The sequence below is a fragment of the Turneriella parva DSM 21527 genome, from assembly GCF_000266885.1.
Classification (GTDB): domain Bacteria; phylum Spirochaetota; class Leptospiria; order Turneriellales; family Turneriellaceae; genus Turneriella; species Turneriella parva.
In genome coordinates this window covers 1,143,922-1,599,113 of the sequence record NC_018020.1, presented here as the reverse complement: position 1 = coordinate 1,599,113, position 455,192 = coordinate 1,143,922, and the positions used below count along the sequence as shown (strand labels likewise).

Genomic DNA, 455,192 nt, shown 5'->3' with positions numbered 1-455,192 from the left:
CGTCACATTTCACCTTGAACCTTACGACGACATGGTCAAACTAACTGTGACGCATGACGACCTTGAGGCCGGCAGCGGTATGGATAAGGGCATCAGGCAGGGCTGGCCAATCGTGCTCGCAAGCCTCAAATCTCTGATGGAAACCGGTAAAGGCATCGACGTCTTCGCCAAACCAAAGCCAGTTTCAACAGGCAGCCAAGCATGACACAACCCTACACTGGCGGCTGCGCATGCGGTGCGCTGCGATACACAACTCAACACGCACCCGTATTTCAGAACCACTGCCAGTGCCGCGATTGCCAACTACGCAGCGGCACCGGGCATGGCTCTTACCTGACGTTTGCCTCGCGTGCCGAAATGTTAATCACCGGAGAAGCGACGCACTGGCAGATAGCTGGCGACAGCGGCAACATAAAGACTCACGCGTTTTGCCCGACCTGCGGCACACCGGTTTACCTTACGTTCGCGGCAATGCCCGATCTGATAGCGGTACACGCGGCAAGCCTCGACGAACCAAATCGCTTCAAACCGCAGGTGCTTACTTATGCTGAGCGCGCGCTAGCGTGGGACAAAGTCGATTCAAATCTTCAGGCGTACGCCCGTATGCCCGTGGGTTAGACCGCGATAGAAGGCTTCGGGCCAGTTGAATCAAGGCGACCTAATTCACGCACTCCCAGGGTGCTGGTTGCCATTTGCGCTCGCCGGCGTTTTTCCATCTGCCGCGCAGGTTTGTGGGGCGGTTGGTCTTGCGTTCGATTGAGGTTTTGAAGTCGAACGCGCCTCGGGCTGTGCCGCCCGCTTCGCTCCAGGTGCCGGTGAAGCGGCTGTTCTTGAGAATGCCGACAATCTTTCCGTCTTCGCCGTAAGTCCCGGTAACCTTGTCACCTTTCTGCTTCAACACAACCGTGCCGAAATCGCCGCAATCCCATGTGCCGGCGATATCAGACAGAAAACCACCTTCAGGCATGGCGACGACATCGGGCGGTACGGTTAGATTTTTTTCAGGTATGTCTTCACGCGAACCGCCTTTCACCTGAGCAGACAGTGCCGGCAGAAAAGCAGTGATGCTTATTATCGCTGCTATTGCTGTGAGCTTTGCTTTCATAGTTACTGCCACCAAATTTACTGTACGCTTACCAGCGGTTTTTCAGAATCAAACGTACATAGACGTTCAGCTTCTTTTTTTCGCGCCCGTTCGCGGGAACATTGACGTGCAGCCTGACATTGTCGAGGTCGATGCGTTCGGCTTTAACATCCGCAGAATACGATCGCTCTTTGATGTCATCGCGCTCCCCGCTCTCTTCTTTCACGTCGATGCCGTCGATCACCCATTCGCCGCCGGGGTGCTCGACCATGGTAAGCGGCACCTCGCTGTCTTTGAAATTTTCAATCTGGTAGCGTATTGTCTGGTGGTGGTTTTTGATCGGCAGCCTTACGACCTCTTCTTTGCGCTTGACTATAGAGCGCTTGACCTTCACCTCTTTCGCCTGCCCGAGCTTCAGCTCGAGCTTTTGCCCCGCGCCGGTTTCTTGTGTCCAGTCTTCACCCAAAAAGGCCTCAGAGCCCTGTGAGTCTTCTTGATAGACCCGCGCCTTGCCGTTCGGCAGCATGACTTCGGGTAATCCGGCAGATTTCTCATTGCGCACTTCATAGATCAGCGATACCTGGTCTGACACCGAATGGTCGAAGAAGAACTTCTTGGTGAACTTGACATCGGCGGCCGAAAACGCCTGAATTTTTTTCGACTCACCCTGTTGCAGACCGCCCGAATAGGGTTTACCGATCACGCTCAGAATTTCTGCCGAAGCGAAATGTTCACCTGACGCATTCTGTACCATCGTCTGCGCCTTGAGGTTCAGCGACTTTTCGTCTTTCGCGACCACAGCTTCGTATGCGGTACTTCGCTGCAGGTTAGAAATCAGGTATGAAATACGAAATACCCCCGGGCCGGCTTTATCTGAATAGACCTCCCAAAAGAGGGCGCTTTCACCTGGGGGGTAATTCACATTGATGACGCGCACCGTACCGGGGGTCTTGATCGGGCGAAACTGTATACTGTTGATATCGACCGAGACCCCTGAGAACGCATATTCAACCTGGTTCGTGCCCTGCTGCAGGTTGACCGTGCGCTCTTCTTCGACGATGGTCTGCGTGGGGTTCTTGAGGTCGATGCGCGTGTACTCGCGCTGTGGCATGGTGACCAGCTTTGTCCGGGCAGCTACACTGCCCGAACAAAGCGAAAATGCTGTGATGATTAATATTCCGTTTTTCATGATTTACTCCTTGTGCTCGATGCGAATCGAATATGCGATCTTCTTTTTTTCACGGCCGTCGACTTCGGGAAAGAACTTAATCGTGGCCGAATCGACCTTTTCGTATTTGAATGAAATTTTGCCCGGTTCGAAATTACCGGGAAAAGTGCGTTCGATCTCGACGCTGACGGCGCGGCCGAGCGTGTTTTCCAGTTCGTGTTCATAGAAGTACTCGTCGACCCACTCTTTCACATAGTGCGATTTGTCGTACCGGGTCTCGGTGACAAATGAGCCGCGTTTAAAATCACGCGTGAAGGTGCGCAGAACCACCTCGCGGGTTTGGCCGGCATCGAGTTTCACCTTATCGCCTGTGGCGGCGTATTTCATATAGATACCACCCTGGTAAGAAAGATTGTTCTTTGCATCTTCAGAGAAGATATGTACGGTACCGTCGGGTAGAGGCGAAACGCCGAGGCTGATCTTGGGGTCTGCACCCTTTTCTTTGGTGTTACGAAATTCGTAGAACTTGTGTACCGAGCCGCCCGTCAGTCGGTCTGACGCGCGGTAGATGACTTTAACATCCACATCTTTGGCGCTGAAAGCCTTCAGGCGCTTCTGCCAGCCGTTCGGTATTTTTTCTTTGCCCTCGACTGTGAAGAGAAAATATTCTGAAAGGCCCTCTTTGACGATCTCTTTCGGCTGGCTGTAACCAGAAGCGGGCGCCGCAGGTGAAGGCATTATGTCTTCTGCCTCCATCATGGCTTTGGCCGCTTCGGCTTTCTTCATTTTGCGTTTGAAACCATTGCGCACCCGGTCGCGCTTGTCTTCGTCGAGGTCTGCGTATCGCCATTTGCCCTGCGCCAAACCGGCGATGTCTTCGACGAGGTTCACCGTGCCAACAACGAGCCTCACCTCGGCATTCGGATAGTCTTCACCCGAGTTATTGATGACGCGAATGAACCCATCGATATTCATCGCATTTTCTTTCGCATTGGTTATGGCGGTGTAATCGGCGTTCCAGGTGATGCCCGACGTGAAATAATTGATCTCGACGCGCGCCGAACCTGAGAGCTCGCTGTCGATATTCCACTGCAGCGCGTCGTTACGCCCGGGGGGAAACGAAGTGTCCCTCAGCGTCAACTTGCCCTTATTGTCAAGAAACGTGAGGCGTAGCGAAGTGGGGTCAATCAGCGTGCCAGCCCATGAGAACTGAATGGTATTCAGCCCTGGTTTAAAGGTCAGCTCGCGCGACTCTTTCACCATCGTGATATCGGCGCTATTGTAAATCGTGAGCTGCACCGCCTGGCTTTTGGGTACGGTGACCAGTTCGATCGTTGCCCCCAGGTCGCGTACGGGTAGGTTTAAAGCGACCCCTATGAAAAGTAATAAAAAGACAGATTTCACACGGTTACTCATATATGATTTTGACGCTGCGGCTGGCATAAGGTTCGATAAATAATTGAAGTGGCAAGGCAAGCGTCTTTCTTCTGTACAGCGCTATTCAAACCGCAACGCTGTCTTGAAATATGCTCGGGCGACTATATCTGCTTGCGGCTTGGCTGATCGCGCTGGTAATGGGCTGCACTTCTATTCAGACGCGCCAGGCCGACGCCGAATTTCGCTCCCTGGTGAACCGGCTTCAGTACCTGCACAACAATGCGATTGAAGACCAGGTGATGTACGATTCGGTCAGCGCGCGCCTGAAGCTCGTGCTCGACGATTCTGCGGTCGTTTCAAATTATGAGAATCAACTGCTCGCCGCAAACTATGTCAGGCAGCTGATGAGCAGCAGGTGCTCGGCTGAAGTCGTGCAACCTGAAACACAGCAGAAAGGCCTTTATCGTTACGCAATCCGCATGTATTGCCCGAATCTCAGCAGCCCCGCTCTTTTGACGCTGCAGGCAGAGGGGCTGCAGTTTTTTTCGGGCGACGCCATCATCGTGACAAAAATCACCCCGATCGGCGAGTTATGGTTCAGGGGCGATTTTGTGGTACGCGAATTTGAATCGCCGAAGCCACAGGTGGTTATCGCTGCTCGGTACCGGGCGGCCGAGTCGCTCGCGGTCTTAAAGCAGGCCTTTGGGTTAAGGCATAACTCGACGATTCGTATGGCACCCGGTAATCTTGCGATTCCGCCGCGCGGGGGGGCGACAAAGCGCGCCGCCACCGAAGCCGGCACCTGGGAAGTATTCTTTGCGCAGTCTTCATCTGCTCTTTCAGCCCAGATGAAGGCGTCGCTTGATTCAATCAAAATACCCAGCGGCTCACGCGTTCAGGTTATCGGCCACGCGGCAAAAACAGAGCGGGCTGCGGATGATCTTTCGCGAGACCGGGCCCTTGCCATTTTGCAATACCTGAAGTCACGGTATCCGCAGGCGCGGTATCGCTATCGGTCATTCGGCTCGCGTAAACCCGGTTATCCGCACAATTCGCCAGACGCGGCGAAGCTCAACCGGCGAGTCGTGGTTCGTTTAGTGCAGAAATAGAGCGAAAGCATGCTTAAAAGATTTCGCAAAACAGTCATTGTCGTAGGTTCGCTCGTAATCCTCAATTTTTCGGCTACCATTTACCTCAACGTGCGGTTTCCCAACCCCGAATGGGACTGGGAGACCATCGATACCTCGAAGATTGAGTTTCCGAAGAAATTTCTGTGGGGCGCCGCGACCTCTGCGTACCAAATCGAAGGCGATCTCACGAACAATAACTGGTTCGTGTGGGAGCGCACCAAACAGGCCAATGGGCGCGACCGAATCATGCGCGGTGAGGTAGCCGGCAAAGCGGCGAACCACTACAAGCTTTATAAAGAAGATGTGAAACTCATCGCCGACTTTGGTCTCAATGCGTACCGGTTTTCGATAGAGTGGAGCCGCATTGAACCCGAAGAAGGTAAGTTTGACCTGAAGGCAATCGAGCACTACCGCAGCCTCATTCGTGAACTGAAGCGGCGTGGCGTCGAGCCGATGATTACCTTGCACCATTTCACTGACCCGCTGTGGTTCACGGCAAAAGGCGGCTTTGAGAAAGAAGAGAATCTGAAATACTGGCTGCGCTATGCGAACCGCATGTTCAGCGAATACCAGAGCGAGGTGCAATACTGGAGCACGTTCAACGAATTCAATCTGTATCCGCTGAGCGGGTACCTCGAGGGGGGATTTCCCCCCGGGAAAACTGACTTTTTACTCAGCTGCGAAGTCACGCGCAATATGCTGCTGGGCCATATTCGCACCTATGAAAGCTTTAAGAAAGCCTCATACACCCAGAAGCACCAGGTGGGCGCGATTATCGCCGTGCTCGAAGCAAGGCCCTTCAATCGCTGGTTCATCATGGACTGGATTGCAGCGTACCACGAAGAGCGCTTCTGGATGGGTGCTATGCTCGAGTTTTTTCAGTCCGGCCGGTACAACATCAGCCTGCCGTTCAAAGGTTCGTATTCATTCAACGACACCGACGGCGTGCGCGCGATGGATTTTTTCGGAATCAACTATTATACGAGAACCGCGGCGATATTTAATCCTTTCAAGACACCCATGTTCAGCCGTCTGCAGATGTCTGGGTTTCCCAAGAGTGATATGGGCTGGGCAATTTACCCCGAAGGCCTTTATTATGCCGTGAAACGCATCGCGCATATCGGGGTGCCGATGATCATAACCGAAAATGGGCTGGCCGATGCGAATGACACGCAGAGAGTTCTTTTCATTCGCCAGCATCTCTATGCGCTGTCAGAGGTGATGAAAGAAGGCTACGATGTGCGCGGCTATTATTTCTGGTCGCTGCTCGATAACTTCGAATGGCTCGAAGGCTATGACAAGCGCTTCGGGCTTTATGCAGTGGATTACAAGACGTTCAAACGCACTCTGCGCGAGGGTTCGAAAGAATACCAAAAGGTCATCAAACGATTTCCTGGCCGCGGAGGTAGTTAATGCGCACTCTACCGATCTACCTGGTGTTTCTCGTCATGGGCTTCGGCGACCTGATCGGGCCGCTGGTTTCGTTAGTTAAGGAAAACCTGCAGATAACTCAATTCGAGGCATCTTTCATTGCGTTCGCGGGCTTCATCATGTTCGGCTTGCTGTCGATTCCGGTCGGGGTGCTGCAGGCCAATCTAGGCAAAAAGCCAGTCGCCTTCGGCGGATTGATTCTTGTGCTCGCCGGCGTCACCACACCGCTCATGGGACTCACAAGTTATTCAGGCTACCTAACCGCAGTGTTGTTACTCGGCGCCGGTGTCACGGTGCTGCAGGTTGCGGGCGGCCCGCTGCTGCAAGAAGCGTCGCCGGCGGGCAAATTTGCGCAGAACGTGACCTTTGGCCAGTTCGTGAAAGGTATCGGCACGCTCAGCGCTCCTCTGATTCCGATTCTGGCCTACCGCTATTTCGACAACCGCTGGCAGCTCGTGTTTCCGATTTTCGGCGCGGGTACGCTGGTGGCGATGCTGGCTCTGTTTTTCCATAGCAGCAAGGGTGAGACCAAAAATGCCGCAACGGTCGCCGCCTGTGTGGCGCTGCTCGCCCACCGGCGTGTTGCTCTGTTGGTGCTCGCTATTTTTCTGTACGTCGGTGCCGAGATCTGTATCAGCTCGATGCTGCCGACGATACTCGAAAAAATATATGGCTTTCGCCTCGCCGATTTTGGCATGGCAGGTACGGGTCTCTTTTTTCTCTCTCTGATGACTGGTCGCTTTGCGGGTACGCTGGTGCTGAATAGAATTCGGCCGGCAGCATTTCTGCTGGTTTGCTGCGCTCTGGCGCTCGCAGGCCTGGTGCTGCTCGCAACCGCAACGGGGTATTTCGGCTTCGCTGCGGCGATGCTGATCGGCTTCGGCTTTGCCAATATTTTTCCGCTGGTCTACGCCATCGGCATGGACGCTTTTCCCACACGCGCGAATGAACTTTCGGGCCTCATGATCAGCGCGATCGCGGGGGGAGCTATTCTGCCACCGGTGATGGGCTATATCAGCGAACGGGGTTCGATAGTGCTGGCGCTCGTCGTGCCCGCAGCCTGCATCGTCTACATCACACTGCTCGCGCTGAACGAAAGAAGGCACCATGCCGCATAGGATGCATATCGCCCCTCCGTTTGAGAGAGATGAGCGCGTCGTGCTGACGCTCGATGCCGGCGGAACCAAGTTCGCTTTTTCAGCCATGGCCAGCGGCAAACCGATCACCGAGCCGCTTGAGTTTCCTTCGCACGGCGACGATCTGAGCAAATGCCTCAAGACCCTTTTTGCCGGTTTCACTGAGATCAGCCAGCGTGTGAAACAGAAGCCTGCAGCGATCAGCTTTGCGTTTCCCGGCCCTGCATGGTATAAAGAGGGAATCATCGGCGACCTCGGCAACCTGCCCGCGTTCAGAGGGGGAGTTCCCCTCGGACCGATGCTGGCCAGGCAGTTCGGTGTGCCCGTCTTCATCAACAACGACGGCGACCTGTTCACATACGGCGAAGCACTGGGGGGATTTCTGCCTGAAATGAACCGGCACCTCGTGCACGCCGACAGCACGCGGCAGTACAAGAACCTGATCGGTTTCACCCTCGGCACGGGCTTCGGCGGCGGCATTGCCCGCGGCGGCGAGTTACATACCGGTGATAACTCCGCCGCAGGCGAAGTGTGGCTGATGCGCAACCCACTCTACCCGCAAAGTTTCATCGAAGAGAGCATCAGCATTCGCGCGCTGCGCCGCGTGTACAAAGAACACTGCAAGATCGGCTACCGCGATGACCTGAAAGCAAAAGAAATTTTCCAAATTGCGAAGGGCGAAATCGCCGGCGACACCGACGCCGCAGCGATAGCTTTTGCCGATCTTGGCAGCGCCCTCGGCGATGCGATAGCCACTGCGGTGACCATGATCGACGGCCTCGTGGTTATCGGCGGTGGCCTCTCGAACGCGTGGGAGCTTTTTGCGCCCGCGATGCTGGCCTCTGTACGCAGCCGGCTTCAGTCGGTCTGCGCAGAGCGCAGCGTGCCGCGGCTTGAGGTCGAAGCTTTCGACGTCGAAGACAAGGCGGGCTACGACGCTTTTCTCAAGGGCCACTTCAAGACCTTGGCTGTACCCGGTAGCGACGAGAAGATCAGCTTCGACGCGATGAAGGCGACGGCTATCGGCCGCTCACGCCTCGGCACCAGCGCAGCCGTTTCGCTGGGCGCGTATATGTACGCGATGCGGCAGTTGTCAGGTTAGTCGACCGCCAGCTAAACAAGACCCCGATGGCGCATGGGCGAGAGCAAGACCATGGCCGCCCAGCACGCCGCGAAGGCGTAAAGCGGGCTGTTTGGGCCGCTTTAACTGCGTGAGGGCTTTTTACTTTTTCGAGAGTTTTTCCCGAGCCTGCTAGGCAGTCACTGTAGCCGGGATACCGATATCAGAGACGCTGGCCCAAAACTTTCCGTTCGGTACGCGGCAGTCGGGGTCGCGCGAGTATTCGGACTTTAGACCTATGACGAAATACATATCGATTTCACCTTTGTTCTTGGCGCTGACTCTGCCGCGATACTCGCAGTCAAAATATTCCTTAATAAGATCATAGGTCGCACCGCTGATGTTAATTTTGTCCGGATTGCCGCTGGATTCCATTCGGCTCGCGGTGTTGACCGTATCACCCCAAACATCGTAAGCGAATTTTTTTTCTCCAATGACGCCTGCGACGAGTGGCCCCGAATGGATGCCGATACGCAACTGCCAATATGGTTCGCCAAGTGACTTTTTGATCTCCTGCATCTGCATCATGAAACTGCGAATTTCCATAGCCGCAAGCACACAATCGATTGCATGCGTTGGGCCAGGTCTCGGAACGCCTCCCGCGCACATGTAACTGTCGCCTATGGTCTTCAACTTTTCAAGCCTGTGGCGCTCGATAACTTTGTCAAACTGCCCGAAACAGGCGTCGAGTTCTTTGACAAGTTCATTGGGTGACATATGTTCAGCGATTCTCGTAAAACCCTCAAAATCTGTGAAGAGGACGCTCACGGCCTCAAACTGGACCGGTTCGGCGTAACCCTTTTCTTTGAGCTCGACCGCGACATCTTGAGGCAGAATATTGAGCAGCAATTTTTCGGATTTCTCGCGTTCTGCCCGAACTTCTTCAAATAGACGCGAACTGTGAATCACACCGGCAATTTGCTCGGTTATGATGGAGAGGCGCGTGATTTCGTTGCGGGACAGTACGATTTTTCGCCGACTGGAGAAATTCAGCAATCCGACGGATTCATTTCTTAATACTAACGGCAGCAGTACCGTCGATTGCAGGCCGTAGGTTTCGGCATTTGCAATTTCTTCAGGTGCGCTGGCTTTGATGATACGGGGTGATTTTAGATTAGGCACATATAGCGGTTTTTTCGTGCGAATCGCATGCGCGTGACCGCCAATTCCTCTGTCTATGGGGATTTTAACTCTTGCCGTCTTTTGCCGCGTGGCCTCTGAGACCGAGTCGTCAGCGTGCATCAAAAGCATCTGTAGACTGCGCTTATCTGGTGACACTCCATATAGTATATACCAATCGAGTCCAAATGCTTCGGCTACGTACCGATGCACTTTGGCCATGACGACATTGAGGTTCATATCTTCGTTCAGGCTGCGCAAAAGACCATTAAGTATTTCAGTATCGTCTTTTAGTTGTTCGCTTGCGCGTTGCGAGGCGAGAGCCTTGTCTTTTTCGGCCTGGAGACTTTTCTCGGTGCTACGCAAGACGATTTGCGAAAATGCCGAAAAGCTGACGATAACCGCAACGAAAGTGGATATGCCCGTTATTCGAAACAGTTCATAAAATTCCTTGGGCAGAATAAGCATCGGCTCCCAGGATGGGGCTGAAAATTCTATGAAGAAAAAGGCAGACAGCGATACGACACAAACTGTGATTATCGTCTTCATCCAGCGCGCCGGATACGCTATCGCGGCCGCAAGCAATACGGAAAGATGTATGAAGTGGACATTACCTTCGCGGCCGAGCAGAACGGCAGTTGTGGCCATTGTGACTGTGGCGATCGCATGCATACTCAATGTGGCAGCCCGCAGAAAGCCATAAAAATTGAAGACAAAAGTAAGGCTCATGCCAACCAGAGAGATTAAACAAATTACGAGTAGCGGCCCGCTCTCTGGCAGAAAGGGAATGAAGAGTGGCAGTTGTAGCAAAAGCCCCACAATGGAGTAGGCGCAAATCCCGTTGGTTATCTGGACAAACTTTTGCTCGCTCTGCAATGCGGCATAGTTCACGCCGACATTGACAAGTACCTGCCAGAAATGGAAGAGATGTTGCCGCATACGGACGGGCTGCGTGTTGCTTGTTACAGAGACGAACAAAAAAAATCACATTCACCCCCCTGAACAGGGGCTATTTCGTATGAGCCTTCTTGGTCAACGGCGAGAGCGTATATGCCCATGATGGCGGCCGCAACACTTAATCACTGCTAGTTGGCTTAACTTCCGCGAGCAAGATTCTTGCGTCACGATCCACCAGAAACCGTCGATCGTGACTGTTTCTCTGATCATCTTTTATGTCGCACCATCGTCGCAAAAGAACTTCGCTGCGGAAATCAGGGTTGCCCCGCTCAAGGCGTCGAGTTAGCCGGCGGCAACTCTGCTGAACAAAAGCTCATACGGCGCGTATCGATCTGTGTCGCGAATGGACCTGTAAATCGCAACGCCTATGCTTTGCTGTCCACGCTGATATTCAGGCATTCACTGTCTTGCTTGCCGTTCAAAATCAAGAATATCCTTTCGCCCATTCTCTCTGAGGCGTCTTTCAAACAGATCGCGGCATTCGGTTTGCATGACGGGTCCTTCGACTTCAGGCACCAAGTGCACATACTTGTGCTCGCGAATCCACCTGAACGAGGTTGCGCCGTAGACGACACGACGAATGCCCACTTCGACAATGGTCTTCTCGCACATGGGGCACGGGAAAAGCGTCGTGTAAAGTGTGCAATCACTCACACTTCTGAGCTTTTTATACCCCTCGCGAATCACGAGCACTTCTGCGTGCGCCGTCGGGTCTACATCAGCCACACAGCGATTACCAGCTTTTGCAATGATCTCACCATCGCGCAGCAAAACTGCTCCAACGGGATATTCGCCTCGACTGAAAGCCTCTTGAGCTTCGGCAAATGCGATGGTCATGATTTCAACGTCAGTCACGAGGCACCGATTGTACTTTAAAGAACGCGCACATTCACACCACTGGCGGTAATTTTGCCGATCACATGGCAGCGCCCGGCGATGCCGGCTTCTTGAAACAGCGCTCTGACGGCGCCCAAAGCCTCAGGCGCCAAAGCGATGAGCAATCCGCCAGAGGTTTGCGGGTCGCAGACAAGCGCGCGGCGAAAAGCATCATCAACGCCTGCGAGTCGATCGCCAAAACTGTTGAAGTTTCGTGTTGTGCCACCCGGTATCACGCCCGCACTAAAATAACCTTCGAGTCCGGGCAGCTGCGGCAGCGCGGCGAACTCGATCTCGGCAGCAAGATTTCGCGGCGCCACCATTTCAAGCAGATGGCCGGCAAGGCCAAACCCCGTGACATCTGTCAGCGCGTGCACCGCGGGTAATTCTGCAAGTTGGCGACCGATCGAATTCAGCGTCAGCATCTCTTTGATCGCAAGACCCTGGTGTTCAGCATTCAAGACGCCGCGCTTCATCGCAGTCGTGTGCATGCCTATGCCGAGCGGTTTCGTCAACACCAAGAGATCGCCTTGCTCGACGGTAGAGTTACGTTTCAAATTCTTGGCCGCGACGAGACCATTGACCGAAAGACCGAAAATCGGTTCGGGTGCATCGATGCTGTGACCACCGGCAATCGTCATGCCGCATTGCGAAGCAACCTCGCGCGCGCCCACGATGACCTGGTTGGCCACCTCTGCAGAAAGTTTATCGATTGGCCAGCCCAGAATCGCCAGCGCCATAATTGGCCGGCCACCCATGGCGTAGATGTCAGAAATAGCATTGGCGGCGGCGATGCGCCCAAAGTCTTTCGCGTCGTCGACAATCGGCATGAAAAAATCCGTGGTCGACAGAAGCACCTGCCCTTCGCCCAACAAATAGGCCGCCGCGTCATCCCGATCTGAATTGCCGACGATCAGATTCGCCGAAGGCTCAGCCATGTTGTTTTTGAGGATAACCCCCAGTACTGATGGTGAAATTTTACAGCCGCAACCGGCGCCGTGGCTGTACTGGGTGAGGCGTATGCTCATGGGTTGACTTCTTCACCCATGACCGCACGCAAATGATTATTCACATCATCAGCTGAAACATACTGAACGGTCGCAGGGTCGCGCTTACTCAGACCAAAACCATAAGCGCGGTCATAATAATCGAGCACGAGCAAACAGACATCATCAAAACGCTCTTCGGCGAGCGCGGTAAGGGCGCGCTGGTAACGATCGTCACCTAGCCGCTTTCGTATAGAAGTAAGGCCCTTGCGAAATCTCTCTGGATCAATCTGGTAGGTTTGCAACAGGTACTGCACCCGCTTTTCGAGAGGCCACTCGAGCACCATGACTCGGGCGGCGCGCATCTGCAGCCAAAACGGCTGGGGAATGTGCAACCTGCCGATCAGCATACTTTCGTCTTCGACGATAATCTTCTGGCCGGTATGGCACCGCAAGATCGCATAACCGAGTTGATTCTCAAAATGCTCTTGCGTCGGCTGTTCGACGGTTTCAAAAGAGCCGAAAGCTGACCCCCTGTGGTTCGCCATGCCTTCGAGGTCGATCGCATTTGCGCCCTGGGCGATCAATTCTTGCAGAATCTGTGTCTTGCGTGTGCCTGTTTTTCCACCCAGAATGAGAATGTCATGCGGAGTGCTAAAGAGCTCAAGACAGAGCCTGCGGAATGCTTTATAGCCGCCGACTACCGTATCAACCTGCAATCCCACTTTCTCGAATAGCCAGGCGACCGAGGCGGAGCGCATACCGCCGCGCCAGCACTGCACTGCAATGCGGCCGTCACGCGCGTGCGCAAGGCCTGATTCGGCGAGCTGCTGCATCTTGGGACCGACGATACCGAGGCCGCGTAGAATCGCCGGCTGTTGTCCCTGCTGTTTATAGAGAGTGCCGATCTCGGCGCGTTCAGCGTTGTTGAAGAGCGGCAACGAAATCGCACCGGGAATATGTCCCTGCGCAAACTCACCTTCAGACCTGACATCGATCAGCGGAGCGTGCTGCTGGTTTTGCAATGCCTCACGAATGCTGATCTGCCGCGCCATTTTTTTTCAGCGCTTTTCCATGGCTTTGTCGAAGCAATCGGATGCTGCAGTATCGGGAGCCTTCTTGTCTTTGAATAAATCTGCGGCGAGTTTCTCTGACGGTGATGCAGCACCGGTGAATATGGCGTTGAGAACGCCCGCGAGACGAATACCGCCGCGGTAGAGCTGGCGTTCGAGAAGTGGGCGTTGCTTTTCGACATAGGCATATTCGAGTTTTGCGACTAAATCAGAATCGCCGCTGAAGCCCGTGGCGTTATCGCGGCATTTTTGATTTTGGTTTTTGCAGCAGCCATCTTTGCCGTGGCAGGTATATATATCGGCGCGGACAACAGGCGCTTCATCGGCCCAGTCGGCATAACTGCCGTTCTGCAGCGAAGTCACATGTTCAGCCGTACCTTTGTCTAGAAAATCGGCAAATTCAGTGTAGCTCAGCTCTTGGTCGTTGATCATTTCTGAATCCCACACTTTATGCAGGTTGGTTTTTTTGCCGAACCATACAACTTCGGTTGAATTGCCACCGCGATCACCGCTACGGCCCACGTGCAGGGGCTGGTGAAGGTCGCCAATGAGGTGCACGAGCCACTTGAGGGCCATTTGTTTTTTGGCCTGCGAACTGTCTTTGCTGCGCAGAATTTTTTCGAAATAGATCAGCGCGCGCACAATGTCGCCCTTGGGGCTTTTCACCGAACTCTTATAGGTCTCACCATCGTCGACGCTCGCATAGTGAAACGCAGCTGCACACTGAAAGTGCGAATCTGAGCGCAGGTGGTCTGCCTCGTTTGCCACGCGCGCGAGGCTTTCACCGCCGAGCAGCGAGGCAACCGCCGCGCGCGCTTTGTCGTTCAGGTGCTTCTCTGCAATGTGCGCGGTGACCCGGTGGCCGCGCAGACCCCATGGATAAATAACACCGGCCGTCAGAAATACGATGAAGAGAATCAACCGCATGCGCCACGTAGAGACGCCCATCTTGGGCGTCTCCAAAAATCCGATTCTAAATTATTGACATCACAACAGACCGTATCATTATCATACCATGGCGAACGAACCGCAGAACCCACAAGACCCGAATGACAAAAGCTGGAAACCCGCTTTCGACAATATACCCGATAATCCAGGCCAACCGGCGGGCAGCCCCCCACCGGGATACGACCGTGTCGAAGAAGCCGGTACGTTTCAAATGCTGTGGGACTGCAAGTACTGCAGCACCAAAAAACTGCTGGGGGTTACGCACAAGTTCTGCCCCAGCTGCGGCGCCGCGCAAGACGCGAATGCGCGTTATTTTCCCTCTGACGAAGAGGCAATTGCCGTCGAAGACCACGAATACACGGGCGCCGACAAGAAGTGCGGTAACTGCGGTACCGCAAACGCCGCAAAAGCTGAGTTCTGTACTCAGTGCGGCTCGCCCATGAAAGATGCCAAGACGGTGTCGCTCCGTAGCGAACAGGCGACTGCTGAAGGTTCGGCCTTCGCGACAGATTCTCGGGCGAACGCGAAACAAGATTTCGAAGCCCAGAAGGCAGGCCTCAGCGGCGCAGCACCCGAACCTGAGGCACCGAAATCGAAGAAATGGTATTATATCGGCGGAGCCGTGGGCGTTGGCTTAGTGGCGCTGATTTCGAGCTTTTTTATCTCGCGTTCAGTCGAGGTGAAAGTTGACAGCCACAACTGGGAGCGTGTGGTCAAAGTTGAGTCGTACAAAGGCCGGTCTGAGTCGGCCTGGTGCAGTTCAATGCCTTTCGATGCCTACATGGTAATTCGCAAGCGCGAAGTCAGCTCAACCAACCAGGTTGCCGATGGCGAGACCTGCGACATGGTGCGCGTCGACAAGGGCAACGGCACATTCAAGAAAGAACGCCGATGCAAAACCAAGTATAAGAGCGTACCGGTCTACAGCGACAAGTGCTACTACCGCGTGAACCGCTGGGGCCATGAGCGCGACATCACAGCGAAAGGCGGCCTCAACGACCAGGTCGCATGGCCTGCGGTCAACATTCGCTCGGGCAGCTGCGTCGGCTGCGAGCGCGAGGGTGGTCGCAGCGAAGCGTATAATCTTTTTCTCAGTGAAATCAAAAAGCCCGATAAGAAATACACGTGTGCTTTTCCCGAAGCACAGTGGCGCGCAATACCCGACGGGGCCGTGAAAAAAATCAAGGTGCGGCTCGTCGGCGGGGCGAAATGCGATACGCTGAACTGATTTCACTTTGGCGCTTTACGCCAAAGTGAAATGAAAAAATCACAACCGTGGATATACTCGCCGTTTGCCGACGGCGTGTTTATTCTCGCAGTGCCCTTTATCGTCGTCGCGATCACGCTGGTCTTTCAAGATTTCTTCTCTGAGCCAGACTCCATGACGGTCGTAAGCTGGGCGTTGCTCGTCATGGGGGTCGACGTCTCGCATGTCTACAGCAGTCTCTACCGCACGTACCTCGACGCCGAAACACGCGAGCGGCACGGCACGTTCTTGTTCTTGCTGCCTTTCGCCGTACTCGTCGGTTGCATTCTGCTCTATTCGGCAGGCGCCATGGTCTTCTGGCGCGTCATGGCATATTTGGCGGTCTTTCATTTCGCGAGACAGCAATATGGCTTCATGCGTGTCTACTCGCGTGACGAAAATCCACCCGCATGGCAACGCCGCATCGACGCGCTGGCGATCTATACCGCGACGTTTTATCCGGTGGCTGACTGGCACCTTGCCGGTGAGAAGAATTTCAACTGGTTCATGAAAGGTGATTTTTATTATCTAGCAGATGCTGGATTTCGGGGTGTGCTGTTTATTATCTATGTATTGATCATTGGCGCCTACCTTGCAAAAGAGACTTCCCTGCTATGGAAATCCATAGCTATGCGGCGACGACCGGGCAACGGACAGCTCGGGAATTCCATAGCAACAACCCGCATGCCAACGCGGCTGCTCAACCTGCCGCGCAACCTGCTGATTCTGGGCACGTTTCTTTCATGGTACGTCGGCATCGTGCACTTCAATTCAGATATTGCGTTTACGGCGATTAACGCAGTCTCACATGGCATACCGTATATGGCGCTCGTCTGGTTTTGGGGTAACAAAAAATCTGCTTCTGCGCCAACGGCCCGCAGGCAGATCTTTCAGGTTCGTTATGTCACATTATTCGTTACCTTTCTCTTGTTTCTCGCTTACATAGAAGAAGGTTTCTGGAATGTTTGGGTCTGGCATGAAAGGGATCACTCCGCATTATTTGCTTTGTTTCACAGAAGCCTGCCCGAATTGGCAGTTGCGTCGCCCTGGCTGACACTCATCGTTCCGCTGCTCTCAGTGCCGCAGATTACGCACTACGTTATCGACGGCTTTATCTGGAAAATGCGCAAAGACAACTTCGCGTGGAGAGACATAACTCTGGGCTCAGGGCAACAGGCTGTCGTCGGGCAAACGAAAGCGTTTAAGTAGTACATCCTACTTACCGATATTACAAACAGTAAATTAGGCTTTTCAGGCCAAATGCGCCGGCGGGAAATACAAATAACCTTCGGCAAGGCTGAGAGCAACAGAGATATATGGGGGAACTTATGACAGGCAGTGGTAAGAAAGTACTGCTCGTTACGGCGGTGGCCGTAACATTTATCGGAGCAACGCTGATCGCGCAAGACGCGTCGAACACAAAAGCGAGCAAAAAGGCAGACGTGCAAGACGTATTGCTGAACGATTTCGAATCGGCAGAAGATTGGCGCGCATTTTCGACGACTCCCCTGGGTATTACTAAGGTGAGAAAGACGATTCAGCTCGGGCCCATTGAAGATGTCTTCAACCCGAAAGAGTTGTCTGAAGAAGAAAAGACACGCTTCAAAGACGGCCTCAAAGACCCCAAGACGGCGAACAACGTTCTGGGCGTGAAGACCTTCTTTAAAGAGCGTGGCTTCGACCGCGTCGAGATCAAACCCCCTCACGAATATCTGATCAAGGGTCTCGGCCGCCAGTTCTCTGTTTGGGTTCTTGGCCGCAACTTTCGCCACACCCTGTTCGTGAAGCTGCGCGACTACCGCGGCAACCTGCACAAACTGAAACTCGGTAAGCTCGACTACTTCGGCTGGCGCAAGCATACTGTCACAGTGCCAGGCTGGCTGCCGCAGAGCACACGCCACGCGCTGCTCGACAAGAACCTGCACTTTGTTTCACTTTATGTGGAATGCGACCCACACGAATCATGGGGCGACTTCTATTTCTACGTCGATGATCTGCGCGTGAAAACCGATATGAGCGATAGCGAATATCCCGGCAGCAAGATTAAAGACAACTGGTAAGATCAGGGAGGATCAAAATGCGTACTGTAATCAAATACTCTGTACTCGCGGCATTGCCGCTCTTGTACTCGTTTGTCGCCATCAACGGCGGCGCGGCTATCAAGAGCAGCAGCGCTCTTAAAACACTCAACGGTGATGACACCGACGGCATGGAACTGCGCTCGGTTCAGGTCGAGGGTTTCGAAGCTGAACAATGGACTGCTACGGTGAGCCCTGGTGACCCTGAGGCGATTCCCGCGGTGGTCGAGGCCGATGGCCAGCCACCAAAGGGTGAAAAATGGAACTCACCTGAAGTGGCCATTAAAGGCGAAGGTAATAACCCTTGCCGACCACAAAACCTCGCGCACGACGAGACCAACAAAAAATGCCTCGGTGTGCGCTTTAAGTTTATCTACCCCGGCAATAACGTGGTGGCACTGACTCCACCGGCTTCGAAGAAAATTTACCGTGTCATCGACGAGCTCGACGACAACAACAAGCCAAAAGTTCAGGAGATTCCTGGTCTGAAGCTACCCGGCAAAGTTAAAGCGCTCTCGGTCTGGGTGCTCGGTCGCGGCAGTGACTACACCCTCGAAGCGTGGGTACAGGACTGGAAAGGTTCAACGCATGTGTTGAAAATGGGTTCGGTCAACTTCGTTGGCTGGAGGCCATTGTCAGCAAAGGTGCCCGCGAACGTGCCACAAGACATCGACACCTACCCACAAACCAAAAATCTGGTGCTGACGAAACTGGTTCTGCGCTCAAAGCCCACAGCGAACACAGAGAAAGTTGTCATTTTCTTTGATGCAGTGAAAGTTTTGACCGACATGTACGACGTACACTTCGACGGAGCTGACGTTGACTTCGACGAAATGGACAAGAAAGAAAAACACGAAGCGCGTGAATACGCGAAAAGCCTGAAGAAATACTCCGAAGGCGGAAAATAGCATAATTTCGTAGCCGCGCTGTGCGCGGCTACGGATTTTGAACTCCATGGCAATCGCCGACCTTCGCAATCTCGACACCGAAGATCTCAAACGCCGCGCGCAGCATTTTCGTGAACTGGCTCTTGGCCTGGCGTCGCGCGTTCGCTATAGCCGCACGTGGTGGTACGCCGGGGCAGCCGTCATTCTTGGTCTTTCTCTCGCCCGCATCGGCCACTCGGTAGCTCTCTATGCAGTCAGCAAGGCGACGCCATTGCCGCCGGCGAGACAGGCGACTGCAGAGAATACGCAGTCAGAGCAGATGTTTTCAGACCCAACGATCACAGTCGGCGGGGCACTGTTTCAACGCGCCGGTGAGGCCGGTACAGCTGCGGCTGCAGCCGTTGTAGACCAACCTGCAAAACCCTTTAAACTGACGGCCACGCTCGAAGGCAACGCCGAATTTGCCCGGGCACTGATCGAAGTGCAGGGTGAAGGTATTCGTGAATATTGCATGGCCTCGTCATTCTGTAAGCGTAAAGAATGTGAGTGCAATGTGCAATCTGCTTCTGTGGTCTCGATCGCCCAGGAATATATCTGGATTCGCATGGGCCAGGGTCGGTACAAACTAAAGATCGGCCAGTCGACAACCGATTTGGCACAGCAACCGGCAGCAGCAGACCCGAATGCCGCCGCGCCGGCCGCGGTGGCAGGTGGCGGGCAGGTTATCTCGAAAGTCATCTCGCGCGAAGAAGTGAACAAGAATATTTTGGGTAACCCAGCGAAAATCTACGAAGGTGCACAGTTTGGCCCACATCTCGTGAATGGCAAGATTGAAGGTTACAAGATTGCTCGGGTAAATGACGACCACGTCTTTGCCAAGCTCGGCGCAAAAAGCGGTGACATTATCAAGAAGGTCAACGGCTACGGTCTCAACGACACCGAGCGCATGCTCGACCTGTGGAAGGCGATCAAAACTGCGCCTGCTGTAAAGATCGAACTCGAACGCGACGGTAAGCAGATTACCTACGACTTTCAGATACGCAACTAATCGGCGCGCGTAGCGCGCAGATTAGTTGCGTAAGTACCAGAAATGATTCACCGGGCCGTGACCATGGCCCAAAGGCTGAGCGTTTTGCAGCGCTTGGGTTAAGTATGCCTTGGCTTTTCTGCACGCTTCGGAAATTTTCTCGCCCTGCGCGAGATAGGCAGCGATCGAAGCTGAGAGCGTGCAGCCGGTGCCATGCGTTGAATTCGTCTCGACCCGCGGGGCTGAGATTTCCATGAAGGTTTTGCCGTCGTAAAGTATGTCGATTGCGTCGGGCGTGTCGAGGTGGCCACCCTTCATTAAGATGTTACGGGCCCCAAGTGCGAAAAGTTTCTGCGCGGCTGCGCGCATTTCAATTGTGTTCGTGATCTTGATTCCGGTCAGCACCTCTGCTTCGGGCAGGTTGGGAGTGATCAGCGTGGCAAACGGCAACAGCACTTCGCGCATCGCGGCTTCTGCTTCTGGGGCAAGCAATCGATGCCCGCTTTTTGAAACCATAACGGTGTCGATCACCAGATTCGGCAGCTGAAAATCTTTGGTGGCCCGTGCGACAGTCTGAATTATTTCTGAATTCGCCAGCATACCGGTTTTGACGGCAGAGACGTGCAGATCGCCCGAGACGCTCCTGATCTGCGCATAGACAATTTCGGGAGAAAGTATTTCGACTGCATCGACGCCGAGCGTATTCTGCGCCGTGATCGCCGTGATCGCCGTCGTACCATAAACCCCGCAGGCGGCAAAGGCCTTGAGATCTGCCTGTATACCTGCGCCCGCGCTCGAGTCGCTGCCGGCAATACTCAACGCAACGGGTATCATTTCTGGCCTACCTGTGCGGTCGGCACGAGTTGGTAGATCTTGCCTGTTTGCAGCTCGGCGATGACGAGTTCATTGTCTCTCAGGCGGCCGAAGCTCGAAAATAACCCCGGTGCTTGAATCAGCGTTTCTGCACGTGGGTCGGTGACCTGGTAGTCGATTGCGAAGATACGGCCCGATACCGAATCGGCAAAAATGTATTTCTGTTTTAATGTGGCGAGCGCATTGCCCGTATAGACATAACCACCGAGAATTGACTGCCCCACCCCATGGTCGTATTCGTAAAACGGCAACTTCAGATTCTTCTGCATGCAGTTCTTTGCCGGCTTAAAGCAGTGAAAACCTTCCATAAGGTTCCAACCCATATTTTCGCCGCGCCCGACAAAGCTTAATTCTTCATATTCGTTCTGGCCAACGTCGGCGACAATGAGGCGCGCATCGGGAGTGAAGCTGAACCGCCACGGGTTTCTGAGCCCCCATGCGAATATTTCGCGCTTCTCACTGTAGGCGTCGCCGCTTGATTTGAAAAACGGGTTAGAGACAGGAATCTTATACCCGGTTTTTGTGCGGGGGTCGATCCTCAGGATTTTGCCGAGGTGCGAACTGAGGTTTTGCGCATAACCACGGGGGTCACCGCCTGAGCCACCGTCGCCGACACCGATGTAAAGGTAGCCATCGGGCCCGAACTCGAGCATACCCCCGTTGTGGTTGCTATAAGGCTGGCGTACCGAGAGCAATTCTTCAATGTCTGTATTCGCTTTGCTTGAGCCCTCAGCGACATGCACGCGGGCAAGTATCGTGCGCCTGGGTTTGCTGGCCGAATAATAGATGTAGAACGCGCGTGATGTTTTAAAATCGGGCGCGAAGGCCAGCCCGAGCAGTCCCTCTTCGAGCGAACCGTCGTGCACCCTGTCACGAATATCGAGCAACACCTGACCACAGGCGCGTTTGAGGCTCTCTAGGCGAATGATGCCGGGTTTTTCGACAACCGCGTAGGGTTCGATGCAATCGCTCGCAGCGACGGGGTACGCCCCGACATAGACAGGCTGCGTGAATTTGCGGTGAAAGACCGGGCGCAGCTCTATCTTTGAAGTCTTACTGAAAGGCGCGGCGGCAGAGAGTACGCCAACAGCCAGAAAAATTGTGAGCAAGAGATACCGCACCATCGCAGCAATGTATGCAAAAGGCACGCCGGCGGCAAACGCATGAGAGATGTTGGAATCTTCTGAACGGCCATTACGTTGCAAACGCAATACTGCTTGACGCTTTTGTGCGGCGCACAAAAGATGTCCTCACACTTTTTCTGGAGGAACTCATGGAACAACAAATTCAACAAATTGTTAATTTCGCAATCGGTACTGTAAAAGGTCTCGGTGACGCGGCAAAGAGCACGCTGACAACGCTCGAAGCAGAAGTTAAAACCCTGGTCGACAAAGGCGCAGCGGCAAGCGACGAAAACGCACAGAAAATTCGCGCGAACGCAAACGAACTCGTGAGCCGCGTGACAACTATCGTCAACGACGCGGTGAACAACCTGAATGAAGTCACTGCACAGGCGCAGAAACTCGTTCAAGACACAATCGCCAAAGTAAAACCTGCTGATAAATAATAAGAATCAGAGACGCGCGTTCAGCGCGTCTCTGATCTGATTTAGCCTCTTTTCTCTGCCGGCACAAACGGTCTGACCGTACTGCCGTTGTAGATTTGCCGCGGTCGGCCAATTTTCGCCGACGGATTTTCGATCATCTCTTTCCACTGCGCTATCCAGCCGGGCATACGACCCAGGGCAAACATGACCGTGAACATCTCAGTCGGTATGCCGATGGCACGATAGATTATTCCACTGTAGAAATCTACATTTGGGTAGAGCTTACGCTCGACGAAATACTCGTCTTTCAGCGCGGCCTCTTCAAGCTGCATCGCGATTTCGAGCAGCGAATCTTTAACGCCCAGCTTTTGCAGAACTTCGTTGCACGTCTTCTTGATAATTTTCGCGCGCGGGTCGAAGTTCTTATAAACGCGGTGGCCAAAACCCATGAGGCGAAACGACGAGTTCTTGTCTTTCGCCATCTCGACGAATTTTTTGATGTTGCCGCCTTCAGACTGAATGTGCTGCAGCATTTCGATAACCGCCTGGTTCGCGCCGCCATGCAGCGGCCCCCAGAGCGCATTGACGCCGCTCGAAATTGCCGCGAAGACATTCGCGCGCGACGAGCCGACAAGCCGCACGGTGGATGTAGAGCAGTTCTGCTCATGGTCGGCATGCAGAATCAGCAACAGATCGAGGGCACGCTCGACGACGGGGTCAACTTCGTAACGTTCTGCAGGCACCGAAAACATCATCTGTATGAAGTTAGCCACATAGCTGAGCGAGTTATTCGGGTACATAAACGGATGCCCGATCGACTTCTTGTGCGAGAATGCCGCAATCGTCGGCGACTTTGCGAGCAGGCGGTGAATCGAAAGCTCGCGACCGACCGGGTCGAGCGGGTCACTCGCTTCTTTAGTATAAAACCCTGAGAGTGTGTTGATCATCGAGCCGAGTGTCGCCATCGGATGCGAATCTTTGGGGAAACCATCGTAAAGACGCTTGAGGTCTTCATGGATCATCGTGTGGCGCGTAATCGACTCGCGAAATGCGTCGAACTCGGGTTTACGCGGCAGATCGCCATAGATGAGAAGATATGCAACTTCGAGAAACGTTGACTTTTCTGCGAGCTCGGCGATGTCATAACCACGGTAGCGCAGAATACCTTCTTCGCCGTCTAGAAATGTGATACCGCTCAGAGTTGAGCCGGTGTTGACAAAGCCGTCGTCGAGGGTCACTAACCCCGATAGCGCGCGCAATTTTGAAATGTCGATCGCGAGTTCGTTTTCGGTACCCTTAACGACGGGCAGTTCGTACTCTTTGCCTTCGAAGATCAGTTTAGCAGTCTGTCCCATGCAGTCACTACGCAAAGCAAGCCGAGGTTTTCAAGGAAATGTTATACTTTGCATGAACAGGTACGACCGTATGCTGCGCAAACATCATGGACTCCCTACCCCAACGAAAATGTCGAAACGCGTGATTTTGGGGTTTACGCCATTTCTTGAAGTTGAACAAGTGTTCAACATGAGAAAACTCAAAACAACCCTGACTCTTTTTGCATGCCTGCTGCTGGCGGCGCAAAATATGGTCTTCGCACAAAAGAATGCCGCGAAAGATGCGGGCACTATTGCGGCGTCTTCGGCGCCAGCGAGCCTGCCGCCTCGCGGTGAAAATCCTCAACTCGATGCAACTGCGTTTGGCTTCGGCGCCGGCACGTATGGGCAATATGGCTTTCTCGGCGGCCACCTGCAGATCGGTGTTGCCGATTGGTTGCGCCTGCACGGCGGCATCACGGGCTCTCTTCCCGGCGACCAGCCGAGCGGCAGCTTTGCGACATCGAACTATGCATTTTTCTGGATGTTCACCGGCGGCCTCATGTTCACCGGCAGCTATTACAAGAACATCGCCCGCCCGTACACGATGCTCGATCTGACTTACCAATACGACGCGCGCCTGAAAGCCAGCGGCCTCAACGGCGGCATTCGCTTTGGTGTCGACCTCTACATGACACAAGACTGGGCCGTGTATATTGAGGCCGGCGTGAACCTCGCGATGATGCGCGAAGCGCTTGCCCCATACAATGTGGGCGGTGTCGTCGGCGTCGGCGTGCGCACGTTCTTCTGACCCTTTAATTTTCTGCACACGGGGTAATGTCTAAAAGGGCGAGTTTACGCCTGAGCGGCGACTTTTTAGACATCCCCACACTCTATGAAATTTCCAGATACAGATGACCTCGCCGCGCTGTGGCAAAATACCAAAATAGGATTTATCGTTTTACTGGTAGCTTTTCCCCCTTATGTGATCGTCAACCACCTGTTCTACGACCGGCCCGCTGTTAACCTGGCAATCGCCGCCGACTACTGGCTGCCCTTCAACCACACCTGGATTCTCGTCTACGCGATGGTCTATGTCTTTTTATTTCTACCCGTATTCATCGTGCGCGACAAGTTTAGCTTTTATTACGTCGCGAAGGGTTACCTCATGGTGAATTTCATTTCGGTCGCCATCTTTATTGTGATGCCGGCGCGCTACCCAAGACCTGAAATTCTCACACAATCTGAATTCTTGTGGTGGGGCACGGCGCTCAACTACCTGCTCGACAAACCCGTGAATTGTTTTCCGAGCCTGCACGTGGCGAACGCCTTCTTTGCCTCGATGATCGCATACCATTACCGGCCGCGGGTCGGCATCATCGCATGGTTCATGGCGGCGCTCGTTTCTATTTCAACGCTTTACATGAAGCAACATTTTATTGCCGATATCGTCATGGGCTTCGGGCTCTCGTTTGCGATCTACCGCCTCTACTTCAAGCGACGGGCATACCTGCACGGCAACCAGAAGCCGTTACCCGAATATCTGAGTCTCGGCGTCTTGGTGATCTATCTCGGCTTTGTCGTATCGATGTATGTGCTGTTTAAGGCAGGCGTGCAATTGCCGCTAGATAAGATAGTACTGTAAAATTACCGAATTAATGAAACGGGCTCTTTTTCAGAAAATTGTGAGAGCTCATTGCACGTAACAATACGCTGCCTTTTCGGTGTCGCAATCGTCTTCATCACCACAATCGCTACATCTGGCCTCAGCAGCTGAAATACAGGCGCATCATCGGGCATCTTGAGAGCAAGGGGTTCGACAGCAAACTCGACGCTGTGCTCATGTCAACCGATGCTGCCCAGGCCGCGCCGTCTGCGGCGCCAGATTATCCACTCTGCAATTACGATATTGATAAGCCACCCCAGCGCCATCATCGCGTCGCGGCTGTGGCCTGTGGGTGTTGCAACAAGCAGCATGTAGCCAATGTGAGTAAAAACCTGCGTGCCCGCCCCCTGCCCCAATGCATAGGCGCGCAGCATAAATGCGCCATGGCTCTGCAGATTTTTCTTCATGACCGCATAAACACCCGCAAGCAGGCACACCACCATTGCGGGCGCTATGATCAAGCGGTTATAGAACAGCGCGGGGCCGTCGTTCGCCGCCGCGGAATATGTGAGCGTCATGACGAGCCCCGTGATTGCCGAAACAAGGCCCGCTGCGGCGATGAATCTGCCGCTCTGCCTATGCCAGTTGCCGTGTTTCGCGCGAAAGCCCGGCGCAAACTGAAAAGCCCCCGCCAGACAATAGAACAGCGAGGCCGCGATATGCAAAATAACCGGCAGCGGCGCTGCGTGAAACCGCTCATTGTCGGCATTGATTGTTTCGCCACCGGCAAGCGACACCACACGAACAATACCAGCCAGAGACGGCACAAGGCTCAAGATGATAAGCCCCACAATTATATACCTGTCGCGCAGGCCTGGTTGTTTCGTCGCTGAATACATTGCATCTCCCGGGTTGTTTCATGAACCCTTGTTTATATACTACACCGTGTAGTTTACATTGTCAACAATTATTCGCAGACTCCGAAAAAACTGCCGAAGTCACGTGGGCCCATCGCAGGGCGAAAGAAGCCGGCGACAGCATTTGTACTGCCCTGTGCAGTGTGCAATCGGCTGTACGGCGCATTCTGTTGCTCACAAAGGGAAAGCATGCAGGCAGCGGCCCGTGACCTGAAGCGCGACTCTATCCTCATTGCTGCTATCGAAGTTTTCATCGAAGAGGGTTATGACCTCGCCAGCATGGACCGCATCGCCGAACGCGCCGATGCTTCGAAGCGCACGGTATATAACTACTTTGCCAGTAAAGAGCTGCTGCTACAGGCAGTGCTGCAAAAGGTAAACGCCGACTGCAAGGCAACGCCGCGCATCACCTACAACCCGAAGGCGAGCCTTGAGTCACAGCTTGCGGCTTTCGTTGAACAAAAACTCATGAACCTGGCAAACCCGCAATGGGTTGGCATGATGCGCGTGCTGTTCGGAATTCTCGGCCGCAATGACAAGCTGACGCAACAGGTAATTGGCAGCGTGCATGACCCTGACGGCAGCGTGATACCTTTCTTAAAGGCCGCATGCAAAGACAAGCGGCTCAAGATCGACAACTTCGAGCTCGCCTCGGCAGTCTTCGGCTCTCTAATCGGTGGCGGCGTTTGGTGGCCACAGGTATTCTTTGGCGCGCCGAGCTTTGCCCCCGAAGCTGCGTTCAGAAAAGAAATCGTGCGCACATTTCTGGCCCGATACGGTACTGCCTCGGCAAAATAAACGGCGCGGGTGATATTCTGATTTCTGCCCCCCTGTTCAGGGGGTGTCTGGCCTCAAATTGTGGGTAGCCCACGAGGCGCATCAAGAGAATCTGTCGTGTGGAAATTTCCGTTTTTCGCAAACTCAGTGAAGACGACCTGGTCGCTCTGGCGCGTGAACTCTACGAATTGTTGGGGGGCGTAAAGCTCGAACATACCGCGCGCAGTGAAACCTGGCGTCGCGACGAGAATGCCGGCGCTTCGGCCGTCTACCAGATCACCCATGGCTACCATATCGCCGAGAACGGCCAGGGCATCGCGATCATCGTGACGGAAAACTGGGCCGAAACGCACGCAGACGACAGACTCATCGCGAGCGCCTACACCGTGAAAGCCTGCGATGCGGTTGATCTCGTCGTGCAATACAAGAACGGGCAGCTGATCTGCCGCTTTTCGGGCGATGCTGAGGCCGAAACCGAATGCAGCAAACGCGTTCGCCTGAACACTTAACCGGGTGTTACTGCGTCTCCGCCACAGATTTTTTCCACATGCCGTGCAGGTTACACTTTGCAATCACCGTCGCGCCCGGTATTTTAGAAGAGCAAGATGACATGCTATTACAGCAGAAAGTATGCAATTGCGACCTGGTTGGTTTGTGAGTGACCTCACCCCCGCCCCGCTCGGCGCAACCTTCAGTTATCGCCTTACACCCGATGTTTCGGTGGTCGCGGGCGCCATTGCCAAAGGAAGATTTTTCCAGAACAGCCAGGGATTTAGCACCTACTTTTTGCTCGGCGCGGGGTATGACTTCTAACCCCCCAAACAGGGGGATATACAAATTCAATAACTATTGACCGCTGAGAGAAACCCGGCACCAAACCTTATGCATATTGGCATCGTCGAAAACGACTCTGAATTCAGAGACAACCTGCTCTTTACCCTGAAAAAACTTCTGCCAGCGGCAAAGATCGACTGGTGGCAAAGCGCCGAGGGGCTGCTTAAAGAAGACAGCGATAAACTGCCCGAGATTCTGCTGCTCGACGTGATGCTGCCGGGCATGACCGGCATCGACCTCACACGCGAGCTCACGCGCGGCGGCTATGCCGGCAAGATTGTGATTCTGACCAACATGAATTCTGACAGCCTCATTCTCGAAGCGATTGAAAACGGCGCAGTGGGCTATGTGCTCAAATCAGACAGGCGCGAGCTCAAGTCGATCATCGAAACCGTTTTAGCAGGGGGAGCTATACTCACCCCAACGATTGCGCTGAGGGTCATGACGGCGCTCAAATCGCAACGGCATGAATCGCCCGATTTCGGGCTTTCTGAAAGATTGCAACAGGTGCTCGACCTGATGGTCGCCGGCAAAACTATACCGCAGGTCGCGAAGGCACTGCGGCTCAGCGCCACGACGGTGCACGGTTACGTGAAAGACATTTACAAAAAGCTCAATGTGCATAACCGCGCCGAGCTGGTCGGCCGCGTTCACAATAGGGGTTGATCGATTCGCTGCCTGTGCAGATTCGACATGTGTCGTTTTCTGCCAGGCATCTTTTCTCACGTTTATTTTTGAGAAAGCTGATTTTTCTTCTGTTCGGCCTGTTGTTTTCTGCATCGGCAATCGCGGCTTCGGCAACAGAACTGCCGACGATTGACCTGAATGCGGGTGATGCAATCAGGCTGCATGACTATCCGTGGCAGTTTTACTGGAAAAAATTGCTGTCGCCCAAAGATTTCGAAAGCGGCGCGGCAAAACCCGACCTCATCATGCAGCCCGTCACCATCTGGAACCACCAGATTATCGCCGCCGAAGAGTTGGGCTCTTATGGTTACGCCACCTACCGCCTGCGGTGCAGACTCAATGCACACGGCAAACGGGTGGCGCTCAGAATTCCCGCACCGCTCACGAGCTACCGGGTATATGTAAACGGCGAACTCCTGGCAGAAGCGGGCAAGGTCGGTGAAAGCGCCGAAGATTACAAGCCAATGCGGCGTTCGGCGTTGATATTTTTTCGCGCGGCAGACGACAGGCTCGATCTTGTCATTCAAGTCGCAAACTTTCTCGTCTACAAGGGCGGGTTACGGGCGGGTATCGAGATCGGCTACGCATCAGCGATGCAGGCATATGGTATGCGCTACCTCGCGATCGATCTCTTCTGCATCGGGCTCATCTTTGCGATTATGCTCTACCACTTGCTTCTTTTTGTGCTGACGCGAAAAGATTGGGCGATATTTGTATTTGCGCTGCTGGCTCTCAACTATTTCTTGCTTGCCTTCTTGTTCGGTGAGCAGTCGATTAGTCTGTTTTTGCCCGAAGTTGAACTCTCGCTGCATTCACGCATAGCCTCGATCATTGCATACCTCTTGCCACCGCTCGTCATGGAATTTACCGGGCGGCTTTATGCGGGCACTATCGGCGCGCGTCTGCGACTGATTTTCTGGGCGAACGCGGCGATATTCGTGGTGCTTGCAGTATTTTTATCCCCGGTATATTTTATGCGCTATAACGTATTTTATTACGGCGGCGTCGGCGGTCTGACCGCGATCATCTGTATGCGCAGCGCGATCATCGCCATACGCGCGCGTCGACCCGGTTCGAGATTACTCGGCACGGGGTTGCTCTTTCTCTTTGCGCTCACTATCTATGCGGTTTATCTCTTTGCGACGCATACGGTAGCCGGCAGTTTTCTCTCTATGGGATTCGCGCTCTTTGCGCTCTTTCAGTCGGGCTCGCTGGCTCACGCGCACGCCGCTCTCGAAAGCCACAACAGCGACATGCACGAACGGCTCGAGAGCAGCCGCAAAGCACTCGAGAGCCAACGAAAACAAATTGAGGCCAATCTTCACGACAGCCTCGGCGGCAACCTGACGGACATCAAGCTGGGGCTTGAGGCGCTGGTGAAAGATATGCGCGCGCGGGGGATTAAAAAAGACATTCAGCGGCTCGACCACCGCGTGGCGGGTACCATTGCTTCGCTGCGCACCGAACTCTTGTTTCTCGAAGACCTTCAGCTGGCTATGGACGACTTTATTTCAGGCATCAACCTGATATTGCTGCGCCGTTACCAGATGGCGAAACGACCGGTCGATATTCGTATCTCGAACAAGACCCGCGAAGAAGGGGCGAATATAGAGCGCAGGGCACTACTCACTAATGAAGTGAAGCTCGAACTTTGTATGATGCTGCAAGAGCTCTGCAACAATAACCTTAAATATGGCGCCGGCAGCGCTGTCTGGCAAATTGAGATGAATGCCGCCGGTCTCGAAATCTCGCTCACCGGAAAATCAAAAGCCCGCAAGAACCACAGCGGCAAAGGCGCTGAAACACTTCGCAGACGTGCTGAAAAAACCGGCGCCACATTCGAAGAGACTTCGGTCTCGAATAGCTACAAAGCGGCGATACGGGTAAAATTTTAAGAAACGCCGGCTTTCGCAGCTTCCATGACGCCGCCAACTTTGAAGAGGGCATACTTTTCTTCGCCCAGAAGCTGGCTGACGTCTTTTAACAGTGCCTTATCATACTTCACGCAAAAACTCGAGTGCGCCTTGATCGATTGCAACGGGCCTCCCTCGACCTCGCGCCAGTATAGATAAACCGGATTATTGCCGGAATATTTGCGCAGTGTTGTTTTCACCTTGCCAATCATGGCTTCGAGATCGGCGGCGGTTTTGACATTTAGGTAGAGATGCAATGACTTATCGACCCGCTCGCTGAACTTCGTCTCGGGCACCACGCCCGCGAGCGAATAATTCATGGTCGTCACTTCTTCTTCACGAAAAGCCTGCACGCGAATGTCGAAGATGGCACAACTGTTTTCATTGATGAACGGTTTGACCTGCTCAAACATATTCTGAAAAATACGCACTTCAATCTGGCCCGTCTTGTCGGTAATTTTCAGCAGATAAAATGCACCGCGTTTAGAGGTGACAGTTCGCAGCGAATCGACCACACCCAAAACCGAAACCCGGCGATCTTTAGACGAGCCGTCGTCGAGGTCGGCGATTTTGGTGAGGCGCATATGCGATGCCATCTCATCAAACCGGTCGAGCGGATGCGAGGTAAGGTAGAGGCCCAGAGTTTGCTTTTCTTTAAGCAGCTTTTCTTCATCAGAGAACTCGGCGGTATTTTGTATCTGCAGCCGCGCGGCCTCTTCTTCTGTGCCGCCAAAAAGCGATACCTGCCCTGATGATTTATCGAGCTGCGCCGATGACGCGAACTTCAGAATTTCATCGGCCGAAAGCACGATCGCAGCGCGGTTATAGCCCAGCGAATCGGTTGCACCCGAGAAGGCCAGCGCGTCGAGCAGGCGGCGATTGAGCGTTTTGGTGTCGAGCGATTCGGCAAAGTCGGCGAGGGTCTTGAACCTGCCGCCCAGGGCTGCGCGCGCTTCGACGATCGCCTTCGCCGGAGCTTCGCCGAGACCCTTGATTCCCAAGAGACCAAAACGAAGTCGCTTATCGTCGAGAATCGTGAAATACACGTCTGACTCATTGACATCGGGGGGCAGAACCTCGATGCCGAGTTCTTTTGCGTGGTTGATGTAGCCGATAATCTTGTCGGTGTCGCCGATGTCGGCATCCATCGAAGCCTTTAAGAATTCAATTGTGTAGTTCGTCTTGAGGTATGCAGTCTGGTAGGTGATTAATCCGTAGGCGGCCGAGTGAGACTTGTTAAAGCCGTATTTCGCAAATTCGGCCATGTTGTCGAAAAGTTCTGTCGACCACTTCTCTTGAAAAGATTTCTCTTTCGCACCGGTAACAAACTTTGCCTTCATCTTCGCCATTTCTTCGGCGTTCTTCTTGCCCATCGCTTTTCTGAGCGTATCGGCTTCGGCGAGAGTGAAGCCGCCGATAATCTGCGACGCAAGCATAATCTGCTCTTGATAGACAAACGTGCCATACGTGTCGCGCAGAATCGGTTCAAGCGAAATATGCGGATACTCGAGTTTCATCTCGCCGTTCTTGCGCTTAACGTAACTTTCGGTCATGCCCGACTCAAGCGGGCCTGGGCGGTAGAGCGCGATAATCGCCACGATATCTTCGAATGCCTTGGGCTTTGCCTGCATCAAGAGCTTCGTGATACCCGTGCTTTCAACCTGAAAGATGCCCCGGGTTTTGCCCTGCGTCAGCAGCTGGTAGGTTTTGGTGTCGTCGAGCGGTAGCCGCGACATGTCGAGAACGACGCCGTGCCGGCGCTCAATCTCTTTGACGCAAGTTTGAATTACTGTGAGGTTTTTCAAACCGAGAAAGTCCATCTTGACAAGGCCGACTTTCGGCAAGAGCGTCATGTCGTACTGGGTAACGATTGAATCGGTCTTCGAATCTTTTGCGAGCGGCACGATCTCATCGAGCGGTTGCGGCGCGATCACGACGCCGGCTGCGTGCTTACCCGAGTTGCGTGGCATGCCCTCGAGCGTTTGCGCGATGGCATAGAGCTGCCGTTCTTTGTCGCCTTGGTCGAAGTATTTCTTGATCTCGGGCGTGGCTGCAACTGCGTCTTTGAGCGAAATGCCCGGTGTATCGGGCAGGTTTTTTGAGAGCGCATTGATAATCTGGTAGTCGATGCCGAGCACCCGCGCGACGTCTTTGATCACGGCCTTGGCCGAGAGGGTACCGAAGGTAATAATCTGCGAAACATGGTCTTCGCCATATTTATCGACCACGTAGCGTATCACCTCTTCGCGGCGGTCACGGCAGAAGTCGACATCGATATCGGGCATCTCTTTGCGCGACGGATTCAGAAAGCGCTCGAACAGCAGGTCGTACTTTAGGGGGTCGAGATCGGTGATGCCGAGCGAGTAGGCCACCAGCGAGCCGACGGCAGAACCACGGCCCGGGCCAACCGGAATACCGTTACGCTTTGCGTAGTTTATGAAATCCGCGACGATCAGAAAATAACCCTCAAAGCCCATGTTCTTGATGACATCGAGCTCGTACTGCAGTCGTTCGCGGTGTTTCGCCGAGACGTTGCCGTCGAAGCGGCGCGAAAGCCCTGCAATCGTTTCAGCCACAAGAAAATCGCCGAGCGACATACCGGGGGGAATCTTAAAATCTGGCAGAAGCGGTGCCCCGAACTCGAAATCAAAATTGCACATCTCGGCGATTTCGAGCGTGTTGGTGAACGCCTGCGGCAGCTCGGGGTAAAGCAGCGCCATTTCAGCCGGAGATTTGACATAAAACTCGTCGTTGAAACCAAATTCGAGTGGGTCGGTAATCTTCTTGTTCATCTGAATGCGCAGCATTACCTCTTGCGCCTTCTGGTCATTGCGCGTGAGAAAGTGCGAGTCATTCGTGAGCACGAGCGGTATGTTCAATGCCCGCGATATATCTGCTGCACCCCTGGCAACCTCGATCTGCTCGGGTATACCGTGGTTCTGAATCTCGAGAAAGAAGTTACCCTGCCCAAAGATTTCATTGAGGCGGCCCGAAAGCTCTTTCGCCTTATCCATCTGCTGGCGGTAGATGAGGCGATTGACTTCGCCGGCAAGGCAGGCAGTTAACCCGACCAGACCTTCTGAATGCTGCGCGAGCAATTCATAGTCGATGCGGGGTTTGTAATAGAGGCCTTCGGTGTACGCTTTCGATGCAAGCTTCGTGAGGTTTTTATATCCTGCTTTGTTTTTCGCGAGCAGAATCAAGTGGTATGCGCGGCCGTCGACGAGGTCTTCTTGGTTGCGCTTTTCAAAGCGGCTACCCGGTGCAACGTATGCCTCGTAGCCGATAATCGGTTTCACACCCTCTTTTTTGGCGGCTTCGTAAAATTCGATCGCACCAAACATATTGCCGTGGTCAGTAACGGCAACCGACTTCATACCGAGCTCTTTGACCTTTTTGACTAAATCGGTTGGGCGAATCGCGCCATCGAGCAACGAATACGTTGAATGCAAATGCAAATGCGCGAAGTCGTTTTCAGCCATAACAATTTGGAAAGCGCGGTGCAGCGGGCACCGCGATACACCGTTCAGCGATGGGACATAACGTCAGTTAAAAAATGGAATTCGAGCTGAGCGAACGGTTGCCCCGCTCTTTTTTGGGTTCAGTTCAGTTGAAAACGGCGGTCTTTGCCGTCAAACGGGGGATAAAAATTGACACTCAAGATCGAATAGCCCCGGCCGGTATTTTGGGCCCAGTGCAGCGTGCCCTTTTCTACGCGCACCCTGTGATCGGGTACAAGATTTACGGTCTGGCCAGATACGTTCAGCCGATTTTCACCCTTCACCAGAGTTACCTCAAAACTATGGCGATCGTGAAAATGCGGCTTCTCGGCGCCGTTCATGAGAATGATATGCGAGCTCTTTTCGTTGTCGCGGTAGACTTCTTTGATGACCAGTTCAGCCTTTTTCTCTTCTTCAGAGAAAAAGCGCTCGGGCGAGGGTTTTTCACAATAGCTATGGAAAAACACAGCGAATGCAAATGCCATGAATTTGCGCATGGCCGATTATACTGGTGCGAATCGGCGCGTCAAGTGACGACGCGCCTGTAGAGCCTTAAACCGGCTTTTTGCCGTCGGTATCGAGGCTTGCCTTGCCGCGAAAGATGGTGAAGAACACGTAATCCCACAGCGGTGAGCTGAGGCCAAAGTTGTACTTGTTCGTCAGAAAGTGGTGGCGCATGTGGTTTTCTTTGATTTTGCGAAACCATGCGGATTTAAAGTTGAAAAAGTGGGTGGCGAAGTGAATGAAATCGTACGCCATATACGCGGTGATAAAACCCGCAAAGATGGGCAGATAATAGGTGCCCCCAACGGCTTCGAAAAGAAAGTAGAATAAGATCGCCAGCGGAATACTCGCGCTCGGCGGCATCACGAGGCGGGTGGCATCGTTGGGAGCGTCATGGTGAATACCATGAGAATAGAAGTAGATTGCCTTGAAGACGCGGTTCGTCTGTGGAATGTGAAAGAAAAAGCGGTGTAAAAGATATTCGGTGAGAGTCCAGATGAAGATGCCGAGGCCGAAATAGGCCAGAATCATCAGGGGTTCGAGATTACCTTGCATGAAGGCGTAGTACATGGCAACGACAACAACGGGTATGTAGACGACGAACGGGGTCGCAGGGTGCACATGCGAGAGGCGCTCCATCCAGTCCCATTTGAACATGCGAATCGTTTCGCTGGTTGCCATGGCTTCTTTAATCGATTTTTTCGCGGTTGTCTGCATTCTGCCTCTTCGCCTTCTTTAAGGCGGATCAACGGCAGAAAACTGACTTTTGCACACCGCGTCAATCAGTTATGACCGGGCGGTCAGACAGTGCGAAGCCGGCCGGCCAGAGATAGGTTCTATATCCTCATCGACGCACCGCCTCAGATTTGCAGGGGTGGCCTGACCATGAAAGCCCTGCCGCTCTGCCTTTTATGCCTCGTCGCTCTGGTGAAATGCATCAGCTTTGCCCGCAGCGACCGGTCGCCCGAGCAGATCGCTGCCGAACGCGCGCTGATGACGAAAAAAACGGCGCTGCTCGAACGCGAGAACCAGGTGCTGCGTGACGAGAACCTCGAGCTCACGCGACTCAACGATCTGAGCAGAGCCGAAAAGGTGAAGATGCAGGCCGAGCAGATCGCCGAACTCGAGCGGCGGGCCGCGCAGCTGAAACAGGCCGAAACGAGCATCGCCAACCTCACTGAAAAAATCGGCATTCTTGAATCCGAGAGCGGTGGTCGTATAAAACAGCTCACCTCGCTGAACGAACAGCTCGCGAGAAAGTCTGCCGAAGACGCCCGCAAGCTGCAAGAAGAACTGACGAAGTTACAACTCGAATCGGCGCAAGAAAAAGAGCGTCTCGGCAAAGAAGCCGCCGAGAAGGAGTTCAACTTTTCCAAAGAGCTGCAAGAAATGCGCAGTCGGCTTGCCGAAAAGACAAAAGAGGCTGACGAGCTGCGGCGGCAGGTGGCCGAACTTCGAGCCAATGAAGCCAGGCAGCAACAGAAACCTGCGACACCATCACCCGCGACAAAATGAAGCGCTTCTTGCTCTGCGTTTTTTGCCTGAACTCTCTGCAGGCAGCCCCGGCCGAAGTCACGGTGTACCTCACCGCGAATCTGGGTGGGCGGTTTCCGCTCGACCAGAAATATGACGAAAACGAAATGCTGCTCACCGCCGCCTATCTGCGAAAGGCACGCGACGCTAAAAAAGACTCGTTTCATTTCGATTTGGGTAATGCGTTCTTTCCCGGTCGCCTCTCACGCTTCAGCTTCGGCTCGCTGACTGCTGACTACCTGCAAATGCTGCGGCTGGATGCGGGCCTCGTGTCGGCCGGCGACCTCAACATCGGCGCCGAGAGTCTCGATTACATCAGGCGCGCGCGTGGTATTCGCCTTCTTTCAGCGAACATCTACAGAGAGAACAATCATTTCTTCGACAGTTTTACTGTAATCGAGCGCGGCGGCCTGCGCATTGCGGCTGTGGGGCTCACCTCGACGCGCTCGCTCGTCAACTACGCCGAGGCGAAATATCTCGACCTGCATCTTGAACCGCCGTTGACAACGGGTACGCAGGCAATTGCCGCAGCTGCAGCCGCTAAACCTGATCTGCTCATCGTGCTAAGCGGTTTGCCCATACGCGACGCGGTCGCATTCTTGAGCAAGAACCCGCAGGTCGACATGATTCTCTGCGGCGGTGATGCCGATACGCGGCTCGGGCAAGAGGCGATTCGCATGATCGAACTGCCCGACGGCCGGCGCGCCGTCGCGATGCCCAACGGCACTTCGCTCATGCGGCTTGAGCTGGCAAAACGCGGCAAAGTCTGGACTCTGAGCGACCGCGAGATCGTCGATGTTTATGCAGGCGATGAGAAGCTGAATTTGCCTCCGACTTTCGAACGCCGACTTGCACGCTGGCAAAAGGGGTATGGTTTAGCCGAAGACTCAGAGGCCAAGAAGCTCGTCTTTACCCCGTTCAAACTGACGCCCCAGTTTGCTGCAGCGACGCTCAGAGATGGCTTCGGCTGCGACGTGGCATTTGTCGAGAACGACGATGTGGATATAGAAACCACACCGCTCATCTCGCGGGCGCGCGACATTCGCTACGCGGTACAAAACGATTATGACATCTTCACGTTTCGCATGCGGGGCTCAGATCTAAAAGCCTTCTATCTGAAGCAGCGTAGCCTGGTTTTTTCAGGCATGACAGATAAAAGTGTAACGGGTTATCCGCTGCGCGACGACGTGCATTACCGGGTCTGCGCGACACAGCGCGGCTTTGAAATTGCTATACCGGCGGGCAATGCACGGCTAAAGCACAAGAACCAATGGCTGGGCCTCAGCGACAGCATCACGCGCACGGTCGAAGAAGGAGTAACCGACCCCGACGCAAAAGCGGACAGCAGGTTTCGCTTTCTCACAACTTTTAACCTCTCGAACATCTACGAAACCGGTGCAGTTGCAAACACGAGCCGCATCGACACACCCCCCGGGCAGCCGATCGACTCGTATTTTAAGTGGGGCCTGGAGAACGACGTGAATTTTACCGTCTACAACCGCCGCCATTCTTTCTCTTTTAATCCTTATATTTTCTATGTCAGGCAGGTAGACCAGATTGTGCGCAACCTGTTACGCGGCGACATTACATACACCTACAATACAGAATGGTATATCAGACCTTACCAGAAAAACCGAATCGACACGGTCGTCGTGCCGGTAAACGGCCTGAGGCCGAGTTTCTTGCGAGAAACAGTGGGCGCCGAATTTACATGGAAGTTTTTTACCGGCAGGCTGGGTGGTGGTCTTGAAAAAGAAATTCTCGACCCGGTGAATGACCCTAACTGGGGTATTGAATCGAACATCGGAGCGCTGTGGCAGTTCTACCCCGGTATGCAGTATAAACTCGCATTCGACTCGTTCTCTTCGCGCACCTATGCGGGCTTCTGGCGACACCGCATTGAAATCGCGAATTCACTCATTTTCACGATTGCCGCGCCGCTGACGTTCACTGTCAGCCACCGCTGGTATTACTTCTATCTGGGCTCGGTGAGTGACTTTTATAACGCGTCGATCGTGCTGCTCTCACTCGACCTGCGCACAACCTGGAAGGAGCCGTAATTCAAGTTTTGCTGCGCAAAACTTGAATTACTTGGTCTCTGCGATAATCTGACCCGACTTGGCGCGGTAATACTGAATCTGGTCGGCAAGGCGCTTACGGCTTTTGATCGTAATGCCATCTTCTTCGACGATCAGGTTGTCGTTTGCCCGAAACGAAGCTTCGGTCGTGTCTTTGAGGCGCATAATGCCGCAGAGAGTTTTGAGCTCGTTCAGCGTAATTGCAAATTTATATGATTTGTCCTGTGCGCTGTTGTCGCGCGTGCGCAGGTTCTGGTTGCGCACCAGGTTATAGAGGTACGCATACATGCGCACGAGCGGGTCGCCGATTTTGAAGATGATGAGGCGCTGGTGCGAGAACCAGATGCGCCGTGCCATGTTCTCAAAGATCTTCTGCAACACACCTTCGGCCACACTCGAAACGAGCTGCTGCGGTGAAATGCGAATGAGCTGCGAATCTTGCGTCGTGACGGCAGTACCCATGCGGGGAGCGTCTTCGATAAAGGCCATTTCGCCGAAAAGCTCGCCCGGGCCGAGCACATCGATGATGAATTCTTCACCGCGGACAATCCTCATGAGTTTTACGGAGCCTGACAGAACGACGAAGATCTCTTTGCCCATTTCACCTTCAGAAAACAGCATCGTGTCTTGTTCGACGGCGGTTGTTTTGCCGGTAAAGTCGATTTCTTTGTAGTGGTCTTTCACCTCTTCAAAGCGTGTGCGCGCCAGATCGAGGTAGACGCCTTCATTTTGTTCGGCCCAGTCGATGTATGCCTTGAGCGCCCGGGCTGCGTAATGGGGTTTATCCCACTCGATATATTTGCCCGCCAGATTGTAGAGAATATCGGGAGTAATATTTCGGTCTTCAGGTGCGTCGAGTTTCGAAAGGTGCAGCTGAATGGTTCTCAGTTCGCGCGAATAGAGACGCAGCATCTTCACCGCAAGGTCTGACTGCGACTTGAGGTACGCGCCGATCATCGAAACGGGAATCTCGGCCACCTGCGCATCGGTTGTCGCATAGATGGTCACGAGAAATCGGTGCCCTGTGAGCGCCGAAACGAGACCAAAACTGTCGCCCGCCTCGAAGCGCGAGAGCACCTTGTCGTTCAAGCGGTGCTCGGTATCGATCGCGAGCACACCTTTGCGCACCAGGTAGAAAATTCCGGGGTTGGGGGCGTTCTGTATGATGACGGTGTTGCCGGCTTTATAGTCTTTGATCTTGATTTCAGGCATTGGTCTAAGGTAATTATCGGCAACGTCGATATCCGCTGCAAGTGGAAAAGCCGCACGGCGTTGAGCGGTGTGAATTATTTATGGGACATAACTTTTCCGGGACGGCCGTGATATCTGAGAATTGGTTTATGTTCTGATCGACGCTCCAGGGAGAAAGGGGCAGACACGTCGATGCACGCCACACGACGCATTGCTATACTAGCAGCCGTAACACTCATAAATTTTGCCCCTACCGCCTGTAGTTCATCAGGTTCTGGCGATTCTGCGACTTCGGGCTCTTCCGCTAGCGCCACCACCTTTACGGTTGGTGGCACCGCATCTGGCCTTACGGGCACGGTCGTGCTGCAGAACAATGGAGCTGATGACTTGACGCTCACAGCCAACGGTAGCTTCAGCTTCGCGACGAGTCTTGCAAGTGGCAGCGCTTATCAGGTTAGCATCAAGTCAAATCCCAACAGCCAAATTTGCTTTTTTCAGAATGCGAGCGATGCGGGCAACGTCGCAAGTGCAAATATCACGAGCGTTGCACTGAATTGCGCTAGTTCGACAAGCACTACGCCCGCTTGGGTGCAAGATGCATACCTAAAGGCGTCAAACCCGGGGGCGAATGATAACTTCGGCCTTGCTGTTGCGGTGTCTGGCTCGACGGTCGTCGTGGGTGTGCGCAACGAGGATTCCAACCAGACCACGATTACTAATACCGACAGCACCGCAACTGCCGACGACAGTGCTGGCAATTCGGGTGCTGCCTATGTCTTCCAGAGAGATACATCCGGCATCTGGGTCCAAGATGCATACCTCAAAGCGTCTAACGCAGAGGCCGGTGATTGGTTTGGTACTGCCGTCGCTATCTCAGGATCGACCGTAGTTGTCGGCGCAATAGAGGACGATTCGAATCAGACCACTATCACCAATACGGACGGTACGGCATCTGCTGACAATAGTGCGTCGAACGCGGGTGCTGTTTATATTTTCAAGCGCGAAACTTCTGGCAACTGGGTGCAGGATGCATATCTAAAGGCATCGAACGCAGAGGCGGGCGACTACTTTGGTTTTTCCGTCGCAATCTCTGGCTCGACTGTGGTTGTAGGCGCGCGTGACGAGGACTCCAACCAGACAACGATCACGAATACAGACGGCAGTGCGTCGGGTGTCAACGGCACATCAGGCTCCGGCGCGGTATATGTGTTCAAGCGCGATACCTCGGGCGACTGGGTGCAAGATGCGTACCTAAAGGCATCCAACGCTGGGATAGGCAGCTCATTTGGCTGGGCTGTTGCTATCTCTGGCGCAACTGTGGTTGTTACTGCGCCTAGTGAGCGTTCAAACCAGACGACCATTACGAATGCCGACGGGGCAGCTTCTGCGGACATAAGCGCTTCTGCTTCCGGGGCTGCCTATATCTTTAAGCGTGAGGCCTCGGGCGATTGGGTGCAAGATGCGTACCTCAAGGCGTCGAACGCAGAGGCGGGTGACGGTTTAGGTGAATCCGCTGCTATTTCGGGCTCGACTGTAGTTGTGGGAGCACGCAATGAAGATGCAAATCAAACGACGATCGACAATAATGACGGTGCGGCATCCGCAAACAACAGCACTACCGGCTCGGGAGCTGTTTATGTCTTCAAACGCGAGGCGTCGGGCGACTGGGTGCAAGATGCATTTCTAAAGGCGTCCAACGCTGAAGCATCTGATTCCCTTGGCTACTCGGTTGCGGCATCTGGTTCAACCGTGGTCGTGGGTGCGCATCAGGAAGCTTCAAACCAGACAACGATCACAAATACAGATGGCAGCGCGTCGGGTGTTAACGGTGCCGCCAGCGCCGGTGCGGTATATATCTTCAAGCTGCAATGATCGAAGCTACGGCAACCCGACAGCATTGCATATTTGAGGGATCTCGGTGGTGAAATGCGCGATTACCGCTCATATCGCTGCGGGCAAGGCGTTCTGCTCTCATTACCTGCCGCGTCGGGATTTTGGTTAGGCGTGACAAGTGACGCGATCCTTGCAATGGAAATCCATCTGCAAGACATGGCAACTCCCAACTAAGGAAATGCACCACTATGAAAGTTGAACAGAATACGACCCTGCTTTATGCGGCTGCGGCTCTAGCCGTCGCGGTTGCTGCCTTTCTCTTCTTCGAAAACCGCCGGCAAAACGCACAGATCGTTGAATTGTTACAGCGCGCGCAGACAAGCGGGACCGCCGACAAGAAGCAAGCTGACCCATACCTCGCCGGCCCGGTCAAGAATCGCGTGCTCAAGGGCTATCCCGAAGTTCAGGCATGCTACAAGACCTATTTGGCTGCGAATCCCGCGAAACAAACGGGGAAGCTACGTGTAGATTGGCAAATTTCGACTTCGGGGCGGACAATTGCTCCCGAGATTGTACTTTCAGATTTTGCTGCTCAACAATTCGAGAGCTGTGTGGTTACCAAAATTGCCGAATGGCGTTTTCCTGAGCCGCCAGTCACAAAGTACGTCGAGCATACTTTCCGATTTGAAGATAAAGCGAAGCGAGAGAAGTAGTAGTTCCGAAATTCCAAAGCTGATAGACAGACCCCCGCAGACCTGTACGCGCGCACAAAGTTGTTCCGATTATCTGGACAAGGCCATGACCTCGGCCACTTTCAGCCCTAAAAAAGCCGTACACCTCAATTGGATTGGGTAAGTATGAGAAATAGCCCTTGATCGAGGTGGATTGGGCACTATGTCTCCGAAGCTGGCGCCCAGATTTCTATGCTGTCAGGTTCGTGGTCATTACAAAGCCCACAGAACTCGGTTGCACATAATTCATAAATCAGCCGTCCTTCTGTTTGAGGCATCGGGCAGGCTGCGATGTTATGGAACGAGACTCATATGCAAAAAGAGCGGAGTGGAATCGCTCGCTATCAGTCAAGTAGGCTAAACGCGGCCGTTTGCCCTAAACCAAGGCGTAACCTTAACTCCCTCCTTTATTCAGGCGACATAATATGTCGAGACCGCAGAGTGGCCTGAATTACTATGGCAAAAGCGAAGAAACCTGAGAAGAAACCGGCCAAGACAGTCGCGGCAACCCCAGCCAAGAAGCCGGTCACAGCAACTGAAGAACCGATGCACGGGCATGTCTCTGAAGAGTACAACGCCTCGAAGATTCAGGTTCTTGAAGGCCTCGAGGCTGTGCGCAAGCGGCCCGGCATGTACATCGGCTCGACCGACCTGCCGGGTCTGCACCACATGGTTTATGAGGTTGTCGACAACTGCATCGACGAAGCGATGGCGGGCCATTGCGATACAATTGAAGTCGAAATCAGCAAGGGCAACATTATCAGTGTGTCTGACAACGGGCGCGGCATCCCTGTGGATATTCACCCCAAAGTGGGAGTTTCAACGGTTGAGGTTGTCTTAACCAAATTGCATGCGGGCGGCAAGTTCGGCGACGGGGCCTATAAAGTCTCGGGCGGCCTGCACGGTGTCGGTGTGTCGGTGGTCAACGCCCTGTCTGAATGGGTTGAAGTCGATGTACACCGCGACGGCAAACAGCACCACATTGCGTTCAATCGCGGCAAGACAAGAGCTCCTCTCAAGGCGAAAGGGCCGAGCAAAAAGCGAGGCACGACGGTCACGTTTCTGGCTGACAGCCAGATATTCGACACGCTCGAATACCGTTACGACACTCTTTCCTCACGGCTACGAGAACTTGCCTTTCTCAACAAGAATGTAAAGATCACGATACGCGACACGCGCGAGAAAGAAGTCAAAGAACACGTATTTCAATACAAGGGCGGCATTGTCGAATTCGTCAAGATGCTTACCGAAAAAAAGAACCCGCTGCAAAAGAAGCCAATTTATGCGATTCAGCAGAAAGACGGCATTCAGGTCGAGCTGGCGATCGAATACTGCGACACCTATTCAGAGCAAATTTTCACGTTTGCGAATGCGATACACACGCGCGAAGGCGGCACGCACCTCGAGGGCTTTCGCACTGCGCTGACACGGGCACTCAACGAATACAAGAAGAAGCTCGGCTATGACAAGAAGGTTGAAGAACCACTGACAGGCGACGACGTGCGCGAAGGCCTCGTTCTGGTACTTTCGATTCTGATACCGAACCCGCAATTTGAGGGCCAGACAAAGATGAAGCTCGGTAACGGCGAAGTGAAAGGCATCGTCACTTCGGTCGTATACGAGAAGCTCTGCGAGTACTTTGAAGAAAACCCGCAAGACGCCAAGCGTGTCATCGAAAAGTGTATGCAGGCTGCGCTCGCGCGCATCGCCGCGCGCAAAGCTAAAGAACTCGTGCGCCGCAAGAGCGCACTCGAAGGCGCCGGGCTTCCCGGTAAACTCGCGGACTGCAGTGCGCGCGAGCCGAAAGACTGTGAACTCTTTATCGTCGAGGGTGACTCGGCGGGTGGGTCTGCGAAGCAAGGCCGCAACCGCCATTTTCAGGCGATTCTGCCGCTCAAGGGCAAGATTACGAACGTCGAGAAGACCAAGCTCGACAAGATTCTGGGCGACGGCGAAGTCGCGGCGCTGATTTCAGCGATCGGCTGCGGCATCGGCGCCGAATTCAACATCGACAAGTTGCGCTACCATAAGATCGTCATCATGACCGATGCGGATGTAGACGGTGCGCATATCCAGACGCTGCTTTTGACCTTCTTCTTTCGCCACATGCCGCTCTTGATCGAAAAGGGCGGGCTCTATATCGCGCGTCCACCACTCTACCTTGTATCGCATGGCAAAGAGAAGTTCTACGCCTATTCTGACCAGGAAAAGGATAAAATCATTAAGGGCTTTAAGGCAGAGTCGAAATACGTGATACAGCGTTACAAGGGTCTTGGTGAAATGAACCCCGAACAACTCTGGGAAACCACAATGGATCCAGCACGCCGGGTGCTGATGCAGGTATCAGTCGACGATGCAGTCATTGCCGACGAGACTTTTATCATTCTCATGGGCGACGAGGTAGAACCGCGCCGCCGCTTTATCGAAGATAACGCCAAAAAAGTCGAAGAACTCGATTTGTAAGACCGCGCGGCCCTTCGAGCACCTCAGGTGCCGCGCGCTGTGACGAAGCGCAGCTGAGTCTCCGCTTTGGAGGCGCTCGAAGCGCGCCTTACTTTAACCCTGCCCTTACGTAATTGCGCAGGTGCGCACCGACACCGCCCATGTGGGTAGTGATGACCTTGTCGAGTTCGGCGAGCGATTTCTGGTTCGCTTCAGGCAGCAGGTTACCTTCTGAAAAACCCTTGAGCAAATTCGATTCGTCGATCAGCGTGTCGACGCTGTCCGAGACCTCGTAACTTTCATCTGTCAGTTTCTTGATAATGTAGTTTGCATCAAATGGTCCATACGTCTGGTCTTTGTCGATCGCCGTGACCGCCTTCAACATGGGGTGTTCCAGGTTCTTCGTGCGGTAGGCTTCTGCCAGCACACTGTAGTGGTATTCTTCAATCTGCGTGTGGCGGGCGGTAATGCGGTCGATCGCGTCATTCTTTGCGCCGTCAAAGCCAATCATCGCCTTGGTGTTGATCCACAGCATGCCCATGGTGCCATAGTTGGGCAGCACGCGCGCGTGGTAGGGTTGCGTCAGGTCACCGACGTAGTGCAGGCCCCAGCCGAGAAAGCGGTAACCCCAATAGGGGTGGCCGGTTTTGAAAGCGTGCCGTGCAAGGTTCAAAAATTGATGCACCCTGTACTGAGGATACGTACGCTTTAGAAATCCGGCTGCGAGAAAAATGATTCCCGATTCGTGGTAATAACCGATGTGAAATGGCGCCTGGGTGCCATAATAGAGCTTTGGGTTGCCAAACGATTGCTTGCCGAAACCGTATTGTTTGCCAAATTCAGAATCGTTGTCTTCGAAGAGGTTGATGTCGAGGCCAAAATCGGGTTCATCGCCCGCTGTTGCGACGACCTCGACCGGCGAAACGGCCTGCCCAATCTTGACGTCGTAGAAGTTGTACTTGCGCTTTAGGTCTTTTTCGCCGAAAATGCTTACCGTATTCGGGTCTGATTTTTTGCCGGCGAGAGGTTGGCCCGGAACCTGCTGCAGAAAATACCCCAGGGGTGTGCCGGGGTTCACACGAATGGCCCGCAAGAAATTGGCGCGAATGTTTGAGGCATCGCCGCCCCGGAACGCTAGCGCATTGGGTCGCGGTGCAGCCTTCGGAAAAGCCTCTTTCGCTTCTGCCTCGATCTGGTCGAGCGCAGCAGCAAGGCTTGCCTGTTCTTTCAGCAGAAAATCTTCGAGGCGTTCGACCTTAACTTTTGGTGCTGACGCCAGCTCGGGCAGCGCCTCAAGCGCCGCACGGTTAAACAGGTAGTGGTTCGACCATGCAAAGGTCGATTGCGTTATCATGAGAAAAGCGGCAACCAGGGCCGCGAGCGCTGAAAATTGCTTCATCGCTCACCAATTGCCGGGCGCGGTCGGCAGTCAAGAATAACACCCAGAATAGGCATGGCGAGGCGAACGATATTCTGGCACTCAAAGCAAACCCTTTTCACGCAGATAATCGGGAAACTTCACCAGATTCTCGAGCGGCGAGAACCAGCCATGTTCGGCCGCTTCATTAAAACGAAAACCGTAAACCGTCGTGCCGAGCGAGCCCTGCGCAAAACGTACCGCCGCTTCGGGAGTCATGGTGATGAAGAGCGCCTTGCCGTCAGGGTCGAGGTTCTGGTTGCGCGTCGCATATGCCTGCAACTTTTCGGTGTCGGTAAACACAAGATACCAGACCTTGCCGTCGATCATTTGCGCCGAGGGGGATTTATTGACGAAACTGGTCATCGTCATCAGAAAGTTCCATTCGGGCAGTTTAAACAAAGCCGACCAGAGCTTGTCGCCATTCTCGATGTTTACGGTACCATCTTCGTTAAAGGTATCTCTGGCAAGAACTATGAAATCTGGCTGATCCATGGATAATTGTCGACATCCGTTGCCCCCGAATTAATTCGGGGGCAACGGATGTCGATACTTTAGCATGACATCACCGCTGGCCGCACAGGGAGAGTATTTCGAAAGCCGCCAGTTTGCAGAAGAGAGCCACCCTCTCAGAAACGAGTTTCAGCGCGACCGTGACCGGGTCGTGCACTCGAAATACTTTCGCCGCCTTGAGTACAAAACTCAGGTCTTTGTGAACCACCTCGGCGACAACTTTCGCACGCGCCTCACACACTCGATCGAAGTCTCTCAGATTGCGCGTACGGTAGCGCGTGTGCTGGGCCTGAACGAAGACCTGACCGAAACAGTCGCTCTCGCACATGACCTGGGTCACCCGCCGTTCGGCCATGCCGGCGAACGCGCACTGCATGAGAAGATGCGCGAACTCGGCGGCTTTGACCATAACGAACAGACGCTGCGCATCGTCACCACTCTCGAAGAGCGTTACCCGAACTTCACGGGCTTGAACCTGACCCGGGGCACGCTCGCCAGTTTGCAGAAACACAGCAGTCTGCCCAAAGATGCGGCGGGCAAAGTTTCGCATGGTCACTGCCTGGAGGCAATCATTGTCGATATGTGCGATGAGATCGCGTACAATAACCATGACATCGACGACGGCCTCGAGAGCGGGCACCTCACACTGCAACAGCTGAGCGAGGTGAAGCTCTGGCATGAGAACTACAAGATCGTCGGCGAGCGTTATCCGGGCATTAAGCCGAAGATTCAGATTCGGGCCACCATACGCGAGATCATTAACGGCATGGTCTCGAATCTCATTGAAGCATCGAGGCAAAATATCGCCGCGGCGAACCTCGATACGTTTGAAGACGTATTGCGCTATAATGCCGACGAGCGCGCTAAACCACTGATCGCTTTCTCAGATAAAATGGATGCGCAGGTCAAAGACCTGAAGAAATTTCTGTTTCGCAACCTTTACCGGCACGCCGATGTGGTGCGCATGAACGAGCGCGCGAATCATATTATTTCGCGCATCTTTGATTTTGTGATTCGTGACCCGAAGATGCTGCCGGCGGACTACCATGAGCGCATAGAGACTATGGGGGTCGAGCGCGTCGTCGCCGACTTTATCGCAGGCATGACCGATCGCTACGCGCTGCATTGGAACACCGAAATTCTCGGTGCGCACGCCCGCTAGTCAAATAAGGTACGCAATTTTCACCGCAGTTGCGGCCAGAAAAATCAGGAAAAGAAACAGCATAATTTTGCCCGCGTCGAATGCCGAAGAGACCAAGAAGGCGACTGCGAGCATGGCAAATGCGAGCGCGGGCAGCGCGATCTGCAGGGTAGATGCAAACTCTTTTGCAATTGTCTTGTACTCACCACCACTCACTGTCTTGTACGCAATCATCAGCTCAGCTGAATAGAAATATGCAAGACCGCAAAGCGTCAGCCAACCGAGAATCTTGCGGCTGAGCGGCAGCCCTGTACGAAATGTCAGCAGAATGAGCGCGAGTGCGCCGAGAGCTAATGAGGTTGCGATGCCTGTTGCCATGTTAATGCGTGATCAAATGCAAACCGCAAACTCGCGAGCACCCCTGTGATGTCTACCTGTTTTGCAGCCGTCTGCGAAAATGCTGTGCCGTGGTCGGGCGAAACACGAAGCCGCGGCAGGCCGAGTGTCGTGTTTACGCCCGCCATACCGGCAAGCGCCTTAAACGGTATCAGGCCCTGGTCATGGTAGTTCGCCAACACAAGGGAATATTGCGAGATCACATGTTTCGTAAAAACCGCGTCGGCAGACACCGGTCCCTCAACCACGACGCCTTGCCTGGCGAGTGTATCGATTGAACGCACGACAAACTCTTCTTCGTTGCCGATGCGACCATTTTCACCACAATGAGGATTCACCCCACACCAGGCCGTTTTGCCGGCCGGTTTGAATATCGCCCTGAATTGGCGAAGCGCCGAAGCGAGCTCTGTAATATTCACTTCATAGAGCTTACGCGGCACCAATGCCAGCGGAATATGCTCCGTGAGGGGTATCACCGAGAACTTCTTGTGGTACATACACATGAACACGCGCGTGCCGAATGCCGTTGCGAGTTCACCCGTATGGCCATTAAAATCCACACCAGCTTTCATGATGAGCTCTTTCGAAACCGGTAACGTGACGAAGGCTGCCGATGGGTGCGCGTGAAATATCTTCAGCGCCTTTTGAAAGGCATGCCATGACCGTAGCGCAACCAGCGAGTTGCCTTTGCCAGGTTCGATCGCCTTACCGGCTGCGACGTTTAGAAAAAGCGGTTTTTTGATTTTTCTGTCAGCCAGAACAGTGTCGATCGCATCGATTTTCGCGGTATACGGTATTGTGTGAAAGTATTTCTCGATGAAAGCCCGGTCACTCTCAAAAGTATCGCCGACGACGACGAGACGCCGGGGGCTATAACGGGCCTGCGATTGCGGCCCTAGTGCTTTGCTATAGCCGGCGATTATTTCTTTAAACGCGTGCCAACCGGCACCCGCGGCGTCACCCTGCGAAACGATTACCGGGGGCTGTGGTACAGAAGAAGCGATGAGAGAGAAACCCTAAGAAAGTCAGCGGGCGTCGGCTTTGTCTTTTTCGGTGCGAGCACTTTTGGGGAAAAGCATATTCTCATTGAGATTGTCTTTGAGGTATTCTGCTTCGATAACATCTTTGGCCGAAGCTTTGAGGTCGTTTGCAATCACGCAGCGGCCTTCGAGAATAACACCATTCTGGATAATCAGCTCAGGTGTTTTGATATCGCCGAATATTTTCGCTGTGGGCAGAAGCATCACGCGGCTCTTTGCTGCGATGTTGCCGATGATGACGCCTTCAACGAAAACCGAGTTTGCCGCGACGCTGGTTTTCACCTTGCCAGTGGTGCCGATATAGAGCTGGTCTGCCTGTAGCGCACGGCCTTCGAACTTGCCGTCGATCTTGAGGCTGCCGTTGATATAGAATCGACCTGTAAAATACGAGTTCGCCCCGATCGTCGAGTTGGTAATTTCTTGTGAGCTTTTAACGAGAGCCATGGGCTACGGTATATTTTTGACGTGCGCCGTCATTTGAAATTCACTGCCAGCCTGGCGGCTGGCAAATGGGCTGCACATTCCACAGGGCGCAAGGCGCCCTGTGGAATGTGCAGCGTACTTTTAGGCTAACTCTACTAATTGACCAAGGTCGGGCACCATCGCGTGCCAGCCGAATTTGTCGATCAGGCGGCGCCGCAGGTCATCTGCTGCTACGGGTTCGCCGTGCGTCACGAAAACCCGCCTTGGGCCGATATTGCAGCTTTCGAGCCAGCTGATAATCTCGCCATAGTCGGCGTGAGCCGAGATATTCTCCAGTTCACGCACCTGAGCTCGTATAGTGACATAATCACCGTGTATCTTAATCTGTTCGGCCCCGCGCTGCAAGGCCTCGCCGCGCGTACCAGCTGCCTGGTAACCCGTGAGCAGAATCACGTTTCGCTCATCGCCGGCGAACGCCTTGATATGGTGCAGCACCCTGCCACCGGTGAGCATGCCGCTGGCTGAAATAATGAGCATGGGGCCCTTCTGGTCGTTCAGCCAGCGTGAGTGCTCGGGAGTGTGAATATATTTCACGATGTTGCATGTGGCCTCGCAATCCTCAACGCTGAGGCGGTGCAGATCGCGAAACTTCATCAGCAGGTCGCTCGCGCTCTCTGCCATGGGGCTGTTCAGATACATGGGAAACTCAGGTATACGACCAGCTTTGCGCAGCTCTGAAAGGTGGTACATTAAGACCTGCGCACGACCAACTGCAAACGCCGGAATTATAATCACACCACCGCGCGCATGCGTTTCAAGAATAATCTCTTCGAGTTTGTCGGCAAGATTAGTCTCTTTATGCAAGCGATTACCATAGGTCGATTCGACCACCAGATAGTCTGCACCCGGCAGCCTCGCGGGCGGGTAGAGCAACGCGTCTTGCATGCGGCCGATATCGCCGGTGAAAGCGATCTTGCGTTCGCCACATTGCAAAATAATCTGCGCAGCGCCCAGTATGTGGCCTGCGTATGCGAGCTCGAACGAGACTTCTTTACCGAGGTCGACGCGTGAATTAAAGGGCACCGGAGTAAAATAGCGCAAGGCATCTTCGGCCTCTGCCTGGGTAAAGAGCGGCAAAGCGGGGGAGTGCTTAGTCTTCTTTCTCTTGTTCAGGTACGCGGCCTCTTCTTCCATGAGGTAGCCTGAATCGGGCAGCAGAATTTTGCACAGCTCAAAGGTCGCCTCTGAAGCGTAGATTTTGCCGCGAAAGCCATCTTTGATGAGTCGGGGTATATAGCCCGAATGATCGACGTGCGCATGCGTCAGAACCACGGCATCGATTTCTGCAATGTTGATCGGCAGCGGGTTCCAGTTGCGCACGCGCAATGTCTTGAGACCCTGAAACAATCCACAGTCGACGAGAATATTCTGGCCGTTATGCCGAACCAGATACTTTGAACCGGTGACGGTGCCTGCGCCGCCCAGAAACTGAATGCTCGTCTTCATCTGCCGGCTTGTTTACGATACCTGCCTGCACAGCAAAGAGATTAAGCAGGCTCCGGAAAAACTCCCGAAAATGCGAAAGGCCTCGTCGTTTGCATGCGCAAACGACTGCTAAAGCGGCCGAAACGGCCTGCTTTTCGCTTTTTCGGTTCCGGAAGCCTGCTTTCAGTTTCCTTTTCAGGAAACTGTTAGAAGATCGCCGCGAGCCAATGTCTACAGGCGAGTGCGCAGTGCACAATTTTGAGATCCACAATTTCTTGCCAAAATGTCTGCCACGGCCATATATTCACAAGACCTATGAAATCGCAACCCGTGCACGCCGACCTCGACCTTCGCGAGCGCAGCGAATATTTTCGCGGTCTTTTGCTCATCATGGCAGCTGACGGCGATTTGCACGAAATGGAAGAGCGGTTAGTGCGTGAAGCGGTTCAACCATTCGGCTTCAGCGAAGAATACATCGATGAAAGTATTCACGGTATTCTGAAAAATTCTCATGTCAGTCAAGAACCCCCGCGGTTCAACAGCCAGACGAACGCCGAGATATTTCTGACGCACGCTCTCGACATCGCGTTTGCCGATAACGAACTGCACGAGAATGAAGAACACTGGCTCAGAGCCGCTGCGACTGCCAACGGCATCGACCTGCACTGGCTGCGCGAAGAAATAGCCCGGCGTGAGCGCTGAAAAAGCCAACTTCTACGCATTGACACGGGCGCTCACGGCTATTGCGTGAGCCATGAACGCGTTCGATCATATCAAGATAAACCCACCGTTCGCCACGATTGCTGAGCTTTGGGACGCCAGAACCCAACAACACGGCACCAAAACCTATCTGTACTTTCAAGACCGCGCTTTCGATTACACCGAGATGCGGGCAAAGATTGCGCAGGCTGCGGGTATGCTCAGGGCATTGGGAGCGCAAAAGGGCGACCATATTGCGTTGCTGATACCGAACTCGCCCGATTTTCTGTTTTTGTGGTTTGGAGCAATGACTGCGGGGTACACTGCCGTAACAATCAATACGCTGCTCAAAGCAGAAGAGTTGGATTTCATCATCAACGACTGCGATGCGCGCATTTTGGTGACAACTCCCCAGTTTCGCAAGGCGCTCGAACCTGTCTGGGTTCGCCTGGCAAAAATTCAGCACGTCGTGCTCACGACTCCCGATGCGGATTTTCCGCAGGCACGAGATCTGGCCACAGAATTAACCGGCGCGGCAAAATTCACAGCAGAAGATTTGGCCGGCGGCGACAAGGCTTCGATGATTTATACATCCGGCACAACGGGACACCCCAAAGGCGTGCTGCTGTCGCATGCAAATATTCTCTACAACAGCTATGTCACCCACCAGATGATCGACCTTGAGCCAGTGGACACAGCGCTCTGCATTATGCCGCTCTTTCACGTGAATGCGCAGATTGCGTCGATGATGTCGACGCTTTGGGCAGGGGCGACGGTCGTGCTCGAAGACGGCTTTAAACCCCGTTCGTTTATTGACACTCTTAAAAAATACCGCTGCACCACCTTCAGCGGCGTACCCACGATTTACAATTTTCTCAACGAGCTCAACGGTTCGACGTCGCTCACCGACCAAGAAGCAAGTCCTGATCTGTCATTTTTGAAAGCCTGTATCTGCGGCGCAGCGCCCATGCCAGTCGAAGTCTTTAACCGCTTCGAAGAAAAATTCAAAGGCAAGATTATTGAGGGTTATGGGCTTTCAGAAGGCACCTGCGTCTCGTCGCTGAATCCACTGAGGGGCAAACGCAAGATCGGGTCGATTGGTATCTCGATTGCGGGGCAAGAAATGGCGGTAGCAAACGCCAATATTGAGGGCAGAAATGAGTTTCTGACCGACGGCGAAGTCGGCGAGCTCGTCGTGCGGGGCCCTAACGTCATGCAGGGGTATTATAAGCGTGACGAAGCGAATAGAGCGACGCTCATTGATGGCTGGTTACACACAGGCGATCTCGGTTACCGCGATGCAGAAGGTTATTTCTATATTTCGGGACGAAAAAAAGAAATGATTATTCAGGGCGGCGAAAATATCTACCCGAAAGAAATCGAAGAAGTGCTCTATAAACATGAGGCGGTCTCTGAATGCGCCATCGTGGGCATTCCCGACAAGAAATATGGAGAAGTAGTAGGCGCATTCATTATCGCCAAAGAAGGCGCCTCGCTCAGCGCCGCAGATGTACGCAACTACCTGCGGGAAAAAATAGCGAATTACAAGATGCCGAAAGTCATCGAATTCGTCACGGGTTTTCCCAAAACAGCGACGGGCAAGATTCAGAAGAACAAAATTGCCGAAGCGTATAATCAAAAGAAGGTTGGCACATGAGAATCCTTCTGCTTTTTTTCTGCGGCACGGTGCTCGCGCAAAATCTTTTCGCCGCCGAACCACCGGCTCAAACCAAACCGGTCGACCAGCATATGCTGCGGGCGATGCGCGAATATTTTCATGAAGAGAAGTCGGCTGCGAAAATGGCCATCTTCGGTGCGGCGCTTGCAGGTGGTGCCGGTGCTTATTTGACATCACAGTCTGATCTCGGCCGGGGCGCTGGTTATGCACTGATAGGCCTCGCTCCGGTTGCGCTGATTGTCGGGGGCACTGTCTACTTTCGAACCAACAGCCAGCTGCGTCGCCTCGAAGATCAGCTCGAGACAGCCCCGCGCGACTACCGCCGCGAAGAAAATATTCGTATGCAAAAGGTGAACAGGCAATTTCAAATCTTGCGCATTGCGGAGTATTCACTCTTTGGTTTTGGCGCGCTTGCCACAACAATTGGCGCTGCACGTGGGGCAGACCTGACGACAGGTGTGGGCATCGGCATCATGGTTGATGCGGCGCTGATGCTGCTCTTCGATCATTTTGCCGAAGTGCGGGCGCAGATATATACCGAGCGGCTCGCAGAATTTGGTGCAGCTGCCCGCACGCTGGATATAATACAGGGTTTTAGACTCAGTTATGCTTTCTGAGCACTAATGCCCGTATGGGTAGATTTCAGTCTACCCATACGGGCCAATGATTAAATTGAATATTCAGAATTCTTTATAGCTTTTTTGCCATCAAATGCACCGGTCTTGAGTTTGCGCGCGGCTGAGTCGAATTCGTAAACCGCTCGCAGCATCTGCCCGTTGATGTTACTGCTTTTGACCAACGTCACGTTTGCCCCATCGTTCACCATCTGGTACGACACGCTGCGCACATCGCCGCCCACCGCGACCATTTTCGTGAAACTGACCTGGCTGTAGACCTGTCCGGGCGCTGCGCTCGCAGAAACGTTGCGAAGGAAATTCTCAACTTGCCTGTCGTTTGTGAACGAGACGTCGCAGAAGAATGCCGGCAGCGCAGCATTGCCATTAGCCATACCCGCAAAAACAGCCTGCATCTCGCTTTGGTGCATCGCGAGCAGACGTTGCAGGTCGTTTACCGGTCGGTTTCGCGGGCCCGCAAAGATGGCAGCGGCAGTTAAGCCGAAAAGAATCAGGGATTGAATCATTTTCATGAAATAGCCTCCTGTAAGTAGCATAAAGAATATCGAATGAAAAACTCACCGGCAAAAATTTTTTAAAAGCCTAGTTGGCGCAGGGCACAAATCGCCAGAAGGCCAATAAATCCTCATGCGTTTTAGCTTTCAGCCGAAGATTAAAATATGAAAACCCAGATTATGTCTGATGTGCACGGAGGCACGCAGTCGGCGACCGGCACGATGCCGTCTATGTCGCCGACCGAGGTGCAGGGACGCACAAGACCTGCGCCTGCCATGGATGGCATCGTAGGTGCAGGTGATGCGCATGGAGGCGTGGGGTCTGACGGTGCCCCATCGACAGCCCCCCATCTACCCGTGGGCGAACTGGTTGAAGTTCTGCGCGACCAGCTGGCAGCGCACCACAGGTTGCTGCAGCTCGAAATGGCAAAGCGCGAGGCTATCATCGCACGCGACGGCGAGCTGCTGAAAAAGTCGGCGACTGAGCAGGCAAATGAGCTGCACCGCCTCGACCTGCTCGACAGCAGGCGCAACAAACTCGTCGGCAGAATCATGCCGGGCCAGGCCGACGCCGCGCTCGCTGAAATTATGGAATCGGGAGCCGTAACCGCGCCCGAGAAGCAAGAACTGGGCCGGTATCTTTCGGCGCTGCGCGGCGCACTCTTTGAGCTGAAGAAACTCAGCGATGTGAACACGCGCATGCTGATCGATAGCCGCGATCTGTTTAAGACAATGATGCTGAACCTCGCGGGGCGGGGTCAGGGTAACGAACATAAAGTTGCGCGCCCGGTGCTGGTCGACGCGAACTGCTAGGTCAAAAGGCTGCTGAGTTAAGGAGAATATATGCCATCTACATTCATGGGAATCGAAATCGCCAAGCGCGGTATCTCCGTTCACCAGCAGGCGCTGACGACGACGGGCCACAATATATCGAACGCCGATAACAAGAATTACGCAAGGCAGCGCGTCGACATGGAGACGATGCACCCACTCTACGAACCGTCGCTTTCCCGGGCTTCGGGCGCAGGCCAGCTCGGCCAGGGTCCAAAGGCCGGCGCGGTTGAGCGCATGCGCGACGAGTTCGTCGATGGCCGCATTCACAATGCCGAACAGACCAAGTCGCAGTGGGAAACCCGCGAGAAATACTTGCACCAGATCGAAGTTGTCTACAACGAACCCTCTGACGATTCGCTGCGCGCACAACTCGACCGCTTCTGGCAGTCGTGGCATGAACTGTCGCAGTTTCCCGAAGAAATGAGCCACCGCGAACTGGTGCGCACGCGTGGGCGCGAAGTCACGTTTCGCATGCGCGACACTTTTCAGAAACTCTCTGATTTGCGCCGTCAGGCGGATTTCGAATTTGAAGTGACTATTGGCCGCATCAACGACATGGGCACGCAGATTCGCGACCTCAATGACCGCATCATGAAATCTCAGGCCGTGGGCGATCGGCCCAACGACCTGCTCGACAAGCGCGACGCACTCGTGCAAGAACTCTCTAAACTCGCTGACATCACCCTGGAAAAACAAGATCCCGACGAGTTCATTGTCTACCTTGGCGGTGAAATGCTCGTGCAGGGTCGGGTGCAGCATAAGATTTTGCTGCAGGGCGATGCTGCGAATGAAGGTATGAAAAAAGCCGTGTGGGAGCACAATGGACAGAAGACGATGTTCCGCGCGGGCGCTGCGCAGGGCCTCATTGAAATGCGCGACATCACGATTCGGGAAAACATCGAAAAGATGGATTCGCTCGCGATCAACCTCACCGATACGGTGAACGAAGTTCACCGTGACGGCTTTGGTCTTACGAAAGAGACGAACATCAACTTCTTTAAGATTGACCCGCTTTCACGCAACATTCGCGGAAATTATGACCTTTCGGGCGATGGTATCGATGACACGAGTGCAATATTCAAGATTGCGGGCAAGAACGCGCTCACGGCAGACCGGCCCATCGGCGTGGCAGGCACTATGTCGTTCGTCAAGAACGACGCGGCACACACGCCGGTTTATGTGACCTATCGGCCAGATATGTCGCTGAACGATGTGATTCAGGCGATCAATCGGTCTGACGCGGGTGTTGTCGCGTACCTCAACCACAATAATAACCTGGTTCTGAAAGGCCGTGAGGCTTCAGACAACTACCTGACGAATTTCATGATTCGCCACGTAGAAGACTCGGGCGAGTTCTTGACCGGCTTTTCGGGCTTGCTGCAGAATTCGGGCGCCGCGGGGGCCTTTGACTACCGCCGCACAGACGAAATTAACAAGTTACAGTCAACGCTCGACCGAATCACGCTGACATCGATTATACACCCCGCAGGTGCGATGCACCTGTCAAATGAAGTCGAAGGTAACACCGCGCTCATTGCAGCCGGACTTGGCAAAGACGTCGGCGGTACCGGCGATGCCAACATGGCTTATGGCGCGAAAGATGGCGGTAACGCGACCCGAATCGCGCAGGCGATGCGGCATAAGCAAACGATGGTCGGTGAATACCGCAACAGCGACGAATTCTACAATGCGCTGATTGCCAAAGCGGGTATCGAGTCGAAAACGGCGAAAGAGCAGGTCGACAACCAAAAGCTCATTATCACCAATCTCGAGAACCTGCGCCAGTCGGTGATGGGCGTCAACCTCGATGAAGAGATGGCGGCGATGGTGCAGTTTCAGCACGGTTATAATGCAGCAGCCCGCATCATGCAGACAATGAACGAGATGCTCGATAAGTTGATTAACCATCTGTAATAACATTCCCCACCCCCGGCCCCTCCCCGCTTGCGGAGAGGGGTGATAGAATCACCTCCCCCGCACGCGGGGGAGGACGGGAGGGGAAAAAGAGGAAAAATGATAAGAGTAACTAACATAATGCAGAACAATACGATGCTGTCGACGCTCAACCGGCATCAGGTAGCGCTCGAAAAGACAGAGCGTGAGCTTGCGACTGGCTCTCGCATTCAGCTGCCGTCGAGCGACCCGGTCGGTGCTGCCAACCAAATGCTCTATCGCACGCGGCTCACCGAACTCGACCAGTACGACCGCAATATAGCCGAAGCGAAAGACCGGCTCAATCTCATGGACGGGCAGATCGACCGTGTCGGTGAAATCTTTCAACGCATGCGCTACCTCACCGTGCAGGCCGCTAACGGAACGAATAGCGGGTTCGAACTCAAAGAAGCTGTGGCAAAAGAGATTAACCAACATCTTTTGGCGCTCATCGATATTGCCAATTCAAAAGACGCCACCGGCAGAACCCTGTTCGGCGGCAGCGTTATCGAGCGAGACCCGTTCTTGCCCGTGTATTCGCACTTACAGACGGCGGGCATCGACCAGGGCAATGCGGTCACCGGCGTGCAATACCAGGGCGATATTCAGGTTCAGAACCGTGAAATCGAACGCAACGAACAGATGGATATCACCCTGCCAGGCAACCGCGTTTTCTGGGGAACAAACACCTCAATCGCGTCGAATAAAGACTCCGCCGCGTATGTCGCGCAGGGCGACCAGATGATCGCATTGAACGGTGTGAAGATTCAGATCTCAGCAGGTGACACGATCAACGACATCATCGACAAGATTAATACGGCCCCTGTCGAGGTACGTGCCAGCAAAGGTTCTCAGGACGATATCATTCTCACGAGCAAATCGCCGCACCAGATTTGGCTCGAAGACCTCGAAGGCGGTACTGTGCTGCAAGACCTCGGCCTTATCGACGGCACAAACCCTGAACCGCCGAACAACTTCGCCACAACTGCGACAGTGTCGGGTCTCTCAATCTTTGAAGTCGTTATTATGCTGCGCGACGACCTTATAAAGGGCGACGTGAAGCTCATCGGCGGCCGCGACCTTGAAGCACTCGATAGCGCGCTCGAAAATGTTCTGCGCTACCGTTCAGAAGTCGGCGCGCGGGTGAACCGCCTCGAGCAGCACGAAAAGCGCGTCGCCTGGGATAACACGTATACCAAAGAACTGCTCGCAAAAAACGAGAGTGTCGACGTGACACAGGCAATCGTTGACCTCAAATGGCTCGAAGCCGTGCACTCCTACGCGCTGCGCGTCGGCGCAGGTATCATCAAGCAGACACTGATGGATTTTTTGAGATGATGAGGATTTTTTCTGAGGCCGGCGATGCAGTTTGAAACCCGGGCGTTAGGCACGATTGAAATCGATGCCGCAGACCAGCTTTTTTTTCCCGAAGGACTTTTTGCCTTCGAAAATTTCAGGCATTTTGGGCTGTTGCCGACGAAATCGGGCAGCACTTTTCACTGGCTGCAATCGCTCGAAGAAGCCCGCCTGGCATTTCTGGTTACCCTGATTTCAGGCATCACCACCAGTTATTCGCCGCGAATCGACGAGCAGTTTCTCAGCATCATCGAAGCCGCGAACCTCAGCCATACCGAAGTCTGGGGAATCATCACTGTGCCGACGGGTAAACCCGAAGCCATGACGCTCAACCTGCAAGGCCCGATTCTCATTAATCGCCCGAAAAAACTGGGTGGCCAGTTTGTGTCAGACGACCCCAACCATCTCGTTCGCACTCCCCTGCTTGATCTAGTCGACAAAGGTCAGGGTAACGGCTAATGCTCGTTCTCGCGCGCAGGGTGAACGACTCAATCGTGATCGGCGATAATGTCGAGATCGTCGTCGTCGAAATCAAGGGTGACCAGGTGAAGCTGGGTATCAAAGCCCCGAAAGATGTGAAGGTCTTTCGTGGCGAAATACACGCGGAGATTCAGAGAGAGAATAGGGCGGCTTCTGAATCACAGCTGCCGCCTGATCTTGACCAGCTATTCAAGAAGAAATAGAGCTCCGAATACTTGCATATTTCTGCGTTCACGGTCGGCGCACAATGAAAACCGCTTGCCCGCCCTGATTTGAGCAGCAAACTCTCTAATGATTTTCTCGTTACGGGGTATTCCGGTTCGCGTAGAGCCATTCTTTGTTGTAATTGACTGCGCTGGGGTCGGTTATGGTGCGAAGATTCCAGGGAACGTTTACCAGGCCATCGTCAGTGGCGGCTTTGACACAGCGAGAAAGGAGTTCACACTCACGACGCGTAGCGTCTATTCTGAAGACAACGCGCAACTATTCGGATTTCTCAACGAAGGTGAGGCTGCACTCTTCGATTTTATTCGCTCATTGCATGGTTTTGGTCCGCAGGCTGCGATGAATATCATTTCTACAATTGGAGCGGCAGACCTTGTCGACGCTCTGAAAAAGGGAGATGTCAAAACACTGACGAGTGTCCCGGGCGTCGGCAAGACCAAAGCTGAGAAGCTATGTTTTGAAGCGCAGTCAAAGAAAGGCAAACTCGATAAACTGGCAGCGCCAGCAGATGCTCGCGGCGCGGCGCCCACAGCAGAATCATCGCATGACCTCGTGGTGCAGGCTCTGCTTTCCCTCGGCTACGCGCTGAAAGAAATTGAGTCGGCCGGTGAAAAGGTACGCAGAAGTGGTGCCGCGCCTGCCGATGTAACGCGCGAGAATCTGCAAGACCACATTCGCCTTTACCTGCGCAATATCTGACATGCGCCTGTTCTCAGCAGCCCTAGAGCAGCTTTTTCCTGAAAGCTGCCTGCACTGCCGGCGGCAAGTGGCTGTGCGTGGGCTGCTGTGCGAGGCATGCGCCAAGACGCTGCGCCGATATGACGCTGCTTCAGCAAGCCATGGTGGTTTTTCAAGACACCACGCTCTCTATTATGAGGGGGCTGCCAAAGACCTTTTTGCAGCGGCTAAGTTTTCGAACAGGCGTCGCGCATTGCATGAACTGGTGCCATGGGCCGCCACAGGCCTGCAGAACCTGATCGCACCTGAATCCTGCTTTGTTGAAATGCCTTCAAGCAGGCCATTCTTGCATAGGCTGGTTTCGCGGCTGCTACCGAACACAAGCACAGTACGGAGTGTATTCGCTTTCGAAAGATCGAAAACCCCAGGGCAAAACAAACTGCTAAAAGAAGCAGAGAGGTTCAGACGAATAGCCGAAACCCTGAAACTGAACGTTAAACTCGTGCCACCGGCGAAGGTCTACATCTTATGCGACGACGTGTTCACAACGGGCGCAACCTTGGGACACGCAGCCTGGTTATTACAGACCGCCCTGTCACTGCAACCCGAACAGATTCATTTGTGGACACTCATGTACCGCGAGAGGCTTTTTGAAGACTCTACAGATTGAAAACTGCGCGCCATTTGAAGGCGGCGGCCTATTTGCGAATACCGCGCCAGTAATCGCCTTTGCGCGGCTTGAAATTTTCTTGCACCGTATCGAGCATGGAGACATAATACCGATAGCGAAATTCGGGAATTTCGTTCTGCTCAACGGCGGCTTTAACTGCGCAGCCCGGCTCGTTCAGATGCAGACAGTTCTCAAAGCGGCACTGGTAGCGCAGAAAATCAGGGTAAGCTTGTCGAATCTCATGCGCATCACGGTGGTGCATGCCGAATTCGCGCAGGCCAGGCACGTCGATCAGCACGAGTCTTGAATTCCCGGGGTCGCAGTAGAGCGCGGGGTTGGTTGTCGTATGCCGACCTTTGTTGATGAGGCTCACCTCACCCACAGCCTGTAAAGACTGACCGAACAACTGGTTCAGCAAAGTGCTTTTGCCGGTGCCCGACTGGCCCAGCAAGAGCCAGGTGCCTGCGGCGAAGCGTTCTCGCAACGAAGGCGACAGGCCTCCTTTTAAAGTTTCGCGCTGTACGCTGATCGAGATGGATTCATACCAGCGCAAGACTTTCTCTGTCTCTTCGTCGGGTTCGGTGATCAGGTCATACTTGTTGACGATCAGCAAAACTTCAACTCCCGATATTTGCACTTCTGCGAGGCAGCGTTCGACAAACCCGAGATTAAACTCGGGTGACCTCACGCTCGCCATGATCACAACGCCGTCGATATTGGCGGCTAGACATTGCTGGCGCCCAAAAGACGCGCGGTGCACTGCGTTACGCCGCTCTTCAACGGATTCGATAATCCACGTGTCGGGATTTTTTTTATCTTCTGAAATTTCGACCATGTCGCCGACAGCAAGCAGAGACTCGCGCAGCTTTTTGTAGCCTTCGTTGCGCTCGCGGTATTCGATGCGCAGCTTGCCGCGCGCCTTGGCCTTAAACCGCTCGGCGCGGCTGACTAACGGGTAAGGCAGAACATGGTGGTAAGCGCCGAAGACACCTGCAACGAGCGCCCGCGACATTTCAGGCCGAGACGAGCGAAAAGATCTTTTCGAAGAATGCCGTGCCGTAACGGGCGGCAGATACCGCAGCGTCAGGTTGGGGCTTCAGCGCGCGTTCGGGATGCGGCATCAGCCCTATGACCCGCTTATTCTTCGAAGCAAGGCCGGCAATGTCATACGTCGAGCCATTGGGGTTCTGCGTGTAGCGAAGCAACGCCTGCCCGTTGTCTTTGATCGATTTCAATTCATCGTCAGAGCAGATGTAGTTACCTTCACCGTGCGAGATCGGCAGCGCATAACCTGGCGGATACCCCCCCTGCCAGTCACCGTCGCCCTTAAGGCCAACCCATTCACAGATGTGCTGCAGATTCTCGTTGCGTATCAAAGCCCCCGGCAAGAGCTTTGCTTCGCACAATATCTGAAAACCATTGCAGATGCCGACGATCGGCTTACCTTTTGCCGCTGCATCACGCAGAGAAGCCAGTGAACGGCTCTGCGCCGCAAGAGCCCCGGTGCGAAGGTAGTCACCGTATGAAAAACCACCGGGCACAAAGTAGATGTCATGCGTTACATCGAAGGCGCTGGTGTGCCACAATAGATCAGCCGCGATGTTATATTCATCTTTGAGTGCGGCGACCAGATCTTGATCGCAGTTGCTGCCGGGAAATGTGAGAATTGCCGCTTTCACCCCTCGGCTCCGCTCGGGGCGAGTCCCTTTCTTTCAGAAACGTGAATTTCGCAGGTTTCCATCACGTCGTTATAGAGCATGTCACCGGCGATCTTTTCCATTTTTTGTTTTGCTTCGTCAACTGAGGGCGCTTCAAGCTCAACTTCGATGTATTTTCCGACACGCACGAGCGTAAACTCATGCGAGCCTTTCTCTGCGAGTGAGAGCTGAATTGCCTTACCCTGCGGCTCGAGTACCGATTTCTTGAATCTGACCGTCGCTGTGGCGTAGAATTTTTTCATTGAGAAATCCTCATTTTCTTGAGATAGCCTCAGGCTTAATGGAAAGTATTATTTCTTGCATCTTTCGGTACTGGGCAACGGTCTTCTGAATCACATCTGCCGGTAGTTTCGGCGCGGGGGGCTGCTTGTTCCAGCCAATACTCTCGACATAATCGCGAACTATCTGTTTATCCATCGTCGGTATTTCAGTGCCTGCTGCGATTGCCTTGTTATACGCATCGATCTCGACAAAGCGCGAAGAATCAGGAGTGAAAATTTCGTCGATAAGCAAGAGCTCATTGTTCAAAAGGCCGAATTCAAACTTTGTATCGAGCAGGTAGATGCCGCGCTCTTTGAGGGCAGCAAATGCAAACGCGAAAAGGCCAAGACTCTTCGCTTTAAGTTCATCCGCATAGGTCGGCAGCCGAGCCCTCATCTCGGCGAATGGAATGTTTTCATCATGGCCAGAATCGTTCTTCACTGCAGGAGTAAAACGTGGTTCGGGAAGAACCGCACCGCGGGCAAGCCCTGCGGGCAGCTGTTCGCCAGCAAGTGTCTGCTTTGCCTGGTATTCTTTGTAGCCTGAACCCATGAGAAAACCGCGGACAACACATTCAAAATCAATGCGCTGCGTTTTCTTAACGAGGGCTGCTCGGCCCTCAAATTGCGGGCTGCGAAAGGCCGGGGGTAATGCGACGGTCTGTGCCGAAATGAAGTGGTGCTGAATGTCGCCAAGCAGTGAGAACCAATGCGCTGAAATGCTGTTCAGAATTTTTCCCTTGTCGGGTATGGTATCGCCGAAAACGACATCGAAGGCTGAGAGCCTGTCAGAAGAAACGAGTAGCATCCGTTCGCCGAGATCATAGACGTCGCGAACCTTGCCGCGGTAGGTTACTGGGGGTAAAGAGTGACTGTCAGCGCCGACTTTTGAACTTCCGTGTTCCATAGTCGGCGCACCGATGGCGTCCTTGCCAGCGCCGACTTTTGAACTTCCGTGTTCCATCATCAATCTACGTTGCGGCGCTTGTACAAGAGATCTTCGATCAGGTAGTCTTCACCGATGCCCTTCACGGGAAAATCTTTACGCAGCGGGTGGCCACGATAGTTTTCGGGCAGTACGATACGCCGCAGGTTCGGGTGGCCAGAAAAGCGGATACCCATAAGGTCAAATACTTCGCGCTCAGGCCAGTTGGCACCCGGCCAAACGCTCGTCAGTGTGGGCACTTCTTCGCCGTCGTTCACCGGCACCGTGATGCGCAGCGTTGCGCTGCGGCGTTCAGACAGCATCGAGCGCAGCAGATACACCACCTGAAAGCGACAGCCGATATTGTCGACCGCATCTTGCGCGCGCGGCGAACCCAAGAGATCAACGGCTGTGAGATCGAGCAAGTAATCGTATGAGAGCACCGGGGCCGTGCGCACAAACTCGACGACGGCAAGAAGGTTTTCTTTTGCGACGACGAGAGTCGGCATATCGATAGCAACAGGATTTATACCGTCTTTGAATATGGGCGCCTGCGTCAAACCAGCAGGCGCAGAAGCCTCAGGCCAGGCAGCGCGCAGAATTTTGCTCGCTACCGTGCTCGTTTCAATTGCTGTTTTTTGCTGAGCGTAGAGCGCGGCGTTTTTCCCTGCAGTCGCCGCTGCAGCCGTCACGGCGCCAAATTTTGTATCACTCATAGAAATTGGTGACCTGAGATGGGGCCGGGCAGGTTTCGTTTCAACAGCCGCCGCGCCGATGCAACGCGCGACGCAACTTCGGACATTTCCCGCCGCATGTCAGGTATATATCCAACCACTATGCAAGACTCACCCGGCAAATAAAAAAGCCCCTTGCGGGGCTTGTTTTTTTGGTTCATTGTGTGAGCTTCGCTCACACAATGAGAATACCATTAAAGGCCGAAAGCGTACGAGAAACCGATGTTGAATCGGAGAATCGTGCCGTAGCCCGTTGGTGCGTTGAGAGGAATCAGAGCGCGAAATTCGGGTTCAAAGTTTACAACATTGAAACCATTGCCCATCGCGATTTTAAGACCCGTACCGACCTGTGCGTAGAGAACGCCGCCACCAGCATTGATGTCGACCCAGCGAGCATAACCTGCCTGCTGCGTTGCATCTGTTGGGTTGGTTGCTGAGGCTGCCGCCGCCGCTGCTGTTGCAGAGTCGTACCACTTCAGCTGGCCACCGAGCAGAGCTGCGTAGTTCGCACCGGCGCCAATCCACCAGAAACGCGCGAACCACCAGTAATATTTACCGATCAGGTCGAATGTGACATAGCCACGATCGCCGGTACCGTTAAACGTTGTACCGAGCTGGCTCGTGTATGTTGTTACCGGAGTCCAAAGGTAACCAACACCAGCCTGGATACCCCAGCTTGTGTTGTAGAGTTCGCCATAGAGCCAAAGGGAGCTCAGTGAACCCTCTTTGGGTGTCAGGTGATAGTCGATCGAACTTCTCAGACCGATGCTCAGCCATGTCAGAAGGCCTTCACGAACAAGCACCTTTTCGGGAGCCGTTACTGTCGTGACGGTTTCGGGTACGGTAGTTGTGGTAGCGTAACCTTTTTTAGTTGTGATAGTGCGGACGACTGGAGTCGACTTAGGACCCGTATCTTCGCTCTCTACGACAATTGGTTGTGATTCTTTCGGTTCGGTGCCTGCTGCCTGTGCGATTAGGGAGAAGCTAAAGCCTGCCGAAAGAAATATTGCCAGAATTTTTTTCATTCAATACCTCTTCAAATTTTTTGCGCAAAATCAGGAGTGTGCCCTTCAAGTATCGGCATGGCCTATGCCGAAAGTTTACAGCCCTGTCTCAAAGAACTACGCAGAGCCAAAATAGGGCGTCAACACTTTACCAAATAGAATTGACCCCCTGTTTTTTGCACCCGATGAGCCGAGAGTCGCAGATTATTCGGTGGGCTTTTTCTCATCCTTTCTGTGCGGAGAGTATCGAACTTTGAAAATCAAACCCCTCAAGAAAAAGCTGAAGCTTTATGGCTTTAACAACCTGACAAAGACCCTGAGCTTCAACATGTACGACATCTGTTATGCGGTGAGTCCGAAAAACCAGCGGGCGTACATCGAATATATCGACGAAGTATATAATGCCGAACGCCTGACAGAGATTCTGACGAATGTCGCCAAGATTATCGGCGCCAACATTCTGAATATTGCCTCGCAAGACTATGACCCACAGGGTGCCTCGGTGACAATGCTGGTGTCTGAAAACCACCTCGAGGTAGAGCAGCGCAATCGCTTCGACACCGACCATGAGATTCCAGGCCCTGAATCTGAGGCGGTGGTTGCACACCTCGACAAGAGCCATATTACTGTTCACACCTATCCCGAGAGCCACCCAGACCACGGTATCAGTACCTTTCGGGCCGACATCGACGTTTCAACCTGCGGCCAGATTTCTCCGCTGAAAGCGCTCAACTACCTGCTGCATTCGTTCAGCCCCGACATCGTCATGAGCGACTATCGGGTGCGCGGCTTCACCCGTGACGTCGACGGCAAGAAGTACTTCATCGATCACAAGATTAATTCAATACAGAATTTCATTTCAGAAGATATTCGGCAGATGTACCAGATGGTCGACATCAACATCTATCAAGAGAACATCTTTCATACCAAGATGATTCTGAAAGAATTCGATCTCGACAATTACCTTTTCGGCTCGGCGAAAAAAGACTTCGCGCCAGGCGATAAAAAGAAGATCAAGCAGAGCCTCAAAAAAGAGATGAATGAAATTTTCTACGGCCGTAACATTCCCAAAATGTGACGCAGTTTCTCTCTGAAAAATACGACGACATCTATTTCAGCCAGGCCGACCCTGAAGCCGAAAAGCAGTTCGTCTTCATTGAAGCCAACCGCATAAAAGATCGCATTTCGGCAGCAGACGATTTCGTAGTCGCCGAACTCGGCTTCGGCTTCGGCCTTAACTATGCCCTCACGCGGCACGCGGCCAGGCAAGTGCAGAGCCTGCACAAGTTGCACTATTTTTCTGTCGAAGAAGATTTTCCCGAAGAGGCTTCGGTGAGGGCTTTGGCTGAAAAGTTGAGCATTTGTCAGGCAGAGTTTACCACACCCCCACAGGGGGGTGAGGTACACCACGGCGACGTTCTCGCTTTCTTAGAAAAAGCGACATTCGCGGCCGACGTGTGGTACTTCGACGGTTTCGCACCGGCCAAGAACCCCGCGATGTGGAGCGAAGCCGTATTCGCTCGCGCCTTTGCCCTGACGAAACCTCTGGGCACTTTTTCAACCTACAGCGCCGCGGGCTGGGTGCGCCGAAATTTACAAAACGCCGGGTTTGTCGTGGAGAAAGCTGCAGGCTTCGGTGGCAAGCGAGAGATGCTCTTGGGTTACAAACCATGAAGCGCCGCGATTACTTTGAATTGCTTTGGCAACAAGATCACGGCAAGTTAGGGGCACGCGGCAAAATTGCAATCGCCGGCGCGGGCACGAGCGGTTTGCATCTCGCCTATGCACTGGTCACACGCGGCTTTGAAGTGACGGTGTTCGACCCGCTGCCGTTCGGCGGGCTGCGCGTGCCGTTGATGCATGCCTGTAACACAGTCAAGCCTCGCTCAGGGCTTTGGCAGGCTGCTGCTGCGTGGTCACGGGGCTGGTATACAAACCTGCCGTTTGCCACTACCGCAGTATTAATCCACAAGACTGCATTCGGCCAGGGCTTCACGATTCTCGCCCGACCCTATCTGCGCGCGCTGCGGCGTTTTTTGAAACAGCAGGGGGTAAACTTCGTGAAGGCTGAATTCGATTTGGCGGCAACGGGGTTTGTTGAAGCAATCACCGCAGTCGGCATCGCAAGCCAGCCTGCTCTGAATGCCTTAGCTGAAGGCGCCGTAAAACCTCTGCCCGGTATCGAAACCTATTTCGGCAATGTCACGGCAGACGCAGAATTTTCACCCGAAGATCAGGCCCGGGTGGCCGTCACGACCAACTACATACGCCATGGTCGCCGCGCGGGCTTCATACACCGCAACAACGAGACACCGGGTGATGCTCTGGCGATGGCACAGCAGATGTACCCAACAAACAGGCCGTATCTGTTTGGCGGCACCCGCCTCACCTCGCGGGACCGCCTGCCCATTGTCGGGCGACTACCGGGCGACCCCAGGCAGCCCTTTTTTTTTACGGCTATGGGTTATCATGCAATGACATATGCACCGTTTCTCGCCACAAGAGTCGCGCAGTGGTTGGTGGGCGAAGAAGATGAGGATAGAAATTTGATATGCGGTTTGACGCCAGCGCGCTTTCTACCGAGAGAATTGATCGGCAGACTCAATGGCACTGACCGGCATTCTGCTAAGTTATAACATTCGACCATGCCCGACAAGAAGCAATCACACTGCATGTCATTTCACACTAAGGGTGCAGACTTTCGCGCCGTATTCGTGAGCGCGGCTGGCGCAATTAACGCCGCAACCGCGCAGATTCAGGTCGATAACAGGGTACTCTACCAGTTCAGTGAAATGGCAGTCTGCGCCAACCTGCTCGCAGGCCTCTTTCGTGATGTGCATGACCTGACGCTCGAAGTGACAACCGACAGGTTTTTCCGCAGCCTCATCGTTGAGTCAACGCCAGAAGGTATATTCAGGGCCGCGTGCCAACCCAACGATTTAATCGACGAAGTGCAGAATACCCAGGTGGTCGATGCAGATATTCTTACCGCAAAATTAGTCGTGACCAAACGATATCCTCATATTGCCGACCAGATTCGCAGCACCATCGGCAGCAAGAGCAACTCGATACCGAATCTGGTGCAGCAATACCTGCATGAGAGCGAGCAGATTTCAACGCTGATGCTCACTGGCACGCGGCTATGCCCCGACCCTGAGCGCGGAGTCATCGCCGACAAGAGTTTTGGGCTGCTGATCGAAGCTCTGCCCGGCGTCTCGGACAATAAAAAGTTCGTGATTACCGACAATCTCGAACGACTGGAATCGCTGACGCAATACTTTAACGATGAAGCCGAGAAAGACATTATGGATCTGCTCGACGATATCTACCCCGGCGAGCAGTGGATTCAGACTTCTGAGACTGCACTCGTCTACCGCTGCAGGTGCAATCGTGAGGGTTATCTCGAGCGCATTGTCGACCTGGCGCGTCGCGACATCGATGAGGTTTTCGGCGACCTGACCGAGCTCGAAGTTAAATGCGGCTATTGCGCCAACGTATTCCATTACCCGCGCGCAGAAGTCGAATCGAAGTTGTAACCTTACGACTTAGAAAATCAGCTTCGACCCGAGTTGCACGCCCATAGCGTTGTCGGTGCCATACGGTGTGTCGGTGACAATGCCCGGCGTCGAATAAAACGAACCGGGCAAAAAGATGCCTGCTTTAAAGTAGAGCGTCCAGAATTTGTTGACTGCGAAGTCGGTGGTGAAATTGATTTCTTGCCCCAGAAGTTTACCCAGACGGTCTTGCGCTTTGAGCACCGTGCTCGTAATCGTTGAGGTCGTTCCATTGGCGCGGGCCTGTTCATAGAGCTGGCTGCTGCTGGTGTCGATTGCGAGCCAATAGTCGAGTCCAAAACGCAGCTTTTGCCACAGCGTCGCACCAACACCGATGTGACCAAAGGTTGTCGCCGCTTTGCGTTCATAGTCGTGCGCGAAGTCACCGATGCCGGCCGAATCGGTATAGCTTGTCGGCCTGAAGCCGTAGAATTTGCTCATGATCAAACCACCGAGACGACTGCCTTTGAAGCTCGTAAAACCGTGCGAGGTCTGGTTGCCATTTTGGTCATATTTGCTGCCAGAGGCATAGAGGCCGTCGATATTGAAGTCGAGGTCAAGAGTCGAGACGACGCGCGGCAGCTCGATGCTGGCTCCCCCGCCAAGGCCGTAGCCGTTGGTATCGACATCTTGACTTTCATTCGCGGCCGTCGGCAGACGGCGGTCGATGCCCGTAGACATCGCCGCATCTGCAAACGTCTTGATGACGTAGCGCTTGCGAGGCAGATTGAACAAGAAGCGCGTGCCGAACATCATGTTGAAGTCGTTATCTGCAAAGTTGCCAGAAGCACCGAGATTTGACCGATCAGAACCGCCCCGGTTTACTGCGCCATACCGAGCGCCAAATGCATAGAGCTTATTCTGCAAGACATCGCCGGTCAGCGGCCCTTTCCAGTTCAAAAGGTTGCGCGAATCGTAGACAAAGCCGGCGCGCAAGACATTGGTATCACCGTCAAAATAGCGCACACGCTGGTTGTCGTGTGAGAAAAAGCGCACATAGTTGGCATGCAGCGTTGGGTCGGCGCCGAGTTGAAACGCGTCAAAGGCCATAATGCGAAAGCCGCCGATCGTTGAATTCGCGTAGTTGAACGTGACTGCATCGATATAGTCTTTTAGAAAATAGTCGTAAATTTCGCCGCCAATCTCAAAGAACTGCCGGCCAATCTTGACCGAAACATCATTGCGTTCATTTTTATAGATAATGTAGTGCATGTACAGTTCGCCAAAGTTAAACGGGTCTGCCCCGACTGGTGTCGATGATGAACTGTTGTTCGTGCTGGCGCCGGCGAGCTGATCATGCCCCCAAAAGCCGTTCTTAAAGATATCGACACGAAAGTACAGGTCGTCTGTGAGCGGAAAGAAAAGGTTAACATAGAAGCGCGAAAAAGCCAGCGTCATCTTGTCGTCGGTATTCTGAATGGTTGCAACTGTAGATTCGTCGAGTTTTCTGAGATCGGTGTTGTTGAAGCCAGCGCCTTCAGAAATGAAGCCGATCTGGTATTCCATACGCTTCATGATTTCGTCTTTTTCTTTCTTGTCGCCGAAAACATTTTCGCGCTTTTCGATCTGCGGTGCCCCGAATGGCAACTCGTCGGCTTCTTTTTCGCCGTCGGCTTTCAGCTTCTTCGCCCGAATCATTTCAGGCGGTTTTGCGGCTTCTTCGCCCTGCGGCTGTTGCCCGGGCACGGCAAACTCTTCTGGCGAATCGGGCTTAGTGATTTTTGTTTTGGCCGGTTGTTCTGGCGTACCCTTTTCGTCGCTGGGTTTAAGGCGCTGCGCCGCCAGCGGCAACACCGCCATAAATACCGCGGTCGCCATGAGCACACGGCAGCGGTTTAGCACAAAAGTCAGAACGGTTGAATGCACAGCAATTTCTGCCCGAGATTAATCTTCGAGCACGCCTGCGCGATAGAGAAGCCCGGCAAAGGCCGCACCCAACAGCGGGGCGACAATAAAAAGCCAAAGCTGAGAAACAGCCTGACCGCCAACAAAAAGGGCGGGCCCAAGGCTGCGCGCGGGATTAACCGATACGCCTGTAATGCGAATACCGACGAGGTGAATCAACACGAGAAAAAAACCGATCGCAAGCCCGGCAAATTTTTTCGAGGCCGCTCCCGAAGTTGACCCGAGTACAACCACAACAAACAAGAACGTGGCGATTGCTTCGAACAAAAATGCGGATTCAATATTGTAACCAGCCTGGTACCCTGCGCCAAATCCGTTTTGACCCAGACCATTAACGGCAATTTTGAAATTCGCATCACCCGTTGCAATCGCGTAGACAAGCGCGGCACCGGTGACTGCGCCGAGCGATTGCGCGGCGATATACCCGAGCAGCTTTTTTCCCGAAAGCCGACCTGCAATGTAAGCGCCTACACTCACCGCGGGGTTAATGTGGCAACCACTGATCGGGCCCAATGCATAGGCCATGCCGACGATTACAAGACCAAAAGAGAGCGAAATACCGACGATGCCGATGCTGGCACCAGCAAAAACTGCGCTGCCGCAGCCGAAAAGCACAAGCGTTGCCGTGCCGATTATTTCAGCGATATAAACTTTCATACGCCGACGGTCTGCGCACCAAGGGTAGCGTCAAGACTTTTGCCGGCTTCGCCTGATTCTTCGCCAACGAACAGTTTAGTCGCGACGACGCCTATGGCCTTTGTCGCTGCGGCGTCGGTTGCGGCAGCGACGAGCCCGCCTGCAATGGGCACGAGCTTCATAAAATTGCGGGCGCTTGAAAGGCCTAGCTTACCGAGCAGCCTTGCGGCGACATTCGTCGCCATCTTGCGCGCAACAAGTCCCATGAGGCGTGAAATCGCCGCAACCGTGAGTTTTTGTCCCAGCTGAATGCCTGCGTCTTTGAGCACGTCTGCAGCGGCTGAGCCGAGCAGCGTCACGTAGACGAGCGTTCTCACTTTGTCAGATCGAATGTCATGGCCACCCATGATGGCGATTGCCGCGATCATGCGCAGCTGCAAATAGAGCACACTCGAAATATTCGCCGGTATTGAAATCGGTAACGTCGCCGCACCGCCGAGGTTCGTCAAGAACCCAGAGGTGGCTGCTTTCGTCATTTGCCAGTTTATCAGGTCAGCTGCCGCCTTGCGGGCATCGTTGTTGTTCTGCGTCAGGTATTCCCGGGCAACTGCTTCGGCCGAGGGAAAGAGGCCAAAACCATTTAACACCTGCGTGTAAGCGCCATCGAGTACCTGCAGCATCATACCCGGTGCTTCGGGAGGCACAGACGATGAGGATTCAGAACGTTCGGTTTCCATGGGCGCTGTTCTCACTTTTGCCGATTTTACTCTTTCTCGTCGGCTGCCGGGCCGTCAAATTGCAGATCGTCATCTTTATTTTTCTTTTTGCGTGGTGGCTTCTTGTACTTGCGATTTGCGTCACCCACAGCCCCATTATTCTTGCCCATTTTCGAGTGGTGGTCTTTCATCATTTTCTCGTGGTGCGCCTTGAATTCGTCTTGCGAAATTACGCCATCTTTGTCGGCGTCGAGTTCGATAAATTTCTTGTCATGGTGCGCCTGCCATTCTTGTTTTGAGATTTTGCCGTCTTTATCGGCGTCCATTTTTTCGAGCATTTTTGCGTGCATTGGGCCTTTCATACCCGCATGGCCGCCTTTATGGTTCTTTGCCGAGACGGTAAATGTCATGGCTACAAAGAGCAGAGCGGCAAAATGTGCTTGGGTCATAGTAAGCATCTATATCCCCCTCAGCCGGCGGACAAGCCATTTTTTGCTTTTCACCTGCGTGGGATGATGCAGGCTCACTGCGGCCGAACGTAATGAAATATGAAAGTACACGACCTTCACGGTTTTAGAACCTGGCGCACGCCTGAAGGCTATATTCGCACTGAGGCGAAGGCGGGTGTCGACATCGTGCTCAATTTTGCCATAGAAAACAGCCTGGTCGTCAACGAACTGTGCCGCGGCCGAAAGCGCCCGCTGTTGATCGATCTCAAAAATCTCAAGTCGATTACACCGCAGGCGCGCTCTTATTTTTCGGCGCGCGACCGCGAGTCAGATATCAATGCCTTCGCCTTCTTGATACACTCCAATTTTCAGCGCATGGTGGGTAACATCTTTATCCAGTTCAACCGGCCGCGGCTGCCGACAAAACTCTTTAACGAAGAACCTGCGGCGCTCGAATGGTTAAAGCCCTACCTTCGCCCTTAAGCCGGTCTACCCTGGCGATGAACAGCGTCACGGGCGCATTCGGTTGACAGCGCCTTTCACAAACGCATTTGTTCTCGGTATACATGTTTAACATCGACGGCATTATCCATACAATTCAATCGATTCACGAACCGTGGAGCTACCTGCTTGTCTTCGGTATACTGCTGCTCTGCGGCTTTGGCCTGCCAATACCTGAAGACATCACCCTCATTGCCGGCGGGCTCATGGCCTATTACCAGAAGGCCGACCCTTATGTCATGGTCGCCGTTGGCCTCGCCGGGGTCATGCTCGGCGACGGTGCAATGTTTCAGATTGGTAAGCGCTTTGGTTATCGCGTTTTCGAATGGAAATGGATGGCGAAAATCATGCACGCCGAACGGCTCGAGACAGTCAAAGACAAGCTCAAGAACCATGGCAACAAGGTAATCTTCTCAGCGCGATTTATGCCGGGACTAAGGTCGCTCGTGTTTCTCTCATCAGGGGCATTGGGTATTCCGTTCAGGGTCTTCTTACTGTTCGATGGTCTGGCAGCGCTTATTTCGGTGCCGGCGATCGTGCTATCGTGTTACTTCTTTGGCGACCAGATCAACCATGCGGTGACGGTGATCAAGAATATTGAAAATGGCATTGTACTCGTGATCGTCGGCGTGATTGGCTATTTCACGCTGAAGTATTTCTTGAAGAAACGGCGCGAGAAACGCGAAGCCGCCGGCGAGATCTAACTAAAGATTAACGTGACATGCGGGCGACCTGGTAGCCCGTAACGCCGGCAACGTCTTGCCAGTTGAGCAAGACTTTACCCTGTTCATGTGAAAGGTGGATATTTTCAATGCGGGCGTTCTGTGCGGCGACCGCAGGCAAATTACGTTTTTCCGCGATTGTCTTCTGCCGGCGCTCTTCGGCCATCGCATGCACCTGCTCAGCAATTTCGGGAAACTTCTGCAAGACATTATCGAAGGTAAATTTATCCAGGGTGTACAGGTCGCAATACTCAGCTGCTCGAACGCTGGCAGTCCGTTCGCTGCTGAAGAGCAATGCGATTTCGCCGAAAAATCCCCCTTCTGACAGGGTTGCGAATACTGTACCCCCGTCTTCAGAAACGATTTCAACCTTACCGCGGCTGATAAAGTACATCTGGTCGCCCATTTCGCCTTTGCGAAAGATATAATCTCCTGGGGTGTAGAGCACGGCCTTGAGGTTCAGCACAATCTGGCGAATGAACTCTTCAGATGCGCCGCGGAACATCGGCACTTTTTCGATAATATCTTTGTTTAGGTGCAGCGCGACTTTCAGCTTGAGCGAAGACGGTAACTCTTCGAGCACCGCCGATTCTTCGAAGCCGCGGCGGTTGTTTCAGAGATAGTCATAGTACGTACGAATGCTGTCTTGCAGATCGCCCGGTACGTCGCGGTACTGCATGAACGTCTGAATCTTTTCCATCTTGGCGCGAAACTGCGTTCTTGCGAGGTCGCTGTTCGCCAACATACTGGCTAAATTACCAATGATATAACCGTACATCCCGGCGCCCGTCAGCTGCACGAACATGGTATAGATGGTCTGGGCATTCGTCGAAGGCGTGATGTCGCCGTACCCTATCGTCGTAATCGTGGTGATACACCAGTACAAAGCCTTGACATAGTTGGTAAAAAAGTCCAAATTCGGGTCTTTCTTGCCGAGCGCCATCCAGCCGCAGGCGACCCAGTGCGCAATGATCAGAACGACAAAAATGGTGAAGAAGAGACGCACTAATCCGGGATTAAAGAGCTCCTTCTTGCGCGTCTTCTCTAGAAACGGAAAGATGTGATAGATTCTGAGCATGCGCACGAGCAGCAGAATCTGTATGTAGCGCGGTGAAAAGAGCCTCAGCGATCGGGCGGCGTTGCTCGCCTCTGAAAGCCAGCCATCGGCAAAGATCAGATCGAAAGGGGTCGCGGCGATCAGGTCGACAATGAACCAGCTGCGCAGATAGTGTATGGCGATGCGTTTCTTCGAGGTGACCTCTTCACCGTCGATCATGATCGTCGTGAAAAATGAGGTGATAATATCGAACGTGAAGATAATCGGGTATAAAAGGTTAATTACCCGAATCCAGGGTGGTGCCGGATACTGCAATGCGAGGTGCAGCGGCACTTCGAGCGCCGCGAATAGGGTAAAAATCAGCAAGAAAGCATCGAAATAGCGTTTATAGACGTTATCTTGCCTGATGATCATGGCCGAAACCTATGCAGATTGTCGGCACACAGCGAGCTGTGAATGAACCACCCGCCCAAAAAATGCCGGCCAGCGGCTAAGAACCTTTAAGCAAGCGCCGGAATAATCTATGGTCGGCTGCTAATTAATAATTTCGTGCCGTTCTTTTAGTTCGGCGATCGCGTCTTCGCGCAGTTTATCGAGTCTTGCCTGCGCCTTTTTTCTGCGCGCCTTTGCTGCGGCTGACTTATCTTCTTCGTCGGCGATGACGAGCATGTCGCGTACAATCGGCGTCAGGTGAGACGAAGCGAGCTGGCGCGGTAGAAATACATAGTCAGCGCCATCTTCGTACATCTTGAGCGCAGTTTGAGGATTTTCAGCCGTCACGATAATCTTCGCGTGCGGTGCAATTTCTTCGATCTGTTTAATCAGCTTCGTGTTGCTGGTGCCGACAAGAATCGTATCGGGTATCGTCGAAATTGCCACCTTGGTATGGTGAAGGCCGACATGGTGCAGAGTGTCAATGTGGCCGATGTCTCCGTAAACGGCGGGAATCCCCAGACTCTTGAGTTTTGCGTGTACCGTCTGGTTGAAGTCAACAACGACTATTTTGTCTTTAAGGCTGTTCTTGCCGGTGGTCTCGACGGCGTCGGTTACGAATGAGCTGGCGACTTTGAAAAAGCCGAGCAGTGCCACATCTTTCTGCAGCTCTTCTTCGCTGGGTTCGACGTACTTCTTCTTGTCGCGAAGACCAAACATTTCAAAAAACCGGGTTACACGTGGCTGCAGCTGCTGGTTGTACTTGATCATGTACGGGGCGAAAATCGAAGTGATCACAAAAGTAAAGATGATGATCGAAAGAATGTCGGCGCTGATGTGGCCGGCCGCGAGACCCAGCGCGGCGATCACCAGCGAAAACTCGCTGATATTCGAAAGGTTGAGCGAAGTGAGAATGCTGACACGGTTGCCATTCTTAAGCGAAAACAACACCGGATAGATCGAAAGAAAGCGTGTGAGAATGACGAACATCGCGGCGATAAACGCAATACCGACAAGGCTTGCCTGCGCAATCGGGTTGGGTATTTTCATACCGAGCGAAACAAAGAAGATCGTTACGAAAAAATCGCGCAACGTCGTGATTTTCGCGACCACGTCGAGGTTATAAGGGAAAGTCGAAATCGAAACGCCGGCAATCAGCGCACCCATTTCAATAGAGAGCCCCATCGCGAGCGCGGCGGCACAGACGGCAAAACACCAGCCGACCGACATGAGCAGCGTCATCTCGGGAATCTTCGCAATGCGGCTAAAGAGGGTGGGTAGAACATATTTGCTGAGCGCCATGCTCACAGCAACGAGTGCGCCGGCTTTGGCGAACGACAACAGAATCTGCAATATTTGGGGGTCGGCGAGGTTGGGTTGCACACCAAGAATCACTATCGCCCAGATATCCTGAAAGACGAGGGTGCCGAGCGTGAATCGGCCGGCGAGGGTGTCGAGCTCGAACTTGCCGTAGAGTAGCTTCACGACGATCGCCGTCGATGAAATACCGCACGCAATGGCCAGATAAAAGGCGTCATATTTACCACCGCCGAGCGCGAAGCCGATCAGCTGAAAGAACATGATGCCGAGGCCGGCACAAATCGCAAACTGCGTAACGCCGGTGACGATGAGAGACTTGCCTGAAGCTTTGATCTTCTTGAGGTCGATCTCCATACCAATCATAAAGAGCAGCAACACGAGGCCCAGCTCTGAGATGGTTGAGATATCCTTCTCGCTCTTGATAAGACCAAAACCGAAGTTAGGCCCGATGAGTGCACCTGCCGCGAGGTAAGCCAGAATCAGCGGTTGCTTTGCGAGGTTACCGAGATAGGCAACAATCGTGGCAACGAGAATCGTCAGGCCAATGTGCATGAGCAAGTCATGCACCGGGTCGTGCGCATCGCCCGAGGCGAAAACCGCCAGTGGTGCGCCCAAAAACACGCTCAGAAGCAAAGTTATTCTCATCGTTTTGTTACCTAGTTTTAAGTATCGGCTTTTATTAGCTATTTTTTAATAGTGCACGTCTGAATACTGAAGCAGGCGGGCAAATCTTATGCAGCTGCCCGCGCTCCAAACCAGCAAAAAAATGAGGATCTATTTCTCAGGCAAACGCGTCGCCACTAAGCCAGGCTGGCTGCTGTGAAATTGCATATAGGCACTCAGCACCGGGTCGTCACCCACCGGGTACATTTCACGAAACCTGAGCCAGTCAAGAATACAATAGAGGGTCAGTTCTGAAAGGCCGATTTTGGCCTCTGGAGTGAAAAAATTGCCCTCTAGCTGCGACTTGAGCCAGGTTAAAATCGATTCAACGCGCGCACGCTGTTTAACAAGGTATGCCACATCACCGACCGCGACCCCGTCTTTTTTCAGGTAAAACACATTTATGGCCGACTCGACGCAGCCGTCGGCAGCGCTCACCAGATTGCGCTCGCGCCACTTTTCGACGCCCGTCGGTTTTCTGAGACCATTGGGGCTATCTGCATATTTTTCGGTGAGGTAGTCGATGATAGTGTGACTATCCCATATCACAAGACCATCGATCTCGGCGCAGGGCTCCTTCCAGATTGGGTTTTTTTCGCGCATGGCCGACTGGCCGGCGTCGGTCAGAGAATCAACCAGCTCAAATGACTGGCCAAGTTCATGGCACAGGTAGCGCACCCGGCGCACGAAGGGTGAGGTTATGCTTCCGTAGAGCTTCATGAATTTACCCTCACTCGGCACCAATAATGGGCTTTTTATACGAATACAATCCATGTACCCCGCCCTGCGCCTGTGCGGCGAGCGAGCGTGGCTCGAAGCGCAGCTTGCTGGCGTGCAGCGCCTTGTGCAGTGACGGTATGTCACGATAGCCCATGTCTTGCAGCGCATGGCGCACACCCTGCATCAGATAGGGAATAAATTCGAAGAGAGAGCCTTTGTCGACGACTGCGCCCGAGACACCCTGCGCGACCTTGATCTTCTGGTCTTCGACGTTATAGCGCTTTGCACCACCGCCGCCTTCCATCGCTTCGATCGAGGCCATGCCGCGAAATTTCTTGAGGCGCACGCCGTTTTCATAAAAGTATTCACCCGGTGCTTCTTTGCTGCCGGCGAGCAGCGACCCGACCATGACTGCGCTGCCACCCACTGCGAGGGCTTTGGCGATGTCGCCGATGTTGGCGATGCCGCCGTCGGCGATCACGGGAATCTTATGCTTTGCCGCCATCTGCGCTGTGTAATAGACCGCTGTTGCCTGCGAACGGCCGCAAGCCATGGTGTCTTGTGTGATGCAGATTGAACCCGGGCCCATGCCGATGCGCAGGCCATCGGCGCCGGCGCGAATGAGGGCGTCGCCCTGCTCGCGTGTGACGACATTGCCCGCCATCACGTCGACATTGGGATATTTCTTTTTTAGTTCTTTCAAGAGGTCGATCTGAAACTTCGAATAACCCTGCGCCGAGTCGACGACGAGCAAATCAACACCGCGTGCGACGAGCATGTCGATGCGCTCACGGTCGTGCGGGTGGGTCGAAACCGCCGCTCCCACGCGCAGGCGCTTCTGTTCATCTTTAGTCGCAAAAGGATATTCACGGTTTTTCACCAGGTCTGAGCGGCTCATCAGAGCCACCAAACGCCCTTCTTTGTCGACAATCGGCAACTTGCCTTTCTTCGACTTGCGCAGAATTTCGTTCGCTTGCACCAGAGATATGCCTTTCGGCGCGGTAATCAGATCGGTCGTCATGACCTTTGAGAGCAAAATGGTTCGGTCACGCTCGAAATCCACATCGCGGTTCGCGACGATGCCCACGAGTTTCGAGCGCAGCGTACCGTCTTCGGTGATTGGCACCCCACTGAAACCATAACGCTCCGAAATGTTGTCGATATCGGCAATGGTATTCTTCGGTGAAAGCACGATCGGTTCGGTGATAAAGCCGTTTTCGTACCGCTTCACGCGCTCGACCTGCGCCGCCTGGTCTTCGATCGAGAGGTTGTTGTGTATAATGCCAATGCCGCCCAAAAGCGCCATGGTGATCGCCATGCGGCTTTCGGTCACGGTATCCATTGGTGAGCTGATGAGGGGCAGCTTGATCTTGACGTTGCGCGTGATGCGCGTTTCGAGATTCACGTCTTGCGGGGCGAAGTCGATATACCCCGGCAGTATCAGAAAGTCTTTATAGGTGATGCCCTGGTCTTTTTCGAAAATGGTAGAGGCCGAGAAGCCGTCTTGAAGAGTTTTGCCCGATTTTGCTGAAGTGCTGCGCGCCATGTGATACTTTCGGGAAGAAAATCAGGATGTCAAGTTTAATGAGATTGCGGCGTCATTGCTCTAGCCTGCGCCAATAGCGCGGTGCGCGACGCAAGTCAATGATAGCGACAATGTGAATGATTTCTGGTACTTCTTGGTAGACGACGGCAAACGGAAATGGATCCAAATTTATCTTGCGAAAGTCGTCAAAATACGGCGGCCACGCTTTCGGATGCATGTGGATATTTTGAACTGACTCTTTTAATTAAGGAGTGAAATCTCTTTGCAAGTTTGACCGATATTGTCTGATAATCGTGAAGGACAGCTTCCAGATCTGCTGCTGCAGCTTTACTGAAGGCAAGAGATTTCAAGAAAAACCAAATTTCTTCTTAATATTGGCTTGAACTGCCTCCCAAGGAGTGCCCGGGTCTTCACCTGAAGCTAAATCGGCAGCGCGACGCCTGATCTCTTTTCGCCAAAGTGCATCGATCTCGGGCGGCATTTCATTTTCCATTTTCACGAGCAAGAAATCCAGCAGAGCGGCTTGATCAGCAGAGGTCAGATTAGCCGCGTATTCCTGTGCCTTGGCCAGCGTCGCAGTGCTCATGTTTTATGATACGCGCCCCGGCATGGGAAGACAAGTATTTTTCAGATTCTGCCGCTGCATCTCTTCAGGGTGGCCCGACAGATCGAGCACGGCTTTCGCCTATTCGTCGGCGTTTTGCGAATCTTTCAGGCGCAGAAATTTCTGATAGCGGGTGTAAGCTCTTGTTGCAATGGCAGATTTGTGAATTTCTGCTGCGCCCCTGCCGAAGGGTTAACGCTTATGCGTTATTTCGCCAGCGGCTTCGATGAGGGCGCCTAACGCTTTGTTCACAGCCCGCGCATTGGGAAAGGCAGAAGCAATTTTCGGATCGAGCAAGACAAGATTCGTTCCGCTGCGGTAGGCATTCAAGTATTTGCCACGGACACCTTTAATCAGGTCTTCGCGACCGTATTCTGCCCGCAGTTCGTCTTTCTTACCCTTCTTCATAGATTTTTCTCTCTTGCTTGGTCATTAGGCGCGCGCTGATAATTCGGATTTTTTCACCCCTCTCAGTGTGGGCGACAACCAAAAAACGGCCCGCCTGTGACTGGCCGAATGTGATAGACCGATTTTCATTTTTCGAATGGTCTGGATCAGGAAACGTAATCGCCAAAAACTGTGCCCGACTCGGGAAAAGAAACGTTGTGTTTCGCCAGGTTGCCTTGCGCTTTTTTTTCATCCCATTCGAGATCGAGCCTTGGCGACATATTGGTATCCTTTGGTTCGAACCGTGCAGAGGCCCGTCAACCGAAAACCGCCGCCGGACACATCATCCGGCCCCTTCTATTGAAAAGAGAAGGGGTGCACGAAAATCCCCTCTCCCGCGTGGGCGACCGCAAGGTCTCCGCCTTCGGAGAGGGGTCGGGGGTGAGGTTGGGCGTCGTGGTGATCGCGCGGCTGGGGCATCACAAATCATTTCTCTCCAACGAATCCAGAAACCCGCCGAATACATAGCCTTCCCCCTCCCGGCCTCCCCCGCATGCGGGGGAGGTGCCGCAGGCGGAGGGGGACACGCGCACCTTCACCCAAGGGGCGGTCTCGAATTCGTGCGTTTCGATCTTGTGCGTGTCTTCGATGACTTGCAGCTCGGTGCCTTTTTGAAGCGTGCCGAGTGACTTGCCCTTCGTGCTGGGTTTGTCGCGCAAGATGACGTTGGTGGCGTGCACCTTGTATTTGCCGGGTGGCATGAAGGGTTTGAATTCGCCGCAGCCTTGAAGGCATTTGTGGGGGTGCTGTTTGCGGCTCTTCACAGAGCCGTCGAGGTTGTATTCGATTTCTTCGCCGCACAGTGTCGAATCATCAACACAAGTCGGGCATGTTGCCTTCTGTGGCAACACAACCCAACATTTTGCTATTTGGCTGAATCTGTTCTTATTAAACTGCCTAAAAGTTGTTTCTTTGCCGTAGATGTGAAAATTAAAATCTGCCTTGCGCTTCGATTGCCATTTGACGGTTATAGAGCCATTTATCGGGTCATAGCTCACACCCTTTCGAATATCTCCATGCTCAACACTAAGCACGGTACGAATTCCCTTTTGATTCCAGAATTGTGTTATCTTAAGCAAACCGCTTATTTCTTCTTTTGACCAATTGCCGGTATGCTTACCATGAATGTCTTCTGGTGTTGCATCGCGCGGTACATTTTGTGGCCTTGATAGCCGTTCTTGAGCCAGCAAGAGGCTACCCGCGAACAAGCATAGCCCACAGCCTAAAATTAATTGGTTCTTAATGAAAGCTAATATGTTCATGGGTTAAATGCTCATTCATCAGACTGTATTTGGTTGTTCTGGCTTGCCTTCTGATAAAGTCATCTATGGCCTCAGGTGTCGCCCCGTTGCTTTGCATAGTTTGAACTTGCTGCGCGAAAGAATTTGCCTTGAGTGCGGCGATCTGTGGCGCCGATGGGTATGGGTTATTTTCCCTTCTTGGCCTCACATAACGGGTATTTGCCAGAGCATTATCGACCCATTCACTACCAGGGTACGATTCACCGTGCATTCTTAAGCTCGTATATATATCTACAGCACCGCTAACATGATTTTTCACCGCGTTGTTGAAAGTTTGCATGGCTTCTCGCATTGATCTGCTTTCAAAACCTGTGTGAGAGAAGTTTATGTTCCCCAAAGTTGTCGAAGACAGGGAAGTTAAATCCATGCCTTTACCTCGCGCATGGGACAAAGAGCCGTTATGATTCCCATAATTTAATGCAAATACACCGTATTCGGTCACGCCCTGCTGCAGACCAACTTGGGTCATATTTAGCCATAGCTCGCCACTTGTGCCCTTCCATTGCTTGTCAAATTCGCCGCCTTGACGCGGGCCATATTGACCAGGGTCTAATGCAAAATCTTCAAAGACAAGTCCATTACCAACAGGATCAGTTGGCCCAAAATTGTATCGTACTCCGCTTACCACCGTGCCTCTTGATGTGATGATGCCTTGCCTATTGCGTGTTTCGCTATAGTTCACCACAGCGGCTCCCTTTGCGCTATTCGCATTGAGCGTCCATGCCTTCTCTTGCCCGTTGGCTGTCCAAAGCTTGTTCGTGATTTTACCAGCATTGTCTTTAACCGATTGAATTACTGACCCATCTTTCATAATCATCATTTTCGTGCCGTTGGGGCCTTCAAACACCGCTATGTTCTGCGGTAGATCGACGCCATTCGCTTTGTCGACAAATTGAACGCGCTTGTATTCATTGCCATCTTTGTCGGTGAAGGTGTCTAATTTGTTGATGAGTGTCATCTCATTCTTCGTTAGGGTCTCGCGCGATGAAGTGTTTCGAATTTGCACTTTGCCGCCACGGTGTTCAAAAATTGAATACTCGGTGTCGTGAGTTCTGCCAAGCAAGGCGCTCATGATGCCAGCTTTCTGCGCCGCAGGTATCGTCAGAGTCTGGCCGCCTGAAACGACTGGAAAAGGCTGCAAGGCCATGCCACCGAATGAATTCTTTAGGCTCACGTCTAACGACGTACCGAGCCGGCCGCCAGTGAGCTGACTCATCAATGCGCTCGGCAGACTAGCCAACATTTCAGGCATTCTGATGATTTTATCCAAAGTGTAGTCGAGGCCATCGACGAGCTTGTTGAAGCCCCAATTTGCCGCATCTTTTGCGCCACTCCAAGCACCCGCAGCCAGCGACCCCAAGCCACTGCCCACCGCAGCACCCGCGCCGCCGATTGCCTGGCCTGCGTCTAAGAGACCACCGAGGAAATCAAACTCCCTCTCTCTGCGACCGGTCATGATTGCCCCGCCGCCGATGAGTTCGCGTACCGGTTGGCCGTTGTTCGCGGGTGTCGCAGGTGTTGCTGGCGCGCCTTGCGTATTCACGTGCTGCGCCAGACGGTCGCCGAGGTAGGTGCCGATTGCGCTGCCGAGGCCCTGCGGCATGTAGGCGTTGACGGCGTTGCGGTCGCCCAAGAGCGATGCAGTCAGCACATTCGCCGCGCGGCCGACCTGTTGTCCCATGAGCGAAGTGTTTGAATCGAGAACTTTCAAATCAGCCTCGGTTGCCTTGCCGCCCAACCGCGTTAAGCCGTCATTATACATTTCAGTTGCCACGTAAGTACCCCTAAGGGGCTGCGCGGCAGGTCGCCATATTCGAATTTTTGGAGCTACTGCAAAACGACGAAATTCGGGAAAAGCGGGCCCCAGCCCGTTCATAGAGCGATTTGCGCTTCGAAAATCGCGGAACTTTTCCTGAAATTCGTCGTTTTGCGACCTGCCGTGCAGCCCCGCAACCGTCGACGCCATGTTCGCCGCGAATGAAATCCCCGCTTTGCCCCAGTCGTACGCACCAGCGCTGCCGTCGTCGTTAAACCGAAAGCCACTGCCCAGCGCGTTGAACGTCGTGCTCACGATGCCTTTGCCAAGACTCGTGTTCGAAAAGCCGCCCCCGATACCCGCGCCCGCCGCGCCAAAACCAGTCGAAACCAGTGTCGAATACAGCGCACCCTTATTCGGGGCTTTATAAGAAATCGAACCATCTTCGCCCATTTGAAAACCAGAACCCGCGGGCGTTACCCCGCACCATGTGCGGGGTCGGGTCTCTTCGGGCTGCGCTTCGCTTCGGCCCACGCGCGCGTGGGCTAAACCCTTCGAGCCCCTAACGCGTTGTGCTGGGGGTTGAGATTGTGATGCATATGTTTTCATGATTCATGAATGCTTTGGGGCGCCGAACTCATCCCCCGGCCCCTTCTCTTGAAAAGAGAAGGGGTGTACGAAACTCCCCTCTCCCTGCGGGCGACCGCAAGGTCTCCGCCTTCGGAGAGGGGTCGGGGGTGAGGGTTGTGCCACGGTGGCGACCGCACGGCGGCGTGGCTCACTTCACAACCCCGCTCGCGACATCTGCCTTGAGTTTTTTTAACCAGATACATTTTTGCGTTTCAACGGGCCCGAAGTAATCTGAACCTTTGACCCATGATGTCTCATAGATGTCGTGAAACATACCATCACAGACGGCGCCGGGCCAGAATTCGGCCGGATCACCTATCATGTCATGATATTTGCCCGCATGGTCTTTGCTATCGCCATCATTGTGTCGGTGGCGTGTGGTGTGCAGCAGCAAGACATCGTTCCGGTCGAAGAAAAAGGCAACTGTTAGGCTTTCTTTCCAGGTTGTTTCAATAATGCCCCCAAAGTCCTTACGGTTCGCACTGTAAGAGTTGTATGTGATCATACGATAAACTGAGTACTCTTTCTTTTTATAAAATTTCGGAAGCAAGGCTTTCTTGTACGTACGGCGCAAATGCTCTCTTAAGCCGAAAAGGCGGTGTACATCGGTCAAAGTCGATTTCCCTATCTTGAGCTCAGCCAAGCGCTCGATTGGCAGCGATTCAATGCTGTCGCCATTGATATGGTTTTCTGGAATCCCCGGCTCAGCACAGAAAATCGATGGTGAAAGCCATAAAACTAATAAAGCCAAGAGGCTGATAGAATTGCTTTGCATACTAAAAGCGGCCACCTTTTTGTGAAAGATACCAAGACAATGCGTCTCGATAGTTTTCCGTAAAGCCGTGAAATGTACCACCACCATATTTTGAAGATGAGGCACTGCCCCCCCAATGCACCTTAGGCAGCGAAAGCGACGGATAGGTTACCTGTTCATAGCGTTCGTAATTATTCACGGAATTATCAGCCTCTTTGCGATCAAATATGCCCGCAACTTTGTCACCTGCAACAAGATCATGAACATTTCGGAAATCTATCATTTTTTCCACATATTGATTGGGTGTGACAGTGTGTGCGCTACCGAACACGAGTAGTTGAACGTCGATTTTTTTCTGGTTCGCCTGGATTGCGTTCGTAAGAATCTGCCCACCTTGACTGTGACCGATAAGGATGTCTCCTTGTTTGAAAATGTTTTCGCGCAACAGGAATGCCACAGTTTTCTGAGCTTGTTCACTACTTTTCAGGTACTTGGTTCCATCTTCTGAATAACCGCCAGTGTCGTTAAATATCATCAAACTCGAACCTTTGAATTGACCATCGTGACGCGCAACCTCGTTTGCGCGCTCCATCATGTCGATGGCGCCCATGATTGTGTTCTGCATGCCGTTCTGTGTCACGAGCAACGCGCCCCGCTGCTTGGGGGTTAGGCCTTTTATGAAATCCGCAATTTGTTTTGGTTGATTCAGTGCAATGTATTTGCCATCTTGCCCTCTGTAAATCGCACCACCGTCGTCGACGTAGCTATCGTTGCTGATTTCATTCACATAGGCCCCGTTTCGTCTAAGGCTCGCCGTAGACCCGCCGGCATCTAAGACATCATATCTCTCAAATATCGTGTTAGTGGCCTGTTCATTTTGAAGAACTTGAGGCAGCAGCATTTCTAAGCCAGCGGCACTTGATGAGAGCTTACTCAGTTTGCTCATGTTCGTACCAGGCACCAGCATAAGGCGGTTACCTTCATTACTTAATACAATTGAATACCGTTTCAGTGCTTTGATTGTCGCAATTTGATCTTGCGATAAGCCGGCATAAGGATTGCCATCACCAGCGGTCAGCATACCGGAATTTCCTAAGGTCCCAAGCATACCTGATACTTTCGCATAAAATTCATCATCTGTCCGAAAGCCTCGACTATTGACCAGATTGCTGAACCTCTCTCCGACTTGCTCCTTGAAAAAACTTCCCATAGCGCCCGCCGCACTCGCAATACCACTGCCAATTGCGCCAAAAAGATCTGCCATCGGGTCGCTGATCTTCTTGGTGCCCGATTTGGGGTCTGCTTGTTCATCGGCCAGCTCTTGTTCACGCCGTGCCGTCAAGATTGCAGAGCCGGCCAAAAGTTCGCGTAGGGGTTCGCCGGTGCCTTTGCCGCCGTTCGCGCGGTGGCCCAGAATGTCGCCGATATTCGTGCCGATGGTGTTGAAGAGACCCTGAACGCGGTACGCGTTGACAGCGTTCTCGTCACCCAAAAGTGAACCGGTAACGACATTCGCCGCACGACCGATCTGGTTAGAGAGAACCTCATTAACTTCATCATTGATGCCAGCACGATTCAACGCACCTGTGGCATAATAACTCGCTGTTACTGATGCAATATTCGAGGCAAAAGACGTGCCGGTTTTTTTCCAGTCATACGCCTTCGACGAACCATCGTCATTGAACTGAAACCCCGCACCGAGGGCGTTGGCGGTGGTTGAAACAACACCCGAAGTCAGAGAGCCCCAGCCAGCACCCGCATTGATACCCGCACCCGCAGCGCCAAAACCAGTCGAAACCAGAGTCGAATACAACGCACCCTTACTCGGCGATTTATACGCAATCGAACCATCTTCACTCATCTGAAAACCAGACCCCGCATAAGACACTGCATTCTGTGCCATGACCTTGGTCATGGCATTGGCGACTTTAGTTAGCTTACCCGCGTCGGCAAGATAATCGATTCGCCCCAAGAACGCGCCCAAACCTGAAATCCCCATTTGCAGAATGCCCATCTGCAACTGACCCCACGCCTGATCGGCGCGGTTCGAAGAAAACGAACTGCCGACCTGAATCGTCGTCGTCTGCGCGGCCGCCAGAAGCCCAATCACCGCCGGCGCTGCTGCGCCGCCCGTAACGATCGACGCAATCACACCCGTCGCCGCCACAATAGCCCCATTCGTCACCGCAGCCGCAGTTTGCCAGTCAGCGCGCGCTTTCGCGAGCTCAGTTGGGCGTTCCCCTTGCCACGGGTTGTGGTTCGACAGGCTCACCAACCACCCCGTGGCAAGGGTCGGGCTGCTACGGGCTCCGCTATCGCTCCGGTCGCATCCGCGACCAAGCCCTGCGCATCCCTAACGCGTTGTGCTGGGTGTTGCGTCACACTCACAAATCATCTCTCGCCAACGCACCCAGCAACCCGCCGATCACATAGCCCACCTTGCCGTCGTATTTTGTCTGAGTCAAGGGTGCATTTTCAAAATCGTTTCTTGTCGACATGAAAACTATTTTGCACGAGACAGGTCGGCATGGTATTGCGGTTCGGAGTCAATTTGCATTTTTATTGCTGATCCGGCAGAGTGGCTTGCAATTCCGCGATGCACCCTACATTGGCCTTGGCAACATTATCTGCAACCGAAAGTACTTCAAGACGCCCGACTAAGTGCAGCTCACTCCCTTTGCTGACGTTATGCGGTATATACTCGAAGATATACTCAAAATTTGGACCTCTCGTCTCAAACTCTCTACTAAAGACTTCCTTAGCGCGATCGCCGATATAGGGTTTGTATTGATTATCAACTACGGTAAAATCATAAAAATGAAGTCGGAATTTCTTGATTTGCGCATCACTTCTGCTCTTAATTTCCGTACGAATACGAATTGCCTTACCATAAGCACCGCCTTTAAAATCATAATAGCTAAGGCCATTTTTGGTATTTGGCTCAAAAAGCATTGAAGGTGATTTCTTTACATTAAAGCACCAGCCGCCATAAAACCCTGTATAGTATTGATCACCTTTGACATATTTGGGTTTTGCGCCTGGCAATGCTGTTGTTGAATAAATCTCAGATGCTTTACTCTTCCAATCGTTTTCGATAACCTGACGCCAATTCTGCTTAGCGTGTATATAGGGCGTTAAGAGCAGAATAACGACAAAATACATGGCTGCTTTCATTTTTTTTGCTCCAACCAGTAAGCTTTTCTTTTTGTTAAATCATGTTGACCATACTCATACAGTTCCATTGTACCTTGCATACCGCTATGCCCCCATTTGGCATTCTCAAACTTTCCGAAAGGATCGTTAACAATCCAGCCTTTGTCATTGTACCCAACTATTTCAATGATGTGTTTGGCATCTCCATTCTTATGGCCGGGGCGCCTAAATAGACCGGAGACCCCTACGACTGTACCTGAATCTATTTTGGCCTTAATGATCGACGTTAAATCATTGTCGTTCTGCTTGTTCGGTATAGCAAATTTGACGTTATAATTGAAATTTGGATCAATTGCCATTTTCATCGCAGCAACCACATCCCCGGACGGCTTTTTGCCGGGAAATTTTGGATTGTTTGGCAGCTCTTTCTTGAAGTACTGATACAACTCATCCTCAAGCTGGTTGTTAATACTGCTACTGGTCGCTCGCTTCTCAGCAAGTAGGGCTGCGCCAATTGTCAGGTTACAGGTATTTTTCCAGTCTACTCTAATCTCTTTTTGAACCATTTTTCCTGTTTGCAGTGACCCCCGAAAACCGGACAGCTTAACCTGCTGCCATTAGGTTCCTGTATTCAACCGGCGAACGCATCTTCAAGCCTTTATGGGGCGCATGATGGTTGTAGTCATGCATCCAGTCTGAAATCTGCGGCATTACTTTCCACGCGGATTCAAGGCGATTTATGTAAACGTAATCGCGCTTGAATGTTTTCACAAATGCTTCGGCCATACCGTTGCTTTCAGGGCTATAGGCAGGCGTCGTGCAGACTTGAAAGCCGATGGAAGATGCAAAATGAACCGTTTCACGGCTCGTGAATTGTGGGCCATTATCACTGAGCAGTTGAATGGTGTGTGGGCATTCAGCCTTGCCAAAGCGCTCTTCGACTGCACCGAGCAGCATGTCGCGAATGTTCAGACCGTCGATGCCGACGGTGCTGCTAAAGTGATTGATGACTTGCCGATCGTGGCAATCCAGAACAAACGCCACCCAGACGTGAGTGCCATCCCAGGTAAGCACGCCAAATATATCCATGCACCAGCGCACGTCACTTTTCGCCGTGATGATTCTGCCATCATGCACAAGGGTGCGACGGCTTGCAACTTTTTGCAGCAGCAACTGGTGCACCTTCATCAATCGGTAGACGCGCTTCTTATTCACGCGTGAAAAGCCTTGTTTTTCAAGGGTTTTGTTGAGCATTGCTGTCACGCGTCTATACCCGTAAGTCGGTCTTTCATCACAGATGCGTCGGATTTCCGGCAGTACTCGTTCATCTACCGTCTGGTCGGTTTTATTTCCGCGTCGTGAGGATTTCAAGCTTTCATAGAGGTTGGATCGAGATACGCGCAATACATCCGCTACCTGATTCACTCGAAACCCTCGATGCCGCGCAATGGCTTGTGCGAGATCAGTTTTTTTTCGCGTCCAATACGCACGGCTTCCTTGAGGATTTCAACTTCTTCCGTCTTACGACCCAAAATGCTCTCCAGCCGACGGATGCGCTCTTGGAGCTGCCTGACCTGCGATACGGGCAATACTTCCTCTTCGCTGCCAACAGCCGTCAGAGCGCCAGCCTCTTTCAGCTTTTTCCATTTGAAAATCTGCGTCGCTGCGATTCCATGTTTTCGGGCCACATACGACATGCTCATACCGGGCTGTTCGGCCTCTACCAGAATCTCCAGTTTCTCCGCGACCGACCATCTGCGCCGCCGCTGGACGGTTGTGACTAACTCTACCTTAGCCTTAGTACTATCATTATTCATATCACTACTCCTATGTCTTAGGAGCAGGATAAGGTGTCCGGTGATTTAGGGGGTCGCTACACTGTTCTTTTATCTTTAACCATCTTATAGCCCAATAAATCATCTGTCGCGTTATCGCGCTGATCAACTCTAGGTGCGCCCTTAACGATGCGACCAACGATTTTACCTTCATTATTTTTTAGGTAGAAGAATTGATCGTCTTCCATCTCAGGCACCATATTTTTGCCATATTTTGCTCTGGCTACTGACTCTGTGCGCGCAATTTCGTTGAGCAGCGCATTCTCGGTGTCAGAGCTAAACATATGCTTGAAGCGAATCCATGCGCGAGTTACACCGTAATTTCCGCGAGGTACGCCTTTACCTGCAACAAGCGTATCCTCTTCATCCTGATCGAGCAACGAAGTTAATCTTTCGGGCGCTAATCTACTGATTAGTTCATCCAATTCAGGCTTGGCGACTTTGCCAGCACGTTTCGCAGCAACCAAAGTTTCAATCTCATCTTCGGCCATACCGACGCTGATCGCGGCATCTCGCGTCATCGCACCTTTTGGTAGCTGTGCCACAATAGCAGCAAGGTTTGATGCGGCAGCTTGCACTGCCTTTGCATCAACCTGGGCATTAGTTGAAAAACTACCGGCGCTGCCGAAGAGATTCGCAAATCTCTCACCAATTTGTTCTTTGAAGAAGCTCCCCACCGCGCTCGCGCCACTCTTGATACCCGACCAAACGCTCGACGCCCCACTCGCAATGCCACTGCCGATTGCGCCGAAAAGATCTGCCATCGGGTCGCTGATCTTCTTTGCTCCCGATTTGGGGTCTGTTGCCTCATCAGCCAACTCTTGTTCACGCCGTGCGGTCAAGATTGTGCCACCGCCAAGAAGTTCGCGCATCGGTTCGTTAGAACTCTTGCCGCCATTGGCTCGATCGCCGAGGTAATCGCCCAGGTTAGAGCCGATCATGTTGAAGAGGCCTTCAGGCCTGTAGGCATTGACAGCGTTTTGGTCGCCTAAGAGCGAAGCGGTCACAACGTTTGCCGCGCGACCGATCTGGCTGGCGAAAAGGCTATTCATGCCGCCCTCTTGTGCCGCAAAGCTTGTGGTCGTCGATGCCAGGTTGGCAGCGAAGCTGGTGCCGGTTTTTTTCCAGTCAAACGCTTTTGACGAACCATCGTCGTCGAACTGAAATCCCGAACCGATGGCGTTGGCAGTCGTCGACACAAAGCCAGACGTCATAGACCCCCAGCCAGCACCGGCGTTGATGCCCGAGCCTGCAGCGGAAAATGCCCCAGAGACAAGCGCGCTGAATCCTGCGCCACGTGAAGGTCCTTTGTAGCCGATCGAACCATCGTCATCCATTTGAAATCCAGAGCCGGCGTAAGCGACCGAGCTTTGCAATACCGATTGTGTGACAGAGGTGCCTATTTTCATGGTCGTCGATGATGCCTCGGTAATCTTACCGAACATCTGCCAGTTACCCAAGAAGCTACCTAGCGTGCTAACTCCCATCTGTATAAGCCCCATACCGATCTGGCCCATCGCCTGGTCGGCCCTGTTTGAAGAGACCGAGGTGCCGACCTGTATGGTGGTCGTCTGCAGCGATGCGAGCAGGCTTATTGCGAGTGCCGCGCCGGCTCCCCCGGTTGCAATTGTTGCAACAGCACCGGCCGCCGCGACAATAGCTCCATTCGTCACCGCAGCCGCAGTCTGCCAGTCAGCCCGCGCCTTCGCCAGCTTCGACTCTTCTTCTTGCAGCCCGCGCCACGCGAGCTTGTGGTTCTTGCCGCCGTTCTCCCAGCCGCCCTGTTCGCCCGAACCTTCAGAAATCAAATCACCGCCATAACCCTTCCACAGCGCGCGCTCACCCGAATATTCCTGATAATAACCTTTCTTGCCCCTCTGACCGCCCGCCAGCTTAAACGCCTGCTCAAGCGCCATCGTCTGCACCTCGAAGAACAGCTTCACATCGATGTCAGACTTCTTCTCTAACAGCTCAACAACCTTCTGCCCATCGGTCAGCGTATCCATATCAAGCCCCGCCTCAGTCATCGCACGGTTCATGATGCCCTCAATATCGGCGTAGCGATACGCCATAAAGTCAAAGGTTGACAATGGGGATTTTTCAAGTACTGGCTGCTGCACACCCCGACAGACCACGGCGTCAATTCTTACCAGCCACTAAGCTTGCGTAAAGCAAATTCTGCCGTCACAAACTCCTCACCAGTTATGTGGCGGTGTGGCAAGCGCAGCCGCGACTTTTCTTGCGGCCTCCCTCCCAAGCGCGCGCTCCGGCGCGCGGAGCCTGCGAGTGCGGCCGGCGGAGGGGGCACAAACGGGAATCCCCGAATAAATTAAATCCAATTAAAACTCAAACGACAGAGCAAGATACGTCGAGTCGCGCCGGGGCACGATCGACGCCTGCGCATAGCGGATCTTTTCGCGCGAACTGGCCGATTCTTCGCCTTTGCCACGGCTGCCGTTAAAGTCGCGGCGAAAGTTGGCGCCGGTTGTATAGCCGATGATGTGGCCGATCATTGCGCCGGCGACGACGTCAGAAAGCCAGTGCGAATCGTTCTCAATCATCGACACGCCCATCGCCAACGTCACCGGATACCCCACCCAGGCTATCCAGTGTTTGTTGGGATAATATGCATAGAGCGCAGAGACAAAAGTGATGGTCGAAGAGGTGTGCCCCGACGGCCAGAAGAAACGGCCTTCGCCGCGGGAGAAATCCGTATTAAAAAAGCGAAAGTCTGACGAGTCTGTCGTGCGCGTGAAAGTCGATGGCGCATTCGGGTCGCCATCTTTGAGCGGCGCCTGCCTGCCGCTGATAAATTTAAGCGCCATGGTGACGAGGCCCGTCGTCGCGATTGCCTGAATTGTCGCTGAACCTGCCCCAACAAGTTCGTTGTCGCTAGCCTTGAGACCCCAGAGGTACATGCCGGTCGCGGGCAGAATCTGAAAAAACCAACCCAGAAAAAGCCCGGTTCTGCCAAAGTCGCGGCCGATCGGGTCGCGCCAAAAAATGCGCTGGGCTTCGTCATCGGCACCGGTTTTGACGATTGCATACGTTGAGGCGAATGCGCCGAGATGCCAAAGGCTGTTATAACCAGCGTACGAATCGTACAGGTTGCCGAAGACATTATGCCACGGGTGCAGTCGACGACCCGCGTGCTGGGTGTCAGCGGTGTCTGCAGCCGCCAAAGATAGTGAGGAGATCAAAAGCAAGAAGATTGTAAGCCGACGAAGAACTGCTCTCATGGTCATGGTTTAACGCCCACCTTCGACGGCTGGCGTGCAACTTTGGGTGTAAAGAGATTTGGCCGGGCAGGTGTGACAATGGCGTGTGTCGGGTCACCCCAACCGCGCCTGCATCGGCTGCAGAGTACGCTCAAAGGGATTCAAAACAACTGCCAGCTCTTCGAGGGTCACAGCACCCAAGAGAGCCTCATCGTTTTTTTCGCCCAGAATTACCGGCGTGTGGCATGAGCCCTGCGGTATAACAATGAGGCATTCAGAGACAGATCGCTTCATGACGGTGCCATCGGCGAGAATAAAGCTCTGTTCGCGTTTAGGTGTTAGTTTGAGCTTTTTCCAAACTGGCTGGGGCAGCACTGTGTATGTTGCGCCACTATCAACCAGCAACCGCAAGGGCACGCTGACCCTGTTGTGGCTGACTTTGCCCTCGATGAATGTGAGACCCATGATTCGTTTTAGCGTGATCAAATTGCCATGTCGAGTCTTTTCGGACTGGAAAACTTGTAGGGGTAGGTTTAAACCTACCCCTACAAGTTTCCTTACTTTTTCTGGACAGGCACTTTTATGGTGTCTATATTCCAGAAAAAGTAAGGAGCTTTTCTCATGCCAATTCTCTCGATGCCCGCAACCCTGACACACATCTCTTCTAAAGCACAGATTACCGTACCCTCGGCGATGCGGCAGATTGCCGACATGCACGACGGCGACGCTGTGTTATTCGTCGCACACGGCAATGAGCTCGTGCTGCGCAAGTATACGCCCGAAGACGACGCCTGGTATAAATATGCCGAAACAGGTTTCGCCGAATGGGACAACGAAGAAGATGAAGTCTATAATTCGTTATGACGCCTTCGACAAAGGCGATATTGTTCTGTTGCCTTTTCCATTTACCAATCTGAAGACCACCAAGCGCCGCCCTGGATTGGTAATCTCACCCAAGGTTTTCAATAAAGCAGGCGATACCACAATTCTCTTCATGACCTCAAATACGGCTGCGCCCGCCCGCGAGGGTGATGTGCTGGTGCAAAAGTTCAAAGAGGCAGGGCTACCGAAGCCAACACTCGTGCGCATGAAATTTGTCACGATTGCCAACGCGCTGATTCTGAAGAAAATCGGCAAACTGCCGGCCGGCGACATGAAACGGGTGAAAGCGCAGGTAATGCGGTTTTTCGGCATGGCCGATTAATTTCTACCGCATGTCCCTGACCGAAAGCCAAATCGACGCCCTGCACCGGCTTCTCGCGAGCATGCCACCGGCGACACACAGGCGCGCGACGGACTATGCGCGTTCGGGTTATGTTTCGCCAACGAATGTACTGAGCGGCCGGGCGACGGCGAAGGTCTTTGGCAATGAAATTTATGACGTGGCGATTCGGCTAGAGAGCGGCACCTCGACCTGCACCTGCCCGGCTGAAAAACCGTGCAAACACATCGGTGCTTTTGCGATCGTGCTGCTGCGCGAGGCGGCGAGCACGCCAACCACCGAAGTGGCCTCGTTGCCCGACGAAGAGTTTGTGCTCACTGTCAGGTTCATGGAAACGCATACGGTGCTCTTAAATGCGACCTCGCCGACGGGCAAGGTGATACCCGTGACGCGCAATAACTTTCGCTATCTGAAACCCGCACACCGCGAAATCTTGAACCACATCGGTTCGTATGTGGCGCACGTCGCGCAGCGGGGTATGCCCTACCGTGACTTCGGTTATGTGCTGCTCGAGCGCGTCGTTAAAGACAAAGATGTGCTGTTCTATTTCGACCTTGAAGAACAACCCTGCCGGTTTGCGGGTTTGGTAAAACCACAGTCAGAGATTCATGAACTTGAAGACCCGAACGATGAGGCCAACTATGAGAAGTTTGGCTATCGCCGGGTGCGGTTTGAACGCAGCCACACGGCGTTCGACCCGGTGACGGGCGAGCCATTCACGTTCAAATATAACATGTATTACCCTACGGTGAAGCGCGGGGCCGATGGCAGCTATTTCTACGTGATGGCGGTGCCGCACGACATCGCGAGTTCGGTGCGCCCATATTTTCTTGAAAACATAGAGCGCATGCAGGGCAGCCAGGTGCGGCGCAAATGGCAGCACGCGTTTGAAACGATGGCGAAGGCCGGCCCGAAGCTGATGCTGTCGGTTATGGGGGTAGAGAACCCGAAAACAGGCCGCTTGACGCTCGAGGGCAAACTCGAGTTTGCCTATGCGCAGAGCAGCGATCACCTCAAGAGCAACGACGGGGGCAGCGAGGTCGCCGAAGGTGCCAGACCTGTCTATGGCATTTCGGTCAGCCAGCAAAAGACCCATGGCGCGCCGGTCAATGAGATCGTGCAGCACAAAACGGGTGTGCTGATCGCGCGGCGCGGGCGCGAAGAAGCGGCGCTCTTAAAGCAGAAGATTCCGTTTAAGTTCACGAGTCTGGGGCGGGTGCGCGTCGCCAAAAAGAACTACGCCGATTTCATGACGCATGAGATCCCCCTTGCTAAAGAAGCGGGCATTCTCGTGCGCATCAATGATAACATTCTTGGCCTGCTCGTGAAGTCGGCGGTGACCGTCGATGTAAAAGGCGCGTCGGGTATCGACTGGTTCGAAGGGCGAATACAGGTTGCCGGTCTTGAAACGGGCCAGCTTCAAGAGGTAATCAAGGCATACCGCCAAAAAGAAGAACTCGTGAAGCTCAAAAACGGCAACTGGCTTTCGGTGCAGGGCTCGGGCATCGGTGATGTGCTGAAGTCGCTGCAGCGCCTCGGTATCACTGCCGACGCCGAGGGCAACCTCGGCCGCATTAGCTTCGCGCAGCTCGCGAGCCTCGAAGCCGAAAAAGAGGCAGCGCTGCGCACCGAAGCGGGTGCCGGCATGGCGCTCGCCAAAATTCACCAACTGCTCGAGAATTTTGAAACCGCGGCAAAACCTCACAAGTCATTGCTCGCGAAGCTCAGGCATTATCAATTAGAAGGATTTCAATTTCTTCTGCACCTGCACCGCTCAGAAGTCGGCGGCATTCTGGCCGACGACATGGGTCTGGGCAAGACAGTGCAGGCAATTGCAGTGATAAACGCGATTTCGACTGGCGCCGCTGGCGCCAGTCGAAATCGCTTTTTGGTTGTTTGTCCCCTCGCTGCTTTGGGGGTTTGGGAAGGTGAAGTTCAGAAATTCTCGCCCAACCTCTCTGTCTATCGCTGGCATGGGCCTGAGCGGTCTTATAAAGAGGCCCTGGACTCAGATGTGGTAATCACGACCTTCGCGACATTCACGCTCGATGCAGAGAAATTTGCGGGTGTAAACTGGCAGATGGCATTTGTCGACGAAGCGCAGTTTGTGAAGAATTTTCGCAGCAAGGCGGCGCATGCTTTACGCAAAATCAATGCGCGTTCGATTGTCTGCCTCACCGGCACGCCGCTTGAGAACTATCTCGAAGATCTGTGGGCCCTGTTTGATCTGATATTCCCGGGTTATTTGGGCACGGCGCAGAGTTTCAAAGACGCTTATGGGGGCCATCTCGAGCTGAACGACCGCGAAGGGTTAATGAGAAAAATCCGACCGTTTATGCTGAGGCGGCGCAAGGCCGAGGTGCTCACAGAACTGCCGGCAAAAACCGAAATGGTCGTGAAGATACCCATGACGCGCGAGCAGGCAAAGGTATATGAAGCCGCTCGAATTCGGGCGATGGCGAACCTCGGCAAGACCGGGTCGCCGCTTTTTGATCTGTTGAAGCACCTCACGAACCTGCGCCGCATTGCCTGCCACCCATACCTCGAGGCCGAAGCACCCGACCCGTATCAGTCGGGCAAGTTTGAATACCTCGACAGCAAGCTGATTGAGCTTTCGGTCGCCTCAGAGGGAGTTCTCGTTTTTAGCCAGTATACTTCGGTGCTGCGGGTCTTGCAGACGCTGATGAAGAGCCGGGGCATTCTGCCGCTCTATCTCGACGGCAAGACACCTGAAAGAACGCGGCGCACGCTCGTTGAAAAGTTTCAAGCAGGCAGCGCGAAATTCTTTCTGATCAGCCTCAAGGCAGGCGGCACGGCTTTGACGCTCACGCGCGCCGACACGGTGATTCACCTCGACCCCTGGTGGAACCCGGCCGCCGAGAACCAGGCGACCGACCGTGCTCACCGCATTGGCCAGAAGAAGCATGTGATGGTTTATAAGTTGATCAGCGAAGGCAGCGTCGAAGAAAAGGTGCTCGCGCTGCAGGGCCGAAAGCGCGAGCTGTTCAACGAGCTGATCGACGGTGAAGAGGCCAAGTCTAACCGCATCACGCGGGACGACATTGCCGCCCTGCTGGAAAAAGCATAAGCATTCGCACCTCAGGTGCGAACGTTGATGCTCAAGAAATACGTTGACTCGGCAGATGCACGGTCAATATAACGCTATGATGAAAAAAATATTCGTGGTAATGGCGTGCGCCATTGCCCTTACAAATTGCTCGACTTCAAAAATCTCAATCCGCAAAGAGGCGCTGGCGCAGGTCAAGACCATCGCTGTGATGCCGTTCACCTCGACGGTTGCCGACGCCAAAGCAACGCGCGAAAGCACAGAGACCTTTCGCGGCGCGATGGTCGCTTCGGGTTTTAAGGTTGTCGAACGAGAGAAAATCGACAAGATTCTGAAAGAGAAAGAACTGGCGCAGACAGGCCTCATTGAAAACAAAGTTCTCGAAGCCGGCACGTTTCTGGGCGCCGAAGCCACTATGCTGGGCGAAGTGACTGCGCACGAAGTGAAGACAGAGACTCTCGAGCACGAGATGCCTGCAGATGGCCCCGGCAAATATGACGCGACGCTCGACAAAGGCAACGGAGTCTTTCTGAAACGCGGCGACAAATGGTTCAAAAAAGATAAACAAGACACTTACCAGTTTCAGGTGGTCGTGCGCCTGATATCCAATATCGATTCGCAGACAATTCTGACGGTACAGAATGAATACCCTGTGCGCACGTTTACTGCCGACAGTGGTAGCCTTCGCCCCGCCAACCTAGACCAGTTTCGTGCGCAGGTGCTCGTGCAGATGGCGAAAGACATCGAAAAGGCAATTGCTGAAGCACGCAAATAGGCGCGGTTTCCGCTGATGCGGCAATCGCTCTGCGAAAAGAGGCAGAAAGAAACATGAAAGCCCTTCTGATAAGTTTAGCCCTCGTAACAATTGCGTGCAGCCACACGCAGCCTTATACCCGCACTCGCGTGGTGAATCCTCAAAGCTCAGCTATCGAGCAGCGCATCATCTTTGTGGGTGATGCGGGCAAGGCGACACCGGGTGATGCAGTCTGGGCAAAACTTGATCGCTACCTCACGAAAGATGCACTCGTCGTGTTTCTGGGCGACAATGTCTATGAATATGGCCTGCCCGACGCGAGCGAAAACGACGGCTCTTACGAACTCTATGCCGCACGCTTAAGCGCGCAGATTAACGCCGCGAAAAAGGCGCGCAAGACGATTTTTATTCCCGGTAACCACGACTGGAACAGTTCGCGCAGCAACGGACGCAAAAGAATTCTGGCGCAGCAGCGCTTTGTGACCGATCGCGGTGCGCACTTTGCGCCGCAAAACGGCTGCGCGGGCATTGCCGCCGAGCCGGTGGGCAAAGGCAGCGTGATGCTCTTCATCGACTCGCAGGCAGTGATCGATTTGCCCGACGACGGGGCCGCCGCAGCGAAGGCCCCGGCGAGCGATTGCGCGATTAAACACAAACGCCAGTTCGAGAGCTTCGCGAGCGACTACCTGCAGAAGAACATCAAACCGGGCACGCGCATTATTCTCGCCGCGCACCACCCGCTCGTCAGCGAAGGTTCGCACGGCGGCTTCTTCGACTGGCCGCACCACATTTTCCCGGTCTATAACTATAACAAATATTTTCCGTTGCCCGTGGTGGCCTCGCTCGTCGTGTTCACCCGCCAATGGGGATGGATCACTTCAACGGATATTTCGCACTCGAAATACCGCAAATACCTGAACTCAATCGCGGCCATTCTCAAAAACCGCGAGGTCTTTCTCTACGCCGCCGGCCACGACCACAACCTGCAGCTCTTCTCTGGCACCGGCCCCGTGAAATACCATCTCATCTCAGGCTCGGGCAGCAAACGCGACGCGGTCACGCACAACGACCAGACGCTGCTCGCGTGGGAAAAGAACGGCTTCTTTGTGGTGGATATCTATACAGACGCATCGGCACGAGCGACGGCTGTGGGGGACACAGTAGAAGAGGAGTTGGTGTTTGAGTTGAGGTAGGGGGGCGGCGGTGGTAATGCACTTTACATACTTGGCGAACGGGTAAAATTAACCGATGCCGGAACTCCGTAACTATAGAATATTCATCAGCCATGCTTGGCGTTACAATGAAGAATATTACCGTTTGGTTGAGTTACTAGATCGGGCCCCCTATTTTATTTATGCAAACTACAGCGTGCCAGAACATGATGCTTTTGCCGAAATGACCAGCGCGCAACTGACAGATCAGATACAAGCTCAAATTCGGCCTGTCCAAGTAGTCTTGATCATTTCCGGTTTGTACGTGAACTACAGCGAATGGATTCAGTATGAGATGGATTGTGCATACTCACTGCATAAACCGATACTTGCGATTCAGCCTTGGGGTTCAACAAATATGCCACGTCAAATCTCTCAGATTGCAAACGAAATTGTGGGTTGGAATACTGATAGTATCGTGGACGCGATTCGCAGACTCGCCTAATGTGTAAAAGTCTGAACTTGACCTGACACACCCATTTTCATGCTGTCTGTAATTTCAAATCCAGCATTTTGTCTTTCGCTATACTGAGCGAGTCTTTGAATGTTGCCAGAGGCGTTTTGCCGAAGCAATATTTCCCCTGATGAGTGCGCTGCGTGTTGTAATCGTAAATCCACTCATCAAGGTCTGCCTGCAATTGCTCCAAAGAAGTGTAAACCTTCTTTCTGAATGCAACATTGTAAAACTCATTCAATATAGTCCGGTGAAAGCGCTCACAAATGCCGTTCGTCTGCGGGCTCTTGGCCTTGGTTTTTGTGTGGTCGATATTCTCCAAGGCCAGATACAGCTGATAATCGTGCTCTTCCCGGTTGCCACAGTACTCGCTGCCACGATCGGTCAGAACGCGCAACAGCGGAATCTCATGCTCGTCAAAAAACGGGATGACTCTGTCGTTAAGCATATCGGCTGAAACCAGAGAATTCTTGCGATCATAGAGTTTCGCAAAAGCGACTTTCGAATACGTGTCGATGAAGGTCTGCTGATAAATTTTACCCACACCCTTCATATTTCCCACGTAAAACGTGTCTTGTGACCCCAAATAACCAGGGTGCTCCGTTTCAATTTCACCGTGACTTTCCTTCTCATCTTTTGCGCGTTCGAGCGCAACCAATTGTGCCTCGGTAAAGATCCCCTTTTCCTGAGCCATTCGCGCTTCAAGGTATTTCAGCCGTTTTTTAAACGTCGCAAGATCATGGCGCAGCCAAACGCCGCGCACGCCAAAAGGGGAGATGATGATACCTATCTTGCGCAACTCGTTGGACGCCCGAACCTGACCGTACGCGGGGTATTGAAATGCAATTTCCCGTACCGCTTCCTCGACCTCTGGAGCTACACGATTTTTCAGCAAAGGCTTCCTGCGGCTGATCTCCTGCAATGCGAGCTCGCCACCCTTGTCGTAAAGCTCCTTAAACCGGTAGAAACTGTCTCTTGAGTAACCGAAAACCTTGCAAGCTTTCGATACGCTGCCCAGCTGCTCTGCCAGTTTCAGCAGACCAACCTTGTTCTTGATAATTTTCTGTTCTGTCGTCATAAACACTCCTTTTTGTTAAGAGAGTGTCAGATAAAGTAAAAACTATTACACCTAATGTATGGCATTAGAGTATCCGAGCTTATACTCCTCAGCGGATAAGCTATCAAATCGCACTCAGGCTTTATACAAACGCATTTTCAAATGGCACACTGTGTGCCTTGTGGCCTTTTGCATCATTTTTTCAATGTTCAAAGAGATCCCGGTTGGAAAGATTATTTCGGCAATTTTGATCCTAATTTCTTTCGTCTTGAACATCTTCCTGACTTTCGATGACAAGAATACTGTATGGTACACCGCAAGGGCATTGGCCGAATCTGTAAAAACGATGACATGGCGGTTCGTAATGCGCGCAGAGCCTTTTGACAATAATAATGCACAAGTATTGTTTACCCGGCATCTTGGCGATCTATTGAAACAAAATCAGAATGTATCTCAACAAATGCTAACAGAACTCGATCAACATGCAGTTATTTCGGAATCCATGAAGACACTTCGGTCGGCGACTTTAGCTCATAGGAAGTCATTTTACTTGAATAACCGCATAAAAGAGCAATTGAATTGGTATTCAGAAAAGGCGAGATTGAACCGTCGGGGTTCAAAATTCTGGTATGGCTTGTTTTTCTTAAATCATTTGATTCTTATAGTTTGCTTCTTTTTTTATTTGATAATACCGTCCCTGCATACCTTGATTATCGACACTGCCCCAACAATTGCTGGTGCGATCTTGTCTTGGCTTCAGATTCAAAGATACAGAGATCTAACTTCAGCTTATAATTTGACCGCAAACGAGATAACCCTAATTCGTGGTGCAATTTATGACGTTAAGACCCAAGAACAATTTTCGTTGTTTGTAAGCGATGCTGAAAGCGCATTCTCCCGGGAGCATACTCAATGGGCAGCGCGCAAGGATAACTGAGCCGCCAAACCACTGAAAACAACTACAACAGCGTTCTAATTCCCACGCAGCTGAAATCTTGGGTGGTGGTATGTGTTCTCTGGTTTTTTTGACGGTTGTAGCTCAGGAATCCCCGGCAAATCTAGAGGCGGTAAAACCGATTGTCGTATAAGAAGTCAATAGGCGCTCGCCGCTGGCGCGTCTTTCAGCGCCAAGGTGCAAATGCCAGGTGCGTTCAGTTACTTATTTATTGGTGACCTTCGAATTGCGCTAAAGTTTGAATCGGCCGTATTTGCAATCCTTATTTGATCTGGATATTTCCTTAACGATAAACTTGGCAAAATTTTTCGAACAAGAATTGGGAATGGCGGCGGTTGAGTGATTCTATTTTCGCATCACAATCAGAAAAATCGACGATGAAAGCCCGACGCAAAGGCTAGAAATTTAGGGACAAGCACCCGCTAGCTGTTAGCAAACCGACGCGACTTGCATCGGCTTATCAAGTTGGGAAACGAAGCGCAAAGGTTACAGACGATGTCGGAAAGCCACAACCAAGCTCATTTACTCAATTCACCTACTAATCTTACTGGCTGCAAGAATGGACTTTACGCCGCAACTTGAGCGGCTTCAATTGCGCTGTTCGTGGCGGATTCTTTGCGCAATAAATTAATTGAGCGTTGGTACGCATGCACAGCTGATCATTATGAGTTCTGATCAATTATCGAGCCAAAAGGAATTAATTTTCTTTGCTTACCAAGGGCAACAAGGAACTCAATCAGATCCCAATATCGGGGGAATTAAGAAGGCTATTCAGACTATCAATGCCTATCATCCAAAATATAAAGCCGTTAGTTGGGAAGAATTTCGACGAACAAATTCAATCACCAAAGAAGTCTTGGCAAACATTAATGAATGCTCGATATTTGTTTGTGATGTAACGTATTTTAACCATAATGTATTGTTTGAACTCGGGTATGCGTTGGCGCGAAATAAAAAACTGTTGATCTTGCTTAACAAAAGCATTGAAGGCGCGGAAAAACTCTATAAGGATTCGATCTTTAAAGACATACGCTACTCAACGGCAATGACCGGGAAAGAAATAGCAGAAGACATCAAACAAAAAAATTACAACGATAACCTACTGAATCAATACACCGACTCTACACTAATTGCGCCATGTACGAATGACATTTTCTATGTCCAGACAAAGTTGAAAAGTCAATATCTTATTGATCTCTGGGAATATGTCGAATTATATCGTACGGAAAAGAATTTAAACATCACCACTGATAACAAAAGTGAGATTTCGTACCGTCCAATTCAGTTCTATTTTCAAAATATAATAAAGTCAAAGGGGGTCTTAATTCATTTCCTGAATGATCGGATAGAAAATCACCGTGCTGAGAATGCCACAAATTCTTTTTTGGCCGGTGTTGCTTGCGGGTTAGATCGCAATGTAAAACTAATTGCCCCGGCCATTTTCAAAGCGCCATTGGATTACCATGATATTCTCTATCAATATACAGACTCCAATGACCTAATTCTAGATGTCGATCCGTGGCTAAATCAACTATTACAGCCGAGCGCCGAACGTACAACTCAAATAATACCTCAAGAACATGAGCATGAACTTAATTTGATAAAGCTGGGCATAGGTGATGACGTCGCAGAAAACGAACAAGATAAGCTTATCTATTATTTTGCAGAGAATGCGGCCTATAACGCGGCAATCAACATGTCGAAAGTAATTATTTCTGGCCCGAAAGGCTCCGGAAAGACAGCCATCAACATCATTCTCCACAATCACCTAAAAGAAGATGACAATAATCTAATTGTTAATATTAAGCCTGATCCGGACGAACTTGAAGAAAACATCTCCATAGCTGAATTGTTTAAAGAAGCCTCTAGGAAATCTTTCTTCTATACGGTATGGAAACTGATCATTTTCTCACGACTGCTCATATTCTTATCGAATAAGACGCAAGCAAAGACAACAGACCAAAACAGTACGGAAGAACTAAACCTTTTGGATTTTGCCAAGAAAAACAAAGATATTGTAAATCTTAGCTTTTTGGCCTTGCTGAAACACGTACTGCGGGGCGGGCACACCTCTCATAGATCAATCGAACCAAATTCATTAGAAACCTTACACAGGACGTTCCTGAGTCCACTGGTGTTGATCTTGAACCAATATTTCAAATCGAAAAAATCAAAGTATTATCGGATTATAATTATTGCAGATAATTTAGATAGAACTTGGGATACGGATCATAGGTTCGACTATCAAGCTGAAATGATAAATTCATTGATCGACATGAGCAACAAGGTCAGAGATGAACTAAATTTGCCAGGTGAAATGAAGCTTGAGATTAAGAACATCATCTTTTTGAGAACCGACATACTTGAATATCTTCGAAAATATTCAAATGAAAAAGGGAAATTCAGGACGCTCTGTCACGAGATTAATTGGGGGCTTTACCCAAATCTATTGAAAACAATAATCGAGAAGAGATTTGCATTCACATTGAATTTGCCTGAGGGACACGACCCATTTGAAATTTGGTCAAAATACTTCCACTTTGGAAATGGCGATCACCCTTATAATCAGATATTCAACATAATTTACAAAAAACCACGTGATATTATTTACTTCATTCGAACACTTTTCGTAAAAGCAATCGACAATGGTCATAGAAGTATTTTGGACGCGGATGTCGTGTACGCCATAAAAGAGTATATGTATTTTGTCCGAGATAATTTGGTGGACGAAACCATTGCTGACTGTTCGGAAATGAACGATCTTCTTTATGAACTAACCCCATATGAGGGTACCCTCATTGGTTTAGCAAAGTTTAGAAACATCGCGAAAAAAGCTAAGTGCGCAGAGTCGCGTAGCGACCATCTGCTGAAAATTCTTATCGAAAAAGAGTTCATTCAATGCTATGACGAAAATGCAGAATCAATCATTGGCTTAGACGTGTTGATGAAAAATTCAGCAAGCCCGATTAGAAGATACTTTGGAAACAATCGAGTAATAATCAACTCGCAACTTTGGCGCATAATTAAACTCAACATACTGGCCCCCAAGTACCTTCCGTTTATCACGGGAAAGGTAAATGATATTTCCGAATGCAAGTAATCCTATTTCGCTAAATTCTGGACCTCTTGGTGCGCTAAACTCTGAACATACAAAACTGACAATATCTTAAGGCTGCGTACGTTTTGGGAGGCCAAAACGTGCTCTGAATATTGTCGTGACTAGGGCTGGGGCTCCTAGTGATTCGCATCACTGGTTGAGGTCGCCTGCGATATGTTACACCGGCTCCTCTATTGAGTGCCGTTAAGAACTGTTGGCAAGGGTTATATTCGGCGAGATCAAGACATAGGCGTGAGACGGGCTCAACCAAAGTCGGCGTTGAGAGCGCAGAAAATGGCTTTGCGGATAGATTTTACGAGGTTTACCTCGCTAAGCGTTCGATAACCGACTCTTTGCCCGCCATTGGGCAGACAACCTATTAGTATGCACAATATTACACTCATCGGCACCATGCACAGGGAAGCCGGAGCCTGCAACATCCAAAGCTTCTACCAGATTCTGGAGAAGATCAGACCCGAGGTAATTTTTGAAGAGCTTATGCCATCAGATTTTGATGCGCATTATCTTGATAAAACAAGAAGACAGCTAGAAACCGAGGCCATTAATCTCTATATCCAAAAGTATCCAGTCGAGCATATTCCAGTGGACTTAGATGTTTTGCCGCCAGAATCATTTTTCAAACTGCACCGGCAGATGCATGAACGAGTAGAGGCGGTTAGCTTTGGCTATAGCTCCATCATAGATACCGACGCGGTGGATAAGCGGATGTATGGTTTCGGTTATCTTAACAGCGCTCACTTCGAAAAAGTAAACAGAAACTTGGAAAATGCGATCGAACAAGCTTTGCAAATAATTAATGAGGTTGAGCTCTGGGAGATACACAAATCCTGGAACGAGCACATGAAGAAACGTGAATCGACCATGGTGGCTAACATATATCGCTACTTTGAACAGAAACCATTTGAGACAGCGGTCTTTTATATCGGTGCAGCTCATCGCGGGGCCATAAAGCGCCTAATCCAAGATTACGAGATGGCCCAAAAAGCGAACTTGAGATGGAATTATGATAGATATGAAGGTATAATTTGAGGTAGATAACCGCACGTTAGCCAGCCAAATTTGGACAATACGCCGGCGACGAATACACCTGCAATACGTGCTTAGGGTACCTACTTTTGGTGGGCCTTTGCTTTCAAATATGATTACGTACCCGCCGAAATTCGCCTCCTTTAGAACATGACCCAGAATTATGCAAAGCAATGTGGCCGAGAGGTCAGCCGTTCATCGAATGAGTATAGCATTCTATTGCCCGTTACCGCGAAACCAGCCCCAGTGGCGCATGTCCCCGCTTGCGTACGAAAGCAGCATCGATTTAGCCCCATCGAATCAAAACCACACGCCACACTCTGGAACCCCTGAGTCGAAATTTCGGTCAGCGCTGCCAATTATGGCGATAGTGACCTATGCCTTAGCCTCCCTTCTGCCGTTGTGTTTTCTGCTGGCGGCGGGCGCTTCTATCAGCCGAGCGTTCAATACCTCTCGCCGACAAAGACTGACCGCCCGATTTACACGGTCACGGCCGACGTCATATTCGGCAGAAATGTAACCCGTAACGGCTGGCTGGTGGTTGGTGGCGGTGTCACGGTGACCCGGGCCTGGGGCGAAATTATTCGGCTAGAAGGTTCAATCAGTGATGGCACATTTCGAAGCGCCACTTACGGTAGCAGCGCCACAGGGGTGGGCGCGAGCGGCTTATTGCGTTTTGAGCCATTCGATATCAAAGGCTGGCGCTTTGGCATTGAAACTTTGGGGGGATTCATAATCTACAGCAACCATTTTCCCGCAGGGGGCGACATATACAATTTCATGGGTCGCATTGGCCCCACTGTCGGGGTTGAACTCAGCACTGACACGCACTTACGCCTTTCTAGTCATTGGATGCATGTTTCAAATGGTCAGGGCTTAGGCCCGTTTAACCCCTCTTACGAGGCGATGGGTGCTGGCCTGGGTCTCGTTCGGTATTTTTGACTATTCTCCGTAGACCCATATGCAACAGCTATTGGCCGAATTGAAGCAGCAAAATAGCTTTACACATAGAAATTATCAGGTCTGCGTTGTCTGGCATACGATAAATTTCACTTTTCCCAAAAGCAAATAGAGGTACGCCATGCTAAAATACTCGCTACTCATCACCACACTTACCGCCACGGGCGCATTCGCATTCAACTACGATTCTTACGCGCCCGTCGAAATGAAATTCTTTCAGAACATCTCTGAGAATTATGAAAAGCAAGATGGCCCGGGCGTAGGCTCATTTTCGAATAAGTTTCGTCTGGTATTACCCATTAGCGCAAAGCCGACCCGTGTCGATAAAAAGGGCGCATGGGCGATTAAACACTATAACCACTTTGTGTGGCAAGATCCGCAACATGCTTCAGCCTATACCCACGAGCTCATGATTCGCGCAGATGGCGTAAATTTTCGTCTGATTTTTCAGAAACAACTGTTGCCATACCTGGAGAAAGAACAACTCATCGGTAAGAATGTTTTGCTTTTCTGCATGCATGGCCTATACAATACCTTTGATAATACCCATACATTATTCGTTGCCGAATTTCAGGCGTTGCCCGAATGATGTAGAAGAGGCTTTTCGCCAGCGTGCAAGATTTTCAGCAAATGAGCGTCGCGGGAGCGCATATTTTAGCGACAGGTGGCTGTAAAAGCATCGTTCTGAAGCAATGTTTCCCAGGATAAACAGTCTGCAAACGCCGCGATATTCAGTAGTGAGCTGAGTCCGCGTTATTTGTTCGGCTGCGCCGCGAGCATATCCGATTTTATCTTCGTCACACACCGATAAGCATTGCGTACCGGCGTACACGAGGTGCCCCGGGTAATCAGTAAATCAGATGGTTTGATATACGCGCTCGTGGGCTGCGCGACCGTACCAGAGATTTCTGCATATCTGCCCGATTCACCTTGAATTCGCACAGATACGCGGTTTGCCGGGGCGAAACTCGACAGCAGAATATCTGCATATTCGTTCTGGGCTAAGTCAAAAATGAAGGTTTTGCGCAACTTATCGAATTCTACGGGCTTCGACACCGCCGTGTCTTCAAAAACTGTAAAGAAGTCTATGCCGCCCACATCGTCGTCGAGAAGAAATTGAATCTTGTATAACCGTATTTCTTCGGGAGAAAATTCTGAATCGGCAAATTGTATGGTGACGCGTACTGTCTCATCGGTACGGTTTACGAGCAGCCACCGGCTAATGGCCGAACAACCGGTGAGCAACGACAAGATTGTACACAGTGCAAAGAATCGAATTTTTCGCTGTCGCACGGGCCGAATGACCCGTGCCTTTAGCTTCGACGAATTATGTAAGCCGCTTGCCAAATTACAGAAGATTCTCTTTCTTCATTTCAGCAAGAGTGGAGCCTACCATGTTCTCAAATGCCTTATCTGCCTGAGAATCGGGCCAAAAGAATGGCGCGAGGGGCAGAAAGAGCCAGCCTATCCAGGTATCAGACTGAAAAGAGCTTTCTGTCAATTTCAACCGCTTGCCGCTTTTGTCTAAAACTTCGGTCGTGAGTTTCGTTTCTTGTTTAAACTGCATGGGCACGACACCGAGCGTCAGAAAAGAGAGAATTCTGAGTGGGCCAATTTTGTTGTTCACGTTCGAAACCACTGTAAACTTCATCGTGAGGTCAGAGGTTGCGGGTGAATTTTCGTTTTCTGCAACCTTTACCTCGGTAAACTGGTTGCTGCGGTTCAAAATCTTGACGATTCTCTGCTCAGTGATGAGTCTGTCTTTCTCTGGTGATTTGGTCTTCTCAGAGTCGACCTGCTGGTATTGCGCATAGGTGATCGTCAGGTTTTTTTTGGCTGAAACGCTTGTTTCGTTTTTTGCTGTCTCTTTTTTTTCAAGATCAAGAAAAGTGACGCATGCCGAGAAGGTGAATACGGTTGGCAGTAAGAAGCAGAAGATGCTGAATCTTTTCATTTTAGATACTCCTCTCATGATAGATGTTGCACAGAGCACCCTGCAAGATGCTCTGTCTGACGCCTGACACCTTATGCTGATTCAAGGCGTAAAGCAGGTTGAATATGTGCTGGTTCGTCAGATTCGCGTTACCTCTGGCATAAAAAAGTGGTGCCCGCACTGAAAGTGAATTGGTTAGAAACCCAAGAATGCCCTGGCTCACCTTAATCATCGCAGGCCTTTTCGAAGTCGCATTCGCCGCATGCCTCGCGAAAGCGAAAGAAACCGCGGGCTTCGAGAGAACTCTCTGGTACGCCGGTTTTTTTGCCGCGCTCAGCCTCAGCATGCTTCTGCTCATGAAAGCGGTCGAAGCGCTGCCGATCGGTACCGCCTATGCAGTCTGGACAGGCATCGGCGCGGTGGGCACGGTGGTGGTCGGCATTCTGGTATTCAAAGACCCAGTGACATTCTGGAGAGTCTTTTTCATCACGACGCTGATTGCGTCAATTGTGGGGCTGAAGATGGTTTCTTCTTCGTGAACCAGAAATAGCCCGGCACGCCCAGCAGAATAACGCCGATGCCGATCGCCGTGAGGTATGGCATTGCAATCGCTGCATAGATAATGAAGCCGGCCGAGCAGAGCAAGAATAGCAAAGGCAAAATCGGATATAGCGGCGTTCTGAATATGCCCGGCTCGGCAGCAGTTTTTCTGAAACCCCTGATCTTAAAGATCGCACCTGCAGTGAGTCCATAGAATATATACGAAGCAAAGACAACCGAATCGGTGAGTTCGTCGAAAGTGCCCGAGACGGCGAGCAACGCGGCGATTGAACCCTGCGTGATCGTCGACACAACCGGAATCGCATTCACCGGCGAAAGACGGCCGAGCGGTTTGAAGAAGACTCCGTCATGCGCCATTGCATATGGCACACGCGCACTCGCGAGAATCGAACCGCTCATCGCGCCGAGCGCTGACACGACCATCATTGCTGCGATGACCTTCACGCTCGCATCGGATATAACCTTGTGCATCGCAGCGGTGGCAACGGGTTCGGCATCGGGTTTCACCGAAGGGTTGGCGGCGAGCACTTCGTTAAAGGTGAGAACATGAAAGAACGCCTGGTTCACCAGCAGATAGACAACGATCACGAGGCCAAGACCGACGGCGAGAGCGATAGGCAGGTTGCGCTGCGCATTCTTGACTTCGCCACCGAGCATCGGCAGGTTGTTCCAGCCGTCATAGGCCCAGAGCGCCGCCAAGAGCGCGGCAGAAAAAGACACCATGCCAGGCCATTTTACCGGCGCGGCATCACGGGCCGCTTCGGGGGCGAGAAAAAACAGCGTGCCGACGAGCACGCTGAGGCTAATGATCTTGATTGCGGTGAGCGTCACCTGCACCGAAGAGCTCACGAATATCGTGAGGCTGTTGATAATCGTGAAGAGCGCGATGAATACCACGGCCATCTGCCAAACCTTGATGCCCATTGCCGAATAGGGCACAACCACATGCAGAAACGCTGCCGCGCCGACTGCATAAGAAGCGGCGCTGCCCGGTGCGCCGATGGTGAAGCGCATCCAGCCATACATGTAAGCGGGAAACCTGCCATAGACATTGCGCAAGATCGCATACTCGCCACCTGCTTCGGGCATGCGCGAACAGAGTTCAGCGTACGTGAGTGCACCCGCGTATGAAAGCAAACCCGCCACGAGCCAAGCCAGAAGCACGATCGCCACGCTACCGGCGTGCTGCGCCATGATCGCGGGCTTCAGAAAAACACCCGTGCCGATCATGCAGCCGGCAACGAGACTGATTGCGGTGAAGAGCCCCAATGCCCTGCGAGGTGCCGCAGGGTTCGTGAATGTCAGAAATCCACCTTGATACCCAAAGCGCGAAACTGATTCGCCGCCTTGGGAAAACGCGCCGCGAATGCCGTCTTTCTTTTGAGCCAACCATGCGCCTCTCCGAGCCCCTGCACCAGCATTTTGGCATCGTCGGCTTTCAGCTTCGAGGTCGCGGGGGCAAATTTCGCATCGCCTGCGATTTCGGCGGCTTCATAGACATGAAAGAAATGAAAATATGCGCCCGATGTGTCGAGTTTTCGCATCAGTAGGATATACCTCTCAAATGCTTCTGGCCCCTTGTCTAAGGCTGCATCGAGCATAGCCTCATAGGGTATACCCTGGTCGCGGGCCTGCACCAGCGTCTCATCGGCGAGTTTGATGCGCTGTGAATAGGGTTTGGCGCAGAGCACCTGAAATGCAGCAATAAAAATGAGCAGGCCGGCCCTTCGCATGGCCGACCGGCAATCGCCACCATATGCCGAAAACCAAAAACACCTAATCTGTTCTTCACCTTGCCAAGGCATGTGCCGATAATTAAGAGGGATAAACTCGCCGACATATGTTTCAGATCGCCAATTTTCAGCAAAATGCCTTTGTAATTGTCGAAGGCAAAGCCGCACCGGGCTTTTACATCGTTCGGCAGGGCAAAGTACGCCTTACGGCCGAGATGCCGATACCCGGCGAAGAACCCAACCTGATTCTTAACCCTGGCGACTTCTTCGGGGTGGTATCTTCGATGAGTGGCCACCCGCATATTGAGACGGCACAGTGCCTTGCGAACACGTCGATGATCAATGTGGGGCGTGACCAATTTGGCGTGTTGATTCAAAAAAACGCGCCGATCGCGATGAAGATCATTCGCTACTTTTCGCAGCGGCTGCGCATCATTGACCGCGCGATCACCAAGCTGACTTTTCACAGCACGGTCGAAGAAGACCCGCAGCTGATGTTCAATATCGCGCAGTTCTATTACGCAAAACAAGAAATGAAGCACGCTGCATACGCCTACCAGCGTTACCTGCAGTTTTACCCCAACGGCCCGCACGCTCCTCAGGCCAAGATGGCGCTGCAGAACATGAGCGCCCCGATGTCGGTGCCTGCACCCGGCGGCAATGCACTCGCGCGCTCTTTCGCCGACGGGCAGATGATCTTCATCGAACACGAACCCGGCAACGAACTCTACATCATTCAGGGCGGTAAGGTCAAGATCACCAAGGTTGTGAATGATAACGAGGTTCTGCTCGCAGTTCTCAACCCCGGCGACATCTTCGGCGAAATGGCCCTGCTCGAGAATAAGCCGCGTTCTGCCTCGGCAGCAGCGTTCGGTAACGTGACGACGCTGGCGATCAACAAGCAGAACTTTGAGGGCATGGTACAGGCACAACCGCAGCTGGCGACGAAGCTGATCACGCTTCTCAGCGAGCGCATCTGGCTTGCGTACCGACAGCTCGCGAACCTGCTCATCGCCGACCCGGTGGGCCGCATGTACGATACGCTGCTAACGCAGGTGCAGAAGAAGAAAGTTGCGATTCAGCCGAAGACGAGCTATGTGTTCGACATTGGTTCTCAAGAAATTCTCAAAATGCTCGGTTACCCGCCAGAAAAGGGCGAAGAGTATCTGATCACGATGCTCAGCGACAAGAACCTGCGTCTCGATCAGGGCAAGTTCATCTGCAAAGACCTTGCCGAACTCGAGAAACAGGTACAATTCATTCGCAAGCGCGCAGCGGCAGAACGCCAGCGCGAAGCCGCGAAAATGGGCTAAGGGCCATGGATGGCCCAAGCTCGCCGCTTGCAAGGATGCAATCCGGGCGACGCGCTAGAGCGTTTTCAACGCTCAACGTATCCTGCTGAGCCGAAAGAATGGAAAGCAGCGGAGCGCTTAGATCACGTCGGCTGCTGACAACACGCCCAGAAATTTTGCGATTTCGTCGTCGAGCGATTCTTTCAGGTATTTCATCGTCTGCATCGCCGATTCGAATGCACCTTTGCGATCGTAATTTAAGCGCTCGGGCTTCGCATCGACGGTGAATTTCTCAATCATCTCCATCAGCTCTTTACAGCCTTTAAAAACGCTGAACATTTCACTCGCGAGCAAATATGCCATACAATACCGCTTTTGCTTATCAATGTCGAGTTTCTCGACGTATTTCTTGCAATTGCGATCAACCTGCCCCAGATAACTCGCGAGGGGTTTCGGGAAACGCAAGAATTCGACGACCATCGCCTGCACGCGCGACGCATGCGCCTGAATATCTCGCTCGTAGGCATTGGTCAAACCGAGCACCGCATCGTGCTGGTTGCCGTCTTTCATCTCTTCGAGCACTGAAGACATCTTGAGACTCTGTATCAGACCGCGGTAGCGTTCGCCGTTGCGCTGTATTTCGCGCTCCGCATTGACGAGAAAGCCATGCATTTCTGAAACCGACATGTCGGGTTCTATGTTGAGTTCAGTAACCCAGGCGGGCAGCTTCATCGGCATCGGGTGCACCCGACGCTGTGCGCCATTGCCTGAGTCTTGCCTCTCATCCCCGTTACCCGAGGCAGCCAAAAGCCGCCGCGTCATCAGCGCCTCTTCTTTACCCAGAGCAATCGGCACAATTTCGATGCGCCGAGTGCGAAGATTGAAGCGCGTCGCGAAACGGCGCCCCTGCGCATCGACATAACGGTTTTCGATGCTGCGCAGAGTGATGCGCGAGGTGTCTATATCGGCAAGAGTGTTAATGCGGATATAGTTGTGGCGCATGTTATCCCGGTAATTCGTCTCTCAGCCGCCGTGCCCGGGCATTCAGTGGGTCTACGGTGAGTATCTCGTCTAGTACGACGTTTGCCTTGACGCGGTCTTGCAGAGCAATATAAATTTCTGCGAGCAGGTTCAGGTTCATGGCGTTCGTGTTGGGGTCTTCGTTTCTGATCGTCTCAGAATAGTGCAATGCTTTGTCCAGGTGGTTGAGCTTGCGCTCGGCGAATGCCGCAAGGTACATGACTTCGAAGTCGTCGGCCTGCGCTGCGAGTAGTTTTTCGGCGATCGCCAGAGCAAGGCTGTATTCTTTGATCTGCATGGCGAGATTCAGCGCGGCCCGCAGAGCCCTTGGCCCGGCAGTCGAAGAGTTGTTCGCACGGCGCAGCAGTTGTGTCGCTTCGGCGTGTTTACCTGAATCAACAAGCTGCTTCGCATCGCGGAGCAGAACCGACGCCGTCTGCTTTTCTTTGGCAGGCGTTACGTCTTTGGCTGAATTATACTTCACGCGAACAAGCGATAGGTCGTCGGTAATCTCGCCCGAGGCCGCAATCAGCTCATAGATTTCATTTAATCTGCCTTCGGCGGTTTCAACGTGTTTCAAGAATATGCTCTCGTCTTCGTTGATGACCCTCACATTACCCTCGTGACCGGGCAGTGCGATATCATCGCGACCGTCTGAGCCAAGCAAGATGACGTCGTTGGGCTGCAGCTGAATCTGGTCGATGGCGATGTCATCTTGCAAACCAGGCGTACCTAGTTTACGGTAATAGCTGCGGTTTTGCAGAAACACGGCCTTGCCGTCGCGGTAAAGCACGCCCCAGGGGTGTTCAGCGTTGAGGTAATAGAGTTTGCCGCTGACATTCTCGAGCACTGCGATATAGATAGAGACGAGCATCGAGCAGTCAAAGCTTTCGAAAACTTTCTGTAGCTCGAGAAAGGTAGCTTTCAGCCAGCTTTCGGGATCTACCTGCGTCTGCAGACGCGTGCGCTCGACAATCGACTGAAAGACCGCACCCAAGACCAGCGAACCACCCGCACCTTGCATTGACTTACCCATGGCGTCGGCGTTTAAAAAGACAGTCGAAGTGCCCGTTGCGAACTGCAGGGTATGCGCAATCGAAATATCACCGCCGATATTGCGTTTCTGATTTTTGAACTCAAAGTGCTTCTTCTGTTTGGTAAAGAAATCCACATCGACGTTGAGACCTTCGTCTACGGCATTCACTCCCAACGGGTTCAAAAGCAGAGAAGTCAGGTAATAGTCACCGTCTTGCTGCGTCTTGAGTTCGTTGACGAGATCGAGACTGGTCTTGAGTTTCTTCGAAGCTGTGATCACCTGCTCTTTCTCTTCGAGCAGACTGAGTTCTGAGCGAATGAGCTCGACGCGGCGCTCATAGTCTTTAAGGCAAAGAAAAGTCAGCACGCCCAAATAAGGCATCACCATGCCGCCGAGCGCAATTGAGCCGACATCGGACGCGCCGAAAAAGAAATAGAGTGTAATCGGCAGAAGCCAGGGCACCGCAAAGAGTATAAACGTAAAACGATTGCAGGCGAACGTAAATGCAGCAGCACCCGTAACGCCGATAATGAGGGCAAACGATGTTAGTTTAATACTTTGGTTCTTGATTTCAGGTAACTGAAAATAGAACCCCACTCCGATTAAAAGGGCGATGAAAAATGCCTGACCATTCGCGACGAGAGCGCGCGTGTGCATGTTCTTGATCCAGTTTTCGCCAAAAAAATAGAAAATCAGAATCGGCACAGAAGCAACCATTTCGGCGATAAACCAGGGAAGGTGCTGCTGAATCGTTGAATCGATCATCAGCATCGCGTAATAGAGCAGCATCGCGAGCACAAGGCCAACAATGGCAAGCCGCACGTTCCAGAACATTTCGCGCACGAGCGTGTCGTGCACATGCTGCACAAATTCGGGTTTTACCAACTTATCAATCGAACGCGCGAAAATGGCCATAGGTGCTCCTGAGTTTGATTATCGGCATTTAAGACACGATATCGTGAGGTCAAGACAGATGGTTAAATCAGAGAGTCAATAAATGAACAAGTGTTCATTATTTATACACATTTTCACCCGGCGGGTGAAAGTGCGAATGAATCAGGCTACGGGTTTTTTCTTGTGTTCGACTTCGGTCACGACCTTGATGGTCTTTTTGAAGTTCCACTTACGATAAACCGAAAGTGCGTCGATGCGCGCATTGGGCAAGAAGAAGTAGTTTGAACCGTACTGAACAATCGCGCCCTTGTAATCAGAATGTTTACCGCGAAAATCGACCTTGCCGATTTCTTTCACCTGGTTCCAGTTTTCGACGTTCTTCAGCACTGGAACCTGGTAGAGATGCAGTTCGCGAATGCTACCCTCTTGCAGGGTGCGCACCATTATCTGAGACCAGTCCATCAATATAATTTCGGAGTGCCTGAACGTGAAGTCAAGTTTTTTAAGACTTTTTGCCTATCTACGCCTCAGAACGACAGACTACCCGCCAACCGCATGAAGAAGCCGAAATTTTCACGCTGGCGACTGTCTTCGGCGTACGTCAATGCGACGAAGCCCTGTACGACACCAGTATTCACAAGCGCCATGATCTTGTAGCCGCTGTTCTTGATACGCATCGATGAGGATTGCAGAAGAATCGAAGAATACCACTCTGAGGGAAATATGATCGGCTCTAGCGGCTGGTCTGAATACAGTTGGTAGTGACCGCCACCCACAAACAGATAATCTGCGTAGCCGAGACCTGCGAGCGTTTGCAGCGAGCTGTCAGCCGAAAGAGTGGCGCCGGTGCGCAGATGAAAGCCGGTCTCTGAGTTTCGCACTGAAAATCCCGCTAATTGGTTTCGCTGCTCGTAGACAACAACGCCGGTGAGATACGCACCTGCGTATCTGAGCATGGCATAATGGGAACCTGTGGCAAAATATTGCGCGAACCATTGCTTTGAGAAGAGTTGCCCGACGAAACCCTGCCTGGCTTCGAAGACACCGCTGGCGAGGCCATGGGGTTCAGAGCGCTCAAACGCAATTGCGCGCATCGAGAACCCACCGTCGTAGCGAAGCGACGCCAAGAGATTGCCAGGGCCCGCCATTTCTAAGCCAGCGGCGAAACCATCGCGACTTTCGATCGCCCCGAACTGCAGCGAGCCGATGGCAATGGGCTGTTCGTTGTTATGGACGTCAAAGGCGGCAGCCCCCGCCGAAAAGCGCACCCACGAAGCCGGGATTGCGCCGACACGCAGCGCGGCGACGTTGTTCTGCTCCAGCTGATAATATTGGCTGTCGGTGAAGAGGTATTTACTCTGGTAACCGAGGCGCACACCGGCAGGTTCGGCGAACGCAAAATTGCGTGTCCATGGCAGGTAGGCGCCGTTGCTGATGAGAAAGCCAAAGTCGAGCGACCGCTCGCGCTGGCCAACTTCAAGCAAAAAGGGAGTCGCCGTCGAAGAAAACGATGCCATTACCCCTCTGGCCGAAGGCGCAGTGTATGCACCGACGCGAAATTCTTTGTGCCGATAGACGGCCGCCCCAAAGTCAGCAGAGGGAGCGATATCTTGTTTCAATCGGCCGGTCTGAAATTGTATCTGGTGCGAGAGCGCGCGGCCGCAAACTCCGCAAAGGCAAACAATTGCGAAAACCTTACGCAGCATCGCGGCACCCCCAGTTCTTGCGCGCCAGCGAGGCGCGGGCCGATTCGCTGAGTGCGCAGGCGTCTCTTTCACGGGTGAAACGCAATGCCTCAACCGGTGTCAGGCCCCACTTGATGAGCGTCGAAAACTCGGGCACCTTCTGCGGTAGCTTACGCTTCTGCACGCGAGGCCGCTTCGGTATATACGGCTCTGCTTCGTGGCGGGCGGTTTCTGGCGCAATATCGAGAGAGTATTGTAGCGAGAATTCGAGAAACGCTTCACCGGCAGGGGCGAATCGCGCGAGCGCGCTCAGCCTTATGCTCTGCGTAGGCGCGAGCCACGCGCCGAGGCGAGCGCGCTCGCTGAGTGGCTCATAACCCAAAATCAATCCGCCGTATTTTGAGACGAAGGCAAAAACCTGAGCCGACCAGCGGTATGGCTGCGAGTGCAAATATTCAAATTCTGAATTGAGTTCGAGTGCAACGGGCAGCTCAAGCAGAAATGAGCCTGAGGCCTTAGTCGCATATTGTGAGCCGAAGACTTCACTGCGAAAAACAGCGTGCGACCACAAGAAGCCGAATGCCGGGTAGAAGTTACCGGGTGTATTCTGCCGTGCACTCAGCTTTTCGTGGCGGTAGTGCGAACCCAACCCAAATTGAAACCGATGACCCTCGAGTTCGAAGCCCGCAGAGGCGAGCGCAATGGCATTTGTCAGATTGCGGTCAGGTGCGAGCGCATCGCGCCGGGCATACGCCGTGAAAGCGAACGGCCCCGACACGTTCTCGAGATCGAATGTCTCGGCGCCAATCTGTCGCGCCGCATCGGCGCTGCCTGTTTCGTGGCCCAGGCGTGCCGTTAACGCAAAGGCTGAAGTAACCGAAGAAAGCGAGCCAACTATCAGAAGTGGCCAAAACCTGTTGCTCATAAGAGCTCCACACGCTGAATTCAGGCGCCCTGATGCCAGAGCCCCTCTATAGATTAAATACCCAAAAACCGCGGTTTTTTCTCACCGAACGGAAAAAAAGGTTTTTTTTTTGGCATTATCTTGCGATTTTGCGTCGGGGTAGGTTTGGTTCGGCCTGCTCACCACAAGTAAACCGACCCCGACACAAGGGTGCAATCTGGTTGACAGAGGCTTTACTGCGGGGTGCGTTGCCGGGTGGTCAAGACGCTGCGCCTCAACGTGCCTGCCGAGCGTGTGAAAGAACCCTTTATGTACCGCATGGTCACAGGCTACAACCTGCAGCCGAACATTATCGAGGCGAACCTCGGCCCCGACCGCTGCGGGTCGATGGTCGTCGAGGTTTCGGGCAGACCGCATGATATTGAAAGCGGCATTCTGTTTCTGCGCGAAGCAGATATCGAGGTAGAAGAGATTTAAATTGCGGCGATACCGAGCTTCGCGGCCAAGAAGCTCACAAGGCTCAGACCGACGAATGCGGTGAGACCCATGAGCAACCACACAATGATGTGGCTGAGACGATAAACCTTATAGCTGCTTTCGGCGATGTTGAGCACCTGCCGCGCGCCAGCGAATAGCTGGCGATAATGCCAGACAATCGCAAGCATCAGTAGCGGCGCACCGAGTACCGGCAGAAAGAGTAAAACCGAGAGGCAGCTCACGATCAGTGTCGAGAACAGTGCAATGCGCATTCCGCTTTGCGGTGAAAATCTGCCGCCAGAGTGTTCGGCGGTCTCTTCGGCGATCACTCCTAACAGAAAGATGTAACCGGCATAGAAGGCAACACCCAGAGGAAAAACGATAAAGCAATGGCGCAAGAACAGCGCCAGGTTGTGAAAATGTATCAGCTCACGAATTGCATAAAAGACAAAGCAAGGCAGCAGCAGCGGCAGATGGTATTTGCGAAACAGCGACCAGAATGAACCGGCCTCTTCACGATCGATCTCTTCCCATGCCTCGGGTTTGCCGAGAAGAAGCTGGCGAATGCGGTATGAGATCAGCTCAAAGCCCGCTTTGTGCTCGAGCGGCACTCCACCCAAACGCACCCGCGCAGCCATGGGGCTTATGGTTTCGCTGACGGTCTTTCTGGGCGCCGTAAAGAATTCTTTGCCCGACGGCCTTGCGCTCGTAGCACGAGCCGGTGCAGATTTTTTCGTGGGCAATTTTTTCATTATTCTTCGGCGGCCTTTCGCTTTTTCTTGCGCTTCTTCTTTTTGGCCTTTCCCTTTGCAGGCTTCTCTTTTGCCACCACCGCGCTTGCGAGCGAGGCACGTTTGTGATTGAAGAGTGCGTTGGCACGGTATTCAACCGAACCTTCTTTGTAAAGAATTTCCAGAACGCTGAGGCGTTTCTTAGAAGGCGCAACCTGAACGCTGAGCGTGCCGGTTTCTTTGTCATAGCTAAAGTCTTGCGCCGTTGAAAAAACCCGAACCTTAAAGTTAGATTTCTCAAGCCCCGCAGGTATTTTAAACTTCACCGCCGTCTGGTTTTCGATCACCTGGCCAGGCTCGCTGTTCAGGTAGCGCAGTGGTAGCGAGCGCGCGAACGTCTTCTGCGCGAACTGCTTTTCACCATCACCTTTCACGATCAAGAAACGCCTCAAAAGATACGGGTCTTCACCGACCTGGTTGGCCCCGTGAAAAGTCGTGCCAGCGGTCTGGTAGCCGAGCTCTCTGAGTAAGCGCAAACTTGAGGATGTATAAATGCCAAATGGGTATGCCAGGTGCTTCACATCAGCGCCGCTCTTTTCGTTCAGAATGCGTTTCGAATCAGCGAACTGCGCGCGCTGTTCTGCGTCGGTCATCGTGCTCAGCATCGGGTGCCACATCGTATGGCTCTCGATCGCATGGCCTGCCTTGCGCACAGCCTGAATCTGCGCCCAGGTGAGCGATCGTTCTTTGCGGGCCATGATGTAGGTGGGGTAAATATAGAGCACACTCTTGAAACCATGCTGGTCGAGAATCTTCTGCGCATGATTGACGAAATCGTTATTGCCGTCGTCGAATGTGATCATGATCGGCCGGCGCCCATTCGTAAAGTCGAGCTTCTTCTGGCCACGCACATAGAGCAATAACTCATCGGGCAATATGGCATAGAAGTTCTTGTCAGCCAGCCACTGCATCTGTTCGCGAAACTGTTTTACGGTCACGGCGTAAGGGGTGGGTCTTTCGCGGTACTGTTCTTCGGTCACGATCTGGTGGTAGCAGAGAATCGGCACCCCCAAATCTTCACGCCAGTTGGCGGGTATCTCTGAAGTTTGAAGCGCTGGGTCAGGTGCAGATTCAGCCATAGACGCAGAGACGAGTTGCGCGGGCGGTGCTTCGGCGAGGTCTGCGGCAGCCCCCGCAGGCTGAGCTTCAGGCCCGGGTGTTTCGGGAATATTCGCCGAACGGTTCTGAAACCAGACCGTTGCCCCGAACACGGCGAAAATAAACGCAGTCAGAAAGATGAACGCTTTATAGCGCGAATACATGCGACATAATCGCCGGGCGCGACAGGGGGGAAAGTAATGCGTGTCTTTGGTTGCGGCTAAGGCCCTGTTGCCACGCAACGAGTGTAGAATGGGTTCGTCTTCGCGTATCCACTGGTATAGCCCGTAGAAAAACTCAAGGCCCATGCTCCGGTCGGCGTTGAGTAGGGCATTGAAGTCCAATAGTCGCCCACCGTAGTACCGGGAAAAAATCCCGACTGCACCAGCGGGGCAACTACAGCGCGGTTGATTAGGCTATTGAGTTCAACAGGGTTCGGCAGACGCCAGTTGTTCGAATTTCCGAAACTGCCTAGATTGAGGGTATCGCAATAGTTTAGAGCGGTCGACCAGACCCCCGTAGTCGCTGCGCCGCTGCAAGTTGCATCGTTGGCTTTTCCCCTGGCGCATTTTTGCCACCTGAGGTTTGTACTGTTGTCGGTTATCGTGCCATCGCCGTTGTCAGAGAATACCCGTGATGCGCTCGTACTGCTCGCTACACAGCGAATATTGCCCGCCGTGGTCTTCAGCGAATAATACACCGGATCGAAACTGAAATTTGCACGCCAGGCGTTCGTTGGCGAGCTAAATCTTGCCGTTGATGACCAGTAGGCCGCACCTGCCGTCTGAGGAAAATGCACCGCCTCAACCGCAGGCGAGCCCCAGAAACGAAGCAGCGTCTCGATCTCTTGCATCGTCGGCAGGCGCCATTCGTTGATACCGGCGTAACCAGCCCCCGAATTGGCTGCATTCAGCGCTGAGCACTGCGAGATTGCATTTGCCCACGTATAAGTACCGTTCGCACCCACTGCGCAGGTGGCCCCTGATCGGCCCTCGGAGCAGGCTTTCCAGGTGAGGCCAGTGACATTGTCTACTGTTGTGAAATCAGAATTGTAGGTGGCGTGCATCGACGGGCCGGTGAAACTACGTGCAGCGGGAACATTTAAAAAATCGCCATCTTGCCCGGGCCAGCCCGGGTCACCGCAGGCTGTGACTCCCGCGTCGTTATGGCACGATGTATACCCGGTGTCAGCGAGAGGGTAAGCCTGATTGGCTTTCGTCGTAGTGAAACTTCTCTGTACCTGCGCAGCGATGAAATTGCCCGCAAGGTCTTGAAACCCCGCGATGGGCAAGGTATAGCGAATCTGCGAAAACTCAGGAAACCAATACCAGCCAACCTGTATCGTCAGGGTGTCGTTGGTAAATGTGCCTGTAGACCAGGTATAGGTTGGCGAGCTATCAGGCGCACTCACGTACGAAGCGCCATCGAATATTTCTGTCGTGAGCGTCTGAGTGAGAGTCGTGTTCATGCTCTCGCTGAAGATGAGCACAATTGCCGCTCTGCACGGAGCGCCTGAACACGGCGCTACGTTAGTCATCGCGTCTGCTGGTGTCGAAGAAAGTACTGTCGGCAGCACGAGATCAAAAGTATATGTTTCTGATGCTACGGCAGAAGCAGTGTACCCTGACGCACAGGCTATCGCCTGTAAATTCTGATTTGCCGATACGGAGACAGCCGCAGAGTAACTGCTTCCGGAGGTGCAGGTGGTGCCGGTGCAGGCGGGCGTGGTCACGCCATCGGTGGAATAACAAATTGCATCGGCCGCGGGCGTGGTCGTAATTGTCACATTCTGTGTTGAAATGTACAAACCACCTGCCGGAGCCATCGAAGGCGCTGCCATCTGTGGTAATGTGGGTACATCAGTCTTGACCTCAGACATTTCTGCCGGCCAATTGAAGTTACGGCAATGGGTGAACGCCATGGCTCCGCAGAGAAGCAAGAGCTGCGTAGTGAGCAATTTGCGAGAGAAAGACGACTGATTTGCAGGCCAGATATTCCGCTGCCGGTTGGTCTGTGCCATCGAAAAGTCGCGAGGCATGAAGCTCCATCTGTAAAGCGTATTTTTGTCCTATGCCAAACAGAACCATACCCTGACCCATATCAACCCGAAGCGCCTAACGCAGGCGCGACAGTCGCAGAGACGCCCGTTTGATATCGTAGAGACGCCCTTAAAGGGCGTCTCTACAAAATCATTAACCCGTTAGCTTGAACGTGCCCAAGAACTCGGGCAAGTCATTCATGTCAAAGTGCGTGATCGACTTTGAGATGACTTTGCCTGTGCGCAGGTTCTTCACTTCGCCAAAGCATGTGGTGTGTGAATATGGCAGGTTCCATGGATAAATCTGCTGCTTCTCGCCGACGTACTGGTACGGTTCACCGTCGACGCTGAAGTCGAATGTGTAGCGAATTTTCTGGTCTTGAAAATAGCGCAGCTGCAGCGTGCCATAGACTGGCATGTTTTCGCACATGCCGCCGATCGTCACCGTGCCCGCGAGCTCGCTCAGCATGAACTTGTCTTGCCCTGGGTTTACGAAATCGACGAGGTTCTTCGGGCCCCAGTCGGCTTTAAATTCAAATTTGTGTTTGCCCGCAGGGCCAAAACCGTCGACGAACTCGTGCTCGCCTGACATGACCTCGTGAATCACAAAACCTTTTTCGGGCACACCTTTCTTCGCGGTGTCCATAATCGAATTGAGGATAGACCCCAGCTTATCGACGATGCCGCCGAGGCCCAAAGACTCTTGCTGTTGCTTCGACATGAAAGTGTGCGTCGTTTTATCCATCACGCCGGCAGCCGTGGGTAAAACGCGGATATACTTGAAGAACTGGTTCAGAATGCTCACCATTTCTACATCCTTCTCTTCGCGCACCGAATCAAAGATCATGCGTGCTACCGTTTCAGGTTTGTCTGAATAGAGCGGCATGAACATAAAGAACAGCTGCTCGCCGATTGAGTTGGCGGTCGCGGTATCGTAGAAACCCGTGTTCACCAGAAACGGATACACAGTGGTCACTTTGATATTGTCGCGCGCAACTTCGACGTTCATGATCTCAGACATCGCACCGACGGCGAGCTTCGTCACCGAATACGCTCCCCATGTTGGTGCGCGAAAGTATGCCTGGCCACTCGAGACGTTGACGATATGGCCCGACTTCTTTTCTTTCATGAGCGGCAGAAACGTTTGGATATGGTAGAGCGGCGCCCAGAAGTTGATGTTCATCAGCTGTTGCCATTTGCTGAGCGGCGTGTCGGCGATTTCAGCGTTATAGCCGATGCCGGCATTGTTGATCAGCACGTCGAGCTTGCCGAATTTCTTCACGACATCGTCGCGCAGGCTTTCGACGGCCTTGAGGTCGGTGACGTCGACGACCTTGGTGAGAATATCGACGCCGTGTTTCGCAAGGCGCTGCTTCGCATTCTCAAGCGCCATTTCGTTGATGTCGGTGAGCACCAGGCGCGAACCGGCTTCAGCAAAGAAACCAGCTGTGTTGAGACCGATGCCACCGGCAGCGCCAGTGATCAAGACGACTTTATCTCTCAGTTCTTTCATAGGCCAAACCTACACAAGGTCGAACGAGGCGTCAACAAAAAATGACATTTGTGTCATTAGTTAGGTTCTGTAGGGGTAGACTTAAGTCTACCCCTACAGAACCAGATGAATCAGGCATCGAGCGAAATCTGTTGACGGGAGATTTCAGCTGCTGACAATTCTGCACATGAGTGGCGCCGCACTGCTCGATGATCCGGTCGTTGTCGGCCAGATACACCGGTTCACCCTCAACGAATATCACCGTCTCGCCGACAACTGGCAGATCGATCAACGAACCGAATTGATCGAAGGAGTGATTATCAATAAAATGCCAAAATCACCTTTGCACGTCTATCTCATAGAGACATTGCGCGAAATTCTGGCAAGTGCCTTCAAGGCCGGATACCTGGTTAGGCAAGAACAACCGCTTTCGATACCGGCCCTGCAATCTGAACCCGAACCCGATCTATGCGTGGTTCGGGGCACAAAAGACGATTTTCTCAACGCTCACCCGCACACTGCAGAAGTCGTCGTTGAGGTTGCAGTTAGCTCATTGCCGCTTGATCGCGCCAAATTGCGAGGCTATGCGCTGGCGCAAATACCTGAAGTCTGGATTGTACGGGCAGACAACCACACGGTAGAGATCTACCGAAAACCAGAAGGCGATGGCTATTCGGTGACCTCAGTAATGAGTAACGATGCGGTTTTGCTGGTACATGGCAAAGACGTGCAAGTTCAAACGATTTTCCCAAAGAACCCATGAGCCGCGAGCAGCGAAGAGATGGAGTTTCGCTACGTCATGGCAAACAACCCAGGCCTTGACCCGAACGACGGCGACGCCTACGCAGCCGCGCGCGACAACCTGCGCGCCAAGATCGAAAAAGGCGGCGTGACGATCAACATGCCGACGGGTGTGGGCGAGTACACCGGGCAGACCGATAAGCAGTTTGGGTATGATAAGACTCGCGCGGCGCGGGCGGCGGCTGCGATGGCGCAGTTGCAGAATACAGCAGGAGTTACCAACAGCACGGGTTTCTTGCTGGGTATGAACACTATCACCGGCAGACAACCGCTCAATTTGACCCCGGCGCAGGCGTTCGAGATGGAAAAAGCTCTGGCGAAAATTGCGCCCGAGGTGAGAGCAGAACGCGAAGCAGCGGCTCGGCAGGCGCAGTTTGAAATCGCGAGGTCTGCCTACATGTGGCAGCAGGCCGGGCAGTTCACGTTGAACGCAACTGCGGGTGTGCTGAACAACATTGCGACAACGCTCTACGCCGTGCCGGCACCGGGAATTGCGTACACGACGAACGCGATGGCTGCGACGGCGTATACCAACGCGGCGGCGAATGCTCGCAACTGGTATAGTGCGCTTCAGGGCGAATTCACTTCGTACCCGAGTGTCGGCAAGGCTGTGAGCGATCTGATGCCCGAAGACTGGGGCGCCGCGCGAGGTTTGGCGCAGGGTATTGATAGCATGCCGATGGCGTCGGGTATGATGCTAAGCGGGTCAATGGTCGCGGCAGGATCGCGGTCTCTGGCCGAACTGACAACCGGTGGCCAGATGAGCCAGTATGACAAGATCGCCATGTTGTCGGGTCGCTGGTCGCAGATGAGTACTCAGGGCCAGAATGCTGTGAATTGGAGCAAAATCGGGGCCGAGCTTGTCCCCTATGGCACAAATATGCTAACTGGTGGTATAACCAGCGGTATGAGTTACATCGGTGGCACAACAAACCATACGTGGGGTGGGCTTGCCGAGAATGTCATGATTGGCATGGGTACAATGGGCTTCGGTACGCCGCTAAGTGGGCCAACCGGTAGCATTCTACGGAAAAGTGGGTACGGGTTAGCTTATGGCATGATTGCAGACACACTCGCTCAAGGCTATCAAAATGATTGGGACTGGAGTCAGGTCAAGAAAGGACAAGTGTTTGGGGCCGGCTTGTTAACCGCTGGTGGCGTCGCATTCTCAAGTCATATGCAGAGCTCAAGTTTTGGTGCCTATGGCAAACCATTTGCGACCACTGCTGAAACAACGGCAGGTTGGATGGCAATGCCGTTTAATGTCATGAATGGACTATTGTGGCCTAAGCCTTGAAAGGCAAGAAATGAAACTATTCACACAAAATGTGTCCAATTTCTTGCCGCTCATCGGCTCGTATTTTTTTTCCATGACACTTACTATTGTTCTGCCCATAAAAATTATTACCGCACAGAATGATCTAGGCAGTTATTTGCTTTTCGGTCTCATGGCCATCGGCGGGAGCTTTCTGTTTACAAGCTCTCTTTGGCTTCAACTCAAAGCACCCCGGACTATCGAAATAAATCCAGAAATTCTAATTGCAACTTTTCACCTGAATCGAAGGAAAAGAATTCCCTTGTCTGACATTATTGCCATCGGAAGATTCTGGGCTAGCAAACATGCCATCAAAATCGAATATAAAATGAGGGGCCGGAATAATTACTTTTTCACCCATATTGATCTGGTAAAACTCGGGGAAAGATTCGCCGTGGGGGAGCTCAGCGAAATATTGTTGCAGAATGCTTCCGAGATCGAAGGCGTCGACATAGACAAGTTCATTGAGCTCAATTATCGAGGACAGTCTGCCTGGGGCAAAACTCCCGACTGGACCATCATCAACACCGCCAAACGCCGCGCCGAAGAGAACCGAAAGAAAGCCCAGTCCTCCGCCCCGCAGGCTTCGCCTGCCGCAAGCGCTCGCCCGCTTGCGGGGGGGGCGCCCGTAAGGGCGGAGGGGGACACCACCCCGCCGCCGCTATGACCGTATCATAAGATACAAACAACAAACAACTTAAGGAAAAGAGAATGAAGAAAATACTACTGATCATGACGATGGCCGGTCTGCCGGTCTTTGCGCAGGCAAAAAAAGCTGCGAAGCCCGCGAAGAAAGAAGCCGTACCGGCTCAAGTGGCCCCCGCACCACAAGCAGAGAATACAGAACCCACGCAGCCGGTTACGCAATGGGCATATCAGGTACTGAATCGCAGCATTCATGAATCCGCAGCTACTGCATAGATATTCACAGCCGTTTCTATCGATACACTTGTTGATGTGTACCGATGTTTAAGAGCACGATTTCAGTTTCGGAAACAAAGTGGAAAACGACACGACAGTCATAATCAACACTGAACGCCCATTTTCCCTCAAGCTGGTCTTTTAAGGGATGGGTCTTGAGACCGGCATTATACGGATCTGCGGCGAATATTTCGATTGCATCCCAGAACAACTCTCTGAGCTCAGGGTTATTCTTGATGCGCTTCTTATAAGCCTTTTTGAAGGCAGCCGAATGCCTAATCAGCATCTAAAGAAGCTCGCAGGTCTTTCACACTTGTGTGAGCCTTGAGTCTATCGGCCGCAAATTCTTGCATGCCTTCTTCGACCTCTCGCGCAAATTCAGCGCGCGCTTCATCAGCCAGCAGACTTTCGCAATACTCTTTAATCATCACTTTCCCTGCGTGGTCGTAGCTCTTGATTTCTGCCATGACTTCGTGAAAGGCGATTGCCATGTTACAAATATATGCCGCTCGTTTGCCAGTGGCAATCATTTTTTGCTACGGCACCTATCCCGTAGGGGTAGACTAAAGTCTACCCCTACGAGGCCCTGCAATAAATTGGCCCACCTTTTTCCGCAATCTAATTGACCGACGGGCAGCTCATGCCACGATGCTGCCGTGAAACATTCGCCCTTCAAAATCCTCACTCTGTGTGCCCTCGCCGGCATCACTACCTATGCCAACGACAACGGTCTCGGCAAAGCGCAGCAGTACACCCCCAACCAGGCTAACTGGAAAACTTTCGCCACAAAGCCATTTGCGGGCGGCACCAACACAGCGCATGACCCCGATGGCGTAGGCTGGATAAAGCGTGACCAATGGGATGCGGCGAAATGGGACGGCACGGTTTACGATCCTACCAAAATGACAAAGAAGCAATTTGCGGCGGCCATCTGCCCCGGTGTTGATCGTGTGCGAGGCCTGCGCGAGGTCTTTTACAAACACAAACCCTTTGCTGATAATAAGAACCCCACGAAGGCAGAAATAGATGAATGGCACCGCATCGCGATCAACCATGTGCGTGCGCTCGTCGGTTACACCAGCGAAGACCGGCAGGTGAAGAAAGACCATTGCATGTTCGCGCGCGCGCTGTGGGGCGATGAGCGTAGGTTTACGAACAAGTGGGATTCAAAATATCCCGGCAAGCTCGGCTCTGCGGCGGGGCCATGCCTTGGTTCTAAGAATGCGCACTGCGGTGCCACGTTTTTACCTGACAATGCCGATCAGGCACCATACCTGCCCGAAGGGCACCCCGGTTGCAAAGCCCAGCAGGGCGCAGAGGGGGTTTTCAGCGGACCCAAGTCTAATATTCCGTGGTCGATTAAGTGGTCACGAGCATTCTGTAACACGCTTGCCGCCGAAGGTTTCTGGGGCGGTCACGTGGGCCCGTGGTTTCACCGCGAGAAATTTGGGTTGAATTTTTGGGATACAGACCCCGCTAACAACAACAGCAATGCCGTTGTGCGCGCGAAGTGGACGGGTAAATTAATGCCAAATCTTTTCAAGAAGCCATGAGGCGCTAGGCGATGAAATACGACAAACTATTCTCAGCTGCCCGCGATCAGTTCGCACCCTGTGCTAATATTATATCGATCTTTTCTTTAAGCTGAGGAATTTTCAAGTCGAGCGTGCTAAGCACAATGCGTGGATCAATACCTAGGTAGTTGTGTGCTATAACGTTGCGCATTGCATTGGCCTGATGTGTTTCGAGTAAGGCCTGCCATAATGGCTTTTTGATTTTGCCTAACGTCTCGCCAATTTGCTGTAAGCACATCAACAAGGCATGTTTGCCTTCTATATCTGCCAGCGCTTTTGCACTCCCCGAGTGTCTATTGATAATCAGTTCAATATCTGAAATGAGTTCGCTGATAAAATTCAGCTTTGCGATATCAGATTCGTCAGACATATTCGACGGCTGGCAAAATGAACCTTTGACCCGTCTTGCTAAGTCCGTTTTCGTCGGCAAGATCAACTCTCTTGCCTGTGCGCAGTTCTAAATCATTTTTTACACGCTCATAAAGCAGAAAGATGTCCCAGCCTGGATATTTGTTGATTGCTTTTTCACTAAGGCGGTAGAGAAAGTCGATATCACTTTGAATCGTGCTGTCACCCCGGGCATGTGAGCCAAAAACGCCGACAATTGTGAACCCCTCTGGCGCATAAATCTGATTTATCTCATTTATTGTCTGTTTGAGACCAGCATCCATCTGGGCTATATTTGCCCTGACAAACCGGCCCGTCAATCGAGATTTGAATTACCCATCGGCGAACCAGTTCTGGTTGCCAGCCTACCTGAGGCACAAACCGAGAGCCATGAATAAGAAAGTGTGGATTTTCCTCGCAATCGCGGCTGCAGGCGCAATCAGTACAGGCTGCCGCACGACCGACAAGGCCATGGCGGTCTGCGAAGAGAACAACCGCAGCTGCCATCGAGGTTGCTCGAGCAGCAATGCAGGCTTTGACAATTCGAAAACGGCGCACCAGAGCATCAGCCAGTGTGACATTCGCTGTGACAGAAACTATCAGGCCTGCCTGAAGAGGCAGCAAGACAAGAATGTGCGTGTGATTGATGATACACCAGGAAATTGAACACCATTTAGTGTATATTTGCTCGTTCTCATTTCTTGTTATACTCAGGCGAAATGGAATTTGGAAAAACTTGACGAATTGATACTATTTTAGTACTATAAGCGGTGCCACGCAAAATCAGGGAGTTGATTGCCGATCTTGAGCGCGCAGGGTTCAAAGACCGGGGCGGTAAAGGCAGCCACCGCAATTTTACGCACCCAGCGATGCAGCAGATTGTGACAATCTCTGGCAAGAATGGTGACGATGCTCTACCATACCAAGAGAAAGCTGTGAAGAAGGCGCTAGATCTCACAAAGGGTCAAAAATGAGAACAGAAGCAAAACAATACACCCGTCTGATTCAATGGTCTGACGAAGACAAATGTTTTATTGGTGAATGCCCCGAGCTGTTGGTAGGGGGTGTCCACGGCAAAGATGAAATCGCCGTGCATAAAGCCTTAACACAGGTAATTGACGAGGCTATAGAAATTCTGGACAAAGACGGACGAAAGCTTCCCGATGCAATCATCAAACATAAGTACTCAGGGCAATTTGTTTTGCGTGCCGGCGAGACCTTACATAAAAATCTTGCGATACGCGCCTTCAAAAGTGGCAAGAGCCTCAATGAATTTTGTATTGAGCGCCTTAGCCAGTAATCATGGTGCAAAAAGTTTAAGAAACTCTGCCGGCGCCGGTGATTGAAACGACATTGGCTTCTCGGTCACCGGGTGGGTAAACGCGAGCACGTGCGCGTGCAGGCCGAGTCGCCCAAGCTTGTCGCCCTGCGCGCCGTATTTTGAATCACCTGCCACAGGGTGGCCGATGTCTTGCATGTGTACGCGAATCTGGTTCTTACGCCCGGTTTCGAGTTCGACCTCGAGCAGAGTGTGGTCTTTGCCGCGCTTCAAAACCTTGTACCGCGACACCGCTTTTTGTCCGCCCTCTTGCCTCTTCGACGAATAACTGCGCAGCGAATCGGTGCCATGCATGAACGATTCGATTGTGCCGCTGTCTTTTTCGACAATGCCTTCAACGACCACGAGATAGCTGCGTGTCTCGATGCTCTGCTGCCAGTTTTGCCGCAGGTGGCGCTGCAGGTCTTTGTCTTTGACGAACATCATAATGCCCGAAGTGTCGCGGTCGAGACGGTGAACCACCAGCACCTTCGTTTTAGGATTTCTTCTTTTCACGTATGCGCTCACCAAACCGTGTGCTGTACGCTCTTTGCCCAGGTCGGTTGAAACCGAAAGCAAACCGGCCTCTTTGTCGATCACAATCACTGCCTCATCTTCGTAGATGATCTTGAGGCCACGCAGTGCGGTCGTTTTGCCCTGAGGCTTTTTGCCGATGCCGACTACCTGCCCTTCGCTCAGCGGGTGATCGAATCTTGTTATGAGCTCGCCGTCGACCGTGACGAGCTTTTTGCTGAGTAGAGATTTGACTCCGGTGCGGCTCTTGCCATGCAGCGCCTGCATGAGAAAATCCATCAGCGGGGCGGCTGCTTTAACTGTGAACTGCATTTATGCGGCCCGCACGAATCGGAGAATCTTTTGCCAATGCCCGGGGGTTAACCTCGCCAAGAGGTCGTTGTGGTCTGCGTTCGGCACGATGATCAGTTCGTTGGATCGAAACAGGGTGGACAGCTCTTGACCCATCGAAACCGGAATCACGCTGTCGGCAGACCCGTGAACGATCAGCGTCGCCATTTCAATGAGCGGCGCCTTCGCTTTGTTATTAAATACATCCACCACAAGGTGGCGGGCCAATGAAAAAAAGTGGTGCGCTGCCGTGTCGGGTGCCGAAGTAAACGGCGCCATGAGGATTAACTTCTCGCCCAACTTTTGCGCCGCCATTTCGGTGGCAACGCCGGTACCGAGAGAAAAGCCCCACAGAATTGTGTCTTTCGCCGTATGGTTGTACGCCTCGCGCATGAGTTTCAGAAGCGCTGCTGTGTCTTCGTAGATATTCTGCTCGCTCACTGGGTACTCTGCGGCGAAACCATAACCAGGATATTCGGTCATGAGCACGCTGTAACCCTCGCGCAAGAGCAACTCTGCGATGCCTTGCATCGAGCCCATCACCTCACCATTGCCGTGAAAGAGCACAACGAGTTTCTGCCCTGCCTTCGCATAGTAACCGTATGCAATGCGCGATGTTCTGGCCGTGACAATTTTGCCGCCGGGCAATGCAGGCGTAAAACGATAATTCGGCGCGGGAAAAACCAAAGGTCGGGTAAGTGCGCCGCGAAATGGCATGGCGAGCACAGAGATGACTGCGATCACGAGTGTCAGGGCAACAAAGAAACGGGCGGGGCCTGAGAATAGTTGCCTTACAGCCAATTCTCTACCTTTAGCCCTGGTACTCGCCGAAATTCGCCCTCGTTGTTCGTGATGAGCGTCGCATCGAGCGACAACGCATGCGCCGCGATCAGCATGTCATAAGAGCCTATCGGTGTACCCATTTTTTCGAGCGCAGTTTTGATTTCGCCAAAGAGTATGCCCGCCTTTTCGTCAAATTCGAATGTCTTGAGCGGTACCAAAAATTGCGCGAGAGCCACCTGATTTTCGCTGCGGCGCTGGCTTTTTTGAATGCCATATTGAAGTTCAGCGTAGGTGATCGCCGAAATGCCAACGCGACCTTGTAGCTTCGCTGCTTTGAATTTGTCGATGAATGTGGTTGAGCGTTGCTTGATAGTGTAGATGCAGATATTCGTGTCGAGCAAATACATCAGAGACCTGAACGCACCTGCTCTTCAGGTTGCTGCCTGCCTTCGGCAAAGATATCTTCACTGAATTCGCCGACTGCCTCTTTCATGATATCCCATGTGTTTTTCGACTTTGGTATCAGCATCACCACGTTCGAGTGTTTCGTAATATAGACTTCGCTACCCTTGAAGCGATATTCTTTTGGTAGGCGCACAGCCTGACTTTCGCCGTTCTTGAAGAGTTTTGCCGTGTTCATATATACTAAGATATATACTTTTATTGTTTCGGCGAAATTTTCTACCCCCTCCAGATTGCCTCAACCAAATGCCCATCAGGGTCGGTGAAATATGCCGCCAGCCCCCAAGGGTAAGGCACCGCCTGCCCGCAGGGTTTGCCACCGGCATCGGCTGCCAGTTTCAAGATCGCATATGCATCATCACGTGTGGCGACGGTGACGCTGAGCATCGCCGCGTTGAGACCCGGCGCCAGCACAGCTTCGACTTCTGCAGGCTTCAACAGAAAGTTAAACTCATCGGTTTGAATAAAGAAGATCTGCGAACCCGGTAGTGTGACTGTGACGACTTCTGCATCCCTCTCGCAGGCGTCGGCGCCGAAAACCCCTTTGTAAAAATCGTGGGTGCGTTTTGCGTCGGCCACGGGAAACGAAAAGGCCGCCTGTAGCACTTGCATAGTGCAGCTATGCGCATGAACCGCAGCCGTAAACCTTGAAAAACGCCTTACCCCCTGTTCTGAAAATCCATAGCTACGCATGACCGTCGCAGAAAAAGCGCCCAAGACCGCATTCAGCGGCTATGAAAAGTTTCTCATCGCAATCCTCACCGTCTTACAATTCACCGTAATTCTCGACTTCATGGTCTTGTCGCCGCTTGGCGCGATTCTCATGCCCGCACTGGCAATCGACCCGCAGCAGTTCGGTTGGGTAGTTTCAGCTTACGCGTTCAGCGCCGGCGCCTCGGGTCTTCTCGCCGCAGGTTTTGCAGATCGTTTCGACCGCAAGCGCATGCTGATCGTCTTCTATGCGGGCTTTCTCGGCGGCACTCTGCTCTGCGGCATTGCGCCCGACTACTACCTGCTGCTCGGTGCGCGCATTGTCACCGGCATTTTTGGCGGCGTCATCAGCTCGATCTGCTTTGCGATTGTGACCGACATCTTCGCAATGCAGGTGCGCGGGCGTGTTATGGGCTTTCTACAGATGGCGTTCGCCTCGAGCCAGGTGCTCGGTATTCCGGTTGGGCTGTACGCGGCCAATAAGTTCGGCTGGCATTCACCGTTCTTGATGATTGTCGCTCTGGGGTTACCAGTCGGATTGATCATTGTTCTGAAAATGCGCCCTGTCGACAGCCATCTCAAACTGAAGCTAGACCGGCACCCATTGCACCACCTCTATGCAACCGTTACGAAACCCCGTTACCTGCGCGGCTTCGCGGCCACGACTCTGCTCGCAACCGGCGGCTTCATGCTAATGCCTTTCGGCAGCGCATTTGGTACCGGTAACCTGGGTCTCAGTACCGACGACCTGCCGACACTCTACATGGTGACAGGCATCACCGCGATGATCGCCGGCCCGATTGCCGGCAGACTCAGCGATGCGGTTGGCAAATACAAGGTATTTGTGGCGGGTTCGACACTCGGCATGGTGCTCGTTCTTATCTACACGAACCTCGGTGTGAGCCCGCTTTGGCTCGTGACGCTGATCACGGCCGCACTGTTTGCGGCGATTACTGCGCGCATCGTGGGTGCATCGGCGCTCATGAGCGGAGTGCCTGCGCCACAAGACCGCGGGGCCTTTATGGGCGTCAGTTCGGCGTTTCAGCAGATCTCAGGCGGCATCGCCTCGGCTGTCGCAGGCGCGATCGTCGTGAAAACCAGCTCGGGCGCTTTGGCGCGGTACGATATTCTCGGCTACGTCGTCATCAGCGCGATGCTGATTACAATTGTCATGATGTACACCATACACCGGCTCGTGATGCACCAGGATCATAAGGGATAATGGCAACAGACTCGAAAGCGCCCGATCGCATTCAAGGGCTAGATGCCCTGCGCGGTTTTGCGCTGTGGGGTATCTGCGTCGTTAACCTGCCGCTCATTGCGCGCAGCCTCGAATCGTACCGGCAGATGCCCGAAACGAGCACCGCGCGCGCTGCGCTGTTTGTCAATTCGTTGCTGTTCGAAGCGAAATTTTTCACGTTATTTTCGTTTCTTTTTGGCGTTGGCATCGCAGTTTTGCAGAACCGCGAAGGCACCGCATTTTTGCTGCGGCGGTTTTTGGGCCTGATGATTTTGGGCGCTGCGCATGCAATCTTGCTTTTTCCGGGTGATATTCTTCTGAGCTATGGGCTCTTGGGCCTCGTCTTTCTGCCGCTCAGCCGCATGCACCATCGCGCAATTTTGGTCACAGCCGTCTTCTGTCTCGCGATTTCGGCGATGACGTACACGCTCTTGGGCGCGATGAGCCAGGCGAATACGCCACTGCCGCAAACCGATTACTCACACGGTTATGGCACAGCATTGTTGAGCAATCTCAAAGTGTATCCGCTGTCGTTGATTTATGTGATGCTCTTCAACTGGCCGGGCGCGCTCGCGATGATCTGCCTCGGCTACATGGCAGAGCGCAAGGGTTGGTTCAAACACATGCGCCTGACACCCGCTTCTGCCCTTTACCTGCTCGCGGGTATAGGGGGCAGTGCGCTCTACGCGAACGCCGCCACGTGGCAATGGAAGCAAGCCATGCAATATGCCATGTTGCTCATGGCAGTGAGCGCTCCTATTTTGTCGCTGTTTTATTCACAGGCGATACTGACACTTGCGGGCAAAGGCCACGGCCTCGTTACCAGGGCGCTGACCGCCGCAGGGCGTTTGTCGCTCACGAACTATGTGCTGCAGTCGCTCTTTGCAGGCGTCGTTTTTCATGGCTATGGCTTCGGCCTCTATAACAAGATCAGCTATGATGGATTGCTGATAGCGGCGACGGCCATCTACGTGACGACAGTGTGCTTTTCTATTCTCTGGCTTCGCACGTTTTCAACCGGCCCGCTTGAATGGTTACTGCGCAGCATATCGCACTGGCGCGTGATGTCGTTGAAATAGGCTATTCTTTCGGCACCGGGTCATACCCGCTTTTCGCGAACGGCTGGCAGCGCAGAATGCGCCAAAGCGTCAGATAGAACGCGCGCCACATCGGTAGCCTCTCAAACGCTTCGACTGCATATTCAGAACAGGTCGGGTGAAAGCGGCACTGGCCACCGAGAAGCGCAGCGAATGTGTACTGGTAGAATCGAATGAGCACTATAAAGAAGCGACGCATCAGCCCAATACCTTCTCATAGTGCTCAACAGTAGGGAAAGGCTCATAAAAATGGTGCAGCAGTTTTTTCCATTCAGCATATTCGGGAGACGCGCGAAAGCCGACAGTGTGCGCCTCGAGTGTGTGCCAGTTGACGAGCAACAGGTAGCGGCCGGGCCTCTCGATGCATTTCTGCAGCGAGTGGGATATATAACCTTCAATGCGCATAATATATTGCTGGGCCTCTGCGAATGCGGCGACGAATTCGGCTTCTCTGCCGGGTTTAACGTCGAGAATTGCGAGTTCGAGAATCACTATTTTGGCTAATGGTCAGATTTACTGAGTCCGTCGAGCAAATACGGGAGACCTCACCCCCCAGCCCCCTCTCCTTGAGGAGAGGGGGAGACTGTAACAAAGTGTAGACTTCATCATCGCCATCTGAATATTTGTCATTCTAACAAATGAATTTTGCTGATTTCATCAAGTCTGTTGATAGCTGGAAACAGCTCACGCTGAAGCTCGATAAAGCAGACAATAAGACCAAGGGTGATGTCTTCGAGCTTACAACCCAATATTATTTACTCTCAGACCCCAAATACGCGACAAAGTTGAAGCATGTCTGGCTGTTTAGAGAAGTACCGTCAGCAGTAGTTAAAAGACTCCACTTGCCGGCGACAGATCAGGGTATCGACCTGATCGCCGAAACCATCGAAGGCGAATACTGGAGTATTCAGTGCAAGTATGCCAGCGATGAGAACCAGAAAATCTCGCACCGCAAGATATCCACCTTCATGAGCCTGTCATTTGGCCTGGCGGAGAACATCACCTACGGACTCGTCGCCACCACTGTCGATGATTACGCAGCGCTGTATCGGGGTAAGCCCAATATCGGCTTTGTTTTGTCTGATGAATGGAACAAGCTGGACAAAACCTTCTTTGACTATGTTCGCGCCAGACTCGTCAGCAAAAAGCCAGCAAAGTTATTACCCCTAAAACCCCGGCCGCATCAACAGCAGGCAATCCGCAACGCAGTAACACATTTCGTTACCCAGAAGAATTCGCGTGGAAAACTGATTTTTCCCTGCGGTGCGGGCAAGAGCCTTGCTGGATATTGGATTGCGAACACACTTAAAGTGAAGTCTGTCGTTGTGGCGGTGCCCAGTCTCGCCCTCGTGAAGCAGACCCTTGAAGTTTATCTGCGAGAAGCTGCGGCGAACAAAGAGAATATGCGCTGGCTCTGCGTCTGCAGCGATGAGGGCATCGGCAAAAACGACGATATAGCCATTCACACGCAAGATATCGGCATTCCCTGTGTAACGGACATTAAACAAATTACCGAATGGCTCAAGAAGAACAAAAGCCATAAAGCTGTCGTCTTTACCACGTACCAGAGCGGTCGCACGCTGGGCCAGGCTGCCCAAAAGGCCAAGGCAACATTTGATCTCGCAATTCTTGATGAAGCCCACAAGACGGTTGGTGCAAACGATAAGCTGTTCAGTCACCTGCTCTACGACAAGAACATTCAGATTAAACGCCGTATTTTTATGACCGCAACTGAGCGGTTCTACCGGGGCTCGTCTAACGACATCGCCAGCATGGAAGACGTAAATCTATTCGGCGAAACGTTCGATCACATGTCGTTTGCGCACGCCGTCGACACGAGTATCTTGAGCGATTACAAAATTATCACCCTCGCAGTCAGCAATCAAGATATTGTCGATGCCGTGAAAGACAACGCCCTGCTCAAAGCCGGCGTCGAGGCACGCAGTTATGCTGCTCTGATTGCCCTAAGAAAGGCGATGAAGAAATACCCGATTCGCCACGCCGTTTCGTTTCACGGCAGTATCGCGAAAGCCGAAGCTTTTAAGAGCGATCAGGATACATTTACGCAACAAAACCCCGCCTTTTCACCCATCGACACCTTCTTTGTTTCAGGAAAAATGCCTACAGCGGCGCGCAGCAAAATCATCGCCGATTTTGCCAAAGCCCCCAAATCACTCATCACCAACGCCAAATGCCTGACCGAAGGGGTCGATGTACCGGGCATTGACGCTGTGCTATTTGCCGACCCACGCCGCAGCACCGTTGACATCGTGCAGGCCGTCGGCCGCGCGCTGCGCAAAAGCCCTGGTAAAAAATTCGGTTACGTCATTCTACCGCTATTCACGGGCGACGCAACCGGCGACGAGATTCTCGAAAGCGACGAGTTCAAAGAAATCATCAACACGCTGCGCGCACTCGCCTCGAACGACGAACGCATCGTCGAATATTTTCGCGACGTATCGAAAGGCAAAAAGCCGCGCGGCAGGCTGATCGACTTTGATATCGATGTCAATGCGCCGCTCAAGATTGATGAGCAGCAATTTATTCGCGAGCTCGAGGTGCGTACATGGAACCGGCTTGCAAAGCTCAACTGGCGGCCGTTTGAGGAAGCGCGGGATTTTGTGCGCTCATTAAAGTTAAAAAATGAAGCGGAATGGCGAGGATACAGCAAATCTAGTAAGAAGCCACCTGACATACCGGCAACCCCCAGCAAATTATATAAGAAATCAGGCTGGACGAGCATGGGTGAATGGCTTGGCACGGGCACGATCGCTGTTCGATACAGAGAATACAAGAAATTCGCCGATGCCAAAAAATTTGTGCATGCGCTTAAGCTAAAGAACGCATCTGAATGGTTCAATTATTCAAGATCACCGAAGCGACCTTTAGATATTCCATCCGCGCCTCATCAAATTTACCAAAGTGAGTGGTTAAGTTGGGGTGATTGGCTGGGAACTGGTACCCTAGCTACCGCAACTCGTACTTACCGGCCATTTGCCGCTGCACGGAATTTTGCTCGAACCTTAGGATTCAAGAGCCAATCAGAGTGGTACGAATTTGCTCGCTCCGAAAAAAAGCCGCGGGACATACCAAGTAACCCGTACCCATTCTACAAAGAGAAAGGTTGGGTTAGCTGGGGGGATTGGTTGGGTACAAATTCTGTAGCCGCTTTCAAAAGAGAGTTCCTTCCGTTTGTAGAAGCGAGACACTTTGTTCAGAATCTAAAACTGAAAAACCTGAGAGAGTGGAAAGAATACTGCAAATCTGGTAACAGGCCGGTTGATATATCAGCAAATCCTAACCGTACGTACAAAAATAGTGGTTGGCAGGGTTATGGTGATTGGTTAGGTACCGGTTCGATCGCAAATTTTCGTAAGAGATATAGACCATTTATGGCAGCCCGAAAATTTGTTCACTCCCTGAAATTGCAGAGTGGTCGCGAATGGAAAATTTATTGTAAATCTTCGGCTAAACCCGGCGATATTCCGGCTACCCCACGGAGTACTTACGCAGAATCGGGCTGGAAAAGTATGGGTGATTGGCTAGGCACTGGTACAATTGCGCCACAAAACATGATTTATCGGGAGTTTGCCGATGCCCGAGATTTTGTTCACGCATTGAAATTAAAAAATAGTGCAGAATGGCTAGAGTACTGTAAGTCTGGTAAAAAGCCGAATGATATTCCGGCGAACCCGAAGGCTGTTTATCGTGCATCAGGTTGGCAAGGTATTGCCGATTGGCTTGGTGCCGCACCGATTGACCGCGCGAAGATCCAATAGAAAACTGAGTATTTCGTGCACCATAATGCTTGCAATACTAATGCCTGCGAGACAGATCATTGCTAGGCTATAGGACAATATATGCTTTTGATCGATAAGTACGGAAAGTTTCTAGAAGAGTACAAATCTGAATTAGCATGCTTGGTATTTGACGGCCCATCCGCGCGTGACCACATTGCTGGCACGATGCTCGCAAAGCAATTCGACTTAGCTTACTCTGTAGAAATATTAGGTCGACGCGAAACCTTAACCGGCATACCTATTTTGATGCGCAGCATATATGAAGCCTCAAATGATTTGAAACTTCACCTGAAAGATGAGAAGCATCTGAAACAGCTTTTCTTTGAAGAATTGAAGCGAGAAAGAACCGCTGCCGTAAATGCGAGGGCAGCACCTCAAGACTCACTGCTTAGAAGCTTATATGACTCGGAAGAATCAATTCAAGCTATACTCGCTGAGTTCGAAAGGGCCGAATTGCGAGCCAAGGAATTAGGCTTAAAAAAACACCAGTCAATAAAGCATGTCTTCAGAGACCTAGGTAGCGAAACTGATTATGACAGCTTATATGCCTTTTTGAGTAAATATGTCCACACCAGTCCAAAAATGCTCGATAAATCTTATGCGCCAATCTCAAATGGACAAGCCAAAAGCATGCTATTGCACCCTGCTTTTAACCCTGTACACTTGAAAGGCTATTTATCCGCAACGATGGAGATACTCGTTGATTCACTAACGGCATTTTGGTCTTACAAAGGCATTGCCAAGCCTGCGGCGATTAAATCTTTTCGAGTGATGCAAAGATCTCTCTAGGCAGGGCCTAAAGTCTCACCCAAGCATGCAAATCACAGCACGCCCCTCTCCTCGCCTCGTTGAGAAGGTGTCGCCAACGGCCGGGGTGGCTCTTCTCTTGAAGAAAACCGAAAACAATTGACGAGCCAGAAAATATACTGTTTCACTTTTCCAAGAAACACATGGAAATAACCCTCATCACGTTCGTCGCGCTCGCTGCTTCGGTGCTCACCTTCTTCTCGGGGTTCGGGCTCGGCACGATTCTGACGCCGTTCATGGCGATCTTTTTTCCGGTTGAGACGGCGATAGCACTGACGGGTATCGTGCACCTGCTCAACAATCTGTTCAAATTTGCACTCGTGCGCCGGCATGTCGACTGGCCGGTTGTGCTGCGCTTCGGTGTGACCGCGATTGTGGGGGCGGCAATAGGCGCTTTGCTGCTCGGGCTGATACCGAACCAGACCGCACTTTTCGTCTGGCAGGCCGGCACGAAGACGTTTGAGATCCGCCTGTTGAAGCTGATTGTTGCTGCGCTCATGATTGTGTTCGTGCTGTTCGAACTTCTGCCGAGGTTGCGCGCTTTGCAGTTCGATAGAAATAAACTGATGCTCGGCGGGGCGCTGAGTGGTTTTTTTGGCGGGCTCACCGGGCACCAGGGCGCCCTGCGCAGCGCCTTTTTGATAAAATGCGGATTAAGTAAAGAAGCGTTTGTGGCGACCGGGGTTGTGATTGCGTGCGCGATCGACATCACGCGGCTCGGCATCTATTCGACGCGGCTGAGTGTCACGCTGGTGCAAGAGAATATGGTTCTGCTCTTTTCTGCGATCGCGGCCGCCTTTGCCGGCGCCTGGCTCGGCAGCCAGCTATTAAAGAAGGTCACTCTGGCTTTCGTGCAGTACACTGTTTCAGTGCTGGTGTTTGCGCTGGCTGTCGCATTGGCTGCCGGTGTAATCTGATCGGCAAGATTCGCTCAGGCGACACGTTTTCTCAAAAACTCGCGCAGGCCCTCTGCACTGAGGGGCTTCGCATAAAAGAAGCCCTGCAAATAATCGACACCTTCGCGTTCGAGCCAGGCTGATTGCTCTGCTGTTTCAACACCCTCTGCGACGAGTTCGAGCTGCAGCGCACGGCCCAGCGCAATAATCGAGCGCACGATTGAAGCGTCGTTACCCGAATGTGGCAGACCGTCGATGAACGATTTATCGATCTTGATTTTCTGCACTGGTAACAGCTTGAGACGGGAAAGCGACGAATAGCCCGTGCCGAAGTCGTCGACGCTGATGCCGATACCGGCTTCACGCAGTCGAGTCAGCTGCGCGTGCACCAAATCAAAGTTGCCACCGATCAGCTCTTCGATGACTTCGAGCTCGAGATTTGCCCCTGGCAGCGAGTTTTTGGCGAGCAGCTGCGCGATGTCGGGCACCAATTGCAGGTCGTAAAGCTGGTCTGCCGACAGGTTGACCGAAACGCGGCCCACGTCGAGGCCTTCGCCGAGCAGACTAGCTGCATCTTGGCAGGCCTGCGCCAGCATAAACTGGCCGAGCACCCGGGACTTACCGCTCTCGACGACGAGCGGCAGAAAGCGCGCGGGTGCGAGCAGCCCAAAGTCAGGGTGGTGCCAGCGCACGAGCGCCTCGACGCCGATATAGAGTTTCGTACGCGCATCAAAGATCGGTTGGTACCATGCAGAAAACTGCCCTTTCGCCAACGCGCTCTGTATGTCGTCGATCATGCGCGTTTTGTCTTGCAGCAGCCGGTAGCCGCTTTCAGTGAAAAACCCGACACCACCTTTGTTCTCGCGCTTCGTGTTCTTGAGTACGATCTCAGCGGCGAGAATTGGGTCTGGTGCTGCCCGTTCACCGGCGGCATGGACATACACGCCCGTCGTGCCGCCGATAGAAATGCTGATACCATATTCGGTAACTACGGGGGTGGCAACAATCGCACGTATGTCATCGAGAAAGCGGTCGACCTGCGCCTGGTCTTTTGGGTGCGCAAGCCAGAAGCCCAGGGTATCGCCGGTGATGCGCCCTGAAAGACTACCGTGCTGCGCGCAGACACGCAGCGCACGTTCGCCGAGCAGCTTCAGCGAGTTGTTCGCGACGAACTGGCCATATTTGTCGTTCACAGCGGTAAAGGCATCGAGCCCGAGCAGCGCGAGCACGTGGCGCGCTTCGGGTTCTGACGCTATGTCGCGAAAGACATGCTGTTGAAAGCCGCGGCGGTTGATAAGGCCTGTGAGTGAATCAAACTGTTCGAGAAAGCCGTTATAACGGCGTTCTTCTTCCCATAAGTTCTGTTCGTTGATGGCTGACACCGAGTCGGCAGCGGCGGCGGCGAATGAAATATCGAGCAGCGACCACTCGCGAACATGTTCTTCGACTTCGATACAGAGCACACCTGCCAGCTTGCCACCGGCAAATACCGGGGCATCGAGCAACGCTCTGATATGAAGAGGCTTTAGATATTGCTCCACAAACTCTGCGGTGCGTGCGTCTGCATAGGCGTCATTGGCATTGATGATGCGGTCTTGATTGAGCGCTGTAAAATAGCGGGGAAACTCTTCGGCGCGAAGTTCGCTGCCGATTTTGTCATGGTAACGTCCGCGTTCATGCTGCATGGTGTGCACAATCGTGTCGGCCGCGGCGTTGAACCGCCAAATGGCGACACGGGCAACGTCGAGCTCTTCTGCACAATACTGCAATATACGCTGCAACTTTTGTTCGGTGCCGAGGCCATGGCTCTCTTCGCCATAACGAATCTGCATAAGGCGCTGGTGGCGCGCCGCAAGCGTCGTTAGATTTGCCGGTTGAAAGGGCATCGGGAAACGTTAACCGGGCGGGCTTGTCTCGTAAACAGATATCTTTGCGATATTACCCCTGCTGCCCGTCGCCGCATCGAAAACGCCGAGCTCGCAGCCGATGTTATGGATTTTTGGGTAACCGCTTCAATGCCGACTGCAAATCGGCGACCAGATCAGAAAATTCGATATCCGCAACCTCTTTCTTGGGAATGATCGCCAGTTCAAAGCCCGATTGTTTCACTGTTTTTTGTTTAAGAAGGTGAAAGAGCGCCTCGCGCAGGCGCCGCTTGATGCGGTTGCGCACGTGTGCATCGCCGAGTTTGCGGCTGACTGCAAAAACGACCTGAAAAGAGGGATCTACCTCTTTACTACGATCGAACCGAAGCATGAGGCTTTTGCCGAAGGCTTTGCCACCGCTCTTGAAGAGGTGGTCCATTCGCTTTTTAAGCTTGAGACTTGTGAAGAAATCAGAGCGCTTGAAATTCTTATTGTCTGCTGACCGTTGAAGTGTATCCGCATGCACGGAAAGCCTCGCAGTTCGCAGGGCGAACTGCTGCTAAAGCGCTACGCTGCTTTCCGTGCAACGCGGCTTCAACGGTCAGCCCCGGAGGTACCTGCAGTACCTCCTTAGCGCTTTACGATATCCCAGCGGCGGCGTTCGTCAGAAACGGTCAGCTTCCAGCGGCCTTTTTGCCGGCGGCGACGCAATACGTCACGACCTGCGGCAGTCTCATTGCGCGCGCGAAAACCGTGTGTGCGGTTGCGTTTCTTGTTTGCGGGCTGCCATGTCCGTTTCATGGATGCAAATTTGTAGCGCGCGACAGGGTGTAAAGTATTATGAGGGCAGAAGGGCTCTGCAGCTCGGGAAATCCATAGCTACGGTCAGCAGACAGGCCGCCAAGCCAAAAGCGCATTATGTCACATGAAGGGGGATTCCTCCTGTTTAGAATCGCTTTGACGCAAGAAAGAGATTTCGCAGAGGCACTTTGATGGATATTGTCAGAATCGGCGCAACGCCCTCGACGTCGGTTGTGGTAGCGGCGGCCGAATTTTTCGACTGCTGGGTGAGCAGGGCTTTAAGGTCAGCGGCATCGACGCCTCTGCTGAGATGGTACGGCTCGCCGCGCAACAACATTCTGATGCGCAGCTCGAAGTTGCAGACATAAGAAGTTGGAGGAGCGATAATTCATACGACCTTATAATCGCATGGGACAGCATCTTTCACTTGCTTCTGCACGAGCATGAGAGTGTGATCAGACAACTACATGGTATGCTAAGCGAAGAGGGCATTCTCATCTACTCACTGGGCGATGCTGTCGGCAACCATCGATCAAAATGGCATGGAGACGAGTTTCCCTATGGTTCAATCGGCGTTAATGAGAACCTACGCCTGTTGATACAACTCGGCTGCCAGATTCGCCACGTCGAGCTCGACCAATACCCGCAGCGCCATGCGTTTATTATCGCGTGTGCTGCACCGACCGCTACAGAGGTCTGAGAGATGTCGCGAACTGTACGCTGTATGCGATATTCTGACAAATTCGCTGGACGCCGCGCTTCGTAGGTTTGCCGTTATGCATGTCGACAGATTATTTTGCGGCGTTTCCGATTCTGATCTTATTGATAGTCGGGGGCATCTTCGCGTATATCTTTCGGCGCAAGGACCGCATGCACGCGAGCGAGGCAGGCAAGAAGCCCCTTTTCACCGAAACCTGCGCAGGGGTCATTGGTTGGTTAACCTACAAGGGCCCGTTTATCAGATTGGCGGTTTATAGCGATTTCGTGATCGTGAGCTGCGACAAACAGTATTACCTACCCTTCACTATGATCACCAAAATCGAGCGGCGCAACTTTTTGTTCCGCAAGGGTTATCGCATTTACCACACGAATACGGAATACCCGCAGAGAATCGAAGTTTGGTTAAGTGGACGCGACGGGTTTGAAGCCGCGTTTGCCGGTAAGGTGACCATCACATGAGCAACATGAAATTTATGGCATGCAGCTTTGTTTTTGTCGCGCTGTGGGCCCCGGATTTGGCGGCAGAAAAAACAGGCACCGACGACAAGGTGCGCAAACCGTTGCTCGGCGTTGTGCACACGCAGGCGCCGAGAGGTGTGTTGATACAGAAAATCATGCCTGATTCGGCGGCTGAGCGCGCGGGTCTCAAGGCGGGTGATGTGATCTTGTCGGTCAACAAGGTCGAGATTCTGAACACGCGCCAGCTATTCACCGAAATTCAGAAATATAACGCGGGTACTGTCGTCGCCATTGAATACATGCGGCGCACTCGCATTGAAACGCTGCAGGTTGCTCTTGGCGAACGCCTCGATGCCACGTCGCTCGTGAGTGAACGTGCGCCGGTAATCGCGCTGCCACTCTTGAACGGCAAATCAACGTGGTCGCTGCCCAAAGGCAAGGTTGTGATTCTCGACTTTTGGGCGACCTGGTGCGGCCCCTGTGAGAGTGTGCGGCATGCACTTGAGGATTTCAGACGAAAGAAAGAAAACACGGCGGTTGAAATTGCAGGCATTACGAATGAAGACATGGCGACGGTAAAAGCATTCTACCGAAATAGAAATCCGCCTTATGCGATTTTGATCGATGCGGCAAACGACATTGGTCTAAAGTACCGCGTTGCCGGTTACCCGACGCTCGTGGTAATCGATCAAGAGGGTGTGGTGCGCTTCGCCGGGTTTGCCTCGGGCGGGGGGCTTGAAGAAGCGCTGGCAACGGCGACGCGCCTTGCCAAAAATAGCCGGGAGAAATAGAGCATGGCAAAGTCAGCAGCAAAACCCAGCACAGGGGGCGGCAAGAATGGCGCTCTGCTTGAGACATTGCGCGAGCGCTTTGAGAAGAACAGCTCGCGGCATAAGGGCATTAGCTGGCAACAGGTCGCCCAAAAACTGGAGGCGAGCCCTGCGAAAGTCGCAGCTCTCGCCGCGATGGAAACAAGCGGGGGCGAACCCGACGTGGTGACACTCGGGAAAAAGGCGACCGCGATCTGCTTTGTAGACTGCAGCGCCGAAAGCCCGGCCGGTAGGCGCAGCGTGTGTTACGACCAGAAAGCGCTCGAATCGCGCAAAGAACACAGGCCGAAGAACAGCGCAATGGCCATGGCGAAATCGATGGGCGTCGAGATTCTCAGCGAAGAAGAATACCGTGCGCTGCAAGAGTGTGGTGAGTTCGATCTGAAGACCTCAAGCTGGATTCTAACACCCCCCGGCGTGCGAGCACTCGGAGGGGCATTATTCTGCGACCGGCGCTACGATCAGGTATTCACATACCACAACGGCGCCGAGTCTTATTATGCAGCGCGGGGCTTTCGCGCAGTGCTGCGGCTTTAGCTGACACAGGCCTAAATAATCTTTACACGGCATGCGCTGTGGGCCGACGCAAAGCCATGGGGGGCAGGTTCGGCGCGGCCACAGTTTTCGCGATAGCCGGGTTGGGCGCGGTAAGCTGCGCCTATAACAACCGCGTAAATGCGCAAGACACGCCAGAAGCCGCGAGCACGCCCTACACTCCGCCTGCGCCTGTCGTTGATACAACACCACCCGCAAACGTGACATCGGTATTGCTCACACCGGGTAACCAGAATCTGCGCATCAGCTGGGAGACACCGCCGCAGAGTGATTACAAAGCGACGCGCATTTACCGCGCGGCGAGCTCTGCCGATCTCGATAGTTCTGCGACCCGCACCCTCGTGTGCGAAAATTGCAGCGACCCCGTCACTGATGCCTCATTAACAAATGGACAGACGTACTGGTACCGACTCATCGCTTATGACCAGACGGGCAACGCTGCATCGGGCGCGACCGTTTCGGCGTCCCCGTCGAATGCAACAATTGCGTGCGATAATGCAGCCGACGCGGACTGTCTGCAAATTGCCACCTTTAACCTCGAATATTTCACGAGCGGATTCGACGGCACGTACAGCACTTCGCGCCAAACGGCGAAACAAACGGGTGTCGCGAATATCGTTCTCAATAATGGTCTCGACATAGTGGCACTGCAAGAGATCAAAGACGCGTCGGTCTTCACCTCGTGGGTTACAAGCCATCTTGGGTCTGATTGGGCGTACCTGCTCGCATCGTCGGGCTGCAGCGCGCGCGTCGCCTATATTTACAAGCGTTCACTCGTGAAGCTCGTCTCGCAAGAAGAGCTTGCGACATCGCCATTCAACAACGGTGATTGGGATGGTTGCCTGCGCCGACCGCTGCAGGCCGTTTTTCAGGCAAAACATTCAGACCGCCAGTTCAGGCTGATCAATGTGCATCTCAAGGCTTTGACCGATTCGACCTCATGCGCCACCCGCCAATCGCAGGCCGACGACCTGAGCGCATACGTTTCGTCAACGAACACGATGCCAACGCTGCTGCTCGGCGACCTCAACGATGAGGTGAAGCCGGGGGTTGGCATCTGCACATCAATCGACACACTGAATGCGATTGAAACGAATTCAAATGTTAAATTTCTGACACAATCACCGACGGTGGACACGACGCGCTTCACAAACATTCCTTACAGCTCGACTATTGATCACCTCGTGGTCAACGGCAGTTTTGAAGCCTGGTTACATTCAGCGCGTGGCAGTTGGCTGGCCGACATTATTGATCACGGCGATCAACAAATTTCAGACCACCAACCTGCGCTGCTGTGGATTAAGCTGCGCTGAGACCGGGGCCGCTCATGGCTTCTCAACGTCTTACCCGAATGATTTTCATTCTCAGGCAGGTATTGCGATTTTTTTTGACAGCCTGAAAAAGATTTCACATGCTATGTGAAGCGATGCGGCGGTTTGCGACAATCAATCTGCTTTATCTCGCATTCGTGGCGAGCTCGGCGCTTTCTACGGTGCACATCGACCACGGCGGAAGTCATGATCAGGTTTGCGTCGGCAATGAGATCAGCGCCAGCTGCCATGCCGATTTGCCCCACGAACACGAGGCCACGCACGCAGGGCAAGAGTCTCTCTTCGAATACACCTTTGAAAACGGCAATGTCGAAAAATCAGTCTGCTATCTCGCACCCGATTTAGCCAGCATGGCGCTGCTCAACACGGCAGCGGTAACGCCTGTTGTCATTTTTGCCATAGCAAAGGTCAGGTCTACCAGCGACACGTCGCCTTTTTTCCGATTCGTTAAATCTCCCCCCTCACTACGCGCGCCGCCGGCTGCCTGAGCGATTAGCCGGGGCCGCTGAACCCCAATTCAGCAATTCACAGGGGAGAGAAATATGCTAAAGAAGTTATTGGAATTTGCGCTGGCGAACCGGGGCACGGTGGTACTGGCAATTGCGGCGACACTCGCAGTCGCCTTGTTGGCGGCGCTCAGATTGCCCGTCGACGCGGTGCCCGATATCACCAATGTGCAGGTGATTATCAATGCCAAGACAGGGGGCTTAGACCCACAACAGGTTGAAAAGTCGGTCACCTATTTTGTCGAAACCGAGATGGCGGGTTTGCCGCAGGTGAAAGAAGTCAGATCGCTTTCGCGCTTTGGGCTCTCTCAGACGGTTGTGATTTTTCACGACGATACGAATATCTACTGGGCAAGGCAACAGGTCGCAGAGAAAATCATCAAGGCTTCGGCAGCGGTGCCTGCGGGCGTGGTGCTAGAAATGGCGCCGATCACCACCGGGCTCGGCGAAGTTTTTATGTATGCGTTGGTTCCAAAACCCGGTTCGGCGCTCGCGAAGAAACCTGAAATCGATCGGCTCGTCTATTTGCGCACGATTCAGCATTTCGTCATCAGGCCGTATCTCAAATCGAATATTGCCGGCGTGGCAGAAGTCGATTCACTCGGCGGTTATGAACGGCAGGTGCATATCGAGAGTTATCCCCTTAAGATGGAAGAATTTGGCATCACTTTCAACCATATCTCTGAAAGCCTCAAGAGCCTTGGCGACAACTATGGTGGCGGTTACATAGAGAAGAACAAGCAGCAGTTCATCGTCAGCACCTATGCGGGGTTAAATCTCGATCAGGTAAAGGAACTGCCGCTGCGTGTTAACTGGAATGGTAGCCCGATTCGCCTTAAGCAGGTCGCGCGCATCGGCAACTACCATGCGCAGCGAATCGGTGCGGCAACCTATAACGGTGAAGAAACAGTGCTGGGCACGGTGCTCATGCTCTCGGGCCAGAACAGCCGTGAAGTCGCCCTGCACGCCGAAGAGGCGCTAAAGCACGCTCCGCTGCCAGAAGACGTCGAGACGCAGGTTCTGTATTCACGCAGTTTTTTGGTGAACGCGACGGTGAAAACAATTGTAAAAAACCTCGGCGAGGGGGCGGCGATCGTCGTGCTCATTCTGTTTCTGTTTTTGGGTAATATGCGCGCTGCGTTCTTCGTCGCGCTCGCAATACCGGTGTCGATGGCGATGGCGCTCTTGGGCATGAAGATTTTCGGCATATCAGCCAACCTGATGAGTCTGGGCGCGCTCGATTTCGGTCTCATTGTCGACGGCTCGATCGTGATGATGGAAAACCTTCTGACCCGCATCGAGCACGACCCGCCCAAAAATTTCGCGCAGCGCCTGGCGCAGGCCAAAGAAGCGACGCTGCAGATTATGGGGCCGATGACCACCGGCATGATCATCATCATGGCAGTCTATCTGCCGATTCTGAGTCTCGAGGGTATCGAAGGCAAGCTCTATTACCCGATGGCAGTCACGGTTCTATTTGCCTTGGGGGGAGCTCTCATCGTCGCGGTGCTCGTGATGCCCGTTTTGGGCATTTACCTTGCACCCAAGTTCAAACCGCATAAGACCCGGTTCATCACTGCGCTCTACGCAGTCTATGAGCCGGTGCTGAACTTTCCGCTGAAGCATGCCAAACGGTTCATTCTGCCGATTGTGCTCGTTTTCGCAGCCTGTGCGTGGCTTTTTACCCGGCTTGGGGCAGACTTCATGCCGCCACTCAATGAAGGCGACATGACGCTGAACCTGCTGCACGATGCACGCATCTCGCTCACCGAATCCATCGACCGCGAGCGTCGGGCTGAAAAGATTATCGCGGCTTACCCCGAAGTCACTCGCGTCTTCGGCCGCATTGGCACGAGTGAGGCGGCGACCGACCCGATGGGGGTGAATCTCACAGACCTTTTCGTAATCCTCAACAAAGACCAGTCGCGTTGGCGCAAGAATTCCCGCGGAAAAACGCTGACGACCGACGAACTTTTCACGCAGATGCAGAACGACCTCGCCCCGATTCTCGCGAAGACGCCGGTGCTTGCCGAATCTGAGCTCGCGCAGACGCAGCCCATTGCGATGCGGTTTAACGAAATTCTCGAAGGCAGCCGCGCCGACGTTTCGCTGCGCATCTATGGCCGCGATCTCGAATCGCTCTTTGCGCTGCAAGAGAAGGCCGTGGCGATTATGGAAAGTATACCGGGTACCAAAGCGGTGTCGCTCGATGCGCTCACCGCTCTGCGGCGCAGCGCGGTCGTGCACCTGAAACTCAAATACGACAAGATTAATTATTACGGGCTCTCCGTAGCCGCAGTAAACGAGGGATTTCAGGCCGCGATGGTTGGCAGAATGGTCGGCAGCTATTATGAGAATGACTGGAGATTCGGTATCATCGTGAAAATCGACGATGAAAGCCGGCGCAACGTGGCGCTCATTCGCCGGCTGCCGATTGCATTGCCCGCAGGTGGCACGATTGCTTTGGGCGAACTCGCCGATTTTGAAGAGCGAACGACGATCACTTCGATTTCGCGCAGCGGCATGAACCGTTACGCAGGCATCGCGGTTTATTTGGGTGAGCGCGATACGCTGTCGTTTGTGCAAGAAGCGCAGGCACGCATCAAGACCGAACTTGGCTTACCCGCCGATTTTCGCCTGCAGTGGGGTGGGCAGTTCAAAAATCTCGAACGCGCCCGGCTGCGACTCATCATCGTGGTGCCGCTCGTTCTGGCATTGATATTCTACCTCGTGTGGCGAACCTTCGGCTCGATGCGGCAGACCGTATTGATTTTTCTCACGATACCCTTCGCCTGGACGGGCGGCGTGGTTTCACTGTACCTGGCGAAGATGAACTTCACCGTTTCAGCCGCGATCGGCTTTATCGCGCTCTCGGGCCTCGCAGTTCTGAACGGCCTCGTGAAGGTAAAGTACCTGAACGATCTCGTGGCCGAAGGGCATAGTGTTGCCGAAGCGGTGAAACTCGGTGCACTCGGTCGTCTGCGCCCCGTGCTCATGACGGCGCTCGTCGCGAGCCTCGGCTTCTTGCCGATGGTCTTGAACACCGGCATCGGCGCAGAGGTGCAAAGGCCGCTCGCCCTCGTGGTGCTGGGCGGTCTTGTCAGCGCGACACTCATGACGTTGCTGTTCTTGCCCTCGTTCTACAAGTTGCTTGAAGAGGGGCGAAAATAACTGTGGCTTTTCAGTAGCCGAATTCTTGAAGTATCGCTTCGGGTGCCGCGCCACCGCCCACGTTCATCACGCGAATGGACGATCTGGTAAAGTGCGCAACAGTGATACTGTTTTCGGGACAAACATCGAGGCAGGTGACATCGACTGCGCGCACTTTCTTTTTGAGCCCCCGCTCAGCCACGAGCGCCTTTAGAGCGACGCGCAGCCGGGTTTTGTCACCTTCCATGGCTTTGAGTTTTCGGGCACACTTGCTACAGACACCGATGCAGTTCTGCCACGGTGCTTCGGCCTCGGCGATGGTGCCATGAAGATTCTTTGTGCGGCGTTTAAAGAACATAGTTGAGGATTCAGGTTCGTTATGCATCCTAATCTAAATTGAGGGGCTTGGCCACAAAAGCCGCAACAGCAGACTCGGCGCCTGGTGCTGCGAATAACCTGAAGGATTGTTTTTATTGACGGTCATGTCTGCCGAAACTATAATATCCTTATGTTCGACTTCACAAACCGCGTTAAGAAGATTATTAACGAATACGCGCCCCGCGAGGCCAAGCGCCTCGGCCATGAGTTTTTAGGGCCAGAGCATATTCTGCTGGGGCTCTTGAAGGCACAAGACTCGGTAGCTGTGAAGATGCTGATGAACCTGGGTATCGACCTGGGCGAGCTGAAAAAAGAGATCGAAAAACGTGCCGAGCAAGACAGCGCGACGATGGTGATCGACCCGACAACCAAAGACAAGGTGCAGCGCATTCTCGAGCTCTCGCGCGATGAGGCGCGCAAAATGCGCCACAGTTACATCGGCTCTGAGCACGTACTGCTGGCGCTGCTGCGCGACACGAGCGGCATTGTCGCCAATGCCCTACAATCTTTTCAGATTAACTACCAGGTTATTCGCAACGAGCTAAACGCGACTCTGGGGTTGCCGCAGGCAACAACGACCCAAAAAACAGCGTCAGCGGCGCAGCCGAAGAAAGAAGCTTCGAAAACCCCGATGCTCGACGAGTTTGCGCGTAACCTGTCGCGTATGGCCGAAGAGAAACTCACCGACCCGGTCATTGGGCGTGACCATGAGATCGAACGCGTGATACAGATACTTTCGCGCAAGACCAAAAACAACCCGATTCTGATTGGCGAAGCGGGCGTCGGCAAAACAGCAATCGCTGAAGGTCTGGCGCAGCGTATCGCGCAGAAGCGTGTGCCCGAGCCGATGTTCAACCGCCAGGTCTATTCGCTCGACGTTGCGGCGCTTATTGCCGGTACCAAGTACCGCGGTGAATTTGAAGACCGCATCAAAAAGATCATGAAAGAGATTCGCACGAATAAAGATGTGATTCTGTTTATCGATGAGGTGCACACAATCATCGGCGCTGGCGCAGCAGAAGGCGCGGTCGACGCCGCGAATATTTTGAAGCCAGCGTTGGCGCGCGGCGAGATACAGTGTATCGGTGCCACCACGCTGCGTGAGTACAAGCGTTATATCGAACGCGACTCAGCTCTTGAACGCCGCTTTCAGTCGGTTATGGTCGAAGAGCCGTCGGTTGAAGATGCGATTCGTATACTCGCCGGTCTCAGGCATGCGTATGAGAAACACCACGCGGTATCTTTCAGCAAAGAAGCGATTATCGCAGCTGTGAAACTTTCAGACCGTTACATTAAAGATCGTTTCTTGCCTGACAAGGCGATCGACATCATAGACGAAGCCGGCTCGCACGCGCGCCTGAAATCGGCGGTGATACCCGACGAGATCAAAGATATCGAACGCGAAGTGCAGCAACTGACGCGCGATAAGAATGAAATGGTGCGCCAGCAAGAATACGAAAAGGCGGCGAAATTGCGCGACCAGATCGGCGAAGCGAACCAGAAGCTCGCCGACGCGATGAGCTCATGGCGCCGCAGCCAGAAAGAGGCGCGCGTCGAAATCGGTGCAGAAGATATTTCACGCGTCATCTCAGACTGGACTGGCATTCCCCTGCAGCAGCTTGAAGAAAGCGAAAACGAACGCCTCATCAAAATGCACGAAGAGCTCGCCGACCGCGTTGTCGGCCAGAAGGCGGCAATCGAACAGATTTCGCGCGCGGTGCGCCGCGCACGTACAGGGCTTAAGTCAACGCGCCGACCAATCGGCAGCTTTGTCTTTCTCGGACCAACGGGCGTGGGTAAGACCGAGCTTGCAAAAGCCCTGGCCGAATTTATGTTCGGCGACGAAGAGGCGCTCATTCGCTTTGACATGAGCGAATACATGGAAATGCATTCGGTTTCAAAATTCATCGGGTCGCCCCCAGGTTATGTCGGCCATGAAGACGGGGGCCAGCTGACCGAAGCGATTCGCCGCCACCCGCACTCAGTGCTGCTTTTTGACGAAATCGAGAAGGCACACGCTGAGATACAGAATATTCTGCTGCAGGTGCTCGATGAGGGTGAACTCACGGATAATTCGGGCCACCATGTGGATTTCAAAGAAACCATCATTATTCTGACGTCGAACATCGGCGCGCGTTTTCTGCAGAAAGGCGGCAAGCTGGGCTTCAGCGGTGACGCTGAGAACCGACAAGACTCCAAACGGGAACAGGTTCTTGAAGAGCTGCGCAAACATTTCTCACCAGAGTTCTTGAACCGTATCGACGATGTCATCATTTTCGACCCGCTTAGCAAAGAAGAGATTCAAGAGATTGTTTCGTTGACAATCGACGAAATTAACTTCAACGCGCTGCAGAAGAATATTTACCTGACGCTGAACGACGACGCAAAGAGTTATCTGGCAGAAAAGGGCTATAGCGAAAAATATGGCGCAAGGCCGTTAAAGCGCCTCGTGCAGCGAGAGATTGAAGACGAACTCGCGATGATGCTGCTCGAAAAGAAAATTACCCAGCCCGTCGAAATACGCATCGGTACCGAAGAGAAAGAAGGTGCGAAGAAACTGTCGTTTACCTTTGAAAATCTGAGCGCAGAAAAGTTTCTCGAAATCAAGGGAGATTACTTCGAAGACCAGGCCACAATCGATGAAATCTGGGAAAATTCGATTCTCGAGAACAATGAAGAGGGCGAAGCAGAATCGCAGGCCGAGCCCGAGGTAACACAGAAATAAGCTCTGAGAAGAGGCCGTTTCACCTCAGCATTCTGCCCGAGGCTGTGGTTGAGGCGGCAAGTTGCCTCAATAGCTTAGCCCCAGACGCTCAGCGCGTATGGGACGGCACGACCGGCCTCGCAGGCCATCTGCTGCTTCTTGCTGCAGCTTACCCGAAAGCTTCGCTCTATGCTTCAGACGCCGACGCAGAGATGCTGAAGCTGGCGCGCGAGAGAGCCGGCGGTAAGATCACAGAGTACCGCCAGGGAAATTTCGGCGAGAACCCTTTCAGAGACAAAGCACCGTTCGCGTTTATTTTCTTCGACCTCGGTATTTCATCAGCGCACTTTGATTTCTTCGAACGCGGCTTCAGCTTTCGTTTCGACCAACCACTCGACATGCGCATGAATGCTGAATCTGGCATCTCAGCGGCAAGATTACTTGCCACAGCTGAAGAGAAAGAGCTCGCCCGCATCTTCTTTGAATTTGGCGAAGAAAAGCTTTCACGGCGTATTGCGCGGGAAATCGTGGAGCGACGCAAGGTAGCCCCGATCACTACCACGCGCGAGTTGACCGAAATCTGTGAGCATGTTTATCCGCCGAAGTACAAGGCAAAGGGGCACGCCGACCGATACCCGGCAACCCGGGTGTTTCAGGCACTGCGTATCGCTGTGAACGGCGAACTCGACGCACTCGCATCGGCACTCAAATTTGCGCCCGATCAGCTGTCTGTCGGCGGCAGGTTGGCGATCTTAAGCTTTCACTCGCTTGAAGACAGGCTGGTCAAGCATGCCTTTCGCGACCGTGCTTTCATCAAAGAAACAGATCCGACTGCGAAGAGTAACTTCAAACCGGGCGATTACAGGCTAGTGGAGCCCGGCGGCATCACGCCCAATGAAAAAGAAATCGCCGAAAACCCCCGCGCGCGATCGGCGCGGCTCAGAATTCTCGAACGCATACGGTAATGGATTGTTTACTCAGTAGAACCGGGTTACGCCGGTGGGGCCAGCTCTTTGTAGAGCGTCACAGAGTTGCCTTTTTCGTTGTAGGTGACACTTGTCATATTCACGCGTGAGATGAAGATGCCGCGGCCGTTGAGCCGTTCGAGATTCTCGGTCGCGTGGGGGTTTGGTACCTTGCTGACATCAAAGCCTTTACCCTCGTCGGTAATCGTGAAAGAAATGGATTTTGTATCGAATTTGTACGAAACCCGAACCTTGCGGTCTTTAAAGGGTACTTCATTCGCGCGATCGGTCAGGTAACGCTGGTAATCCATCACTTCTTCGAGCAGGTTTTTCTTCATGTCATAGTTAATTTCAAGATTGCCGTGCTCCATCGCGTTCACGAGCATTTCGTAAAGCGAGAGTCTGATCGTGAGTGTGGTTTTTTTGTCGATGCGGGCGAAACGCGAGATAATGTGCATAATCTCTGACATGAAAGTCGAGACGATCGAAAAATCGGTCGCGAGTTCAAACGTGCGCGCCTCTTCAACGATGCTTGAATAGATATCGTAGTCAGCTTCACGATTCGCCGTGAGCGAGAAAAACTTTTCAACTATGCGCGCGATGTCGTCGATTTCAAAAGGCTTCTTCAAAAAGTCGAGGGCCCCGTGGCGCAGCGCGGTAACCGCGTTTTCTACCGTCGCGTTGTCGGTAATGACGATGAACTGCGTATTCGACTTGCTGCGTTTCGAGCGTTCGATGAATTCAATCGCGTCTTCACCCGGCAACTGAAGCTCGATGAAAATGAGGTGCGGGTCTTCACCCTGCATTATATTCTGGCTTTCATCGATGCTATTCGCAACAAAGATTCTGAAACGGTTTTTCAGAATTTCACCAAGTATCTCTTGCAGCGCGAGATCGGGATCAATAATGAGAACTGGTGGTTTCTGCATGAAACTGTCAGCGATTATTCAGTCAAAGAGAGCCTGTCAAGATAAAGGCATGAGAACTGCATCTGCCCCGCTCTTGGCAAGGCAGATGAGTTTAAATGAAGGTCAGCCGCCTTTGAGGCTTTTGATTTTGTTCAGCGCTTCCATAACTTCTGGTTTTGAACCATGCTTCTTGACGGCATTCACCAGCGAGTCTGAAAACACACCTTTGACAGCGGCTTGAAAGGCTTCGCTTTTTGCCTTGAGTTCTGGTGGCATTTCGCCCTTCGCACGCATGCCGTGCTTCTTCTCGAGCTCTTCGCCCTTCGCCTTCATGGCTGTCATGACGTCGTAAACCTTGTTCAGAGCAGCGGCGACTTCTTTAGAATCTTTGGCTTCTTTCAGATCGTTGCCGATTGCCGTAAGGTCTTTCGTCGCTCCGTCAAAAAGTTCGCCGAAATCTTTCACGGCAGCATTCTTGCCGCCGCAAGCCGCCAGCATAAAAACTGCTGCAACGACCGCCATACCTGTTTTTTTCATGTTCAATCTCCTGAGTTTCCCGAATTTGCAGCCAGATGTTTTTGATGACCGGGCGCGTTGGGTCGGCAAGAAAAACAAACCCCGAGGGGGATGTCAAGCCGTTAGTCTGCCGCCGGCGGCATAACGCGGCATGAACCCTTACTCACGGTTTCGCCGCGCTGGTTCGACCAGAGAATCTGCATTTCGACTATTTTCATGCGCTCGATCTTCTTTGAAATGGTCACGGCGCAGGTCACGGTGTCGCCAAAATACACCGGGTTGCGAAACTTTTGCGTGACCTCCAGGGCAATTGTTCCCAGGCCAGGCAGCTTCATGCCGAGCACATTCGCCAGAAGTGAAGCGGCGAGCCCGCCGTGGGCAATGCGGGTTTTAAAGGGGGATTGTTTTGCATACTCTTCATTGACGTGCAGCGGATTAAAATCGCCGCTGATACCGGCGAAGAGATACACATCGGTTTCGGTGATCGTCTTCGAAAAACTGGCGGTGTCGCCGATCTGAATCTGCTCGAATGTTTTGCCTTTTTCGTACATGGGTTTACCTCGATTTTGGCGACGCGATGTCGATCAGATGCATTTGTCTTTTTTGAGTTGCTCGAGTTCGGCGTCTGTGAAGCCTGCGGCCTTTAACACCGCGTCGGTATGCGCGCCCTGCTCCGGTGGTGCCGACCGGTAAGATACCGGCGTCTCTGAAAAATGAAACGGCGAACCGATTACCGGCACCTTGCCGAGTTTCGGGTGGTCGATCTCGCGTACCATACCGCGGTCGCGCAGATGGCCATCTTCGAGCACTTCAGCGAGCGAGCTTAGGCCAGAAAAGCAGCTGTCTTCGTTTTCAAAAAGCGGCGCCCACTCGGCGTAAGTTTTGCTCTTGAAGATCGCGGTCATTTCTTTGATGGCCGCTTCGAAACCCGACGCATCGCGCGGCATGTTTTTCAGAATATCTTCACGGTCAATCTGGCGCAAGAACGTTTGAAAGAATTTCTCTTCGAGCGCCGCGAGCATCACGTACTTACCGTCTTTGGTTTCGTACACGCGGTAGTTGGGCAGCATGCCTGAGAGCATGTCGTTGCCGCGTTCGGGCTCTTTTTTGGTCGCGATGTATTCGCCGAGATTGAGCGAGAGAAACGGCACGGCGCCGTCTTGCATCGAAACATCGACGAACTGGCCCTTACCGGTTTTTTCACGCGCGTAAAGAGCCGCCAAAATTCCCGCCAGCGCGGTGAGTGTGCCCCCTGCTATATCCGCAACCTGAAAACCGGGCACAACCGGCGGCCCGCCTTTCTCGCCATTCAATGCCAACAGGCCCGCGCGCGCGATATAGTTCGCGTCATGGCCCGCATGCTCTTTGTAGCGGCCCGTCGCGCCATAACCCGAGATCGCGCAGTAGATGAGCCGCGGAAACTTTTGCTTCAATTGTTCGTAGCCGATACCCAGTTCGTTCAGCGTGTCGGGGCGAAAGCCTTCGAGCAGAATGTCGCAGTCTTTCAGCAGGCGCATAATCACCTCGCGCCCGCCCTCGCGCTTGATGTTGACCGTTATCGAAGACTTGTTGCGGTTGAGCTGCAGAAAAATGCCCGACTCGGCAAAGTCACCCTTCGTCACCTTGGTGCTCATGTAGCGCGTGAGGTCGCCCATGCGCGGATTTTCTACTTTAATGACTTCGGCGCCCATGTCGGCGAGATGCTGCGAGCAAAGCGGCCCGGGTAAAAGCAGCGACAGATCGAGAACTTTGACACCCGTCAGCGGGCCATTTTCCATTTTCATGCCGTACACTTAAGAAAAAGCGACGGTGCGAAAAGCCAAATATCTTGTAGCGATCGCTACAGAGAATTTGGCTCAACTAGACTGCCAGCGAGAGTCGCTGGAGTGTTGCCGTCAGATCTTCAAGGTCGGCAACTCTCTGATGAGCTTCGAGTTCACGCACGATGCGCGTGAAGTCTTTGGCTCGGTCGAGATCCGCAACTTTGCCTGATACCACGACAGGCACGCCGGTGCGTTGCAGCGCGCGTATCTGGTCGCGGCCGGCATTCGCGGTGCTCCAGCGAATGTTCTCAAAAACTGCGGGAGTGAAATGCTCTTTCGCGAGCGACAGAAATGCATAACCGCCGTCGCGCGCAAGGGTAATGACGCTCTGCGGGTACAGCGCGGCGCCCTGCGAAAAAATATGCTGCGGCAGCGTGGGTATGTCGGCGCCCCAGATGAGTGCAGCATCGTGCCGCGCGAGAACTTCACGCACGGCTGCAGCAAGCCTCGCACCGAGATCTCCCGATACCTGCGGTCTGAATTTCAGATTCAGGCCCCTGAGGTGCGGGTGAAATTTTGCACGCGCAGAGAGGCGGTTCAACTCAGGAGCGTAATAGATATAGGTTGAAACCTTGTGGCCCTGCGGCACGTCACGGGCAATCGCCCGGGCCTGCACGCGCAGCAGCCAACGATAAATTTCGTACGCGCCGTTTTCATCGAGGTCTTCGGCGAGGCGTGTCTTTACCCGGCCGCGTTCGGGCAGGCGCGCGAACAAGACGCGCGCGAGCGAGAGCTTCTTAGACGTTGGCAGCTTTGAGGCCTTTGTTGTCTGCGAGCTGCAGGTAAGCTTTTTCGACGACGGCGCGAATGCCCGCGAGTTTTTCTTTTTCACTCAGCCTGCTGCCTTCGTTCGCGGGGTGCAGCTCGTTCTCAACGGTAATCGCGTCGAGCACCTGAATCGCTATGCGGTGTGGGAAAAGCAACACGTTGCTGTGCATCGGCCGCGTCTCTTGCGTGCCATAAAGCACAATGGGAAATATCGGAAACTTACCCTTCTCAGCAACTTGAAACGCGCCCGCCTTAAACGGCAAGAGTTTACGCGCATCTTTACTGCGCGTACCCTCGGGGTAGATGAGCACGCGGTTATTCTGCCGCACCTGCTCTTCGACAATCTCTAGAGAGCGCGAAGCCTGCCGCGCATTCGAGCGGTTCACCGAAATATAGCCGAGCTTGCGCATCGCCGTGCCGACAAGGGGAATCTGAAAGACCTCTTTTTTCGCAAGAAAGAGAAAATCTACCGGGTAAAAGCCGAGACCCGCGAGAATGTCAAAGAGGGATTGATGGTTGCTGATGATAATGCCCGGCTGGTCGTGTATCTTCTCACGCCCATAAACATACACCGGACAAAAAACAATGCGGATACCAATCCACCCCCAGGCTTTGGGAAAAACGCGCATCGCACGGCTGTATTTCTTTGGCCAAACCGGCGCGAGAATCATGACGGTAATCGCGAAAAGAATCGTGATCGGTATGAATATCACGAGGTACCACAGGTAAAAGACGAACCCGAATGGTATGAGTGCATAGCGCATGGTGGGCGCTTCGATACCAAAACAAAGTGTCAATGGTTTTAACTGCTGACGTTTTCGGGGCATTTTGTCAAAAGTTGGTTGCGGGGCGTAAAACTCGATCCCCTCCCCGCAAGCGGGGAGGGGCCGGGGGTGGGGACTACCAGCTATTTTTTTTAGTGCGTTGCATAATTTTTATAGTACATTACTGGTGCAGGTGCATAACATGGCACGATGCGAAGGGAGTAATAAAATGACAACCTATAAGATCGACGGGGCGAAGTTCGAGACCATGGAAGAGCTGCGCAGTGCGATGTGGTCGCTTTACCAGGACAAAATGAGCCCGGCCGCGTTTGAAGCGTACTTGATCGCGAATATTGAAGAAATCTCTCCGCGAAAAATAGCTTCTTAACTGCCCTGAATCGGTTGCGCGCTCGTTGGGTGCCTTAGTCATGGACCCATGTGCGGGCGACTCGTGCTCATTAAATACGCCACCGCCGACGGCAGCATCGGCTATTACCGCATGTGGACAGGCAAGGGCGCGCTCGACGACATCGAGCAGCTGCGCAAGGTATTTCTGGGCAGGTCGCGCTTCGACATTCGGCCCACCCAAATCATCGACGTATTCACCATTAACCCCGCAACCGGCAAACACGAAACCACCGGCATGAAATGGGGATGGCAACCCGAATGGACGAACGGCAAGCCCATTATCAATACCCGCAAAGAAGGCGCTGCGCAGAACCGCATGTGGGGCAAGGCCTTCAGAGAGCGGCGCTGCGTGGTGCCGGCCAGCCACTTTTATGAATGGCAGCGCCGCGAAGACGCACACCGCAACGTGCCCTGGATTATCAAACGCACCGGTCACGAATATATGTACCTGGCCGGCCTCTATGTGAAGCGCAAGCTCGCTTCTGGCGAAGAAGTCGCTGAAGTTTCCATTCTGACCGAACCCGGCAATAAGCTCATGACCGACATTCACAACCACGGCGGTAACGCCGGCAGACAGCCGGTATTTCTGGATGAGGATATAGTTCCCGAATGGTTAAACCCGCAACTGCAAGACTCTGAAAAAATTCTCACGCTGCTTCGCCCCATCGAAGATGGTGAATATGAAGCAGAGATGCTCGAAGAAATCGGCAACGACAAGACGCACACGCCGCCTAAACCGCGGCAACAGAACTTGTTTTAGCCGTGCGCTTCGACTGCGCTCAGCGAACGGCTAACTTGCCCTTGGCGGCAGCAGCACCAGCGACGACGTGCGTTTCTTGTACGCTTCGTAGTCTGCCTGACCACCCCACTTCTTGTCGGCGGCTTCTTCGAGCAGCGGTATGCCGCTGATTTTGGTTAAGAGCAGCGTGACGAACAGGGGCGATACGAGCGTTGCGTACTGCCAACCCTGCAGCACGGGAAAAGCCATAACCGCGATGCCAAACCACAACACGATTTCACCAAAATAGTTCGGGTGGCGCGACCATGACCAGAGCCCTGTCGAAATGAAGCGGCCCTTGTTCGCAGCGTCACGGCGAAAGACGTTCTTCTGGTGATCGGCCAGAGCTTCAATGGTGAATCCTGCTAACCAGAGTGCTGCACCTGCATACGCAAAGACATCCATCGCAATGGGTCGAGACGTGATCGCTGTGAGGCCCGCCGCGAGCGAGAACGTGACCCAAAGCCCTTGCAGGGTCCAGGCCATGAGAAAACGCCAGAAGCGGCCGCGCACGTTGGCGAAACGCGTGTCTTCACCCGCGCGCAATATACGCACGAACAAAAAACTGCCGAGACGAATCGCCCAGATGCAGATGAAGCTGCCGATGAGCTTCGAACGCAGGTCGCTGTGCGGGTTGAGCGAAATCGCGCCGAGCGTGATGCTGAGGTACGTGAGGCTGCCGGTGAGGTCATAAAACTTTTCAGTCTTAAAGAGGTAAGCCGGTATGAATACGAGCCACTGTATGCCGAACGCGGCGGCGACGCACCAGTACATCACAGGAAAATCGCGCAGCACCCAGCCGTGCTGGGCGCCGGCCCAGGCAAGGCCTGCACCGATCGCGATGGCGATCAATATGGCGAAGATGGCGGTGAGGTCGTCTTTTTTCATGTGGTTTCCTTAACTAGGCACCTGATCGCCGGGTTTTGCCACGGCCCCGTCAAGCCGAATGGCAGCCAAGATAACCCAAATGGTGAGGATTTAGTTAGTTAATGAACCTGGCGTCTAATCAGCCAGCCGCTTTGCCGCTGTGAAAATCCATAGCTAGTCCGCTGCATAGATTGATGAGACATAATTTTTTCTTAAGAGGCTATAGCTATGGAAAAACACAGCCACGAAGCTTGCAAAAAATTTTGACGATTGAAACCCTGTTAACTATATTAGCAATGTGATTGATAGAGTGCTATCAGTCAAAGAAACACAGCGCCATATAGCGCAAGACAACAACCCAGGAGGGATTATGTTAGTAAGAACAAATACACTTTGGAACGACCTCGCAGAGGTGCAGAACGAATTTGACCGCCTTTTCCGCCGGGGCCTTGGCGACGGTGTGAGCGGCCATTTTCCACCGGTGAACATTGCTGAGAATGACGATGCTTACGTCATTCAGGCGCGGGTACCGGGCCTTGCAAAAGACGACCTCACTATCGAACTCGAAGGTCGTAAACTGACGATCAGCGGCGAACATAAACGCGTTGAAGCCGAATACGCGCGTGAAGAGCGCGCAACCGGGCGCTTTGAGCGTTCATTCACATTTCGCCACGCACTGGCGGCCGACAAGATCGAAGCCGTTGTCAAAGACGGCATCTTGACTGTCACGTTGCCAAAAGCTGAAGAAGCGAAACCGCGCAAGATCGAAATCGCAGCAAAATAACGGAGGCTACCATGTTCGGAATTACCAAAAAACAAGACGAAACAACCCAGGCTGAAAAAGCCCAGGCATCGGCGGGTGTTACCTATGTGCCCGCGGTTGACATTACCGAGGGTGAAGCTGGTTACACCATCTTTGCCGACGTACCCGGCGCGAATAAAGACAGCGTCAACGTCACCTATGAAAACGGTGTTGTCACGCTCAAAGCGCAGTCTGTGGCAGCAGCGAACGACGCTGAGCACATTCGCCGTGAATTTCGCTTCGCCAACTACGAGCGGTCATTTCGGGTGAGCGACGATGTCGATGCTGAGAAAATTTCAGCAGAGATCGCCAATGGTGTGCTGCAGGTAACACTGCCCCGTAAGGCGAGCACAAAAAAGAATATCGCTGTAACCGTGAAGTAAGCGGTTGCTCTGTAACCCTGGGCGCGACCTGTGCTCAGGGTTTTTTCTTTTTCCCTTTTCGCATCGGCCGTTGTCTCAGATTCGCCGAGTCTATGCGACGAATTCTTTTTAGCCTCTTAACACTGCTTGTGCTCATGGCCACTGTGGGCTGCAGCAGCTACGAACGCTACCCTGCAGGCAAAACCCGCTTCACGTTTAAGGGCAAAGCTGTGCTCGTTGCAGCGCAAGACCGCGTGTCGGCTATACCAGCCGTCGAAGCGCTCTACCGTTCGGCAGCGGGCGACAAAGCAGGTTCAATTCACGTGCTGCCCCTGATGCCCGCACCGGCACTTGAACTGCCAGTCACAGCCGCGAGGCTGGGCCTCGACAAGAGTGGCACGAAAGACCTCGACCCGATGGCTCAGCTTGCGCTCAACGCGACACTCAAAGCCGGCAGCAAGTTTGGCGTCAAATTCGATTACATCATTTTCGTCACAGCCGAAAAAGCCGGTGCCGTGGGCCCGGTGACGAATGTCGATCACTATGCGGCTCTCTACCAAATCGCCACCAAGCGCGTTATCGCAGCGGCGAAAGACACGGGTACGACAACGGCAGAGACTGCGACGGAAAAATTGCCACTGGGAGCAAGGCGGGTTGTCTCCCTTCTGTTAGACGGTGAAATATAACCAAACTTTTGCTGGGTACTCAAACGGCAGGGTCATACCCGCGCAAGCGGGTATCTCCCTTTTATCAACGAGATTAGATTCCCGCTTTCGCGGGAATGACCATGTGGTTGAAATTTAGCGGCGAGTAGTTTCGCCTGGATCGACGACTACAAATGGTAGTTGATCCCAAAATACAAACCCAAGCTCCACGGCACGAGCGCGAGCGTCGCAGTGCTCTCGGCTTTGCCGGCGAAGTCAACCTGCGTCGCCACTTCACCGCGCACAGCCGCACCTATACCCTGGTCCATGCGGGCAAAGGTCAAGAGGGCGATGCGGTCGGTCAGAATCCATTGTATGCCCGCCGCCAGATAGACTGCCGCATAAGACTGTTGCGCGATCTGCGGCGCGGTTACCATCGCAGTGCCGGTACCCGATTGATGCTGAACCGCGACGGTACCGAGCGGCATGGCATATAACAAACCGAGCTCCGCAAAGCCCAGGTTGCCTTGAAGCCTGTAACCGATGCGCGTGTCGACAAATTGCATCGCCCAGGTGGCTGAGCCACGCTGGCCATTTAGGTTGATGCCGGCGGCGGTGAAATTGCGTTGCGCGAACCCGATGCCCAAAACGAGCGCATCGCTTTTCGTGAAATGCCAGAGCCCCGCCGCTTCGCCGACGATTTCATAATGGTAGTCGGGCCCGCTGCTCGCATAGAAACTGCTGAAAATTGAACTCGGGCTTGAAACGCCCATGCCCCCGCGCAACTCGGCACTGAACTCGCGGCTGAGCGGTAGTTCGGCAGCGGCAGGCCTTGTTTCTGGAGTCGTGTCGCTGGATACAATGTCTGGGTTTTGCCAAAGTACGTGGCCGGCATCATCGTAAATAATGAGGATATCTAGCCTCTTGATGACCTGCGTCGAACCCGTTTCGGCCGCCACTGTCACAGTTTCGGCATTCTCGCTCAGAATTTTTCCCTGCACCGGGCCGGCGGTGGTCATGACGCTGGCGGCATAACTCACACCAGAAAAAAGTGCAATCGCCATTACGCCAGATACAAAAGCGGCCCGCAGCATCGTTCGGAGAATTGGGTGGCGCTTTCACACAGGCTGTCAATTCGTCGCGGGCATGATGTCCCAGACCGTCTGCCTCTGGAAAATTGTAGACACCCCATATGTATATGTTAGAAATATACGTGATTATTCCAGACTTTGAAGCTGTAGAGGGCTTTGAGTGGAATATTGGTAATATCGATAAGAACTTCGATAAGCATAATGTCTCAAACCCTGAATGTGAAGAAGTTTTTTTGAATGAGCCACTGCTCATATTCCCTGATTTATTGCATTCTGAAACAGAAGATCGCTATAGTGCGTTCGGAAAAACAAACCAGTTTCGCTTTCTGGCTATCACCTTTATCATTCGCAATAGAAAAATTCGCGTCGTTTCTGCGCGCGATATGTCGGCAAAAGAAAAGAGGCAATATGAAAACACTTAAGAAAATACCTAAATTCAAGAATGAAAACGAAGAAAGAGAATTCTGGTCAAAAAACGACTTCACTGACTTTCTTGATTTTTCTAAAGGTATTAAAGCCAAATTTCCTAACTTGAAGCCTTCGACCCGGACGATCTCTTTGCGGTTACCCGAATCTCTGCTAGCCGATATCAAGATACTCGCAAACCGCCAGGATGTGCCTTACCAATCTTACATCAAGGTCATGCTGGCCGAAAAGGTGGCTGAGAAGAGACGCAAGAGGTAGTACAGTCTAGCCCCGCCATTACTCCGGGGCTCTGCCCGGAGTAATGGCAAAACTACAACTCATCGCCGCAATATTTGCAATACTTTGCGTCGACGTCGTGGCCCTCTGCGCTGCATGCGCGGCACGACTGGGTTGAGACGGGTTTGGGCGAGCCTTGGTCTTGTGTGAGTTCGGCGGTGACAATGCCTGTTGGCACGGCGATAATGCCATAGCCCATAATCATCACCACAGAGGCGAGCGCCTGGCCCAACGGGGTCTTCGGAGAAATATCGCCATAACCCACGGTCGTCAGCGTGACAATGGCCCAGTAGACCCCGGTTGGTATGCTGGTAAAACCATTTTCTTCACCTTCAACGACGTAGACGATGGTACCAATAATCACGACGAGCGTCATCACCGTCAGCAGAAAAACGATAATCTTGCGGCGGCTGTTCGCCAGCGCACGCTTCAGAATCTCTGCCTGCGACAGATAATTCGCGAGTTTCAAAATGCGAAAGATTCTGAGCAGCCTCAACACGCGCACCGAAAGCAGATATTGGCTGCCGGGAAAAAAGAAGCTCACCCAGGTCGGTAATACCGCGACGAGGTCGACGATACCAAAAAAGCTGGTCGCGTACTTGAGCGGCCGCGTCACCGAATAGAGGCGCAGCAGATACTCGGCCGTGAAAAAAAACGTGAACATCCACTCGAGGGTTTTGAGCTGCCAGTGCCACGCCGCCTCAATGGGCCTCACACTCTCGAGCATCAGCACGAGTACACTGGCGATAATCGCAAAGACCAGCGTGACATCGAACGCCTTGCCGGCCGGCGTGTCGGCCTCGTAGACGATTTCGTGCACGCGCGCGCGCCAGCCGGTGAGGTTGTCTTTGTCAGAGTCTTCGCTGTAGTCTTTTTTCATCGGTTTGGCTGCCGCATGTGCAGCCATAACCTTTCGGGGCGGATTGATTTTTTTTATGCGTTTGGCCATGTGCTGGAGTATACCTGCATTGACTTGAGCTGAATGGCGTAAAGCCGATGTCGGCGAGAAGGGCCCCTGGGGGCTGCGCGGCAGGTCGCCATATTCGACAATTTAGTGCTATAGTGAGACGACGAAATTCGGGAAAAGCGGGCCTAGGCCCGTTAATGGAGCGATTTTCGCTTTGAAAATCGCGGAACTTTTCCTGAATTTTGTCGTTTTACGACCTGCCGCGCAGCTCCCTCAGCACCGTGGGCACGGGTCAGCTTCGGTCTTTAGTACTTACGAAATCCTACAATGAGACATAATGCTGGACACGGCGACCCACATCTCGCAGAAGCCGTAACCTGACCCAGGTCGGGCTGAGTTCTCGGTGCGGCCTGCCAGGTCGCAATTTGCTCGACGCTCTATCTGATTTTCCTTTTTTGGCGCGATGGATCCTCTCAAAGGGCAGCGTACGCATTTTCCCAAGCGCGCCGAATTAACACATAAATGGGTCGTGGTAGACGCGAAAGACGCGATCTTGGGCCGCGTCAGCACCAAAATTGCCTCGTTACTGATGGGCAAGAACAAGACCAACTACCAACCCGGCCAGCTGGTCGGTGACCATGTTGTCGTCATCAATGCTTCACAGGTCAAGGTTTCAGGCAACAAAGAAGCTGAAAAAGAATATATCTGGCACAGCCGCTACTACGGTGGCATGAAAACCCGCTCATACAAGAAGCAAATGGAAATTGCACCTGACCAGGCGGTATTGCTGACTGTCAAGGGCATGCTGCCGAAAACAAAATATGGCCGCAAACTGCTCACACGCGTACGCGTATTTGCGGGAGCCGAGCATAACCTGCAGGGCCAACAGCCCGTAGCGAAATAACACGAAGGTACATTAAATGGAAAAACCACAAGAACGCCGCCCTGCAGCACCGACTCTCGCAGAATCAATGACAAAACGCAAGGCGGCACTGAAGCCAGCCGGCGCTGAAGCTCAGGTTCGCCGCGAACGCAAGACTACCGACCAGTTCGTGGGCCGCCGCAAAACAGCGGTCGCGCGCGTGTCGCTGAAGCCCGGCTCGGGCAAAATCACGATCAATAACCGTGACATCAATGAATACTTTCCACGACCCGATCTGCGCGCGGCCGTTTTGGCTCCGCTCGTCGTAACGGAGCGTGTTGGCCAGATCGACGTCAATGTCAATGTGTACGGCGGCGGTGTCGCCGGTCAGGCACAGGCAGTTTCTCTCGGTATCGCGCGCAGCATTGACCGCGCCGACAACACACAGCACACTAAACTCAAAGCCGCAGGCCTGCTGCGCCGCGACCCGCGTATGGTTGAGCGTAAGAAATACGGCTTGCACAAAGCCCGCCGCGCAACCCAGTTCAGCAAGCGCTGACGGTTTTCCGCGAGGAAAACCGGCAGCTCGCTGCCAGCAGCCAGAATGCAAAGAGCAGGCCGCGTCGGCCGCTTTAGCAGTCGTTTGGTCACAAACGACGAGGCTCTTGGGATTCTGGCGATGCAGCTGGTAGCGGGCTTAGAGTCAATTCAGCCGATCTATCAGTCTCTGGTTAAACCTAAAGCGCAGCTTGTCGCGCGCGTCTTTGATGTCGGGCTCATAGATGCTGTTCAGCATTTTGGTTCTCAGGTCGTTCTCCACTTTCCACGACACATCTTGCAGCTTCACCTTCTCAAGCGAACGTGAAACTTCGTAAATTTTGACGATGACGACACCGTCTTTGCCCAAATAGGGTTCGGGCTTGGCCACGTCGCGCGCGGCCATGTCGATGATGAGACGGTCGTAATATTCCCGCTTTTCGCGCGCGTCGACACCCTGCCGCCGGTCGTACCCCATGATCTTCATGGGGCTTGCGGTCTTGATGAATTTCGGTTCGCTGGCGTATTTCGCTGCCAGTTCAGCTAAATTCGCGCCTTTCTCGAGTTTTTCCATCACTTCTTCTGCGCGGTTGTCATCGGCGACAACCGTGTACGCGGCCCTCACCCAGAGCACGTCTGCGAGCGTGTTCTGCAATTTATGGTAATGATCATAGATTTCCGTTGCAGTGAGGGGTATCTTGTCCATCGAGCCGGGATAGATGCCTTTGCCGGCCTTGCCGTACCTGACTTTCAAGTACAGAGTTGAAACGCGGTTATGGTCAAAGCGCCGCAGCTCTGCCTCGTCGGCGCTCATCGACCAGGCAACGCGATCATGAATCTGCTTTTCGAGCCAGGCTTTGAGCACGTCGCGCATGCCTGAGAGCATCGCGGCCTCGTTGAGCGCGGGCAGTTGCGCATAGTCAGAGACCGACATCACACTGCGCAGGTTTTTGTAGACGATCGGCTTGCCCTCGAAGCTCGCGACGTATAGATCTTCAATAGGCTTTGCCGAGCGAATGGCTTCGGCGACTGAGCGGGCAAAACTCTTTTCGTCGTAGCTCAGTTTTTCGGCAGAAAACAGCATTTGCCAGTTGAATTTCTCTTTGTATTTCTGCTGCCAGAACCAGATTGCAGCCTTCGCATGCCGCGACCGCTCTTGCCGAAACATGTATTCAGGGTACGAAGGGTCATCGAGAATGCCCTTCTTCTTAGCCAACGCCCCGATGCCTTCGACGGTTGCCATATCATCGACGATCGCCTGGTTGCGTTTGGCCAGAGTCTCTTCTTCTTCAAACTGGCCCTGGTAATAAATGTTCTTCATGAAAAGAAAAGAACCCCGCGAGAGCCGGCCAGCATCGTGTTCATAGACAAACTTCGAACACGCGGTACTCAGAACCGGCCCGACCAGACAGCCGACCAAAAGAAGCGCACGGCGGATTGAGCCCGGTACTGGCTTCTTAACCACTGCAGCGACCCTTCGCAATTTCAGATACATACCAGGTGCGCTGGGCCTTTTTTATTCTGAAATGCCAGTCTTCGCAGTGTTTGGTTTTACCCTTTTCACGCACCGTGAATTCGCTTGAATACCGGTAAACTCCGGCATGCGCTTCGGGGTCGCCGAGCAGCACGTTTTCGATCTGCGCCCCGGCAAAACTTTCTGCCAGCAGGGCGCGTGTGTAAAGCTCGGTCACGAGGCTCGCTGCGGGAACTTCATCGCTGGCATCAATCGCGAGAATTACCACAAGTGCAGAAAGAATGACTCTAAAGCGCTTCATCAATGCCTGCGTCGCGGGGGGCAAGGCTCTGGCAAGTGATTTTGCGACAAACGGGCAATAAATGAATTTTGATTGAATAGCTGCGAAGTCGCTGCGAAATGGTTTATGGAATTCGTCGCGTCACTTCTGGTGATCGCCTTTGTCGGGGCGCTGGTCTTGTTGCTCAACTATTACCGCCGGCTCTTGAACGACGGCCGGCGCGAGTATCCGCGTGACGAACTGATCTACGCCCATAATTTTATCGTGAACGAATGGCAGCGCATTGTCAGCGTCGACCCGGCAACGAGTTATGCGGGTGTGGCCGCCGGCGCATTGCTGGGTTATATGCTCAGCTATACCGGTGGTGTTTATGGCGAACACTATGAATCTGCGTTTTTCCATTCGGCTGTGTTGCCCGGCCTGTGGTTTATCGGCCAACCATACCTCAAAGACAAGGCCGATGAAATGCAATGGCCATCATTCGTTCGCAAGTTTATTGAAAACGACACGACATTTTTCTTTGGGTTGAGTGTGACGATCGCAGCGCAGTCACTTGTAGCCTATGGTTTCTACCATGCGCTGAGCTTCTTGTGGGTTTTCTTCAATGCGCTCGTCGCGATCGGCCTAGTGCTCTATTATTTTTACAAGCGTGACAACCAGGAAAAGGGCGGTCTGCCCGATGCTCCGCGCCGCGAAAATCGCATTTGATGCAGGCTAACGGCCCACAGAACCAGTTCGTACTGTTCAAGATCGGGCCAGAGACTTACGCGGTCGATATCGCCGAGACTCAAGAGGTGTTGAGGTTTAGGCTACCGAAGAAGATTCCCCATGCGCCGCGCCACGTGCTGGGCGTCATCAATTTGCGCGGCCAGATCATACCTGTCGTCGGCCTCAGGGAAAAATTCGCGATCGAATCGCAAGAAGCATCAGCTGAAACACGCATTATCGTGTGCCACAACGAGGGCAAACTCACGGGAATCGTCTGCGACTCTGTGGAGCGCGTCGTGTTTATCCCGTCGAAGAACATTGAAGAGAACCCCGAATTCGCCGGGCAGAATAACCAGAGCGCCATTCGTGGCGTCGCTCACATTGACGACGTCGACAGCGTTATTTTTCTTTTGAATCTTGCAATTCTTTACGGCGAAGAAGACTCACGCGAAGCTGCGCCGTGACAACCACCAGCGATCTGCATTTTATGCACCTCGCTTATGCCGAGGCACTGAAAGCAGTCGGCAACTCAGACCCTAACCCAGCCGTCGGTGCTGTTGTGGTGTCGCCGGCAGGCGAGATCGTCTCAACCGGCTATACCCGGCGGGCGGGTTATGCGCACGCAGAGCGCGCCGCTCTTGAAGCAGTTGCCTCCGTAGATTTAGGCGAATGCAGTCTCTACGTGACGCTCGAACCATGCTGTCATTTTGGCAGAACTCCGCCGTGTACGACAGCGGTTCTCGATCGGCGAATCAGACGGGTGGTGATCGGCGAGCGTGACTATGCAGCCGAGGTGAAAGGTGAATCGGTGGCGTTATTGCAAGCCGCGGGTCTTGAGGTTTCAGTTCTGCCTGAAACGCTATTTGGGCGCGAGAAGTGGTTCACGACGGCACCTTTCTTCGACATGCGAAAATCGGGCATGCCGCATGTTATTCTTAAATGGGCGCAAACGGCTGACGGTAGTCTGGCGCCGATTCAAGGGAGCTCAGGCCCCATCAGCGGCGAACAGGCGGCGTTTGCGACCGCGGCAATGCGCTCACTCTTCAAACTCACGGTTGCAACGCCGGGCGTGGTTCAGATCGACCTGCCCAGGTTAACAGTTCGCCTGGGTGATGGCAATCCCTCGGGGTTTTCCGCTTCGGGCCTGTCACCGTTTTTCGAAGAGTTAATGCTCTATCAAAACAGCGTCAATTCTGAGCTGCAGCTGAATGCTGCTTCTGAGACTGCAAAGGCACCGGCAAGGGCGTTTATGGTCGCACAAGACGACGACGAAACAAGCGCAAAGGTCAAGGCACTGCAGTCATCCCTCGCCGGGACGAGCAAAATTCTCCCCGTCAACCGGCATGCATTAAAGTCAAATTTCGCCGAAAGTCTGAAAGCAACCCTCAGGCAGCTGGCTGCAGACGGCTATAATTCGGTGCTGATCGAGGCGGGCCCGCAGTTCTCTGAGCTGCTGATCGCACAGGGGCTTGTCGATGCAGTAGCCGTCTACCATTCAAAGATTCGATCCGATGCGATGCTTTGGTCAAAGCCCGGCCGGGGTAATGCCATGAGCCGGGCGCTCGCGGCGACAGTCGCTATGCCGCACCTTGAAGGCTTTCAGCTGCTCGAACACGCGAGCTGGCCGGCAGATGAGTTCTTCTTTTTCATCAAGAACGCGTAGATGCAGGTTGACGTCATCATCGCGGCCTATGAGCGCGCTGAGCTGTTGATTGAGGCCGCGCAGAGCGTGCTCACGCAGACGCACACCGATTTGAACCTTATTATCGTCGATGATGCCTCACCGCAGCCACTGGCTGAGCGGGTTTTGATCGCCGACCGGCGAATGCGATTTGTGAGGTTAGAGAAAAACCGGGGGCCCGGCGGCGCGCGTAATGCGGGTGTATCAGCAGGCAGAGCGCCGCTGGTCGCATTTCTCGACAGCGACGACCTCTGGCGTGAAACGAAGCTTGAAAAACAGGTTCGGCAATTCTCAGCCGAACCGTCTCTGCAATGGACGCATAGCAATGAAGAATGGCAGCGCCACGGTGTAGTGGTGACGCAACGCGCCGAACACCGCAAACAGGGTGGCTCGTTTCTTGAACGCGCCTTTGGCCGGTGCCTGATTGCCAATTCGGCTGTGGTGTTCAGGCGTGGCTTTTACGAGAAACATCGCGGTTTTAATGCGCATTTTCCCGTTTGCAGTGACTTCGAACTGTGGTTACGCATGCTTGCCGACGCACCGATTGGGTTTCTCGAAGAGACGCTGGTCGTTAAGCGGGCGGGTGATTGGCCGCAAGTGAGCAGTACACCTGAAACAGACCGCTACCGTGTGCTGGCGCTGCACCGCTTCTACCGCGACAGACGCAAGGCAGGCCTCGCATTAAGCGCGGCCGAAGCGCTGCTCGATGAGGCGATCTACAAGTGCCAGATTTTGGTGAAAGGTGCACAGAAATACCAGCGCCCCGAAGCCGCAAGGCGCTATCAGGCCTGGTTGACTTTACTGACTGCCCGCCGCACCCGACCCATACGCTGATCGTCGTGCGCCGCTTCGAGGTATTGCCCCGAGTATTTTTCGACAAGTTCTTTGAGATACACGCGCCGATTGTTATCGGCTGAAACCCACAGCTGTTCGCAGAGGTCGATAATTTCAAAACCCGCCTCGCTGTGCCGGTCTTTCTTCAGTGCAATTTCAAAATGGGTAATCGCCGCGTCGACATAAGCTCTGTCCCATTTTTTGCGGGGCAGAGCAAGCACTCGCTCACGCGCGACGCGCGTCTCGATCGGCGCATACAGGGCGTCGCGCTCGGCATAACTGAGAATGTTACTGATGGCTTCGGGCGAATATTCACGCAGGCTGTCGGCGATTCGCCTGAGCAGAACGCCATACTGCAGATGGTACGCCGCCGAAAACCGACTCTGCTTTTGGCGAAAGCTCGCCGATTTGGGCGGCGTTAAGTCTTTACCAAACTGGCCTAGATCTTTCTCGAATTGCCGCATCGAGGTCAAAATGGCGGTACCCGCCTTGAGCAACTCTTTGGGCTGCGATGGCAGAGAGCGCACCTTAGCGGCAAGGTACAACGAACCGAGCGTCAGGTAATCATTGACGTCTTCAAGACTTCGGCGCTCGTTAAAAGCTTTCGCAAGCGCTGCAGCCGCTTTCTCTTCGGCGCCGTTCTGCAGCGCGAGCTGCGCATAGCGCAGGTTCACCAGAGGGTTATTGGGCTCGAGCTCGCGCGCGTGCTGCAGTTTTTGCGCAGAACGTGCGAAATCCTGCTCATGCCTGTGGCGGTCAGCTTCAAGCAGATAGCTCTGCGCATCGCGCTGCTCGCGGCCCGCTGAAGGCTGCATGACGGCGACGAAATGCTGCCGCGAAACCATCGAGAACTGGCCGCGTATCTGTGCCACCCGCCCCGAAAACACCGTATCGGTCAGCGAAGCGATTTCACCCTCAGCGACGATCAGTGCCGCCCTGTTCTTCTGGTGGTCGCGCTCGCGTTTCACGAGGTAAACCTTCATGCCGGGGTACACCTTCGCCGCGTTGTCGATCGAAGCGCTCACCACAGACATGCGCGCGTCGTAGCCGAGCACCTGGCGCGGCGCGACCGAATTGTCGGTACCCTTCGTGTTGATGCGCCCGATCATGAGGCCGGGTTTCGGTTCATGGTCTTCGTACTGGCGAAAGAGCATGAGCGGGTAGACCTCGGCGAATAATGAGGAGCTCAGAGTGCACAGAAAAGTGGTGAACAAAAAAGCCCGCATATCTCTACATGATTATCGACGCGATGCGGCAATGCTGTGAGTAAAATGAGACATAAATACAACAACGTAATCGCCAATTCGTATACGCGATTTGGCGATTACAGTACTGTCAATATTAAGACCCCGCAAAGCATTTACGCAATGTCGCAATCTGGTAATCGGTCTACGCAGTAGCTGTAACGAACGCTACAATACACGTGACGGCATGAAATGGCATCCGTGCCAGCCGTCACCCCGATACCTCGTGTATCATAGGAGAAAACAATGGTTAAAAGACTTCCTCGATTGCTTCCTTTCACTGAAGAGCACGATCGCTTTCGCGAAATGGTGGCTGATTTTATTGCGAAAGAATGCGTTCCGCGCCACGAAGAGTGGGAAAAAGCGGGCGAAGTTACCCGCGACGTATGGGAAAAAGCAGGCCAGCTCGGCATGATCTGCCCTAACTTTCCCGAAGAATATGGCGGTATGGGCCTTGACTTTCTCTATAACGTGATTGTTATCGAAGAACTCGCGAAAGCAGCATCGTCTGGCTTCTTTATATCTCTGCACGCCGACGTGATTGCCCCCTACGTTCTGCATTATGCTAACGAAGAACAAAAGAAGCGCTGGCTACCGGGGATCATTAACGGAACCAAAATTCTTTCGATCGGCATGACTGAACCGGGCACAGGCTCAGACCTCGCCGCGGTAACGACCAAGGCCGTCGACATGGGCGACCACTACCTGCTGAACGGGTCAAAAACTTTCATCTCAAACGGTTACCTCTCAGACCTGTGCATCGTCGTTGCACGCACCGGCGAAGGCCAAGGCGGCATTTCGCTGCTGATGGTAGAGCGCGGTATGCCAGGCTTTGAACGCGGCCGCAAACTCAAAAAAATCGGTTTGCATGCACAAGATACATCGGAGCTCCACTTTAACGATGTGAAGGTGCCAAAGGCAAACCTCATCGGCAAACTCAACGCAGGGTTCCGTTACCTGATGATGTCACTCGCACAAGAGCGCCTCGTTCTCGCGATCTCGAACATCGCCTCGGCAGAAACCGTGCTCGACCAGACTGTAAAGTACTGCAACGAACGCAAAGTGTTCGGCAAGCCAGTGGGTTCTTTCCAGAACACGCGCTTCAGCCTGACCGACATGTACGTCGAACAAGAAGCGGCTCGTTCGTATTGCGACCGCGTCGTCTTGGCATTTATGGCAGGCGAGAAAGTGACGGCAGAAGCTTCTGCGGTGAAACTGCAGTGCTCTGAGATGCTGCAGGCGCACGTGTCTAAGTGCCTGCAATTCTTTGGCGGTTATGGCTTCATGATGGAATACCCCATCGCGAAGGCTTACCTCGACTGCCGTGTGCAGACGATTTATGCCGGCACTTCAGAAATTATGCGAGAAATTGTCGCAAAGAATCTGGGCCTCGCGAGCACCTAAGCTCGCTTAAACATTGACACCGATGGCCGGTGTCCGCATGCTGGGGCGTGCGGGCTCCGGCTTTTTTATTGGTTCTGAGCGTGGCTTGTCTTGGTTGTGCCAGCGAGTTTAACACCGTAAGGCTGCAGCGTTCAGCAGGTTCTGAGATCCTCACGCTGCGCACGCAGCACTACCTTCGTACCGACGACAACCATGTGCAAGAACTCGAGCGTGGCGAACGTCGCGCCGAGATCAAGGCAAGCAAAACTAAAACTCCCGACGGCACGACGCCCGTGACGCTGAGTATAGCGCTGCGCCTCTATGATGACGACCCCATGCCGGGCGTCGCGCTGCAGCTCGCAGGCGGCGAAGTGGCCGCGACGGTTACGGTAACCGCATGGCAGGTGCGCGAGCTGCGCGAAAAGGTGACAGTACTCGATACCGGCCAGCGAGCGCACAACAATGCCGCCCTGACAAGTGAAGTGCAGGCGCAGACCGGTTACATCACCTTTGGCAAGCCGACTGCAGCAGGGGCAGTCGCACGCGCCTGGAAGGTATACAGCGCAGACGCTCTGGCCAATGACCGGGTGCTCGCTGCATTGCAAAACGGGCAGGGCCTGAAAATGCTTATACCCCTCGGGTCCTGGCAGGCGCAAATCGAGTTTAAGCCAGACGAACTGAAAGCGTGGCAGCGTTTTGTGAAGGGCCAGATCGATAAGGTTGTCGATTAGGCCGATTTCATCCGAACAGGTACAGTTGCCCCCGATAAATCTTTTTCGCCGTGTCTCAGAACCGATGCTTGGCGCATGGCGAAGGCGAAAAAGACAAGCAAAGCAAAGCCGGCCCGCCGTAAGGTGGCAAAGAAAAAGCCTACTGCAAAACGGCCGGCAAAGGCATCACCGCCCAGAAGAAAGAGCAGTGTAGCGCACACCGCCTTAACCTCAGCCGCCCCTGTCGATCGCGAATCCAAACCAGCTGTTTTCAGCCGTCTGCAATGGGGTGTGCTGGCAATTCTTGCCCTCATACAATTCATGCACATCGTTGATTTTATGGTCATTATGCCTCTGGCGAAAAAATTCGAAGAGCTGTTTCACATTACGACGAATCAGTTCGGCTGGCTGGTTTCTACTTACACTCTGGCGGCTTTTGCTTCGGGCATTGCCGCGACGTTCTTTATAGACCGCATTTCCCGAAAGGCATCGCTCATGGTCGGCTTTATGGGATTCATCGCCGGCAACCTTCTCTGTGCAGTTGCGCCGGGGTTCTATACTTTTCTGGCTGCACGCTTTGTCACCGGAGCATTCGGTGGTTTGCTGTCTGGCGTGACATTTTCGATCATAGGCGACCTGATTGAACCCGCGAAACGCGGCCGCGCCACGGGTGTGATCATGATGGCCTTTTCAGTGGCTGCCGTGGTCGGGGTTCCGGTAGGCATCTGGCTAGCCAACGGATACTTTCTGCAGCTGCCCTATTATCTGATCGCGCTCGGTTCAGCGTTAATTCTGGTATTTGCCTGGTTGCGCATGCCGCCCCTGAAAGACCACCTTTTTGGGCCGCGCATGAATGTGATCGCGCAGATTCGCGCAGTGCTCAGCAACAACAAACACCAGCGCCTCTACCTTATGATGGTTTTTCATTTTGTGGCTGGCTTCAGCATAATTCCCTATATTGCAGGCTTCATGCAAAAGAACAATGGGGTCAGCGACGACCAGCTGCCGCTCATTTACCTCAGCGGTGGCATTGCCACCATCGTGAGTTCACCCGTCGTTGGCTGGCTCAGCGACAAGTTTGGCAACGTGCGCATCTACAGTTTCGTTTCGCTGCTCGCCTCAATACCCTTTGTGCTCGTGACCTACGAATGGACAAAGTCATTTGCGCTTCTGATGGCTTCAACGGTATTATTCTTTATATTCGTCTCTGGGCGCATGGTACCCGCGATGGCGCTTTTGAACAATACGGTTAGCCCGGCGCACAGAGGCACTTTCATGAGCCTCAACGGCTCGGTGCAGCAGCTCGCAATGTCACTCGGGGCAATTGCCGCTTCGTTGATTATCTATGCACCCGCAGGACAGCCGATTCAACACTATGCCTGGGTCGGAGTTTTTGGAATCATATTTAACATAGCCGCCATTTGGGTAGCAAACACATTCAGAAGCAGGTAACATGAAAGAGAAACTCGAAAGCCTTCTCGGCAAAGTTCAGAATCCTTTAACGCACAAATCGATCATCGACGATAAGCTTTTCATCGCGATGCATGACCCTTCGACGGGCTCAGGGCAAGCTGATAAGCCAACGATCGAGCTTAAGGCTGCGGGCGACAAAAAATGGCAGCTCGCCATCGAGGCACAGGTGCGTACGCTTGCGAGCAAAGAGGGTATTGCGCCCGACGGTTTCAAGTTCAAATGGAACGAAGCAAAGCCCGAAGTTACGAAACAAGGCCCGGTCTCGCGCCCGCAGCGCAGCATACCGGGAGTCAAGCATGTTATCGCCGTCGCGTCAGGCAAGGGAGGCGTGGGTAAGTCAACTGTGTCAGTCAACCTGGCCTCGACGCTGCAGCAGATGGGCAAAAAAGTCGGGCTCATGGATGCCGATATCTACGGGCCGTCGGTCGGCAAGATGCTCGGCTTATCGGGCCGGCAGCAGATAGACGTAAAAAATGACCGCATTACACCGGTAGAGAAATATGGTCTGAAGCTGATGAGCTTTTCATTTCTGGTCGACGACAATCAACCGATCGTGTGGCGCGGGCCGATGCTCGGCAAAGCAGTCGAGCAATTCTTGTACGACATGAACTGGGGTGAGCTCGACTACCTGATCATCGATCTGCCTCCGGGTACCGGTGACACACAGCTGTCGCTCGCGCAACTGGTGCAGACAGACGGCGCTATCATTGTTACGACCCCGCAATCTGTGGCGCTGCTTGACGCTGGTCGTGCAGTAGCCATGTTCGAACAGGTAAACATCAGAATACTGGGGGTAGTGGAGAACATGAGTGAGTTTATCTGCAGCCACTGCGGCAAGCCAAGCCATATCTTCTCGCGCGGCGGCGGTTCGCGACTTGCGGCAAGCTCTGAGAGCGTGCTTTTGGGTCAGGTGCCGCTGGTCGAAGACTGCATGGCCGCAGCCGAGAAGGGTGAGATTGCCGTTTACAAAAACAAAAACAAGAATATCGCCCCGGTAGTAGATGCGTTCGAGCACATCGCACGCAATCTTGTATCCGTAATGGAGGCGACATGAGATGCCATCCATGGCAGTCGCCTCACTCAGCGCGTCCTGCGCGTTCGGAGGCGACATGAGATGCCATCCATGGCAGTCGCCTCACTCAGCGCGTCCTGCGCGTTCGGAGGCGACATGAGATGCCATCCATGGCAGTCGCCTCACTCAGCGCGTCCTGCGCGTTCGGAGGCGACATGAGATGCCATCCATGGCAGTCGCCTCACTCAGCGCATCGTGCGCATTCGGAGGCGACATGATTCTCTCGGGTATTGAAATCAAGAAACGACTCGGCAAAGATATCAAGATCGAGCCATACGACGAGAAATTTCTGAATCCTAATTCGTACAATCTGACGCTGCACGACGAGTTGCTCGTTTACAAAGAATCGCTGCTCGATATGAAGAAGCCGAATGAAACGCAGCTTCTGAAGATACCCGAATCGGGCTTCGTCATTGAACCGGGAAGGCTGTACTTGGGGCGCACCCGTGAACTCACTGAGACGCACAACCTGGTGCCGATGCTCGAAGGGCGCAGCAGCGTGGGACGACTGGGCCTGTTCGTGCACATCACCGCGGGCTTCGGCGATATCGGCTTTCGCGGTTTCTGGACGCTCGAAATTTCGAGCATTCAGCCCGTGCGCATCTACCCCGGCGTGCAAATTTGCCAGATTTTCTACCACACCGTCGAAGGCGAATATACCGAGTACAAGAGCGGCAAATACCAGGGCAATACGGGTATTCAGCCGAGTCTAATCTATAAAGATTTCGAATGAAAACATTGACGCCAGACCCGGTGTTTTGTAATCTCAGGTCATGAGTGTCACAATGATAGCAGCTTCGGTGGTGAGCCTGCTCTGTGCCGCTTATCTGATTTCAAGCGGCATTAGCAGACTTATCGCCCGCGAAGTACACGCCCAGCTTCAGAAAAAATAGCTTACGTGAACCAAAGGGTGGTCATTTTTCTTGGCGTATCGATCGCTGGTACGAGCTTATTGCTGATCAGTACCTATAAAGATTACGCCAAGACCTCCGAAACGCTTATGATTCTGGTAGGTCTCGTCGCTAGTTTGCTCAGCATCTGGCAATTTTTCACAAAGGAATAGGCCCCAAATGTTTAGATCTATCATGCATTGGCTCGGCGTAACGCTGCTCAAGTGGCTGATGGAGTTCATCTACATGACCTGCCGCGTCACGTACGTTGAGGGCAAAGAGATTCGTGATGACATTCTTGCCCGTCGCCGACCGGTAATTTTTATCTTTTGGCACAACCGCATCTTCATGGCGGCAATCTACCTGAAGCGTACGTTCTTCGACAAGGGCGTGCATTTGACTGTGCTCATCAGCCAATCGAATGATGGTGAGGCCATTGCCAACGTGGTTGAGCGCTGGGGCGGCGATGTAGCGCGCGGCTCTTCGTCACGCGGGGGAAAAGAAGCGCTGACGATGCTGAGCCATGCTCTGGGGCGGCGCAAGAGTTCGGTGGTCATGACACCCGACGGCCCCCGGGGGCCGATGTATGTCTTTCAGGCCGGAGCACTCGTCGCTTCGCAGCTGACGCAGACTGAGCTTGTTCCGGTTTGTGTGGCGCCGCGCCGTTTCTGGCGTCTCAACAGTTGGGATGGCTTCTTGATACCCAAGCCCTTCACCGAGCTTCTGGTTTCCCTGCAGCCTTCTGAGACTGAACCGCGAAAACAGACCGAAGAAGAACGAGAAAATCGGCGTGCCTATCATGAGCGCCGTATGCTCGAACAACGCAGCAAATTAGACCAACTTGCAGGCGTCTCTGAGTACGCTGGCAAAAAAAAGAAGCCTACGGCCGTAAGGTGATCGGCGGCTACCCACCGCTGCCCTGTCAGGTCGATTTGCCAACAAGTTGTAGCAGCCTTTCGCGGGTATTTAGCTGCGGCTGCTCAAGCACAATCAATTTGAGTTTTTCGAGCGCTTCGCCGACGGCTCGGCCCTGCAGGCCTTTCGCCTGCAGGTCAGTACCCGTGACTGCCAGATCAGAAATATCGAGGGGTTCGCCTGACCGGCGAATAGACTTGTAGAGCGACACGGCAAGCTCGCGGCCTTTGCGAACTGGCCCCGGCTGCAGGCCCGAGCTCGTTTGCAAAGCGGCGCGCATTTGTGTCGCGAATCGCATATGGGCGATACGATCGCGCCGCCCGGTTTGTGCCAAGGCTCGCTTTAGATCGAGCCGACCATGGGCATCAGCTATTCGCAACAGAGGCGAATCGAGAAGGTTGAGACACAACTTCATGTCTGCCGTGGGAAATTTCGTGCCACGTAAGGTTTGTTCGATCTTGCCGCGATCGGTTATTTGCAGCAAGAAGAAAAGCGCAGCAGCGTATTCAGCCATTGAACGCATCTGCAGATGATCGATCTCGCGCAAGAACTGGTCGCGCGCCTCGCCGACAAACGCCTCGGCGATGTGCGGCAAAAAGGCCGGTAGAATGTGCGCTTCAAGCAAATGGTGCCAATACGAGCGGCGATTCTTCATACGCAGAGTTTTTCGCCATTCGTCGAAAAAGCGTTCGGGTGCAACCTTTGAGGTGATCGGCACACAATGCCGCATTGCAGTCAGCGTATTGGGCTCAATCTCAAAACCCAGTTTCGCCGCGATTCTGCATCCTCTGATCGGCCGCAGGCCATCTTCGCTGAAGCGCTGCATGGGGTCGCCGATCGTTCTGAGCAGTTTGCGCTCGAGATCGTCAACGCCGCCGCAATAGTCGGCAAGTTGCTTTTTCAGAACGGAATATGCCAGCCCGTTGATGGTAAAGTCGCGCCTGCGGATGTCGACTGCGAGCTCTTGCGCATATTCGACCGTGCTCGGCCGGCGACCGTCTTCGTAATCGGCATCGGCACGGTAGGTTGTGACCTCGACTTTTTGTCCGCGATACAGCACCAAGAGCGTACCGAATTTGATACCGACCGGCACGGTGCGCGGGAATATTTTCTGCACTGCCTCAGGGCGCGCATTGGTGGTGTAATCGAGGTCGCTCAGCCGCCCGGCTATCAACAGGTCACGAACGCTGCCGCCCACCAGCCAGGCTTCGTAGCCGTGTTTCACGAGAGTTTCTTCGATATAGCGACAAACCGAATAGTAGGGCTCAGCGATAAAGATCGATTTCACGGTCTGAGTCAGCGACCGCGCACCTGAGTGTCGTCGCCAACCACAATTGTACCCGAAATATTCTCGAGCACGGCATTGCGCCCGACCAGCGAGTTTTCGAGTTTGCAATTCTTGATGACCGAACCTCTGTCGACGATACAATTGATCAGGGTGGAGTTTTCGATGTGCGCACCTTCGCTGACACTCGCATACTGCTGCAGCTGTGAATTCACGATTTTGGCATCTGCAGCGATCGCAGACATCTTGCCAGCGCCACGGCGGTCGAGAATAATTTTGTTGGTGTCGAGAATCGCCTCGAGCGTGCCGGCGTCGTCCCATGCTGTGAGAATCTGCCAGGTGAATACAGTTTTCTTTTCTTTCAGCATGTACTGAAAAGCATCGGTCGCCTGGTATTCGTTTTTTGTGCGGATGTTATTTGAGACTATGTGTTCGAGCGCTGCGAAGAGTTCTGCCGAACTCGGAAAATAATTCACGCCCGGTATCGCGAGGTTTGAGACAAACTTCTCTGGTTTTTCAACGAGATTCGTGATGGTCTGACCCTCGCCTTTTTCAATCACGCCAAAGCGCTTTGGGTCTGGCACCTCGAAGACACCGATGACGGGTGTCGCGCTTTTCATCATGGTCTCAATGTCGCCTTCAAACAGTGTATCGCCATAAATGAGTAACATCGAATCGCCTGCAGCAAACTTGTCGCGCGCCATATAGATGGCGTGGCCCAGACCCAGCTGCTCTTTCTGTTCGACGAATTGTATCTTCAGCTTTGGGTATGCCGCAAGAATTTCACTTTCCATGAGCTCGCGCAGGTACCCGGTGATGATGACGAAATCTTCGACGCCCGCCTTTGCGGCGCGGTCGATGATGTGGTAGATAGACGGCTTACCAGCAACGGGGAGCATTGCCTTCGGCAACGTGTGCGTCAGCGGGCGCATGCGCGTACCCTTGCCGGCAGCGGGAATCAGACATTTGACTGGCATATGCCCGATTGCCAATTTGCCGCAGCACTGCAAGCACTACTGCGCGCGAAACCATTGGGTGCGCTTGTCGATATCCTGCTGCTGCTCGAGCATCAGCTCTTCGATGTCGGCTCCGCGCTTTTCTTCGCTGCCGATTATTTTCTGCCGGTCTTGAATGCGTTTGTCAAGGGCCTGAATCGCCAGCGAGCGCACGAGCTGCCGCAAATTGCGTTTGGCCTCGGCGGGTGTGAGACTCTCTGCCTGATCAAACGCGGCTTCATAATCCATCATGATTTCGGCAAGCAGTGCCCCAAGGTTGTCGGGCAAGAACTGCATCGCTGCGTTTAGGTTCTGCCATGAATAGGCTTCGCCCGTGCGCAAGCGGTCGTGAAAAAAAGAGTAGAGCAGATAGGCGTTTTCATTCTCCCAGGGTATCTCAGACAATAGCATCTGCTCATCACCGAGGTCGGGAAATCGCACCAGCATCGCGATGATTTCTTTTTCTTGTTTGCTGACGGGCTTCGGCTTTGATGAAACGGCCGCGGTGCGCGCAACTGCCGGCTCGGGCTGGTTGAGCCAAGCACCAGCTGTCTTGCCGCCCTGCACAGGAGTCGTAAAATCTTTGCGCAGAATCTGCACTTCGATCTGCAGCGCTCCGGCGGCAGTCTTCAGAAACTCGTCGCGCTCCAATTCGGTTTCGAGAATACGCACGTAATCGTAGAAATCCACGAGCGCCTGCTTCTTTTGCGAGAGGTCAGAGACGTTGTATTTGAACTGGAAAAAATACCAGACCAGAAACTTCACTTCGCTGTGCGCCTGTTGCACGAGAAAGCGCATCTCTTCTGGAGAAAGCTTGCGGCTCAGATCGAACGGGTCTTGCTTGTCGCCCGGGGCAAGTGGATGTACAACTTTTATGGCCAGATTCGCCTTTCGCGCAATGCGCAGCGATTTGTAAACGGCCTCTGTTCCTGCGTTGTCATTATCGAGAAAGAACGTCACGTTATCTGCAAAGCGTTTGATCTGCTTCGCCTGCTCGCCTGTGAACGCCGTGCCCAGCGGCGCCACAGCATTTTCCAAACCCACTTCGAAAAGCCCCAGCACGTCGAGGTAGCCTTCGCAGACGATCACAAAACCTTCTTTGCGAATAGCCTGCGCCGCTTCGCCAAGACGGTAAACAGAGTTGGACTTATTAAAAAGCGGAGTCTCTGGCGAGTTTATGTATTTGCCCGCGTTTTCTTTCTCGCGCACGAGCCGGCCGCCAAAGGCAATCACCTGCCCTCGCAGATCTTTGATCGGAAAAATCAATCTGTCGCGAAACCGGTTGTAAGTATCACTGTCATTGCGGCCTGTGAGGCCGATGACCGTTAAGTTTTCGATTGCCTTCGCCAAGAGCTGGGGTTCATTTCTGTAGCGCTCATTGAGCTTACTCTCTAGATACCGCGTTTGATCGGGAGCATAACCCAATTCAAATGCCTCAACGGCACGCTCTTGAATCCCCCTTGATTTCGTGTAGCGCTCGGCATCAGAGCCGCCAAACGCAGAACGATACAGTTTGTGTGCCCACAGGTGCAACTCAATGAATGCGCGCTTGCGGTCATCTTCACCGGGCCTGTGCGGTTGGCGCGAAAGTTCAATACCGGCAAAGTCTGCGAGTAACTTCAGCGCTTCGGGAAACGAGAGTTTGTTGAAATCTTTGGCGAATGTGATGACGTTGCCACCGACGCCGCACCCAAAACATTTATAGATCCCCTTTTGGGGAGCAACAGAAAACGACGGGGTCTTTTCACCATGAAATGGGCAAAGGCCCCAGAGGTTGTTGCCTTTGCGCTTGAGCACCACAAAGCGCCCGATATAGCTTTCGACGGGAATGGCCGCGATGATTTTGTCTGCGTCAGTCACGGCGGGGGTTGTTAAGGGGGTGGCGCAGCCATCCCCTTAAAGTAGAAGATTTTTATGCTTCGTTGTAGATATTGCGCTTGCGGAAACGCTTGCGCTCAGCCTGGTCGCGTTCACGTTTCTTGATGACGCTCGGCTTTTCGAAATATTCACGCTTTTTCAGCTCGGTCAAAATACCCGAGTTTGCGACTTCACGTTTGAATTTCTTGATCGCACCTTCTACGGGTTCGTTATCACGCAACTCTATGCCGTTGCTGAAGTGTTGAGAAATGTCTGCTAGTTTTTGCACTAAGCCTCCTGACCGGTAAGAGTAGTGGTTTGAGACAAGGCGTCAATGATTTGCAGTTTTTAGGTCAGCTCAGAGGAGGATTTCCTTAGTTAAGGAAAATGGATCGGTGTGAATTATGTCTCCTCATTTTTTCATGAACGATTGAGAAAAAAACTGCATTCCTTGGTATTTATAATGTATATGCCTAATTCTAAAAACACGACTCTCTCGCGGAAAAAGACAAGCATATCCTTGCCAACCGGGGCACGAAGGCGCTGGTTTGCCACCCGCACCAGGTTCGTAGAACGGCTCCCAAGGTTGCTGAACCGATACCATAGAGCTCGGCCCAGAAGAGATCGCTTTCGCAGGTACGCAGCAAAGGGAATCCAATGCGAGGTTCTGAGCGTGTATTGGGATATGGCAACGTATAATCAACTGCACACCGGTGCTTAAGTACGCTTTCAGCGCCATCCAATGGTCGGCCCAGCGCATGCAGATATCCGAATCCCTCGAATTCTTCGCCACGCCACCACCTCTTACTCCTTGACGCCCTCTTTTCCGTTTGAACTCAAACTCTATGGCAGTTCTTATTACAGAAAAGACCCGCATCATCGTGCAGGGCATTACCGGCAAAGAGGGCTCGTTTCACACCGGCCAAATGCTCGAATACAACACGAAGGCAAAGGTCGTTGGCGGAGTTACCCCAGGCAAAGGCGGGCAGAAGTCTGAACACGGTCTGCCGATTTTCAATAGTGTCAAAGAAGCGGTCGAGAAAGAGCAGGCGAACGCCGCAGTTATCTTCGTACCACCACCCTTCGCGGCCGATGCGATACTTGAAGGCATCACCGCCGGTCTTGATCTCGTGATCTGTATCACAGAAGGCATTCCCGTGCGTGATATGTCTCGCATTGTGGATTTCATCCGCAACAGCAAGACGGTCGTCGTGGGGCCAAATTGCCCCGGCGTAATTACTCCCGGCGTCGGCAAAATGGGCATTATGCCCGGCTTTATCCACAAACCGGGTACGATTGGCGTGGTATCGCGCTCAGGCACACTCACATACGAATCCGTACACCAGTTGAGCCAGGTAGGCCTCGGCCAGAGCACTTGTATTGGTATCGGGGGCGATCCGATCATCGGTCTGCCACACCTTAAAGCCGTGAAGCTGCTTGCGGATGACCCAGGTACTGAAGGCATTGTCATGATCGGTGAAATCGGCGGCAGTGCCGAAGAAGAGGCTGCGGAATACATTAAGCAGCATGTTAAGAAGCCAGTCGTCGGCTTTATCGCGGGTCAAACCGCCCCTCCTGGCCGCCGTATGGGCCATGCAGGTGCGATCATTTCGGGGTCGGCTGGCACTGCGCAGACGAAGATGAAGGCGATGAAAGATGCGGGCATACACGTGTGCGAGTCGCCAGCCGAGATTGGCGCAACCATGAAACGCGCTTTGGGCAAATAAGCACGGCTTGAATCTGTTTCGCAAGGGGCCGGGTTTCCGGCCCTTTTTTTTTTACTTTTCCCTAATTAGGGAATTTTTCCCGGTTTATTACTTATTTTCGCCCTGTCTTTACTTTCAGTTTAAGTTCTGACCGTGGCAGTAAAACCTGTACTCACAATTCAAGATGAGCGCCTTTATAAGGTCTCTGAACCCGTGAAGAAATTCGACCGCGACCTGCGCGACCTGGTTCGCGACATGTTCGATTCCATGGCGTCCGAGGGCGGCGTTGGGCTCGCCGCCGTTCAAATCGGTATACTCAAACGCGTGCTGGTAATCGACCTCGTGGAAAAGGGCTTCATTAAAGGTGCCTTTATCAATCCGCGGGTTATTGAAGCCTCAGATGAGATGCAAGACGGCGAAGAGGGATGTCTCTCTGTACCAGGGCTTTCCGCTGAACTGAAACGGCCGCGCTGGGTAAAGATTGGTTACCAAGACCTCAGTGGCAATGAAAAGACTGTCGAAGGTGAAATGTTGCTGGCCCGGGCATTCTTACACGAGATGGATCATCTGGACGGTAAGGTCTTTGTAGACCAACTCGAGCCAGCGATCCATAAGATGCTGGCAGGCGACGTTGCTTTGATTAAGCAGGGAAAATCCATAGAACACCCTGCTGAACCCAAGTACAGAAACCGCAAGAAAACGGCTTGAGAAACTTTTCCTTAACTAAGCAAACTTAGCGAACGACTTCTTTTGCGGCCGCAATAATCCTATCCACATTAGGCAAGACCTGAGGCTCAAGACCAAACGTATACGGCATAGGCACATCATCAGAAGACAACACCTTGACCGGCGCATCGAGCTCGTCGAAGGCAAGCTCCTGAATCTGGTGCGCCAGCCAGGTGCCATATGAGGCAACTGGAGTCGCCTCTTGCACGATCAGCACACGGTGCGTCTTCGCCACGGCTGCCATCACCGCTTCTGAATCGAAGGGCTTAAGGCTGCGTAAGTCCATTACGTCGACTTCGATACCCTGCTCGCTGAGCTGCTTTGCGGCATCGCTCACTAAATGCACGGTGAGCGACCAACAAATGATCGTCAGCTGCGCATCTGCATGCTCACGAACCACCCGCGCTTTACCGAATGGCACCAAGTAGTCGGCATTTTCCGGTTCATCGAGCTCACCTTTAATTGCATAAATTTTTTCGTGCTCGAGAAAGATGACCGGGTTATCGCTACGCACCGCGGTCTTGAGCATACCGCGCATGTCTCCCGGCGTCGAAGGTGATACGACAATCAGCCCGGGTGTATACGTATAAAAATTCTCGATAGTCGACGAATGCTGCGCGCTCAGACTACCGCCCGCTCCCTGAGGTGCGCGAAAGACGATCGGCATGTTGAATTGCCCGCCCGACATCAGGTGCATTTTCGCCGCATTATTGAGAACCTGATCGATTGCGACCAATGAAAAATTCCAGGTCATAAATTCGACGATTGGCCGCAGGCCCGCCATCGCCGCGCCAATTGCGAGCCCGGCAAAACCGGCTTCGGCTATGGGAGTATCAATGACACGGCCATCGCCGAACTTTGCAAGCAAACCCTGTGAAACCTTGTAGGCGCCATTGTAGTGGCCAACCTCTTCACCGATCAAGAATACATTCGGGTCGCGCTCGAGTTCTTCGGCGAGCGCCTGGTTCAATGCCTCCCTTACGGTTACGTCGGCCATGGCATAGCGTGAGCGTTCGAACGCTGTGCGTCAAGTTAGAAACGGTTAAGCAGATGCATGAGGATCTATCTTTGCCACGAGTTGGTAGGCACCGGGTGCCATTGTGCCGAGCTGATACGGGCCCAGTTCGAGCCTGACGAGTTTGCGTATAAACACACCCAGCCTTTCAATGAGCCGCCTGATCTCCCTGTTCTTGCCTTCACGCAGCCAGACCTCGTATTCGGCCGGTACGGTGCCGGGGGTCATTTTTTCGAATTTGAGTTTTTCGCCCTTGTCGATGATGCCCTTTAAGCAGCGACTCATTTCAGCCGGGGATAACGGCCTCGTTGTCTGCACGCGGTATTTTTTCAGTACGCGCTGCGACGGGTGGCTGAGCGCATAGATATGGTCACCGTCGTTTGAGAGCACCATTAGCCCCTCTGAGTTCACATCGAGCCGACCGGCAAAGAACCAGGCTGCGTACTCGCGCGGTAAGGCATCAAAGATCGTGCGCAGCTCTTTGCCCCGCTCTTTTTGGTGTTTGTGCGAACAGACAAGCCCGCGCGGCTTGTGGAACAATAAGACTTCTGCGGCTGCCTGAAGGGTAACCGGCTTACCGTCTACGGAAAGTAGGTGCGTCCCCAGCGTTTGTTCGTCGACATAGAAATTCAGATCGTGAACACGATTGCCGTCAATGCGCACATCATGAGCCACAAGAAATTCTGCAGCCCCGCGCCGTGAAACGAGCCCCGCCCTCGCCAGCAGTTTGCCAATGCGTATCTTCCCTGAAGAGTCTCCGCCCACGTCAGCATCGGGCTTCATGCATCACGCCCACGAAGACACTGGGTGATGTGAATCATCAGGGCGTTGTCGGCGAAGCGCCGGCTGCCTTCTTTTTCTCCTGATCGCGAAAAAGTTCAGGGTCTTTTTCTGAAAGGTTCAGCTTGTATTCGCCACCATTCAGAGTCGTGGTGAAGACCAGAGTTTCACCGACCATTTTTGCCTTCAGATCAGTCATGAGTGGCTTCTGGATATCCGTCACATTGACGATCGCGGCGCCATCAACAAAGGTAATCTCGTATTTGCCGTACTGCAGCCCTTTGCGGTTATTGCCAAACTCGATCTGGCCGTCGGGCGTGAGTGTGACGAAATAAGCGGTGAGCGCGCCTGTGATTTTGGCGGCATCCCAGCGGCCGAGCAGCGCGGTTTTCAGCTTTTTCTCCGCCTGTTCTATGGCGCCTTTTGCGTCGCCGTCATTGGATTCGACAGCGAGGTGCGCGCCATAGACCCATCCGGTTAACCCTGCGCTATTGGTCACTTTATACCAATGCGCGTTGAGCTTACCAACCTGAACGCTGTCGGCGCTGCGCTGAACGATTTTCACCACTTCGCCGCGCGACAACTTTGCAATTTCAACGGCTGTCGTGTTGGGGGCAATGCGCATCTTTAGATCGGGCGAAGTCACGATCGAGGTTGCGGGTATCGCATCACCGGCGTCACCAGCTGCACCGCCCTTTTTGCAGGCCGACGCCGCGAGCAGCGGAGCGCAAATAAATACCAACCAATTTGCTTTTCGCATAACGTCGGGTTTATTATCGAGCAGGTGGGTCAACTCATTTGAAATTCAGAGCCTCACCATGCGCATAGAAACGCGCGAGATCGTTGTACACGAATCGGATCACGGTAAGCGCCTCGACGCTTATCTGGCTGAAAAATACAGCCAGTTTTCGCGCACGCAGTGGCAGAACCGTATTGATGAGCAGAATGTCACAGTCTCTGGCCTACCGGCGCGGGGTTCACGCCGCCTGCAGTCGGGCGAAGCGGTGGCGTTTCGCTACCCGCTGCGCGACGAGCCCGAAGTCAACGCAGAGATTGCCACCATCGCCGAAGACGAAAATTTTCTCGTGGTGAACAAGCCGCCGGGTTTACCCGTACACCCATCGGGAATTTACAAGGAGCAGACGCTCACGGCGCTGCTCGTGAAACGCGGTATACTCGAAACTCCGCACCCGTTACATCGGCTCGACCGCGAGACAAGCGGTGTGCTCATTATGGCAAAGAACCGAAAGGCCGCTGCCGTCTTTCAAAAAACCCTGCGATCGGGCGAGATCGATAAACAGTACCTGGTAGCAGTCGAGGGCACCTGGGCAGAGACGATAGACGCGACGGGCTTTCTCTATCGCCTACCCGGCTCTTTGCTGCCCCGGCAGCGATTCTTCTCTTATGAACACCCCGCCGCAGAAGCAACTGAAGTACAGACGTCGCGCACCGTATTTGAGCCCTTTCGCCAGGCACCAGGTATGTCGCTGGTCAGGGCGAAGCTATATACCGGCCGCATGCACCAGATCAGGGCAACGGTTCACTCATTGGGGTACCCGGTTGTTGGCGACAAACTCTATGGTGTGGATGCAAATCTGTACTTTCGCTTCGTCGACGACGAGATGACGCCCGCAGACTGGCAGAGACTGCGCATCGACCGCTCAGCGCTTCACTGTGCACAGATGGTGCTGAAGCACCCCTTCACCGGCAGCCATTGGCAGCTCACCGCTCCGCTACCATCAGATATTGCGAACCTGTTTCCCCTTTAGTTGTCCACATTTGTGGAAAACAGTGTGGATTCACCGCCGGTTTATGTCACTTTCTGAAACACGCATTATTTGCACATTAGCCAACTCCTTGAGCAAAAATTTAAGTTTAAACCCGCGCGGGCCCGAAAATCCGCTTCAGCATTTCTGTTTGTTCCCGATATATCAGAGTACAGATGCTTTCTCTGAATTCCGTACCCGACAACAAGGCACAGGCGCGCGAGATAGCGCAGCCGAGGCCACGCGGCGCCAACAGCGACGAACGCGAAGCACGCCCTGACTTTCAGGCCATGGTCGTTGCTGCTGTTCAGCCGGCCAAAATCGAGCAACAGCCGCTGCGCACCAAAGAAACCGGAGAGTCGTACCAACAGCATGCGCCTAAGGCCGAATCTCCCGCCCCGGCCGGCAATAATGGTGCTGTAAACGAAATCAAGGGCGACGCGATCAATACTCCCAAAGCGGGCCATGAAGCTGCGAAAGCCGAAACCAGCGAAGGCGAAGCGAAGGCCAAACAACCTGCCGCTGAAGCCAGCGCCACAACCACAGCCCAAACGAAGAAATCATCGCATGACATGCTGCAGGCACTGGGCCTTGCAACATTGACTGCGCGCACAACGACTGCGAAAGCGGCAGAGAAGGCACAACCTGCCGAACTCGCGCAGCAGACGGGCGGCACACTCTCAGCCGCAGCGCGTCTGCAGGCGGTACGCGCACAAACTGTGACGACTACGCTCAACATTTTACAAAAGGCTCCCGACGCTATTCTGGTGCAGAACGACGGCCTCAAGCGCCTCAGCGAAAAGATTGGCATCGGCTTCTTGAGCAAGTTTGCCGAGAAGCTCAACGAAAAGACCCCGCGCAGCGACGGCGCTTCAACCTTTCGCGCCGAGTCAGCTCGTGATTCACACAGCCAGACAGCAAGCCCCATGGCCAACAAAGCCGGCCATAATAACAGCCGCAGCGAAAGCGAAGCGGATGCAAAAAACAACCAACGCGGTGCGCGTAACCAGACAACACGCAATGTTTCACGTGAAACCTCCCCCCCTCTTTCCCCCCCGCATGCGGGGGGGATGTCAGATGGGGACATCAGAGACCAAAATGTCATGGTGAGCCCGTCGAACCATGACATCACTACAACCCGCCAGCAAAGCCCTGTTCCATCCACAGGCCAGGCCGGTCTCGCCGACGCGGCAGCAAACGCCCACAATGCCGAAACAATTCGCGCAGCAGTGGAAAATCCTCTAATGCGCCCTGAACTCGTACGCCAGTTCAACGAGGTCATGACGCGAGCCCAGGTTCTCGTTACCGACGCCGACAACGCAAGGTTTTCCGTTAAACTTTTTCCCCGTGAGCTCGGCCGCATGGAAATTGATCTGAAGCTCGTCGACGGTGAAATGCGCGGCAAGATTGTCGTTGAAAGCGAAGACGTGAAGAACGAGATGCAGAACTTTCTGCAGAACCGCGAAAATAATCAGGGTGAAGAGGCAACAGACCTCAGCAAGGTAAGTATCGAGGTGCGCAGCGAGAGCCAGAACGCTCAAACCTCTGACAGCGCCACAGATAACGCAGAGCTGTTGCAGAATCTTGTAACCCGCACAGCGTCTGTGCTCTATGAGGCCGTAGACGTGCCGCAACAAAAAGGTAACGCACTGTATGCCTGAGGTTTCACTCAACCCAAATCAGGCATCTGGTGATGCGCCACAGCTGACAGAGCTGTTGCGCAACCAGCGCAAGATGCCCGTAGACCGCAAGGGTGCACCCCTGCCGGTGCGCAAGAGCGGTTATGACGCCCTGGACAAAAACAGCTTCTTAAAGCTGCTCGTTACGCAATTATCGAAGCAAGACCCCACTAACCCGATGAACGACCGTGAATTCATCTCGCAGATGGCGCAATTTTCTTCACTCGAGCAAATGAACAACGTCGCCAACTCGATGAACAAGCTGCGCGGCACACAGGCTAACCAGCTGATCGGCAAAATGGTTGAAGGCAAAGATTTTGTGACTGAGAAGCCGGTACAGGGCATCGTCACCACAGCCCTCTACCAACCGAACGGCGATGTTCTGCTGAAAGTGAATGGCCGCTTTACTAAACTCGATGATATTACTTCGGTAACCGAGGTGACTCCGGTGCCGAATCCCACCCCCAGCCCATCACCACAGGTGTGGAGAGGGCAGCAAGGCCAGAACCAGCAAAATGTTTCACGTGAAACAAGTGAAGCGGCGTCGGCATTAACCTCCGCCGCGAAGACAGTAGTTCAACCACCTGTCGCCGAACCGAGTGCTGCACAGGCTGCGCAGGCCTATGAAACCAATCAGAAAGCAGTGAATGTTTCACGTGAAACAAACGGTGCGACTGCCCCTGTGAAGGCCGAAGCTGCACCTCACAAACAACAGACTAAAATAGAAGTTCCAAAGGGAGAATAAGACTATGATGAGAACACTTTATGCCGGCGTTTCCGGCCTTAAGAACCACCAGGTGAGAATGGATGTTATCGGTAACAACATCTCAAACGTGAACACAAACGGCTTCAAGAGCGAGCGCGTAAACTTTCAGGACATGATATCACAACTCATGTCGGGCGCCTCTGAGCCGCGCGACAACGTCGGCGGTGTCAACCCCAAGCAGGTGGGCCTTGGCTCCATGGTAGCTTCTGTCGATAAGCTGATGCACCAGGGTGCGCTGCAGACCACTTCGAAAAACACCGACCTCGCGATTTCGGGCGAAGGTTTCTTTGTGCTCGCAGACGGCAGCAAAAAGTTTTATACGCGCAACGGCAATTTCGACGTCGACAAAGAAGGTTGGCTGGTTAACCCCGCGAACGGCATGCGCCTGCAGGGCTGGAACGCCACCAAATCGTCTGACGGCAAACCCAACGTCAACACAGCGGCTGACACAGAAAACCTGAAAGTGCCTCTTTTTCAGAAAGAACCGGCTAAAGAAACGAGCTTCGTACGCTTCAAGAGTAACCTGAATTCTTCGGTGCAGGCGATTCCCGCGGGTGTTTCTGACGCAGACCGCGTGAAAATGATCATGGATGCCGACCCGGCAAAACGCCGCGGCCATATTACCAGCATGAACGTTTTCGACGACCAGGGCGTAGAGCACACGCTGAAAGTATTCATGTGGAAATCTGACACCAATAAGTGGACTGCCTCGGTCGCGATGCAGGGCGCAGAGCAGCTTTCGGTCGATGTCACCGGGTCAAACGGTCAGAACACCGAAGTTGCGGGCAACACGCGCCTCACACTCGGCTTTTCACCCGACGGCAGACTAACATCGGTATCTGACGGCGCCGACATGCGCAACCAGGACAATCTCAACGCGAAAGTGAGCTTTCGTCTCGCCGGCAACCCTGCCGTCAAAAATATCGAGCTGCGTCTCGGCGAAGCCGGCCAGGTCGATGGTATTACGCAATTCTCGTCAGCCTTCACCACCAAAGCGGTTGAACAAGACGGCTATACCATGGGTTACATGGAAGCCTTTGAGATAAACGATACCGGTATGATTACCGGCGTCTACTCGAACGGTGCGCGCAACATTCTCGGTCAGGTTGCGCTTGCCAACTTCACGAACCCAGAAGGCCTCACAAAGTCTGGCCAGAACAATTTTGTCGAGTCGATCAACTCAGGTAATGCGATTATCGGCACTTCGGGAATTCAGGGGCTCGGCGGTATCAACGCCGGCTTTCTCGAAATGTCGAACGTCGACCTCGCGGACCAGTTTACCGACATGATCGTTACCCAAAGGGGATTTCAGGCGAACTCGCGCAGCATCACAACAGCCGACCAGATGCTGCAAGAGCTGCTAGGCCTGAAACGATAATAAACTCTCTGACTATTCGCGGCAGCGCCGCGAATAGTCAGACCATTTCGCTTTAGTTTGTGAACATCTGGGCACGATAATACCGTATGGTCGAAGCTGCCCTAGTCGAAAAAACCGTGCAACGGCTCACGTTGCGCAAGCCAGCCCGATTTCAGATCAACGCGCTCACCAAAGTCGGCCGCAAGCAGCTGCAAGACGTTCTCGTCGAATTCTTCAATCAGGAAAACCTCGACCGCTCGCACGTTCTGCCGATTCATTACGCGATTGTCGAAGTCGTCTTCAATGCCCTGAAGGCCAACGTAAAATTCGTGGCGTTTCGTGAAGAGATTCGCAAACAGCTCACTCGCTTCAAAATTTCAGAGATCGAAGACCTGCTGCAGGTGATTATTGAAGAACGCACGCTGCGCGAGTTCATGGCGCACCGGGTCTTGCCCGAAGTGCTGCGCCCGCAGGTAAACAAGATCTTCGACCTTGAAGAGAAATACCGGGCGGGCATGGGCAAGAAGCTCAGCGCGGAACAAATTGAACTCATAAAGCGCTTTCGTTTGCTGATTCGCAGCATCGACGCAGAAGTTTTGCTCGTCATTCAGCCGTCGGCTGAACTCATCACCATCACGGTCACGAATAACGTACCGATGCTGGGCCGCGACCTTGAGCGCATCGAAAACAGCCGCCGCTACCACCAGAAGCTGCACAAAGAGGGCCGAGCCGGTGAGTTTTTTGATTACGACAACATCGACACGACAGAATCAGCAGGGTTCGGCATTGCGATGGTTGACCAGGGCTTCTATCGCTTTGGCCTAAACCCTTTCGAACACATGAGAATTGAGTCGCGAAACCGCGAGACTCTTGTGACGCTCAGTTATCCCCGCCGCGTGCTCGAAAAAAAGCCCGCGGCGGTCTGAGCCAGTCGCTGAAACTTAAGAGATGGTTTCGGCGGCTGCGTCTTTGGCGCCCTTGCTGAATGACAGCAAAAAAATCAAAGCGGCGAGCGAAACGTACGCCAGCGTGATCGCATAGGGCGTTGGCCCAGCCACAACCTGCACGCGCCACGGCAGGTACATGCCGCCGCCAATCTGTACCGAATGCATTAGCCCGAAGAATGAAAAGAGGGCGCCGATCATAATGAATACACTCGCGCGGCGAAAGCGCCTGTCGATCAGCATCGCCGTAAACGCACCCCAGATCATCGCCGTCAGAATGAACCCGTTGCCCACCGCGTTGATGGCAAGCCAGCCTTCTTGGTAATGCCGTTCAAAGTAGGCAAAACTCGTGTGCATCTTTGCTGCCAGCTCAACCGAAGATGCCTTGAGTGTTGCATAGAAGCGCTCGATGTCGCCGATCATCGGCCCTAGCTTCATCTGCACCAGCGCCGGTATCGCGGGAATAATTGCCATCGTGACCGCGGTCGCATGGCGTTTGGGTGTTGAATGGTAAGACTGCTCGACGATGTCGAGGCCGACGAAGATAAAGATGGGTGCGAGCGCCGCAGCTGGCAAGAGCTCTGCCATAAAGCCGAGGTAGCCGAAGATGCCGCCAAGCCCCACGAAGACACCCGTCGCCAGGGTATAACCCGCACGGCCGCCCATCGCTTTGTACGCCGGGTGCCCGATATAGGGCGTCGATTGAGCGACCCCGCCAAAAAGCGAGGCTCCTAAAGTCGCAACCGCCTCGGTGAGCAAAATGCTTCGCGTCTTATATGCGTCGCCCGCCAGGCGTGCACTCGCAGTCACGTTGATACCCCCAATGACAGTCAGCAATCCGAATGGAATGGCAATCGGCAGATAGTCGAAAGCCGTCTTGAGGCCTGACATGAATTCGAGAGTGGGTATCGGCGGCGCAAAACGCAGCGAAAAATCAATCGTGTGTGCGGGTATCAATTTCGCCGCGAGAAGAATATAGTAGAGCACCGCGCCGACGAGAACCGACAAGAATACGCTTGGAATGTTGTACGGCAGTTTCACTCGCGCGACGAGTGCATAAAGAATGATGCCGAACGCAATCATGCCGACGATCGGCAGACCGAACATGTGTTCGAGCGGTACGAGCGCAAGAAAGGTTATGCCCACGCCGGCGAGCGAACCCAAGAGGCCCGCTTCGGGCACAACGCGCGCGACCCAGTCGCCGAAAAAAGAAAAGACCAGTTTAACAACGCCGATCAGAAACAGCGTCGCCATGCCGACCTGCCATGCCACGATGCCGGCGTCGTACATCTGCTGCGGTGTCGGGTTTGGCGTATTGCGCAGCACCGCCAGACATGCCGGGCCGATGACCATCAGCGCAATGCCGACGGTTGAAGGCGAGTCGAGACCCAGGGGCATCGCAGTGACATTGGGGTTCTGCGTTCTGCGCGCCAGGCGAAACGCCATCCATGTGTAGATGACATCCCCAATGAGGACGCCGATGGCGGTACCGGGAAACATTTTCATGTAAACAATCTCTGCGGGTATCTTAAAGACGCCCGTGAGCAACAGACCAAAGAGTGCCAGATTCGCAACGTTGTCGAACATCAGCGCAAAGAATGCGTTGAGGTCGCCCAGTGCGAACCAGCGGTACCGAAATTGAGAAGGGTTATTCGCTTGCATGGGATAACAAGCGACACCGCGAGGCGAGGGTCAAGAATATTTGGCCGCAGACTAGTGTCGAGTCTGCGGCGTGGTTACACTAGGCTGCCGACGAAGCGGTGCGAAACTTTGCAATCGCCGCTTTGAGGTCGGGGATTGTAATGTTGCGGCTCGTGTATGGATAATCGACCGTATAGACTGACAAATTTTCCGTTTTGCCTTTGGCCTGGTAAAGACCCAGCTTCTTCAGCGTCGACGGTTTATCTATGTGCTTCAGCAGCGAATCGTCGAAAATCACCAGCGGATTGACTTTGCGCGAAACACCTTCGAGCCTTGCGGCAGAGTTTACCGAGTCGCCGAGCAAAGTATAGTCGAATTTCGCCGCCGAACCGATGTTTCCCTCACGCACCTGGCCTGAGCAAAGGCCGACACCGGCATAGAGGTAGTGCGCCGGGTCGCTTGCGGGCGCACTCGTTCTGACATCTTCGAGGCGGCGGCAGATTTCAATCGCGGCGCTGAGCGCATGCACCGTGTCGCTCGCTTTAAAATATGCCATCAGCCCGTCGCCGGTGAGCTTTGAGACCGTACCGCCGTTTTCCATCACCGAGCGGTTGGCGATGTCGTAATAGATGCCGAGAAGACGCTCGAACTCGGTGCTCGAGAGACTCTCGGCAAATGTTGTCGAAGAAAAAATATCAGAGAACAGAATGGTCTTCTCGCTGGTCTTCAGCACCCAGGCGAGCGGATCTTCACCTTTCTGCAGTCCCTGCAAAACTTCGAATGGCGAGTAGCGCTCGAGCACGTAATGCGTACGCGCGAGTGAGTTGAGCATCGTGCGTATAGGGCGGATTAACGAATCACTCGATTCATCGAGCCGAACTGTTTTCATCGCCCAGTCGCCAAACTGCCTGACCGTGATATTGTTTTCAACTTCAAGACAAAAGATATCTTTATGCCGGTTATCTTTCAGAATGCGCGCATAACATCTGTTCAACGCATCTTCAGGCCCTTCGAGAATCTGGTAGAAAATATTATTAAAGCAGAACAAAACGCCGGTTAGGCCGTCCCGCGTGTTGTTCTTCACCGAGCGAGCGCCGATCTCTTCGACTTCACTCGCCATAAGGGGCCGGGTGAAGCTGCTAATGTAAGTCAATCTCTTCATGCTCTCAGTATACTGCAACAGGGAATTTTTGTCCAAGTTTTTTAACAACCTTGGACATACGGAAAAAAGAGCGATGCCGCGCCAGCTACCATCTTATGTCGCATTTGATTGAGATGCGGTCTGTATTCGCTCGCCCCGAGGCCACCAGGCCACGCCAAGAATGTGTTGACCCCCAACAGGGCAAAGGCACTCGCGATTATGCATTTTTCTCCCGCGCGCGCCATGCTTGTGGCATTGGTGACAGGCGCATCGGCTTTGCATGGGCAAAAGCTACCCAACTTTTATAACGAGACCATGAACTTTCGCATCGAATGGAAGGGCATTCGGGCCGGCGACGTCACCTTGCGTACGCGTACCGAAGGCGATAAGCACATTACCGTCAATGCCCGGGTTAACTCTCTCGAGACAGTGCACGGTATCTATTACGTGCAGGGCGCCTTTGCCACAAAATGGAACCATATGTCGCGGTTGCCGGTGATAGCCTTTGAAGAGGCGTATCAGGGTGATGCCTACCAACGCCGCAAGTTTCGCTTTGGAAAAGACACGGTGAATGTCGACAAGAACGAAAAGAAGTTTCAGGAACATAGTTATCCGCATACAAAAGAACTCAAAGGCGAGTGGAAAGAGAACTATGACGTGAGCACCAAAGGCGGTTATCAAGACCTGCTGGGCGCGTTTTATTACGTGCGCAGCACCGGGCGGGTACCCCGGGTCGGTGAGGTCTTGCGCGTGCCCGTTCTGCCAGCCGGGGCGCGGCGCAGCCTCGTGCTCAAAGTGCTCGCCAGGGAAACGCGCACCGACGTGCCATTTTTCGGCAAACGTGAAATTATTCACGTGCGCTCGATGCTCGTCGATGACGTGAACAACAAGACGCAGGCGGGCAGCAATATGTTCTTTAACACGCAGTCGCAGATTGAAATGTGGATAACGGCAGACGCAGACTTCGTTCCCGTGAAAATCTGGACCGAAGTACCTTATCTAGGCATCGCTTATATTCTGCTCGAAAACTATACACAACCTTAAGGGGCAAGGCATGCGTTTCGTTTTTTTCTTACTGACCATTACCGTTTCATTGTCAGCCGATGGCTGGAAATTCGCCAAATCAGCCGATGGCGTGACTGCCTACACACGTGTTGTCTCAACCTCGAACTTCAAAGAATATAAAGTCGAAACTGAAGTCGATGCCACGCTGACGCAGGTCGTGGCGACGATCATGAGTGTTGCCGACATGCCGCAGTGGGTCGACCGCTGCGCTGAAGCGCGAATGTTAAAAGAGATGAGCCCGACAGAATCGATTACGCGTACCATCACGGCGTCGCCTTTTCCGCTCAAGAACCGTGAAGCCATATCGCACGGCAAACTCTACCAAGACCCGAAAACTAAAGTTGTGACGCTCGTGGCAACCGGTCGACCCGATTATCTGCCGGTTGACTCAAAATATGAACGCGTCAAAGAAACCCGCGGTCGTTGGGTGCTGACCCCTAAACCAGGCGGCAAGGTACACATTCAGATGATTGGCCACACCGACCCAGGCGGCATTATACCCTCTGCGGTCGCCAACCAGTTTGTGGTCATGATTCCCCTGAATTCGATTAAAAACTTGCGGACGCAGATACGTAAAGAAAAGTATGTCAGGGCAAAGCTGAGCTACATCAAAGAACTGTGAGGGCCAAATGTCAGTAACGAACCGAAAGGGAATTATACTCTGCGTCGACGACGAGCCGGGTGTGCTCTCGACCTTGAAAGAGCAGCTGCTCGCCGATTTTATTGCGACGCATGACGTCGTTACCGCCACCTCGGGTGAAGAAGCCCTTGCCTTCGTTGAAGCGGCGCGCTCAGAAAACGAAATAATCGAACTCATCATCACCGACCAGATGATGCCCACGATGAAAGGTGATGAATTTCTGAAACGTGTGCACAGTGTCTTACCCGATACGATGAAAATTCTGCTCACCGGCCATGCGGGCCTCGATTCTGCTATCAAAGCCATCAACGAGGGCGGGCTAAACCGCTACATCGAAAAACCGTGGAACGCCGAAGCGATGCGAGACGACATCAAGGGCCTGATCGGCAAGTTCAGGCAGAATCTCGAAAATCAGTATCTTCTGAATAATCTCGAAGCGCGCATCCGCGAGCTCGGCCAGGCATGAAGCCCAAAGCGCAGGCATTCTTGACCAGGCGCAAAGTCTATACGACCGCCCTTGCGTTTGCCGGTTTCCTGAGCTTTCTCTTTATCTTCACTCTCGCCCCCAAGGCGGCCGTCGAGCAGCGGCTTTCTAAATACTTCGATTTGGGCGAACCCTACTCGGTAATCGGCGTGTTGCCCGACGCTTCGGGCTTTTTGGGCAAACTGCGCGAAGGCAGCGCGATGCGCAGCTTCTTCGATTCGCCGCTCGGCCTGCATTTCGTGCGCTCAGCCCCGCTGCGTGGTGCCGCGCACCTGCACCGGCTGATTTCTCTCGCGCCGCGCTCGTGGCAGTGGAATCTTTATTCACTCATCACCGATGGGCCGGTATTCTACCGTTCGCAGGGAAAATCTTTCGTGCTTATCATTGCTCTCAACAAGAAAGGGCAAGTCATAACCTCGCTGCTAAAAGACGCGCACGCAGCGCGTACCGATAGCCTGCTCGTGGTTGCGTCTGACCCGCAGGCCTTGGCAAATCAGCTGGCTTACCTGAAAAACCCCAAAACGCAGGATACTGAACTCGATAACGCTTTTTCTAGACCGCAGGCGCTCACACTCAGCTGGCAGGCTTCGACAGACAAAGAGAAACGCCGCAGTCTGTTTCGCTCGCTGCTGAGCGAGTCAGCGGGTTTTTCACTGACCGGAGAGTGTACCATCGTCTTTGCGCCAGCGGCAAACACGATTGCCGCCGATGGTAGCTGCTCGCAAAATAATGCAAAGTCTACGCCGGCCGCGCGCACCGAATCAATCAGCATACCTGACTACCCTGCGGTGGTGCATTTTCAGAAAGAAGATAATTCACCCGCGCATGTCTTTGCGCTGTACGGGCTGCAGTCTGAATTTGGCTACCTTATTCCGCAGCTGTTTTTGTCAGGGCCCAGCAGCGACCAGAAGGCGCTCGAGTTTCTGGCGCAGGCGTTCAAAACGCGCCGCCACATTCTTGAAAATGCTGATGGCGGCATTCGTGTGAAGTATCCCTACCCTTACGCTTATGCCGATAAGAAGTTTGAGCTGTTTTCACCGCACCTCGTCGCGAACAAGACCCGTTTCTTCTGGCAGAGCTTTTTACCTGCGAAGCAGCCGCCGCAGACAACTCTTGAGATTAACCCGGCGCACGATTTTGATGCCAGAATAAAAATATATCCGCTGTTAAAAAATTCTGAAGCAGCCCTCAAACAATTCGATGCGATCTATTCGCCCGGTCACTTCAATGAGTTTCGCGACGCGCTCTTTAAATCGGCGGCGACTCTGCAGAAAACTGTGCTGCGGCTCTTCACTGAAACGCAGGGCAAAAAGCTTCGCATAGCCGGATCTCTAACTTTCGCAGATGCCTGAGCGATTGCTTGCGGTATTCTTTTCACTCGCGACCGCCCTGCCGGCAATAGAAATTTCGGGCCGCCTGCCCGGCAGCCAGTTTCGTGAAGACAACCCGCCGCGTTTCGGCGCCGTCATGAGCCTCGTTTCCCGGGTAGATTCTGTAGTCGTTTTGCACGCAGTCGTCAATCAACCCGGCAATACGATCGCAGCTCAGCTGAAACAAATCGCGAAAGGCTTTAAGATTTCGCCCAAAGCCCTCACAAAACTCGACATGGTCGAAGGCGCTCACCGCTGGCTGCAATATTCATTTCACAAAAAACAGGGCGGAGGCTTTGTCTACATCACCCGTACGGGTGACACAATCGTCTATCTCGTCATATTCAATCTGAAATTTGACGCGCTTTCGATTGACCTGCCCTACATCGACAGGTACATTCAGCAGATATCACTCGCCGATTCGTAATCGCTGAAAATCCGCTACGATGCGGAAACCTGCGCAGGCGTGCCTGCCTTACGGGTGTAGGCGATGTTGGCTGTAATGTTGTTCCACAGGGAGTGCAATTCGACAACCGGAGAAGTCAGAGTGAAAAAATTTACCTGATACGAAAGCAACAGACTCTTTGCGTGAAAATAAGCATGCGAAAAACGTTTGCGCAAGACCTCTTCATCGCAGTTCAGCGACACAATCAATATTTCACGCGTTGACAGTACAATACTGCGATCGGTTTCTTTGAGAATGCGGTGCACATCTTTTTGCAGTTCATCGAGCATCTCTTGCGCGAAAAATTCGCCCGTGAGACCCACGTACTTGGTAAGCGATTCGAAATACAGATACGTGAAAGTTACCGGCTGTTTTCTGGCGAGGGTCGGTGTAATCCATTCGACAACCAGATTTTCCGTATGCGTAAAGAGCGGCGTCACCCGGTCGTCGCGCGAAAAGCCCGAAGGCAGGTAAAAACGTTCAAACACGTACTTTAGCCGCCGCAGGTTGTCGGTAATTGCGGTGTCTTTGAGGGCGAGCGCGGCAATCGTGTATTCCTGATCGTGGTAGCCGCTGCGCAAATAATGCAGAGAGTAGTTGCGGCCATTGTGCTCGAAATCGATGACGCCCGCATCGTTCGAATGGGTGTCTGCCGAGACAGCGGCATAAACCGCCGGGCTCAGCGCGGGAAAAATTCCATAACTATGACCGACCGTGCCGGTCTTCATGTCGTACACAAACACCGACAAGAAAAGTGCCCGCAGCGCCTCAAAAAAGAGGTAATATTCCATGTAGCGCGAATAGATTGCGTCGTTCGGGTCTTCTATGCGCCGGCGCCAATAGGCCAGCAAAGGCCGAACCACGGTCTCGTCGATACGGTTCTCGCGCACCATCGCCTTGAGGTGCGACAGATCGATGTTGTGAAAATCGCGGTAGAGACCCTCGCGGTCAGCCATGCTCTCTCTTTGCGAGCTCGGCGTTCAGCTTCGCCAGGGTATCTTTCGCCATATAGCTGCTGCGGACAAAAGGCCCAACCTCGTGCGCCAGAAAGTCACGCGCGACGACCGACTGCTCGAGCTCTTCAAACTCAGAAGCGGTATAGATTTTCACTACCTCAGCCTGCTCGGCAGACGGCCTCAGGTATTGGCCGATTGAGACGATATCGATAGAGGCGGATTTCATATCGTTCAGAAGCTGCTGCACTTCGCCATCGCTCTCGCCGAGCCCCACCATGAATGCGCTCTTGCGGATAATCTTCGGCCAGGCCGCTTTCAGGTCTTTGAAAAGCTGCAGCGATCTCTCGTATGCAGCCTGCGGGCGAATCGACGGCGACAGACGCTCCACTGTTTCCAGATTGTGGGCGATGACCGCGGGGCCTGCTTCGGCGATCACCGCGAGGTGCTCTGCCCGGTTGTGAAAGTCAGGAATCAGCAACTCTACGGTAATGCCCTCGGCCCTGAGACTGCGCGTGATGCGCGCAAAGTGAGCTGCGAGCCCTGCCTCATCGTCGTCGCGCGCCACCGAAGTGATGACAAGATAATCATATTTGCCGGCGATCGCTGCGCGAAGAATATCGTCGTGCTCTTTCTCGGCGATGGTCGCGAGCGGCACTGGCTTCGCCGTTGCGATGTGACAGAATTTACATGCGCGCGTGCATTCGCGGCCGCCGATCAGAAAGGTCGCAATACCGAGCGACGAACATTCGTGCCGATTTGGGCAACGCGACTCTTCGCATACCGTGTGCACATTCTGGTATTGCAAGAGCTGCGTTTCATTATCGAAGCTCCACGGAATGCGTTTGGTTGTTTTCTTGGGTGCTTCGGCGGTTGCGCTCATTTTGTGGCGATTGACCTCGCGTGCAGGTAGCCAGATTCCAGCTGGTCTGCCAAACCAATTCCCGAAAACGCCCAGCCTGCGAGGTGCAGGTTCGGGTGTTTTTCTTTTAGCGCCATGACGTCGCGTTTCCACTCGCCATAACCCGGGGCATAACGCGGAATGCCGGGTGTATGCCTGAAAACCCGGCTCCATTTCGGTTTGGCACGAACCTTCATGACACGCGCCAGAGACTCTTCAGCCAAAGATGCCAACTCCGCATCTTTGAAGAGATCGCTCTCGCCCGAGATCATCGTCTTGGTGAGAAAAATATCGTCGGGTGCGCGCCCGGGAAAAACATTGCTTGCGAATATCGAACCTAGAATCGAAGCCCGTTCTTTGCGCGGCACGAGAAAGCCATAACCAGCGTATGAGAACTCTTTGCGATTGTAGCCCGAATAGACGACATTGATCGGCGAATGCTTGAGCTCGGCTACCTTTTTCGCCAGTTCTTTGTCGAAGTCTCTGAGCACATAGGCAACATCGGCTGTACCAATCGTCGAGACGATGTGGTCAAATGCATCAAACTGGCGGGATTTAGAGCTGAGCTGCAGCTGGCCCCCTGAGGCAGTCTGCACGCGCGCTATCTTCTCGTTGACTAACTCTACACCCATAGCCTGCAGCTTTTTGACGAAGGCGTCAACCCAGGTGACCATGCCGCCCTTAAAGCAGTAGATACCCTTTTCGAACTTAACCTCACCGAGTTCGCCCTGCCAGAAATTCTTGCGCTCGAGCATATATTCTTTGAGTGCATTCTTGAGGCGCGGCGCCGCCACTATCTTACCAAAGAGCTGCGGAAACACCGATGAAAACTCCAGGTCTTCTGCTTCGCTGCCATAAACGCCGCGGGCAAAAGGTGAGGCAAGGTATTCCGCTGCACTAAAGCCCAGGACATTGCGGGCAGCATCGAAAAGCGTAATCGTTGGCCACAGGGAGAATTTGCGGCGCATCGCCAGAAAAATGCGGATTTTTTCAGGAAAGAACAATAACGATGTCGTTATGAATCCCCCCGGTGATTTCGGAGCTGCTACCAAATAACCGTCTTTAAGAATGTAACGCTTCGCACTCTTCTTGTCTTCGAAAAGCAACTTGTCTTTAATATCGAGCTCGGTTATCAGCTGGTTAAAAAGCCCGCTGCGATCGAGATACGAATCAGGGCCTGGCTCGAGCGTCGCACCCTCGTGCTGCTCGGTGGCGATATTGCCTCCCGGTTTTTGCCCGTTGAAGAGTGCCACGTGCGCCTGTGGAAACTTCTTCTTGAGGTAATAGGCATGGCTGAGACCCGAGATACCGGCACCCACCACAGCGATTCGTTGCATTAGTGTGCCTCGGTTTTTTGCATAGCCTGACAATTAAAAAGCCATGAAAAAGCAAAAATAGCTTTACAGAAACATATTTATTTCGAGGTTTCAAGCATGATGCCCGCTGCCGTCCGCGAGATTGCCATCACCCCTATGGGGTATGCCGCCGTTGTGACGCCCGAATTTAAAGACAAAATTATACCAATTTTTATCGGCCCGTCTGAAGCGTACGCAATTTCAACTGTTCTGCAGAACGACAAACTGGAGCGCCCTGTGGGGGCCGATCTTCTGCGCTCGGTTATCGAAGCTGCGGGTGGTTCGCTGACTAAAGTCTTCATTAACGACTTTCATAACGGCACGTTCTTCGCGCGTGTTTATGTCACTGGGTCGCATTTTGAGAATAATCTGCTCGAGCTCGATGCACGCCCCTCTGACGCTATTGCCCTGGCAGTTCGTTTTAAGTCGCCCATTTACGTCGCTGAGCATGTCTACGATCGCACCGCCATTGACCCGACGACGCTGCGCGAAGCCGATGCTGATGCGCTGCGCACGGCAAGCGAAGGCAGCATCGACGAGTTCTTGACCGCCGATGATAGAGACGACTTTTTCGAGGCGATTCTCGAAGAGTTTGGCGAAAAAAAGAAGAAGAGCCCAAAAGAGACTAAAGAGACAACCCTTGAGAAAGTGAAATTTCTTTCACGCAGCGAGGTCTTGCAGCAAATGCTCAAGACCGCACTGGGCCGCGAGAATTACGAAGAGGCAGCCCGCCTGCGAGACGAACTGCGCACCGAATTAAGCAACTGACAGGCTACTTTTCAGAAACCTGTCAGTTATTTGTTCACGTGACTCTTGTCGGTGAACTTGTCGAAGAAGATATCGTTTTTGCCAATACCGTTTTCTGCCAGCGACACAATCGCGGCATCGATCATGCCTGGCGGGCCGCAGAGAAATGCAGCCGTGTCGGCAAAGTCGAGCTTTTGTTTGCCTATGTATTCTGTTACAAGGCCACGCGCGCCCTTCCAGTTTGAGCCGGCGTCTTCGTGAGAAAGAACCGGCACGAACTCAAAATTTGCGCCGAGTTGCTTTTTGATCTTCTCCATGTCTTCGAGGGCATACAGGTCTTTTTGTGTACGCGCTCCGAATAGATAGACGATACGCTTGGTCATTTTCTTCTGGGCCGCGTCTTCGAGCATCGCGCGAATCGGTGCCATGCCGCTGCCACCCGCAATGCACAGCAGGTTACTCTTCTCTTCGCGCCAGCCGAACGTGCCGCGCGGGCCGCGCAGCTTCACTTTTTCACCGGTGCGGTCTTTCTCGTGAAACCACGTGGTCATTTCACCGTTTGGCACGAGCCTTAGGTGAAACGCGACCTCAACATTGCCACCGCCCGCCCCTGGCGCACTGGCGAATGAATATGATCTTGAACCCTTCACACCTGCAACGGCCAGATCGGCGTATTGGCCGGCGGTATACCGCAGCTTCTCGCTGAGTTTGATCTTGATTTCGATGATGTCGTGCGTGAGTTTACGGTAACCGCTGACTTCACCCGAATATTCCTTTGACTCATCGGGTTCAAGCGTGACGATCAGGTCAGACTTGGGTATCGCCTGACAGGCGAGAATATAACCCTTCTTCAGATCATCTTCGGTCAAGACCAGCGACATATCTGAAAGGTCTTTATATTCACCCTGAATGAGTTTTGTCTTGCAGGTCGTGCAGCTGCCTGCGCCACAGCTGAAAGGATAATCTAAACCGGCTTCGAGTGCGGCCTCGAGCAGGGTTTGGCGGTGTTTCACCGTCACTGTCTTGCCCATACTCTGTATCACCGCAGTGAATGTGGGTTTTTCTTTTTTCTTGAATAGCGAAAGCATTTGGCTCGATGAAAGTGTGAAACGGCAAGGCAAACACATTTGAAAAACGGCCTGCCCAGGGCCAAAACGGTCAGGAGCGCGAGAGAAAACCGAAAAGGCGGCGATTCGCTGCTATCGACCTGATCTCGCCGATCTGTTCCATTGTTGCCTCATAACCCATAGCGATGAATTCATCGGCGGCCGAATAATCGGCCCAGTGGTAGTTGCCGCGAATCGGGCGCACAACCAGATTGGCCTTCTGCAGCTGTATTATACGCCGGTGCTCAGACGCGATTTCTTCTGTCTTGAGCATCACATCGAATCCGCTGCGCGGAATATTGTCGGGTAATTTTTCGTCTGACACATCGACCACGATGAACCTCGTCGCACCCAAACGCTCAGCCGTCTCGATGCCGAGTTTGTCGAGAACCCCGCCGTCGACATACCACTCTTTGCCGATGCGCTCAGGGGGAAATATCAGCGGCATCGAAGCCGATGCGATGACTGCATCGCGCAGCCGGTCTGAACCCTGAAAGACGCGCAGCTCACCGTTGCGAATATTGACAGCGGCGGTGGCAAAGGGTATTGCCGTCGCGTTAAACGTAACGTCGGCGATAAACGGGTACATAACGCTCTGCACATCTGAAGGAGTAAGAACACCCGGGGCGGTGAAGATTCGCCGCAAGATATTCGTACCGGCGAAAAGCTTTTGCGCACGATGCACAAAACCTTTGGAATTCGGATCTTGATTTGTAGTCCAGGTGCCCACCACGGAGTTCTTGAACGCTTCGAATGCCACGAGCTGCTTCAGCCGCTTTTCGAGAAAGTCGACATCGGGCATCACGCTGTAGATACCGCCGACGATTGAACCCATTGAGATGCCCACCAGCAGATCGAAATGTATATCGTTCTCGACCAGTGCGCGAATTGCACCCACGTGTGCGAACCCCCGCGCGGCGCCACCCCCAAGATTTAGAGAGATTTTGCCTGGCATTCTTACCTGCCGATTCCGCGAACCCTGCCGCATGGGCGACGGCTAAAGATTTGACGCGCAGCCTGAAATACCGTATTTCCCGCAGGTGATTCGCAAAGCCGAACATTATCGGGCATCGGGCAAAGGCTCGAATAAAAAATGGCGTGGTCTTCTGCTCGCATCACTAATCGTCGTTACGGTTGCAGTCTTGATTCAACTTATCTTGCGCCAACTGTTTTTCTATCCGTTGAGTGTCACCAGCGACGCAATGTCGCCCGAAATTAAGCCGGGAGACCGGCGCTACTTTGTTTATTCACGGCTGTCGACGCCCGTGAGCGGCGATGTCGTGCTCATCAAATCTGCGCGCGCCGATGTTGAACTGCTCTGCCGCATCGTGGCTGCAGACGGCGACCGCGTTCAGATAGCACAGGGCAAACTCAAGATCAACGGCTCAGTCGCGCGCGATCTTTTGCCCCGGACCAGCGATGCGCGCGATTTGAGTTATGAAATGCCTGAAACAGAAGTGCGCCCGAACTTTATCTTTTGCATGAACGACAATCACTTAAACACAAATGATTCGCGCGCTCATGGTATCTTTTCGCGTAACCAGATTGTGGCGAAGGTATTCAAGCCGCTCTTACTGTTCTAATGACCGCGCCCGAAGCTGCGTCTACCCAAGAACTCTCGCGCCGTTTTAGAACGCGTATCGCTCCTCATATCAAAAAACACGCCGCTACTCTCAATGACCTGGATTCAGCAGCGCTCTTGAGACAATTCACGCCCGATGTACGCGAGCTTGTCGATGCGCCCGGGTATTCTGACGACCCACTGAGCGAAGATGACAGCGATATACACCCTTTTGCCGATGTCATACATAAATACCCGAACAAGCTGCTCTATCTCACGACAGATGAGTGCCCGGTATATTGCCGCTATTGCACCCGCAAGCGCAAGACTTTGCTCTCTGAAGGTCACCAGCCCACTGCGCTCGACCTCATCGCAGATTACCTGCGCCGCAACAATGCCATCAACGAAATCATTTTTTCAGGCGGTGACCCTCTCATGTTAACCCCGTCTGACTTTCTTGCCCGAGCGCAGACATTCTTGCAAATCGATTCGGTGCGGTATTTGCGCCTGCACACGCGCGCACTCACCACATCACCAGGGCTCTTAAGCCAGCGTTATCTCGACGCCCTTGCAGAACTAATCGGCAACTTTAAGCAGAAGACGATTGCATTTGTGCTGCACATCAACACGTCGGCTGAAATCAGCGACTCGGCGCGCGCCGCCGTTCAGAATCTGCGTGCGTTGGGTATTGCCTGTTATTCACAATCGGTTTTGCTGCGCGAAGTCAACGACAATGCCACAAGTCTAGCCGCTCTTTGCGATGCTCTTCACCACGCCGGAATTCAGCCCTATTATCTGCATCAACTCGATCGCGTCACCGGCTCCGCTCACTTCGAGGTGACCGATGCAGAAGCAATGCGCATTTACAGCGAACTCAAGACTCTGATTCCGCGGTACATGCTGCCCGCTTTTGTGAAAGACTCGAAGCAGGGCAAAAAGCCAATGTGCTGAATCTATTCGGGCAATGAGGCGCCCGCACCTTCGTTCAACCAGATTTCAAAATCAGGTTCGCGGCGCAGTGATTCATATAGCCGCATCTTGCGAAAATTCTCCGTGAGTTTCTTGCGGGCGCGCGGGTCTTTCAGATAGACTCTACCCCTGCTCTTTATGCCTGCAATGTCGCCCATATGCGCCATCGCCATGAGGTGCAAATTCATCTGCGACGGCGATGGGTTCTTGATCTTGTCAAACTCAACCAGAGCTGAACCATATTCTTTTAGGGCAAAATGCGAAACTGCGCGCCAGCCATTGGTGTCTTTCAGATCTTGAAGCTGCGTCTTGAATTTTGATGTGAGCTCGATGACGGCACGATACTTTTCTTCTTTAAACAGAACACCCACAGCCACCGGCAGATCTGACAGGGCATAAGCTGGTAGACTTGCACCCGATTCGTCATCGTCTACGGTATCGCCCGCATATATCTGCACGGCGTGCTGCGCAGCTTCTGCGCTGTTGTTCTCCGCGAGCGCGCGTTTCATCGCATAGAGGCTCATGAACATCTTGCTTTCTGTCTTCTGAGAGAACCGGCAATAGTCTTCTTCGTGAATCCGTTTCGAAATTTTCGCGAGACAATAGAGTCTGCGCAGCGCCTGCTGCGTCTTTTTCTTCAGCTCGATTTCACCCGACAGACGGCGCGCCGGCCTGGCGTGTGCGTATGCTTCAGCAAGGTTGCCCAACGCATAATGTGCCTGAGCTGCGTTATAATGAATATAGAAACGCATCTGCAGATCTTCAGGCGGGTTCTCCAGCGCTCCGCCGAAGAACTTCAGCGCCAACTTGTAATCTTTGCGCTTGCGCGCCAAAAGACCAAGCTTGTAAGCTGCTGCCGGGTCACGTGCTTCATCCCAGATTTGGGCGTAAACGCGCTCAGCTTCGCCCATGCGCTTGCAGCGTTCGTGGTAAAGCGCAATCTTAAAACGGTATTCTTTCCAGCGGGGGTCTGCCGCTATCGCCGCGGTGTAAGCTGCGATGATCGAATCTGCGATTTCGCACAACTCACCTGCTTCAGCGCCTTGTGAGGATTTCTCCCTGTACTGTTTCTCAAGCACCACAGCCTTTTTGACGTCTGAATACCCTTTTGAACTGCCTCCGCCATGGTGCCCTTCAGCTTCCATACGAATTTTTTCGAAGAGTTCGCTTTTCTCACCGAGTTCTTCAAGCCTTTCGACATAGCGCAGTGATTCGGGATACTGCTTTGCCTGCCGGTAGAGAATAGCTAGTTTCCAATAAGCGACCTTTTTGAATTTCTTTTGCATCGGCCGCTCCGCCGCAGCGCGAAAGTACGGAATACTCTCTGCGTATTGTCGGCGCGATTCGAGAATGAGGCCGATATAAAGTCTCGGGTCACCCGATTCATCGCCGTTATCGATTGCCTGTTCGAAATGCTGCTTCGCCGCATCGAACGAGCCGCGCGAATATGCCTTTTCGCCGAGAATCAGTTCTTTGCTTTTCGCGAACGCACCCGAGTTACCTGCCGATAGCACCAACGCCAAACCGATAAGAAATTTCGCCTTCTTCATGATAACTCTAATGTCTACCCGCGCTGCCGAATCAGCTTTTTATTCCCGCCACTGGCCTAGAGTATTTTGATCGCCGATTTCCATCGCCAACTTTGCCGCCGCGAGGCAAAGATTATACTCCATTTCGGCTGATTCTTTTTCAGTCATCAGCTGTGCACCGAGCGCCTCGATCAGATCTTTGGCGCTGCCGGTGCCCGTCGTATAGGCGGTCATCTCAGACAGAGCCCATTTATTTGCTTCTTTATATTTAGACTGCACAATCTCGGATTGAAATTTAAACTTTTCGAATTCCCACATGGCCATGGCGACCTTGAGCGGCAGACCCGTGAGCGCCTCGCTCTGTTTGGCCTGCATCTTCTCGAGCTCGGCCTGCGCCCGCTGTACCTTGGCCTTTGTGTTGCCGAAGTCGATATCCCACTTGGCACCGAACACGACGGCAAACCAGTTTCGGTTAAAGGGGTCGAATGCATACGAACTCTGCTGAGAATCGCGCAGGTCAGTGTAGTTGATTTCAGAACGGCCCGCGAGAAACAGCACGGGCAGATATCCACCTTTTTCCATTTCTACCTGGTGCCGCCTGGCCCGTAAACCCGCAGCGACCGCCTTGAGTTCCGGATTTTTTTCCTGACTTTCGGCGATAAGAGCCTCAAGGCTGCGCGTCGCATCTTCGATACGCGGAAAATCCTGTTCGAGCACGAGCAACGATTCGCGCTCGCCGAGAAAATGCCCCAGCGCGAGCCCGGCGCTCTTCTTGTTGGCGAGCCACTCGGCGCCAAAACGTTCAAGCTCGAGCGCGAAGAGTTTCAGCCTCGTGAGGTCTTTGCGTTGTACCTCACCGGTGCCCTTCTTATACAATTTTTCAGCACGCGACAAAACAGCGCGCATCTTTTCGCCTGCATCGTCGAGAACCGCTTTGTAACGGTTCAGCAGAATAATCTGCAGGTACAACTGCTTGTAATCGAATATACTTTTGTTGATCTGGCTTTCATGCAACTGCCGCGCCCCTTCGACGGCAGAGGCCGCTGCCTGTTTCGCGTCGGCGATGCGCCCAAAACTGAAGACGGGGTAAACCACCGTGAGCTCGCCGCGAATGTACGGCCCCCACTTGTTGAAGTTATCTTGGCTTGCGGCGGCGTTGCCGCGCGACTCAAAAATCGGCGCCACAAAGGTTAAAAGCGATAGCGTCGGATAATCCATCGCCGAGGCTTCGGTCTGGTAAGCCGAATAGCTGAGAATCTGCGCCTTGCTCTCCAGAATCTTGGCGTTGTTCTTTAAGAGCTGGGTCAGCCCTTCGCTGAAACGAATCGGCTTCTCTGCGTGAAGCGGTATGAAAGCAACAGCTGACAGCGCGAGCGCTGCTGCGCCGAATCTACTTATTGATGCGCTGAATACGTTCACGCAATAACTTCACCAGGTGTTTGTAACCCTTTTTCTTGATGATCGATGAGAACTGGTTGCGAAAGTCGAGCAGGGTAGAAGCCTCGTCGATGTGCACATCGTAGAGTTTCAGACCGTCGTCTGACCGGTATAAATAGAACTCCACCTTAAAGCTTTGTTTGCGATGCGGCACTTTCGTGTTCACAATCAACGCTTCTTTGCCAAAGGTGTCATCGGTCTCGACGCGCTCTGAAATTATCTCAATGGGTATCTTACCGGTAATTACCTTTTGCGAGGGAATATTAGCCTCAACTACGCGATTTGCCATCAGCTCGTGAAACAAGCCCAGAAAGTCTTCTTGTTGTTTGGGGTTGAGCTTGTTGAAATACGAACCGAGCGCAAGTTTGCCGATTTCTTTAATGTCGAGAATCTGCAACGCCAGGTCGCGTGCACGCGCCGAAACATCTTTACGCTTCTCTGCTGAGAAGTCTTCAGCAAGTTCGCCGCGCAGCTGTTCAAAACTATTGATTATGTTCTGCATGTATTCGAGGCCCTCGCCCGCATGCACGGCGGTGGCAACAAAAGCGAAACAGAACAGCAATCGCAGAGAACGCATCATGGTATCGTAATGAGTCTATTTCTTCTTACGAAAGTAAGCAATGATAATAATGATCGCAACAAGTACGAGCACGATCTTCGTGATCTGCCATGCTGTGCCGATAAGAAATGAGAAAGTACCGGCCGGCAGAAAAAGCAGCAACACAACGATTGCCAGAATGAGCAACAGCGTATTCGGTTTTTGCATACCCGGAAACTCCGCAAACGAACGCTTGCCGTCAAGTTAAATGCAGGTCGTAATGCGCACATCGGTTGACGCGACGTTTCAGGCCGGGTTTCAGACGGTGATATCAGAATGCCGCGCCTGTTCTTCATGCCAAAAACCCTACGCCATATCTGCCTGCTTGTTCTGACGACCGGCGCTCTCTCTGCACAAGTCGAGAGCGAACAGTGGCGTTTTAAGCCTCAGCTCGGTCTCTGGTTCGGCCCGGTTACCCCGGTGCCCAATACTCGCATCGCCGATGTACTCACCACCAGCCTCGGCGGCGGTCTGTTCTTTCGGGGCAATCTGCCGACCAACACGCTGCGCACTGAAATTGGTTTTTCTTACAGCTATTACACCTCGCGCACTGTTGCGCGACTGCACTCGATTCCTGTTTATGGTGCACTCGTCTACACTCTGCCGATCAACCTGCCACTCTCGTTTTATGTAAAGGTGGGTGGCGGCGGCAACTTTCTGCGCAATTACCCCGAAGGCTCAAAAAATTGGTTGCCCGCAGGCTACCTCGGCTTTGAAACTTCGTTTCCCGCTGGCAGGCTCATCAACATCGGCGTGCGCGCCGATTATTTCTTCGTTTACGAACAGTACCTGAGTCCGCCGCCCAATAACCCCAACTACGAAATCCATAACGCGCACTTCTTGAACTTCGGCCTCATGGTGAACTTCAACCTCAGCAGATAACACAAATGAAAAATTTTGACAATTTGCAACCATTACGCCGGGCCAAAGGGGGATTTTTCTCTCTTCTGCTCATCACCGCATTTGCAAACTGCACAGGTGAGTTACCGCTTTCTGACCTCATCAACAATACCATTACGTTGAAAGTTCTGGGCACTTACGAGAGCAACAATCCTTATCCGCTGGGGTTCACGGATGCGAACCTGGCCGCGAATATTCGCAAAGATGATGTGATAACAGCAACAGGAATAACGGGCTCTAACTTGACATTGGTGCCAACACCTCCTGAACCAACGATCCCCGATATTGCGTTATTTGCGAATGCAATAAAGCCATCTGACTTAAAATATTACATCGACATCGCTGAAATACGCCTCGCAAAAGGTCAGGGAAAATCATCGAGCCAAACTATCAGCGATTATTGGAACCAATTCGCTATTGATAGACAGCTCTTGTGCTCAAATTATGATACGGCGGATGGCCGCTCATTGGCTAACTGCCGGGACCAGAATGGCATCGGCCGTCTGGCTGATTTTTTTAATGGCGGTTTCACTTACCCAGCGGTTGACGTTCCGTTCGACACATTTAACCACTTGGGCATCTATTTCAGGCGATTCACTGTCGCCCCCTCCGCACGGTTCAATGGCGATGGCTCATACTACAATGGCAGCGAAGCATCAGCAAAATCAGCCGTCACCGCCGCGTTCGATAACCGAACGATCTATGCATTCGACATCGAAAGCTACCTGCAAAACCCTTACGGTGCCACTTCAACGGAACCCCTGATGTTCCCCTTGCAGCGCAAAGATCTCGCCCTACAAATAGTTCACGACAAAGAACCCTACGTAATGGAAGTGCGCATCGCCATACATAACATGATGATGGTGCACGTCGCCCAAATCACAAATGATTCAACCACAGCGACCTCGGCAAGCAATGGCGCATTCATCTTTGCAGGCCCACCGGATTGGAATGTAGACCACAAGTTTAACGACCTGACAAACCTGAACCGTATGGGCGGTGCGATGCTCATGACCGCGCGTACTTACCAACCGGCGAAGGTGGGCAGCATCAACATCACCGGCGGTACAGCAACCAGCGGCGAATATTTTGCGGTAATGCCAGCGGGCACAGCGTATGCAACACCTGTTTCAGTATTACCCCATGCTGCAACGGCAGGCACAAATACAACTATTGCGAATCTGCAGCCTGGCTCGTATGATGTCTACCGCATGTGTGATAAAAGGCGTTGTTTAACGACCTCGACAGCCGGCACCTGCGATGCCACCGATACTAACGCTGATGGCTTTCCCGAAACTGCTGCCCCATGTGGCACCTATATAGTTTCGTCAGGCATTTCCACGCCTGTGTCCATTGGCTCATGTTCAGCCGCCTGTCCGTGAGAATCTTACCTTGCCACCGAATTAATTCGGTGGCAAGGTAAGTCGAGCCGCCACAAATCTTTTTCAATATCCATATAAACAGGGGCAAGATTCCCGCTTCCGCGGGAATGACCGTAATAAACCCTGCGCCCTTGCCTTCTTCTTGACCCACTGTTTCCTTACTATGGTCAATCCGCCATGAAGATTCACGAATATCAGGGCAAAGAAATCTTTCGCAAGTACAACATCGCCGTGCCGAACGGCGTCGTGACAACGACTGCAGATGAAGCAGGCGCGATCTATACAAAACTGGGTAAATCCGTCGCTGTTGTGAAAGCCCAGATTCACGCGGGTGGCCGTGGCAAAGGCGGCGGCGTCAAGCTCGCAAAGTCGGCCGATGAGGCGAAAGCGCATGCGAAGGCGATTCTCGGCATGATGCTCAAAACCCCGCAAACGGGCCCTGAAGGCCAGCTCGTGAAGACCATTCTCGTCGAAGAAGGCTCTGACATTCTGCACGAATATTACGTGGGCATCACTCTCGACCGCCGGCTCTCAAAACCCGTCATGATGGTTTCAACCGAAGGCGGTATGGATATCGAAGAAGTCGCAGAAAAACACCCTGAAAAAATTCTGAAAGAAACGATTGAACCCGCACTCGGCCTGCAGCGCTTTCAGGCGTCGCGTCTCGCATATGGCCTCGGCTTCGAAGGCGATATGGCGAAGCAGGCAATTAACATTCTGATCGCACTCTGGAACTGCTACGACGGCGAAGACTGCTCGCTGATGGAAATCAACCCGCTCATTTCAACCAAAGACGGCAAGGTCATGGCGCTCGACGCGAAGGTGAACTTTGACGACAACGCCACATACCGCCACCCCGACCAGGTTGGCCTGCGCGACGAAGCCGAAGAAGACCCGCTCGAAGTTGAGGCGTCGAAGTACAATCTCAACTACGTGCGTCTCGACGGTACAGTCGGTTGCATGGTGAACGGCGCGGGCCTCGCGATGGGCACAATGGACATCATCAAGTACGCCGGCGCGTCACCGGCAAACTTTCTGGATGTTGGCGGCGGAGCCAACGTCACCACCGTCACCAACGGATTCAAAATTATTCTGTCTGATCCGAACGTGAAGGCGATCTTCGTGAACATCTTCGGTGGTATCGTGCGATGCGACCGCATCGCAAATGGCATTATCGAAGCAGCCAAAAATGTGAAAATCACCGTGCCTCTCGTTGTGCGTCTGGCCGGTACGAACGCCGAAGAAGCGAAAGAAATTCTGCTCAAAAGCGGTATTCCGCTGCAAGTGGCTGATGGTCTCAAAGACGGGGCTGAAAAGGTTGTGCAGGCGATCGGGAAATAGTAAAAAACTGGGCGACCCAATTCACCGGATATAATCTACACCTATGAGCCTACTTATGCTGATAGGTGTCACACTCTCTCTGGCTTCAGGGCTGTATCTTCTGAGTGTCGGTATTGCAAAGCTCATCAGCGAAAATGTTTCTAAAGATATACAATCTCGTTTCCCTGTAACCCAGGTTGAAGTTAAGCCACACGCGCAGAAAGAAGCCCACGCCGGCTAAGTCGTCCGTCGAGCGGCAAGGTTCTCATATTTCTTGCTGTGATGATCCTTGCCACAACAATAGCGCTGCTGCAAACGTATCGTGAGTTTCGAGCCATGAGCGAGATTGTTACTTTGATTCTCGGCATCAGCGGCAGGCTCCTTGGAATCATAGAATTCTTTAGAAAGAAATAGATGCTATCTGAACCAAAACTCTGGTTTTCTTCCGGTACAATTTTTGAATTCCACTCACATAATATCTTCTACCGCCAATCTCTGAAACGCGGAAAACCCACCGTGCTGCTGATTCACGGGTTTCCCACTTCGTCTTTCGACTTCGCACCCATCTGGGGTGAGCTCGCGAAAAAATACTCGGTCATTACTGCCGATATGCTCGGCTTTGGTTTTTCTGCGAAGCCCCTGCCGCATGACTATTCAATCGTTGAGCAGGCCGACATTTTTGTCGCCCTCATGCAGCACCTTAGCATAAAAAACTACCATGTGCTCGCGCACGACTACGGTGTCTCGGTTGCGCAAGAGCTGCTCGCACGCCAGGTTGGCAAAAAGAAACCGATTCTGTCGGTCAGTTTTCTGAACGGCGGTCTCTATCCCGAATTTCACAAACCGCTGCTGATTCAGAAACTGATGCTCACGCGACTCGGGCCGCTGCTCGCGCGGTTCTTCACCAAAAAGAAACTGCGCAAAACTTTCGACTCAATCTTCGGAGAAAACAAAGCGAGCGAGGCGGATATCGAAGCCTTCTGGCAGCTCATTGAAATGAACCGCGGCCGCCGTGTGATACCACATCTCTTGCACTACATGATAGATCGCCGCCAACACCGCGAGCGCTGGGTGACCGCCATGGAGCAGACCAAGATACCCGTGCAGATGATCAACGGGCCGCTCGACCCGATTTCGGGTGCACACCTCGCCGCAGCATTTGCAGAACGAAACCCGCGCGCCGAGTTGCAATCACTGCCCGGCGTCGGGCACTACCCGCAGGTCGAAGCGCCGGGTGAAGTTGCAAAACTTTACCTGGCATTTATCGCGCGAGGCAAAGCCTCGCGCAACTGAAATTAATTCAGTTCTTTCACCTGCGCGATCTTCGCAGTCTGGTACTTGGGGTCTTTAATGATCTTGTGCATGTTCAGCAACGTGTTGTAGGGAATATCCGTCGCTGTCGAATTTGCAAGCGCATCGGGAATCGAACCGCCCGGGTCTGAGTGCAGCTGGTAAATCACGGTCACGTACCCGCTTTTGCTCGGTATAAACTGCCAGAAACCTTTCATCGAAGGCACGCGCACCTTACCACTTTGTTTAGGGTATTTATCCGCCATGCCTTTGAGGTAGATGGTCACAACCTTGCTTTTCGGGTCTTGTACAATTTTGCTGTAAGAAACTGTGTCACGGTCAGAAACCGGCCATGGCGCCTTGATGACTGTGTAGGTGATGCGCTCGTAGAGGTTGATATTCTGCACGAGTTTGGCAGAGGTGCAGTCGTGCAGCCATTTCGGCAGCGCGTCGGTGTCATCCATGAGCGACACGAGGCTCGCCAGTGAGGTTTTCATCGCCGTAACGCCCTTGAACTCTTTCAGCGAAGAGCCTTCGATCTTGCGCGTGTAGACTTTGATGCCGTTTTTGTCTTTGTCGAGTGAGAACTCCGTCGGCGCATCGGCCCAGCTGCCGGCAACGAGCCAGACGACCGCGATAAATACCGAGAATCTTTTCATGTGTTTCATAGCCAAGCCTGAATAGCCTGCGGCGGATGTCAAAGCCAATTGTGACAATCCATCAGATTGACGGCATGTCTCAAACACCATTATTAACCCATGTTTGAAAAAGAATTTACTTTAATCATGATCAAACCCGACGGTGTCCGTTCGGGCGACAGCGGCAAGATTCTTGCGCGCATTGAACAAGAGGGCTTCAAGATTCGCGCGATGAAACGCGTTCGCCTCAGCCTTGAGCAGGCGCAGCAATTTTACAGCGTGCACGCGGCACGCCCGTTCTACGGCGAACTTTGCTCGTTTATGGCGTCGGGCCCTGTGGTCGCAGCAATTCTCGAACGCGATAACGCCGTGCAACACTGGCGCGATGTCATCGGTGCTACCGACCCGGCAGAAGCTGCACCCAATACCATTCGCAAACTATACGCCAAGTCAAAGGGTGAGAACGCGGTTCACGGTTCTGACTCAGTTGAGAACGCAAAGATCGAAGCTGCTTTCTTCTTCAGCGGCCTCGAGCTGGCAGGCCAGTAAAAGAGGTATCAATACTATTTGGCGGCATACCGCCAATTAGTACAATCGCACCCGATGCGAGAACTTCTCGAAAACCAGAGATCCCGCTTTGAGCGGGATTTTTTTTTGCGTCTGGGTCGCACCTCGCTCAAATCTGCGCCCCCGCTGCTCAAAGAAGCGACGCTCTATGCACTCTCAGGGGCCAACAAACGTATTCGTCCCATTCTGGCTCTCGAAACAGCACGCTTAGCCGGGCTTGAAGATAACCGGGCGCTCGCCATCGCTGCCGCATTTGAATGCCTGCACAGCTATTCGCTGGTGCACGACGACCTGCCCGCAATGGATAACGACGACATGCGGCGGGGGCAACCATCGTGCCACAAGAAGTACGGAGAGAGCACAGCTATTCTGGTCGGCGACCTGCTGCAAGGGCTCGCATTCGAGCTGCTGTCGCTCGCAGAATTGCAGCCCAAAGCCATGAACTATTTCGCGCGCGCAATCGCCGCTCAGGGAATGGTCTCAGGACAATACCTCGACATGCAGCAACAACCGTCTTCGGTCAAAAGGTTGCACCGCCTGAAAACCGGCCGCCTGATCGAAGCAGCCCTGAATCTGCCACTCCTTACCGCCCAAGGCGGTCTCAGTCTCGCAACGGTTCGCTGGGGCAGAGGGTTGGGCATGCTTTTTCAGATCACCGATGATATCATTGACGCAACTTCTGATTCTGTGACACTCGGTAAGACGGCAGGCAAAGACGCTGAACAGAATAAGAAGACATTCGTCAGCGAGCTCGGGCTCGGTCAGGCTAAACTCGCGGCAGAAAAACTGGCCATGCAGCTGGCGAACACGAGCTCAACCCTGTTTGCCTCTTCTCCCCTATTGCAGCAACTGCCAAAATACCTGCTCGAACGCAAAGCCTGAGCATGAACCTGCTCGAAGCGCTATTGGCCGCGTACCCAACGCTCAGCGAGCGTGAGGCAAAAGGCCTGATATTGGCAGGCAAGGTATTGATCGGCGATACCCCGCAGACTAAACCGGGAATCCCGGTTGCAGAAACTGTCGAGCTTCGGCTACGCGGGATCAAGAAATTTGTCTCGCGCTCGGGTGAAAAACTCGATAGCGCCATTCAAGGCTTGCAGTTTCCCGTTACAGGCCGCAGCTTCATGGATATCGGTTCTTCGACCGGTGGCTTTACCGACTGCCTGCTGCGACGTGGGGCCAGGTTTGTTGCCGCCATTGACGTGGGCAAAGGCCTTCTACACCAGAAGCTGCGCTCCGATGCGCGCGTGCAGGTACTCGAAGGTTACGATTTCAAAAAAATTCAGCCGGCAGATCTGTGGCAACAGCCCGAAGCGTTTGTCGCCGACGTGTCGTTTACGTCTATAGAGCCTCTTCTGCCTCTGGCGTTTGACCTGCTAAAGGCCAAAGCCAGGCGACGCGAGGCTCTGGTACTCTTCAAACCCCAATTCGAGCTGCCGCGCGCCGAGCGCGAGCTGCTCGATAGCGGTATCTTACGTGACCAGAATAGAGCGGGCGAGCTCATCAGCGCCTTCAGCCAACGGCTTGCAAATGCCGGAATTCTCACTGAAACTGTGCAGCCGGCAGCCATCACCGGTCGCCACGGCAATCAAGAATACATTCTGCATCTGACACGCCCTTGAATCTGGTTTACTCAATGACTTGCTGCCTCACACTGCTTCATGCCCGAAGTGGCTGACGATTCCGTAAACAGTCTCTTCAGAGACCATAAAGGGCAGCTGCTCAAATACCTGCGCACATTCGTCGGCGAAGATGAAGCGCACGATGTGCTGCAAGATGTCTTTATTTCTTTTTTAAAGCAGAAACGCGAAGAGAAGATTCGCACACAAGACGAGCTGTCATGGCTCTACCGCTCGTGCCATAACCGCGCGATCGACTATATTCGCAAAGGCAAGAAGCTCACGCACTTCACCGAAGAAAAATTCGACCGCATCGAAGCACCCGAAGAGAACGCGAAAACCCGCGCCTGGCACGAACTGCGCGGCACGCTCAAAGAGCTGGCGATTCGCTTCGACAAAAAAGGCGAAGGCATTCTGCTCTTGCATATGCTCGAAGAGGGCAAACCCAAGCTCTTGATCGCCGAGACTCTGGGTATCTCTGACCGCCACCTGCGGCGCCGCGTCTCGCAGCTCTTTCAGTTTTTTCAGCTTGAACTCAAGAAAATGGGCATCGAAGCCATCGAGTTGGATTGATGAGCGTTTTATGTCTCATGCCGTTTTCGAATATGCGCTCGATGCGAAATTTTATGTCCGAGGTTGCCGATAATTGCGTATCATCATCAAGAAGACAAAGGCCTAAAACCAGAGTCTGAGAGCTAAAAATGGCGCGCAGCAGCAAAATACCGTTAACCGCACGCAAGGCGAAGGCGCACACCCTGACGCTCGCCGACACGCTTTTCGCCGCCGCGACCCATAAAATACCCGACGCAGCCGGGCAACTTTTGCCCACAAATGAAAAGGCACGAATTGCTGCCATCGCCGAATTTCAGAACACCCACAGCGAAAAACTGTCGCAGCTGAAGCCGGTTACAGAACCTCAGAAATCCTCATCTCTGATTAGCCCCGTCGTTGCCGCCTGGACCCGTATCACTTCAGTAAAATACCTTTCGGTTGCGGCGTCACTCGTCGTCGCCGTGGGGGCAGGCATCTTGCTGGTGAACCCTTTCGGCGAAGACGGCATTCATATCGAAGACGAGAGCGGCCAGAGCGCGATGCACAGCGAAGTGAATGCGCACGAAAAAAGTGTTTCGCTGAACTTCATGCGCAAGCGCAAAAAAATCGGTGAAATTACAGTCGGGCAGGGTTCGCGTCTGCGCGTCGTCAAGACGAGCAATGGCGAAGCATTTCGCTCAGAAGTGGCGTTCGCCGGCACTGAAGCTCATTTTAAACTGCAGTACAGGGGTAAGGCCTCGGTCATTGTCAATAACGGCCCCTTTAAAGCAAAGGTGCGCATGTCGCAAGACAACCACCAGGATGTACACCTGAAATTCAAAGAAATGGGGTCACCTTTGCCTTCAGGTGAGCCCCAGTTTGAAATCGAAGTCATCAAGGGCAACGTGCAGATTGCCGAAGTCGACGACGAAGACGATTTCGAACATTACAAAGAGGGCGAAAAAGCCATCTTTAGTCTTTCAGATCAGGATAGCGAAAGCCTGTAGTCCCCTGAATGTGGTTTTCGCCCCGCGAAAACTACATTCACTGCCGCATGACCACAACTATTGATTGTGAATATGTCATGCCTAAAGTAGCAGCTGCCTACCTGCTGCACTGCGGCGACAAGGCATGCTTCATCGACAACAACACGAACCATGCAGTGCCGCTGCTGCTCGCCGCGCTCAAAGACAACGGCTTCAAACCTGACGACGTCGCCTATATCATCATCACGCACGTTCACCTCGACCATGCGGGAGCCACCGGTCTTTTGCTCGAGCATTGCCCTAAGGCAACGGTGATTGCCCACCCGCGTGCGGCGCCGCACGTGATTGACCCGTCACGACTCGTGCAAAGCGCGCAATCGGTCTATGGCGAAGCGGAGTTCAAAAAGCTCTATGGTACAATTCAACCTGTACCGGAGTCACGCGTTTATATTCCCGCTGACGGCGAGGTGATGCAGGTGGGTGACACCGAATTGCAGTTCATCTATACCCGCGGCCATGCAAACCACCACTTCGTGATTCTCGACCGCAAGACAAACAGTATCTTCACGGGCGATTCATTCGGCATCGCTTACCCCATGCTGCAGCATGGTTCAAGGCCCTTTTTATTCGCCTCAACCTCGCCGACCGATTTCGATGCAGCCGAAGCCCGCGCGAGCTACGCAAAGATCGTCGCGACAGGCGCGGCGCAGGCATACCCGACACATTTTGGGGTGTGGAGTGATTTGCGTGCCGGGCATGCGATGCTCAGCGAACACATGACGCAGATTGAGAAGATTTTTGAGGCTCTGAAAAGCGGCGACACCGGTTCTGCTGAACCCTATGCCTTTGCGCGCTCTGCAATCGAAGCATGGTTTGCGGGCCAGTTGGCAGAGCGTGGCATCAATCTCACAGCGGCCGAACAACAAATGCTGGGCTTAGATATCGATCTCAATGCGCAAGGTCTCGTGTTCGCGGCCGCCCGCGCGCGCAAGAAGGCGGCAAAATGAGCGCAAAGCAACTTGAAATCTGCGAAGTCGGCCCGCGCGACGGCCTGCAGTCAGCAGCGCAAATTCTGAGTGTCGCCGCGCGTGTCGCGTTCGTAGAGCAGCTTGTCGCTGCAGGCCTCACTAAGGTCGAAGTTGGCTCGCTCGTCAACCCCAAGCTGGTACCGACAATGGCCGATTCAGATAAAGTTTATTCTGCGTTGCAACCAACAGCTGCTGCGGCATCAGCCGAATTTTCTTTGCTCGTGCCGAACCCGCGGGGTCTTGAGCAAGCGATCGCGATCGGCTGCAAATCGATTGCATTCTTCACAGCAACTTCTGAGACATTCAACCAGAAGAACATCAACCGCAGCGTCGCCGAGTCGCTCGCAGACCTTACACCTATGATCAACCGCGCGCGCACAGCCGGCATGACGACTCGGCTGTATATCTCTACCGTATTCGACTGCGCATACGAAGGCACGATGGACGCAGTAAATGATCTGAAGCGTTTCGTACCGCTCTTTACGCAGGTAGATGAAATCTCTTTAGGCGATACAACTGGCCGGGCCACGAAAAAACAGGTATCCGATCTAGTGGCATCTGGACTTCTCGCCAATTTTCACGATAAAATCTGGTGGCATTTTCATGACACCTATCGGCTTGCCGCAGAAAACGCAACCTGGTGTATGCAAAACGGCTTTCGTAAGTTCGACTCATCAGCTGGTGGCATCGGCGGCTGCCCGTTCTCGCCCGGCGCGAAGGGTAACATTGCAACCGAGAAGGTACTGCAGCTTGCCGATGCGGTCGGTCTTCAACATGGTGTAAAGCTGCCTCTGGCGCTACCTACGCCCGAATAAGCCCGGGAAAACTTGCTGCCTTGCCCATGAATTTATTCATGGGCAAGGCAAATGCAAACCCTTTATGACCACAAACAGCTCAGAGCAACGCTCGACGGCAACGGTGTCTGCCATGTAGAACTCAACAATGCAAGCCAGCTGAACGCGCTCAACACCACCATGGCCGCGGGCGCGGTTGAGCTTGCCGAAATTATTCAGAAGTCTACGGCCCGTGTCGTGGTTTTCACCGGCGCCGGCCGCGCTTTCTCTGCCGGCGGTGATCTGAACTACCTGATAGAACTCACAAAACTGCCCGCGGCCGAATCTGCCGCGGCAATGCTGCACTTCTACAAATCTTATCTCTCATTGTTCACGCTGCCGCTGCCTACCATTGCCCACATCAACGGCCCCTGCGTCGGCGCCGGCTTCTGCCTCGCACTCGCGTGCGACCTGCGCTTTGCGGTTTCGAACAGCAAAGTCGGTATGAACTTTGTGCGCATCGGGCTAAACCCCGGCATGGCCGCAGAACATTGGGCGCACCTCGGCCACACTCCGCTTCTGAACGAAATGCTGCTCACGGGAAAGATCTACAATTCGTCTGACATCCGCCTGAGGGCGCTCTTTAACCAGGTGGGCGCCAGCGAAGAAATTGAGGATGCAGTGCTATCATGCGCCCGGGCGATTGCTTCGGCATCGCCGCAGTCGATCGCGCTATCGTTGCCGCTACTGCGGGGCCACACGCTGAGCCGTGAAGAAGTAATGCAGGCCGAAGCTGCCGGCCAGGGTATTTGCATGAGCACCGGGCAAATTGCCGAATCGGTAGCAGCCCAGCGTGAAGGCAAAAGTTTTCGCTTTGAACGGTAAATTTTAAGCATGCAGCGATTACGCTGCCTGCTTAATGAAATACAAACTGCTGCCCGTCAAAAGCCGGCTCGGCGACACCCTGCCATTTTTCGAGTAGTTCAGTATGCAGGTATTGGTGCGAAAGGTGACCGATATAACCCCGTGCAGGCTTGTACTTTTCTATCAGCTCGAGCCCCTCTGCATGGTTGATATGCGACATGTGGGGTTTATCGATCGGTGAACCGAGGTATAAGACTTCAAGACCTTCGAGAAATTTTTCGTCTTGCGCATTGATCTCTTTAAAATCGGTCAAATAGCCGAATTTACGGTTCACCACGAAACCGGTGCTCAACACCCCCGCCTTGGGTATGTGAACCAGCCGAATCGGCTGAATTTTCATACCGGCGATTTTGAGCTCTTCGTAACCGTCTTCTTCATTGCCGGGAAATATCTTCAGGCTCAGGTGCGGCACGTTGCTGTAGACTGCCCGCTCGCGAATATACGGGTAGCGGCTGAGAATAATTTCATGCGTCTGCGGGTTTGCATAACAGACCAACTCTGCCTTGTTATCAAACGTAAACGGCCGAAGATCGGGCAGACCATCGAGGTGGTCGTAATGAAAGTGGGTAAAGAGAACAGCATCGAGCGAACGCACCTGCTGTTTCAGCATCTGGTAACGCAGGTCGGGGCCGGTATCGATCAGCACGCGCCCATCTTCTTCGAGCAGAATTGCTGCCCTGTGCCGCTGGTTCTTTTCGTCCGCTGAAGTGCAGACCTTACACTGGCAGCCGACTATCGGCACACCAGTCGAGGTGCCGCTGCCTAAGACAGTGACTCGCATATTTTTGTGTGCAGGTCACCCTTCGACTGGCTCAGGGTGACAATAATATTGCCCTTGCGGTCTGCCGATCGTCATGGTGAGACGCAGTCTCTGCTTGCAGTGCTTGTCGAACCATGACTTGCCTATCACGAATCAAGCAGCTTGTCGATTGCCTGCTTCATCGCTTCGTACGAACGTTCTTGCTGATAGAGAACGCCGTTGATGTAGATAGTGGGAGTTCCCCTGACACCTATCTTTTGCGCATAACGCATATCGGCTTCAATTGCCTCACGCTCTTTGCCGTCTTTGTCGGCCTTACATTGTGTGTAGGCCTGCATATTGAGGCCGATGCTCTGCGCTATGCGGTCGAGCTGTGCCGGCGACATATCGAGTTCTCGGCCGTTGTAAGGTATCGAAAAAACCTTCGTCTGAAACTCAAAATATTTCGCCTGTTTGCCTGCACACTGCGCGGCGATATGAGACGGCATTGCCTGTGGGTGAAAGTCGAGCGGAAAGTTGCGGAACACCCATTTGATTTTACCGGAATATTCGGCTTTAAGGCGCTGCACGTCACCCTGCATCTGGCGGCAATAGGGACATTCAAAGTCTGAAAATTCAGTAATGACAACCTTTGCATCAGCTTTACCCCAGAACGGTTTGCCGTCGTTAACGATTGTCAGTGTCGGTGGTTTCGGTTCTTGCAGGTTAAACTTGAAATTGTATGCTTTAAACAGTTCAGAGGTTAATCCGTCGCGGGCGCCTTTTTCAGAGTTATTAATCAGCTGCTGGCGAATGCGGTCGCGCACGATTGCGAAAGGCTGATTGATACGCTGTTTATTATTTTCGTAGAACTGGCGTATCATTTCGTCGGTCACGTTGCCGCGCCGCTTAGCCAGTTCGGTTTCGACAAACTTGTCTACCGGTAGATTGCGCTTTTTAGCTTCGGCTTCGAAGATTTTTTCGCGCGCGGTTTCAAATGCGGCCTGCTGGCGAATCTGAAACTCTTTCTGGCGAATTTCGTAGAATTCTTGCTCGTTGTTTTTTTCAACATCTTTCGTGGTGACGTTGCCGCCATCAAATGTTGCTATGGTTTCATTGGCCCCGCCGCAAAGGGTGCTGGTTGAAACACTCAGAACCAAAGCGAGAACCGTAAGAAATTTCTTCATAAAATCAGCGCATGGAGCAGCCGAGTGGCTGAAAAGCACTTTTGCGCAATGGGTCAGAAAGTTGCAGATAAATCAAAAACCCACGTATTCGTGGTTATTCACAATCTGGCCGCAATATTCCACAGTCGTGCACATTTCTTGAGCCTGCTAAGCAAGCATGTTGAGCCTTGCAGGGTAAGATGTCAAAAAAGTTCATCGATAAATATGAGGAGACATAATATTTACAAGGGTTTTAGGCGTTTTCCACATATCCACACGGTTATTGTTATTGTATAATTTAAGATATATATTATATTATATAAACAACAGTGTGAAAACTGCTAGCAGATGCCCGTAATCACGTCTTCATACCAAAGCCCGCGATTCTTTAGAAATCCTCACTTTCACACGGTTGCTGTAGCGACCCCCTAAATCACCGGACACCTTATCCTGCTCCTAAGACATAGGAGTAGTGATATGAATAATGATAGTACTAAGGCTAAGGTAGAGTTAGTCACAACCGTCCAGCGGCGGCGCAGATGGTCGGTCGCGGAGAAACTGGAGATTCTGGTAGAGGCCGAACAGCCCGGTATGAGCATGTCGTATGTGGCCCGAAAACATGGAATCGCAGCGACGCAGATTTTCAAATGGAAAAAGCTGAAAGAGGCTGGCGCTCTGACGGCTGTTGGCAGCGAAGAGGAAGTATTGCCCGTATCGCAGGTCAGGCAGCTCCAAGAGCGCATCCGTCGGCTGGAGAGCATTTTGGGTCGTAAGACGGAAGAAGTTGAAATCCTCAAGGAAGCCGTGCGTATTGGACGCGAAAAAAAACTGATCTCGCACAAGCCATTGCGCGGCATCGAGGGTTTCGAGTGAATCAGGTAGCGGATGTATTGCGCGTATCTCGATCCAACCTCTATGAAAGCTTGAAATCCTCACGACGCGGAAATAAAACCGACCAGACGGTAGATGAACGAGTACTGCCGGAAATCCGACGCATCTGTGATGAAAGACCGACTTACGGGTATAGACGCGTGACAGCAATGCTCAACAAAACCCTTGAAAAACAAGGCTTTTCACGCGTGAATAAGAAGCGCGTCTACCGATTGATGAAGGTGCACCAGTTGCTGCTGCAAAAAGTTGCAAGCCGTCGCACCCTTGTGCATGATGGCAGAATCATCACGGCGAAAAGTGACGTGCGCTGGTGCATGGATATATTTGGCGTGCTTACCTGGGATGGCACTCACGTCTGGGTGGCGTTTGTTCTGGATTGCCACGATCGGCAAGTCATCAATCACTTTAGCAGCACCGTCGGCATCGACGGTCTGAACATTCGCGACATGCTGCTCGGTGCAGTCGAAGAGCGCTTTGGCAAGGCTGAATGCCCACACACCATTCAACTGCTCAGTGATAATGGCCCACAATTCACGAGCCGTGAAACGGTTCATTTTGCATCTTCCATCGGCTTTCAAGTCTGCACGACGCCTGCCTATAGCCCTGAAAGCAACGGTATGGCCGAAGCATTTGTGAAAACATTCAAGCGCGATTACGTTTACATAAATCGCCTTGAATCCGCGTGGAAAGTAATGCCGCAGATTTCAGACTGGATGCATGACTACAACCATCATGCGCCCCATAAAGGCTTGAAGATGCGTTCGCCGGTTGAATACAGGAACCTAATGGCAGCAGGTTAAGCTGTCCGGTTTTCGGGGGTCACTGCAGTTGCCTGCGCGCTGCTGAGAAAAAGGCCTCGCGTGCAGTATTATCGCGAACGGCTTGAACTCGCCGATGGTGATTTTGTCGATCTTGACTGGTCGCTTGCCAACCAAAAAGAATTCGGCAAAAAACCGGGTACAAAAAATAATCAGCTCGTGATTTTAACCCACGGCATGGAAGGTTCGAGCCACAGCAAATATATTTTGCACACAGTATGCGCAGCAAACGCTGCCGGCACCTCGGCAGTTGCATGGAATATGCGGGGCTGTTCGGGCGAACCGAACCGGGCACTGCATTTTTATCACAGCGGCCGAACCGAAGATCTCGCAGCGGTCGTGCGGCATGCACTCGCGAAAGGTTTCAAAAAGATCTGGCTCGCCGGTTTTAGCCTTGGCGGTAACCTCACGCTGCTCTACGCTGCGCGTGAAGGTAAAACTATCGCGAAAGAAATTCAGTCGGTCGCGGCAGTCTGCGCGCCGGTTGATCTCGTCAGCTCGCAGGCGCAAATTGAAGCAAAAGAAAATCGCCTTTACCTGAAACGCTTTCTGCGCGACTTTCATGCAAAGTTCAATACCAAAACGACCAGGCGCGGCTACCGCATCGATACCAAAAAATTCGCGAAACGTATTCGCACGCTTGGCCAACTCGACGCCCACTACACCGCCCCGTGGAACGGGTTTCCCGATGAAAAGGTTTATTACCAGCAGTGTAGCTCGCTGCCGGTATTGAATGCAATTCGGGTGCCGGCGTTGCTGCTCAACCCCATTGATGACCCGTTCTTGAGTCGCGAGTGCTACCCGCAGCGGTTTGCCGGCAAGAGTAAAAACTTCACACTCGAAATGCCAGAGACCGGCGGCCACTGTGCGATGCTGCTCAACCTGCGCATGTCGGCGTCTTTTATGGAAAAGCGGCTGCTCGAATTTTTCAAGATCATGCAGTAGATCGCAAATTTGAAAAACTCGTTTCACCCTGACCGGCTTCGCAGGCATGCCTTGGTGCATATGAGGATTTCTCAAGTTCTGTTATCGGTCGCCTTAATTTCGACGGCCACGCAGCTTTCTGCAGATCTGCCAGCGGTCGGGAGACACGATGTCTCCGAGCCGGCGGCGCCAAGGACGGCGTTGCCGCAGGTGGGGAGACACGACGTCTCTGAGCCGGCGGCGCCAAGGACGGCGTTGCCGCAGGTGGGGAGACACGACGTCTCTGAGCCGGCGGCGCCAAGGACGGCGTTGCCGCAGGTGGGGAGACACGACGTCTCTGAGCCGGCGGCGCCAAGGACGGCGTTGCCGCAGGTGGGGAGACACGACGTCTCTGAGCCGGCGGCGCCAAGGACGGCGTTGCCGCAGGTGGGGAGACACGACGTCTCTGAGCCGGCGGCGCCAAGGACGGCGTTGCCGCCGGCCGATGATACCATCGCCAAAACACCCCCTCCGGCCGAGGTGACGATCGAAGAGCAGATTGGCGGCGATCTGTCAAAACTTGTGCTGGTCGATGAAAATGGTAAAAATGTCACGTTGGGTCAACTTGCCGACGGCAAACGCCCTGTTATTATAGCGCCAGTTTACTATAATTGCCCCCACCTGTGTACACTTACTCTGAATGGGCTTTTGCAGGCGATTGAAAAAGAGAACCGCTATGCGCTGGGAAAGGACTACCTGGTCGTCGCGTATAGCTTTCACCCTGATGAAAAGCACCAGCTGGCGCAGGTGAAACAGAAAAACTACCTCAGAAAATTAACGCAGGTGACCGACCAGAACCTTGACGGTTATATATCCCACTGGCGGTTCTTTACCGGCAGCATCGAGAATATCGCGGCGATTTCGAAAGCGATCGGTTTTCGCTACCTGAAAGAGACGTCGACGAACCCGCGCAAAAAAGACGTTGAATATGTTCACCCCGCGGCGCTGATCGTTACCACACCCGACCTCAAGGTTTCGCGTTATCTCTATGGAGTCGAATATGCTCAGACCGATTACCGCCTGGCGCTGCTCGAAGCGGCAGACGGCAAGGTTTCAAAAACAATCGGCGACAGGTTAATGTTGACCTGTTATAGTTTTGACCCGGTGAAGCGCAAATACAGTTTGGTGGCTTGGCGCGTCATGCGCCTGGGCGGTATTGCCACCTTAATTCTGGTGGTTCTTCTGCTTGGGGTGCTTTGGTACCGCGAAAGACTCAAGCGCGCGAAAGCGTAGCAACGAATTAGGGGAAAGTAATGACGAGTTTTATCCATGCAGCACTGGGTTTTATTACCCATGCACCCACGGCATCGACCGTTGCCTCTGAAGTCAAGTTTGCCGCCGACCTGATCAATGGTATCAGCCTCGTCGCTTTCATTCTCGTCGAGGGTGTGTTGATCTACTTTGTGATCAAATACCGCCGTCGCAAGGGTGAAGCCAACAAACAAACGCTTTACCTCACCCACCATACCACAGCCGAAATCATCTGGACTGTGCTGCCGACCCTGATTCTCGGCGTCATCTTCTACTACGGCGTCGCGTCATTCGTGAAACTGCGCAACATGCCGAAAGACGGCGAAATCATTCAGCTTACCGGCCGCCAGTGGCTGTGGGATATTAAATACCCATACTGCGTAAAAAACGCGAAAACAAACGCTGAAAAGTGCATCAAGCTCACCAGCAAGAACGTTAACCCCACCGAAGACAGCATCAAATCGAATAAACTACAAGATGAACTGCAAAAAGACCAGGTTCGCTTTGTTGTTGCGAAAGGCCGCAAGTACGTGATGCAGATGACTTCGACCGATGTTATCCACAGCTTCACTATCCCCGCATTCTACGTAAAACAAGACGTTGTGCCAGGCCTGACCTCGCGCCTGTGGTTTGAACCCACAACTGTTGGCGAATTTGTCATTACCTGTAACGAATATTGCGGCGACAAACACTCGGGCATGCTCGGCATGATTCAGGTTATGGAGCCTGCCGACTTCGATAAGTGGAAGGCTGAAAAGCTCGCGCTGCTGCAGAAAGAACTCGACCAGGACGCATCGGGCGGGCCGGTCGACGAGACAGCGCTTATTGCCAAGGGTAAAGAACTCTACGGCGCGAAAGGTTGCCTTGCCTGCCATAACGTTTCAGGCGCAGCGGGCGGCGCCGCGCCGTCGTTCAAAGGTCTCTACGGCAAAGAAGAGATTCTCACTACCGGTAAAATCAAGGTCGACGACGCCTACCTGAAAGAGTCGATGCTGAAGCCTGCGGCGAAAGTCGTTAAGGGTTATGCACCAATGCCCAACATGGGTGTTGAAGAGGGCGATGTGAAATACCTCGTTGCTTTCATCAAGTCATTGAAATAAAAAGGGGAGAACGATGTCATCTATAGCACACTCTGCAGATCACGCACACGGCGATCACCATGAGAACTTTCTCAGCAAGAAAGGTATCATGTCATGGCTCTCGAGCGTAGACCACAAACGCATCGGCCTTCTGTACCTTTACACCGGCCTCGGCGCATTTCTCATCGGCGGCGTATTCGCGCTGCTGCTGAGAACCGAACTGATGTTTCCCGGTAAGACGTTCGTCGACGAAAAGACCTACAACGTACTCTTCACGCTGCACGGCTCGATGATGATCTTCGTGTTCATCGTGCCCGGCATCGTCGCTTCGTTCGGTAACATCTTTATGCCGATTATGATCGGCGCGCGCGATGTGGCTTTTCCGATTCTGAACCGCTTCAGCTATCAGGTATACCTCTTCGGTATCGCCACGATTCTCGTGGGCCTCATTGACCCGTTCAACTGGTTCGGTGGCCCCGCAGACACCGGCTGGACATTTTACACACCTTACAGCGCGAAGTCAGGTACCAGTGTCATCACCATGACGCTCGGCGCATTCACGCTCGGTTTCTCGTCGATTCTGACGGGTCTTAACTTTGTGGTGACAATCCACAAGATGCGCGCACCGGGCATGACCTGGACGCGTATGCCGCTCTTCTGCTGGGCGATCTATTCAACTTCGCTCATTCAGGTGCTGGCAACTCCCGTTATCGGTATCACGCTCTTTCTTCTGATTGCCGAACGCTTCTTTGGCATCGGTTTCTTCGACCCGGCTTTGGGCGGCGACCCGGTGCTCTTTCAGCACTTCTTCTGGTTCTATTCGCACCCGGTAGTTTATATCATGATTCTGCCAGCGATGGGTGTGGTTTCAGAAATTCTGCCCGTGTTCTCACGCAAGCCGATCTTCGGCTACAAGGCGATTGCCTACTCTTCACTCGCGATCGCGGGTGTGAGCTTCATCGTCTGGGCGCACCACCTTTTTGTGAGCACGCTCTCGTCATCGGTTGCTATCTTCTTCTCGTTTCTGACGTACCTCGTCGCGATACCCACGGCGATCAAGGTCTTCAACTGGATCACCACGCTCTACGGTGGGCAGATCGACCTCAAAACCCCGATGCTGTACGCTCTGGCATTCGTGTTTCTGTTCGCGATCGGCGGCCTGACAGGTCTGCCGCTTGCAGCACCTGCGGTGGATGTCAGCTATCACGATACCTATTTCGTGATCGCGCACTTTCACTACACGATTCAGGGTGGTACCGTGATTTCGCTCATGGCCGCACTCTATTACTGGATGCCGAAGATATCGGGCCGCATGTATAATGAGAAGTTCGGTGTTTACAGCTTTCTCTTTGTGTTCATCGGTTTTAACCTCACATTTATTCCCCAGTTTCTCATGGGCACACAGGGCATGCCACGCCGTTATTACGACTACGAGCCGATGTTCCAGACATACCACATGCTCTCGACCATCGGCGCATATGCGCTCGGCATTGGATACTTCACCGCAATTCTGAACATTGTGATCTCAAGCTTCAAAGGCAAACCCTGCGGAGATAACCCGTGGAACGCCAACACGCTCGAGTGGAAAATACCTTCACCGATGCCAGAACACAACTTTCACGAAATACCAACGATTACCGAGTGGCCATATGAATATGGCCGCGACGGCGAGCCGACAAAGTACTCGGCTAAGAAAGGGGCGCACTAATGGGCTCGAATCAGGCAGGTTACACAACCTACGAAGGCCGCACCGTACGCGACGGCAGCCTCTGGGGCAACCCAGCGCCGCTCGTCTATTCGATGTCGCGTTTCGGCATGTGGCTCTTTCTTGCCACAGAGATTCTGCTCTTTGCGATTCTCTTCACAGCGTATGCGATTGCCTATTACCGTGACGGCGAAGCGTTTCATGCTTCGGCGAAAGAACTGAGCGTCGCCTTCGGCGCCGCGAACACAGTCATTCTGCTCTTCAGCTCATTTACCGTTGCCTGGGGCATCGAAGCAGTCAAGCGCGGCAACAACCGCCTGATGCTGATTCTGTTCGGCATCACGATCGCTTGCGGTATCGGCTTCTTGATTAACAAGAAGTTTGAATATGGCCACAAGGTGCACGAAGTTGAACTCGCGAAAGCGGCGATTGCACCTGAACTCTACCAGGCGCTCAAGGCCGACAACAAGTGCGAAGACACGTTCGACAAACACCACGGTGAAGACGTGATGGTTGAGAAGTGCAAGGTTGTGCCTTTCAACCTCGCCAACATCGGCAGCACTGACAAATCAAAGCCAGCGTTTGCCAGCATGTTCTTCTTTCTTTACTTCATCATGACAGGCATTCACGGCCTGCACATTGTTATCGGGCTTTCACTGCTCGGTTGGGTAATGTACAAGGGCATCAAAGGTGAGTTTCACCCCGGCTGGTACACTCCTGTTGAGGTTTCGGGCCTTTACTGGCACCTTGTCGACCTTATCTGGATCTACCTGTTTCCGCTGCTCTATCTGGTCGCATAAGGAGAGATAACATGGCACACTCAGAAACCGGACACGCACCGCACTCGCACATGAAAGAGCTCACGCTCACTTTCGTGGGCCTGATTATTCTGACATACGTCACCGTCAAAATCGCGAAGCTCGACTTCGGCTCGGTAGCGGTGAACATCTCCATCGCAATGTTCATCGCATCGATCAAAGCCGGCCTTGTGGCTCTGTATTTCATGCACCTCAAATGGGAAGAGAAGCTCATCGTCTTTTTCGCTGCGCTTTCGATTCCGTTTGTGATTCTGATGGTCGCCACCATGGTGTGGGACGTCGCAGAAAAAACAGCTGCGCTGAACTACGTAAAGTAATCTTCGTTTGGTGCGCAGCAAACAGGCTGCGTTCGCCTTTCTTGTCATGCTTCGACAGGCTCAGCATGACAAGGGTGCTTGGTTCTTTAGCCGGGCTCTTGGTCTTCTTGCAGATTGAATCGTGGCTTGAATACAATAGCATTCCCAATATTTTATTGTCATGCTGAGCCAGTCGAAGCATGACCTGAAAAAAAGGTAGCCTCGGCTGTTTCAACAAATGCAAAAACCCAAAAAAGATAAAGTCTCTTACCTCTGCACCGAGTGCGGTGATTCGTTTGCCAAATGGTACGGGCAGTGCCCTTCGTGCAAGGCCTGGAACAGCCTGAGCGAGAACCGCTTTGCTGAGAGCCCAGCAGGGTCTTCTGCGGGGCCTGCAGAGGGCGCGAAGCTCATTACCTCAACAACAACCGCAGAGCCGCTCGTGAAGACCGGCCTCAGGCAATTCGACCAGATCTTGGGCGGCGGCGTCATGGCGGGCGCTGTGATTCTGATCGGCGGCGAACCCGGCATTGGCAAGTCGACGCTGTTGCTCGAGGTGCTTCGCAGCGCCGCGGGCGTTTATGTCACCGGCGAAGAGAGCCTCGCCCAGGTTCACGCGCGCGCGGCGAGGCTTGGTCTCAAAGACAATCTCGACATCGTGCAGGGTAACAGCCTCGCGCAGATCTTTGAATACGTTCACGCGAAAAAATCGAAGCTCGTGCTGATCGATTCGATTCAGACGACATATACCGACCAGCGCACCGGCTTTGCCGGCTCGCCTGCGCAGATTCGCGAAGTTACACAACGCATCGTTGAATTCGCGAAATCAAATCAGGTGGCGTTTCTGATTGCCGGCCATATCACCAAAGATGGCCAGATTGCCGGGCCGAAACTGCTAGAGCATGCCGTCGACACGGTTATCTATTTTGAACAGAACCCGACGAGCCGTTACCGGTTCTTACGCGCCGTAAAAAACCGCTTCGGTGCCACGGGCGACGTCGCGATTTTCGAAATGACCGCAACGGGCTTTCGCGAAATCGAGAATGCCGATTCGCTGCTGCCCGTGCAAGAAATCGGCGGCATCGGCAGCTGTTTATTTCCGCAGCTTGAAGGCACGCGCGTGATGCCGCTCGAGATTCAGGTGCTCGTCACCCCGACGGGCTTTGCCAATGGCCGCCGCATTGGTGAGAATATCGAGCTCTCGCGCATTCACCTGATCGCGGCGATTCTGGAAAAGTTCTGCTCGCTGAAACTCTCGCAATGCGACATTTTCGTGCGCGTGAATGGCGGCACGCAGCTCAGCGAACCCGCGGGCGACCTCGCGCTCTTGTGCGCAATGGCGTCGAGCTACCTCGAAAAGCCGCTGCAAAAAGGCCGCGCCGTCGCAGGCCAGGTGTCGCTGACGGGTGAAATTCGCGCCGCCGGCGGGCTTGAAGAGCGCCGCCGCGCGCTCGACGCGTGGAATGTCAGCAATGCCCTCTGGGGCGGCGCTGCGGCAGTGTCAGAAATTCGCCGGGGCGAGAAATTCGTGCAGCTGATCGAACGCGAATTACCGTTTCTCTAACCTGAGTTTGCGAAGCAAACTAAGGTTAGAGAAATGATTTTACATACGCAAACTGTTATGCAGCTTGCGCGCATGAACGCATTCGTTAACAGAACCAGAACTTACTTGATCCTCATTATGGCGACACTTGCCATCAGCTGCAAGTCGACGGGTGACAAGCCCGAAGGCCCAGCCCAGGGGGGCTGGATCACCGTCACGGGCATCGCCGCGATTCAAAATGGCAACCTTGGTCTTGCAAAAGATGAGGCGCTGAAAGACGCCAAGCGCCTTGCGGTGCAAGAGGTGCTTGGCAGCCTGGTGTCGGCGCGCACCGATGTGAAGAACTTTCAGCTCGTGAGCCAGAAGGTGACGAGCAAATCTGAGGGCATGATCGAGACGTTTGAAATTCTTTCGGCGTCTGCGGTTTCTGATGTCGAATACCATGTGAAGATCAAAGCGAAGGTGAGCGAAGCGATGATCAACGAGACGATCGCCGAGGTCGTTGCGTCGCAGGGCAAACCACGCATGATGGTGCTCGTCGACGAGTCGTTCAACGGCAAGAGCGACCCAAACAAAATTGCGCAGACCGAACTCGAAGCGCAGTTTATCGCGCAGGGGTTTCCGTTCGTCGACAAAAGCACAGTTGAAAAAATCGTCGCGAAGAATCGCCGCAAAATCGCTTCGGCGCTCAGCGGCGATAACTCTGCCGCGAAGTCGATCGGTGTCGATGCCGGCGCAGAAATTATTCTCGTGGGTTCAAGCCGCGTGAAAGAGGCGGGCAAAATCGCCGGGTCGCAGCTGATCTCGGTGCAGGCCGACCTCAACCTGCGCGTGATTGACATCAACACCGGCAAAATTCTGACCGCCGGTCAAGAGCATGGCGCGTACCCGCATATCAACGCCGAAAGCGGTGCGGTGAACGCCGTCAAAAAAGCCGTCACACCGCTCAGAGAAAAGCTCGTCACCGACATCGTCAAACTGTGGGACATCAACCGCGGCAACACGATCACGCTGCTGATTACCGGGCTCGACTATGAAAAGCTCATGGTGCTGCGCGGCGAACTCACCGAAAAGGTGCGTGGCGTCAAAGCCGTGAACCCAAAAGGCTCTGCCGGCAAGGCGGCCAAACTCGAGGTGGAGTTCGAGGGGTCATCGTTTGACCTCGCCGATCGCCTGCTCACCTCTGGCCTCAGCATTAAGCTCAAGATCGGCGACGTCAAACCCAACGCCCTCGACGCCAGCGCAAAGTAGCGTTGGCTGGCTACTGGGCGGCCTGCGCTGTCATGCGCGGGGGTGTGTGACTTCGTGTTAACAGCCGCTTTTCTGAATGGGTAAAGCGGTTTAGTTTGTTGCGTGTAATAGCAGTTGTGTGAAATAGCATGCGGGAGATTGTTCTATGAAAAAGTATTTGTTTCAAAATTTAATTATTTTTGTCCTAACCGTAACATCACTGCAACCGTCGGAAAAAGCCATTTCATCTCCCTTTAAGCGTCATACGTTTGAAATCGGCGGCTCAATTGGTTTCAAATTCTGGACAGAAACTTATGCGTACGAATATGAAGGTTCGCCTAACAAGTACGACAACGCATACACTTTCTACAAAAGATATTCCATTGATTTCGCCCCGCAATTAAGCTACTTCTTGATAGATAACCTGTATGCCTATTTTGGACCTGAATTCGGTATAATTGGTACGGCGAGTCGCACTTACAACATAGCAACCCAGGAGTTTTTGTCCGAATGGCCCTTTTACTATAGAACCACTTTCAGGCCTTACCTGGGCTTTGGGTACATCATTCAACTTGGTGAAAGGTTGTATCTATCTACCTCTTTGGATTTCCAGTTAACAAATTACTCATTTAACAAATCAACTAGAACTGGCTATGAAGCCCGGGAGCCAGATCTATCTAGAATAAATCTGCGAATAGCGCCAAAATATCGACTGACCGAAAGCGTTTACTTGAATCTATTTCTTGTGTTATTCTACGAAACAGATCGTCTTCACACTAAGTTCGCCTCGCAAATTTCGATAGGCACTCCAATCGACAATTTAGGCATGAGCCTCTTCTACGGAATTTCTAAAACGATTTCCTTCTAAGCATGCTACTTCACACAACAAGATTTACCTGCTGCGCTCGCTGCGGTGCCGTAGCTTCACCGAAGACGGAGACCTTGAGAACGGTCGCACGTGCTCTGGAGGCAGAGACCCGAAAACAGGTCGCGGCCCTACGCGCCATAAGATCGCGGACCAAGCACAAGCGGGACGCTTGTTTTGTGCTTGGCCGCGAGGCGCTGCGGGCACATTTGGCGACGCAAATTGGCTTTACAGATTAAAATAATGACACAAGCGTCACCAAACGTCAGGTAAATTCCACGTTAGGCGCCATAACTAAAAAATTTTGGTTCTAAAATTCCAAACTGAAAGACGAGCGAACAGAGCATAAACGATTTGAAAGCTGCATCCTGTGTTATTGTGTTTATTTGTTGACGTGACCGAAGGTCTGGGCACTAATTCTTCATGCTCAAGAATATTACGCTGCGGATAGACGAGAATACTCTAAAGAAAGGGAAGCATATTGCCGTTGAGCAAGGCAAATCTCTTTCCAGATGGGTAACTGAATTAATCGAGAAAAGCGCATACAATGCTTCAGAAGTAAACAAAGCCAGGTCGCATGCCCTGAAGATAATCAAAAAAGGAGTTAACCTAGGTAAAGGCAACTTCTCCAGAGAAAGCGCGTATGAATGATCGATTACGAGACATCGTAAATGCAGAGGTGTTCATTGATACAAATATTCTATTTTATGGTGTTAACATCGCTAATGCAGAGAAATATGCACAGGCTGGCGCCTTATTAGAACTCCTCTGGCAAAAGGCGTCACTTCCGAGTATAAGCACCCAAGTCTTACAAGAGTTTTACGTCACTTTAATCAGAAATAAAGTTAAAATTGACGAGGCTCAGAAAATCGTAAAAGACTATTATGTTTGGAATGTTGTTCCCACAGATACCAAGATCATAGATGAAGCCTTCCAGATACAGAAACGTTACGTTTTATCCTTTTGGGATTCTTTAGTATTGGCCTCTGCCCAACAATCCCACTGCGCCTATGTGCTTACTGAAGACTTAAATCACGGACAAAAGTACGGTAAGACCACAGTTATAAATCCTTTTCACAGTGGTTACGGCGCCTAACAAAATTTACCTGCTGCGCTCCGAAGGCGGAGACCTGCGAATTCGCTTCGCGAATCCTTGGTCGCGCTGCGGTGCTCCGGGTTTTGCGGCGCAAAACCCGGACTTCACCTAGGACGGAGGCTCGGCTTCGCCTCGTCGCAGGCAGGCGCTTCAGACGCATTACCAGAATATGCAAAATAGCAAAGGCCACTTTCTGCAAAAGATCATGCAGCCTCGTGCAAAGAAAATGCAGACATTGCCATTTACCACGGGCTTTCGTATGATTCTGATTTGGTCGTTCTTGGCGCCTATTCAGAATTATCCTCAGCAAGAGCTCAGTGGCCGATATGAAATGATCGATGCGAAAGGCGTCCGATACTATATTTCTGGAAACCCTCAGAAATTCTGCGCCATCCATTTTGTATTTCCAAGGAAAAGTGAAAATAATGAGGTTAATTACCAGAGTTCTCCGGATGATGTTCGAGCCGTCAGCAAGAAGGATTGTTCTCGGATTGAATCACTGCTTCTAAATGCAGTAAAGAAAGCAAAAAAGATATCCGTCTCCGACTTAAAGCCAGGTTTTATGATACTAAAAACCATGGGAAAGACCGAAATGTACTCAATTCAGTCAGAGCAACAAGAGTTCTTAGAGCTCAGCACCTATCTAAGAAGCTTCTGGATACCGTAAACGATAGCGACGCGGTAGCCCTTCATGGCTACCGCTAGCCAAGCAGCAACGTCACAGCGTAAAATCCATATGGTCTGAAGAAGTTGCACCCTGGTTATCCGTCGCCATTCTTGGCGACGCTTTTTCGTAAGCTAATTTTATTTTGATTTGGTACTGGACGAGGCTTTCTTTTTGCCATCGAGAATTTCTATTACGGTACGCTTAATCTCTTCATATTTTGGTTCGCCAAGATACATCTCAAAGGTGCGGTGCTCTCTTCCACCTTTATAATATCCATCAAGATGAAAGACTCTTTCTTTCGGTCCTATTTCGCCCAATTCCCGAGATATTTTGGTCGTTGCATCATATGACCCTAATGAGATGCGATAATCTTCTTTGCCGTCTGCCGTTAATACAACGAACGCATAGCGTACGGCTCGTTCGCCTGTAAGCTCGAAAAATTCTAAAGCGAGCACACGGAAGCCTTTTCGCACAAACTGTTCGCGACAGTATGATTCCCGCCCTGCACGTTCTTTCGCACCCAATTTTCCGTAGAGCGCGAAAATTTCGTTGCGGGCGCTATCAGTTTTTGCAGCGTCTCCAACGGCCGCGTAAGCCTGTACCAGCTTCGCATGAAGTTGAAAATCCGTTGGTCGCTCTAATTTGAGTATTTCCCAAAGCTCCGCGGCCCTGGCTGGTTTGCCGCCAAGGTGAGATGCCATCCCTCCGTTGTAGAGTGCGTCAGAATGTTTGGGCTCAAGCTTAAGTACTTGTTCGTATTTCGCCAACGCTTGATCGAACTCTCCGATCTCGAAGAATTGATTGGCTTCTTCCATGATTGGAACTACCTTGGGATTTATTGAAAAAGCGGACGTGGCACAAAACAGACAAGAAATTAAGCGCATTAGCAGTTGTTCCGCTCTCCACGGGGCGGTCTATAATTTTTCATCGCCTTACGTCTTGCGAAACCAACGTTGTCTGCAAGGGAGAGACGAGAGATTTTACACAGAAAAGATTGACAAGGCGCTTTGTTGTATATATACAGTATATACGTGACTGTTCCGGATTTCACGGAAATTGGGGGCTTCGACTGGAATTTCGACAATGTACATAAGCTGCTGAAACGGCACCGTGTTACCACGGCTGAGTGTGAGCAGGCTTTCTTCAATGAACCCTTCATCGTGTATGATGACCCAGAGCATTCGATCAAAGAAGACCGATATTATTCCCTCGGTGTTACAAATGAATATCGTCACTTGACTATCATCTTCACAATGCGGGGCCGCAAGATCAGACCACTATCAGCCCGACCAATGACAAAAAGCGAGGTAAAATACTATGAAGACATTAAAAAAGGTTCCTAAGTTCAAGTCCGAAACTGAAGAATCAGAGTTTTGGTCGAAACATGATTTGACCGATTACTTTGACCTGTCTAAGGGTAAGAGAGTCAAATTTCCCAACTTGAAACCAAGTACAAAACTTATTTCAATCAGATTACCAGAAAGTTTGATTGAAGATATTAAAGTATTGGCAAACCGTAACGACGTGCCCTACCAATCATTGATAAAAGTCTATTTGGCCGAATCGGTCAAAAGAGCGCGTAGATCGAATTGAGCACGCCACTGCAGAAAACGAAATGTACCTGCTGCGCTCCCTACGATGCCGTAGCTTCACCGAAGACGCGTGGCCCGCCTAACCACGGCGAAGATCGCGCGCCGTGGGGCATGACTGTCTCCAAAACGGTTACATTTATCGTGAATTGATAACTGCTACTTTACGCACAGCTCTTTGGTGCAAGGTGTGGTTTTCTTTTTATCTGAAAGGGGAATGATATTTGTTCCGAGTACGTGCACTACTTTAATGCCTTCACCACGGTGTTTTACCAGAGCGCCAATATATGTTTTTGCTGAATTTGTTTCGAGTATATACATTTCGCCCTTTTTCTTCAGAAGTTTGTACTGGTCTTTCGTAATTTTGCGGCCTTCGGGGTTTATGGCCGCCAAAGCCGCAGTTGCGCACAGTGCAAAAAATATTCTTTTCATGCGGCAGCATATGCTACCGGGCTGAGACCGCAAGCGCTAACCTTTAATTATCTACTCAACGGGGTGTGAATATGGCCTCGCCCTCACACGAGCGGCTTTGTTTCAGATTTTGCAGCAGCTGCCACCAATTACCTTGAAACCATCAGGAAACTCTTGCCATACTCGAATATACCTGAATTTGCCTTGTATCGATTGGCCCAGCATGACTCCGTTAGTTTCATAGACCGTTATAGAAATCGCCGTATCACCAATTGTACTTATTTGCTCAATCTTTAAGACCAACGAGTGCACGATCATATCACCTGCTTTATGTGAGGCCATGTCCATTGCCTTCGTGACCACAGTACCATTCGGTGCTATGAATAGCAGATCGTCATGTAGTACTTTATCTAACTGATCTGTATCGCTTGTTTTGATATAGTCAACCAACCGTTCTTCTAGTTCGGTTATTGCTGATTTCTGAATGCCGTGCATGCCGCAGAATCGCATTTATGGCTGGGTCGTCAATGGAAGCCACACAATATGAGTCTCTCGAACCGTTCGGGCCTTTTTACAAAAGAATTTGGCAAATTTGCTCTTTTGGTTCCATTAAAGACGCTACATTCAAGAGGCCTAGGGAGCTCGATTTCAAAATAGACCGCTTTAACGCCAGGTTCGAATGATATTTTTGGATTTGGATATCTGTATTCATTTTCCAAATGGTAAAGACCCAGATCTCATCAAAAGATTTCAGGCACATTCACCGGCAGACGCACAGACTGGGTGGTATGTTCTCGCGCGCAGCCGCAAACCGCTCACACGATATTTTGACTTGCTGGGTTTACCCAGCAAGTCAAAATTGCAACAATGAATCCAAGTTGTGTGAAATTCAACATGAGGTTAGTCTAAATGAATCTATCCACCACATTTGAAAGGATTTTAGCGGCATCTTTTAGATGCAGCGATTCTCGTCCCGATTTCAGAGATTATTCTGCGATTCATGCCCGCCAAATCAGGCACGCAATTTATAATCGGCATACTCATCTACTCTGTGCTGTACGTAAGTTATTCCCTAATTCTAAATTGGAAATTCGGCGGCACTATTGGCAAAATCTTGGTTGGCCTAAGGGTAAAGTCAATCGACGGTTCTGCCATAAAGCTCAATCAAGCACTTCGGCGTAGCTCAGTGGACTTTATATTTCAAATGATACAGGTTATGCAGTTTCATGCACTCATAAAGCAAGGGCAGATCGACATTCTGCCAGACGTTTCATTGAGTGCAATGCGGGCTTCAATGTACGACCAAAAAAATATTCTGACTGATAGTATGTTTTATGTGGAAATAGCCTGGTTGTTTTCCGAATTTATTAGCATGCAATTCAACGAAAAGAAACGGGCGTTGCATGACTTTATCGCTGGCACAATTGTGCTTACAGAATTTCGGCGTACCAAAGGCCCTAAGGCCCTGATGTGGGTCATCGGGCTTCTTTTCCTCACTTTCTTTGCTGGCTTGTCGATGAGCGCAAGCGATGACACAGTCGGGAAAATTCCATTTCAAAGCCCGCTTTGGAGCGCAAAATCGCCACAAGAAATAAGATCAATGCTCACAGAGCATGACATTGCCCCGACCAACGTAAATGCTTTCGGTCAGAATATACTTCACGTTGCGGCGAAAACTACAGATACGCGAACCTTCGGCGTATTCCTGCACGCATACCCAGAGCTGATTAATACATCTGATTTTTTCGGCGATTCGCCAGGCCATATTGCTTCGCGATTCAGTCCGGAAAAACTTGAACTTATGAAAAATACGGGACTGATGCAGAAAAAAATAAATCGTTTCGGCGAGGCTAATATTCCGTGAATCGTGCACTTCGCACAACGAAGGCTACGTTTTGCGCTCCGAAAGGCGGGGCCGGCGTTTTCGCATTCTTGCCGGCAGTCGCCTCGCAACACTGGGTGACGCAAATCGGCTTTACAGATCGAAATGTTGACACAGGCCTCAGGTAATGTCAGGTAGAATCTATATTTTCTGCCGTTCTGCGAAGAGAAATCGTGAAACATAATCTTTACCTGTTTAGCGGCTTAGGTGCCGACGAAAGAGTCTTTGCGCGCCTAAAATTTCCGAGGTGCAACATACGTCATATAAAGTGGCCCAGGGTGACAAATGGAACAAGCAAAGAATTATTTCTATCAGAGATAAAGGCTCAAATAATCACCAAGAAGAAAAACGTTCTGCTGGGCGTTTCGTTTGGTGCGCTGGTTGCGCAAGATATTGCCAGCGCTGTTTCGGCAGAAACACTCATAGTAATTTCGTCTGCAACTGAGCAGGCCGAGATTCCAAGATTCTACAAAGGTTCATTAGCGAAATTCGTTCTGCGAATGATGCCCAACCGATTATTGAACAAGCCCAATTTTCTCATAAACCACATGTTCTCAGTACAGACGAATGATGGCCAAAAAACTTTAGGCGATATCATTAGAGACACTGACCCTACTTTTATTCGGTGGGCCATAGCATATCTACAGCAATGGCAGAAGCCGAATTTATCGACCGTTAAGCATATTTACCGAATTCACGGCGAAGGAGACCGAATTTTTCCAAATGTGAATGCGGCGCCAGAAACGTCGTTCGTTCACGGGGGACACTTTGCGATTTACGAAACGGCCGATGAAGTAAATAGATGCCTAAAGCTCTGGCTATAGCAGGCAGAACAGCAGGCAACAAAATTCAAACGCTTCGTGTATGCCTCGCGCGCAGTTTTCTTGTGCCCTTAGCTCATGGAAATATGCTTCTGGCCTGCACTCAGCAGGCCAGAATTAGAAAGAACTAGTTGCCCGTGCAGACGCCTTGGCCGTGAATATTCTTCTGGCATTTGCCGGCACCGATGCATTGGCTGTCTACCGAGCAGGACTTTCCGCTTTGCCGGGAGCCATGATCGAATGCCTCTTTCTTGACGCAAACATTGCTCTTGCATTCAAGCATGCCACCACATTCAGCATCATGAAAGCATTTGTCACCCTTTTGTTTCGCGAAAAGCCCGACGGCCGTGACCAGCGTGATGATAAGGATTAATTTTTTCATAGTATAACGAACCCGTTTGAAGAACGCAGCCGTGTCAAACAGAAAGCTGTTACACCACAAAGCCCTGAGAACCCGTAGCCAACCTCAGGCCTGGGAGCGGTTTCGACGCAATTAACAACGACGATCTGCCCAGAATAGCTCTTGACGGAGTCCGAAATTCACAAAGCGTTGAGTGGAATAATCGCTATTTTACGAAAAAGAGCAACCAATGGAACATTCAATTCTACCAACCGCGCTGATACTGGTGAGCAGCTATTTCTTAATACGAAACTTAATCCATTTGCGAAACGAGGATAAGCTTAAGGCCTATCTGCAGAATAGTCCGAAGGCGAGCTTGTGGGTAAAAAAGTTTGGCATAGAAAGAACAATGCAGCTATCTAAGCGGTATTTTTTGCCTATCGGCATTCTCTTTTCCCTTGGAATATTGGGGACAGCTATCTGGAATTTATGCATCTTGCTCAATAATCAACATTTTACGATTAAGCTTTTTGCTTTTTCAAAATGTGCATTTCAAGTTGCTACAGTCAATGAACACCAGTAGCGTAAAAAGCGAATCGGTGAGTTCATTGTTTTGCGGCACTCGCATCGCTGTTGACTAGAGTCTGCATGAACAAATATGCGCTATCCACTGATCGGGCCACAGCGATTCACTGCCTCTCGTCTGACGTTTTTGCCCACTTGATGACACTGAAAATGCTCACGCTTTTTCCGCAGGCATGTGTCACAACCACCTATCGCGAAGGCGACAGTTGGTCATGTCTGACCCTGCTTGACATCAGCGCATCGGGTTGGGATAGCCAGAAATATCCGAATCAAGAAAGTGTCGTTTTTCTCGACGGCAACAACGAGCAATTTCTCAAAATCGCATTCGAGAATGCACCCAAAAAAAACGTCATATTTAAAGTGCACGATTCTTTTAGCAGATCGCAAGTAGCCCAACTGCCGGGAATAGAGCAGACATACTCGTTTCTATCGTATAGCACATCAGCTATCCCCAAAAAATCGCTACAATCAGTCTCGCGAGTTCAGGTATGTGCCGAACTGACTGCAGAGGCAATTGACGGCTTTGAACAGAACGCCTACACCCAAGAAGAGTTGCAATATCACTTTCAAAACGGAGCGCGGTGGTTGCGCCTCGATGTCGGTGGTGCTTGCGTCTCGCAATGCCTCGTATTTCAGAATTTCAATCTCGTCTGGGAGATCGGCGGCGTCTTTACGCCGCCCGCACTGCGGCGAAAGGGGTATGCCAAAAAAGTCGTGAATGCAGCCATACGCTATTTGCGTCTTCGGAATAGGCTGCCGAGATACCAGTTTGAAGCCGCCAACCAGGGTTCGCGTGCATTGGCTGAAAGCGTGGGCTTAAATCACGTTCTGACCGTAGACCACTTCAAAATATAGTCCAAGGCGATTCGCGGCGGGCTTCAAGAGTGCCATGGCCGGCGACAGCAACACTTGCTTTTTGAGCTGCTGTGATCAGAATTAGGCTTGCCGCGAAGTGATACCAGGCCAATAACCTGTCTCAGTGATGCATTATACTTCACGGTGATGGTGAAATATCTATGAGGCTACAGAAAATACTCGTTGCTTTTGCGTTTGTGGTGGCTACATGCAAAGATCATGAGGTTCTAAGTCAGCGACAATTTACCAGCTCTGAGGCAGCACCCAGATTCATGGCCATCGTCACAAGCAAAGACGGTCTCATCTTGCGAGAAAAACCGCAGAAATCGTCGCAGAAACTCGAGCTTATTGAATTTGCGCAGTCAGTCGAAATTCAGCCGCAGAAAAAGCCGATTTCAGAAACCGTCGACGGTATCAGTGGCGAGTGGCTAGAGACACATTATTCCGGCTCAAATGGATTCATTTTTTCAGCGTACGTGCGGCGATTTGCTGAAATAGCCGCCAGCGTCGAAAGTCTTGACGAAGGCCGGCTGTACGGCGTTTGGCAGAATCAAAAATTCGTAGACTACACAAAGAAACCTGTTACCCAATTGAATCTGAAGCCGAACAGGCAGTTTCAGTTTACGATTTTCGCGGGCGGTGACGGCGGCGGTTTTGGCACGAAATCTCTCGAAGGTACCTGGCGAATTGAAAACAATCAACTTATTCTGATTGAATCAAAGACTTTTCAGAAAATACGATATGCCTTGTTTAAACAGCATCTGATACTTGCAGAAGAATTTCCCAGCGCTGAACATCGAATATTTCTCGAGAATTTTGACGCAGAATATCCGGGTGGTCTTTCAAGATAACGGTCGCAATAATCCACCGGGCTTAACCTTCATTGACGGCCCGCTCTCGCTGCGTGGGGTATCCCAATGACACCACTGCATACAGCACTCACGCGCAGCCGCATCACCAGCGACCACGCGCTCATTACCCCCGAAAGCCATGTGCAGCTTTCGCCGCCGGGCTGGGAAAAGGCAAGCGTTGTCTATTTTATTTCACCGCAGATGGGTGCGAACTTCACCATGTTCATGGGAACATTCGAAGCGGGTGGTTCGGTGAAGCGAAACCTAGGCGATAACGAGATTCTGGGTTATGTGCTCGAAGGCGAGGGGGATTTAGCAACTAGCCAAAACTCCTCTCTGAAAGAGGGCTCATTCTTTTTTCTGCCACCGGCTACCGAATTTACAGTCAAGGCGAAGCAGCAGAGCCGCGTGCTGTTTTTTGAAAAGATGTATGAACCTCTCGCAGGGGTAAATCCCCCTTTGGCAATCATATCGCACGAGAGCAAAATCACCAAAGAACCTTTTCTGGGCGACCCGGGCGCGCTGTTGCAGGTCTTGATGCCGATGAGTGCGGATTTCGACATGGGGGTGAATATTTTCGAGTTCGCTCCGGGAGGCACGCTGCCGAATGTCGAAAACCACTACATGGAACATGGGCTCTACGTTCTGCAGGGCCAGGGCGTCTATCGGCTGTCAGAGAGCTGGTACCCCGTGCACAAAGACGACGCGATCTGGATGGCGCCCTATTGCCTGCAATGGTTCGTCGCCTCGGGCAAACAGAGCACGAAATATATCTATTATAAGGATATGAATCGGCCGCCCCTGACAGGTTCCTGAAAGGAACGTGTCAGGGCAGCCCGCCGGGGCCGCATAAGCAGAAAGCAGCGAAGCGCTTTAGCAGTCGTTTGGCCCTGCAAACGACGAGGCTTTCTGCTTAAGCGGAGCTCACCCCGGGGGCTGCCGGTCTAAATTCAGTAGTAACACCTAGTTTCTCCCGTGTGCGCGCTGATGACTTTTGCACAGATATGTGCGATATTCACAGTAACAAAACAGCCGGTTGGGGTCGCCGCAAGGTAGCCCCCGAGCGGAGAAAATGGGGGATAACATGAAAAAGATAATTCTGACAATCACTTCACTCGCGTTCGTGGCAGCACTCGGTGCTGTACAGGTCGTAAAAGAAGAGTCAACACTGAAAGGCTGCGAGCGCCTTGGCGAAGTTGCTGCGGGCGACAAATTCGCACAGATGGACCGCGAGACTGCTGAGAAAGCAGTGAAAGCGCAGGCGAAAGAAATGAAAGCCGACAAGGTCTTTCTGAACATTGTTGCTCACCCACACGGCAAGCTGGGTACCCAGTACACAGCGACTGCCGTTGCCTGGAAGTGCGATAAGTAGGCGGGGCTCGAAAGTTGCGAACCGCGCACCGGCGCGGTCAGCAGGCCGAAACCGGCCACTTGTGGCCGTTCGCGTGTAATTGCCGCAGGCAATTGCAGCGTTTTGGCCTGCTGAGCGACTTTTGGCCTGCCTTTTTTTGACTTTACCTAACCTTCGCCGTCTCGCCGCCTGTGCGGGCGCATGGTCATCGAAACTTTCAATTCTCTTTCTGAAGCTGAAGCAAGACAGCTGCTTGCAGACTGCAACGCCTGTGAAACCTGGTTTGAACGCGTGGTATCGGCGCGGCCATTCAAAGATGTCACCCAGCTAAAATCTCACGCCTCATTGAGCTGGCAGAACCTGAGCGAATCAGATTATTTGCAGGCATTCGAGGCACACCCGATGATCGGCGATGTCGATTCTCTGCGCAAAAAATACGCCTCGACCAAAGCGATGGCTTCGGGTGAGCAGTCGGGTGCTGCAGCTGCCGACGAGCAGACTCTCGGCGAACTTGCCACACTCAACAAAAGCTATTTGCAGAAATTCGGGTTTATCTTTATCGTGTTCGCGACGGGCAAATCGGCCGCTGAAATGCTGGCGCTGCTAAAGGCACGCATAGGCAATTCGCGAGAAGAAGAAATCAGAAATGCGGCAGCTGAGCAATTGAAGATCACGTTGCTCAGAATCGATAAGCTATTCAATTAACCAGAGATTCACGCTTCGACAAGCTCAGCGTGACAATACCAGCCATCGGGTTGCTACCCATATCTTCGAAAACACCGCAGAGATCAGCGGCCGTTTCTTGTCACCCTGAGCTCGTCGAAGGGTGACAAGAGAATTCAAAATGTTACTTATTTCTTGTTCCGCAGCTCTTCACGTTCGCTGCAGTCGGGCAAGACGACGTGCCTCCGCGAACGCAACCGAGTTGCTTGCAGAACTTGTCACCGTCTGAGTTGCTGCCCGAATAGCAGCAGTATTGTTTTCCCGCGCAGGCGCCGGTGCTGCTCGATGTGCAGATCAGCGCATCGCCTGCGTGAATCGCGCCGGCGAGGCCCGTGGCGAGAATGAATGTCAAAGCGAGTTTTTTCATGTTGGTCTCCTGTGTGTGAAATTGGCATACGGTTACCCGTACGTCGGCTCTGTCAAGCTTTACGCCGGTTCTTTTCTATTTGGCAGGCTATGGCGCGCAAATACTGAAGGCCATGAAATCAATCAGCACGCACATTCTCGATGTCTCGCGCGGCAGACCTGCAGCGGGGGTGCACGTCAAACTTGACCATCTGTCACAGGGGGATTTCAAGCGTGCTGCAGTGGGCGTGACTGACGCAGATGGCCGCATCAGAGACTGGCAGTTTACGCTCGTCGCAGGTACCTGGCGCATTCGTTTTGAGACCGCGGCCTACTTTGAAAATCTGAAAGAGCCGTACTTTTACCCGTACGTCGAAATTGTTTTTGATGTGCACGATGCGAGCCAGCACTACCACGTGCCATTGCTGCTCAGTGCTTACGGTTTTTCGACCTACCGGGGCAGCTGATGCATACGAGCTACGAGGCTGCCAAACGGCTTTCATAAATCAGCGAGGGCCGGTCGCCGGGGTTTACCCTCAGCACGCGCGCAAAGGCCGCCCTGGCATCGGCGAACCGCCGCTCATGAAACGCCTTTACCGCCTGCATATAGTCATCCATCGTCTTGAGTTTTAGCTCGCGTGTTTTTTCTTCATCACCGTCGATAATTTCGTAGACACCCACCGGCTTGGTCTTTCCCTTTACGGTCACGCGGTCGAGAAAACGAAAGTGAAACTTTTGCAGCGGTTTGATCTCCAGAATCGTTGTTTCGCTCACCGCAATGCGCGAGCCATAGACCTTTGTCAGCGTCTCAATGCGTGAGGCGAGGTTGACAGTGTCAGAGATGACAGTGCCTTCGAGGCGGTCTTCGGCGCCAATCGTGCCGAGCATCAGAGAACCCGTATGGACTCCGATGCCGATTTCGATGGGTTTGTAACCTTTGCCAGTTCTGTACGCATTGTATTCTTTGAGGTAGAGCTGCATTTCGACACCCGCGCCGACTGCATCGACCACCGATTTCTGAAACAAGGCCATGATCGCATCGCCGATAAACTTATCGATGAACCCACCATGCCTCTGGATAATCGGGCTCATGCGTCCGAGGTATGAATTGATAAAGTTAAAATTTTCTTCGGGTGTCATGTTTTCTGAGAGTGTCGTGAAAGACCTGATGTCGCTGAAAAGAATCGCCATGTTCTTCTGAATCTGGTCGCCGAGCTTCACGTCAAGAATCGAATCTTTGCCGAGGTTTGCGAGAAAGTCGCGGGGTACAAACCGGGCGTAAGATTCGGTCAGTATCTTTTGCATCTCGAGAGTCTTACGCTGTGCCTCTTCTTTTTCGGTCTTCATGATGTTGATGCGGTCGGCCAGCGCGATCGACAGCAGCACAACCTCGAGCGCAGAACCGAAGTACAGGCCATAGTCGGTAAAAACATTTGAGCCGAGCACGTTGGTGAACTTGAGTACAACAATGATACCGGCGAGTTGCAGCACCGTGAAAGCGAGCAAGAAAAAACGGGCGGGGCGGTATTTCTTTACGAATGCAATGATTGCGGCTGCCAAAACCATGACAACGGGTGGTATCGTCACTGCGAGCGTGGCTTTGGTTGTGATTTCGGGAGATAAAACGAGCGGCGTGAAGAATAAGAACGTGAGAAATCCTATTGTTATTTTGAACGCCTTATCGAGTCGGGGAACCAGTTCTTTGGTATTCAGAAAGCGTTTTGAGAACATCAGCACCGAAGCCAGCATAAAGTTCGACGACAAGATATACGAATTGCGCTGCAGCCAGGTGCCATTCGGCCAGATGTACTGAAATCCGTGGCCGGTGAGCACGAGCTGCAGCCACAAGAGCCCGGTGATATAACACACGTAATAGAAATAGCTGACGTCTCTCACCGAAAAATAAATGAACAGGTTATAGAGAATCATCACCAGCATAATACCGTAATAGAACCCCAGCCCGTGCTGCACGTTGGCGTTGTAGTCGGTGAACGTTTCTTTATCCCAAAAAACGAATGGCAGAATCAGGCCGCCGCAGGTTCGCGCGCGAATATAAAAGGTTTTCTGTTCGCCCGGCGCGAGTTCAATCGCGAACACAAAGTTGCGGTTCTTGATTTGGCGCGCGCCAAACGGGTAGAGCATACCTGCTGCCTGTACCTCGAATTTTCCCACGGCGACGGGCGCGTAAAACTCGACAATGTCGATATTGCTCTGGTCGATTTCGAGCACGCGCGAGCGCGGGGCATCGCTTTTTCGCTCGAAAGTCACCTTCAGCCAATAGTCGTTGTTGGTTTGCCCGAAGTTAAGCGTGTCAGTCGTCGAATCGACGAAATTGCCGGCAAACTCGCCGGCAGAAACCTGCGCTATTGTTTTGTTTTTCGCGGTATCTTCGTAATACGAAAAATTTCTGCCAATTTCAATCTTCTGTGATGGGGAATCCCACTGAACGGGTGCGGCGGCGGTGAGCGGGTACCCGGCGTAAAAAACTGCCACCACAGTCGTCAGGTATCTTCGCGTGAGCATCGGCGGTAAGAACCATGCCAAGCGACTGTGGCGTCGACAACGATTCGATCAGTTCAATTTTGGTTTGTCGCTGCCAGGGCGCCGCAAGGCAGGTTCACAGTGTTCATGCGATTTGACCGACACGAACTAGCCGGCAGCTTCGGCGACATCGGCACTGATCTGCCGTTGCTCATCGGCATGATCGCCGCTGGCGGTCTCGACGCGGGCCACGTGTTTCTTGTATTTGGCTCGCTACAGATTCTTTCGGGCATCTATTACCGTCTGCCGATGCCGATGCAGCCTCTGAAGGCGATGGCGGTTATCGTGATTGCGGGCAAGCTATCCCCCGGCATTATTTACGGCGGTGGTGTTGCGATCGGTGTCACGATGCTTGCGCTCACGGCGACCGGTCTGCTCGCGAGGGTGGCGGCGCTGTTTCCGCTGGCGGTGGTGCGGGGTATTCAATTCGGTCTCGGTCTTTCTCTGGCGTTGCTTGCAGTGCGCAGCTATATTTGGCCTTCTGGCGTGATGGGTTGGTACGCAGCAGCAGGGGGATTTTTCATCATGCTGATTCTCTGGCAGAATCGCCGTCTGCCCGCTGGCCTCGTACTCGTCGCCGCAGCGGTTCTCTATGGCGCGCTGACTCAAAACACGCCCACAGCCCTCGCAACCAGCTGGCGCGCCGACTGGCTTACATTTCAGCTACCCTCTGCAACCGACATTGCCACGGGATTTCTTTTGCTGGCGCTGCCGCAGTTGCCATTGTCGCTCGCCAATTCAGTTGTCGCAACGCGGCAGACCTGTGCTGATCTTTTTCCCGATCGCGATGTCAGCATACGCAAAATTGGTGTCACGTATGGTGTCGCGAATCTTGTTTCAGCGAGTTTCGGCGGAGTTCCGGTATGCCACGGTAGCGGAGGCCTTGTCGGGCACCATAATTTCGGCGCACGCACGGGCGCTTCTGTTGTCATCTATGGAGCGATCTTTGTGACCGCGGCATTGCTTTTTGGGCACAGGGCAAAAGACGTGCTCGCGCTTTTTCCCTTGTCGGTTCTCGGAGTGATACTTACCTTCGAAGCCTTTGGGCTCATGCGTCTGGCACGGCTGACAGAACCGGCAAAATGGGCGCAGTTTGTCACTCTCGCCACAGGTCTCGTGTGTGCGATGGCTCCTCATGGTTTTCTGGTTGGCAGCGTTACGGGTATTACTTTGTACCATGCGCCGAATTTGTGGCGCAAGGTTCGGCCATGACGACGTTGCCAGAAAAGCAGCGCGATCTCTGCCTCACCTGCAACCGTTCGCGTGCTACATGTTTCTGCAAATACACGCAGCCGTTTGAAACGCGCACGCGCTTTCTCATCTTAATGCACCCCCGCGAGTTTAAGCGCCAGCGCACGGGTACTGGCCGTGTCACGCACCTCTCGCTCTTGAATTCAGAAATTCTCGTGGGTGTGGATTTCTCACAACACGAAAGGCTGAATCAGATATTGCAGTCGGCAGACTATTTTCCCGCGCTGCTTTTTCCTGTTGCAGAGTCTCTTGACGCTGCTTCACCGCAGTTTCGCGCGGCGGCTTTAGGCCGAACGCCGCTGGTGATCATTCTTGATGCAACCTGGTCGAGCGCCCGCAAGATGCTGCGGTCGAGCGCAAACCTGCAGACTCTGCCCAGGTTGAGCTTTACCGCAGACAATGCATCTCGCTTCGTCATCAAGCGCCAACCCCGTGATTTCTGCCTGTCGACTATTGAGGCCGCATACCGCACGCTCGACGCGCTCGATTCGTCGGGGGTTGAAGACCTTCGGGGCAGGCACAGCGCGCTCATGCAGACGCTCGACCAGATCGTCGAATTTCAGCTGCGCTGTACCGCCGACCCGAATTTAGTTTCACATCGTATTTGATTTGTCGCGAAGCGCCAAATCAAATACGATGTGAAATCTTAAAAAACGCTTGCGGGTGACTTTGCCTGCGCATCTAAATCCGCTATGTTGAAATTACCTGCCGGTGTGACCATTGCCACCGATGCCCTGCAAAAGACCGATGCAAAATTCAGTGAAATTCTCACGACAGAAGCGCTAGAGTTTGTCGCGAAACTTAGCCGCCAGTTCGAAGCACGCCGCCAAGAACTGCTCGCCGCGCGAGTGAAAAGAGCGAAGGCACTCGAGGCAGGTGAAAAGCCAGATTTTCTCAAGAGCACCGCCAAAATTCGCGGCGGCGACTGGAAGGTTGCGCCCCTGCCGAAAGACCTCGAATGCCGGCGCGTCGAGATCACGGGTCCGGTTGATCGCAAAATGGTCATCAACGCGCTCAACTCAGGCGCTGACAGCTACATGACCGACTTCGAAGATTCGAACACGCCCAACTGGCAAAACCAGATCAACGGACAGATCAACCTGCGCGATGCGATTCGCCGGCAAATCGATTTTGAATCGGGCGGCAAGCAATACAAGCTCAACCAAAAGACAGCGACTCTGCTCGTGCGCCCGCGCGGCTGGCACCTCGATGAGAAGCACATTCAGATCGACGGCAAAAGAATTTCGGGCGGCATTTTCGATTTTGGCCTGTTCTTTTTTCACAACGCGAAAGAGCTGATCGCGCGGGGCAGCGGGCCATACTTCTATCTGCCGAAAATGGAGTCGCACCTCGAAGCACGCCTGTGGAACGACGTTTTCGTGATGGCGCAGAAAGAACTCGGCATACCGAACGGCACAATTCGCGCGACCGTGCTCATCGAAACAATTCTCGCCGCGTTCGAGATGGATGAAATTCTGTACGAACTCAAAGACCACAGCGCCGGCCTCAATGCCGGCAGATGGGATTATATTTTTTCGTGCATCAAGAAATTCAAGAACGACAAGAACTTTTGCCTGGCGAACCGTTCTCTGGTGACGATGACATCCCCCTTTATGCGCAGCTATGCGCTGCTGCTGCTCAAGACCTGCCATAAACGCGGGGCGCCGGCGATTGGCGGCATGAGCGCGCTGATACCGATCAAGAACGATGCGGCGGCGAATGAAAAAGCACTGGCCGGGGTCAAAGCCGATAAAGCGCGAGATGCTGGCGATGGCTATGACGGCGGCTGGGTTGCGCACCCGGGCCTCGTCGACCTCGCGATGCAAGAATGGAAAAAGGTATTGGGCACGAAACCCAACCAGATCGACAAACAGCGTGATGATGTGAATGTTGTGGCGGCAGACCTCTTGAATTTTCAACCCGAAGCGCCGATCACTGAACAGGGCCTTCGGTATAATATCAACGTCGGCATTCACTACCTCGGCTCATGGCTTGCGGGTAATGGCTGTGTGCCGATTCACAACCTCATGGAAGACGCGGCGACCGCCGAGATTTCACGCTCGCAGGTCTGGCAGTGGATTCGCTCTGCCAAGGGTGTGCTCGACGACGGCCGCAAGATCAGCGAAGACCTTGTGCGCGCACTGATACCCGACGAGCTCGAGAAGGTTAAAGAGGTAACCGGCGGCGGGCCCACTTACGACCAGGCAGCGCGTATCTTCGTCGATATGTCGACCTCGGCAGACTTTGCGGAGTTTCTGACCCTGCCGCTATACGAACGTATCTAAGGTTTCGACCGTCTTAGTGTCCCCGGTACTGGCACCGGTTATTGCGCCATGTGCAAGGGTCATAGGTTCGCATACAATCAAGATTTGTCCGCAGCTGCGCGCAGCTGGCCGTGTATTTAATCAGATCTTCTTGCTTTGAGGCTTGCTTGCGTTTGGCTTCTGCCTTCTTTTCTGCTGCCGAAAGCTCCCGGTCACCGATGAGCTTCGCCGCCAGCTTATGGCCATTGCGCGGATGAATATGTTTGTTCTCTATCCACGTTGGGTCACCCTGCGTTTCCCACTGAACGAGCGTCATGCCGTCTTTGGTTTCAATGACGAGCCCCTTGTAGTAGTATCCGTTTTGCCATTGCGCATAGACTTTACGGGCGTTCGCGGGCGCTCTCTTGCCTGCTACGCTTTCTTTAATCTTGTCGTTCGCTACCCACATTTCACCTGAACCATCGGCCCATTTTACGAGACTCTGGCCCTCTTTCTCGGCAACGACCTTGCCTTCGTAATACACTCCGTTTGACCACATCGCCGAAACCGGTCGCGGCGGGTCTACCGGCGTACCATTTTCATTCTCTGTCATGTCTTGTGCCCCGATCGCCAGGCTAAAAATCAGAAAAACAACAATTGCTGAAAACTTTTTTCTAAACATGTGCATTTTCTCCTCGGTCAGTTTATACCAAGCACAGGTTCGCGCCGGCGAGTGTCAATACACATTGCGATTTGCGCCGTATCTCGACCGGGAATGGTGGCGCATGGCAGACAAAAAACGCGACGATCTTTTGGTCGAAACCCTCAATCCCGACATGGGCTATTTCTTTCGCACGAGCAAGAAGCTCTACGAAACCCGGACGAAATTTCAAGATCTCGAAATTCATGAACTGCCGCGCCATGGTCGTATGCTGCGCCTCGACGGTGTTTTTCAGACTTCAGACCGTGATGAGTTTTTGTATCACGAACCGTTGGCGCACGTCGGCGGCATGACAATCGACGGCCCCAAGACTGCGCTTGTGATCGGTGGCGGCGACGGCGGTGCGGCTGAAGAGTTTCTCAAGTACAAGACAATCGAGAAGGTTGTCATGGTTGAACTCGACGGTGGAGTGGTTGACGCGTGTAAAGAATACATCCCCGGTATTTGCGGTGACGCATTCAAGAGCCCCAAGCTCGACCTGCGCATCGAAGACGGCATTAAATACGTGTTCGAAACGACAGAAAAGTTTGATCAGGTGCTGCTCGACCTGACAGACCCGTTTGGTCCGTCGATTGAGCTCTATACGCACGAGTTCTACGCACAGATTTCGAAGATCATGACCGACCGCGGCATTCTCAGCCTGCATATCGAATCACCGATCACGCGCCCTGAGCTCTTCAGCAAGCTTTTCTGGACATTAAAATCAGTTTTCCCGATTGTGAAGCCGATGACGAATTATGTCCCCTTGTATGGCACGCTGTGGGGTTTTGCGCTCGCGAGCAAAACACAAGACCCAACATCGGTCGACAAAAAGACTCTGGCGGAGCGCATCGCGAAACACAACCTGCCGCAGCTTCAGTTCTATAACGAAGACACACACCACTCACTCTTTGCCCTGCCGAATTATGTTCGCGAAATGATAAAGGCGGAGCAACAACCGATTCGCAAAGGCGATACGCTGCCGGTGCCTGCAGGCTCGAAACGAAACCTGTATCTCACCGAAGCCGAGGGCTGAGCATACAGACTGAGGTATGCGCGCGACGAATGCGCGCGATTAAATACGACATAAAAAAATCAGTGCGAATATAGTTCAGTCTAATTTCAGTTTACGCGTTCAGACGTCGATAGAGAGAGGGGAACATTCTCACTCAAAGGGGAGCATACGGAAATGCTTAAGAAAATAAACATAGCGCTGGCCACACTTGCCATGGTAGCGATCACCACATCGGCTTCAGCGATTGAAGAGGCCTTCAAGGCAGGCAAAGACAGCCAGAAAGCGGCTGACCTCGCCGAAACAGAAAAGCGTCTCGACGATCAGATTCGCCAGATCAGCGAGCGCCTTCAGGCGATGTATACGCTGCGCGATATCGGGCCAAAGGTAAAACAGAGCCCAACGCAAACGATCTTCTCCATGGGCAAAGACGAAGACGGTGAATACATTGAGCTCGTCGCTTACACGTTCAATCCACAGTCTTACAACTATGGTCGACCCGTAGGCACTGCGGCGAAAACCATGCGCCTCTATTTCGCAGGTAAAGACCTGTCAAAAATCAAAACCATCGTCGACGACCAGAACTTTTACGAACAGTATAAGTATTACACAAAAGCGCTGCATCCAGGTCCCGTAAAAGGTAACCCCAACGACATTCAACTCGCGACCTCGTTCAATAAGCCGACAGAAGTTGCTGAGAAATCACCCGACTACCAGGTGAAACTCGCCGACGTTGAAAACGATCCAACCAACCCTAACCGCATCAAGTTCAAGCGTGACTTTTACATCGAGAATCTCATTTACTTCGAAAAACTGTTTCGCTTTACCTTTGAGTTTCAGAAGCGCGGCGCGTCGAACGGCGACGTCGAAACAATACAGCGCCTGAAACATTCTCTGCGTTACTGAGGTTAGAACCGGGCAGGCTCTACGGCCACCGAATCAACCCAAGGTCGAAAACCGGCTCGCCAGACGAGCCGGCAAGACCGCCAATTTCAGAACAAATTTCAATCCCTCGAACTTTTTGTGCGAGTCATTGCGCATGATCTCAATGGCCCGCTGACGGGCATGAATCTGACACTTCAGGCGTGCCGTAAACTGGCGACGAATGATTCGATGCGCAAGCTGCTCGATGCGCTGGGTAACGACCTCACTTCTGCCACAGACCTGCTCGAAGAACTCAAATCACTCAACCGCCGCGACACCTTTCGTATGCAGAAGATTGATCTTGTCGCCGAGATGAGGTCGCTCATCGACCAGGTGCAGTCGAATCCGCGTGTGCCGATAATCATTGATCTCGCCGATTCGAAAGAGAAGCTGACCATCGCCGGAGATATTTCCCGTTTGCGTCGCGCCTGGCAAAATATTATTCGCAATACGATCGACGCTGCCGAAGCTCGCAAGGGCGGCGATCGCACCTCGCTGCAGATTTCGCTGAAGCGTTCTGGCGGTTCGGCGCGCATCCGCTTCTCAGACAACGGCGGAGGTATAGACCGGCGCAGAATTGCGCGCCTGTTCGAGCCTTTTTATACGACGAAAGGTGAGAAGAACCGTGGCCTGGGGCTCTTTATTGCCCGCAAGATTGCGATTGAGCATAATGGAAAAATTCGCGTTGTTTCGAAGAAGCCGATGACGCGCGTGACGATCGACCTGCCTCTGATGCCATGAGCAACGCGACCACTTCACCATTTCTCGATCTTGAAATTGACGGTAAGAAAAGCACGCGCAAGATATTGCTTGTCGAAGACGTCGACTCGATTCAGCTCGCCATTCGGGATTTCTTGTTCTCGCGCTATGACATTCAGGTTTCGGGCACGGCAGAACAGGCGCTCATGACGCTGGCGATGTCACCCGACATTGACCTGCTGATTACCGACATCAAGCTACCCGAGATGAACGGTTTCGAGCTCGGCCGCCTGGCGCGAAAGCTCAGGCCGAACATCAAGATTATCGTGATTACTTCATATGACGTGAATGAATTCATCGACGTCATCAAAGAGCACGGTTTCACCCAGGTCATCACCAAACACGGCCGCATGAGCCTCAAAGAAATAGAGGTGACCATCGAGAAGATGTTAACCGGTGATATCTTTGGGGTGCAGAAATATTTTCCCCAAATGCGCCTCAGTGAAGTTACCCTGCGCACTTTTCCCAAACCTTTTGTCGACGGGGTGCTCTATTCGACCAGGGTCGGCTCCCTTCACGAGCGAGGCGAGCTTACCGATCGCATCGCGGCGCAGTTTAAGTCGCAGAAACGCGCGCCCGAAGCCACTACAAAGCTCGTGCTCGATGAAATTACCTCGAACGCAATGTTCAGGGCGCCGACGAATGATCACGGTGAGTTCAAGTACCAGACAAAGCACTCAGAGCACGATATTTTATTGACCCACCAGGATATCGTGCTCGATGAAGAAGACCGATTCACTCTGCAATTTGGCATCTGTGATGACTGGATAATTATGAGCTGTCTCGACCCGCACGGCCGCCTCACGCAGAAAGAAATTCTCTATCGCCTGCACCGCCACCTGGCGATGGACAGCGAAACGGGCCTGCCGGCAGGCCTGCACGATTCTCACGGCCGCGGTATTTTTCTGCTGCGCGAGCAGCTGTCGTCGCTTGTGTTCAATATCGAGCGCGACCGGCGCACCGAGGTCATCTGCTTCTACAATACCGTCGCCGCGCAGGCGTACAAGAATATCTCGGTCTACGAGATTTCAGGTTCTGAAAAACATGACTGAAGCTGCGGCACCAGGCTCACTTCTGTCTCTCAGCGAAATTTCCCTGAGCTATGGCAAGCGCAAGATTCTCGATGCCATCGACCTCGAGATCGCGCCGGGTTCGTTTACGGTCATCGCCGGCGAATCGGGTAGCGGCAAGAGCACACTACTCTATATTCTGGGTGGCTTTCTGCGCCCCGACAGGGGTATTTACCTCTTTGAGGGCAAAAGAGTTTATGGCAGGTTTGGTGAGTTCGGTCTCGGCCGCTTTCGTAAAAAGTATGTGGGATTTCTCTTTCAAGACTTTCGGCTTCTGCCCTTCTTGACCGTCGAGCAGAACATACGGTTTCCGGCGCTGTTCTCGGGCAAGAAGCTCGCTAAAGAACAGTTGCAAAACCAGATGCAGAATCTGGGCATTGCGCACCGCTCGAAAGCATACCCGAATACCGTGTCGGGCGGCGAGGCGCAGCGAACAGCGCTCGCTCGCGCGCTCTTGATGAATCCCCCTTTGTTATTGCTCGATGAGCCGACCGGCAATCTCGACAGCGCGACCGAGGCAGCGATCGTTGCCGAGCTTGTGAGGCTCAAGGCGCAGGGCCTCACGCTTGTTTGCGTCTCGCACAGCAACTTCATCATGCAACACGCAGACCGGGTGCTGCGCTTAATCGACGGCAAGCTGCACGAACAAGTGGCCGTGACTGCAAAGCCGGTGCGCCGCCCGCGCAAGAAGAGCTGAAATGGAAATACTCAGATTCATTGCGCGCCGACTTTACCTGATTCTGTTCATCGCGCGCAAACATTTTGTTCGCAACGCCCTCTCTTCGCTTGGGTTGTTCTTATCGCTTTTGGTTGTGATCACAATTCTCGGCGTGCTCGAACCGATTAAAAAGCTCATTCGGGAAAAAATGGAATCGAGCCTGCCGCCGCAGACACTGCGTTTGGTACCCGACCTCAGCGCTATGAACAAGGGCGGCTCAAACTGGAGCCAGTTTCGCAAAGAGCAAGACAATCTAATGCATATCACGTCGCGCACACTCGAGCGCGCTCGCAACTGGGGAAACAAGGGCGATGTCAAATCGGTGAGTGCTACGCAGCTTCTGCAGCAGCCCGCGATCGGGCGTTTTGAAGATCCGATTCTGTCGCAGCTCGGCTTTAGTTTCGACCTCGTGCTGCAGGGTGTGCCGCAGGCGCAGTTCAGGCCCATGATGCGCTGCAAGGCGCCTTATTCCGGAAACAAAATCCAAGACAAAGACAAGACGATTGATGAGATTCCCGTGATTGTACCTGAGAGTTATCTTGAAATCATGTATGCCTATACAATGATCAATGGTCTGCCAAACATTTCGGCAAACACGGTAATCGGCATGCGCTTGCGGGCACTACTCGGACAAAGTATCGTCGGCACCAAATGGTCGCGCACTGAAGAGGCTGTGCTGATCGTCTGCGGCTTCGCACCACCCGGAGTAATCTCTGCTCTTGGCGTACCGCTCGACTGGGTGCAGCGTAAGCACCGTGAACGCAACCAGAAGAACGCCGCCATGAGCTTCGATCAGATTTTCGTTGAAGTGGCCAATGAAAAAGTTTTGCCGGGTGTGCTGAAAGCGGCGCGTGCAGAGCGGCTGAGGGTACCTGAACAGAGTAAGAAGTTTGATTCGATTCTAAAATCCATCGAGAAGATCGACATGATCTTTATGATTGTCGCGGTCGTGCTCGGCGGCCTTGCCGCCATTGCGCTCGCGAATTCATTTGCGCTGCTTGCGGTGCAAAACCGATATGAGTTCGGCCTCTATCTGGTATTCGGCTCTTCGATGTTTTTCTTATGGTTTTTGCTGGCAATCGAAGGTGCTTTATGGGGATTCATTCATTCAGCGCTTGCCTTGGCGCTGTCGCAGCCGGCTCTGCAGCTATTGCAGCAACATATTGCCGACCTGCCGTGGCTCACGAAACTTTCAGGTACCGACCTCTCGGTGATACAGTTCGAGCTGACAAGTGCGCAGCATGCTTTCATCTACGCCACATCGATCGGCATCAGTGCGCTCGCTTCTTTGGTACCTGGTGCCATTGTACTGGGCAGAAAAACTCTCGCGCTGGTGAAAAAAGATTAGCAGTTTCCTCGGAGAGGAAACTGCTAGCAGGCGCGCGAAACCGAAAAAGCGAGAAGCAGCAGAGTCGCTTGTCAGACAAGCGACGCCGCGCTTTAGCGGTCGTTTGTAGAGCGGTTTCAAAGAAACCGCATTACAAACGATGAGGCTTTTCGCTTTTTCGGAAAATTTTTCGCGAGCTTGCTCGGGATATCTGTCAGTTTTTCGCGTGATTATCGGCGAAAAACTTCAAGATACGTTCGCAATCCACACCGCTCTGTTCGCGAAATTCGTGTACGATCAGCTTTTCGATTGCCTTGCCAATCGCGGGAATCTTCACATTCGCCTCGATGTCGATCTGGCGCTTGCTGCGCTCAAGCCCATCGGCGCTGTAGAGCGAAAGTTCTTTGAAATTCACAGCCGAGTTGACGATGCGCAGCTGCGTGTCTGAACGGTATTCTTGCTTTTCTGAGTCGAGCGTGGTGATTTCATAACAGGCGAGCGGTTCGCCGTTCGCGAGCAGCTTTTGCGCAAATAGGGGCAGCGCGGTGCGAATCAATAGCTTGTATTCACGCGTTCTGATCGGCCCATTGTTCTCTTCTTTCAGCAAGATAGCCGCGGAGAACATATCCCAGATGTGCAGGTTTTGGTAGCGTTCTTCGCGAATCTGTACCAGCTTTTCAAATGAAAACGGAAACCGGTGTTCGAGGGTCGCGCGCTGCACGCGGTTTCTTTGCGAAACTCGGCCGATGGGTCAAAAACAATTCGTCAACTTGTAGCGCGAAACCGAACGGGAGAAATTCATATGCGTTTCACCCTCAGGCAAGAGTTTCCCTACCCCATCAAGACCGTCATCGCAGCACGAGAGCTGCGCTACGATGCGATAGACGAGCAGCCAGGTCTAAAATCGCAACAACTGCTCGGTGTTGAGCATAACGGGCCGCTTGTGATCACGCGCCGGCTTTTCAAATTTGGCAATGCGATACCCGAAATTGTGAAAAAGATGGTACCTGCCGGCCTTCTCGAAATGGTCGACGTGAATACCTTTAATACCGAGACATACCTCAGCCAGTTCACGATGCAGTCAGAATACGCTCCCGATAAGGTGAAGATCGTGGCGACCTGCCCATACACTGCGATCAATGACAATCTGACGGTGCGCGAATACGAAGTGCATGTACACGTGAATATTCCGCTGGTGGGCCGAACCGTTGCGAAGGCGATTGTCGATTCGCACCGCGAGGCACTGGTGAAAGACCACCAGATTATTCTCAAAGCCTGTGCAAAGTTGGTTTAGCATATTGTGCGCCCGCCGGTGGGGGATGGTATGGTAAGCGAGAAGATATTGACCCGATGTGCCGGCAGTGCTTACGTCGCCCATGAAAAGAATAACCCTTATAACGCTTTCGCTTTTGTTCGTCGGCTCGCTCTTCGCTGATGCGCTCGAAACGGCTCGCGCCGAAATTGACCGCCAGTCGAAATTGATCAAAAAAGGTGATGTCAAGGGCCTCAAGGCAAGGCTGACCGAACGCCAGCGTGCCCGCGTGACAGCAGCTGTGCTCAAGAAGGCAAAAAAAGAACTCGCCAGCTACACGCTCGATGACCTCGTTGAATCGGTAGAAGAAGGCGAATACCAGGGCCAAAAGACGATCAAGATCAAAATGAAAAATGGCCGCACACTCACGACACTGATGGAGGTGAATGGCCAGTGGTTTGCCGACACCATTTGGTTTCGCTAACAGGTTTCTGACAAAGGAACCTGCTGACAGTTTACTAAATAAATGACCCGAAACGCTGGCTGCAGCGTCCAATTGTCGTAGGGTTTCGTGTGGGGGGTATATCCCCCTGAAACTAAACAGGAGACTAACATATGAAAAAAATATTCAGTACTGTTGTTATATTGCTGGCCTGCCTCACGCTGACCTGCGCCAGCTCGGCTGCACCCGCGGCGAAAATGGCCGATGAGGCGTACGAGCCGTTCGACCCTAAAAAAAAGAAACCCGGCGATGAGTGCACGGCAAACGACGAATGCCAGAAGCACCATGCATGCAAAAAGCGCGGCGAAAAAAGTTTTTGTACTGCACCCCCGCGCCCACAGCTGCCCCCAGGCGTTGTCACCTAACCGCGGGCCATGACCAGCGCGTGGCTCAAAGACTCGCGCTTTGACCTGAGTTTCATTTTCGGCATTGCGCTGCTCGCGGGCGCAATGGCCGGTGTCACTGTCGTTTGGCCGCTGCTTTTTCTCACGATGCTCGCTGCCCACAGCTGGCTCTTCGGCTATGAGCACCTTTGGGCAACCTACAGCAATCTGCTGATCCATCGCGATGACCGGCGCCGTCACAGACGCCTCATCTTTTTCGTACCGCCGTTTGTGCTTCTTGGTCTTTGGGTTGTCGCACACTACTTCGGCCTCACGGGAATCTACTTCGTCTACTTCATCGGCCAGTTTCACCACACAGTGCGGCAGAGCTGGGGCCTTGCGCAGCGCTACCGCCGGGCGGCGGGCGGATTGCCGTGGGATAACGTTCGCCTGTCAGAGCTAACGCTCTGGTCGGTGCCCGTCTGGGGTTTGCTGCACCGCTGCAGCCAAAGACCCACCGAATTTCTGTTCCAGGACTTTTGGCTTCCCCCTGTGCCTGTTGCCGCCGTCAACACGGCCGCAGCGCTCAGCCTCACGCTCTCGTTCATGTGGATCTATACGCGAATCAAAGCCTTTCGCCGCGGAGAACTCGCATTGGGCCATACACTCTATATGCTAACGCATTTCGCGATATTTTTCTGTGGTTACGTTCTAATCGACGAAATCTGCTCGGGCTGGCTGCTCGTCAACGTCTGGCACAATGTTCAATACATAGTCTATGTGTGGCTCTTCAACCAGCGCCGGTTTGCGCAGGGTGTCGATAACCATGCGCGCTGGCTCTCATGGCTTTCACAGCCCGGTATGTCACGAGTTTTACTCTATGCCGTTGTGACGATTGGGCTTGCGCTACCGTTCTATTATCTTTTGCCGCTTCTGGGCGTTACGCTCGATGCCTTGCTCAAGAATAACGCAGTGCCGATCGCCGTGGTGCTCAGCCTCACGCTCACGTTTCACCATTACATCGTCGATGCGATCATTTGGCGCCGGTCAAAGGCCGTCTCGCAGTCGCTGTCACAAGCGACCGAGTCAGCCGCCCTATTCTGAGAATAGGACGAATTACAGCTTTACGCGCAGCTCATACCGGTATAGGTTGTTGCCCCACTGACAGGGAACAAACAAAAAATGGAGACAACAATGAACACAAAAACTATGAGAATGTTGGGTTTGCTTTTCTCAATTGCTGTAGCGGGCAATTGTGCAAGCATGGTGAACAAAGAGCGCGCGAAACAGGTCAAGAAAATCGCGATTGTAACGGCCACGGCAAATAGCGGTCCCTATCAGCGCGGTGGCGGCTCAAGCCTCACGCAGATGGCTGCAGTGGTGTCAAACGCGACTGGCTCTGATGCGCTGGGTGATTTCGGTGGAAACCGTCTCGTTACACGAGCTTACAAAGGCATTTCATCCAGAATTCCCGGTTGGGGCTGGCAGGTAATTGCCGAGAAAGAAGTCCTGAAAAAACCGGCGTACGAAGAATTCAAGAAAGCGCTTAAAGAGGCTGAGATCGATAACGAACTGCTCAGAAAACTGGCGAATTCTGGTCAGCAGGTGCCGACGGGGTTTCCGAATTACAACTCAAGGTCTCATGGCACGAACGAAAAAGTCAAGGCAGCCCTGAACAAGCTTGCGAAAGACCTCGGCGTCGATGCGATCGCTTTTGTCGATCTCGACATATATTACGGCGCTAGTTTTGCAATTGGTGGTACCGGGGTGGCCAAAGCAAAGGCCTCACTTTCACTGAATGTACAAGATCAACAGGGCGAATGGATCATAAGAATGCAGCCAGCTGCTCAAACCGAATATTTCAGCGGCGATTCTGACGGTTCAACAGCTTTGGTCGGCGGTAACATACCCTTTACCGACGGCACCGAAAAGCTATACAATGAGGCTATTGATGAAGCCATCAAAAAAATGGACGAAGGACTTCTGCAAAAGCTGAAATAGACACCGAAATTTTTCGAAACGTGACGAGAACGCATTCAGTGTTTTCGTCACACTAATGCCAATCTTTATACCGCTTAAACTTCTCGGCAAACTCTGGCGACATTTGTGTTTCGGTTAAGCGCCGGCGCAGGTTCTGAATCGATTTGTACGGCACCCCTTTGCTCGCGAGGTTGATCACCCAGTTCGGCAACATGCCACCGGGGTTTGCATGCACCTGAAAAGTGAGGTAAGTTTTCTTACCCTGCGTGCCCTTGATCACCTGCAGATGCCAGGTTACCCGTATGAAAGGCATGCGCACACGCCCTGTGTTTGTCGGTGCATTCGCGTGGTTCACCTCGTATGTCTGAATCGTGACGCTCTTCTGAGACTCGTTCACCGTTATCTTCGCCCGGCTCACGAAATCGCGGTCGGCGATCGGCCATGGCGCTTTGATGGCGCTATAATAGACGTAGTTCTTGTCATTGATCGAGTGAAGAATACGAGTCTCTATCGAATTCGCCACCCATTTCGGATGGTTCTTCGTATCTGAAATCACGGCGAGAATCTGCATCACCGACGCATCGACGACACCATGTCCCTTGAATTCAACCAATGGGCTACCCTCTATCTTTCGCCGCTCAACAGTGATGCCCTGGTCTTGTTTAATGACCTGCCACGCACCCCCGGTAGCTTGAGGTGGGCTATCATCTTTTTCGAAGGTTGCGGGTGTCGCGGCGAGGGTCGTGAAAAAAATGAGGATTGCAAACGACACGCGTCCAAAGCGCTCTCTGAGCTGGCCCACAGTCATATCAACCCGCCAACAAATCAGGCGGATTCAACAGCGTTCTGTGTATCTCTGCAAGTGGCAAAGTTTTGCCCCAGAAGAAGGCCGTTCTGTTTGCGGCGTTTACCGCAACAGGCGGCTTATCTTTCATAGCCTTGTCGAAGTAACCTTTCATATAGTCGCGAAAACCTTCTGCAGTCGTAATATTCTTTGACGCATAGTCTTTGCTGACCGTCGGCCACAATGTCACTGAAAAGAAACTCCACACGCGGCTGACCCCGTGCAGGGCCTGCCAGTCGACACCGAAATAATCACCCAGAAAGCGCGCGCTGCTTTCGACCTCTTGGCGGTTCTCTTCTGTCTCGGCCATCATGTAACCCGAGAGCGCGTTACCGAACATGTGGTAGAGCGCGTTCATGAAGCCTGAATCCCATAGTGTCGCGAGCTGCGCAATATCGGCGCGTGCCTGCGCCAGGTATTCGATCTCGGTGATGCTCTTTGCCTGCTGCATCGCCTCGATCGTCGCCCTAAGGTACGCTTCGGTGGCGGGTACTGAGATGCCGCCACCGCCGGTGTGCTTCGCCGCATCTCTGATTACTTGTTGCGCCCGCTGAAATTCTGCAATGAGCTGCACGCGTGAAATGTCGACGAGCAAGTGCTCTTCAGCAAGGCGGCGCGTAAACTGCAAGGCCGTCGCCGCTTCTTTTTCGATTGCGAAAATGCGTTCATATGCCTTACCCGTGGGGCCGGCCTTCATCTCTGCAGAGAGCGAGTTATACGCGGCATGGTAACCCTGCGCCGCCTGCGCGACCGTGGGCTCGTTCGAGGCACCGCTTGCGGGTTGAGCCATCGCCGCTTCGGTCATGAGGTTCGTCAGGCGTCCGTAGAAATTCTGTGCGCTGGCAGCTTCATGAAACGCTCCATAGTCGCTGCATTTTTCGCCAAGCGCTTCAAACTCGGCAAAGAGCGCGAGCAACGGCACAATCTTTGGGTGATCGTTGCCGAGCCGTTTCACATAGTTGTCGATACCTGATTTGTAGCTGTCAAGCATACCGCGGCTGCCTTCGTCCATTGCTATATCCCCCTTGTTGATATGATCATTGTGTTATGCTTTCACCTGTTCAAAAATCTGCCCAAGGCGCTGCATGCGCGCGGTATCGAAAAAAACAACATACACATAAGGCGTCTCGGCATAAGATTGCCAGGTGAATAATGGGTCGAGATTTTTAAGCGCCGTATAGGTTTCAAGAATGCCGGCGACTTTGCCCGAGCGGTCTTGCTCTGCCGGGTACGCGGCGTACGCCACGACGCACTGCAGCAGCGTCATCGCCAGGTTGAGTTTCTCATTGCCCTTGCTTTCGGTGACCGCGGCTGCATCTTGTGCGGTTGTCATGAGCCCCACAAGGTCGCCATGGTTCTGCGCCTTCTTCGCTGTTTCGTAGCGGTCGAGCGCAGCCTTCAATTTATCAGGATTTCCCAATTTCTGGTAGAGGCGCACCAGGTTACCATATTTGTCCATTTGCTCGGCGCGCGCAACGGCAAACATGCTCGCGAGTGGCCCAAGTTTCTGGGCGTAATCGCCTGCGTCGCTGCTTTGGCCTATGATACTGAGATATTGCTCGTAGGTTTTGATTTGTTCAGTGTGCAGGTGGGGTGCGTGGCGGCAATCTGCCAGCCTTGCTTCAAAGTATCGCCGTGATTCGCCGAGTACGTCAGACATGCATCACCCTGCGGCGATTCAAGCGACCGGTCAATACAAATAGTCGATGCGTACGCACTGAGGCGCCTGCGGGCGTCCGCCGGCCGTTACCCACGCTGGCGAGCCGCATGGTATTGTGTTTAAGTCAAGACTTCGGTCTTACCGAAAATATCCCGCAGGGTATCAAGGTTGGTCTGTCGCGCAAGCCCAAAAATTCGATCCCCAGTTTCGATCAGGGTGTCGCCACGCGGAATCAGAAAGCGGTCACCCCGTTCGACGCTGGTTAATATCACGCCAGCCGGCAGTTCGAGGTCGACTACTTTTTGACCAGCGGCGGCCGCGTCTTCACTCACATGTATTTCTATATTTAGAAAGCCTGCGGGTAAAATACCCGCAGCGAAGTCAATGCTTCGCGGTTTGACAAGGGGTACTGTTATCTGAAGAGTTTTGGCCAGCCATGGAATGCTGATGCCCTGAGCAATAACCGAAGATATGACGACAAAGAACACGAGGTCAAAGATGTACTCTGCCCGGGGAAAATGGATACTCCACGGATATGTCGCGAGAATAACCGGGGCTGCTCCACGCAAGCCCACCCAGGAAATAAAAACTCGCTCTCGCCACAAAATGTTCCGACCAGGTACCGCAAGAAAAACCGCGAGCGGACGCGCAATGAACATCATGAATACCGCGAGCAACAAACCTTCTTTCCAGACAGGGAAAACTCGCGTAGGAAAAGACAACAGTCCCAGCATGAGAAATACGATTATCTGCGCAATCCAGGCGATACCGTCGAGAAAGCGCGAGATACTTGCTTTGTGTAGCATTTCGTTGTTGCCGAGAACAATGCCCGCAACGTAGATTGCGAGAAAGCCACTGCCTCCGAGAAGTCCGGTCAAAGCGAATAGGCCCACGACGAGGCCGAGAGCCAGAACGCCGTAAAGGCCTTCGTACTCGATACCTGCGTTATTAATCACCCAGCGGAGGCCCAGACCGCCCAGATATCCGAACGCGAGTCCGATGCCGGCCTGCATTACCAGAAGTTTCGAAAATTCCACAACGCCCGCAGCCGGATTGCTGATAAATAGGAGCACTCCCACCGTTAAGAAGATCGCGATCGGGTCGTTGCTCGCTGCTTCAAATTCAAGCGTTTGTTTTACGGTGCCTTGCAGGCTAACGCTGCGTGCTCGCAAGAGGCTGAAAACGGCCGCAGCATCGGTAGACGAAACAATTGCACCCAGTAGTATTGAATCTGACCAATGCATGCGCAAGACTAAATTTGCAAAGGTTGCCGTCGCTGCGCCGGTGAACAAAGTCCCTAGCACCGAAAGACTAATGCCTCGCCGCAAGACTGGCCGCACACTGCTCCATGAGGTACTCATGCCGCCGTCGAATACAATCAGGGCCAGGCAGGCCGAGCCTACTGCGAATGCCATGCGGTAGTTGTCAAAGACAATGCCGCCGACACCGTCTGACCCTGCGAGCATTCCTATGCCGAGAAAAACAAGCAACAATGGTATACCAAAACGCGATGATATGCGGCTTGCGATGACTGAAATCGTTACGAGTAGCGCTGCCGCGAAGAGAATGGCTTCGAGCGAATAGCCGTGAAAATCAAATATCTGCATTGCAATTCGACCTTGGACACTGGGTGGGGCCGCAGCGGCTCCGTAAAGGCATTTCGGTCTCTTAGACCAGTGCCAATTGTGTTCGGCATGCTCGAAGGAAAATCTCGATAACCAGTGATTCTTGTATTTGCAATGAAGAACTCATGGCGTATGAAGTGCACCACTTCCATCGGTCGTGACAGCTTCGCATGGTTGTGAACTAGACCGGCCAATGTAAAGGATTCTCTCTGCACTCGTCGCTGCGTCAACGATGCTGGCAGATTCCAAAACGAAGTGCGAAAGGGATAAAGTAATGTAAGGCCGCTCCCGGGTTTCGAGGTTGATTTGCGAAAAACGACCACGGAGCCCCCGGATGCGACCCTACGTTCAACTATCAAATGATGAAAGACTGCGTATAGAAGAAAGCCTTGCTGAGGGCCTCAAGGCCAGCCAAATCGCCAGAAATCTTAAGCGACACCCGAGCACTATTTTTCGAGAGATTCGGCGTAATTCAATGCCACGACATTACAGCGCGCGGTGCGCCAGAGACGAGGCGCGAAAGCGCCAGACTAATACCAACGCCGCGAAGGTTACACCAGAGCTTTGGTCAGAGATCGGAGCATCGCTCAAGTCGACGCTGTCACCAGAACAGATCGCAGGCCGCATGCGCCTAGAACGTTTCGACGGTGTCTGCATGCAGACGATTTACAATCATGTGCGCAAGAAATCCGGCACATCGAATTTTTATCGCCTGTGCCTGCGCCGCAAAGGCAAACCATACAAGCGCAAAGTGAGGATTGAGGCTGAAAACAAAGGGTTTTTTCGCATTCACGACCTGCCAGCCGAAGCTTTGACGCGACGCAAACCCGGCTACTGGGAGGGCGATTTGGTCGAGGGTAAAATGGGCACCGGGCAGATTGCAACTTTCGTCGAAAGGCATTCGCGTTACTTGCTCGCGGCGAAACTGGAGCGCAAATTGGTGACACAGTTTAACGCTGCAGCGCGCGACCTATTCGCCGACATCGATAACGAACGGCTGCGGGGTATCATTTACGATCGGGGCACCGAGATGAGTGGCTACCGCGACCTGCAGCAAGTGCTGAACTGCGGCATCTACTTTTGTGACCCCGGCTCGCCATGGCAGAGAGGTACGAACGAAAACACGAACGGCCTGCTGCGCGAGTCTTTTCCCAAAGGCACAGATTTTCGGCGCATCGACCAGGAACAGGTTGACGCAGCGCTTAAATTACTAAATAACCGACCACGCAAGCGGCTGAATTACCGAACCCCGGCCGAGGTCTACTTTCGCAGCCCTATCGCACTTCGTTTTGGAATGTAAGGCTCTTGGTTTCGGTGAGAGAAAAAATGAAAAGCAGCGGCGACTTTAGGGGTAATTTGACCCCACGTTCTCGCCGAGTGCCATGAGCCCCAGAAAAAGGCCTTCCATAAATAGCGCCAGACCAAGAAGCGCGAGAGTCAGGCACTACCCTTAGACTTGTTGTTCAACCCGGTAGTTAGTCCCATTCTGGGGAATCTGGCTATTTGCCTTGCCAACCTGACCTGCGCAAGGCAGCGGGGGGCGAAGTGACCGTGCGATCAAGAATCAAATACATATTCTCCGTTATCACAGCGAGTGCCTCCTTCTTCTCGCCCGTCGCCGCAGAAGACACGCGGCTGATGGTGCAGGCAGCCGATCGCGAGCAGGGTTATGGTCTGAGTTATAGTCATGATCATCGGTTGATCATTACGCACGGTAATCATGCGGTGCTTATCTGGGATAGCGCAGGTCGTTTGGTGCGTAAGTTTGCGATTGCCGAAGGCATAGGGGTAATGGCATTAAGCCCAGTTGAAGATACTCTTGCCATCGGTCAAAAAAACGGCCCGGTTGTACTATATGATTTTTTGGGTAACCAGCTACGAAAATTTCCCAAAGAAACCGAACGCGTTTCGTCCATTGCTTACCTGCCCGACGGCCAATCGTTCGCAGCCTACAACGGAGCCAGTGTCTTCATTTGGGATGTCGCGACCGCAACGCAGATTCGCGGCCTGCAGGCGGGGTGCACCGGGTTCAATCTTCTCTCAGTAAGCCCCGATGGTCAGTGGATCGCTGCGGGTGGCAGCAACGGCCAAATCTGCCTATATCGGGTTTACGATGGGGCCGAGATCTTCAAGCGTAACGATGAGGGCAATATTAGCTATATCCTTTTTACGCCCGACAGCACAGGTTACATTACCGCGCACACGGGCAATACCTCGTCGATGCTCTTTTTCACCAAAAAGATCCGCAAAATAGGATTCTGGAACCTGTCGGGAAAAGAAGTTGATTCAGTCTCGGCGCATGATGCAGGGTTATCGCTCAGTATAAACCACCATGGTGGGGGCTTTATTTCGGGTAGCGATTCAGGATATCTCGAATTCTGGAATTTCAAAGGAAAGAAAACTTCTGAACTTAACACGCAACCCGGGGGCAGCGAGCACACTTCACGCGGTATTCGCGCGATAGCCGTCGACAACGGTACAGGTCAAATAGTCACAACCGGATGGGACCATGCGCTGCGTGGTTACGACATTAGGCTGCGACCCTTGTTTGTCAACAGGCCAAATTATTATGGCACGGCGACTGCGGCAGTCGACAATCAAGGCAAACTCTTCGTCTTTGGCGCGGGCAAGAACCTCGCGCTGTTTACAGAAAATATGTCGCAAACCAAAAGGGCCAACGTTCATCACATATCGCAGGGGCCTTTGGCCATTTCTTCAGATGGCACGCGCATTGCAGCGGCAACCATCGGTTATGGAACTCAAGTAGCAGATGCTCAGGGAAATCTAATCTGCGAAATGCGCGGGCACACTTCGAAGATAGCCAAAATTCTCTACCTGCCCGAAAAATCGCAGTTTGCTTCGATTGGCCAAAGTGGCACGGTCATTTTTTGGAGTCACGACTGCTTAGAGATGGCGCGGTGGCAGGCGCATATCTCTGGTAACATCACAAGCGTTGCTGCGCCATCAAACGGCGACCAAATTGTGATGGCAACAGATTCCGGGAATTTCAAACTATACTCGCTGGCCGGCAAAGAAATATGGGCTGCTGTCGGCAGAGGATCACACCCAGCTGATATCGCATTTAGTCCAGATGGCAATTTGATTGCGGTGGCATCTCATTCTGAAGCCACACAAATCTGGGAAACCAGCTCTGGCACCGCCCGTTCACAGCGCTTTGGTCCCGGTGTTGCCACATTTTTTTCGAATAGCGGTAAAGACCTCGCAGTCGGCTATATGGACGGCAGCCTCTTCATTTACGACATTAACGGTAAGGCTCATAAGAAGCTCTATCCATTTGGCAGCACCACCAGCCAGCTGGTTGCTTCTGTAAACGGTAAGTACCTACTTGCGGCTTCTGATTTTTCAGGCATCGTCTTTTATGACACCAAGACGTATGCCGAGGCTGCAAGGCTGATTAGCAACGAGAACGGTGAATTTGTCTTCGGTAGCGCTGACGGCCGCTATGACTATTCCGGTACGGGTGAATCGCTAATGCACTGGGTGGTCGGAAATGAGGCCGTGCCTGTGGCCCAGTTTAAAGAAAAGTACTACACACCTGGTCTGTTGAGTGAATTTCTTGGGGTCAAGCAAGCTACGGTACTAAAAAAACCCGAAATCTCCGTCTCTAAACGCCTTGTCGGTAAAGTTTTTCAGATCAAGCCCAACGGCGACATTGTTATCTATACAAAAGTCAGCGGCTCACTGCGCGCGGGAAAGAAACTCAAGACTCTGAACGGCGCGAACTATGTCGACGCAACCATCAGCAACACGTTACACACTAACGTCACAGCGAAAGCAAAGGGAGCGGTTGCGGTGGGTAATCCTGTGTTCGAGTGAGAGTGTGCGGGGCAGGTAATGCCAACCCGCGGCGCCGGCCGTGGGACCTGTCTACCCTTTAGCCCCCATCGGTCTTTACGGGCCTACGCGCCGCTAGGGTGTATACGCAAATGAAAAAAATACTGATGGCACTAGTTGCCGCATAACCATGCGGCGATCGATTTGCATAGCCTTCTTATTCATAACAGCGCTGAATCCTAGCGCGCTGCGCGCTGAATCTCTGCACCCGTGGCAAAACCTCTGGGGCAACTTCGTCGACGCTCACAGCGGCACGAATCTCTTGTACTATGGCGGGGCCGTCGCCGCCACCGGCGTCATGGTTGCAACACCCTGGGATAAAAATGCGCAGCGCTGGTTTCAAAAAGAGAACCCGATCGGCGATGACATCGGCTATGGCATGGTCGTGGCGGGCTGGTTCTGGCATCTCGCGCCCGCGGGCGTCATGTACCTCTATGGCTGGCGCGCCAAAGACCACGAGCTCATGGGTGCGGGCGCAGCGGGTTTGCAGGCGGTCGCCATGGTGACGACCGTGACCGTGACGCTGAAATTCATGACGGGTCGGCGCCAGCCGCTCAAAGACGGCATCTATGATTTTTACGGGCCATCGGGCCATAAACGCTCTGATGACCCGGCGGATTTCATGGCGTTCAACAATAATATTCGCAACGAGAGCCTGCGCTTCGCCTGGCCTTCGGGTCACACGAGTTCGACGGTGGCGTTCGTGTCGGCGATGGCGGCCTATTACCCAGATAAATTGTGGATTAAACTCGTGGGCTACCCTGCTTCGCTTTTGATGGCGCTTTCGATGGTCGACTACGACGCGCACTGGACATCAGATGTCATCGCCGGAGCTCTGATCGGGCACGCGATCGGCTACACAGTCGGCCGCAATTTTCGCCTTGCACGCGCAGGTTCGTCGCCGGGCGAGAGCACTGGCGCGAAAAATATGGAGACGTATTTTTCGGTGCTGCCACTGCCTGACCGCATTGAGGCAAGAGTAGTGGGTGTATTCTGAACCCTCGGGGCGTTAGTCTATTTCAACGCACAAAGGTAGATGGTCGCTGTGTTGAAGCCACAAGTCTTTGTCGCCAATATCTAACTTGTTCAGGCGCTCTGCAATCCTGCGTGAGGCGAAAACATAATCAATGTGATACGACTTATCATGATTCCTCTGGAGAAAGAATGTCGGTTCAGGCTCTTTCCCTTGGTCGATCTTGCGCGTCAGGTGATATAGACTAACGATATTTGCCTCATCGAGCTCGCGCACAACATCTGAATGGTTCCACCACCTGTCCCATTTATCCCACCGCACGTTGCTGTTCAAATCTCCGGCAAGAATTATATTCTCCATTTTATCAATGTGAAACTGCAGGTATTTCCACAGCTGCCCGATGTAGCCAAAGGTTGGTGAATTCGCCTTGTGCGCCCACATAGCAAGCAGGTCAAAGCTATCATTAATCCGCGCCGGGAGAAAGTGTTTCAGACCATGATCGGACCAATCTTTTCTGCTCAATGAGATGCCTGGCTTGGCAAAAATGCCAAGACCTTTGTAGTGCAGGTCGCCAACCCAGAGTGAATTTGCGCAGAATTCTGCGTACGCAGAATCGCTGTAAGAATCACCGGGCCTTTCGCATTCCTGAATAATGTAGACATCTGCATTCAGTGTCTGGAGGATTTCTACTTTCTTGCGCAGGGCGCCGCCGCAGTTCCAGGTGGCGATTTTCAAATATCCTCAAGAATGGGTTTTTCTTCAAAGCTTCTTGCGCGGATATATGCTCCGAAACTAATCGTGAAATAGACCATGTTGCCAGCAAATCGCGGATCGTATCCATCGAACGTGCCGATGACATAGGCTACGCGCAATCGGATAATCCAATATGCCGCCAAGGTGCCGTCGACTTTGTTTGCGCTGTCAGTATGGTCTGGGAAACGATATTCGTAATTTAATCCCATGGGAATCGCGGTCGAGAAAGGGAGGGCTACGTCATTGCCGGGTGTATCCCGGACTTTCTCAGGAGGTGCTATATGCATGGATGCGATTCCGAAGAACGGAATAACCGCAAAATTGGCTCCGATGGCAAATTCGTATCCGACCGACGCCTCTGGGTGAATTATCTGCGTATCCAGGCCTTGCTGCCAAGTCCCATCGTATGTAAAAGATTGCTTCGTATTCATGCCTAACCCAATATAGTTTCGTAATTGCAGGCGCCACGCTTCATAGCCTATGTCGAATCCGACTAATAATGGAATATGATCCGAAAAGTATTCATTCATTCGGCCGGTAAAATGGCCATACCCCGTTCCGAAATCAAACCCACCCCCCCACTTGGATATTCGCATCTGGCGGTTACGCCAGATAATTTGCCGGATTTCGCTCTTATCAATGAAGCGAATTCGATCTTGCATCTGAAATTCAATCCTGCCGAAAGCATCGCTAATGATGACACCTTCTAGAATTGTCTCATCGTTCATGACCAGTTTGTCAGCGTAAAGAGCCAGTGGGAGAAGAGTCACAAATGTCAAAATCAAGGCGCACTGAAGTTTTCTCATTCCAAAACCCGCGGCGCGCAAACCTTACGACACACTCTTCAACAAGAACCCCGCAATTGCGCCGCCCGCCAGCGGTGCGACCACCGGTACCCAGGCGTATTGCCAGTCAGACGAACCTTTGCCTGCAATCGGCAGAATCGCGTGTGCAAGCCGTGGCCCCAAATCGCGGGCGGGGTTGATGGCATAACCGGTCGTGCCGCCCATCGAGAGGCCAATTGCCCAGACGAGCACGCCGACAAGAAACGGGCCAATGCCGGCAGTGACACCGCCCGAGCCGCGTGAGAAAATGACGTAGACGCCGACCACGAGCATGGTCGTGCCCAGCATTTCACTGATGCCGTTCGCAAACGGCCGGCGAATTGCCGGGCTCGTCGAAAAGACGGCGAGCTTCAGTTCGCTGCTCTGCGTTTCGCGCCAGTGCGGCAGGTAGTGCAACCACGTGATCGTGGCCCCGACGAAGGCGCCCGAAAACTGCGCGCCGAAAAAAGGCAGCACATTCTGCCATTCGCCCTTTTGTATCGCGAACGCCAGCGTGACCGCAGGGTTAAGGTGCGCGTCTTGACTACCGAATGTTTTCGCTGTGAAAATACCCAGCATCACGGCAAACGCCCAACCCGTTGTGATGACAATCCACCCTGCGTTTTGCGCCTTCGACTTTTCAAGCAGCGCGCCGGCGACGACCCCCGTGCCGAGAGTGATAAGCACCAGCGTGCCCAAAAATTCGCCCCAGAATGGTGAAAGCATGATCGGTCAGACGAAGATAGTCTTGCGCCGTCAAGGCGAAAGGGATGAGCGATTACGTTAGAATCTGCTCGAGCACGATCGTGGTCAGTGGCTTCTTAAACTGCATGTGGTGACGGTACAGGCCGGCCTCGGCCGCAGGTTGGTAACCGAGAATCTGCCCTTCAAGCGTCAGATTTACATCGGGGATCTCAATCGTCACGATACCTTTATTCATCATCGTATCGACGATAAACGAAATGCCGCCCTCGCCGATATCGACCGTGAAACCTCGAATCACGCGCTTCGCCACGATGGCCTGCATGGGTTTCACAAACTTGTACCGTTCGTGAGAGCGGCGGTTATCGTGGGGCAGAGACTGAGGCATGACCGAAAAAATTAACGATTGCCACAGCAATCAAGGCATTGATGCTTTACCATGACGTACGGTAAACCCATAACACTCGCAGATGCGAAAAAAATTGTCGCGGCCGCGCAGGCCGAAGCGATAAAAAATGGCTGGCACATGGCGATTGCCATCTATGATTCAGGTGCGAATCTCGTGCTGCTTGAAAAAATGGATAACACGCAGCTGGGTTCCATAGAGATCTGCCAACAGAAGGCTCTGACTTCCGTCAAATTTCGGCGCGCCACCAAAGCGTTCGAAGAGGCGGTAGAAAAAGGTGGCATGAACCTCAAGATCTTGAGCATGTCGAACGTGATTCCCGTCGAAGGCGGCGAGCTGATCGTGAAGAACGACGAGATCATCGGCGCGATTGGCGTCTCAGGCGCGCTCTCGGCACAGGATACGCAGGTGGCAAAGGCGGGGTTGGCGGCTCTTTAAGAGAAGATCAACCACGGTCATTCCCGCGCATGCGGGAATCTATTGCCATGTGTGCACCAAACAAGATTCCCGCTTTCGCGGGAATGACCATCTTGCTTTATCTGCGCCAGTTCTGCTTATTTACCTTAGGGAAAGTTCAGCCATCGTCTGCGCCAGAATTTCAACGCCCCGGCCGATCTCTTCGGGCGAAGTGTACTCGTCGCTGCGATGGCTGTAGCCGCTCTTCGACGGCACGAAAATCATTCCCATCGGCGCAATGCGCGCAATAAAAAGCGAGTCATGGTATGCACGGCTCGGCAGGCGCATGTGCGAATAGCCGCGAGTTTCGGTCGCCGCTTCGGCCACCTTTAAAATTGTTTCGTCTGAAACCGCCGGCGGGTCAGAGTTAATGTCTTCGATTTCGACTTTTAATCCTCTTTCGTCGGCGAGCCGTTTTGCGAGGGTCTTCACTGCCGTGACGACTGCATCGCGCGTCTCGAGACGAATGTCGCGAATATCGAACTCCACCGTGGCCTTCGCGGGTATGCTGTTGATCGCACCCGGGTGAACCTTGACAACACCCACCGTCGCCACCGTGTCAGGGCTTGGGCTCGCCTTGGCAAGACGCTCGGCTTCTTGAATCAGAATCGCACAGGGCACGAGTGCATCTTTGCGCGCAGGCATCAGCACACCGCCGGCATGGCCGCCCTCACCGGTGAAATGAATGCGAAACGAAGCCGGGGCCGCGATTCCCGTCACAATACCGATCTGTTTTTTCTCGCGCTCGAGCACAGGGCCTTGTTCTATATGCAGCTCGACAAAGTAGTCGTAATAACCCTTAGGTAGGATTGCACTCTCTACTGTACCTTTGTACCCTGCTGAACCACGCGCCTCATCGAAGCTCAGGCCGTCTTTGTCGCGCAAAGCCGCAACCTTATCGAGCGCAATAGTGTTCGACATGATGCGGCTGCCAATGCAGCCGATGCCGAATCGTGTGGGCTCTTCTGACGTGAAGAACACAACTTCGATGGGCCGCTTCGGTTGAAAGCCTGCAGTTTTGAGTGCCCGCAAAGCCTCGAGTCCGCCGAAAACTCCAACTGTGCCGTCGAATCGGCCGGCATGCGGCACCGCATCGCAGTGCGAACCTGTACCGATGGCGCCAAGCGCGCTCTCGTCGCCCAGGCGCACAAAAATATTCCCGATCGAATCTTCGCGCACGTGTAGCCCGGCTTCGCGCGCGAGCGATTTGAAATAGTCGCGTGCCTTGATGTCGTTCTCAGTGAAGATGATGCGTGTCACCGCGGGGTAATCGTGGTCAGAAAAGCGCGCGAGCTTTTCGAGTTCGTCGCTGACGCGCTGTGCGTTGACGGTTATTTTGGGCATCGAAGGCATTGCGCCCGATGCCATGCGCGATCGGCGCGGCAAGAATTATTCGGCCTTGCGTTATCATTAGGCAGGGGTTTAACCCCCTGCCTGATGAAACTCTTTGACGCGCCATTTCGACATGGCCATTAACCCCATGGCTAAGAAAGAATTCGACCTCATAGTATACGGTGCAACCGGCTTCACAGGCCGGCTTGTGGCTGAATACCTGGCGCAGCGTGGCATCTCTGGTTGGGCAATGGCGGGCCGCAACACGGCGAAACTTGCAGAAGTGCGCGACCTCATTGGTGCACCGAAAGACACTCCGCTCGTTGCGGCCGACGCCGCGAACCCAGCTTCACTCAAGACCATGTGCGAGCGCACGCGCTGCGTGCTGACGACCGTCGGGCCTTACCAACTCTATGGCTCTGACCTCGTCGCAGCCTGCGCCGCAGCGGGTACTGATTATCTCGACCTGAATGGCGAGCCCGCGTGGGCGCGGCAGATGATCGATGCGCACGAGGCCGCCGGAAAAAAGAGCGGCGCGCGTATAATACTTTCAGCGGGCTTCGACTCGATTCCGTTCGACTTGGGTGTCTGGTACCTGCAGCAAGAGGCGATTAAGAAATTTGGCAGCCCTGCGCCACGTGTGAAAGGGCGCGTGCGCAAAATGCAGGGCGGCGCTTCGGGCGGTACGATGGCGAGCATGAAGGCGACGTTGAAGGCCTCATTCAAAGACCCGTCGATTCTCGGTTTGCTCAATAACCCGTTCGCGCTGACTCCCGGCTTCGAAGGCCCGTCGCAACCGTCGGGCATGGTGCCCGAATACGACAAAGAACTCGGCGTCTGGGCAGCGCCGTTCGTCATGGCACCCATCAACACCAAGAACGTGCACCGCACGAATATGCTGCTCGGCCACCCGTACGGCAGAGACTTCGTCTACGACGAGATGATGCTGACCACGCTCGGCGAAGCGGCCCGCGCGCTCGTCGACGCAGCTGCCAAAGCAAACCCGTTTACCGGCAAAGGCCTTAAGCCTGGCGATGGCCCGTCAAAAGAAGAAAGAGAAACCGGATTTTACGATGTCATGTTTACCGGCATCTATCCCGATGGCCGCAAAATCGTCACGTCGGTCTACGGTGACCGTGACCCCGGTTACGGTTCGACCAGCAAAATGATTTCAGAGGCGGCGCTTGCTCTGCTCGAAACGAAATCTGCAGGCGGCGTGTTCACCCCAGGGGGATTAATCGCCGCCCCGCTAGTTGAGCGCCTGCAGAAATTTGCAGGCCTGACATTCAAAGTTGAATAGCCCCGTAGAGACGCCCTTTACGGGCGTCTCTAAAGATTCTTTCGAATCTTCAATCCCGGTATCTTCTGAAAATCCGTATCGAGGGTGACGATTTCGGCTCCCACTCGCTTCGCACAACAGGCTATAGCAAGATCGGTTAATGGCAGCGTGAGACCTTTGCGATCAAGCTGCCAGGCAAGCCGGGCTGTTTCGAGCCAGATTGCAGCGTCGACATCAATCAAATCGAGCAGGTTTGAGAACTCTAGAAACTTTTCCCGCAATGATTCTTGTAGAATTCCCCTCGCAACCTCTGCCTGTATGATACCGCAGATATAGATGGGTGTGTGTTGCCGAAACTGGGCGATGTCGCGAACAAATTCATGGCGGCGGCGCATCCAGTCAATGTAGACGCTGCTGTCGACTAACAAGGCCATTATTCAGGTTTCTTTTCGCCGCAATTTCTGCAGATTGTATTGGGGGTCGATCGTCGCTTTGTCTTCGCTGTAAAAACTTTGGCTCGCCAGATTTCTGAGGCTCAGCATCTTTTCGGTTTCAATTAAGGCAAAATCTAACGCCGCCTTGCGCGTCTTCAGTTTGGCCAATCGCATGACGTGCATGAGGCGTTTATCGTCTATTTCGATTGTTGTCTTCATGAGCATGGGTACGGGAAAATCACCCATACGTCAACCCATATTTCTGATGCGTTCGTAGAGACGCCCTTTACGGACGTCTCTACAGTGAACGCAAGAACGTGACAAACACCTCGATTGCCGCTGCGACGTCTTCGACCGTCACGGTTTCAATCGGGTTATGGCTGATACCGCCAGGGCTGCGAATGAACAGCATCGCCGTTGGCGTCACCTTTGACAGAATGGCCGTGTCGTGGCCGGCGCCGCTTGCCAACCTGTAAGGCCTATGGCTATGGAATTCCATAGCTGAGGCCATCTTATTTACTAACAACGGTTCGCATTTAACGACTGCCTGGGCCTCTTGCGTTTCGATAACCATTTCGATGTTGCGCCGGCTGGCAATGGCTGTCGCTTCACCGAGAATCACCTCGGTGGCACGATCGAGCACCGGCTGATCACCATGGCGAATATCTAGGCTGAAGTAGACCTCTCCGGGTATGACATTGGCGCCGCCCGGCCGCACCTGCGCCATGCCGACCGTTGCGACCAGATTCGGTATCGAGAGCGCGTATTTTTCGACAAAGACATTGAGCTCGCTCAGCGCTGTGAATGCGTCGCGCCGGCCACGCATCGGCGTCGTGCCCGCGTGGCTCGCCAGCCCGCGATAAAATAGTTTCACGCGTGATTGCCCCACGAGCCCGGTGACGGCGCCGAGAGCAAGGCCTTCTGCCTCAAGCACGGGGCCTTGTTCAATATGAACTTCAGCGAAACCGGCTACGTCGGCGAAATTGTAGGCAGCACTTTTGAAATCCTCACCATTGAGGCCAAAGTTTTTGATCGCGTCGGCCATGGTGACACCTCTCTCATCGACGCGCGCGAGATATTCAGCCTTGAATAGACCTGCAACCGCCAGCGACCCGAGGTAGGGCATTTTGTAGCGCACACCCTCTTCGTCGCTGAAGCCGATGACATCGAAGTGGTACGCGAGGTTCTGTGCGCCGATTGCACTGGCCGCAGCAATACCGATGAGTACACCGAGCATGCCATCGTATTTGCCCGCATCGGGCACGGTGTCGAGATGACTGCCGGTAAGAAAAGCCTTCGGGCCTTTGCCTTCAAGGCGACCCACGATGTTGCCGAGAGCATCGACACGCACTTGCATGCCGGCGCCCTGCATATAGTCGCGCACGAGTGCATGCGCGCGCCGCATCGGTTCTGATAGAAAAGTGCGCTTGAGAATACCCGGACTCTCAGTGCACGCAGCGAGTTCGTCGGCGCGCGTGAGGCATTCGTGGGCGAGTTGGGTGTAGTTCATGAATCAATCAGAGAAACGTATCGCAAGCCTTCAGTTCACCGCTTTGCATGCCGGTCTTGAACCAGCGCACGCGTTCGGCCGAACTGCCATGCGTGAATGATTCGGGTTGAATGTTCTGGCCTGATCGCTTTTGCAGAGTGTCATCGCCGATTGCTGATGCAGCCGTCATCGCTTCTTCGATGTCGCCCTCTTCGAGAATCTGCCGCGCCTTGTGTGCATGGTGCGCCCAGACGCCGGCATAACAGTCGGCCTGCAGTTCCATTTTTACCGACAGGGCATTCGCCGCGCTTTCGCCCGCGCCCTCTTGCTGCTGCCGCACTTTGCGCATCGTGCCGAGCAGGTTCTGCACATGGTGCCCAACCTCGTGGCCGATGACGTACGCCTGCGCAAAATCACCCGGCGCGCGGTATGACGATTTCAGCTCTTGGTAGAACGACAGGTCGATATAGACCTTTTGGTCTGCGGGACAATAGAACGGCCCCATTGCCGACTTGCCTTTTCCACAGGGGGTGGGCGTTGAACCGCGAAACAGCACGAGTTTTGGGTCGCGGTATTCTTTACCGACCGCTGCGAAACGTTCGCGCCACACATCTTCAGTGTCTGCGAGCACGACCGATACGAATTTCGCGAGCTTGTCATTCGCCGGTATCTGCTGCGTGGGTGCCGAAGATTCTGTCACGGTGCTTTCACCGCTATTTAGCAGGCGCATGATCAAAGCCGGATCGATATCGAAGAAGTAAGCCGCCGCCGCAGCGACAATGATCGCCACGATGCCCTTGCCGCGCAGGCTGCCTAAAAGCAAGCCACCGATTCCACCACCACCGCTGCTGCCCCCACTACCACCACGCCGGTCTTCGACGTTGCTGCTCTCTCTGCCATCATCACGCATAGGGCACAGAAACAACCGGCATCACATCATGCGTCAATTGTTTTAACCGGTGCTAGAGCGCAAGATCGGCCGACCGGCGGGCGCGATTGGGGCATCCCCACCGAAAACACGCTGCCCTCTGAGCCAGGTCTCTTTGACGAGCCCCGTGAGCTGCATGCCGATGTACGGCGAAACGTCATGGCGGTGCGCGATCATGCCGGGCTCGACGCGAAACATTACTTCGGTGTCGAACACGGCAAAGTCGGCATCTTTGCCGACCGCGATGCTACCCTTATCTTTGAGGCCAACAAATGCAGCGGGGGATGCAGAAAGTGCACGACTCACCTGTGCGAGGTCAAAACCCCGCGCTTTCGCCCCGTTATAAAAAACCGACAGGCTGAACTGCAGGCCTGCGATGCCACCCCAGGCCTTCATAAAGTCACCCGAGTGGCGCTCTTTCAGGTTCGGTGTGCAGGGCGAATGGTCAGACACCGCAAAGTCGATCGTGCCGTCTGCTATGGATTTCCATAGCTGCTCGCGGTTCTCACGCTCCCGAATCGGTGGCGCGCACTTGTATTCGGTATGGCCGTCGGGAATCTCTTCGGCGCAGTATGTCAGATAGTGATGGCAGGTTTCGACGGTGATCGGCACTCCGCGTTGGCGGGTGGCAGCAAGGGTTGAGAGCGCGTCAGACGATGACAGATGCACGACATGCAGGTGCGCATTCGTCTCACCCGCGAGGCGCGCCATTAGTTCGACGGCGTCGTTTTCCCATTTGCGGGGGCGCGATGCGAGGTAGGTTGAATATCTCCTGTGATCAACGGCAGCTTTGCTGCCGTTGATCACAGGAGATTCCAGCTCCGCATGCATGAGATACGGAACTCCCCCCTTCTTCAGAATCGGTATTGCGGCCCGAATGTCGGCCTCGGTGACATGCGGAAACTCATGTATGCCCGAATGGATCAGAAAACTTTTGAATCCCAATACACCGGCGTCGATGAGGGGTTCAAGGTCAGCGACGTTACCCGGAATCACGCCGCCATAAAATCCGCAGTCGACATGCAGCAGGTTTGAACAGGCTTTGACCTTGCTTTGCAGCGCCGCTACCGTGGTCGTCACCGGGTCGCAGTTGAGCGGCATGTCGACAAGCGTCGTGATGCCGCCCTTGGCAGCGGCTGCGGTCGCGGTCGAAAAGCCTTCCCATTCGGTGCGGCCAGGTTCGTTGATGTGCACGTGCGTGTCGACGACGCCGGGCATGAGCGCCAGGTCACCGTAGTCGACAATGCGGATGTTAGACGAACCAATGTCTGCATCGTAAGGGAGAATCTCACGAATCTTTTCACCTTCGACAAGAACCGCTGCGGGGCGGACCTCGTTGTCGATGATAGCCCGGCGACTTTTCAACAAGGTGCGCATATTATCGAAGCTGCAATCCTGGTAAAACCGCCAGCAATTTCTTTTCGTCTGTGAAGGGGTTTAGCACAGTCACTCCTTCGATCACCTGGCCGTCGTTCAAATCTTCGGTCAAGAGGTACTTGCATCTGCCTTCGATAGCGGCACTTACGATGAGTGAGTCAAAATAACTTATTCTATGCCGTCCGTGAATCATGAGGGCCTGATCGAGCAACTCAAAAGAAGGATAAATCTTGCAGATTGGGTACAGGGTGGTATGGCAAAAATCGCGGAGTTCTGGTGCAGAAAATTTGCCCTTGAATTTACGGAGTGCTAAATGGCAAAATTCTTGCAATACCTGAAAACTAATCAGTGCCACGGGGGCCTTGAGCGCTAGGGCTATGATTCCATCTGAAATTCTTTCTTTTACTGGATCGTTGTCGAAAGAGTAAACAAGTACATTGGTATCGAGAAAAACACTATCCCTCATTCATTTCATCTCTGGTAAATTTTCTACCTGCTTTTATGTGACTTAATTTCTTCTTAATCTCATAATAATCTGTTGCCTGATTCTGCCCGGCATAAACCTTTAGCCAATCAATGAAAACATCGTTGAGCGATCGGTTTTCTGTTTTAGCACGAATTCTGGCTTTGCGCACGAGTGGCTCATCAGCCTTAAATGTCACATTCACCATAATACCATTCTAGCGCACGATTTTCGTGCTGTCAATTAGAACTAATTCACTCCCCTCTCCCCGTGGGAGAGGGGTCGGGGGTGAGGGCAACTTCATTCGACTTTCGCCCCTTGGTCAATCCACCTGCCGAGCAGCTCGCGTTCGGCCTGCGTCATGTTCGTTTTGTTTCCGAACGGCATTGAGTTGGTTTCAACGGCCCTTTGCCTGATCTTAACGGCCATTGCGCTGATCTGCTGCGGGGTGTCGTATTTGACGCCATTGGGGGCAATCTTGAAGACCGCATCGGTTGGCTTCTCGGCGTGGCAGCCGCGGCAGTGCTTGCCGATGATAGTGTCGACTTCGGCGAAGGCGACGGTCGTCGCGTCGCCCTGAGGCGCTCGAAGGGCGACGCTGCGCTTGGGCGCGGTCAGAACGATAACCGCAATAAAGACAACAACACTCATCACCCAAAGCCAAGGCGCGGCTCTACCCTGTCCCCGAAGATTGAACCAGTGCCGAATCAGCGCGCCGCCTAATGAGATGGCACCGAGAATCGCCCAATTGTACTCGTGCGAGAACGTCATCGGGTAGTGGTTGCTGATCATGATAAAAAGCACGGGCAGTGTGATGTAGTTATTATGCAGCGAACGGTTCTTAGCGGCTTCGGCGAATTTCTTGTTCGGCAGGCGTCCCTCTGTTTTGGCGTTCACGAGTTCACGCTGCGAGGGTATTATCGTAAAGAACACATTGCCGACCATGATCGTGCCGAGCATGGCGCCGATGTGCAGATACGCCGCGCGGCCGCCGAACGTGTGGCAGAGGTAATAGCTCGCGGCGATCACGAGAGAGAAAAAGACCGCACCGAAGGCGAGCTGGCTTTTACCCAATGGCGAGCGTTGCAGCAAATCGTAAACCAGCCAGCCTGCGATGAGAAATCCTACACCGATGCTGATGGCGACCCAGCTTTCGAGCTTTGCCACATTCGCGTCGATCAGATAAACCTGCGGGTTCAGGTAATAGACAAGCACGAGCAGCGAGATGCCCGAAAGCCAGGTGGTGTAGGCCTCCCATTTAAACCAGTGCAGGTCGTGCGGCAGTTCTTTGGGGGCGAGTGCGTAACGCTGCACGCGGTAGAACCCGCCACCATGGATTGCATGCAATTCTCCGTCAAAGCTTTCGGAGCCTGAGGGAGTGGCGTTAGCCACTCCCTCAGGCTCCGATTTCCCATCGCCGGCAGGCGATGGGTTTTTGACATTATTATTTAACCAAACGAAATAGAACGACGCGCCTATCCAGGCAATGCCGGCGATCATGTGCAGCCAGCGCACGCCGAGCTGTAGCCATTCGAGCACGTAAGATTCCATGAGCGCAGCAGTCATCGCCGGCTCATGGCCGGTCAAGAAGTTTGGTCGAAGAGGCTAATCTTGGTGAAATCGATTAGTTTTCAGCGCGGTTGATGTACTGTTGCACAACCTTGCCGTTCGCCTTGATGCCGGCGCGGCGGTGCCAGTCATAGGTGAGCTGCAGATTGTAGAGAGTGTTTCTCAGGTGTGGTAAATAATAATCGCGCTTGAACGACAGTCGAAGCGGATTTACTTTGCTGTTTTCAAGATCGCCCACCTTCAGCGGTGGTGCCGCCCGCTCATTCAGCACCCGTGAAATGATGATGTCATTGGGCGTTGCCGCTGCCGGGTTTATATGCACCAGCCGATTCGCATTGGTTTCGCGTGTGCGCAGAGAAACAGTGGTAAAGGCCGACTCGATGCGTGCCAGTTTGCCGCCCGTAAAGCACACCTGCATGCTCTGCACCTTGTAGTCAACGGGTGCCGACTTTGCGCGCGGCATTTCTTGGTTTTCGGCGTGGCCGTTGATTTCGAGGCATTCGCCGTTGGCTGACACGCTGATCTTGGTGTTCTGTGGCGAGAATTGCAGAGAGTTTAGCTTGCGCAGTGCGTCGAGTTTCTCGATCTTCTTCACTTCTTCTCGAATCTGTGCATCGAGCGCCTGGTCTTCAAGGTTCAGATCGGTATCGGGCGCATTTTTGTACGCGCTGTCGATTGCAGCGATACCTGCGCCAAACGCCAGTAATGAGGCGGCGAGCAGTATTAGGGTATTAAAACGGGGCAGCATGCTTGTCGATCGGCAGATTTGCAGAATTGCTGTAGTACTTTTCTTTGGCATCAAACCTGCTGAAATTCAATTGCCCGCTGTGATTGCCGAATCATAGTGTAACCTGAACGCCCTATGGCAACGACGCGCGAAAACGTTATCTTCTACCTGAACAACGAACGCATCGAAGTTTCGGGAAGCCAGGTATTTCAGCCGCTTTCAACGTGGCTGCGTTACCGCAAGGGCATGACCGGTACCAAGGTAGTGTGCAGCGAGGGGGATTGCGGGGCGTGCACAGTCATGCTCGGCTGGCTGGTTGGTGAGCCCGGTCGAACCATGCATGCCGACCGCAAACTCGAATACCGTATTATCGACTCGTGCATACAATTTCTCTTTCAGCTCGATCTTTGCCACGTGATCACCGTTGAAGGCATCTCTTCGCAGGGCGAACTGCACCCTGCGCAAAAGGCGATGGTCGAATGCTTCGGCTCGCAGTGTGGCTTCTGCACGCCGGGTTTTGTCATGGCACTCGCCCACCTGACAGAAGAGCGCGCCCTGAGCCCCGTCGAAGGGCAGAGGGCGATAGATGCCTCGTGTATCAAAGACAAGCTAGCCGGTAACCTCTGCCGTTGCACTGGCTATGAAGCTATTGTGAAAGCGGGTCTTGCACTCAATGGCGGGTCGTCACCAAAGTTGCTTGAACGGTTCGATCGCACGGGCATCGAAAGGGAATTTAACGTGCTCGCCTCGCATTCAGTCAAGGTTACGGGCGCGGGCGGTGAATTGTTTTTCAAACCGCAGAGCCTCGCTGAGGCTCTGAAGCTGCGCGCGGCGATGCCGCAACTGAAGATTGTCGCCGGGGGCACTGACCTCGGTGTGCAACACAACAAAGGCAAATCTCTGCTGACACAAGTCATGTTCATCGCGCACCTGCATGAAATAGCAGGCGTGAAGCAGGTTGGGCAGGCTCTCGAAATCGGCGCCGCGGCAAATTGGTCAGATGTGCTGGCCGCAACAGAGCAGCGTCTGCCCGAACTTTATGCAATACTCAAAATTTTCGCTGCCGAGCAGATTCGCAATGCCGCGACAATCGGCGGCAATATTATCAACGCGTCACCCATTGCCGATTCGCTGCCTTGCCTCTATGTACTCGGTGCAAAGCTAGAGCTGACATCGATTACCGGCTCGCGCGAGGTGGAGATCCATGCGTTTTATACCGGCTACAAACGGTTTGACCTTCAGCCCAATGAAATTCTCACGAAAATAATTCTACCGCTGCCCGCAGCCGATGCAGCCGTCGGGCTGTACAAAGTCTCGAAGCGGCGCGACCTCGATATTTCAACGGTTACCCTCGGTCTGCACATGAAAACCCGGGCAGGCAAAATCACCGAGGCGCACCTCGCTGCCGGGGGCGTCGCCGCAACAATTGTGCGCCTGCGCTCAGCCGAGAAGGCGCTCGTCGGCAGCGAGTGGACAGCAGCTACGTTCGCGCAGGCGGGGCAGGTTGCGACAGCCGAAATCTCGCCGCTCAGCGATGTGCGCGGTTCTGCCGAGTTTCGTAAGGCATTGGTGAAGAATTTGTTTTTGAAGTTCTACCATGAGTCACCCTCTGCGCTTTCAGCACGCGCAGGCTCTGCCCGCCCGAGCGGCCCGCCTGCGGGGAAGGTTGGGAGGGGGACATGAGCGCAGTCGGCACCTCTCACCCACACGAATCGGCGGTAGGTCATGTCACCGGGCAGGCGCATTACATCGACGATATGCCGCGCATGGCGGGCGAACTCATTGTCGATTTTGTAGGCAGCAGCTTCGCGCACGCTGAGATTCTGAGCGTCGATGTCTCGGCTGCGGCAAAGATACCGGGCGTTTGCGTTTTCACTTACAAAGACATCGGTGGCGTGAATCTTTTTGGGCCGATTATTCAAGACGAGGTGTTTCTGGCCGAGACGCATGTTCACTTCATCGGCGAGCCGATCGTGGTCGTAGCGGCAGCAACGCATGAGCGAATTGCGCAGGCAAAGCAGGCGGTTAAAATTGAACTACGCGAATTGCCCGCGATACTTTCGATCGATGCGGCGATTGAGAAAAAGAAATTCTTAACCACACCGATCAAGATGGAACAGGGCGATGTGGATGCAGCACTCGAGAAATCCTCACACCGCCTTGATGGCACATTCATCATCGGTGGCCAAGAACAGTTCTATCTCGAATCACAGGCGGCGTTTGCCGTGCCCGGCGAGGGCAATGACCTCACCGTCTATTCGTCGACGCAGAACACGACCGAAGTGCAGAAGGTTGTCGCTGAAGTGCTGGGCCTTAAGCACAGCGAGGTTGTGTGTATCTGCAAGCGCATGGGCGGCGGCTTCGGCGGCAAAGAAACGCAGGCGGTGATGCCTGCGCTCATGGCGGCGATTGTCGCGCAAAAGACGAAACGGCCTGCACGCTGCCAGTTCAGCAAAGACCTCGACATGATGGTGACGGGCAAGCGTCACCCGTACAAGGCAATTTATGATGTCGGCTTTTCATCCGATGGCCGTGTAACGGCGCTCAAGATCGATTATTTTTCTGACGGTGGCTGCACTGCCGACCTCTCAACCTCGATTCTGTCACGCACACTATTTCACACCGACAACTGCTATGACATACCTAACCTGCGCGCGACCGGTACGATCTGCAAAACCAATCTGCCGTCGAACACTGCGTTTCGCGGTTTCGGCGGGCCGCAGGGAGTGGCTGCGATTGAAAATATTCTGGAGAATGTCGCCACGAAACTCGGACTCGACGCATACGAGGTGCGGCGCCGCAATCTGTACCAGGGCGAAACCGGCGTGACGCATTACGGGCAGAGCGTGAAGAACAATGTACTGCCAGAGCTTTTCGCGCAGCTGTATGAAAGTTCTGATTATGCGGAGAGGCGGAAGGCGGTGGTTAAGAAGAATGCGGCTGCCCTCGCCCCCAACCCCCTCCCGGCTTCGCCTATGTCCCCCCTCCGCCCTGACGGGCACCTCCCCCCGCATGCGGGGGGAGGTTGGGAGGGGGGACAACACGGCAAACTCAAAGGCCTCGCGATGACTGGCGTCAAGTTTGGCATTTCATTCACCACCAAATTCTTAAACCAGGGTAATGCGTTGGTGAACGTCTACACAGACGGTACGGTGCAGGTTTCGACGGGTGGCACCGAGATGGGCCAGGGCCTCTACACCAAAATACAACAGATCGTCGCCGATGAACTCGGGGTGCGTTTCGAAGACGTGAAAGTGATGCCGACTTCGAGCGAGAAGTCAAACAACACCGCGCCGACCGCTGCATCGGCGGGTACAGACCTCAACGGTAATGCAGCAGCGGTCGCATGCCGCAAGATTCGCGGTCGGCTCACGGAATATGTTGCGAGGTTGTGGGGTGTGGCGCCTGAGGTTGTGGAGTTTCGGGAGGGTCACGTATTTGTGTCCCCCCTCCCAACCTCCCCCCGCATGCGGGGGGAGGGGGGACAGACAATGCCCTTCGCCGAACTGACGCAGCGCGCTTGGCGTGAGCGTATCTCGATGGGCGAGCGTGGCTTCTACGCAACGCCCGGTCTCGACTTCGACTACGCGACGGGCAAAGGCAGCCCATTCTATTATTTCACCAATGGTGCCTGCGTTGCCGAGGTGACGATCGATCGTTTCACCGGCGCGCTCACCATTGATCGGCTCGATATTCTGATGGACATCGGCAAATCGATCAATCCGGGTATCGACCGCGGGCAACTCATCGGCGGGCTTGTGCAGGGTATCGGCTGGGTGACAGCTGAGGAGCTCAAATACAGCGAAAAAGGCGCGCTGCTATCTCACTCCCCCACGACATACAAAATACCAAGCATACAAGACATACCTGACGACCTGCGGCTAGAGTTTTTCGATAACAAGTTGCATAACTTTAACATTCGCTCATCGAAGGCCGTGGCTGAACCACCGCTGATGCTGGGGCTGGCGGTTTTCTGCGCGGTGAAGAATGCGCTTTCGTATTTGTCACCGCGTGAGGCCGCAGATTTGAAACTGCCAGCGACCAATGAAGAGATTTTGATGTGCATGGAAAAAATTACCCATTGAGGGCGCAAGCCCTCAATGGGTAAATAACCCCTCATGTTCTGGCAAAAACATCATGAACTTCTCGAATCGGGCCGGCCTTTCGTGCTCGTCATTCTCACCGAGGCTCTCGGTTCGGCACCGCAAGAATCGGGCGCCAAAATGCTGTGTGACGCAAATGGGCTAATCTACGGCACGATTGGCGGCGGCAAAGTTGAGGCTCTGGCCCTCAAGACAGCGGCGGATTTATTAACTAATAAATCCACAACTGTGTTTGTTGACTGGCACCTGGAAAGAGATGTGGGCATGACCTGCGGGGGCCGCGTGAAGCTGTATTTTGAAACCTACAGAGCGGCTGACTGGCAGATTGCCATATTCGGGGCAGGCCATGTAGCGCAGGCAGTGGTTGCGGCTCTGTTGCCGCTCACGTGCCGCATAGTTTGTATCGATTCGAGGCAAGATTGGCTCGAATCTTTGCCTGAGTCACCGCAGCTTGAGCGCAGGCTGCGTGAGGCGCCAGCTATGGAAATCCATAGCCTTGCCCCGGAGACATTTGTGCTCATGATGACGCAAGGCCATGCAACCGACTTTCCGGTGCTGCTCGAGTGCATGAAGCGTGAACAGAAGTTCCCTTACGTCGGTGCCATCGGCAGCAAAAGCAAACGGGCTGTGCTTGTGAAAGAACTGATCGCCGCGGGGGTAGATGCTCATCAGGCGGATCTATTCACCTGCCCGATCGGTCTGCCGTTGGGCAAAAGCGAACCTGCTGAAATCGCAGTGAGTGTGGTCGCGCAGCTTATTCAGGTGCGCGATGCTCGCCGCGCAGACGGTCAAGAGGGCTAAAGTCGCGAATAACCGGCGCTTCCATTGACGAAAGGTAACCTAATGTTGTACTCAAGTACTGGTGACCGAGCAGGCGCTGCACCGAAAACACCGGCATGCTGAGTTCAACGAGGTGCGTTGCGAATGAGTGGCGCAGTGAATGCACGGTCACGAGGCCGGCGAGGTTGAGTCTGCCGCGCGCGATGTCGAATTCGCGATGCACCGAGCGCGTTGAAATGGCCTGTGTGCATTTCGGAACAGGAAAAAGTGTGCCCGCTTCATAGGTGGTGCGGCTCGAGGGAAATAGCCATGGGCCGGGCCGGCGGTCAGCAATATAGTTCTTGAGGTCAGGGGCCAGAGTACGGGAAAGAACCGTCTCGCGGTGGCGACCACCCTTGCCGTCGCGGATATAGACTTTATAGCTATGGAAATCCACATCTGCGGTCTTGAGCCGACAGGCCTCACCGAGCCTGAGGCCGCTGCCATAGATCAGCGCGAACAGAATTCGAAACCGGCCCGGGCGCGTGCGGTCGAGCAGCTGCCGAATCTCGTCACGCGTCAACGGTCTCGACCGGCGTTTACGGTGCCGGTGCACGCGGGGAAACAGCGTGAGGTGCCATGGCTTCTTGAGCGTTCGCGAAATGTAAAATTTGAGCGCGACGCAGGTCGTCGCGGCGTTGATATTTGAAACGCCAGTCGCCGCTGCGCGCCTGATGAATTCTTCGGCATCATCGCTCGTGAGGTCTTCGGGTAATTTGCGCAGCGCTGATGCGACGACGCTCACGCGGCGCGCATAGTTGTTGATCGTTACGGGTCTCAAGCCCGTGAGCCGCATCATGGCGCTGTAAGCTCTGCCGCTATCTCTTGCCAGAAATTCTGCTTTGGTCATATTATGTCGCATGCTAATACATGGGGCTGCGTGGCAGCTCGTAAAACAACAAAATTCAGGACAAGTTCCGCGATTTTCTAAGCGAAAATCGCTCCATGAACGGGCTTAAGCCCGCTCTTCCTGAATTTCGTTGTTTCAGCTTGGCCCTGAAATGTCTAAAATGGCGACCTGCGGCGCAGCCCCTCATTGCCAAACAGGGTATGGTAACGATGCTCTCGACAGGCAGCGGGCCCAAAGAAATGCAGCCCATGCCGCACGCAAGATTTGTCCGGCCGATCGTATTTACCTACCTGTCGCTCTTACTAACCCTGAACTGCCAGAACAACAGTTGGGGAAAATTCTGGGATGTCAGCGCCGCAGCCGTCGACCCTTTAGCCGTGTGTCGATCGGCCGTTGCAGGCGATGCGTTTTCGATGATCTGCGTGCCAGCGAATACGACTGGGTTTAGTCGGGGGTGGGCGGGGCTGGCAACTCTCGTGCATACCGTGGCCTCGATTTCATCATTCGCCATCGGCAAGTACGAAGTCATTTACTCTGATTGGGAAACTGTTCGTCTTTGGGCAATCGCAAATACCTATAGTTTTGCCAATAATGGTCAGCCAGGTTCTGCGGGCGGCACCCGAATACGCACCCTGCCTCAAATATGACATGGCGTGATATGATCGTCTGGTGCAACGCCGCCTCGGAGAAAGGTGGATTGACGCCGATCTATTATTCAGATGCCGCCTTCACGACGCCCATCAAGATATCACCCGCAGGAAATCTGGCGCCTGATGGCGCCTCGAAGACCGCCGGTGGGATAGATAATCCTTATGTCAGATGGTCGGCTAATGGCTATCGGCTGGCCACAGCTGCAGAATGGGAGTATGCTGCCAGATATATCGATGGCACGACTTTCATGCCAGGAAATGCACCCAGCGGTTGGCAAGATACGAATGCCGACACGATTGTCGATGCGGCAGAGAGAGCCTTGGTTGGTTGGGTAACGACTGCCACACAACCGGTAGGGCTCAAACCAGCCAATGCCCTGGGCATACATGACATGAGTGGCAACGTCTTTGAATTGGTTTGGGATTGGAATAACGGTGCGTATACGACTGCATCACCTTACACGGATGCAGATAGTCTCGGGTCACCGACCAGTGGTACTGACATCAAAGATGTGCGGGGTGGTGGTTACACTGGTGAATTTGGTACCGCCGCGCGCGGTACTACCGGCCCGCACCAACCCTCAGCCTATCGCGGGTTTCGCGTGGTAAGAAGGCCATAGGTGCGCGAAGCGCACCTATGGCAATGACTACTTAAAATCCAACAATTCGACTTCGAAGTTCAGCACCGAGTTCGCCGGAATCGTGCCGCTGTCACGCGGGCCATAGGCAAGCTCGCTCGGGATTGTCAGCTGGTACTTGGCCCCTTTTTTCATCAGCTGCAATGCTTCTGTCCAACCTTTGATGACCTGGCCCACACCGAATTCCGCAGGCTGACCGCGCTTGTAAGAGCTGTCAAATTCAGTACCGTCGATCAATGTACCGCGGTAGTGTACCTTAACCGTGCTGCTTGCCTTGGGCGACGGGCCGCTGCCCGCGTTGATGACTTTGTATTGCAGGCCAGAAGCCGTAACCTGAACGCCGGGTTTTGCCTTGTTTGCATCGAGATACTCTTTGCCTTTTGCCGTATTCTGCGCCGCTGCTGCCGGGTCGCCGCCCGCACCCTTTTGCGCCGAAAGCGCCTGTATTGCTTCTCGCATTTCAGCTTCGTTCATGCGCAGCTCTTTGCCGGCCATCGTTTCGGTGATCGCCGCAGAAAGCGTTGCTACATCAATTTCTATACCCTGCGCCTTCATCGCGCGGCCGACCTGATAGCCAATCGCGTAGCTGGCCTTGCCTTTGGGTGAGGTGACGTCGGGTTTGCCGCATGCGACAAGCGCCAACAGGGCAACGGTCGCCCCCAAAAAGAGAGTTTGAGTTTGTTTCATCTTACGCGTAAGCGGGGCGAACGCGGCGGGTGTAAACCACGATTCAAGACGTGGCTTACAGCTTCAACGCGACGCCGCTGCCTTTAACGAGATGGCCCATAACCGCTGCGTCGGGGTAGTGCTGTTTTATCGCCGGTAACTGGTTTTCTTCAGCGATGAGGATTAACCCCGTGCCCATGTTGAACGTGTGAAAGAGTTTCTCACGCTCGACGTATTTCTCGAGCACAGGCGCCGCAGCGAGCCTGAACGGCTCTGGGCTATGGATTTCCGCAGCCAGGCCCGCGACGATCGCCCGTGGCAGGTTCTCATGAATGCCGCCACCCGTGATGTGGGCGATGCCTTTGATCGTGGCAGACTGCAAGAGCGCCGGAATTTCTCTGTAGATGCGGGTTGGGGTGAGCCAGGAGGCGATCAGCTCTTTACGATTGGCAGTTATGGCTTGAAATTCTGCCGGGCTCTGTTTTTCCATAGCTGCAAATATCTTGCGCACGAGAGAATATCCATTGGAGTGCAGGCCACTGGATGGCAGACCAATGAGCATGTCACCCTCTCGTTGCAGCTCTGGAACGGGGAGCCGGCGGTCTTTCGGGATAAATCCCACTGCGAAGCCGGCTAAGTCAAAATCATCATCGGGCATAACACCTGGGTGCTCAGCCGTTTCGCCACCCATCAGCGCCATCGGCGTTGCAGCGCAGGCTGCGGTGATGCTGCCCAGTACTCGGTCATACCATGATTCACTGAGCTTGCCACAGGCAATGTAGTCGAGAAAAAATGCGGGGGTTGCGCCTGCGCAATAGAGGTCGTTGACGCACATGCCGACAAGGTCTTGGCCGATGCCATCGAGGTAGTCAAAGCGGCGCAGAAGCTGGGTTTTGGTGCCGACACCGTCGGTGGTGGCGACGACGTCGAAACCTGGAATCTGCGGCATGGTGAAACGGCCCGCGAAACCGCCGTATTGGCCGACGACTTCGCCGACATTGGGAACCTTGTGCGTGGCGCTGATGCGGTCTTTGAGGTTGTGGATTAGTTTGTGCGCGTATTGGGTGTCGACGCCGGCGGCTTTGTAATCCATGGATTCGCATGAGCAATCGAGACAGGGCGAAAATGCAATTTTATGGCTGCGGATTTCCATAGCTAGGAAAAAATTGCATTCGGATGAGAAAATCTCGGGGTTTTCTGGTATTTATCTATTAGAGGATCTATGAAATGTTCGAAACAACCTGCTTTCTTGACAAATAAACCGGCCAAGATTTCAAATCTTTGGGAGGTGCACCTTTCTCAGAAGTTGTGGCAAAGTCTGGCAAGCCTCGCGAAATTGCGGCGATGCTCCTATTCGACGATAACACGGTATTGCGTCTTTCGTCTGGCAGAGCAGCAGAATTTGCGCTGCCTAGCCTTATATACAAATGTCTTGAATCAGATTCGGGATGATATGCGTCAGACGCCGACTAAACATCGGCACGTGGTGTGCCTGTACGGAGAAGATGAGGTTTTGATTCGAATGGCTGCGATGAGGTTAGGCATCACCGTTTCGGCATTTATTCGTCTGGCGCTATGGCTCTATCTGCCGCGCATAGCTATGGAAAAACATAGCCTAAGGTCAGTAAGTGACTACGCCCTTTTCTGGCGCGGTATCAAACGCTGGGCACAAATACGATGCAGCGCAATGAACACACTCGGAATACCCACCTTACGCACATACACCTTCAGCAACTTCAAGCCGCAAGAGTGGTGGCCGCGAGCGGGCCTGGTGCATTTCATGTTTCCGCTCGCGGCCTAATAAGCCGCGATGCTGGTCGGTGCGGTACCCACGGGATAGCTCTTGATGAGTGAAAGATTCGCACCCGATACCGAATACGCGCGCACCGTGTTGTCACCATTGCAGACGAGATAGCCGAACCCCGAGCTGTTGATCAGCATCTGCCCGGGCGTCGTGCAGGTGGATATCGTGCCTGCTGCTGTTGGCACACCGTTAGACAATGTGTAGGCACTCAAAGATGCCGCGCCGCTGTTGGAGGCAAACGCAGCGCTCTGATCTGCGGTCAGCGCAATTGCCGACGTTGTGTTACCCGCCGCTATGGTTGCCTTTGATGAGATTGTTGTCGATGGAAATGTCGGCCAACCGGAAACGGGAAAATATTCAATATTGCCATCAGCACACGGCAAGTAAACATATGGCGCATTCCCTGAACTGATATGAAATAATCCGGCGCATGACGTTGACGCCAAATCCCCACCGAGAGCAGAGTGATCGGTTACGGCTCCAGTCGTACTATCGATATTGTAGAGGCGCACTTGCGTACCACCTGCGTCGGCCAAGAATATCAAATTCTTGTGAACTACAATTGCTCTTGGTGTCGTCGCCCCTGTGGCGGCTACTGTCCCTATAGAAGTGAGCGCACCAGTACTTGAATCAATTGAGTATCTAGAAATATTATCCGTTGTCTCATTCACCACATACGCAAATTTACCACCCGAATGTAGCCCAATCATCCGCGGCAGTGTGCCTGTCGCTACCGAACTGGTGAACGCGAGCTTGCGCGTCTTCTTATTGATCGAATAAACATACACATCGTTGCTGCCGCTGTTCACGACATACGCAAATGTGCCTGCGGAGTTGACGGCGACGTAGACTGGCGTGGTTCCCGCCGGCACAGTGCCGAGATCGTTTAAGATGCCTGATTTGGGGTCGGCGGCAAATTGCGACACGCTGTTCGATGAGGAGTTAGTCACGTAAAGGCCAGTGCTGTCGAGGTTGCGGTTGAACGCCTCTTCGTATGAGGTGCAGGCAGCCATGAGCAGAGTTAAACCCAGCAGTACCGTATATATCCTCACATTGCGCATTAGAACCTCCAGAGTGAGCCGACACTTGCGGCTGCTGAGTGAATCATGGTTGTGCCGGCGATCGCGAGCACGTAGCGTGGCTCGAGTGTCAGCGAAAATTTATTGTTGAAGTCGATCACGGCGCGCGTGCCTGCCATGAACATGCCATAGCCATAGTTTACGGTTTCGACCGCGCCGACGAGGCGGCCAAACTGGTAGCCGCCGTAGAGCACGAGCTGAAAGTGCAGCCAATCGTATGTGAGGTATTCATAACCCGCAAGGCCATAACTTGCCGCGCCATAAAGGCTGACAAAAGTTTCGTCTTTGGGAATATAGTGCAGGTACTCGAGGTTGACGCCGAAGAAAATATCTTTGTGTAACTTACCCTTGTGCCCAAATTCGGCGCTGCCGCCAGCTGCATAGGTGAAGCCGTTTTTGACGAAACCATAGGGCATGAGCCCGATGCCCGATGTTGCTGCATAAAACCCTTTTGGCTTCGCGCGGGGTTCTTCTTTTTCAACGGGCTGGGCTATGACTTTCGGTGGCGCCGTCTTGAAATAGGTGACGAATGAGTCGCCGACGGTTTCCAGAAATTTCAGCGCTTCGGAGACTTCAACCTCGGTATCGACCTTGCGCAGATTTTCGCCCGATTCAACTGCAGCCATGCGCACGAGAAATGAGACTTTGGTTTTGTTCTTCGAGATGCGCCCAAAGATTACGCAATCCGCATTTTTGCCAGCCGCATAGGCGAGCGTCTGTGCCAGGTACTTTTCGGGCTTCAGCTTCTTGTTGTTCAGCAGCGTTTTCATCTCTTCGTTGATCATGCTGCGCGAGATGACTTCGAGACGGCCGTCGGCTTCAAATTTTTCGGCGATGAAGTCACCGATGGCTTTGCCCATATCTTTTTTGCCGTAAGTTACGTAAAAGTTGGCAATATAGACCTTTGGGCGATTTCCCTGCAGTTCGGCGGTACATCCTCTAGGTGGCTCGATCGTGGCGACAGTGGCAGGCAGCGCGGGTGTCGCCTGCGCGAAAAGTGGGGCCGACGCCGCAAGCGCGAGAAAAAATAACGAGTATTTCATATTGCTTCAAAAACCTGTAAATAATGGCAAAAGGGCATTCTTTAACCCTATGGCAAATCTGACGGTAAGAACGACGATTCTACGACTTTATTCGTCGGCAATTGCTTCGCGCGCAATGGCGGCTGCCGCAATACAGACTTCATAATCGAAAAGGGCCCGTCCGGTTTTGAGGGCAGTGCCCATACGCTCGACGCGCACCTGATAACCCGGACGCTTCTTTTCGATCACAATCTGGTAGTCGCCGTCGCCTTTTTCGGGAATCACCAGCTGGCGTTGTCTGTTGCGGTTTATCGCGTTGAGGCAGCTTGTCGCCGTGCGTTCGTCGCGCAGACCCGAGAAGGTGACGGGTATCGGTTCTTTTGCCGTGCCGCTCGTGCCAGCCTTGTCGGCGCCGTTAAGCTGAAGCGCTGGTGCTGAGATGATAAGAAAGATCAAATATCTTGAGAGAGCCGACAGCGTCGTCTTTTTCGTAATATCGATCATAGATGATTATAACTTCGGTTGAAACACCGGGGTCAATTATGAAATAATACTCGCCCGAAAGCTGGCGAATGAGGTCGAGCCCACGGCCGCGGTCGAGCAGCACCTGCGAGATATCGTCGCCGGTTTCGGCGGCCCTCATGATCATGCGCTGCTGCTCAATCGTCTGGTTGAGCGCCTCAATAATGATGCGCGGTGTCAGCGTGCCCATGTTGTCTCTCACCGCAATACCGAAAGCGCTTTCGCTCGCCCCGTAGGCAACTTCTACCCGGTAGGGGTCGGGCAGCTCGATGGCGACGCGGTCTTTCTTCTGCTGCGTATAGCCGTGCGCATGGTAAACGGCGTTGATCAGAATCTCCTGCCAGACGAGGTCCATTTCGGTTTCCTGGCTGAAGTTAAAGCCCCAGGCGCGCATCTCGGTGAGAATCGTCTTGATACACGTACGCACCTGCGTTGATCTCTTGAGTTCTATCTTTCTCAGTTTTCTGAGTTCTGGAATGTAGTTGTGGATTCCGAACCAAACCCGGGCATCGACGCTGAGCAGGTTATCGAGCACGCGAGAGAGCTCGGCGCTCTTAATCGGCTTGGGTAGCACGATCGTAATGTTCTTACTGTTGAGTGCAGTCATGTAGTCGTCGACGTTCTCGTCGGTCGTCAGAACAATCGGGGCTTTGCTGAGCACCTTGAGGTCTGCGAGCAGGCGAAAGTCGTGCGGTTTGGCGGCCTTGGTGTCGACGATGATAATTTCGGGCCGCACTTCATCGACGACCACCTTACATTCGGCAGAGTTTTCGACAAAATACGGCTGGTAGTTATTCTTCAGCAGAATATTTTCGATGATGGTACGGTAAATGCCATCGGGCTCAAATACGACAATCTTGGTGGCCATGTTACCTCTTCAAGTATCGGCCAATTTCTGTCTCGGGGTCGAGCGAAAATCGCGCCGCACGGGGTATGGCTGCCCTGCGGGGTAAATCCTCATGGGGATTTCGAAATCTAAATTTCAAAAAGGCCGTATTGCTGTATCTTCTTGTCGAGCGTCACGCGGTTGACACCGAGGGCTTCAGAAGTCTTCTTCTTATTGAACTGATTCTGGTTTAGCAAAATGCGGATTAATTCTTTCTCTACGGCATTGACCACGGTATCAAAAATTTGCCCTGGCGCCGCGTCAGCCGCCGCCTCTTTGAGGTATGAGCGCAGGTCGAACGACCCTGCCGGCCCGGCCGCCGGCGTTGCAGGTGTTGCCGTTACCAGGCCATCGCCCAGCTGAATATCGCCTGCATCGATTTCTTTCTTGCTGTTGAGTACCACGGCCCGTTCAAGAATGTTTTCGAGCTCGCGTATGTTGCCGGGAAAAGCATATGTCTGCAGCTTTTGCAGTGCGGCCTCGTTGAGCCCCATCGCGGGTTTGTTGTTGCGCTCGCAGATTTTCTCGAGCAGGTGCTGAATCAGCAGCGGCAGGTCGGTCAGGCGCTCGCGCAGCGGGGGAATCGACAGCCGCACGACGTTGAGCCGGTAAAACAGGTCTTCACGAAAGGTCTTATCTTTCACTGCCTGCTCGAGGTTTGCATTCGTCGCGGCGATAATACGCACGTCAACCTTGATCACCTTGTTGCTGCCGAGCGGTGAAAACTCTTTTTCTTGCAGTACACGCAAGAGTTTCGCCTGCAATTTCAGATCGAGCTCGCCAATCTCATCGAGAAACAGGGTGCCTTTATGTGCCGAAAGAACTTTGCCCTTATAGTCGTCGACGGCACCGGTAAAAGCGCCGCGTGCATAACCAAAAAGTTCGCTTTCGAGCAGGTCTGCAGGTATCGCTGCACAGTTGATTTTCACGAGCGCGTTTGCCGAGCGAATGCTGTTCTGGTGCAGCGCGCTCGCGATGAGCTCTTTACCTGTGCCTGATTCACCCGTCACGAGCACGGCGCTTGCCGAGTCGGCCGCCATTTTCATGCGCGCAAAAAGTTCGGCCATGCGCGGGTGTGCACCAATGATGCTTTCAAATTCAAAAGTGCTTTTGAGCTGGCGGCGCAGAATGATGTTTTCTTCTTTTGTCTCGCGCGAGCTCTGCTGCACAAGCTTCTCAATCTGCAGCGCCTGGCCAAAGAGTGACGAAAGAATCTGAGCCAGAAACGAATGATCTTCAAACCGTGATTGCGATTGAAACTTGATTTCCATGTCGAAGACGCCACTTGTGGTGAGCGCCGTCGAACCACGGGGTTCACCGCCCTCGAAGAATGGCGCAGCGAAAAAGCTCATGACCTCTTCGCGCTGGTGGCCTGTCTTATTCAGAAACTGGTTATCTTGCGAAATATCTGCGATCGCGATGGCTTTGCGCTGCTTGAACGCTTTACCCGTTACCCCCTCACCGGGTGTGTAGCGGCCGCGCTGAATTTCTTCAGGCGAATAGTTGAGAGAGGCTGAAACGGCGAGTTCATTGGTAACGCCGTCGTAGAGATAGATCGCGGCGCGTCTCACGCCGAGCTTCTCTGCAAGTACCTGAATAACCTCTTCAAAAAAAAGTTTTATGTCGGCATACTTGCCGAGTGCACCGCTAATCTGCAACAGAACCTCAAGCAGGTGTGTGCGATGGCTCAGTGACTCAACCGAGGTTGTCGTCGTGAAAATCTGTGCCGCATAGTCAGCGAGCATCTGTAGATATTCTTCATGTTCGGCGTTGAAGGCATCGAGTCGCTTCGAATCGACCGAAATTACGCCAAAGTTCTTGTTGCCGACCTTGAGTGGTACGGCCAGTTCTGAACGAATATCTTGTCTGACGGCGATGTAATACTTGTCCTGGGCTGTATCACCCACGTTGCGCAGTTTTCCGGTGACGATGCAGCGGCCGGTAACACCTTCGCCGATCTTAAGCTTTACGGTTTTCGGCAAATCTTGCTCAAAGCCCCGAAAGGCTTTAATTTCGAGAAATTTGCGCGACTCGTCAAGAATCGAAATCGTGCCCGAGTCGGCTCCTGTGAATTCGACGGCCCGGTCGAGCAGGGCGTTCAAGAGCTGTTCACTCGAGTCTTGCGTCAAGAGCGACAACGTCACTTCGTGAAGCGCGACGAGGGGGTTGGTAAAGGCGTTCTGCACTGGCACCAGCACGAGCCGTCGAGACAGGCTGAAAACTATTTGAGAGGTGGTGGCTTACAGGGTAGCTAGAGTTCGGGCTGCACAGCCCCAGTCGGCTTTTGATTTACGGTCGGCCGCATTCGTCTGAATCGCTGTCTGTGCGTCTGCATTTCATCGTGCTGCTGTTGTTCTCGGTCTGGTGTGTGCAATGCTCGTCGTCACAGCAAAAGGCTTCGCCGCTTGAGAAATCCCCCTCTGTTGCAAATGTTGCCGCCTTGGGCGAGCAATCTGATGACGATGCTGACAGCGAGCCTGAGCTCGTGGTGCACGACCCGTACGAGGGTTACAACCGCAAGATACACGCCTTCAACGATTTCTTCTTTCACTATGGCATCTACCCGCTCGCGAGCGGTTGGAACTTCATCACCCCGCGCTTTCTGCGCGTCGGACTCGACAACTTTATCACCTGGGCCTACACGCCGGGCAGACTGATCAACAATCTGCTGCAGGCAAAGCTCGCGCGTGCTGGTAAAGAGACGCTGAGTTTTGCGATTAATGGCACGATGGGCGGGCTCGGTGTCTACAATGCGTCGCGTGAAATTTTCGCACTGGACCAGACTGTCGAAGACAGCGACCAAACGTTGGGTAAATGGGGTATTTCCGAAGGTGCATACATTGTCTGGCCGTTTATCGGACCGCGTACCGTTCGAGGCACCTTTGGTTTCGCCGGTGATCTGATGTTGCAGCCGCAGGCTGTCATCGTGCCGGTCTATATTCAACCTGAAAATATCTGGGTTCAGGGTGCGATCATTGCCACCACCTATTCGGTGCGCGCAGTGAACCAAACCTCGCTCGACCCCGATGCCTATGACAACCTGATGAAAGACTCAATTGACCCGTACGCTTTTCTGCGCGATATTTATTTACAGAATACGCGAAAGAACGTAGCAGACTAGATGAACATATTTTCAAAAGGTGGATTTCTCACATTCACGTTTCTATACGCAACGACGATTCTGAGCGCTGGTACCCCGCAGCAAGACCTCAAAAAGGCAGTCAGCGAGGTGCTGCAGATTCTCGACAGCAAGAAAGATAAAAAAAACAAGCGTGCGGCGATTTCTGAAATTTATGAAGCCAACTTTGATTTCGAAAAGCTGGGTTCGAATACCTTGAAGAGTGACTACAAGAAACTAACCGACGACCAGAAGAAATCTTTCAATGAAAAATTTGCACGCTTTGTTCTTGAATTCTATCTCGATAAGATCGACAAGTACAACCGCAATAAAATTGAGTTCGAGGGCGAAGAGATCAAGGGACAGCGCGCAACGGTCTTTACCCTGCTCGAGTACCAGGGCAAGATGGCGAAGGTCAACTACTCCATGAACTCAAAAAACGGCAAATGGCTGGTCTTTGATTTCGAGGTAGAGGGTGTTCGGCTCTCAAGCACCTATCGCTCGCAATTCGCCAAAGTACTCAAAGAAAAAGGGTTTGATGGCCTGATGCTTGAACTGAACAGATTGCTCGGTAAGTATAAGAAATAATCGAAATCGGCACGCATCATTGCAACCCGGAGGTCTTATGAATCCTTTTGAGAGAGACACGTATTTTGCCAAAATAAAGTTCTTCAAGCTCTTCGGCAACACTATAAGAATTTTCGATGAATCGAACGAGAACCTGCTGCTTTACGTGAAGCAGAAGGCATTCAAGCTTAAAGAAGACATCACCATTTTCGCTGATGAAGCACAGACACGCCCCGTGCTCAAAGTCAATGCGCGTAGCATTCTTGATTTCAGCGCTGCGTACGATGTCACCGATGCCGCGACGGGAGCAAAGATTGGTGCTCTGCGCAGAAAAGGCATGATGTCGTCATTTGTTATGGACGCCTGGGAAATTCTCGACACGCAAGATCAGGTCATCGGCAAAATTCAAGAAGACAGCTGGATTCTCGCGCTCGTGCGCCGTTATCTCGCGAATATAATTCCTCAAAAGTTTAATTTTACTCTGGGTGAAACCGCTGTAGGTGAAGTTAAACAAACATGGAACCCGTTTGTGCCGCAGATGCGCGTCGACTTTTCTGCTGATTCTGGCAAGAAACTTGATCGCCGCCTGGGCCTTGCTGCAGTGGTGCTGCTTCAGGTTATCGAAGGCCGCCAGCAGTAATGATTTTAGAGATCTGATTCGTCGCGAGTCGGCGTGAACTGACCGACGAGCCCGGTTTCGAGCATGCGCAGCAGGGCCTGCGTGCGCTTTTCGATCTGCTGCGCTTCAGCCGGCGCCACCTGTATGCCGCGCCGGGCCTGAAAAAGTTCGTCGGCAATATTCAGAGCGGTGAGCAGCAACATCTTCGTTTGGTCGTTAGACGTGAGCTTCTTCATCTCGAGAATTTTGGCGTTAACATAGCTTGCGACGTTCGCCATATACTCAGGGTCGGCATCACCTTTAATGGTGAAGGTTTTACCCATGAGTTCGACATTAACCCGGCGCTCTTCTTGTGACATATGATTATTCTTTGGCCGCCCAGCTGCCGTCGTCTGCCTGTATCATTTCGCCCTTCAGGGCAGACTGCTGGTATTTATTCTTTTGTGACGCGAGTATCTCTTTCTCAGTAGCCTTGAATTCTTTGTTTGCGCGTTTCTGGCTCTCGACATAACCACGCGCTGCGAGAACGCGTGCCTCATTGATCTCTTTCACGGTCTGAATGAGAGTACGATAAGGGCGCCCAAGATCGGGTTCGTCGGCCAGTTCAGAGTCATATTTCTTCTTGGCTTCGGCAGGCACTTCGGCATTCTCGAGCAATAGATTGGCCACAAAGCCCTTGTTGGTTTCGCCCACCACGCGGTCTTTCTTGAGCTGCGCCAAATGCGCCGAAAAAAGATCAAATTTGAGAAACGCGCGGTATGTATTCGCGTTTTCTTGTTCCATGCTGTTGCGTATTTCTTTGGGTTTCGCATCCAGCGCGGCATGCTCAGAAGTTTTTGCCGATGAAATCATCCAAACATCTTTTTCGAGCTCGGTCTGTTCACCGATAATCTGCCGTTCCGTTGCCGTCTTTTGGCCGGTAATCGTCACCGGTGGTACGACGATTGTACCAAAACAGCGTACCAGAAGCATCGTCACTGCGAGGCAGGGTAAGATGCTTCTCGTGGTCGTCATGGTTGTCAATCGATGCCGAGCAACTCGACGTCAAAAATCAGATCGGCATTGGGTGGTATGACCCCGCCGGCACCACGCGAGCCATACCCCATATCGGCCGGTATAAACAGGGTTCGCTTTTCACCGACTTTCATGCCGGCGACGCCTTCATCCCACCCGCGAATTACCTGCCCCTGACCAAGACCAAACACGAATGGACTGCCGCGGTCAACAGACGAATCGAATTTCTTGCCGCGCTCGCCCGCAGCATTCAGCCAGCCGGTGTAGTGCACCCTGACGTTATGGCCCTTAGCGGCTACCGCGCCAGTGCCTTCTTTCGTAATTTCCGTTTTTAACATATTTGTACGCCCAAATCGCGACAAGTTTTACACTGTTCGTCAATCGAATTTCGGCCTTGTCTCCGTTGACCTGAAGCAAGTGCACCTGCGAAGGTTTTATTCAAAATCGAGCAGCTCGACCTCGAATATGAGATCACTATTCGGGGGTATGGCGTCACCGGCGCCCCTCGGGCCATAGCCGAGCATCGCCGGCACGTACAATATGCGCTTCTCACCGCGCTTCATACCAGCAACACCTTCATCCCAACCCCGAATGACATGACCTTCGCCCAGGGCAAAAACAAACGGACGGTTCTTCTTACGCGATGAATCGAAGACCTTTCCCTTTTTTCCCCCACCGGCATTGAGCCAACCAGTGTAGTGTACCTGCACCCTTTGGCCAGAGATCACGGCTTGTCCCTTGCCCTCTTTGACGACCTCGTATTCGAGGCCATCACTCTTTGTCATGCGGCCTTTAGCGTAAGCTGCCCCGGCGACGAGTAGCGCCGCAACAATGTGGATAGATAGTTTCATGGTTACGCGCGCACAAAATCAATGATCGCGTCCAGAAAAAAATGCTGCGCCCACTACAGGTCAATAATGATGAAGGTCACATCATCCAGAAAGGTGCCGCCCTCAGAGAAGCCGCGCATTTCAGCCAGTAGGCGATCGCGCACTGCAACGATGGGTTCTTCTCGCATGTCTTCGAGCAGCGAGACCAGTCGTGCCTCTTCGAAGAATTTGCCCGCCTTATTCGTCAGCTCGATGACGCCGTCGGTGAATAGCACCAATCTGGTCTTTGGCAGAAAATGCTGCATCTCGACAGTGATCGCTGCGGCTTTTCTGACACCGAGAACCCCACCGGGTGGGTGCACCCGCTTCACGTGCTTCTTACCGGGCTCTTGCAGCAGCAGCGGCAGGTGGCCTGCATTGGCGTGCAGCAACCTTCGGTTTTTGAAATCCACCATCGTATAGGCGCAACTGATAAAAGTGCGTTCGCCCCTTTCGACCATCACGTCGTTCAGGTTCTTCAACAGCTTCTCGGGAAACCGTGCCTGGTCTCGCAGGTTATGCAGCGCGATCTTGAGCATCGCCGCGTATAACGCTGCTGGTATGCCATGCCCGGCGACGTCGGCGATTAGCACGCCGATAAAGCTGTCTTCTTCAAGAAAATCGTAGAAGTCACCGCCTATGCTGCGCGCAGGCAGGCAGACTGCCTCGATCTGAAAATTTTCGTTGCCCGGGTTTGCCCGCGGTAAAATCGATTCTTGAATCGAACGCGCGATTTCGAGTTCGCGGTTCAGCGCACGATAGTTCTCACGGGCGAGGCTCGCCTCGCGCTGCAAGAGTACGTTTCGCACGCGCGCGACCACTTCTGCTTTTTCAAACGGCCTGCGAATCAGGTCATTCACCCCCGCCGAAAAAGCACTGGCAGCAACACCGGCCTGGTTATTGTCGATCAAAAGTATTATCGGAAGAATGCCGATGTCGAAGCTCGCGCGAATATTCATGGCAAGCTCAATACCCGAAACATCTGACAGCAGAACATCGCTGATGACGAGAGCAATATCTTCGCTGTCTTGCAGTCGAAGCATTGCCTCGGCGCCATTTTTCGCAATCTGGCTTTCTTTGCCTAACGTCGCCAGCTGGTCTTGTAACAGACGGTTCTGGCTGACGTTGTCGCCAATGATGAGAACTTTGCCACCGGGCGTTGCTGCAGCGTCGATGCCCCGTTCAGGCAGAGACAGGGTTGAATCTTCATTTCCTTTTCGGTATTCGGTGCGGGCATGGGTGCCGGCCAATAAGACCTCGAGTGCCGACATCTGCTGATAAGGCAAAGTGACCGTTAAAGCGTGGTGCGATTCAGCCAGTTTTTGGTAGTGATAGTGCCCACCCAAAAGCTGTGCAAGTTTTTGCGTCACCAGAGGGCCCACATCTCCGTTGGGCAAATCATTCACTTCTGAAAAGCGCGCATCGGGGTCGCTGCCGAAATAGAGCACGCTGATCGCCAGCTGGCCGTGCATGGTGCCCAGTTTCACCGTAATCGCCGGCGAGTGCGAATAGCGAATAGCCGTGCTCACAAGGTTCAGCAAAATTTGCTGCAGTCGGGCCGGGTCTGTGTGTATATCTTGCAGACCTTCGGGTATTTCGTCGATCAGCGCCAACTGCTTGTTGTCTGACAAACCCAGACACAGCTTCAGAATAGGGTGCACAATTTTCTTCAGAGCCACAGTCTGCATGTTGAGGCGAATATCGCTGTGCTTCAACCGGACAAAATCTGTGAGGTCGTCGATCAGGTACATAAGTCTGCGACCGTTCTCTTCGATGACCGACAGCGTGCGCTGCACCTGTTCACTGACAGCCCCGGCCACACCCCGCCTGACGTTCTCTACCGTTTGCACCATCGCCTGCACGGGAGTACGCAGTTCTTGCGAAGTTTGTGTGAGAGACTCGTCGCGCAGTTTATCTGATCGCAGCAGCTTCTGCGACAGCTCGGCATTCTCGTAAAAAAGCGAAACTGATTTCCCCGAAATCAGAATAGCCTGTAAAAATGTGAATCCCAGAATCGTAATCGAGAATATCGTCGGGGTCGATATGACCTCAGCACCGCTCAGCGCGTCATTGAAGAACGCGGCTGCAATGGCAAAAACACCGACTGTCAGGACGCGTGCACCATAAACGTTCAACCAGGCCAGCTGCGCGAGATAGTACAGCGCAAACGGAGCCATCACCGCAATGCCCAGCTGAAAAGGTTCCCGCAAATAGCGAACGATACCCTGCGGCAGCAATATTGCCGCTGAGGCAAAGACGAATGACATGCCCACTAATAGTCTGAAGACAAGTTTGTTACCCAGCTGCGCGTAAAAAGTTCGAATGTAAATGATAAAGAATGCAGCATCCAGAAGATTCACAACGTATTCGAGCCGTAAGCGTAAGGTCCATGGAACAGTGGTGAAAACGTCGTCAAAAATCTGTTCGCCCACAAAAAGGCGGCTCGTGCCCACGAGCAGACAAAAGATGCCGTAATACACCGACGATGGTTCAGGGTGGCGCAGTAAGAACAGCAGAATGTGGTAGAAGGCGAAAGTCATCAGGGCCACACTGACCACGATATCGAGCATCAGCGCTTTTAGCCTGAACTGGTCCATCGCGCGTACCGATGCCACGCTGATCGAACGATTGATACCTCCCCGGTGCGAGTCGGCATTGCTGACCTGAACGACGATTTCTGTTTTTCCCGCCAGTGGTAGCTGAACGTAGCGCATGCGCGACCCCGGTCGAACCTGGTCCATGAGTTCTGATACGATGCCGTTTTGTACTTCGCTGTGGCCGTTCACGAAAAAGCGCGAGGCAGTCTGCCCTGAGGGAAACCGAAAGGTGTAACTGGCGATCTGCGCCGGCAAAGTCAGCGTCAGCCGGTAAGTTGCACTCGCTTCTGCAGGTAAACGCAGGGTAAGGTCGCTATAGCGATTGAAGCTAAGCGGCACGGGTGCGAACCGCTTCGCAGCTAGGTGGGATTTCAGACTTTCCGGAGGCAGAATCCGGTTTGGGTAGAACTCCCATTCTCCATCGAGTTCATACACGGAACCGTCGTCAAACTGAGCCTGAGACAGGTCAATAGAACCTTTTTCTGCAGTTTGAAAAGAGCGTTTGTTCTGGCAGGCCCCGAGGGCCAGAACCAGAAAAAGCGAACGAAGAACCACCCGAATCGTCATCACTGCAACTTCTTGCTCAGGTGCTGGGTAATTTTGTCTTCGGCATTGGCTTTTGTCAGACGGTTCACCAGATTTGCAGCGCGCGACCGATTGCCAGTTTTGATCGCGATCGCGGCCAATAGCTGCGTGGCGCGCACATCACCGGGGATTTTCTCGAGGTGCAGCTTCACGTGCTTTTCGGCCAACTCGTACTCTTGCAGCTGGTAATATATTCTGGCAGAAAGAAACGGCAGCGCGGGAAATTCAGGATACATTTTCCACAAGTCTTCGAGCAGGCGGGCAGAATCGGTGACCATGCGCTTTTTCATTGCACCAACAGTCTCGTTGAATTTTTCTATGAATTGCCGGTACTGTGGGTGAACGCTGATAATGAGCATCGAAACATCATCACGAATACGCGAGCTTCCCGCAAAGCTGTGCAGCTGATCGCGCACTGCGTCGGCGATCTGCTGCGCCGAGCGTTCATGGTTTTGCATCACAATTTCTTGCAATCGCGCAAGACCGAATTCTTCTCCGGCCTCATTGACCTGTTCAGTGATACCGTCGGTGAAAATTACCAGCATATCACCGTATTCCAACTTAGACGTTTTCTCTTCGTACGTGTCGGTTGCATCGGCCATTGCTCCGATAAAGAGTCCGTTAGTGTCGTAGGCTTCAATGGTATTGCGCTTGCGCCGGTAGTGTAGCGCTTTCTGGTGCGAAGCGTTGGCGTAGGTGATGCGCAGTTTGTCGTCGATACGCACGAGAAAAGCCGTGAGGTAATCTTGTGTCTTGATCTGTTCGCTCAGTTGTGTGTTGACTTCTCTGAATACTGCTGCGGGTGACTCACTGTGGCGAATCGCGGCGCCGAATGCGTCATTGGCCGCCATCGTTATCAGAGCCGCAGGCACACCATGGCCTGAAACGTCTGCCAGCAGTGCAAAAATCGCCTTATCTTTTTTGTAGATGTTCAAAAAATCGCCTGATACTTTTTGCATAGGCTCGTACAAAATACCAAACTGCAGAGCATTCCAGGGCGCGTGCCGGTGCGGAATCATTTCTTTCTGAATTTCAGCGGCAAAATCAAGCTCGGTCTGGATCTCTTTGTCTTTCTGTTGCAGTTCGGCATTCGCCTCGCTGAGGTGTGCCGTCGCTTCGCGTATCTGCTGTTCAAGATCGCGGCGGTAATTCAGAACTTTTTGCGCTGCGTGAAAGAAACCCGATGATAGAGTCGCGAGTTCCTGGTCTGAAGTCTGCGAATAAAAATCAGGATCATGACCTTCTTGAAGGCTCGTCGCAGCGAGCTGCAACTCTTTGATCGACGCGAAGATGCTCGAGAAGAAAAGCACGGTCAGCACCATGAGCAGAGCCAGCGAAAAGGCTGAAAAACCGATGATGTAGGTATATCCCCCCGTTGATTTTGCCATCTCACTGCGCAGCAGTGATATAAGAATATAATCACTGAGTGCAATGACCAGCAGAATGCTCGCGAATTTCAACTTCAACGAAATAGAATATTCATTCGGCGGTTCATGGCCCATGAAGAATAGCTGCCGTTTGACGAGCGATCGATACTTGCCCATGTGCAGGTCTGCGGTGACATAGACAAAGAGCACGTGTATCGGCAGAGTGACAATTGCCGTCTGCAGGTAGAGACCTCCGTGACCGCTGTGCACGAAAAAGTATTCGGCGACGAGCACTGTTGCAATGACGACGGCCACATGAAACGGGCCGTAAAGTGCCCGGTTCTTGCCGAAATCCGTCAGGTAGTTGAGCAGCTTCTGGTAATCCCGCACCTCGCGATCGATTTTCAGGCGGCCGTCTTCGAACATGCTGTTGACGAAGCGCACGCGTGGAATAAAAGTCCTTATGCCTAAGCGGTGAAAGCCGTCGTTAAGGTAGACCTCGATAATGACAATGATCACGAGCCCGAGCAGCAGAGATTCGGTAATATAAACATTCAACTCGGGCAGGTGACCGCGCGCAAAACCGTACGCAAATCCTGCAGCGGCAATAACGCTCGTGAACACCACATGCAGCAGGGGTGCTGCATAAAACCCGACGACCCAGGTTGCAAACCGCGTCAGCGAGCGGTATGCCTGCAACAGCGGTGCAATCACGGTCGCCACCCAGACGCACATCGTGTGCGGTGTCGACCAGATACCTCGTGCATCATCGCTGCCTCAGCATACCCAGAAGTTCATTGATACGCGCTTCGATGTCTGCAGCGGCAAGCCCGCGGTATTTTTCGGGCACCATGTCCTGGTGTGTGCACTCGCGCACCGCGACGAGGGTCTGCAGCTCAATCGCGAGCGGATATTCAGGGCTGCGAAAATTGGTAATTGTCTCTTTGACGATCTCTGCGTTGAGTTCAGTTTTATGCCTGACCGATGCTGAAAGCGCAGCGCGCGTCATCATCGCTTCGATGTCTGCGCCCGAATACGAACGCTTTTTGTCGAGAAGCTGATGCAGTTCTTTCAGCGGCGACGCGATCTTGAGCCGCTTGCAGACACTCGTGTAGAGCGCGTCTACTTCAGCCCCACTCTGCGGGTGAAATAATGCAAGGTGCTCTTCAGCCCTGCCCTGGCGTTTCATATCAACCGGCAAGAGGTCGGGCCGCGAGGTCATCAAGAACCAGATGATTTTGCCACGATAACTCGTGTCGCTCATCAGCGCCGCCAGCGAAGCAAACACTCGCATCGACACACCGCTGTCGCCCTGTGCGTCGCGATTGCCGAGAAACGCATCGGCCTCGTCGATCATGACTGCAACCGGGTAGATGGATTTCAAAATGTTAAAAATCTTTTCGAGGTTCGCTTCGGTTTCGCCCTGCCACTGTGAGCGAAAATTCAGAAACTTCACCACCGGCAGCGCCGCGTCGTGCGCAAAGCATTCGGTGATAAATGTTTTGCCCGTACCTACGGGGCCACAAATCAAGAAACCCATCGGCAGGTACTGTGTCTTGCCGAGCTTGATCGCTTCAGCTGTCAGCGAAAGAATTTCTTTTACCTTTTCATGCCCTGCCACAACCGAAAGCGAATGTTTCGGCTCGACGATTTCAAGTAAACCTCTGCACTCAGCGCTGATGAGCTCTTTCTTGATGGCGCGCAGTTGAATTTCGTCGGTTTGCTTCTTGCTCAGAATCTCGAGCACCTGGCGGTTTGTGAGGCCTGCTGTCAGTTCTGCTAGCTTGTGACTTTGCTCTTCTCCATTAGCCACCGAATTAATTCGGTGGCTAATGGAGATAGTATTGTGCCGCTCTTCAAGACCAGGCCTCGCAATAGTCACATGCTCAATAAACGCATTCTTCGCGATAAAACTCTCGAGCCGCGCGACCTCGGGCGCGATCAGCACGAAACGGATCTTGTTTCGTCTGAAATCCAAATTCTGCGCCCACTTATCGAGTGCTATAACCAAATATCGCAGTTCGTTATTGTTATTCAGCCCAGTCGGAATTATCTGGTCGAGATAATGGATAATGACGCAGAACGACTTCTTGTCGATCAGGTGCAGCCGCGCAAAGTTGTCGAGAATCGAAAACGCCTGCACCGGGTCTTTCGGCGGGTTCTGCGCATAGCTCGTCTTGTGGTACGCATCGTAGCCGCTGAGCGCACGCAGATAGTTCTCGCGCTGCTTCGGGTCGGCAAATTGAATGCCGCCCTGCGGATCGTACTCTGCCACGGTATCGTAACCAGAAAAAACCTGGCTACGCAGCAGTTCTGTCAGCGTGCCGAACTTGCCGTCAAAGGCATACACATCGCGCACATTGCCTGTGAGCATGACCGCCGAGGTATCGCCCGACTCGATCAGCCCTCGTACGCTTTCGAGAAACATGACACAACAGTCAGAAAAGATGCGGTGGGGTGGAAAGCGATTCTCCCCCATTGCCACCGAATTAATTCGGTGGCAATGGGGGTAAGAAAGCAGGTTCAAAGAAACCGGCATCTTCGAGCCTGCGCAGACTATGCATTTGCCATTGGTTCCGAATGTAGTCAACGAGGTTACCCACTCCGGAAACGGATACTGTCTCCACATAGTATCCGGTTTGCCAGTATAGGTTTCCATTCTCACGCGATGTTCGGCCCTTAATGCGTTTAATGACAGTGGCGAGGGTCATATGCGGGGGCAGCGAAAGCAAGATGTGCAGATGGTCTTCATGGCCACCCGCAGCGATAGCCCTGAAACCTATTTCGACTGAAAGATCTTGAACTATGCCATTGATTACCGCAATCATCTGCTGTGTCAACAGGGGTAGACGGCGTTTAGTGGCAAAGACGACATGAAAATATATCTGATAGGTGACGTGAGCCATGCAATACTCGTTCTATAGTCACGATTACAATTCAGCTGCCTTGGCAATAAATTCATTCCCTGCACTTTTCTGCTTGCCCCCGAATTAATTCGGGGGCAAGGGGAAAACTGGCCGCTGTTGCATGTTCTCCGCAAAGAACCTTTGAAGCCATCCCCCCAAAACCGAGTATTCATGAGGTTCTTTCTGACCTGCTTGCCACCGAATTAATTCGGTGGCAAGCAGAGGCGAAGAGGGCATAAAAAAAGCCCCCGTTACCGGGGGCCTTTCTTTCGCTCGAGGCTTACGCCCCTCGCGAACTTTTGGTCTTCGTTCTAACAAATTAGATGCGGAAACCGACGATAATGTGTGCAGCGAAGTCAGTAATGCCACGCGTATCTGGGTTACGACCCGGGATAGCATTGCTTGTTTCCGCTGTATAGTTGATGTCTGTGTAAATTGGATACGGTGAAGTTACCGTACCACCGGTTCCAACTGCTGCGCCACCGTTTGCTGTGGCACTCTGGCTCTTGTTTGACAGACCCTTATACTGAACAGACTGACCTTCGTTATCTTGAGTGACAACGATGACTTTCAAGCCCAAGCCCATGAAGAGATTGTCAGTGATGCTGTAAGTATAACCCATTTCACCATAGACGCCTGGCTTAGAAAGGTTATATTTATTCTTGAATGTACCTTCTGTCGCGTAGCCACCAACACCTGGATTGGCCGCGCCGAAGGCACCGTTTGTGGCACTCAGACCAGAAATGGTTAGCGTGTCTTCGTTTGGCAGCGCAAGAGCCGCACCTGCACCTGCATAAAACGTACCGCCCCAGATATCGGCGTGCTTGCGAATACCGAGACCTACGATCATAGAGTCGGTCTTCACTTTTGCTGTATACGAAATTGCTCCGCCAGCGGCAGCACCGCCACCATTGATATCAACCTTGATATCCTTGCTTTGGATAGAACGATAGTCGAATGAACCCACTATAGCGAGTCCTTTGCCTAAGAGATCATATGCGATAGACCCGCCACCGCCAAAACCTTTAGAACCTGATGATTCCCAAGTTTGCGTTGAGCTAGCGGTAGCTACCGTGTACTGTCCGCTTACGGGCACATAGCTAGATGAGCCGTTCGCGAAGGTAAATGAGCCATAGCCCATAATCGTCAGTCCAAGGCGCTCACCTGAAGCTGCGGCTGGTACTGCGGGTGCAGCTACGACTGGTGCCGCAGGTGCCTTAACAGCTGGTGCTGCTGGTGCCGCTGGTGCTGCTGGTGCCTTAGCTGCAGGTTTTTTCTTCTGTGCAGCCAGTGAACCAACAAGTGCCAGAGCGGCGAAAATACTAATAAGTTTTTTCATGTTGTCTCCTGAAAATTTTGTTTTTCGCCTGCCGTGGCTTTGCTTTGTTTGTAGGGGTAGGTTTAAACCTACCCCTACAAACAAATACGTACCCGGACAGACATAGGCTATGACGACCGAAGGCAGTCAATGCGGCAAGTTTTTTTTAGAAAAGAGGTATTGGCGAACAGGGTGTTCATGAATTGATCACCAGAGCGCTACGCGCTCAGGCGATCAATTCGAATAAATTCTTGGGGTCTTTGACCTCGTCGAGAAAAACCATCTTCGGTCCTAGAAATCCATTGAATTCAGACGCATACACTGACGTGTATGCGCCTGCACTTAAGAAGAGGACTGCGTCGCCGGGTCTGGCTTTCGGTATTTGCGCTTCGTACATCTTGTCGACCGAGTCGCAGCTGGGGCCGCAGAGCATCGCGGTTTCTTTCTCTGCGGTTGACGAGAACAGCATCGGGTAGCTGATACCGTCGATGGTTTCCATCATGCCGGTAAAGACGCCGCAGTCGAGAAACGCCCATGTCTTTTCCCGGCGCGCGACGCCGACGACACGCGACGCGAGATACCCGGCTGAACCTGAAATGAAGCGGCCCGGCTCGACGATGAGGTCTGTGGGTTTGAACCCTTTTTTCTCCCACTCTTTGAGGTGGCGGAGTACAACTTTGCCGATTGCGGTCGGTGTCGGTATTTTGCGGCCCAGATCAACGGGAAAGCCGCCGCCGATGTTGATGGTGGTTGGGTTTAGGCCATATTCGCGCGCAATTTCGATACAGCGCCAGGTCAAGTAGAGCGCGCTATCCCACCCTGCGATGGTTTCGCACTGCGAGCCGGGGTGAAATGTGACGCCGTCGAGTGGTATCTCATTGTCTTTCATGTATTGAAAAATTGCCGGCCACAGTTCTTCGTCGGCGCCGAACTTACCCGAAAGCGGCCACATTGAACCTTCGTTAGGCACGACGATACGCAGCTGCGGTCGTATTGCGGGTAGCTTTTTGTCACCCTGAGCGCCGTCGAAGGGTGACCCAGCCGTTGCATATGGTTTAAACTTTTCGAGCTCTTCGACCGAATCGAAACTCTGAATAGTCACGCCGTGGTCGAGTGCGCGCGCGATTGCCGTGGGTGCCTTTACCGGGTTCGAGAGCACAATCTCTTCGGCCTTTATGCCCATCGCGAGCAATTTTTCAATTTCTGCAATTGAGGCCGTCTCAAAATGCGAACCTTCTTTCTTGAGTATCTCGATAATCTCAGGGTGTGAATTCGATTTGATTGCGTACGCTATTCGAAACGGAGGCAGCGCCTTTTTCAAATCAAGATAGTTCTGCCGAATGCGGCTGCGGTCAATAAAGAGGGCGGGTGTTTCGTGTTTCATAGTTTTAAGGTGGCAAGTTGCAGTTCGTTTGCGAGTTGAACTAAGTTCTTATCAAGACTCCAGATGCGGGCACCTACAGTCAAGGCCGACATAATTAACATGACATCAACAAAAGACACGCCTTTTGCAAAGAGTTTCTTGCCTTCAATGAATTGAAAGACCTCATCAAAGGCAATCATCGGGGCATAATTGAGGCAGTGCAAAGCCGAAAAGAAATCTTCACGGTCGATTGACAAGTTACCAGCCCTGAGCTCAGCCTCGACCAGAATGTGGGTCAGAGCTTCATCGTTGGCGATTAATTCATTCAGAATGGTTGAATCGATCGTCTTGCGAAAGTACGCAATCCAGACGCTGCTATCAATCAGGGTTCTCATAGCGTCGGCGTGGCGCGACCGTTGCATTCGTGTCTGCACCAAAGAACTTCGTTAACCGCTCGCGCCCCTTTTTGGCCACCAATTCTTCAAGCGCCATATGAATCAGTTTAGTCTTTTCGGTCACGCCAGTTTCACGTATCGCTTTGGTGATGAGTTCGTCTGAAAGATTCAATGTCGTTCGCATGCTAGACCTTGTATTCATATGCACAGTATGTCAATATTAATATGCATAAATAATGCAGACTGATTGAGGGCCAGAGCATAAAAAAACCGGGCAACGCCCGGTTTTCTTGACTATCACCGGTGCAGTGGGCTATTTCTGCGCGTCTTTCATCATTGCGGCGAGGCCCTTCTTTTGCAGGGTGCGCAGCGCGCGGGTTGAGACGTTCAAGGTGATAAAGCGGCCTTCTTCTGGCAGAAAGATGCGTTTCTTGTGCACGTTTGATTTGAACGTGCGGCGCGTCTTACGGTGTGAGTGGCTCACGTTATTGCCGAAGCGGGTTCCTTGTCCTGTTAAGTCGCACTTTCTTGCCATGGTTTCTCCTGAGTGAAGCGCCAATTTTTTATATTTCTATGGCGCGTAAAGAACAAAGGGTTTTCTTGCATTGGCCGCCAGGCCAATGCAAGAAAACCCTTTGTTTTCGCACTTTTCACTTTACAGCATGGATGCGCTAGCCTATTATGTCGCATCATGGCAGATAAAAAACCCCTCTCTAAGAGCGCGCTTCTCTCGGCGCTGTCAGAGAAAACCAATCTCACGAAAAAAGACGTCGACGCATTTCTTGAAGCGCTCACAGAGATCGCATATAAAGAAGCAAAATCTGTCGGCAAGTTCACGCTTCCTGGTTTCGGCATTCTGAAACTTGTACAGCGCGCAGCACGCATGGGCCGCAACCCGGCAACCGGCGAACAGATCAAGATTCCCGCGAAAACAGTCGTTAAATTCAGCGTCAGCAAAGCCGCTAAAGAAGCGATTGCTGGCAAAGCGAAGAAGTAATTTGATCGTGAGCCCGTTTCGGGCTCAGCGATAACCAAGCCGTCTATTTTCTACCTGATTGACAAAGCTGCCGGGCCGACGACGCGCTCGGCAGTGCGCAATCTGCTGAACGTCAGGGGGCGGGGCTTTGGGGTCGAGGGTATTCTCGACCCGTTTGCTTCGGGCCTTCTTATCACCGCCACGGGTGATTCAACCCGGTTTCTCGAATACTTTTTGCAGTTTCCCAAGACTTACACCGCCACCATTAGGCTGGGCCAGGAAACCGATACCCTCGACTTTACGGGCACCTTAGTTAAGGAAACTCCGGTGCCCCGAATAGATAGTGAGGATTTATTAACTACTCAAAGCCGTTTCACCGGTAAGATTCTGCAATCCCCCCCTGCTTATTCCAACGTACGGGTGCGTGGCGTGCGCGCCCACGAACTCGCGCGCGGCGGCGAAGCGGCAGAACCGTCGCCGCGCGAGGTTGAAGTGCACGCTCTCTCGCTGCACGTGCTCGCGCCCGATGCACTCGCCATGCGGTGCCGGGCCGCGTCGGGCACGTACATTCGCTCGCTCGCGCGCGACATTGCTGCTCAGCTTGGCACGTGCGGGCACCTCACGGCGTTGCGACGCATTGCGATTGGGCCATGGTCGGTGAGCGACGAAGCGGTCGACGCCGAATGGGGTAAGATCGCCGGCACCATTGCGGATTTCGAAATTCTGGATTTTTTTCCCGTGTTGAATGTCACGGCCGATGAAGAGATAAAGTTCTTGAACGGCAATCCGTTTGTGCCGCAGAACAAACCGCAGCTGACCGGCATCTTACGCATCGCGGCGCCGCAGAATTTTCTCGGCCTCGGCCGTTACGACGGCGAAAAAGTCACTGTGGAGAAAGTTTTCCCCACGGGGCCTGGCTCAACCTACCCGCAATGGGGTAAAAGCCATTCAACCTAAAAGGCGAATGTAAATTACCGACCGAAAGCCAGGCGGTATTCGGCACCGAACGTGAAATAGCTCAGTGACGAACGGCGCACGTTCTGGTTGTCGAGCGGTTGAAACGCCGTCGTGATATTCGGAAAGTTTACATATCGCAGGCGCAGCGTGATACCATAGAACGATTTATTCAGATCAACGGCAATGCGCATGCCCGATGCCTTGCCCGCGCGGCTGTTGCCGTCGAGCGACAAGTCGCCGAATGACAGCACGTACAGCTCAGACGTCTGATCGTAAATGGCGACCGACGTGCCCAGACTGAGCCCAAGATTTGCATGAATAACCGGCAGCGTGTAATTGGCGCGAACATCACCTTCGATGTTCCATAGCAGAAATAAATCTGATGTCGTCTTCGCCACGGGTTTACCGCCCATGATGTCGAGGTATGTTGCATAGTCGAGGCTGATTCGCACTGGCCCAATGTTAAAAAGGCCAACGCCGCCATCAAAGTAAATGGTGCTCGACCAATCGAGTACTTCACGCGGGTAGAGTCCCGCGGGATTCGGCTTGCTGAACGAACGGTAGTTGATACCGTAGGTGATCCACGAATCGCCAGAATGGCTATCCGTTTCGATACCCAGAGTCCACGAGTTGATGTTCTCGTACGTGGTGGGTATCAGATTGCCGGTCGGTGTTTTCGGGTAAGCCAGTTGCCCCAGAAGGCGTATCGTGCCGAAGTAGACATCGGCGTCGATCGAAGTCAGAGCACTTGCATAGCGATAAAACTGCGTGTGCCGTTCAAAGTAGTTGGTGTGGTGGTTGATGCCAACGCCAATAGATTTTTCTGTGGAGCGGGTGGCGCCGCTTTCAAACTTCAGATCGGGCAAAACTTCTTTCTGCGGCTCAGGCGGCTTCTCGGCTGCTTTCGCCAATGTAATTTTGCCGCCTTCAGGCTTCGGTGCCGCAGCAAGTTTGGCCTGTTCGCGCAATGCATCGGCCTCGATTGCCCGAACAATTTCGGTAGCAACACGATTGGTTGCATCGAACAGCGTTGCGTCGACGGCATTCGAAATTTCGGGTACGGTGATAAAGCGGTCGGGTGCAATGTAGACCCGGGTAGAGAAAATGATCTCCTTTTTGTTTTGGCTGAGCGAGTACGAACCCACGATGACATAATCGCTGCGCGTCAAGATTGCGATCTGTTTGACATCCGCATCCAATGGAATTTTGCCGGGGCGCCAGAGTTTCTTGGTTTCACGCTCGACTGCATTCTTGTCGGCGCGAGCATAGTCGAACTTCTGCTGCATCGACGCGTCGATCGCGTCGGTCAGCGAGCCGGCGAGGTAGCCGTAGTTCTTCGAGCCGGTGGCGTCAATATAGGTCGGCAGCGCGACGGTCGCGAGCGCATTGGGTTTTGCGGCGGCTGTGGTGGGTGCGGCCGCCGAGGCAGAGGTCAGGGCGAGACTCAGCGTGAGTGAGAAGTAGAGCTTATTCACAGGGACGAAAAGCCGGGTAATTGAGACACGCGGTCAACGCAAGGGCATCCAGGTTACACATCGTGCCGGGGGCAGCCTAGTGCAATAGCTATGGAATTTCACAGCAGCAGACCGGGTTCGGAATATAGTTTTGTATTTGGCTAAATGTCGCATCAATCGAGGTCGACCTCATGAGCCCTAGGAGCCTTGTCGATTATAAGCACCCCAATTCACGCGATCAGGCGAGGTTCTTTGCCGGCACAGCCGCAATCGGTGTGGGTATCGCCGCGGCATACTTCGGCGGGCTAAACCCTTACTGGCTGGGCTGGCTCGCCTTTGCAGTCGCGGCATTTTCTGTGGCTGGCAACGATGCGATTCAAACCGTCGGCACCTTTATTGAAAGCAAAGAAGAGCTGCACTGGCTGCCCAAAGTTTTGTTTCTCTGCGGCATACTCGTTGCCGTGCATATTTATGCCTGGCAGAAGCATGCAGGCGAAATACATTTCGAGCGCCTGAATTCGTTTCCCGAAGTGAAGAACTTCAACCTGATACAGCTCTTGGCCCCGTTAGTGCTGGTGGTGATTACGCGTCCTAAGGCACCGGTTTCGACGACGTTCTTGATCCTCGGGTTATTCGGAAGCCAGAACATTGAAAAGAGGCTCGTGAAGTCTTTTGTCGGTTATGGCATCGCCTTCGTTTGCGGCATCGCGGTATGGGGCATTCTCGCGCGTCTCGACCCGCATGAATACCAAGACGACCATGTGCCCGACGAAAAAACAGAACGCTACTGGAGCTCGCTGCAGTGGTTTTCGACTTTGTATTTGTGGATTGCGTGGCTCTTGCAAGACACCGCGAATATTGCGGTCTTTTTGCCGAGACAGCTCAGCGTCACCGAGTTAGCCGCCGCGCTCGCGATCATATCGCTCGCACTCATGATCATTGTGCGCACGAATGGCGGCACAATTCAAGAAGTCGTCAGCGAAAAGTCGGATATCAAATGGTCTAAGGCGGCGACGATAGTCGATCTGGTCTACGCCACGGTACTGCTAATCTTTCAGCAGTGGAGCAAGATGCCGATGTCGACGACCTGGGTCTTTCTCGGTCTGCTTGCAGGCCGCGAGATCGTTCTGCACACCATGACATCACGCGACCAACCGTACCTCGACACCTTTCGCAAAGTTGGCAAAGATGTCGTGTTAGCCTCTCTGGGCATTGCCGTGAGCATTTTCATCTTTGTGCTGTCATCGTACTTTTACCCGAAGTAACCATATCGCGCTCGACGAGGCGTCCCAATCCCAAGAATTAGAAATCCGGCGCAGCCGGATTTCTAATTCTTGGAGAGGTGTCAGAGTGGTCTAATGTGCATGCTTGGAAAGCATGTGTAGGGAAACCTACCGGGGGTTCGAATCCCCCCCTCTCCGAAGCGCATGGATGCGCGAGGTTCGCGCTTAAGCGCGAACCGAAACCTCTTAGTGACTCGCTTCGCCGCAGTGTGCATGCGCGCGGTATTCGTGCATGACAGAGACGATTTGTTCCATGCCGCCGACGACGCGTGACATGTCATTTTTTCTGAGGCCTTTGATGCATTCGTCGATGCCATCAACCGCACGCTGAGCCATCGCCGCTTCTTCGGCGTCTGCTTCACCCGAAGCGATCATCGCCTTGAGGTCTTTTTTGGTCTGTTTCAGATCGCGTGCCGCTTCTTTTGCATCTTCTTTGGTTATTTCACCGTGCTCTTTAATGTGGCTGATGGCGAGATTCATCTCTTGAATATCGCGATCGAGCGCCGCGCACTCATCTGCCCAGATTTGTGAGCCGAAAAATGCCATGGCTGTTGCCAGCACCAATACTTTCATTGTCTTCATTTCTTTGAACTCCTTTGCCCAGAGGGCCGGCCAGCCCATTGCACCAGTTTTTCGCGGCAACCAGTTTCTATGCAAAGGCTTCCGAAAAATGTCCTATAGGGCTTGCCTTGCTAGTCGAAGAACCTTTCCGGAATTTTGTCTTTTTGCGACCTGCCTGGTAAGCCTTACGCACCCTTAAGTAATACCCGGCCCGTCTCAGCCACCGAAACGGGCACCGATGCCCTATTTCGAGAACCGCGATGCTTCGATTTATTACCGTACCTCGGGCGCCGGCGCGACCGGCCTTATTTTTATTCACGGCTGGTACCAGACAGGCTCAGAGGCGTGGATTTCCCTGGCGAGAAATCTGAAACCCGGTTACAGAATTTTTTTGCCTGATCTGCCGGGCCACGGGCTGAGCGATGATGTCTCGCCCAATTTTTCGATCGCAAACAACAGTCAGCTGATCGAAAGTTTTGTTGAGCACGCGCGCAAGTCGTACCGACTGAAGAAAGTCATATTGATCGGCCATTCATACGGCGCGTTCGCCACTCTCGACATTATCGCCCGGCAAAACGTCGCCATCGATGCAGCCGTCGCGATTTCTGCGATCGACGACTATGCGCCGTACGTGCGGCGGTTGAAGCAGGCGCTTTGGGTGCCGGGGTTTCTCACGGGTCTATATTACCGGTTGCAGGCGGCGCTCGCGCTGTTTCCGTACGGTGATCGGCTGCATCTCTATGGAGCGATGCCTCAATCTCTGCAGCCGGGCCGCATGGCTTATGCGCAGATCAAGAACCACACGCTGAGTGTCGCCAGTTCGCGCGTGTACATGCGCGCTTTTCTCACCGGCAAAGTAAAGTGGCCCGATGGCAAGATCAAAGTGCCATTGCTGCTGGTCTATGGCGAACGTGATGCGCTCACGCCTGCAAGGCATGCCGACGCTATAAATCCGCATTTCGCAAAATCAGAGGTTGTGGTGCTGCCCAAAAGCGGTCACAATGTGCAGATTTCGGCCGCCGAGCCGCTGGCGCGCGCATTGACCGGGTTTGTTGAAAAAAGTTTGCGTCGTGCCGTCGCCGGCAAACATGGCAGTCATGTTCGCAGACACTGACGCCCAACCCGGCAAAAAAAATAAGGGGAGCTCAGCGCGTTCTGCGTCCGTCGCCCTGCTGGTTTTGACCGCTACACTACTCGCGCCCGTCGCCTGCAAAAAAAGTGAAGCACCCTGGGTCGAACTCTACAAACGTTCGGCACGCAGCGATATCGATCTCTATCTGGTGCCCAAAAAATACGCCCTGCTTGAATCGAGCTGGATGAAAAAAACCGCGATCGCGCGGTTCAATAAAGAACAGCTTGCAGCAGAGCTCGCGAAATATGGCCGTTCTCTCGCCGATCTGCAGAAAAGCCCCGAACACGAATACAAAGAAGAAAATGGCGAGATCAAATTGCGCGTCGGGCGCATTTCTCATTCGACCGCTCATGAATATGATACGGCGATTCCGCTGGTGTTTTATGGCAAGGGCATAGAGCCGCGCGACTATGGGCAGCGCGTGCACCAGCAGCACATTGCGCCGACGCTCGCTGCACTGTTGCAAATACGTAACCCGAACGGTGTCGAAACAAAGGCCTTGCCCATCGTCAAACAACAGTCGGCAAAGCCTGCGCTGGTTTTCGTTGCCGTCATCGACCAGGGCGGTATGAATCTGCTGCGCCTGCACAAAGATGCCGCACCGAATATACACCAGCTGATGGCGAAGTCGGCAAACTTCAGCGACGCGCATGTGGGGCACCTCGACGCGCACACTGCGGTAGGGCACATGGCAATCGGTACCGGCGCTTATCCTGTGAAGAGTTCTGTCATCGGCAATACCTTTTTCTCGATGGAAAAAAAGGCCGGCGCGCAGAAGCTCAACAAGGCTGAAATTTACGCCACAAAAGACGAGACCAAAGTTTCGACGCTTGATCTCAAAAGTGAATCACTCGCCGACGTACTCAATGCCACCAACGCCGGCAAGAGCGTGATTGTTGCACAGTCTTATGCTTTGCGCGCTGCGGTCGGCATGGCAGGCCATGGCGCCGAATGGCTCGCCGCCAATGGCACGGCGGCGAACGGCAATGGCCTCACGACCGCCGTTCGGCAGGGCAACTTCGTCTACTGGCTCGATGCCACCAAATCGAAATGGATCACCGACACGCGCTACTTTTCTCTGCCGGCAGCAGCGAAGGCGAGCGATGTGTTGCTCAACTATGCCAAATATTACCCGCAGGGTTTTGAGGGTTACAAGATTCGCGATACCAAAGCCGCGCTCGAAAACTGGGGTGTGCTCATGTCGACGCCTGCCGAAACTCAGCTCGAAGGCGAGCTCGTGCGCGCGGTAATCAGCGAGCAGATTATTGGCGCCAAAAAGCATAACGACGGTTTCACCGATCTTGTGTACATCTCTTTCAAATCGGCGGATGCAGTAGGTCACCATTTCGGCTTCGAATCTCTCGAGGCGCGCGATACAGTGAAAGAGATCGATACGCAGATCGGCAAAATGGTCGAGTTTCTCGAAAAAAATTATGGGCAAGATTTCGTGTTTGTGCTCAGCGCCGACCACGGTGTCGCACCGCTCTCAGAAATATCGGGAGGCCTGCGCCTCACGGTTGAAGAGGTCATGGCAGAAATTGACACGCTGCTACCACCCGACGTCGCGCAGAACGAATCGCTTGTGCATTTTATGACGGTCGGGCAGATATCGCTGAACAAGAAACTTATGCAGCAGCACAACATATCAATCGACTCGGTGCGCGGCGTCATTCGCGACATTCGCGTGAACGACACTCCTTTCTTTGAAGGTGTGCTCACCCGTAAGGATCTCAGGCTTGACGGCTGAGGTTCTGCCGCGCGATAAACGATTCATAGCCGGGCTGCTCTTCACAGTCATCGGCGCCGCCGGCTTTTCGGCGAAGGCAATTCTTGCGAAGCTGACCTACCGGTACGGAGTAACCGGCTTTGCCACGCTGACGCTGCGCATGGTCTTCGCAATGCCGGTCTATGCACTCATCTTCGTCTGGTACTTTCGCCAGCAGACACCTGAGCAGCAACGCGGATTTCGCAGAGATTGGTACCTTATCGGTATCGTAGGCCTCTTCGGCTATTACCTCGCCAGCTGGTTCGATTTTGTAGGCCTCGAGTATATTTCAGCCAGCTTCGAAAGACTGCTGCTCTTTATCTATCCCACGCTTGTGCTGATTATTTCACTCGTGTGGCTAAAGAATCGAGCAGGTCGGCGCGAGATTGCCGCGCTGCTGATCACCTACGTCGGTATTGGCATCTCTTACCACAGCGAGGCGGCGCTTGCGGGTAACCGAGTGCAGATCGGCGCTACCTACGTTATCTTCGCCGCGATTACCTATGCGGTCTATCTTGTCGCGACAGAGAAACTGGCCCGGCATTATTCGCCGCTCGTGTTCACGAGTTTCGCGATTTTGATTTCGGCAGTTGCAATTATCTTGCACGGAGTCATTGCTGGTGAGAAGCTGTTGGGGTTTCCCGCAGAGGTCTATTATCTGACTTTGGGTATGGCCATCTTTTGCACGGTGTTGCCGTCGCTATTCGTGGCGCAGGGTATAGCGCTCATCGGTTCGAACCGTGCAGCGATTATCAGCACCCTGGGGCCGGTCATGACGATCTATTTAGCCTATTCGTTTCTCGGTGAAGTGATTTCGACCACGCAGACAGTCGGCACGGTTCTCGTGATCGCCGGCGTAGCGTTGTTGACGCTCAAGCGCCGCAAGGTGGTCAGCGATGTCTGACATCTTGCACGCGGCGCGCGCGGGCGATAAATTTTCAGTCGCTAAACTCATCTCTTATTTCGAGTCGGGCCGCCTGAGCGACCAAGAGGCCTGCGTCGCGTTCGAAGGCGAGCTCGCGAAGACCAAACACAAAACCGGGCTACTTGTCGGTCTGACCGGGGCGCCCGGTGCGGGTAAGTCGACACTCATTCAGCACCTGGTCGATGCCCTATTGGCCTCGCAGCCCAATTGGCGTATTGCCGTCGTGGCAGTCGACCCTTCGAGCCCGGTCTCGGGCGGTTCACTGCTCGGCGATCGTACGCGTGTGAATTTCGGCAACGACGAGCGCACTTATTTTCGTTCGCAGGCATCAGATCTCGACCTCGGCGGCATTGGCCGCAACACCTACCGTGTCTGCCGTGTATTGCGCTCGTTTTTCGATCTGGTGCTCATCGAGTCAGTCGGTGTCGGCCAGAGCGAAATTGAAATCGCGCGCCTTGCCGACGTTACGCTGCTTGCGCTTCAACCTTTCAGCGGTGACCATATACAATTTATGAAATCAGGTATTATGGAAATTCCGCAGGCGTTCGTAATCACCAAGTGCGACGCCGAAGATCTCGCGAAGCGCAGTCTTTACCAGCTGCAGTCGAGTCTCGATTTTATGCAGAAGGTCGACGGCAGCGTCAAGCCGCCCGAAATCTTTCAAACCAGCTCGGTGCGTAAAATGGGGTTCAACGAGCTAGCAGAGTTTGTCTCGGCTGCCGAACCCCTCGCCCCAATGGGCGATCTCGAACGCGAGAACTATTTTTTGCGCAAAGAAGTCCGGTATTACTTTGGTGAATATGGTATTAAGGCCCTCGCTCTGCTGGCGTCTGAAAACGCAGCGCAGGGTTTCGAAGCCCGCCGCCTGCAGCTGACGCAGAAGCTCAGCCAAAAATTCGGGGCACTATGAAGCGCGGGGCCAAATCTGTAACAGAAGCGCTCGTCACCTACCAGAACCTCGGCCGGCGTTATGGGGCACATTGGGCCCTGAACGGCGTCGACGGAGAACTCTTGAGTAGTGAAGTCGTCGCGCTTCTAGGTGAAAACGGTTCGGGTAAGTCGACATTGCTTTTGACCCTCGCGCAGATTCTTAAACCGCATGCAGGTAAAGTGGTCTTTCGCGCTGGCGCCGAATCGCATTTGATAGCGCACCATCCGATGGCGTACATGCAGCTTTCGGTTGGGCACAATCTTTCGCTGACGAGGTCGCTGCACGACAGGGCCGAGGCAGAAATAACGGCAGCGCTCGATTACTGGAAAATTCGGCATCTTACCGATAAGCCACTCAACACACTCTCGCGCGGGCAGATGCAGCGCTTTTTGCTCGCACGAGCGATGCTCGCGCGGCCGCAGATTCTGCTGCTCGACGAACCCTTCACGGGTTTAGATGCGCGCAGCGAAGGCCTGCTTGTGGATTTCATACGCCATGAGTCAGCGCGCGGCGCCGCGATACTCATCTCAGAGCACGACGCCGGCCGCGCGCGCCGTTTGGCTGATAGATCCTACTTTCTGGAAAAAGGCAGATTGCGATGAGGGTCTGGTGGGCGCTCGTCAAGAATGAGTTTAAACTCTACCGCGCGCAGCGCGGGTTGCAACTCGCATTCGTGCTGACGCTTGCGCTGCTCGCGATGTTTCGCTTCGGCCTCAGCAACGAGGTCGGGGTCGGCTCGGCGCTCGAAGTGTTTCCCGTGGTCGCATATTGCATCGCCAGCTTGCAGCTCTTGCTCATGGCGATCGACTGGGAAAGCGAAGGTTTTGCGTACCGCTACTATGCGATGCATCGGGTTTCGCTCAGCAGTCTTTTTTTCGCGAAGTCGGCAGTCTCTTTTGTGGTGCAAATTCCCTTGTGGATATTTAGCGTAATCGGATATTTTCTGCTGTTTCCCGCCACGCCCCCTGATGCGCAGACGACTCTGCTGATTCTGCTGACGGCGCTGCCTCTGGGCCTCGCTCTGGCACCTGCGGGCCAACTGATCGCGGCAATTGCACAGCACAGCGCGCAAAAGAATTTTCTCGCAATTGCGCTCTTTCTGCCGCTTTGTCTGCCGGTCTTCATTGCTGCCACGGGTCGCCTCGGCGCGCTGCTTGCCGGCATCGAAACGGTTCGCTACGACGCGCTCATGGCGGCGGCGGCCCTGGTATTCATCGGTGCCGGCAATCTGCTTTTTGGTTATCTGTTTGAAGAATAAGCACGACAATCAAAGGTGAAGACACCTTTGATTGTCGTGCTGATTTCTGTGGCAGTTTTTGCCGACAAACCAACCTTCAAAGACGAATACCAGTACTACAAAGAAGAATTCGCCGCAGGTTATAAATACCCTATCTATGACACCCTGTTTGAAAAAATCGTGTGGGAACGCAAAGTTTCACACCTCGTCATGGAATTCCAAAGTGATGAATACCGGGTCACGCTGCTCATGATGCAAGAATATCCTTACAACTACAAAGACCAAAACTACCCGATCCACTTCGCGTTCAAAACCTTCGCCGAGGCGGCGAAAAAGTTTGAAGCTATGAACCTTTTTCTGCGCAACAATGGAGTGATGGCTGTTGGACTAGATGGCAAAAGAATCGTGAAAGAGCGGGTGCTTGTCGCACCCGTGGGCAATGCGCCCGCCCGACCGCGCCTCGAAGACTGGCCGGGCGACAAGACGACTGATCCTATTTTGACAAGAGAGGCGTTGCCCAAAAGGCTGCCGTTAAAGATAAGCGATTAGTTGCGTGCATTGCCCGCAACTAATTGCTGCATTACGCTACTTCTTCAGTCGCTGCAATGGCCTTAGCGCCCTTGGGGGCCTTCTCTTTCTCAGCCAGCAGTTTCTTCGCGGTGCCGTCGGCGTGCGCCTGGCGCACCTTTGCTTCGATTTCGTCGCAGAGTTTGGGGTTTTCGACGAGATACTGCCGCACGTTCTCTTTGCCCTGACCCAGACGGTTGTCGGCATAAGAGAACCAGGTTCCCGATTTCTGCAGCACGCCGACATTTACCGCTTCTTCGATAATCGACGATTCGCGCGAAATACCCTGGTTGAAGAAAATATCAAACTCCGCCTTGCGGAAAGGTGGCGCCACTTTGTTTTTCACGACCTTGACGCGCACGTGGTTGCCGATCGTCTCTTCACCTTTGGTGATCGACTCAACGCGGCGAATATCCATTCGCACGCTGGCGTAAAACTTGAGCGCGTTGCCGCCGGTTGTGGTTTCGGGCGAACCGAACATGACGCCGATTTTCATACGAATCTGGTTGATGAAAATCACAACCGTATTCGTTTTGTGGATAGCCCCCGTCAGCTTTCTGAGCGCCTGGCTCATGAGTCGCGCCTGTACGCCCATGGTTGCCTGGCCCATGTCGCCCTCAATCTCTGATTTCGGCACGAGTGCTGCGACTGAGTCAATCACGATCACGTCGAGCGCATTCGAGCGCACCAGCGCCTCGGCGATCTCCAGCGCCTGCTCGCCGTTGTCGGGTTGTGATACCAGAAGTTCGTCGATATTCACACCGAGGCGGCGCGCATACGACGGGTCGAGTGCGTGCTCGGCATCGATAAACGCAGCCATGCCACCAAGTTTTTGTGCTTCGGCCACAATGTGCAGCGTGAGTGTCGTCTTGCCCGAAGATTCCGGGCCGTAGATTTCGATGATGCGCCCGCGTGGTACACCGCCAACGCCGAGTGCAAGGTCGAGCGACAGCGCGCCCGTTGAGATCACCGGAATCTCTCGCATCGCGTCGGCGTTCAGCTTCATCACTGCGCCTTTACCGAATTGTTTTTCGATCTGTACGAGCGCTGAATCGAGCGCCTTTGCCTTCTCTGCTGCTTCGGCTTTCTGGGCCGCTGTCTCTTTAGTCTCTGCCATTATGGGTGTGACCACGCCATTTTTTCCCGTTGTGTCAATCATTATTATGTCTCCTTAGTTCCATTCTATCGCCGCCGCTCAGCGGCCGCGATAGAACTCCTCTAAAGATTAAATACCAGAGAACGGGCGTTTTTTCTCATCGAATTGGAAAAAAATTACGTTTCTTCGCCGGCGCCGAAGAGTTTGGTATGTACGCGTTCCCGTTCGCGCTCTATCTGTTCGGGTGTTGCACCAAACGCCGCCATGATATATTCGGTGATCGATAAGGCTACCTCACCTTCGCCGGCAAAAACTGCATCAGCACCCGCCGCACGTAAATCGTGAATTTCCCGCAAATATGCGGTGCGCGCCAGAATGCGTATTTTCGGGTTCATGGCTTTGGCTTCGCGAATGATTTCTTTGCCGCCCGTGATGCTCGACGAGCTGAGAATCAAGATGTCTGCAGTCTCTCCACCTGCTTTCTTCAAAATTTCTGCATGGCTCGCATCGCCATAGACGACGGGCAGGTTTCTCTTCTTCAGTTCTCTCGCCGTCTTGAGGTTCAGGTCAATCACCATCGGAGTGAAGCCGTTCGCGGCAAGTAGCCTGGCGACGGTACGGCCCACCGGGCCATAACCAATCACGATTGCCTCACGCTTGTCAGGGTCAACACCCGTTTCGAGCGCCGACTGCATGTCGGCGGGTTCTGCGAACCGTAAGATGCTGCGAAAAATCGCGAACCGGCGCAGCCATTTTTCGAGCGGCGCTGCACTGCGAAATATCAGCGGATTCATCGTGATCGTGATGATTGCCGCGGCCATCAGAATATTCGCAGCCTGCGGAGGCAGAATTTTCAGTTTTTCGCCGAGCACCGCGAGTATAAACGAAAATTCACCAATCTGCGCGAGTGCTGCGGATACCGCCAGCGCCACCCGAACTGGGTATTTCATCGCGACGATAATCAGAAATGCGGCCAGCGGTTTGCCGACCACAATGATGGCGACCGTGACGATCACGAGCAATGGGTTATCGAGCAGGCTGTTGAAGTTAAAAAGCATGCCCACCGAGACGAAAAAGAGCACGGCAAAAGCATCGCGCATCGGCAGCGCTTCATTCGCCGCCCGCAAGCTAAAGTCTGAGCGCCCCACGACCATGCCGGCGAGAAACGCGCCGAGCGCCATCGACACGCCGAAGAGCAGCGTCGAGCTGACCGCAATGCCCAGCGCAGTGGCAAGAATGGCGAGCGTGAAGAGTTCTCGCGAGCCGGTGTGCGCGATGTACGTCAAGAATCGTGGAATTATAAATCCCCCGCCGACAATGGTGACAAGCACCAGTGCGACGATCTTGATACCTGCGACAGCAAACGACATCACCAGGTTTTGCTGAGCGTTCTCGCCAAATATCGCCGGCAGCATGACGAGAGCGAAAACCGTGAACAGGTCTTCCATCACCAGCCAGCCGATCGCGATGTGCCCTGTGGGCGTGTGCAGTTCGTTGTTGTCGACGAGCACCCGGGTCAGCACAACCGTACTCGCAACAGCAATCGCGAGCCCAAAGATGAACCCTGCGGCCCAGCTCCAGCCGAAGGCGTGCGCGACGAGCGCGCCAAGGCCCGTTGCCACGGCGCTTTGCACGATTGCACCGGGAATAGCAATGCGCCGAACGGCCAGTAACTCTTTGAAGTGGAACTGCAGACCCACGCCAAACATGAGCAGCACGACGCCAATTTCGGCAAGTTGGTCGGCCATCTCGCGGTTCGCCACAAATCCCGGAGTCTGCGGCCCGACGGCAATGCCGGCAATCAGATAGCCAACAATGGGGGACAAGCCGAGTTTATGCGTGATAAACCCGAGCACGAGAGCGGCGCTGAAGCCACCGACGAGTGTGAGTATGAGGTCGATATTGTGCATGGGAATGTACGTGAAATATACATTGCCAGCCGTGTTTTTGCAAGGATATTTCGCCCATTCGACTCGACACTGCAACTGGGCCAAACACTTACCCCCATGGCTGCAGTTACCGACGTACACCCGATCTTGCGGCAGGCGCGTGACGGGCGAATGGCCCGGTCGAAACTGATTGAGGTGATTGTCGCGCGCGAGGGGGCTGCGCAGCGCGAAGCGACGACGGCAGCGGTTGAGAAGGTGATTGCGTTTCAGATCGAAAAGGGACGCATCGCGTCAGAGATCAAGAATGGCGTCGAGATATTATCCGTCGTCAGATAACGCGCCCATTGCGCTCATTTACCTACAAATCTGCATAAAACCGTAGAGACGCCCATGAAGGGCGTCTCTACAGAAGAAAACCGCAGGCATGGTTTACCGCTATCGCAGAGAAGACAAAAAAAAGAGGGCCGAAGCCCTCTTTTCAAAATCTAATAATGATCGGAGATTAGAGTTTGTAAGTAATGACAAGAGCTGGAGTAATCAGCAGCTGGCTGTTGCTGATGTTTTCTAACTTGGTGTTTGTTGTCGAATCTGTAACTTGTTTGAATGATTCGAGTTCAAGCTGCAGGTAAGAGAATATGCCCGCAATACCAATAGACACATTGTTACTCAACGCATAGTCATACCCCACGCGGCCCTGGACAATGATTGCCTGGCCAGAATAGCTGAGATTCCACGCGACGTTCGGAGTACCACCTTGCACGTAGTTTCCAGCCGGATCTTTAAAGGTTTCAGTGCCACCTGTCACTGGTGCAATGCCCAGACCAGCGCCAGCGTAAAGCCCAGGCATGATGAAATAACGAACCGCGCCCATAATCGGAGTATAGTCCATTTTCGCGTTCAAGGTGTACTCGGTTCCGCTGTTGGTAGCTTTGCGCGTAATATCATGACCTTTCAGGTATCCTACGCTTGCGCCGAACTGGAAATTACCACCGTAGTAGAATTCAGCTGCACCGGCAATGCCACCGAGCTTCGAATCGTTTGATTTGTTGGTAATGTTCGACACACCTTCGAACATGCCTTCCACATTCTTCGTGTAGTCGCTTTTCATGCTGAAGCTGTAACCGCCCCAAACGCTGATGTTGAATTTGCTTTCGTCGACGGCTGTTGCCGCGGCGAGTTTATCGGTTGCATTTTTCTGTAGATCGGCTGCTTTGTTTTTCGCTGACTCTTCAGCTGCTTTTGCTTTCGCGTCAGCGTCGGCTTTTGCCTTTGCTGCTGCTTCTTGTGCTGTTGGCCTTTTCTTCACCTGCGCGTTCAATACGCCAGAGAAGCTTACCATAGCAACGAGCAGAATGATTGTATTTCTGATCATGTTGTCTCCTGAGAAAGATTGCGCACGGGTTGCGTGCGGTTGGGCAAGAGGTGTTTTGTGTGCGCCGCGTCAAGAAGAAGGGTGCAAAACCATGTACGGTATTATATGCCACAAACACACGAAAACCGTCGTCGGCGTTATTCAATGCGGCAATCACGGAAAAACCGTAGAGACGCCCTTCACGGGCGTCTCTCTAAATTGACCGCCGCAAGACGGAGACGCCCATGAAGGGCGTCTCTACAGATTTGCGCAAGGGCTTTTCGCGACGTTTCAATTTCGTGACCGTTCGCAGCACATTCGCCGACCTATGACATTTATAAATCCTCATCTTCGAAAACATATTTGCATGGCCCTCATTGCCATGTATGCCTCAGCACCGCTTACCGCGCAGGCCGAGGCGCAACCCAGCGAACCTGAGAAAAAAGAAGAAACCTGGGGTATGTTTCCGTTGCTCGTACCGCTCTACACACCCGAGACGCGGCTCATGGTTGCGGGTGGCGGCATATTTTGGTACAACCCGTGGCCCGGCGCGCCGAGAAAGCGCATCAGCGAACTCACAACCTTTTTCACAGCGTCGCAAAATCAGCAGTACAGTTTCGGGCTCATCGCCGAGGCGTATTTTTTGCAGCACCGGCTGAAGGTCATGCAGAATCTCGACGTCTACAGGCAGCCCTACCAGATGTGGGGTGTGGGCGCGACGACGCCTGTGACTCTCGAAGACAAGTTTGAAGCGCGCGGCTTTGCGAACCGCACGAGTGCGCTGTGGCTGATTGCACCCGATATTTATTTGGGTGGCATGTGGCAGAGCCAGTTCGATGACATCAAAGCCGATTCGTCGTTGGGTTACCTGCAGACAGTGCGCCCGGCGGGTTTTGATGGCACGCGCGCGAACGGCCCCGGTGTGCACCTGCTCGTCGACACGCGAGACAATGCCTTTTCGCCCGAGCGCGGCCACTGGTTTGAAATGAGGATCTTTCACAGCAACGATACTTTTGCGGCAAAAGGTGACTTCACGCAGTCGACCATCGACTACCGCTGGTTTCACAAGATCTGGTTTGGTCATGTGATTGCGCTGAATGCATTCATCACGAAGACGGCGGGCGATGTCGCGTGGTATGCGATGCCCCGCCTCGGCGGCCAGTTTCAGATGCGCGGCTTTTTTCACGGCCGGTATCTCGACCGCCACCTCTGGACAACGCAGTTCGACTACCGGCTGCCGGTGTGGTGGCGCTTTGGTCTGGTGCTTTTTACCGGTGTGGGCGATGTGACGAACGATCTTGCGGCACCGCTGTCGTCGAACTTCAAGTTCTCGTATGGCATGGGCCTTCGAATACTCGTCGACAGAGAGCAGAAGATCAACATGCGGCTCGACATGGGCTTTACCAACCAAGGCGATGCCAATTTCTATTTTACGTTCAAAGAAGCTTTTTGATCGTTTCACATCACCGCCGCAGACTGGTTTCGAGTTCTCGTGCCGCCCATGTTTTGGGGCCTCAGCTTTGTGGCGATTCGCATTGGCCTTGAATCGTTCGCGCCTTTCACGCTCTGTGCCATCCGCTTTTTCCTCGCGGGCTTTCCGCTGATTCTGCTCTATAAGTTTCCGCCGCTTGACTGGCGCCGGCTCGTCGCTTACAGCATTTTCATCGGCGTGCTGCAGTATGGCCTCATGTTCTGGGCCATCTACCTCAGGCTGCCTGCAGGCATGTCGTCGGTGCTGATTCAAACGCAGGTTTACATCACAATATTTCTTGCGTGGGTTATTTTTCGCGAGCGCGTGAGCCTGTTGCAGATCGCCGGCTTCGTGATTTCTGCGCTGGGCCTTCTGGTCATCGGCTACGACTATTTCGGCGGCGCCGAAGCAGTGGGATTCATATTGATATTGCTATCGGCACTCTTCTGGTCGGCAGGCAACATTCTTCTGAAAACCTTTCGCATTCAAGACTTTGCCGGCTTCATCGCGTGGACAAGTTTTCTCTCGTCGCTGCCCTTGTTCGTGCTCGCGCTCAGCGTCGAAGGGCCGGGCCAGATGCTGCAACAAATTCAATCCGCATCGCTGCGCTCATGGCTTGCGCTGGCGTTCATGGCTCTCTTCGCCACGCAGCTGGCATTTTCGCTCTTTAGCAAGATGATGCTCAAACTGCCCGCAGGCAAGGTCATGCCTTTTGGTACTCTGGTACCGGTATTCGGCCTCGGTAGCAATGCTCTCTTTCTCGGCGAGCGCCTGCCGACGCGTGTGCTGTGGGGAGCGTTACTCGTGTTGGCAGGTTTGGTCGTTGCGGTAGTCATCTCGAGCCTGCTGCGTGGGCTAGAGCAGCGAAGTAAGCGTGAACAAGCATGATCGACTGGCTCTGGTCGATTTCACTCTCGCAGGCATCGGCCTTCTTCTTCGCATTGAACATTCTCATTTTGCTCGGCGCATTTCTTGCCGAGCAAATGGCGGCCCGTCTCTTTACCGCAGCGCCACGGCCAACAAAAGCCAGCCCCGCAGAGCTGCTGCTCGCAAGCGCAACCGTCACGATCAACACTGTCATTTCGGTCGCGGGTTGGCTGCTCTGGCAGCACGGGTATCTACATCTTAACCGCAGCGCCACTGCACCCACGGTACTCGGCGATACGCTGCTGCTCGTGCTCGTTATGGATCTCGTGCTCTACGTTTTGCACCGCATCGCGCATCTGCGATGGTTTTACAATTGGGCGCATTACCTGCACCACGAACACCGCGACACACGCATGCTCACCCTGTTCGTGATGCATCCGCTTGAGGCGCTCGGTTTTGGTTCGTTATGGGTGATCACCCTCACGCTGCATGCATTCAGTGTCGAAGCCGTGGTCATTTTTCTGCAGCTGAATCTCTACTTCGGTATCGCCGCGCACTGCGGATTTACCCCGTACCCAAAATGGACCCTGAGGGTGATGTCGGCTCTCTGTATTTCTGATCCCGATTTTCATCTGCATCACCACCGCGATGAAACGGTCAATCTCGGCTTCTACACGACAATTTGGGATAAAATCTTCAAAACCGCCATGAGACCCTGACGGGCAAAACGCGAAATTGCCTCAGAGCTTTTTCGCGAGCGGGTGGTTCATCTTTTCGAGCTCTGCCAAGACATAACTGCGGGTGCCGGCGGGCCAGGCTTTGGAGAGGCGAATAATCTTGCCCTCGTCTTTCATATGAATTCCCACCTGCAGAATCGCGTTGTTGTCGTTAATCTTGAGCATCACGTTCTTCAGTTGGTTTTCGTTCAACAGGTCGGCGAGTTCGCCCAGCTTCATAAAGAATGAGCGTTTGACCATTTCGCGCACGACATTCACCACGATATCCACTTCCATGCAGTCGCCGATCTTGGCAGTTACCTTCGGGTCGCCGTTCACTGCAACCTGGCCCATATAATCGACACGCAACGATTTACCGATTTTAGCAGCCGCTTTTGGATCCATGTATTCGCAGACCTGGGCGACAATGTACGGTGTGAAATAGTCATGCGCGAGTTTCGCAATAATGAAGTTGGGAATAAAGCTGGTTGAAATCGCGATCGCCTTGAAAACCGGCTTCTGGTTTTCATCGAGTCGCTTCATGTACGTCTGCAGATCGGTATAAAGTTGCTGCAGCGGCTTTTCTGGCAGTTCGGCCAGGTAGCTCATGTCGGTTTCAGAAACCAATAGTTCTTTGATGCTCTCGGCGATGTCTTGTTTTTCCATAGTCGGCAACCCGAAATAAAGTTGAACAAATCGTCAAGATTTTTTAGTCAGGGTGGCTATGGAAACCCATAGAATGCCGTAAAAGTGCTTTACGGACCGGTCTGATGTGTATGCCGATGTGTATGCGCACCAATATCGTGCTGAACGACGGCCTCGTCAAAGAGGCCTTCAAGTATTCTCACAGCAAGACGAAGCGTGACCTTGTTGAGCAGGCTTTGCGTGAATTCGTCGAGAATCATCGCCGAAAAGATCTGCGCCAACTGAAGGGTAAAATCTCGTTTCGTGAGGACTATGATTACAAATCTCTGCGTTGACCATGGTGCTTGTCGACATGTCGGTATTTATACCATTTCTCAAGAATCAAGACACACCCGAAACCAGAGCGCTTGATCGAATAATCGAAGACAAAATACCGTTCGGTATTTCTCCTTACACTTACCAAGAGCTTTTGCAAGGCGTTAAGACTCCAGCAGAGTTTAGCCTGCTCAAGGCATATCTCGAAACGCAGCGCATCTATGACCTGACGCAGGGACTCGAATCGTTTGCTGCTGCGGCTCGCATGTTTTTCGACTGCCAAAAGGCAGGGTTGACGATTCGTCGTGGTGCTGACCTCTTGATCGCGCAAACGGCGATTGAAAACAAGCTAAGCCTATTGCACTCAGACCGGGATTTTATTCATCTTGCCAGCATACAAAAAAATCTGAAATGTATTGAATGCTGATCTGGTTCTACCTCAACTCGTTTCTCACCCTGCTCATCGGCAACATGTTTGCCTACGCGATGATCATCTATTCGCGCGCCGTCACCGGTTCTGACGCCGTCACCGGTCTCGTCTACGCAGGCAACCTCGTGCCGCCGCTCGTGCTCGGCATGTATGCCGGTACCGTGATCGACCGCTTCACCCGCAAACGTGTCGTCATGATTGCTCAAACGACATTCATCTACACCAGCGCCGCGATGGTTTTTCTCACCACGCAGCAGTTTTTTGTAGTGGGTGATGTAATGCTCATCGCGGTCATGCTCGTCAACGGCATCGGCCTCAGTTTCATTATACCGGGCCGCATGGCTCTTTTGGGCGATCTCTTCGACCAAGAGCACATACCGCGCGAGAGCATGAAGGTGCAGATCATGATCATGGTCGGCTTCGGCCTTGCGCCCTTTGTCGTCGGTTTCTTGCGCAAATATTTCGACTGGTACATCGTTTTCGGGACCATTGGTATTATGTACGCCTTTGCGATGCTGCTACTGTTGCCACTCAAAACGCGTCCAAAACAGCTGCGCGGCGACAAAGAGTCGGCATGGCACAGCCTCAAGGCAGGCCTCAGATATGTACGCCGCGAGCCCCTGATCTTGTCGCTGCTCGCTGCCACGTTTGTGGGCCTGTTTCTCGTCGGGCCGCTGCAGGTTCTTTTGCCGGAGTTCTCAAAGACACGCCTTGGCCTCGGTGAAGCCGAACGCGGCTCGCTCATGACCGTTCTGGGTGTCGGCCTTTTGGCAGGCGGCGGCCTCGCACAGGCTCTGTCTCACAAGATGCCGCGCGGTCTCATGATCATCGCGGGCGCGCTCGCTGCCGGCCTTTCGATGCTGATGATACCCTGGCTCGCCGCACCGGTGCCGGTCGCAATCAGCCTCGGCCTCTCCGGCATCTTCGGCGGCCTCATGAGCACACTCATACCCGCCGCTATACAGCAGGCAACCGTCGACGCGGCGCGAGGCCGAGTCATGAGTATCTATAACATCGTGTTTCAGACATCGGTCGCTTCGGCTGCGGTCGGGCTTTCGGCGCTCGCGAAACAGACCTCGCCCGCGTATGCGTTCGAGGTAGGTGGGTGGCTGATTATCGCGGGGGCCGGGGCGTGTTTGTTGCTGCAGCCGTTGAGAAAGTTGAAGTAGTTTCAATATTTGGCGTTACTTCCTTTTAGCACAGGCCGGTTCTTTGTCTCGCGTGCGTAAAGAGTGGGCAAGAAAGCTTCGAATTGTCCGACTTCTTCGATATTGTGCTTGATCCAGGCAAATCCATGTTCGTCATTAAATATGAATGCCCTGATAAGGGGCCGTAGCAACCGAAAAGACCAATGGCGCCAACCAATAATGAGGCTGTTTCTATAGCGAGTGCCTCCGGGAACTTTCTCGAATGCATATTCCATTCTTACAATCGGCAGCCAGCCGAATGCACGCGGATTGTGAATGAAACCAGAGGTGTCTAGCTTTTCGATCGGGCTTACGACATTCACAAGGTATCTGCGATTGCGTCCCAGGTATTCGACAATGCGTATAGCTGCGCCAGGCCCCACTGTTCCGTCGGGAAGCTTTCGTTCGTAACTCACATGAACATGATCTTCGGGATGCCATACCCGATACCGGCTGTAGTTTTTTCCCTGGAATTCGATATCTCCCTCGAGGTTTTGGAACCACCAGGCGAGCATATCGGGAGAGACACCTTTTATTGTATCGTGTTCAATCCAGTACTGTATTCGCCCATCGGCAAGCGTACGCGTGCCAGACTTGCCGCTTGAAACAGGTTTCGGTCTCCATTCGATTACAAGCTTTTCGGGCAATTTTAAAGAAACTTTTTTCATCGTATTTCCTCTGAAGTTAAAGTATAGTAAACACTATACATTGGCTATTTTTTGTATAGCCTTTACTATACCTTGACCTATTGAATCAAAAGTGGCCAATAAGCTTAATTACATTATAGTCGAACAGTAAAGCTGCTCGAGCGGTTGAGAGGGGTGTGTGAAGCTAAAAGAACAGGGCATGTTAGCGGAATTCAGGCGCTACCAGAATCCTCAAACGGCCAAAGAGGCCCAGATTGTTAAAGCAGCAGAGAGGGTCTTTGCCGAACTTGGCTATGATGGCGCCACCACCGCCGAACTCGCTCGTAGGGGCGGGGTCACAGAGCGCACATTATTTAAGTATTTTCCGGGCAAAGCGCACCTGTATAAGCGCGTTCTTTCTGGTCTGTTGTTCGCGGCGATTATTCCGGGCCACATGGCCGATCTCAGGTCACGACTTCTTGATCTTAAACCTGATTTTCGAGAATGGTATGCCGCTATTTTGATGGCGCGCTATCAGGCAGTTGCCGCAGAGCCCTTCAGACTTCGGCTACTTTGGGGAGCCTTGCTGTTCTCACCTGATTTTTCAGTTATCTTCGGCAAGTTATGGCGCGAAAACCTGTACGAAACTTCGGTAAAGGCAATTTGCCATTTTCAGGCCAAAGGACAAGTCAGGGCAGACCTAGACGCGAGTGCGATTGTCCGTGCTTCGTTTAGCCTTGGCGGGGGTTTTTTGCTGACTCAATTTGTTTTCGCGCCAGAATTGAATCTTAACCCAGAGGTTGAAATACAAACAATAGTTGAATTATTTACTAGGGGTGTAAAGATGTAGACAGGCGCTCGAAATATGCAATCTGTTCTCAAGACCGCGTAATGCACTTTTCAGTGAGAAACACCAAGAGCGCAAGAAGCATAACAGCTGCCATATTTGCATTGAGTCTATCACAAGCTGCAGCACAGCCCGCTAGTTTCACCAGCAAAGAGGTTGCGATAGATTTCGCGGGCCCGTTTGCGGTGCGTGACCAACCCGGTGCAACTTTATATCCTCAACTTCTTGCGAAACCCTTACAGACCGTTGATTTTTGCAAATGGTACCCCGCGCCCCCCGAGGTGCAGCAGGTCTCGCGCCCTGAGCGCGGCTTTTTGTGCGAGCTGCATATCTTGCCCGCGAAGAACGAGCGCGAAATCTTGAAGTTGGTAGAGACTGCCCATGCGGCCGAGAGCCGCAAGCATGTGCGCAATTTTCGTCTCGAAACCGTCACGATTGGCAAGCATAGGGTGGTGCGCTGGCGCTTTCAGGCTGGCAAGACCCGGCTCGACCATTTCATACTGATTGGCAAAAAGTATAACTATCTGTTTGTTTCGTCGCCCTACGGCAGCAACGGCTCGATTGAAGATATAATAAGTAAAGTTGTGCTTTTCATTAACTAATTAAAAGTCTACCAGCCCCTCGTCGCCGCGAAAGCTGCAATTCGATTGACCCATTGCCCGTGCCGGGTTCAAATGTGTTTCGCTTCGAATTTCACAATACCCGGGGAGGTTTTATGCAAGAACTTTCACTCGAAAAGCTGCGCAGGCAAAATGCTGCGTTGCTTAAGCTTGCGAAGAGCACTGCTATCGACAGCGGTGACATTCAACAGGCCTTACGTGAGATAACTGAAGCCGGGTCGATGACTCTCGACGTCAAACGTTGCAGTGTCTGGTCTTATAACGAGCAGCGTGACGGTATCGTCTGCCTCGACCTTTACGAGGCCGAAAAGAACCAGCACTCTTCGGGCCTGACCTTGATGGCTAAAGACTTTCCCGCCTATTTTAAATACCTGGGCGAAGAGAGATTTCTCGCAGCGCACGATGCTCACACTGATGAATCGACATGCGAGTTCTCTGAAGTCTACTTAAGGCCGCTCAACATCAATTCAATGCTCGACGCACCTTTTCGCCGTTCGGGCCTCATGATGGGGGTGCTATGCAACGAACAGGTCGGCGAAGCCCGCGTCTGGCCCCCCCGAAGAGCAAAATTTTTCCGGTTCTCTTGCCGATCTGATTTCTCGTGCATTTGAAGCCGAGGCCCGCCACAAAGCACAAGAAGAGCTGCGCAAGGCCAATGAGCTACTCGAACAAAAGGTCGAAGAGCGCACACGTGAATTGCAGGCCAGCCTAACGCAGGTGCAGGCGCTCAAAGACAAGCAAGACGCCGACTATTATCTGACCAGCCTGTTACTAAACCCTCTCGCGACAGTGCAGGTCAATAGCCCCAAAGTCAGGGTAGAGAGCCTTTTGGTGCAGAAAAAGCAGTTTGTGTTCAAGAATCGCGTCTACCAGCTGGGTGGTGATTTTAATATCGCTGAAACGGTGACGATTGGTGACGCAACGCACCTCTTTCTTTTCAACGGCGATGCGATGGGCAAATCAATTCAAGGTGCGGGTGGTGCACTCATTCTGGGTGCCATTCTGAAAGTGCTGCTCGCACGGCCGGTAACAAAGGCAAACGCTACACCCGCAGCCTTTCTTGCCGGTATCTATCGACGCCTCAACGAAGTCTTCTTGTCGCTCGACGGCCGCATGATGATCTCACTCACGATGGCTGTCATTTCGCCCGACAGATCGGCCTACCTTATTTCAGCGGAACACCCTGATCCGGTATTGCTTGCGAAAGGCAAGGCGCGACTCGTCAACGTGGCGCAACTACCCAAGCTGGGTTCGACCCGCGACGATATGCCGAGCGACAAGATCGCGGTCACGAGGCTCATGCTCGCCCCGGGCGATCTGCTGATTCTGGCGTCAGACGGTCGCGATGATATTCTGCTTTCGGGTGCCAGCGGCAAAGTCTACAATGAGGATGAATCGCTGTTCTGTCGCCTCGTCGAGCGCAGCGATGGCTCGCTGCGCAGCATTTTTGCCAGCGTCGAATCTGCGGGCGAAGTCACTGATGATTTTTCGGCGGTAAGCGTGCTGGTAGAATGAAGCCCTGACAGATTTGGCTTTACCACCGGTATTTACCAAAAAGGTATAGCGACACTCAGGGCTCACGGATTGAAAACGCTAAAGCTTACGGCAATTCTGATCGCGGTTTATATTCTCGTGCCTGTCATGCTACTCGGCGGTGCGTTTTCGCGACCCGATGTATGGAATACAGAAACAGCTGGCCAGTTTTCGACGGGTGTCTTGATTTTCGGAATTTTGCCCCATGCGCCGGCATGCCTGGTTCTATTTCTCATGATGGTTTCCAAAGGCATTCACACACTGCCAGAATTGCGCCAGCATAAGGCTGTCATGTTTTCGGCGATCTTTGTGCTGGTAGCACACCTGGGAACGGCCTTGCTGATGGGCGGCAGGCCGGTTGAATTCGGCATGCTGGTGAATTTCTTTCTGGTGCCGCTCATGGGTGGTGTGTCGATTGTTCTCGGGATCATCATCGGTAAAATTATTTGACGATCTGACCGATCGTTCATATAAGGCAGCGTGCAGGCAAAAACCACGCGCGAAAAGATTATCGACGATTGCATCCAACTGCTCTGGAAAAATGGCGTCAACGGCACGAGTATGTCTGACATCGCTGAGAAGGCCGCAATTCTCAAAGGTTCTTTCTATAACTATTTCAAGAGCAAAGAAGAGTTCGTCGGCGCTGTGCTCGATTCGTACGCGCAGCGTTGGGAGTCAAACGTCGTCGCGATCTTTCGTGAGAAAAAACTCTCGGCGCGTGCGCAGTTCAAGAAATATTTTGAGCGCATGAAAGAGATGGCCGCGACGATGCAATACACGCAGGGGTCGCTCGTTGGCAATTTCGCGCAAGAGCTTTCGGGTGCGAGCGAGAAGTTCGCCGCGCAGAGCGAAAAATTTTTTCGCCGCATGCAGTCATACCTGACCGATGCGCTCAAAGACGCGCAGTTAAATGGCTCGCTCGCGGAAGGAGAAGACCCCGAGACGCTCGCCGAGATTATTCTCAACAGCACCGAAGGTGCAATCTTGCGCGCAAAGACGCAGCGCAGCACGCGGCCGATTGAAATCTTAGAAGAATTTTTTCTGCAGAAATTCGTCCCCGTCTGAATTGAGCTAGCTATGGATTTTCACAGCCTGAACATGAATGATTGGTCATACACTGGCAATAGCGATGCAGAGACTGCGTACGCAGTCTCTGCATCGCTATTGCAAATAAGGAGAATCACATGAAACCAAAACACTATCTCGTCGTCGGCGCTTCGAGCGTCGCCGGCCAAAAGGCGATTGAAGCAATTCGCGGCAAAGACGCGAATGCGAAGATCACCGTGACTACCTCGAAGGTGCTGCCCGCAGAAAACCCGGCAGCAGACACCATCTATGGCGTCGATCTTTCAAAACCAGACTCGATACGCAATATACGCCCTGCGCTCTCGGCGCCGGTCGATGTGCTCGTGTTCTGCCCCGCGTTCGGTATGGTCGGTTACCCGGCAGAGCTTGCGCCGATTGAGGATGTCGAAGCGTGCTTTGACTTTTCGGTGCGCCCGGTCTTGTCGCTGATCGACGAACTGAACCCTGGTCTCACGATTGGCTTTTCGAGCTATTACTGGCTGCATTCGCTCGAGGTTGCTTATGGTTCAATGGCGTTCGCAAAGTATGCGCTTGAAAAACTCGCGGTTGAAAACCCCAACCATATTCGCATCGTGCGTGCGGGCCTTTTCCCTTCAAAGTCGCTGCGGGGCATTTGCCTGCTGATTCAGCGCGGCGTGCAGAAAGAGAACTTTCCTGGCGCAACGCAGCTCAAAACCGACTGGAAGGCCTCTGGGCTCAGTTTCAGCGACTATTTTACACAGTTTGCGCAAGGTTATGAAAAGAAGGATCTAGCACAGTACCTCACCGCGCCGTACCGTGGCACTGAAGAAAAAGACCTCGTGGGCGCGATCGGCGCGGCGCTCGAGCCCAACGCGAAGGGCATCATCAACGTGGTCGGCGACTCTGTCTGGCAAGAAGACAGGCTTAACCATGTACCCGATTTTATGGCACGAAACAAAGAAGCCTTTCGCCTGGCCGAAAGCTTTGATATTCGGCACCAGAATATTGCCTAATGAGCATAAGCGCAACAAATACCCATGTACCCAGTGTCGGTCATACCCGCGAAAGCGGGTATCTATTCGTCGTCACAAAGGTAGATTCCCGCTTTCGCGGGAATGACCGATGGGGCCAGGAATGAGTGCTGTCATAGATACTGGTAGGCCAGCAGGGGTGTTCACGTGCCTGACCACGGCCGTCAAAGACCACATCGGTTACATCAGGCTGCAAAGCGGCGAACAGAACGCGTTCAATGACCGCTCACTTGAAGAGATCATTGCCGCACACGACCTCATGGAAAAAGACCCCGATGTTTGGGGTGTGATCTTCACCTCGGCGAACGAGACGGTCTTTTCAACAGGCCTCGATGCTGGCTTCATGCTGAGCCTTGCGCGTGAGCAGAAGCTCGACATGTTTCGGCTGCTATTTGCGGCGACGCGGCGTATCTATGCTTTCGCAAAGCCCGAGCTGGTGCTGTTGCCGGGCCATGCGTTTGCCGCGGGCGCGGTGCTCGCCATGGCTGCTGACTGGCGCTTCATGGCTGAGGGCAAAGGCCGCATGGCTTTTCCCGAAGTGATGCTTGGCATTTCGATGCCCGAGGCGATGATACGCATGATCGCTTCGCAGGTGGGCGAACATAACATGTCGGCGCTGATTCAGACCGGTGATATGTTTAAGGCAGAAGACTGTCTGCGTTACGGTGTTGTGAATGAACTCGTGCCGCCTGCAGAATTGCAGACGCATGGCGAAAAGTTCATGCGCCGGCTGTTTCTAAAGCCGCTCGCGGGTATTCGCGCAGTGAAGCGCAACCTGCGCCGCGAGAACCTGAAGTTCTTCGATAATGACCCGAGTCTCGACGCTTTCGTCGAACTCATGGGCGAAAATTTCGAAGAAGCACTGCGCGCCGGTGTCGAAGGGCGCCGGCCGAAGTTTCAGAACCCCTAACCCCAGCCGCCAATCGCGCTCGACGGCGCATCGTTCTCAGAAACGGTCAGCCATGCGAGCGCGGTTAGCGTGCCTCATTGTCTGCCTGGCAGGCGCGCAGTCTTTGTCTGCGGGTAAGGTGCTTTATGACTCGGTGTCGGGCCCTGTCGCTACGGCCGAATGGTCGAGTAGTGGTATAAATCCTCATCTCGGGGCTGCATACCTTTATGGCAGATATTCGTTTGCGAGCTACCAGCTGCGCGCAGCATTCGCAGTGCGGCCCGCAGACGGCGCGACGGTGAGCCGTTTGGGATCTGGCTTCGGTATTGCTTATTACATGCTGCATGCGGATTTTACTCTCAGAACAGGGTCGGTGACGACGACGGGTCTTTGGCTCGGTACATCGCTGCCTCTGGGCCGTGCAGCGCTGGCACCCGAACTCAGATTAGGCTACCAGTTTAATTTTCACTCCTCAACTGAAAATGTTTTGAATCTGGGTGTGGGGATTGTGTTGAATATGCAATAGGCTTTACGTACAGCTTTCGCCCCATGGCATAGTCAAACGTGGCATTGCCAGCACCTGCACTATTTACGCCAGAAGAGTATCTCGAATTCGAGATGAAGTCTCTTGAAAAACACGAACTCTATGATGGGTACCTCATTGCCATGGCGGGTGCCCAGCAACCACACAGACGCATCCAGACCAACTTGATTGTTACGCTTGGAAATCGCTTCAAGGCAAAGAGCCGTGAATGCATTCCCTATGCCTCAGATACGCGTGTTTACGTCTCGCACGGACGCTATTTCTACCCAGATGTGACAGTTTTCTGCGGTAAAGCCATCGAAGACAAATGGGACAATGCCTTAAACCCCGATGTTGTCATTGAAATATTGTCTGATTCAACTGCTTCTTTCGACAAGAACGAGAAGGCAGCCGCTTACCGGCAGATGCCCGGGCTTAAGCAGCTGGTGCTGGTTGATAGTCGTGAGAAGCACATCACCATCTACCTACGCAATAGTGATGGGGCATGGGTTGAGACGCAGTACGGCGCGGCGACTTCTCAAATCTCAATTGCCGACGAAGACATCGCGTTCGAAGAGATTTACGAGTCAGCACTCTAATTAATTGACGCCGGCCACCGGTCGGGCGGTTTCATTCCATGGAACAATTCATTGCCCTGGCCATACCCGCGCTTCTTGTCGCCATCTTGACCCTGAAGGTCATCAACCAGTACGAACAGGGGCTCGTGTTTACCCTCGGTAAATTTACCGGCATTAAGCAGCCAGGCCTTCGGCTGATTATCCCGATTGTGCAGCGTATGGTGCGCGTTGACATGCGCATTCGCACGCTCGACGTCATGAAACAACAGATCATGACCAAAGACAATGTGCCTGTGCATGTGAACGCCGCGATCTTCTTCAAAGTAGAAAACCCCGAGCAGGCGATCATTCAGGTACAAGACTACCAGTACGCGATTGCGCAGTATGCTCAAACCGCGCTGCGTGACGTCATTGGCGGTAAAACTCTCGATACGCTGCTCGTCGAACGGCAAGAGATTGGCGACGCGATCAAAAAGCTCGTCGACAATGAAACGGACGGCTGGGGCCTCGACGTGCAGGCGATCAAGATTCAGGATATCGAAGTGCCCGACGATCTCAAGCGCATCATGAGCCGGCAGGCCGCAGCCGAACGCGAGAAGCGCGCCAACATCATCAAGAGCGAAGGCGACAAAGAAGCCGCGAAAAATCTTGCCGACGCCGCAAAGATGATGGAGCGCTCGAAGGGCGCAATGCAGCTGCGCACTCTGCAGACACTCGACGGCCTCGGGCCGACTTCTTCAAACACGGTTGTGATGGCGCTGCCCGTCGAGGTGCTGGAGTGGTTTAAGAAGGGGCGGTAGATTGGGCTTTACGGGGCGAATTTAACTGATTGAGAGAGTCATGGGTTTACCGGCATTGGCAGTATTTTCACCCGAGGAATATCTCGAAATCGAGATGCGCTCGCAAGAACGCCATGAATATTATGACGGGCACATCATCGCGATGGCCGGGGGTAGCACCTCACATGGCATTATCCAGGTAAATCTGCTGACCGGTCTAACGAATCTCTTTCGCGACAAGAATAGGCCTTGCCGGCCTTTTGGTTCTGACACGCGCGTCTATGTCAGTGACACCAAATACTTCTACCCTGACGTCAGCATTATTTGCGGTACGCCGGATGTCGACGGACAAAATAACTGGAAAAATCCTGAGATCGTGATCGAAATTCTTTCTGACTCCACCGCATCATTTGACCAAAACGAAAAGGCGGCAGCTTACAAACAAATACCGTCACTCAAAGAGCTGGTGCTGATTGACAGTCGTGTGAAGGCAATCACCATCTTTCAGAAGCAAGACGACGGTGCCTGGGTCGAGCGCAGCTACGGTGATCAGACGGTTGCGGTGAAAATCGCGGGCGAAGAGCTGGCGTCAGCGGAGATTTATGAGGGTGTGTTTTGATGGTTGAGTAATGATATCCATGTAAACATTTGAGGAATAAAGATGAAAGAGATACCTGTTGTTAGTTCGTTCTTAGTTTTCATGCTTGTTGCGTGTGCATCGCCCCAAAAAAGATTTGAAAAGGCAGTTGTCGGTAATGATTTGTCAGGTGTTGAAAGTGCCCTCGCAGATGGGGCAAAGCCGACGCCTTACATGATCGGCGGCAAGTCGCTCACGGCTCTGGAGCATGCGATTAAGCATAAGAACCGAGAAATGGTAGCGCGACTGCTGAAAGCGGATGCTCCTGTGAGCAATACCGTCAGTGATGCGCTGACTGTTGCCATATACGCGGGAGATCTCGAAATCGTTAAAATGCTCGTGGCTAGCGGAAAATTTGATCCAAAGTCAGACAAGGGCACAAAATTAGTTGTGGCAATTCGCTCTGGTCGGCCAGAGATCGTTGAATATCTGATCGGCGCTGGCTTTCCGGTCAATGCCACACCAGGTTATGCGCCTCCATTGGCTGTCGCGATCGATAAGAACGATACCGAATCTGCCAAAAAGCTATTGCATGCAGGTGCGAATCCTAATCTCAAAGACGAACGCGGCGCTACAGTTTTTTGTCTTGCCTTAGCTCAGAACAGAAGCGAAATCGCATTGGCAATGCTTGCGGCCAAACCAGATGTCAAGACGCATTGCGGCAATGGAAGTCCCCTGTACTGGGCGGAGAAGCACAAGAATTCCGAACTGAGTGCAAAGATAAAGTCACTCGGAGGCAAATCAGAGTATGTTCCGCCTAAGGCGGAAAGCAGTAAATTTAACCATTCGACGGCAAAGAGCGAGAAACAGCGCGAACTCGACCGTATAAAGGCCACGATGATTACCTCGCACCCAAGATCCATGCGATCGAAAATGAAATGTCAGCCCTGGGCGCACAGGTGGGCAACACCGGCTATAGCAGCCCGACTGTTACGGGCATTGACTGCGACAGGCAGAACCAGAACTGCCGTAACAAGTACCAGGGCGGCGGTGAAACGGGCAGCAGCTACATCGGCCGCAAGGACCGGGAAGAGCGCATACGAAAGTTGCGGTCTGAACGCTCTGACCTAGTAAGGCAGTACGACCGACTGGCAGAAGAGTATAACAAGATTCTAGAGGGCAAATAGGCCGTGCAATTCCGTATGAGCTACCGTTTGCTTTGGCTAGGTGCACTCTGCTTGCTCGCAACGCTCCCGCTGATTGCTTTGGAGTATCAAGAAGGCTTTGACGGCGACGATGTCTATATCGCTGTAGGCGAAGGTACGTCAAAAGTGGGCGAAACACGCCCTGTTCAGAAAGAAGCTTCTGCGAAACAGGCTGCGCGCATTATTGCGGAAGCCCGCTTTGCCGATGCCTGCATTGCACCAAAGAGTGCTGGCGGGCACTGCCGCGAAATGACAGCCGATCTGAAAGAAGTCATGTCACTGGGCCGGGGTGCGAAAGTTGTTGGCAGTGAATGCATCGAAGAGGCGGGGTCGCCAGGCATGTTGCACTGTCGTGTCGCGCTGAAGTTCACGCGCAAGAACCTTAAGACGATTTGCGCGAAACTGCAGGAAGAGGGTGGGCAATTCTGTCCCTGACCTACCCTGTCGGCTGCACTATCTTCCCGATTAATACTCGCCGGCGCTCGGTGTCCTGAATCCGCGACCGCGAAAATCTGCGTCCGAAGCACCGGCGGCGCAGGCAGCCTTGAGTTTCTCCTCAATGCGCCTGTTGGCGCTACGATCGCCGGGATCTTTGTCGTAAGCCCATTTCTTGCCATTCACTGTAAACACATCAGTACAAATACCTTTGAGGCAGCCACCACCTGCCAAAGTGATCTGGCAATCTTTCGCATGTATTTGGCCTGCCATGGCCAGGACAAACAGGAAAAAAAATACTTTGATCATTGATGCCTCCATGAAATTTGAATGTCCGTGCATCTGTAATGCCAGCAGTGGGGCGGCGAGTAAAAAAATGCCACAATCCAAATCAATCATATCGTGCTTGAGAATGAGCCGCTGGGTAGCGTTGGGAACTTCGCTTGCGATTTACGCTGTGGTTCTGGCCGCCTGTGGTTCCGAAAAACCAGAAATTGCCGCAGTCAAAGAAAGTAATTGCCGACAAATGGCAAAAAAAACGGCGCAGCAAGTTCAGGAAATATTTCTTTGCGTGGCAAATTCTGACGTACCGAGCGAATTAGATGAAGCCACGCTCGTCAGTCTCATAAAACGAATGAAATCTGGTAATGCCCTGAACCAGGTACTTGGCCAATTGCTTCAGCCTGTACCCTCGGGAAATTCACCCCTATGCAACGTAATAATGAAATGGGATTCACATGTGCCCCCTGATACGCGTGGCCCAATTGCACACATGCGGAACCTGCTGAATGAGAAGAAAGACTCCACACCAGAAAATCACGTAACAGCGGGAAACTTCTTCAGAGCGGCAATGCTCATGCAGAACATCTCCGAAAAAAATGTGCGTGGCGTTACGGCCTGCTATAACCTTAGGTACATGGGAGCCGCAGATGCTATCGGCGAAGACATACAACACGATTATGGTTTTCTTTTTTTGGCGGCAGAAACCGACAAATTCGCAATACCCCAGGCCACGGTTACAGTTGCCAAAGAAGTCTTGTCAGTAGGGGGATTCAAGCCCGACCATATGCAGCGACTAAAAGGTTTTCGCCGCATGGCCGGCCTGGAATAGAAAAGAGGCCTGCCCCACCCACCGGGACCACAATTAGCCGGCGTATTGGCTTTGCGGCCTCTGCATTCTATTTGCCTTGGGCTGGCGTTAAATAAGTTGTCGCGTATTCAGAAAATGCTGCTGCGGTGCATGAGAGTAAGTTTGCTTCACTGTGTCTATTCGATGGCCGTTTTGATAACGCCGTCACTCTTCGCCGCCCCCGAAGAGGCGCTGCGTGCCGCTGCAGAAGCGGCGGATCCCGTTGCTCTCGAAGCAGCACTTAAGAAGAAGCCGAATGTGAATGCGCCGCTCGATGAGTACGGACAAACGGCACTCTTTCTCGTCATCGGTCAGGAATCCAAAGGTGATGACCGCCTTTTGAAATGCACAAAGCTGCTGATCAGCGCAGGAGCCGATGTCAACCAGCGTGCGTTTAGCGACCAGAACACGCCGTTGTTGAGCCTCATCTCTCCGTACAGTGATCGGACAGAGGAGCACCGGGCAATCATCGAAGTTCTGGCAGCTGCCGGTGCAGATCTGAACGCAAGCTCAAAAGACGGTAGTACAGCGATGAGTCGCGCGATCCAGCGAGTCGATCTCGATACAATGAAAAAGCTCATAGCGCTTGGCGCCGAAATGAATCCGGTCTTACCCGAGGGACGTAACTATGTACACCTGGCGGCCCGCCTCGATATGGATAAGCGAGGTGTCGACAAAGCCCTGGAAATTCTCATCAACGCGGGTGTTGATTTCGATACGCCGGATGAGCGCGACAGAACTCCCTTGCACTATATTGCCGAATCGGGTAATGAAGCCGCACTGAAGCAGATACTTAAATACAAGCCACGTATCGACCGCAAAGATAACGAAGGCAAGACACCGGTTGATCTGGCTTTGCGCAAAAAGGGGATCTCAGAAACGCCGGGTTATGAGCAGCATCTTGCCAAGTTGATTCGCAGATCTGCGAACAAACCGAAATTGATCGAAGTAGGAGAAATTTTCTCAGCCAGTGAGGCACAGGTTGATATTATGGGAAAAGGTATTGGTAAGGTTAAAAGCGGCCAAAAGCTCACTGTCAGGACAGCACAGGGAGGCTATACACTGGTTGCCGGAGAAAACATGCACACAAAACTGAAAGCAAAAGCGTCACCGGCTGCAGCAGTACGTCTCAAGAAAGGCGATAAGGTTTATCGGAAGTAATCTCAGACTGGTTCCGGTATTTTTCCGTAGTACCACGCAGATTTTTCCGTATCGGGGCTGATGACTTTTGCCCAGATATGTGCGATATTCACGGTATCAGAGCAGCAACAAGGGCTCTGGTAAGGAAGGACAACATGAAAAAGATCGTATCACTTATCGCAGCAATGGGCCTTGTGGCAGCACTCGGTGCAGTACAGGTCGTACACCATGAAGACAAAGTACAGGGCTGTGAGCGCCTCGGCGAAACCTCTGCGGGTAACCTGTTCTCGACCATGGACAAAGAAACTGCGATTCAGACAGTGAAGGCGCAGGCAAAAGCCATGAACGCCGACAAGGTCTTCGTGAATGTTACAGCGCAGGTGCACGGCAAACTCGGCAAGCAGTATACAGCAAAAGCTGCAGCCTGGAAATGCGACAAATAATCGCCGAAAGCTTCAGTGCCTGAACGAATTGAGTCCTCCTGGCGCTTGCGGTAACGCGGCGCCCAGGGGGATTTTTTGTGTCAGGGCTTACTTTCGCCGCCTCGGTGGCTCGGCGGGAACTTGCGAAGCTATAACCTTGGGCGATTTTTTTTCGCAATTTTCGGGGCGGTTTCGCCGCGAGGCGAAAAATCGGCGTGAATTCTGGCGTCTTCGCCACTTGCAGAGCGAATCGTCACCGATTCGCGGGGGAATTTGCGCCGATTAGCGCCGAAAATTGCGGAAAAAAATCGCACCAGCGAGTTTTCGCCGAGTCACTCGCAGCGATCTGCGCCTTAATTGACGCGGCCTCTCAACTTTCGGGTCTTGTCGATACACCATGGCAGACTCAAAATCAAAAATCATCTGGACTAAAATCGACGAAGCACCCGCGCTCGCAACATATTCGCTCTTGCCCATTGTGAATGCGTTCACCAAGGCAGCCGGAGTCGTCGTTGAAACCTGCGATATTTCACTCGCGGGCCGAATTCTTGCGAATTTTCCCGAAAATCTCTCTGAGAGCCAAAAAGTCGCCGATGGCCTCGCGGCACTCGGCAAGCTCGTGCTGCTGCCTGAAGCGAACGTCATCAAGCTGCCGAATATCAGTGCTTCGATTCCGCAGTTGAAGGCGGCGATCAAAGAACTGCAGAGCCAGGGTTACAAGGTGCCCGACTATCCCGAAGAGCCAAAAACAGAAGATGAAAAGGCGATCAAGGCGCGTTATGCCAAGGTGCTCGGCAGCGCGGTCAACCCGGTGCTGCGCGAAGGCAACTCAGACCGCCGCGTGGCGCGTTCGGTCAAAGAGTTTGCAAAGAAGAACCCGCACAAACTCGGCGAGTGGAGCAAAGAGTGCAAGAGCCATGTTGCGAACATGAAAGCCGGCGACTTTTTTCACAATGAAAAATCTGTCACGATTGAAGATGCCACTGACGTTAAGTTTGAGTTCGAAGACAAGTCAGGCAACAAAACTGTTCTGAAAGAAAAACTTTCGCTGAAAAAAGGCGAAGTGTTCGACGCAACTTTCATGAGCGCGAAGGCTTTGCGCCAGTTTATCGAAGACCAACTGGCTGATGCGAAAGCGAAGAACCTTCTCTTTTCTGTGCACCTCAAAGCCACGATGATGAAGGTATCTGACCCGATCATTTTCGGCCATTTCGTTTCGGTCTATTTCAAAGACGTGTTTGCAAAACATGCGGCCACTTTTCAGAAGTTGGGCGTGAATCCCGACCTCGGTCTCGGAGACCTTTACGCGAAAATCAAGACTCTGCCCGACGCAGAGCGCGCAGAAATTGAAGCGGATATTCAGGCGACGTACAGTGTGCGCCCACCGCTCGCGATGGTCGACTCTGCGAAAGGCATTACCAACCTGCACGCGGGCAACGACGTGATCATCGACGCATCGATGCCTGTTGTCATTCGTGACTCGGGCAAGATGTGGGGCCCAGACGGCAAGCTTCACGAGTGCAAGGCCGTGATTCCCGATACGTCATATGCTGAATTCTACCAGACCGGCTTTGACTTCTGCCGCCAGCAAGGCGCATTTGACCCGCGCGTCATGGGCAATGTTGCGAACGTAGGCCTCATGGCGCAGCAGGCAGAGGAATACGGCTCGCACGACAAGACCTTCAAAGCGCCTGGTGATGGCGTCATTCGCGTCATCGATGCTGCGGGCAAAGTGCTGACTGAACACCACGTCGAAACCGGTGACATCTGGCGTGCCTGCCAGACGAAAGATGAAGCGATACGCGACTGGGTGAAGCTCGCGGTGCGCCGCGCGCGCGCGACAGGCTCACCGGCCGTCTTTTGGCTGACGAGCGCCCGTGCGCACGATGCGCAGATTATCGCGAAGGTGAATACCTACCTGAAAGAGCATGATACCTCGGGGCTTGAGATACACATTCTTTCGCTCGTCGACGCGATGCAGTTTACGCTTGAGCGCGTCAAAGCCGGCAAAGACACGATTTCTGTTACGGGCAACGTGATGCGCGATTACCTCACCGACCTTTTCCCGATTTTGGAGCTCAACACCAGCGCGAAGATGCTTTCGATTGTACCACTTTTGAACGGCGGTGGATTGTTCGAAACCGGCGCAGGCGGCTCGGCACCGAAACACGTGCAGCAGTTTCAGCAAGAAGGTTATCTGCGTTGGGATTCAACCGGTGAATTTCTCGCTCTCGGTGTTTCGCTCGAACATCTGGCTGCCACGTTCAAGAACGCAAAAGCTCAGGTGCTTGCCGACACGATCGACAAGGCGTTCGGCAAGTTTCTCGATAACAACAAGTCGCCGGCGCGCAAGGTGGGCGAAATCGACAACCGTGGCAGCCATTTCTATTTTGGGCTCTATTGGGCGCAGGCTCTCGCCGAACAGACTGCCGACAAAGAACTGCAGGCACGATTCGCCCCGATCGCAAAGCAGCTGACCGAGAACGAAGCCAAAATTGACAAAGAGCTGATCGATGCTCAGGGCAAGCCCGTCGACATGGGTGGCTATTTTCACCCCGACGACGCGAAGACTGCAAAGGCAATGCGCCCGAGTGCGACGCTAAATTCGATCATCGACGCGATTTAGCGGCGACGTTTCATGTCGGTTCTTCCGTAGAGACGCGCTTTATGCGCGTCTCAAAAAAAAAGCAATTCAAGGAGACGCCCGAGATGGGCGTCTCTACAGCTCTCGCAGTTTGAGTCCATATATCCGTTATTGCGGCTTGTCATAAATTTGGCGTTGCGTTCGTCTAAAAGTGTATTATAGTATACAACTGTCTGCCGCTTTGCGTATGTGAGCGCGCTGACCGTTGATTGCAGATTATGTCACATAACCGACGCTATATCCTCACTTTGCCTCTGATCATCACGGCGCTCATGGCTGTGGTGAATTGCGCGCGCCTCGGCGAAGCGCCGGTCACGTTCACCGAGATGAATATTCTGCCGGCGCAACCGATTGAACCGAGTTCGGTCGTGAAACCGGGAATGGGTGCGAGCGGTGGGCCGATTACGTGGTCGTTCTGGGTGAAGACGCGCACCGCGGCGGCAGATGCGATGCTCGGCAGTTTTAATCCGTTTTATAAGTTGGATGCTCGCAGGATTTCAGTTTCAGAGAATTTTGCATTATACCTTGAACAGTCGAGCAATGCTCTCATTCCCGCATCCTCGGTCAAAGTCGGCAGTATCACGGCCGCAAGCATTACCATTTCGGGATTGCCCTCAACGTCTGATCTTGCTCAGGGCATGAGAGTCACCGGCTCTGGTATCCCGGCAGATACAGCAGTTGCCACGATTACTGACGCATCAACTGTAACTCTGACGAAACCGGCCACAGTCACGGATGGGTTTGCTGTATTGACATTTTCGGCGATAAGAGTCCGAGACGGTAATTTGACGGTCTCAAGCGCTGTTATAAATGGGTTATCCTCAACAGCCGATCTCGCAGTTGACATGAAAGTCACCGGAGCAGGTATTCCCGATGGCGCATGCATCCTGACCATTACTAACGGAAGTACTATTGTGCTCAACAAAGGTGCAACAAATTTAGGCGCGAGTACTTTGTCATTCCATCCCGGTGGGGATGCGGTATTGTGCGCCATGGAGCGAGCATACGCAAACTTGAAAAGCATATATGGCAGCGGCGAGCACCCCTATGCCAACAACAATGCCCGCATCGTGATTCTTGCATACAATATTCAAGACGACTATGCCACGACCGGCAATTATGTTGGCGGCTATTTTTCACCGCGTGATCTCTATTCGAATAATTTTACCAAAGCCCTCTTTACTGACCCGGTCGCGCTACAGCAATATTCGGGGCAGATAGGTGCCTTAGGCGGATATAGCAATGAAATGAGCATCGTGCACTACGACCTTAACCCCGGCTATTCGACCAACGCGGCGCAGGTGAACGATATCGTTATACACGAACTCTCACACCTTTTCACTTACAGCAGGCGCGTCATCACGCATCGCCTCTTGAATCACGACCTGTGGATTGCCGAAGGCATCGCTGAGAATGCCCCGCATGTCACGATTGCGACGGCAAACGTGCAGCAGTTGCGGCTGACGCAGCTGGCATCGCCGTCGGTGATCGACTATTATCAAGATGCCCCGCAGCTGACAGACTTCTTGGGGTGGGCGTCAAAGGTGATCGCTTACCTGCAAAGTAATCTGTTCTTTAACTATCTTCGGCACAGGGCAGAGATGGTGAGCGGCGGCAATGCGACGACGTTCATGACGCAGCTCATGACGCAGACCGACCAAACGATCAATGGGCTTGATACACTGTTGCAGACGCGAATACCCGGCGAGACGTTTTCATCTCTTTATGGCGACTTTGTCATCACCCACTACCTGAGTCTGTTGGGTATACCCATTGACCCGACAACGGGTCTGAACAATGGCGCAGCCTCACAGACCCGTTTCAGTTTTTCTAACGTGCAGATCGGCAATTCAGCGGCGACTGTTAACGGCACGACGATTAAATCAAAATACTCAAATAACATACCGTTTAACTTTGAAGGTCCTAAGTGCGCCGACGGCTCGGTGGGTTTGAAACCGAATTCATATGTTTATTTCAGGCACCGATTCGATGGTGGCGACAAGACAACGACGAATGCTGCCGGTGCCACGGGCGTGGTAGCGGGCGAGCTGCCGCTGAAATACGTTATCAACACCCGTTCAGAAAACAGCATGATCTCGGCGACCCCGCCGACAACGATTACGCTGCGCACGTACGATGCAGGCCAGACTCTGCCGTTCGGTAGTGGTGGTTTTGGTCTCGCATTGTGGGATAACGTGCACGTGCTCGTTTACAATCCCAACAAGACGGGTAGTTGCAGGCCGTTTGACGAAACGCTGATTTCTAAACGCAACCACACAAAATGGATTGGTTCGAGCTCGTATGGCACGCAGCCTTCACCCGATTTCGAATGGCAGAGCGATACAGGTGCGGTCTGGCGTAATAATCAAGATGGCGCCTATTATCGCCCGGGTGGCATTGCAGCGTTTGCTGGCGGCGGGTACCCGAACAACTATCTTTATATTACCGACTACAACAACATGAGTGTGCAGCGGGTGAACCTCGATAACGGCAACCCGTTGGGCCGCCTCGGCAGCACCTCGACCAGCTGCCCGACGACAGGCACGCCCTGGAGCACGAACTCAGATCGCTACGTGAACAACCACTGCGCGCACACGTTTGATTCGCCGCAGGGCGTGCATGCTGACAGCGCGCACAATGTCTATGTGGCTGACTCGGGTAATCGCCGCATCGTCAAATATGACAGCGCAGGCAACTTTGTCGCCTGGATAGGGTATGGCCAGAACCCCTGGGTGGCCGGCGATGATCTTTGGCAGAATGCAACCACGGTGCAGACGCCGCTCACGCTCTACAACGCCGGGGCAACCGACAACCCGCGCATGATGCTGTTACCCTGGAGTCTCACCTCTGATGCGACGTATCTTTACATTGTGGATTACGGAGCGAACCGAATTCTGCGCCGCGACCGCACAACCGGCGCCTTTCACTCCTACATTGGCAACGGCAATGACGGCTGGATAACCAGTACAACCCCACAGCCAGGTAATGCCGGCAGCGCAGCAGGCTTTTTTCGTGACCCACGTGGCATTGTGCTGGCGGGCGGGTTTCTTTACATTGCCGACGAAGGCAATCACCGTATTGTGCGCGTCAATGTAACGACTGGCGCGTCAACCGGCTGGCTGGGTGATGGTGCTGCTACCTGGAACTCGATGGCGACTGTGCCAACTGGCATTGGGCAGAGCGCGAACAAGTATTTTAGAAACCCTTCGGCTGTCGCGAGCGATGGCACTTATCTTTACGTGGCTGACCGCCTCAATAACCGAATTGTCAAATGGCGTATCGATGGGTCGAACTGCGCAGCGCCCGCGCGCAGCGAATCTTATTGTGGATGGCTCGGTCACGGTAAAGTGTCATGGGAAAACCAGCAATCCGCCCCGGGGTCAGACCCCTATGCGGGTGTCAGCTATTATCCCCCCGACTATTATGCTCAACCACACGGACTTGCACTTGTGACTTCGGCGGCGAAGAACACAAAAAGGACGTACTTGTACCTAACCTCAGTATTTAATGGTAGAGTGGGCCGTATCAACCTCGATTGTGTGGACACCCCCTCTGCGGGTTCTGGTGGGGTGTGTGATCCACTATTTGACCCGTACACGCCGTGAAAACCGGCGCTCACGCATTCGGCATAATTTCTGAGCGTGCTTTGCGCTTGCGGCAGCAGGCGCTGCATTCAATCTCGTTGACACAGCGCGCCGGGTTCAAACCAAAGCGATATCGGTGCACGTGCGAGTGAAGACTGCCTTGGCCGAAAAGTCGCAATGACGAACGAAATCCTCATCAGCTTTTGGGCATTCGTACAGCGACAGCGCTGGGCCCTTTTTCTTTATCTCTCGGCGCTGATGCACCTTTCGCTGTTCACGCATCTTGCGATCAAGGGCACGCCCGTGAATGAGCTCGCGATCTGCAACCAGCCGCTGATGCAACTGAGCGTGCAAATGATGCCGCAGCCCCCGTCGCAGGGGCAGCAAGAGCAGAAAGACGACGGTGGTGGATTTCAAAATGGCCCGATGGCTGACTCTGGCAAAAATGGTCAGGGCGACTTCGCCCAAGAGTTTGGCATACCCGGCGGTAAATGGAAAGAGCAGCTCGATCGCACCGAAGAAGGCGAAGAGCTGAACGACAGCTATGGCAGCAAAGACGATTCTGGTTCGGCGGTTAACCCGAATGTTCCCGAAGAGTACCGTAAGCGCAAACGCGACTACCGCAATATCATTGCGAAAGATATTTTTCCGACATTGAAGACTATCGACAAACCGTTTCGCGAAGAGATCAAAGAAGCTCCGCAAGAGCTCGAAAAGATGCTCGATCGCAATGAGGTAATCGAAAACTACCGGCTGTGGCGCGAAGGCAAGTCGATACCTGACAAGAAGCGCACGAAGGTCGCGCTCAACACCCCCCGGCCAGGCACTGCAGGTGCATTGGCGTTCGACGAGAGCGCACGGCGCAAATACTTCGACGAAACGTTGTCTGACCCCAAAGAGCAGCAGCTCGAGAGGTTTCTGAAAGATTATGGCAATTTCGACCCGAACGAGGGTGATTTGCCGCGAGCGATTCGCGACCTCTACTATGAGAATTTGCAGCGCGTCGCGTCGTCGTTTCACCCCGACATGACTTATCTGGCGATTGACTACTTTCATGAGGCATTGAACAAAGAAGAATTCTTGCGCAGGGCTCTTGACGTGGTGTCGAAGAAGAAAGGCACGAAATACGCGACGGAAATTCTTTTTGCTGTTGAGAATATTTATGAGATTCAGGGTCGGGCATTGAAGCTGCTCTACGAAGTGAAGCGCCACATTGCTGCCCTGCCGGCGAAAGAAAAAGATAACATTCGCGTGAAGACCCTGGAGAAGGTCGTGGAGCGTTATATTCCCCTTGCCGAAAAGAAAGGCATTCGAAACGAGCGCGATGCACTGCAGCACTACTATCTCAAACGCACCGAGGTGCTCGATTACCTGCTCGAAAATACGCCGGGTGGCTACCGCACAAAAGATGCGACGTTTGCAAAGGCTAAGGTTTTTTGGGAAAGCTCTGACCCAATGAACCCCGCATCGTGGCCGAACGCCAAGCGTGCCGTTGACCTGTGGCGAAGTATCGACCAGCTCAGCGATAACGGCGATTTTGTCTCATCTGAGGCTCACGCAGCGATGCGCGATGCCCTGCAGAAATTCAAGGTTTTTGCATCGCCCGAAGCGACGCAGATTCGTATCGCACTTGATAAAGAGACCTTCAAAATTATGCAGAAAAAGACCGAAAGGGAAAATCGTATTCTCTGGTCGTCGAAAAAGACAACAACGGCAGGCAAACAATGAGCAACGGACATCAATCGTGGCAGGTTCGCGTGATACGCGTGTCGTTTCGGGTGCTCGCGCTTTTGGTGATCGACATTGTGGTGCAGATCGTCAACATACAGATCATGGGCCTCGACAAATACCTGGCGCCGGCTATCGTGACGCTGCTCGGCATGCTCTTGGTAGTCGCGCTCTTTTATTTTCTGATCTCATATATCGAAGAAGCAACCAATGCGGTGCTCAAGTATGTAGTCGAACTGGGAAAGACCTTCAAATACCGCAAGACGGCCGTCATGGCCATCATCATTACTCTCTATTTTCTCTCGTTTTTCGTCTATTACCGTCTCTGGTTTAACAAGTGGATTGGATTTACCGATTTACCGACGGTATTTTCAGGTAAGTTGATTAAATAGGCACCGGGGCCGAAATCAAGTTTACCCTCTGTTCAGGGGTTGGGCCCTAACCCTATGCAGCAGACGGCTTCGACTCTTAAAAATCCTCAAGACGGTTTCGAACTCTACACACAGACCTGGAAACCGGGCAAAAGCAAGCCAAAATTCGTCGTGGTGATACAGCACGGTTTCGGCGAACACTCGGGTCGTTATAACAATATTTTGGCTGAGCTTGAAAAAGAAAAAGCCGTGGTCTATGCACTCGATGCACGTGGGCACGGAAAGACGCCGGGCAAACGCGGGCATATCGACGACTTTAATGTCTATGCCGATGATCTCGCGTTACTGATTCAAAAGGCGCGAAAAGAGAACGGAAAGTTGCCGATGATTTTGCTGGGCCATTCAATGGGTGGCCTTATTGCGGTGCTTGCGGCTCTCAGGGGTGATGTTGCAAAAGAACTGAACGGCCTGGCAGTTTCGAGCGGGGCCTTTAAGCCTGCACTCGATGCGGTTCAGGCAATCAAAAAGGCTGTGGGTACGGTGCTCGCGCGCCTAGCGCCGGCGATGACGGTGCCTGCGGGGCTAGACGTAAAACTGATTTCACGCGACGATAACGTCGTGCAGGCCTATGTGAACGACCCGCTCGTGCACGGCAAAATATCTATGAAGATGGGTGTCGATCTCTTCGCGACCGGTACGCAACTCTTGCACGAGGCGAGCCGCATCACGATGCCTGTGCTGGTTTTCCATGGCGATGCCGACGGTATTGCGCTCGCTGAAGGTAGTCGTGAATTCTTTCAGGGCCTCAGCTCGAAAGACAAAACGCTGAAGATTTACCCGGGGTTCTACCACGAGACAATGAACGAGCCTCTCGGTGACCGCAAGCAGGTGATTTCTGACATCATCAAGTGGATTAAAAAACACGTCTGACGAGACGCCCATAATATTCTTCGACGGCGTCTGCAATCTCTGCAACGGCGCTGTTCAGTTTATCATTCGGCATGAACGAAACCACGTGGTAAAATTCGCGCCTCTGCAGGGTGAAACCTTCAAAAAAAAACATTCTGCTCATACCTTGGCTCTGCCCGATAGCATCGTGTTTTCTGTGCAGGGGCGCCTCTGCCTCGAAGCCGAAGCTGTTATCGCCATCAGCGAATACCTGAAACAACCGTGGCGATTTTTCGGCAGCCTGGGGCGACTGGTGCCCGCATTCATGGCGAATGCTCTCTATCGCTTCGTTGCGCGCAATCGCTATCGATGGTTCGGTAAACGCGAAGCCTGCTATCTGCCGACACCCGAATTGCGGGCGCGCTTTCTCGATTGAACATTGGCAAAAATCACCAGGGGACAGACATGCAAACAGATTACATCATCGCGGGCGCCACAGGCCTCGTCGGTACAGAAGTGGTGAAGCAGCTGATCGCGCAGGGTGGGGCTGAGATCTGGTGCCTCGGCCGCAGTGCCCCTGGGCCAGAATCAGCGAACCTGCATTTCGTGCCGCATAGCTTTACGACGTCTGTCGTATGGCCTGGAAAGAAACCAACAGCTCCCATTGCAATTTGTACACTGGGTACGACCATCAAGAAGGCCGGCAGTCAGGCAGCATTTCGTCAGGTGGATTACGATTTTGTTGTAAACTTCGCGGCAGAGGCGCTCGCGCTGGGCGCTCGCTCGCTGCACGTCGTCACCGCGCATGGTGCTTCACCCAAATCTGGCATTTTCTATAATCGGGTCAAGGGCGAGGTCGAACAAAAGCTGATGGCCTTGAACCTGCCTGCGCTGCATCTCTACAGACCCTCGCTGCTCATCGGTGACCGCAAAGAACACCGCACAGGCGAAAAATTGGCGAGTGTTGTCACCGGCGTGCTTTCTCCGCTTTTCAAATTACCGGGACTCAGCAGCGTGCAGCCCACGCCCGCAGAGGCGCTGGCAGCCTACATAATAAAAACCAGCCGCTCTGCGCTGGCGGGCAGCCATATACACAGCAATCTGCAGATTATGCAGGGTTAGCAGGGCGCTTCAGAAAAAAGTTTTGACGAATTCGCGCAGTTGCGTGTGCAGCTCGAGAGTCGCGGGTGTAAATATGAGCGATGCGATTATCGTCACATGCACTGCCGCCGCCAGCGTCGGGGCTGCCGCCTCGTGCATTGAGTCGCCGACAATATCGGCCTGCGTCAACGCCTCGAGCTGGGCAGTGTGCCTTGATACCTGAGCATCGGCCTCGGCCGCGTGGCGCGCGCTCGACCAGGCTGCACCGGTGGTGAGCCAGCTGTTGGCGCTGAGAAATGTAAAGAAACCAAAGCCAATCAGGTAGCCTGTTAATCCATATATGCCACCCATTAGACAGGCAGCTGCAGGCAAAAACATAGCGAGCAAGAATAGCGGCATAATTTTGCGCGTCAGATACTGGCGCGAAATTGTGAGCAGTTGCCCCGTGTCGGGTGGTACTTCGCCAGCCATGAGCCCGGGCATTTCCCGAAACTGCCTGCTGGTTTCACGCACCATCAAGGGCCCGAGATTCAGCACCAATTCATTGACGCGCGCTGAAAGATAATAGGTTGTAATGCCGCCCAGCAGAAGCGTAGCTGTTTCCGTCAGGTGCTTAAACAGAGTGGCGGCGCCTGCTTCGCTCAAAAGCTGTGTGTACACGAGAAAAATCAGCATCGCGAGCGCCGAGAGCATGATCTTACCGTGCAGCACGTATGAGGGCAAAGAGATACTGCGCAAGATTCTGAATTTTTCAAGCGCCGAGTGCATTTCTCCCTTGCGGTAATTGAGCTTCGCCTCGGCGATAAAATGCGAAGCGATTGAAGTTATGACAGCAGTCGCCTGCGCAACAGTGAAGAGCGATACCATCGACGTGAGCGCCAAAGCAAGGGCAAACAGGCCGTACACAAAGCGGTCTTCGCCTTTCTCGTCGACAACACCCATCAGGTAGACAAGACCCATCATGAAGGCGACAATCAGCGCCGGCACCGCTGCGCCCCGCATGCCGGCTGCTATACCACGGTGAACCACTGTCGAAACGGAGCTGGCGGCTGCGGCAATGAGACCCCGTGCTGTCTTGTGATTTTCTGCGACGAAGGCGGCAGAATAGACATTCAGCAGCAGGGCAGTCAGTGAACCGATGAATGTAATCCAGAAGAATTTAATGTGCAACTGTGCGAATACAACGAGCACGACATACGTAATGACTGCCTGTACGCCCAGAGACGCAACATAGCCGATGCGGATATTCCACAGAAACGTCTCGGGTGATGTTTTTTCTCTGACCCGCATTATAAAGAGCGCAGGTATTGTCGCAATAACGCCGATCGCAAACACTGTCAACGAGACCGTCGCACCCAGATTAGAAGGCAGTTTCGTCTGCGCTTCGATCTGGTGTGAGACCGTGAGCACGACGACTGCGAGCACCAGGTATTCGAGGTGCGAGAAAAGAAAGCGGTTAATGGCGGCAAAAGACTGCCTCAGCCGCCATAGCGGATTCGACGCGCCCGCCAGCGGAAGTAATGCTTCTTGGCGGGCCATGAGTTCAAACGCGTAATCGGCCGAGCGGGCAGTCAGCGCGACATGAAACCGCTGGTAGAACATCAGCAGCGCGCCCGCATAGGCCGGTATCAGATAGAGCTGCGTCATCTGGTTTTTCTGGCTCTGCGCCAGCCATGCATAAACGATCGCCATCAGAACTGCGCCGAGCCCCATGAGTGCGCCAGCGTAAAGCACTTGTCTGAAGATACGGCTAATGGTTTCTTTCTGCAGCTGCACTACGCGCCGCTTCATGTACCGGAGTAATGACTCGCTGGCGATTGCCGCCACCAGAAAAAGCAGAAATCCGCCTGAGGTGAGCAAAAGTATTTTCCAGTCTGAAATTTTGTTTCGCGCAAAATCGAAGTAATAGCCTGCAGCAAGCATGAGTGAAAATACCGCTGCCGCGGCGGCAACTGCACGATAAAGAGGCCGGCGATAAACGAGCATGCCAGAATCGGCGGTGGGCATTGCCACGCCGTTTTCAGGCACGCGTATCAGCTGCGCGATGCAGAGCAGAAGAATGGCCGAAGCCGAGGCGATAGCGAGTAGAACGATGAAGCCGAACATTCAGGGAGTACGCTTATTTCGTTTGGCCTTTGCGTAAAGTTTTATTGCCATTCGCCGCCGCGGCGCCCGCGATGCTCTCGGCCAGCGGCGCAATGTTGCCCTCTGTCAGGCTTTCGAGCAATTCGAGACCCGTGTCATCTGCTGCCGCCGCTTCAAGTAGCCTTTCAACAAAGGGTTCGAGCAGCTGACGATCGGCGAGGTGAATCGCGAGCAGTCTTAAAGTGGCCCGCTCGCTTCGCCCCGGCCAGTGGTTTGAATATAAAACTGGCAACAGGGCTGCAGGCTTGTCTTTACCCACGTCGTCGAATGCACTCTGCAGGTTGCGCCCGGCCAAAACAGGAATAACCTCAGCAAGAAAAACCCGCTGCCATTTGCGCAGCGGCTTATCGGCGAGTGCGTACAAGGTCATTTGCTCTGCCAGGCGGTGCGCCGGTACATCGCAGTAGCTGACTATGATGCCCAGGCGGCGGTTATAGTGGCCGTCACGGTATTTTGAGAATTTCAGGTTCTTGCGATAGTCGGCTGCAGAGGCATATAGTCGCACCTGCAGCACCGGGCCCAATTCTGCCGCGCGCTGCCTTTCTGGTGCCTCGAGAAATCTCTGAATGCGCCGGCCAATTGCCTGTAGCTGCGATTCACCGCACCGGTGTTGCGCATAGAAATGTGAACTTTGGTGATAGCGCCAGGTGCCAGGTGACTCAAGCGGCCGATCGAGGTCGTATTCGACGGCAATCGGGTGCAACGCCGGCACAAATGCCAATAGACAAACGATCAACCTTGCCATGGTTCGATCGCCCGTTCGCTCAGCCCGAGGTGTTGCATGATACGGTCGACCATAAAATCATAGAGGTCGGTAATGTTTTGAGGTTTATGGTAATATCCAGGCATGAGCGGCATTACAATTGCACCCGCCTCGCTGAGCGCGAGCATGTTGCGCAGATGAATTGTACTCAACGGCGATTCGCGCGGGCAAACAATAAGCGTTCGCCGTTCTTTCAGCGATACATCTGCCGCGCGTTCGATAAGATTCTGGCTTAGGCCATGCGTGACAGCTGCGAGCGTTTTCATGCTGCACGGCACGATCACCATCGCGCGGTATTTTTGCGAACCGCTGGCAGCGCGTGCACCAATATCCGTATACGCCAGATTCGAGAATTCGTGCAGGTCGCTCGTCTTGCCGTAGCGGGCCATGGCAATCTCGAGAAGATTTTGACCGCTGGCGCCGTCAATGCCGCCTTCACTGGCGAGCACTTTATAGAAATTCGGCGAGATAATCACATCGCTTTCGCCTTTGATCGCACTGAGCCGCCAGATGAGTCGCAGTGCGTAATCAGCGCCTGACGCACCGGTGATGCCGATGATAAAACGATTCTGCGTGTCTGACTGGGTAATTTGTCGGGCGCTCATTCCATGCAAAAGTAAATCTTATCTTCAGGGCAACCATGCTTTTTCAGAATCTCGCGGCCCAGTTCGAGCATTTGCAGGCGCAGCGGGCGTACGTAGCGCATTTTGTGGTCGGTGCCCTGAATAAAATTTCGCGCGAAAATGTCTGAAGCCGGGTAATTTTCCTTTGCTTCACGGTAGACATCTTTAGCGAAACGCACGACACCGAGCGAGATGTAATCGATACCTGCAAAGCCCACTCTTTCAGAGAGGTCACACACGATTGCCTCGAAATTAGACCCAAAATCGGGTGCGTAGATCAGGGGGTCAAAATGCACGCCGAGCCGAAACCCGAGTTCTTTCAGGCGCTGCATCGCGGCAAGGCGTTGAGAGGCGGTAGGTGCATCACGGTCGTGGCGGGCGGCCTGCGTGTGCGTCGAGAGAGAGAAGCTGACCACCGCGTTATTGATCGGTTTTAACTGGCGCATCGCCGTCAGATTGATCGATTTGGTGCGAAGCTCCAGATAGGCGTTGGGGGTTTCTGAAAAGAACTGCCAGTAGTCGGCGAGCTCTGCGGTGATGTGCGAAAGCGCGAGCGAATCGCTGAACTCGCCGGCATGAAACCAGACCCGTTGAGCGGCGCTTGCGGCGGCGATCGCCCGCATATCTCTGATGATCTCATCATGGTTCACGAACAGCACGAGGTCGGGCGAGCTGAAGTAACCCTGCAGGTAACAGTACTCACATTCATAGACACAATTGTATGCATGAATATAATAGTAGTGCAAGTCATCGCTGCCGTAACCGTAGGCTGCGGGCGCTTCTTTCACAAGTGCGCCGCGTTTGACCGCGACAAAGACGTTACGGGTGTCGCGCTTCGACAGGTAGGGTGTCCTGCGTTTCGAGAAAATCGTCTGGTAGTCTTCGATCTCTTCGATTTTTTGAGGATTCAGTTTTTCAACGATTCGGGCTGCCGCGGCGTAGTCCCGCGCACCTTTCTCAAGGTATAGGGTGTCAATCTGCATCGATGCGCTCGTCGTCACAAAGGTTCTGCCACTCATCAAAGTTGAAGGCCTGAAGACGCTTCAAAAGATTCTCATATTCGACCTTGTTCTGTACCTGCGCGTGCAAAGTAATCACCGCTGTCTCGAGTGACTGGTCAAAGTGCGCCCGCAGCGGTGACCCATTGAGTGGCCTAAGAAATTCAGCGCGCTTCTTGCGCAGTTTTGTTTCTTCAGGGAAAAGTGTCTCTCTGAGAGCTTCGATGCAGATGGCCGCAGTCGTGATGTTGCGTGAGGTTAAGAAATCCTCATTTTGCCATTCAGCGGCGTTATTGCCTCTCAGAGCGACGATGGCCAGAAGCTCACCGAGAATACGCAACTCTGATTGCGTCGTGTGAAACGGAAACTTCGGGGTCGATATGCCGCGTGGCGGCTGTGCGGCCATGCTAGAACTCGTACTGCAGTTTCATTTTTACGCCGGGGTTGCGGTCGAAAAACTTGAGCGCATCTTCGCGTGAAACGGCATAGAGCGAAGCTTCACTCTTGTTGATGAAACCGTATTGAAAATTCTCGCGACCGGTTTTGAGAAGTTCACTATGCACAATAACATCGCCCCGCGTCAGCAGCCCTTCTTCTACGCCGTTGTTGGTGAGCGTCACCTCACCGGAGCGTATGATGTAGAAGTATTGTGGCGGCACACCTTCGGGGTAAATCGGGCCCTTTTCGGTAAACTCGACGGGAATCAGCATCGACTCGAGCCAGGTTTTCTGCGTCGAAGTGAGAAAATTCAGCTGCCGGCTCTGTGAGATGACGTTCCAGGTTTCGGCGTCACGCACCTTGGCGAGTTTGAGCAAAATCTTCTCAAACTCTGAACCTGAAATGAAATTCAAGAACTTGTCTTTTTCGACGGTGAAAAGTGTGACTTCGGTTTCAGCCACAACGTCAGCCGTGCGCAGCTGGTTGGTTACCAGCGCGACTTCACCGAAATAGTCATAAGCGCCATAGATCTTGCGCGATTGCAGGTCTTGAGTGCGTACCGAAACCGAACCGAAATAGATGATGTAGAAGCGGTCTCCGCTGGTGCCTTGTTGAATGATCAGATCACCCTTTTTGTACCGCTCTATCTGAACAATGTCAATGAATTCTTGTGCGCGCGAAATCGGCATGTCTTCAAAGAAGTCGAGTTGTTTCAGTGTGCCAAGAATCTGAGAAGCCTTCACATTCTCAGGTGCAGCCGCATTAAAGTAGAGAGTATTCTCAATACCGAATTTTGCGAGTGTCAGATGCGTCTGTTTCGGAAAATCTTTCTCGCTAATATGGTAGACGACAATGCGCTTCTTCACATCGTCGGGCAAAGAATCAAGGTGAGCGATGGGCGTGTGCAGGGGAGCAATGCCCGATTCATGGTAAATGACGTTGCTGTGCCACGGAAAGTTTCTAAGGGCATTATAGCGCGATTCGCTGATTATCTGCTTTTCGCGAAGCTGCTCGTGAATCACCGGATCATTATTGTGATCAGACGAATACACGAATGACTGGTCTTGAAACTTCAGAGTAAACCCAATCGCCGGTATCGAGTGCAACGTGTAAAAAATCTCGAAACGCCCACCGTGAATAAAAAATGGTTGGCCGACTTTTACCGGTTTAAAGTCAAACAAACGCCGCATATAACTTTCGTCGATATTCGCGAGAGCTGAGTATTTTTTGAGAAAGCTGCCCATGACCGTTTCGGTCGTGTAAATGGTAATCTTGCCTTCTTCGAGAATCTTTTGAAATGTACCCGCGTCGTGATCGGCATGGCAGTGCGTCAGAATAATACTGTCGATAAATTTCGGGTTCACGTTCGAATCTTCAAGCCACTCGGTCGTGTTGACCGGCGGGTCGATCATGATGCCGCTATGGTTCAGCCAAATTGTGAAACCCGAAGTGTTCTCGCTTGGGTCAAATCCATGGCTCGGGCCGAGGCAGGTGACCCCGAATAATGGGGGTACGAAAGGCTCATGCAGACGCTCGCCGATTCGGTAAATGGTTTTGAATTCAATCTTGCCGGGAATATCGGCGATGTGCTTGCTGCCGCTCGATACCTGAAAGTTATCATCAGCATCTTGGCTGACGGTAACGCCCTTATAAGTGAAGCGGCGTTTTTCGTTGAAAATGCCAAAGCCCACCATGTCGGCAAATTTGAAGGTGCTGCTGAAAAATTTCATCTCACGCTTGAGCGCCGGCACTTCAAGCCCTTCGACGTAGTCGCGAGAGACATCGAGATCTTTGGGCCCGAACACCGCTTCGTTAAAAACAGTCTTGAAGCGCAAGAACTGCTCTTCGTTACAGATGAGAATGGTTTTACGCTTCTTCAGAAAGAAATTGTAGTAGATCGGAAACTCGAGTTCGGCGACGCTTATGCCTTTGCGCCAGTTGAAAAAGTGCTTCGGCAGAACGAATACCGTCGGCACCCCTTCGGGTAAAAACATCGTATCTTTGATGGTTTCAGGCGGAGCGCCAAATTGAAAATAACCGCCCGGCGTTTGTACCAGGTAACCGCCACGCGGCAATTCTGTGACGACATGCGAAAGCTCTTTGAGAGGTTCCATAAAGTATCTTAATTTTTGTGGATTGCTTTAAGCAAGCACCAACTTTTCCCTGCCGCAAACATCGCTTTGAGTGCAGAGGGTCAAGTGCAAAATCCGGTTGACGGTGTCGCTCTTCAGGTTCACGGTAGCTGTTCCCCAAGGAGGATTATGTCTATACTGCGCCAGAGTCTTGCTTTGCAGATAATGCCCATCGACGATAATCCCGAGGGTAATCGCTATCAGGGAGTGCTCGAAAACCTCGGCGACACCCACCTGACGGTGCGCGTTGATGAAGACTTTCTGAATGCGCCCCTCTCCGAACCCGTCAGGGTCGACTTCACCATGTCAAACTTTCGCTTTCGTTTCGATTCGCAGGTCGAAGCTGCGCGGCAGGGCAACCTGATTCGCATCTTGAAGCCCACGAAGCTGTATAAGAGCGTCATTCGCAAGGGCCAGAGGCTCAAACTCGATGCAGTCATCGGCTACAACGTGTGGACAGAACCCGGCAGGTATGAAGCCGTGATAACAGACCTAAGTCCTATTGGTCTGCGCATGATAACTGACAGGCAACTGCCGAAGAACACACTCATCAGCGTAAACGTTTACCTGCCGGGAAAATCTCTGCGCTTCATTTGCCAGGGGCTGGTGCGCTGGTGCACGCGCGAAACAACCGAAGAACGGCGCTACACCTGCGGAGTCTTGTTCACGACACTTTCGAATGAATCGACAAAGCGCGTTGAGAAGTTCGTCGCCGAAGAGCTGCAGAAAAACCCGGGCCTCGAGCCGCTGTAGATTATTTGTCGTATGTCCATCGGCGGAGTATTTTCTCTGCACATGGCCCTCGTTTCTTCTCGCTGGCTCTTTCGCCAGTTTCTCGATGACACCCACAAGCAGACCACTGCCAAGAAGCTCGAAAACAAGCAGGCGTCGCGAGCCAATCTGCGCGCTTACCTCGATCTCATGGCAGATTACAGGCGCCCGTTCGCGATAATTTTCGCCGCAGCCTGCGCGACCGAACTGCTGTACCTTGCGGTGCCAGTGACGACCCGGCATATTCTCGATGGGGTGCTGATGAATGCGCAGCTCAGCGCTGGTGAAAAGAAAACTCTGTTGCTGACGATTGGCGCTGCTTTGCTTTTCATGCTCGTTTCGGCGCAGGCAATCGACTTTTGGCGGCGCTTCTATACTGTTCTGGTGAACGGCAGGTTTGTGCGCCGGCTGCGTCTGCGCCTCTTCAGGCACTTAATGCACTTACCGCTGGGCCAGATTCATGAGCTCAAGACCGGTGGTATTGTTTCGCGGCTCACGAGCGACGCAGAAAACCTGACGGGTATTCTGCAGATGGCGGTAATTTCGCCGGGCGTGGCGTTTCTGCGCATCGTCATTACTTTTGCGATTCTCGTTTATTGGCATTTGCCTCTGGCGCTCGTGGCTTCGGGTTTTATACCGCCGCTGATCTATATTAGCCTCATCTACATTCTGAAAGTTCGCCCTGTCTACCGCTCAGTCAGTAACGACCGTTCGGCGCAAGACGCACGCACGAGCGAAGTTTTCGCCGGCATTCGCGCCGTGAAAGCCTTCGAAATGCAGGCCGCCGAGCAGCGGCGCTATAACCTCACGCAAGACCTCATGTTTCGCAAAAACATCTTTGCGGCCATACGCGAATCGGCGGTCGACGGAATCTGGAACTTCTTGATACCGATTACCTCGCTGCTGATTATGGTATTTGGCGGCATTTATTTTTTACGCGGCGAAACGAGCGTGGGTGACCTCGTAGCATTTCAGATGTACAGCGGTATGCTGCTGTACCCGGTTTGGCGCATGGTCTTTTCGCTGAGCCAGATTCAGAAGTCGATGGCATCTCTCGACAGGGTGCTAGACATGTTGAAACTCGATAAAGAATCCGATACGGGGCATCGCACAGTACCGAACTCAATCCGCAAGGTGGATTTCGAAAATATCACGTTCTCTTACCGTGAGGGAAATCCCGTTCTGAAAAACGTCACGCTTTCATTACAGCCGTCGCGAATTTATGCGATCGTGGGCGAGAGCGGCATTGGCAAAACAACTTTGATCGACCTGCTTTGCCGTTTCTATTCGCCGCAACAGGGTGAAATTCTGTTGAATGGTGTGAATGTGACCGAGTTCGAGCTCGCTGACTACCGGCGGCTCATCGCCATCGTCACACAAGATGCGATACTTTTCGACGGCACTGTGCGCGATAACCTGTTCGGGCGTGACGAATTTTTCTCCCAGGCAGACCTTCGTCTGGCGCTCAAGGCGGCAGACGCCGATGGCTTCGTGCAAGAATTACCCCAGGGGCTCGATACGCTGATCGGCGAACGAGGGTTCAAACTTTCGGGTGGGCAGCGCCACCGGTTGACGCTCGCGCGGGCTCTCGCGCGCAAGGCCCCGATTCTGGTGCTCGACGAGGCGACGGCGCACCTTGATACCATCAGTGAGCAGCGCATTCGTTCTCATCTGCGCGCGCTCAGCCGTAAGCGCATCGTCTTGCTGATCACGCACCGCCTGAGCACCGTCGCGCATGCCGATTCGATCATCGTGCTGGGTAACGGCGGCATCGAGGCGATGGGTAGCCACCGTACGCTGCTCAAGAATTCTAAAACCTACCGGGCCCTGTGGCGCGCACAATAAAGCGGCTTTGCTGCATTTCACTTTTTCGGTTGCGGTCGATTGCTCAAGGGTTCTTGAAACAGTAACCCGTTAGTGCCGGCGCGTCGATTTGAAATAGTCGTGCAGCCATTCGGCGAGATGCTCGGCATCGAATTGCTTTAGTGACGATTCTTTCAAGATCAGAGCAGCGGCGCCTTCTGTGAGCTGCGCGCTCGATATAATATAGGTTTTGTCTGCCTTAAGCGACTGCATTTTATTCTGAAGATTGCGCAATGAAATGTCGCTGATGTGCGAGCCCGTTCTGAGCCGGTAGAACGCAAACAGCGCCCGAATCGATTTGCTCTTTGACGAGATCGCCGAATACAAGACAAGATCTTTTTCACCCGAAGATTCTTTAACGGGTTCATTGTATTCGAGATTTGTGATGATGTACAAAACAAACTTTTGAAACTCTTCAGGCATCATCTGCATGAAAAGATCTGCGCTCTTCTCGGCGGTCATAACATCGTATTCGATGCGTAGCTGAGGCCGATCGCCACTCAGGTCAAAGAACTTCGTGATCGCCAGGCCGCGATTCTTGCGAAAGCCTGAAATCGCATAAGTCAGATCGGGCATCAGCAGCGGCTCAAAGTTGTCTTTGAGTATTTGCTTGAACGGCTTCAAATTCTCGGCATGGGGATTCAGATCGATCTGGTCGATGAACACCCTGAGGTGTTTAAGGTCGCGGTACTCATCGTCGATTTCAGCGAGGTCGCGGTAAAGGCGCGAAGCTTCGAGAAACATCTCTTCGTTTAGGTACAGAATTAACAGCAGGTACTGATACTCCCGGCGACGGTCTGCGGGCAAACTGTTCGACTCGTTTTGCCGCTTCAAAAAGTCGAGCGCTTCACGCAGAGCTTTGCCCTGATAGCACTGGTAGAGGTAAATATTGTAGAGCAGTTCTTTAACACTGTCATCTTGCGTATCGGCAATCAGCTTCAGGGCCGTCTGCCGCCCGCGCGCCAGGTGCACACCGAATGTCGCCATGGTCACGTACATGAGGCGGTAGATGTGCTCTTCTCCGGCGTCGGCTAAAAGTTTTTCGACGTGCGCAACGGCTTCGTCGCATTCTCCCATTTGCCAGAGCGTGACGGCATAGGCGAGCACAAGCTGCGGGTCGTCGCTGTGTGCCATTGCGGCCTTGAGGTAGATTTCGGCCACGCTATAATGACCGTCGCCCAGCGCGATCATGCCGACCTCTTGGTTGGCGAGCTCGTCACCCGGGTTCAGGCGCAATATTTCCAGACAAACCTCAAAAAAACCTTCGGTGTCGTTTTCAGAACGGTAAATTTCACCAATCTTTTTGTAGATCTCGATTTCGCGGTCTTTGTCGTCGAATGCCCCGGCGTCGATTGCCTTTTTGTAGCAGGTACGGGCCAGGTCGCGCGCCCCAAGCTGCTCATGGCATTCTGCCAGGTAGATATAACTGCGGGGGGCCAGGTCGATATCTTCAGACATCGCAGTGAGCTTTAGCACCGCTTCGTCGTACTGGCCTTCTTCCATCAGTTTTTGCACGATATGAAACGGATTGCTTTTGCGCAGGGTCAAGAGCCACGCCAGAAGCGCGAGCAGCATAAGAATTCCCAATACGGCAAAGTAAAGCATGACCAGACGCCCACCCGGGGCGCTATCACCAGTATCGGTCTAAATCCTTATGGGTAAACGCGATTTTTGTTGCAGCCGCCACCTTGAAACACGTATAATCTAACCAATGGCAATGCCTTCTTTATTACGCAGCCAGCCCGCGCAAGAAGGGCAGACCCTGAATACGCTGCTCGCGCATATGCCTTCGTATGTCACGCGCGCCCAGAAAGCGCTCATCAAGAAGGCATACCTGCTCGCCGAAGACGCGCACAAATTTCAAAAGCGGCTGTCGGGCGAACCGTACATAATTCACCCGTTGGCGGTCGCGCATACCCTGGCCGATTTAGGCCTCGACCATGAGGTCGTCTGTGCGGGCCTCTTGCACGACGTTCTTGAAGATACCTTCATCAAGCCCGAATATATGCGGCAAGAGTTCGGCGAGACTATCACCTATCTTGTCGAATCGGTCACCAAAATATCGGTTCTGAAGACCCAGACTGCCGAGAACAAGCAGGCGATCAATATCCGCAAGATGATCATGGCGACGATACGCGACAGCCGCGTCATCTTGATCAAGCTCGCCGACAAGCTGCACAACATGCGCACGCTCGGCTTTCACTCAACGAACAAGGGTATGCAGATTGCACGCGAGGTACTCGAGATCTATGCGCCTCTCGCGGGCCGTCTGGGTATTTACAAGATAAAGTCAGAGCTCGAAGACCTGGCGCTCTATCACCTCGATCGCACTACCTACGCGCTCATTAAAGACAAGATCGCCGAGAAAAAAGGGCAGCGCGACGGGCGGGTGGCAATGGTCATGTCGCTTCTCACCCAGCACCTGAAAGAGTCAAAAATCAAGGCCACCGTCGAAGGGCGGTCGAAGCACTTCTATTCGATCTACAACAAAATGATCGAACAGAAAAAATTTTTCGAAGACATCTATGACCTCACCGGCGTACGCGTGCTCGTCAACGAGGTGCCCGACTGCTATACGGTGCTCGGCCTCGTGCACACGCTGTGGACACCGTTTCCCGGCAGATTCAAAGACTATATCTCTGTGCCAAAATCGAACGGTTACCAGAGCCTCCACACCACTGTCATCGGACCCGGCGGCCAACCCGTCGAAGTGCAGATACGCACCTGGAAAATGCACCGGGTGTCTGAGTTTGGTATCGCATCGCACTGGGCGTACAAAGAAAAGCCGGGCGACCAGAAAACCTTTGAAACGCAATTTCTCGATCTGCAGAACATGGCCATCTCAGACGATGAGGCCGACTCGGGTGATTTTTATCAAGAACTCGTATCTAACCTCAGCCAGGCGAATGAGGTTTATGTTATTTCACCCAAGGGCAAAATCTTCACGATGCCCGAGAACTCGACTGTGCTCGATTTTGCCTTTCGTATTCATACCGACATCGGTCTCAGGTGCGCAGGCGCGAAAATCGGCGACCGTCTCGTGAGCATTCGCACTCCGCTCAAGAACGGCGACCAGATAGAAATCATCACCAATAGCAGCGTGAAGCCATCGCTCAACTGGCTCAACTACCTCAAGACCCCGAACGCGCGGGCAAAACTGAAAGCCTTCTTTCGCAAGACCGATACGAGCGTTGCCGAAAAATTGGTCGAGAACGAGAAAAAGGCGCAGCCAGAACCGAAGGGCCCGCGCCCGGCACGCAGCGAAAAACTCGGCGCGACGGTTATCGCGCAGCCGAACCTGAAAAAGATAGACTGGCAGGGCGAAACGCAGCTCGAAGTGAAATACGCGCAGTGCTGCAATCCGTCGCCGCCCGACAACATCGCCGGCTTTATTTCGCGCCTCGGTGTTATCTCAGTGCACAAGAAAGGATGTCCCTCTCTCACGCACCTGAGCGAGAACCCCGAACAGGCAGAGCGGCTGATACCGCTCAAATGGGTCGGCCATTCGACAGGGCGGCAGGCTTCGATTGAAATCAGGGGCCTTGACCGGGCGCAAATATTTCTCGATATCGTGAAGCAGCTGGCGCAGAGCGGCGCCAACATCATCGAAGCGAACGCAACGACCTCTCAGGTGGGGCACATTAATGACCGTTTTGTGATCGAAGTCGATTCAGACGAGCATCTGATGAATATTCTGAAAGAGATGAAAACAGTTGAAGGCGTTGAAGATGCAGTCGAAGTCAGCGCGTAATCTTCTACGCCACCAGCTCAGCGCGCTCGCTCATACGCAGCAGCGTTGATCTGAGCGCCGCTGCCGATTTGCCGCTGAACATTTCGGCTTTGATCTCTACCCACAGCGGCAAATCTTTCAGATACTGGTGCAGTTGTTTGCGCATCAACACTGCGGCGAGGCCGTCGCCGTAGAAATCGCCCATGTAATCCATATGCTGCAAAATCACGGGCAACCGCTCGTGGTAGGTGAGTTGGCTACGGTCACGCCCTGAAAACAGCCAGGGATTGCCAAAAGAACCGCGGCCAATGTAAACGCCGGCGACACCATACTTCTCGACCTTAGCCATCGCATCGGCGTAGCTGGTGACATCGCCGTTGCCAAAGATCGGTATTTTGCGTGCGCTGGCAATTTCGCCGATGCGGTCCCATTCGGCTTTGCCGGTGTATGCCATCTGCCGCGTTCTGCCATGCACGGCAATCGCCCACACGCCTTCACTTTCGAGCATTGCGGTCGTTTCCATATAGTTAAGCGAGTCGTGGTTCCACCCGAGGCGAATTTTCGCCGAGATGGGCAGGCCAGTCTCGGCCACGAGCCGGCGAATGATCTCGCGCGATTTATCGAGGCACTTCAAGAGCCCTGCGCCCGAGCCGCTGTTCGAGACGTTGCGCACCGAACAGCCCATGTTCAAATCAATGCCGTCGGGGTTCAGATTCAGAACGCGCGAAACTCCCCGCACAATAATCTCGGGATTATTGCCGAAGATCTGAAAAACAATCGGGCGCTCAGATTCTTCATAGCGAAAAAGGCTGATGGCGCGTGGGTTAGAGCGAAACAAATGCTCGGTCGAAACAAACTCGGTGATACTGAATGCTGAGCCTTCGCTGCGGCAGAGCCGGCGGTAAGGCGAGTCAGAATAACCGACCATCGGCGACAAGACGACCTTTGACTTGCCAATACGGTCAATGAGGGTTTTAAACGCCATGCCCGTCTAACCTAATGCGCCTTCAATTTCAGCGAGAATTGCCTGCGCAACTGCGCGAGGGTTTTGCGCCTGCGTGATGGGGCGACCCACCACGATATTGGTCGCACCGCCGCGAATGGCGTCGCCCGGTGTCACAATGCGTACCTGATCGTCTTTGCGAGACCCAGACGCCACGCGCTCATTCGGCTCATTCGCTTTTTCAGCGAGCCTGATGCCGGGCGTCACCAGAATCGGCTCTTGCCCGTGGTTGCGGCGCAGCTCTGCAGCTTCAAGTCCCGAACAGATGAGGCCATGTGCGCCGGCGGCCAGCGAGAGACGGGCCCGCGCATCGACTTCGGCAAACGTGCTCGCCTGGCTGGTCAGCACGGTGACATTCAGTAATTTGAGATCAGAGCCACGAGCCTTCAAGATCGCAGCTGCGGCCTCAATTTGCGTCGCCTGCGTGAAGAGAGTCAGGTATCTGACGCCGAGGCTCACAAGCGAGTCAACAGCCTTGCCAACCGTTTCGGGAATATCGTTAATCTTTAAATCAAGAAAGATGAGCTTGTTTCGTTTTTGAAGTTCGGTAATGATGCTGTTACCTGCCGCAAAATAGAGCTGCATGCCTACTTTATAAAACACGACACTCTCGCCGAGTGCGTCGACAAGTTTCAGCGCCTCTGCGGCTGAGCTAAAATCCAGTGCGACAATGAGGGCTTCTGCGGGCTTTTTCATCAGTAGATAATCATGACTTTGAGCATCGGTGTCAGCTCGTGCTGCGCGTACGCACGCAGGTCGTGGTTGAATTTAATATAATCATAAAGCAGCGACGCAGAAAACATAAACGACTGCGGCTCGGGGTTGCGCACCCGCCCTTTAAAATCGAACAGCACGTTCAGTTCGCCATGCCACAGCCCAAACCTGTCGGTTGCCGACTGGTAGATCGCAATCGGGGCAGTGATGACGCCCTGCGTCGCGAGGTATTCTGTCCAAAAAATGAAGCCCTGCACGCGCAGCCTGCCGGTGAATACATGGGCTGTTTTTTCGGCACCCTCGATCACGAAACCCTGGTGCCCCAGCCCGCCGCCGAGTCCCACCGCCCAGATTCGTCCGTACCAGTTGAGGTAATCTACATCAAGCTGACCAAAGCTATAATGGTAGACGCCGCCCGGTTTGTTGCCAGAAAATCGCCCCTCGAAAAGTTCACCTGCGTGCAGCATATCACCCAGCAGCAATAAGCGTGTGGATATCTCACGTCTTGCAGACCCACCGGTGAAAAACAGCGGCGCGCGAAAGTATTCAGAATTGGGGTATGTGTTGTAGCCGATACCGCCTTCAAGCGCCAGGTACCCGTCTTCTTGCTGCTCTTCGGGCGCCGGGTCAAGAATTGCGGTCTGTGCATTGAGCGCGGTAACGGCAACAAGCAACAGGCAAAGTACAAGGCGCAGCAAAGGGTTAATCCTTCTTAACCTGTGCTGGAATATCGGCATCAGAGACGATTGCATCGGTAAGTTCAATTTCGACGACGTCGATATATTCGACCGGCCCTTCGTCGATCTGTGCGCTCGTCGCGCCCGTAGCCGTCGCACCGCCTGCGGTGATGGCCGCCGGTGCTTTGTGGCTGAGCGCACGAAAATCGGGCGATGACAGAATTTCGTTCAATACCTCGCCCGACTTTTCGAGCGTCTTCACCAGCTCGCGCTCACGCTTCAGGTCGGTCTGCAACAGGTCAATCGTCTGCTGCATGCTACGTTTAACTTTCTCAACGTCGTCGCGTGTGACCACTTCATCGCTCAGCACGCGCAAAAACGGGCGCGGCAGTGGAATGTCAGGTATGCGCAATTCGCTCATAAAGTTACCAAGATAGCATCCATGCGCTCCGATGACCACGGACGTCCTGTCCTTCGGTCAACAAAAAAGCCCCTTCTTACTATTCTGAGTTTGCCTCTGTCTTCTGACACCTTGCCCGCGAAGTCGAGATAAACACGGCGGTGCTCTGGGGCTGACACGAATCTTCTGCGCCCGTCGGTTCGGCGCGCCTCTTTGTCGCGAAAGTATCGCCATGTTTCGAGCGGTGCTGTATCGGCGACATCGAGAAATAGTTCGAGGTGGTTGCGCAGGTCGCGCTGGGCAAAGTAATGATAAGAGAGAGTAAACCGGCGCATCAGGCACGGCTGGCTGCACGCAGGCGTTTCAGCCGATCGCAGCGGGCTTTACCCCATTCGATTATCTTGCGTGTGATTGCCGGGCCGTCAACACCCGCCGCTTTAAAAAGTTGCGGAAACATACTGATCGGGGTAAAGCCGGGCAGCGTGTTGATCTCATTGAGAAAGAGTTTGCCGGTCTCTTTGTGCAGAAAGAAATCGATGCGCGCAAAACCGTCACCACGCACCGCTGCGTACGCACCCTTTGCCAATCGCTGAATTTCTTCGCGCAGCGCAGGTTCTATCGGCGCTTCGAGAAAAAGGTCTGCGCCATTCGGGTCAATATATTTCGCCTCGTATGAATAGAATTCATGATTTACCTTGATCTCGCCTACCCCCGAGATCAGGTAGTCGGGAAAATTGCCCGCAATCGCAATTTCAAGCTCGCGCACAGGTAAACCCTGTTCGCACAGCAAATGGTCGTCAAAACGCGCTGCATCCGCAATCGCTTTGGCGAGTGCTTCTCGGCCAGAGACTTTGTGAACACCGACCGAGCTGCCCATGTTGCACGGCTTGATGAATACCGGGTAACCAATTGAGGATTCAATTCTCGCATGAATCTTTTCGCTTTCGGCAGACTCGGCGTCTGCGATCACGAAATATTCGACCTGCGGAATCTTGTTGACTGCAAAGAGCGCACGCATCAGCGCTTTATCCATACAGACCGCAGATGTCGCGACACCCGAGCCTGCATAGGGTAGGCCGAGAACTTCGAAGAAGCCCTGCAGTGCGCCGTCTTCGCCCGCCGTGCCATGCACTATCGGGAAAGCAAAGTCGATGCCGACTTCTTCTTCAGCCGATCGCAGAACAACCCGGCCGTCTTTCTGCAAGAGCGAGCTGGGGTTGTGCCGGTTATCCGACGCAATTTTGGCAACGCGCGGCTGGCGATGCCATTCGCCTTTGCGCGAAATGTAGATGGGTATCGTGGTGTAGCCCGCTGCCGTGATCGTCTCTTCGAGGTATGCGGCTGAGACGCACGACACATCGTGTTCGCCCGATTCACCGCCATAGATTAAGGCAACAGTTTTCATGAAATCACCCAAAGTGTATAATCTCTTAAAGAGCCCCTGTGCGAATGCACAGAGGGTATTGGTTACGGAAGCGCCGCTTCAGATTCGTAGATCTTAAAGAACTGGTCGAGAGTTGCGAGCTTAAGAATATTCAGAACGTCTTCGGTGAGGGCGAGCAAACCGAATTTGCCGCCCTGAGTTTTCATTTTCTTTTGTGCGGCAACTAGGGCGCCGACTCCAGACGAGTCGATGTAGTTGACGCTTGCCATGTCGATGATGAGCGACTCGACTTCACCTTCGTCAATCAGTTCAAAGACTGCACGCTTAAGGTCTCCGACATTGTAGAGGTCAACGTCGCCCATCACCCGAACCACTTTGTGGCTGCCTACATCTGCAAATGCTATATCCATGGTTGTTTAGACGTACCTTATTCTGCTTTTACGGTCAAATCACCGCTGACTTTTACTTCGCCTTTATCATTGGCAGCTGAAAGCGACACCATCAGCAGCTTTTCACCGTTTTCTTCTTTCTTCTTCTTGATTTTGCCGGTGAATACCATTGTTTCACCGGGCAGGCTCATGCCCTTGAATTTGACGCCAAAAAACTTCACCTGTGTAGGGGGTGCCCAGTTGGTCACCTGCCGGCCCATGAGCGCCATAATATACATACCGTGCGCAATTGTACCCGGCAGGCCTGCCGATTTGGCAAACTCAACGTCGTTGTGAATGGGGTTAAAGTCACCCGATGCGCCAGCGTAACGCACGAGATCCATCTGTTTGATGGGGCCGACGCGCAGCTCGGGAATATCCTGACCTTCGGTCCAGGCTGAGAATTGGATTTTAGTCATATTACATACCCTCCGGGCGGATCACAATCGCCATCTCGGCTTCGATGAAAACTTTGCCTTTGCCGTCGCTGTACGTGTTCTTGAAGGTCACCATGTTCATTTTACCGACCTTCACGTCGATCACTTCAACCTGGCAGCTGACCGTTGTACCCGGATAAATAGGCTCAAGGTAGGTGTACTCTTCTTTCATGTGCAGAAGGCGCTTTGTGTCGATGCCGAACGAGTCAAGATCGCTCCAGAATTTGTCGCCATAGCCCCAAAAGGTGAAGGCCGTCTGAAAGGTGAGTGGCACCGGAGTGTCAGTGTAACCAGCAGCTTTCGCCGCGTTCACGTCGTGATAAATTGCGTTGGTTTCGCCGATCGCCTGCAGAAACTCTTTCACCTTACCGCGTTCAACGGTAAATGTGAAGGGCTCCATCTTGCGGCCAACGATGTCTTTGCTGAGTTCAGCCATACGCTCAAGTCGCAATTGAAAATCGGGCGTCAAGTCAAAGGCATGGATGCCTCCGAGTCCGCGACTGCCACGGATGGCTTCTTTGTCGTGGACTAAAAGGCATGGATGCCTGTAAGTCCGCGACTGCCACGGATGGCTTCTTTGTCGTGGACTAAAAGGCATGGATGCCTGTAAGTCCGCGACTGCCACGGATGGCATCTTGGTCGTGGACTAAAAGGCATGGATGCCTGTAAGTCCGCGACTGCCACGGATGGCATCTAGGTCGTGGACTAAAAGGCATGGATGCCTGTAAGTCCGCGACTGCCACGGATGGCATCTAGGTCGCGGACATAAGGCATGGAAAGCGCCTTAAGGTCTTGGTTCGTGGCGCAGAGCGTCTTTGCCCGATTTTTTGACCGCGTACATGAGGCTATCCACATCTTGCAGCAGCCGATCGGCGAGGCGGCCGAGTTCTGTATATGTAATTGCTCCTACGCTGAGTGAAACCGGCCAGTTGTGTGCTGCGAATTCTGCGTGAACTGCAGATCTTAATCTGGTCAGCAGAGTATTCGCCTCATCAAAAGTGTAGCCGGGCAAAATGAGCACAAATTCGTCGCCGCCCATGCGGCCGAAAGTATCTTTCTCGCCCATAAGCGCCATGGTACAATTCGCGAGAGTCTGCAGAACCAGGTCACCTTCGGCATGGCCTTTCGTGTCGTTCACAGCCTTGAAATTATCGAGATCGATATACGCGAGTGTCAGCGGTTTATTTTGGGCAGCCGCATGGTCGTGGTCGCGGCGTATCTGTTCGATCAGATAACGCGAATTTCTTGCATTCGTGAGACTATCGGTATAAGCCTGCTGCTGCGATTTTTTAAGAAGCAGACTGTAGCGCGATAAAAAGTATGAATGCAGAACGAAATAACCGTAACGCATCAAGGCGTTCCAAAGCGGCATCAGCGGGTTTGAATAGGTGTGCCCGGTACCCAGATCATTGAAGTACCATGAAAGACTGCTCAAAACAGATACAGTTAAGCCGGCCGCGAACCCGAGGCGATAAACGGCAAACGAAATGGGAATCAAATAAAAAATCGAAAGGCCAATTTCATACGTTACCTGATTATCGATCGCGCTGATGGCGACCCAGAGTGCCAGGGCCAGCAGAACATCTGTGGTTCTCTTCGCTCTCATGCGGCAGTCAATCGAACTCTGCGAACAGATTGATTTATCTTGATATTTATGTAAGCGAGCTAGGCTTTCACTTCTACCCGGTTTCGACCGCCATGCTTCGCTGCGTAGAGCGCCTGGTCTGCACGCTCGATCAGATGCTTGTTTTCGCTGTCGGTTTCGGGGTTGAACATCGCCACACCGACTGACACTGTCACTTTGAGGGTCTTTTCACCTTTGTTCGAAGGGTTTTTCACCGACAGCTTCTCAATCTTCTCGCGGTATTTTTCTGCAATGGCACGCGCAGATTCTATGTTTCTTGCCGGAGCAATCAGTGCAAACTCTTCGCCGCCGTAGCGCGCCGCGACATCTTTGCCTTTGGCGGTGTTAATGAGAACTTTCGCGACCTCCTTCAAAACCAGGTCGCCGATCTGGTGGCCATACGTGTCGTTGAACTTCTTGAAATGGTCGATGTCGGTCAGCAGCAGGCACACCGGCTCACCGGTATCGCGCGAGTTTTCAATTTCTTCGCGCAGGCGAGTTTGAAAAAAATGGTGAATCTTGAGCTTCGTCATCATGTCGACCGTTGCCAGTTCGTAGAGTCGCGCATTTTCGACCGCAATCGCCGCCAGCGACGCTAAATCAGACAAGAAAGCTTTTTCTTCAGCAAGGTAGGTTTCGCCGTCAGACTTTGGACCCATGACGAGAATACCGTTGATTCGGCCTTTTGCTTTCAGAGGCACCAGCAGCAGCTCGGCGTTCAGCTTTGAAAACTGCGTAATGGCGGCCGTGTAGCTCACCTGCGCAAGGCTCGAATGCTCTGTGGCGGCGGCGATATTCTTGATCTCAGAGAGCGTGAGCAGCGTCGGGTATTCAGACAGCAGTTTGACGATGTCACTCTTGTAGGGTATGGCAAACGCCGATGGGTCGGCGACTTCAAAGCCGACAAAGTTTTCATCGAGCACCAGCCCATGGTGATCGATCTCGGGTACGAGGTAAATGCCGGCCTGCAGGCAGCGGCTTTGGGCGATGCTGATATTCAGAATCGAATCGATCAGCGAACGCAGGTCGAGGTTTGAGTTGAGTGCCTTAGAAAGCTCAATCAGCTGCTTCTGGCTATGAATCTTGCGCTCATAATGCTCGATAAATGTATCGGGCTGTGTGAGTGCCGAATGTTCCTGCACCGGACACGCAACCCAAACAACCAGTAACGGCACAAGCAAAATTCAGACAGGGTATGATGTCTTAGTCGCCTGCGCTAGCAGGCGACTAAGACCTTGAAAAGTGGCGGCGCACAAAATCTCCCATCTTGACGATTGCTTCATTGCTCTGCGGCAGAAAGCGCCAGGCAAACTCGAATACGTGAAAGAGGCCCGGCCAGACATCGAGCTCAACTGCCACACCCGCTGCACGCAGCGCGGCTGCCAGCATCACAGAATCGTCACGCAAGACTTCGTCACCGGCTGCCTGTAACATGACGGGGGGTAATCCCCGCAGGTCGCCGAAAAGAGGTGAAGCATAGGCATGCTTTGGGTCACCACCGGCGAGGTACTTAGCAATAAAGCCCCGAATGTCTTCGGGTTGTAGCATCACATCGGTCGGCGGGTTATCGCGCATACTGACACCCGAGAGCGTCATATCAACCCAGGGCGAAAGGCCAATCGCGAGCCCTGGAAGTGGCAGACCCTTGTCGCGCGCGGCCAGCATCAGCGCGAACGTGATACCTCCGCCGGCTGAATCACCGGCGAGAATAATGTTCTTTGGGTCGTAGCCCAGCTTCAGCACGTGCTCATAAACGGTGAGTGCGTCGTCGATCGCCGCCGGAAACGGATGCTCCGGTGCGAGCCGGTAATTATAGACGATTGCCTGCGCCGAAAATTCAACCGCAAGTCTCGACGCGAGACTGCGGTGGCTCTTGTGCGAAAACATCACATAGCCACCACCATGGCTATAAAGAAGAATTCTGCCCGGTGTTGCATTTTTCGGCGTCCAGAAATCGTAATCGATGCCGTCGATGCTGCCCATGGCCAGGTCGCAGCCCGGCGCAGGGGGCGAAATGATTCCGATCTGGTCGATTACCTTGCGCAAGAGCGGCGCGGGCAGGCTTTCATTGAACGCAAACCTCGTCGCCGCACCGACGAGCTGCTTGGTCAGGCGCGTGGATAAATCTTCGGTTTCGGTCTGCATACCACGCGCATCTTCATCTGAAAACAAAGCGTCGAGTGCAAAGTATGCGCTGGCGTTCGCGCAAAGCGCGGATCAAGCAGGTGTGGCACGGTGTTTGCTGAGTAGAAGGCAGAACGGTGCTCCGGCACCTTCATGTTGTCTCACTGAAACATTTCCCCCTGGGGAGTGTCAAAAAAGTTGCGAACCGCGCTGCGCAGGCGCGGCGTTCTGGCGGAAACCCGCCTGAATAGGCCGATTCGCGTGTATTTGCCGCAGGCAAATGCAGCGTTTTCGCCTGGACAGCGACTTTTTTGACACTCCCCGGGGGATTTTTTATTCGTCGCGATCTTCGTCGTCGACGTCTTTTGCGGTCTCTTTCTCGGGTGGTATGCACGCGGCTGAAAGCTGGGGCTTACTTCTCAGCCAAACCTTAATCGATTCGGGCAGGTTGGCGTTTGCCTTTCTGAATTTTGCCGCGTGTTTCTTTTCGTAGCGTTCAAAGAACTGAATTCTATCCTGGTCTTGAGGGTGGGTCAGAATAAAGTCGGGCACCTTCGACATCTGTGCCTTGTGTTCTTTGTTGATGCGCTCAAAGAAGCCGCGAATGCCCTTGCTCGAAATGCCGGCGGCTGCCAGCTTTTCGGCGGCGTACGCATCGGCGTCACGCTCGTGGTCGCGCGAGTTCTTCAGCAAAAAGAGAATCGCACCTGCATCGGCAGCCATCGCGAGCGTTGTGGTCTCATCGGCCATGCCGAAGGCTAAGGCGAGAATAACCCTTAGGGTCATATACTGGCTGAGCTGCTGCATGCCGTGGCGGCGTTCGACGTGGCCGACCTCGTGTGCGAGAATGCCAACCAACTCTGCATTCGTCTGCGCTTTTTTTATGGTTTGCGAGAAGAAGGTAATCTTGCCGCCCGGCAGCGCAAAGGCGTTTTCAACCGGAGTCTTCAGAATCTGAATTTCAAATTCGTGCGGCGTGTCTTTTTCAGTCAGGTAAGGGAGAACCCGTTTGAAGTCGGCGATCGTCTGTTTTGATTCGCAGATCTCGCCGAATTCTTTGAGGCCCGGTGCTGCCTGGTCGCCGACTTTTTTGTCCCACGAAACGGGTATTAGTTTGAAGCTGTGCTCCATGAAATACCAGGTCGCGAGACCTGTGGCGAAAACTGCGGCGACGAGTGCGAGAGCGACCTTGCCGAGTGACTCAGACCAAACCAAGGTCGCATAGCGCCAAAACACGTTTTTGTGCGCGAGAAAGCGGTCGCGTATCAGTCGCGTAAACGCCAGATCGGTGACAATGAGCATCGCGCTCGTGTGGTTGGTCTTGGGCCGCCACTCGATGATCTGTTCGCCCCCGCGTGAGCGTATGTCTATCGATTGGTTCTTATCGATAGAGCAGACGAAGCGCTCACCGGTTTCGGCCGCTTCATAAAAATGCAGTTCGCGGTGCGCTTCGTCGTAGACCAGGCGCCCGGTGCGCGGCCGCGGGTCTAACCCGTCGAGGTAGCGGGCGCTGGTCTGGTGTATCACGTTAAGAAATCCGCTATGTTGTCGAGCAGAGACGCAGCGTCGGCGATGCCCTCGGCGAGAGCATTGGCGCCTGAATCGAATTGTGCCTGCATCGCCGTGTAGTCAGGTTCAGCCGTCAGCTGCATGCCCTGAATCATGACCTTTTGCAAGCGAATGATCCACCATGGTATGAAGATGCCGAGGGTCAGAAAGGTGAATATCTGCCCGAGCAAATTGGCGACAAAAATTTCGGCGCCGTCGATAACACCTTTCATGTGGTTGCCCTGAAAGATCGTGTGGTTCGTGTGGTAGTTGGCAACTTCGGCTTTGAACCAGCTCACGTAGATACCGAAGGTGACGATGGTCAAAAGAATGCCTTTGACGTACAGGCCGAAGATTGCTCCGCCTGTGCCGTCGTAGTCGAGCGACGAGGTGCCGATGGTTGTGTGGCGGTAGAGAAATTTGCGCACGTCTGCGGCGAGCCATGCGCCATAGATGCCAAAGGTGATGATCGTTAGTAATCCACCTTTGAGCGTAATCGCAGCCAGGTTGCCGGCCTTGCCTGTGAAGCGAAAGCGAATCTGGTTGAACGAGGTGCGCGAAAGGCGATAGCGAAACTGTGCGACGATGATTGCGGGCAACAGCAGCAAGAAGGCGAGCGGCAAGATGATGCCGAGGTAAGGTGAAATCTGCACGAGCAGCGTATTGACGCCGATGATCGCCGCGAAAATCAATGAGGCTTTGAGAAAAGCGATGAAGCGCTCTTTACCGGTCGCATGCCAGCCGAAACGGCCGCCGGCCACCGATGTGCTTTCGAAAAAATAGCGCTGCAGGTTCACGCGCCCCCAGAAGTTATATACCCCCAGGGTAATAAGAGTCAGAAATAGATTCTTGATGAGCAGAACGAAAAGTTCGCCACCTTTGCCGCTAAAAGAGAAACGTAAGTTGTTGTCGGGGTTCATATGTCTCCTATGCCGATGGCCTATTGCCCTAATTTGCTCGGCTTCGCAACCTTTTATTGTTTCACGGGTTACTGGCATAGCAACCCGGTGGCCTGCCGCGCAGCCCAGCGTTGGCAACTGTTCAGCTTTTCGCCATTGACACGATGTCCGGCAATCGTGCCTGCATGAGAGACGTAATCAATTGGGTTGCTGGTTCGCGACCCGAGACGAACCCGACGCATGGCAGAAGTGGCAGAACAGACAAAGATCGCTCTCGCGGCATTCTCGTGTTTCACATGGCAGTGCGACGTCGTTCAAGAAATCACGGCACACGAAGCCGAAGCTTTCTTCAACTCGCTCGAAAAAACTCAGGCAGCGGCAGAGGTTGAAGCGGCGCGCATCGGGCTGCACGACCACTATACCAAGAACTGGCGCGACTACCTGAAGCATGGCCCGGTGCCGGCGACCGAGCTCAGCCTCTTATCGCACCAGCTCGATGCGCCGGCGCGCGAATGGGTGAAATCGATTCTCGACGCCACCTTCGCGGCCGCGCCCACACGCAAACGCAAAGCAGTGCAAAAGATGCACAACCTGCTCATTGATCTTGTCCACGGCAATGATGGCGTTTTACCCGCGATTCAAAACCTGTACCGTGAGTCGCGGTTTTTTGCCGAGAGGCCAGCGGCCGAACCCGCGCCAGCAGACTCGGTGACTGCGCCTGCCGCGGCGCACATCGAATTGCCCAAGACCGAAAAGCCACCTGAGGTAACCCACACGCCCGTGGCTGAGGTTGTCGTTGGCCCTTCGGTATCGGCCGCGGCCCCGGCCCCGGCGGCAGAAACAGCCTTTTCGGTAATGAAACTCGTGCCGTTTTCTGAGCACGATGCCGTCAGCCCTGAAAAGCTGCAATTCTGGACAAAAGGTCCAAAGGCGATGCGCTGCATTGGCATCGTCGACCGCAGCCACGATTTCAAAAGCTTCCAGTTTATGGCCGAAGAGCCGACGCTGTTTTTCTACAAGCCCGGCCAGTTCGTGACTCTTGAGCTCAACATCGAAGGTAAGCGCGTCTTAAGGTCTTATACCATTTCGTCGAGCCCCTCGCGCCCTCATCTAATTGAAATTTCGGTGAAGCGTGTGAAGGGCGGGCTCGTATCGAACTACCTGCACGATCACCTGAACCTTGGTGACACCGTCACCATGAAACCGCCCGGCGGCAAATTTCACTGTTTCGACACCACTACCGACAAATATCTGTTTCTCGCCGCGGGCAGCGGTGTGACACCGATGCTGTCGATGGCGCGCTGGTGGCACGATACCGGTGTTTACCCCGATGTAATATTTTATCACGGCATACGCGAGCCTGAAGATGCAGTCTTCACCGAAGACATGATGATGTTCACCTCAGCCAACCGTAAGTTCAAATACGTGGCGGCTTTTACTTCGCCGCACCTGCCGCAAGAATGGCCGGGCATGAAGGGTCGCCTCAGTGAAGAGCATCTGAAGCAGATTGCACCTGATCTGCACGACCGCATGGTCTTTACCTGCGGCCCCGATTCATTCATGAAACATGCGAAGCTGCTGCTCGAAAGGCAGGGTTTTCCCATTAAAGAGCGGTTCAGGCAAGAAAGTTTCGGAGCTCCCCCTGCGGCGAAGGCCGCTGCTGCCGCGAAAGCCGCGCCCGCAGCTACTGGCACTGCGGCACCCGCAGTGCAACCACGCCCTGCCGAAACAGCCGCCGGGGCTACGGTTCACTTTTCGCTAGCCGGTCTCGAAATCTTCGGCGGTGATATGGATATTCCCATTCTCGACCTCGCCGAAGAGGTGGGCGTCGAGATACCTTCATCGTGCCGCGCCGGCACCTGCGGCACCTGTCGCGCAATGAAAATCAAGGGCGAGGTCGAATGCGACGAGACCTCGGGCCTTTCAGATGCCGACCGCGAAGCCGGCTTCATTCTCACCTGCGTGTCGCGCGCAAAAACCTACGTGGAGATCGAGGTCTGATGTTTGCGAAAGCCCCTGAACGCCGCATGGTCACCGTGCGCCTGATTCTGTTTATCGCTTGGATAGTGCTGATAGTTTCGCTCTTTTGGGATCCGGTGACGCCGGTACTGACGCAGCCCGACAGCGGCACGCCGTTTGCGCTGAGCAATAAAGAAGTCAGAGTGCAGGGTGTAGTGCTCGAGCAGAAGCCCTACGCGATGGGTGCGCGCATGTTCTGGACAATGATTCTGCCGTGCGTGCCGCTCTTTCTCATGGTTTTCGGCCACGAAGCGTGGCGGCGAATCTGCCCGCTGTCGTTGTCTTCGCGCATACCCTATTACCTGGGCCTGCAGTTCATGCGCAAGACGTTTAACCGCCAGACGGGCCGGGTCGAGCGCAAACCCATGACGATCTCGCAAGATTCATGGCTCGCGCGCTGGCACCTGCCCCTGCAGTTTGTCTTTCTGAGCAGCGGGGTAACGGCCCGCCTGCTGTTCATCAACTCTGATCGCGCGGTATTCGCCTTCTTCTTTATTGGAATCATCACTGCAGCAATTATTACCGGCCTCTTCTATGGCGGCAAGACCTGGTGCAACTACCTCTGCCCGATAGCGCCGATGCAGCGCATCTACACGATGCCGCGTGGCATTCTCGAAACGCCTGCGCATGCACCCAAACTGCCGGTCACGCAGTCGATGTGCCGCACACCCGGTAAAGATGGTGACCAGAGCGTCTGCGTCTCGTGCATCACAGCCTGCCCAGACGTCGACCTCGAGCGCAGCTACTGGGAAATCTATAAGCGCCCCGGCAGCCGTTTCACTTATTATGGCTATTTCGGTATGGTGCTGATGTTTTACGTCTATTATTATCTTTATAGCGGCGGTTGGGATTACTACTTCACCGGCGCCTGGACGCACGAAGAAAACGCTCAGCTGAACCAGCTCATGAATCCGGGGTTCTGGTTCAATGGTTATGCTGTGCCGATACCCAAGATTATCGCTGCACCGCTCGCCATGGGGCTCGCTGTTCTGGGGGCATATGCCCTGTGGTGCGGCATTGAAGCGATCTATCGCCGTGTTGCCCGCAAGCTCGACCCCTCGGTTTCAGACGACAAAGTTCGGCACCATATGTTTATGGTCTGTGCCTGGGTGACGATCAACACGTTTTACCTCTTCGCAGGCCGCCCGAATATCGCGCTCATGCCACCATGGCTGCAGACAACCGTTAACACGCTGATCGTCGTTGCAACGACGGTCTGGCTCATGAAAAATATCGGCCGCTCGCAAGAAGACCACACAGAAGAAACCCTGGCTTCGGCGCTTCGCTCGCGTCTGGCGCAATCTTATGACCGCCTCAAAGATCTTGTGCGTGGCAAGCGCATAGAAGATCTGAGCCCTGCAGAGATCAATATACTATCCAAGGTATCGAAGGGAGAATCCTGAAACGGCGCGCAGCGCCGTTTCAGGATTCCCAAAGAAAAGTTCTTGTCCCCACAGGCCGAGCAGGTTGGCTGCGCCAATTATGAATTGGCCAAACATACGCAAATTTCCCGTGTCCGCACGGGCGTTGATCGCGATCTACACGATGCTCATGGGCTCAATACTCGTTGTTGCGCTCGCGCTGAGTTCGTGGCACCACGGGCTTGTTACCGATAAAGGCATTCAGAAAAAAGCTGAATCCGCCCCCGCTGCTGCGCCCGTAACACCCGCAATCGTGAAGCCCGATGACGGTGAATCGAGCGGCGTTGTCATCGAGGCCGATTCAGAAGCGGTCAAGGTGAAACCACAAGATTGGTTCATCTATGAAAACTTCAAATTGGGCCACACACACCTCAACGGCCAAAGCCTTGTTTACTTCACGCTGATAGTTCTATTTCTTATGAGCACTGCTTCTGAGCGCGCCAAGATTCTCTGGGGCGTGCTGCTCGCGTTCTCGGTCGTGCTCCACACCTTTGGCCTGTTCTTTATGCATAAAGAGGCGTTCGCGCTGATGCTGAGATTCAGCGGGGCGCTGCTGTCGCTGTCGATCACGGTAATGTGTGCGTATATCTTCGTCGATACTGTAAAGAGGCCCCAAGCCAGCTAATGCTTCAACTGCTCGTTCACCGTTATGTAAAATTTCTGAGTCTGCTCATCGCGGCGTTTGTCGTGCTAGGCAGTTTTGACGTCGAGGCGGCGCGCCGCCGAAAAGGGCGCGCAAAACCCCGTAAGGTTGAGCGCAAGGTGGCAAACGCCCCTGCGGCTGCCGAGAGCGAGAGCGATGAGGGCAGCGAAGAACCGGCCGCTGCCGCAGGCTCTGCGGCCGTTGTCTCGTCGGGTTCGGGTTCTGAAGAAATTATACCGGGCAGCGGCACGGGAGTTGTCGCCGAAGGCGAGGCGCCTGGCGCCGCAAAGGGAGCTCCCACCCTGCTGATTACCGGGTTTGTCGACATGGGTTTTGCGTTCGCGCAGAACAAGGGTGTCGGCTATGCAAAAGACGTCGGTAACAACTTTCAGCAATATGCCGACAAAACGGCGGTCTTCGTCGGCGACCCGGCTTCAACCTATATGAACACGCGCCATGAAGCGCATGACCTCGGTGAAGCGGGCAACTTTCCGCTCGCCTTTGACGGCATGCAGGGCAAGGGCCACCCGATGGGTGCAATCAATAGTGCGACGGTCGACCTTATCGCCGAGCTCAACGACAAGGTGCGCCTGCAGGTTTCGACCGAATTTTTACCGCGCCAGCCGGTGGTGCAGAACCAGACCGGCATGGGCAGCTTCGTCAATCTCGACATGGCGTTTCTCGACTATAAGCCTCTCGACCAGTACGACATCACCATTACCGCCGGTAAATTCATCGGCATCACCGGTATCGAATACCGCTGGCGCCGTGCGCCCGACCGCTGGACAGTCACGCCGACGCTCGTTGGCCGCTACATGAACGGCAACCCGATCGGCGTTAAAGTGCGCGGCAAACACTTCGACAAACGCTTCATCTGGAACGTCGGCGTCACCAACGGCAACTCATTCACCAACGACACGCGTATCTTCGAGGGCGTCGAATCGAATTCGGGCAAAACCTACTCGGGCCGCCTGAGTTATGACTTTGCCTTCGGCCCCGTGACTCTGCTCGAAATCGGCGCTTCGGGTTCGTATGGCCCGCAAGACGGCCAGATCTCGAACACCCCCAAACAATGGGATTTCGGCCCCGACTTTCAGATCGCCTGGAACGCGCTGCAGATTCGCGGCCAGTGGTTCAAGGTCAACACCGACGGCGGTGGCATCAACGAAACCAAGAACTACATCGCCGAAGCGTGGTACGTCGAAGGCATGTATTCTTTCCCGGGCCTTTTTGACATGAACACAGTCGGCATCTACGCACGTTTCAGCCGCCGCAAGGCCGACGAAATCGACCCCAAATACGTCTTCATCGTCGACGTCGCCCAATTCACTCCGGGCGTGCGCATCGACATCACCGAGAGCATCATCTTCAAGGCCGAATACTCATGGAATCTCGAAGTCGGCTACATTAGCAAATATGCATTCGACAACAACATCTTCACGTCATCGCTGGTGGCGAAGTTTTGAAAAAGGGGGATAACTATGTTTACTAACAAATTTCTCTGTAGTCCCCACCCCTCACCCCTCCCCGCATGCGGGGAGGGGAAAAATCTCCTCCCCCGCAAGCGGGGGAGGTCGGGAGGGGGACACAGAGTATTCTTCTTGATGGCGTTAGCTTTCACTTTGAGTGCTGCCTCCTGCGCGCAAGAAGACAAAGACGCTCTGTTCTCAGACACCGAAATTGCGATTATTAAGACGCTGATTTATCAGGCCCCAGCGGGAGAGGCGAGTAATGCCTATGTAAATACGCCTGCAGCGGCGACCTTGGGGCAGCAATTCTTTTGGGATACTCAGTTTTCTGGTGCGATTCTTATTCAGGGTAATCGGACAACATCCCCGATAAACTATTCTGCTGGGCAGGAGCGCCGGATTAATTGCGCGGCATGCCACGATCCAAACTTTGGTTGGGCAGACAGTGCAACTAAGCCAAATGACGTTTCCCTTGGGGCAAATTTTACCAGCAGAAATGCGCCGACAGTCTTGAACGCTTCGTTTAATTCGTACAGCCTTTGGGATGGTTCAACTGATTCAGTTTGGTCAATAGCTCGGCCGGCAATTGAGGGCAATCCACACAATTTCCACCGTTATGGGGTGGCTTACATAATATGTAATGCTAATACTGCTCCCACGGGAAATTACTTTACCCAGCACAATACAGTGTTCCCTGGAGCTGCGGGCGCGACTGCAACTGCAACGGTTTGCGGCAGCTTAGCTGCACCTTCGAGCGCCAATGGATATGGCAAGACGCTTTACGAAGCAGTTGGCTTTGCTGCCAATCGCGTTCACGTAGACAGAATTTTCGCTAACTTTGGCAAAGCCATCGGTGCGTACGAGCACTTGCTCGTTTCGAAAAATTCAGCCTTCGACCAATGGGCTGAAGGCAATGAAAATGCGATGACTGTCTCGCAAAAACGAGGTCTAAAGATATTTATTGGTAAGGGTAATTGTATACGCTGCCACAGCGGACCTAATTTTAGCGACGGCAGTTTTCACAACCTTGGCGTGCCGCAGGTCGGCGGCTATTCAGGCAGCAATGATCAGGGGCGGTTTACTGGAGTGACAAAACTCTTGGATTCAGCCGATAACGGTGCTTTCAATACTTCAACGGCTTTCAACGATAGCTCTACCACGAACCGCGTTTCGGGCCTTAGCGCGAAAACTTCCGATGTCGGCAAATTCAAAACACCTACTTTGCGCAGTGTCAACAAGACGCCGCCATATTTTCATAATGGTACTTTCACCAGTCTATGGGATGTCGTAAATTTCTACAATTTCGCTGGCAATGCGGGTAGCTTTCCTGGCACCAAAGACCCAATTCTTACAACTCGTCGTATGACGAATGAAGAGATGGAAGATTTGGTGAATTTTCTGAAGGCACTCGAAGGCGAAGCGCTGTCTTCTACCCTGACGAGCAACACTGCACCGACGATAGCAAGCTGGTAGAAAAGCCTGCCGCAGGCAGGCGTAACTCCCCACGGCGAAACTCGTGGGGGTGAACTCACCCTCCGACCCCCTCTCACCGAAGACGGAGACCCGAAGCGGGTCATGAAAAGAGAGGGGGAGGTTTGAAGGCCGGCTGCTTGGCCGTCGCGCATTTCCATAGGCGAGGATTATATGGCCCACAAAAAAGACCAGAAATACGTACTATGCCATAATAGCACAGATCGGGATTTATGCTACATTCAAGGAAACCAAGGACGTATTCAGCTGGTCAGTAGTTTTAATCTTGTCTCTCTCGGTGTGCAGCCTTACGTATGTCGTTCTCCGATCTAAGCAGCGAACTATTGAAACATTGAGAAAACAGGAACGGAGAATTGTTGAAAAGACACCGTTACGCTGGATTCGCAAAAACTGGGCAATGGGAAATTCAGGTGAAGGGCAAGAAGACCGGTACCCCAAGATTTACCGATCACTAGTCATCGGCACCGGCTTGGTTATTATGGTGGCCATGACCAAAGGTAATTCGCCCGTTCAGGAGCTTTTCTGCAAAATAGTCTGCCCAACGAACTCTCAAGTAACGAACATCGCAAAATAGAGCTCAAGCGAATGGCCATCGCTGCGAAGAGTTACTTTTCGCCCCCTGAGGTGCTCGAAGGGGGCGAACGTTCGGTTCGAGGTTATCTCACCGTGGCGAGGTGCTCGAACCAAGCGCCTTCCCGTACCCTTCGAGCGCCTCAGGGTACGCGGTGATGGAGTTTTGCCCGAAATCAAGTTGACAGAATAAAAACCAAATTTAGTCTTATGGCATGAACCTCGCCGAAGACATCAAACCGATATCGTATGTAAAAGCCCACGCGGCAGAGATTATTGAGAAAATGGCAGAGAACCACAGGCCGATCATCATCACGCAGAACGGCGAGGCAAAGGCGGTGCTGACTGATATTGAAACCTACCAACAGCAGCAAGATACCATGGCGATGCTGAAGCTGGTGGCGCTGCGTGAACGCGACATTGAAGAAAGCGGCGGCATTCCTCATGAAGAGGCCAAGAAGCATTTTCGGGAATATTTTCGTAAACTCAAAGCAAAGAGATGAAGAAATTCAAAGTAGTCTGGGCCGCCGGAGCCCGGGCAGATTTTGAACTCTTAATTCAGCATTTAATCGACAGGGAATCTGCTGTCTCAGAGAAAATTTTTGAGGCTTTACTGGCTCAAGCGGATTCTCTGGAAACAGCACCTGAACGAGGGCGAAAAGTTCCAGAACTGCTATCGCTCGGTGTGGTCGATGTGCGGGAGATTTTCTATAAGCCCTGGCGTATTATCTATCGTATCAGCGAAAACGAAGTCAGAATACTTATGGTAATTGACGGCAGACGAAACCTGGCAGATGAGCTACTGCGTAGCCTCACAACTACCACTCAGTGAGGCGAAGTCTCGCCTTAGCGAGGCGCTAGCTCCTAACTCACCCCCCCCAACCTCCTCTCTTTCAAAGAGAGGGGCTGGGGGTGAGGGCCTCAACTTGCCTTCAACCGAATCAAATTACCCGTCACAATCGCCAGCGAGTCGGTGTGGTAGGCTGCGTTAAGGCGCGCGCGTTCGGCCTTGTTGCTCGCGCGCAGGGTGGCTTTTTCGAGCAAAAGGCTGTTCACCAGCCGCGCGGCTGATTCGACGACTTCGAATGACATTCCCTCTTTAAGATCGCGGTCTTCGAATGAGCGCCAGGCTGTGACCACGTCTTCAAATTTTGTGCGTATTTCGGCGATTGTGTCGTTTTTGCCAATGAGTTTTGTGAGGCTGTCGAGGTATGACCGCCACTGGCCGCTCGGTGCCATGCCGGCGATCACTCCACCTATTGCCGCGTTCACCTGAATTTGCGTCGTGCCATCGTAGATATTGGTGATGCGCGCATCGCGGTAAAGGCGCGCGAGGTCGTAGTCTTCGGTATAACCCGAGCCACCGAAAACCTGCAGCGCGTCGTCGACGAGGTCATTGCACATTTCAGAATTGTAATACTTTGAAATAGGAGTGATCGTGTTCGCGATTTTTTCCCAGAACTTCGAGTCTTCGGTGACCTTGTTATGAAACTCGGCGCACTGGTAGCGGTCGACGATCGTCGCCCCTTCGATCATGAGGCAGCGCATCGCGGCAACCTCGCGTTCGATGCGGCTGATGAGCCGTGCCACAGCGGGAATCTCTGCAATCGGCTTGCCGAACTGTATGCGCTCGGCAGCATATTTTTTCGCTTCCATGAGAGCCGCCTGCGCGAGGCCCACGCCCTGCGAGGCGATGCCCATGCGCGCGCCGTTCAGCATGCCGATAACATAGCGCACGAGGCCATAACCTTCTTGGCCGACGAGTTCGCCGGGAGCATCTTCGAGTGCTACCTCACACGTCGCCGAAGCTTTGAGGCCGAGTTTTTTTTCGATGCCGGTAATCTTGTAGTCTTTGCGTTCAACGATAAAGAACGAAAGGCCGCGCGCGCCCGACGAACCTTCACCCGTGCGCGCGAGCGCGAGCATAATCGCGGGGCCGCCGTTGAGGCCACACGCGACGGTTTGAAAGCGTTTGGTGCCGGTGAGGTACCACTTGCCGTCGCGCTGCACCGCCTTGGTGCGCACCGAAGGCAGGTCAGAGCCGAAGTCGGGTTCTGATAGCCCCATCGCGACGCAGTAGTTCTCGGCGATCATTTTCGGAATCCATTTTTCTTTCGCTTCTTCAGAGGCATGCTTTTCGAGAATGCCCGCGAGACCCATCGAGCCCATCGCAATCGTGGTCGAGGTGTCGGCACGGTACATGAGTTCAGACGCCATTGCCTTGACAACGCCCGGCAGCCCAAGGCCGCCATACTTACGCCGAAACGCGATCGGGGGTAATCCGGCATCGCGGTATTTTTGAATCACGTCCATCATCTTTTGCGGGTGCACGACGTTGCCGCCCTCGAATTTAAGCCCCTCGCGATCAATCGCCTGCGCCGCCTGCGAAACATGCATACCGGCGATTTCGCCACACGAGTTCAATATTTCGGTATAGTACTGCAGCGCCTCGTCGTCAGATGCAGGCGCCATTTCATAACGAGGATTTTTAGTCTTCTGGTACTCGGCCGCGTCGACAAAGCCATTCTCATACGTGCTGATGATGTCGTGCCAATCGACGAGCTCGCTGAAGTGCTGCTGCAGGTCTGCATTGTCGGCGAAGTAGTTACTCTGAATCATACGCCAGCGCGGGAGTCAACGGCGGTGCGAAAATGCTTTTATCGCCCCGGCATAGGGCAAGATGCCCTATGGACATTTGAATCGATATAGGTTAAGAATCGGTATGAAAACGAAAACACTTTGGCTGGCAACAGCCCTATTATTGAGCGCATGTGCCCAGTCGGGAGACGGCGGCACACAGACGGGTGGCTCTACAACCAGCCAAACCTGCCGCAAATACCCGACGAGCATGACAGATACGACAGCAACGATTACCTATACCTGTACGTTTAATGGTTCGACAACGCTCACCTGCACCAATGGCGGCGCGGAGCAGATCACCTATACCTATCCGAGCCTGCAGGCCTTCGTCGATGAAGCTGCGACTCCGGTTTCAGTGTTTAATCGCAGGCGAATAAGCTCAATGGCGATTGTCAGCGCCAATGCCACTTTTCAGCAGACACTCAACTTCAACTACAATGGTTCTAACCAGCTGACCTCAATTGGAGTCGTTGGCGGCACGTACACTGCAACGTATAGCTACACAGCGTGGGATGCAAATAACCGCCAGACAACCGGAACCTTTGCCTTTAATACAGGCGGGGTTTGTACTGGGCGCAGCATTACCGCATCTTACGACGATACAACGCGCACGCAGACGAATGGTGCCACCGGCGGAACGGGGGCCAACTGCGCATCTGCTGCGCCGTGCAATGATGTTCAGGATGCAGACGGTGTGACAACGTCGTCAGCTGTTTGCAGAAATTATACCATAAACAGCAAGGGTACTGCCTGCTATTAAAGAACCAAAAACCCATAAGTCCGCTCTGCGGACTTATGGGTTTTCGGAAAATTAGCTGACAATCCGCACCCTGATGTTTGAGGTGGGCCGTCTACCAGACCGAAGGGGGTATTATGTCTGCTGTAAAAAATACCAGTTTTCTTGAAGCCGTTGCTGCGGGAATTCAGCACGAGAAAGATTTCTTTGATTTCTGCATGAAGACGCATGACGAGCTTGCCGCGGGGCCGGTGAAGAATTTCTTTTTCGACCTTGCCGAAGATAGCGTTGAGCATATTAAGCTCATTGAAAGTATCTACAAGAAATACTCGGGTAGCAGTGATCTACCCAACCTCAAGCATCTGGGCCAGGTACACAAGTTTCATGCAACCGCTATTCAGCGGCTGATTCGCAAGCTCGACCGCAATCTCAAGCAAAGTACACAAGGCAGCGAATTTGAAGCTCTTCGCCTGGCGCTGCAAGAGACGCAAGACGCGGCTGAGGCTTTTGCGAAACTTGCTGACAAATTTACCGACACCGGTATCAAAATGCTATTCAGGCAGATGTCGAGCTTCAATAAAGAACGCTCAATTTTGCTTGAAGGTGCGCTCGTCTACCAGCACCCGATGATCGACGATGCTGCCGAACGGGAATACCATCTCGAAGTTGTGAGCGTCGAACTGCCGCCACAGACAAGGCCTGCTGCCAAAGCGGTGCCTAAGAAAGCTGCGGTGAAGAAGGCGACGAAGCCTAAGCCCAAAAAGGCGGTCAAGAAAGTGGCGAAGAAACCCACCAAAAAGGCGAAGCCCACGGCGAAGGTCGCGAAAAAGAAAGCCAAGCCGAAATAGACCCGCATATACGGGCAACTGTATACAAATCAAGCCCGGGCCTCAGCGAGATTCGCATCAGCTCGCAGAGGCTCAACTTGGCAGAAAAAAGATTGTAACCCCGAATGCAGATAACCAAGGTGTCCAATCGTTTCGCCTTGGAGGGCCCATGTTTAACACGAAGCTGACACCGATTCTTATGCTATCCTCATTTTTGCTGACTGGCGGCATGCTGCACGCAGGCGGCAGCATCGAAGGCACTGTGATCGTCAAAACCAAGGGCCTTTTCGGCAAGCAGGGGGCGAAGGGCGACGCTTCAAACGTGGTAATCTTTCTCGAAGAGCTGCAGCAGCCGAACCCCAATGGCAAAGAGAAAATCGTGCAAAAGGGAAAACAGTTTTCGCCGCGCGTGTTGCCGATTGTGAGCGGTGGTGTGGTTGAGTTTCCGAACGAAGACCCGTTTAACCACAACGTTTTTTCTCCGACCCCTGAATATAAATTCGACCTCGATTATTATGGCACGGGCAAATCGAAGAATGTGCGCTTTCAGAAAACAGGCGCGGTTCGCATCTATTGCAACATTCACTCCAATATGGTGGCCGACGTGCTTGTCGTGCCAAACCCCTACTTTGCCAAGACGGGCAAAGACGGTAAGTTCAAAATCAGCAACATTCCCGCCGGCAAGTACACGTTCGTCGCGTGGCAGCCATCGGGAGCATCAGAAAAGCGCGGCATTGCCATCGTCGATGGCAAGACGATTAACATCAACTTCGAAGTTGAAGAAAGCGTCTTTAGCATAAAGCACAAGAACAAGTACGGCCGCGCGTATGACAAAGAATATTAGTTCTTTCTTGCAGGGGCTCTCGCAGGCGAGCCTCAGCCGAAAGATTCTCATTGCGATCGTCACGATCGTTCTGATTCTTTCGTCGGTTTCGCTGCTCTTCATCGACCAGGGCGTTCGTCGCCAGGTTGAGAAGAATATTCTGACGCAGCTCGATGCTGCGGCGACTGCGTACATTGAACTCAATGACGCGCGCCTCGAGCAGGTGCTTTCGCGTACGCAGTTTTTCATTCAGAGCCCGACCTTTCAGCGCGATCTGCGGGGCGCACCGGCTACTTCAGCCAAAGTATCAGCCGGATTTAAAAAAGTCACGGATTTTGACTTTCTGATGGTCGTCAGTTTCACTGGCCGCGTACTCATCGACAGCGTACACCCTGAACTGGCAGGCAAAGCCGTGCCTGCTGACTATCAAGACCTGTTGCAGAAGACTGTCGAAAACGGCCGCTACCTCGGTATGTGGAGCGAGAATGAGAAGCTCTACCAGCTCGTCGGTCTGCCTCTCTTGGGTTCAGATGCTGTCTTGCTCGCGGGCAATGTAGTCAGCGACAAGTTTGCGTACAAGATAGACGAACTCAGCCGCAACCAGATTACCTTCTTTAACAAAGACAAGGTTGTCGCTTCTGCATTCTCGAAAGAGCAGATTCCCGATATCGAAAAAGCCATGGCTGATATCAAGGCGAACCTGCCGCAAGACGGCGGTGAAGGCAAAACCAAACATTCTCAGACTTTTTCACTCAGCATTGGCGGCGAATCGTACCTCGCCATTGTCGGGGCGATTGAAAACGTGCCCGAAGGCGGCTACCTGATAGCGTCTTCTAAAGATAAACAGCTCGCGCTGCTCTACCGCATCGAGTTCATCATTATCATCACAGGCATTGGCGGTTTGATTTTTGCGATCGGCATGGCTGTCTTTTTCTCTCGCGGCCTCACTCGGTCGGTGAACCTGCTCGTGAAAGACGTCGAGCAGGTAAAACAGGGCAATCTTGAGCACAAGATCAATGCCACTTCGCAAGACGAAATCGGTTTTCTCTCTGAAATGTTCGATTCGTTGCGTATTGCATTCCGTGATGCGCAGCAAGAACTCAAGGACTACGCCGAAACTCTCGAAGACAAGGTGCGCGAGCGTACGGCTGAGTTGTCGCAGGCAAACAGCGCCTTAACCGAAGCGAAGGGTGAAACCGACCGCATTATGCAGACGGTTGGCCAGGGGCTTTTTCTGGTTCAGAAAGAAGGCAATGAATACCGCATCGGCAGCCAGCATTCGAAAGCACTCGAAGAGATGCTTGCTTCAAGCGACCTTGCGGGCAAAGACATTCTGGCGATTCTGAAAAAGGCGCTGCCTGAGGGGTCTATCAAGAAGACCACCGATTACCTCGAGCTCATGTTCAAGCCCGAGATCAAAGAGGCGGTGATGGCGAACATCAACCCGCTGCGTGAAACAGAGATGAACTTTACTTCTACCAGCGGCCCGGCGCAGCAAAAGTTTTTGCAGTTCAAGTTCAAGCGCATTATGGCAGACGGCAAGATCATGCACCTCATGGCCGCCGTCACCGACGTCACCAAACAGGTGTTGCTCGATAGAAAACTGAAAGAGACAGAAGAGAAAAACGCCGGCCAAATGGAAATGCTGTTTGGTATTTTGCACGTCGAACCGCGCATGCTCAGCGAATTTATTTCAGACATGGAAGAAGACATCGCGCTGATCAACGATACGCTGAAACCCGGCGGCGCGCAGCAGCCTTTGGCCGAGAAGCTGGCGATCATCTACCGGGCAATGCACACGATCAAGGGCAATGCTTCGATTCTGAACCTCAAGTTCTTCGCCGGCAAGGCGCATGAGTACGAAGAAAAAGTGGGGGAGCTTCAACAGAAAGAAGACCTCGGCGGCCAGGACTTCTTGCCGCTCGTGCTGAAACTCAATGAAATGATCGAGACTCTGCGCGAAGTGAAGTCGCTTATACAGCGAATCACGCAGTTTCAGGCAACTTTCACGGGTGAAAAAAAGAACGTCGATCTGCTGGTGCGCGCGGTGGAATCGAACGTGCAGAAACTCAGTACCGAGCTCGGCAAGCAGGCCGAACTTACACATGATAAGTTCGACCCAGACCACGTGCCGGCACAGCACCGAAAGCTGCTGAAAGATATTCTCATTCAGCTGACACGCAATTCGATGACGCACGGGCTTGAACTGCCGGCAGACAGAAAAGCTGCGGGCAAGAGCGAAACTGGTCGCATCGAAATCGGCACGCGCAAATCAGCGACAGGCACCGAACTCTTTTTCAAAGACGATGGTCGCGGATTGCAGATTGATAAACTGCGCAAGAAGGCCATTGAGTCGGGCAAGTACACGGCTGCAGACGTCGCCTCGTGGGATGCCGGCACCGTCGCCGGTGTTATCTTTATACCGGGAATCAGCACCGCCGACAGCACGACGATGAACGCCGGCCGGGGCATCGGTATGGATATCATCAAAGAAAAAGTCGATTCGATCGGCGGCAAAATTGAACTCAGTTTTGAAGCAGGCAAATTCTGTGAATTCAAGATTTTATTGCCAGCATCGGGAAAATAAACATGAATGAATCTGCACACACGCCTGTTAAGTCGAAAATTCTGCTGGTTGAGAGCAGCAAAAAAGAATCGTCTATCATTCAGCCGAATCTTCCCGCTGGTGATTTCGAGCTGGTTACTGTCGATGGCATAGAAAATGCGGTGGCAGCCGTTCTGTCTGGTAAGCCCGACATGATTTTTGTCTCTGCTGAGTTTGCCGGCGCAGGCGAAAAGCTCGAACAGGTGAAGCAGGCAAGCCGCCAGTTCGGTTCGACGCTTGTGCTGCTGAGCGGCGGCGACGCCGATGTCGATGCGGCACAGTACGACGATGTAGTGCGCACCGATACAGGCAATACTGAACTTGCACACCGCCTGGGTAATCTGGTTGAGCTAAAGCGCGCCAAACTCGAACTCGAGTGGATGAAACAGCGGCTCAAGAATGACCGCAAGTTGCTCACTAAGTATTTCTCTGAAGACATCGTCGAAGGCATTCTACAAGACGAACACGCCAACAGCCTCAGCGGCAAACACCAAGAAGCAACGATCATGTTCTTTGACGTGCGCCGTTCGACCACGATTGCCGAAAACCTCGAGCCACAGATTTTCGCCGAGTTCTTGAGCGAGTTCTTTACCGACATCATGGATCTCGTCTATGGCAACCATGGTTCGGTGAACAAACTGCTCGGTGACGGTATCATGTCGACTTTCGGCTGCCCGGTACCGAGCGAACACGACGTGCTGAACGCGGCGAAATGTGCGCTGCAGATTCGTAATCATCTGGCGACCTTTAACGACGTGCGCCCCGATTACATAAAAGAGCCGATTCGGGTCGGCATGGGAATCGCCACCGGCAAAGTATTTGCGGGCAATATCGGTTCAGTGCGCCGTATGGAATATACAGTTCTGGGTGACCCGGTTAATCTCGCGAGCCGTTTAGAATCAATGACCAAAGAAGCGGGTGTCGATATTCTGATTGATGGCAACACGCGCCACCGCCTGGGAAATCTCATTAAATGCCGCAAGGTCGCACATTCAGGTGTTCGCGGTAAACTGCAAGAGATTGAAATTTATTCTCTCGACGAACTGGTAAAAAGATAAGAATCTGCGCGCAGACAGGCGCGCAGAGTAGAATCGGCAGGCTCGCCGGCTGTCGCCGGCGGCCGAACCCTTATTTCTTAATCTTCAGATCGAGAGTCAGGTTGATCGTGTCAGAGATCAGGTCGTCTGGCTTACCGGGATAAACGATACCCCATTTTTTGCGATCGATGTTGAAAGTTGCCTTAGCCGCTTTGGGCGCGTTCTTTTCAGTGACGATATCTGCGTCGAAGGTCACGCCGTGAGTGACACCTTTCAGCGTCAGGTTGCCTTTAACAGTAGAGCCATTCGCTGATTTTTCCACTGAGCTGATTTCAAAAACACCTTCTGGAAACTTTTCTACGTCAAAGAACTCGTCGCTCTTGAGGTGCTTGTTAAGTTTGTCATGGTATTCACCTGAAAGGTCTTTGTCGTCGAGTGACGCCATGTCAGCGGTAAATTTGCCGGCTACGACCGCGCCATCTTTTACGAACACTGAACCTGATTTCAGGTTGATCGTACCGTTGTGTTTGCCGGTGACTTTTGTACCGATCCACTCGATTTTGCTCGCTGCAACATCGATCTTGAATTCTTTACCGTCTGGTTTCGCAGGAGTGAACACCGGCGTCGCAGGCGCTGCTTGCGCAACAGGTGGTTTTTCGCAAGCCGTAAACAGCATTGCTGCCGCAGCCAAAGCTGCGACTGTCATTGATTTTTTCATAGTTAGCCTCTTAAATGTTAATTGCGCCGGCTGACCAAATCATCGCCTTGCCTGCAATGCAGCAGTTCACGACTCTCCCGACAGCACGTACGCTTTGTCTGAGGCCTGCATGAGTTTTTGCATTAGCTGAGGATTGTCAAAGCTCCCCAAATAAAACCAAAATTCATGCGCTGCTACAGACACTGGCAATGTACTCATTGCAATGAGATGTGGCGAAAAATGTTGCGACAGGCAGCAGGATATTTAGGTGACCAGGCGGGAACTCGCTGACGCGCATTTTCTTGCCCATGCGAACTGCTAATCAAAGCAAATTCCTCCGCGAATCGAAGCGATTCGCTATGCGAGGGGCGCAAAGCCGCCCGAATTTGCGCTGATTTGCCGCCCTTGGCGGCATCGCAATTCGCATAGCCAAGAAAATGCGCCTTGCGTGTTATGCTTCGCGAGTTCCCGCCTTGTCACTGAGCCCGCGCAAATCACTTGCGCTTGAGTGAGTTCTCGTCTGTGTGTGCGAAACTCTTTTTGCCATAGATGTCGACGCTGGTTGTCATCGAATAGCTCATGGTGTCGCCATCGACGTTAAGTTTCATGTCGAACGCGCGGGTCGAAGCCTTGGCGCTCATAAATGAGGATTCAAGAATGCCATAGTTCTTGTCGGCTGCGTCGGCATGCACGCTGATCTCTGTCTTGCTGCCCGATACCGTTGCCTTGCCCTTTGCCAGCACAGACACTGCACGGGGTATGGTGAGTGAATACAGCACCTCGCCGGTTTTCTTTTCAAAGTAGAAGTAGCCGATCTGGTGGTGAAAAACCTGGCCGGTCGATTTGCGGCTCACCACCTGCGTATAAGACACACACACAAGGGTCTGCTCTTCGGCGTTGGTAGCATCGCCGACTGGCGCGATGGTGATCGTCTCAAAATAGGGCGACATCTCTTCTCCGTCGGGTTCTGGTGAGACATCCATGCCGTTGTCGCCCTGCCAAACGCCGATCAGGGGGTATAGCGGACCGAAAAATTCTTTATCGTTGCTCTCTGCCATGTGACAGACGAACAGACCCGTACACGGTGGCAAGAACCTGTTGCGCCTGCGTTATGTCTCGAGATGCCGTTCATGATTGTTCACGGTTATCGATCCTCATTTATGCGCCCGGTGCACCTGGTTGGTGAAAAACACGTGACGGCACTGGCAAAGCCTCAAGGTGAGCCTATGAAGCTGATGATTGTTGATGACTCGAGTATCATGCGCAAAGCGATCGAGAAATATCTTGCCGGCGCGGGTATCGAGATTGTTGGCACTGCCGGTGACGGCAAACAGGCAGTTGAGCTCTTCAAGACCACGCTGCCCGATGTCGTGACTCTCGACATCACCATGCCCGAAATGGATGGGCTACAGTGCCTTGAAGAACTACTGAAGATCAAGCCTGACGTGAAGGTCATGGTTGTTTCGGCGCTCAAAGATGAAGCAACTGCACTCGAAGCGCTCAAGAAAGGCGCACGCAGTTTTCTCGGCAAACCGTTTACGCCCGAGAGCATCAAAGAGGCATTCGATCAGGTAGTCGCCGACTGATAAATGAAGCAAGAAGAAATACAGGTTTTTATCAACGGTACGATCTCTTACTTCGCTGAGGTCACCGGTGAAAAAGCCGAACTGGGTATCCCTTACACGAAAGGCCCCGAGCAGCTGCTGCTCGACTATTCGGGCCACATTGGCATTTCGGGCAACCGCCGGGGCGGGTTATACATCACCTGCCCGCGCGAGATGCTCGCCGAAATTACCCGCAAGATTCTTTTAACCGATGAAGTCGACGACCAGTCGATCTTTGACATGATCGGCGAAATAGCCAATACGATTGGCGGTAACGCGCGAACTTCGTTTGGTTCTGACTTCAATATTTCTGTACCAACAATCTTTAAGGGCAAGCCGTCAAACTTTCGCATCGTCTTGCGCACACCCGTCGTCGTGCTGCCGATTAACTGGAAAGGTTTTCAGGCATATCTCGTAGTGGGGATAGATTAACCGCAATGCGCCTGAGCGACAGCGATATCTCTGCGCTCTTGAGTTCAACCTCTGAATATTTCACATCTTTGGGTGCTCCCAAGCCTGAATTTGGGGTGCCTTACAATCTTGACGCAAAGTCGCAGAAGCATCCTTTGCTGGCCTATTCGGGCCACATCGGTATTTCAGGTAGCCACCGCGGTGGCCTCGTAATCACCTGCGAAAAACCCGTGGTTGAAGATTTAGTGCAGGTCGTTTTGGGCAGCACAGCCGAAAGCGACGAAGACCTGATACCCATGATCGCAGAAATGGCGAACACGATTTCGGGCAATGCGCGCACGCATTTTGGCAGTGGTTTTGATATTTCAGTGCCGACGGTTGTTGTCGGTGAGCCCGAAGAGTTTAAGTTTGTTTTGGCTGAGCCGACGCTGGTGATTCCCATGACCTGGAAGGGTCATGCAGCGAATTTAATAATTGGTCTAACGTAAAAAAAGCCGCTTTCGCGGCTTTTTTTAATTCTTGGGCAGGCGCCGGATTGATTCCCAAAAAGCGAAAAGCCTCGTCGTTTGCAGAGCCAAACGACTGCTAAAGCGCTCCGCTGCTTTCCGCTTTTTGGGATCCGGCGGCCTGCCCGCCTAATCTATTCCCCGTTGGGAATAGATTAGGCGGCTTCTTGTTTTGAACCTGGGAGCTTAGCAGCGAGTTCGCTTGCCTTTGCCTGCAGGTCAGCAATTGCCTTTTGCGCTTTTGCGCTCAGGTCTGTGTACTGTGCCTTTGCCTGGTCAACGAGCGTCGAGATCTTCGCCGATGCGTTGGTCACTGCGCTGCGCACTTTCACAGCATTTTCTGATTGTACTGACTCGCCTGAAGCGATCAGCGCGTTGATTTCAACTTCGAGGTTCTTGAGAAGCGATTCAGCGCTAGTGCGTGCTGATTCAAATGCTCCGATACCGAAGCTGACGACTTTATTTACACCTTGTTCCATTTTAAGCTCCTTTGGTACACGTATCTGGGGGCGGCGGACACGAATGTCCCTTCGTGCCGCTCCCTCGGTTACCACTTTTAATTCCACTACATCTTGCGGTGCAGTGTTTCTGTGCACAAGTTTTGTGCGGCGCACATGGTGTAAAGCAAAATGCAAAAATCTGGTCATGCCGCGGGGCGGCGTGACCAGATTTTTGCAAGGAGCCCCCAAAACACGGCGGCAACTGAGTATCCGATTATCCATCCCCCTATGACATCGAGCGGGTAGTGGTAGTTTGCCAGAACGCGTGAGGCGCCGATGATAACGGGAATCGGCAGATACCAGAGAATGCTCTTTTCGAACCAGCGCGAGAGCAAAAAAGCAAGTGCCATCGTGTTCACGGCGTGCGCCGAGGGAAAGCTGAGAGCCTTCGGGTCGACATAAATCAGCCATTCGATCGCGGGTCTGGGGCGCGCGACGAGGTGCTTGATGAGCTGGGCAGTCGCCTCGCTCGCCACAAGAATGACAATCAGCACGAGCAAAAAGCGCAGAAACCGCGGGCTGTTTAGCCAGTAATAGAGCGCGCAGAAAGTGATCGCGGGTATCGTGTAGGTCGACCAATCGCCAAGTTTTTCACAGACTGCCGATAGCCACGGCGGGTTTGCCCATAACGTCAGGTATTCAAATACACGTTTGTCGAGATCGATCAGAAACATGGTTTCCCGGCAAATGCAAAGTCACTTGTCTGCGCGCAAGGCATTTGCCGAATGTTGCATGGCTGAAAACTTCGACTATGTGGTAATTGGCGCGGGCCCGGGCGGATATAGCTCTGCAATTCGCGCGGCGCAGCTCGGTCTAAAAACTGCCGTAGTCGAAAAAGAAAGCGCAGGTGGTGTCTGCCTCAACTGGGGGTGCATACCCACAAAAGCGTTGCTCTCTTCGGCACACCTGTTGCATAAACTGCATTCGGGCAAGCTTGGCCTCAAGGTCACGGGTACCGTCGAGGGCAACCTGCCCGAAATCATTGAGCGTTCACGTGCAGTCGCAAACCGCCTGCAAAACGGCATCAAATCTCTCTTTAAGAAATACGGTGTTACGCTGATCGAAGGCAGTGCGGCATTTACTTCGTCAACGCAGCTCAGGGTGACGCAGGGTTCAGAAAAGCGCGACGTCACTTTCAAACATGCGTGCATTGCAGTCGGCGCCCGAGCCCGCGCGCTGCCGCAGCTGCCGTTTTCGAAACGTGTGTGGCAATACCGCGATGCGCTCGTGCAGAAAGAGCTGCCGAAAACTCTCGTCGTGATTGGTGGTGGTGCGATCGGGCTCGAGTTCGCCGATTTTTACCAGTGCCTCGGCAGCAAGGTCACGCTGATCGAAATGGCGCCGCACATTCTGCCGAACGACGACCTCAAGGTTGCATCGCACCTAAGAAAAGCCCTTGAGCAGCGCGGTATGCAGATATTTGAAGGTGCGCAGATTCTCTCGAGCACTGAAACAAACACTGCCGTGCAGTTTGTTCTGAAAGGCAGCGACGGCAAAGAGCTGAAGGTCGAGGCCGAAGCGGCACTCGTTGCGATCGGCGTGCAGCCGAATACCGAGAACCTCGGTGTCGAGACGATGGGTATTCTCGACGATCGCAGGTTTGTGGCAATCGACGCGAACCTGCGAACGAAGGCTCAGAGCATCTATGCAATCGGCGACGCAACCCCGGGAAAACTGCTCGCGCACCGAGCGGCACACCAGGGTGTCTATGTTGCCGAACTGATCGCCGGTAAAAAACCACATGCTCTCGGTGAGATACCCGGGTGTATTTATACTTCACCGCAGGTTGCGACGATTGGCATGAACGAGAAACAACTCAGCGACAGCAAGCGTGCCTTCAAGACCGGCGAGTTTCCGTGGATTGCCTCGGGCATGGCGCTCGCGGCTGCAGAGCAAAGCGGCTTTAGCCGCGTCTTCACCGATGCAGCAACCGGAGAAATTTTGGGCGCGCAGATTGTCGGTGAGAACGCAGCCGAACTTATCGGCCAGGTCTCGCTCGCGATGGGCTCTGAACTTCTGGCCGATGATTTTCTGAACGCTATATTTCCGCACCCGACGTTTTCAGAGACCGTGTTTCAGTCGTTCGCGGTGCTCGAAGGCGTTGCTGTAGATTATTGAACGACGCCCGTGATAGCGCGAGTGTCGGTCAGTGCACGTAGCATACTTGACGCGCCTAAACGCGTTTGCCAACTGCTGCTATGAGAATCTCAGTCGCGATCAGTTTGCTGGTTTTGTGTATTTATTCGCTCAGCGCCGAAACTCACATCGAGCCGCTGCGGGCAATCACCGAACGGTCGTGCCAGTGCATTGAAGCGCTCGATACCTCTAAGCTCAAGAATTCAGAGCAGCGCAATGTGCAGCTTGGTCTCTGCGTCATCAAAAGCGCCAAAGGCTTTGAAAAATATCTCAAGACAGAAAAAAATATCGACATGGAAAAAATCGGCGACACCGATCATGGTACGCGTCTCGGCTACCTGTTTGCCGTTGAGGCTGCGTCTGTCTGTCCTGACACGCTCGCGAAGTTTACCGGTGATTCAGAAGGCGCATTCGAAGGCACAGTGTCAGGTCGAATTACCGAGACCACAACGACGACCTATACACGGCTCACGGTAGAAGATGCCAACGGCAAGACCACCACGCTGTATTGGATTCTCAACTTCGAAAATTCGCACCAGTTGCTGAAGACCACTGCCGAAAAAACTGCACGCTATGAATTTTCGTTCGTCGAGAAAGAGGTTCTTTTCTTTGCGCGCAAAGAGTACCTTAAGGTCAAAATCATAACCGCGGTGAAAAAGCTTTGAACAGGCGAGGTTGATGCAAAGATGAACTTTATCCACACAAAAGCAATAATGGTTTCGGTGATTGCCGCCTCTGCGATCTTTGCGCAGGTTAGCCAGCCATCGTACAGACGAACGGGCAAAGAATTACCGCAGGCTTCACCTTCGAGACCCGGTTCAACGCAACCGAACTTGGCCTGCATGACACCAGAAGAGAAGAAACTCGTCGACGCGATCAACAGCTACCGGCGCAGCAAGGGTTTGCCCGCAGTCGCGGCGACGGTTTCGCTGACAACTGTAGCGCGAACGCACGCTGCAGATCTGGCGATCAGGCGGCCGGCGAGCGGTTCGTGCAACATGCACAGCTGGTCGTCAGGCGGCAAATGGACAGGGTGTTGCTATACATCAGACCACCGCCAGGCCGCCTGCATGTGGAAAAAGCCGCGCGAATTGACGCAGTACCAGGGCAATGGCTTTGAAGTTTCGGCGGGCAGCTCGGGTTCGTCGATCACTGCCGAAGGCGCGCTTTCACTCTGGCAGCGGTCGAGCGGACATAATCAGGTCATCATCAACGCGGGCATGTGGCGGCAGCCATGGCAGGCATTCGGCGTCGGTATTTACGGCGGCTACGCCGTTGCGTGGTTTGGTAACGCGGCTGACCCCGCAGGCCCGGCTGCGCTCTGCAAATGATTTGACGCATCGACAGGTCGGCGCACGTACACCCATGCCTGAAGTAGCCGAAGAAACCCACATGCGCCTTTCGGTCGCCAAAACCAAGAAACTTTTTATAGGGGGGGATTTTCCCCGTTCTGAATCTGGCCGTACTTTTACACTGACCGCCAAAGAAACCGGTAAGTTTTATGCCAACATTGCGCAGGCGAGCCGCAAAGATGCGCGCAATGCAGTCGAGGTGGCGCGCAAGGCTTTCGGCAGCTGGTCTAAAAAGACTGCGTTTAACCGCGGGCAAATTCTCTACCGAATGGCAGAAATGCTCGAGTCGCGTTCGACCGAAATCAGCTCAGAGCTAAAACTTGTTTCGGGTGTCTCGGCTGCAGCAGCATCGAAAGAGGTCGATGCGGCGATTGATCGTCTCGTCTGGTATTCTGGCTGGTGCGACAAGTTTCAGCAGCTTGCCGGCAACCACAACCCCGTGGCAGGGTCATATTTTGATTTTACGATACCCGAACCGATGGGCGTCGTTGTATCTGTAGCGCCTGCGTTTGCGCCGGTGCTGGGTTTTATTTCGCAAATCGCTCCGATCATAGCCGGGGGTAACAGCGTCATTTCGATTTGCTCAGAAGAGAACCCTGCGGTGGTCGTGAGCATGACCGAAGTGCTGGCGACATCTGACCTCACACATGGTGTGGTGAATGTGCTGACCGGTTACGCGAAAGAACTTTTGCCGGGCCTCGCGCAGCACATGGACGTCAACGCGCTCGACCTCGCCGGCATCTCAAACGAGCTGCGCATCGAGACAGAAAAAGCCGCGACCGAAAACCTGAAACGCATTCGTACAAAGGCATGGAAATCAGCCGAAGACCTTTACGGCGATGCAGGGCAGAAGCTCGATTACATCACTGACTTTCAAGAGTACAAAACCATTTGGCATCCCATAGGAACGTAATACTTTCGCCAACGGCGAAAGTATTACGTATTTAAACCGACGCCAGTTTTGCGGTTTTCAGCGTCACTTTCTTGCGACCGATAAACTCAACGCGGCGGCGGTCGACGTCGCGCACGATGTCGAGAAAATCGAGCAGCTTCGACATCACGAGCACGCCTCGCATCAGCGAAACATCTTCTGAGAACTTGCCCCGCGAGATTTCGTCTTTGAGGTTCAGGTCTGTCACCGAATTGATCGCGCGAATGAAGTATTCGTCTTTGTCGAGACCGTGGTGAATGTAAACCGGCAGTACGTTCGAATACTTAATTGCGTTCTCGGCCGCTTCGGTCACAGAGATGACCACCTCGTCGCGGTGCGAGGCAATCATGCCTTTGCTATCGCAGAAGTTTTGCACGCGCGATCTGATATATTGCAGCGGTGAAAGGTTTAGCTCATTGGCCACGAAAAAAGCCTCTTCGTTATCGTTGTGAAACACCCAGTCGCTTTGGTTGCGCCAGCGCAATTCGCTGTAGGGTAAAATGACCTCTGTCGCGCCGGCGTCGAACAGGCGAATCACTTCTTTCTGCAAAAGATCGTCGGTCAGCTGCACGGTTTCATGCTCGCGTATGGGGTTAACCTGTTTGTCGAGCGACGCCTGGTACTCGGCCAGATTTGCCGGCAGGGGCTGCGCCGCGAGCTTGCGGTACATTTCAACCCATTGCTTCAGATTTTCGGCGCTGCCGTGAATGCCGGCAATCAGAACAGTTTCGAGGATACCCCGATGCATCTGCCGCTAAGTTACGCATGGTAGCTTGCGGTCAACCAAAAAAGAATGCCTGTAAAGCGACCGTGCCCTCACGCACAAACTCGATTCTGATTGACAGTCGTCGGCGATAGATGGTTTCTTTTGCCAGAATGCGCCTCGCTTCAGTGCTTGTCTTGCTGATCTCGGCCAGTTTGCACGCCGCACCGACCGTGAAGCGGTTATTGGTCTTGAACCCTGTGAACGAAGGTGCGCAGGCTGATCTTGCCTATATCGGCCCATCGCTTGCCGAAGCCATACGCACGACACTCGCCGAAAGCTATTTCTTTATACATCCCCCTGAAGAGGCGATTCTAGATACGCAGGCGGGCAACCTCATTCAAGACGAAGACATGCACACGAAATCGGCGGCGCTGCAGATGGGCGAATGGCTGAGGCAAGACCTGGTTTTGAACGGGCGCTATTCGGTCACGAATGGCCGATTGCGACTCAACCTCAATCTCTATGAAATTGAAACCGGGCGCATACTCGTGAATTTCAAATCCGAAGCCCCTCTGTCGGCCAAAATGTTCGATGCATTCAACAAAATTGCCGCAGACCTTGGCGCGAAAATGTCAGAGGCTCTGCCCTCGCAGCAGACACTCGCGGCAAGCGGCGGGTGGTATTTTGACCCTGAAAAGGGTAAGCGCACGATTCTATTCTCGGCCGGCATGCGGGCTGCGGGTTTTGCTCCCGAGACGGGCAATCTTTCGGGTTCGACTACTGTTTCGGGTGCAGAATTTGCGCACTTCAACGCAGAATTCACTTACCAACGACACCAGATTCCCGAACTGCTAGCTCGCCGCAGCAAGCTGCCCGTCTTCGTTCAGTTTGGCCTGAACATGGGTTATGCGCGACGCACATATACTCGTAACGGTAGCGACGTACCGACACGGCTCATAACCGGCGAAGCCGTGCCGTCTCTCGGCTATGCGTTCAATTTCGGCACGCTGCGTCTCGAACCCTTTGCAGGGTTCGGTTTCGGCTATTCGAACTTTTTGTTTGACTACTCTGCGCTCGGCCGCAAGCCCGTCGACACGAACGCTGCACAGAGCGTTTCGGAGCAAACACTCGAACAGTTCTACTTTCTTTCGCAGGCCGGTGCGAACATCAAATGGATGCTGCACCCGCGCTGGGCTGTGGTGTTTATACCTTCGGCGACGGTGTTTCATTTCGCGGGCGGTGCGCAGGCAGAGGTGAATGCTCGATTGGGCGCGGGTATAGAGTCGGGCTTGGTTGAAAAAACGGCGACGGCGGCATCGATTGATTTGAGTTCAATCGATAATACGATCGGCTCAGCTGAAATTCTTCTCGAGTTCACCGTCAAAGAGAACGGATCTAAAGATGGTTATCCTCTGCAGATAAAAGAACTTCGATTTACCAATATTGGTACGGGAGATGCAGCAGATTTTCGCTTCATTCTCGAAGGCCCGGGAAGCAATAACACGGTGGGTTTTTCGGTCGGACAAACTGTATACTTCAAAGATTTCGGTGACATTATTGTGCCCGATGGCGAAACCACCGGCCGGACATACCAGGTGAAAGCGCACGTGCGTAGCAACATTCAGGGTAGCACTGCAGATAACCAGACGGTTCTACTCAAAACAACACCCCTAACAGATTTTGACGTTGTGGAAACTTCATCAAATCTGCTGGCTTCAAACAATTCATTTCAGCAAAATGCAGGTTCACCCATGACCGTCATTGCTACCCATTTGCGGGGTGGAGGGACCTTTCAGTTTGCGTCGGTGCCTCGCAATTCTGACTTTCCGGGAACACAGTCCATCTATGCGCAGGATAACAACCAAAGAGTAGACAAAGACTTCAATTTTGTGATACAAATTGTGCCCAGGGCTGGTGCACTTTGCGTCTCGGCAGTTACAGGAAACCTCTCGACTACTGACGGCACTCTCAATAAGGCGGCGGTACAGGGTGTCGCATCGTGGACAGATCTGAAGCATGATACCATTGAAACGGTGAAGGTCTATGCAACAGCCCCGACAGCGACGCCGGCTCTATTGCAGAACGAATGCACGACTAGCTTTGATGTGACGGGGCCATGAAAATCGTCATACCCGGTGGAACAGGCCAACTCGGGCAGGTGTTGCGCGCAGACTTTGAGCGCACGGGCGATGAGGTGGTGGTACTGACGCGCAAACCTAAGGCACCCGGTGAAATCTATTGGGATGCAAAAACGCAAGGTGATTGGGTGAGCGCGCTCGACGGCGCCGATGTGGTCATCAATCTTGCAGGCAGAACAGTCAATTGCCGCTATACGAAAGAAAATCTGCAGCAGATGATGGATTCGCGCGTCGATTCGACGCGCGCCGTGGGTTACGCGATTCAGTACGTTAGAAATCCCCCCAAGATATGGCTGCAAATGAGCACTGCAACCATTTACAGGCATACGTTGGGCGAAGCAAACGATGAAGCAACGGGGGTGATCGGCGGCAATGAACCGGGTGTGCCATCTTATTGGGCGTACAGCGTTGAGATCGCCAAAAACTGGGAGGCTGAGCAGGCCCGTGCGGTCGTGCCGAAAACGCGCAAGGTGGCGATGCGCACGGCGATGGTGATGGCGCCGCGTGGCGCCTCGAGCGAAAAGGGTGTGTTCGAGGTGCTCTTGAACATGACGCGCTTTGGCCTTGGCGGTGCGATTGGCGGTGGCCGGCAATACGTTTCATGGATTCACTACAGAGATTTTTGCCGCGCGGTGCGCTTCGTAATTGAAAATGAAAAGCTCTCGGGTGCGATCAATTTTACCTCCCCTGCGCCGCTGCCGCAAGCTGAGTTCATGCGCCTGCTGCGCCGCGCTGCGCGGGTGCCCATCGGGTTGCCGGCAACCAAATGGATGGCCGAGATCGGCGCATGGGTGCTGCGCACCGACACCGAGCTGCTGCTGAAGAGCCGCCGCGTAGTGCCGGGCCGGCTGCTCGATGCGGGGTTTAACTTCGATTTTCGCGATTGGGCAGAGGCTGCCCAAGACCTGATTCGCCCTATCTAAAAATAGACGAACTCTAAACTCATGACTATATTCAAAAGAGAGAGCCATGAAAAAGCCGGCAGACATAGCAAAGTTTCTGAAAGACCGTGGCCTGAGGGTGTCGCTGCAGAAGCTCGAAATCGCGCGCCACGTGCTCGGTGTGCACCGGCATTTTACGGCCGAAGAGATCTTTAAAGAAGTGAACGCCGAGTTTACGCGTGTCTCGCGGGCTACGGTGTTCAATGTGCTGAATTTGTTCGTCGAGCATGGTCTTTTGAAAACGGTGCGGGCACGCAGCGATGTGCTGCTCTACGACTCGAATACCGAAGAGCACGACCATGTCGTTATCGCCGAGACCGGCAAAATTTTTGATGTGCAGCTGCCTGAAAAAGAGAAGCAGTCGCTGTTAAAGTCAGTCTGGGCAAAAAATCCCCATCTGCCGAAACGCGCTACTGCTTCAGTCGTGGTGCACGTTTAAGCGCTTGCACACCTGAGCGGCCGCACGGGTTTAAGCCGCAATGTTTCACCGCGGCGTGCTTTTACCTGATTCGTGGGCACGCACCCTGTGGGATCTACTGCTCTTCTTTGCAACTCTCTCTCTGGCAATTCTCGGGCCCCTTGAGCTTGTCTATTCGCTCAAAGAAAATTTCTTTTTCTGGTATTCGGGTCTGTTTCTGACCGTCTTCTTTTTGATCGATCTGGTGCTGCATTTCAACACCGCCTATTTTGACCGCGGTGAAATCGTCACCGACCGGGCGGCAATTCGGCGCCACTACCTCAAGACATGGTTCATCATCGATCTGCTGTCGATAGTGCCCTTTGAATTATTATCGGTGTCGCTACCGGTGCACCTCTTCGGTCTGCATTTCGATCTCGCCCCTGCGCTGCGTCTCTTGCGACTCGTGCGCCTGCTGCACCTGAAAGAGTTGGTCAATCGCTGGCGCCATGCGGATTTTTTTAATCCCAGTGTTATACGCCTGGGTATACTTCTGCTGTGGATACTCATGGTTGCGCACTGGGCAGCCTGCGGCTGGATAGTACTCGGCAACATTCGCCCCGACTATTCGGCACCTGAAAATTATCTGCGCGCCTTTTATTGGGTGATCACCACCTTTGCAACCATCGGCTATGGCGACATCACGCCGCTGAATGTGCCGCAAATCGCGTATACCATCGTGATCGAAATTATCGGCGTGGGCATGTTCGGCTACATGATCGGTAACATTGCAAGCCTGCTGGCCAACCTCGACATTGCGCGCTCGAAGTACCAGGAAAAAATCAACCGCCTCAACCTGTTTCTTGAGTACCGGGACATTCCCATTGCACTGCGGCAGAAGCTGCGCCATTACTACCGTTACATGTGGGAAAGCCGGCGCGGCTACGACGAAAACCTCATTCTGAAAGATTTACCCAGCGCGCTGCAGAAAGAGCTGGCGATGCACATTCATGCCGATGTCATCGAGAAGGTGCCCATCTTCAAGGGAGCTTCAGACGCTTTTATCAAAGAGATAGTCATGAAACTGACACCCGCGATGTTTACCCCGGGAGACTTTATCTTTCGTGAAGGGGAAATTGGCCATAACATGTACTTCATCAGCCGCGGCAGCGTCGAAGTGCTGTCTGAGAGGACTAACCAGGTTTATGCGACCATCGGCGAGGGTGGTTACTTCGGCGAAATCGCATTATTGCTCGCGCAACCTCGCAATGCCTCGGTGCGTGCTGTCGAATACTGTGACCTGTACACGCTCGACAAAGACAGCTTCCAGGTAGTGCTCGGCGAATTTCCGCAATTTGCCGCGCAGGTGAAAAAGATGGCGCGCGAAAGAATGCACAGACCAAAGCCCAGGCGCCGCAAACGCAGTTGACCCGTGAATAGGTTCTGTACCGTCTGCTACATGAGTACAGACCAAAAAGCACTGCGCACAGTATGAATGTAGATTTTGTCTGTAAACGGGTTTATGCCCGGCGTAGCCGGCGGGGTTTGGTCATTGAGCATGAGACAGAAAGATAAGTTGAACAATAGACCAGCCACGGTGGTCAATCTGGTATTGAGCTTACTCGTCTTGTTGTTCTTTGCCGGGGCTGCCTTGCTGCATTATTACTCCACCGCATTCTTGTATGCAGTCATCACCAACGAGGCATCTGCAGAACTTGCACACCGGGTACGCTGGACAATATTCGCGGTCGCTTCGGGAGCGTTCACGCTGTTTGTTCTCTGGTGGCGCTTCTTCGGTCGCGACCGCCATAACAAAGTTCTGAATTTTTTGTTTTTGATTCCGGTAATCGCCCTTTTGGTCTTCTCAAACTGGGGTATCACGATTCTGCTCTATGCTTCTCTTATCGTGACGCTCTACTTAACGCAGATGCCAGTGTTGGAGTTCTCAGACCGTTTTCGGGCGCCGGGCGGTAAATGGAGTAAAGCGTACCACCAGGTATCACTGTGGCGGGCGATCGCCCTGCTGTTGAGTCTGGTTGCCGGCTTCTGGTTTGTCCACGGCACACGGCAGTGGGCGTACCGCACTGAGCAACTGGACGAAATAAATAGAAAAGGAATCATCGCAGATCTGAATTCTGTTCAACCGTTACTCGATTCCTCGCACCCCGAATATGTGCGGATCTCGGGTGCAGGGATGCGCCTGCAGTTTGTGACCCGACACACTATCGGCTCAGGTGATGATGCGTATACGCTCGAATATGCGGCATTGACTGATCGCGAGCTCGATTATGGCGCGATACAGACCTGGCCTTTGTGGGTCTATCTTCCTTCGCAGTATCCAAAAGAAAGATTTCCGATGATCTTTCAGGTTTCCCGGTGCATTGTTGGTAAATCATGCAAGGGTGGCTTCGTGCAGATGGTTGACGCAGCGGTGAAGCAGCATTTTCCGCAGGCAGCGGCCCCACGTGCGCCAAGCCAGGCGCAATTGCGTCGCGGGCAAGAACTCGTTGAACTTTCCCCTGAACTAGAGCTCTCTTACTCGCGGGACGAATGGTGGCAGAAAATTCAGTTCAGATTGTATCTGCTCGTCACTTTGCAGCTGGTGTATTCTCTATCACATTGGCTCTGCCAGCGGCAGATATTCAGGCAGCTGCAATCATAGAGAATTCTTCCGATCAAACGCCTTCTTCGTACCCGTCGTGCCCTGCATCGACAGCGGGTCTTCGGGCCAGAAGTGTTTGGGGTACTGGCCACGCATCTCTTTGCGTATGTCGGCATAGGTGGATTTCCAAAGTTCTGGCAGGTTTTTTGTGACTGCAATCGGCTGCCGACCTGGCGAGAGTAACTCGAACGTAACCGCTAATTTTCCGCCTGCCAGCATCGGCTGTGTCGCGAGACCAAAAACTTCCTGAATGCGCACGGCGACGATTGCCTTGCCGTCTTCGTAGCGAATGCGGTGCGCCGAACCGCTGGGCACGACCAGCCTGGCCGGTAAGTTATCTTCGAGCAACTTTTGTTGTTGGTAGCTTAAGCGCGCCAGCAGTGCTTCGGCTATCTTGTTATCGCTCACATCGGCGAGCGTCCGGGCACCTGCAATAAACGGTGCCAACCATAGGTCGAGCGTGCCCTGCAAGAGCTCGGGCGAGCTTTCAGGCAAATCAGCTCCAAAGGAGCGCATGAGTTCAATGCGCGCAATGAGTGAGCGTGACTCGTCACCCAGAAAGCCCCAGAAGTCACCTTCGCGTAATTTCTGCAAAACGAGCTTTTCGGCAAATCCCTCGGGCAGCGCTGTCTCTTTTTCGACAAGCACAATCGCCCCGAGGCAGGCCTGCTCATACGCGCGCGGCTTGCCCGCAACTTCACGTATTTCGTTACGCTTTTCGATCGCAGCTGCAAAATGCTCCATGACCTGCTCGCGTGAAACAGAAAGTCCCAGGCGCAGCTTCGCATTTTTTTCCGCACCGCTAACATCGACCGCAACGATGAACTCCGATTCGGCGAGCCAGTCTCCCTTTTCTGTGTAAACACCACGACCGTTGCGCATGAGAAATGATCCCTGATCGCGTCGCATAGCGACGCGATCAGGGTATGCAAAAAGTAGTGCATTTGCGACACTCTGGCCCCAAGGGCCAGAGTGTCGCAATTGCTTAAAAACCCGCGCGATTGCTTCCAATCCCCTTCGATCTGCCCCCGCAGGTACCTCGCCGGTTTCGATGAACCTTTGCAGCGATTGAAAACGAATTTCGAGATCGGTCGCCATCGCCCCGGTAACACGCATCGCATCGCGTTCAGAGAGCATCGCTGCCAGGAGAGCTGTATCTTCAGAAGGTGAGGCGGCGAGCATCGTGGCGAGGCGGGGATGTAGAGGCAGTGCAGAGGCGCTTTTGCCGAGTGTGGTGAGTTTGCCTGCTCTGTCGATGAGGCCGAGGTCGCTGAGCAGACGCTCCGCCTGCGCGAGCATCGCGGTCGATGGCATGTCGGGCAGCATAAGTGACTTCAGCGGCGAACCAAAAGCGAGTGTGCGCAGGCTGGCTTCGGCGAGGTCGGTGCGCAGAATTTCAGGTGCGCGCGTTTTGGGGCGGCGGCGAAAGTCGGCTTCGGTGTACATGCGGTAGCAGGTGCCGGGCCCGAGACGGCCCGCACGGCCGGCGCGCTGCACGGCAGAGTCTTGCGTGATGGGTACTGTCTCGAGATAAGACAGACCCGTGCCAGGGTCGAGAGCCGGCTGCCTGACGAGGCCGCTGTCGATGACGACGGTTAATCCCTCTAATGTCAGGCTCGATTCGGCAATCGGGGTTGCGACGATGATGCGGCGTTCGTTCGGCTTTGGCGGCTCGAGCACCCGGTCTTGTTCTTGCGCTGTGAGTTCGCCATAAAGGGGCAGGACAACGGTATTTTTCAGGCTACGGTCTTCGATGAATTCGGTGGCCGCAAATATTTCGGCAGTACCCGGCAAGAAGAGAAGAAAATCCCCCTCATGCTTTGCATGCACTTCGATTGCTTTGCGCGCACACGCATGCGCCATTGCCCTGTTACCCGAATCGAGCTGCTCGTTGTGGTACTTCACTTCGACCGGGTAGTTGGTGCCGGCCGATGCCACAATCGGTATGTGGGTAGGATTTTCTTCACTGCCGAAAGCTTTGCCCAAAAAACCGGCAATCGCCGTGGTGTCGATCGTGGCGGACATCACGAGAATTCTGAGATCATCGCGAAAAACCTTCTGGCTCTCGAGCGTGAGCGCGAGCGCGAGATCGGTTTCGACATGGCGCTCGTGAAACTCGTCGAAGATCACGAGGCCCACACCCTCGAGTTCAGGGTCGTTCACAATACGCCGCGCGAGAATACCTTCGGTGACCACCTCGAGCCGGGTCGCTGCGCTGACCTGGCTGTCGAAGCGCACCGAATAGCCCACCGTCTTGCCGGTTTTTTCACCGAGGTGGTGCGCGAGGCGCGAGGCAGCAGCACGCGCGGCCACGCGGCGTGGTTCGAGCATGATGATCTTTTTGCCTGTGAGCCAGGGTTCATGCAAGAGCTGCAGCGGCAGCCAGGTGGTTTTGCCCGAGCCGGTGTCGGCGGTGAGAATCGCTGCCGGTGAAGAGTTAAGTGCGGCTTTCAGGCCGGGGAGGGCACTGGCGACAGGTAGTGCGGCCACGGCAGAAGAAATTCAGGAACTCTTGAAACTGGCTTTCGCAGCATCGACGCTATCGTAAACGCTCATTTGAGAAAGAGTTTCGGTGATATTCAGCGACTTGCGCACACTGGCAGAGATTTTGGCGAGCCTGAGTGCGCCGCCCGCTTCAGAGAACAGCGTTGTCTCTTGCAGCAAGAAGCCGATGGTGATAGAATCAATACCCGGCACCCTGCCCATGTCGATGATGACTTTTGTCTGACCCGATTCACGCAGCTGCAACAGCATCGCGCGCAGTTCGCCGAGGTTATAGAGGCCCATGTCGCCCACGGGTTGCAATACCGTTAGGGCCTGATCGGTATGTCGGTTGATCTGCATGTTCTATTGTCGGTCAGAAATGGCCGGCAGCGGGCATTTTTGCCCACGGCCTGAGGAAACTCTGGCGATTTGAGACAGGCTGTCGACCCCGATGGCAGAAGGTGGCCTGCTGACGTTCAGTTGTAATCTTCACCCTTTACAGAAGACTATCTGCCTCTTTGCGCGCGGCTGCTGTTTTGAGCGTTAAGAGCAGCTTCTCTGGAGTAATCGGTTTTGTGAGGTAACCTGCCATGCCCGCCGCCTCACACTCGCGCCGGTCTTCGGTAGTGGCGCTCGCAGTGAGTCCGACTATATAGGTTTCTCTCGCAGAATCAAGGCCCATGATCGCACGCGTTGCCGAGAGCCCGTCGAGGCGCGGCATACGAATATCCATGAATACCAGGTCGTAGTCTTGCCTTTTTATGCATTCAATCGCCTCGACGCCGTCGCCCGCAAAATCGCAACCGTAGCCGAACTTGGCAAGCATCGCCTGAATTACCATCTGGTTTACCGGATTATCTTCGACAACGAGCACCCTCAGCGGTATGTTCTTTGCGAGATCGGCATCAAAGATTGCAGGCAAATCTGACGCCGATTGTTTGGGTTTTTGAAAGAGGTCGCGCAATACTGAGTATAACCTGGCTGGTTTTAGCGGTTTGGTTAAAATGCTGTCGAACGCGCCGTCGGGTGATCTTTCGAAAGTTGTCGAGCTGATGAGCACGAGCGGCGCGGCGACGCCCAACTCGCGCAGCTCTCGTGAGAGTTCGACACCGTCCATTTCGGGCATGCGTAGGTCGAGCAGGTAGACATCAAACTTTTCGGCGTTGCGCACGCGCGCCAGAGCGTCTTTCGGTCGCAGTTCGCTGACACAGCGCATGCCCCATTTGCGCACATAACTTTCGACGATGCGCAGGTTTGTTGGGTTATCGTCGACCGCCAAGGCAGACAGACCCTGCAGTTCTTTCGAGTCGTTCAGGTGGTAGGGTATTGGTAGCTGCGCTGCTTCGGCTTCGATCGTTACACGAAACGTCGTGCCCACGCCCGGTGTTGATTCGAACGTCACGTTGCCCCACATCGCCTGCGCCAAGCGGCGACTGATCACAAGACCGAGGCCCGTTCCATCGTGCAGGCGTGTGATCGACGCATCAGCCTGGCTGAACGGGACAAATAGCCGCGATTCGACCTCTTTCGCGATGCCGGGTCCAGTGTCGCGCACGTCGATGATGAGACGGTACCGCTTGTCTTTAATGAGCTCAGATGCAACGGTAACCGCAACTTCACCCGATACCGTAAACTTCACGGCATTCGAAAGCAGGTTTACCAGAATCTGGCGAACGCGACCGGCATCGCCGAAGAAGTTTTCAGGCGTATCGTCGCCGTAGGCATAACTCAGATCGAGACCCTTCTGGTCGGCTTTGCCAGAAACCATGTCGAGCGCCTCTTCGACGCAGTTGCGCAGCGAAAACGGGTAGCGCTCAATCTCCATGCGGCCGGCTTCGATCTTGGCAAAATCGAGAATGTCATTGATGAGGTGCAGCAGGTGTTCGCTCGAGCCACGCAAAATGCCGACGAACTCTCGCTGTTCGCTATTGAGCGGCGAATCGAGAATGAGGCTCGTCATACCAATTATCGCATTCATAGGAGTGCGAATTTCATGCGACATGCTCGCCAGAAATTCAGACTTCACTCTGGCTTCACGTTCTGCGACTTCTTTGTCGATGCGCAGATTTGCCGATTCACTCTCTGCATTCAGCAGCATCAGCGAGCGCAGTTCAAAGGTATCACGAATGCGCAAGAATAAGATCGCGAGCGCCAGCAGGGCCACGAAGCCGCCTGCAACGTCGAGCCATGCCATGATGTGTGGGGGAAATCCTGAATGCCAGCCTAGATTGCGAACTATCAGCGCATTGACCCCGGTTAAAATCGCGAGGGCTGCAAAAACGCGCGGCACGTTGCCTGAGGTGAAGTGTAACGCAAATGCAAATGGAATAAAGCTCGCGATGACGCATGTTGTCGATTGTTCTGGCAACACGTATACGATGATCCAGAGGGTGACGAGTATAGAAGAATTAAAGATGACCACGCCCGCACTGAGGCGGCCTGCCCTGACGAAGCGCACGCCCCACTCATAGCCGAAGCCCGCTGCCAGAGTGACTGCAGAGATAATATAAAGCACATTGCTGCCCAGGTAAGAAGCCGCAGCGCCAAAGACGAGCGCATAGACGACCGTCATGTAGGTACAAAACCGCATCACCGCCTGCGCTTTGGTGGCGTCAGCGGCGTTTGCCACGGCGTGGTTAATTCGGTGGGTAATGTTTGTCTGCATCGGTTTGAAGCCGATACTGACCTAGACCCGATAGCCTGTAAACGAAACTATCGCCAAAGAGCGAAGGCCTGCTGACAGTCTGGCTTTGCAGAAACTCTCAGAATGACTTCACAGAATCAATCGAAAATTTTCCGTTCAGGTGTGCGTAGAGTTGGTTTTTCTCAACATTTGTCGCATAAACAAATTCTCTGAGCGCGACTGCAGTACCCGGAGAGCGCAATTGGCTCTTGATTTCTGACTTTATCGACGTGATGCGTGCCTGCGTATCGCGTTCATGACCCTGCTTGAGCTTCAGGTATTTTCGGGCTGCCCGGTCTAGCAGCATGCTGATGTTCCAATGCGCAGCGATCTTTAGCGTCTGGCTCAGTTCTTCGTTTGTAAACGGCTTCTTGAGGTAGTAGATCGCCCCAAGGTCTTGCGACTTTTTGGCCGTTTTTGGCGAAGCGTAGCCGGTCATCATGGCAATAGCTATTGATGGCATTTTCTTGCGTACCTGCTCGGCAAAGGCAACCCCGTCCATTTTTGCCATGTGTATATCGGTGAGTATGATATTGAAACGGTCACGTTCGAGGTGTATCAGAGCGCTTTCGGCGCTCGAACAATCTTGAACGATATAACCCCATACCTCAGCCATGCGCATAACGAGCGAGCGAATGCTGTATTCGTCGTCGACAACCATCAGCTTCATACCTGAGAACGGAGCGTTGTGAAACATACTGACTAGCGGCAATTGGCGAAGGTTCTGGCAACTCATTTTACGGTCCGGTCAATTTTTGTTGGGCAGATTCCAAAACGAAGTGCGAAAGGGATAAAGTAATGTAAGGCCGCTCCCGGGTTTCGAGGTTGATTTGCGAAAAACGACCACGGAGCCCCCGGATGCGACCCTACGTTCAACTATCAAATGATGAAAGACTGCGTATAGAAGAAAGCCTTGCTGAGGGCCTCAAGGCCAGCCAAATCGCCAGAAATCTTAAGCGACACCCGAGCACTATTTTTCGAGAGATTCGGCGTAATTCAATGCCACGACATTACAGCGCGCGGTGCGCCAGAGACGAGGCGCGAAAGCGCCAGACTAATACCAACGCCGCGAAGGTTACACCAGAGCTTTGGTCAGAGATCGGAGCATCGCTCAAGTCGACGCTGTCACCAGAACAGATCGCAGGCCGCATGCGCCTAGAACGTTTCGACGGTGTCTGCATGCAGACGATTTACAATCATGTGCGCAAGAAATCCGGCACATCGAATTTTTATCGCCTGTGCCTGCGCCGCAAAGGCAAACCATACAAGCGCAAAGTGAGGATTGAGGCTGAAAACAAAGGGTTTTTTCGCATTCACGACCTGCCAGCCGAAGCTTTGACGCGACGCAAACCCGGCTACTGGGAGGGCGATTTGGTCGAGGGTAAAATGGGCACCGGGCAGATTGCAACTTTCGTCGAAAGGCATTCGCGTTACTTGCTCGCGGCGAAACTGGAGCGCAAATTGGTGACACAGTTTAACGCTGCAGCGCGCGACCTATTCGCCGACATCGATAACGAACGGCTGCGGGGTATCATTTACGATCGGGGCACCGAGATGAGTGGCTACCGCGACCTGCAGCAAGTGCTGAACTGCGGCATCTACTTTTGTGACCCCGGCTCGCCATGGCAGAGAGGTACGAACGAAAACACGAACGGCCTGCTGCGCGAGTCTTTTCCCAAAGGCACAGATTTTCGGCGCATCGACCAGGAACAGGTTGACGCAGCGCTTAAATTACTAAATAACCGACCACGCAAGCGGCTGAATTACCGAACCCCGGCCGAGGTCTACTTTCGCAGCCCTATCGCACTTCGTTTTGGAATGTAAGTTGACCGTTCGGCTGGGTCGGGTCTTCGTGCGACTGCCGATGAATAAAAAGAGTACCCGAAAGCGTAATGGGCCTTCGGCAAAAAAGGCACCCAAGAAAATCGTCACCAGGGCGTTCGAGCTGGCGCCTGTTGCGATCGCAACGACAGATATTCAAGGCAAATTCATCGACGCAAATCAGAAATTTCTCGAACTGTCGGGCTTTACGGCGAAAGAAATTCAGAAGTTGAACTTTTCTTATCTGACAGCTTCGGTGAATCGCCACGTAAACCTGCCCGCATTCGAGGCAATGGTCGCAAGCGGGCAGGATATCTACCGAAATGAAAAGCGCTTTCGACGAAAAGACGGCTCGGTTTTCTTGGCGAGACTCACGGCGAACCTTTGCCGTGACCAGAAAGGCAAACCCATTTACTATATTGCGACGTTCGAGCCGGTTTCAGACGGTAAAGATGCTGAAGTCAATCTGAGGCGCATCAATCGTCTTTATAGTATACTCGTTAGGGCCAATGAAACGATATTTCTGAATGCCGACCGTGTCAACCTCATGCAGCGCGTGTGCGACCTGCTTGTACAAGAGGGTGATCTGTGTCTTGCCTACATTGTTCGCCATAGCGCTGAGACCGACCATTTCGCGGCACTCGTCGCATCTGGTGTTTCGCTTTCAGAATTGGCGGCGATCAACCTCGCTGCTTCGAAAGGTGAACACAGCAAAGGGCCGATAGCTATTGCAATAAAGACAGGCAGGCCTGAAGTCAGCAACGATATTGCCTCAGATGTACGCATGAAACCCTGGCGCGAAATCGCCATGCGGAAACAGTGCAAGTCGACGGTGGCTATACCGATTGCCGTCGAACAAAAATGCCATCTGGCGCTTGTTCTTGGCGCAAGAGTCAAAGATTATTTCGGCTACGACGAAGTTGATTTGCTAATGTTGGTCGCCAAAAATCTATCTTTTACTTTTGAAAATATCGCCCGCGATGCTGCGAGCGCTCTGGCAGACCGCCAGTACAAAGAAAGCGAGCAGCGATTTCGTCAATTGGCCGAGCACATCGACGAGGTTTTTTGGCTGCTCGACAGTGCTTCTGATAAGATCATTTATGTGAATTCTGCATTCGAAAAGGTTTGGGCCCGCCCGGTTGAAAGCATATTGAGTACCCGCAAGGTATGGTTAGACAGCATTCATCCCGACGACAAGCTGAGGGTGATGACCGATTTCTTATCACCGAAAATCAATACCAGCTTTGAAATCGAATATCGTATTCTGCGGCCCGACGGCACTGTAAGATGGATTCACGACCGTACCTTTCCGATTCGTAATAAACAAGGCGACGTTCAGCGTGTCGCTGGCATCGCCCGCGATGTGACTGAGCGGCACCAGACCCAAGCCACGTTGGTGAGCGTTCACGACCGACTCTATAGCCTGCTCGAAAATCTTACCGATGGCTATCACGAACTTAACAAGAACTTTGAGTTTGTTTATTGCAATGCGCAGTATGAACGCATGTTTCAAAAAGACCGTAATCTCATTATCGGTAAAAGTATTTGGGATGAATTCACAGGTCTTGCCGAAACGAGTTTTGCGGTTGCGTTGCGACGCGCGATGGAAACGGGCAAAATTGAAATATTCGAAGATTTTTATGCCCCCCTCAAAGCCTGGTACGAAATTCGTATATATCCTTCTGAAAACGGTCTTTCCGTTTTTGTGCGTGATATGACAGACTTGCATGAGCTGTCATTTTCGCTGATGCGCGAAAGGGCCCGACTGGTGCATGCGCAGTCTGTCGCCAAAATCGGCAGCTGGGAAACCAACTTGCAAACCCTCAGGGTCGAATGGTCAGAAGAAACCTATAGCATCTTCGGTATTGATCCGCTCACCTACCAGCCGACGCACACGAGCTTTCTCGAATTCGTTCACCCCGATGACAGAGACGTCGTGGATAATGCGTTTCGTGATTCTTTCGGCTCCAATGGAGCGCAAAAGATTTCACATCGCATTCTCACGCCCGACGGCAGAGAGAAATTTGTCGAAGAGACGTGGGAGGTATTTCGCGATACTGAAGGTCAACCTGTGAAGGCAGTTGGTACGTGCCAGGATATAACCGACAAGCATCTCGCGGCGGCAGAGAAACGCCGACTCGGCGAGCGGCTGATTTCTACCCTCGAGAGCATTACCGATGCATTCATGCTCATTGACCGTAATTGGAACTTTTCATATCTAAACCTGCAGGCTGAAAAGTTGCTGCAGCGCAGACGTTCAGATTTGTTGGGCAAGAATGTCTGGCAGAGCTTTCCCGGCGTCGAAGATGCTGATTTTGGCTATCAATATAAATATGCCATGCGTTCGGGCGAATCCGTTGCATTCGAAAGTTTTTATGAACCACTTCGTATGTGGGTCGAGGTGCGCGCGTTTCCGTCTGACCAGGGACTTGCCGTTTACTTTCGGGATACGGGGGCAGAAGTGGCAGCCCGCCAGAAGCTCGTCGCCAGTGAAGCAAGATTTCGCGAACTCGCTGAGAACATTCAAGAAATCTTCTATGTGCTGAACCCTGAGAACGGGTACATCACGTACATTAGTCCTGCGTATGAAAAGGTTTGGGGTCGAAGGTGCGAAGACCTGTTGGCGAATCCACTGTCTTATCTCGACGCTGTGCACCCCGATGAGCGCAGCCTTGTCGAAACGAGCCTGGCTGACCGGCGTGCAGGCAAAGCAGTCGATATCGAGTATCGCATATTGCGGCCAGATGACGCAGTTCGCTGGATACGTGATTTTTCATATCCTATTTTTGATGAAGCAGGCCGGCTTGATCACATCATCGGCGTATCGCATGATATATCAGAGCGCAAACTGGCCGATCAACGCCTGCGCGAACAGGCTTCGCTTCTCGATAAGGCCAGTGATGCGATTATCGTGCGCGACCTCGACCACCGTATTCGCTACTGGAATAAAGGTGCCGAGAAAATGTATGGATGGGCAGAGCACGAAGTGCTCGGCAAATCCATTCGCGAGTTATTGTATTCAGATTATGCAGCATACGACGCCGCCATTGCCGAAATGATAAAGAACGGCGAATGGAACGGCGATATTGAGCAGCGAACCCGCGATGGAAGGGTCTTGATCGTAGAAGGGCGCTGGACTCTTGTGCGAGACGCCAGAGGCGTACCGCAAAGTGTGCTGGCGATAAACGGTGACGTCACTGAGCGGCGAACGTTTGAAAGGCATTTGCTGAGGGCGCAGCGACTTGAGAGCATCGGCACGTTGGCCGGGGGCATAGCGCATGACTTGAATAATATTCTGACTCCTATTCTGCTGGCGTCTGAAATAATGCGGGGTAACCTTCATGACAAAGATAGTCTCGAGCTGCTCGACACCATTCAGGTCAGCTCGCAGCGAGGCGCCGATATGGTGTCGCAGATTCTGTCATTTGCGCGAGGCAACGACGGAGAAAAAACTACAACGAATATTGAACCGTTGCTCGCAGGCATCGAAAAAATCGTGCGCGACACTTTTCCGAAGAATATCGAGCTAACTGTCGATCTGGATTCGAGAGCAGCAAAAATCGAGGCAGATAGCACGCAGCTGCATCAGGTGTTGCTCAACCTTTGCGTCAACGCTCGCGATGCGATGCCCACGGGCGGGCGCCTGATAATTGCGACCCAGCTCGTCGATGTCGATGAGCATTTTGCTGCCATGGTGCCTGGAGCAACACCCGCAACCTATGTTCTCATCGAGGTGGCCGACACGGGTGTCGGCATGCCCGATTCGGTATTGGAACACATCTTTGACCCTTTCTATACGACCAAAGACGTGGGGCGTGGCACCGGCCTTGGTCTTTCAACTTCGTTGAAAATTATTCAGAATCACAATGGATTTATTCAGGTTGAAAGTATTGCGGGCAAAGGGTCTATATTCAAAGTCTATTTGCCCGTAGGCAAGAAGGCTGCGGAGCCTCAGGTTTCAGCAACGAGCGAACAGGGTATGATTCGTGGTAACGGCGAATTGATTCTTGTGGTCGATGATGAAGAGCCTATTCGCAAGATCACGCAGCAGATGCTTGAAGAATTTGGCTACCGGGTGTGCACTGCCACCGACGGGGCCGACGGACTCGTCAAATATGCCGAACGCCGCAGTGAGATCAGGGTTATACTCAGCGATATGATGATGCCCGCGTTGGATGGCTCATCGTTTATTCAGATCATTCGTAGAATGGACGCGCAGCTGCCCGTGATTATCTCGAGCGGTGTCGCCAACGAAGCCACCCTGACGAAGCTGAGCGAATTGGGAGTGGTTGATTTTTTGCAAAAGCCTTTCACAACTGAAAGATTGCTGAAAGTTCTACAAAGAGCCTGCAGCCATACCCCTAAATTTTAGTTGCATTGCGCAGGGCTTCGAGCAGTTCGTTCGATTTAAACGGTTTTCGCAAGAGCACTTGGCCGCTTTTCAGGGGTACGTCTTGGCCGGCCGTCTCGGGGTTATACCCGGTCGCGAGTATTACTTTGATTCTGGGCGATTCTTGTTGAATGACTTCAGCTAGCTGCCGGCCGTTCAGACCGCCTGGCATGACCAGATCGGTGAAGAGTACGTCTATTCGCTCCGATTCGCGCTTGAAGATATCGAGTGCTTCGGCTCCGTTGCCTGCCGTGAATACACGGTAACCGCTGCGTTCGAGCAGCATTTGCGATAATCTGCGAACTTCAGTTTCATCTTCGACAATGAGCACAGTGCCGTTGCCCGGCAGCGCGTTGACCTTCTGGACAATAGGGGCATTTTCAGCGGTGGGCTGCGCCAAAGGCAGAAGCACGTCGAATCTTGCACCGTTACCGGGAGTCGATTCAACCCTGATACCGCCGCTGTGCTGCTGCACAATGCCAAAAATCACCGGCAGGCCAAGGCCGGTGCCGTGACCGACGCCCTTGGTGGTAAAGAAAGGTTCGAAAAGCCGCGGCATGTGGTCGGGTAGAATACCTGAGCCTGTATCTGTCACTGAAATGCGCGCGTACCAACCTGGCGCGATTTCGGGGGAAACTGCTATCGGTGTCTCGGTGTGCAGTTCGGTACCGGTTGAAATTTCGAGCCGGCCGCCTTCGGGCATTGCATCGCGTGCATTAACGACCAGATTCATGAGAATCTGATCAATCATTCCGGTGTCAGCCACAACAACGAGAGGTTTCTCGTGCAATTGCTTCACGATCTCTATCTGTTCACCGACGACACGCTCAAGCATTTGCATGACATTCTTGATGCTTTCGTTGAGGTCAATTTTTCGCACCTGCATCTCATTTTTTCGCCCGAAAGCAAGCAACTGGCGTGTCAAATGGCTGGCACGCTCGGCCGATTGCTGCAGCCCCAGCAGCAATTGTCTGGTGCCGTCTTGCGCGACGCGGTGCAGAGCCAGATCGATCTGCATCATCATTGCCTGCAGAATGTTATTAAAATCGTGGGCGACGCCTCCCGCGAGCTGACCGATCGCTTCCATCTTTTGCGCCTGCCGCAGCTGGTTTTCCAGTTTCTTCTGTTCAGAAATATCTTCTGCGATACCCACAATGCGGCGCACTTTGCCGTCAGCGTCGGTAATCGGAAAAGCCCGGTCATGAATCCAGCGCAGTGAGCCATCGGGTTTAATAATGCGGTAAACCTCATCATATTGCCCGAGCACCTGTTTAGTCTGGGCTCGCTCGCGTATGCGGTCACGATCATCGGGATGAACTAGGTCAAGCCAACTCAATGGGCTTTCGTAAATCGTGTCGCAGGGTAATCCCCATGTGCGTTCATAGCCCGGGCTGATATAGTGAATCTTTGTCTTTTCGTCGTTGCTGACCCAAAAAACCTCGCGAATATTCTCGACAACTTCGCGAAAGCGCTCTTCACTATGGCGCAGGCTTTCAAGTGCCTTTGCCTGTTCATAGCGAAGGCGCTTCTCGTCGAGTGCGCGCTTCACTGCGCTCGCAAGGCGAAGTGTACTGTCTTTCAGCAGATAGTCTGTGGCACCGAGCAGCATCGACTGCACCGCGATTTCTTCGCCGACGGTACCAGAAACGAGTATAAACGGGATATCGGGTGCAACGGATTTTGCAATTTCGAGAGCACGCATGCCTGAAAAATGAGGCATCGAATAGTCTGAGAAGATAATGTCGGGTACAGTACGCAGGGCTTCGAGGAAATCTGCTTCAGTCTCAACGCGCGGGCCTGAGGGAAGGTAGTCTGCTTCACGCAGACGAGAGAGCAAAAGCTCTGCGTCATTTTCGCTGTCTTCAACTATAATGATGCGCAGCTCATTCATGGCGCTATTGTACCCGTTGATTCAGAACAAGCCAATAAAAGCCCAGTTCTTTTATGACATTGGCAAAATTTTCAAAATTGACCGGTTTGACTATATAGCTATTCACGCCGAGGTTGTAGCTCTCGATCATGTCTCGGTGCTCTTTCGAAGAAGTGAGGATTACGACTGGTATGGTTTTTGTCGCCTCAGTTGCTTTGAGACGCCTTAAAACTTCAAAGCCATCAACTTTGGGCAATTTCAGATCGAGCAGAATTACTTTGGGGTAATGTCCGTTTCGTGCCCCGCCGGTCGCGCTATCTCCGAAGATAAAGTCGAGCGCCTCTTGCCCGTCGCGTGCTACCTGAATTCTATTCGCGATATTCGCTTCGCGAAACGCAAACAGCGCCATTTCGAGGTCGTCTGCATTGTCTTCGACGAGAAGAATTTCCACTTCGTCCATGTTACTTTCTCTCCTCCGTTCGGCCTAATGTAAACCAGAATATTGCACCCTTGCCTTCTTCTGCCTCGGCCCAAACTTTTCCACCGTGACGGTGAATTACCCGCTGCACAATCGCCAGCCCGACACCGGTACCTTCGAATTCATCATCCCGGTGCAATCGCTGAAAAACGCCGAACAACTTGCTCGCATATGCCATGTTGAAGCCGACTCCGTTGTCTTTTATGAAGTAGGCAGTGGCACCATTGTGCTCTTCGCTGCCAATGATGATACTTGCATGTTCGCAATTGCGTGTATATTTTACGGCGTTGCCGATAAGATTTAGCCAGACTTGCCGTAGTAGTTTGGCGTCGCCATAACCCTCAGATATGCTTTTCAATTGTATGTTGACCGACCGACCCTGCGTTAGGGGCGCAATTTCATCGATCGCTGATTGTGCCAGTTTCCCCATATTTATCCGATCGTGGCTCAGGCTCTCACGGCTTAATCTTGAAAAAGTGAGTAAGTCATCGATCAGTTCGCCCATGCGATGGCCTGCGTTGCGAATACGGCGCAGATAGTCGTAGCCGTCTTTTGGCAATAGTTCTCCAAATTTATTCAGAACAATTTCGGCAAAGCCATTGATAGCCCTTAATGGAGAGCGCAGATCGTGCGAGACTGAATAGCTAAATGCCTCAAGCTCTCGGTTGGCTGCCGCAAGTTCTGCAGTGCGTTCAGTTACGCGCTGTTCAAGTTCGGTATTCAGGCGCAGAATCTCATTCTGGGCGTTCTTGAGCAAGGCAATATCGACCCCTGTGCCAATGAGGCACTGTTCACCTTCAAATTCGATAAGTTGGCCGGTAAAATAGTATGGCAGCTTCTTGCCGCTCTTGGTTCTGAACGGTGCCTCAACCGCAGACTCGCCATGTTCAAAAACCTCAGCGATTCGCGACGCCATCAGGTCTTTGTCTGCGTCGTCAAAGAAATCCAAAGGGTGCATCATCGCGATTTCAGCATGGCTGTAGCCAGATATCAGTTCGAAGTTCTTGTTCCAACGCAGAAACTGACCAGATTTGCGGTAAAAATAGATGATTCCCGGCATACTTTCCATCATTGCGCGGGCAAATCTGTTTTCGCGTGAAGCAGCGTTTGCCAGCGCTTTGCGTTCTTCTTCCAGTGAAAAATTCTGTAGCGCAAATGCTACGTCTGTCGCAGCCTCGCTCATCAGCGCAATTTCTTTGTCCCTGAAAAAGTCTTTCTCACCGGCATATGCAACGAGCACGCCAATCGAACCGCCCGCCTCAATGGGAAACGCCGCCTTCGATCTGAAGCCGTTCTCGAGAATTTTCTCGCGCCAGATCATGAGCGATGGTTCGGCGAGCATGTCATTGCAGACCTGGGGTTGAGCCTGTTTAAACGCGCTGCTGACGGGCACAGAACCCTGCGGCGAATTGTCGGTGCGGATTTCAATGGCATCGAGATAGCCATTCTGATCGCCAAAAACGGCGGCTGGCACGATGCGTTCATTTTTCGCATCAGGCCAGCCGATCCATGCCATCTTTAGGCCCGCATCGTTGACGAAAGTTTCACACACTTTATCGAAGAGAGCCTGGCGGTTGTCGATTCTCACAATCGCCTGATTAACCTGGCTAAGGGCCGAGTAGAGGCGCTTTAGCCGATGGGCTTCGTTTGTCTGCCTGATGCGTTCTGTAATATCGATCGAGAGCAAGAAGACGCCTTCGGGAATCGGAGACGCCCGAACTTCGAACCATCCCACTGACCCATCTTGAAAATGAAAGTCGAGTTCTTGATGAAATGCTTCACGTTGCTGCAGGGCGAGATCAATCTTGCGGTAAAGATCTGTTTGATCTATTCCTGGCCAACAATCGGCCATCTTGCGACCGAGCAGGTCACTGTTGGGTCGCCGGTTGTGCCGTGCGGCCGCGGCGTTGAGGTACAGGTACTTCCAATCGAAGTCGAGAATCTGACAGCCCTCGAGCAGGTTGTCGAGAGTTGAACGGTAACCCGGCTCAGACAGTTCGCTTTGCTGCACCATAACACCTGTCGGTGACCCATTGCATTGTAAATGGGATTTCTTAATTTTCGCCTATACCTTTTAGGGTATATGAGGTTAATCGCCCTTTCTCCCGGATTATTTGTCTTGCCTGCCTGACGCCGCTGATTGAGCGTGTGCGATGGCTCGTATACTGATCGTCGACGATGATGCCAAAATTACGCAGATGCTCGAACTGTGCCTTAGGCCCAAAAATCACGAAATCGTGATTGCGGCAGACGGTCAAATTGCTTTGAAGAAGGCGCTTGAAAAGAAGCCGCAGCTTATCATTGCCGATATCATGATGCCCAACATGGATGGCCCGACTTTCATCAGTAATTTATGGGAAGAGCTGAACGACCGATCGATACCCGTAATTTTTCTCTCGGGTCTGATCAGCAAAGCCGAACAAAAAGCGCAGAATGAATTATTCGGAAATCAATTTTTTCTGGCGAAACCATTTTCAGCCGCCGAGCTAAACGTGCTGGTCGAACGCGCCTTGGCATAAGATAGAAACCCCGACAGCCTAAGGCGCGGCCGGGGTTTCGTGCGCTATGGCAAATCTTTAAACCCGCCGGCGTTAATCACCGAAGAATAGCCTGCAGATTCGAGTGCCTGCTTCGCGCGGCTGCTGCGCACACCCGATGCGCAATAGACCACGATCGGCTGCGACTTGGCACCAAATTCTTTCAGGCGTGATTCGACCTGGTCGACCGGTATGTTCACTGCACGCGGGTGGTGTCCGTTGGCAAACTCACCGGGTGTGCGCACATCGACAACGAGCGCTTTGCCATCTAACAGCTCTTTCACCCGTGACTGCGCCGCTGGTGCTATTGTCGCCGCAGGGGTGCCTACTTCTTTATTGCAAGAAACGGAAGCAGCTGCGACTACGGCGAGTAGAATGAGTTTCTTCATGAACTCCTCACTTTGCTGCCTTGCACGTTGAAAGACCGAATGGCAGATACATCGGGCACCAGCCAATGAGGCTAGTCGCGAAAAAAGCGACTGCAACCACGCCGAGCACGAGGGCTACAGTGCCTGAAATCAGGTTGAGCCCATAGAGCACACCTATTGCGACGGCCGCCACCAGGCGAATGATACGATCTGCATTTCCCATATTCTTTTTCATTATAGCTCCTTAAAGAGAATCATCGGGCCGGGGCGTTGCCCGGCCCGATGTAAACAATATAAAAAAGTTGCCACCCCCTGTCAAATATTATACCATACCCAGTATGGGATATGCAGCAGATGCAGAGTCGCGTGAAAAACTCGGCCACCGCCTGAACCGTGTGATTGGCCAATTGCAGAGCCTGCAGAAGCGCGTCGTCGCCGGCGGCTCAGATTGTGTGGCTGATATTCAGCAGATTAAAGCCGCAAACAACGCGCTCTGGAAAGTCGCAGAGGCATATCTAGAGATACACTTAAGCGAATGCATGCGACAGAAGAAGCCCGCGGCAGAGATTGAAAAAAATCTGCAGTCGGTCATTCGCGCGACATTCACAATGTAATTAAAGAAGGATTTCAAAAATGACAGACCCGATCAGACTGATTTCATATATTGCCAGTGGGGCCGTAGTGGGTTACCTCTACTATCGCCTTATCGGTTGTTCGACAGGTGGCGGCACACGAGGTGCCTGTGCGATCACTTCGCGCCCCGTGCCTTCAATCATTTACGGCGCCGTGATGGGCGCAATGTTAGGGTGGAGATAAAAATGACACAAAACAAAAAAATCGTAATCGTCGGCGGCGTCGCTGGGGGTGCTACCGCGGCGGGCCGCGCGCGCAGACTCGACGAGAATGCAGAAATCACCCTCATCGAAGGCAGTGGCTACATTTCTTTCGCGAACTGCGGCCTGCCATACCACATCGGTGGCGATATTCCGAAGCGAGAGACGCTGCTCTTGCGCACACCGCAAGACCTCTGGAACCGCTATCGCGTTAAAGCCCTCGTCAGCACGAAGGTGACGCATGTCGACCGTGTGAAAAAGACTGTCACCTACACGCAGGGCGGCCAAACGCATGAGATACTCTACGACAAACTGATACTGTCGCAGGGTGGTGACCCCATGAAACCTGCAGTCGAAGGCGTTGAGAATATACCACACTTCTCGCTGCGCTGGGTCGAAGACATGGATGCGATCATCGAACAGATGGCGAAGGCAGAACACAAACACGTCGCCGTCGTCGGTGGCGGCTTCATCGGCATCGAAGTTGCCGAGGCGCTGAAGCACAAGAATTTCGAAGTGACACTGGTCGAATTTGCGCCTGGCGTGATGCCCAACCTTGACCCAGAGTTTTCAAACCTCGCGAAACGCGAGCTCGAAACCCACGGCATCAGGGTGCTGACGCAGACGACGATTAAATCGGTGGCACCGAACAAAGAGCTGACGCTCTCTGATGGTTCAAAGCTCACGGCAGATTTCATCGTGTTTGCGGCAGGCGTGAAGCCCGAGACAAGCCTTGCAAAACAGATCGGCCTAGAAATCGGTAAGACCGGCGGCGTGGTCGTAAATGACTTTATGCAAAGCTCTGACGAAGACATCTATGTTGTGGGCGACATGGCAGAAATCACCAACCGCATCACGCACAGCGCGACCCGGGTGCCCTTGGCGGGCCCCGCGAACCGCCAGGGCCGCCTTGCCGCAGAAAATGCACTCATGGGCAACCGCTGCCGTTACCGTGGCGCAATAGGTTCATCGGTAATCAAAATCTTCGACAAGACGCTCGCATCGACCGGTCTCACCGAAAAGGCAGCCAAAGCCGCCAACATCACCGCGCAGGCTGTGATGATTCACGGCAATAACCATGCGGGCTATTACCCGAACGCAGAACGCATGGCGCTCAAAATCATTTTCTCACCCGCCGATGGTCGCGTGTTGGGCGCGCAGGCTTTTGGCCCTGAAGGTACAGAAAAGCGTATCGACGTCATTGCGACCGCGATTGTGGGTTGGCTCACGATCTATGATCTCGCGAGCCTTGATCTAGCGTACGCGCCGCCATACTCTTCGGCCAACGACCCCGTGAACATGGCGGCGTTTCAGGCAATGAACCATCACGCTGGGTTATCCCCCGTGATTACTGCGGCGCAGCTTGCCGAGAAGCGCAGCGAGTACGCGGTGCTCGATGTGCGCAGCCCGGGCGAAACCAAGTCGTTTCCCCTGCAAAGCGAATACCAGATACCCGTCGATAGCCTGCGCGATAACCTCGCGCAGATTGCGAAAGATAAACCGCTCGCGTTGCTTTGCCAGTCGGGCCAGCGCAGCTACGTCGCGCAGCGCATTCTGAAGCAGTCTGGCTTCAAAGATGTCTACAACATCACGGGCGGCTGGCTTGGCGTTGCGGCGCAACAAGGCAGGTGGGATTAAGGCAATATTAAGGAGAATAACATGACACAAGACCAACAAACACTGTTACTCATTGGAGCCGGCGCAATTACCATCTACTATCTCTATAAAAAATTCAAAATGGGAGGAAACAAAGTGAAGTTAAAAGAAATGTTAAAGCAGGGCGCAAAGGTGATCGACGTGCGCAGCCCGGGTGAGTTTGCGGGTGGCCACTATTCAGGGGCGATCAACATTCCGGTTGACCAGTTGCCAGCAAAGATCGCGACGCTTGGCAGCAAAGAGCAGCCGGTGATTGTCTATTGCGCTTCGGGTATGCGTTCTAGCTCGGCGCAGCGAGTGCTGGTATCTGCCGGGTTCACCAACGTGGAGAACGGTATTAACCATATGAACTTGATGTCGTTGGGGTGAATAGCTATGGAATTCCATAGCTATGTGCAGGTGCAAGTAGCTATGGAAAAACAGAGCTGGTGGACGCGGCATCGAGAGATCGATTGGCTGCGAAAATCCATAGCTATGGTATTATGTCACATCACATATACAGGGGAGTCGAAGCCAACAGCTATGGAATTCATTACACGAGCCAGCTGAACCATGACAGAGAGGGCAATGGAAATCCATAGTATCGCACACCACTTTCTCACCGGCTGGGCCAACTTCTGGCGATCAGTCATTACCCCCGGCTGGGGCAACTTCTTCTGGCTGCTCGTGACCGTCTCGCTGCTCGTGCACGTCGCCGAACTCGTGCGCCCCTGGCGCCGTGAACAGCCGGTGCTTCGCCGCGAGCTCGGCCTCGACATCTTCTACATGTTCTTCAACATGTTTCTTTTTCCGCTTTTGGGCTATGCGACGCTGAGCGCGTTCTTCGCTTCGCATGTTGAGAGTTTGGGCCTCGTGCAAAAATTGCGAGGATCGATCTCCCTCACGGCATTGCCTGCGTTTGTACAGCTGGCCACCCTGTTTCTCATCAGAGACTTCTTGCAGTGGAACATCCACCGTGTGCTTCACATCGTGCCCGCACTGTGGAAAATTCATGAGGTTCACCACAGCGCCGAGACGATGAGTTATCCCGTGCACCTGCGCTACCATTGGGCGGAAAATATCATCTATCGCGTTCCCGAATATTCAATCTTTCTGCTGATCGGCAGCAACCTCATCGATGTCTTTCTGATCTATGTTGTGTCGCTGAGCATCGGCCATCTCAATCACGCCAACCTGAAATTACCATGGGGATTTCTCAAGTACCTGTTTAATACGTCTGAGTTGCATCTCTGGCACCACGCGAAACAAAACCCGCGCGGCTACGGCGTTAATTTTGCCATCACCTTAAGTCTGTGGGATTGGCTGTTCGGCACGGCGCATGACCCGGCTGAACAGCCGGCTGAAATCGGCATTTCGGGTGAGCCGCTTTTTCCAGACAGTGTTGCCGGGCAGTTGGTCTGGCCGTGGCTCAAGCGGCGAAGATAGCAGGCTCCCGGAGCCTGCTGGCAATTTAAAACAATTACTCTTTCTTAACTACTTTGGCTTTCTTGTCAAACGTCACACGGTCACCACACGATGCTTCAACTGTCATGCCGCTGGGTGATTCTTTGATCGTGACGCCACCAGGCATGAACGGCCCGCCATCTGCCATTTTCGCACACGCCTTCTGAATATTCTTCGGTACGAGTTTCTTCTTCACCTTTTCGCCATAGGGTGAGAGTACATTTTCAGTCTCTATCCAGGTGCCATCTTCTTTGAACCGGGCCGTGAGGGTCTGGTCGGGTGGCGTCTCTTCAGCAGCATTGCCGCCGATTTTGAGCTCTGCAACAAACTCGCCGGCGGCATTCTTGCTCCAGGTTGTTTTCTTATTCTTGAGCGCCTTCGCTTTCTTGTTTCGCGCAGCCACAACTTTTTTGGGAACATCTTTTTCAGTCAGGGCGGCATCTTGCGCGGTGATAACACCCGCCAAGGCCCAAGAAAAAAGAATCGCAATCTTCTTCATGGTATCTCCTTATTGTTGGTTTCGGCCAGTCTTGCACGGTTTCTGTCGGGCGTCAATTGTATGTTTGGGCTATTGCTTCGTACGGGCCATCGGCCGTGTGTAGAATCTGGTTGACGAATCGCGTGAATCTTCGATCTTCTGACGTGCCTCGTGTGTCTTATTTTCTCGGCATCTCAATCTATATGTATTGGCGTGATCATGCGCCTGCGCACTTTCATGCCATTTATAACGACTATGCCGGTGAAGTTGTGATCGAAACCGGCGAACTTCTGGCGGGCAAATTGCCGCCGCGAGTTCTGCGTCTCGTGAACGAGTGGCGTGAAGAACATCTGCCAGAGCTAAACGAAAATTGGCTGCGCGCACAAACAGAAAAAGAATTTTTGAATATTAAAGGTCTCGAATGAAAGACCTGCCTCGAGTTGTGAAGGTTTTCCCCCGCGAAGGATATAAATTGCATGTCTTTTTTTCCAATGGCGAATGCAGAGAGTTTGAAATGTCAGGCATGCTGGCTCAAAGACCTTACCAGCAATTAAATGACCCGATCGCGTTTCGGCATATTCATATCGACGATGTAGCCGGCACCGTGGCCTGGCTCTCGGGGCAAGACATAAACCCGGCGATACTTTATGAACAAAGCCGGCCATTAGATGTCTGAGCAGCCTGGCATACCTGCGCTTGCGCGCAAAAAGTTTAAGCTGAGCCTGCTTGTGGCGATACCCGCGCTCGTCGTGACAACGGGTGGCCTTATTGTTTTTTTTACTCTAAGCAATACCCGCCGCACGATGGAAGACTTCGGTTGGGCGCTCTTTCGGGAGGCGACGAACCAGAGCGTCAATGAAACGCGCAATGTCATTCGCGAGGCGATACCCGATATCGAAACTTTGGCGAATCTTTATCGCAAGGGGTTGCTCGAAGCCGACCGCAGCCGGCAGGCGGGCTTCTACGCCGAGCTATTGCGCTCGCACAATGATTACAGCTGGGTGAGTTTCGGCGACGAATACGGTACGTTTATCGGCGCGAACCGGCCCGAACCCGATGGCAAGCTGCTGCGTACCAACATCAGCTGGCTTGCGGGCGGGCGCACGCTCAGCTATGAATACGATCTCGACGAACGTGGATTTCAAAAATTCTATAAGTTTGATGGCAACGCAGGTTACGACCCGCGCACGCGCCCGTTCTACGAACTCGCGAAAAAAAGCAGGCATCGCGTGTGGACGCCGCCCTACATCTTTTTTGAGCAGGGTGTGCCGGGCATTACCTGCGCCAAACCTGTCTATGGCGCGGGCGGCAGACTCAAGGGTGTGTTTTCGATAGACTTCGACTTAAATAGCCTCTCTGAAATCGTCGCCAAAGCAAAGGTCAGCGAGCGCGGCGTCGTGTTCATTTTCACCGAAGAGGGCGAAATTCTCGGTCACCCGACAATGAAGGTCGTGACGAAAACAGGCCAGCGCGGCGAAGGGCAGATTCTGAAGGTCGCAGATGTTTCAGACGCAAACATCAAGGCATTTTTTGCGGAGCTCGATGCGACGAAAGGCAAAGACGGCAAAGTGCATTTCAAAGACCGCACACAGTACAATTTCGACCTCGACATCAACGGCGAAAATTTTCTCGCGACCTATTCGCGCTTTCAGATCGACGAGGGCCTGCACTGGATCATCGGCATCATCGCCCCCGAGCAAGATTTCAGGGGTATTATCGAAGTAAAAGAAAATTATAAGCGCGCTTACGCAATTTCTGTCGCTGCGATTCTGCTTTCGCTCATGCTTGCCGTCGTCTTCACCCGCCTCATTTCAACGCCGCTGCGCTCGATCTCGCTCGACATGGAAAAGGTCGGTCGGCTTGAAATCGACAGCAATAAGGTGAACCAGAGTCTTTTTGCCGAAATCAGCGCAATGGAACAGCATCTGCAAAACATGAAAGGGGGATTAAGGTCGTTCGCAAGTTATGTGCCGAAAGACCTCGTGCGCGACTTACTCAAGAGCGGTAAAGAGGCCCGGCTTGAAGGTTCGACCGAAGTGCTCACGGTGCTCTTCACAGACATTGCGGGCTTCACGACTTTTGCCGAACAGCTCGAACCCGACGAGCTCGTGCAGAAGCTCGGCAAATATTTTGAAATTATGACCCGGGCGATCATGAAGCACCGGGGTACGATCGACAAGTTTATCGGCGATGGCATCATGGCATTCTGGGGTGCCCCTGCAGCTGACTCGCAGCACGCAGTTGAAGCCTGTTTGGCTGCGCTGAGTTGTATCAAAGCCCTGCGCGAGCTTGCCGCATCGCCCGAGCATGGGCACTGGGCCAAACAACTGCGCACGCGGTTTGGCATTGCGACAGGCCCGGTGCTGGTGGGCAATATAGGCACGACTGAGCGCATGAACTATACGGTCATGGGTGATACCGTGAACCTGTCATCGCGTCTCGAGGGTATCAACAAACTGTATAATACATCGATTATTGCGAGTGAGCTAACATACGACCTGGTCAAAGACCAGATTATCGGGCGCGCGCTTGATGTCGTGGTGGTTAAGGGCAAGAAGCACGGGGTGCGAATCTATGAGCTGCTGCGCCGGCGTGATGAAGCCACAGCAGAAGACCTTGAACTCGAACGGCTTTCAGAACTGGGTATATCCTCATTTATGGCGAAAGACATGGCTGCGGCAAAGCAGGCGTTTGCAAAGATTCTTGAACTGCACGAGCAAGATTTTTCGGCAAAGCTCATTCTGCAGCGCATAGCCGACTACGAGGCGCTTCCCGACAAGTCGGCATGGAGCCCCGTCAACGCGCTCACGGTAAAGTGACACCCCAAAACCATGGCGCAAAGCAGCGAGCTTAACTTCAGCGATCTGGTGCAGAACCTGGGTGACAGGCGCTACGTGCGGGCTGCCGATGTGAAAGGCCTGGTGCACCGGCTGAACAAGCTCACGCTGATCATGCAGGTCTCGCGCTCACTCATGGGCGCGATGGAGCTTAAGAAGCTGCTGGGTGAAATTCTGAGCAAAGCGCGCATCGTCATGAGTGCCGACAAAGCATCGATCTTCATGATCGACGAGGCACGCAATGAAATTTACGCATCGGTAACCCTCGACGGCAACGAAATTCGACTGCCGCGTGGCGCAGGCATTATCGGCTTCGTCGCCGATTCGGGTGAAACCGTGAATATCACCGATGCGTACAGCGACGCGCGCTTCAACCGCGACAATGACCTGAAGACAGGTTATCGCACCCGGTCGATTCTTTGTATGCCGGTGCATAATCAAGACGGCAAGATTATCGGCGCTATTCAGGTTTTAAACAAGCTCGATGAACATAGCTTCACGCACGAAGACGAAGAGCTCTTGAGTGCATTTACCGCAATGGTCGGGGTTTGTCTTGAAAATGCACGCGCCTATGCTGAACTTGCTGCCGAGCGAAATTCACTCGAAGAGCGCGTCATCGAACGCACCGCCGAGCTCGCACTCGCGAAAGCTGAAACCGACCAGATTTTGCGGGCCGTCGAAGAGGGGCTTTTCTTGCTCTACCGCAGCGGCGACCGTTTCATTATCGGCGGTAGTCATTCAGAGGCCCTCGGCGTCATTCTTGAGCAAACCGAGTTGAGGAGTAAGAATTTTCTCGAGATACTCTCGCAGTTTTTCGATTCTGCGACAATCGATAAGACGAAACTCTTTCTCGAGCTGATGTTCGAGCCGCAGCGCAAACAGAACGTATTATTGGGGCTCAACCCGTTATCACAGATCAAGGGTTTGTTTTCGGGTGGTGAAAAGCAGAAGTTTCTGCGATTTCGGTTCGGCAGGGTCATGAATGATGCAAATAACCGTGTCGATCACCTGCTCGTTACCGTCAGCGATATCTCGCACGAAATCGCTCTGCAGCAAAAGCTCGAACGAACCGAAGCGCAGAACCGGCGCCACATTGAGATGCTGCTGGCGATCTTGCAATCTGAACCCGCAACGCTCAGCGAGTTTCTCGCCGACCTGCGCCAAGACCTGCTCGAAGTGAGTCAGACACTCGAACGTCATGCCGCAGGGGCGGTGCCAGATCGCCGGGCGATGCTGCTCGACATCTACCGAATCGTGCATTCAATCAAAGGGAATTCTTCGCTGCTGAATTTTCAGGCTCTTACTGAGCTGGCGCACCAGACAGAGAGCATTATTGAGAGCGTGCTCAACAAAGATGAGATTTTGGCAGGGCATGTTGTATCTCTCGCCGCTCCCGTTTCTGAACTCGAGAATCTGGCGAATGAACTGCGGGCATGGCTTGAAAAAATTGAGGTATTTCAGAAGGCTTTCGGCCAGCAGAAATCTGCTGATCTGACTGTGCGTTCTGTTGCGGCAGCGCTTGAAAAAGCAGCAGCCTCGCAGCATAAGAAGGCGTTGCTGGTTTTTGACGGGTTTCGCTCTGGCCTGATTGCGCCTCAATTGCGCAAGAATGTGAAAGACATGCTCGTTCAGCTCGTGCGCAACTCGGCTGTTCATGGCATCGAAGCTCCAGAGACGAGGCTTGCCGCGGGTAAACCTGAAGTGGGGCGAGTACAGCTTATCAGTCACCAGCAAGACGGGAAAATCTTTGTGATCATCGAAGACGACGGCCGCGGCATCCATACCGAGAGGTTGGGTGAGCGCCTTATCGAAACAGGGCGACTGACGTCGGCGCAATTCGAGTCAATGGACGCGGATCAGCGGCTGATGCTCATTTTTGAGAGCGAGGTTTCTACGCACGAAGGCGTTTCAGAACTGGCGGGCCGGGGCATTGGTATGAGCATCGTCGCCGAAAGCTGCCGCCAAATGGGTGCGACGATTGAGGTTGAGTCTGAGCCAGGTAAGTTTACGAGGTTTGTGATTGAATTCAGGGCTGGCGATAATACCCTGTTGCCCCCGAATTAATTCGGGGGCAACAGGGAAATCATAATGGCTTCATAAGGCGCCAGTTCATTCGTCATCGTCGTTCGCCCGTGACTCGACAGCAAGATTTCGCCCGTGCGCGGCGCAATCACGCTCGCACGATCTGAAAAATTCAGGAAAACATCGATGGTTTCGCGTTCGTCAGTGCGCCGAAATGCCAATACGTCTTTTCCGCCATAAATCTCGCTCCAGTCGCCACGCCGCAGGGCTGCATGCTGCTTGCGTAAGGCCAGCAACTGCCTGTGCCAATGCCATATAGATCCGTTATCTACTTGTTGTGCCTCAAGATTTCTGTCGGCATGATCGTCGTTGAGCGGCAGCCAGGGCTGGCTTTCGCTGAACCCCGCACCGGCTGCAGAATTCCAGAGCATGGGGGTGCGCGCCGGGTCGCGGCTGACTGTCAGCGGCCAGAAACGAATGCCCACCGGGTCGCGCAGTTCATGGCGCGCGATTTTGCCGTTCTTCATGCCAATCTCGTCGCCATAGTATAAATAGGGTGTTCCCTTGGCCGTTAACAGAAGCGCGGCGAGAATCTTTGCGCGTGCATCGCTCTCTTTGCCCTTTGCATGGCGCGAGTACGCTCTGTCTTGGTCGTGGTTGCCCAAGACCAGCGTCGGCCAGTTATCGCCGCACGCAGCGTACCAGTTGCGCAGCGTTTTGGCGATGTCGGCAACATTCCATTTCTGGTACAGCAGCGTGAAATCGAAGGTCATGTGCAACTCGTCGCCATCGCCAAGATAACTCGCCGCAAGCTCGGGGTCTCCGGTAAAATCGACGAGCACCTCACCCACCGAAGTTGCATTATACCTGTCGAGCAGCTGCCGCAGGTCTTTCAGAAGCGGATGCATTTCGGGCTGCGACATGTCATGCACGTGCCGCTGAAATTCGTATGGGCGAGGGTAACGCCAGCCCCACAGCCGCAAAGGGTTGTCGCGAAACTGCGCGTCTTTGAAATAGAGGTTCACAACGTCTAAACGAAATCCATCCACACCTTTCTTAAGCCAAAATTCGATGTCGGCGAAAACGGCTTCTTTAACTTCTGGGTTGCGCCAGTTCAGATCGGGCTGCTCGGCGAGAAACGAATGCAGATACCAGGCGCCCGTCGCGTCATCCCATGTCCACGCCGGGCCGCCAAAGACGCTCTGCCAATTGTTTGGTGGCACGAGGCCACGAACTTTGCCGCGGGCATGGAGGCCCTCTCTTGCGGCATGTGGTGGTTTGTCTTTTACACCCTCTCGCCAGATATACCAATCGCGCTTCGCACTTTCACGCGACGAACGCGCTTCGACAAACCATGGGTGCAATGAGGATGTATGGTTGACCACAAGGTCGAGAAGCAGTTTGATATTGTTGCTGTGCAGTTCTGCGAGCAGCGCGTCAAAGTCGGCCATGCTGCCGAACAGAGGGTCAATTCCCCTGTAGTCAGAGATGTCATAGCCAAAATCGAGCATCGGTGAGGTGTTGATCGGCGACAGCCAGACTGCATTGACGCCGAGCTCGCTCAGGTAACCGATCTTTTCCCGTATGCCGGGCAGATCGCCTACACCGTCGCCATTCGTATCTTTAAAACTCCGCGGATAAATCTGGTAGATTACCGCCTCTTGCCACCATTTAGTTTTGATTTTGCAGGTCTTGCATCGCGGGTGAAAGCGTAAGCAATTTTTCGCTTTGCAATGAAGCTGCTTTACATAACGTCACGGCGGTGCAGCGCGCTTACATGAAACTCTTGCGCGTTCTCGCGGTTATAGTTGTGACCACCACCGCCGCTTCTGCAGGTCTCGAATTCGGGGCCGACGCGAGCTATTTCAATCCGCGCCTGACTGCGCGCACGTACCCCTCTCTGGCAACGACCCAAACGACTGCGTTTGCCGGGCCCCTTTTCACAGGCTATGCGCATCTCACATTCGGCATTCCGCAGACCCTGCTTATCGGCTTTGGGCCGTCGCTCGGTTATGCGGCACAGAGTACCAGCGACCCGGCGCCCGGCGAGACCAAAGACGAGATGACGATTGCCCGCTTCGGCCTCGATGCAAAGGTTCAGCTCGAAGTGCTACAGGTGATTATGCCCTATGTTCGCCTGACGATCGGCAAAGACACGATCAGTTTTAAAGACACGGGCACGACAGGCAGTGGCACCTATATCGCGAGCTCTACTGCGGGCGGCATTTTTTACAACGCACTTGTCGGTTTTCAGATACCTTTCGCCGCAGATTTCGCTCTCTATTTTCAGGGGGGATTCACCGCTTCACCTGGTTCGGCATTGGTAACTCGCAGTTATGCTGTGAACGGCGTGAACCAGCCCGTCAGCTCACCCGGCGCGTCAGACACGAGTTATGCCGGCTATCTTCTGAGCGCCGGGGCGCGACTTTCTTTTTAGCGAGAAGGCGTGCACATTCGTTGGCTTCGCGCTGCCACTCTCGGTTTTCTGGTCACGTGCATTTGGCCCGATGGAAATATATCGATCGCAAATTTCAGAAAAGCAAAGCAGCTTGTTTACCAGATTGCTGCTCCAGAAAACCGCACCTTCTACTGCAATTGCGCTTTCTCAGCTGAAGGCATCGATCGTGCGAGCTGCGGTTATGTGCCGCTGAACGACAACGCGCGCGCCAACCGCACCGAAATCGAGCATATCGTGCCTGCAGAAAACTTTGGCAAAAGTTTTGCCGAATGGCGCGACGGCCATGCAGATTGCGTGCGCACCAATGGCACACGTTACAAGGGGCGCCGGTGCGCCGGCAAAGCGAGTGCCACCTACCGCCTTATGGAAGCTGATCTCTATAACCTCGTACCCGAAATTGGTGAACTGAACGCAGACCGCCGCAACTATCGTTTTGGTATTATTGAGGGTGAGGCGCGCAATTATGGCGCCTGTGATTTTGAAGTCGAAGATCGGGTAACCGAACCACGCCCCGAAATTCGCGGTGATATAGCCCGGGTCTATTTTTACATGAACGCTGCGTATCCCGGTCGGGGTATTATTGGCAATAAGGCGCAGAAACTTTTCGAGGCATGGGACAAAGCAGACCCGGTCGACGCGGTGGAGTGCAGACGTGCTGCGAAGATCGAGCATGTTCAGGGTAATGCCAACGAGTTTGTTAAGCAGCCCTGTGCAGCTGCGGGGTTGTATTGAGCAATCACACTCTTAGTACAACCTTCACTGGCAAATGGTCTGAAGCAACGCGGGTGAGTTTGTTCTTCACTACCTGGTATTCGACCAATTCACACTTGTTGTTATAGAAAACTTTGTCGAGGTTCCAGATTGGTGCGAACGAAGGCCAGGTCTTGAGCTTACGTTTCAGGTCGCCTGCCGCGTTGGCAAAACCGGCAGATTCAAGAAACAGGTCGAGGTAGCGCGTGCGTTCGTTGCTGTCGCCGAGCATGACTATCGGCAGCTCTGAGTGCGTTTGCAGCAGGTCTGACTTTAATACCTTTTTCAGTTGAAAGTGCCGTTCGATGCGCGACAAACCCAGGTGAAAATTCATGACGAGCAGGTCGCCAGCTGGGGTCTGAATCGTATCGCAGAGACATCCTCGCTTTTTTTTAATGCCCCACGTCAGGTCGAGGTTGTGCCCTGAGACGAATGGCCAGCGCGACAACGTTGCATTGCCATAAACACCGACTTTTAGTCTCACGTTGGCGCCGAGGCGGTGGTGAAAGCCGAGGCGCTCGCCGAGCACAGCTGCCAGGTTGAGGTGGCGGCTGCGCGGCACACCGCTGTCGACCTCTTGCAAGGCAACAATGTCTGCCTTTTCGGCCTCACAGATCTGCGCAATACGCTCAGGGTCAAATTTGCGGTCGGTGCCGATCGCTTTGTGAATGTTGTATGTCAGTACGGTAATCTGCACGGCTCACTTCGCAGCGTGGGGCAGGGGCCGAAGGTAGGGTGGGGTGTAACCGAAAATTTATTGACGGTTGCCGATTTACATCGGGGTTTTGCGCCGTGGATCTTTCAAAATACCTGCACCAGCTCGCCAGCCGCACGGTTACCATGGGTAACGTCATTTTCAAAGAAGATCAAGAGGGCGACGGCAACATGTACTTCGTTATCGAAGGCGAAGTTTCGATATTTATCACCAACAAGAACACGCAGCTCAAAGTGAACACAATCACACCGGGTAAATTTTTCGGCGAGTTGGCTCTGCTGAAGAATATTCCGAGAACGGCGTCTGCAATCGTCACCAGCCCGACGGCAAAAATCGCGCGGCTCGACAAATCGATCTTCATGCAGCTGGCGAAGTCAGACCCCGAGTTTCTGTTCGACCTGCTGAAGATTGTGCTCGATCGCCTGATTATCGCCGAGCTGAATGTCAAGAAACTGACGAACGCGCAAGAGGGGTAAAGGGGCGACGCAGTCTAGCCAGCCGACCCGTATTGGCTAGAACCAAACCCGCGGGTACTTGCGGTGATGCACGAGGTTGTTTACCAGCATTGCATTGAGCAAGAGAATAACTGTGCCGAGCAGCACGGGCACAAGCACGAAATCGAAACCGGCAGAACCCATAACGCCGATGAGCGCGGTTGCGCCACCGGGTGGGTGAAGCGTGTGTGTCAGATACATCGCCGCGATCGCAAGCCCGACCGCTAGCCCAATAGCGAGAAAATTCGGGCCGCATAGCTTCACAAGCAATACAGCGATCACGGCTGAAATCAGATGACCCCCGATGAGATTGCGCGGCTGCGATAGCTCGGCTGAAGGTGCGGCAAAGAGCAAAACGGCAGAAGCCCCGAAAGAGCCGATCAACAGAGTGTCGCCATACCACTGTGTCACTAAGAGAATGGACCAAATAGACAGTGCCCCGCTGGTAAAGCTCCAGACGGCGAACCTGACCGATGGCGGTTCCCTGTTCACTCGTAAAGGAGCCCGCATCTTCTCCGGAATATTGGTGATTCTCTGTTGAACATTCTTGCGCGCTCTGGTGGCCTGGTTGCTGATCTTTTTCATCTTTAATTGAGAGAGTCTGCCGCGTATTCTTTTATCAGATACAAGAACTGCTCACCATAGCGCAGCCACTTAACTTCGCCGACCCCATGCACTTCTAAAAATGCCTCCCGGTTCTGCGGCAGTTGTGCGCACATGTCTACCAAACTCTTGTCCGAAAAAATCATGTAGGGCGCGAGGTTGTGTTCGTCAGCAAGCTCTTTGCGCTTCTTGCGTAGGATTTCAAAGAGTTCTGATGTCCCCTCCCCCGGCCCCTCCCCTTTTGAAGGGGAGGGGGGCCGTAGGCGGGGTGGGGTGTCTGATACAATCTTACCCCAAAACTGCGCTTCACCCTTGAGCACCGGTATCGCCTGCGCCGTCAGCGTGAGACTGCCATACTCAGGGTCTTGTTTGAGCAGCCCCTGCTGCACGAGCTGCCGGCCCAGATTTTGCCAAGCCGGCTTCGAGAGTTCGCGACCGATACCGAACGTTGAAAGCGATTCATGGCCATTCGAGATCACCTTCTGGTTCTTCGCGCCGCGCAGAATGTCGACGATATACCCCGAGCCGAAGCGCTCGCCCGAACGTTTCACGCAAGACATAAACTTCTGCGCCGGCACGGTGAGGTCGATTTTGTCTTTGGGGGGATTCAGGCAGATATCGCAGGCACCGCACCGGTCTTGTGCCTGCTCGCCGAAATATTCAAGCAGCGTATAGCGCCGACACGCATCTGACTCCGCATAAGCAACGAGGTTGGCCAACTGCGCCAAGGCCGTGCGCTTCTCCGCCTCTTCTTTCTGCGAAATGAAGAATTTGATCTTCTGGCTGTCGCTGTGCGAATAGAGCAAAAAACAATCGGCCTTGAGACCATCGCGGCCAGCGCGCCCAATCTCTTGATAATAGCTCTCGATATTTTTCGGCAGGTCGTAGTGAATGACAAAACGCACGTTGGGTTTGTTGATGCCCATGCCGAACGCAATCGTCGCGACAATGATCTGCACGTCGTCACGAATGAATAGCTGCTGGTTCTTGGCGCGCATCGTATCGGCAAGCCCAGCGTGGTAAGGTTTTACTGAAAAACCGCGTGAGGTGAGCATGGTGGCGAGCTCGTCGACCTGCGCTTTCGAAAAACAGTAAATGATGCCCGATTCGTTCGGGTGGTCGCGCAGAATCTGCAGCACCTGCGAGTCGGGTGAACTTTTGGGTATAACATTCAGAATCAGATTTTCGCGGTTGAAGCTCGAAACAAATTCGTGTGAGTCGGGTATCAGCAGCTGGCGCTTAATATCAGCGCGCACCTGGTGTGTCGCCGTGGCGGTCAGCGCAATCGTCACCGCATCGGCGAACTTCTCGCGCACTTCGACAAGCTTGCGGTATTCGGGCCTGAAATCATGGCCCCAGTCAGAGATGCAGTGCGCCTCGTCGATCGTGAGGCAGTCAACGCGTATTCCCTTCAAGAGCGCCTGCGTGCGCGGCAGAAACAGCGTCTCTGGGGCGAGGTAGAGCATCTTGACCTTTCCCGAGCGAACGGCCGAGGCGTTCTCTTCATATTCCATCAAGTCGAGCGAGCTGTTGAGGCACACTGCGCGCACCCCGAGCTCACTCAGCTGCGAGACCTGGTCTTGCATCAGCGAAATTAATGGTGAAACCACAATCGTCAGACCCTCGAACATCAGTGCGGGTATCTGGTAGCAGAGCGACTTACCGCCGCCCGTCGGCATAATCACCAGCGTGTCTTGTTTCGCGAGCACGCTTTCGATGATGCGCTTCTGATCGAGGCGAAATGCTGAGTAGCCGAAGACCGAATGCAGCAGCTCTTCGGCAGTCGCGTTGGGGGCTATCGCAGGCGCGTTATCGAAGGGTAGACCCGGCGCCGGCACGGGTCATCGTGGTGCTTGGAGAGGGGACGTAAAATGGAAAGCAAGGTGGTGAACTGGAATTGCTTTTTGGCGCGGGTGAAGTGTTTGTACGGCTTTTAACATTGAGTTGGTTGACACTTCTTTAAGGCCAACTCGCCCAGGCACAGGTGACTGAGCTCTGCATGCAGGTCACGAAAGTGCCATTGCCAAAAGCCACACTATTCCACGAACCACTACCGGGCAATAGAGCAGTGTTTAATGTCCAGTCGATGCCGTTCGTCGAACGCATGGTGAGATTTGTTGAGAGCGCTATCGCAACAAACAAACCGTCCCCGTAACTCAGATTGTACCATGATTGATTCGGAACCGTTCTGCCTGTCCAGTTTTCCCCATCGGGTGAAGTGATGACTCTGGTCGTACCAGCATTAGAAATAGCTACGAACAATCCTTCAGCATAAACGATTTTGCGCCAGGCGTTGTTTTCGGGCAGCGTGTGGTAAGTCCAGTTGATACCATCGGTGGATTTCATGGCCCTTTCGGCGGCCCCGCCAGACGAACCTAACGCCACAAAACTACCGTTTCCATAGGCTATAACGGCCCACCCGATGTCAATTGTCACGGGTTGACTGATCCAGGTTACGCCGTCGCTTGAAGTCATGACTCGATTGGTTCCAGAGGAGCTGACGCCCACGTACAATCCGTTCCCATAGGCAACAGAACTCCAACTGTTGGCTTCGGGTTGCGTTCTTACAGTCCAGGTAATACCGTCGGGCGAAGTCATTATACGATCAGTTCCTGAACCAGCGGTGGCAACAAACAATCCACCGCCATAGATTATATTGTTCCAGGAACCATTTGGGTTTGTCGCGTCTGCCCAGGTGTGCCCGTTATCAATTGAGAATTTATTGAAGTTCGTACCCGAAGAAACCAGCACAAACCGGTTATTGCCGAAGGCGAGGTTTGTCCAAAGCCGCGAGGTTAGAGAATCTGTCTGCGTCCAGTTTAGATCTTGGCTGGCAGTAAAATTGAGTGCGCCGGTATACGGGTTTCCTGCCCAATCGGTAATCTGATTAATTGATAGTGCAACCGCCCCCTGGCCGAGTACGCCAGTAACCGTAAGTCGGTATTCGCGATCGTTGATTTTGTTTACGGAGGCAGCTGCAAGCCCCGAACCACCAACGCCGCTGAATACGTAGTTTGATGTCACGGTCGCATTTTTTACCGGCTCAGAAAACGTAATGGTAACGAGATCAGACGCCGAACGAATCGTCGCACCATTTGCTGGGCTTGAGTTTGCAATTGTCGGCGGCTCTTTGTCGGGTACAAAGCATGAAGAAGCCGGGTTGAGGCAATTATCATTCGGATTATATGCACATTGTATGAACACCGGTAGCCACGGGTTTAAACCCGTGGCTACCGTGAGCAAAATTGCAATGCGAATTCTATTGTTGGTTCGTGTCTTCTTCATATTTTCCTCGGTTCGCAGCCATGGGCTTAAGCCCATGGCTGCGAGATTTCCTTAGAATCTCCAAACAAGTGAGACTTCCCCCCTGAGCGGAGCATTGAGGCCCGTTGCGACTCGATTCAGGTCGGCTTCCGGCATTATTTGAATGCGCAACTGAGCTCCGCTGTTCGTGGCGCTGAGACCCGAATTTGCAACAACGTCGGGATTGATAAAGTATGCGTGAAACAAATTACCCAGATAGATTGCCGTCACGCTGGCGAGTCCGATCACTGTCATCAGTCCCCAGGTTTTGATAGAAGAGCCGTAACTGTCAAACTGCGCCTGTGCCGCAGTCTGGTCTTGAAATCCTACACCACCTGATGCTGACCTGAAATGTTCGGGCTCATAGTTCTTGTACAAGATAGTGTAGCGAACATATTGCACGGTTGAAATGGCGGTAAAGCTCGCCGCTGTCCAGAAAAACCCACCCCAGATATAACCCCAGGTCTTGCGTTGTTTATAAGTGTGCCCCCAGCCGGGCAGCACTGCCGCGCGCGTGAGCGCCCCTTTGTCAGACGGATAAAACAGGTTCTTGATATTTTCGCCGAGCGCCTGCGATACTTCTTCGACCGATTCAAACATCTCGGCAGACACCGGCATGGTAATGGTTTTTTCAGCGATAATTTCGCGATCGATAACCGAGAGGATTTTTCCCGTCACGACAACATTTGCTTTGCCTGCGTCGGGTTTGAAGGTTCCGTAGATGACACCGTCGACGCCGAGGTCGTGCGCGATTTTTGCGATCTTTTCAAAGTTGTAGAGATCACTCGCCGCGTAACCCTTGTTGATGAAGTAGACGCTGAAGTCGCTGTCGTCGATCTTTTCATAGTTGTATTTCTTTTTTGCAGATTCGTGAAGCGAGTGGCCGATCGTGGTCTCGAGCCACGCAAAGTTCTTGTTTGCTGCCTCGTTGTAGAACGGCAAAAACAATAGTTTCTTGGGTGCGACGATCGTTATCGGTTTGGTTTTGCCAATCGATTTGGGTTTAACCCCAATGGCGTTGATATTTCCCGCCCAAACGGTATAGATCAAGATGACAGCGCCGGTTGTGCGCACGGTAAAGTCCGCCTTCTTTTTGCAGAACCAAAGCATCTTTATCACTATCAATAATCGAGGGACATACCGTGCGTGGCAGCACGTTGCCCTCCCTACGGGCAGGTCAAGGCACAGCGCCGGTGGCATCAACCAGAATTTGCAAAGATAGGATTAAAATCCTATCTACTATTGTACTTGCACGTTTTCGTATCGGGAAATTTATCCATGACGATGACAGAATTCTGTTAGGCTATGTTCGCCCCGCGGCCGAAGCGCATGCGCCATGACTAGAGGCGCCATTGGTTTCCATTCACGAGCGCCCCCGCAAACGGCAAATTGTCAAATGACACGCTTGCAGATCTAGCCCCTTCGGTCAGCAACCCCGCACCCACACCACGGTATAGGTCTCCCACGAATCCTGTCGAGGCCCGCAGGGTCGGGCTTTGAGAGGGTGCGTAAAATGGAAAGGGGTTCTCTGCTTGCCCCCGAATCCCTTCGGCTCCGCTCAGGGCAAGTAATGCGGGGGCAAGCAGAGAGAATGCTCATCTCAACCAGCGACCGACCACATCACCGGCCAGCGATAGAATGTCGCCAGCCAGTTTCTGCCCGCGCTCTGCCAGTGCCTGCCAATCATCGCCTGCGGGTGCAGCTTCTGTCGCAACCTGCTTTCCCGCGCGCCGCGCCCGATCGAGTTCAATGAGTTCTTCGATACTTTGCCCCGACTTAATCGATTCGACCACCTCGACCATGCGCGCCATGTCGGGTTGTTGTTTCAAGAGCTCAATCGGCACG

At 53.2% G+C, this 455,192-nt stretch carries 466 protein-coding genes, 1 tRNA gene and 4 pseudogenes (2 of these 471 only partly in view); 259 read left to right on the top strand and 212 right to left on the bottom strand.

What is annotated here, in order from left to right:
- A protein-coding gene (locus tag TURPA_RS07810) for an SRPBCC family protein (protein ID WP_014802755.1) crosses the window boundary here: on the top strand, positions 1-205 show its 3' end. The gene continues 239 nt to the left of window position 1, outside the view; only the last 205 of its 444 coding nucleotides appear in the window; its start codon lies beyond the left edge, outside the window; its stop codon occupies positions 203-205.
- Entirely contained in the window at positions 202-618 is a 417-nt protein-coding gene (locus TURPA_RS07805; protein ID WP_014802754.1) for a GFA family protein, read from the top strand. Before TURPA_RS07810 ends, TURPA_RS07805 begins: the two co-directional genes overlap by 4 nt.
- Positions 619-658: 40 nt before the next feature.
- Here TURPA_RS07805 and TURPA_RS07800 read toward each other — a convergent pair whose 3' ends face one another.
- From TURPA_RS07800 to TURPA_RS07790, 3 genes are all read right to left on the bottom strand, one after another.
- Positions 659-1,105: a hypothetical protein gene (locus TURPA_RS07800; protein ID WP_014802753.1), complete on the bottom strand. Its 447-nt coding sequence runs from the start codon at positions 1,103-1,105 to the stop codon at positions 659-661.
- Positions 1,106-1,133: 28 nt separating this feature from the next.
- Positions 1,134-2,195 carry a DUF4139 domain-containing protein gene (locus TURPA_RS07795; protein ID WP_041948392.1) on the bottom strand — a complete coding sequence of 354 codons (1,062 nt, stop codon included), beginning with the start codon at positions 2,193-2,195 and terminating at the stop codon, positions 1,134-1,136.
- An 81-nt stretch (positions 2,196-2,276) separates the two neighbouring features.
- Positions 2,277-3,656 carry a hypothetical protein gene (locus tag TURPA_RS07790; protein WP_157210439.1) on the bottom strand — a complete coding sequence of 460 codons (1,380 nt, stop codon included), beginning with the start codon at positions 3,654-3,656 and terminating at the stop codon, positions 2,277-2,279.
- A gap of 122 nt (positions 3,657-3,778) precedes the next feature.
- Between TURPA_RS07790 and TURPA_RS07785 the strand changes: the two genes are divergently transcribed.
- The 4 genes from TURPA_RS07785 to TURPA_RS07770 are packed head-to-tail and all read left to right on the top strand — an operon-like array spanning position 3,779 to position 8,428.
- On the top strand, positions 3,779-4,738 hold the full coding sequence (locus tag TURPA_RS07785; RefSeq protein ID WP_014802750.1) for an OmpA family protein: 960 nt from the start codon (positions 3,779-3,781) through the stop codon (positions 4,736-4,738).
- A gap of 9 nt (positions 4,739-4,747) precedes the next feature.
- A complete protein-coding gene (locus TURPA_RS07780; RefSeq protein ID WP_014802749.1) occupies positions 4,748-6,172 on the top strand; it encodes a glycoside hydrolase family 1 protein in 1,425 nt (474 codons plus the stop codon).
- Positions 6,172-7,308 carry an MFS transporter gene (locus TURPA_RS07775; protein WP_014802748.1) on the top strand — a complete coding sequence of 379 codons (1,137 nt, stop codon included), beginning with the start codon at positions 6,172-6,174 and terminating at the stop codon, positions 7,306-7,308. Before TURPA_RS07780 ends, TURPA_RS07775 begins: the two co-directional genes overlap by 1 nt.
- Position 7,309: 1 nt before the next feature.
- Positions 7,310-8,428 (top strand): ROK family protein, encoded by a 1,119-nt coding sequence (locus tag TURPA_RS07770; protein WP_041948391.1) that lies wholly within the window; start codon positions 7,310-7,312, stop codon positions 8,426-8,428.
- 150 nt (positions 8,429-8,578) lie between these two features.
- On the opposite strand, the gene TURPA_RS23990 is transcribed toward TURPA_RS07770, so the two are convergent.
- The 5 genes from TURPA_RS23990 to TURPA_RS07745 form a co-directional block, all read right to left on the bottom strand.
- Positions 8,579-10,504: an adenylate/guanylate cyclase domain-containing protein gene (locus tag TURPA_RS23990; protein ID WP_014802746.1), complete on the bottom strand. Its 1,926-nt coding sequence runs from the start codon at positions 10,502-10,504 to the stop codon at positions 8,579-8,581.
- A gap of 417 nt (positions 10,505-10,921) precedes the next feature.
- On the bottom strand, positions 10,922-11,377 hold the full coding sequence (locus tag TURPA_RS21605) for a nucleoside deaminase (protein WP_086014107.1): 456 nt from the start codon (positions 11,375-11,377) through the stop codon (positions 10,922-10,924).
- 17 nt (positions 11,378-11,394) lie between these two features.
- On the bottom strand, positions 11,395-12,426 hold the full coding sequence (selD, locus tag TURPA_RS07755) for a selenide, water dikinase SelD (protein ID WP_014802744.1): 1,032 nt from the start codon (positions 12,424-12,426) through the stop codon (positions 11,395-11,397).
- The gene (gene mnmH / locus TURPA_RS07750; protein WP_014802743.1) at positions 12,423-13,439 is read right to left on the bottom strand and encodes a tRNA 2-selenouridine(34) synthase MnmH; all 1,017 of its coding nucleotides are present in this window, start codon (positions 13,437-13,439) and stop codon (positions 12,423-12,425) included. The genes selD and mnmH overlap by 4 nt, the downstream gene beginning before the upstream one ends.
- Before the next feature lie 6 nt (positions 13,440-13,445).
- Positions 13,446-14,384 carry a S1/P1 nuclease gene (locus TURPA_RS07745; RefSeq protein WP_157210438.1) on the bottom strand — a complete coding sequence of 313 codons (939 nt, stop codon included), beginning with the start codon at positions 14,382-14,384 and terminating at the stop codon, positions 13,446-13,448.
- An 88-nt stretch (positions 14,385-14,472) separates the two neighbouring features.
- On the opposite strand from TURPA_RS07745, the gene TURPA_RS07740 reads away from it, so the two are divergent.
- From TURPA_RS07740 to TURPA_RS21600, 5 genes are all read left to right on the top strand, one after another.
- The gene (locus TURPA_RS07740; protein WP_014802741.1) at positions 14,473-15,633 is read left to right on the top strand and encodes a zinc-ribbon domain-containing protein; all 1,161 of its coding nucleotides are present in this window, start codon (positions 14,473-14,475) and stop codon (positions 15,631-15,633) included.
- A gap of 30 nt (positions 15,634-15,663) precedes the next feature.
- Positions 15,664-16,860, top strand: a complete 1,197-nt coding sequence (locus tag TURPA_RS07735) for a hypothetical protein (protein WP_014802740.1) — start codon at positions 15,664-15,666, stop codon at positions 16,858-16,860.
- A 119-nt stretch (positions 16,861-16,979) separates the two neighbouring features.
- The gene (locus TURPA_RS07730) at positions 16,980-17,711 is read left to right on the top strand and encodes a flagellar filament outer layer protein FlaA (protein WP_014802739.1); all 732 of its coding nucleotides are present in this window, start codon (positions 16,980-16,982) and stop codon (positions 17,709-17,711) included.
- 17 nt (positions 17,712-17,728) lie between these two features.
- Positions 17,729-18,637 (top strand): flagellar filament outer layer protein FlaA, encoded by a 909-nt coding sequence (locus TURPA_RS07725; protein WP_014802738.1) that lies wholly within the window; start codon positions 17,729-17,731, stop codon positions 18,635-18,637.
- Between the two features lie 46 nt (positions 18,638-18,683).
- Positions 18,684-19,664 carry a PDZ domain-containing protein gene (locus tag TURPA_RS21600; protein ID WP_014802737.1) on the top strand — a complete coding sequence of 327 codons (981 nt, stop codon included), beginning with the start codon at positions 18,684-18,686 and terminating at the stop codon, positions 19,662-19,664.
- A 21-nt stretch (positions 19,665-19,685) separates the two neighbouring features.
- On the opposite strand, the gene thiD is transcribed toward TURPA_RS21600, so the two are convergent.
- Entirely contained in the window at positions 19,686-20,477 is a 792-nt protein-coding gene (gene thiD, locus TURPA_RS07715; protein WP_014802736.1) for a bifunctional hydroxymethylpyrimidine kinase/phosphomethylpyrimidine kinase, read from the bottom strand.
- Positions 20,474-21,640 carry a PQQ-dependent sugar dehydrogenase gene (locus TURPA_RS07710; RefSeq protein WP_014802735.1) on the bottom strand — a complete coding sequence of 389 codons (1,167 nt, stop codon included), beginning with the start codon at positions 21,638-21,640 and terminating at the stop codon, positions 20,474-20,476. The genes thiD and TURPA_RS07710 overlap by 4 nt, the downstream gene beginning before the upstream one ends.
- Positions 21,641-21,789: 149 nt before the next feature.
- Here TURPA_RS07710 and TURPA_RS07705 point away from each other — a divergent pair, with 149 nt between their 5' ends.
- Positions 21,790-22,083, top strand: coding sequence for a phasin-related domain-containing protein (locus tag TURPA_RS07705; protein ID WP_041948389.1), 294 nt, complete (start codon positions 21,790-21,792; stop codon positions 22,081-22,083).
- A gap of 41 nt (positions 22,084-22,124) precedes the next feature.
- Here the strand turns inward: TURPA_RS07705 and TURPA_RS07700 are convergent, their stop codons facing one another.
- Positions 22,125-23,417 (bottom strand): citrate synthase, encoded by a 1,293-nt coding sequence (locus TURPA_RS07700; RefSeq protein WP_014802733.1) that lies wholly within the window; start codon positions 23,415-23,417, stop codon positions 22,125-22,127.
- Between the two features lie 169 nt (positions 23,418-23,586).
- Between TURPA_RS07700 and TURPA_RS07695 the strand changes: the two genes are divergently transcribed.
- Positions 23,587-24,186, top strand: coding sequence for a hypothetical protein (locus TURPA_RS07695; RefSeq protein WP_041948388.1), 600 nt, complete (start codon positions 23,587-23,589; stop codon positions 24,184-24,186).
- A gap of 84 nt (positions 24,187-24,270) precedes the next feature.
- Positions 24,271-25,020 carry a phosphatase PAP2 family protein gene (locus tag TURPA_RS07690; protein WP_014802731.1) on the top strand — a complete coding sequence of 250 codons (750 nt, stop codon included), beginning with the start codon at positions 24,271-24,273 and terminating at the stop codon, positions 25,018-25,020.
- 200 nt (positions 25,021-25,220) lie between these two features.
- Here TURPA_RS07690 and TURPA_RS07685 read toward each other — a convergent pair whose 3' ends face one another.
- Positions 25,221-25,880, bottom strand: a complete 660-nt coding sequence (locus TURPA_RS07685) for a DUF2306 domain-containing protein (RefSeq protein WP_014802730.1) — start codon at positions 25,878-25,880, stop codon at positions 25,221-25,223.
- A 207-nt stretch (positions 25,881-26,087) separates the two neighbouring features.
- Between TURPA_RS07685 and TURPA_RS07680 the strand changes: the two genes are divergently transcribed.
- The 5 genes from TURPA_RS07680 to TURPA_RS07660 all read left to right on the top strand — a co-directional run bounded on the left by TURPA_RS07680 (position 26,088) and on the right by TURPA_RS07660 (position 30,091).
- Entirely contained in the window at positions 26,088-26,696 is a 609-nt protein-coding gene (locus tag TURPA_RS07680; protein ID WP_014802729.1) for a TetR/AcrR family transcriptional regulator, read from the top strand.
- Positions 26,697-26,794: 98 nt separating this feature from the next.
- Positions 26,795-27,184: a hypothetical protein gene (locus tag TURPA_RS07675; RefSeq protein WP_014802728.1), complete on the top strand. Its 390-nt coding sequence runs from the start codon at positions 26,795-26,797 to the stop codon at positions 27,182-27,184.
- Positions 27,185-27,305: 121 nt separating this feature from the next.
- A complete protein-coding gene (locus TURPA_RS07670) occupies positions 27,306-27,488 on the top strand; it encodes a hypothetical protein (RefSeq protein WP_014802727.1) in 183 nt (60 codons plus the stop codon).
- Between the two features lie 69 nt (positions 27,489-27,557).
- Positions 27,558-28,175 carry a response regulator transcription factor gene (locus TURPA_RS07665; RefSeq protein WP_014802726.1) on the top strand — a complete coding sequence of 206 codons (618 nt, stop codon included), beginning with the start codon at positions 27,558-27,560 and terminating at the stop codon, positions 28,173-28,175.
- 68 nt (positions 28,176-28,243) lie between these two features.
- Positions 28,244-30,091 carry a 7TM diverse intracellular signaling domain-containing protein gene (locus TURPA_RS07660; protein WP_157210437.1) on the top strand — a complete coding sequence of 616 codons (1,848 nt, stop codon included), beginning with the start codon at positions 28,244-28,246 and terminating at the stop codon, positions 30,089-30,091.
- Here TURPA_RS07660 and dnaE read toward each other — a convergent pair.
- The 3 genes from dnaE to TURPA_RS07645 all read right to left on the bottom strand — a co-directional run bounded on the left by dnaE (position 30,088) and on the right by TURPA_RS07645 (position 34,830).
- Positions 30,088-33,591 (bottom strand): DNA polymerase III subunit alpha, encoded by a 3,504-nt coding sequence (dnaE, locus tag TURPA_RS07655; RefSeq protein WP_014802724.1) that lies wholly within the window; start codon positions 33,589-33,591, stop codon positions 30,088-30,090. The two genes, TURPA_RS07660 and dnaE, sit on opposite strands and share 4 nt — an antisense overlap.
- Before the next feature lie 119 nt (positions 33,592-33,710).
- Positions 33,711-34,106 (bottom strand): cupin domain-containing protein, encoded by a 396-nt coding sequence (locus TURPA_RS07650; RefSeq protein ID WP_014802723.1) that lies wholly within the window; start codon positions 34,104-34,106, stop codon positions 33,711-33,713.
- A 55-nt stretch (positions 34,107-34,161) separates the two neighbouring features.
- Positions 34,162-34,830: a sterol desaturase family protein gene (locus TURPA_RS07645; RefSeq protein ID WP_014802722.1), complete on the bottom strand. Its 669-nt coding sequence runs from the start codon at positions 34,828-34,830 to the stop codon at positions 34,162-34,164.
- Positions 34,831-34,998: 168 nt separating this feature from the next.
- On the opposite strand from TURPA_RS07645, the gene TURPA_RS07640 reads away from it, so the two are divergent.
- Both TURPA_RS07640 and TURPA_RS07635 read left to right on the top strand, forming a co-directional pair.
- A complete protein-coding gene (locus tag TURPA_RS07640) occupies positions 34,999-35,628 on the top strand; it encodes a hypothetical protein (protein WP_014802721.1) in 630 nt (209 codons plus the stop codon).
- Positions 35,625-37,706, top strand: coding sequence for a metallophosphoesterase family protein (locus tag TURPA_RS07635; protein WP_014802720.1), 2,082 nt, complete (start codon positions 35,625-35,627; stop codon positions 37,704-37,706). The genes TURPA_RS07640 and TURPA_RS07635 overlap by 4 nt, the downstream gene beginning before the upstream one ends.
- Positions 37,707-37,733: 27 nt before the next feature.
- Here TURPA_RS07635 and TURPA_RS07630 read toward each other — a convergent pair whose 3' ends face one another.
- A complete protein-coding gene (locus tag TURPA_RS07630) occupies positions 37,734-38,936 on the bottom strand; it encodes a Crp/Fnr family transcriptional regulator (protein WP_014802719.1) in 1,203 nt (400 codons plus the stop codon).
- A 171-nt stretch (positions 38,937-39,107) separates the two neighbouring features.
- Between TURPA_RS07630 and TURPA_RS07625 the strand changes: the two genes are divergently transcribed.
- The 3 genes from TURPA_RS07625 to gyrB all read left to right on the top strand — a co-directional run bounded on the left by TURPA_RS07625 (position 39,108) and on the right by gyrB (position 43,942).
- Complete coding sequence (locus tag TURPA_RS07625) at positions 39,108-40,787, top strand: hypothetical protein (RefSeq protein ID WP_014802718.1); 1,680 nt, start codon at positions 39,108-39,110, stop codon at positions 40,785-40,787.
- A 209-nt stretch (positions 40,788-40,996) separates the two neighbouring features.
- A complete protein-coding gene (locus tag TURPA_RS07620; protein ID WP_014802717.1) occupies positions 40,997-41,461 on the top strand; it encodes an AgmX/PglI C-terminal domain-containing protein in 465 nt (154 codons plus the stop codon).
- Positions 41,462-42,025: 564 nt separating this feature from the next.
- On the top strand, positions 42,026-43,942 hold the full coding sequence (gene gyrB / locus TURPA_RS07615) for a DNA topoisomerase (ATP-hydrolyzing) subunit B (RefSeq protein WP_041949096.1): 1,917 nt from the start codon (positions 42,026-42,028) through the stop codon (positions 43,940-43,942).
- Positions 43,943-44,030: 88 nt separating this feature from the next.
- On the opposite strand, the gene TURPA_RS07610 is transcribed toward gyrB, so the two are convergent.
- Positions 44,031-45,320: a phospholipase C/P1 nuclease family protein gene (locus TURPA_RS07610; RefSeq protein WP_014802715.1), complete on the bottom strand. Its 1,290-nt coding sequence runs from the start codon at positions 45,318-45,320 to the stop codon at positions 44,031-44,033.
- Between the two features lie 81 nt (positions 45,321-45,401).
- Positions 45,402-45,833 carry a hypothetical protein gene (locus tag TURPA_RS07605; protein WP_014802714.1) on the bottom strand — a complete coding sequence of 144 codons (432 nt, stop codon included), beginning with the start codon at positions 45,831-45,833 and terminating at the stop codon, positions 45,402-45,404.
- Positions 45,834-45,897: 64 nt separating this feature from the next.
- On the opposite strand from TURPA_RS07605, the gene TURPA_RS07600 reads away from it, so the two are divergent.
- Entirely contained in the window at positions 45,898-47,013 is a 1,116-nt protein-coding gene (locus TURPA_RS07600) for a deoxyguanosinetriphosphate triphosphohydrolase (RefSeq protein WP_014802713.1), read from the top strand.
- On the opposite strand, the gene TURPA_RS07595 is transcribed toward TURPA_RS07600, so the two are convergent.
- From TURPA_RS07595 to TURPA_RS07580, 4 genes are all read right to left on the bottom strand, one after another.
- Positions 47,014-47,370 carry a hypothetical protein gene (locus tag TURPA_RS07595; RefSeq protein WP_014802712.1) on the bottom strand — a complete coding sequence of 119 codons (357 nt, stop codon included), beginning with the start codon at positions 47,368-47,370 and terminating at the stop codon, positions 47,014-47,016. It abuts the gene before it with no gap.
- Positions 47,343-48,158, bottom strand: a complete 816-nt coding sequence (locus tag TURPA_RS22520; protein WP_342612520.1) for a 4-hydroxythreonine-4-phosphate dehydrogenase PdxA — start codon at positions 48,156-48,158, stop codon at positions 47,343-47,345. The genes TURPA_RS07595 and TURPA_RS22520 overlap by 28 nt, the downstream gene beginning before the upstream one ends.
- A 255-nt stretch (positions 48,159-48,413) precedes the next feature.
- On the bottom strand, positions 48,414-48,872 hold the full coding sequence (locus TURPA_RS07585; protein ID WP_014802710.1) for a bactofilin family protein: 459 nt from the start codon (positions 48,870-48,872) through the stop codon (positions 48,414-48,416).
- A 120-nt stretch (positions 48,873-48,992) separates the two neighbouring features.
- Positions 48,993-50,357, bottom strand: a complete 1,365-nt coding sequence (locus tag TURPA_RS07580; RefSeq protein WP_014802709.1) for an MBL fold metallo-hydrolase RNA specificity domain-containing protein — start codon at positions 50,355-50,357, stop codon at positions 48,993-48,995.
- A 294-nt stretch (positions 50,358-50,651) separates the two neighbouring features.
- Between TURPA_RS07580 and TURPA_RS07575 the strand changes: the two genes are divergently transcribed.
- Genes TURPA_RS07575 through TURPA_RS07565 form a run of 3 tightly spaced genes read left to right on the top strand, consistent with a single transcriptional unit; the run spans position 50,652 to position 53,330 of the window.
- Positions 50,652-51,038, top strand: coding sequence for a tellurite resistance TerB family protein (locus tag TURPA_RS07575; RefSeq protein WP_014802708.1), 387 nt, complete (start codon positions 50,652-50,654; stop codon positions 51,036-51,038).
- A 52-nt stretch (positions 51,039-51,090) separates the two neighbouring features.
- Complete coding sequence (locus TURPA_RS07570) at positions 51,091-52,692, top strand: class I adenylate-forming enzyme family protein (RefSeq protein WP_014802707.1); 1,602 nt, start codon at positions 51,091-51,093, stop codon at positions 52,690-52,692.
- A complete protein-coding gene (locus TURPA_RS07565; RefSeq protein ID WP_014802706.1) occupies positions 52,689-53,330 on the top strand; it encodes a hypothetical protein in 642 nt (213 codons plus the stop codon). Before TURPA_RS07570 ends, TURPA_RS07565 begins: the two co-directional genes overlap by 4 nt.
- Positions 53,331-53,380: 50 nt before the next feature.
- On the opposite strand, the gene TURPA_RS07560 is transcribed toward TURPA_RS07565, so the two are convergent.
- Positions 53,381-53,860: a hypothetical protein gene (locus tag TURPA_RS07560; RefSeq protein ID WP_014802705.1), complete on the bottom strand. Its 480-nt coding sequence runs from the start codon at positions 53,858-53,860 to the stop codon at positions 53,381-53,383.
- A gap of 147 nt (positions 53,861-54,007) precedes the next feature.
- On the opposite strand from TURPA_RS07560, the gene flgN reads away from it, so the two are divergent.
- The 7 genes from flgN to TURPA_RS07525 all read left to right on the top strand — a co-directional run bounded on the left by flgN (position 54,008) and on the right by TURPA_RS07525 (position 60,017).
- Positions 54,008-54,655, top strand: a complete 648-nt coding sequence (flgN, locus tag TURPA_RS07555; RefSeq protein WP_014802704.1) for a flagellar export chaperone FlgN — start codon at positions 54,008-54,010, stop codon at positions 54,653-54,655.
- Between the two features lie 30 nt (positions 54,656-54,685).
- Positions 54,686-56,590: a flagellar hook-associated protein FlgK gene (flgK, locus tag TURPA_RS07550; protein WP_014802703.1), complete on the top strand. Its 1,905-nt coding sequence runs from the start codon at positions 54,686-54,688 to the stop codon at positions 56,588-56,590.
- A gap of 102 nt (positions 56,591-56,692) precedes the next feature.
- Complete coding sequence (locus tag TURPA_RS07545; protein ID WP_245536833.1) at positions 56,693-57,946, top strand: flagellar hook-associated protein 3; 1,254 nt, start codon at positions 56,693-56,695, stop codon at positions 57,944-57,946.
- A 24-nt stretch (positions 57,947-57,970) separates the two neighbouring features.
- Positions 57,971-58,423: a flagellar assembly protein FliW gene (gene fliW / locus TURPA_RS07540; protein ID WP_014802701.1), complete on the top strand. Its 453-nt coding sequence runs from the start codon at positions 57,971-57,973 to the stop codon at positions 58,421-58,423.
- Positions 58,423-58,647 carry a carbon storage regulator CsrA gene (gene csrA / locus TURPA_RS07535; RefSeq protein WP_014802700.1) on the top strand — a complete coding sequence of 75 codons (225 nt, stop codon included), beginning with the start codon at positions 58,423-58,425 and terminating at the stop codon, positions 58,645-58,647. The genes fliW and csrA overlap by 1 nt, the downstream gene beginning before the upstream one ends.
- Positions 58,648-58,735: 88 nt before the next feature.
- On the top strand, positions 58,736-59,368 hold the full coding sequence (gene ruvA / locus TURPA_RS07530) for a Holliday junction branch migration protein RuvA (RefSeq protein WP_014802699.1): 633 nt from the start codon (positions 58,736-58,738) through the stop codon (positions 59,366-59,368).
- 1 nt (position 59,369) lies between these two features.
- Complete coding sequence (locus TURPA_RS07525) at positions 59,370-60,017, top strand: ComF family protein (RefSeq protein ID WP_014802698.1); 648 nt, start codon at positions 59,370-59,372, stop codon at positions 60,015-60,017.
- Positions 60,018-60,045: 28 nt separating this feature from the next.
- On the opposite strand, the gene rsgA is transcribed toward TURPA_RS07525, so the two are convergent.
- From rsgA to TURPA_RS07495, 6 genes are all read right to left on the bottom strand, one after another.
- Positions 60,046-61,029: a ribosome small subunit-dependent GTPase A gene (gene rsgA / locus TURPA_RS07520; protein ID WP_014802697.1), complete on the bottom strand. Its 984-nt coding sequence runs from the start codon at positions 61,027-61,029 to the stop codon at positions 60,046-60,048.
- 1 nt (position 61,030) lies between these two features.
- Positions 61,031-61,696, bottom strand: a complete 666-nt coding sequence (gene purQ, locus TURPA_RS07515) for a phosphoribosylformylglycinamidine synthase subunit PurQ (protein ID WP_014802696.1) — start codon at positions 61,694-61,696, stop codon at positions 61,031-61,033.
- Positions 61,693-61,977, bottom strand: coding sequence for a phosphoribosylformylglycinamidine synthase subunit PurS (gene purS, locus TURPA_RS07510; protein ID WP_014802695.1), 285 nt, complete (start codon positions 61,975-61,977; stop codon positions 61,693-61,695). Before purS ends, purQ begins: the two co-directional genes overlap by 4 nt.
- Positions 61,978-61,987: 10 nt before the next feature.
- A complete protein-coding gene (locus TURPA_RS07505) occupies positions 61,988-62,902 on the bottom strand; it encodes a phosphoribosylaminoimidazolesuccinocarboxamide synthase (protein WP_053332271.1) in 915 nt (304 codons plus the stop codon).
- A 59-nt stretch (positions 62,903-62,961) separates the two neighbouring features.
- On the bottom strand, positions 62,962-63,636 hold the full coding sequence (locus TURPA_RS07500; RefSeq protein ID WP_014802693.1) for an NADH-quinone oxidoreductase subunit C: 675 nt from the start codon (positions 63,634-63,636) through the stop codon (positions 62,962-62,964).
- 212 nt (positions 63,637-63,848) lie between these two features.
- A complete protein-coding gene (locus tag TURPA_RS07495) occupies positions 63,849-64,679 on the bottom strand; it encodes a hypothetical protein (protein ID WP_014802692.1) in 831 nt (276 codons plus the stop codon).
- A 232-nt stretch (positions 64,680-64,911) separates the two neighbouring features.
- Here TURPA_RS07495 and speD point away from each other — a divergent pair, with 232 nt between their 5' ends.
- The 4 genes from speD to TURPA_RS07475 are packed head-to-tail and all read left to right on the top strand — an operon-like array spanning position 64,912 to position 68,194.
- Complete coding sequence (gene speD / locus TURPA_RS07490) at positions 64,912-65,736, top strand: adenosylmethionine decarboxylase (RefSeq protein WP_041948384.1); 825 nt, start codon at positions 64,912-64,914, stop codon at positions 65,734-65,736.
- Positions 65,733-66,332 (top strand): tRNA (5-methylaminomethyl-2-thiouridine)(34)-methyltransferase MnmC2, encoded by a 600-nt coding sequence (gene mnmC2 / locus TURPA_RS07485; protein ID WP_014802690.1) that lies wholly within the window; start codon positions 65,733-65,735, stop codon positions 66,330-66,332. Before speD ends, mnmC2 begins: the two co-directional genes overlap by 4 nt.
- Complete coding sequence (locus TURPA_RS07480; RefSeq protein ID WP_014802689.1) at positions 66,329-67,294, top strand: NAD(P)-binding protein; 966 nt, start codon at positions 66,329-66,331, stop codon at positions 67,292-67,294. Before mnmC2 ends, TURPA_RS07480 begins: the two co-directional genes overlap by 4 nt.
- Before the next feature lie 36 nt (positions 67,295-67,330).
- Positions 67,331-68,194, top strand: coding sequence for an Hsp33 family molecular chaperone HslO (locus TURPA_RS07475; protein WP_157210436.1), 864 nt, complete (start codon positions 67,331-67,333; stop codon positions 68,192-68,194).
- A 9-nt stretch (positions 68,195-68,203) separates the two neighbouring features.
- Here TURPA_RS07475 and TURPA_RS07470 read toward each other — a convergent pair whose 3' ends face one another.
- The 4 genes from TURPA_RS07470 to TURPA_RS07455 are packed head-to-tail and all read right to left on the bottom strand — an operon-like array spanning position 68,204 to position 71,918.
- Entirely contained in the window at positions 68,204-70,078 is a 1,875-nt protein-coding gene (locus TURPA_RS07470) for a hypothetical protein (protein WP_157210435.1), read from the bottom strand.
- Positions 70,079-70,096: 18 nt separating this feature from the next.
- A complete protein-coding gene (locus TURPA_RS07465; RefSeq protein ID WP_014802686.1) occupies positions 70,097-70,774 on the bottom strand; it encodes an aquaporin in 678 nt (225 codons plus the stop codon).
- Positions 70,771-71,490: an EcsC family protein gene (locus TURPA_RS07460; RefSeq protein ID WP_014802685.1), complete on the bottom strand. Its 720-nt coding sequence runs from the start codon at positions 71,488-71,490 to the stop codon at positions 70,771-70,773. Before TURPA_RS07460 ends, TURPA_RS07465 begins: the two co-directional genes overlap by 4 nt.
- A 26-nt stretch (positions 71,491-71,516) precedes the next feature.
- On the bottom strand, positions 71,517-71,918 hold the full coding sequence (locus TURPA_RS07455) for an EF-hand domain-containing protein (RefSeq protein WP_041948383.1): 402 nt from the start codon (positions 71,916-71,918) through the stop codon (positions 71,517-71,519).
- A 99-nt stretch (positions 71,919-72,017) separates the two neighbouring features.
- On the opposite strand from TURPA_RS07455, the gene TURPA_RS07450 reads away from it, so the two are divergent.
- Both TURPA_RS07450 and TURPA_RS07445 read left to right on the top strand, forming a co-directional pair.
- Positions 72,018-72,401 carry a DUF7793 family protein gene (locus TURPA_RS07450; protein WP_014802683.1) on the top strand — a complete coding sequence of 128 codons (384 nt, stop codon included), beginning with the start codon at positions 72,018-72,020 and terminating at the stop codon, positions 72,399-72,401.
- Between the two features lie 83 nt (positions 72,402-72,484).
- Positions 72,485-73,123, top strand: coding sequence for a DedA family protein (locus tag TURPA_RS07445; protein ID WP_014802682.1), 639 nt, complete (start codon positions 72,485-72,487; stop codon positions 73,121-73,123).
- A 7-nt stretch (positions 73,124-73,130) separates the two neighbouring features.
- On the opposite strand, the gene TURPA_RS21595 is transcribed toward TURPA_RS07445, so the two are convergent.
- The 18 genes and pseudogenes from TURPA_RS21595 to TURPA_RS07355 all read right to left on the bottom strand — a co-directional run bounded on the left by TURPA_RS21595 (position 73,131) and on the right by TURPA_RS07355 (position 93,042).
- Positions 73,131-73,724 carry a cyclic nucleotide-binding domain-containing protein gene (locus TURPA_RS21595; RefSeq protein WP_014802681.1) on the bottom strand — a complete coding sequence of 198 codons (594 nt, stop codon included), beginning with the start codon at positions 73,722-73,724 and terminating at the stop codon, positions 73,131-73,133.
- Positions 73,725-73,754: 30 nt separating this feature from the next.
- A complete protein-coding gene (locus TURPA_RS21590) occupies positions 73,755-74,612 on the bottom strand; it encodes an ion transporter (protein ID WP_014802680.1) in 858 nt (285 codons plus the stop codon).
- Between the two features lie 120 nt (positions 74,613-74,732).
- A complete protein-coding gene (locus TURPA_RS07435; RefSeq protein ID WP_014802679.1) occupies positions 74,733-76,595 on the bottom strand; it encodes a cation:proton antiporter in 1,863 nt (620 codons plus the stop codon).
- 129 nt (positions 76,596-76,724) lie between these two features.
- Positions 76,725-77,333 (bottom strand): glutathione S-transferase family protein, encoded by a 609-nt coding sequence (locus TURPA_RS07430; RefSeq protein ID WP_014802678.1) that lies wholly within the window; start codon positions 77,331-77,333, stop codon positions 76,725-76,727.
- Positions 77,334-77,343: 10 nt separating this feature from the next.
- A complete protein-coding gene (gene guaB / locus TURPA_RS07425; protein WP_014802677.1) occupies positions 77,344-78,879 on the bottom strand; it encodes an IMP dehydrogenase in 1,536 nt (511 codons plus the stop codon).
- A gap of 346 nt (positions 78,880-79,225) precedes the next feature.
- Positions 79,226-79,465 carry an addiction module protein gene (locus TURPA_RS07420; protein ID WP_014802675.1) on the bottom strand — a complete coding sequence of 80 codons (240 nt, stop codon included), beginning with the start codon at positions 79,463-79,465 and terminating at the stop codon, positions 79,226-79,228.
- 210 nt (positions 79,466-79,675) lie between these two features.
- Positions 79,676-79,891 (bottom strand): hypothetical protein, encoded by a 216-nt coding sequence (locus TURPA_RS07415; RefSeq protein ID WP_014802674.1) that lies wholly within the window; start codon positions 79,889-79,891, stop codon positions 79,676-79,678.
- Positions 79,878-80,057, bottom strand: coding sequence for a BrnT family toxin (locus tag TURPA_RS07410; RefSeq protein WP_245536832.1), 180 nt, complete (start codon positions 80,055-80,057; stop codon positions 79,878-79,880). Before TURPA_RS07410 ends, TURPA_RS07415 begins: the two co-directional genes overlap by 14 nt.
- A 292-nt stretch (positions 80,058-80,349) precedes the next feature.
- Positions 80,350-81,192: an SH3 domain-containing protein gene (locus tag TURPA_RS07405; RefSeq protein WP_014802672.1), complete on the bottom strand. Its 843-nt coding sequence runs from the start codon at positions 81,190-81,192 to the stop codon at positions 80,350-80,352.
- A complete protein-coding gene (locus TURPA_RS07400) occupies positions 81,170-83,197 on the bottom strand; it encodes a hypothetical protein (RefSeq protein ID WP_169314409.1) in 2,028 nt (675 codons plus the stop codon). Before TURPA_RS07400 ends, TURPA_RS07405 begins: the two co-directional genes overlap by 23 nt.
- Positions 83,198-83,765: 568 nt before the next feature.
- Positions 83,766-84,392 carry a hypothetical protein gene (locus TURPA_RS07395; RefSeq protein ID WP_014802670.1) on the bottom strand — a complete coding sequence of 209 codons (627 nt, stop codon included), beginning with the start codon at positions 84,390-84,392 and terminating at the stop codon, positions 83,766-83,768.
- A gap of 1 nt (position 84,393) precedes the next feature.
- Entirely contained in the window at positions 84,394-86,643 is a 2,250-nt protein-coding gene (locus TURPA_RS07390; RefSeq protein ID WP_014802669.1) for a hypothetical protein, read from the bottom strand.
- A 287-nt stretch (positions 86,644-86,930) separates the two neighbouring features.
- Positions 86,931-87,545, bottom strand: coding sequence for a hypothetical protein (locus tag TURPA_RS07385; protein ID WP_014802668.1), 615 nt, complete (start codon positions 87,543-87,545; stop codon positions 86,931-86,933).
- Positions 87,542-88,090: a hypothetical protein gene (locus TURPA_RS07380; RefSeq protein WP_014802667.1), complete on the bottom strand. Its 549-nt coding sequence runs from the start codon at positions 88,088-88,090 to the stop codon at positions 87,542-87,544. The genes TURPA_RS07385 and TURPA_RS07380 overlap by 4 nt, the downstream gene beginning before the upstream one ends.
- Positions 88,066-89,341, bottom strand: a pseudogene (locus tag TURPA_RS07375) (IS3 family transposase). The gene TURPA_RS07380 and the pseudogene TURPA_RS07375 overlap by 25 nt, the downstream one beginning before the upstream one ends.
- Positions 89,342-89,397: 56 nt before the next feature.
- Positions 89,398-91,479 carry a ferritin family protein gene (locus TURPA_RS07365; RefSeq protein WP_157210433.1) on the bottom strand — a complete coding sequence of 694 codons (2,082 nt, stop codon included), beginning with the start codon at positions 91,477-91,479 and terminating at the stop codon, positions 89,398-89,400.
- A 219-nt stretch (positions 91,480-91,698) separates the two neighbouring features.
- On the bottom strand, positions 91,699-92,598 hold the full coding sequence (locus tag TURPA_RS07360) for a phosphatase PAP2 family protein (RefSeq protein WP_157210432.1): 900 nt from the start codon (positions 92,596-92,598) through the stop codon (positions 91,699-91,701).
- 93 nt (positions 92,599-92,691) lie between these two features.
- Complete coding sequence (locus TURPA_RS07355; RefSeq protein WP_014802664.1) at positions 92,692-93,042, bottom strand: retroviral-like aspartic protease family protein; 351 nt, start codon at positions 93,040-93,042, stop codon at positions 92,692-92,694.
- Between the two features lie 156 nt (positions 93,043-93,198).
- On the opposite strand from TURPA_RS07355, the gene TURPA_RS07350 reads away from it, so the two are divergent.
- The 6 genes from TURPA_RS07350 (at position 93,199) to TURPA_RS07325 (ending at position 99,276) form a co-directional block, all read left to right on the top strand.
- Positions 93,199-93,441, top strand: coding sequence for an AbrB/MazE/SpoVT family DNA-binding domain-containing protein (locus TURPA_RS07350; RefSeq protein WP_014802663.1), 243 nt, complete (start codon positions 93,199-93,201; stop codon positions 93,439-93,441).
- Positions 93,419-93,781, top strand: coding sequence for a type II toxin-antitoxin system PemK/MazF family toxin (locus TURPA_RS07345; RefSeq protein ID WP_014802662.1), 363 nt, complete (start codon positions 93,419-93,421; stop codon positions 93,779-93,781). The genes TURPA_RS07350 and TURPA_RS07345 overlap by 23 nt, the downstream gene beginning before the upstream one ends.
- Before the next feature lie 10 nt (positions 93,782-93,791).
- Entirely contained in the window at positions 93,792-96,887 is a 3,096-nt protein-coding gene (locus TURPA_RS21585) for a DEAD/DEAH box helicase (protein WP_014802661.1), read from the top strand.
- 76 nt (positions 96,888-96,963) lie between these two features.
- Positions 96,964-97,641: a CsgG/HfaB family protein gene (locus tag TURPA_RS07335; protein WP_014802660.1), complete on the top strand. Its 678-nt coding sequence runs from the start codon at positions 96,964-96,966 to the stop codon at positions 97,639-97,641.
- Between the two features lie 53 nt (positions 97,642-97,694).
- The gene (locus TURPA_RS07330) at positions 97,695-98,813 is read left to right on the top strand and encodes a metallophosphoesterase (RefSeq protein WP_014802659.1); all 1,119 of its coding nucleotides are present in this window, start codon (positions 97,695-97,697) and stop codon (positions 98,811-98,813) included.
- A 55-nt stretch (positions 98,814-98,868) separates the two neighbouring features.
- A complete protein-coding gene (locus TURPA_RS07325) occupies positions 98,869-99,276 on the top strand; it encodes a TIR domain-containing protein (protein ID WP_014802658.1) in 408 nt (135 codons plus the stop codon).
- Between the two features lie 37 nt (positions 99,277-99,313).
- Here the strand turns inward: TURPA_RS07325 and TURPA_RS07320 are convergent, their stop codons facing one another.
- Positions 99,314-100,363 (bottom strand): IS481 family transposase, encoded by a 1,050-nt coding sequence (locus TURPA_RS07320; protein WP_014801227.1) that lies wholly within the window; start codon positions 100,361-100,363, stop codon positions 99,314-99,316.
- A gap of 58 nt (positions 100,364-100,421) precedes the next feature.
- Here TURPA_RS07320 and TURPA_RS07315 point away from each other — a divergent pair, with 58 nt between their 5' ends.
- The 5 genes from TURPA_RS07315 to TURPA_RS07295 all read left to right on the top strand — a co-directional run bounded on the left by TURPA_RS07315 (position 100,422) and on the right by TURPA_RS07295 (position 106,990).
- Positions 100,422-101,279, top strand: a complete 858-nt coding sequence (locus TURPA_RS07315) for a DUF4231 domain-containing protein (protein WP_014802657.1) — start codon at positions 100,422-100,424, stop codon at positions 101,277-101,279.
- A 682-nt stretch (positions 101,280-101,961) separates the two neighbouring features.
- On the top strand, positions 101,962-104,397 hold the full coding sequence (locus TURPA_RS07310) for a P-loop ATPase, Sll1717 family (RefSeq protein ID WP_014802656.1): 2,436 nt from the start codon (positions 101,962-101,964) through the stop codon (positions 104,395-104,397).
- 381 nt (positions 104,398-104,778) lie between these two features.
- Entirely contained in the window at positions 104,779-105,444 is a 666-nt protein-coding gene (locus tag TURPA_RS07305) for a hypothetical protein (RefSeq protein ID WP_014802655.1), read from the top strand.
- A gap of 399 nt (positions 105,445-105,843) precedes the next feature.
- The gene (locus TURPA_RS21580) at positions 105,844-106,383 is read left to right on the top strand and encodes a hypothetical protein (RefSeq protein WP_014802654.1); all 540 of its coding nucleotides are present in this window, start codon (positions 105,844-105,846) and stop codon (positions 106,381-106,383) included.
- A gap of 139 nt (positions 106,384-106,522) precedes the next feature.
- Complete coding sequence (locus TURPA_RS07295) at positions 106,523-106,990, top strand: hypothetical protein (protein WP_014802653.1); 468 nt, start codon at positions 106,523-106,525, stop codon at positions 106,988-106,990.
- A 164-nt stretch (positions 106,991-107,154) separates the two neighbouring features.
- Here the strand turns inward: TURPA_RS07295 and TURPA_RS07290 are convergent, their stop codons facing one another.
- Positions 107,155-107,694 (bottom strand): hypothetical protein, encoded by a 540-nt coding sequence (locus TURPA_RS07290; protein ID WP_014802652.1) that lies wholly within the window; start codon positions 107,692-107,694, stop codon positions 107,155-107,157.
- Between the two features lie 55 nt (positions 107,695-107,749).
- A complete protein-coding gene (locus TURPA_RS07285; RefSeq protein ID WP_014802651.1) occupies positions 107,750-108,355 on the bottom strand; it encodes a hypothetical protein in 606 nt (201 codons plus the stop codon).
- 188 nt (positions 108,356-108,543) lie between these two features.
- Between TURPA_RS07285 and TURPA_RS07280 the strand changes: the two genes are divergently transcribed.
- Positions 108,544-108,873, top strand: a complete 330-nt coding sequence (locus tag TURPA_RS07280) for a DMT family transporter (protein WP_014802650.1) — start codon at positions 108,544-108,546, stop codon at positions 108,871-108,873.
- Here the strand turns inward: TURPA_RS07280 and TURPA_RS07275 are convergent.
- Both TURPA_RS07275 and TURPA_RS07270 read right to left on the bottom strand, forming a co-directional pair.
- Positions 108,821-110,284, bottom strand: a complete 1,464-nt coding sequence (locus TURPA_RS07275) for an APC family permease (protein ID WP_157210431.1) — start codon at positions 110,282-110,284, stop codon at positions 108,821-108,823. The two genes, TURPA_RS07280 and TURPA_RS07275, sit on opposite strands and share 53 nt — an antisense overlap.
- The gene (locus TURPA_RS07270; protein ID WP_014802648.1) at positions 110,197-110,628 is read right to left on the bottom strand and encodes a hypothetical protein; all 432 of its coding nucleotides are present in this window, start codon (positions 110,626-110,628) and stop codon (positions 110,197-110,199) included. The genes TURPA_RS07275 and TURPA_RS07270 overlap by 88 nt, the downstream gene beginning before the upstream one ends.
- A 107-nt stretch (positions 110,629-110,735) precedes the next feature.
- Between TURPA_RS07270 and TURPA_RS07265 the strand changes: the two genes are divergently transcribed.
- Positions 110,736-111,941 carry a Crp/Fnr family transcriptional regulator gene (locus TURPA_RS07265; RefSeq protein WP_014802647.1) on the top strand — a complete coding sequence of 402 codons (1,206 nt, stop codon included), beginning with the start codon at positions 110,736-110,738 and terminating at the stop codon, positions 111,939-111,941.
- 117 nt (positions 111,942-112,058) lie between these two features.
- Here TURPA_RS07265 and TURPA_RS07260 read toward each other — a convergent pair whose 3' ends face one another.
- From TURPA_RS07260 to TURPA_RS07240, 5 genes are all read right to left on the bottom strand, one after another.
- Positions 112,059-112,922: a hypothetical protein gene (locus TURPA_RS07260; protein ID WP_014802646.1), complete on the bottom strand. Its 864-nt coding sequence runs from the start codon at positions 112,920-112,922 to the stop codon at positions 112,059-112,061.
- A gap of 1 nt (position 112,923) precedes the next feature.
- A complete protein-coding gene (locus TURPA_RS07255; RefSeq protein WP_014802645.1) occupies positions 112,924-114,891 on the bottom strand; it encodes a SpoIIE family protein phosphatase in 1,968 nt (655 codons plus the stop codon).
- A 141-nt stretch (positions 114,892-115,032) separates the two neighbouring features.
- Positions 115,033-115,332, bottom strand: coding sequence for a hypothetical protein (locus tag TURPA_RS07250; RefSeq protein ID WP_014802644.1), 300 nt, complete (start codon positions 115,330-115,332; stop codon positions 115,033-115,035).
- Between the two features lie 65 nt (positions 115,333-115,397).
- Positions 115,398-116,576, bottom strand: a complete 1,179-nt coding sequence (locus tag TURPA_RS07245; RefSeq protein ID WP_014802643.1) for a hypothetical protein — start codon at positions 116,574-116,576, stop codon at positions 115,398-115,400.
- Positions 116,566-117,480: a hypothetical protein gene (locus TURPA_RS07240; protein WP_014802642.1), complete on the bottom strand. Its 915-nt coding sequence runs from the start codon at positions 117,478-117,480 to the stop codon at positions 116,566-116,568. The genes TURPA_RS07245 and TURPA_RS07240 overlap by 11 nt, the downstream gene beginning before the upstream one ends.
- A gap of 234 nt (positions 117,481-117,714) precedes the next feature.
- Here TURPA_RS07240 and TURPA_RS07235 point away from each other — a divergent pair, with 234 nt between their 5' ends.
- Positions 117,715-117,936 (top strand): NIL domain-containing protein, encoded by a 222-nt coding sequence (locus TURPA_RS07235; protein WP_041948377.1) that lies wholly within the window; start codon positions 117,715-117,717, stop codon positions 117,934-117,936.
- Here TURPA_RS07235 and TURPA_RS07230 read toward each other — a convergent pair.
- From TURPA_RS07230 to TURPA_RS07215, 4 genes are all read right to left on the bottom strand, one after another.
- On the bottom strand, positions 117,933-118,688 hold the full coding sequence (locus tag TURPA_RS07230) for a hypothetical protein (protein WP_014802640.1): 756 nt from the start codon (positions 118,686-118,688) through the stop codon (positions 117,933-117,935). The two genes, TURPA_RS07235 and TURPA_RS07230, sit on opposite strands and share 4 nt — an antisense overlap.
- Positions 118,688-119,989, bottom strand: a complete 1,302-nt coding sequence (locus tag TURPA_RS07225) for a polysaccharide deacetylase family protein (protein WP_014802639.1) — start codon at positions 119,987-119,989, stop codon at positions 118,688-118,690. The genes TURPA_RS07230 and TURPA_RS07225 overlap by 1 nt, the downstream gene beginning before the upstream one ends.
- 56 nt (positions 119,990-120,045) lie before the next feature.
- On the bottom strand, positions 120,046-121,704 hold the full coding sequence (locus TURPA_RS23380) for an Lcl domain-containing protein (protein ID WP_169314408.1): 1,659 nt from the start codon (positions 121,702-121,704) through the stop codon (positions 120,046-120,048).
- Positions 121,705-122,017: 313 nt separating this feature from the next.
- Complete coding sequence (locus TURPA_RS07215; RefSeq protein WP_014802637.1) at positions 122,018-123,376, bottom strand: SDR family NAD(P)-dependent oxidoreductase; 1,359 nt, start codon at positions 123,374-123,376, stop codon at positions 122,018-122,020.
- A gap of 166 nt (positions 123,377-123,542) precedes the next feature.
- Here TURPA_RS07215 and TURPA_RS07210 point away from each other — a divergent pair, with 166 nt between their 5' ends.
- The 4 genes from TURPA_RS07210 to TURPA_RS07195 are packed head-to-tail and all read left to right on the top strand — an operon-like array spanning position 123,543 to position 126,392.
- Positions 123,543-124,118, top strand: a complete 576-nt coding sequence (locus tag TURPA_RS07210) for a Uma2 family endonuclease (RefSeq protein WP_014802636.1) — start codon at positions 123,543-123,545, stop codon at positions 124,116-124,118.
- An 18-nt stretch (positions 124,119-124,136) separates the two neighbouring features.
- Positions 124,137-125,453 (top strand): hypothetical protein, encoded by a 1,317-nt coding sequence (locus TURPA_RS07205; RefSeq protein WP_014802635.1) that lies wholly within the window; start codon positions 124,137-124,139, stop codon positions 125,451-125,453.
- A gap of 10 nt (positions 125,454-125,463) precedes the next feature.
- A complete protein-coding gene (locus TURPA_RS07200; protein ID WP_014802634.1) occupies positions 125,464-126,138 on the top strand; it encodes a hypothetical protein in 675 nt (224 codons plus the stop codon).
- Positions 126,139-126,182: 44 nt separating this feature from the next.
- Positions 126,183-126,392, top strand: a complete 210-nt coding sequence (locus TURPA_RS07195; protein ID WP_014802633.1) for a hypothetical protein — start codon at positions 126,183-126,185, stop codon at positions 126,390-126,392.
- 16 nt (positions 126,393-126,408) lie between these two features.
- Here the strand turns inward: TURPA_RS07195 and TURPA_RS07190 are convergent, their stop codons facing one another.
- Positions 126,409-126,678 carry a type II toxin-antitoxin system RelE/ParE family toxin gene (locus TURPA_RS07190; protein WP_014802632.1) on the bottom strand — a complete coding sequence of 90 codons (270 nt, stop codon included), beginning with the start codon at positions 126,676-126,678 and terminating at the stop codon, positions 126,409-126,411.
- Complete coding sequence (locus TURPA_RS07185) at positions 126,668-126,883, bottom strand: hypothetical protein (protein WP_014802631.1); 216 nt, start codon at positions 126,881-126,883, stop codon at positions 126,668-126,670. Before TURPA_RS07185 ends, TURPA_RS07190 begins: the two co-directional genes overlap by 11 nt.
- A gap of 165 nt (positions 126,884-127,048) precedes the next feature.
- Between TURPA_RS07185 and TURPA_RS07180 the strand changes: the two genes are divergently transcribed.
- Positions 127,049-127,945, top strand: coding sequence for a hypothetical protein (locus TURPA_RS07180; RefSeq protein ID WP_014802630.1), 897 nt, complete (start codon positions 127,049-127,051; stop codon positions 127,943-127,945).
- A gap of 46 nt (positions 127,946-127,991) precedes the next feature.
- On the opposite strand, the gene TURPA_RS07175 is transcribed toward TURPA_RS07180, so the two are convergent.
- Positions 127,992-128,336, bottom strand: coding sequence for a HepT-like ribonuclease domain-containing protein (locus TURPA_RS07175; protein WP_014802629.1), 345 nt, complete (start codon positions 128,334-128,336; stop codon positions 127,992-127,994).
- Positions 128,329-128,637, bottom strand: a complete 309-nt coding sequence (locus TURPA_RS07170) for a nucleotidyltransferase family protein (RefSeq protein WP_014802628.1) — start codon at positions 128,635-128,637, stop codon at positions 128,329-128,331. The genes TURPA_RS07175 and TURPA_RS07170 overlap by 8 nt, the downstream gene beginning before the upstream one ends.
- Before the next feature lie 106 nt (positions 128,638-128,743).
- Between TURPA_RS07170 and TURPA_RS07165 the strand changes: the two genes are divergently transcribed.
- The 3 genes from TURPA_RS07165 (at position 128,744) to TURPA_RS07155 (ending at position 129,653) form a co-directional block, all read left to right on the top strand.
- Positions 128,744-129,019: a hypothetical protein gene (locus TURPA_RS07165; RefSeq protein ID WP_014802627.1), complete on the top strand. Its 276-nt coding sequence runs from the start codon at positions 128,744-128,746 to the stop codon at positions 129,017-129,019.
- A 104-nt stretch (positions 129,020-129,123) separates the two neighbouring features.
- Complete coding sequence (locus tag TURPA_RS07160) at positions 129,124-129,327, top strand: type II toxin-antitoxin system HicA family toxin (protein ID WP_014802626.1); 204 nt, start codon at positions 129,124-129,126, stop codon at positions 129,325-129,327.
- Entirely contained in the window at positions 129,324-129,653 is a 330-nt protein-coding gene (locus TURPA_RS07155) for a type II toxin-antitoxin system HicB family antitoxin (RefSeq protein ID WP_014802625.1), read from the top strand. Before TURPA_RS07160 ends, TURPA_RS07155 begins: the two co-directional genes overlap by 4 nt.
- Here TURPA_RS07155 and TURPA_RS07150 read toward each other — a convergent pair whose 3' ends face one another.
- Genes TURPA_RS07150 through TURPA_RS07130 form a run of 5 tightly spaced genes read right to left on the bottom strand, consistent with a single transcriptional unit; the run spans position 129,654 to position 132,392 of the window.
- Positions 129,654-130,517, bottom strand: coding sequence for an RluA family pseudouridine synthase (locus TURPA_RS07150; RefSeq protein WP_014802624.1), 864 nt, complete (start codon positions 130,515-130,517; stop codon positions 129,654-129,656).
- Positions 130,518-131,336, bottom strand: a complete 819-nt coding sequence (locus tag TURPA_RS07145) for an alpha/beta hydrolase (RefSeq protein WP_157210430.1) — start codon at positions 131,334-131,336, stop codon at positions 130,518-130,520.
- Positions 131,327-131,725, bottom strand: a complete 399-nt coding sequence (vapC, locus tag TURPA_RS07140; RefSeq protein WP_014802622.1) for a type II toxin-antitoxin system tRNA(fMet)-specific endonuclease VapC — start codon at positions 131,723-131,725, stop codon at positions 131,327-131,329. Before vapC (TURPA_RS07140) ends, TURPA_RS07145 begins: the two co-directional genes overlap by 10 nt.
- Positions 131,725-131,958, bottom strand: a complete 234-nt coding sequence (gene vapB / locus TURPA_RS07135) for a type II toxin-antitoxin system antitoxin VapB (RefSeq protein WP_014802621.1) — start codon at positions 131,956-131,958, stop codon at positions 131,725-131,727. The genes vapC (TURPA_RS07140) and vapB overlap by 1 nt, the downstream gene beginning before the upstream one ends.
- 41 nt (positions 131,959-131,999) lie before the next feature.
- A complete protein-coding gene (locus TURPA_RS07130) occupies positions 132,000-132,392 on the bottom strand; it encodes a VOC family protein (protein ID WP_014802620.1) in 393 nt (130 codons plus the stop codon).
- Positions 132,393-132,471: 79 nt separating this feature from the next.
- On the opposite strand from TURPA_RS07130, the gene TURPA_RS07125 reads away from it, so the two are divergent.
- Both TURPA_RS07125 and TURPA_RS07120 read left to right on the top strand, forming a co-directional pair.
- Positions 132,472-133,713 (top strand): MFS transporter, encoded by a 1,242-nt coding sequence (locus TURPA_RS07125; RefSeq protein WP_014802619.1) that lies wholly within the window; start codon positions 132,472-132,474, stop codon positions 133,711-133,713.
- Complete coding sequence (locus tag TURPA_RS07120) at positions 133,713-134,810, top strand: DUF418 domain-containing protein (RefSeq protein ID WP_014802618.1); 1,098 nt, start codon at positions 133,713-133,715, stop codon at positions 134,808-134,810. The genes TURPA_RS07125 and TURPA_RS07120 overlap by 1 nt, the downstream gene beginning before the upstream one ends.
- 1 nt (position 134,811) lies before the next feature.
- Here TURPA_RS07120 and yidD read toward each other — a convergent pair whose 3' ends face one another.
- Together yidD and TURPA_RS07110 are read right to left on the bottom strand one after the other, a co-directional pair.
- Positions 134,812-135,027, bottom strand: a complete 216-nt coding sequence (yidD, locus tag TURPA_RS07115) for a membrane protein insertion efficiency factor YidD (protein WP_014802617.1) — start codon at positions 135,025-135,027, stop codon at positions 134,812-134,814.
- Positions 135,027-135,320, bottom strand: a complete 294-nt coding sequence (locus TURPA_RS07110; protein ID WP_014802616.1) for an antibiotic biosynthesis monooxygenase family protein — start codon at positions 135,318-135,320, stop codon at positions 135,027-135,029. Before TURPA_RS07110 ends, yidD begins: the two co-directional genes overlap by 1 nt.
- A gap of 146 nt (positions 135,321-135,466) precedes the next feature.
- On the opposite strand from TURPA_RS07110, the gene TURPA_RS07105 reads away from it, so the two are divergent.
- The 3 genes from TURPA_RS07105 (at position 135,467) to TURPA_RS07095 (ending at position 140,352) form a co-directional block, all read left to right on the top strand.
- Positions 135,467-138,607, top strand: a complete 3,141-nt coding sequence (locus tag TURPA_RS07105; RefSeq protein WP_014802615.1) for a restriction endonuclease — start codon at positions 135,467-135,469, stop codon at positions 138,605-138,607.
- An 81-nt stretch (positions 138,608-138,688) separates the two neighbouring features.
- Positions 138,689-139,417 (top strand): DUF5677 domain-containing protein, encoded by a 729-nt coding sequence (locus TURPA_RS07100; RefSeq protein ID WP_014802614.1) that lies wholly within the window; start codon positions 138,689-138,691, stop codon positions 139,415-139,417.
- A 161-nt stretch (positions 139,418-139,578) separates the two neighbouring features.
- Positions 139,579-140,352: a sulfite exporter TauE/SafE family protein gene (locus TURPA_RS07095; RefSeq protein WP_014802613.1), complete on the top strand. Its 774-nt coding sequence runs from the start codon at positions 139,579-139,581 to the stop codon at positions 140,350-140,352.
- A 14-nt stretch (positions 140,353-140,366) separates the two neighbouring features.
- Here TURPA_RS07095 and TURPA_RS07090 read toward each other — a convergent pair whose 3' ends face one another.
- The 3 genes from TURPA_RS07090 to rpmH all read right to left on the bottom strand — a co-directional run bounded on the left by TURPA_RS07090 (position 140,367) and on the right by rpmH (position 142,997).
- The gene (locus tag TURPA_RS07090; RefSeq protein ID WP_014802612.1) at positions 140,367-142,217 is read right to left on the bottom strand and encodes a putative bifunctional diguanylate cyclase/phosphodiesterase; all 1,851 of its coding nucleotides are present in this window, start codon (positions 142,215-142,217) and stop codon (positions 140,367-140,369) included.
- A gap of 103 nt (positions 142,218-142,320) precedes the next feature.
- Positions 142,321-142,722, bottom strand: a complete 402-nt coding sequence (gene rnpA / locus TURPA_RS07085) for a ribonuclease P protein component (protein WP_014802611.1) — start codon at positions 142,720-142,722, stop codon at positions 142,321-142,323.
- Between the two features lie 104 nt (positions 142,723-142,826).
- Positions 142,827-142,997, bottom strand: a complete 171-nt coding sequence (gene rpmH, locus TURPA_RS07080; RefSeq protein WP_014802610.1) for a 50S ribosomal protein L34 — start codon at positions 142,995-142,997, stop codon at positions 142,827-142,829.
- A gap of 172 nt (positions 142,998-143,169) precedes the next feature.
- Here rpmH and TURPA_RS07075 point away from each other — a divergent pair, with 172 nt between their 5' ends.
- From TURPA_RS07075 to TURPA_RS07040, 7 genes are all read left to right on the top strand, one after another.
- Positions 143,170-143,697, top strand: a complete 528-nt coding sequence (locus TURPA_RS07075; protein WP_014802609.1) for a class I SAM-dependent methyltransferase — start codon at positions 143,170-143,172, stop codon at positions 143,695-143,697.
- A gap of 80 nt (positions 143,698-143,777) precedes the next feature.
- Entirely contained in the window at positions 143,778-144,176 is a 399-nt protein-coding gene (locus TURPA_RS07070) for a hypothetical protein (protein WP_014802608.1), read from the top strand.
- Positions 144,173-144,967, top strand: coding sequence for a redoxin domain-containing protein (locus TURPA_RS21570; RefSeq protein WP_014802607.1), 795 nt, complete (start codon positions 144,173-144,175; stop codon positions 144,965-144,967). The genes TURPA_RS07070 and TURPA_RS21570 overlap by 4 nt, the downstream gene beginning before the upstream one ends.
- A 3-nt stretch (positions 144,968-144,970) precedes the next feature.
- Positions 144,971-145,543: a DUF4256 domain-containing protein gene (locus TURPA_RS07055; protein WP_014802606.1), complete on the top strand. Its 573-nt coding sequence runs from the start codon at positions 144,971-144,973 to the stop codon at positions 145,541-145,543.
- Between the two features lie 56 nt (positions 145,544-145,599).
- On the top strand, positions 145,600-146,874 hold the full coding sequence (locus TURPA_RS07050; protein WP_014802605.1) for an endonuclease/exonuclease/phosphatase family protein: 1,275 nt from the start codon (positions 145,600-145,602) through the stop codon (positions 146,872-146,874).
- Between the two features lie 113 nt (positions 146,875-146,987).
- Positions 146,988-147,380 (top strand): hypothetical protein, encoded by a 393-nt coding sequence (locus TURPA_RS07045; protein ID WP_014802604.1) that lies wholly within the window; start codon positions 146,988-146,990, stop codon positions 147,378-147,380.
- 54 nt (positions 147,381-147,434) lie between these two features.
- The gene (locus TURPA_RS07040; protein WP_014802603.1) at positions 147,435-150,569 is read left to right on the top strand and encodes an efflux RND transporter permease subunit; all 3,135 of its coding nucleotides are present in this window, start codon (positions 147,435-147,437) and stop codon (positions 150,567-150,569) included.
- Between the two features lie 10 nt (positions 150,570-150,579).
- On the opposite strand, the gene TURPA_RS07035 is transcribed toward TURPA_RS07040, so the two are convergent.
- Entirely contained in the window at positions 150,580-150,933 is a 354-nt protein-coding gene (locus tag TURPA_RS07035) for a hypothetical protein (RefSeq protein ID WP_157210429.1), read from the bottom strand.
- 123 nt (positions 150,934-151,056) lie between these two features.
- On the opposite strand from TURPA_RS07035, the gene TURPA_RS07030 reads away from it, so the two are divergent.
- Both TURPA_RS07030 and rsmH read left to right on the top strand, forming a co-directional pair.
- Entirely contained in the window at positions 151,057-153,651 is a 2,595-nt protein-coding gene (locus TURPA_RS07030; RefSeq protein WP_014802601.1) for an ATP-dependent Clp protease ATP-binding subunit, read from the top strand.
- On the top strand, positions 153,618-154,595 hold the full coding sequence (rsmH, locus tag TURPA_RS07025; protein WP_041948374.1) for a 16S rRNA (cytosine(1402)-N(4))-methyltransferase RsmH: 978 nt from the start codon (positions 153,618-153,620) through the stop codon (positions 154,593-154,595). The genes TURPA_RS07030 and rsmH overlap by 34 nt, the downstream gene beginning before the upstream one ends.
- 26 nt (positions 154,596-154,621) lie before the next feature.
- Here the strand turns inward: rsmH and TURPA_RS07020 are convergent, their stop codons facing one another.
- The 6 genes from TURPA_RS07020 to TURPA_RS06995 form a co-directional block, all read right to left on the bottom strand.
- On the bottom strand, positions 154,622-155,524 hold the full coding sequence (locus tag TURPA_RS07020) for an ATP-binding response regulator (protein ID WP_014802599.1): 903 nt from the start codon (positions 155,522-155,524) through the stop codon (positions 154,622-154,624).
- Positions 155,525-155,626: 102 nt separating this feature from the next.
- Complete coding sequence (locus TURPA_RS07015) at positions 155,627-156,040, bottom strand: hypothetical protein (RefSeq protein ID WP_014802598.1); 414 nt, start codon at positions 156,038-156,040, stop codon at positions 155,627-155,629.
- A gap of 101 nt (positions 156,041-156,141) precedes the next feature.
- On the bottom strand, positions 156,142-156,570 hold the full coding sequence (locus TURPA_RS07010; RefSeq protein ID WP_014802597.1) for a MaoC family dehydratase: 429 nt from the start codon (positions 156,568-156,570) through the stop codon (positions 156,142-156,144).
- Positions 156,571-156,603: 33 nt separating this feature from the next.
- Positions 156,604-157,803 (bottom strand): CaiB/BaiF CoA transferase family protein, encoded by a 1,200-nt coding sequence (locus TURPA_RS07005; protein ID WP_014802596.1) that lies wholly within the window; start codon positions 157,801-157,803, stop codon positions 156,604-156,606.
- 76 nt (positions 157,804-157,879) lie between these two features.
- Positions 157,880-158,557 carry a TIGR04282 family arsenosugar biosynthesis glycosyltransferase gene (locus TURPA_RS07000; RefSeq protein ID WP_014802595.1) on the bottom strand — a complete coding sequence of 226 codons (678 nt, stop codon included), beginning with the start codon at positions 158,555-158,557 and terminating at the stop codon, positions 157,880-157,882.
- Positions 158,558-158,579: 22 nt separating this feature from the next.
- Positions 158,580-159,374, bottom strand: coding sequence for a lysophospholipid acyltransferase family protein (locus TURPA_RS06995; RefSeq protein WP_014802594.1), 795 nt, complete (start codon positions 159,372-159,374; stop codon positions 158,580-158,582).
- A 229-nt stretch (positions 159,375-159,603) separates the two neighbouring features.
- Here TURPA_RS06995 and TURPA_RS23760 point away from each other — a divergent pair, with 229 nt between their 5' ends.
- Both TURPA_RS23760 and TURPA_RS21565 read left to right on the top strand, forming a co-directional pair.
- Complete coding sequence (locus tag TURPA_RS23760; protein ID WP_014802593.1) at positions 159,604-159,762, top strand: hypothetical protein; 159 nt, start codon at positions 159,604-159,606, stop codon at positions 159,760-159,762.
- 48 nt (positions 159,763-159,810) lie between these two features.
- The gene (locus tag TURPA_RS21565; RefSeq protein WP_014802592.1) at positions 159,811-160,542 is read left to right on the top strand and encodes an SOS response-associated peptidase; all 732 of its coding nucleotides are present in this window, start codon (positions 159,811-159,813) and stop codon (positions 160,540-160,542) included.
- A 30-nt stretch (positions 160,543-160,572) separates the two neighbouring features.
- Here the strand turns inward: TURPA_RS21565 and TURPA_RS06980 are convergent, their stop codons facing one another.
- Positions 160,573-161,448: a DUF1295 domain-containing protein gene (locus tag TURPA_RS06980; RefSeq protein WP_014802591.1), complete on the bottom strand. Its 876-nt coding sequence runs from the start codon at positions 161,446-161,448 to the stop codon at positions 160,573-160,575.
- A 349-nt stretch (positions 161,449-161,797) separates the two neighbouring features.
- Between TURPA_RS06980 and TURPA_RS06975 the strand changes: the two genes are divergently transcribed.
- The 3 genes from TURPA_RS06975 to TURPA_RS06965 all read left to right on the top strand — a co-directional run bounded on the left by TURPA_RS06975 (position 161,798) and on the right by TURPA_RS06965 (position 163,277).
- Positions 161,798-162,211, top strand: a complete 414-nt coding sequence (locus TURPA_RS06975) for an Hsp20/alpha crystallin family protein (RefSeq protein WP_014802590.1) — start codon at positions 161,798-161,800, stop codon at positions 162,209-162,211.
- 11 nt (positions 162,212-162,222) lie between these two features.
- Entirely contained in the window at positions 162,223-162,612 is a 390-nt protein-coding gene (locus TURPA_RS06970; protein ID WP_014802589.1) for an Hsp20/alpha crystallin family protein, read from the top strand.
- Between the two features lie 92 nt (positions 162,613-162,704).
- The gene (locus tag TURPA_RS06965; RefSeq protein ID WP_014802588.1) at positions 162,705-163,277 is read left to right on the top strand and encodes a hypothetical protein; all 573 of its coding nucleotides are present in this window, start codon (positions 162,705-162,707) and stop codon (positions 163,275-163,277) included.
- Positions 163,278-163,423: 146 nt separating this feature from the next.
- On the opposite strand, the gene TURPA_RS06960 is transcribed toward TURPA_RS06965, so the two are convergent.
- Positions 163,424-164,329: a hypothetical protein gene (locus TURPA_RS06960; protein ID WP_041948372.1), complete on the bottom strand. Its 906-nt coding sequence runs from the start codon at positions 164,327-164,329 to the stop codon at positions 163,424-163,426.
- A 119-nt stretch (positions 164,330-164,448) separates the two neighbouring features.
- Here TURPA_RS06960 and TURPA_RS06955 point away from each other — a divergent pair, with 119 nt between their 5' ends.
- Both TURPA_RS06955 and TURPA_RS06950 read left to right on the top strand, forming a co-directional pair.
- Positions 164,449-164,748 carry a BrnT family toxin gene (locus TURPA_RS06955; RefSeq protein WP_245536814.1) on the top strand — a complete coding sequence of 100 codons (300 nt, stop codon included), beginning with the start codon at positions 164,449-164,451 and terminating at the stop codon, positions 164,746-164,748.
- Positions 164,735-165,010: a BrnA antitoxin family protein gene (locus tag TURPA_RS06950; RefSeq protein WP_014802585.1), complete on the top strand. Its 276-nt coding sequence runs from the start codon at positions 164,735-164,737 to the stop codon at positions 165,008-165,010. Before TURPA_RS06955 ends, TURPA_RS06950 begins: the two co-directional genes overlap by 14 nt.
- Positions 165,011-165,062: 52 nt before the next feature.
- Here the strand turns inward: TURPA_RS06950 and TURPA_RS06945 are convergent, their stop codons facing one another.
- A complete protein-coding gene (locus TURPA_RS06945) occupies positions 165,063-165,935 on the bottom strand; it encodes an ion transporter (RefSeq protein WP_245536813.1) in 873 nt (290 codons plus the stop codon).
- A 463-nt stretch (positions 165,936-166,398) separates the two neighbouring features.
- Here TURPA_RS06945 and rplM point away from each other — a divergent pair, with 463 nt between their 5' ends.
- Together rplM and rpsI are read left to right on the top strand one after the other, a co-directional pair.
- Positions 166,399-166,839 (top strand): 50S ribosomal protein L13, encoded by a 441-nt coding sequence (gene rplM, locus TURPA_RS06940; RefSeq protein WP_014802583.1) that lies wholly within the window; start codon positions 166,399-166,401, stop codon positions 166,837-166,839.
- A gap of 67 nt (positions 166,840-166,906) precedes the next feature.
- Positions 166,907-167,356: a 30S ribosomal protein S9 gene (gene rpsI / locus TURPA_RS06935; protein ID WP_157210625.1), complete on the top strand. Its 450-nt coding sequence runs from the start codon at positions 166,907-166,909 to the stop codon at positions 167,354-167,356.
- Positions 167,357-167,500: 144 nt separating this feature from the next.
- On the opposite strand, the gene TURPA_RS06930 is transcribed toward rpsI, so the two are convergent.
- Together TURPA_RS06930 and TURPA_RS06925 are read right to left on the bottom strand one after the other, a co-directional pair.
- Positions 167,501-168,655, bottom strand: a complete 1,155-nt coding sequence (locus TURPA_RS06930; RefSeq protein ID WP_157210428.1) for a hypothetical protein — start codon at positions 168,653-168,655, stop codon at positions 167,501-167,503.
- Between the two features lie 136 nt (positions 168,656-168,791).
- Positions 168,792-169,109 (bottom strand): hypothetical protein, encoded by a 318-nt coding sequence (locus TURPA_RS06925; RefSeq protein WP_014802580.1) that lies wholly within the window; start codon positions 169,107-169,109, stop codon positions 168,792-168,794.
- Positions 169,110-169,214: 105 nt separating this feature from the next.
- Here TURPA_RS06925 and TURPA_RS06920 point away from each other — a divergent pair, with 105 nt between their 5' ends.
- Genes TURPA_RS06920 through TURPA_RS06905 form a run of 4 tightly spaced genes read left to right on the top strand, consistent with a single transcriptional unit; the run spans position 169,215 to position 172,311 of the window.
- Positions 169,215-169,796 carry a hypothetical protein gene (locus tag TURPA_RS06920; protein ID WP_014802579.1) on the top strand — a complete coding sequence of 194 codons (582 nt, stop codon included), beginning with the start codon at positions 169,215-169,217 and terminating at the stop codon, positions 169,794-169,796.
- Complete coding sequence (locus tag TURPA_RS06915; RefSeq protein WP_014802578.1) at positions 169,796-170,260, top strand: chemotaxis protein CheW; 465 nt, start codon at positions 169,796-169,798, stop codon at positions 170,258-170,260. Before TURPA_RS06920 ends, TURPA_RS06915 begins: the two co-directional genes overlap by 1 nt.
- Positions 170,257-171,459 (top strand): bifunctional diaminohydroxyphosphoribosylaminopyrimidine deaminase/5-amino-6-(5-phosphoribosylamino)uracil reductase RibD, encoded by a 1,203-nt coding sequence (ribD, locus tag TURPA_RS21560; RefSeq protein ID WP_014802577.1) that lies wholly within the window; start codon positions 170,257-170,259, stop codon positions 171,457-171,459. Before TURPA_RS06915 ends, ribD begins: the two co-directional genes overlap by 4 nt.
- Positions 171,460-172,311, top strand: coding sequence for a glycosyltransferase family 2 protein (locus TURPA_RS06905; RefSeq protein WP_014802576.1), 852 nt, complete (start codon positions 171,460-171,462; stop codon positions 172,309-172,311). It begins immediately after the preceding gene.
- Here the strand turns inward: TURPA_RS06905 and TURPA_RS06900 are convergent.
- The gene (locus TURPA_RS06900) at positions 172,260-173,537 is read right to left on the bottom strand and encodes a tetratricopeptide repeat protein (protein WP_014802575.1); all 1,278 of its coding nucleotides are present in this window, start codon (positions 173,535-173,537) and stop codon (positions 172,260-172,262) included. The two genes, TURPA_RS06905 and TURPA_RS06900, sit on opposite strands and share 52 nt — an antisense overlap.
- 264 nt (positions 173,538-173,801) lie before the next feature.
- On the opposite strand from TURPA_RS06900, the gene TURPA_RS06895 reads away from it, so the two are divergent.
- From TURPA_RS06895 to TURPA_RS06870, 6 genes are all read left to right on the top strand, one after another.
- A complete protein-coding gene (locus TURPA_RS06895; RefSeq protein ID WP_014802574.1) occupies positions 173,802-174,959 on the top strand; it encodes an acyl-CoA dehydrogenase family protein in 1,158 nt (385 codons plus the stop codon).
- Between the two features lie 47 nt (positions 174,960-175,006).
- On the top strand, positions 175,007-175,669 hold the full coding sequence (locus tag TURPA_RS06890; RefSeq protein WP_014802573.1) for a hypothetical protein: 663 nt from the start codon (positions 175,007-175,009) through the stop codon (positions 175,667-175,669).
- A 75-nt stretch (positions 175,670-175,744) separates the two neighbouring features.
- Positions 175,745-177,100, top strand: a complete 1,356-nt coding sequence (locus TURPA_RS06885) for an MFS transporter (RefSeq protein WP_014802572.1) — start codon at positions 175,745-175,747, stop codon at positions 177,098-177,100.
- A 1-nt stretch (position 177,101) separates the two neighbouring features.
- Positions 177,102-178,175 carry an Mrp/NBP35 family ATP-binding protein gene (locus TURPA_RS06880; protein ID WP_014802571.1) on the top strand — a complete coding sequence of 358 codons (1,074 nt, stop codon included), beginning with the start codon at positions 177,102-177,104 and terminating at the stop codon, positions 178,173-178,175.
- Between the two features lie 232 nt (positions 178,176-178,407).
- A complete protein-coding gene (dcd, locus tag TURPA_RS06875) occupies positions 178,408-178,926 on the top strand; it encodes a dCTP deaminase (protein WP_041949062.1) in 519 nt (172 codons plus the stop codon).
- Between the two features lie 352 nt (positions 178,927-179,278).
- Positions 179,279-179,980 (top strand): lysophospholipid acyltransferase family protein, encoded by a 702-nt coding sequence (locus TURPA_RS06870; protein ID WP_041948370.1) that lies wholly within the window; start codon positions 179,279-179,281, stop codon positions 179,978-179,980.
- A gap of 25 nt (positions 179,981-180,005) precedes the next feature.
- On the opposite strand, the gene TURPA_RS06865 is transcribed toward TURPA_RS06870, so the two are convergent.
- Genes TURPA_RS06865 through rpsU form a run of 4 tightly spaced genes read right to left on the bottom strand, consistent with a single transcriptional unit; the run spans position 180,006 to position 184,424 of the window.
- Positions 180,006-181,286 (bottom strand): CCA tRNA nucleotidyltransferase, encoded by a 1,281-nt coding sequence (locus TURPA_RS06865; RefSeq protein WP_014802568.1) that lies wholly within the window; start codon positions 181,284-181,286, stop codon positions 180,006-180,008.
- Between the two features lie 8 nt (positions 181,287-181,294).
- Positions 181,295-182,260 carry a sugar nucleotidyltransferase gene (locus TURPA_RS06860; RefSeq protein ID WP_014802567.1) on the bottom strand — a complete coding sequence of 322 codons (966 nt, stop codon included), beginning with the start codon at positions 182,258-182,260 and terminating at the stop codon, positions 181,295-181,297.
- Positions 182,261-182,296: 36 nt separating this feature from the next.
- On the bottom strand, positions 182,297-184,138 hold the full coding sequence (gene dnaG / locus TURPA_RS06855) for a DNA primase (RefSeq protein WP_014802566.1): 1,842 nt from the start codon (positions 184,136-184,138) through the stop codon (positions 182,297-182,299).
- 52 nt (positions 184,139-184,190) lie between these two features.
- Positions 184,191-184,424, bottom strand: a complete 234-nt coding sequence (rpsU, locus tag TURPA_RS06850) for a 30S ribosomal protein S21 (RefSeq protein WP_014802565.1) — start codon at positions 184,422-184,424, stop codon at positions 184,191-184,193.
- Between the two features lie 556 nt (positions 184,425-184,980).
- Here rpsU and sucD point away from each other — a divergent pair.
- Together sucD and def are read left to right on the top strand one after the other, a co-directional pair.
- Positions 184,981-185,862 (top strand): succinate--CoA ligase subunit alpha, encoded by an 882-nt coding sequence (gene sucD, locus TURPA_RS06845; RefSeq protein WP_014802564.1) that lies wholly within the window; start codon positions 184,981-184,983, stop codon positions 185,860-185,862.
- Between the two features lie 132 nt (positions 185,863-185,994).
- Positions 185,995-186,549: a peptide deformylase gene (gene def / locus TURPA_RS06840; protein ID WP_014802563.1), complete on the top strand. Its 555-nt coding sequence runs from the start codon at positions 185,995-185,997 to the stop codon at positions 186,547-186,549.
- 25 nt (positions 186,550-186,574) lie between these two features.
- Here the strand turns inward: def and TURPA_RS06835 are convergent, their stop codons facing one another.
- From TURPA_RS06835 to TURPA_RS06825, 3 genes are read right to left on the bottom strand one after another with little or no spacing between them, the layout of a single operon-like run.
- Positions 186,575-187,564, bottom strand: a complete 990-nt coding sequence (locus TURPA_RS06835) for an alpha-ketoacid dehydrogenase subunit beta (protein ID WP_014802562.1) — start codon at positions 187,562-187,564, stop codon at positions 186,575-186,577.
- A gap of 45 nt (positions 187,565-187,609) precedes the next feature.
- Entirely contained in the window at positions 187,610-188,365 is a 756-nt protein-coding gene (locus tag TURPA_RS06830; protein WP_014802561.1) for a pseudouridine synthase, read from the bottom strand.
- Positions 188,366-188,402: 37 nt separating this feature from the next.
- On the bottom strand, positions 188,403-189,122 hold the full coding sequence (locus TURPA_RS06825) for an SH3 domain-containing protein (protein ID WP_014802560.1): 720 nt from the start codon (positions 189,120-189,122) through the stop codon (positions 188,403-188,405).
- 58 nt (positions 189,123-189,180) lie between these two features.
- On the opposite strand from TURPA_RS06825, the gene TURPA_RS06820 reads away from it, so the two are divergent.
- The 5 genes from TURPA_RS06820 (at position 189,181) to TURPA_RS06800 (ending at position 194,856) form a co-directional block, all read left to right on the top strand.
- Positions 189,181-190,131, top strand: a complete 951-nt coding sequence (locus tag TURPA_RS06820) for an RluA family pseudouridine synthase (RefSeq protein ID WP_014802559.1) — start codon at positions 189,181-189,183, stop codon at positions 190,129-190,131.
- A 173-nt stretch (positions 190,132-190,304) separates the two neighbouring features.
- The gene (locus tag TURPA_RS06815; protein WP_014802558.1) at positions 190,305-191,789 is read left to right on the top strand and encodes a flagellar hook-length control protein FliK; all 1,485 of its coding nucleotides are present in this window, start codon (positions 190,305-190,307) and stop codon (positions 191,787-191,789) included.
- Positions 191,782-192,552 carry a flagellar hook capping FlgD N-terminal domain-containing protein gene (locus tag TURPA_RS21555; protein WP_014802557.1) on the top strand — a complete coding sequence of 257 codons (771 nt, stop codon included), beginning with the start codon at positions 191,782-191,784 and terminating at the stop codon, positions 192,550-192,552. The genes TURPA_RS06815 and TURPA_RS21555 overlap by 8 nt, the downstream gene beginning before the upstream one ends.
- Before the next feature lie 4 nt (positions 192,553-192,556).
- Positions 192,557-193,951, top strand: coding sequence for a flagellar hook protein FlgE (flgE, locus tag TURPA_RS06805; RefSeq protein ID WP_014802556.1), 1,395 nt, complete (start codon positions 192,557-192,559; stop codon positions 193,949-193,951).
- Positions 193,952-194,037: 86 nt separating this feature from the next.
- On the top strand, positions 194,038-194,856 hold the full coding sequence (locus TURPA_RS06800) for a hypothetical protein (protein WP_014802555.1): 819 nt from the start codon (positions 194,038-194,040) through the stop codon (positions 194,854-194,856).
- Positions 194,857-194,871: 15 nt separating this feature from the next.
- Here TURPA_RS06800 and TURPA_RS06795 read toward each other — a convergent pair whose 3' ends face one another.
- Complete coding sequence (locus TURPA_RS06795) at positions 194,872-196,536, bottom strand: hypothetical protein (protein WP_014802554.1); 1,665 nt, start codon at positions 196,534-196,536, stop codon at positions 194,872-194,874.
- A gap of 79 nt (positions 196,537-196,615) precedes the next feature.
- Positions 196,616-197,677 (bottom strand): BLUF domain-containing protein, encoded by a 1,062-nt coding sequence (locus tag TURPA_RS06790; RefSeq protein ID WP_014802553.1) that lies wholly within the window; start codon positions 197,675-197,677, stop codon positions 196,616-196,618.
- Between the two features lie 198 nt (positions 197,678-197,875).
- Between TURPA_RS06790 and TURPA_RS06785 the strand changes: the two genes are divergently transcribed.
- Genes TURPA_RS06785 through TURPA_RS06765 form a run of 5 tightly spaced genes read left to right on the top strand, consistent with a single transcriptional unit; the run spans position 197,876 to position 201,642 of the window.
- The gene (locus TURPA_RS06785) at positions 197,876-198,700 is read left to right on the top strand and encodes a DUF3108 domain-containing protein (RefSeq protein ID WP_014802552.1); all 825 of its coding nucleotides are present in this window, start codon (positions 197,876-197,878) and stop codon (positions 198,698-198,700) included.
- 10 nt (positions 198,701-198,710) lie between these two features.
- Complete coding sequence (locus TURPA_RS21550; RefSeq protein WP_014802551.1) at positions 198,711-199,343, top strand: START domain-containing protein; 633 nt, start codon at positions 198,711-198,713, stop codon at positions 199,341-199,343.
- Between the two features lie 7 nt (positions 199,344-199,350).
- Entirely contained in the window at positions 199,351-199,827 is a 477-nt protein-coding gene (locus TURPA_RS06775; RefSeq protein WP_014802550.1) for a response regulator, read from the top strand.
- The gene (locus TURPA_RS06770) at positions 199,824-201,197 is read left to right on the top strand and encodes a hypothetical protein (RefSeq protein WP_014802549.1); all 1,374 of its coding nucleotides are present in this window, start codon (positions 199,824-199,826) and stop codon (positions 201,195-201,197) included. Before TURPA_RS06775 ends, TURPA_RS06770 begins: the two co-directional genes overlap by 4 nt.
- Positions 201,190-201,642 carry a hypothetical protein gene (locus TURPA_RS06765; RefSeq protein ID WP_014802548.1) on the top strand — a complete coding sequence of 151 codons (453 nt, stop codon included), beginning with the start codon at positions 201,190-201,192 and terminating at the stop codon, positions 201,640-201,642. Before TURPA_RS06770 ends, TURPA_RS06765 begins: the two co-directional genes overlap by 8 nt.
- Positions 201,643-201,656: 14 nt before the next feature.
- On the opposite strand, the gene TURPA_RS06760 is transcribed toward TURPA_RS06765, so the two are convergent.
- The 3 genes from TURPA_RS06760 to hemG are packed head-to-tail and all read right to left on the bottom strand — an operon-like array spanning position 201,657 to position 204,851.
- On the bottom strand, positions 201,657-202,616 hold the full coding sequence (locus TURPA_RS06760) for a hypothetical protein (protein WP_014802547.1): 960 nt from the start codon (positions 202,614-202,616) through the stop codon (positions 201,657-201,659).
- Positions 202,609-203,496: a lipoyl synthase gene (locus TURPA_RS06755; RefSeq protein ID WP_014802546.1), complete on the bottom strand. Its 888-nt coding sequence runs from the start codon at positions 203,494-203,496 to the stop codon at positions 202,609-202,611. The genes TURPA_RS06760 and TURPA_RS06755 overlap by 8 nt, the downstream gene beginning before the upstream one ends.
- Positions 203,493-204,851, bottom strand: a complete 1,359-nt coding sequence (gene hemG / locus TURPA_RS06750; protein WP_014802545.1) for a protoporphyrinogen oxidase — start codon at positions 204,849-204,851, stop codon at positions 203,493-203,495. Before hemG ends, TURPA_RS06755 begins: the two co-directional genes overlap by 4 nt.
- A gap of 96 nt (positions 204,852-204,947) precedes the next feature.
- On the opposite strand from hemG, the gene TURPA_RS06745 reads away from it, so the two are divergent.
- Positions 204,948-205,637, top strand: coding sequence for a bifunctional nuclease family protein (locus TURPA_RS06745; RefSeq protein WP_014802544.1), 690 nt, complete (start codon positions 204,948-204,950; stop codon positions 205,635-205,637).
- 26 nt (positions 205,638-205,663) lie between these two features.
- Here the strand turns inward: TURPA_RS06745 and TURPA_RS06740 are convergent, their stop codons facing one another.
- Positions 205,664-206,704, bottom strand: coding sequence for a 2Fe-2S iron-sulfur cluster-binding protein (locus TURPA_RS06740; protein ID WP_014802543.1), 1,041 nt, complete (start codon positions 206,702-206,704; stop codon positions 205,664-205,666).
- Between the two features lie 70 nt (positions 206,705-206,774).
- Entirely contained in the window at positions 206,775-207,677 is a 903-nt protein-coding gene (locus TURPA_RS06735; RefSeq protein ID WP_157210427.1) for a patatin-like phospholipase family protein, read from the bottom strand.
- An 85-nt stretch (positions 207,678-207,762) separates the two neighbouring features.
- Here TURPA_RS06735 and lepB point away from each other — a divergent pair, with 85 nt between their 5' ends.
- Together lepB and TURPA_RS06725 are read left to right on the top strand one after the other, a co-directional pair.
- Positions 207,763-208,305: a signal peptidase I gene (gene lepB / locus TURPA_RS06730; RefSeq protein WP_014802541.1), complete on the top strand. Its 543-nt coding sequence runs from the start codon at positions 207,763-207,765 to the stop codon at positions 208,303-208,305.
- Positions 208,305-209,234, top strand: coding sequence for a KamA family radical SAM protein (locus TURPA_RS06725; protein WP_014802540.1), 930 nt, complete (start codon positions 208,305-208,307; stop codon positions 209,232-209,234). Before lepB ends, TURPA_RS06725 begins: the two co-directional genes overlap by 1 nt.
- 2 nt (positions 209,235-209,236) lie before the next feature.
- Here the strand turns inward: TURPA_RS06725 and TURPA_RS06720 are convergent, their stop codons facing one another.
- The 4 genes from TURPA_RS06720 to TURPA_RS23375 are packed head-to-tail and all read right to left on the bottom strand — an operon-like array spanning position 209,237 to position 212,984.
- Positions 209,237-210,802, bottom strand: a complete 1,566-nt coding sequence (locus TURPA_RS06720; RefSeq protein ID WP_014802539.1) for a tetratricopeptide repeat protein — start codon at positions 210,800-210,802, stop codon at positions 209,237-209,239.
- A gap of 39 nt (positions 210,803-210,841) precedes the next feature.
- Positions 210,842-212,200 (bottom strand): TolC family protein, encoded by a 1,359-nt coding sequence (locus TURPA_RS06715; protein ID WP_014802538.1) that lies wholly within the window; start codon positions 212,198-212,200, stop codon positions 210,842-210,844.
- The gene (locus TURPA_RS06710) at positions 212,172-212,798 is read right to left on the bottom strand and encodes an MlaC/ttg2D family ABC transporter substrate-binding protein (protein ID WP_014802537.1); all 627 of its coding nucleotides are present in this window, start codon (positions 212,796-212,798) and stop codon (positions 212,172-212,174) included. The genes TURPA_RS06715 and TURPA_RS06710 overlap by 29 nt, the downstream gene beginning before the upstream one ends.
- Before the next feature lie 15 nt (positions 212,799-212,813).
- Positions 212,814-212,984 (bottom strand): hypothetical protein, encoded by a 171-nt coding sequence (locus TURPA_RS23375; RefSeq protein WP_014802536.1) that lies wholly within the window; start codon positions 212,982-212,984, stop codon positions 212,814-212,816.
- 108 nt (positions 212,985-213,092) lie between these two features.
- Between TURPA_RS23375 and TURPA_RS06705 the strand changes: the two genes are divergently transcribed.
- The 5 genes from TURPA_RS06705 (at position 213,093) to TURPA_RS06690 (ending at position 217,711) form a co-directional block, all read left to right on the top strand.
- A complete protein-coding gene (locus tag TURPA_RS06705) occupies positions 213,093-213,698 on the top strand; it encodes a hypothetical protein (protein WP_014802535.1) in 606 nt (201 codons plus the stop codon).
- A gap of 5 nt (positions 213,699-213,703) precedes the next feature.
- A complete protein-coding gene (locus TURPA_RS06700; protein ID WP_014802534.1) occupies positions 213,704-215,098 on the top strand; it encodes a hypothetical protein in 1,395 nt (464 codons plus the stop codon).
- Positions 215,099-215,275: 177 nt separating this feature from the next.
- Positions 215,276-216,439, top strand: coding sequence for an ADP-forming succinate--CoA ligase subunit beta (sucC, locus tag TURPA_RS06695; RefSeq protein WP_014802533.1), 1,164 nt, complete (start codon positions 215,276-215,278; stop codon positions 216,437-216,439).
- Between the two features lie 43 nt (positions 216,440-216,482).
- The gene (locus TURPA_RS23370) at positions 216,483-216,659 is read left to right on the top strand and encodes a hypothetical protein (RefSeq protein WP_157210425.1); all 177 of its coding nucleotides are present in this window, start codon (positions 216,483-216,485) and stop codon (positions 216,657-216,659) included.
- Positions 216,660-216,832: 173 nt separating this feature from the next.
- Positions 216,833-217,711: an alpha/beta fold hydrolase gene (locus tag TURPA_RS06690; protein ID WP_014802531.1), complete on the top strand. Its 879-nt coding sequence runs from the start codon at positions 216,833-216,835 to the stop codon at positions 217,709-217,711.
- 2 nt (positions 217,712-217,713) lie between these two features.
- Here TURPA_RS06690 and TURPA_RS06685 read toward each other — a convergent pair whose 3' ends face one another.
- Positions 217,714-218,376 carry an START domain-containing protein gene (locus TURPA_RS06685; RefSeq protein WP_014802530.1) on the bottom strand — a complete coding sequence of 221 codons (663 nt, stop codon included), beginning with the start codon at positions 218,374-218,376 and terminating at the stop codon, positions 217,714-217,716.
- Between the two features lie 90 nt (positions 218,377-218,466).
- On the opposite strand from TURPA_RS06685, the gene ndk reads away from it, so the two are divergent.
- The 8 genes from ndk (at position 218,467) to TURPA_RS21545 (ending at position 224,735) form a co-directional block, all read left to right on the top strand.
- Positions 218,467-218,895 (top strand): nucleoside-diphosphate kinase, encoded by a 429-nt coding sequence (gene ndk, locus TURPA_RS06680; RefSeq protein WP_014802529.1) that lies wholly within the window; start codon positions 218,467-218,469, stop codon positions 218,893-218,895.
- 54 nt (positions 218,896-218,949) lie between these two features.
- Positions 218,950-219,795, top strand: a complete 846-nt coding sequence (locus tag TURPA_RS06675) for a polyprenyl synthetase family protein (RefSeq protein WP_014802528.1) — start codon at positions 218,950-218,952, stop codon at positions 219,793-219,795.
- Positions 219,796-219,797: 2 nt separating this feature from the next.
- Positions 219,798-220,535, top strand: coding sequence for a TlyA family RNA methyltransferase (locus tag TURPA_RS06670; RefSeq protein WP_014802527.1), 738 nt, complete (start codon positions 219,798-219,800; stop codon positions 220,533-220,535).
- A 39-nt stretch (positions 220,536-220,574) separates the two neighbouring features.
- The gene (locus TURPA_RS06665; protein WP_014802526.1) at positions 220,575-221,105 is read left to right on the top strand and encodes an RNA polymerase sigma factor; all 531 of its coding nucleotides are present in this window, start codon (positions 220,575-220,577) and stop codon (positions 221,103-221,105) included.
- 128 nt (positions 221,106-221,233) lie between these two features.
- Positions 221,234-222,070, top strand: coding sequence for a hypothetical protein (locus TURPA_RS06660; RefSeq protein WP_014802525.1), 837 nt, complete (start codon positions 221,234-221,236; stop codon positions 222,068-222,070).
- A gap of 47 nt (positions 222,071-222,117) precedes the next feature.
- Positions 222,118-223,056 (top strand): MBL fold metallo-hydrolase, encoded by a 939-nt coding sequence (locus TURPA_RS06655; RefSeq protein ID WP_041949049.1) that lies wholly within the window; start codon positions 222,118-222,120, stop codon positions 223,054-223,056.
- On the top strand, positions 223,053-223,892 hold the full coding sequence (locus tag TURPA_RS06650; protein ID WP_014802523.1) for a hydroxymethylglutaryl-CoA lyase: 840 nt from the start codon (positions 223,053-223,055) through the stop codon (positions 223,890-223,892). Before TURPA_RS06655 ends, TURPA_RS06650 begins: the two co-directional genes overlap by 4 nt.
- A gap of 51 nt (positions 223,893-223,943) precedes the next feature.
- Positions 223,944-224,735 (top strand): enoyl-CoA hydratase/isomerase family protein, encoded by a 792-nt coding sequence (locus tag TURPA_RS21545; RefSeq protein ID WP_014802522.1) that lies wholly within the window; start codon positions 223,944-223,946, stop codon positions 224,733-224,735.
- Between the two features lie 31 nt (positions 224,736-224,766).
- On the opposite strand, the gene TURPA_RS06640 is transcribed toward TURPA_RS21545, so the two are convergent.
- Both TURPA_RS06640 and TURPA_RS06635 read right to left on the bottom strand, forming a co-directional pair.
- Positions 224,767-225,555: an MBL fold metallo-hydrolase gene (locus tag TURPA_RS06640; RefSeq protein WP_014802521.1), complete on the bottom strand. Its 789-nt coding sequence runs from the start codon at positions 225,553-225,555 to the stop codon at positions 224,767-224,769.
- Positions 225,556-225,680: 125 nt separating this feature from the next.
- Positions 225,681-226,700 carry a DsbA family protein gene (locus tag TURPA_RS06635; RefSeq protein WP_014802520.1) on the bottom strand — a complete coding sequence of 340 codons (1,020 nt, stop codon included), beginning with the start codon at positions 226,698-226,700 and terminating at the stop codon, positions 225,681-225,683.
- Between the two features lie 456 nt (positions 226,701-227,156).
- Between TURPA_RS06635 and TURPA_RS06625 the strand changes: the two are divergent.
- The 13 genes and pseudogenes from TURPA_RS06625 to TURPA_RS06555 form a co-directional block, all read left to right on the top strand.
- Positions 227,157-228,381: pseudogene (locus TURPA_RS06625) on the top strand (IS3 family transposase); the annotation flags it as partial.
- A gap of 49 nt (positions 228,382-228,430) precedes the next feature.
- Complete coding sequence (locus TURPA_RS06620) at positions 228,431-229,333, top strand: YheT family hydrolase (RefSeq protein ID WP_014802518.1); 903 nt, start codon at positions 228,431-228,433, stop codon at positions 229,331-229,333.
- A gap of 9 nt (positions 229,334-229,342) precedes the next feature.
- Entirely contained in the window at positions 229,343-230,584 is a 1,242-nt protein-coding gene (locus TURPA_RS23755) for an SCO family protein (RefSeq protein WP_169314407.1), read from the top strand.
- Positions 230,585-230,604: 20 nt separating this feature from the next.
- Positions 230,605-231,702 (top strand): cytochrome c oxidase subunit II, encoded by a 1,098-nt coding sequence (gene coxB / locus TURPA_RS06605; protein ID WP_014802516.1) that lies wholly within the window; start codon positions 230,605-230,607, stop codon positions 231,700-231,702.
- A 13-nt stretch (positions 231,703-231,715) separates the two neighbouring features.
- Positions 231,716-233,389, top strand: coding sequence for a cytochrome c oxidase subunit I (ctaD, locus tag TURPA_RS06600; RefSeq protein WP_014802515.1), 1,674 nt, complete (start codon positions 231,716-231,718; stop codon positions 233,387-233,389).
- The gene (locus tag TURPA_RS23750) at positions 233,389-234,186 is read left to right on the top strand and encodes a cytochrome c oxidase subunit 3 family protein (protein WP_014802514.1); all 798 of its coding nucleotides are present in this window, start codon (positions 233,389-233,391) and stop codon (positions 234,184-234,186) included. The genes ctaD and TURPA_RS23750 overlap by 1 nt, the downstream gene beginning before the upstream one ends.
- A gap of 11 nt (positions 234,187-234,197) precedes the next feature.
- On the top strand, positions 234,198-234,521 hold the full coding sequence (locus tag TURPA_RS06590) for a cytochrome C oxidase subunit IV family protein (RefSeq protein ID WP_014802513.1): 324 nt from the start codon (positions 234,198-234,200) through the stop codon (positions 234,519-234,521).
- 217 nt (positions 234,522-234,738) lie between these two features.
- Complete coding sequence (gene radA / locus TURPA_RS06585) at positions 234,739-236,064, top strand: DNA repair protein RadA (RefSeq protein WP_014802512.1); 1,326 nt, start codon at positions 234,739-234,741, stop codon at positions 236,062-236,064.
- Between the two features lie 72 nt (positions 236,065-236,136).
- Positions 236,137-237,294 carry a hypothetical protein gene (locus TURPA_RS06580; RefSeq protein WP_157210424.1) on the top strand — a complete coding sequence of 386 codons (1,158 nt, stop codon included), beginning with the start codon at positions 236,137-236,139 and terminating at the stop codon, positions 237,292-237,294.
- 145 nt (positions 237,295-237,439) lie between these two features.
- Positions 237,440-238,141: a hypothetical protein gene (locus TURPA_RS06575; protein ID WP_014802510.1), complete on the top strand. Its 702-nt coding sequence runs from the start codon at positions 237,440-237,442 to the stop codon at positions 238,139-238,141.
- Between the two features lie 420 nt (positions 238,142-238,561).
- The gene (locus TURPA_RS06565; protein WP_014802509.1) at positions 238,562-238,789 is read left to right on the top strand and encodes a DUF6364 family protein; all 228 of its coding nucleotides are present in this window, start codon (positions 238,562-238,564) and stop codon (positions 238,787-238,789) included.
- A complete protein-coding gene (locus TURPA_RS06560) occupies positions 238,782-239,234 on the top strand; it encodes a PIN domain-containing protein (RefSeq protein ID WP_014802508.1) in 453 nt (150 codons plus the stop codon). The genes TURPA_RS06565 and TURPA_RS06560 overlap by 8 nt, the downstream gene beginning before the upstream one ends.
- Positions 239,235-239,403: 169 nt before the next feature.
- On the top strand, positions 239,404-239,901 hold the full coding sequence (locus TURPA_RS06555; RefSeq protein ID WP_014802507.1) for a hypothetical protein: 498 nt from the start codon (positions 239,404-239,406) through the stop codon (positions 239,899-239,901).
- A 137-nt stretch (positions 239,902-240,038) separates the two neighbouring features.
- On the opposite strand, the gene TURPA_RS06550 is transcribed toward TURPA_RS06555, so the two are convergent.
- A complete protein-coding gene (locus tag TURPA_RS06550; RefSeq protein ID WP_041948364.1) occupies positions 240,039-240,716 on the bottom strand; it encodes a tetratricopeptide repeat protein in 678 nt (225 codons plus the stop codon).
- A gap of 216 nt (positions 240,717-240,932) precedes the next feature.
- On the opposite strand from TURPA_RS06550, the gene TURPA_RS06545 reads away from it, so the two are divergent.
- Positions 240,933-241,244, top strand: coding sequence for a BrnT family toxin (locus TURPA_RS06545; RefSeq protein WP_041948363.1), 312 nt, complete (start codon positions 240,933-240,935; stop codon positions 241,242-241,244).
- Positions 241,219-241,494 (top strand): BrnA antitoxin family protein, encoded by a 276-nt coding sequence (locus tag TURPA_RS06540; RefSeq protein ID WP_014802504.1) that lies wholly within the window; start codon positions 241,219-241,221, stop codon positions 241,492-241,494. Before TURPA_RS06545 ends, TURPA_RS06540 begins: the two co-directional genes overlap by 26 nt.
- 155 nt (positions 241,495-241,649) lie before the next feature.
- Here TURPA_RS06540 and TURPA_RS06535 read toward each other — a convergent pair whose 3' ends face one another.
- The gene (locus TURPA_RS06535) at positions 241,650-241,922 is read right to left on the bottom strand and encodes a lipoprotein (RefSeq protein WP_014802503.1); all 273 of its coding nucleotides are present in this window, start codon (positions 241,920-241,922) and stop codon (positions 241,650-241,652) included.
- A gap of 102 nt (positions 241,923-242,024) precedes the next feature.
- Complete coding sequence (locus TURPA_RS06530; RefSeq protein WP_014802502.1) at positions 242,025-242,396, bottom strand: nuclear transport factor 2 family protein; 372 nt, start codon at positions 242,394-242,396, stop codon at positions 242,025-242,027.
- 466 nt (positions 242,397-242,862) lie between these two features.
- Here TURPA_RS06530 and TURPA_RS06520 point away from each other — a divergent pair.
- The 8 genes and pseudogenes from TURPA_RS06520 to uraD all read left to right on the top strand — a co-directional run.
- Positions 242,863-243,765, top strand: a pseudogene (locus tag TURPA_RS06520) (RDD family protein); the annotation flags it as partial.
- 296 nt (positions 243,766-244,061) lie between these two features.
- The gene (locus tag TURPA_RS06515; protein WP_041948361.1) at positions 244,062-244,607 is read left to right on the top strand and encodes an alpha/beta hydrolase; all 546 of its coding nucleotides are present in this window, start codon (positions 244,062-244,064) and stop codon (positions 244,605-244,607) included.
- Between the two features lie 151 nt (positions 244,608-244,758).
- Positions 244,759-244,977: a hypothetical protein gene (locus TURPA_RS23365; protein WP_157210423.1), complete on the top strand. Its 219-nt coding sequence runs from the start codon at positions 244,759-244,761 to the stop codon at positions 244,975-244,977.
- A gap of 615 nt (positions 244,978-245,592) precedes the next feature.
- Positions 245,593-246,384: a GNAT family N-acetyltransferase gene (locus TURPA_RS06500; RefSeq protein ID WP_014802497.1), complete on the top strand. Its 792-nt coding sequence runs from the start codon at positions 245,593-245,595 to the stop codon at positions 246,382-246,384.
- A gap of 272 nt (positions 246,385-246,656) precedes the next feature.
- On the top strand, positions 246,657-247,235 hold the full coding sequence (locus TURPA_RS06495; RefSeq protein ID WP_041948359.1) for a hypothetical protein: 579 nt from the start codon (positions 246,657-246,659) through the stop codon (positions 247,233-247,235).
- Positions 247,236-247,301: 66 nt separating this feature from the next.
- Entirely contained in the window at positions 247,302-248,051 is a 750-nt protein-coding gene (gene allE, locus TURPA_RS06490; protein ID WP_014802495.1) for a (S)-ureidoglycine aminohydrolase, read from the top strand.
- A 268-nt stretch (positions 248,052-248,319) separates the two neighbouring features.
- On the top strand, positions 248,320-248,607 hold the full coding sequence (locus TURPA_RS06485; RefSeq protein ID WP_157210422.1) for a hypothetical protein: 288 nt from the start codon (positions 248,320-248,322) through the stop codon (positions 248,605-248,607).
- Positions 248,608-248,787: 180 nt separating this feature from the next.
- Positions 248,788-249,291: a 2-oxo-4-hydroxy-4-carboxy-5-ureidoimidazoline decarboxylase gene (gene uraD / locus TURPA_RS06480; RefSeq protein WP_014802493.1), complete on the top strand. Its 504-nt coding sequence runs from the start codon at positions 248,788-248,790 to the stop codon at positions 249,289-249,291.
- Between the two features lie 142 nt (positions 249,292-249,433).
- On the opposite strand, the gene TURPA_RS06475 is transcribed toward uraD, so the two are convergent.
- On the bottom strand, positions 249,434-249,676 hold the full coding sequence (locus tag TURPA_RS06475) for a hypothetical protein (RefSeq protein ID WP_014802492.1): 243 nt from the start codon (positions 249,674-249,676) through the stop codon (positions 249,434-249,436).
- Positions 249,677-249,788: 112 nt separating this feature from the next.
- Between TURPA_RS06475 and uraH the strand changes: the two genes are divergently transcribed.
- Positions 249,789-250,121 carry a hydroxyisourate hydrolase gene (uraH, locus tag TURPA_RS06470; protein ID WP_014802491.1) on the top strand — a complete coding sequence of 111 codons (333 nt, stop codon included), beginning with the start codon at positions 249,789-249,791 and terminating at the stop codon, positions 250,119-250,121.
- A gap of 10 nt (positions 250,122-250,131) precedes the next feature.
- Here the strand turns inward: uraH and TURPA_RS06465 are convergent, their stop codons facing one another.
- Complete coding sequence (locus TURPA_RS06465; RefSeq protein ID WP_014802490.1) at positions 250,132-252,177, bottom strand: 7TM diverse intracellular signaling domain-containing protein; 2,046 nt, start codon at positions 252,175-252,177, stop codon at positions 250,132-250,134.
- A 105-nt stretch (positions 252,178-252,282) separates the two neighbouring features.
- On the opposite strand from TURPA_RS06465, the gene TURPA_RS06460 reads away from it, so the two are divergent.
- The 3 genes from TURPA_RS06460 to aceB all read left to right on the top strand — a co-directional run bounded on the left by TURPA_RS06460 (position 252,283) and on the right by aceB (position 255,731).
- The gene (locus TURPA_RS06460; protein ID WP_041949039.1) at positions 252,283-253,407 is read left to right on the top strand and encodes a putative sulfate/molybdate transporter; all 1,125 of its coding nucleotides are present in this window, start codon (positions 252,283-252,285) and stop codon (positions 253,405-253,407) included.
- The gene (locus TURPA_RS06455) at positions 253,404-254,054 is read left to right on the top strand and encodes a tRNA-uridine aminocarboxypropyltransferase (protein ID WP_014802488.1); all 651 of its coding nucleotides are present in this window, start codon (positions 253,404-253,406) and stop codon (positions 254,052-254,054) included. Before TURPA_RS06460 ends, TURPA_RS06455 begins: the two co-directional genes overlap by 4 nt.
- Before the next feature lie 84 nt (positions 254,055-254,138).
- Positions 254,139-255,731 carry a malate synthase A gene (gene aceB, locus TURPA_RS06450; protein WP_014802487.1) on the top strand — a complete coding sequence of 531 codons (1,593 nt, stop codon included), beginning with the start codon at positions 254,139-254,141 and terminating at the stop codon, positions 255,729-255,731.
- Between the two features lie 13 nt (positions 255,732-255,744).
- Here aceB and TURPA_RS06445 read toward each other — a convergent pair whose 3' ends face one another.
- On the bottom strand, positions 255,745-256,371 hold the full coding sequence (locus TURPA_RS06445; protein ID WP_014802486.1) for a hypothetical protein: 627 nt from the start codon (positions 256,369-256,371) through the stop codon (positions 255,745-255,747).
- A 103-nt stretch (positions 256,372-256,474) separates the two neighbouring features.
- Here TURPA_RS06445 and speE point away from each other — a divergent pair, with 103 nt between their 5' ends.
- The 6 genes from speE to TURPA_RS06415 all read left to right on the top strand — a co-directional run bounded on the left by speE (position 256,475) and on the right by TURPA_RS06415 (position 262,220).
- The gene (speE, locus tag TURPA_RS06440) at positions 256,475-257,425 is read left to right on the top strand and encodes a polyamine aminopropyltransferase (protein ID WP_014802485.1); all 951 of its coding nucleotides are present in this window, start codon (positions 256,475-256,477) and stop codon (positions 257,423-257,425) included.
- A 153-nt stretch (positions 257,426-257,578) separates the two neighbouring features.
- The gene (locus TURPA_RS06435; RefSeq protein ID WP_014802484.1) at positions 257,579-258,307 is read left to right on the top strand and encodes a hypothetical protein; all 729 of its coding nucleotides are present in this window, start codon (positions 257,579-257,581) and stop codon (positions 258,305-258,307) included.
- A 117-nt stretch (positions 258,308-258,424) separates the two neighbouring features.
- A complete protein-coding gene (locus TURPA_RS06430; RefSeq protein WP_014802483.1) occupies positions 258,425-259,066 on the top strand; it encodes a sensor histidine kinase in 642 nt (213 codons plus the stop codon).
- The gene (locus TURPA_RS06425) at positions 259,063-260,136 is read left to right on the top strand and encodes a response regulator (RefSeq protein ID WP_014802482.1); all 1,074 of its coding nucleotides are present in this window, start codon (positions 259,063-259,065) and stop codon (positions 260,134-260,136) included. The genes TURPA_RS06430 and TURPA_RS06425 overlap by 4 nt, the downstream gene beginning before the upstream one ends.
- Positions 260,129-260,851, top strand: coding sequence for an ABC transporter ATP-binding protein (locus TURPA_RS06420; RefSeq protein ID WP_014802481.1), 723 nt, complete (start codon positions 260,129-260,131; stop codon positions 260,849-260,851). The genes TURPA_RS06425 and TURPA_RS06420 overlap by 8 nt, the downstream gene beginning before the upstream one ends.
- A 1-nt stretch (position 260,852) precedes the next feature.
- On the top strand, positions 260,853-262,220 hold the full coding sequence (locus TURPA_RS06415) for an ABC transporter permease family protein (RefSeq protein ID WP_014802480.1): 1,368 nt from the start codon (positions 260,853-260,855) through the stop codon (positions 262,218-262,220).
- Positions 262,221-262,413: 193 nt separating this feature from the next.
- Here the strand turns inward: TURPA_RS06415 and TURPA_RS06410 are convergent, their stop codons facing one another.
- The gene (locus tag TURPA_RS06410; RefSeq protein WP_014802479.1) at positions 262,414-262,920 is read right to left on the bottom strand and encodes a DUF2505 family protein; all 507 of its coding nucleotides are present in this window, start codon (positions 262,918-262,920) and stop codon (positions 262,414-262,416) included.
- Positions 262,921-263,001: 81 nt separating this feature from the next.
- Between TURPA_RS06410 and TURPA_RS06405 the strand changes: the two genes are divergently transcribed.
- From TURPA_RS06405 to TURPA_RS06385, 5 genes are all read left to right on the top strand, one after another.
- Entirely contained in the window at positions 263,002-263,493 is a 492-nt protein-coding gene (locus TURPA_RS06405; RefSeq protein ID WP_014802478.1) for a DUF2505 domain-containing protein, read from the top strand.
- Between the two features lie 82 nt (positions 263,494-263,575).
- The gene (locus TURPA_RS06400) at positions 263,576-263,935 is read left to right on the top strand and encodes a hypothetical protein (protein WP_014802477.1); all 360 of its coding nucleotides are present in this window, start codon (positions 263,576-263,578) and stop codon (positions 263,933-263,935) included.
- A gap of 131 nt (positions 263,936-264,066) precedes the next feature.
- On the top strand, positions 264,067-264,318 hold the full coding sequence (locus TURPA_RS06395; protein WP_014802476.1) for a hypothetical protein: 252 nt from the start codon (positions 264,067-264,069) through the stop codon (positions 264,316-264,318).
- Between the two features lie 9 nt (positions 264,319-264,327).
- Entirely contained in the window at positions 264,328-265,380 is a 1,053-nt protein-coding gene (locus TURPA_RS06390; protein ID WP_014802475.1) for a hypothetical protein, read from the top strand.
- A gap of 159 nt (positions 265,381-265,539) precedes the next feature.
- The gene (locus tag TURPA_RS06385) at positions 265,540-266,277 is read left to right on the top strand and encodes a hypothetical protein (protein WP_041948357.1); all 738 of its coding nucleotides are present in this window, start codon (positions 265,540-265,542) and stop codon (positions 266,275-266,277) included.
- Positions 266,278-266,329: 52 nt separating this feature from the next.
- On the opposite strand, the gene TURPA_RS06380 is transcribed toward TURPA_RS06385, so the two are convergent.
- The 4 genes from TURPA_RS06380 to TURPA_RS06365 all read right to left on the bottom strand — a co-directional run bounded on the left by TURPA_RS06380 (position 266,330) and on the right by TURPA_RS06365 (position 270,367).
- Complete coding sequence (locus tag TURPA_RS06380; RefSeq protein WP_014802473.1) at positions 266,330-267,064, bottom strand: START domain-containing protein; 735 nt, start codon at positions 267,062-267,064, stop codon at positions 266,330-266,332.
- 1 nt (position 267,065) lies between these two features.
- On the bottom strand, positions 267,066-268,112 hold the full coding sequence (locus TURPA_RS06375) for a hypothetical protein (protein WP_014802472.1): 1,047 nt from the start codon (positions 268,110-268,112) through the stop codon (positions 267,066-267,068).
- Positions 268,113-268,145: 33 nt separating this feature from the next.
- Positions 268,146-268,760, bottom strand: coding sequence for a hypothetical protein (locus TURPA_RS06370; protein WP_014802471.1), 615 nt, complete (start codon positions 268,758-268,760; stop codon positions 268,146-268,148).
- A 119-nt stretch (positions 268,761-268,879) separates the two neighbouring features.
- On the bottom strand, positions 268,880-270,367 hold the full coding sequence (locus TURPA_RS06365) for a potassium/proton antiporter (RefSeq protein ID WP_014802470.1): 1,488 nt from the start codon (positions 270,365-270,367) through the stop codon (positions 268,880-268,882).
- 352 nt (positions 270,368-270,719) lie between these two features.
- On the opposite strand from TURPA_RS06365, the gene TURPA_RS06360 reads away from it, so the two are divergent.
- On the top strand, positions 270,720-271,685 hold the full coding sequence (locus tag TURPA_RS06360; protein WP_014801511.1) for an IS30 family transposase: 966 nt from the start codon (positions 270,720-270,722) through the stop codon (positions 271,683-271,685).
- 45 nt (positions 271,686-271,730) lie between these two features.
- Here TURPA_RS06360 and TURPA_RS24320 read toward each other — a convergent pair whose 3' ends face one another.
- The gene (locus tag TURPA_RS24320) at positions 271,731-271,826 is read right to left on the bottom strand and encodes a DUF1538 family protein (protein WP_157210623.1); all 96 of its coding nucleotides are present in this window, start codon (positions 271,824-271,826) and stop codon (positions 271,731-271,733) included.
- Between the two features lie 110 nt (positions 271,827-271,936).
- On the opposite strand from TURPA_RS24320, the gene TURPA_RS06355 reads away from it, so the two are divergent.
- Entirely contained in the window at positions 271,937-274,222 is a 2,286-nt protein-coding gene (locus TURPA_RS06355) for a WD40 repeat domain-containing protein (protein WP_157210421.1), read from the top strand.
- A gap of 148 nt (positions 274,223-274,370) precedes the next feature.
- On the top strand, positions 274,371-275,237 hold the full coding sequence (locus TURPA_RS06350; protein ID WP_014802468.1) for a phosphatase PAP2 family protein: 867 nt from the start codon (positions 274,371-274,373) through the stop codon (positions 275,235-275,237).
- A gap of 12 nt (positions 275,238-275,249) precedes the next feature.
- On the opposite strand, the gene TURPA_RS06345 is transcribed toward TURPA_RS06350, so the two are convergent.
- From TURPA_RS06345 to TURPA_RS06330, 4 genes are read right to left on the bottom strand one after another with little or no spacing between them, the layout of a single operon-like run.
- Positions 275,250-275,948, bottom strand: coding sequence for an endonuclease/exonuclease/phosphatase family protein (locus TURPA_RS06345; RefSeq protein ID WP_014802467.1), 699 nt, complete (start codon positions 275,946-275,948; stop codon positions 275,250-275,252).
- Positions 275,945-276,772, bottom strand: coding sequence for a hypothetical protein (locus tag TURPA_RS06340; RefSeq protein WP_014802466.1), 828 nt, complete (start codon positions 276,770-276,772; stop codon positions 275,945-275,947). Before TURPA_RS06340 ends, TURPA_RS06345 begins: the two co-directional genes overlap by 4 nt.
- A 24-nt stretch (positions 276,773-276,796) precedes the next feature.
- Positions 276,797-277,516 carry an MIP/aquaporin family protein gene (locus TURPA_RS06335; RefSeq protein ID WP_014802465.1) on the bottom strand — a complete coding sequence of 240 codons (720 nt, stop codon included), beginning with the start codon at positions 277,514-277,516 and terminating at the stop codon, positions 276,797-276,799.
- A gap of 52 nt (positions 277,517-277,568) precedes the next feature.
- Positions 277,569-277,880 carry a PilZ domain-containing protein gene (locus TURPA_RS06330; protein WP_014802464.1) on the bottom strand — a complete coding sequence of 104 codons (312 nt, stop codon included), beginning with the start codon at positions 277,878-277,880 and terminating at the stop codon, positions 277,569-277,571.
- 51 nt (positions 277,881-277,931) lie between these two features.
- On the opposite strand from TURPA_RS06330, the gene TURPA_RS06325 reads away from it, so the two are divergent.
- Entirely contained in the window at positions 277,932-278,336 is a 405-nt protein-coding gene (locus TURPA_RS06325; protein ID WP_014802463.1) for a GlcG/HbpS family heme-binding protein, read from the top strand.
- Positions 278,337-278,456: 120 nt separating this feature from the next.
- On the opposite strand, the gene TURPA_RS06320 is transcribed toward TURPA_RS06325, so the two are convergent.
- Positions 278,457-279,707: a M20 family metallo-hydrolase gene (locus tag TURPA_RS06320; RefSeq protein ID WP_014802462.1), complete on the bottom strand. Its 1,251-nt coding sequence runs from the start codon at positions 279,705-279,707 to the stop codon at positions 278,457-278,459.
- A 127-nt stretch (positions 279,708-279,834) separates the two neighbouring features.
- Between TURPA_RS06320 and TURPA_RS06315 the strand changes: the two genes are divergently transcribed.
- Complete coding sequence (locus TURPA_RS06315) at positions 279,835-280,986, top strand: saccharopine dehydrogenase family protein (protein WP_041948355.1); 1,152 nt, start codon at positions 279,835-279,837, stop codon at positions 280,984-280,986.
- A gap of 29 nt (positions 280,987-281,015) precedes the next feature.
- Here the strand turns inward: TURPA_RS06315 and TURPA_RS06310 are convergent, their stop codons facing one another.
- From TURPA_RS06310 to TURPA_RS06270, 9 genes are all read right to left on the bottom strand, one after another.
- On the bottom strand, positions 281,016-281,399 hold the full coding sequence (locus TURPA_RS06310) for a type II toxin-antitoxin system VapC family toxin (RefSeq protein ID WP_014802460.1): 384 nt from the start codon (positions 281,397-281,399) through the stop codon (positions 281,016-281,018).
- Positions 281,400-281,402: 3 nt separating this feature from the next.
- The gene (locus TURPA_RS06305) at positions 281,403-281,618 is read right to left on the bottom strand and encodes a type II toxin-antitoxin system VapB family antitoxin (protein WP_157210420.1); all 216 of its coding nucleotides are present in this window, start codon (positions 281,616-281,618) and stop codon (positions 281,403-281,405) included.
- 79 nt (positions 281,619-281,697) lie between these two features.
- On the bottom strand, positions 281,698-282,909 hold the full coding sequence (locus TURPA_RS06300; RefSeq protein ID WP_014802458.1) for a Zn-dependent hydrolase: 1,212 nt from the start codon (positions 282,907-282,909) through the stop codon (positions 281,698-281,700).
- A 7-nt stretch (positions 282,910-282,916) separates the two neighbouring features.
- Entirely contained in the window at positions 282,917-283,798 is an 882-nt protein-coding gene (gene ypfJ, locus TURPA_RS06295; RefSeq protein ID WP_014802457.1) for a KPN_02809 family neutral zinc metallopeptidase, read from the bottom strand.
- Between the two features lie 42 nt (positions 283,799-283,840).
- On the bottom strand, positions 283,841-285,193 hold the full coding sequence (allB, locus tag TURPA_RS06290) for an allantoinase AllB (protein ID WP_014802456.1): 1,353 nt from the start codon (positions 285,191-285,193) through the stop codon (positions 283,841-283,843).
- Between the two features lies 1 nt (position 285,194).
- Positions 285,195-285,659, bottom strand: coding sequence for a PIN domain-containing protein (locus TURPA_RS06285; protein WP_014802455.1), 465 nt, complete (start codon positions 285,657-285,659; stop codon positions 285,195-285,197).
- On the bottom strand, positions 285,649-285,864 hold the full coding sequence (locus tag TURPA_RS06280; RefSeq protein WP_014802454.1) for a hypothetical protein: 216 nt from the start codon (positions 285,862-285,864) through the stop codon (positions 285,649-285,651). The genes TURPA_RS06285 and TURPA_RS06280 overlap by 11 nt, the downstream gene beginning before the upstream one ends.
- A gap of 92 nt (positions 285,865-285,956) precedes the next feature.
- Positions 285,957-287,243 carry a urate hydroxylase PuuD gene (locus TURPA_RS06275; RefSeq protein WP_217157635.1) on the bottom strand — a complete coding sequence of 429 codons (1,287 nt, stop codon included), beginning with the start codon at positions 287,241-287,243 and terminating at the stop codon, positions 285,957-285,959.
- Between the two features lie 37 nt (positions 287,244-287,280).
- Complete coding sequence (locus tag TURPA_RS06270; RefSeq protein WP_041948354.1) at positions 287,281-287,973, bottom strand: hypothetical protein; 693 nt, start codon at positions 287,971-287,973, stop codon at positions 287,281-287,283.
- A gap of 114 nt (positions 287,974-288,087) precedes the next feature.
- On the opposite strand from TURPA_RS06270, the gene TURPA_RS06265 reads away from it, so the two are divergent.
- The 3 genes from TURPA_RS06265 to xdhC are packed head-to-tail and all read left to right on the top strand — an operon-like array spanning position 288,088 to position 292,856.
- Entirely contained in the window at positions 288,088-289,635 is a 1,548-nt protein-coding gene (locus tag TURPA_RS06265; RefSeq protein WP_014802451.1) for a xanthine dehydrogenase small subunit, read from the top strand.
- Positions 289,632-292,037, top strand: coding sequence for a xanthine dehydrogenase molybdopterin binding subunit (locus TURPA_RS06260; RefSeq protein ID WP_014802450.1), 2,406 nt, complete (start codon positions 289,632-289,634; stop codon positions 292,035-292,037). The genes TURPA_RS06265 and TURPA_RS06260 overlap by 4 nt, the downstream gene beginning before the upstream one ends.
- A 33-nt stretch (positions 292,038-292,070) precedes the next feature.
- Positions 292,071-292,856 carry a xanthine dehydrogenase accessory protein XdhC gene (gene xdhC / locus TURPA_RS06255; RefSeq protein ID WP_014802449.1) on the top strand — a complete coding sequence of 262 codons (786 nt, stop codon included), beginning with the start codon at positions 292,071-292,073 and terminating at the stop codon, positions 292,854-292,856.
- Here xdhC and TURPA_RS06250 read toward each other — a convergent pair.
- The gene (locus TURPA_RS06250; protein WP_014802448.1) at positions 292,810-293,736 is read right to left on the bottom strand and encodes a tyrosine-type recombinase/integrase; all 927 of its coding nucleotides are present in this window, start codon (positions 293,734-293,736) and stop codon (positions 292,810-292,812) included. The genes xdhC and TURPA_RS06250 overlap by 47 nt on opposite strands.
- 83 nt (positions 293,737-293,819) lie before the next feature.
- Between TURPA_RS06250 and TURPA_RS06245 the strand changes: the two genes are divergently transcribed.
- Together TURPA_RS06245 and TURPA_RS06240 are read left to right on the top strand one after the other, a co-directional pair.
- A complete protein-coding gene (locus TURPA_RS06245) occupies positions 293,820-294,371 on the top strand; it encodes a hypothetical protein (protein WP_014802447.1) in 552 nt (183 codons plus the stop codon).
- Complete coding sequence (locus TURPA_RS06240; protein ID WP_014802446.1) at positions 294,368-294,994, top strand: formylglycine-generating enzyme family protein; 627 nt, start codon at positions 294,368-294,370, stop codon at positions 294,992-294,994. Before TURPA_RS06245 ends, TURPA_RS06240 begins: the two co-directional genes overlap by 4 nt.
- A gap of 27 nt (positions 294,995-295,021) precedes the next feature.
- On the opposite strand, the gene bamJ is transcribed toward TURPA_RS06240, so the two are convergent.
- Both bamJ and purM read right to left on the bottom strand, forming a co-directional pair.
- Positions 295,022-295,699, bottom strand: a complete 678-nt coding sequence (gene bamJ, locus TURPA_RS06235) for a BamJ family beta-barrel-assembly machinery protein (RefSeq protein WP_014802445.1) — start codon at positions 295,697-295,699, stop codon at positions 295,022-295,024.
- A 55-nt stretch (positions 295,700-295,754) separates the two neighbouring features.
- Positions 295,755-296,771: a phosphoribosylformylglycinamidine cyclo-ligase gene (gene purM, locus TURPA_RS06230; protein ID WP_014802444.1), complete on the bottom strand. Its 1,017-nt coding sequence runs from the start codon at positions 296,769-296,771 to the stop codon at positions 295,755-295,757.
- Positions 296,772-296,900: 129 nt separating this feature from the next.
- Between purM and TURPA_RS06225 the strand changes: the two genes are divergently transcribed.
- Positions 296,901-297,479: a hypothetical protein gene (locus TURPA_RS06225; RefSeq protein ID WP_014802443.1), complete on the top strand. Its 579-nt coding sequence runs from the start codon at positions 296,901-296,903 to the stop codon at positions 297,477-297,479.
- Here TURPA_RS06225 and TURPA_RS21540 read toward each other — a convergent pair.
- The 5 genes from TURPA_RS21540 to TURPA_RS06200 all read right to left on the bottom strand — a co-directional run bounded on the left by TURPA_RS21540 (position 297,476) and on the right by TURPA_RS06200 (position 303,177).
- Positions 297,476-298,534 carry a lactonase family protein gene (locus TURPA_RS21540; protein ID WP_169314406.1) on the bottom strand — a complete coding sequence of 353 codons (1,059 nt, stop codon included), beginning with the start codon at positions 298,532-298,534 and terminating at the stop codon, positions 297,476-297,478. The genes TURPA_RS06225 and TURPA_RS21540 overlap by 4 nt on opposite strands.
- A gap of 8 nt (positions 298,535-298,542) precedes the next feature.
- The gene (locus TURPA_RS06215; protein WP_014802441.1) at positions 298,543-299,604 is read right to left on the bottom strand and encodes a hypothetical protein; all 1,062 of its coding nucleotides are present in this window, start codon (positions 299,602-299,604) and stop codon (positions 298,543-298,545) included.
- Positions 299,605-299,691: 87 nt separating this feature from the next.
- Positions 299,692-300,039 (bottom strand): hypothetical protein, encoded by a 348-nt coding sequence (locus tag TURPA_RS06210; RefSeq protein WP_014802440.1) that lies wholly within the window; start codon positions 300,037-300,039, stop codon positions 299,692-299,694.
- Complete coding sequence (locus TURPA_RS06205; RefSeq protein ID WP_014802439.1) at positions 299,999-300,973, bottom strand: ATP-binding protein; 975 nt, start codon at positions 300,971-300,973, stop codon at positions 299,999-300,001. Before TURPA_RS06205 ends, TURPA_RS06210 begins: the two co-directional genes overlap by 41 nt.
- Before the next feature lie 107 nt (positions 300,974-301,080).
- Positions 301,081-303,177: a sigma-54-dependent Fis family transcriptional regulator gene (locus tag TURPA_RS06200; protein ID WP_053332135.1), complete on the bottom strand. Its 2,097-nt coding sequence runs from the start codon at positions 303,175-303,177 to the stop codon at positions 301,081-301,083.
- Positions 303,178-303,314: 137 nt separating this feature from the next.
- On the opposite strand from TURPA_RS06200, the gene TURPA_RS06195 reads away from it, so the two are divergent.
- From TURPA_RS06195 to TURPA_RS06185, 3 genes are read left to right on the top strand one after another with little or no spacing between them, the layout of a single operon-like run.
- The gene (locus TURPA_RS06195) at positions 303,315-304,112 is read left to right on the top strand and encodes an MlaA family lipoprotein (RefSeq protein WP_014802437.1); all 798 of its coding nucleotides are present in this window, start codon (positions 303,315-303,317) and stop codon (positions 304,110-304,112) included.
- The gene (locus TURPA_RS06190) at positions 304,113-304,697 is read left to right on the top strand and encodes an MlaC/ttg2D family ABC transporter substrate-binding protein (protein ID WP_014802436.1); all 585 of its coding nucleotides are present in this window, start codon (positions 304,113-304,115) and stop codon (positions 304,695-304,697) included.
- 37 nt (positions 304,698-304,734) lie between these two features.
- Positions 304,735-305,316, top strand: coding sequence for an LURP-one-related family protein (locus TURPA_RS06185; RefSeq protein WP_014802435.1), 582 nt, complete (start codon positions 304,735-304,737; stop codon positions 305,314-305,316).
- A gap of 5 nt (positions 305,317-305,321) precedes the next feature.
- On the opposite strand, the gene TURPA_RS21535 is transcribed toward TURPA_RS06185, so the two are convergent.
- The 13 genes and pseudogenes from TURPA_RS21535 to rpmB all read right to left on the bottom strand — a co-directional run.
- Positions 305,322-305,654, bottom strand: a complete 333-nt coding sequence (locus tag TURPA_RS21535; RefSeq protein ID WP_014802434.1) for a cell division protein ZapA — start codon at positions 305,652-305,654, stop codon at positions 305,322-305,324.
- Positions 305,655-305,658: 4 nt separating this feature from the next.
- Entirely contained in the window at positions 305,659-306,309 is a 651-nt protein-coding gene (locus tag TURPA_RS06175) for a DUF1318 domain-containing protein (protein ID WP_014802433.1), read from the bottom strand.
- 5 nt (positions 306,310-306,314) lie between these two features.
- A complete protein-coding gene (locus TURPA_RS06170) occupies positions 306,315-306,647 on the bottom strand; it encodes an FKBP-type peptidyl-prolyl cis-trans isomerase (protein WP_014802432.1) in 333 nt (110 codons plus the stop codon).
- A gap of 96 nt (positions 306,648-306,743) precedes the next feature.
- Complete coding sequence (locus TURPA_RS06165) at positions 306,744-307,094, bottom strand: FKBP-type peptidyl-prolyl cis-trans isomerase (protein ID WP_041949027.1); 351 nt, start codon at positions 307,092-307,094, stop codon at positions 306,744-306,746.
- Between the two features lie 119 nt (positions 307,095-307,213).
- Positions 307,214-310,342: a SpoIIE family protein phosphatase gene (locus tag TURPA_RS06160; protein ID WP_014802430.1), complete on the bottom strand. Its 3,129-nt coding sequence runs from the start codon at positions 310,340-310,342 to the stop codon at positions 307,214-307,216.
- Positions 310,342-312,441, bottom strand: a complete 2,100-nt coding sequence (locus tag TURPA_RS06155) for a PP2C family protein-serine/threonine phosphatase (RefSeq protein ID WP_157210418.1) — start codon at positions 312,439-312,441, stop codon at positions 310,342-310,344. The genes TURPA_RS06160 and TURPA_RS06155 overlap by 1 nt, the downstream gene beginning before the upstream one ends.
- A gap of 52 nt (positions 312,442-312,493) precedes the next feature.
- Positions 312,494-314,155: an ATP-binding protein gene (locus TURPA_RS06150; RefSeq protein WP_053332134.1), complete on the bottom strand. Its 1,662-nt coding sequence runs from the start codon at positions 314,153-314,155 to the stop codon at positions 312,494-312,496.
- A 61-nt stretch (positions 314,156-314,216) separates the two neighbouring features.
- Positions 314,217-314,633 carry an IS200/IS605 family transposase gene (gene tnpA, locus TURPA_RS06145; RefSeq protein WP_014802427.1) on the bottom strand — a complete coding sequence of 139 codons (417 nt, stop codon included), beginning with the start codon at positions 314,631-314,633 and terminating at the stop codon, positions 314,217-314,219.
- Positions 314,634-314,952: 319 nt separating this feature from the next.
- Positions 314,953-315,972, bottom strand: coding sequence for a hypothetical protein (locus tag TURPA_RS23865; protein WP_014802426.1), 1,020 nt, complete (start codon positions 315,970-315,972; stop codon positions 314,953-314,955).
- A gap of 205 nt (positions 315,973-316,177) precedes the next feature.
- Positions 316,178-317,335, bottom strand: coding sequence for an alanine racemase (locus TURPA_RS06135; protein WP_014802425.1), 1,158 nt, complete (start codon positions 317,333-317,335; stop codon positions 316,178-316,180).
- Complete coding sequence (locus TURPA_RS06130; protein WP_014802424.1) at positions 317,332-317,709, bottom strand: PIN domain-containing protein; 378 nt, start codon at positions 317,707-317,709, stop codon at positions 317,332-317,334. The genes TURPA_RS06135 and TURPA_RS06130 overlap by 4 nt, the downstream gene beginning before the upstream one ends.
- Complete coding sequence (locus TURPA_RS06125) at positions 317,693-317,893, bottom strand: type II toxin-antitoxin system VapB family antitoxin (RefSeq protein WP_014802423.1); 201 nt, start codon at positions 317,891-317,893, stop codon at positions 317,693-317,695. Before TURPA_RS06125 ends, TURPA_RS06130 begins: the two co-directional genes overlap by 17 nt.
- A gap of 141 nt (positions 317,894-318,034) precedes the next feature.
- A pseudogene (rpmB, locus tag TURPA_RS06120) lies at positions 318,035-318,244 on the bottom strand (50S ribosomal protein L28); the annotation flags it as partial.
- A 156-nt stretch (positions 318,245-318,400) separates the two neighbouring features.
- Here rpmB and TURPA_RS06115 point away from each other — a divergent pair.
- Together TURPA_RS06115 and truB are read left to right on the top strand one after the other, a co-directional pair.
- Complete coding sequence (locus tag TURPA_RS06115; protein ID WP_014802421.1) at positions 318,401-318,706, top strand: HU family DNA-binding protein; 306 nt, start codon at positions 318,401-318,403, stop codon at positions 318,704-318,706.
- Between the two features lie 30 nt (positions 318,707-318,736).
- Positions 318,737-319,642, top strand: a complete 906-nt coding sequence (gene truB, locus TURPA_RS21530; protein WP_083847727.1) for a tRNA pseudouridine(55) synthase TruB — start codon at positions 318,737-318,739, stop codon at positions 319,640-319,642.
- A 14-nt stretch (positions 319,643-319,656) separates the two neighbouring features.
- Here truB and TURPA_RS06105 read toward each other — a convergent pair whose 3' ends face one another.
- Entirely contained in the window at positions 319,657-321,117 is a 1,461-nt protein-coding gene (locus tag TURPA_RS06105; protein ID WP_014802419.1) for a hypothetical protein, read from the bottom strand.
- Between the two features lie 170 nt (positions 321,118-321,287).
- Between TURPA_RS06105 and TURPA_RS06100 the strand changes: the two genes are divergently transcribed.
- A complete protein-coding gene (locus tag TURPA_RS06100; protein WP_014802418.1) occupies positions 321,288-322,361 on the top strand; it encodes a hypothetical protein in 1,074 nt (357 codons plus the stop codon).
- Between the two features lie 71 nt (positions 322,362-322,432).
- Positions 322,433-322,517: transfer RNA gene (locus tag TURPA_RS06095), tRNA-Ser, on the top strand.
- 48 nt (positions 322,518-322,565) lie between these two features.
- Here the strand turns inward: TURPA_RS06095 and TURPA_RS06090 are convergent.
- Positions 322,566-322,961, bottom strand: a complete 396-nt coding sequence (locus TURPA_RS06090; protein WP_014802417.1) for a hypothetical protein — start codon at positions 322,959-322,961, stop codon at positions 322,566-322,568.
- A 217-nt stretch (positions 322,962-323,178) separates the two neighbouring features.
- On the opposite strand from TURPA_RS06090, the gene TURPA_RS06085 reads away from it, so the two are divergent.
- From TURPA_RS06085 to TURPA_RS06055, 7 genes are read left to right on the top strand one after another with little or no spacing between them, the layout of a single operon-like run.
- Positions 323,179-324,054 (top strand): alpha/beta fold hydrolase, encoded by an 876-nt coding sequence (locus tag TURPA_RS06085; RefSeq protein ID WP_014802416.1) that lies wholly within the window; start codon positions 323,179-323,181, stop codon positions 324,052-324,054.
- Positions 324,038-325,819 carry an alkaline phosphatase family protein gene (locus TURPA_RS06080; protein WP_041948352.1) on the top strand — a complete coding sequence of 594 codons (1,782 nt, stop codon included), beginning with the start codon at positions 324,038-324,040 and terminating at the stop codon, positions 325,817-325,819. Before TURPA_RS06085 ends, TURPA_RS06080 begins: the two co-directional genes overlap by 17 nt.
- On the top strand, positions 325,809-326,741 hold the full coding sequence (locus TURPA_RS06075) for a DMT family transporter (RefSeq protein WP_014802414.1): 933 nt from the start codon (positions 325,809-325,811) through the stop codon (positions 326,739-326,741). The genes TURPA_RS06080 and TURPA_RS06075 overlap by 11 nt, the downstream gene beginning before the upstream one ends.
- The gene (locus tag TURPA_RS06070) at positions 326,734-327,672 is read left to right on the top strand and encodes a P-loop NTPase family protein (protein WP_014802413.1); all 939 of its coding nucleotides are present in this window, start codon (positions 326,734-326,736) and stop codon (positions 327,670-327,672) included. Before TURPA_RS06075 ends, TURPA_RS06070 begins: the two co-directional genes overlap by 8 nt.
- A complete protein-coding gene (locus TURPA_RS06065; RefSeq protein ID WP_014802412.1) occupies positions 327,669-328,295 on the top strand; it encodes a metal ABC transporter ATP-binding protein in 627 nt (208 codons plus the stop codon). The genes TURPA_RS06070 and TURPA_RS06065 overlap by 4 nt, the downstream gene beginning before the upstream one ends.
- On the top strand, positions 328,292-328,951 hold the full coding sequence (locus TURPA_RS06060) for an ABC transporter permease (protein WP_014802411.1): 660 nt from the start codon (positions 328,292-328,294) through the stop codon (positions 328,949-328,951). The genes TURPA_RS06065 and TURPA_RS06060 overlap by 4 nt, the downstream gene beginning before the upstream one ends.
- Positions 328,952-328,966: 15 nt before the next feature.
- On the top strand, positions 328,967-329,479 hold the full coding sequence (locus TURPA_RS06055; RefSeq protein ID WP_014802410.1) for a hypothetical protein: 513 nt from the start codon (positions 328,967-328,969) through the stop codon (positions 329,477-329,479).
- A gap of 31 nt (positions 329,480-329,510) precedes the next feature.
- On the opposite strand, the gene recA is transcribed toward TURPA_RS06055, so the two are convergent.
- Together recA and TURPA_RS06045 are read right to left on the bottom strand one after the other, a co-directional pair.
- Positions 329,511-330,614 carry a recombinase RecA gene (gene recA / locus TURPA_RS06050; RefSeq protein ID WP_041948351.1) on the bottom strand — a complete coding sequence of 368 codons (1,104 nt, stop codon included), beginning with the start codon at positions 330,612-330,614 and terminating at the stop codon, positions 329,511-329,513.
- 155 nt (positions 330,615-330,769) lie between these two features.
- Entirely contained in the window at positions 330,770-332,503 is a 1,734-nt protein-coding gene (locus TURPA_RS06045) for a cation:proton antiporter (RefSeq protein WP_014802408.1), read from the bottom strand.
- A 96-nt stretch (positions 332,504-332,599) separates the two neighbouring features.
- Between TURPA_RS06045 and TURPA_RS06040 the strand changes: the two genes are divergently transcribed.
- Positions 332,600-332,818, top strand: coding sequence for a hypothetical protein (locus TURPA_RS06040; RefSeq protein ID WP_041948350.1), 219 nt, complete (start codon positions 332,600-332,602; stop codon positions 332,816-332,818).
- 166 nt (positions 332,819-332,984) lie between these two features.
- On the opposite strand, the gene TURPA_RS23840 is transcribed toward TURPA_RS06040, so the two are convergent.
- Positions 332,985-333,854 carry a hypothetical protein gene (locus TURPA_RS23840; RefSeq protein ID WP_014802407.1) on the bottom strand — a complete coding sequence of 290 codons (870 nt, stop codon included), beginning with the start codon at positions 333,852-333,854 and terminating at the stop codon, positions 332,985-332,987.
- A 346-nt stretch (positions 333,855-334,200) separates the two neighbouring features.
- On the opposite strand from TURPA_RS23840, the gene TURPA_RS06030 reads away from it, so the two are divergent.
- Genes TURPA_RS06030 through TURPA_RS06020 form a run of 3 tightly spaced genes read left to right on the top strand, consistent with a single transcriptional unit; the run spans position 334,201 to position 336,890 of the window.
- On the top strand, positions 334,201-335,286 hold the full coding sequence (locus tag TURPA_RS06030) for a BamA/TamA family outer membrane protein (RefSeq protein ID WP_014802405.1): 1,086 nt from the start codon (positions 334,201-334,203) through the stop codon (positions 335,284-335,286).
- 48 nt (positions 335,287-335,334) lie between these two features.
- Positions 335,335-336,192, top strand: coding sequence for an EamA family transporter (locus TURPA_RS06025; protein ID WP_014802404.1), 858 nt, complete (start codon positions 335,335-335,337; stop codon positions 336,190-336,192).
- On the top strand, positions 336,189-336,890 hold the full coding sequence (locus TURPA_RS06020) for a sterol desaturase family protein (RefSeq protein ID WP_014802403.1): 702 nt from the start codon (positions 336,189-336,191) through the stop codon (positions 336,888-336,890). Before TURPA_RS06025 ends, TURPA_RS06020 begins: the two co-directional genes overlap by 4 nt.
- Positions 336,891-336,911: 21 nt before the next feature.
- Here the strand turns inward: TURPA_RS06020 and TURPA_RS06015 are convergent, their stop codons facing one another.
- Positions 336,912-337,553, bottom strand: coding sequence for a hypothetical protein (locus TURPA_RS06015; protein WP_014802402.1), 642 nt, complete (start codon positions 337,551-337,553; stop codon positions 336,912-336,914).
- Between the two features lie 122 nt (positions 337,554-337,675).
- Between TURPA_RS06015 and TURPA_RS06010 the strand changes: the two genes are divergently transcribed.
- Genes TURPA_RS06010 through TURPA_RS06000 form a run of 3 tightly spaced genes read left to right on the top strand, consistent with a single transcriptional unit; the run spans position 337,676 to position 339,446 of the window.
- On the top strand, positions 337,676-337,867 hold the full coding sequence (locus TURPA_RS06010; RefSeq protein WP_041948348.1) for a type II toxin-antitoxin system VapB family antitoxin: 192 nt from the start codon (positions 337,676-337,678) through the stop codon (positions 337,865-337,867).
- 2 nt (positions 337,868-337,869) lie between these two features.
- On the top strand, positions 337,870-338,274 hold the full coding sequence (gene vapC, locus TURPA_RS06005; protein ID WP_014802400.1) for a type II toxin-antitoxin system VapC family toxin: 405 nt from the start codon (positions 337,870-337,872) through the stop codon (positions 338,272-338,274).
- On the top strand, positions 338,268-339,446 hold the full coding sequence (locus TURPA_RS06000) for an MFS transporter (protein ID WP_014802399.1): 1,179 nt from the start codon (positions 338,268-338,270) through the stop codon (positions 339,444-339,446). The genes vapC (TURPA_RS06005) and TURPA_RS06000 overlap by 7 nt, the downstream gene beginning before the upstream one ends.
- A gap of 2 nt (positions 339,447-339,448) precedes the next feature.
- Here TURPA_RS06000 and TURPA_RS05995 read toward each other — a convergent pair whose 3' ends face one another.
- Positions 339,449-340,132: a DAPG hydrolase family protein gene (locus tag TURPA_RS05995; RefSeq protein ID WP_014802398.1), complete on the bottom strand. Its 684-nt coding sequence runs from the start codon at positions 340,130-340,132 to the stop codon at positions 339,449-339,451.
- Positions 340,133-340,289: 157 nt separating this feature from the next.
- Here TURPA_RS05995 and TURPA_RS05990 point away from each other — a divergent pair, with 157 nt between their 5' ends.
- From TURPA_RS05990 to TURPA_RS05925, 14 genes are all read left to right on the top strand, one after another.
- Entirely contained in the window at positions 340,290-340,940 is a 651-nt protein-coding gene (locus TURPA_RS05990) for a TetR/AcrR family transcriptional regulator (RefSeq protein WP_014802397.1), read from the top strand.
- A gap of 101 nt (positions 340,941-341,041) precedes the next feature.
- Positions 341,042-341,539, top strand: coding sequence for a hypothetical protein (locus tag TURPA_RS05985; RefSeq protein WP_157210416.1), 498 nt, complete (start codon positions 341,042-341,044; stop codon positions 341,537-341,539).
- 113 nt (positions 341,540-341,652) lie between these two features.
- On the top strand, positions 341,653-342,168 hold the full coding sequence (locus TURPA_RS05980) for a GAF domain-containing protein (RefSeq protein WP_014802395.1): 516 nt from the start codon (positions 341,653-341,655) through the stop codon (positions 342,166-342,168).
- Between the two features lie 85 nt (positions 342,169-342,253).
- Positions 342,254-343,072 carry a PP2C family protein-serine/threonine phosphatase gene (locus tag TURPA_RS05975; protein WP_157210415.1) on the top strand — a complete coding sequence of 273 codons (819 nt, stop codon included), beginning with the start codon at positions 342,254-342,256 and terminating at the stop codon, positions 343,070-343,072.
- Positions 343,073-343,141: 69 nt separating this feature from the next.
- Positions 343,142-343,540, top strand: coding sequence for a hypothetical protein (locus TURPA_RS05970; protein ID WP_014802393.1), 399 nt, complete (start codon positions 343,142-343,144; stop codon positions 343,538-343,540).
- 30 nt (positions 343,541-343,570) lie between these two features.
- Positions 343,571-344,155 carry a TetR/AcrR family transcriptional regulator gene (locus tag TURPA_RS05965; RefSeq protein ID WP_014802392.1) on the top strand — a complete coding sequence of 195 codons (585 nt, stop codon included), beginning with the start codon at positions 343,571-343,573 and terminating at the stop codon, positions 344,153-344,155.
- A 119-nt stretch (positions 344,156-344,274) separates the two neighbouring features.
- Positions 344,275-345,150 (top strand): Rossmann-fold NAD(P)-binding domain-containing protein, encoded by an 876-nt coding sequence (locus TURPA_RS05960; RefSeq protein ID WP_014802390.1) that lies wholly within the window; start codon positions 344,275-344,277, stop codon positions 345,148-345,150.
- 121 nt (positions 345,151-345,271) lie between these two features.
- Positions 345,272-346,078 (top strand): enoyl-CoA hydratase/isomerase family protein, encoded by an 807-nt coding sequence (locus TURPA_RS05955; RefSeq protein WP_157210414.1) that lies wholly within the window; start codon positions 345,272-345,274, stop codon positions 346,076-346,078.
- Positions 346,079-346,130: 52 nt separating this feature from the next.
- Positions 346,131-346,583 (top strand): hypothetical protein, encoded by a 453-nt coding sequence (locus tag TURPA_RS05950; protein WP_014802388.1) that lies wholly within the window; start codon positions 346,131-346,133, stop codon positions 346,581-346,583.
- 38 nt (positions 346,584-346,621) lie between these two features.
- The gene (locus TURPA_RS05945) at positions 346,622-347,179 is read left to right on the top strand and encodes a Uma2 family endonuclease (protein WP_041948345.1); all 558 of its coding nucleotides are present in this window, start codon (positions 346,622-346,624) and stop codon (positions 347,177-347,179) included.
- Between the two features lie 38 nt (positions 347,180-347,217).
- Entirely contained in the window at positions 347,218-347,958 is a 741-nt protein-coding gene (locus TURPA_RS05940) for a slipin family protein (protein WP_014802386.1), read from the top strand.
- A 40-nt stretch (positions 347,959-347,998) separates the two neighbouring features.
- Complete coding sequence (locus TURPA_RS05935; RefSeq protein ID WP_014802385.1) at positions 347,999-348,556, top strand: Uma2 family endonuclease; 558 nt, start codon at positions 347,999-348,001, stop codon at positions 348,554-348,556.
- 42 nt (positions 348,557-348,598) lie between these two features.
- The gene (locus tag TURPA_RS05930) at positions 348,599-349,645 is read left to right on the top strand and encodes an ankyrin repeat domain-containing protein (protein ID WP_014802384.1); all 1,047 of its coding nucleotides are present in this window, start codon (positions 348,599-348,601) and stop codon (positions 349,643-349,645) included.
- A 107-nt stretch (positions 349,646-349,752) separates the two neighbouring features.
- Positions 349,753-350,154 (top strand): hypothetical protein, encoded by a 402-nt coding sequence (locus TURPA_RS05925; RefSeq protein ID WP_041948344.1) that lies wholly within the window; start codon positions 349,753-349,755, stop codon positions 350,152-350,154.
- A 30-nt stretch (positions 350,155-350,184) separates the two neighbouring features.
- Here TURPA_RS05925 and TURPA_RS05920 read toward each other — a convergent pair whose 3' ends face one another.
- Positions 350,185-350,553: a hypothetical protein gene (locus TURPA_RS05920; RefSeq protein ID WP_157210413.1), complete on the bottom strand. Its 369-nt coding sequence runs from the start codon at positions 350,551-350,553 to the stop codon at positions 350,185-350,187.
- Between the two features lie 13 nt (positions 350,554-350,566).
- Between TURPA_RS05920 and TURPA_RS05915 the strand changes: the two genes are divergently transcribed.
- From TURPA_RS05915 to TURPA_RS05870, 10 genes are all read left to right on the top strand, one after another.
- Positions 350,567-351,265 carry a hypothetical protein gene (locus TURPA_RS05915; protein ID WP_014802381.1) on the top strand — a complete coding sequence of 233 codons (699 nt, stop codon included), beginning with the start codon at positions 350,567-350,569 and terminating at the stop codon, positions 351,263-351,265.
- A 162-nt stretch (positions 351,266-351,427) separates the two neighbouring features.
- Positions 351,428-352,444, top strand: coding sequence for an ankyrin repeat domain-containing protein (locus tag TURPA_RS05910; RefSeq protein ID WP_041948341.1), 1,017 nt, complete (start codon positions 351,428-351,430; stop codon positions 352,442-352,444).
- 134 nt (positions 352,445-352,578) lie between these two features.
- Positions 352,579-352,866, top strand: a complete 288-nt coding sequence (locus TURPA_RS05905) for a hypothetical protein (RefSeq protein ID WP_014802379.1) — start codon at positions 352,579-352,581, stop codon at positions 352,864-352,866.
- Between the two features lie 376 nt (positions 352,867-353,242).
- Positions 353,243-355,471 carry an NADP-dependent isocitrate dehydrogenase gene (locus tag TURPA_RS05900; protein WP_014802378.1) on the top strand — a complete coding sequence of 743 codons (2,229 nt, stop codon included), beginning with the start codon at positions 353,243-353,245 and terminating at the stop codon, positions 355,469-355,471.
- Between the two features lie 236 nt (positions 355,472-355,707).
- Entirely contained in the window at positions 355,708-359,094 is a 3,387-nt protein-coding gene (locus tag TURPA_RS05895; protein WP_014802377.1) for an NHL repeat-containing protein, read from the top strand.
- A gap of 156 nt (positions 359,095-359,250) precedes the next feature.
- Positions 359,251-360,801, top strand: coding sequence for a hypothetical protein (locus TURPA_RS21525; protein WP_014802376.1), 1,551 nt, complete (start codon positions 359,251-359,253; stop codon positions 360,799-360,801).
- Positions 360,798-361,193 carry a hypothetical protein gene (locus tag TURPA_RS05885; protein ID WP_014802375.1) on the top strand — a complete coding sequence of 132 codons (396 nt, stop codon included), beginning with the start codon at positions 360,798-360,800 and terminating at the stop codon, positions 361,191-361,193. Before TURPA_RS21525 ends, TURPA_RS05885 begins: the two co-directional genes overlap by 4 nt.
- A 54-nt stretch (positions 361,194-361,247) precedes the next feature.
- Complete coding sequence (locus TURPA_RS05880) at positions 361,248-362,102, top strand: alpha/beta hydrolase (protein ID WP_014802374.1); 855 nt, start codon at positions 361,248-361,250, stop codon at positions 362,100-362,102.
- 61 nt (positions 362,103-362,163) lie between these two features.
- Positions 362,164-362,496 (top strand): thiol-disulfide oxidoreductase DCC family protein, encoded by a 333-nt coding sequence (locus TURPA_RS05875; RefSeq protein ID WP_342612519.1) that lies wholly within the window; start codon positions 362,164-362,166, stop codon positions 362,494-362,496.
- Between the two features lie 29 nt (positions 362,497-362,525).
- Positions 362,526-363,182, top strand: a complete 657-nt coding sequence (locus TURPA_RS05870; protein ID WP_014802372.1) for an NAD-dependent epimerase/dehydratase family protein — start codon at positions 362,526-362,528, stop codon at positions 363,180-363,182.
- Between the two features lie 9 nt (positions 363,183-363,191).
- On the opposite strand, the gene TURPA_RS05865 is transcribed toward TURPA_RS05870, so the two are convergent.
- Genes TURPA_RS05865 through TURPA_RS05840 form a run of 6 tightly spaced genes read right to left on the bottom strand, consistent with a single transcriptional unit; the run spans position 363,192 to position 370,242 of the window.
- The gene (locus TURPA_RS05865; RefSeq protein WP_014802371.1) at positions 363,192-365,267 is read right to left on the bottom strand and encodes a sodium/proton-translocating pyrophosphatase; all 2,076 of its coding nucleotides are present in this window, start codon (positions 365,265-365,267) and stop codon (positions 363,192-363,194) included.
- A 13-nt stretch (positions 365,268-365,280) separates the two neighbouring features.
- Positions 365,281-366,051, bottom strand: a complete 771-nt coding sequence (locus TURPA_RS05860) for a hypothetical protein (protein WP_014802370.1) — start codon at positions 366,049-366,051, stop codon at positions 365,281-365,283.
- Positions 366,039-366,674 carry a UbiX family flavin prenyltransferase gene (locus tag TURPA_RS05855; RefSeq protein WP_014802369.1) on the bottom strand — a complete coding sequence of 212 codons (636 nt, stop codon included), beginning with the start codon at positions 366,672-366,674 and terminating at the stop codon, positions 366,039-366,041. The genes TURPA_RS05860 and TURPA_RS05855 overlap by 13 nt, the downstream gene beginning before the upstream one ends.
- Positions 366,671-367,693, bottom strand: a complete 1,023-nt coding sequence (locus TURPA_RS05850) for an SPL family radical SAM protein (protein WP_169314404.1) — start codon at positions 367,691-367,693, stop codon at positions 366,671-366,673. The genes TURPA_RS05855 and TURPA_RS05850 overlap by 4 nt, the downstream gene beginning before the upstream one ends.
- Positions 367,665-368,096, bottom strand: a complete 432-nt coding sequence (locus TURPA_RS05845) for a hypothetical protein (protein WP_014802367.1) — start codon at positions 368,094-368,096, stop codon at positions 367,665-367,667. Before TURPA_RS05845 ends, TURPA_RS05850 begins: the two co-directional genes overlap by 29 nt.
- A gap of 1 nt (position 368,097) precedes the next feature.
- Positions 368,098-370,242, bottom strand: a complete 2,145-nt coding sequence (locus TURPA_RS05840; protein WP_014802366.1) for a cAMP/cGMP-dependent 3',5'-cyclic-AMP/GMP phosphodiesterase — start codon at positions 370,240-370,242, stop codon at positions 368,098-368,100.
- A gap of 147 nt (positions 370,243-370,389) precedes the next feature.
- On the opposite strand from TURPA_RS05840, the gene TURPA_RS05835 reads away from it, so the two are divergent.
- Together TURPA_RS05835 and TURPA_RS05830 are read left to right on the top strand one after the other, a co-directional pair.
- Positions 370,390-371,013 carry a PilZ domain-containing protein gene (locus TURPA_RS05835; protein ID WP_014802365.1) on the top strand — a complete coding sequence of 208 codons (624 nt, stop codon included), beginning with the start codon at positions 370,390-370,392 and terminating at the stop codon, positions 371,011-371,013.
- Positions 371,014-371,055: 42 nt separating this feature from the next.
- Positions 371,056-372,876 carry an ABC transporter ATP-binding protein gene (locus TURPA_RS05830; RefSeq protein ID WP_014802364.1) on the top strand — a complete coding sequence of 607 codons (1,821 nt, stop codon included), beginning with the start codon at positions 371,056-371,058 and terminating at the stop codon, positions 372,874-372,876.
- A 69-nt stretch (positions 372,877-372,945) separates the two neighbouring features.
- Here TURPA_RS05830 and TURPA_RS05825 read toward each other — a convergent pair whose 3' ends face one another.
- Positions 372,946-374,499, bottom strand: a complete 1,554-nt coding sequence (locus TURPA_RS05825) for a tetratricopeptide repeat protein (RefSeq protein ID WP_014802363.1) — start codon at positions 374,497-374,499, stop codon at positions 372,946-372,948.
- A 112-nt stretch (positions 374,500-374,611) separates the two neighbouring features.
- Between TURPA_RS05825 and TURPA_RS05820 the strand changes: the two genes are divergently transcribed.
- Entirely contained in the window at positions 374,612-376,645 is a 2,034-nt protein-coding gene (locus TURPA_RS05820) for a RelA/SpoT family protein (RefSeq protein WP_169314403.1), read from the top strand.
- 4 nt (positions 376,646-376,649) lie between these two features.
- Here the strand turns inward: TURPA_RS05820 and TURPA_RS05815 are convergent, their stop codons facing one another.
- From TURPA_RS05815 to TURPA_RS05750, 14 genes are all read right to left on the bottom strand, one after another.
- Positions 376,650-377,609: a tRNA dihydrouridine synthase gene (locus TURPA_RS05815; protein WP_014802361.1), complete on the bottom strand. Its 960-nt coding sequence runs from the start codon at positions 377,607-377,609 to the stop codon at positions 376,650-376,652.
- Between the two features lie 6 nt (positions 377,610-377,615).
- The gene (gene pyrF / locus TURPA_RS05810) at positions 377,616-378,323 is read right to left on the bottom strand and encodes an orotidine-5'-phosphate decarboxylase (RefSeq protein ID WP_014802360.1); all 708 of its coding nucleotides are present in this window, start codon (positions 378,321-378,323) and stop codon (positions 377,616-377,618) included.
- Positions 378,323-379,039 carry a hypothetical protein gene (locus TURPA_RS05805; RefSeq protein ID WP_014802359.1) on the bottom strand — a complete coding sequence of 239 codons (717 nt, stop codon included), beginning with the start codon at positions 379,037-379,039 and terminating at the stop codon, positions 378,323-378,325. Before TURPA_RS05805 ends, pyrF begins: the two co-directional genes overlap by 1 nt.
- 4 nt (positions 379,040-379,043) lie before the next feature.
- A complete protein-coding gene (locus TURPA_RS05800) occupies positions 379,044-379,439 on the bottom strand; it encodes a hypothetical protein (RefSeq protein ID WP_041948335.1) in 396 nt (131 codons plus the stop codon).
- Positions 379,436-379,753 (bottom strand): hypothetical protein, encoded by a 318-nt coding sequence (locus TURPA_RS05795; RefSeq protein WP_014802357.1) that lies wholly within the window; start codon positions 379,751-379,753, stop codon positions 379,436-379,438. The genes TURPA_RS05800 and TURPA_RS05795 overlap by 4 nt, the downstream gene beginning before the upstream one ends.
- Entirely contained in the window at positions 379,753-380,823 is a 1,071-nt protein-coding gene (locus TURPA_RS05790) for a D-alanine--D-alanine ligase family protein (protein ID WP_014802356.1), read from the bottom strand. Before TURPA_RS05790 ends, TURPA_RS05795 begins: the two co-directional genes overlap by 1 nt.
- A 62-nt stretch (positions 380,824-380,885) precedes the next feature.
- The gene (locus TURPA_RS05785) at positions 380,886-381,212 is read right to left on the bottom strand and encodes an STAS domain-containing protein (protein WP_014802355.1); all 327 of its coding nucleotides are present in this window, start codon (positions 381,210-381,212) and stop codon (positions 380,886-380,888) included.
- Positions 381,213-381,229: 17 nt separating this feature from the next.
- Positions 381,230-381,649: a MaoC/PaaZ C-terminal domain-containing protein gene (locus tag TURPA_RS05780; protein WP_014802354.1), complete on the bottom strand. Its 420-nt coding sequence runs from the start codon at positions 381,647-381,649 to the stop codon at positions 381,230-381,232.
- A gap of 1 nt (position 381,650) precedes the next feature.
- Positions 381,651-382,103, bottom strand: coding sequence for an FAS1-like dehydratase domain-containing protein (locus TURPA_RS05775; RefSeq protein ID WP_014802353.1), 453 nt, complete (start codon positions 382,101-382,103; stop codon positions 381,651-381,653).
- A gap of 348 nt (positions 382,104-382,451) precedes the next feature.
- Positions 382,452-383,273, bottom strand: coding sequence for a GGDEF domain-containing protein (locus TURPA_RS05770; protein ID WP_014802352.1), 822 nt, complete (start codon positions 383,271-383,273; stop codon positions 382,452-382,454).
- Between the two features lie 59 nt (positions 383,274-383,332).
- The gene (locus TURPA_RS05765) at positions 383,333-384,466 is read right to left on the bottom strand and encodes a diguanylate cyclase (RefSeq protein ID WP_245536811.1); all 1,134 of its coding nucleotides are present in this window, start codon (positions 384,464-384,466) and stop codon (positions 383,333-383,335) included.
- Positions 384,467-384,518: 52 nt separating this feature from the next.
- Positions 384,519-385,436 (bottom strand): alpha/beta hydrolase, encoded by a 918-nt coding sequence (locus TURPA_RS05760; RefSeq protein WP_014802350.1) that lies wholly within the window; start codon positions 385,434-385,436, stop codon positions 384,519-384,521.
- A 312-nt stretch (positions 385,437-385,748) separates the two neighbouring features.
- Positions 385,749-386,942 carry a M48 family metallopeptidase gene (locus tag TURPA_RS05755; protein ID WP_014802349.1) on the bottom strand — a complete coding sequence of 398 codons (1,194 nt, stop codon included), beginning with the start codon at positions 386,940-386,942 and terminating at the stop codon, positions 385,749-385,751.
- Positions 386,939-387,883: a YjgN family protein gene (locus TURPA_RS05750; protein ID WP_014802348.1), complete on the bottom strand. Its 945-nt coding sequence runs from the start codon at positions 387,881-387,883 to the stop codon at positions 386,939-386,941. Before TURPA_RS05750 ends, TURPA_RS05755 begins: the two co-directional genes overlap by 4 nt.
- Before the next feature lie 219 nt (positions 387,884-388,102).
- Here TURPA_RS05750 and TURPA_RS05745 point away from each other — a divergent pair, with 219 nt between their 5' ends.
- The 7 genes from TURPA_RS05745 to TURPA_RS05715 all read left to right on the top strand — a co-directional run bounded on the left by TURPA_RS05745 (position 388,103) and on the right by TURPA_RS05715 (position 396,307).
- Positions 388,103-389,863, top strand: coding sequence for an FAD-binding oxidoreductase (locus TURPA_RS05745; RefSeq protein WP_014802347.1), 1,761 nt, complete (start codon positions 388,103-388,105; stop codon positions 389,861-389,863).
- Positions 389,863-391,284 carry a 4Fe-4S binding protein gene (locus tag TURPA_RS05740; protein ID WP_014802346.1) on the top strand — a complete coding sequence of 474 codons (1,422 nt, stop codon included), beginning with the start codon at positions 389,863-389,865 and terminating at the stop codon, positions 391,282-391,284. The genes TURPA_RS05745 and TURPA_RS05740 overlap by 1 nt, the downstream gene beginning before the upstream one ends.
- A gap of 79 nt (positions 391,285-391,363) precedes the next feature.
- Positions 391,364-391,927: a hypothetical protein gene (locus TURPA_RS05735; protein WP_014802345.1), complete on the top strand. Its 564-nt coding sequence runs from the start codon at positions 391,364-391,366 to the stop codon at positions 391,925-391,927.
- Positions 391,927-393,411: a porin family protein gene (locus tag TURPA_RS05730; RefSeq protein WP_014802344.1), complete on the top strand. Its 1,485-nt coding sequence runs from the start codon at positions 391,927-391,929 to the stop codon at positions 393,409-393,411. The genes TURPA_RS05735 and TURPA_RS05730 overlap by 1 nt, the downstream gene beginning before the upstream one ends.
- A 138-nt stretch (positions 393,412-393,549) precedes the next feature.
- Positions 393,550-394,887 (top strand): cytochrome-c peroxidase, encoded by a 1,338-nt coding sequence (locus tag TURPA_RS22495; RefSeq protein WP_245536829.1) that lies wholly within the window; start codon positions 393,550-393,552, stop codon positions 394,885-394,887.
- Positions 394,888-395,690: 803 nt separating this feature from the next.
- On the top strand, positions 395,691-395,978 hold the full coding sequence (locus TURPA_RS05720) for a type II toxin-antitoxin system Phd/YefM family antitoxin (RefSeq protein ID WP_014802341.1): 288 nt from the start codon (positions 395,691-395,693) through the stop codon (positions 395,976-395,978).
- Entirely contained in the window at positions 395,975-396,307 is a 333-nt protein-coding gene (locus TURPA_RS05715; protein ID WP_014802340.1) for a type II toxin-antitoxin system RelE/ParE family toxin, read from the top strand. Before TURPA_RS05720 ends, TURPA_RS05715 begins: the two co-directional genes overlap by 4 nt.
- 89 nt (positions 396,308-396,396) lie before the next feature.
- Here the strand turns inward: TURPA_RS05715 and TURPA_RS05710 are convergent, their stop codons facing one another.
- A complete protein-coding gene (locus TURPA_RS05710; RefSeq protein ID WP_014802339.1) occupies positions 396,397-398,094 on the bottom strand; it encodes an acyl-CoA dehydrogenase family protein in 1,698 nt (565 codons plus the stop codon).
- A 103-nt stretch (positions 398,095-398,197) separates the two neighbouring features.
- On the opposite strand from TURPA_RS05710, the gene TURPA_RS05705 reads away from it, so the two are divergent.
- The 5 genes from TURPA_RS05705 (at position 398,198) to TURPA_RS21515 (ending at position 404,164) form a co-directional block, all read left to right on the top strand.
- Positions 398,198-398,875, top strand: coding sequence for a hypothetical protein (locus tag TURPA_RS05705; RefSeq protein WP_014802338.1), 678 nt, complete (start codon positions 398,198-398,200; stop codon positions 398,873-398,875).
- Between the two features lie 113 nt (positions 398,876-398,988).
- Positions 398,989-399,699 (top strand): ferritin family protein, encoded by a 711-nt coding sequence (locus TURPA_RS05700; protein WP_014802337.1) that lies wholly within the window; start codon positions 398,989-398,991, stop codon positions 399,697-399,699.
- 148 nt (positions 399,700-399,847) lie between these two features.
- Positions 399,848-400,522 carry a hypothetical protein gene (locus TURPA_RS21520; protein WP_014802336.1) on the top strand — a complete coding sequence of 225 codons (675 nt, stop codon included), beginning with the start codon at positions 399,848-399,850 and terminating at the stop codon, positions 400,520-400,522.
- Positions 400,506-403,088: an Hpt domain-containing protein gene (locus TURPA_RS05690; protein WP_014802335.1), complete on the top strand. Its 2,583-nt coding sequence runs from the start codon at positions 400,506-400,508 to the stop codon at positions 403,086-403,088. The genes TURPA_RS21520 and TURPA_RS05690 overlap by 17 nt, the downstream gene beginning before the upstream one ends.
- Before the next feature lie 2 nt (positions 403,089-403,090).
- Positions 403,091-404,164, top strand: coding sequence for an adenylate/guanylate cyclase domain-containing protein (locus TURPA_RS21515; protein WP_014802334.1), 1,074 nt, complete (start codon positions 403,091-403,093; stop codon positions 404,162-404,164).
- Between the two features lie 70 nt (positions 404,165-404,234).
- Here the strand turns inward: TURPA_RS21515 and TURPA_RS05680 are convergent, their stop codons facing one another.
- Positions 404,235-404,861 (bottom strand): YceI family protein, encoded by a 627-nt coding sequence (locus TURPA_RS05680; RefSeq protein WP_014802333.1) that lies wholly within the window; start codon positions 404,859-404,861, stop codon positions 404,235-404,237.
- A 473-nt stretch (positions 404,862-405,334) separates the two neighbouring features.
- Entirely contained in the window at positions 405,335-405,898 is a 564-nt protein-coding gene (locus TURPA_RS05675) for a heme-binding beta-barrel domain-containing protein (protein ID WP_014802332.1), read from the bottom strand.
- Here TURPA_RS05675 and TURPA_RS05670 point away from each other — a divergent pair, their 5' ends adjacent.
- From TURPA_RS05670 to TURPA_RS05660, 3 genes are read left to right on the top strand one after another with little or no spacing between them, the layout of a single operon-like run.
- A complete protein-coding gene (locus TURPA_RS05670; RefSeq protein ID WP_245536810.1) occupies positions 405,899-406,426 on the top strand; it encodes a response regulator in 528 nt (175 codons plus the stop codon).
- 3 nt (positions 406,427-406,429) lie between these two features.
- The gene (locus TURPA_RS05665; protein ID WP_014802330.1) at positions 406,430-406,876 is read left to right on the top strand and encodes a chemotaxis protein CheX; all 447 of its coding nucleotides are present in this window, start codon (positions 406,430-406,432) and stop codon (positions 406,874-406,876) included.
- Positions 406,877-406,881: 5 nt separating this feature from the next.
- Positions 406,882-407,343, top strand: a complete 462-nt coding sequence (locus TURPA_RS05660; protein WP_014802329.1) for a chemotaxis protein CheX — start codon at positions 406,882-406,884, stop codon at positions 407,341-407,343.
- A gap of 173 nt (positions 407,344-407,516) precedes the next feature.
- Here TURPA_RS05660 and TURPA_RS05655 read toward each other — a convergent pair whose 3' ends face one another.
- Together TURPA_RS05655 and TURPA_RS05650 are read right to left on the bottom strand one after the other, a co-directional pair.
- The gene (locus TURPA_RS05655) at positions 407,517-407,840 is read right to left on the bottom strand and encodes a phasin-related domain-containing protein (RefSeq protein WP_014802328.1); all 324 of its coding nucleotides are present in this window, start codon (positions 407,838-407,840) and stop codon (positions 407,517-407,519) included.
- A gap of 164 nt (positions 407,841-408,004) precedes the next feature.
- Positions 408,005-408,535: a phosphatase PAP2 family protein gene (locus TURPA_RS05650; RefSeq protein ID WP_014802327.1), complete on the bottom strand. Its 531-nt coding sequence runs from the start codon at positions 408,533-408,535 to the stop codon at positions 408,005-408,007.
- A gap of 58 nt (positions 408,536-408,593) precedes the next feature.
- On the opposite strand from TURPA_RS05650, the gene lpdA reads away from it, so the two are divergent.
- The 4 genes from lpdA to TURPA_RS05630 all read left to right on the top strand — a co-directional run bounded on the left by lpdA (position 408,594) and on the right by TURPA_RS05630 (position 412,262).
- Positions 408,594-409,979, top strand: a complete 1,386-nt coding sequence (lpdA, locus tag TURPA_RS05645) for a dihydrolipoyl dehydrogenase (RefSeq protein WP_014802326.1) — start codon at positions 408,594-408,596, stop codon at positions 409,977-409,979.
- A gap of 80 nt (positions 409,980-410,059) precedes the next feature.
- Entirely contained in the window at positions 410,060-410,662 is a 603-nt protein-coding gene (locus TURPA_RS05640; protein ID WP_014802325.1) for a hypothetical protein, read from the top strand.
- A gap of 177 nt (positions 410,663-410,839) precedes the next feature.
- Positions 410,840-411,328, top strand: a complete 489-nt coding sequence (locus TURPA_RS05635; RefSeq protein ID WP_157210410.1) for a CAP domain-containing protein — start codon at positions 410,840-410,842, stop codon at positions 411,326-411,328.
- A 34-nt stretch (positions 411,329-411,362) separates the two neighbouring features.
- Positions 411,363-412,262, top strand: coding sequence for an aldehyde dehydrogenase family protein (locus TURPA_RS05630; RefSeq protein ID WP_014802323.1), 900 nt, complete (start codon positions 411,363-411,365; stop codon positions 412,260-412,262).
- Positions 412,263-412,293: 31 nt separating this feature from the next.
- Here TURPA_RS05630 and TURPA_RS05625 read toward each other — a convergent pair whose 3' ends face one another.
- A complete protein-coding gene (locus tag TURPA_RS05625; protein ID WP_014802322.1) occupies positions 412,294-413,028 on the bottom strand; it encodes an ATP-binding protein in 735 nt (244 codons plus the stop codon).
- 128 nt (positions 413,029-413,156) lie between these two features.
- Here TURPA_RS05625 and TURPA_RS05620 point away from each other — a divergent pair, with 128 nt between their 5' ends.
- The 5 genes from TURPA_RS05620 (at position 413,157) to TURPA_RS05600 (ending at position 419,124) form a co-directional block, all read left to right on the top strand.
- Positions 413,157-415,106 (top strand): hypothetical protein, encoded by a 1,950-nt coding sequence (locus TURPA_RS05620; RefSeq protein ID WP_014802321.1) that lies wholly within the window; start codon positions 413,157-413,159, stop codon positions 415,104-415,106.
- Positions 415,103-416,047, top strand: coding sequence for a TIGR01777 family oxidoreductase (locus TURPA_RS05615; RefSeq protein WP_014802320.1), 945 nt, complete (start codon positions 415,103-415,105; stop codon positions 416,045-416,047). The genes TURPA_RS05620 and TURPA_RS05615 overlap by 4 nt, the downstream gene beginning before the upstream one ends.
- 46 nt (positions 416,048-416,093) lie before the next feature.
- Positions 416,094-416,504: a Fur family transcriptional regulator gene (locus TURPA_RS05610; RefSeq protein ID WP_014802319.1), complete on the top strand. Its 411-nt coding sequence runs from the start codon at positions 416,094-416,096 to the stop codon at positions 416,502-416,504.
- 40 nt (positions 416,505-416,544) lie between these two features.
- Positions 416,545-417,891, top strand: a complete 1,347-nt coding sequence (locus TURPA_RS05605) for an ion transporter (RefSeq protein WP_014802318.1) — start codon at positions 416,545-416,547, stop codon at positions 417,889-417,891.
- Between the two features lie 129 nt (positions 417,892-418,020).
- Complete coding sequence (locus TURPA_RS05600; RefSeq protein ID WP_041948331.1) at positions 418,021-419,124, top strand: hypothetical protein; 1,104 nt, start codon at positions 418,021-418,023, stop codon at positions 419,122-419,124.
- On the opposite strand, the gene hrpB is transcribed toward TURPA_RS05600, so the two are convergent.
- The 4 genes from hrpB to TURPA_RS05580 form a co-directional block, all read right to left on the bottom strand.
- Entirely contained in the window at positions 419,119-421,614 is a 2,496-nt protein-coding gene (hrpB, locus tag TURPA_RS05595) for an ATP-dependent helicase HrpB (protein WP_014802316.1), read from the bottom strand. The genes TURPA_RS05600 and hrpB overlap by 6 nt on opposite strands.
- A 12-nt stretch (positions 421,615-421,626) precedes the next feature.
- The gene (locus tag TURPA_RS05590) at positions 421,627-421,968 is read right to left on the bottom strand and encodes an STAS domain-containing protein (protein ID WP_014802315.1); all 342 of its coding nucleotides are present in this window, start codon (positions 421,966-421,968) and stop codon (positions 421,627-421,629) included.
- A gap of 136 nt (positions 421,969-422,104) precedes the next feature.
- Positions 422,105-424,273, bottom strand: coding sequence for a response regulator (locus TURPA_RS05585; RefSeq protein WP_014802314.1), 2,169 nt, complete (start codon positions 424,271-424,273; stop codon positions 422,105-422,107).
- Between the two features lie 97 nt (positions 424,274-424,370).
- The gene (locus TURPA_RS05580; protein ID WP_041948330.1) at positions 424,371-424,988 is read right to left on the bottom strand and encodes a response regulator; all 618 of its coding nucleotides are present in this window, start codon (positions 424,986-424,988) and stop codon (positions 424,371-424,373) included.
- 161 nt (positions 424,989-425,149) lie between these two features.
- On the opposite strand from TURPA_RS05580, the gene TURPA_RS05575 reads away from it, so the two are divergent.
- Positions 425,150-426,115 (top strand): IS30 family transposase, encoded by a 966-nt coding sequence (locus TURPA_RS05575; protein WP_014801511.1) that lies wholly within the window; start codon positions 425,150-425,152, stop codon positions 426,113-426,115.
- A 40-nt stretch (positions 426,116-426,155) separates the two neighbouring features.
- Positions 426,156-430,484 (top strand): PAS domain S-box protein, encoded by a 4,329-nt coding sequence (locus tag TURPA_RS21510; RefSeq protein ID WP_014802312.1) that lies wholly within the window; start codon positions 426,156-426,158, stop codon positions 430,482-430,484.
- Here the strand turns inward: TURPA_RS21510 and TURPA_RS05565 are convergent.
- From TURPA_RS05565 to TURPA_RS21505, 3 genes are read right to left on the bottom strand one after another with little or no spacing between them, the layout of a single operon-like run.
- The gene (locus TURPA_RS05565) at positions 430,474-432,393 is read right to left on the bottom strand and encodes a response regulator (protein ID WP_014802311.1); all 1,920 of its coding nucleotides are present in this window, start codon (positions 432,391-432,393) and stop codon (positions 430,474-430,476) included. The two genes, TURPA_RS21510 and TURPA_RS05565, sit on opposite strands and share 11 nt — an antisense overlap.
- Before the next feature lie 4 nt (positions 432,394-432,397).
- Positions 432,398-432,832 carry a response regulator gene (locus tag TURPA_RS05560; protein ID WP_014802310.1) on the bottom strand — a complete coding sequence of 145 codons (435 nt, stop codon included), beginning with the start codon at positions 432,830-432,832 and terminating at the stop codon, positions 432,398-432,400.
- A gap of 1 nt (position 432,833) precedes the next feature.
- On the bottom strand, positions 432,834-434,864 hold the full coding sequence (locus TURPA_RS21505; RefSeq protein WP_014802309.1) for a PAS domain S-box protein: 2,031 nt from the start codon (positions 434,862-434,864) through the stop codon (positions 432,834-432,836).
- A 139-nt stretch (positions 434,865-435,003) separates the two neighbouring features.
- On the opposite strand from TURPA_RS21505, the gene TURPA_RS05550 reads away from it, so the two are divergent.
- Positions 435,004-435,369, top strand: coding sequence for a response regulator (locus tag TURPA_RS05550; protein WP_014802308.1), 366 nt, complete (start codon positions 435,004-435,006; stop codon positions 435,367-435,369).
- Between the two features lie 44 nt (positions 435,370-435,413).
- Here the strand turns inward: TURPA_RS05550 and TURPA_RS05545 are convergent, their stop codons facing one another.
- Together TURPA_RS05545 and TURPA_RS05540 are read right to left on the bottom strand one after the other, a co-directional pair.
- Positions 435,414-435,776 carry a rhodanese-like domain-containing protein gene (locus tag TURPA_RS05545; protein ID WP_014802307.1) on the bottom strand — a complete coding sequence of 121 codons (363 nt, stop codon included), beginning with the start codon at positions 435,774-435,776 and terminating at the stop codon, positions 435,414-435,416.
- Positions 435,777-435,783: 7 nt separating this feature from the next.
- Positions 435,784-435,990: a YgaP family membrane protein gene (locus TURPA_RS05540; RefSeq protein ID WP_014802306.1), complete on the bottom strand. Its 207-nt coding sequence runs from the start codon at positions 435,988-435,990 to the stop codon at positions 435,784-435,786.
- A 103-nt stretch (positions 435,991-436,093) separates the two neighbouring features.
- Between TURPA_RS05540 and TURPA_RS05535 the strand changes: the two genes are divergently transcribed.
- From TURPA_RS05535 to TURPA_RS05520, 4 genes are all read left to right on the top strand, one after another.
- Complete coding sequence (locus tag TURPA_RS05535; protein WP_014802305.1) at positions 436,094-436,369, top strand: metal-sensitive transcriptional regulator; 276 nt, start codon at positions 436,094-436,096, stop codon at positions 436,367-436,369.
- 204 nt (positions 436,370-436,573) lie between these two features.
- Positions 436,574-438,226, top strand: a complete 1,653-nt coding sequence (locus tag TURPA_RS05530; RefSeq protein WP_014802303.1) for an FAD-dependent oxidoreductase — start codon at positions 436,574-436,576, stop codon at positions 438,224-438,226.
- A gap of 21 nt (positions 438,227-438,247) precedes the next feature.
- Positions 438,248-438,613: a rhodanese-like domain-containing protein gene (locus TURPA_RS05525; RefSeq protein WP_014802302.1), complete on the top strand. Its 366-nt coding sequence runs from the start codon at positions 438,248-438,250 to the stop codon at positions 438,611-438,613.
- Positions 438,614-438,796: 183 nt separating this feature from the next.
- On the top strand, positions 438,797-439,669 hold the full coding sequence (locus TURPA_RS05520; RefSeq protein ID WP_053332127.1) for a sterol desaturase family protein: 873 nt from the start codon (positions 438,797-438,799) through the stop codon (positions 439,667-439,669).
- Positions 439,670-439,703: 34 nt separating this feature from the next.
- Here the strand turns inward: TURPA_RS05520 and TURPA_RS05515 are convergent, their stop codons facing one another.
- Positions 439,704-440,186, bottom strand: a complete 483-nt coding sequence (locus TURPA_RS05515; RefSeq protein WP_014802300.1) for a hypothetical protein — start codon at positions 440,184-440,186, stop codon at positions 439,704-439,706.
- Between the two features lie 122 nt (positions 440,187-440,308).
- On the opposite strand from TURPA_RS05515, the gene TURPA_RS05510 reads away from it, so the two are divergent.
- From TURPA_RS05510 to TURPA_RS05495, 4 genes are read left to right on the top strand one after another with little or no spacing between them, the layout of a single operon-like run.
- On the top strand, positions 440,309-440,590 hold the full coding sequence (locus tag TURPA_RS05510; protein WP_217157632.1) for a DUF4160 domain-containing protein: 282 nt from the start codon (positions 440,309-440,311) through the stop codon (positions 440,588-440,590).
- Positions 440,587-440,841 (top strand): DUF2442 domain-containing protein, encoded by a 255-nt coding sequence (locus TURPA_RS05505; RefSeq protein WP_014802298.1) that lies wholly within the window; start codon positions 440,587-440,589, stop codon positions 440,839-440,841. Before TURPA_RS05510 ends, TURPA_RS05505 begins: the two co-directional genes overlap by 4 nt.
- Positions 440,834-442,984: an adenylate/guanylate cyclase domain-containing protein gene (locus TURPA_RS05500; RefSeq protein WP_014802297.1), complete on the top strand. Its 2,151-nt coding sequence runs from the start codon at positions 440,834-440,836 to the stop codon at positions 442,982-442,984. Before TURPA_RS05505 ends, TURPA_RS05500 begins: the two co-directional genes overlap by 8 nt.
- A gap of 12 nt (positions 442,985-442,996) precedes the next feature.
- Positions 442,997-445,066, top strand: coding sequence for a GAF domain-containing protein (locus TURPA_RS05495; protein WP_014802296.1), 2,070 nt, complete (start codon positions 442,997-442,999; stop codon positions 445,064-445,066).
- Here the strand turns inward: TURPA_RS05495 and TURPA_RS05490 are convergent.
- Entirely contained in the window at positions 445,063-446,667 is a 1,605-nt protein-coding gene (locus tag TURPA_RS05490; protein WP_425358595.1) for an alpha-glucosidase, read from the bottom strand. The genes TURPA_RS05495 and TURPA_RS05490 overlap by 4 nt on opposite strands.
- A gap of 134 nt (positions 446,668-446,801) precedes the next feature.
- On the opposite strand from TURPA_RS05490, the gene TURPA_RS05485 reads away from it, so the two are divergent.
- Both TURPA_RS05485 and TURPA_RS05480 read left to right on the top strand, forming a co-directional pair.
- Entirely contained in the window at positions 446,802-447,461 is a 660-nt protein-coding gene (locus TURPA_RS05485) for a hypothetical protein (RefSeq protein WP_014802294.1), read from the top strand.
- 9 nt (positions 447,462-447,470) lie between these two features.
- Positions 447,471-448,214 carry an endonuclease I family protein gene (locus TURPA_RS05480; RefSeq protein WP_014802293.1) on the top strand — a complete coding sequence of 248 codons (744 nt, stop codon included), beginning with the start codon at positions 447,471-447,473 and terminating at the stop codon, positions 448,212-448,214.
- A 4-nt stretch (positions 448,215-448,218) separates the two neighbouring features.
- On the opposite strand, the gene TURPA_RS05475 is transcribed toward TURPA_RS05480, so the two are convergent.
- Positions 448,219-448,929: an endonuclease/exonuclease/phosphatase family protein gene (locus TURPA_RS05475; protein WP_014802292.1), complete on the bottom strand. Its 711-nt coding sequence runs from the start codon at positions 448,927-448,929 to the stop codon at positions 448,219-448,221.
- A gap of 95 nt (positions 448,930-449,024) precedes the next feature.
- Between TURPA_RS05475 and TURPA_RS05470 the strand changes: the two genes are divergently transcribed.
- Positions 449,025-449,423, top strand: coding sequence for a cyclic nucleotide-binding domain-containing protein (locus TURPA_RS05470; protein ID WP_014802291.1), 399 nt, complete (start codon positions 449,025-449,027; stop codon positions 449,421-449,423).
- 36 nt (positions 449,424-449,459) lie between these two features.
- Here TURPA_RS05470 and TURPA_RS05465 read toward each other — a convergent pair whose 3' ends face one another.
- The 5 genes from TURPA_RS05465 to TURPA_RS21495 form a co-directional block, all read right to left on the bottom strand.
- On the bottom strand, positions 449,460-449,951 hold the full coding sequence (locus TURPA_RS05465; RefSeq protein WP_217157677.1) for an HPP family protein: 492 nt from the start codon (positions 449,949-449,951) through the stop codon (positions 449,460-449,462).
- 77 nt (positions 449,952-450,028) lie between these two features.
- Complete coding sequence (recQ, locus tag TURPA_RS05460; RefSeq protein WP_014802289.1) at positions 450,029-451,882, bottom strand: DNA helicase RecQ; 1,854 nt, start codon at positions 451,880-451,882, stop codon at positions 450,029-450,031.
- A 121-nt stretch (positions 451,883-452,003) separates the two neighbouring features.
- On the bottom strand, positions 452,004-453,329 hold the full coding sequence (locus TURPA_RS21500) for an Ig-like domain-containing protein (protein ID WP_014802288.1): 1,326 nt from the start codon (positions 453,327-453,329) through the stop codon (positions 452,004-452,006).
- Between the two features lie 51 nt (positions 453,330-453,380).
- Positions 453,381-454,466, bottom strand: a complete 1,086-nt coding sequence (locus TURPA_RS05450; RefSeq protein ID WP_157210407.1) for a hypothetical protein — start codon at positions 454,464-454,466, stop codon at positions 453,381-453,383.
- 476 nt (positions 454,467-454,942) lie between these two features.
- Positions 454,943-455,192: the final stretch of a PaaI family thioesterase gene (locus TURPA_RS21495; RefSeq protein WP_014802286.1), read on the bottom strand. Its footprint extends 389 nt past the window's final position; 250 of the gene's 639 nt are visible here — the last part of the coding sequence; its start codon lies off the right edge, out of view; it ends in the stop codon at positions 454,943-454,945.

Coding starts and splice junctions, on each gene's coding strand:
- TURPA_RS05815 (WP_014802361.1), bottom strand. CDS start 377,609: ATGGCGTTTAAAACCCTCATTGACCGTATTGGCAAGTCAAAGGTCGTC.
- TURPA_RS07215 (WP_014802637.1), bottom strand. CDS start 123,376: ATGAAAGAACTGAGAGATAAAGTCGTCTTGATCACTGGCGCTGCCGGT.
- TURPA_RS06225 (WP_014802443.1), top strand. CDS start 296,901: ATGAAATGTTCGAAACAACCTGCTTTCTTGACAAATAAACCGGCCAAG.
- dcd (WP_041949062.1), top strand. CDS start 178,408: ATGATTCTCTCGGGTATTGAAATCAAGAAACGACTCGGCAAAGATATC.
- TURPA_RS06170 (WP_014802432.1), bottom strand. CDS start 306,647: ATGTTAAAAACGGAAATTACGAAAGAAGGCACTGGCGCGGTAGCCGCT.
- TURPA_RS06590 (WP_014802513.1), top strand. CDS start 234,198: ATGGCACACTCAGAAACCGGACACGCACCGCACTCGCACATGAAAGAG.
- TURPA_RS05710 (WP_014802339.1), bottom strand. CDS start 398,094: ATGATTCAGAGTAACTACTTCGCCGACAATGCAGACCTGCAGCAGCAC.
- TURPA_RS05600 (WP_041948331.1), top strand. CDS start 418,021: ATGAGACAGAAAGATAAGTTGAACAATAGACCAGCCACGGTGGTCAAT.
- recA (WP_041948351.1), bottom strand. CDS start 330,614: ATGGCAGAGACTAAAGAGACAGCGGCCCAGAAAGCCGAAGCAGCAGAG.
- TURPA_RS05995 (WP_014802398.1), bottom strand. CDS start 340,132: ATGAAAAAAGTTTCTTTAAAATTGCCCGAAAAGCTTGTAATCGAATGG.
- ndk (WP_014802529.1), top strand. CDS start 218,467: ATGTTTGAAAAAGAATTTACTTTAATCATGATCAAACCCGACGGTGTC.
- TURPA_RS06205 (WP_014802439.1), bottom strand. CDS start 300,973: ATGGCCACCAAGATTGTCGTATTTGAGCCCGATGGCATTTACCGTACC.
- TURPA_RS06215 (WP_014802441.1), bottom strand. CDS start 299,604: ATGAAATACTCGTTATTTTTTCTCGCGCTTGCGGCGTCGGCCCCACTT.
- TURPA_RS07035 (WP_157210429.1), bottom strand. CDS start 150,933: ATGCATAACGAACCTGAATCCTCAACTATGTTCTTTAAACGCCGCACA.
- TURPA_RS06265 (WP_014802451.1), top strand. CDS start 288,088: ATGGCAACGACGCGCGAAAACGTTATCTTCTACCTGAACAACGAACGC.
- TURPA_RS06745 (WP_014802544.1), top strand. CDS start 204,948: ATGATGCCCGCTGCCGTCCGCGAGATTGCCATCACCCCTATGGGGTAT.
- TURPA_RS06720 (WP_014802539.1), bottom strand. CDS start 210,802: ATGAAGAAGGCGAAATTTCTTATCGGTTTGGCGTTGGTGCTATCGGCA.
- TURPA_RS05730 (WP_014802344.1), top strand. CDS start 391,927: ATGCTTCAACTGCTCGTTCACCGTTATGTAAAATTTCTGAGTCTGCTC.
- TURPA_RS07150 (WP_014802624.1), bottom strand. CDS start 130,517: ATGCAGTTCACAGTTAAAGCAGCCGCCCCGCTGATGGATTTTCTCATG.
- TURPA_RS05830 (WP_014802364.1), top strand. CDS start 371,056: ATGGCCCTCGTTTCTTCTCGCTGGCTCTTTCGCCAGTTTCTCGATGAC.
- TURPA_RS07320 (WP_014801227.1), bottom strand. CDS start 100,363: ATGACGACAGAACAGAAAATTATCAAGAACAAGGTTGGTCTGCTGAAA.
- TURPA_RS07335 (WP_014802660.1), top strand. CDS start 96,964: ATGATGAAAAAAATATTCGTGGTAATGGCGTGCGCCATTGCCCTTACA.
- TURPA_RS06790 (WP_014802553.1), bottom strand. CDS start 197,677: ATGAAGAGATTGACTTACATTAGCAGCTTCACCCGGCCCCTTATGGCG.
- TURPA_RS05775 (WP_014802353.1), bottom strand. CDS start 382,103: ATGGCTGAACTCAGCAAAGACATCGTTGGCCGCAAGATGGAGCCCTTC.
- rpsI (WP_157210625.1), top strand. CDS start 166,907: ATGACAAAACGCAAGGCGGCACTGAAGCCAGCCGGCGCTGAAGCTCAG.
- TURPA_RS06280 (WP_014802454.1), bottom strand. CDS start 285,864: ATGGTGAATGTGACATTTAAGGCTGATGAGCCACTCGTGCGCAAAGCC.
- TURPA_RS07400 (WP_169314409.1), bottom strand. CDS start 83,197: ATGGCGTCGACGGTTGCGGGGCTGCACGGCAGGTCGCAAAACGACGAA.
- TURPA_RS06190 (WP_014802436.1), top strand. CDS start 304,113: ATGAACATATTTTCAAAAGGTGGATTTCTCACATTCACGTTTCTATAC.
- TURPA_RS07095 (WP_014802613.1), top strand. CDS start 139,579: ATGGAAATAACCCTCATCACGTTCGTCGCGCTCGCTGCTTCGGTGCTC.
- TURPA_RS07415 (WP_014802674.1), bottom strand. CDS start 79,891: ATGAAGAAGGGTAAGAAAGACGAACTGCGGGCAGAATACGGTCGCGAA.
- TURPA_RS07670 (WP_014802727.1), top strand. CDS start 27,306: ATGCAATTGCGACCTGGTTGGTTTGTGAGTGACCTCACCCCCGCCCCG.
- TURPA_RS07175 (WP_014802629.1), bottom strand. CDS start 128,336: ATGTCTGACGAATCTGATATCGCAAAGCTGAATTTTATCAGCGAACTC.
- mnmH (WP_014802743.1), bottom strand. CDS start 13,439: ATGGCGCGGCAGATCAGCATTCGTGAGGCATTGCAAAACCAGCAGCAC.
- TURPA_RS06175 (WP_014802433.1), bottom strand. CDS start 306,309: ATGACGACCACGAGAAGCATCTTACCCTGCCTCGCAGTGACGATGCTT.
- TURPA_RS06835 (WP_014802562.1), bottom strand. CDS start 187,564: ATGGCCGACGTAACCGTAAGGGAGGCATTGAACCAGGCGCTCGCCGAA.
- TURPA_RS06360 (WP_014801511.1), top strand. CDS start 270,720: ATGCGACCCTACGTTCAACTATCAAATGATGAAAGACTGCGTATAGAA.
- TURPA_RS07505 (WP_053332271.1), bottom strand. CDS start 62,902: ATGGAACACGGAAGTTCAAAAGTCGGCGCTGACAGTCACTCTTTACCC.
- TURPA_RS07205 (WP_014802635.1), top strand. CDS start 124,137: ATGGAGTTTCGCTACGTCATGGCAAACAACCCAGGCCTTGACCCGAAC.
- TURPA_RS07295 (WP_014802653.1), top strand. CDS start 106,523: ATGCTAAAATACTCGCTACTCATCACCACACTTACCGCCACGGGCGCA.
- TURPA_RS07610 (WP_014802715.1), bottom strand. CDS start 45,320: ATGAAGCAATTTTCAGCGCTCGCGGCCCTGGTTGCCGCTTTTCTCATG.
- TURPA_RS07525 (WP_014802698.1), top strand. CDS start 59,370: ATGCGCCTGTTCTCAGCAGCCCTAGAGCAGCTTTTTCCTGAAAGCTGC.
- TURPA_RS06980 (WP_014802591.1), bottom strand. CDS start 161,448: ATGAAAAAAGACGACCTCACCGCCATCTTCGCCATATTGATCGCCATC.
- TURPA_RS23370 (WP_157210425.1), top strand. CDS start 216,483: ATGAGCCTACTTATGCTGATAGGTGTCACACTCTCTCTGGCTTCAGGG.
- TURPA_RS21565 (WP_014802592.1), top strand. CDS start 159,811: ATGTGCGGGCGACTCGTGCTCATTAAATACGCCACCGCCGACGGCAGC.
- TURPA_RS06245 (WP_014802447.1), top strand. CDS start 293,820: ATGAACGGGCTTAAGCCCGCTCTTCCTGAATTTCGTTGTTTCAGCTTG.
- TURPA_RS05610 (WP_014802319.1), top strand. CDS start 416,094: ATGAAAAAGCCGGCAGACATAGCAAAGTTTCTGAAAGACCGTGGCCTG.
- vapB (WP_014802621.1), bottom strand. CDS start 131,958: ATGAACACGGCAAAACTCTTCAAGAACGGCGAAAGTCAGGCTGTGCGC.
- TURPA_RS06560 (WP_014802508.1), top strand. CDS start 238,782: ATGAATGATCGATTACGAGACATCGTAAATGCAGAGGTGTTCATTGAT.
- TURPA_RS06040 (WP_041948350.1), top strand. CDS start 332,600: ATGGCTGCAGTTACCGACGTACACCCGATCTTGCGGCAGGCGCGTGAC.
- TURPA_RS06415 (WP_014802480.1), top strand. CDS start 260,853: ATGGAAATACTCAGATTCATTGCGCGCCGACTTTACCTGATTCTGTTC.
- TURPA_RS07695 (WP_041948388.1), top strand. CDS start 23,587: ATGAGAAAACTCAAAACAACCCTGACTCTTTTTGCATGCCTGCTGCTG.
- csrA (WP_014802700.1), top strand. CDS start 58,423: ATGCTCGTTCTCGCGCGCAGGGTGAACGACTCAATCGTGATCGGCGAT.
- TURPA_RS06685 (WP_014802530.1), bottom strand. CDS start 218,376: ATGAAACACATGAAAAGATTCTCGGTATTTATCGCGGTCGTCTGGCTC.
- TURPA_RS06150 (WP_053332134.1), bottom strand. CDS start 314,155: ATGTTTCTCGAAAGCGTACGAGGGCTGATCGAGTCGGGCGATACCTCG.
- TURPA_RS06065 (WP_014802412.1), top strand. CDS start 327,669: ATGAAGCGCGGGGCCAAATCTGTAACAGAAGCGCTCGTCACCTACCAG.
- TURPA_RS06950 (WP_014802585.1), top strand. CDS start 164,735: ATGAAAACACTTAAGAAAATACCTAAATTCAAGAATGAAAACGAAGAA.
- TURPA_RS21535 (WP_014802434.1), bottom strand. CDS start 305,654: ATGTCACAAGAAGAGCGCCGGGTTAATGTCGAACTCATGGGTAAAACC.
- TURPA_RS07265 (WP_014802647.1), top strand. CDS start 110,736: ATGTTTCAGATCGCCAATTTTCAGCAAAATGCCTTTGTAATTGTCGAA.
- TURPA_RS06465 (WP_014802490.1), bottom strand. CDS start 252,177: ATGCTCACGCGAAGATACCTGACGACTGTGGTGGCAGTTTTTTACGCC.
- TURPA_RS05585 (WP_014802314.1), bottom strand. CDS start 424,273: ATGCAGACAAACATTACCCACCGAATTAACCACGCCGTGGCAAACGCC.
- TURPA_RS23840 (WP_014802407.1), bottom strand. CDS start 333,854: ATGATCAGAAATACAATCATTCTGCTCGTTGCTATGGTAAGCTTCTCT.
- TURPA_RS06085 (WP_014802416.1), top strand. CDS start 323,179: ATGCCCTATTTCGAGAACCGCGATGCTTCGATTTATTACCGTACCTCG.
- TURPA_RS07705 (WP_041948389.1), top strand. CDS start 21,790: ATGGAACAACAAATTCAACAAATTGTTAATTTCGCAATCGGTACTGTA.
- TURPA_RS05980 (WP_014802395.1), top strand. CDS start 341,653: ATGCAAGAACTTTCACTCGAAAAGCTGCGCAGGCAAAATGCTGCGTTG.
- TURPA_RS05750 (WP_014802348.1), bottom strand. CDS start 387,883: ATGAACCCCGACAACAACTTACGTTTCTCTTTTAGCGGCAAAGGTGGC.
- TURPA_RS05525 (WP_014802302.1), top strand. CDS start 438,248: ATGACACAAGACCAACAAACACTGTTACTCATTGGAGCCGGCGCAATT.
- rsgA (WP_014802697.1), bottom strand. CDS start 61,029: ATGTCGCGGGCGCTCGTTGCAGGTGTCTTCGGCGCTTACCACCATGTT.
- TURPA_RS21510 (WP_014802312.1), top strand. CDS start 426,156: ATGAATAAAAAGAGTACCCGAAAGCGTAATGGGCCTTCGGCAAAAAAG.
- TURPA_RS05745 (WP_014802347.1), top strand. CDS start 388,103: ATGGCAGAAGTGGCAGAACAGACAAAGATCGCTCTCGCGGCATTCTCG.
- TURPA_RS07355 (WP_014802664.1), bottom strand. CDS start 93,042: ATGGGTCTCACATTCATCGAGGGCAAAGTCAGCCACAACAGGGTCAGC.
- TURPA_RS05640 (WP_014802325.1), top strand. CDS start 410,060: ATGAGAATCTCAGTCGCGATCAGTTTGCTGGTTTTGTGTATTTATTCG.
- TURPA_RS21585 (WP_014802661.1), top strand. CDS start 93,792: ATGTCCCTGACCGAAAGCCAAATCGACGCCCTGCACCGGCTTCTCGCG.
- TURPA_RS06880 (WP_014802571.1), top strand. CDS start 177,102: ATGAAAGAGAAACTCGAAAGCCTTCTCGGCAAAGTTCAGAATCCTTTA.
- TURPA_RS06090 (WP_014802417.1), bottom strand. CDS start 322,961: ATGAAGACAATGAAAGTATTGGTGCTGGCAACAGCCATGGCATTTTTC.
- TURPA_RS05590 (WP_014802315.1), bottom strand. CDS start 421,968: ATGCAGATCAACCGACATACCGATCAGGCCCTAACGGTATTGCAACCC.
- TURPA_RS07070 (WP_014802608.1), top strand. CDS start 143,778: ATGTCGACAGATTATTTTGCGGCGTTTCCGATTCTGATCTTATTGATA.
- rpmH (WP_014802610.1), bottom strand. CDS start 142,997: ATGAAACGGACATGGCAGCCCGCAAACAAGAAACGCAACCGCACACAC.
- fliW (WP_014802701.1), top strand. CDS start 57,971: ATGCAGTTTGAAACCCGGGCGTTAGGCACGATTGAAATCGATGCCGCA.
- TURPA_RS21550 (WP_014802551.1), top strand. CDS start 198,711: ATGCGTTTCGTTTTTTTCTTACTGACCATTACCGTTTCATTGTCAGCC.
- TURPA_RS05500 (WP_014802297.1), top strand. CDS start 440,834: ATGTCTGAGCAGCCTGGCATACCTGCGCTTGCGCGCAAAAAGTTTAAG.
- TURPA_RS05915 (WP_014802381.1), top strand. CDS start 350,567: ATGAGCCGCTGGGTAGCGTTGGGAACTTCGCTTGCGATTTACGCTGTG.
- TURPA_RS07325 (WP_014802658.1), top strand. CDS start 98,869: ATGCCGGAACTCCGTAACTATAGAATATTCATCAGCCATGCTTGGCGT.
- TURPA_RS06675 (WP_014802528.1), top strand. CDS start 218,950: ATGCGAGAACTTCTCGAAAACCAGAGATCCCGCTTTGAGCGGGATTTT.
- TURPA_RS07570 (WP_014802707.1), top strand. CDS start 51,091: ATGAACGCGTTCGATCATATCAAGATAAACCCACCGTTCGCCACGATT.
- TURPA_RS06395 (WP_014802476.1), top strand. CDS start 264,067: ATGAAAAAAATATTCAGTACTGTTGTTATATTGCTGGCCTGCCTCACG.
- TURPA_RS06550 (WP_041948364.1), bottom strand. CDS start 240,716: ATGGAAGAAGCCAATCAATTCTTCGAGATCGGAGAGTTCGATCAAGCG.
- flgE (WP_014802556.1), top strand. CDS start 192,557: ATGATGAGAACACTTTATGCCGGCGTTTCCGGCCTTAAGAACCACCAG.
- TURPA_RS06375 (WP_014802472.1), bottom strand. CDS start 268,112: ATGGACGAAGGCAGCCGCGGTATGCTTGACAGCTACAAATCAGGTATC.
- TURPA_RS05550 (WP_014802308.1), top strand. CDS start 435,004: ATGGCTCGTATACTGATCGTCGACGATGATGCCAAAATTACGCAGATG.
- TURPA_RS23380 (WP_169314408.1), bottom strand. CDS start 121,704: ATGTCTGAGGTCAAGACTGATGTACCCACATTACCACAGATGGCAGCG.
- uraD (WP_014802493.1), top strand. CDS start 248,788: ATGGTCATCGAAACTTTCAATTCTCTTTCTGAAGCTGAAGCAAGACAG.
- TURPA_RS05770 (WP_014802352.1), bottom strand. CDS start 383,273: ATGAGAGCGAAGAGAACCACAGATGTTCTGCTGGCCCTGGCACTCTGG.
- uraH (WP_014802491.1), top strand. CDS start 249,789: ATGAAATCAATCAGCACGCACATTCTCGATGTCTCGCGCGGCAGACCT.
- TURPA_RS21570 (WP_014802607.1), top strand. CDS start 144,173: ATGAGCAACATGAAATTTATGGCATGCAGCTTTGTTTTTGTCGCGCTG.
- TURPA_RS07625 (WP_014802718.1), top strand. CDS start 39,108: ATGCACGCCACACGACGCATTGCTATACTAGCAGCCGTAACACTCATA.
- TURPA_RS07350 (WP_014802663.1), top strand. CDS start 93,199: ATGCCAATTCTCTCGATGCCCGCAACCCTGACACACATCTCTTCTAAA.
- TURPA_RS05615 (WP_014802320.1), top strand. CDS start 415,103: ATGAAAATCGTCATACCCGGTGGAACAGGCCAACTCGGGCAGGTGTTG.
- TURPA_RS05700 (WP_014802337.1), top strand. CDS start 398,989: ATGTCTGCTGTAAAAAATACCAGTTTTCTTGAAGCCGTTGCTGCGGGA.
- TURPA_RS06125 (WP_014802423.1), bottom strand. CDS start 317,893: ATGCGAACGACATTGAATCTTTCAGACGAACTCATCACCAAAGCGATA.
- TURPA_RS06365 (WP_014802470.1), bottom strand. CDS start 270,367: ATGCAGATATTTGATTTTCACGGCTATTCGCTCGAAGCCATTCTCTTC.
- TURPA_RS07315 (WP_014802657.1), top strand. CDS start 100,422: ATGGCATTAGAGTATCCGAGCTTATACTCCTCAGCGGATAAGCTATCA.
- TURPA_RS05880 (WP_014802374.1), top strand. CDS start 361,248: ATGCAGCAGACGGCTTCGACTCTTAAAAATCCTCAAGACGGTTTCGAA.
- TURPA_RS07015 (WP_014802598.1), bottom strand. CDS start 156,040: ATGAAAAAAACAGGTATGGCGGTCGTTGCAGCAGTTTTTATGCTGGCG.
- TURPA_RS05940 (WP_014802386.1), top strand. CDS start 347,218: ATGGAACAATTCATTGCCCTGGCCATACCCGCGCTTCTTGTCGCCATC.
- TURPA_RS06795 (WP_014802554.1), bottom strand. CDS start 196,536: ATGCAAGCGAATAACCCTTCTCAATTTCGGTACCGCTGGTTCGCACTG.
- TURPA_RS07090 (WP_014802612.1), bottom strand. CDS start 142,217: ATGCCCTTTCAACCGGCAAATCTAACGACGCTTGCGGCGCGCCACCAG.
- TURPA_RS07050 (WP_014802605.1), top strand. CDS start 145,600: ATGGGGGGCAGGTTCGGCGCGGCCACAGTTTTCGCGATAGCCGGGTTG.
- TURPA_RS21590 (WP_014802680.1), bottom strand. CDS start 74,612: ATGATCATCAGGCAAGATAACGTCTATAAACGCTATTTCGATGCTTTC.
- TURPA_RS06250 (WP_014802448.1), bottom strand. CDS start 293,736: ATGCGACATAATATGACCAAAGCAGAATTTCTGGCAAGAGATAGCGGC.
- TURPA_RS05740 (WP_014802346.1), top strand. CDS start 389,863: ATGTTTGCGAAAGCCCCTGAACGCCGCATGGTCACCGTGCGCCTGATT.
- TURPA_RS06930 (WP_157210428.1), bottom strand. CDS start 168,655: ATGAAGAACATTTATTACCAGGGCCAGTTTGAAGAAGAAGAGACTCTG.
- coxB (WP_014802516.1), top strand. CDS start 230,605: ATGACGAGTTTTATCCATGCAGCACTGGGTTTTATTACCCATGCACCC.
- yidD (WP_014802617.1), bottom strand. CDS start 135,027: ATGCGTCGCTTCTTTATAGTGCTCATTCGATTCTACCAGTACACATTC.
- TURPA_RS07700 (WP_014802733.1), bottom strand. CDS start 23,417: ATGGGACAGACTGCTAAACTGATCTTCGAAGGCAAAGAGTACGAACTG.
- TURPA_RS06315 (WP_041948355.1), top strand. CDS start 279,835: ATGGCTAAGAAAGAATTCGACCTCATAGTATACGGTGCAACCGGCTTC.
- TURPA_RS06925 (WP_014802580.1), bottom strand. CDS start 169,109: ATGAAGCGCTTTAGAGTCATTCTTTCTGCACTTGTGGTAATTCTCGCG.
- TURPA_RS07685 (WP_014802730.1), bottom strand. CDS start 25,880: ATGTATTCAGCGACGAAACAACCAGGCCTGCGCGACAGGTATATAATT.
- TURPA_RS07120 (WP_014802618.1), top strand. CDS start 133,713: ATGGCAACAGACTCGAAAGCGCCCGATCGCATTCAAGGGCTAGATGCC.
- TURPA_RS05930 (WP_014802384.1), top strand. CDS start 348,599: ATGAAAGAGATACCTGTTGTTAGTTCGTTCTTAGTTTTCATGCTTGTT.
- TURPA_RS06455 (WP_014802488.1), top strand. CDS start 253,404: ATGACGACGTTGCCAGAAAAGCAGCGCGATCTCTGCCTCACCTGCAAC.
- TURPA_RS06305 (WP_157210420.1), bottom strand. CDS start 281,618: ATGAAGACAACAATCGAAATAGACGATAAACGCCTCATGCACGTCATG.
- TURPA_RS06420 (WP_014802481.1), top strand. CDS start 260,129: ATGACTGAAGCTGCGGCACCAGGCTCACTTCTGTCTCTCAGCGAAATT.
- TURPA_RS06445 (WP_014802486.1), bottom strand. CDS start 256,371: ATGTTTAGAAAAAAGTTTTCAGCAATTGTTGTTTTTCTGATTTTTAGC.
- TURPA_RS05545 (WP_014802307.1), bottom strand. CDS start 435,776: ATGAAGAAACTCATTCTACTCGCCGTAGTCGCAGCTGCTTCCGTTTCT.
- TURPA_RS06885 (WP_014802572.1), top strand. CDS start 175,745: ATGGCGAAGGCGAAAAAGACAAGCAAAGCAAAGCCGGCCCGCCGTAAG.
- TURPA_RS05505 (WP_014802298.1), top strand. CDS start 440,587: ATGAAAGACCTGCCTCGAGTTGTGAAGGTTTTCCCCCGCGAAGGATAT.
- radA (WP_014802512.1), top strand. CDS start 234,739: ATGCAAAAACCCAAAAAAGATAAAGTCTCTTACCTCTGCACCGAGTGC.
- TURPA_RS07690 (WP_014802731.1), top strand. CDS start 24,271: ATGAAATTTCCAGATACAGATGACCTCGCCGCGCTGTGGCAAAATACC.
- TURPA_RS05535 (WP_014802305.1), top strand. CDS start 436,094: ATGGGATATGCAGCAGATGCAGAGTCGCGTGAAAAACTCGGCCACCGC.
- TURPA_RS07775 (WP_014802748.1), top strand. CDS start 6,172: ATGCGCACTCTACCGATCTACCTGGTGTTTCTCGTCATGGGCTTCGGC.
- aceB (WP_014802487.1), top strand. CDS start 254,139: ATGTTGAAATTACCTGCCGGTGTGACCATTGCCACCGATGCCCTGCAA.
- TURPA_RS06770 (WP_014802549.1), top strand. CDS start 199,824: ATGAAGCCCAAAGCGCAGGCATTCTTGACCAGGCGCAAAGTCTATACG.
- TURPA_RS07710 (WP_014802735.1), bottom strand. CDS start 21,640: ATGGTGCGGTATCTCTTGCTCACAATTTTTCTGGCTGTTGGCGTACTC.
- TURPA_RS06815 (WP_014802558.1), top strand. CDS start 190,305: ATGCTTTCTCTGAATTCCGTACCCGACAACAAGGCACAGGCGCGCGAG.
- TURPA_RS07785 (WP_014802750.1), top strand. CDS start 3,779: ATGCTCGGGCGACTATATCTGCTTGCGGCTTGGCTGATCGCGCTGGTA.
- TURPA_RS07045 (WP_014802604.1), top strand. CDS start 146,988: ATGCGGCGGTTTGCGACAATCAATCTGCTTTATCTCGCATTCGTGGCG.
- TURPA_RS21525 (WP_014802376.1), top strand. CDS start 359,251: ATGACGAACGAAATCCTCATCAGCTTTTGGGCATTCGTACAGCGACAG.
- TURPA_RS22495 (WP_245536829.1), top strand. CDS start 393,550: ATGGCGTTAGCTTTCACTTTGAGTGCTGCCTCCTGCGCGCAAGAAGAC.
- TURPA_RS06115 (WP_014802421.1), top strand. CDS start 318,401: ATGGCAGATAAAAAACCCCTCTCTAAGAGCGCGCTTCTCTCGGCGCTG.
- TURPA_RS06540 (WP_014802504.1), top strand. CDS start 241,219: ATGAAGACATTAAAAAAGGTTCCTAAGTTCAAGTCCGAAACTGAAGAA.
- TURPA_RS06830 (WP_014802561.1), bottom strand. CDS start 188,365: ATGAAGCCCGATGCTGACGTGGGCGGAGACTCTTCAGGGAAGATACGC.
- TURPA_RS21515 (WP_014802334.1), top strand. CDS start 403,091: ATGAATGAATCTGCACACACGCCTGTTAAGTCGAAAATTCTGCTGGTT.
- allE (WP_014802495.1), top strand. CDS start 247,302: ATGACACCACTGCATACAGCACTCACGCGCAGCCGCATCACCAGCGAC.
- TURPA_RS05650 (WP_014802327.1), bottom strand. CDS start 408,535: ATGTTTCTGATCGATCTCGACAAACGTGTATTTGAATACCTGACGTTA.
- TURPA_RS05950 (WP_014802388.1), top strand. CDS start 346,131: ATGCGAGCGCGGTTAGCGTGCCTCATTGTCTGCCTGGCAGGCGCGCAG.
- TURPA_RS05895 (WP_014802377.1), top strand. CDS start 355,708: ATGTCACATAACCGACGCTATATCCTCACTTTGCCTCTGATCATCACG.
- sucD (WP_014802564.1), top strand. CDS start 184,981: ATGGCAGTTCTTATTACAGAAAAGACCCGCATCATCGTGCAGGGCATT.
- TURPA_RS05955 (WP_157210414.1), top strand. CDS start 345,272: ATGAGTGCTGTCATAGATACTGGTAGGCCAGCAGGGGTGTTCACGTGC.
- TURPA_RS05900 (WP_014802378.1), top strand. CDS start 353,243: ATGGCAGACTCAAAATCAAAAATCATCTGGACTAAAATCGACGAAGCA.
- TURPA_RS06425 (WP_014802482.1), top strand. CDS start 259,063: ATGAGCAACGCGACCACTTCACCATTTCTCGATCTTGAAATTGACGGT.
- TURPA_RS06785 (WP_014802552.1), top strand. CDS start 197,876: ATGCATTTTTCTCCCGCGCGCGCCATGCTTGTGGCATTGGTGACAGGC.
- TURPA_RS06665 (WP_014802526.1), top strand. CDS start 220,575: ATGCCCGAAGTGGCTGACGATTCCGTAAACAGTCTCTTCAGAGACCAT.
- TURPA_RS06380 (WP_014802473.1), bottom strand. CDS start 267,064: ATGACTGTGGGCCAGCTCAGAGAGCGCTTTGGACGCGTGTCGTTTGCA.
- TURPA_RS05825 (WP_014802363.1), bottom strand. CDS start 374,499: ATGCTTTACTTTGCCGTATTGGGAATTCTTATGCTGCTCGCGCTTCTG.
- TURPA_RS06960 (WP_041948372.1), bottom strand. CDS start 164,329: ATGCTGCGGGCCGCTTTTGTATCTGGCGTAATGGCGATTGCACTTTTT.
- TURPA_RS05800 (WP_041948335.1), bottom strand. CDS start 379,439: ATGAGCGAATTGCGCATACCTGACATTCCACTGCCGCGCCCGTTTTTG.
- TURPA_RS06350 (WP_014802468.1), top strand. CDS start 274,371: ATGCGGCGATCGATTTGCATAGCCTTCTTATTCATAACAGCGCTGAAT.
- bamJ (WP_014802445.1), bottom strand. CDS start 295,699: ATGAAACAAACTCAAACTCTCTTTTTGGGGGCGACCGTTGCCCTGTTG.
- TURPA_RS07305 (WP_014802655.1), top strand. CDS start 104,779: ATGCACAATATTACACTCATCGGCACCATGCACAGGGAAGCCGGAGCC.
- TURPA_RS21600 (WP_014802737.1), top strand. CDS start 18,684: ATGGCAATCGCCGACCTTCGCAATCTCGACACCGAAGATCTCAAACGC.
- TURPA_RS05855 (WP_014802369.1), bottom strand. CDS start 366,674: ATGAGCGCCCGACAAATTACCCAGTCAGACACGCAGAATCGTTTTATC.
- TURPA_RS05870 (WP_014802372.1), top strand. CDS start 362,526: ATGCAAACAGATTACATCATCGCGGGCGCCACAGGCCTCGTCGGTACA.
- TURPA_RS06500 (WP_014802497.1), top strand. CDS start 245,593: ATGAACAAATATGCGCTATCCACTGATCGGGCCACAGCGATTCACTGC.
- TURPA_RS06160 (WP_014802430.1), bottom strand. CDS start 310,342: ATGACGATTCGGGTGGTTCTTCGTTCGCTTTTTCTGGTTCTGGCCCTC.
- TURPA_RS06580 (WP_157210424.1), top strand. CDS start 236,137: ATGAACGCATTCGTTAACAGAACCAGAACTTACTTGATCCTCATTATG.
- TURPA_RS06285 (WP_014802455.1), bottom strand. CDS start 285,659: ATGAGGGATAGTGTTTTTCTCGATACCAATGTACTTGTTTACTCTTTC.
- TURPA_RS07330 (WP_014802659.1), top strand. CDS start 97,695: ATGAAAGCCCTTCTGATAAGTTTAGCCCTCGTAACAATTGCGTGCAGC.
- TURPA_RS07165 (WP_014802627.1), top strand. CDS start 128,744: ATGAATAAGAAAGTGTGGATTTTCCTCGCAATCGCGGCTGCAGGCGCA.
- TURPA_RS05845 (WP_014802367.1), bottom strand. CDS start 368,096: ATGGCCGCACAGCCGCCACGCGGCATATCGACCCCGAAGTTTCCGTTT.
- TURPA_RS07040 (WP_014802603.1), top strand. CDS start 147,435: ATGCTAAAGAAGTTATTGGAATTTGCGCTGGCGAACCGGGGCACGGTG.
- TURPA_RS07500 (WP_014802693.1), bottom strand. CDS start 63,636: ATGAGTGATACAAAATTTGGCGCCGTGACGGCTGCAGCGGCGACTGCA.
- TURPA_RS07395 (WP_014802670.1), bottom strand. CDS start 84,392: ATGCAAAGCAATTCTATCAGCCTCTTGGCTTTATTAGTTTTATGGCTT.
- TURPA_RS05760 (WP_014802350.1), bottom strand. CDS start 385,436: ATGCAGACCGAAACCGAAGATTTATCCACGCGCCTGACCAAGCAGCTC.
- TURPA_RS05790 (WP_014802356.1), bottom strand. CDS start 380,823: ATGAAAACTGTTGCCTTAATCTATGGCGGTGAATCGGGCGAACACGAT.
- TURPA_RS06070 (WP_014802413.1), top strand. CDS start 326,734: ATGTCTGACATCTTGCACGCGGCGCGCGCGGGCGATAAATTTTCAGTC.
- TURPA_RS06755 (WP_014802546.1), bottom strand. CDS start 203,496: ATGAGCGCAACCGCCGAAGCACCCAAGAAAACAACCAAACGCATTCCG.
- TURPA_RS06825 (WP_014802560.1), bottom strand. CDS start 189,122: ATGCGAAAAGCAAATTGGTTGGTATTTATTTGCGCTCCGCTGCTCGCG.
- TURPA_RS06690 (WP_014802531.1), top strand. CDS start 216,833: ATGCTATCTGAACCAAAACTCTGGTTTTCTTCCGGTACAATTTTTGAA.
- TURPA_RS23990 (WP_014802746.1), bottom strand. CDS start 10,504: ATGCGGCAACATCTCTTCCATTTCTGGCAGGTACTTGTCAATGTCGGC.
- ruvA (WP_014802699.1), top strand. CDS start 58,736: ATGATTTTCTCGTTACGGGGTATTCCGGTTCGCGTAGAGCCATTCTTT.
- TURPA_RS06915 (WP_014802578.1), top strand. CDS start 169,796: ATGCAGGCTAACGGCCCACAGAACCAGTTCGTACTGTTCAAGATCGGG.
- TURPA_RS05865 (WP_014802371.1), bottom strand. CDS start 365,267: ATGTTCGGCTTCATCGTTCTACTCGCTATCGCCTCGGCTTCGGCCATT.
- TURPA_RS07560 (WP_014802705.1), bottom strand. CDS start 53,860: ATGAAAATGATTCAATCCCTGATTCTTTTCGGCTTAACTGCCGCTGCC.
- TURPA_RS07450 (WP_014802683.1), top strand. CDS start 72,018: ATGAAAGTACACGACCTTCACGGTTTTAGAACCTGGCGCACGCCTGAA.
- TURPA_RS06165 (WP_041949027.1), bottom strand. CDS start 307,094: ATGACAAAGAGTGATGGCCTCGAATACGAGGTCGTCAAAGAGGGCAAG.
- TURPA_RS07255 (WP_014802645.1), bottom strand. CDS start 114,891: ATGGCCATTTTCGCGCGTTCGATTGATAAGTTGGTAAAACCCGAATTT.
- TURPA_RS06435 (WP_014802484.1), top strand. CDS start 257,579: ATGCTTAAGAAAATAAACATAGCGCTGGCCACACTTGCCATGGTAGCG.
- TURPA_RS06045 (WP_014802408.1), bottom strand. CDS start 332,503: ATGCACAATATCGACCTCATACTCACACTCGTCGGTGGCTTCAGCGCC.
- vapC (WP_014802622.1), bottom strand. CDS start 131,725: ATGTATTTGCTCGACACGAATATCTGCATCTACACTATCAAGCAACGC.
- TURPA_RS07030 (WP_014802601.1), top strand. CDS start 151,057: ATGTTCGACTTCACAAACCGCGTTAAGAAGATTATTAACGAATACGCG.
- TURPA_RS07635 (WP_014802720.1), top strand. CDS start 35,625: ATGAAGCGCTTCTTGCTCTGCGTTTTTTGCCTGAACTCTCTGCAGGCA.
- TURPA_RS06650 (WP_014802523.1), top strand. CDS start 223,053: ATGAGCGCAAAGCAACTTGAAATCTGCGAAGTCGGCCCGCGCGACGGC.
- TURPA_RS06640 (WP_014802521.1), bottom strand. CDS start 225,555: ATGCGAGTCACTGTCTTAGGCAGCGGCACCTCGACTGGTGTGCCGATA.
- TURPA_RS05705 (WP_014802338.1), top strand. CDS start 398,198: ATGAAAACGAAAACACTTTGGCTGGCAACAGCCCTATTATTGAGCGCA.
- TURPA_RS06555 (WP_014802507.1), top strand. CDS start 239,404: ATGCAAAATAGCAAAGGCCACTTTCTGCAAAAGATCATGCAGCCTCGT.
- TURPA_RS06655 (WP_041949049.1), top strand. CDS start 222,118: ATGACCACAACTATTGATTGTGAATATGTCATGCCTAAAGTAGCAGCT.
- TURPA_RS07240 (WP_014802642.1), bottom strand. CDS start 117,480: ATGAGCAACAGGTTTTGGCCACTTCTGATAGTTGGCTCGCTTTCTTCG.
- TURPA_RS06260 (WP_014802450.1), top strand. CDS start 289,632: ATGAGCGCAGTCGGCACCTCTCACCCACACGAATCGGCGGTAGGTCAT.
- TURPA_RS05675 (WP_014802332.1), bottom strand. CDS start 405,898: ATGGCAGAGAGCAACGATAAAGAATTTTTCGGTCCGCTATACCCCCTG.
- TURPA_RS07745 (WP_157210438.1), bottom strand. CDS start 14,384: ATGCGGTTGATTCTCTTCATCGTATTTCTGACGGCCGGTGTTATTTAT.
- TURPA_RS23865 (WP_014802426.1), bottom strand. CDS start 315,972: ATGAAAAAACTTATTAGTATTTTCGCCGCTCTGGCACTTGTTGGTTCA.
- TURPA_RS06635 (WP_014802520.1), bottom strand. CDS start 226,700: ATGAAGAAATTTCTTACGGTTCTCGCTTTGGTTCTGAGTGTTTCAACC.
- TURPA_RS23750 (WP_014802514.1), top strand. CDS start 233,389: ATGGGCTCGAATCAGGCAGGTTACACAACCTACGAAGGCCGCACCGTA.
- guaB (WP_014802677.1), bottom strand. CDS start 78,879: ATGGCGCGCAGCACTTCAGCAAAATCGGGCAAAACTCTTCAAGACGGC.
- TURPA_RS05560 (WP_014802310.1), bottom strand. CDS start 432,832: ATGGACGAAGTGGAAATTCTTCTCGTCGAAGACAATGCAGACGACCTC.
- TURPA_RS06400 (WP_014802477.1), top strand. CDS start 263,576: ATGAAAAGAATAACCCTTATAACGCTTTCGCTTTTGTTCGTCGGCTCG.
- TURPA_RS07495 (WP_014802692.1), bottom strand. CDS start 64,679: ATGAAAAAAATTCTGGCAATATTTCTTTCGGCAGGCTTTAGCTTCTCC.
- TURPA_RS07620 (WP_014802717.1), top strand. CDS start 40,997: ATGAAAGTTGAACAGAATACGACCCTGCTTTATGCGGCTGCGGCTCTA.
- TURPA_RS06405 (WP_014802478.1), top strand. CDS start 263,002: ATGCGTTTCACCCTCAGGCAAGAGTTTCCCTACCCCATCAAGACCGTC.
- TURPA_RS07170 (WP_014802628.1), bottom strand. CDS start 128,637: ATGGATGCTGGTCTCAAACAGACAATAAATGAGATAAATCAGATTTAT.
- TURPA_RS07005 (WP_014802596.1), bottom strand. CDS start 157,803: ATGAAAATGGAAAATGGCCCGCTGACGGGTGTCAAAGTTCTCGATCTG.
- ctaD (WP_014802515.1), top strand. CDS start 231,716: ATGTCATCTATAGCACACTCTGCAGATCACGCACACGGCGATCACCAT.
- TURPA_RS07595 (WP_014802712.1), bottom strand. CDS start 47,370: ATGGCAACAGGCATCGCAACCTCATTAGCTCTCGGCGCACTCGCGCTC.
- TURPA_RS07100 (WP_014802614.1), top strand. CDS start 138,689: ATGCTTTTGATCGATAAGTACGGAAAGTTTCTAGAAGAGTACAAATCT.
- TURPA_RS07805 (WP_014802754.1), top strand. CDS start 202: ATGACACAACCCTACACTGGCGGCTGCGCATGCGGTGCGCTGCGATAC.
- TURPA_RS06080 (WP_041948352.1), top strand. CDS start 324,038: ATGTTCGCAGACACTGACGCCCAACCCGGCAAAAAAAATAAGGGGAGC.
- TURPA_RS05580 (WP_041948330.1), bottom strand. CDS start 424,988: ATGTTTCACAACGCTCCGTTCTCAGGTATGAAGCTGATGGTTGTCGAC.
- TURPA_RS06895 (WP_014802574.1), top strand. CDS start 173,802: ATGGTTAAAAGACTTCCTCGATTGCTTCCTTTCACTGAAGAGCACGAT.
- sucC (WP_014802533.1), top strand. CDS start 215,276: ATGAAGATTCACGAATATCAGGGCAAAGAAATCTTTCGCAAGTACAAC.
- TURPA_RS07405 (WP_014802672.1), bottom strand. CDS start 81,192: ATGAACATATTAGCTTTCATTAAGAACCAATTAATTTTAGGCTGTGGG.
- TURPA_RS05625 (WP_014802322.1), bottom strand. CDS start 413,028: ATGCATCGGGGTATCCTCGAAACTGTTCTGATTGCCGGCATTCACGGC.
- TURPA_RS05635 (WP_157210410.1), top strand. CDS start 410,840: ATGACACCAGAAGAGAAGAAACTCGTCGACGCGATCAACAGCTACCGG.
- TURPA_RS05860 (WP_014802370.1), bottom strand. CDS start 366,051: ATGGCAAGGTTGATCGTTTGTCTATTGGCATTTGTGCCGGCGTTGCAC.
- TURPA_RS07740 (WP_014802741.1), top strand. CDS start 14,473: ATGGCGAACGAACCGCAGAACCCACAAGACCCGAATGACAAAAGCTGG.
- TURPA_RS06460 (WP_041949039.1), top strand. CDS start 252,283: ATGCGATTTGACCGACACGAACTAGCCGGCAGCTTCGGCGACATCGGC.
- TURPA_RS06340 (WP_014802466.1), bottom strand. CDS start 276,772: ATGAGAAAACTTCAGTGCGCCTTGATTTTGACATTTGTGACTCTTCTC.
- TURPA_RS06310 (WP_014802460.1), bottom strand. CDS start 281,399: ATGGCCTTGTTAGTCGACAGCAGCGTCTACATTGACTGGATGCGCCGC.
- TURPA_RS06385 (WP_041948357.1), top strand. CDS start 265,540: ATGGTGAACAAAGAGCGCGCGAAACAGGTCAAGAAAATCGCGATTGTA.
- TURPA_RS05465 (WP_217157677.1), bottom strand. CDS start 449,951: ATGCGGGCTCCTTTACGAGTGAACAGGGAACCGCCATCGGTCAGGTTC.
- TURPA_RS07155 (WP_014802625.1), top strand. CDS start 129,324: ATGAGAACAGAAGCAAAACAATACACCCGTCTGATTCAATGGTCTGAC.
- TURPA_RS06870 (WP_041948370.1), top strand. CDS start 179,279: ATGCATTGGCTCGGCGTAACGCTGCTCAAGTGGCTGATGGAGTTCATC.
- TURPA_RS06475 (WP_014802492.1), bottom strand. CDS start 249,676: ATGAAAAAACTCGCTTTGACATTCATTCTCGCCACGGGCCTCGCCGGC.
- TURPA_RS07430 (WP_014802678.1), bottom strand. CDS start 77,333: ATGAAGCTCTACGGAAGCATAACCTCACCCTTCGTGCGCCGGGTGCGC.
- TURPA_RS05565 (WP_014802311.1), bottom strand. CDS start 432,393: ATGAATGAGCTGCGCATCATTATAGTTGAAGACAGCGAAAATGACGCA.
- TURPA_RS05835 (WP_014802365.1), top strand. CDS start 370,390: ATGTCTATACTGCGCCAGAGTCTTGCTTTGCAGATAATGCCCATCGAC.
- TURPA_RS06700 (WP_014802534.1), top strand. CDS start 213,704: ATGAAAAATTTTGACAATTTGCAACCATTACGCCGGGCCAAAGGGGGA.
- TURPA_RS06740 (WP_014802543.1), bottom strand. CDS start 206,704: ATGCTTTCGCTATTCAAGAAAAAAGAAAAACCCACATTCACTGCGGTG.
- TURPA_RS07260 (WP_014802646.1), bottom strand. CDS start 112,922: ATGCGCCACAACTATATCCGCATTAACACTCTTGCCGATATAGACACC.
- TURPA_RS07245 (WP_014802643.1), bottom strand. CDS start 116,576: ATGCTGCGTAAGGTTTTCGCAATTGTTTGCCTTTGCGGAGTTTGCGGC.
- TURPA_RS06735 (WP_157210427.1), bottom strand. CDS start 207,677: ATGCCAGGCAAAATCTCTCTAAATCTTGGGGGTGGCGCCGCGCGGGGG.
- TURPA_RS06300 (WP_014802458.1), bottom strand. CDS start 282,909: ATGAACTACACCCAACTCGCCCACGAATGCCTCACGCGCGCCGACGAA.
- TURPA_RS05620 (WP_014802321.1), top strand. CDS start 413,157: ATGCGCCTCGCTTCAGTGCTTGTCTTGCTGATCTCGGCCAGTTTGCAC.
- TURPA_RS06370 (WP_014802471.1), bottom strand. CDS start 268,760: ATGTCTGACGTACTCGGCGAATCACGGCGATACTTTGAAGCAAGGCTG.
- TURPA_RS07460 (WP_014802685.1), bottom strand. CDS start 71,490: ATGGAAACCGAACGTTCTGAATCCTCATCGTCTGTGCCTCCCGAAGCA.
- TURPA_RS07055 (WP_014802606.1), top strand. CDS start 144,971: ATGGCAAAGTCAGCAGCAAAACCCAGCACAGGGGGCGGCAAGAATGGC.
- TURPA_RS06535 (WP_014802503.1), bottom strand. CDS start 241,922: ATGAAAAGAATATTTTTTGCACTGTGCGCAACTGCGGCTTTGGCGGCC.
- TURPA_RS07225 (WP_014802639.1), bottom strand. CDS start 119,989: ATGTATTCGCGCTATAAAGCGTTCATCTTTCTGACTGCGTTTATTTTC.
- TURPA_RS05780 (WP_014802354.1), bottom strand. CDS start 381,649: ATGACTAAAATCCAATTCTCAGCCTGGACCGAAGGTCAGGATATTCCC.
- TURPA_RS05605 (WP_014802318.1), top strand. CDS start 416,545: ATGTTTCACCGCGGCGTGCTTTTACCTGATTCGTGGGCACGCACCCTG.
- TURPA_RS07345 (WP_014802662.1), top strand. CDS start 93,419: ATGAAGTCTATAATTCGTTATGACGCCTTCGACAAAGGCGATATTGTT.
- TURPA_RS06920 (WP_014802579.1), top strand. CDS start 169,215: ATGGAATTCGTCGCGTCACTTCTGGTGATCGCCTTTGTCGGGGCGCTG.
- TURPA_RS06320 (WP_014802462.1), bottom strand. CDS start 279,707: ATGCCTTCGATGCCCAAAATAACCGTCAACGCACAGCGCGTCAGCGAC.
- TURPA_RS23375 (WP_014802536.1), bottom strand. CDS start 212,984: ATGCAAAAACCGAATACGCTGTTGCTCATTCTGGCAATCGTTGTGTTG.
- TURPA_RS07360 (WP_157210432.1), bottom strand. CDS start 92,598: ATGAGAGCAGTTCTTCGTCGGCTTACAATCTTCTTGCTTTTGATCTCC.
- TURPA_RS05655 (WP_014802328.1), bottom strand. CDS start 407,840: ATGGAACAAGGTGTAAATAAAGTCGTCAGCTTCGGTATCGGAGCATTT.
- TURPA_RS05735 (WP_014802345.1), top strand. CDS start 391,364: ATGAATTGGCCAAACATACGCAAATTTCCCGTGTCCGCACGGGCGTTG.
- TURPA_RS07475 (WP_157210436.1), top strand. CDS start 67,331: ATGTCATTTCACACTAAGGGTGCAGACTTTCGCGCCGTATTCGTGAGC.
- TURPA_RS05785 (WP_014802355.1), bottom strand. CDS start 381,212: ATGGATATAGCATTTGCAGATGTAGGCAGCCACAAAGTGGTTCGGGTG.
- TURPA_RS07795 (WP_041948392.1), bottom strand. CDS start 2,195: ATGCCACAGCGCGAGTACACGCGCATCGACCTCAAGAACCCCACGCAG.
- TURPA_RS07580 (WP_014802709.1), bottom strand. CDS start 50,357: ATGAAGACGAGCATTCAGTTTCTGGGCGGCGCAGGCACCGTCACCGGT.
- speE (WP_014802485.1), top strand. CDS start 256,475: ATGGCAGACAAAAAACGCGACGATCTTTTGGTCGAAACCCTCAATCCC.
- purS (WP_014802695.1), bottom strand. CDS start 61,977: ATGAAAAAATTCTACGCCACAGCGACGGTCAGATTCAAGAAATCGGTA.
- TURPA_RS06860 (WP_014802567.1), bottom strand. CDS start 182,260: ATGCCAGTCAAATGTCTGATTCCCGCTGCCGGCAAGGGTACGCGCATG.
- TURPA_RS21520 (WP_014802336.1), top strand. CDS start 399,848: ATGTTTAACACGAAGCTGACACCGATTCTTATGCTATCCTCATTTTTG.
- TURPA_RS07105 (WP_014802615.1), top strand. CDS start 135,467: ATGAATTTTGCTGATTTCATCAAGTCTGTTGATAGCTGGAAACAGCTC.
- TURPA_RS07210 (WP_014802636.1), top strand. CDS start 123,543: ATGAGTGGCGCCGCACTGCTCGATGATCCGGTCGTTGTCGGCCAGATA.
- TURPA_RS05910 (WP_041948341.1), top strand. CDS start 351,428: ATGGCCGTTTTGATAACGCCGTCACTCTTCGCCGCCCCCGAAGAGGCG.
- TURPA_RS05575 (WP_014801511.1), top strand. CDS start 425,150: ATGCGACCCTACGTTCAACTATCAAATGATGAAAGACTGCGTATAGAA.
- TURPA_RS07605 (WP_014802714.1), bottom strand. CDS start 45,833: ATGGATCAGCCAGATTTCATAGTTCTTGCCAGAGATACCTTTAACGAA.
- TURPA_RS06330 (WP_014802464.1), bottom strand. CDS start 277,880: ATGCCTCAGTCTCTGCCCCACGATAACCGCCGCTCTCACGAACGGTAC.
- TURPA_RS06945 (WP_245536813.1), bottom strand. CDS start 165,935: ATGGCTGCACATGCGGCAGCCAAACCGATGAAAAAAGACTACAGCGAA.
- pyrF (WP_014802360.1), bottom strand. CDS start 378,323: ATGAAAAAGCCCGCAGAAGCCCTCATTGTCGCACTGGATTTTAGCTCA.
- TURPA_RS06800 (WP_014802555.1), top strand. CDS start 194,038: ATGGTCGAAGCTGCCCTAGTCGAAAAAACCGTGCAACGGCTCACGTTG.
- TURPA_RS07010 (WP_014802597.1), bottom strand. CDS start 156,570: ATGTACGAAAAAGGCAAAACATTCGAGCAGATTCAGATCGGCGACACC.
- TURPA_RS05920 (WP_157210413.1), bottom strand. CDS start 350,553: ATGATTGATTTGGATTGTGGCATTTTTTTACTCGCCGCCCCACTGCTG.
- TURPA_RS06975 (WP_014802590.1), top strand. CDS start 161,798: ATGTTAGTAAGAACAAATACACTTTGGAACGACCTCGCAGAGGTGCAG.
- TURPA_RS07285 (WP_014802651.1), bottom strand. CDS start 108,355: ATGAAAAGATTCAGCATCTTCTGCTTCTTACTGCCAACCGTATTCACC.
- TURPA_RS07665 (WP_014802726.1), top strand. CDS start 27,558: ATGCATATTGGCATCGTCGAAAACGACTCTGAATTCAGAGACAACCTG.
- TURPA_RS07185 (WP_014802631.1), bottom strand. CDS start 126,883: ATGGCAATCGCCTTTCACGAAGTCATGGCAGAAATCAAGAGCTACGAC.
- TURPA_RS05840 (WP_014802366.1), bottom strand. CDS start 370,242: ATGGAACCTCTCAAAGAGCTTTCGCATGTCGTCACAGAATTGCCGCGT.
- TURPA_RS05715 (WP_014802340.1), top strand. CDS start 395,975: ATGAAGAAATTCAAAGTAGTCTGGGCCGCCGGAGCCCGGGCAGATTTT.
- selD (WP_014802744.1), bottom strand. CDS start 12,426: ATGAGCATACGCCTCACCCAGTACAGCCACGGCGCCGGTTGCGGCTGT.
- TURPA_RS05720 (WP_014802341.1), top strand. CDS start 395,691: ATGAACCTCGCCGAAGACATCAAACCGATATCGTATGTAAAAGCCCAC.
- TURPA_RS07735 (WP_014802740.1), top strand. CDS start 15,664: ATGAAAAAATCACAACCGTGGATATACTCGCCGTTTGCCGACGGCGTG.
- xdhC (WP_014802449.1), top strand. CDS start 292,071: ATGTTCTGGCAAAAACATCATGAACTTCTCGAATCGGGCCGGCCTTTC.
- TURPA_RS07600 (WP_014802713.1), top strand. CDS start 45,898: ATGACATCACCGCTGGCCGCACAGGGAGAGTATTTCGAAAGCCGCCAG.
- TURPA_RS06495 (WP_041948359.1), top strand. CDS start 246,657: ATGGCCATCGTCACAAGCAAAGACGGTCTCATCTTGCGAGAAAAACCG.
- vapC (WP_014802400.1), top strand. CDS start 337,870: ATGGTGCTTGTCGACATGTCGGTATTTATACCATTTCTCAAGAATCAA.
- TURPA_RS06185 (WP_014802435.1), top strand. CDS start 304,735: ATGAATCCTTTTGAGAGAGACACGTATTTTGCCAAAATAAAGTTCTTC.
- TURPA_RS05540 (WP_014802306.1), bottom strand. CDS start 435,990: ATGAAAAAGAATATGGGAAATGCAGATCGTATCATTCGCCTGGTGGCG.
- TURPA_RS07630 (WP_014802719.1), bottom strand. CDS start 38,936: ATGCCTGAAATCAAGATCAAAGACTATAAAGCCGGCAACACCGTCATC.
- TURPA_RS05885 (WP_014802375.1), top strand. CDS start 360,798: ATGAGCAACGGACATCAATCGTGGCAGGTTCGCGTGATACGCGTGTCG.
- TURPA_RS05680 (WP_014802333.1), bottom strand. CDS start 404,861: ATGAAAAAATCAATGACAGTCGCAGCTTTGGCTGCGGCAGCAATGCTG.
- TURPA_RS06995 (WP_014802594.1), bottom strand. CDS start 159,374: ATGCGCTATGCACTCATACCATTCGGGTTCGTCTTTTACCTGTGGTAC.
- TURPA_RS05630 (WP_014802323.1), top strand. CDS start 411,363: ATGCCTGAAGTAGCCGAAGAAACCCACATGCGCCTTTCGGTCGCCAAA.
- TURPA_RS07250 (WP_014802644.1), bottom strand. CDS start 115,332: ATGGACTGGTCTCAGATAATGGTGCGCACCCTGCAAGAGGGTAGCATT.
- TURPA_RS05520 (WP_053332127.1), top strand. CDS start 438,797: ATGACAGAGAGGGCAATGGAAATCCATAGTATCGCACACCACTTTCTC.
- TURPA_RS06710 (WP_014802537.1), bottom strand. CDS start 212,798: ATGATGCGTTCTCTGCGATTGCTGTTCTGTTTCGCTTTTGTTGCCACC.
- TURPA_RS06100 (WP_014802418.1), top strand. CDS start 321,288: ATGAGCCCTAGGAGCCTTGTCGATTATAAGCACCCCAATTCACGCGAT.
- gyrB (WP_041949096.1), top strand. CDS start 42,026: ATGCACGGGCATGTCTCTGAAGAGTACAACGCCTCGAAGATTCAGGTT.
- allB (WP_014802456.1), bottom strand. CDS start 285,193: ATGCGCACCTTGTTGAAAAGTCGCCGGGCTATCATCGACAACGAGGTC.
- TURPA_RS07230 (WP_014802640.1), bottom strand. CDS start 118,688: ATGAAAAAATTGCCCACGAAAAAATCTGCACCGGCTCGTGCTACGAGC.
- TURPA_RS06135 (WP_014802425.1), bottom strand. CDS start 317,335: ATGAAACACGAAACACCCGCCCTCTTTATTGACCGCAGCCGCATTCGG.
- TURPA_RS07455 (WP_041948383.1), bottom strand. CDS start 71,918: ATGACCCAAGCACATTTTGCCGCTCTGCTCTTTGTAGCCATGACATTT.
- thiD (WP_014802736.1), bottom strand. CDS start 20,477: ATGATACCCGTTGCGTTGAGTATTGCCGGCAGCGACTCGAGCGCGGGC.
- TURPA_RS07465 (WP_014802686.1), bottom strand. CDS start 70,774: ATGAAAGTTTATATCGCTGAAATAATCGGCACGGCAACGCTTGTGCTT.
- TURPA_RS21555 (WP_014802557.1), top strand. CDS start 191,782: ATGCCTGAGGTTTCACTCAACCCAAATCAGGCATCTGGTGATGCGCCA.
- TURPA_RS06015 (WP_014802402.1), bottom strand. CDS start 337,553: ATGGAAAAACAAGACATCGCCGAGAGCATCAAAGAACTATTGGTTTCT.
- TURPA_RS21500 (WP_014802288.1), bottom strand. CDS start 453,329: ATGAAGAAGACACGAACCAACAATAGAATTCGCATTGCAATTTTGCTC.
- TURPA_RS06565 (WP_014802509.1), top strand. CDS start 238,562: ATGCTCAAGAATATTACGCTGCGGATAGACGAGAATACTCTAAAGAAA.
- TURPA_RS21505 (WP_014802309.1), bottom strand. CDS start 434,864: ATGGTGCAGCAAAGCGAACTGTCTGAGCCGGGTTACCGTTCAACTCTC.
- TURPA_RS05485 (WP_014802294.1), top strand. CDS start 446,802: ATGAAACTCTTGCGCGTTCTCGCGGTTATAGTTGTGACCACCACCGCC.
- TURPA_RS07125 (WP_014802619.1), top strand. CDS start 132,472: ATGACCGTCGCAGAAAAAGCGCCCAAGACCGCATTCAGCGGCTATGAA.
- TURPA_RS06335 (WP_014802465.1), bottom strand. CDS start 277,516: ATGCTTTCACCATTCTGGGGCGAATTTTTGGGCACGCTGGTGCTTATC.
- TURPA_RS05795 (WP_014802357.1), bottom strand. CDS start 379,753: ATGCGCCGGTTTACTCTCTCTTATCATTACTTTGCCCAGCGCGACCTG.
- TURPA_RS06390 (WP_014802475.1), top strand. CDS start 264,328: ATGACCAGCGCGTGGCTCAAAGACTCGCGCTTTGACCTGAGTTTCATT.
- TURPA_RS06660 (WP_014802525.1), top strand. CDS start 221,234: ATGGCGCGCAGCAGCAAAATACCGTTAACCGCACGCAAGGCGAAGGCG.
- TURPA_RS06765 (WP_014802548.1), top strand. CDS start 201,190: ATGCCTGAGCGATTGCTTGCGGTATTCTTTTCACTCGCGACCGCCCTG.
- TURPA_RS06130 (WP_014802424.1), bottom strand. CDS start 317,709: ATGAGAACCCTGATTGATAGCAGCGTCTGGATTGCGTACTTTCGCAAG.
- TURPA_RS05690 (WP_014802335.1), top strand. CDS start 400,506: ATGACAAAGAATATTAGTTCTTTCTTGCAGGGGCTCTCGCAGGCGAGC.
- TURPA_RS07310 (WP_014802656.1), top strand. CDS start 101,962: ATGAGTTCTGATCAATTATCGAGCCAAAAGGAATTAATTTTCTTTGCT.
- TURPA_RS07680 (WP_014802729.1), top strand. CDS start 26,088: ATGCAGGCAGCGGCCCGTGACCTGAAGCGCGACTCTATCCTCATTGCT.
- TURPA_RS06240 (WP_014802446.1), top strand. CDS start 294,368: ATGACATGGCGTGATATGATCGTCTGGTGCAACGCCGCCTCGGAGAAA.
- purM (WP_014802444.1), bottom strand. CDS start 296,771: ATGGATTACAAAGCCGCCGGCGTCGACACCCAATACGCGCACAAACTA.
- TURPA_RS07585 (WP_014802710.1), bottom strand. CDS start 48,872: ATGGCTCTCGTTAAAAGCTCACAAGAAATTACCAACTCGACGATCGGG.
- TURPA_RS06000 (WP_014802399.1), top strand. CDS start 338,268: ATGCTGATCTGGTTCTACCTCAACTCGTTTCTCACCCTGCTCATCGGC.
- TURPA_RS05530 (WP_014802303.1), top strand. CDS start 436,574: ATGACACAAAACAAAAAAATCGTAATCGTCGGCGGCGTCGCTGGGGGT.
- TURPA_RS07480 (WP_014802689.1), top strand. CDS start 66,329: ATGAAGCGCCGCGATTACTTTGAATTGCTTTGGCAACAAGATCACGGC.
- TURPA_RS07200 (WP_014802634.1), top strand. CDS start 125,464: ATGAAACTATTCACACAAAATGTGTCCAATTTCTTGCCGCTCATCGGC.
- TURPA_RS07565 (WP_014802706.1), top strand. CDS start 52,689: ATGAGAATCCTTCTGCTTTTTTTCTGCGGCACGGTGCTCGCGCAAAAT.
- TURPA_RS07270 (WP_014802648.1), bottom strand. CDS start 110,628: ATGCGAAGGGCCGGCCTGCTCATTTTTATTGCTGCATTTCAGGTGCTC.
- TURPA_RS07420 (WP_014802675.1), bottom strand. CDS start 79,465: ATGAGCACTGCGACGCTGGCCAAGGCACAGGAATACGCGGCTAATCTG.
- TURPA_RS06020 (WP_014802403.1), top strand. CDS start 336,189: ATGATCGACTGGCTCTGGTCGATTTCACTCTCGCAGGCATCGGCCTTC.
- TURPA_RS06965 (WP_014802588.1), top strand. CDS start 162,705: ATGCGACGAATTCTTTTTAGCCTCTTAACACTGCTTGTGCTCATGGCC.
- TURPA_RS06025 (WP_014802404.1), top strand. CDS start 335,335: ATGTTTTGGGGCCTCAGCTTTGTGGCGATTCGCATTGGCCTTGAATCG.
- TURPA_RS07640 (WP_014802721.1), top strand. CDS start 34,999: ATGAAAGCCCTGCCGCTCTGCCTTTTATGCCTCGTCGCTCTGGTGAAA.
- rplM (WP_014802583.1), top strand. CDS start 166,399: ATGGATCCTCTCAAAGGGCAGCGTACGCATTTTCCCAAGCGCGCCGAA.
- TURPA_RS21545 (WP_014802522.1), top strand. CDS start 223,944: ATGCAAACCCTTTATGACCACAAACAGCTCAGAGCAACGCTCGACGGC.
- TURPA_RS07645 (WP_014802722.1), bottom strand. CDS start 34,830: ATGCAGACAACCGCGAAAAAATCGATTAAAGAAGCCATGGCAACCAGC.
- ypfJ (WP_014802457.1), bottom strand. CDS start 283,798: ATGCGTGATGATGGCAGAGAGAGCAGCAACGTCGAAGACCGGCGTGGT.
- TURPA_RS05820 (WP_169314403.1), top strand. CDS start 374,612: ATGCCTTCTTTATTACGCAGCCAGCCCGCGCAAGAAGGGCAGACCCTG.
- tnpA (WP_014802427.1), bottom strand. CDS start 314,633: ATGGCTCACGTCACCTATCAGATATATTTTCATGTCGTCTTTGCCACT.
- TURPA_RS07800 (WP_014802753.1), bottom strand. CDS start 1,105: ATGAAAGCAAAGCTCACAGCAATAGCAGCGATAATAAGCATCACTGCT.
- TURPA_RS05660 (WP_014802329.1), top strand. CDS start 406,882: ATGCGCCTGAGCGACAGCGATATCTCTGCGCTCTTGAGTTCAACCTCT.
- TURPA_RS06705 (WP_014802535.1), top strand. CDS start 213,093: ATGCCGCGCCTGTTCTTCATGCCAAAAACCCTACGCCATATCTGCCTG.
- TURPA_RS07190 (WP_014802632.1), bottom strand. CDS start 126,678: ATGCTGATTAGGCATTCGGCTGCCTTCAAAAAGGCTTATAAGAAGCGC.
- TURPA_RS06725 (WP_014802540.1), top strand. CDS start 208,305: ATGACCGCGCCCGAAGCTGCGTCTACCCAAGAACTCTCGCGCCGTTTT.
- TURPA_RS06030 (WP_014802405.1), top strand. CDS start 334,201: ATGGCCCTCATTGCCATGTATGCCTCAGCACCGCTTACCGCGCAGGCC.
- TURPA_RS06575 (WP_014802510.1), top strand. CDS start 237,440: ATGAAAAAGTATTTGTTTCAAAATTTAATTATTTTTGTCCTAACCGTA.
- TURPA_RS06775 (WP_014802550.1), top strand. CDS start 199,351: ATGTCAGTAACGAACCGAAAGGGAATTATACTCTGCGTCGACGACGAG.
- TURPA_RS06970 (WP_014802589.1), top strand. CDS start 162,223: ATGTTCGGAATTACCAAAAAACAAGACGAAACAACCCAGGCTGAAAAA.
- TURPA_RS07435 (WP_014802679.1), bottom strand. CDS start 76,595: ATGAGAATAACTTTGCTTCTGAGCGTGTTTTTGGGCGCACCACTGGCG.
- TURPA_RS06270 (WP_041948354.1), bottom strand. CDS start 287,973: ATGCTGCCCCGTTTTAATACCCTAATACTGCTCGCCGCCTCATTACTG.
- TURPA_RS05960 (WP_014802390.1), top strand. CDS start 344,275: ATGAAACCAAAACACTATCTCGTCGTCGGCGCTTCGAGCGTCGCCGGC.
- TURPA_RS05665 (WP_014802330.1), top strand. CDS start 406,430: ATGAAGCAAGAAGAAATACAGGTTTTTATCAACGGTACGATCTCTTAC.
- TURPA_RS06060 (WP_014802411.1), top strand. CDS start 328,292: ATGAGGGTCTGGTGGGCGCTCGTCAAGAATGAGTTTAAACTCTACCGC.
- TURPA_RS07780 (WP_014802749.1), top strand. CDS start 4,748: ATGCTTAAAAGATTTCGCAAAACAGTCATTGTCGTAGGTTCGCTCGTA.
- TURPA_RS06820 (WP_014802559.1), top strand. CDS start 189,181: ATGCGCATAGAAACGCGCGAGATCGTTGTACACGAATCGGATCACGGT.
- TURPA_RS07575 (WP_014802708.1), top strand. CDS start 50,652: ATGAAATCGCAACCCGTGCACGCCGACCTCGACCTTCGCGAGCGCAGC.
- TURPA_RS06900 (WP_014802575.1), bottom strand. CDS start 173,537: ATGCGGGCTTTTTTGTTCACCACTTTTCTGTGCACTCTGAGCTCCTCA.
- TURPA_RS05905 (WP_014802379.1), top strand. CDS start 352,579: ATGAAAAAGATCGTATCACTTATCGCAGCAATGGGCCTTGTGGCAGCA.
- TURPA_RS07020 (WP_014802599.1), bottom strand. CDS start 155,524: ATGCAGAAACCACCAGTTCTCATTATTGATCCCGATCTCGCGCTGCAA.
- TURPA_RS07730 (WP_014802739.1), top strand. CDS start 16,980: ATGACAGGCAGTGGTAAGAAAGTACTGCTCGTTACGGCGGTGGCCGTA.
- TURPA_RS07770 (WP_041948391.1), top strand. CDS start 7,310: ATGCATATCGCCCCTCCGTTTGAGAGAGATGAGCGCGTCGTGCTGACG.
- TURPA_RS06670 (WP_014802527.1), top strand. CDS start 219,798: ATGAACCTGCTCGAAGCGCTATTGGCCGCGTACCCAACGCTCAGCGAG.
- TURPA_RS05515 (WP_014802300.1), bottom strand. CDS start 440,186: ATGAAGAAGATTGCGATTCTTTTTTCTTGGGCCTTGGCGGGTGTTATC.
- TURPA_RS05935 (WP_014802385.1), top strand. CDS start 347,999: ATGGGTTTACCGGCATTGGCAGTATTTTCACCCGAGGAATATCTCGAA.
- TURPA_RS06010 (WP_041948348.1), top strand. CDS start 337,676: ATGCGCACCAATATCGTGCTGAACGACGGCCTCGTCAAAGAGGCCTTC.
- TURPA_RS05495 (WP_014802296.1), top strand. CDS start 442,997: ATGGCGCAAAGCAGCGAGCTTAACTTCAGCGATCTGGTGCAGAACCTG.
- hemG (WP_014802545.1), bottom strand. CDS start 204,851: ATGCAACGAATCGCTGTGGTGGGTGCCGGTATCTCGGGTCTCAGCCAT.
- TURPA_RS07385 (WP_014802668.1), bottom strand. CDS start 87,545: ATGAAAGCAGCCATGTATTTTGTCGTTATTCTGCTCTTAACGCCCTAT.
- TURPA_RS07650 (WP_014802723.1), bottom strand. CDS start 34,106: ATGCGCAAATTCATGGCATTTGCATTCGCTGTGTTTTTCCATAGCTAT.
- TURPA_RS06485 (WP_157210422.1), top strand. CDS start 248,320: ATGAAAAAGATAATTCTGACAATCACTTCACTCGCGTTCGTGGCAGCA.
- TURPA_RS07280 (WP_014802650.1), top strand. CDS start 108,544: ATGCCCTGGCTCACCTTAATCATCGCAGGCCTTTTCGAAGTCGCATTC.
- TURPA_RS07445 (WP_014802682.1), top strand. CDS start 72,485: ATGTTTAACATCGACGGCATTATCCATACAATTCAATCGATTCACGAA.
- TURPA_RS06325 (WP_014802463.1), top strand. CDS start 277,932: ATGACGTACGGTAAACCCATAACACTCGCAGATGCGAAAAAAATTGTC.
- TURPA_RS23760 (WP_014802593.1), top strand. CDS start 159,604: ATGACAACCTATAAGATCGACGGGGCGAAGTTCGAGACCATGGAAGAG.
- dnaE (WP_014802724.1), bottom strand. CDS start 33,591: ATGGCTGAAAACGACTTCGCGCATTTGCATTTGCATTCAACGTATTCG.
- TURPA_RS06905 (WP_014802576.1), top strand. CDS start 171,460: ATGCAGGTTGACGTCATCATCGCGGCCTATGAGCGCGCTGAGCTGTTG.
- TURPA_RS07130 (WP_014802620.1), bottom strand. CDS start 132,392: ATGCAAGTGCTACAGGCGGCCTTTTCGTTTCCCGTGGCCGACGCAAAA.
- flgK (WP_014802703.1), top strand. CDS start 54,686: ATGCCATCTACATTCATGGGAATCGAAATCGCCAAGCGCGGTATCTCC.
- TURPA_RS07380 (WP_014802667.1), bottom strand. CDS start 88,090: ATGGTTCAAAAAGAGATTAGAGTAGACTGGAAAAATACCTGTAACCTG.
- TURPA_RS06760 (WP_014802547.1), bottom strand. CDS start 202,616: ATGGCTGACCGCGAGGGTCTCTACCGCGATTTTCACAACATCGATCTG.
- lpdA (WP_014802326.1), top strand. CDS start 408,594: ATGGCTGAAAACTTCGACTATGTGGTAATTGGCGCGGGCCCGGGCGGA.
- TURPA_RS06530 (WP_014802502.1), bottom strand. CDS start 242,396: ATGCACGGCATTCAGAAATCAGCAATAACCGAACTAGAAGAACGGTTG.
- TURPA_RS07195 (WP_014802633.1), top strand. CDS start 126,183: ATGAAGAAAATACTACTGATCATGACGATGGCCGGTCTGCCGGTCTTT.
- flgN (WP_014802704.1), top strand. CDS start 54,008: ATGAAAACCCAGATTATGTCTGATGTGCACGGAGGCACGCAGTCGGCG.
- TURPA_RS07725 (WP_014802738.1), top strand. CDS start 17,729: ATGCGTACTGTAATCAAATACTCTGTACTCGCGGCATTGCCGCTCTTG.